The following is a 461,373-nucleotide window of genomic DNA, read 5'->3' on the forward strand; positions in this document are numbered from 1 at the left end:
TTCGGGCAAACGCAGATCGGCATGTTCGACGAAGCGATCCGCACCGTGATGATCTCGCTCAAGCAGGCCAATGGCGGAAAGCTGCCGAACAGCATTGCCGTGACCTCGGCCCATAGCGGCGAAGGCAAGTCGCTGGTGGCCGGATCGCTGGCAATCGAGCTTGCCGCCAACGGAACACCGGTGCTGCTTGTCGACAGCGATATCCGGCGCGGACATCTCGATACGCTGTTCCGGTCCGGCCTGAAGCAGGGGCTGAATGACTTCCTGAGTGGACAGGCTGGCCTCGAGGACGTCGTCCATCACCATCCGAGCGGGATCGACTTCATCCCGGCCGGCAATCCCCGCCTGCAGCGGCGCATGCGCATGACCGACGTCGCCGAGATCATCGAGATGGCCCGCAACAGAGGCCAGATCGTCATCTTCGACAGCGCCCCCGTACTGGCCTCGGCCGATACGATGCATCTGACGGCGCTGACGGAACGAACGCTGATGATCGTGCAATGGGCAAAAACCAGCCGCAGAGCCGCCGAATTCTGCCTGCAGCAGCTCAGGAGCGCTCGCAATGCCGACATCGTTGTCGCCATCAACAATGTCAAACCCAAACGTCACGCAAAATATAACTTCCGTGACTCCGAATTATACGCAAGATCCTTGATGACCTATCAGAATTTCGAGACGTCACCCATCGCAGCATGGTTCACCTTGCGTTGGCTGCACCCGTATCTGGGGATGCAAAAATGAGAGCCGAAGGTTGCGATATCCACATTGCAGGCAACGGCGGAACCGCCCGCTCAAACCGCGAAACACCACCTGTCGATGGCATTCGGCAGCTTCTCAGAAACAGCGTTAGTACTCGAGTTGGAGAACGATCATGGATACCGGAATGAGACACAACGGGAAAGTCGCACTGATTACCGGCGTAACCGGCCAGGATGGTGCTTACCTCGCCGAATTGCTCCTGGATAAGGGCTATATTGTTCACGGCATCAAGCGGCGTTCGTCGTCCTTCAATACCAATCGTATCGAACATCTGTACGAAGATCCTCATGTCGATAATCCGCGCTTCATCCTTCACTACGGGGATATGACCGACGCAACAAATCTCATCCGGATCGTCCAGGAAACGCAGCCCCACGAGATCTACAATCTCGCCGCACAAAGCCACGTCCAGGTGTCTTTCGAAACTCCGGAATATACCGCCAACGCGGACGGAACCGGCACCCTAAGGCTGCTTGAGGCCATTCGCCTCCTGGGCCTGACCAAGAAGACGCGCTTCTATCAGGCATCCACTTCAGAGCTCTACGGCAAGGTTCAGGCGGTCCCGCAGAACGAAACGACGCCGTTCTACCCTCGATCCCCCTATGCGGCCGCCAAGCTTTATGCCTACTGGATCGTCGTCAACTATCGCGAAGCCTATGGCATGCATGCCTCGAACGGCATCCTGTTCAACCATGAAAGCCCGATCCGTGGTGAAACCTTCGTAACGCGCAAGATTACCCGCGCGGCCGCGGCCATCCATCTCGGCCTGCAGGAGCGGCTTTATCTTGGCAATCTCGATGCCAAGCGCGACTGGGGACATGCGCGGGAATATGTCCGCGGCATGTGGCTGATGGTGCAGCAGGACGAGCCGGAAGATTATGTCCTAGCAACCGGCGAAACGCACACCGTTCGCTCTTTTGTCGAGAAGGCTTTTGCCAGGGTGGGCATGCCGATCGATTGGCGTGGGGAAGGTGTCGAGGAAAAGGGATACGACAAGTTATCCGGCCGCTGCGTGGTGGAGGTCGATCCGGCCTATTTCCGACCCACCGAAGTCGACCTTCTGCTTGGTGATCCGACGAAGGCGCATACGAAGCTTGGCTGGAAACACGAGGTGAGTCTTGACCAGCTGGTTTCGGAAATGGTCCGCGAGGATTTGAAAGTCATGGCCCGCAATGTTCCGACGATCGGCGCGAACAAGGGGCTGGTCCATGCCTGAGATCATCTACAGCCTCGCTGGGAAAAGAGTCTATGTCGCGGGTCACCGCGGGATGGTGGGCTCCGCGCTCGTGCGGCGTCTTGCGTCCGAGGGCTGCGAGATCCTCACGGTTGCGCACGCCGCAGTCGATCTGAGGCGGCAGGATCAGGTGGAGGCATGGATGGCAAACAACCGCCCCGATGCCGTCTTCCTGGCGGCTGCAAAGGTCGGCGGCATCCTCGCCAATGATACCTATCCGGCCGACTTCCTCTACGACAACCTGATCCTCGAGGCGAACGTCATCCACGCCGCTTATAAGGCTCGCGTCGAAAAACTGATGTTTCTGGGTTCGTCCTGCATCTACCCGAAGTTCGCCGAACAACCGATCGTCGAAGACGCGCTTCTCAGCGGATCGCTCGAACCGACGAACGAATGGTATGCGATCGCCAAAATTGCCGGATTGAAGCTTTGCGCTGCCTACCGGAAGCAGCATGGCAAGGACTTCATTTCGGCCATGCCCACCAATCTCTATGGACCGGGCGATAATTTCGACCTCCATTCAAGCCATGTCATGCCGGCCCTGATCCGCAAGGCGCATGAGGCCAAGATCAACGGCGACAAGGAAATCCGCATCTGGGGCACAGGAACGCCGCTGCGTGAATTCCTGCATGTCGATGATTGCGCCGATGCCTGCATCCATCTCATGAAGGCCTATTCCGCCGAAAGTCACGTGAATGTCGGCTCAGGCGAAGACATCAGCATCCTCGAATTGGCAAGGCTCGTTGCCGAGGTCGTCGAGTTCGAAGGTGAGATCACGCGCGATCTCAGCAAACCGGATGGTACGCCGCGCAAGCTGATGAGCGCCGACAAGCTGCGCGCGCTCGGCTGGTCACCGAGGATAGGCCTGAAGGCGGGCATAGCCGACGCCTATCGCTCCTTCCTGGAGGGGCACTATCTCGAACGCCATAACGAGGCTGCAGAGTGACAGCAGTCGCGCTATTGTCGCGATAGTCGCGATATCACGGGCCACCGGACTTTCGTTTCACCTTGTCTGCCGGAGGGCGAACCTCGGACCGCAGCGCTTCTGTTGCCTTGTCGCGATCGACCGGGCGACCGAACAGATATCCTTGCACATAGGGGCATCCGAGGCGCAGAAGGCGTTCTGCCTGATCTTCCGTCTCCACACCCTCGGCCACGATGCGGGTACCGAGACCGACCGACATGTCGAGAAGGGCCTTGACGATGACAGCGCCGGGTCCATCGGACATCCGGTCGATGAAGGTCTTGTCAATCTTGATGATGTCGACCGGGAAATTCAGCAGATGCGTGAGCGAGGCATAGCCGGTGCCGAAATCATCGAGCGCCACGAGCAGCCCTTCCCTGCGAAGCTCTTCGATCGCCTTTGCGACCTTTCCGTCCTTTTCGTCCATATAGACCGTTTCGGTCACTTCGAGCACGACATGCTTGAGCGGTGTGCGGTGGCGGGCAAAAACGCTTTTGATCCGTTCGCCGAGATTGCCCTGGTTGAAATCCGCCATCGATACATTGACGCTGACATATTGAAACGAGAGCTCGAGATCGAGCCAGTATCGGATATCGCGCGCGACCTGCTCCAGCATCCGGTCGGTCAGGAGATGCCCGATCGATGGATCCTGGAGTGCCTCGGCAAACGCGCCGGGGGAAAGGATCTGGCCACCATCCATACGAATGCGGCATAGAGCCTCGAGACCGACGATTTCCTGCGTTGGAAGGCTGACAATCGGTTGGTAATGCGCCTCTATCCGATCTTCGGCCAAGGCGCTGGTCACGGTCTGCAGCGCCCGAAACCGGTTTGCAATCGCCCCGGCAAGATCATCGCTGTAAAGCACGAAACCGCCTCTGGCGGTCTGCTTGGCATGGTGGAGTGCGAGATTTGCATGCTGCAGAAAGGTTGGCACGTCGGGTGGCCGGGACGGTTCGAAGATCGCGCCCCCGCAGGTAACCGAGACCGGCAGAAGATGTTCGTTGCGGTGTGGGGTCCGGTTCTCTATGGCGCGCAGAATTTCTGTCGAAACCGCCGATAATTCCTCGGCGGAACGATCTTCGATCAGAACCGCAAATTCATCGGCGTCAACCCTGAAGATAGCCGCAGGCGCTGCGATCCGTGCAACCGTTTGTCCGACCTCCAGGATCAATCTGTCGCCGGTCGCATGGCCGAAAGCGTCATTGACCCGGCCGAGATGATCGATATCGACGAGCAGAACCGAAAGAGGGGCATTGGCACCCTCGATGGCAGCCTCGAGCGTCTTGAGAAAGTTGGCGCGATTGCCGAAGCCCGTGAGGCTGTCGAAAAAGGCAAGCCTTTGATTATCCGCCTTCACCTCTTCACGCTCGAGTACAAGCGAGCAAAGGTCGAGGCACTCAGCAACGATCATGCGTTCTTCGGGCGTGGGGCCGCGATTATCCTTGTAATAAAATCCGAACGCTCCGAGCACGCGTCCGTCGCTGCGCAGGATCGGGCTCGACCAACACGCCTTGACGCCATGTTCTTTCGCAAGAATGTCGGCAAGCGGCCGGTAGGGTATCCAAAGCGGGTCTGCAAAGATATCGGTGACGGCGATCGGCCTGCGGAAATGGGCAGCCGTGCCGCACGAGCCGACATCGGGCCCGATCGGAATTCCGTCGAGCGCATCCGAATAGGTTTTGGAGATCGTTGGCCCAGCCAGCGGATGCAGGAGCCCTTCGCGGTCAACGGTCACGATTGAGCAAATGACCCCGGCTGCAAGCCGCTCAGCATGCTCGCAAATACGATCGCAGGCGTCTTCGAGAGAAGACCCCCGTGCCAGCATATCCAAGATTTCCTGCTGAAGCTGTCCTCGCATGCCGGTCCCGTTATACTGCGTTTCGCTCGAATGGCCTCGCAACCTGTTCGACCGGTTACGATCAAAACTAGCAGGTACTATGTTACGGGTTCGGAAATTTATCGACTACAATTCGAAGCCCCAAGCATATCGTATGTTCTCGTCTCACGGGCACTCGCAACTGCACACTGCAACAACGGCGACCTGAGAAGACCGGGATAGGTCAGGCATATTTAGCTTTGAAGAATATGCTGCCGCACCAATTCCTTCAAATGCTCGGCATCACCGGCTTCGATCGCTTTGATCATCAGATGGTGCTCCCGGCCCGACTGCTCCACGCGGGCGCGCGTGCGCCATTGTGAGACCGGCGCCGATGAGGTTCGCTGACGGATTTCCGTGATGAGGTCGACCAGTTCCTGATTACCGCCAAGAACCAGCAATTGCCGATGGAAGGCGAGATTCGCCTCGTAAAGTTCCAGCATCGTGCCATTCAGCACCATGAAGTCAAAATGCTCGGCAAGTCTGCGGAGATTGGCGATATCTGCCGGCAATGCATTCTGAATGATCGTGCCGGCGATGGCGGTTTCCAGGATAATGCGGATTTCACTCACTTCCCGTGCGCGCCGGCCATCCGGTTCATAGACATGGTAACCGCGGTTTGGCACATGTTCGACGAGCCGCTTTTGAGCAAGGCGATCAAGAGCACGTCGCACTTCAGGCCGCGTGCAATTGTAGCGTCGCTCGAGATCGATCTGCTTCAGCCAAGTACCGGGCAGGAGCACCCCGGCCAGAATATCCTGAAGCACGAGGTCCGTCACGTCGCGTCCAGCGGACGCGGCCTGCCCCGAATTCATTATGATATCTGCCATTCGAATTTCCCCTGCTCTTCTCCATCGATATCACGGGCTGAGGTATGTCCGTAAGGCAGCCCCAACGCATTGCCGTGATGAAAATTTATTCGTGCATGTGGATTGCGCATAAATTCTTTGTAACCTAAATTGGCGCCAATTTTGGATACTATGCAAAATAATGCTGTTGTGGAAGCCATGAAAAACTCGGACACGGTGTGGGACATTGTCGAAGCCAAGCGCGAAGCATTCTTTGCGCTCAGCGACCGGATCTGGGATATGCCGGAGACAAATTACGAGGAATACCGATCCGCTGAAGAGCACGCGCGGCAGCTGCAAGCCGAAGGGTTCCGTGTCGAACGCGGTATCGCGGGACTTCCGACAGCGGTTATGGGCGAAGCCGGTGAAGGTGGCCCGGTCATCGCAATCCTCGGAGAATTCGATGCGTTGCCCGGTCTCAGCCAGGAAGCAGGCGTTGCCGAGAAGCGCGAGGTGACGGCAAACGGCAATGGCCATGGATGCGGCCACAACTTGCTCGGCGCCGGTTCGATGCTGGCGGCGGCAGCGGTGAAGGATTTCCTTGCCGCAAACGGCCTCAAGGGCCGCGTGCGCTATTATGGCTGCCCGGCAGAAGAAGGCGGCTCCTCCAAGGGCTTCATGGTGCGCGCTGGCGTCTTCGATGACGTCGACATTGCCATTTGCTGGCACCCGGCGGCCTTTGCCGGCGTCAACAACCCCGTCTCGCTTGCCTGCAACGAGATCAATTTCCACTTCACCGGCCGCTCATCGCATGCTTCAGCAACACCGCATCTCGGCCGCAGCGCGCTCGATGCCGTTGAGTTGATGAACGTCGGCGTCAACTACATGCGCGAGCACATGCCCTCTACGGCGCGCATCCACTATGCCGTGACCGATACAGGTGGTTCGGCGCCAAATGTGGTGCAGGCGCGCGCGACGGTGCGTTACCTCGTCCGCGCCCGAAACCTCCCCGAACTCCTGTCGCTCGTCGCCCGCGTCAAGAAGGTGGCGGAGGGCGCTGCCCTCATGACCGAGACGTCGGTCCGCAGCGAGGTGATCAGCGGTGACGCCAATCTCGTCGGCAATGTTCCGCTCGAGGACCTGATGTTTGCCAATCTCGAACGCCTCGGCCCGCCCGTTTTCGATGACAACGACCGCGCCACCGCCCGGGCATTCCAGGCGACCATGAGCGCCGAGGACATAGCCTCTTCTTACGCACGATTCGGCCTGAAACCGAAGAAGGACCAGCCGCTTTGCGAGGAAATCTTCCCGCTCTACGCCGGCGACAGCATGATTGTCGGTTCAACCGATGTCGGCAGCGTCAGTTGGGTCGTGCCAACAGTGCAGATGCGCGGCGCGACTTATGCCATCGGCACGCCTGGTCATTCCTGGCAGTTGGTCGCTCAGGGCAAGCTTCCCGCAGCCCATAAAGGCACGGAGCACGCGGCAAAGGTCATGGCGAGCACCGCCATCGACCTGATCCGCAATCCTGCTCTCATCGAGGCGGCCAAGGCGGACCTGAAGGGCCGCCTCGATGGGATACAGTTCGTCAATCCGATCCCCGACGACGTTCAACCGCCGCTGCCGGAGAAAAAGGCATCATGAACCAGCCCGGCATCCTCGAGCTCATCAGCTTCGGCCCCGACGGCTGGGGCAAGGCGCTCATGGCCGGCGCGTGGATGACGATCCTGGTCGCGCTTTCGGGATATGCCATCGGCTCGGTGATCGGCACGTTCGGTGCCTGGGCGAAGATATCGGGCGGACGTGGCCTGAAGATCGCCGCCGACACCTACACGACGGTCCTTCGCGGCATACCTGATCTTCTGGTCATCTACCTCTTCTATTTCGGAGGCAGTGCCGCTGTGACCGCACTCGGCCGGCTTTTCGGCGCCGAAGGTTTCCTTGGCTTTCCGGGGTTCCTTGCGGGTTCACTCGCCGTCGGCGTCACCTCGGGCGCGCAATTTACGGAGGTTTTCCGGGGCGCCTTCAAGGCGGTGCATCGAGGTGAGATCGAAGCTGCAATCGCCTGCGGCATGGGCCGTGCATTGCGGTTTCGCCGGATCGTCGCACCGCTGACGCTACGTCACGCGCTGCCGGGCCTCGGCAATGTCTGGCAAGTCGTTCTGAAGGAATCCGCACTCGTCTCCATTACCGGCGTCGCCGAACTGCTTCGCCAGACGCAAGTGGCGGCAGGATCGACTGGTCTTCCCTTCGATTTTTATATCGTTGCAGGTGCGATCTATCTCATCATTTCAACCGGTTCCGGCCTTTTCTTGAGACAGGCTGAGAAGCACTTCTCTCGCGGTGTGAGGAGAGCCTGATGGATTGGCAATTTCTCGGCGAAACCTTCGTCAGTCTCGTTTCCGCTGTCCCGCTCACCCTTCAGCTTGCCGCGACGTCGATCGCACTCGGGGCCGCGCTGGCGCTGGCAATCGCACTGTGCCGGCTTTCCGGGATAATGGTGCTGGAATGGTTCGCACGCACCTATGTCTTCATTTTCCGCGGCACACCGCTGCTCGTGCAGATCTTCCTGATCTACTACGGACTCGGCCAGTTTCCCGAGGTCAGGCACAGCATCCTGTGGCCGTTCCTGCGCGAGCCCTATTGGTGCGCGGTGCTTGCGCTGACCATGAATACAGCTGCCTATGCCAGCGAGATCATTCGCGGCGGACTTCTGTCTGTACCTTTCGGCCAGGTCGAGGCGGCGCGCGCCTGCGGCATGCCTCGCTTCATGCAGTTCCGTCGCATCATCATGCCGCTCGCCATCCGCCAGGCGCTGCCGGCCTACTCCAATGAGATGATCTCCATGGTGAAGGCGACATCGCTCGCCTCGATCATTACCCTGATGGAAGTGACCGGTGTCGCCGCCAGGATCATTTCCGAGACCTATCGGGCAATCGAAGTCTTCATCGTCGCAGGCGCCATCTATCTGGCAATCAACTTCCTGCTGACGCGTCTCGTCTACCTTGTCGAATATTGGCTGAGCCCGCATCTGCGTCAGCCTGTTCCCCACTTTCCGGCGACAGCCACATCCGTACTCGAAGGAGACGCCCGATGACCGCGGCGAATGCCCCTCTTTCCACCATCGCGCTCAGCGTGAGGGATATGCACAAGAGTTTCGGTCCGGTGGAAGTCCTGAAAGGTATCTCGCTCGACGCTCATGAAGGCGATGTTGTTTCGATTCTTGGTTCCTCCGGCTCGGGCAAATCCACCTTCCTGCGCTGCATCAATCTTCTGGAGACACCCGATTCCGGTGAAGTGACGGTCGCGGGAGAAACGATCCGCATGGTGGCCGACGGAAAAGGCGGCAGCCGGCCCGCCGAGCGCAGGAAGGTCGATCGAATTCGTTCGCAGCTCGGCATGGTCTTCCAGAGCTTCAACCTCTGGTCCCATAAGACGGTGCTCGAGAACGTCATCGAAGCCCCGGTTCATGTGCACGGCCGGTCGAGGACGGAGTGCATCGAGGAAGCCGAGGCCTTGCTTGCCAAGGTCGGCATTGCAGAAAAACGCAATTTCTATCCGTCGCATCTTTCCGGTGGTCAGCAGCAACGCGCGGCCATCGCACGTGCGCTCGCCATGCGCCCGAAGGTAATGCTCTTCGATGAGCCGACCTCCGCACTCGATCCCGAACTCGTCGGCGAAGTGCTGCGCGTCATGCGCGCACTCGCCGAAGAAGGGCGCACGATGCTGGTCGTCACCCATGAAATGGGTTTCGCCCGCGATGTCTCCAGCCGGGTCGTTTTCCTGCATCAGGGCGTAATCGAAGAAGACGGCAAACCGCAGGATGTGTTCGTCAATTCCCGGTCGGACCGTTTCCGCCAGTTCATCAACAAGTAGTTTCTCAGCCCAAACAAAGAAAAGGGGAGCAAAAACATGAGGTTCTTTTCACGGGTTCTGATGGCGACATCAGCCGCTGCCGTCATCGCGACGGCCGGTGTTGCGCATGCCGAAGACAAGGAGTGGACGACGGTGACGATCGCCACCGAAGGCGCATTCAAGCCTTATAACTTCACTAAGCCGGATGGCTCGCTCGATGGCTATGAGATCGAACTGACCAAATATCTCTGCGATCACATGAAGGTGGAGTGCAAGATCGTGGTCCAGAACTTCGATGGCATGATCCCGGCACTGAACGCCGGCAAATTCGATGCCATCATCTCCGGCATGTCTGCGACGGCAAAGCGCGAAGAGGTGATCGCCTTCAGTGATTCCTACGGCTCCACCGGCCAGGCCTTCGCGACCTCGAAGACGGGCGATCTCGCAAAGCTGTCGGAAAAGGGCCAGGTCTTCTCGCTTGCCAGTGATGAAGCGGGCGCTGCTGCAGAGATCGAAAAGATCAAGCCGGCACTCCAGGGCAAGACGATCGGTGTGCAGACTGCCTCCACAGCGGCCGCCTTCGTCGACAAATATCTGAAGGGTGTCGTCGACGTCAGAGAATACAAGACGACGGAAGAGCATGATCTCGATCTCAAGGCCGGTCGTGTCGATATCGTTATGGCGTCCATGGCCTATCTGACGACGGCTTCCGAGAAGCCGGGCAACGAAGACATGACGACGACAGGTCCACGCTTCCAGGGCGGGTTCCTCGGCCGTGGCAGTTCCGTTGGCCTGCGTAAGAGCGACACGGAACTGAAGGCCATGTTCAACGACGCGATTGCCGCTGCAAAGGCGGATGGCACGATCAAGACGCTGTCGGAAAAGTGGTTCGGCTTCGACGTCACGCCGAAGTGAGCTGACTTCAAAATGATACCCGGCGAGTGACGCTCGCCGGGTATCGCGAGCAATCAGCATGTCACGAGACTTCAGAGACCGACGTCACACATATTGGTGCTCGCGCAGGCCAGCCCGACGGGCCAACAGGCCCACATATTCTGTGCTCGCAAAGTGTCGCCGAGATCGCTATTCGTGTGATTGCGGGGCGTCGCCATCGGCGAGCCCGGCATAGAACGAAACATGATACGATCGCAATGCGAAGGAGGGCAGCGATGGCCAATCTTCCCGACATGACGAAGCACCGCGGCTTTCCATCGGGAATGCCGGGCAGCGGCATTCAGTTCACCATCCGCCGCGCCAATCCCAAGGGCGTGACGCCGATCAAGGCACTGCCTCGTCGCGCACGCCCTGGCACGGCGGAACACCGGGTCGATGCAGCCTTCCTGCATGCGCTTTGGCATTATTTCGGGGTTGAGCCCTTCGAGCGCGGCAATCTGGACGCCGCGCGGCTCAACCTGCTATTCGGGCGGGAAGTGGTGGCCGTGGACAAGGATTTCGATCCGAAGTCCTATGAGGCGATGCTCGTCATCAACGAGAAGGTGGCGCGTCAAAGTTTCCCGGAATCGTTCGAGGACGTTATGGAAGTCTGACGGGAGCGTTCATCGCGCATTTCCGCCGCCGGACTAATTTCCCGTCTCGATGTTGACTTCATATTCGGCAAGCAAACGCTGCACCGTTTCGTTTTCGGCGTAAAGGCGTTTCAGTCTGGCGAGCTCGGCATCGGTCCCGGTGCAAAGCCGCTTCAGCTCCTCGTCAATCTGTGCGCGCCGCTCGGCATAGGGCGAATCCTCGCCCCGAAAGTGATCGCATCCGTCACGACGCTCCATAAAGGCGCGCACATCTTCAGGGAGTTTGAACGTATCGGATTGCCGATCGGCCGCCAGGGTCGGCCAGCAACATGAAAGGCTCAGAAGCAACAGGCCTCCGGTAATCTTAGGCCCGACGATCGTCATGCCAGCGCCTGTTCTACAGCGATCTGCGCCATCGCGAGTGCAGCCTCTCGGGTCTTGGCGGCAGCAACGAAAAGGCCTTTGTGGCAGAACGTTGCTCCTTCGACGCCGCAAACCAATTCCAGATCGTGGCCGGTCAACCCCGCCCAGGAGGCCGGCAAATCCGCGCGCAGTTCGAAGCCCTCGTCGGAACGCCGAATGCCGGTCAGGCACCAGTCGTTTTCCCGGGGGTGGACGACAAAGAGCAGCTGATCGGCCTTGGCCTTTACGATCGCGGCGCGGAAGGGCATGCCCGTCGGCAGTTCGAGAACCCTGCCCTCGCCTGTCTCGTCGATCGCTTTGAGAACAAGGCCTTCGGCACGAAGCTTGGCATCCTGCGCCGCGATCCCGGCTTCGACGAAACTGCGGGCGATCGAAAGAGCCGCGTGGAACGCCCCGTCATCGGCATCTGGATCCTTCGCATCGAAAACCGGCTTCAGGGTTTCGAGAAGCGCTGGCAGCGTCAAGCCTGCCAGCTCGCCTGCAACCGAAAGATCAAGCGCGCCATTGTCGGTCAGATCGACCGGCAGCACGAATTTGGCGTCGAATGACGTATGCACCGCTGCTACATGCGCCTCGGGCACCCCAAGCGCCGCAAGATAATCCGACCCGTAATGTTTCCAGACGAGGCCGAAGGAGCTGTAGGGCCGTCCGTCCTCTCGCACCGGCGCGCCACGCTGATGATGGTCGAAAATGCCCGCGGCAGGGTCATATTGCCCGCCGACGTCGTAGATGATGCGATCGGCGGCCGGTGTGGTCCATTCAACATTTCGGCTGCGAATGATCCGGGCCTCAGGAAACAGCCGGGTCAGTATGACGCTTGAAAGCAGCTCGTCGGCGTGGAAGCCGCCGGAATGGGTAACCAGGTATGAAAGGGTCATTGTCAGATGCGTCTCTCGGAACGGGACTTTGTTGCCCGTTCTGATAGCCTGCGTCGGTCGCCAGCTCAACAGCAGGCGGGGAAGCGACATAATTCTTTCGATCCGGATAGCTTGGAGACATCCCCGACGTGATGCAGCCACAATGCTGCAGTAATACCCCAAACATCCGAGGATATTGTATCCTCGATGATGCAGGCTCCGTTGCCCGATTGCCGACGCGCTTGCGACCTTCCCATCAGCGATTTGTAGCAGCCGCAGTGGAGTTTGCTTCTGCGCGTGGATCTCACACTGACCAGATCAGAACGACCGCATCTGCCGACGGAAACACCGTCTCGCCGATCGCTAACGCACCCTGCCGCAGTCTCCTAGGACAAGGCATCAGTTGCAAGCTGCGACAGCGGACCATCGCCGAGCAAAGCGCCCAAGCAATCATTTTCAGACAACAGGAGCGAGCCCTCGCGGTTCGGATCTATCATGAATAATCACCATTTCGCCCACCGTAATAGAAGTGCTACACCATCGAGGCAGCGCCTGCTGGATCGATACAAGCAGTACCTTCAGTTTGCCGAGCTGAAGTCTTTGGCCGGCGACCGGATCGGCGCAGAAAATGACTACCAGCATGCCGAACACTTCTTCCGCAGCGCTGCCCAACAGAAAGACGCCGACCGACTATGAACGCAACGATGACGGCTGGCCAAGACGCCGGTGCCGAAAAAGCCTGGCTCAAGATTCTCTCGAATTACCGAAAACCCAATACAGGCCGAAGCCTGTACGAACTGGCCGTGACGCTGATTCCCTTTATCCTTCTTTGGGCGGCAGCATCGGTTGCGATCCACTTCGGCTATTGGCTCGGCTTAATCCTCGTCGTCCCTGCCGCCGGCTTCCTGTTGCGGCTCTTCATGCTGCAACATGATTGCGGGCACGGCTCGTTCTTCGGACGGCGTCAGTGGGATGACTGGACGGGGCGCGTGATCGGCATCCTCACACTCACACCCTACGATTATTGGCGCCGTGCACACGCAGAACACCATGCCTCAGCCGGCAATCTGGATGAGAGGGGTGTCGGTGATATCACCACGCTGACGGTCGAAGAATATCGCGCCCTGACCGGTCGAGGAAAACTTGCCTATCGCCTATACAGGCATCCGCTGGTCATGTTCGGTATTGGCCCGGCCTATCTTTTTATTTTCAAGCAGCGACTGCCGATCGGCATGATGCGTTCCGGCGCCCTGCCCTGGATTTCGACGATGGCGACGAATGCCGGCGTCGCTGCACTGGTCGCGCTTCTGATCTGGGCCGTTGGGATCGTTCCCTTTCTGCTGATCCATCTGCCAATCGTCCTGCTGGCGGGATCGGCCGGTGTTTGGCTGTTCTATGTTCAGCACCAATTCGAAGATACCCACTGGTCGAAGCCTCCGGAATGGACGTTCCCCTATTCCGCCATGCATGGCGCCTCGCATTATGACCTGCCGCGCCCGCTGCGATGGATCACCGCCAATATCGGCATGCACCATGTCCACCACCTGTCGAGCCGAGTGCCGTTTTACCGGTTGCCGGAAGTGCTGCGTGACTATCCGGAGCTGGCGAAGCTTGGACGCATCAACATTCGTGACAGCCTCAGCTGCGTGAAACTCATCCTCTGGGACGAGACGGCACGACGGCTGATTTCGCTGCGTGAGGCAGAGGCGCGCCCCTAACGACAGCCCCGGGCGTGCAGCCACCGGTCAGCTCAGATTCTTCAGGTAAAGCGAGAGCAGCTGCGTCTGCGAGGAGATGCCAAGCTTGCGATAGACATTGCGGCGGTGGACCTTCACCGTTCCCGTCGAGATGTTGAGCTTCAGGCCGATCGATTCCGACGAATGGCCCTGCAGCACCAGTTCAACGATCGCCGTTTCGCGGCCCGTGAGGTTGAGATCGTGCCAGACGGTGTCGGCGCGCGGGAGGATTTCGCTTTTGCGGCGGCTTTTGCCCCTTGCTGCGAGCTGGGCATCGAAGCGCGGCGCGAGCCCGGACCAATAATGTTTCACCATGCTGGCCACGAGCGGCTCAGCCCTTCTCAGCGTTGTGAACTCGGCCGGTGGAAAAGCACCGGTCTGTTCCCGCCGCATCAGCGAAAGGACAACGGTAATATCGCCATCGACAGGCACGAAGAAGCCGATTTCCTCGGCAAGTCCGGTCTGGACGTAATAGGTGCGGTAATATTCGCTGGAGAAGAACCTGTCCGGGGCGAGTTCGCGCATCCTGAAGACACCTTCACGCCGTTCGCGAGCGGTATGATAGAAGGGGTCTAGCAGATAAGGACCTGCCTGATAGAGTGTGACGAAGACGATGTGCTCGTCGCGATCGAAGGTGCTGTAGAGATCGATCGGCCGTTCTTTTGCCCGATAAGCGAAGACGACGACATAGTCGAAGCGCACGAGTGCTGTCATCATCTGCCAGAAAGTATCGCCAAAGGCGGCATCGGTCATGGCTGGCTTGCCGACCGTCGCATTGAAAGCCGTAAACAGCGTCTCCAGGTCGATACTCACTAGCCCTTCCTCCCCGCTGTTCCGCAAAATTCACGGAAGGCGGATATACACCTTCCACGAAACAATGTGCGCCTAAATACCTCTCTCGGGGTATATACCGTGGAGGAAGCTCAGGGTTACTCTTCCTTAACGACGGTGGCAATAAGGCAGCGATAGACTGCCATTCCAAACCAACCGCAGGGAACAGACGTGGCATCCGCTTCGACGAACGATATCGAATTCCGTTCGGTCACAAAGAACTATGGCGCCGTGACCGCTGTGACGGACATTAATCTTACTGTGCCGAAGGGTGCCTTTCTGGCGTTGCTCGGGCCGTCCGGCTGCGGCAAGACGACCTGCCTGCGCATGATCGGCGGCTTCGAACAGCCGAGCGAAGGCAAGGTGCTGATCGACGGGCGCGAGATGAACGGAGTTCCGGCCTATCGCCGCCCGGTCAACATGGTCTTCCAGCACTACGCGCTGTTCCCCCACTTCAACGTCGAGCAGAACGTCGCCTATGGGCTCAAGCAGATGCGCCCGAAAATCGCGGCGAAGGAGATCGACCGGCGCGTCGCCGAGGCGCTCGAAATGGTCCGGCTCGGCGGCTTTGCCAAGCGGCGCATCCATGAAATGTCGGGTGGGCAACAGCAGCGTGTGGCGCTTGCCCGAGCCATCGTCAACCGCCCTTCCGTATTGCTGCTCGACGAACCCCTGGCGGCACTCGACAAGAAGCTGCGCTCGGCCATGCAGATCGAGCTGCAGACCCTGCAGCGTGAACTCGGCATCACCTTCGTCCTCGTCACCCACGACCAGGAAGAGGCGCTTTCGATGGCCGATGTCGTCTGTGTCATGAGTGCCGGGCGCATCCGTCAACTCGGCAGCCCGCAGGAAGTCTATGACCGCCCGGCAGATCTTTTCGTCGCCGATTTCGTCGGCAAGACGAACCGCATCGCCGCGGCAATGGAAGCCGATGGTACGACGCTCAGGCTGGCGGATGGCTCAGCGATCGCCTCCGGCAAGCAGCTCGCGTCGGGCGAAGTCATCGCTGCTTTGCGCCCCGAGGCAATCCATCTGACGCGCAAGGCTGCGCCATCAGGCACGTCGTTCAAGGGAACCGTGACGCATCGCATCTTCCTCGGCTCATCTGCGGAATATGCCGTCAGCGTACCGGGGCTCGGCGATTTCCTGATCACAGCCGACCGCCGCAGCATGAACGAGAGCGATCTCGTGGAGCCGGGCGAGGAGGTTTTCCTCGGTTTCGACCCCGCCGCCATCCATGTCTTTCCAGCATCGAATGCATAAACCAAAACAAGGGAACAGCATCATGAGCAAGGATTATAAGGACAATCTGCCCATCTCCGCCGAAGGCTTCATGGACGAGTTCATGCGCCTGAAGCGCGGTTCCGTCAGCCGCCGCCACTTCCTCGGCATTACCGGCCTCGGTCTTGCGACCGCCGTGCTGTCGCGCTTCCCGGGCGCGCTGTCGACGCCGGCCTATGCGGCCGAAGATCTGGGAACGCAGATGTCGATTGCCACATGGCCGAACTATCACGACCCGGCAACATTCGAAAACTTCAAGGCGGCGACCGGTGTTGCCGTCGAAGTCAACGTCTTCGGCTCGAACGAGGAAATGCTCGCCAAGCTGCAGGCCGGCGCTTCCGGCTGGTCGCTCTTCGTGCCGACCAACTACACGATTTCGACCCATCACAAACTCGGCCTGATCGACGAGCTCGATCTCTCGAAGATCCCGAATTTCAGCCAGGCAACCGAAAGCCCGCGCTTCACCAAGGAAGGCCAGATCGACGGCAAGACCTATGCCGTGCCGAAGAACTGGGGCACGACCGGTTTCTCCGTCAATACGTCCAAGATCAAGACCAAGCTTTCCAGCTGGAAGGACTTCTTCGAGATCGCCCAGACCGAAGCGGATGGCCGCGCAATGGTGCATGACTATCAGCTGACGACGATCGGCAGCGCGCTTGTCTCGCTCGGCTACGACTTCAATTCGATCAAGGCCGACGAACTTGCCAAGGCAGAAGAGCTGCTGATCAAGGTGAAGCCGCATCTCTTCGCCATCAATTCCGACTATCAGCCATCGATGCGCTCGACCGATGCATGGCTCACCATGTGCTGGACCAATGACGGGGCGCAGCTCAACCGCGACATGCCGGAACTTGCCTATGTCCTCGGCACCGACGGCGGTGAAATCTGGACCGATTATTATGCGATCCCGAAGGATGCGCCCAACAAGGCCGCCGGTTACGCGTTGCTCAACTACCTGATGGACCCGCAGAATGCGGTGAAGGAGCACATCGCCAACGGCGCACCGACGACCGACAGCCGCGTCATCGCGCTGCTGCCCAAGGAGGTCACGTCGAACAAGATCGTCTATCCGGACGAAGCAGCCCTGACACCGCTGGAATTCGGCGCCGCCGTGACACTCACCGATCCGGGCCGCGCCGAACTGATGGCGCGCTTCAAGTCGGCGTAAGTCCATCCTGCATCCCGGCTTCCCCAGCCCGCAGCGGGGAAGTCGGTTCAGCTTCGTGATCCGGTGGATGAAGACCAAACCATGCCCCTGCCCCACGCCACCAAACGGCGCCTGATCACCGCGGCCCTCGTCGGCCCGGCCAGTGTCTGGCTGTTCGTCTTCCTGGTGCTGCCCTTCATCGCCATCATCGTCTTTGCCTTCGGCGAACGGGCGCCGGAAGGCGGCTATCAGGCGGCATTCACCTTCGAACAGTTCGCCAATCTCGGCGCGCGCTCGGCGGCCTTCATCAACACGCTGATCCTGGCGCCGATTGGGGCGGCTGCCTGCCTCATCGTTGCCTACCCGGTCGCCTATTATCTGGCTGTCAAGGCGAGCCCGCAGCGCCGGCTGCTGCTCGTCTCGCTTGTCGTCGTGCCCTTCTGGACCAGCCTGCTGGTGCGAACCTATGCCTGGATGTACCTGCTCGGCGCGCGCGGCATTCCGCACCTGCTCGAATTCGTCGGCATTGAAAATGTCAGGCTGATCAATACACCCGGCGCAGTGCTGCTCGGCATCGTCTACGGCTACCTGCCGTTAATGATCATGCCGATCTATGTCAGCCTGGAAAAACTGGATCGCCGGTTGCTCGAAGCCTCGGCCGATCTCGGTGCCAAGCCGATCTCGACGTTTTTCGGCATCACCCTGCCGCTATCGCTTCCGGGCGTGATGACCGGCGTTGCGCTGGTCACGATCCTGCTTCTCGGTGAATATCTGATCCCGCAGCTTCTCGGCGGCGGCAAGGTCTTCTTCATCGGCAATGCGCTTGTCGATCTCTTCCTGCAGTCGCGCAACTGGCCTTTCGGATCGGCGATTGCCGTGACACTGGTTGCCGTCGTTGTCATCGTGCTGCTTGTCGCCATGCGGATTGCGTGGCGCGTTGCCGGTACCCGACAGGTGGATCTCATCTGATGCGCGCGCTCGTCACTTCGGTCTATCTCTTCCTCTACACGCCGATTGCGCTCGTCGTCCTCTTCTCCTTCAATGCGGGCCGCAACGCCAGCGAGTTCACCGGCTTCTCGACGCAATGGTACGGCCGGGCGCTGTCGAATACGTTCCTGATGGAAGCGTTGCGCAACAGCCTGATCATCGCGGTCACCAGTGCCGCACTGGCAGCGATCTTCGGCACCATGGCTGCCATCGGCATGGAGCGGCTCGGCGCCCGGACGCGCGCCATCTTCGACGGGCTCTTTGCGGCGGCGATCGTCGTGCCGGGCGTCGTCATCGGCATCGCGACGCTTGTTGCACTCGTCGAGGTCTTCGGCTTCATCAACCCCGTCATCGCCGCCCTCTGGCCGGGCGATCAGCCGCCGAAGCTCGCGCTCGGTTACGGCTCGATCATCGCCGCGCACGGGCTCTTCACCATGGCGCTGGTGACAATGATCGTGAAAGCACGTATCGCCAGTCTCGGACGTGATATCGTCGAGGCCTCCAGCGATCTCTACGCGACGCCATTCACAACATTCCGGCAGATCGTGCTACCCCAGATCATGCCGTCGATCCTGGCGGGGTTTCTGCTCGCCTTCACCTTTTCCTTTGACGATTTCATCATCGCCTTCTTCGTGGCCGGCTCGAATACGACGCTGCCGATCTATGTCTTCGCCTCCATTCGCCGCGGCGTGACGCCTGAAATCAATGCGATCGCGACGATGGTGCTCGTCGCCTCGCTCGTCCTTATTTTCATCGCGCGTTTCCTGATGCGCGAAAAGACAACGACAAACTGACCGGGGAAATGCCATGATATTGAGAGATCGCGTTGCAATTGTTACGGGCGCAGGCTCGGGCATCGGTCGAGCCGGCGCGCAGATCATGGCGCGCGAGGGCGCCCATGTCGTCGTTGCCGATATCAACTTCGCGAATGCCGAAGAGACGGTCGAGCTGATTGCTGAGGCCGGCGGCAGTGCCGAAAGCATGGTGGTCGATGTGACCGACGACAGAGAGCTTGAAGCCGGCATAACCGCTACTGCCGCACGTCACGGCCGGATCGACATTCTGCACAATCACGCGGGCGCGCAGGTCGCCGGAGACCTGGAGCAAGTCGCCGTCGAAGGCTTCGACAAGTCCTGGAGCCTGAATGTGCGGGCGCATTTCATGGCGGCGCGTTTCGTCATGCCGATCATGAAGAAAGCCGGCAAGGGCGTGATCCTGAACACGTCCTCATCATCAGGTGTGCTCTATGACCGCGAAATGATCGCCTACACGACGACCAAACATGCGGTCATCGCCATGACCCGGCAGATGGCGGGCGACTATGCAAAATTCGGCATTCGCGTGAATGCGCTTTGTCCCGGATGGGTCGACACGCCATTCAACGACCCATTCATCGCCCAGATGGGCGGGCGGGGCGCCATCGAATCCTATATTGCCGATAAGGTGCCGCTCGGCCGCTGGGCGGACGTTTCGGAGATCGCCGAACCGATCCTGTTCCTGGTTTCGGATCGCTCGTCCTATATGACCGGGCAAATCCTCGTCGTCGATGGCGGCGAGACCGTCGTTTAGGCTGACGGAAACGTCAGTTGCACTTTGCAGGCCAGCGAACGATCGCCGGCAATTTCAAAGGCCGCTACGGCCTCATCAAGCGGCAGGTTGTGGCTGATGATCGGCTGCACATCGATCTTCCGCCTCGAGATCATGTCGACGGCAACAGCGAATTCCTCGTGGAAGCGCTGCGTCCCATGGATGTGCAACTCCTTACCGACAATGGCGTTGAGAGGTATCGGCACATCGCCGGAGACGCCGACCTGGATGATGGTGCCACGCGGCCGGACGGAGGCAATCGCGCTATGTATAGCGGGAGCAGCCGCGGAGCATTCAAACACGAGGTCGAAATAACCCTTTCCGGCCTGGAATTCGGTAAGTAACGCTGCATCCTTGGCCACATTGATCGCGCGACCGGCGCCCATTGCCTTCGCTCGCGCAAGCGCCGCATCGGCGAGGTCGGTGACAACGATTTCGCTTGCGTCGAAATGGCTGGCGACGGCGACCATCAGCGAGCCGATCGGTCCGGCGCCGGTCACCAGAACCTTCTTGCCGGCAATGCCAGGCGCACGCGATGCGGCGTGCAGACAGACGGACAGAGGCTCACTGCAGGCCGCTTCTGCGGGCGTGGTCCCAGCTCCGACTTCAACGCATTGCCTTTCCGGCACCACCAGCCATTCGCGGAACATGCCCTGCTCATGCGGCAGGCGCATCGCACTGCCCATGAAGCGCATCTCGAGGCAGTGTATCGGCATGCCGATGCTGCAATATTCGCAAGCTCCGCAGGGCTGGCTCGGATTGACCGCAACCAGCGTGCCTGTTTTCAGCGTGACACCTTCACCTGCCAGCTCCACCGTTCCTGATGCTTCGTGCCCTGGTATCATCGGCTCGCGGACCCGGACCGGACCGAAACCGCCATCCTGATAATAGTGCAGGTCGGAGCCGCAGATGCCTGCGGCTGCCATTTTCAAAAGCACCTCGCCCGGACCGGGGACGGCAACCGGAGCGGTCTCGATCCGCAGATCGCCCTTTGCATAAAGCCGTGCCAGACGTGTCTGCATCATACTCTCCTACTTCAGAAGGCCAAGCTGCTGCGGCAGCCAGAGCGATATGGAGGGAACGAAGGTGATCAGGATCAAGGCGATGAAAAGCGGCGCAAGCCAGGGCAGGATCGCCATCGTCGTACGCTCCACGGATAGTTTCGCCACCCGAGACAGCACGAACAGTACCATGCCGAGCGGCGGATGGAGCAGGCCAATCATCAGATTCAAGGTCATGATGAGACCGAACTGCACCGGATCGATGCCAAACTTCGCAACGATCGGCAGAAGGATCGGCACGAGAATGGTGATCGCGGCGATCGTATCCAGGAAACATCCGACGAAGAGCATCAGCAAGTTCACGAGGATCAGGAACACCCACTTATTGTCGGTGATTGACAGGATTGCATCGGACAGAAGCTGCGCCGCCTGGCTCACCGTCAGCAGCCATGCGAAGACCGAAGCGGCAGTGACGATGAAGAGAACGGAGGCCGTCGTCTCGATCGTGTCGAAGCTCGCCTTGGCAAGTGTCGAGAACGTCATCGTGCGATAGCGCACGAGGCCGAGGAACAGCGACCAGAGAACAGCCGCAACAGCTGCTTCCGTCGGCGTGAACCAACCCATTGTCATGCCGCCGATCAGGATAACAGGCGTCATGAGCGCCATGACCGCGGAAAAGCGGAAATACCAGTCGAGCGCCAGAAGCACGACAAGCGCAATGCCCGCTGCAGCATTCATCGATACCCCTGACCGCATCATCACGTAGATCGCGAGCGGTACCAGCAGGACGACGACGATCTCCAAACCTGCGGAAACAAGCTGTTTTACGTCGAAGGGCGCGTCGGAACCCCAGCGCTTCGTATACGCGAAGGCCGCAACGGTAATCATCATCAGTAGCGTCATGACGATGCCGGGCAGAATGCCGGCCATGAAAAGAGCGCCGATCGAGACATTCGCCATCATTCCATAGATCACGAAAGGCAAGGACGGCGGAAAGATAGGGCCAAGCGTGGCGGAAGCCGCCGTTACCCCGACCGCGGCCTCGACCGGATAGCCATGATCCTTCATGGCCTTGATCTCGATCGTGCCAATACCGGCCGCATCGGCAAGCGCGGTGCCCGACATGCCGGAAAAGATGACCGAACCGATGATGTTGACCTGCGCGAGACCGCCCTTCATCCAGCCGACAAGCGCAACGGCGAAGGAATAGATGCGGCCGGTGACACCAGCCGAATTCATCAGGTTGCCGGCAAGGATGAAGAAGGGAACGGCGAGAAGCGGAAAACTTTCTACACCCGCGATCATTCGCTGGGCGACGATGATGTCAGGCGCGACACCGTAAAGGACAATATAGAGAACGGACGCGACGGCCATCGAGATAGCGACGGGCACGCCGATCAGCATCAGCAGCAGAAACGAGCCAAGCAAGAGCAGCATCGGGTCATCCTTCGACGGCGTGGAATTCTTCGGGGCGTTCCAGAACGGAATAGCCGCGGCGCATATTGGCGATGAAGACGATCACCGCCCGGATCAGCATCAGGACGAAGGCTGCAAGCACGCTGTAGAAGACGATGTTGCGCGGCAAATCGACAGTCACCATCTGCTCGTCAGCGACGATCTGGACGTAGCGCCACATCAGGTAGCAGCCATAGGCGAAGAAACCGATGCGGACGATATCGACGAACGTTGCGAGCACCCGCGCGAGGCCTGCCGGCATGTAGTGGTAGAAGACATCCACCTGGATGTGGCGCGAGGTGCGCACGCACATGACGGCGCCCAAGAACACGACGCCGATCAGGCAATTGACGGCGATTTCCTCGGTCCAGGCATAGCTGTTGTTCAGCACGTAGCGAGTGAAGAACTGCAAGAAAACGCAGCCGGCCATCAGCCAGAAGACGATCAACGTGATCCAGTCTTCGATGGCGTAATCCGAGATGTTGGCAGTGGGCGCATGCCCTTCGAACTCTTGGCCGATCTCCTCGGCGGTAATTTGCGTGTGGACTTCTTGAGACATGATCGGCCTTATTCCGGTTTGGAGAAGAAGGACGCGCAGCGCTGCCGCGCGCCCTCGGGCTCTTACTGGATCGCGCGGATCGCCTCCCAATCGGCTTTATCGTAGCCGAAGTCCTCAAACTTGACCTTTTCCGCAACTGTCTTCTCGAAGTCGGCCTTGTCGACCTCGGTGACGCTCAGACCCTTTTCCTTGAAGGTAGTGATCAGGCCGTCTTCCTTGCCTTCGATGGTCTTGGTCGTGCGCTCGGCAGCTTCCTGCATGACGTCGCCGAAGATCTTCTTGTCTTCATCGGAAAGGCTCGACCACAGCGTCTTCGAGATCACCGTATTCAGGTGATCGACGATGTGACCGGTCAGGACGATGTTCTTCTGGACTTCGTAGAATTTCTTGGCCTCGATCGTCGTCAGCGGGTTTTCCTGAGCTTCGACCGTGCCGTTCTGGAGTGCCAGATAGACTTCCGCAAAGGCGATTGGCGTGGTGTTCGCGCCGCAGGCCCGCGGCATGGCGAGATAGGCGGGAACGTCAGGCACACGGATCTTCAGGCCCTGCATATCGGCGCATTTGGCAATCGGTTTGTTGGATGTCGTGTGGCGCGTGCCGTAGTAACTGACGGCGGCGATATGGTTGCCGGTCTTGTCCTCGTACCCCTTGGCGAGCCGCTTGAAGACGTCACTCTTGGTATAGGCAATCAGGTGTTCCGGGTTGCGAAAAATATAAGGAAAATAGGTCACGCCGATCGGCTTGTAGTCACGCGCGGCAAAGCTTGACCCGGAAATGATGATATCGACCGTGCCGAGCTTGAGGCCCTGGTTGATATCGGCTTCCTTGCCGAGCTGCGAAGCCGGATAGACCTCGATCTTGTAACGGCCATTGGTGCGTTTGTTGATCTCTTCCGCGGCCCAGACGGAATCCGTATGGAACGGTTCCGAGGTCTCATAGACATGCGCCCATTTCAGCACGGTCTGCGCATGTGCGATTGCCGTCGTCGCCATGATTGCGGCGGCGGTGCAGAGTATCGTCGTCAGTTTCAGCTTCATCGGTCTCTCCTCCTGAGATCTCGTCAAATGCCTGCGTTTCCCTTGTTTGGCCCAGCCCCATGGCCGCGCCCCTCCTCGCCCGAAAACTCCTCCCCGAAGCTCTCGGAAAACCTCTTCTGCGAATTCGTGAGATGCGTGCGCATGGCGGCCTTCGCTCCTGCAGCGTCGCGGGCGGCGATCGCGTCGCGGATAGCTCGGTGCTCTTCCAGCGCGGTGCGCCATGACACCGGCCCTTCGAAATGGCTGGCAAGCTTCTCGAAATACGGCGTCATGCGCATGTAGAACAATTCGCCGGTGACGCGGAGCAAGGTTGCGTTGCCGACGATTGCGGCAATGCCGGTATGAAAGGCGCGGTCGGCGACAAGCACGGCGCGCGCATCCTCCACCGCGCCGCTCATCGCTCTCAGCGCTTCGTCGAGAACGGCAATGTCTTGTGGACCAGCGTTCCTTGCCGCTTCCTCTGATATCGCGCACTCGATGATCGCGCGAGCCTGCAGCAATTCAAAGGGACCCTCGACCGATTCACGGTCGCGGCCAGACGCTTCGGCCACATGTTTCCGGGTGACATAGATGCCGGAGCCCATGCGGATATTGATGTAACCCTCGACTTCCAGCACGATGAGCGCCTCGCGAAGCGTGGGGCGCGAAACGGAAAGTTGCTCAGCAAGGTCGCGCTCAGCCGGCAGCCTCTGGCCGACTGCGAGTTCGCCCCGGATGATCATCAGACGAATCTGGTCTGCCACCTGCCTGTAGAGGCGGCGTGATTCAACTGCCGAAAACATTGTGGCCTCCCCGGCGCGCTTCTCCTCAAGCGCACAACTGGTCAACTGGCCTGACCAATTGACCTCAAGCTATCATCGAGGAAGTTGTGCGTCAATCCGACGCATGCACTCACACCGGGCTGACCAATTGATAGGTGGAGGCAAGTGTTCTGAAGGCCTCGACCGTAGCCGGATCCAGCGCAACGCCATGTTTTTCCCGCTCGGCAGCGACTGCCCATTCCCGATCGCCGGGCGCCAGTACCGTGAAGCCTTCGCGCGCAGGCGATGCCCTCAAGGTGTCGACATAGCGTTTCATGGCGGCATCGAAGATATCGATTTCAAGGAAAGCGGCAGGGTTCAGTGCGATGACGAAAGCACCGAGACCGCGTGGCTTCGAAAAATCCGGTCCGGGCATCGGCGCGATATCGAAGCTCAGCTTCATGCCAGTGAGCACGGCGCTCAGGATCTCGGGAATGCCGGCGAGCCCTGCGCCTTTGAAGCCGAATTCGCCGCCGAGCGGCGCCAGCATGTCGGCGACATCGGGATCGGTCGTGTCATAACCCCGTTTATCGGAGGCAACCCCTTCTGGCAGTTGGCGGCTGAGGCTGCGATAGAGCTGTACGCGGTTATAGGGCACGGCACTGGTCGCCATGTCGAAGAGCCACGGGTTACTGTTCCTGACCGGCACGGCGCAGGCGATCGGATTGGTGCCGTGGAAGCGCATGGCGCCATCATGCAGGCGCACGAAGCTGTCGGAATTGCAGAAAGCAAAACCGATAAAACCGCGATCGGCAGCATCGACCGCATAAGCACCCGCCGGACCAAAATGCGAAGAATTGCGGATGGCGACGGCGCCGATTCCGAACTCCCCAGCAAGACGCGTGGCATGCTCCATAGCCGTATAGGTGGCAAGCGCTCCATGGCCATTATCTGCATCGAGCGACGCCACGGCGCCAAAGGCGTTTGCCAACGCGAGATGCGGGCGTGGATTGAGACGTCCTTCGGTCAATCCCCTCAGGTAATGAGGAAGCAGGCGCACACCATGGCTGTCGATGCCATAGCGCGTACCATGCAGCATTCCCCGCGTGGCTGCATCCGCCGTCTCCTGGTCCGTGCCGGCGGCGAGGAAGACCTTTTGGCAGAAATCCTCGATCGCGGCCAGAGGTGCCAGGGAACCAGCGAGGTTTTTGCTGTCACTCGTCATAGACATGAACCGTTTGATGTGGATCGTCTGCAGACTCTAGCGCGCCGGCGACAAGATTCGATAGCCGGATCGCGCCTGAGACTGCACTTGGTCCTAACATCGATCGCCCCTCGCCAAACGTTACGGCTTGCCGAGCGACAGGCGGAACTGTCGCGGTGTCGTGCCGGTGCGCTGCTTGAAGATGTCGTAAAACCGGCTGCTGGAGCCGAAGCCGCAGTCGAGGGCGATCTCCAGGATCGAATCCTCCGTCTCGGCCAGTCGCTGCATCGCTCGCGCGAGGCGATAGCGTGTCAGGTATTCCATTACGGAAATGCCAAGCACATCGCGAAATGCCCGGTTGGCAGTGGTTGGGTGCACATTGGCGCGCCTTCCAAGATCCGCCAGGTTGAGCGGTTCGGAAAAATGCCGGTTGATCAGGTCGGTCAGCACCTCTGAATGGCGGATGGCGGGGCTTACCGGGGTCGCAGTGGCTGCAACGGACGAGCCTCGATCATCGGCGTGATCAAGGATGAGCCTGCGCACCCTAAGCTTGGCCTCATCGGCGATCAGCTGACGCCGGACGGGATCGCCCCTGCCCCATTCCTCGACCCAGGCAGAGACCGTGGCCGGCGTCGTCTCGCGGCGGCGGGGCTCGACGACGAAGGCACCCTGCATGATTGCCTGTCTCGCCCTCTTGTCGATGGAGAGCGCGAGAAAATCGGCAAGCGGGAGGTAGACGCAGATGAGCGGCGCTTCCGGCGTCACCAGGATTGTCTGATGGGGAATGGCCGCCCAGAAGAGGACAAGACGCCCGGCCTCCACCCTCTCAGCCCGGCCATTGAAGAGATAAGTCATGGCGCCATCGAGAAGCAGGTTGATCTCGACATGGTCGTGCCAATGAGCTGCACTCATGGCATCAGCCGTGTGGCGCTCGATCAGGAAACTCCGTGGCGATCCCGCCCACTCGCCGCTCCTGCTGAAATGATCGTCCGTCATGTCCTTCCTGCGCTTCGATCCGGGAATACTCCCTCCAATAACAGGAAGAAATTCTGATTTGGAAGAGGCACCAGTATGACGGTTTTAATTTGCGGGAGACCGAAATGCCGAAGATTTGCCTCGTGGGTGCGGGCAGCACCGTTTTTGCGCAGAACATTCTGGGGGATGTGCTCTCCACACCCTCGGGCAGTGATTATGTGATCAGCCTCTTTGATATCGACCCGGAGCGGCTGAAGACGTCGGAGATCGTCGCGCGACGCATCTGCGAGGCGCTCGACCTGACGAAAGTCAAAGTCGAGGCAACCCTCGATCGTCGAGAGGCACTGCGCGGATCGGATTTCGTCATCCTGATGATGCAGGTCGGCGGCTACAAGCCTGCGACTGCCACGGATTTCGACGTACCGAAGCGATACGGGCTGCGGCAGACCATTGCCGATACGCTCGGCATCGGCGGAATCTTCCGCGGACTTCGCACCATTCCGGTGCTGGAGGCGATCTGCCGCGACATGGAAGAGGTCTGCCCCGACGCGCTGCTGATGCAATATGTGAACCCGATGGCAATCAATTGCTGGGCGATCAAGGAGCTGGCACCCAGTATACGTACGGTCGGCCTTTGCCATAGCGTGCAACATACCGCCGCTCATCTCGCCGCCTGCCTTCGCGAAGACATTGCAGACATCAATTACATCTCGGCTGGCATCAACCACGTCGCCTTCTTCCTGAAATACGAGAAGCTGCATGCCGATGGCCGGCGCGAAGATCTCTATCCCCGCCTGAAGGCCCTCACCGGCGAGGGACGCGTGCCGGACGACGACCGGGTGCGTTTCGATGTGCTGAAGCGGCTCGGCCATTTCGTGACGGAATCCAGCGAGCATTTCTCCGAATATACGTCCTGGTACATCAAGGACCGCCGTCCCGAGCTCATCGACAAGCTCAACATCCCGCTCGACGAATATATAAGCCGCTGTGAGCGGCAGATTTCCGAATGGCATGCGCTGCGCCGCGATCTCGAAGGCGACAAGCCGATCGAGGTCTGCCGCAGCAATGAATATGCCGCAGGCATCATCAACGCTGCCGTCACAGGTAACCCCGCACTGATCTACGGCAACGTTCCCAACAATGGCCTGATCGCGAACCTGCCGCCCGAATGTATCGTGGAAGTGCCCTGCCATGTGGACCGGAACGGTATCCAGCCGACCCGCATCGGCAGAATTCCCTCGCAGCTTGCCGCGGTCATGAAGCTCAGTGTCTCGGTTCAGGAACTGACCGTGGAAGCGGCGCTGACAGGCAAGCGCGATCGCATCTATCAGGCCGCGCTGCTTGATCCGCATACATCGGCAGAACTGTCGCCGGATGAGATCTGGGGCCTGGTTGACGACCTGATCGAAGCACACGGCGATCTGCTGCCGAAATACCACTGAGGCCGTCAGAGCCGCGACCACCAGAATGCTAGTCGTCAAGAAGCACGCCATCCCTCGGGAGGGCGTGCTTTTGTTTGTCTTTTAAATCCCCGTCGCAGTCCGCAAAAAGATCACAAACGATCAGAATCTTGATTGACATTGATCGTATTGAGTGGGAACGTTGACGCAAATAAAGGATAAACAGCAGGGGCGATCCGTGAATCAGACTGGCGGCGTGAAAACTGACCGGCTCGATGCCATCCGCAGCCATCTCTATGCGAATGGCTTTTCGACCATTCAGGATCTGGCCGATGCGGTCGGCGCTTCGCTCGCGACAGTCCGGCGCGACCTGCAGGTTCTTGAGCAGGACGGCGCGATCGACAGGGTGCACGGCGGAGCCCGCATCGCCGAAGGGTCCTCGGTCGAACTGGCCTTCCAGGAGCGTGAAAAGCGCCATCTTTCGGCCAAGCGCGCGATCGCGAACGCGGCCTATGAAAAGCTTCTGCCGCGCACGGCGATCTTCCTCGATGCCGGAACGACGGTTCTTCAGCTTGCCCGGCTGATCCGTATCAATCCGATGCCGCTGCGCATCTTTACCAACGGCCTGATCGTCGCTCAGGAATTCCTGAACATTCCGCATCTCGAAGTCGTGCTTCTCGGCGGCCATCTGCGCAGTGAAAATGCCTCTCTCGTCGGCCCGCAGGCCGAGGCAATGCTGGAAACGATCTGGTTCGATCAGCTCTTTCTGGGTGCAAGCGCCATTAGCCCGGATGGGGCGATCTATAGTGTCGACAGCGCGGAAGCCAGTCTGAACCGGCGCATGCTCGCCCGCTCTGCCAATGGTTATGTTCTCGCCGATTCCTCGAAATTCGGGACGATGGCGACTTACAAGGTCGCGCCGCTGAATGCGGCAAAACTCATCACCGACAAGGGCCTGGCGCCCCAATGGCGCGCCGAACTCGCCAATTTCGGTGTCGATGCAACCTATGCCGAGCTCGGAGCAAAAGAATGAGCCACGAGCTGATCCTTGGCATCGACGGCGGCGGCAGCAAGGTGCTCGTTACTCTGGCCGACAAAGACGGCAGGATTCTGCGCACCGCGCTTGGCGGTGGCGTCAATCCCATGGACAATCCGGACTGGCGACAGGAACTGGAGCGGCATATCGAGCCCTTCCGCAGTGAGCCGGGATTGGCCGCTGTCGGCGCTGCCTTGCCTGCGTACGGTGAAGTTGCGCACCTCTCCTCTCTCCAGAAGCGATGTATCGACGAAGCCTTTCCGGATATTCGCAGAACGGTCCTCAACGATGTCGACGCCGCCCATCTCGGCGCCTTTGCCGGGCGCCCAGGCATACTTGTCCTGTCGGGGACCGGTTCCATGTCCTGGGCACGCAACGGCGCCGGAGCCTCCGCGCGCGTCGGCGGTTGGGGCGATGTGATCGGCGACGAAGGCAGCAGCTACTGGATCGGCCGCGAAGCATTGCACCTTGTCAGCCAGAGCCTTGATGGACGCGCCAAGCCTACCGCGCTGACAAAGGCTGTTTACGAGCACCTCGAGCTCGACATGTCAGATCCGGTCAACGCTCTCGGTGGCTGGATCAGCGGGCTCGCAAGGCCGCGCGCGGGTATTGCGGCGCTCTCCGTCCTTGTCGACCGGGTAGCGAGCAAAGGCGACGAAGCAGCAATCGATCTGATCGACAGATCAGCCCAAGAGCTTGCCAAGCACCATTGGGCAATATCGGGCCATTGTGAAACCGGCACCGACTGGACTTATGCGGGCGGGACCTTTTCCAGCCGCCTGCTGCTCGAGGCCGTCGAACGACGGATCGGCCGGCGGGCGGTCTCGCCCGTGCTTCCCCCCATTGGCGGCGCGCTTCTGGCCGCTGCCCAACTTCTCGACTGGCAGCTTGACGAGCGCTGGTTCGGGCAAATCGCGATTGCGGCAGAAGCCGTGATCGCGCGATCAAGACAATGACTGTCAAAGATAAAGAAGGATGGGAACATGCGTAAATTCATATTGCCTTTGCTTGCCTCAGCCGCACTTGCGATTGCCCTGCCTGCTTTGGCGGACGACGCCAAGCCGCTTGCCGGCCAATCGATCACGGTGCTCATGCCATCGCCGCAGGGCCCCACGGTTGCGGCCGATTTCGAAGCCGAGACCGGCATTCACGTCGATCTCCAGACACTCTCCTGGGATGACATTCGTCCCAAACTGGTAACGGCGCTGGTAGCGGGTACAGCGCCGGCCGATGTTACCGAATTCGACTGGTCGTGGACGGGACAGTTCAGTGCCGCCGGCTGGTACATGCCGCTCAACGACGTGATCGACAAGGATACGGTCGCTGACATCGGCGTCGCCAAGATCTTCACCGTCGACGGCCAGTTGCTCGGCGTGCCTTACACGAACGACTTCCGCGTCATGCTCGTCAACAAGAAGCATTTCACCGACGCCGGCGTTACCGAAATGCCGAAAACACTCGACGCTTTGGTCGCTGCGGCCAAGAAGATCAAGGAAAAGGGCATCTCCACCTATCCGATCGGCCTGCCGCTCTCGGCGACGGAAGGTGCCTCCACCAGCTGGTACCTGCTGACCAAGGCCTTTGGCGGCGAACTCTTCGACAAGGACTTCAAGCCGCTTTTCCTCACCCCCGATTCAGCCGGCTATAAGGCGCTCGCCTTCGAACTGAGCCTGCTGAAGGACGGTCTGGTCGATCCGGCCTCGACGGGCCTCAAAGACAGCCAGATCAACGAGAGCATGTTCGCCCAGGGGCTGACGAGCATCATGATCTCGGGCGAACCCGGTCGCCTGGGTCAGATGAACGACCCGAAGCAGTCCAAGGTCGCGGGGCAGGTGGAAGCCATCCTGGTGCCGACCGAAAGCGGCCAGACCCGTAGCTTCGGCCTTCCCGAAGCACTCGCCATTCCGAATGTCTCGCAGAACAAGGAAGCGGCAGTCGCCTTCGTCAAATGGTTCACCAGCAGGGAGTTCCAAAAGAAGAATGCGGCAAACGGTTTCCTGCCTACGCGCACTTCCGCCCTCTCCGAGCTCAACACGGAGGGCAAGCTGACGAGCGGCGACGCGCTCGTTGCGCAATCGAAGACCGTCGAGCCGCTGTTCCAGCAGGGAACGCCGCCTTGGTATCCGCAGTTCTCAAGCGCGGTCAACACGGCGATCAACAGCGCGGCGAAGGATCAGATGACGGTTGACCAGGCCATGCAGGCCATCGCCGACGCTGCCAAGCAGGCCATGGCGCAATGACGACAGCTACTGTCGAAGGTATCGCAGCCAAGCGGAGTGTCGGCTTCAACGCCGACACGATGCTCGGCCTGCTGCTGGTACTGCCGATCCTTGTGACGATGGCAGCTCTGGTCTTCTATCCGATGGGCCGGACGGTCTGGGACTCGCTGCATCGGGTCAATCCGATGCAGGCGGGAACCCCTTTCGTCGGGCTGGAAAACTACACGCGCATGCTGTCGGACGGGCAGCTTGGAACGACGTGGACGAATACGCTCATCTACGTCGTCCTTGCCGTCGTTGCGGAAACCGTCTTCGGCGTGCTTGCCGCAGCACTCATCAACCAGGTGAAGGTCGGGCGTCAGTGGGTACTGGCGGCCGTCATCCTGCCCTGGGCGCTCCCCGGCGTCGTCAATTCCGTTATCTGGTTGTGGATCTATCAGCCGGGTGCCGGCCTGTTGAACGGCATTCTCGTCGCACTCGGCCTGCCCTTCGAAAACCATGTCTGGTTCAATGACCGGACGAGCGCGATCATCGCCGTGACCGTCGTGCATGTCTGGCGCATGATGCCGCTGACGATCGTCATTGTGCTGGCCGCCATGCAGAGCATTCCGGCGCATCTCTACGAGGCTGCCCGTATCGACGGCGCGACCCGCGTGCAGATGTTCAGCCTGGTCACGCTTCCGCTCGTGCGCAGCGCCCTCGCCGTTGCCATGACGAATGCGACCGTCAACGCTTTCAACCTCTTCGACGAGGCCTGGGTGCTTGCCGGATCGAGCCTCGAAACACGGCCGATCCTCGTGCAGATCTATCTCGAGACGTTCCAGAACCTTCGCTTCTCCTACGGTATGGCACTGTCTGTCGTCATCACGCTGGTGTCGCTGCTGGTGTCGCTGGTCTACGTCCTCCGCGTCTATCGCAACACACGGTTCGACTGATGAAACCAACCATTCTCTATCGCCTGATGATATGGACGGGTCTTGCTTTGCTGCTGATCTGGTCGCTCGGCCCGATCTATTGGACGCTCGCAAGTTCCGTGACGCCGACGGAAGATTTCTCCACGCGGCCGATCCATTTCTTCCCGCAGCATTTCACGCTCGACCACTATTCGCGCCTGCTCGGCATCAACATTTCCCGGATCGGCGGGGTGGAGGTGTGGAAACAATTCCGTGCAGCGCTGCTCAACAGCGTAATCACATCTGCTGCCGCCACGGCTCTCTGTGTCGCAATCTCTGCACTTGGCGCCTATGCCTTCACCAGGATGCGCTTTCCGGGGCGTCACCTTCTATTCGGCGCTGTCGTTGCGACGCTCGCCATCCCTGCCTATGCAGTGCTGATCCCACTCTATCAGATCATGATCAAGATGCATCTGGTCGACACCTATACCGGCGTGTCGCTGATCTACGTCTCGGCCTATCTGCCGCTCTCCCTTTGGCTGCTGCGCAGCGTCTTCGAGCAGCTTCCGATCGCACTCGAAGAGGCTGCACAGCTCGATGGCGCAGGCCGCCTCTTCATCTTCTTCAACATCGTGCTGCCGCTCGCCGGACCCGGCCTGACGGCGGCCGCCATCCTGACCTTCCTGGGGGCCTGGGGCCAATACCTCGTTCCTCTCATCTTCTCGCCGCAGTCGACGAAACCTCTGACGGTTCTCATTCCCGAATTCGTCACCAAGAATTTCATCGACTACGGGCTGATCACGGCAAGCGGATCGATCGCCATCGTCATCCCTGCCCTGGTCGTCATCTTCCTCAACCGGTACCTCGTCAGCGGCCTGCTGGCTGGTTCGGTCAAATAATCGGAGACATCATGAACACGACCGAAAAGGTAATCTTCGAGCAGTTCCCCTATTGGGAAAAAGCCATCGGCTCGAATGCGCCAAGCGGCAGGGCCGACGATCTCCTCGTCTTCGTCGGCTGCGGCACCTCATTCAATCTCGCTTTGTCTCTGGCCGCCTATGCCAACAGCCTCAAGCGCAGGGCAATCGCGGTTCCTGGTGCAGAGTGGCTGAACCGCCCCTCCTATTTCTGGCCGGAATGGCAAAAGACCCATGTGGTTGCGCTCTCGCGCTCCGGCGAGACGACGGAAACGGTCGCTGCGGCCAAGGTTAGCCGTGCTGCCGGCGCGTTCGTTACGGCCGTCACGGTCGAACCCGAAAGCGCGCTTGCCAAGAATTGTGACCAGCTGATCTGCTCGCCAACCCATCCGGACGAAGGCATCGTCATGACAGTGTCGGCGAGCCTTATGGTCTTGCTCAGCCTGCAGATGATCGGTCAGACCGTGCCGGCTTCGATCGTCGCATCGGCACGGCAGCTTGCAAACACGCTCGACACCTCCCTGCCTGATATCATCAAGGACCGTTCACACTTCGTGTTTCTCGGCGGCGGACCGCTTTTCGGCATCGCGCTTGAAGGCGCATTGAAGTTGATGGAGATGAGCCAGCTCATGACGCAGGCCTTCCATCCGCTCGAATACCGCCATGGGCCAATCAGCCTCGTCGATGAGAAGACGGCGGTTATCGTGCTCTACAGCTCGGACCAGAGAGACGCCGAGGCCAAGCTGGTTGGCGAGCTGCGCGAAAAAGGCGCCGTCGTTATCGGCTTCGGCGGCCCCGGCGACCTCGAGCTTCCTGTTGATGTCGACCTGTCGCTCGCCGGCCTCGCCGTTCTGCCGGCGCTGCAGATACTCGGCGAACGTGCCGCTCAGGCACGCCACATCGATACGGTCTCACCACGCCATCTCACCAAAGTTGTCACACTCGCATGAGCGCCGCGGTCGATCGAAATCGCCAGATTGCCCTGGCAAAACTCTTCGGGGACAGGGGAGTGCCCCTGCCCCGCGGCATCACATCCGTTTGCTCCGCCCATCCCCTGGTCATCGAAGCAACATTGCGACGTGCCGCCCGGCAGAGCGACGTCGTCCTGATCGAGGCGACCTGTAATCAGGTCAATCAGGAGGGCGGCTATACCGGTATGACGCCGGCGGATTTCCGCGCCTTCATCGAACGAATTGCGGCAAGCGTCGGCTTTCCCGCCGCGCGCATCATTCTCGGCGGCGACCATCTGGGCCCGAACCCGTGGCGGAAACTCAGCGCTGACGATGCCATGGCACGCGCCGAAGCCATGGTAGCAGCATATGTGGAAGCAGGCTTCGAAAAGCTGCATCTCGACACATCAATGGGCTGCGCCGGCGAACCTGTGGCGCTTGCCGATGAATTGACCGCAGCAAGAGCCGCACGGTTGGCGCGGGCCGCCGAAGACGCCGCCCGCCGCAGCGGCCGCCGCCCGCCCGTCTATATCATCGGCACGGAAGTGCCGCCGCCGGGTGGCGCCACGCATGCCCTGGACGAGATCGAGGTCACGCGCCGGGAAGCCGCCGTGAAGACGCTTGGCGTTCATCGCGAGGCTTTTACCCAAGCTGGGGTCGGTTCCGCACTGGAGCGGGTCATCGCCATCGTCGTTCAGCCGGGTGTGGAATTCGGCAATGCCAATGTCGCGCTCTACATGCCCGAGCGGGCACAGGAGCTGATCTCCGCGCTCGACGAGATGAACGGTCTGCTCTTCGAAGCCCACTCCACTGACTACCAGCCGGCAGACTTGCTGGCTTCTCTGGTCGACGGCGGGTTTTCGATCCTTAAAGTCGGGCCGGGCCTGACCTTTGCATTGCGCGAGGCGCTCTACGGCCTCGATGCGATCGCCAACACGCTCTCAGGCGGCAAGGAAGCCCGCGGGCTGGCAGCGACGATGGAAGAGATCATGCTCGCCGAGCCTGGACATTGGGCCGGTCACTATGGCGGCACGGCTGATGAGCAGCACCTGCAACGACATTTCAGCTATAGCGACCGCATCCGTTATTATTGGCCGGACGCGCGCGCTGGTGAGGCGGTCGACAAACTGCTCGCGCAGCTGCCCGACGAGATCCCGGAAACGCTGATCAGCCAGCATCTTGCCCGTCTCTATCCCGATGTGGTCGAGAAGCGTTTGGCGCCAAAGGCTCGCGATCTTTGCCTTGCCGCTATCGATGCGGCCCTCGCACCCTACGCCACCGCGACAACGCCTCGGTAGCAGGTATGTCACACGTCGCTCTCATCGGGCGATTGCAGATCCGAAATCAGATTTTCAGCCGGAGACAATTATGGCGTCCGTAAACGTGGCGAATGTCCGCAAGAACTATGGTCACTTCGAGGTGTTGCACGGGGTCGACATCGACATCCGCGATGGAGAATTCGTCATCCTCGTCGGGCCCTCCGGCTGCGGCAAATCGACCTTGCTGCGCATGATCGCAGGGCTTGAGGAGATTTCTGGCGGTAATGTTTCGATCGGCAGCAAGGTCGTCAACAATATCGCTCCGAAGGAGCGCGACATTGCCATGGTCTTTCAGTCCTACGCGCTTTATCCGCATATGACGGTCGAAGCGAATATGGGATTTTCGCTGCGACTGGGGAAAGCACCGAAAGAGCAGATCAAGGCGCGCGTCCGTGATGCAGCGCAGATCCTCGGCCTCGAACATCTCCTCGACCGCTACCCCAGAAATCTCTCCGGCGGCCAGCGTCAGCGTGTCGCGATGGGCCGAGCGATCGTGCGCCAGCCGCAGGTCTTTCTTTTCGACGAGCCTCTCTCCAATCTCGATGCCAAGCTCCGCGTGCAGATGCGCTCGGAGATCAAGCAACTGCACCAGCGGCTGAAGACGACAACCATCTATGTAACGCACGATCAGATCGAAGCCATGACCATGGCAGACCGGATCGTCGTGATGCGCGATGGCTATGTCGAGCAGATCGGTTCACCGCTCGACCTCTACGACCGCCCGGCCAATCTCTTCGTCGCCGGCTTCATCGGTTCTCCGGGCATGAATGTTATCAAGGGCAAGATCAGCTCGTCCGGGCCGCTTGAATTCATCGCCGACGGAGGAGCGCACCTGCCGCTGCCAGAGGCTGCGGCGGTCGCGCGAGGTGCGGAGGTTGTCTATGGCATCCGTCCCGAGCATCTGATCGTCAGCCAGGATGGCGTGAGCGCCGAGGTGGCTGTCATCGAACCGACGGGGGCCGAAACCCAGATCAACGCCAAGCTCGGATCGGATCCGCTGGTCGCAACCGTACGTGACCGTCTTTCGCTGAAGGCGGGCGAGACCGTCAGGATGATGCCGGATCTCAACAAACTTCATCTCTTCGATGCCAAAACTGAAAAGCGCCTGTCGATCGGCTAGCGGCTGGTTGGGCTGTCGAGCCCACGAAGGCCTGGCGCTGAAAGTGGTGCGGCGAGGGTCGCCGCACCGTATCTTGCTCTGGTGGTTCGAGCTTCAGAACTCTTCCCAGTTGTCGCCCTTTGTATCGAGGGCGGCATTTCCCGAGAATGCAGAAGCGATCTTGCGGCCGAGGGCACGAACCGGTGACGGGGCCGGAGCATCGTTTCGTGCGGCGGCGCGGGGAGCAGCGGAACGCAGTGCATAACCCGCTTCGCTCAGCTTGAACTGGGCAAGAAGCTCGTTGAGCGACGCAACTTCCTTCGCAAGATTATGGCTTGCGGCAGTCGACTCTTCGACCATGGCCGCGTTCTTCTGCGTATCCTGGTCCATCTGGTTGACCGCCAAGTTGATCTGGTCGAGACCGGAGGACTGTTCCTGCGATGCTTCGACGATCGCCGCGATATGACGATTGATTTCCTGCACCTCGGCGACGATCGCTTCCAGCGCCTTGCCGGTTTCGCCGACGAGGCCGACGCCGGAATTGACCTGTTCGCTTGACGTGTTGATCAACGCCTTGATTTCCTTGGCGGCGTTTGCCGAACGCTGGGCCAATTCGCGAACTTCCTGGGCGACGACGGCAAAGCCCTTGCCGGCTTCGCCGGCGCGGGCCGCTTCGACGCCGGCGTTCAGAGCCAGAAGGTTGGTCTGGAAGGCGATGTCGTCAATGACGCCGATGATGTTGGAGATTTCGCCCGAGGACTTTTCGATCTGCTGCATGGCCGAAACAGCCTTGCGGACGACTTCGCCGGACTTCTCCGCGCCGGTCTTAGCACGCGAGACGAGCTCTCCGACTTCCTTCGCTCGCTTGCTCGAATCCTTCACGGTCGTGGTGATTTCTTCGAGAGCTGCAGCCGTTTCCTCCAGCGCCGCTGCCTGCTGTTCTGTGCGCTTGGCAAGATCGTCAGCGGCCGATTTGATCTCGTTTGCTCCCGAGTCGATGCCGCGGGCATTCTGCGATACCCGGTTCAACGCCGATTGCAGCTTGTCAGCGGAATTGTTGAAATCGCTGCGGACGCCATCGAGCCTCGTTACGAAGGGCTGGTCGATACGGTAGGACACATCGCCGTCGGCGAGTTTCGAAAGACCCGCGGCGAGGTTGTCGACGGCAAACTGCACATCGGCAGCGTCTTTCGCCTTTTCCTTCTCGCGTTCGATCTGCTCTCTCTCGCTCATGCCACGATTGGCTTCTGCCTCTTGTTCGAGGCGAACCCGCTCGATCGCATTCTGCTTGAAGACCTGAACGGCGCGCGCCATGGCGCCGATTTCATCCGGTCTGCCCTGACCCTGAACCTCGACATTCAGATCGCCGGCAGCCAGACGCGCCATGGTGTTGGTTGTCTTCTTGATGACCGCAGCGATCGATCGTGCAAAAACGAGGAAGCCGACAAGCGAAATCAGCGAGACGATCACCGTGCCGAGCGCCGCCGTCCAGAGCGCCTGCTGCGACGCTTCTACGATCTCCGTCACATCGGAGCCGATTTCGAAGACGCCAATCTTGCGACCGGAGAAGTCTTCAAAGGGAATAGCGGTGACTTCATAATCCTTGCCGCCGAGAACGGCGTGAACACGGATGCGGTCACCGTTGAAGGCTGCCTGCAGCTGCTCCTGGGTGAGGATTGTCTTGTCACCGAAGGTCGAGGCCTGCGGTACGAACTTGCCATCCTGAAGAATATGCACTGCGACGGCTGCATCAACCGACCGCGCCAGCGGCGCAAAATAGTCGTTCGTGAGCGAGGTGCCTACATCGACGACGCCGACGGTCTTGCCATCCTTGATAACAGGTGCTGATGCAAACATGCTGACGGCGGTCCGACCGGGTTCGATGCCGGCGTTCAGCTTGCCCTGCGTCAAGGCCGCGACGATCATCTTGCGACGTCCCTTAAGGTCGTCGCCGAAAGTATCCGGCGTATGGATACGTGCGACCGCCAAGCCATCGGAATTGCTGAACGTGATGAGCTGAAGGCCCTGCGCTTTGATCGCCGGCAGGCTGGCGGTATATTTTGCAAGAATGGATGCCCGATCATTCCTGGCAATCAGATCAGCGGTTTCAGGCTCACCGGCTAGGGCGATGGCAAGCCCGGCAGCCGCTCGCTTCTGGGCGTCCATGTCCGCCTGAATCACATGAAGATCGGACGAAAGCTCCTTCTGAAGCGATTGATCGCTCATCGTATTCTGACGATACCAGGCAAGACCACCGATAGCCGCGCTTGCAAACAAAACGGCCGCAAACCCATAGGCCGTGATGCGGATCCATATCGGCCGCTTGATCTTTTCCCCGTCCATAACGTCCCCTCAAATATCGATGAACCTAATTCTTGTGGGGAAAACTTGTTTTTTACTTAATTTTGAATGGTCAACATTATGCAGCGAAACCTAGGGGCCGCATCGCCGCGGCGTGGCGCAAGATGTGCAAAATTCGCGCCAAAGTTGCCGATCGCCATCCGGTGTAATCGGCCTCAAAACGACCGCCGATAAGATGGCGGTATCCTGCGCCGGCGCGAGAAGATTCGCAGCATGTCCCGACAAGAAGCGGATAACAAATACATACCATCCGGCTTATCTATTTATGAATCAAAGAGTTTTTCATCGTCACCCAATAGGGTGATGTTCAAGTATCTTTCACTTCTCTAAAAGATCAGTCTGGACTAATATTCGGCGTTGGCCGCTCATATGACTTTACGAATGGAAAGACAGTCAAATGGAGCATACGGATATTGTCGATAAGATCTATCGCGCCTCCGTAGACGTAGAGTTGTGGTCGAGCACGTTATGCGCGGTTGTCGATTACGTTGGAGCAACAGCCGGCAATATTGTCTATCAGGCTCCTGACGGAAAAAGCAGTTTTCTGATCCCAGGCCGGATGCGCGAAGATCTGAACGATCTCTATCTGCAGTATTACGCCGGCAATCCCTATGCAAAGGCCTTCGAGAAAGTCCATCCGGATCAGGTGGCGATCGGTAATGAGCTTATCGACGATGCCGCCGTCCGGCGCACTGCTTATTATGCTGACATCTGCGCCCCGCAGGATATCTACAATCAGCTCTTCGTCCCACATGCCAGCCTGCATGAACGCGGCGGCATCGGTGGGGTCGCGCTTTTTCTCTCCAAGGCCCAGGACACCGAAAGTGGCCTGGCAGCCCGGAAGCTTCTGCAGTTGACGCCTCATCTCTCCCGCTCGATAGAACTTTCCCTTAACGTCGGAGGCATCAGGCGAGAGGCCAATCTCCTGCAGCCGCTGCTCGAAGCCCTGCCAGACGCAGCCGTGCTGCTCGATAGCCAAGGCGAAATCGTCGCGCTGAATTCCGCCGCTGAAGACATTCTGAGACACGGCGACGGACTTTCGATCAACAAACATGAGCGCACGACGCTGCCAAGGATTTCTAGCAGTTCCAAGGCTCTGACCCGCGCGATACGGCAGGCCCTCGAAGTCGCAGGCGGAACGGCTGCGCAATTGCAGGGCGCGGTCCAGATTCTCCGGCCATCGGGTTTGCCGCCCTACTTCGCGCAGGTCACTCCCTTGCCGCCAAGTTCCTTCGTGGCCTGGGATTCGACGGACTCCGGCGCCCGCGCGCTTCTTCAGATCGTCGATATGGAAAGCCGGGCCACCGGGCAGGCAGAACAGCTTCGGAGCATTTTCAGCCTGACCGCCGCGGAGGCGAAGGTGGCCGTACTCGTCGGTTGTGGCTATTCGGTTCCAGAGACCGCCAGGATACTTGCCCTGTCTCCCAACACCGTCAAAACGCATACAGCAAGGCTTCTGTCCAAGACGGGTGTTCGATCTCAGGCGGCATTTGCGCGGTTGATGGCTTCAGTCCCTACGCGGCCCGATCGGCCCTAGACGTCCGAAACTATGGAAAGGTGATGCCGGGACATCCCCTCCCCACTCAGAAATCAGCTTCGCGATCAGGGGTCAGGCGTCGTCAGCTCTGTCTCCTTCGTGTCGACGACGAATACTGCCAGGATTTTTGCAGGCTTCGTCTTGCTGGCATTCGCGCTGACCAGGTGATGATCGCCAGGGACTTCGATCCAGTTCTCGCCAGTCTTGAAGACTTTTTCCGCGCCGTCGTTCACCTTGCTCTTGATTTCACCCTCGACGACCGTGGCGTAGATGAACGCGCTCTTTGCATGGGTATGCGCGGGGTTATAGCCGCCCGGCCCATATTCAACGAGAACGCCGCGCATGCTTTTGCCCGGGACGTTTGGCAATTCGTGATCGAACACGACGGTGATCTTGGCGTTATGGGCTCTCTGGGCGGCAAAAGCCGGGACTGCAGCAAAGGTCAGCGCCAGCGCGGCAATGGTCATGGATTTGAACATCGTATCTTTCTCCTCTGGGGCTCGCTAAGACCCGGGCAAGCTAAGTCCGCGCGCGGCGAAAGGTCAGATATACGATGGTTTAACCGGCGGCCTGAAAAGAAGCCAAGTCTATGCCCGGAACTAGTTAAGGTTGCTGTTGCGATTGCCGCCGACAAGATATATCTCCGAAATGCCACTCGAAATTGTCTTTTTTCGCCACCGTTGCGATTGAGGTCAAACTTCTGAACCGATCACATCCCGGAGCGATCGAATGCATATCCAGCCGCAACACCGGATCTATGTCTGCTTCTTTCTCTTCGCGATCTCGATGGGTGCGCTACTCTCGCGCCTGCCCGACCTTCAGGACGCACTGGCCGTCAATAAGTCCGAGCTCGGCCTTACGCTGATCGGCGCCGCAATCGGAGCGCTGATCTCCTTGACCTTCGCTTCGCCGCTGATTGCCCGCTTCGGTGCGCGCAAGACGGCGTTTCTGACTGTACTCGGCACGTCCGCTCTGCTGGCAACCATCCCCTGGGCCAACGCCGCCTGGCTGGTTTTCTTTATCCTTTTCTGTGAGGGCTTGCTGGCCGGCGCGCTGGAAATCAATCTCAATGTCGAGATCGATCGCATCGAGGCTCAACTCGGCCGCGGCGTGATGAACAGGGCGCATGGCTTCTGGAGCCTTGGATTCTTCCTGACCGCACTTGCCGGCTCCGCCGTTCGTCAAGCGGGCGTGCCGATGCATCTGCATCTTGCGCTGACATTCACTTTCGTTCTGATCGTCGGCATTGTCGTGATCTCAGGCATTGAGAATGCGCCGGCCCGTGCCGGGGCCGAGCATGTGGATGGCCCAAGCATAGCGCTGCCGACATGGGGGCTCATGCCACTTTGCGTGATCGGCATTGCCGCATTTCTGGTGGAAGGCGCCGGCATCGACTGGTCAGCAATCTATATGCGAGATGTTTTCGCAGTCGAACCCTTTCTCGGCGGTCTTGGACTGACGCTATTTACCTTCTTCATGGCGATCGCCCGACTGTTTGTCGATCCGCTCGTCGACCGGTTTGGTGCGCGTGCGGTTGCAACGTTCTTGCTCATTTTCTCGACCATAGGACTTTGTGCCGTCTGGCTGGCGCCGCACCCCTATGTCGCGCTGCTCGGTTTTGCATTGATGGGCGGCGGCTGCAGTGCGGTCTATCCTCTTGCCGTTTCCGCGGCAGCACAACGGACTGATCGCCCCGCCCATCTGAACGTTGCAGCCCTCGGGCAGATGTCCTTCGTCGTGTTCTTTCTGGCGCCACCCTTGCTCGGCTTCGTCGCCGAGCATGCGGGCATCAGGATCGCCTACCTCGTCTGCCTGCCGGTCATCATTGTCGCCCTGTGTTTGACGAAGGCGCTGAAGTCCCGCGAAGTTGAAAGCAGGACAAGGATCGAAGCCACGGCCGATCAGGCCGCACGCGGCTGAGGCTCGATCTACTCACCGCACCTTGGCCGCCCACAATCGTGCAGCCACTTCAAGGTTGATCGGCTTGCCCGGCGGAACGGCGAAAGACGAGCGTACATGGCAGTCTCTCGACGCCTGGCTCGATCGCCTCGCCTTTCGACAAGGCAAGGATCGCTAGCCCTGCCCGGTGACCAAGCTCCTTGAGTTCCATGTCGATGGTCGTCAGCGGCGGACGTGTCTGCCGTGAGACGACCTCCCAATTGTCGAAACCGACCACCGCGACGTCGCCCGGGATGGAAATGTTTCTGTCGCGCAGCGCATCGATGACGCCACGGGCGATCTCGTCGCTGCCGCAGAAGATCGCATCCGGTTTCGCCCCGGATCGCGAGAAGACGGTTTCGATCGCCGCATGTCCCCACTCCTCCGACCAGTCGCCGAACATGACCTCGGCCGCCGACCCGACGAGCTCCCGATAGGCCTCTGCGCGGATGCAGGCAGCGCGATAGTTCTGCTCGCCGGTGATGTGCAGAATGCGCGACCGGCCGAGAGCCTGAAGATGTTCGACTGCGAGGCGCGCGCCTTGAGCATCATCGGGATGAAAGCTGACGCTGTCCGATGGCCCCTGCGCGAAGACATAGACCACCGGAATGCCCAGCTGTGTCAGTTCCGGAGGTGGCTCCATGTCGATGCGTGTCGCGGTGAAGATGATGCCGTCGACCTGTCTGTCGCGCAGCGCTTCGAGATGCAGTCTCGCCAGTCGCGGATCATTGTTGGTGGCACAGAGGAAAAGCGAGACGCCGTGATCGACCAGCACTTCCGACACGCCCGACGCCATAGGCAAGGTTAGACGCCCATAGGTGTCGTTGGTCAGCATTCCAATCGCGTGGCTGCGCTTGGTCAGCAACCCACGCGCGAGCGCATTCGGGCGAAATCCGATTTCCTCGGCGATCCGCCTTACCTTTTCGCGGGTTTGGGCATTGGTTCGCCCGGTGCCGTTCAGCGCGTTTGAGGCCGTTGAAATACTTACCCCCGCAGCCTTCGCTACGTCACGGATCGTATGCCGGCCGCCACCCGATTCTTTCAAATTCGCACCCATTCAACTACTTTGTTAAAACCTTTTAGCAGAAAAAATTTAGCTGCTAAAAGGTTTTAACAAAAACATGGCCTTTTGATGCATACAGCCTGTCGACATGAAAAATTTTCTCATTTAACGTCGTCTTTGTCTCGAGGCAGAGGAGCCTCGCATAAGAGAAGGGGAACCCGCATGATACATTTGAAAACCACCATTGCCGCTGTTGCACTGCTGGCGAGCTCTTCTCTCGCCAGCGCCGAAGAAATCACGCTATGGGTGCGGACATCTTCGGGTGCCGTGCTTCAGGGACTCGCCGAAAAATACAATGCCTCGCATTCCGACAAGGTTAATGTGACCCAGATCACCGCCGAGCAGATGGTGCCGAAGCTGGGCGCCGCGATTGCCGGCGGCGCAGCACCTGACGGCGCGGTCCTCGACCTGATCTATCTGCCGACCTTCGCCGCCAATGACAGCCTTGAGGACATCAGCGAATTCGTCAAGGGATTGCCCTATTCGGCGGCGCTCAGCCCATCGCATATCCGCCTTGCCACCTATGACGGCAAGGTCTACGGCGTGCCGGCCCTACCCGATGCCTCGATCATCGCCTACAATACAGACCTCTTCAAGAAAGCCGGCCTCGACCCGGACAAGGCGCCTGCCTCCCTTGAGGAGATCGCTGCCGACGCGAAGAAGATCCATGCGCTCGACAAGGAAACCTATGGCTTCTATTTCGTCGCCAATTCCGGCAGCTGGTTAATCTACGATTTCCTGCCGCACCTCTGGGCCGCCAATGCCGATGTGCTCTCCGATGACGGCCGCACCGCCACCGTCGATACGCCGGCCATGCGCGACACGATTGCCGCCTATCGTGACATGTGGAAGGAAGGCGCGATCCATCCGACTTCACGTTCCGGCAACGGCAACAACGCCGTCGAAGCGTTTGCTTCCGGAAAGGTCGGCATCCTCATGACCGGTTCCTACATCGTCAACCTGCTCACCAGCAAATATCCGGACGTGAAGTTCGCGGTCGCCCCGATCCCCGGCCCGAAGGGCGGCGCATCGAGCTTTGCCGGCGGTGATACAGTGGCCCTCATCAAGGGCATCAGCGAGGGGAAGAAGAAGGTCGCGCTCGACTTCGTGAAATTCTACATGGAGCCCGAACAGCAGGTTTATATCACGCAGGAATCCGGCATGCCGTCGCGCACGGACCTTGCCAAGGAAGCCTACGCCAAATTCGACCCACGCAACCTGATCGCCTATGACATCCTCGCCAAAGCGCGCACGCCCTATACGTTCTCCTCGGATGAGTTGTTCGTCAGCCGCACCGGCCCGTTTCTGAACCTGATCCAGGGCACGATCTTCGGCGACGACGTCGATGGTTCGATCAAGAAGGCGCAGGACGACTTCACCAAGATCCTCGACCGCACAAACCCGTAACAACATCTGATGCGGGGCGGTCGTCCGCCCCGCACATTCCGGATTGCCGACGCGCGGTTTTGAAATCTTCGAGGAATGACAGTGGTCGACACGCCGACAATGCACATAAAACAGCCGGCCTCCGGGGAGCCGGAGCCGAAGGGGTGGCTGGGACTGGCCTTCATCCTGCCCGGCTTCCTCTTCATCCTGGTGCTGTTTCTCGTTCCGCTCGCCATGACCATATGGATGAGCTTCTACAACTGGCCGCTACTCGGCCGGAAGAAATTCATCGGTCTTGCCAATTACAGCGAACTTCTCGGCGACATGCAGCTCTGGCATTCGCTCGGTTTTACCATGCTCTATACGGTGTTGGTGACGGCCGCGATTTTCGCCGTTGCCTTTCCGCTGGCGCTGCTCGTCGACCGCCCGCTGCGCTCCGCCGGCTTCTTCCGCACGATCTTCTTCATGCCCGTCGTGATCGGTTTCGGCGCGGCCTCGACGCTCTGGATGTGGCTGCTCAATCCAGACAGCGGCGTTTTCGCACAAGTCCTGCGCGGCATCGGTCTCATCAGCTCGGCGCCTCGTCCGCTCGAGAGCTTCTGGCCGGCGATGGCCGTCATCATCCTGATGGTCGTGTGGAAGACTGCGGGCTTCACCATGGTCATCCTGCTGACCGGCCTGCAGGGCATTTCCAACGATGTCATCGAAGCCGCGAAGATCGACGGCGCCAGCGTCTTCAGCCGCTTCCGCCGTATCACCCTGCCCCTGATGCGCAATTCGCTGGTGCTGGCGCTGGTTCTCAACGTCACTTCGTCCATGCTCGCCTTCGACCAGTTCTTCATCATCACCCAGGGCGGGCCTGAAAACAGCACGATCTCGGCGGTATTTTCGATCTATCTGGCGTCATTCTCGTCTTATCGGCTCGGCTACGGCTCGGCACTCTCCTTTGCGCTGCTGATCGTGCTGGTCGCCATCAGCGCCATTCAATTCGTGCTGCTGCGCGAGCGGCCGGAGGAAGGCTAATGACTCAAGCGAAGACAAACATCAATTCGCGCGGCGGCCAGACGGGATATCTCCTCTTCCTGCTCGTATCGATCCTGTTTGCGATCTTCTTCATCATGCCGATCGTCTGGTCGCTTGCCAATTCCTTCAAGCCGGCCGCCGAAGCGCTTGCCAATCCGGCCGCGCTCTTTTCGAAGACCTTCTCGCTAGAGAATTACCGGCGGCTCGAGAATGTCGGGGCCGGCTGGTATGTCTATGCCGCCAATTCCGTGATGATCGCGATCGGTACGGTTCTTCTGACCGTCATCGTCTCCGTGCCGGCCGGTTACGGCTTCTCCAAGTTCAGGTTCCCGGGCCAATCGATCCTCTTCGTGCTGATCATGGCAACGATGATGATCCCGTTCCAGTCGATCCTGACGCCGCTGTTCCTGATCCTGAAACTGCTTGGATTGCAGAACAGCCTGGTCGGCTTGGTGCTGATCTACGTGACCTTCCAGTTGCCCTTCTCCGTCTTCATGATGCGCAATGCCTTTGACGCCGTGCCGAAGGCGCTGATCGAGGCGGCGCGTATCGATGGGGCCTCGCAGCCGACGATCCTGCGCCGTATCATGCTGCCGATTGCGTTGCCGGGCGTCGCGACAGTGGCGATGTTTGCCTTCCTCAACTCGTGGAACGAGTTCCTGGCTGCTCTCATCTTCCTGTCGGACCAGAACAAGTTCACGCTGCCGATCATGCTCGTGAATGTCTCCTCCGGCCTTTACGGCATCATCGACTGGGGCGCCCTGCAGGCGGGCATCGCCGTCACCATGATCCCCTGCATCATCCTCTTCCTTCTTCTGCAACGCTATTATGTGCGCGGCCTGACGGCCGGCGCCGTGAAATGAAAAGCGGCCCGTCCGCTCAAGGAGTTCCCATGCCTATCGCCCAGAAATCCCCTTCCCGATCGCCGATCGACCGTTACGTGCCCGCCGACCATACCCGCGTCGCTTTCAATGGCGGCTTCTGGAAGAGCTGGACGGAAACCGTCCGTAACGTGACCATCCCGACCCAGCATATGCGGCTCGACGAGGAAGGCTTCCTCGAAGTGCTCGATTTCGACAAGCCGGCCGGTCCGCTGGCGCGGCCGATCCAGCCGAGCGGGTTGTCGATGCAGCATTTCTTCGATTCCGATTTCGGCAAGTGGATCGAGGCGGCAAGCTACACGCTGAAGAACAACCCGACCCCTGAGATCGAGGCAAAGATCGACGCAATCGTCGAGAAGCTCGAACATGGCCAGATGGCCGACGGCTACCTCAACAGCTGGTTCATCCGGCGCGAGCCGGAAAAACGCTGGACCAATCTGCGCGACCTGCATGAAATGTATTCGATGGGCCATCTGCTGGAAGGCGCCGTCGCCTATTATGAGGCGACTGGCAAGCGCCGTTTTCTCGACGTGATGATCCGCGCAGTCGATCACATCATCGACACGTTCGGCCGCGAACCGGGCAAGCTGCGCGGCTACGATGCGCATGAGGAAATCGAGCTGGCGCTGGTCAAGCTTTACCGCGTCACCAGGGATCCTCGCCATCTTGATCTCGCGACCTATTTCGTCGACGAACGCGGCCAGATGCCCTCCTATTATGACGAGGAGGCGCGCAAGCGTGGCGAAGACCCGGCCAGTTATGTCTTCCAGACCTATGCCTACAGCCAGGCGCATATGCCGGTGCGCGAACAGACGCAGGTGGTCGGGCATGCCGTGCGCGCCATGTATCTGTTCTCGGCGATGGCCGATCTCGCGTTCGAGAATGACGACGAGAGCCTGAAGAGCGCCTGCGCCCGATTGTTCGACAATCTGGTCGGCCGCCAGCTCTATGTCACCGGCGGTCTCGGCCCCTCCGCTTCGAACGAGGGCTTCACCAGGGAATACGACCTGCCGAATGAAACCGCCTATGCCGAGACCTGTGCCGCCGTGGCACTCGGTTTCTTCAGCCACCGCATGGCGCAGATCGAGCTCGACAGCAAGTTCACCGACAAGCTCGAAACCGTGCTCTACAATGGCGCCCTGTCAGGCATATCCCGCGACGGTGAGCATTATTTCTACGAAAATGTGCTCGAAAGCCACGGCCAGAACCGTCGCTGGAAGTGGCATTACTGCCCGTGCTGCCCGACCAATATCGCCCGATTCATCACCTCGCTCGGCCAGTATTTCTACTCGACCAAGGCCGACGAGGTGGCAATCCATCTGTATGGCGAAAATGCCGCCGAACTCTCGGTCGGCAATGTTTTCCTGCGGCTGACACAGAAGACACAGTATCCGTGGAACGGCGATGTCAAAGTCTCGCTCGGCCTCGATCAGCCGAAGCGCTTCACGCTGCGTCTGCGCATTCCCGGCTGGTGCCGCGATGCAAAGGCCTTCGTCAATGGCGAAGGCACCAAGCTCGACGTTGTCAAGGGATATGCCGCAATCGACCGGGAATGGAAGGATGGCGATGAAGTTCGGCTCGCCTTCGACATGCCGGTAGACCGCCTCTATGCACATCCGGCGGCAACCGAAGACAACGGCCGCTTTGCGCTGCGACGCGGACCTGTCATTTTCTGTGTCGAGGAGGCCGATCTGGGTACGGAGCCACAGCGCCTGAGGTTGCCGTCACAGGGCGAGATCGCCGCAAGCTTCGACGAAACGCTTCTCGGTGGCGCCACGGTTCTCGAGGGCGATGCGCTGGAAGCCGATGCATCCGACTGGCAGGAGACGCTCTATCGTATCCAGCCGCCGGCGCTGAAGCCAAGGCGTTTCAGGGCAATCCCCTACCATCTCTGGGCCAACCGAGAGCCGGGCGCCATGGCCGTCTGGCTCCACGAAAAGTAGGAGATCACCATGGCTCGCCTTGAACTGCGCAACGTGGTCAAATCCTACGGCATTTACGAAGCCGTGCGCGGCATTAATCTCGATATCGAGGACAATGAATTCGTCGTCTTCGTCGGCCCATCCGGCTGCGGCAAGTCGACGACCCTGCGCATGATCGCCGGCCTGGAGCACATTACCGGCGGCGATATCGTCATCGGCGATCAGGTCGTCAACCGGCTTGGCCCAGGAAAGCGCGACATTGCCATGGTGTTCCAGAATTACGCGCTCTATCCGCACATGAGTGTCAGGGAAAACATCTCTTTCTGCCTCGAGCAACAAAAGCTTCCAAAGGCGGAGATCGACGAGCGCATCAACCGTGCTGCCGAAACGCTGCATATTACCGAGCTTCTGTCACGTCGTCCCGGCCAGCTTTCGGGTGGTCAGCGCCAGCGTGTCGCCATGGGCCGCGCCATCGTGCGCAATCCAAAAGTCTTCCTGTTCGACGAGCCGCTCTCCAATCTCGACGCCAAGCTGCGCGTGCAAATGCGCACCGAAATCAAGCGCTTGCACCAATTGCTGCCGACCACCACGGTCTATGTCACGCACGATCAGGTAGAGGCCATGACTATGGCCGATCGCGTTGTCGTCATGAATGGCGGCATCATCGAGCAGGCTGGACCGCCGCAGGAACTCTATCATCACCCGGTTAGCCAGTTCGTGGCCGGCTTCATCGGATCACCGTCGATGAACTTCCTCACGGCGATGCTTCAAACCGAGGGAGATGGGCTGGTCGTCATCCTGGACGACGGCAGCCGGCTTGCTGTTCCCGCGACACGGTTTCAAGAATATCAGGCGCATGCCGGCAAGCCGGTCATCTTCGGAATCCGGCCGGAATCGATATCAAGCCTTACACAGAAGCCCGGCTTTGAAACCATCGAGGCGAATGTGGATCTGGTGGAGCCACTTGGGCCGGAAACGATGATCTATTTCGACATCGGCTCGGTCAGCATGTGCGCCAATGTCGATCCGGAGAGCGATCCGCGCCCGCGCACGAAAATGCCGCTCTCCTTCAACATGAACCGCATGCATCTCTTCGACCCGGTCGGCGGCAGGTCGCTTTCGGCCTGACCGTCGGGAGTGATGACGGATACCCTCGGCCTAGCCGAGGGGACCCCCACGCTCGCGCACCATCTGCCGCAGGTGTGTGAACACGGCCGGTGACTGGCGCACGCCGTCGTGCTCGAATTCGTTGGTCACCCAGGCCCGGACATTGCCGACATCACCCGCAGTCGCAAGTGACAGCTCGGCATCGACATACATATCGTCAAAATAGACTGCTGCAGCCACCGGAATTTCGTTCGAAGCCAGCCGGGCCGGATCGTAGAGCGGTTCGAAGCCATCGTAGCGCGCCAGCGCTTCCACAGCATCGCGGAACGGCCGCAGCGAGCGGATTTCATCGAACATCCATGGATACATCATCTCGCCGGTCAGATAGAGCGGCCGGCTCTCTTCGCCGAACTCGGCAAATTCCGACCGGATGCGCTCCGCCGCCCAGGCGGTCGCGTCCCTGCCCTGCCCGTAAATGCTCTCCTGCAGCACCGCAAACATTGGGTTGCCGTCATAGGAGGTCAAAGACATGACGGAGGCGAGGAAAGCATCGGAGAACCGCGTTTCCTCCGGATCGGAGTAGGCTTCATCCACCAGCCAGTGCACGTTTTCATAGCCGGGCGCCATGCCGAAATCGATGCCGATGGTTTGCAGCCTGCGCACCGTGAGACGATCCCCGTCAGGCAGACGCACATCATCGGCGGCAATGCAGGCGGCGATCCGGGCGATGCGATCGCGATCGGCTGGATAGCGGTGGTAATATTCCCGGTTCTTGCCGGCGACACGCGGATAGGTGCGGCGGTAAACGTCATCAGCCGTCGCGGACAAGCCGGCCAGCCCGCCCGTGACATAGCAGGCAGCCAGCCCCTCCGGCGCCTGCGACAGATAGGTGAGCGTCAGGAAGCCGCCATAGCTCTGGCCAAGCGTCTCCCAGCGCACGCCGCCGAACACGGTCTTCCGCAGATGCTCGCAATCGGCAATGATGCTGTCGGCTCGGAAATGGCTGAGATAATCGGCTCCGGCCTTCCCATTCGCAAAGCCAGCCATGGTGGCGCTCTCGATGCGCGTGCTTCTGCCGGTGCCGCGCTGATCGAGTAGCACGACACGATAGTTCTTGAGCGCCTCGCCGAGCCAGGACGGCCCGCCACCCACCGGGCGCGGCGACTTGCCGCCCGGACCGCCCTGCAGGAACAGCAGGATGGGCAGCTTTTCATGCTTGCGCGCGGGATCGCAAACCTCTCGCGCAAAAACCTTGATCGAGGCGCCATCCGGCTTTTTCCAATCGAGCGGCACTTCGACGAAGTGGTCGCGGACAAGGACGCCGGGGATCGTATATTCGCTAACGAGCATGATCAAATCCTGTGGAATGTTTGTCGACACACTGCCTACAATTGCCCTATGCTGGAATCAACCATTCAGCTTTGACAAAGATAACGGATATATAGCGTGTCTCTCCCGGTCTGGTCCCATCCCGTCGCAGCCATCACTGACGAAGAGCGGCAAAGCCGCCTATCGCGCTTGCGCGAGCGGATGCAGGCACACGGCATCGCCGCCACGTTGCTCGGCCCAACCGAGAGCCTACGCTACTTCACCGGCCTCGTCTGGCACCTGAGCGAGCGGCTGCTCGGCGCGGTCGTGACTGACGATAAGCTCACTTATATCGTACCCGGTTTCGAGCGCAGCCGCGTCGAGTCGCTGCCGCATCTGCCGGGTGAGATTGCCGTCTGGGAAGAAGATGAGAGCCCCGCCGCATTGGTATCACGGCTCGTTAACCCGTCTGGAAAGCTCGCGCTCGACGATGCGCTGCCGCTCGCCTTCTATCACGCTTTTACCGGCGAGATGGGAGCGGGCCGACTTGTCGATGCCGGGCCTGTCATCCGCGCGCTGCGAACCATCAAGTCGCCGGCTGAAATCGCCCTTATCCGGTACGCCATGGGTATCACGCTCGATATTCATCGCAAGGTCCGCGACACACTCGCGCCCGGCATAGCCGCCTCGGATGTTGTGCGCTTCATCGACCAGCAACATCGCGCTGCCGGTGCCGATGGCGGCTCGACCTTCTGCATCGTCTCCTTTGGTGAAGCAACCGCACTGCCGCATGGGGCGGATGGCGAACAGATCCTGCAGGCGGGTGACGTCATTCTCGTCGATACGGGTTGCCGGATCGATGGCTATCATTCCGATCTGACACGTACCTATATGCTCGACGAGGGCAATCGCGAATTCGAGCGTGCATGGGCAATCGAGCGGGAGGGCCAGCAAGCCGTTTTCGATGCCGCAAAACTCGGCACGCCCTGCGAAAACCTCGACGCCGCCGCCCGCGACGTGTTTGCGCGGCACGGGCTCGGCCCCGACTATCGCCTGCCCGGCCTGCCACATCGCGCCGGCCATGGCCTCGGCCTCGAAATCCACGAGGCACCCTATATCGTCCGTGGCAACAAAACTCCGCTGGCGCCGGGCATGTGCTTCTCCAATGAACCGATGATCGTCTTCCCCGGCACATTCGGCGTTCGCCTCGAAGACCATATCTACATGGCCGAAGACGGCCCGCGCTGGTTCACGACGCCGGCGGCAAATCCCTACGCGGCCTAGTTTTCGTTTCGCGTCCGAGCGAAGTCATCCGGCACTGCGGCGGCCGAGAATTCAATTCGTCAGCCTGTTTGCCATGCAGGCTTCCGGATCGGGGCCGCGCGACCGTTTCACTTCGGCAGCGATCAATCAGCGCAGAAATCGTCAGTACGTACACAAAAGCGTCACCGACAACGGCTATCTTAAGTCATCCGAATGAATTTTGGATTCATCCGAATGACAAGCGAAGAACATTCGATCGAAGCAAGATCCCGGTCCGGTCAGTGGCAGATCCTCGAGAAACAGATCAGTCGGGATATCGCTTCGGGCGCACTCGCGCCTGGTAGCCGCCTGCCGACGGAAACCGAGATCATGGATCAGTTCAAGGTCGGTCGCCACAGCGTGAGGCGGGCGATTGCCGAACTGGCATCTGCCGGCAAGGTGCGGGTCGAGCAGGGACGCGGCACTTTCGTCGAAGAGCACTCCGTCATCACCTACAATATCGCCCGACGAACCCGCTTCCGCAAAAACCTGCTGGAACAGGGGCGCATCCCTTCAGGTCAACCGGTCTCCGAAGCTGAGATCGCAGCGCCACCTGGCGTCGCCGCGGCGTTGAAGCTTCCTGAGGGCGCAAAGGTCTACATGATCGCCCGTCGCGGCTTTGCCGACGACGTGCCGATCAGTCTCAGCCATTCCTACCATCCGGTGGAGCGTTTCCCGAATATGCATCTGCGCCGCCGCGCGGGTGAATCGGTCACGACCATCTACGCTGCCTTTGGAATTCCTGACTATGTCCGGCAGAGTACCGTGATCCTCACCCGCCGGGCGATCGTTGATGAAGCGCAGCTTCTCGCCCAATCGCCGCAGCAGCCGGTGCTCGTCGTCCAGAAGACCGACGTCGACATGGAAGGCCGGCCGATCGCCTATTCCGAGACGGTCTGGGCCGGAGAACGCGTTCAATTCAGCATTGACAACGAGCCGGAGGATCGCCTCACGACCACGGCGAAAGGACAGGACGATGAATGACATCATGGAAGCCGGCGCGCCCCCTGCCAGCTTCAGCCATGCAAGCATGCTCGACATACTTGCGAGGGCCGATGCCGAGGGAATCAAAGCCGTAGCAGAGGATTTGCTCGATGAACTCGGGCCAGTGGAGGTTCTCGTGAACCGCACCGGCCTTGCGATGCTGCCCTATACAGACACAGTGCAAAACACGGCCTTCCATCTCGGTGAGGTGCTCATGGCCGAAGCCCATATCCGCCTGCCGGACCGGGATGTGGAAGGCTATGGCGCGATCATCGGACGCGATCTCGAACATGCCATGGCAATGGCCGTCATCGATGCGAGCTTCGCAAGTGACATCGGCAAGGCCGGCATCGTGAATTTCCTGACGAGCGAACAGGGGCGTCAGACGCAGGACGACGATATCAGACTGCGCAAGGTCGAGGCGACGCGCGTGCGGATGGAGACCTTCTGATGTACCAGACCTTGCTCCTTCCGACCGTTGAAGACATGCGCACCAATGCAACGTTCGATGCGTTGATGTGGGCGCTCGCTCGCCCCGGCCGTGTCCAGCCTCTGCCTTTTCCCGGCTTGCTCGCGCTGGCGGAAAGCCTGCTCGACCGTGAATGCGGCTTCTTCTGCTCCGATGAAAGGCTCAAGGCCGACATTGCCAGGACAGGCGCGAATGCCGTTGCCCTGCCGCAGGCAGAATATGTCTTCGCATCAATCGGCGCGCGCGCAGACGTTTCCGCCCTATCGGCGATGCTGAGCGGAAATCTGCTCTATCCCGACGCCTCGGCCACGATTTTTGCGGAAGCTGAGATCGGCTCGGGAACGAAGCTTCGCCTCGCCGGCCCGGGCGTCAATGGTACGATCGATATCGCCATCGGCGGCGTGCATCCGGATTTCTGGGCGCTGCGCGCCGAGGCCATCCGTTATCCACTTGGCTGGGACATTTACTTCGCAGACGGCGCAAGCCTGATCGGCATTCCCCGCTCCACGAAGATCGAGGTACTCTGATGGCCTATGTTGCAACACGTGGCGGCGAACACGCCATTGAACAATCAGAACGGCTTTACCGCGAGGAGCTTGGACGGATCGAGAAGGCCCGCGTCGACGCGATCGGCGAAAGCCTGCCCTATCTGGTCGACCGTGTCATGGGCGAGGCATCGCTCTACGCGCCTGAACTTGCCGCACTTGCGCTCGCCCAGTCCGGCGGCGACCTCTACGAGGCGGTGCTTTTGCTGCGTGCCTATCGCACGACGCAACCGCGCCTGACGATCGCCGAGCCGGTTCGCCAGCAGGATCTCTTTACTGTCAGGCGTATTTCGGCGGCTTTCAAGGATATTCCGGGCGGCCAGATCCTCGGACCGACGCTCGACTACTCGCACCGGCTGCTGAATGTCGACGTCTTGAATGGCGCGACTTTCATTCCCGAACCTGTGGAATCTGCAGACAAGCCGGCACCCGCCACGCAGCCTTCGCTGACTGATTGGCAGAAGGCACAGGGCTTGATCGCCGAAACGCCGACCAAGGATGTACCGCTTGACGAGATCCCCGATGTGACGCGCGAACCGCTGCTCTTTCCAGCAAGCCGGGCCCATAAGCTGCAGAGTCTGGCGCGTGCCGATACCGGCGGCACATTGGCGCTCGGCTATTCGACCATGCGCGGTTACGGCAGCGTGCATCCGACCGTCAACGAGCTCAGGCTCGGCGAGGCCGAGGTCCGTATCCGCCATCCGCGCGGCACGCTCTTCAGCGCCGGACGCGTGCGCGTCAGCCAGAGCGAGGTCATCTCCAAGAGCAAGGGGCTGGAGCTCGGTTTTTCCGCCACATTCGGCTGGAATGAGGTCAAAGTGATCGCCGCCGCCTCGCTCGATCTTGCCTCCAACCAGCCCAATCCGCATCCGGCCTCGAACGAGGAATTCATCCTCTACCATACGGAACCGGTCGAAAGCTCGGGCTTCTGCATTCACTTCAAGCTGCCGCATTACGTGACCTTCCAGTCGAGCCTCGACGCCATCCGGCGCGTGAAGGCGGATAAGGCAGCCAATGCAACAGGCGCGCCCGAGGGCGCGGCAAAGCAAGCCGAACTCGAAGAGGCAACGCTGTGAAACTCGATCAACTGACCAAACCCTGGGAGGCCTTCAGCTATGGCTTCCTGGATGAATCCGCCAAGCGCGAGATGCGCCGCCGCATCCTCAAGGCCATCGCCATTCCCGGCTATCAGGTTCCCTACGCCAGCCGCGAAGTCCCGATCGCCCGCGGCTGGGGAACCGGCGGCCTGCAGGTGACGCTGACGCTTCTGAAGCCAACCTCCGTCGTCAAGGTCATCGACCAGGGAGCCGACGATTCCGTCAATGCCAGCAGCATTCGCAAATTCCTGCGCCGTGTCAGCTCAGCCCGGGAGACGCTGGATACGCTGGAGGCCGACATCATCCAGTCGCGCCACCGGATTCCGGAGGAGAAGCTGCGCGAGGATCAGATCCTCGTGCTGCAGGTTCCCAATCCCGAGCCGCTGCGGCCTGTCCAGCCGGACATGTCGGAGGCCCGCATCATGCATGGCGACGCCGACTATGGCCAGCTTTGGCTTACGCTTTACGAGCAACTGGTACGGTCCGGCCGCATCATGCAGGGATCGAGCTATCCGAGCATGGTCAATGGCCGGCACGTGATGACGCCGTCTCCGATCCCGCGCTGGGATGTGCCGAAGATGAACCAGGCGGCAAACCTCACCATCCTTTCGGCCGGCCGCGAAAAGCGCATCCATGCCGTGCCGCCCTATACCCGCGTCGAACCGCTTGTCTTCGACGACGTGCCTTACCGGGTCGAGGACCATGCTGACAAGATTTGTCACCATAGCGGCGTAACAGGCTACTTCATGAACGAACTGCCGCAGGAGGATGGTTCCTCCACCTTCGAGGTCTCCGACAGCCAGTACGGCGTCAAGCATATCCGCAAGCGGGACGGTGAAGCCGTCGCCGTCGGCGAAACCTATTACAAGCAGGGCAGGATCGAGCAATGAGCGCCGTAAATCTCTCCGCCCCCAGTCCGTCCACCTCAGGGCGCCAGCCGCCGCGGCTGATGCTGTCCTCTCCCATCCTGACGATGAACGGCATCCGCAAGAGCTTCGGTGACGTGCAGGCGCTGCGCGGCGTCGATGTTACCGTCTATCCCGGCGAAGTGCTCGGCATCGTCGGCGAATCCGGTTCCGGCAAATCGACACTGCTCAGGATGATGAATCTCGAAGACAGGCCTGACGAAGGCGAATACCGGCTGGCGTTGCCCGGCCGCGAGGATCTCAATCTCTTCACGCTCGACCGGTTCGAGCGGCGCATGCTGCGGGCCCGCCATATCGGCATCGTCTATCAGAACCCGCATCTTGGCCTTCGGATGAACCATACGAGCAGCGGCAATGTCGCCGAGCGGTTGCTCATTGCCGGTGAGCGCAATTTCGCGACGCTTCGCGCCCGCGCCAAAGGTGCCCTCGACGCCTCGGAGTTTCCGGTCGCGCGCATGGATGCCCGTCCGGCCGAGCTTTCCGGCGGCATGCAGCAGCGCGTACAGTTGGCCAAGGCAATCGCACTCGAGCCTGCCCTGCTCCTGCTTGATGAGCCGACGACCGGGCTCGATGTCAGTGTCCAGGCTCTGGTGCTAGACACGCTGAAGCGGCTGCAGCGCGAACGCCGCATCACTATCGTCATCGTTTCGCATGATCTCGGTGTTATCCGCACCATGGCAGACCGGGTCATGGTGATGCGCAACGGCGAAGCCGTCGAAGAGGGTCTCGCCGACCAGATCTTCCAGGACCCGCAGCATGAATATACTCAGCAGCTCGTGCATGCGAAGCTTTGACGGGAGAGGCATCAGATGAACATGCACACACATCCATCCGCTTCCGGGCAGATGATCCTCTCTGTCCAGGGTCTCGCCAAGCATTTCGAAATGCATCACCTAAAGCGGACGCTTCACGCCTTCGACAAGGTCGATTTCGAACTGCGCGAGGGTGAATTCATCCTGCTGACGGGCGAAAACGGCGCCGGCAAATCGACTTTGCTGCGCACGCTTTACCGCTCCTACGTACCGCGCGCGGGCCATGCCTATTATCACACGCGCGAAGGCGTCATAGACCTGACCGTCGCAGCCGACGTTGATATAGCCCTGTTGCGCAAGCGCGAGATCGGCTTCGTGACGCAATTCCTGCAGGCCCGCCCGCGCGTGGCGGCCGAAGAACTGGTCGCCGAGCCGCTGCGCCTCGCCGGCCGGCCTTACGACGAGGCGATCGAAGAGGCCCGCCGGTGGCTCTCCGCGTTCGGCGTGAAGCGAGGGCTCTGGGCTGCCTATCCGTCAACCTTCTCCGGCGGCGAGCAGCAGAAGGTCAACCTGGCTCGCGCGCTCATCCTCCCGCAACGGCTTCTCTTTCTCGACGAGCCAACCGCCTCGCTCGACAAGAATGCGCGTCGCGCACTCGTTGCCCGCCTCGCCGAGCTGAAAGCCGCTGGCGTCGCAATGATCGGCGTCTTTCACCACCCCGACGATGTCGCGGATCTCATCGACCGCGAAATCAGCCTTCAAACACGACAGATCCAGGATGGAGCAGAAGATGTGGCTGAGTGATTTCGAAATCGTGCTGCGCGATAGGGTCATACCGCGCGGCGCAGTCAGGATCGAAGACGGTATCATCGCAGAGATCAGCGAAGAGCCAGTGGCCGCAGCCGATATTTCCGGCGATGGCAGGCTTCTGCTTCCCGGCTTCATCGATATGCATGGCGACATGATCGAGCGCGAAATCGAGCCGCGCCCGAATGTGCGCTTTCCGCTGGAACTCGGCATTTTCGAACTCGACAAGAAGCTCGCCGGCAATGGTATCACCACGGCCTATGCTGCGCTTTCCTTCCACGCCAACAGCAGCTACGGCCACATCCGCTCGGAAGAACATTCGCGCTCGATCATCCAGACCTTGGTCGAACTTAGGAAGAACGATCTCCTGATCGATCATCGGGTTCATGCGCGCTTCGAAATCACCTTCACCCATGCCCGTGCCGTCATTGAAGATCTGCTGCGCGCCGGTGCCCTCGATCTCGTCTCGCTGATGGATCACACGCCGGGCCAAGGCCAATACCGCGATGTCGAACGTCATATCGAAACGATTGCGCGCAACAACAAGATCACCCTCGAACAGGCTGCCCAGCGTGTCCAGCAACGCATGGAAAACCGCGCCCAGAACGGCGATGCGGTCGACAATCTGCAGGGGATCGCCGCCACGGCGCGCGACCATGGCGTCATCATCGCCTCCCACGATGACGACAGCATTGAAAAGGTGGCGATCGTCGAGGGACTGGGCGCGCGCATCAGCGAGTTTCCGGTGACGATGGCAGCCGCGCAGGAAGCGCGCAAGTTCGGGCTGGCAACCGCAATGGGTGCGCCGAATGCTCTTCGCGGCCTTTCCTACTCCGGCAATCTCTCGGCCCGCGAAGCCTATGAACGCGGCATTCTCGATATTCTTGCCAGCGATTATCACCCCTCGGCCATGCTGCCGGCGGTAATCGCACTGGCAGAAGCCGGAGCCGGCGGATTGCCCGCTTCCGTTGCCCTCGTCAGCGCCAATCCGGCCCGTGCACTCGGCCTTGAGGATCGCGGTGCGATCGAGACCGGGCTGCGTGCCGATCTGGTGATCGCCGAACGCGGTCGCCTGCCGCGTGTGCGTGCCACCTTCTGCAAAGGCAGGCAGGTCTATTCCGACGGAATAGTTTTGCGATTCCAACAGGCTGCCTAATAAGGCCGCCGCCTCGGACAGCGGATAGCTTCTTTTCCCTCAAAATACATCCGGAAATTCCGGATGTATTGCTTGATGAAATCGGCATAAATACTCGTGTTTATTGGATAATTACTTAATAAAACCGTCACACTGAAATGCTATATTTAGTTTCATAGGTTGAAATTAAATATAATTCAGTTTCGTCTTTGACGTTTCTGGCAAGCGGAGGCCATCCGGTGCTTGAACTTCATTCCCTCAAGAAGAAATTCGGTCAAACACAGGCGGTCGACGATATAAACCTGTCGATCGATGCCGGACAGATGGTCGGCATCATCGGGCGCAGCGGCGCCGGGAAATCGACATTGCTCCGGCTGATCAATCGTCTGCTCGAACCGACATCCGGTACGATCATGTTCGAGGGCAAGGATATCACCAAGCTGCGCGGCCGCGAGTTGCGTCTGTGGCGCGCTTCCTGCGCGATGGTGTTCCAGCAGTTCAATCTGGTCGAGCGCATGGATGTGCTGACCAACGTGCTGATTGGCCGCGTTGCCCAACACGGCTTCCTCTCATCGATGCTGCGCCGCTTCACGGATGAAGAAAAGGAAATGGCGATCAGCGCGCTAGACCGGCTCGATCTTGTGCCGCAGGCGCTGCAGAGAGCCGGCACCTTGTCCGGCGGACAACAGCAGCGTGTCGCCATCGCGAAGGCGTTGGTCCAGAAGCCGAAGATCATGCTTGCCGACGAGCCGATCGCGTCGCTCGATCCGGCCAATGCGACACGTGTGATGGAGGCGCTGCGCAAGATCAACCGAGAGGACGGCATTACCGTTCTCGTCAATCTTCATACGCTCGATACGGCCCGGAAATATTGCGAACGCATCATCGCCATGCGGGCAGGACGGGTGCGCTTCGACGGCGCACCAGCGGACCTGACCCAGGAACGGGTCCGCGAAATCTACGGCACCGACGATTTCGATGCGGAGATCGACGAGGCAGTGACGTCCACCTCATTCAACGCAGGTCGAACCGCGAAGGAAAAGGTCTACCAGGCGGTGTGAGTTTCGCCGTGGCCCCAAGGCCGCGGCTTTTTGCAACAGGAGAGTTGGAATGAAAAACGTCCTCATGCTTGCGGCCGTAACGGCTGCGCTCGCCCTTTCCAGCCAGGCCCATGCCGACGGTTGGAAAGACAAGTACAAGACGATCCGTCTCGGCGTTCTCTCGGGCGAGAACGAAAAGGACCGCATCGCACGCCTCGTCGGCTTCCAGCAGTATCTGGAAAAGGAACTCGGCGTGAAGGTCGAAATCTTCACCGCCGGCAATTATGACGGTGTCATCCAGGCGCTCGCTTCCGACCAGATCGAATTTGCCTTCCTCGGCTCCTCGGCCTATGCCGCCGCCTATACCGAAACGAACGGCGGCGTTGAACCGCTGCTCGCCGGTCAGGAACAGGACGGCTCGACGGGCTACTATTCGGTCATCACCGTTCGCTGCGATTCCGGATATAAATCCGTCGAGGACCTCAAGGGCAAGGTTCTCGCCTTCGCCGATCCGGATTCGACCTCAGGCTATGCCGTTCCCTATTACAACCTCGTCAAGCAGGGCTATGATCCGAAGACCTTCTTCTCGGCAATCCCCTTCTCCGGCGCCCACGAAACCGGCGTCATGGCCGTCGCCAATAAGCAGTTCGATGCGGCCGCGACCTATGTCAACAACGACATCAGCGGCATCCCGCAGCGTATGGAATCGAAGGGTATGATCCCGAAGGGCGAGATCTGCCGCATCTGGCAGTCGCCGGAGATTACCAACGGTCCCTTCACCACCCGCACCAACCTGCCGGCCGACATGATCGCTGACGTCAAGGCTGTGGTGAAGGCCACGCCGGAAAAGGCGCCTGAGGCTTTCAAGGAAATGAGTGGCGGCGATAACTCCACCTCGAAGGGTTACGTCAATGTCGACCACCAGCGCTACCAGTGGATCGTCGACATGCGCGACTGGCTGAAGAAGCAGCGTCGCAACGGCTGATATCCCGCATCCACGCCAAGCAACGGGAGCGCCGCGCCCTCCGGCGCTTCCACGACCGGGATCAGACATGACGATCGCATCCGCTTCCATCACCATCCGCCGGTTCGAGGCCGACTACCGTCGCATCCGCAGCCGCGCCAAGACCGTCCAGCTTGTTTCGGCGACGCTTTTTGCCGCCGCCGTCTTGCTGACGGCCTGGACGGGCGGCTTTTTCGACATGACCGAGGTCAACCTGCCCTCGGGCGAGCGCGTCACCACCTGGAAACTGTGGGCCTCCCTGCCCCGGCTCGGCGAATATCTCTACAAGACGCTGCCGCACCTTCGCATCGAGACGTTCGGCGCCGATCTTGCCGAATGGTTCTGGCGCTGGCCGGTCTGGCTGGAACTGCTTGGGGAAACGATCCTGATCGCCTATGTGGCGACGTTTTTCGGAGTCGTCGGAGCCTTTATCCTGAGTTTCCCGGCTGCCCGCAACCTCAGCCCCAATGGCTTTCTGCTGATTGCTTCACGTCGTTATCTGGAGGTCATCCGCACCGTTCCCGATATCGTCTGGGCACTGATCTACGTCTTCTGCTTCGGCGTCGGGCCGCTTGCAGGCGTACTGGCAATCGCCACGCATGCGACGGGCTCGCTCGGCAAGCTCTATTCCGAAGTGAACGAGAATATCGACATGCGGCCGCTGGAGAGCGTCAAGGCTTCCGGCGGCACCTGGTTCCAGCAGATGCGTTATGGCGTTGTGCCGCAGGTGATCCCGAATATCATAAGTTACACGCTGCTGCGTTTCGAGATCAATGTGCGCTCCTCCTCGATCATCGGCTATGTCGGTGCCGGCGGTCTTGGCCAGGAAATCCGCACCGCCATGTCGCTTCAAGAATATACCGATCTCTCGGCGCTATTCGTCATCATCCTTCTCACCGTCGTCGTCATCGATTTCCTGAGCGAGAAGCTGCGTCACCGCATCATCGGTATCGAAAGCCGGAGCATCTGACATGATCGACATTTCTTCTTCCGGAGTGCGACAGCGGGTGCCAGATGCATTTACGGTGCAGCCGCGCGTGCGGCTGATGCGTTATGCAGGCGCTGCCGCCTTGGTCCTGCCCTTGCTTGCCGGCCTCTATCTCTTCGACTTTTCGCCAGCCCGCATCCTGAATGGCCTGACGCGGCTCGGCACGATCTTCTCGTTCATGTTCCCGCCCTACGTCTGGACGACCTGGCAGGAATGGAGCGACGTTCTGATTGGCCTCGGCCAGACGATTTCGATGGCGTTCCTCGGAACGCTGCTCGGCGCGCTCGCCGCTTTTCCGCTCGCCTTTCTCGGCGCGAAGAACATCATGCCGCTCGGCTGGGTGCGGCTATCGACCCGCCGCGGTTTCGATGCATTGCGCGCCGTCGAACAGATCGTGCTCGCGCTGATCTTCATCCGCGCCTTCGGCCTCGGCCCGCTTCCCGGTGTCTTCGCGATCGCCGTTTCGGAAATCGGCACTTTCGCCAAGCTCTTTTCAGAAGCGATCGAAAATACCTCGCGCAAACCTGTCGACGGTGTTCTGGCATCGGGCGGCGGGCCGCTGCAGACCATCCGCCTTGCCATCATGCCTCAGGCGATGCCGGTCATCCTTTCGATCATGCTCTATAATTTCGAATCCAACACCCGCTCCGGCACCATTCTCGGCATTGTCGGCGCCGGGGGAATCGGCTTCCTGCTGGCGGACCGCATTGCCGCCTATCGCTGGCCGGAGGCCTGGACGATCATCTTCCTGATCGTCGCCGTCGTATATGCTATCGATCTCTCCTCCGCATGGCTGCGCGGCAAGATCATCGGCAAGAACGACAGCGCCCGGTAAGGCCGGAATATCGCGACGAGGGAGTTGGAATGGCAAGGATAATGGTGGTCGGCAATGCCAATGTCGACCGGATCTGGCGGCTCGACCGGCCGCTCGTGCCGGGTGGGAGGCTCTCCTGCCAGTCGATCGAGGAGCGTTACGGCGGCGGCGGCTTCCATACCGGCCTGGCCCTGCTCGATCTCGGCCATGAGGTGGTTCTGGTCACCAGCCTTAGCGATGACGATAGAGGACGCAGCTATCTGAAGGATCTCGGAAAGCGCGGTTTCAACACCGATTTCATCGATGTTGTACCCGGGGAGACAGCACCCGTCGATATCCTCGTCGATCCCAACGGCGAGCGCACCATCATCGCGCCGGCGGGCCGGCGGCGACCGGGCATAGAGAACTTGCCGCCGATCGATGCGTCGCTTGTCTATCTCAATGCACGGGTAATGAGCCCGGCTGCCCTCAGGCAATTGGAAGATTTCGACGTGGTGGTTTCGCAATATCCGCTCTCGGCCGAACGCCGGCCCGCGAATGTTTTGATCGCCTCGCGCTCGGACGTGAAAGGAACAGCGCAAACGGCCTGGCAGGCAGCTTCGGAAATCGCTGCGCCGCGACTTGGAACTCTCGTGCTGACGAGTGGCATGCAACCAATCGAGATCGTCAGTCAACGAGGTTCGATCATCATCGAGGTGCCGCCAGCGCCTCCTGCACGCGACACGACAGGAGCGGGCGATTATTTCGCCGGTGGCTACATCGATGCCATGGTCAGAGGCCTTGATGCCGGCGCGGCAGCGCTGGCCGCCTGCGAGATCGCTGCCTCTTACCTTGCCGCTTCCTGAAATCGCGGCTCTTGAAAGACGGGCACATCAATCTCACCTGATATCTCCATTGTTCACCTGTCGAACGACAGCCCTTTGCCATCAGCAGCCGCTGCCGGTCCTCAACATCGACGCCTCACGCGTCGGAGGAGATTTCATGGGATTCATTGATCGTGACATTCAGCCGTCGTCAGACGCCGGGCTGCTGGATGCCTATTCCGAAACGGTGTCGAATACCGTCGACATGGTCGGTCCGGCGGTCAGCCGTATCGAGCGCATTGGCGGACGAGCAGGGCATGGTTCCGGCTTTGCCATCTCGCCCGACGGTCTCATCGTTACCAACAATCACGTCGTCGGCGATGCGAAAGCCGTCACCATCAAGACACCTGACGGTACGGTCGTCGAGGGCCGGGTGCTTGGCCGGGATGAAGATACCGACCTTGCACTGATCCGGGCCAACGACTGGTCCGGCGCCTGGGCGCAGCTTGCCGACTCGAAAAAGCTGAAGCGCGGGCATATCGCTGTCGCCATCGGCAATCCGCTTGGCTTCGAATGGACCGTCACGGCCGGCGTCGTTTCTGCCCTCGGACGCTCGATGCGCGCCGCGAGCGGTCGCCTGATGGAAGATATCATCCAGACGGATGCGGCGCTTAACCCCGGCAATTCCGGCGGTCCGCTGGTCTCTTCGTCTGGTGAGGTCATCGGCGTCAATACCGCAGTGATACAAGGCGCACAGAGCATCGCTTTTGCAGTCGCCTCGAACACCGCCAAACATGTCGTGTCTGAAATCCTGCGTTTCGGCGAGGTCCGCCGCGGATATATCGGTATCGCCGCCGATACGGTTGATCTGCATCGGCGCATTGCGCTTGAAGCCGGCCTTCCGCAACGGACAACGGTCCGCCTGCGCCGCGTCGAAGATGGCGGCCCTGCCGCGAGAGCCGGCCTTCGTGAAGGCGACTACCTGCTTGCAATCGCCGGCCATCCGGTATCGGGGATAGATGACGTCGTCCGGCTGCTGGATGGGTCGACGATCGACGCCGATGTCGATGTGTTGATTTTCTCCATTGCGGGGCGGATCGAACAACGCACCGTTCGGCCGGCTAAAAGAGCACATTAGGCAACTGTTTAGCCGATATAGCTAAAGAAGAGAACGAAGCTGGAGATCGTGCTTCGTTCTCTAATCTCGGCAGGCTATGGCAGTCCTCAAGCGACGAGGCTTTCGGCCTCGATTTCGGCGATAAACTGGGCAACGGTCTCGCCGATGATTTCGGGGTGGTCCTCCTGCAGATAGTGCAGGCCAGACCCCAACTTCACCAGCCGGCAATTGTGCAGACGTCTCGCAAAATCCTCGGCAACCGCCAACGGAATGAGCGCACCCGGATCTCCAGCAAAGAGGAGCTTCGGATAGGTCGATGCCGCCAAAGCCTCATGTGCTTTTTTCATGCTTGCATAGACATCCGCCGGCTCACCGGCAATCGGCAGTTCATTCGGAAATCGCCAGGTTGGCCGACGCGAGGCCGGTGTGGGGAACGGCGCTCGATAGACGGCCATCTCCTCCTCGCTGAGTTGGCGGGAGGTTGCGCCGGGAAGCACGCCTTCAACGAAGATATTTTCCCTCAGGATGAGTTCTTCGCCCTCTCCCGGCGTGCGAAACTTGCGAAATATCTCACGCTCGGCACTGTTCTGCAGGAATTCGTCCCAGGTCGGTATCGGCCGGATGAACTCCATGAAGGCCAGGCCACGAACGAAGTCGGGACGGCGGGCGGCGAGATGGAGTGCCAGCCCGCTTCCCCAATCCTGGGCGACGAGATAGGCCGACTTAATGCCCATCGTCGCGATGAACGCATCGAGGTAACGCGCATGATCCTCGAAGCGATAGGCAATGTCCGGCTTGCCCGATTGTCCGAAGCCGATCAGGTCGGGGGCAATGCAATGAGCGGCCTCGGCGATAAGCGGAATGATATTGCGCCAGATATAGGACGACGTGGGATTGCCATGCAGAAGCAGGACGACAGGGCCGTCCGTCCTGCCGGCCTCGCGATATGCCATTTCGGAATCGAGCACCGGCACGCGCGGCAGACTGATATCATGTCTCATGGGTGTGATCCTTGAACACGGTGGCAAAAACGATCTTCTTGAACCGCTCCAGGGGCTGGGCATCCCGCGATACTTTCATGCGCAGGATCGCACCTTCCCATGAAGCAAGGAGGAATTCGGCCAGATCTTCCGAACCGATCGCATCATCGATCTCTCCGGAGGCCTGTCCTTCGGCAATGCAAGCCGTAAATGGCGCGCTCCATTCGCCAAAAATTTCCGCGAGCCGCGTGCGCAGCATCTCGCTCTGCGGCGCCGCCTCCAGGCTGAGATCGCCGATGAGGCAGCCACGACTGAAACCATCGGCAGCCAGACGGCCGGTGATGATATCGAGGTATTTCTCGATGCGCTGGCGTGGCCTCAGCCTCACATCCCCCAGCGCCGTCTCGATGGCACACTGAAGATCCTGAAAATAGAGATCGAGCACCTCCTTCGTGAATTCCTCTTTGGAACGGAAGTGGTTGGTAAACGAGCCCTGCGGCACGCCCGCCTCGGCAACGATGTCGCGAACGCCTGCGCCAATGTAACCCTTGCGGAACATGACCTTGCGGCCCGCTTCAAGAATGGTGTTTCGGTGTGAGTGCTTTGCCATGGCTGCTATAATACGTACGACCGTATTACAATCAAGAGTGAAATTGCCGGCGCGACGTAAAGGGCGTCAAACCGAAAAACATGCATAAAAATAAAGGCACCCGCCTACCGGCCGGTGCCTTGATCATTTCCACGATATCGAACTTAGCGGCCTACAGGGAACCAGACATTCCCGAGGTCGCAGCAAGTAGTCCGTATAGTGCCGACGGCTCATCAGAGAACACGTCATAAATACAGGGTGCTGCGAAAACCGCTGCTCCCAGAATGACAATGATGATCCTTTTCATCGAAGCCTCCATCGGCGCAGCCGGACTGCGCCTTCTGTTATCAGTAACCCTAGACGAGGTTCAGCTCGACATTGATGTTGCCGCGCGTCGCCTTCGAATAAGGGCAGGTCTGATGAGCCTCTTCGACCAGCGCTCGGGCGACCTCGGGCTCCAGACCCGGCAGGCTGATGTTGAGACGAGCCTGCAGGAAATAGGCGTCGCCCGTCATGCCGAGATCGACTTCCGCATCGACAGCGGTATCGGCCGGAAGCCTCAGCTTCCGCTTACCGGCAGCAAGGCCCATCGCGCCGATGAAGCAGGCGGACCAGCCGGCAGCAAAGAGCTGTTCGGGATTGGTGCCGGCATGGGCGCTGCCCGGAGGCGAAAGCTTCACGTCGAGCTGCGCGTCACTGCTGCGGGCGGAGCCGTCACGGCCGCCTGTCGTGTGGGTCTTGCCGGTATAAAGAACCTTTTCAATCGTCGTCATGAGAGCACTCCTCGATTTCGTGTCGCGAGTTGCGACATCTGGTGACGGAGTGGTTTTGACGGTTTGACGTATCCACTATGTTTCCGAAATCGGCCGAACTGTATCAAAGCGTAGCGCAGATCGATCTGGACATTTTCGCATACAAAACAGCGAAAAATTCAGTTGGCGCGGATGGTGACCTCGGCGGCCAATCCGCCGCCCTCGCGGTTATACAACCGCACTGAACCACCGATCGCGGCAGCCAGCTGCTGGGCGATGGCAAGACCGAGTCCGGTGCCGCCTGTCTCGCGATTGCGCGATTGCTCCAGCCGGAAGAAGGGCTGCATTGCAGCCTCGAGCATAGCCTCTGGAATGCCGGGGCCACGGTCCGTCACGGTGATAACGATCGCCTCTTCACCGTTTCGCTCGACGCCGATTTCGGCGGCCCCAGCAAATTTCAGGGCGTTGTCGATAAAATTCGTCAGAATACGACGCAACGCATGTGGCTTGGTCGATGCGACGCCCTGCACCAAACCGACCACACTGACGTCTTTGTCCATGTCCTGATAGTCGTAGGCGATGCTATCGATGAAGGACGAGAGATCAATGCGCGAAAACTTTTCACCACTGCCGTGGGCGCTGCGGGCATAGGCGATTCCGTCCTGCACCAGGCGTTCGATTTCGCCGAGATCGCGGACCAGCTTGTCCTTCTCGGGGGACTCATCTGCCATGTCGGCGCGCAGCCGCATGCGGGTGATCGGCGTTTGCAGGTCGTGGGAGATTGCGGCCAGTATCTGCACACGCTCCTCGAGATAGTGCGCAATTCGCTCCCGCATGGCGTTGAAGGCGCGAGCCGCATGGGCAACCTCGCTCGGCCCGCGCTCACTGAGCGGCGGCCCCTTCTTGTTCGGGTCAAGTTCATCTGCCGCCGCGGCAAGAGCGCCAAGCGGGCGGATCGCCTGGCGCACGGCAAACCATGTGCAGAGCACAAGCAGCGCCATCTGGATGGCAAGCACGTAGGGAAGCCATGCCGCAATGGGCATGGGCGGGCGCGGCGTGATGTCAATCGTCAGGGGACTTCCATCACTCAGCGTCAGATGCGCCTGCAGGCGGCTAATGTCGCCTGGGATGGATTCCATGCGGATCGGATAAGTACCCCCGATCGCCTCTTCGATCCTGCCGCCGATTTCCTTGCCCTTGCTGGAGTTATCGGGCACGCCCGGCAGACCCGGCCCAAGTTCGAAACGATAATTGCCGCGACTCAGGCGGTCGAGCAGGTCGCCCCGCTGATCCGCCGGCAAGCGATCGAGTACCGCAATCGAGGTCGCAACGTCACTCTCCAGCGTACCAAGCATGACGGCCTTGGCCGACATGGAACGCTCGACGAAGAGCACCGTGAATGACAGGCCGTAAGCAATCGCCAGGCCGAAGAGCAGGATAAGGAAAAGCCGGGCCCTCAGCGTGCTCGGCCAAAACCCGAAGCGAAGCCCCCCGCTCGCACTCATGACCTCGCCTCTTCAATCTCCACCGGAACGGAAAAGACATAACCCTCGCTACGCACCGTCTTGATATAGGTCGGCTCGCGTGCGTCATCGCCCAATCGCTGACGCACGCGGCTGACCAGAAGGTCGATCGAGCGGTCGAAGAGCTCCGCATCGCGGCCCTGGGTCAGGTTCAAGAGCTGATCGCGGTTGAGCACCCGCTGAGGATGATCGATGAAGACGCGCAGCAGACGATATTCGGCGCCGCTGAGCGCAATCTCCGTTCCCTGCCTGTCGAGAAGATGCCGGCCGACAGTATCGAGACGCCAGTCGCCGAAACGAAGCCATTGCCCCGCCTCCGAGATCTGCAGGTTCGGAGGCAGAGCGCGCGTGCGTCGCAGCACAGCCTTGATGCGCGCCAGCAATTCGCGCGCTGCGAAGGGTTTCGGCAGATAATCGTCGGCACCCATCTCCAGCCCGATGATGCGATCCATCTCGTCGCTCCTGGCCGTCAGCATCAGGATAGGCGTCGCCTTATGCTTACCTGCACGCAGCTCGCGGCAGAGCACGAGCCCGTCGTCACCCGGCATCATGACGTCGAGCACGATGAGATCGACCGTATTGCCTTCGAGAAAACTGCGCATCTGGCGGCCATCGGCCGCGACTGACGCCCGAAGGCCGTTCTTCTTCAGATAGCTCGAAACCAGCTCACGGATTTCACGATCGTCGTCGACGATCAGGATATGGTCGATATGCTCCATGTCAGGACTTTCGGATCCTCTATCTGTTGGCGCCAGCAGAATTTTTATCTTAACGCAGACTCACTGCTTCCTGTTTTGACTCTGAATTGGCTGCCGCGAAACAGGGAATTCCGTCCGCGGCAGCAAAGGCTGACTTTAGAAGCGATCGACATCCAGGATGGCCTGGGCAAAGGCCTGCGGTGCTTCTTGCGGCAGGTTGTGGCCGATGCCGCCGGTGATGGTGCGATGCTCATATCTGCCGGTGAACTTCTTGGCATAGGCAGAAGGGTCCGGATGCGGCGCGCCATTGGCGTCGCCCTCCATGGTGATGGTCGGCACTGTGATGACCGGGAAGGCGGCAAGTTTCTTTTCCAGCGCGTCATACTTCTTTTCGCCATTGGCAAGGCCAAGCCGCCAGCGGTAGTTGTGGATGGTGATCGCGACATGATCCGGGTTTTCGAATGCCTTGGCGGTTCGATCGAAAGTTGCGTCATCAAATTTCCACTGCGGCGAAGCGAGCTTCCAGATCAGCTTCGCGAAATCATGCCGGTTGGCTTCGTAGCCCTCGCGGCCACGTTCCGTAGCGAAATAGAACTGGTACCACCAGGACAACTCGGCCTGCGGCGGAAGCGGCTTCTTGTTGGCTTCCTGGCTGCCGATCAGATAGCCGCTGACAGAGACCAAACCCTTGCAGCGCTCCGGCCAGACGGCGGCCAGGATGTCCGCAGTGCGGCCGCCCCAGTCATAGCCGCCGATCACGGCACGCTCGATCTTCAAAGCATCCATGAAGGCGATGATATCGATGGCGATGGCAGCCTGCTGACCGTTGCGCGGTGTCTTCGCGGAGAGGAATTCGGTTGTGCCATAGCCGCGCAGATAGGGGATCAGTACCCGGTAGCCGGCATCGGCGAGCGCAGGCGCTACATCGACGTAGCTGTAGATGTCGTAGGGCCAGCCATGGAGCAGCAGGACAACCGGACCATTTGCGGGACCGGCTTCAGCGTAGCCGACATTCAATACGCCAGCCTTGATCTGCTTCAGCGGTGCAAAGGACGTATTCGAACCTGGCGTGACGGCGGGCGCGGTCACCTGTGACTGGGCGCCGGCGGCGCTGGTCAGGCCAAACTCGACGGCAGCCATGGTCATGGCCGCAACACCGAAAAAACGACGACGCTGAATATTGATTTCGCTGGACATTGGCTTTCTCCGTTTCAAGTTGATGGCAAGGAGAAAACAGCTCGCATGTATCCCCGATGTTTCGGTATCCGCTTCAATTGCATGCGGATGTAGCATCCGGGCTTCCGGATACGTTCTGATACAATGGCTGCCTTCCTAATCGAAAATCCGTTTGATGAGGAAATCACGAAGCACGACGGCATTGTTGTGCTCATCATCGCGGGCGGCATAAAGCAGGGTGACCGTGCCTTTTTCTGCGAAACCGAGCACCTGATCTACCTCTTCCTCCTTTTGCCGAAGCTCGACGATGTAGCGCTTGCAGAACTCCTCCCAGCGATCGGGCTCATGATTGAACCAGTGGCGCAGCTCGGTGCTGGGTGCGACCTCCTTCAGCCAGGCATCGAGAGCAGCGCGGTCTTTGCTGAGGCCGCGCGGCCAGATGCGATCGACAAGCAGGCGGGCGCCATCGGCAGCAGCTTTGGCCGCATAAACCCGCTTCAGCTTTATATTCTCCTGACTGATCGTCATGTGATCCTACCTGCTCCGCCACGCTCTCCCAAAAGAAGGTTCCATCGGCGAGACATGATGCGGGAAGATAGCGTAGCCCTCATCTGTGCGCTTCCTACACTTCGGTACACATTGCCATAAAACCAGACACATCCGAGATACATCGCCTCGACCAGATAGCCACGTTGCTGATCGGGCCGCATCGCCGTCCAGAGTCCGATCACCCGGTTTCAAAGGAAACGACGATGACACTTCTTATCATTGCTTATCTTGGAGGGGCGCTGACCATATTCAGCCCCTGCATTCTCCCCATTCTCCCCTTCGTCTTTGCCCGTGCCGGACAGCCATTCGTGCGCAGCACGCTGCCCATGCTGATCGGCATGGCCGCAACATTCGCGTTGGTAGCGACGCTTGCGGCAGTTGGCGGCAGCTGGGCGATCAACGCCAATGAATATGGCCGCCTTGCCGCGCTGACCCTGCTTGCCATCTTTGGCATCAGTCTTCTTTCGCCCCGTATCGCAAGCTTCATCACCCAGCCTGTCGTCGATTTCGGCAACCGCCTGCTGAACGCTTCCGGCAAGACCGGTGCTGCGCCGACTGTGGCGAGCGCGCTCGTTCTCGGCGTCGCGACCGGTCTGCTCTGGGCGCCCTGCGCCGGGCCAATCCTCGGTCTCGTACTGACCGGCGCCGCACTCCAGGGCGCGAACCTGCAGACGACGTTCCTGCTGCTTGCCTATGCCGCTGGCGCCGCCACTTCGCTGGCTGTTGCACTCTCAGTCGGCGGCAAGATCTTTGCCGGCATGAAGAAGTCGCTTGGCGTCAGCGAGCGCATTCGTCAGGGCCTCGGCGCTGCCGTACTCGCAGGCGTCGCTGTCATTGCACTCGGTCTCGACACTGGCCTGCTTTCGCAGCTTTCCTATGCCAGCACCGCATCCTTCGAGCAGGCCCTTCTCGACAGGGTGAATGTGAAGCCAACCGATGGAGGATCGTCCGAAGTCGCGAGCAACGACAAGGCGATCGGTCTTGCCGATGCGAAACCTTTCCATAGCGATCTGCCGGTCGAAGGTCGGGCGCCATCGCTGGACGGTGCCGTCGAATGGCTGAACTCGCCGCCGCTGACTATGGAACAACTCCGCGGCAAGGTCGTACTCGTCGATTTCTGGACCTATTCCTGCATCAACTGCATCCGCACTATCCCCTATGTCCGCGCCTGGGCTGAAAAATACAAAGAACAGGGCCTTGTTGTTATCGGCGTGCATGCCCCGGAATTTGCCTTCGAAAAGAAGATCGACAATGTCAAAAAGGCCATTGGCGACTTCAATATCGGCTATCCGGTCGCAATCGACAACGACTACAAGATCTGGCGCGCCTTCGATAACAGCTACTGGCCGGCTCATTACCTGATCGATGCCAAGGGCAAGATCCGCGAACATCACTTCGGCGAAGGCAACTACCGGCAGACCGAGCAGGCGATCCAGGATCTGTTGCGCGAAGCCGGCAGCGAGACGGCAACAAGCGCACCGGTCGTGCCGGATGCGAAAGGTGCCGAGATGAGCCCGGACCTGAAGGACATCGGCTCCGGCGAGACCTATATCGGCTATCAGCAGGCCACCGGCTTTGCCTCCAATGAGAGCATGCGCGCCGATGCCACCAGGGACTATTCAGTCAAGCAGCCTGGTCTCAACCAGTGGGGTCTTTCGGGCAAATGGACTGTCGGCGCTGAAGAGGCGACCCTCGATCAGTCAGGCGGCGGCATCGCCTACCGCTTCAGCGCCCGCGACCTGCATCTCGTTCTTGGCCCAGCGACTGACGGCAAACCGATCCGCTTTCAGGTGACGGTCGACGGCAAGGCGCCAGGTGCCGACCACGGCAGCGATATCGATGCCGATGGAAACGGCACGGTGACCTCGACCAAACTCTACCAGCTCGTGCGCCAGTCCGGTGCCGTGGAAGCACGCAACTTCGAGATCCGTTTCCTCGATCCCGGCGTCCAGGCCTACGCCTTTACCTTCGGCTGAACTTCCTACTCCCGTTTAACTTGAACAACAGGAATAAACACCATGAAATACAAGTATTTTTCCACACTCGCCATCGCCTTCGCCACCAGCGTCATCGCTTTCACCGCCCAGGCAGCAGAGGTGAAGAACATCGTCATCGTCCACGGCGCTCTTGCCGATGGTTCCGGCTGGCGCCAGGCGACTGAAATTCTCGAAAAACGCGGCTTCAACGTCACCATCGTCCAGGAGCCAATCACCTCGCTTGCCGATGACGTCGCCGCCACCAACCGAGTACTGGACCTGCAGGACGGCCCAACCCTGCTCGTCGGCCATAGCTATGGCGGCATGGTCATCACCGAAGCCGGCAACAGCCCCAATGTGGCGGGCCTGGTCTATGTCGCGGCCTTCCAGCCGGACAAAGGGGAAAGCCTCATCAGCCTGGCGAGTTCCAAGCCGGCTGGCGGCATGAATATTCGTGAGACGAAGGACGGAAAATATCTTTACCTAGACCCGGCCGCCTTCGCGAACGACTTCGCCGCCGACCTGCCGAAGGACGAGGCGGCATTCCTCGCGAAGTCACAGGTCTTCGCCTCCAAGGAGGCTTTCTCTGCCAAGGCTGGCGATCCTGCCTGGAAGGCCAAGAAAAGCTGGACGGTGGTGGCCACCGAAGACCGTTCGATCAATCCCGATCTCGAACGCGACATGGCAAAGCGGGCAGGCAGCACGGTGACGGAGATCAAGGCAAGCCATGCTGTCTTCGCATCTCAGCCGGAAAAGGTTGCCGATGTGATCGCAAAGGCAGCCGAGGCGGCCAGCAAGTAATCGGATCAAAAGTAGCAACCGGAGCCGGTGGATCACTCCGCCGGCTCGTTCTCAGTGAATGTCTCCTTCATCGCTCTGATAATGACGACGGCCGATGCCGCGCCGGGATCGATGTGGCCAAGGGATCGTTCGCCGAGGCGGGCCGCCCGCCCGCGGGTCGCAACCATCGAACGGGTCGAGCGTGCGCCGGCATCACCGGCTTCCAGAATGTCGTTCCACATGTCCGAGACGGTCGCCTGCCGGTCGCGGGCGGCAGCTGCCGCTTCGGTTGCCGGGATCCAGGCATCCAGCATGGTCTTATCGCCGCGCTGGCCTTTGCCGCGATCCCGGATACCTGATGTCATGGCCTCGACAATTGCGGCCTGAGAGTCGATCGAAAGCGTCTCGTCCCGCTTCAGGGCCTGCGCGGCCTTGCGGAAGGCGGTGGCATAGAGCGGGCCGGTCGATGCGCCAACGGCATCGAGAAAGGCGGATGCGGCAAGCGAAAAGACCTCTGATGGCAATATTGTATCGAGATCTTGCTTTGCCAGTTCGCCATTCACCGCCTGGAAGCCGAGCGACATGGTAATGCCGTGGTCGGCATCGCCGATCGCGCCATCCAGATCGGAGAGATGATCCTTCTCAGCCGAGATCGCCACCGATATCCGGTGAAACATCCTGCTGAGGCGGCGGGCCGCGTTTGCCGACATGCGTATCCTCCCAATTCATGCAGCCCAGTTCCCTGGGATGCTTTTACTTTTCAGTTTACGACCCTCAGAAACGCGGTATCGCAGGGGTGGTGCAGCAGATCCGTCAATTCCTGATCGAGATGCAGAATGGATATGGATGCGCCGACCATGTCGAGCGATGTGCAATAATGCCCCACCCAGTTCGCTTCGATCTTGATCCCCTTTGCGCTCAGGCGCTGTTCCACCCGTCGATAGAGAATATAGAGCTCCATCAACGGCGTGCCGCCGAACGAGTTGACGAGAACGGCAACGCGGTCCCCCGCCACCGGTTTCATTTCCGAGAATATGCGATCCATGACGACATCGACCACGGCATCGGCGCTCATCATCTTTTCACGCATCACGCCCGGTTCGCCGTGGATGCCCATGCCGATTTCCATATCGTCGGGACCGATCTCGAAATTGTGGCGACGCGTTTGCGGCAGCGAACAGGGCTCCAACGCAACACCCATCGTGAAGGTGCGGTCATTGGCTTTTCGCGTTGCTGCCTCGCAAGCATTCAGCGACAGACCACGATCGCAGGCCGCACCGGCGATCTTGAAGATAAAGAAATTGCCGGCGACTCCGCGGCGGCCATCCCGATCCTCTACTGGCGAGGAGGAAATATCGTCGGTGGTAACCACGGTACGGACCTCGATATTGTCCTCCGCGGCCATTTCGGCAGCCATCTCAAAATTCATGACGTCGCCGGCATAGTTGCCGTAGACGAACAGTACGCCCTCCCCGCCCGATGCAGCCCTGGCGCATTGCAGGATCGGCCCCGGAGGCGGGGAGGAAAAGATATTGCCGACCGCGACAGCATCGGCGAGCCCCTTGCCCACATACCCGAGGAAGGCCGGCTCGTGGCCGGTGCCGCCGCCGACGACCAGTCCAACCTTGCCCGCCCGGGGGCCTGCGCGGGCAACGAGCGCGCGGTTGGAGCCGTCGACCGGGCGGAGGTAGCCCGCATGCGCCTTGACGACGCCCTCGAGCATTTCCTCGACGACGTCGTCAGGGTTGTTCAGGAACTTCTTGATCTGGGTGCGCGCGCTGTTCAGCGGCGCTGAAATCTCACTTTCCACACGCGGACGCTGGAGGCTCTTCTGAGCGATTTCAGTAACCCCGTCGGCATTGAGGATGCCGCGGCCCGTAGCTGCATCGGTAATGAGGACATTGACATAGCCGCCGCGAAGCGTCGCGAGAATGGCCGGCACCTTGTCGAAGCCGCCGGCAACAGCAATGCGCATGTTGATCTTCTTCAGGAGATCAAGCGAGATGCCGACCGTCCGGTCGTCCAGGGGCCCGGCGACGGGCCGTCCATGGCCATCGATGAAGCGTCCCGCCACGACACCGGTCGCATCCTTCGCCAGGTAGTCCTGCAGCGATACGGACTCAAAAAAACCGCTGGTGTGGATGGTGGAATTCGGCCGCATAGAAGCGATGCCGAAAATCACCCTGTTCGCCCGTGAAAGCGCCTCGAACTGACGATCAATCAGCGGTTCACGCATCAGCAGATCACGCACTTCGGCGCTGGACACAATGGCAGGCGCCGCAATGTTGATGAGCCGGCCGTCGACCGCATCGGCAAAGGCTGCAGCACAGAGTTCCGGCGTATAGGCGAAAGTTGCGCTCGTGCCACCGGTGGCCTGCACGATGGTCATATCCTGCAGGCCCGAGATGGCGGCCTGCTCGCCAACCGCCATGATGGTGCGTCCCCAGACAACCGCCAGGGTGTCGCCCGACTTCAGGAGCTTCTGCAGTGCCTGCGCGCCTGCTGCACCAAGCCGCTCGATCAGCGGCCGCGCATTGTCGTCGCTCGGCACGACAAGACAGTCATGCAGGCCGAAATGCCGCTTCAGTTCCTGAGCGATGGTGAGCGAACTGAGGCGTGAGGGTTCGATGGAAATATTGACGATGCCGCGAGCGCGCGCATCGGCGAGGTAGCTGTTCACCGTAGCGCGCGAAATGCCCATGGTCTCGGCGATGTCGCCCTGAGTCATGCCGTCTTCATAATAGAGCCAGCATGCCCATACATAGGGATCGTCGCCGTAGCGCAGCGGGATGGGTTCGGCCGAAACGTCTGCCGCGTTGTTCTTTCGTGCCGATGATGTCTTAGCCGTCATCCTGCCTGGTTTCTCCTCGTCTGCAATCGACGGCGAAGATGAGCGTAAAAGCTGCAGTTTTCAACGTGCCTTCGCCCGATTGTTCCCGGCCGCCGAAGCGGCCGGGAAGGTGATGCAAGGGAGGATCGCGGGCTCTCACCAAAGCCCGATCTGTCAGGCCGACTGCAGCCTCGGTTCTACGCCTTCAGCCAGCGACGTCAGGATCAATGCACAGGATGTCGCGCCTGCATCAAGCACACCGAGCGAACGTTCGCCGAGCCGACTAGCGCGACCGATCTTTGCGACGAGATCGCGTGTGCTGTCGCGTCCTGCCTCGGCAGCTGCGACGAGCGCGTGAAGCGCCTCGGCAAAGGACTTTCCGCTGCCGATTGCCGTATCGAATGCGGTGATCGCCGGCACGAGTGTATCGAGCAATGTCTTGTCGCCGACCTTGGCCGAACCGATCGCCTGAATACCGTCGAGACCATTGTGGAGCATGGAGCTGAAGGCGGCGGCATCGATCGCATCGGACTTTTCGATGGTTTCAGCAAACTGCGTGAACATCACGCCGTAAAGCGGCCCCATGGAGCCGCCGATCTCCGTCATCAGAACCGTGCCGAGCGTGTCGAGCGCTTCAGCCAGCGACATGTCGGTTCCCTTGATGCGCTCGGCGGCCATGCCGAAACCCTTGGCCATGTTGACGCCGTGATCGCCGTCTCCGATCTTGCCGTCAATTTCGCTCAGATAGGCGCGATTTTCGATGATCCGGTCGGCCAGCGAGAGAACGATTTCACCCGATCTGGCATTCTGAAATTGCTGCATTGACCCGCCTCCCCTCAGAGCATCGCAGGGCACTGGACATCGACATCCAGCAGTCGCTTCAGTTCGTCGTCCAATGCCATCACGGTCAGTGTCGCGCCGACCATTTCCAGCGATGTGAAATAGTTGCCGATATAGACCTTGTGAATCTTCAGTCCGCGTCCGGTGATCTCGGATTCAATCGTATCGTGGAGAATATAGAGCTCGTTAAGCGGCGTGGCGCCAAGGCCGGACACGATAACGGCGACTTCGGTTCCAGCAGCAAGCTGATGATCTTCGAGAACGATCTTCGCCATCTCCTCCGCGACGTCCCTGGCCGATTTCAGCGGCTCGACACGCACGCCGGGTTCGCCATGGTGGCCGATGCCGACCTCCATCGTGCCAGGCTCGATGGTGAAATTGGGATGCCCGACGGAAGGCAGGGTACAGGGGCCGAGGCCGACTCCGATCGAACGGCAATTGTCGATCGCCTTCTGCGCGGTCGCCCTGACTTCCTCGAGGCTTGCGCCCTCGGCAGCTCTCGCGGCGCCGCACTTCCACATGAAGATCTCGCCGGCAACGCCACGACGCTTCTCGCGCTCCTCGGGGCTTGCGGAACAGACGTCATCATTGGCGACGACCGTGGCGATCTCGATGCCTTCCTTCGCCGCCAGCTTGATCGCCATCTTCACATTCATGTTGTCGCCGGCATAGTTGCCATAGAGGCAGACGACGCCCTTGCCGCCATTGGCTTCGCGGGCCGCATCGAGGAAGCTCTTTGCGGTTGGCGAGGAGAAAAGTTCGCCGACTGCCACGGCATCCAGCATGTTGCGGCCGGTATAGCCGATGAAGGCCGGTTCATGCCCCGAACCGCCGCCGGTGATGACGCCCACCTTGCCCGTGACCGGTGCGTGACGGGCGGCGATGACACGGGGATTTTGTGCTGATTGCCTTACGATGTCGGCATGAGCCTTGACGAAACCTTTGACGGTATCTTCGACGACCTCATCCGGATTGTTGATAAATCGCTGCATTATAACTCCTATCTACCGCGCGTCAGATAATGGTGTAACCGCCGTCGACCAGAAGGTCCGCGCCGTTGATCATATCGGCACCATTGGAAGCCAGGAACACCGCCGCGGCCGCAATCTCCTCCGGAAAAGCAAAACGACCGGAGGGAATGCGCTGTTTCAGCGCCTCGCCGCGCGGGCCATCCCATGCCTTCCTGCCGAGATCGGTCAGGACGACTGTCGGAGAGATGGTGTTGACGGTAATGCCGTGTTTGCCCCATTCGGCGGCAAGCGTCTTGGAGAGACCGATGACGCCGAATTTCGAAGCACAGTAGGCGACGTGCTGATCGATCGCGACGGTGCCTGCCTGCGACGCCATGTTGATGATCTTGCCACCCTTGCCCGCCTTGATCATGGCGCGGCCGGCAGCCTGGGAGACCAGGAACGTGCCCTTGAGATTGATGGCGATCGTCTTGTCCCAGGCGTCGAGACCCAGGTCCTCGGCCGGCGCAAGCATGACGACGCCAGCGCTGTTGACGGCGATATCGATGCGGCCGAAGGCAGCTTCGATATCAGCAATCACATTCTCGACCGACTGCGGATTTGACACGTCACAGACAAAGGATCTGGAACCGTTGCCGAGCTCTTCAGCCTTGCTTCGTGCCACCGATTCATTGATGTCGATGACGGCAATGACAGCGCCCTTGGCGGCCATGGCGGATGCAATGGCGCTGCCGATACCGGACGCGCCGCCCGTAACCAGAGCGACCTTGCCGCTCAGGGAAAAGTTCAGGTCAACCTCTTTGGAATCAGTCATGGCTCTCTCTCGAACTCAGGGTTTGGGGCGGGATATGATCCCGCCCCCAGCGAGGATCACTTGCGGGTAGACAGCAGCTGATCGACGTTTTCAGCCGTCACCGGGGTCCACGGAACATTGTAGGTCTTATCCTTACCGCCGTTCCAAGGCATGTCCTTGTAGGTGGTCCAGATATCGGACTCCGGCTTGTAGTCGCCCTCCTTGGCATTAAAGATCGCCAGATCCAGGGCGCCCTGAGCCTGAGCGCGCGCATCTTGCAGGATCGACGTCATTTCGCCCGCCTTGACCGCACGCAGGGCATCGGTGACGCCGTCGATGCCGGCGATCGCGAAGCTCTTGACGTCGAGACCGGCAGCCTTGACCGCTTCGATGGCGCCAAGCGCCATTTCATCGTTCTGGCCGATGATACCGTTGATCTGGTTCGGATGAGCCGTCAGCCAGTTTTCCATCAGCGTCTGGGCCTCCGCGCGCGACCAGTTTGCCGTCTGGTCTTCGAGAACCTTCACATCCGGGCACTCGGCAAGCGCCTTCTTGTTGCCTTCCAGGCGCTGGATCTGGGCGGACTGACCGACCGGGCCTTCGATGATAACGACATTACCCTTGCAGCCGATCTTGTCCAGAACGCTCTTGGCTTCGAGATAGCCGGACACAGTATCGTCGGAACCGACATAGGATGTCAGCTGATCGGAGTTGACGCGGGTGTTGGAACCGATGACCGGAATGCCGGCATCGACGGCCGACTGGACGGCGGCCGCACCTGCATCGACGTCGATCGGGGCGAAGATGATCGCGTTATACTTCTGCGTGATCATCGTCTTGAACTGGTCCTGCTGGACCAGCGCATCATAGCGGCCGTCGAATACCGTCAGTTCGACTTCGCCGCTCTTGACGGCCGGGTGGTCCTGGAGCGCTGCCGTCCAGATCTGCATGAATTCTGCGTTGAGGCCGTAAGGGGCTGCGCCGATCTTGATCTTTTCCTGGGCTGCGGCAGACGTTGCCAGCAGCGCCGTTGCCGAAGCAAGCGCAATCAGAAGATTTCTCATTTCCATTCTCCTCCACTTTGGGTTTAGGCTGCCGGCATGGCTTGCCTGTCGGACGGGGCGGCGAGCTGCCTGCCCCCGAATTTCTGCTGGTGAGCTCAAGCTCCGAAATTTCGTTTCTGGTCGAGCATGACGGCGCCGACGATCAGGGCACCCTTCAGGACCTGCTGGTAGTAGGACTGGATACCCATCAGATCGAGGCCATTGTTCATGACACCGATGATGAGGGCGCCAATCAGTGTTCCCGTCACACGGCCAACGCCGCCGGAAAGGCTTGTCCCGCCGATGACGACTGCCGCGATCGCGTCCAGCTCATAGGCGACACCTGCCTGCGGCAGACCCGAACCGGTACGGGCGCTGAGCAGAATACCCGCAAGCCCTGCCAGGCCGCCCGAGATGACATAGACGGTGAAACGGATACGATCGGTATTGATGCCCGAAGTCTTGGCTGCATGCGGATTGCCGCCGACGGCATAGATGTAGCGGCCGAAGCGCGTGCGGTTGAGGATCCACCAGGAGACCGCAAAGACGACGGCAAGCACGATGACCGGCGCGGGAACGCCGAACACGTCGCCGGTGCCGATCCAGCGGAAGGCAGGTGTCAGCGCGGGGACCGGACGGCCCCCGCCGTAGATCAGCGTCATGCCGCGGGCAGCCGAAAGCATGCCGAGTGTCGCGACAAAGGCCGGCACCGAGAAACGTGAGACGATCACACCCGAGATCGAACCGCAGATGATGCCGACGAACACGCCGACAAGCAGGCCGACGGCGACCGGATAAGGCGAGCCGATGACACCCGCCGTAGCAGACGTCGTTGCAAAACTTGCACTGACGATGCCGGCGAGCGCGACGACCGAGCCGACCGACAGGTCGATACCGCGCGTCAGGATGACGAAGGTCATGCCGATCGCCAGCACGCCGTTGATCGACGTCTGCAGCAGCACGTTGGAGATATTGCCGCCCGTCAGGAAGAATTCGTTCGAGAACGACAGGATAATGACCAGGATCAGGAAAGCGAGGAAGATCCCGTATTCCTGCATGATCAGGCGCCGCTGTTCCGTCTTGAACCAGCCACCCGTACTCTTGTTCTCACTCACTGACACTGCCTGCTCCTCTGGTGCCGGACGAACGCCCTGACTCTGGTCAGGTTGATAAGTGGACGAGTGATTGGGCATTCGTCTCCTCCCGGCTGTATATTCCGGCGCTCTTGCCGCCGCGCATCACCATGATGCGGTCCGACATGCCGAGAACTTCGTCGATTTCCGATGAGATCATCACCACAGTGCCGCCGCCTTCGGCGAAATCGCAGATGATGCGATAGATTTCACGCTTGGCCCCGACATCGACGCCGCGCGTTGGCTCATCCAGCAGCAGGACCTTGGGGTTGCGCAGGAACCACTTGCCGAGGACGACCTTCTGCTGATTGCCGCCGGAAAGGCCTGATACCGGCATGGTGTCGCGTGCTGCCTTGATTTGAAACTGCTCGCGCATCCGCCGGCTGGCGTCCAGTTCCTTCGCATGGTCCATGGCAAAGGCCGGGCTCAGTGCCGGCAGGCTCGCCATGCAGATATTGGCGCGAACCGAGTCCGACAGATTGAGGCCAGTCTGCTTGCGGTCTTCGGTGACCAGCGCCAATCCGTGAGCCATCGCATCCGAGGGCTTCGAGACGAGGATCGGCGCGCCATCAACCGAGATGCGCCCGGCGGACGGCTTGTCGAGACCGAAGAGACAGTTGAAGATTTCAGTACGGCCGGAACCCATGAGCCCGTAAATGCCGAAGATCTCGCCTTTGCGTGCGGCAAATGAAATATCCTCGATCTTGTTCGGGCAGGAAAGCGCGCTAACCTCCAGACCAACATCCGACGTCGGTCTATTGGTCTTGACATATTCCTCGGCGAGTTCCCGTCCGACGATCATGCGGATCAGGCTCGGCCGGTCGATCTCCGACAAGGCGCCGGCACCGATGAAGGAGCCGTCGCGGAAAACCGTATAGGAATCGGCAATCTGAAAGATTTCCGATAGGCGGTGCGAGACGTAGACGATGCCACGCCCCTGGGCCTGAAGGTGACGGATCGCCGCAAAGAGCTGCTGGGCTTCACGCTCGCCGATGGCCGAGGTCGGCTCATCCATGAAGATGACTTCGGCGTCATGGCTCAGTGCCTTAGCGATCTCTACCAGCTGCATCTGCGCGACCGATAGGTTCATCATGTATTGGGTGGCCCGGATGTCGAACTCCAGCTCGTCAAGCAGCTTCTGCGCCGCCCGGTTCATGCTGCGGAAATCAATGCCGCCGAAACGGGCAGACGGTTCACGGCCGAGATAGATGTTCTCGGCAACCGTCATGTGTGGAACCGGGCTCAGCTCCTGCTCGATAATGGCAATACCGGATGCGAGAGCATCCGCAGGACTGGAGAAATCCACTTCCTGGCCACGGCGGCGGATCGAGCCGGCATCGCGCTTGTAAATGCCCATCAGGATTTTCAGGAAAGTCGATTTGCCGGCGCCATTACCGCCGCAGAGCGCGTGAACCGAGCCGGCGCGAAGTTGGAAGCGGCCGTCGCGCAGTGCCGCGACACCGCCAAAGGACTTCCTGAGCCCCTCCACTTCCAACAAAAATTCCACGTCTGTCTCCTCCATGCGTGCGTCTGGCGACTACGCTCCAGCGCGCCCATCGGACACCTGGAAACCTCCGCCAAATGTCGACGCTGACAATATTCAAGTTATGATCGACAAATGTCAAGTGACGCGTGATCATATAAATGTCAGGTCGTCGGGAGACCAGGAACCACGCAGAAAAAGCCAGCATTTGCAGGCTTGAGAGCGTTGTCACGACGAGAAAGAGGACCTTGGGGAAGCTGGAAAGAATTTACGCGAATATATTGCCACCGGGGCACCAGAGCCAGCAAACTGCTGTTGCGTGCCATGGCCTTGCATCGGCTGGAGAGGCCGGCACAACGGTGGCATATCTAGGTGATTCAGGCTTCTATGAAGCTATCCGGCCGAGCGTGGCCAGGTGCACAATGCGCAGGCCATCGCCATCGATGCACCGGAAGTTGGCCCCTACTGTCGATAGCAGCATCGTCTCCAGCTTCGGCTCGAATGACCCATCCGCCGAAACATCGAGGCAAGCGACTGCCCGGATGGAATGAAATACTGAATTTCGTCACAAGACCTTCTGCCGCCCGTAAAGCAGCAGCATGCCGATGATGACGGCGCCATAGATCAGCTGACGGCCAGCCTCCTCGATCTGCATGACCGAGAGAATCGACTGCAGCAGAGTGATCAGGATGACGCCGGCGACAGTTCCGAGATAGGAACCCTTGCCGCCAAGCACGTGCGTACCGCCAAGCACCACGGCAGCAATCGACGGCAGAAGATAGGCATCACCCATGGACTGGGATGCTTTCGAAGCATAACCGGCGAGAAGCACGCCGCCGAGTGCGCTGAGACCGCCCGACATAATGAAGGCAAGAAGGGTGATCCTGCGCGTATTGATGCCGGACATGTAGGCGGCACGTTCGCGGTTGCCGATCGCATAGAGCGACCGGCCGAAGGTCGTGCGTGTCAACAGGAAGACGGCGAGCAAGCCGACGGCGAGCCAGACGAGAACGCCGTTCGGAAGCCCGGGAATGGCATAGCCGGTTGCCAGGAAGCGCATGGCGGCAGAGGCCGAATCCTGCGGCGAGAAACCGCCGGTGTAGACGACCATCAGCCCTTGCGCGACAGCGTTGGTCGCAAGCGTGATGATCATCGAGGGAATGCGCAGATAGGCGACCGCGATGCCGTTGACGAGGCCGATCGTAGCACCGCAGAGAATACCGAAGGGGATTGCGAGAACCGCGCCGGTCGTTCCGTAAGCAGTGGCAGCGCAAGCCATCATCGCTCCTGTCGTCACCACCCAGGGCACTGACAGGTCGATCTGGCCAAGCAGGATGACCGCCATCATGCCGGTTGCGATGACGCCGAGGAAGGAGGCGACTTTCAACTGCTGCAGCAGGTAGTCCAGCGACAGGAAATTAGAGGAGTAGAGCGAGCCGCCAAGGAGCAGCAGGATGATGCAGCCGAAGGCGATTGCCACAGCTGGATCGACGCCGCGCAGTCGGGCGGGCACAGGAATTTGCCGCATTGTGGAAGCATCCTCGCTCATTGGAACCACTCCAGACGATTGCGAACACGCGACAGGCCGATGCAGCCGATACTGACCGCCAACATCAGCACCACGCCTTGAAAGAGCGGCTGCCAGAGCGGATCGAGATCGAAGACGAACAACAGGTCGCCGATGGTGCGGAAGGCCAGCGCACCGAAGACGGCACCGACGGCGCTTCCCTTTCCGCCCGCAAGCGAGACACCACCGAGCACCACTGCTGCGATCGAATAGAGCGTATAGGCGTTACCGCTCGCAAAGGCCGCCTCGCCCGTATACGAGAAAAAGGTCAGATAGAGCCCGCCAATTGCCGAAAGCAGGCCTGCCAGCGCGTAAGCCGCAAGCTTTGCCCTCTTTACCGGCATCGCCGACATGTAGGCGGCGTTTTCCGCCGATCCGACCGCATAGGCGGTGCGGCCGAGGACCGAACGGCTGAAGGGCACCCAGATTATCAGTACGATGAGTGCAAGCACGACGAGGCTTGCCGGCACGACGCCAAAGAGCTTCGAGGTGAAGACATCGGCAAGATCTTCATTGACCGAGCCGCCCGGTGTGGGCCGCAACAGCAATGCCAGCCCGTAAAAGACCGCACTGGTCGCAATGGTGGTGACGATCGGCTGCAACCGACCGAAAATGATGACCAGCCCATTGAGCAGGCCGCAGGCGAGACCCGTCAGGAGCACAGCTGCGACACCCAGCCCGGTCTGCAGCGGCGTGCCGACCACGAGCCATGAGGCAAGGCAGTTGCACAGGATGAGGATCATGCCGACAGAAAGATCAATGCCAGCCGTGATGACCACGAAACATTGCGCCATGGCCACGAAAGCGAGCAGCGTTGCCTTGTTGGCGGCGGTCTGCACCACGTTCGGCGTGAAGCCGGCGGGATGGTTTGAAACATAGATGATGAACATCAGGATGAAGAGCAGCGCTGCGAAAAGCGTGCCCTTCTGCTGAACGTACCGATAGCGCCATTCGCCCGTCGACTGCCTGCTCATTGGGCCATCCTTTTCTGCGCCTCGCCGGCATCGATGTTGAGCGCGGCACTGACCAGTTCGCGTTCGGTGATCTCGTCTCCTTCGAGGACGCGGATGATGCTGCCATCATACATGACGAGCACGCGGTCACAGCAGCCCACCAGCTCGTCATAGTCAGTCGAATAGAAGATGATGGCCGCACCCGCATCGGCAAGCTTGCGCAGCAGGGCATAGATTTCCTGCTTGGTGCCAACATCGATGCCACGGGTCGGATCGTTGAGAAGGATGATGCGCGGCCTGTTCATCAGCCATTTGGCGATCACCACCTTCTGCTGGTTGCCACCAGACAGGGATGCGACCGGCATGTCGATCGTCGTTGCCTTGATTGACAGGAGCTTCAGGAGTTCGTCGATCTCGCGAAGCTCGGCAGCGCGGTCGATCACGCCGTTGCGCGAAACGCGGTCAAGCGCTGCGATCGACAGGTTCTCACGAACGGTCATCGGCAGCATGAGCCCTTCCGTCTTGCGATCTTCCGGGATCAGCGCCATGGAGATATCACCTGATTTCGCCGCGCCGGGGCTCTTCAACCTTATCGGTTTGCCATCGACCGCCACCTCGCCCCTGAGGTCGCGCAGCACGCCGAACAGCGCCAGCAGCAATTCACGCTGCCCCTGCCCGTCCAGTCCGCCGAAACCAATGATCTCACCGGGACGCACATCGAAGTTGATCCCGGAGAGCCGATCCCCCCAGGAGAGGCCGCGGCAGGACAGAACCGGCGCGTCTGCCTTCGGGTGCAGCGGCTTGGGCGGAAAGACGTTGGTATATTCGCGGCCGATCATCAGCTCCACCACCTGCTGGTCGGACTTGGTGCCGGCGGGATAGGATTCGATGCTGCGGCCGTTTCTAAAGACCGTGCAGTCATCGGCGAGTTCTGCAATCTCATGCATGCGATGTGAGATATAGATCAGCGCCATGCTCTCGGCCCGAAGCTGCTTCAGCACGCCGAAGACCTTCTCGACATCGGATTGGGTCAGGGCCGAAGTCGCCTCGTCGAGGATCATCAGCCGCGGCTTGCGGGCGAGCGCCTTGGCGATCTCAACCATCTGGCGGCGCGAAAGCGGCAGATCCTTCACGAGAGAGGCGGGATGAATATCGGCAGCACCGGCGCGGGCAAGTGCTTCTTCGGCAATCTGGCGCTGCTTGTTGCGGTCGATCATGCCGAAACGAAGCGGCGGATTGCTGATCACGATGTTGTCGGCCACCGAGAGATCCGGAATGAGCGACAGTTCCTGGAAAACACATACGATACCGGCAGCATTGGCGGCAGCCGGCGAGGCAAAGGAGATTTCGTTTCCGTCGAGCAGCATGCGCCCTTCGTCAGGCGCGACCACACCGGCCATGATCTTGATGAGGGTCGATTTGCCGGCACCGTTTTCGCCAAGCACGGCGTGGATCGCGCCGGGGCGCACGGCGATATTCGCTTCCTTCAGCGCAATCGCGCCGCCATAGCGTTTCGATACGCCTTCCAGGCGCAGAAGCGGTTCGGAAAGGATCATGCATCCAGCCTCCATTCGGTCGCGTCGAGATCGAGACTGCGGGCGCGAACGCCCGCAGTCAGGTCCGGATGGTGGCGCTTACTGGTTTTCCTTGGTCTGCCCCATGATTTCCTGTGCGGAGAAGTTGATGCCGCAGGTCGGGAAGGAATTGCCGACGAAAAAGTTGTCGGATTCCTTGGGGTAGAAATCCTCGCCTTCCTTGAAATCGGGATCGGAAACGAGTGCCGTCGGCAGCTTGACGGCCTGAGGAACGATCTGACCTTCGAGAGCCGCGATGGCAGTCTTGATGGCAACCGCAACCTGCGCCGGGCCGGTACCTGCTGATGAGCACTTCAGACCATCCCCCGCATGGGCGGCGCAGAACTTGCGGAAGCCGTTCTCCGTCTCACCGCCGAAGGGCACGAACGGATGCTTCGCGTCGATCATCGCCTGCACCACGCCGGTGTCACCGCCCTGTGCGGTGATGCCATCAAACGGACCATTGGTGGCAATCGCATCGGCCGCTGCCTTCTGCGCTACACCATCATCCCACTTGCCAACGACTTCGGTGACGGTGAATTTCTTGCCGGAAGCATCCAGAGCTTCATGAATCCCATTATGGCGATCGGTATCGACGGAAGTGCCGGCTACGCCGCGTACTTCCAGGATCTTGCCGCCCTGCGGCAGGTGTTTTGCCAGCCAGTTGGCCCAGATGACGCCAAGGCCCTTCTGATCGACGTTGACGTTGATTGCGTCCTTGGTGTCAAGGATGTTGTCGAAGGCGACGAGAACGACGCCGGCCTCCTTGGCGCGCTTGATGACCGGACCGAAGGCTGTCGGGTTCTGGGCGTTGACGACGACGGCATCGTAGCCGGCATCGATGAAGTTGTTGATCGCGGAAATCTGGGCCGGAACGTCCTCGCCGGTCGATACGACCTTGAATTCTTTCAGCTTGGCGGCGACATCCGGTTGGGCAGCGTATGCCTTTGCCGTCTGCACCATCTGGATGCGCCAAGTATTGGCGATATAGCCATTCGCAAGGGCGATGCGGTAAGGACCATCCTTCTTCGGATATTGCAGGAACTGGGTTTCGGCCGACCACGGAACCATGCAGTTCGGATCGGCGGCGGGGCCGGACACGACCTTTGGTTCCGCCATGGCCGTGCTGCAGAGCAGAGCAAACGCCGACGCGGAAAACGCGGCGATACGGGCCATCTTCGCTTTCTTCACCTTAAGCATTGAATGTCTCCTCCTCAGGCGGACCCAGGCCGCCCTCCACAAAATCTTATTTGCATGCTGATCCCGGAAGGTTCCATCCCATCCTTTTCCGGTACATTTCGAGCCTAACATAGTTGACAGCGCTGTCAAATCGTATTTGCTAGCGCTGTCAACTGGAATTTTCCGAGCTAAATATTTCGCAATTGCGAGATAAATTGCAGATCTGCATGAATTTTCTGTATGAATCGAGAGTACAATGCGAAGAGTAACTTTGGATGACGTGGCAACTCTGGCCGGCGTCAGCCCGATCACAGTCTCACGCGTGCTTCGCAAACCCGATGCAGTGTCAGAGGCCCTGCGGCAGCGCGTCACTGCCGCTGTCCAGGAGCTTGGCTATGTGCCGAATATTGCGGCCAGCCGGCTCGCCTCGTCGCGAACGCACGCAATCGGCGTCATCGTGCCGACCCTCTACAATGTCATCTTTGCCGAATATCTCTTCGCTCTGCACGACGTGCTTGTCGCGGCGGGCTTCCAGGTCATTGTCGTCAACAGCCGCTATTCCGAGCAGGAAGAGGAAAATGCCATCAAGGTGTTGCTCGGCCAAAGGGTCGAAGCGATCATCATCGCCGGTACCCATCACACGCCACTTGCCCGCCAGCTTCTCACGCGCGCGCATCTGCCCGTCGTTGAGACATTCGAGCTCTCGCCCGATCCGATCGACCTCAATATCGGCATGCTGCAGGATCGTGCCGGGCAAGCAGCAACGCAGCATCTCATCGACCAGGGCTTTGATCGTGTCGCCTTCCTCGCCGGCAATCTCGACCACCGCGCCCAATCCCGCTTTGATGGCTACCGTCTGGCGATGCAGGAGGCAGGACTGCAGAAACTCGAAATCATCACGCAATGGCAGCGGCACAGCTCGGTTGCGCTCGGGTCCGATCTCCTGGCTCTCATGCATGAACGTGGCGACCGGCCGGAAGCGATCTTCTGCATCGACGACAACCTGGCGCTCGGCGCCATGCAGGAGTGCCGCAAGCGCGGCATCCGCGTGCCTGACGACATCGCCATCATCGGTTTCCACGATCTCGAATTTTCCGCCTGTGCGTCACCATCCCTGTCATCGATCATGACGAGGCGGTTCGAGACGGGCAAGCTGGCCGCCGAAAAGGTGCTGTCGGCCCTCAATTCGACGAGCCGCCAGCCACCATACCAGATCGACCTTGGCTTCGAGGTCATCGCCCGCGAAAGCACGGGCGGGACAATTGCGGTCTCACGCTAAGCCGCAGCCTGAGCCTCACTCTTGGTGATCGCGACGGGAACACCCTTGTAGCTCGGCGTGCCCGATTTGCGGTCATAGTGATCAAGCGCGATCACCGCATTCATTTCCGGGTAATAGCCTGCGACCGAACCGACGGGGATATTATATTCGACAGCCGTGAAACCGATGACGGTTTTCCCGCCACCGTGGCCGGTGGCCGAGCGGATATCGATCCTGTCACCGTCACGCAGGCCCCGTTCAGCGAGATCCTGACCGCTCATGAAGATCACGTCACGGCGGCCGAAAATGCCCCGGTAGCGATCGTCGAGGCCATAGACGGTCGTGTTGTACTGGTCGTGGCTGCGCAGCGTCGTCAGCACCAGGGTCGCGGGGTTCTTCAGGCGGGGATCTTCGTCGAGACCGGGAGCGATGAGGAAGTTCGCCTTGCCGCTCGCAGTCTTCCAGACCCGATAGGAAGCCGGAACATCCAGCCGAAAACCACCGGGGGCCCGGACCCGGCTGTTGAATTCATGAAAATCCGGGAAGACCACCTCGATCTTGTCTCGGATGCGATCGTAATTGGCAATCAGACCCTTCCAGTCGATGCCGTATTTTGCACCGAGCGTGGCCATTGCAATGCCTGCGATGATGGCGGGCTCGGATTTCAACAATTCGCCCGGCGGCTTCAGGAAACCGCGCGAAGCATGCACCATGGACATGGAATCCTCGACCGTCACCGCTTGCGGCCCTGATGCCTGGGTGTCGAGATCGGTCCGCCCGAGGCAGGGAAGAATGATGGAGGTCTTTGCCGTCAGGAGATGCGAGCGATTGAGCTTGGTGGCAATATGGACGGCAAGATCGAGCTTGCGCATGGCCTGGAAGGTGACATCAGGATCGGACATGGCGACGGCCAGATTGCCGCCGAGGCAGATCAGCGCCTTGGATCGGCCGGCTGCAATCGCCTCGATAGATTCGATCGCATTGTGGCCTTTCTCTGCAGAAGGGCGGAAACCAAAGGCACGCTCCATGCCGTCGATCAGCGCCTTGTTCGGGATCTCGGTGATGCCGACGGTCCGGTCCCCCTGCACATTGGAATGGCCGCGCAGCGGGCAGAGGCCAGCGCCGGTGCGGCCGATATTGCCGCGCAGCATCAGGAAATTGGCAAGCTGCTGGACATTTGCCGTTCCGTTCGCGTGCTGCGTGATGCCCATGCCGTAGCAAAGGATGACATTGCGGGCATTGAGGTAGACATCAACGGCACTGTTCAGCGCCTCCATGGTCAGACCGGACACGCTGAGGATGTCTGCCCAGCTGGCCTTGTCGAGATCCTCCCTCAGGGCATCAATGCCAGCGGTGTGCTCGGCGATGAAATCTCGGTCGAGGACGCCCTTGCCGCCGCCGGAGAGATCGGCCACATCGCGTTCGAAGATCAGCTTCATCAGACCCTTGAGGGCGGCAAGGTCGCCACCGGTGCGGAGCTGGTGATAGGCTGATGCAATCGGCGTCGAGGATAAGGTCACCATCTCCACCGGATTTTGCGGCGCGGCGAAACGCTCGAGCGCCCGCTCCTTCAACGGGTTGAAGACGATAATCGGAACACCGCGACGGGATGCCTCGTGCAAAGTCGTCATCATGCGGGGGTGGTTGGTTCCGGGGTTATGGCCGAAGCTGAAAATGGCGTCGGCATGATCGAAATCCTCAAGCGTCACCGTACCCTTGCCGACACCGAGCGACAGCGGCAGGCCAACGCTCGTCGCCTCATGACACATGTTCGAACAATCGGGGAAATTGTTGGTGCCATAGGCCCGCACGAAGAGCTGATAGAGGAAGGCCGCCTCGTTGGAAGCGCGTCCCGACGTGTAGAATTCAGCTTCGTCGGGGCTTGCGAGCTTGTTGAGTTCCAAGCCTATCAGGCTGAAGGCATCTTCCCAATCGATCGTCTCGTATTTATCCGTGGCGCTATTGTATTTCAGCGGATGCGTCAGCCGGCCCTGGTCCTCGAGCTTGTGATCGATCCATTCCCAAAGCTCGGAGACCGTGTGTTCGGCAAAGAATTCCGGTGTGACGCGCCGGGCGGTGGACTCCCAGGTGATCGCCTTTGCGCCGTTCTCGCAGAACTCGAAGGAAGAGGTGTGCTTTGGATCGGGCCACGCGCAGCCGGGACAATCGAAACCTTCAGGCTGGTTTGCCTTGAGCAGTGTGGTACTGCCCTGTGCGACGATCTGCTGATGCTTCAGCGTTTTCGCCACCGCTTTCAGCGCATCCCACCCGCCAGCCGGATGACTGTACGCCTCAACACCTTCTGGCCGCTTGTCGCTCATCTTCGCTCTCCGTCTCCAAGATAGCCCGACGATAACAGCGAGCGCGCGGGCGGTGCATTATACTGAGGCATAGGTAGCGCAGTTGTCGACAAGTGAACGGATGCGGTAATCTTTTTCGAAAACCTAAATGAGACCAGACGTTGCTCATATATAAAGCAGTCAGCCTATTATTTAATCAAATTTATAAAATGCCTAATAAATTGCCTTTCCAGCTTGTCGGGCTTGCTGCATTGCGTCATAAATGTCGCATGAGCCGGCTCGATCTGACCATCCTTGTGATCGATGAAAATACCATTCGCGCCTCCATCATCGAGGAGGGGCTGCGAGAGGCCGGCCATGCGCGCGTGACGGTCATCCACGAAGTCCAAGGTGTGGCGCGTATTATCGATACGCTGAGGCCCGACGTCATCATCATCGATATCGAGAACCCCAATCGCGACATGATGGAGCATCTGTTCCAGTTGACCCGTACGGTCGGCAGGCCGATTGCCATGTTCGTCGACCGCTCCGACACGGCCTCCATCGAGGCAGCAGTGGATGCCGGCGTGTCGGCATACATCGTCGACGGGTTGAAGAAGGAGCGCGTCAAACCCATTCTCGATATGGCGGTCAGTCGCTTCAATGCATTCGACCGGCTGCAACGGGAACTTGCCGATGCCAAGTCGGCCCTCGAGGAGCGCAAGATCGTCGAACGCGCCAAAGGCATATTGATGAAGATGCGCGGCCTGTCGGAGGAGGAAGCGTTTGCACTGCTTCGTCAGACGGCAATGAACGAGAAAAAGAAGATGTCCGATATCGCCCAGAGCGTCGTGACCGCAGCAGGGCTTTTGATGTGATGACCGCTCTGGTCGCGACTGTCCGGAGGAGGCCGGAGTGAACATGATGACGAAAAGCCTCAATCCCGATGCAGCTCTGCCAGCGCCCGCTCATGCCAACGGCGAAGGCTCCAAAACGCTGAGGGCCGGCTTCATTCCGCTCGTCGACGCTTCCGTGCTTATCGCGGCAGCGGAATTCGGCTTTGCCAAGCGGGAAGGCTTGACGCTCGATCTCGTCAAGGACGTCTCCTGGGCAAACATTCGCGACCGCCTCGCTTTCCGGCAGTTCGATATCGCCCACATGCTCTCGCCGATGCCCGTTGCCTCCATGCTCGGCCTCGGCTCCAATCCATCACCGACGATTACACCCTTCTCTCTCGGGCGCGGCGGTAATGCGATCACGCTCTCAACCCGCCTGTTCGACAGGATGCGGGACGCCGACAGCCTATCGGAAAGCGCCAGCGCGCTGGAAAACGCCAAGGCACTGGCAAAGGTGCTAGCAGAGATGAAGGCGAGCAGCGAGCCGCTGCCGACTTTCGGCGTCACCTATCCCTTTTCCTCGCATAATTACGAATTCCGCTACTGGCTCGCCGCCGGTGGCATCGATCCGGACAAGGACGTCAAACTCGTCGTCGTGCCGCCTCCGCTGACCTCTGACGCACTGGCCGCCGGCGCGATCGATGGCTTCTGTGTGGGCGCACCCTGGAACATGGTTGCCTCAGAACGTGGCGTCGGTCGTATCGTCGCCGCCAAACAGGATATCTGGCCATCTGCACCGGAAAAGGTGATCGGCATGCGCCCGGAATGGGCAGACAGCCATCCGGAAACAGTCTCCCGACTGATCGTCGCTCTCGATGCGGCGGCACGCTGGTGCGACCAGCCGGACAACCACGATGCGCTGGCCGAGGCCCTGGCGGATACTCGCTACATCGCAGCACCGGTTCACATCATCCGCCATGTGCTGGCAGGCGAGTTCAGCCTCGACGCAAAAGGGAACCGGCGCATCATCGACAATTACTTCATGTTCCATTCTGGTTTTGCCAATTATCCTCGGACGAGCCAGGCACTCTGGATCTACAGTCAGATGATCCGATGGGGTCAGGCCGAACTCGGACTCAATCCAGCACGCGCAGCTGCTTCCGCCTACCGCCCCGACCTCTATCGTGGAGCCCTTGGCGAGGGCAGCGCACCGATCGATGCCGACGTGCGCATCGAAGGGGCCGACGAAGCCGACCGCTTCATGGACGGTCACGTTTTCGACCCATCGAAACTGCCGGATTATGTTGCGGGCTTTGCGGTAAAGAGCGTCTTGCCCTTCGCTTCCAGCAGCGAAGGAATTTAATCTCATGCTGGCCTGCACAAAACGCCATCAGAGATTTGCACCGACCTCACAATCGCGCACAAAAGATTTGCACAAACGACAGCGGCCCAAAAAACCAGCAGCCGATGGATTTCTAAAAAATCCTTTAGATTCAATTCACTGGGACAGCCTCCGCAAACTGGCACGCGGTTTGCTTCGATAGTTATGCACTGATCAAAGGCGATCAGAGCAGAATGAGCGCACGATAGGCGCTCATTGAGGATACAGGAGTACCCTTGTGCAATCTGTCATACGGATTGCTTGAGGCAGATGGGCCAGAAGGCCATGAATTCGACGTCCAACGACGGGCGTCACCAGCAAAGCCGCTGATCAGGATATTTCGCGCGCCTCGTGCATGCGCGTCCTGACCAGCGGCTTTTTGTTTTTAACCCCCAGCGATGGATCGGCACGACCTTGTCGGGCCACGGAGAAGCCATGACTGTCATCAAGAAAGCGCAGCCCATGTCCGCCGGCGAACCAGCCAAAGCACTGTGGATCTCCACGGTCGCCTTCACGCTCTGTTTTGCGGTCTGGACGATCTTTGCGATCATCGGCATTCGCATCAAGCAGGAACTCGGGCTGAACGAAGCCGAGTTCGGACTGCTCATCGGCACCCCTGTGCTGACCGGCTCGCTCGTGCGCATCGTGCTTGGCATCTGGACAGGACGTTACGGCGGCCGTCTCGTTTATACGCTGACCATGCTTGCCGCTGCAGTCGCAACCTTTCTGCTCTCCTACGCCCACACCTATACGCAGATGCTGATCGCCGGCTTGGGTGTCGGGCTCGCCGGCGGCTCGTTTGCGGTCGGCGTCGCCTATGTCTCGCCCTTCTTTCCAGCGGAGAAGCAAGGTACCGCACTTGGCATCTTCGGTGCAGGCAATGTGGGCGCGGCCGTCACAAAATTCGCGGCACCCTTCGTGCTTTTGGCTTGGGGCTGGCAGGCAGTCGCTGAAATATGGGCGGCCGGTCTGGCGCTGATGGCAATCATTTTCTGGTTTACCACAACAGATGATCCGGCCTTTCGTCTTCGCCGCGAACGCGGCGTCGCCTCCAAAAGCCTCGCCCAGGAATTCGCGCCATTGCAGAACCTTCAGGTCTGGCGCTTCTCACTCTATTACTTCTTCGCCTTCGGCGGCTTCGTTGCCCTCTCGCTGTGGCTGCCGCGCTATCTTGTCGGTGTCTACGGCTTCAATCTGGAAGCTGCCGGCATGATCGCCGCTGCCTATTCGATCCCGGGCAGCATCTTCCGTGCCTTCGGCGGCGTGCTGTCGGACAAGAAGGGCGCGCGCAGCGTGATGTACACGATGTTTGCCGTGTCAGCCGTGGCCACGCTCATCCTGTCGCTGCCTGCTACCACCATCACGCCCGTCATCTTCATCGTGGTCATCTTCGTGCTCGGCTTCTTCATGAGCCTCGGCAAGGCTGCCGTCTACAAGCACATTCCGGCCTATTACCCAGAGAGCGTCGGCGCCGTCGGCGGCATCGTCGGGATGATGGGCGGCCTTGGTGGCTTCATCCTTCCGATCGCCTTTGGCCTCCTCAAGGACATGACCGGCCTCTGGTCGAGCTGTTTCCTGCTGCTCTTCGCGATCGTCGCGATCTCGCTCATCTGGATGCACCTGTCCGTCAAGCAACTATCGCGCCAGAGCCACTCCGCGCCCGTGGCTGCAACCTGATCCAAGGACCTGTAAATATGACAGAAAAACTCGTTATCATCGGCAATGGCATGGCGCCTGGGCGCATGCTGGAGCACCTCTTCGAACAGGCGCCCGGACGCTACGAGGTTACGATCTTCAACGCCGAGCCACGCGTCAATTACGATCGCATCATGCTGTCGCCGGTCCTGTCGGGAGAAAAGGACTACGAGCAGATCATCATTCACGGTGATGGCTGGTATATCAAGCACGGCATAACGCTTTACAAGGGTCACAAGATCGTCAACATCGATCGCGTCGCCAAGACCGTCACCTCCGACCACGGCGTCACCGAGAGCTACGACAAGCTCGTCATCGCGACAGGCTCGGTACCCTTCATCATTCCGGTGCCCGGAAAGGATCTTCGCGGCGTCATCACCTACCGCGACCTCGACGACGTGCAGGCCATGCTGCTTGCAGCCCAATCGCGCGAAAAAGCCATCGTCATCGGCGGCGGCCTGCTCGGGCTCGAAGCGGCCGCCGGCCTCGCCCAGCGTGGCATGGATGTCACTGTGCTGCACGTCATGCCGACGCTGATGGAACGCCAGCTCGATCCCGCCGCCGGCTACCTCTTACAGAAGGCTGTCGAGGACCGCGGCATCAAGGTTATCTGCAAAGCCAACACCAAACAGATCATCGGCAACGGCAAGGTGGAAGGCGTCGAGCTCGACAACGGCACGATCATCCCTGCCACGCTTGTCGTCATGGCCGTCGGCATTCGCCCGAACGTCAATCTCGCCAAGGACGCCGGGCTCGCCGTCAATCGCGGCATCGTCGTCGATGCCGGCATGCAGACCTCGGACGGCGATATCTACGCGCTCGGCGAATGCGCCGAGGTGGGCGGCATGGTCTATGGCCTCGTCGCGCCGCTCTACGAAATGGCCCGTGTCGCCGCCGCCCATCTCTCAGACGATAGGAAGCCGGCCTTTGCGCACTCCGACACGCCGACGAAGCTCAAGGTTACCGGTATCGAACTCTACTCGATCGGCGATTTCGCCGACGGCGACGACCGCCAGGAAATCGTGCTGCGCGATGCGACTGCGGGGATCTACAAGCGCCTAGTGCTGAAAGACAACCGCATCATCGGTACGGTGCTTTATGGCGAGACCTCCGACGGCGCCTGGTTCAATGACCTCAAGAAAAAGGCCGTCGACATCTCCGAGATGCGCGACACATTGATCTTCGGCCAGGCCTATCAGGGAGGGTCCCCGCTGGACCCTATGGCGGCCGTTGCAGCCTTGCCGGATGATGCGGAAATCTGCGGCTGCAACGGCGTCTGCAAGGGCAAGATCACTTCAACGATCACGGCCAAGGGGCTGACATCGCTCGATGATGTGCGCGCCCATACGAAGGCCTCGGCCTCCTGCGGCTCCTGCACCGGCCTTGTCGAACAGCTCATGTCCTTGACGCTGGGCGATGGCTATAATCCGAAGGCGGTGCAGCCTATGTGCACCTGCACCGAGCTCGGCCATGACGATGTGCGCCGCCTCATCAAGGCAAAGAAGCTGAAGACCATTCCCGCCGTCATGCAGGAATTGGAATGGAAGACATCGGGCGGCTGCGCCAAATGTCGCCCGGCGCTCAATTACTACCTCGTCTGCGACTGGCCGGATGAATATGCCGACGACTACCAGTCGCGCTTCATCAATGAACGCGTCCACGCCAACATCCAGAAGGATGGTACCTATTCCGTCGTGCCGCGCATGTGGGGCGGCGTGACCAGCTCCGGCGAACTGCGCGCCATCGCCGATGTCGTCGACAAGTTCGCAATCCCGATGGTCAAGGTCACCGGTGGCCAGCGCATCGATCTGCTCGGCGTCGAAAAGGAAGACCTTCCGGCCGTCTGGGCCGATCTTGGCAAGGCCGGCTTCATCTCCGGCCAGGCCTATGCCAAGGGCCTACGCACGGTGAAGACCTGCGTCGGTTCCGACTGGTGCCGCTTCGGCACCCAGGATTCCACGGGTCTCGGCATCCGCATCGAGAAATTCATGTGGGGCTCCTGGACGCCGGCAAAGCTGAAGATGGCGGTGTCAGGATGTCCGCGAAACTGCGCCGAGGCCACCTGCAAGGATATCGGCGTGATCTGCGTGGATTCCGGCTTCGAGATCCATTTCGCCGGCGCTGCGGGCCTCGACATCAAGGGCACGGAGGTGCTCGGCCTGGTGAGGACCGAGGACGAGGCGCTCGAACATATCGTGGCGCTGACGCAGATGTACCGCGAACAGGGCCGCTATCTCGAGCGCATCTACAAATGGGCCAAGCGCATCGGCCTTGATGAGATCCGCCGGCAGATCATGGAGGATCACGACAAGCGCAAGGCCTATTACGAACGCTTCGTCTTTTCCCAGAAATTCGCTCAGGTCGACCCCTGGTCGGAACGCGTCTCCGGCAAGGACAAGCACGAATTCCGACCGATGGCGACCATCGGTTTCAGTCAGGCAGCCGAGTGAGGAGAACCATCATGAACTGGCACCCGATCGGCGACATTTCCGATATTCCGCTGCGCGGATCGCGCTGCGTGAAAACCCCGCAGATGAACATCGCCGTCTTCCGCACGGGCGAACACGAGGTCTATGCGATCGAAAATCGCTGCCCGCACAAGGGCGGCCCGCTCTCGGAAGGCATTGTGCACGGCAATGCCGTCACCTGCCCTCTGCACAACTGGGTGATCTCGCTGGAGACCGGTAAGGCGCTCGGTGCCGATGACGGTTCGGTGCGTACCATCCCGCTCAGGAACGAGGGCGGCACGCTCTATATCGCGCTCGAAAGCCTTGTCATGGCGGCGGAATGATGGGAGCAGAAGTCAAGACTACCTGTCCCTATTGCGGCGTCGGCTGCGGCGTGATCGCCAACGTGGATGATACCGGCATCGTAACAGTGAAGGGCGACCCTGAGCATCCGGCCAATTTCGGCCGGCTCTGTTCCAAGGGTTCGGCGCTTGCCGAAACGATCGATCTCGATGGTCGCCTGCTCCATCCTGAAATCAAGGGCAGACAGGCAGGCTGGGATGAGGCGCTCGATCTCGTCGCCAGCAGGTTTTCCGAGACCATTGCCGAACATGGCCCCGATTCCGTCGCCTTCTATGTCTCGGGTCAGCTTCTGACAGAAGACTATTACGTCGCCAACAAGCTGATGAAGGGCTTCATCGGCTCTGCCAATATCGACACCAATTCCCGCCTCTGCATGTCTTCCTCGGTCGCCGGTCATCGCCGCGCTTTCGGCTCGGATACGGTGCCCGGCCTCTATCAGGATCTGGAACTTGCCGATCTTGTCATACTCACGGGGTCCAACCTTGCCTGGTGCCATCCCGTCATCTACCAGCGGCTGGCCGCCGCCAAGGCGGCCCGACCGGGCCTGAAAATCGTCGTCATCGATCCGCGCCGGACGATGACATGCGACATCGCCGACCTGCACCTGGCCATCCGCCCCGACGGCGACGTCGCACTCTTCATGGGACTGCTCGCCCATCTCGCGGCAAGCCCTGCTATCGACCAGAACTATATAGGCGCCCACACCGAAGGTTTTGGAGCAGCCTTCGCCGCTGCCGCCGCACTAACGGTCGACGACCTGCTTGAACGCACGGGCTTACCGGCCATGCAGGTGAGAGAATTCTTCCGCCTGTTCGAGACGACCGAGAAAGTTGTCACCTGCTACAGCCAGGGCGTCAACCAGTCCGCTTCCGGCACCGACAAGGTCAACGCCATCATCAATTGCCATCTGGCGACGGGGCGCATCGGCCGACCCGGAATGGGGCCGTTTTCACTGACGGGGCAGCCGAATGCGATGGGCGGCCGTGAGGTCGGTGGCCTGGCCAATATGCTGGCTGCCCATATGGCGATCGAAAACACTGTTGATCGCGACCGTGTGCAGCGCTTCTGGAATGCACCCGCTATTGCCGCCAAGCCCGGCCTGAAGGCCGTCGATCTGTTTCGGGCCGTCGAGGAGGCCCGCGTCAAGGCGCTCTGGATCATGGCGACCAATCCTGTCGTATCCATGCCCGATGCCCGCCGTGTCGAGGCGGCCATTGCCGCCTGCCCCTTCGTGGTCGTTTCCGACATGTTGCGCGAGACCGATACGACGCGGCACGCGCATGTGCTGCTACCCTCCCTCGGCTGGGGCGAGAAGGACGGAACGGTCACCAATTCGGAACGCCGCATATCGAGGCAACGCCCGTTTCTTGCTCTGCCGGGAGAGGCACGCGCCGACTGGTGGCAGATGGCAGAAGTCGGCCGCCGGATGGGCTTTGCCGCGTTCGACTACAGGTCTCCGGCCGATATTTTCGCCGAGCACGCTGCACTCTCCGCCTTCGAGAATGAAGGCAGCCGCGACTTCGATATCGGCGCCTATGCCAAGACGGAGGCGGCAGACTACAATGCGCTGAAGCCGTTCCAGTGGCCGCAGCCTTTCGGGGCAGAGAAAAGGGAAACGCGGTTCTTCGCCAAGGGCGGTTTCTTCCATTCCGATCGCAAGGCGCGCTTTATTGCCGTCGAAGCGCCGGCAACCGATAGAACAGATTCGGCCTATCCCTTCACGTTGAATACCGGCCGCATCCGCGACCAGTGGCACACGATGACGCGGACGGGAAAGAGCGCGCGACTGTCATCCCATATCGCCGAACCTTTCGCGGAAATCCATCCGCGCGACGCGATGGAACTCGGCGTGGCCGATGCCGCCCTCGTGCAGATCGAAAGCAGCCATGGCAAGGCGATTATCCGCGCCCTGGTGACCGACCGGCAGGCGCGCGGCAGCGTCTTCTTGCCGATGCACTGGAGCGACCAGAATTCGGCTGAGGCGCGGATCGGTGCTGTCGTCAAACCCGCGACGGACCCCGTTTCGGGGCAGCCCGCCTCGAAGAATGTTGCGGTTGCCGTCAGCCGCTATCGCGCTGCCGCTTATGGCTTCGCCGTCAGCCTGGCAAAGCCTGATGTGGCGGACGCGGGCTATTGGGCACTCGCCAAGGCCGATGGCGGATGGCGGCTGGAGCTTGCGTTCCATGACGGTATTGAAGACTGGACGGCCTGGTGCCGAAAAAGCTTCGGCATTGCCAACCATATCGAGCCCTTGGGTTATGCCGACCAGCAGTCCGGCAACCGGCGGATCGCCTTCTTCGACGGGGAGAGGCTGGTTGCCGCGCTCTTCCTTGCAAGGGAGCCGGTCGCCGTCGCACGCAACTGGGCGGTGTCGCAGCTGACTGCTGATCACAGCGATCTACGTCGTCGCTTTGCCATTATCGCCGGCCGGCCTGGCGCCGACAGGCCTGATCCGGGGGCGACGGTCTGCTCCTGCTTCAGCGTCGGCGTCAACCAGATCGTCGCCGCCGTTCGCTCCGGCTGCCGCAGCGTCGAAGCGATCGGCAACGAGCTCAAAGCCGGCACCAATTGCGGCTCCTGCCGTGCCGAAATCAGGGGGATCATCAATGCCTGTGTTGCAGACGCTGCCGAATGATGTTGCCGACCGGGCGCCTGCCCGCATGGCGCCGCTCGCCAAGCTGCCCGTCTTCTGGTCGCTTGCCGGACAACGGGTGATCGTCGCCGGCGGCTCGGATGCCTGTGCCTGGAAGGCAGAATTGTTGGCTGCCTGCGGCGCCAGAGTCGAGATCTATTGCGAACATCTCGGCGAGGCGTGCGCGACTCTCGTCGCGCGAGGTTCACCGCATCCGGAAGGCGCGCTCATCCACTGCCCTATGGTATGGCGCGAGGACGTTTATGCTGGTGCGGCGCTTGCCATAGCGGATTGCGATGAGGAGACCGAGGCTCACGCTTTCTTCGATGCTGCACGGCGAGCCGGCGTTCCTGTCAACGTGATCGACAAGCCGGCTTTCTGCCAGTTCCAGTTCGGCTCCATCGTCAATCGCTCGCCCGTGGTGGTGTCGATCTCTACGGATGGCGCGGCCCCTATTCTCGCGCAGGCCATTCGCCGCCGCATCGAGACGCTGCTGCCGACATCCCTGAAATCGTGGGCGGGCCTTGCCCAATCTCTCCGCGAGGAAATTGCTATTCGCCTGAAGCCCGGCGCAGCCCGCCGCGCCTTCTGGGAACGTTTTGTGGATCGTGCTTTCGGCGATGAGCCGACAGAGACAAGCGTCCGCGATCTGCTGTCCGATATGCAAAAGCCGGCGCAGATGCGCCCCGTCGGGCGGGTGACGCTTGTCGGCGCCGGTCCGGGCGACGCGGAGTATCTGACGCTGAAGGCGGTGCGGGCATTGCAGGCCGCCGATGTCATCCTGTTTGACGATCTCGTCTCGGACGAGGTTCTGGAACTCGCCCGGCGCGAAGCAAAGCGCCTGCTGGTCGGCAAACGCGGCGGGCGCGAAAGCTGCCGGCAGGAAGACATCAACGAGATGATGCTGACTTTCGCCAAGGCCGGCAAGAATGTTGCACGCTTGAAATCCGGCGATCCGATGATCTTCGGCCGCGCCGGCGAGGAGATCGCCTATCTGAAAAAGCACAATATTTCGGCCGAGGTCATCCCCGGCATCACGGCGGCGAGCGCCATGGCATCACGGCTCGGCATTTCCCTGACCCATCGCGATCATGCGCAGAGCGTGCAATTCGTCACCGGACATTCGCGCCATGGCAGCCTGCCCGAGACGATCGACTGGCAGGCTATCGCAGACACAAGAAAAACGACGATCTTCTACATGGGTGGACGAACAGCCGGAGCAATCCAGAACAGGTTGATCGAGGCCGGGCTCGATGCAAGAACGCCTGTTGTCATCGTCAGCTCTGTTGCCAATGCCGACGAGCGGCGGTGGGCCGGCAGCCTAGACGGTCTTTCTTCGGCTATGGCAGAAATCGGCCTCGACCGGCCGGTACTGATCGGCGTCGGGGAAGTTTTTGCAGCTTGCGATCTGATGGCTGAAGCGGATCTGCCGTTCGTTGCCCAGGCTTAAGGAAGCGCCGGAACGCGGAGTAAAAACCTTGCTTGCCAAGCTCACGCCGCGGTTACGCCATTTTCCAGCAACGCCTTGAGATCACGAACGGGCGGTGCTCCAAACTGGCGGGCATATTCCCTCGTGAACTGCGTGACGCTCTCATAGCCGACGGAATATGCAGCCGAACTGGCCGGAACGCCTTCCGAGATCATCTGCCTTCGCGCCTCGATCAGGCGCAACTGCTTCTGGAACTGAAGTGGTGACAATGTGGTCACTGTGCGGAAATGCTGGTGAAATGACGAAAGGCTCATGCCCGCCGTCTCTGCAAGCTCATTCACTCGCAAGGGACGAGCGAAGCCTTCGCGGATGATGGCAACGGCACGACCAATTTTCTCCGCGTGGCCATCTGTCTGACCGAGCGCCCGGATCGAGGCTCCGTGTTTGCCGGTCATCAGCCAGAAATGCATCTCTCTTAGATGCTGTCTCGCCAGGATCGGCATGACTGAGGGCCGATCAACGAGGCTCATGAGCCTGGCGGCGATGTCCGCGACCTCAGTTTCCGTCGGGTCTACCTTAACGGGTTTCGAAGTCGAAGCTGTCACCGGACCAATCTCCGAACCCAGTTCACGGATCATCGCGAGGTCAAGTTCGAGAACGAGAGAATAATAGGGAGCAATGCGGCTTGCCGTTGTGATCTGGCTCACCGTGGGCACGTCAGCGGTGATCAGCAGGCTATCGCCTGCGCCGAAGTCGAACGTTTCCGGCCCGATGCTCACTCTCTTGCGACCCTGGAGAACCAGCGCGACCAGAGGCCTGTTGATCGCAAACTGGATTTCGCTTGGGTTCAGGGCGCGGATAGCCGTCAGACCGGCGATCGGAGTTGCCGCCGCTCCGAAGCGATCGACGTTGATGTCTGCATGACGGCGGACGATCTCCAGCAAACCCATCAGAACTCCCATGACAATGGAGAAAAAGGCAAGTCGAAATCGTCCGCCTGCCTTTAATGACGCCAGATTAGCAGGTCTTTGAGGCATGTCGCAAGCACGTGAGGCGATGTCACTCTTCGTTTTCGGATAAATAGGCAATTCGTTTGGAGAAATAGGCAGCAGTTCCAATAGGGCTGGGGGCATTGTGTTGATCAGCAATCAGCACAAAAGGAGTTGACCTATGACGACAATCTCAATCGTAACCGGCGGCAGCCGTGGCCTTGGACGTAACACCGCCGTCAGCATCGCCAAGCATGGTGGCGATGTTATTTTGACCTACCGAAATGGCGCGGAAGAAGCCAAGGCTGTCGTGGCCGAAATAGAAGCTCTCGGTCGCAAGGCAGTGGCGCTGCAGCTCGACGTCGGCACCATATCGGCATTCCCGGCCTTTGCGGACGCCGTTCGATCCGCCCTGACGGTTACCTGGTCGCGCACCAATTTCGATCATCTCATCAACAATGCCGGTCATGGCGAGATGGCGGGCTTCGCAGAGACTACCGAAGCGCAGTTCGACAATCTCTTCAATGTCCACGTCAAGGGCGCCTTCTTCCTGACCCAGACCTTGCTCCCGCTCATTATCGATGGCGGCCGTATCGTCAATTTCTCGTCCGGCCTCACCCGCGTTTCCTATCCGGGATTTTCCGCCTATTCCGCAGCCAAAGGAGCGGTCGAAATCCTCACGCTCTACCTGGCAAAAGAGCTCGGAAGTCGCGGTATTACGGCGAATACGGTCGCTCCCGGTGCGATAGCGACAGATTTCCTGGGCGGCGCGGTACGCGATACGCCCGCCTACAACGAGGCATTCGCAAAAATGATCGCCCTTGGCCGTGTCGGGCTGCCAAACGATATTGGCCCGATGATCGCCAGCCTGATTGGCCCTGACAACGGCTGGGTCACGGCACAGCGCATTGAAGTGTCTGGCGGTCAGAATATCTAGTCAACCAGGGCCGGTCCGGCGCTACGCCAGACCGGCCTCGAATGCCTTCAATACATCTGCCCTCCCCGAGAAAATCTTGTTCCGCGACGGTGGGAAGGCGATGCGCTTCAATACTCGCGTCGTCGAGGGGCCAAGGCGGACTTGGTTAGGCCGTCCTCCCTCTTAAGTCATCGTTTGCTTCACTCTGATTTGAGTTCATCATGGGCGCCATGATCTAACCAGTGACATTGGGTAATATTTCGCACAAACATTCTGCGTCATTGTCCGATTCCCTTTAGGCGACACGAGATCTCACATGCCCACGAGACTGAATCGCAAATTGCAGATGCCCCGCCGCGACGACCTCGGCCTTCTGACGATCGCCAACGGCACTGGCCTTTCCATCTCCGCCCTGCCGAACGGCACGCTGTTTTCCATCGACTATGGCGACAGCCTCGGATCGGTGCAGATCAACCAGATCCAGGGATCGCCGCTGTCCGGCGGCGTCGGACGGCTCTATCTGCGGATTGGTGGCAAAAAGCCTGCCACCGCCGAGATTGTCGGCCCCCGGGCGCAGGGCAAGTTCGGCTTTAGCGAAGCGGGCTTCTCCTGGAGCGGAAATGTCGCCGATATCCGCTACCAGGTTAGCCTCGTGCTTGCCCCTTCAGAGACGACGTGGTTCTGGCATGTGACGCTGACGCATTCCGGCACGGAAAAACTGCCGGCCGATCTCGTCCTGGTTCAGGATATCGGCCTCGGCGACCGCGGTTTCCTGATGAACAGCGAGGCCTATGCGTCGCAATATGTCGACCATCATATTGCCCAGCATCCGGTCTTCGGGCCTGTGGTGATGAATCGCCAGAACCTGAAGCAGGGCGGCGGGCGCAATCCCTGGCTCGCGCAGGGCTGCCTGGAAGGTGTCTCCGCTTACGCCACCGATGCAATCCAGTTGGCAATATCCGCTGCCGCGAACGATGATCGTCTCGTCGGTCCCTTCGGCACCGATCTGCCGAGCCAGCGCCGCCAGCATGAAATGGCCTGCCCGGCCCTTCAATCGAAGCCGCTCGCCGTTTCAGCCGAGGGCGTCACCGCAAGTTTCTTCGGCCTTTTCCTCAACGATCACCAGGCGGCGTCCGATAATGCCGACCTGTCCCGCCTCGACCATCTGAGCACCATAGGAAAGAATGTATCAGGCGCGGCCGAACAGACACCGCCGCGCAGCATCCTGCAGGATGCCGGGCTGTTGGCCGCCGAGGCACTGGACGAGAAAGCGCTCGCCCGTCTCTATCCGGCGCGCGTGCTTGAAGAGCGCGTCGAGGGAAAGCTCCTCTCCTTCTTCGTGTCCGAGGGCGCTCTCAACCGTCACGTGGTTCTGCAAGAGAAGGAGTCACACGTGGTGCGCCGTCATGGCGCGATCGTGCGCAGCGGTCAGAACATGCTGCTCGACGATGTGACGCTGGCCTCGACCTGCTGGATGCAAGGCATTTTTGCTGCACAGCTGACGATCGGCAACACATCCTTCCACAAGCTGTTTTCCGTCTCGCGCGAGCCCTACAACCTCACTCGGACGAGCGGTTTGCGCATTCTTGCCGATACCGGTCATGGCTGGCAGCTCCTCGGCGTGCCCTCTGCCTTCGACATGGGCCTCAGTGACTGCCGCTGGATCTACCACCTTGCCGACCGCACCATCATCGTGACGGCTGCGGCATCGGGTGAAGACCCCGCGATGCAATGGGCCGTCTCCGTCGAGGGCAAGCCGTGCCGGTTCCTCGTGTTCGGTCATCTCGTTCTCGGCGAGCGGGAATATGATGCGAGCGGCTATGTCGAATTCGACGGCGAAGCCAAGCGCATCCGCTTCCGCCCTGACCCGCATTGGCTCTGGGGCGAGCGTTTTCCCGATGCCAGCTACTGGCTGGTAAGCTCCACGCCTGACGCCATCGAGGCGGTCGGTGGCGACGAGCTTCTCTATGAAGACGGCGTTGCTCGTAACGGCGCTTTCATTGCCCTGCGCTCCATCGAGACACAGTCGCTCTCCTTCGCCGTCGTTGGCTCGATGACCGATATGGCGGAGGCCGAGCGACTGGCGGCTCGCTACGCAAGCGGCGTCACTCAGGAAATGATGCTGGCACCGGCCTCGCGTTTCTGGCAGCACGCCATTCGCGGCCTGGCGTTCGACAAGCCGAAGGGCGATGCCGTGGCCCATGCGACGATCCTTCCCTGGCTTGCGCATGATGCGATCGTGCATCTGAGCGTGCCGCACGGATTGGAACAATATACCGGTGCTGCCTGGGGCACACGCGATGCCTGTCAGGGACCGGTGGAATTCCTGCTCGCCTATGAGCATGATCGCGAAGCCAAGGAAGTGGTGAAGACCGTCTTCAGCGAACAGTACCTCGAAAAGGGCGACTGGCCGCAATGGTTCATGCTGGAGCCCTATTCCAACATCCGCTCCGGCGACAGCCACGGCGATATCGTCGTCTGGCCGTTGAAGGCGCTCTGCGACTATATCGAAGCGACCGGAGACCTTGCCATCCTCGATGAAAACGTGGGCTGGCGCGATGACAAGACCATGGGCAGGGCACCCGCCGATACGATCACTGTCCATGTCGACAAGCTTCTCGCGACGGTGCGTGAGCGCTTCATTTTCGGCACCCATCTGATCCGCTATGGCGAAGGCGACTGGAACGATTCCCTGCAGCCGGCCGATCCGCATCTGCGCGACTGGATGGTGAGCAGCTGGACCGTGTCCCTGCTCTATGAGCAGATCGTACGTTATTCCGCCATCCTGCGTCGTATCGGCAAAGGCGCCGACGCCACCGAACTGCGCAAGATCGCCACCGCCATGCGGCGCGATTTCAACAAGCATCTGATCCGCAATGGCGTAGTCGCCGGTTACGGCATCTTCGACCCCGCCCATAACGGCGTCGAGCTGCTGCTGCATCCCGATGACAAGCGCACGGGTCTGCACTATTCGCTGATCTCGATGACGCAGGCCATGCTCGGCAAGCTCTTCACGCCGGAGCAGCGGCGGGCGCATATGAAGCTGATCGAAAAACACCTGCTCTTCCCGGATGGCGTGCGCCTGATGGAGAAGCCGGCGACCTATGCCGGTGGCCCGGAAACGCTGTTCCGGCGCGCAGAATCCTCATCCTTCTTCGGCCGCGAGATCGGCCTCATGTATGTGCATGCGCATCTGCGTTACTGCGAGACGCTCGCCATTGCCGAGGATGCGAAGGCGCTCTGGAAGACGATCGGCCTCGTCAACCCGATCTTCGTCACCGACGCTCTGCCGCACGCGTCGCTGCGCCAGCGCAACACCTATTTCAGCAGCAGCGATGCCGCTTTCCTCGACCGTTATCAGGCGATGACCGACTGGGATCGGGTCAAGAAAGGTGAGATCGATATCGATGGTGGCTGGCGCATCTATTCCAGCGGTCCCGGCCTCTACGCCCGCAGCTTCATCGAGAACATCCTCGGCTTCAAGCGTCGCTTCGGACGGCGCAAGCGCGAACCGCTACTGCCGTCGTCCGCGTCGATCACGATCAAGACGGACCATGCGCCCTGGCGGCGGCTGAAGCGCTAGGGCTAGGCGACGACTTCCCGCACGCGCGGCGGGATTGGATTGGGAGCGGCGAAATGGCAGGCGGCCATCTGGCCGCTTGCAACCTCTTTCAGGGCGGGCCGCTCGACCTTGCAAATGTCCTTGGCAATCGGGCAGCGCGTATGGAAGCTGCAGCCGGACGGAATGCGCGATGGGCTCGGCACGTCGCCCTGCAGCACGATACGGTTTGCCTTGCGATCCGGATCGGGCTCTGGCGCGGCCGACAGTAGTGCCTGCGTATAAGGGTGCTGCGGGGCCGAATAGACCTTCCGCTTGTCGCCGATCTCTACGATCCTGCCGAGATACATCACCGCTACGCGGTCGGCGATATGGCGCACGACGGCGAGGTCGTGGGCGATAAAAAGGAAGGAGAAACCCTTCGTCTCCTGCAAATCCTGCATCAGGTTGATGATCTGCGCCTGCACGGAAACATCGAGCGCCGAGACCGGCTCGTCGGCGACGATAAAACCGGGATTGAGGGAGATCGCCCGGGCAATACCGATGCGTTGACGCTGACCGCCGGAAAACTGCCGGGGATAGCGGTCCATAGCGCTCGTTGGCAGACCGACCTGGGTCAGGAGATCGGCGACCCTTTCGCGCCGTTCGCGCTTCGAGCGGACAAGACCGAAGGCGTCCAGCGGTTCTCCGATGATTTCCGCGATGGAGCGGCGCGGGCTGAGTGAACCATAGGGGTCCTGAAAGATCATCTGCACATTGCGACGCATGCTGCGCATCTTCTCGTGCGACAACGCCGTCAATTCCGTACCCTCGAAGAAGACGCGACCATCCGTCGGCTCGATCAGCCTCAGCAGCAACCGTCCGAGCGTGGATTTGCCGCAGCCGGATTCGCCCACCAGCGCCAGCGTTTCCCCACGCAAGATCTCGAAACTCAAATCATCGACAGCGCGCACGCCACTGCTCTCCTGCTTGAAGGACAGCATGCCACCGTCGGAAAAGACCTTGCTCAACCCTTCGGCACGCAGGATCGCATTCATCACATATGCTCCTCGATCGATGGGAGGGATGCCTTGTTTTCGGCGGTGACCCAGCAGGCGGCCTTGTGTTTCGGGCCGAAGGCAAACATCGGCGGCATTTCACTGCGGCACTTGTCGATATGCAAAGGACAGCGGGCGTAAAAGGGACAGCCCTGCTTCACCGAGCCCGCGGTCGGCACCGAGCCCGGGATCTGGTAGAGACGCTTCTGATCGTCATCGAGCCGCGGGATCGATTTGAGCAGTCCCTGCGTATAGGGATGGCTCGGGTTCCTGAAGATCGAGCGGACATCCGCGTCCTCGACCACTCGTCCGGCATACATGACGATGACGCGATCGCAGACTTCGGCGATGACGCCGAGATCGTGCGAAATCAAGAGCACGGCGGTGTTCAGCGTCTTGCGAACCTTCGCCATCAGGTCGAGCACCTGGGCCTGGATGGTGACGTCGAGTGCCGTTGTCGGCTCGTCTGCGATCAAGAGTTTCGGATTGCAGGCAACGGCCATGGCAATCATCACGCGCTGGCGCATGCCGCCGGAGAACTGGTGCGGATAGGCATCGAGGCGGCCTTCCGGATTGGGGATGCCGACGAGTTTCAGAAGCTCGATGATGCGGGCGCGGCGCTGTTGACGGCTCATCCTCTCATGCAGCTTGATCGCCTCGCCGATCTGATCGCCGATCGTCATGACCGGGTTCAGAGAACTCATCGGCTCCTGAAAGATCATAGCGATATCGCGACCGCGGATATCCGGCATCGCACTTACCGGCAGTTTCAGCAGATCGTTGCCCTCGAAACTAATCTTGCCAGCGGAAATCCGACAGAGCTCCGGCACAAGCCGCATGATCGATAGCGACGTGATCGACTTGCCGGAACCAGACTCGCCGACGATTCCGACCGCTCCGCCGGCCTCGATCTCGAAGCTCACATCGTCGACGACGACAACAGGGTTCGTCGCCGTTCCGAATTCTACCCGCAGATGCTCGACGCTCAGCAAGGGTTGCTTCATTGCGCCGTCTCCGGATCGAGCACGTCGCGCACGGCGTCACCGATCAGGTTGAAGGAGAGGACGACGAGCGTGATCGCAATGCCGGCACCGATGATCGGCCAAGGCGAACCGAAGAGATTGTTGAGACCGTCGCGAATGATATTGCCCCAGCTCGGATTCGGCGGCTGAGTGCCGATGCCGAGGAAGCTGAGCGAGGCTTCGAGGCGGATGGCTGACGCGACCCAGAGCGTCATCAGCACGACGATCGGGGCTGCGATATTCGGGATGATGTGCCGGAAAATGATGACAGGCGTGCGCACGCCGACCGCGATTGCCGCTTCCACGTAAGGTTCTTGCTTGACGGCCAGTGTCGAGGCACGGGCGACGCGGGCAAAGCCGGGAATGAAGGCGACGGTGATGACTGCGATGATATTCCAGAAGCCACCGCCGAGAACAGCGGCGATGATGATGGCGAGCAGCAATTCCGGGAAAGCGAGCAGCAGATCGATCAGGCGCGAAATGATGCGATCGGTGATACCGCCGAAATAACCGGCTGTGACGCCGAGCAGCGTGCCGAAGATCGCTGCCAGAACCGGCGAGATGAAGCCGAAGATCAGCGAATTGCGCGAGCCATAAATCATGCGCGACAGCACATCGCGCCCGAACTGATCGGTTCCGAGCCAATGGGCTGCTGACGGCTTCTGGTTGATCGCCAGGATGCTCTGGGCGAGCGGGTCGTAAGGCGCGAGCCAAGGCGCAAAGGCGGCGACGAAGATGAAGATCAATACCACAAGCAACGCAAAGCTGGTCGATATGCGCCCATAGAGAATGTGGCGGAACGCATCTGCCAGCCGGTGGTCGTCCGTGATGATCTGGGGAGCCTGTTCTGATGTGGCCATCATTTCACCCGGATTCTTGGATCGACAACGATGTAGATGAGGTCCATCGCCAGGTTGATCAGCACGACGAACATCGCGAAGACGACGACGCCCCCCTGGATGACACCGTAGTCGCGCTCGGCGATGGCGCTGATCAAAAGCTTGCCGATGCCGGGACGATTGAAGACGAGTTCTATCGCCACCGAGCCGGAGAGGGTTGCCAGCATGCTGAGGCCAAGTCCGGTCGTCAGCGGCAGAAGCGCGTTGCGCAATCCATGGCGATAGATGACGCGCGTTTCGCGCGCGCCCTTGGCACGAGCAGTTCGCACATAATCGCGGCCCATGACTTCCAGCAGCGATGTGCGCGTCAGGCGGCCAATAAAGGCAGCCTTCACAAGGGCCAGCGTCAGCGCCGGCAGGAACACGTGGTGCATGCGGTCGATGAAGCCTGTGCCGCCCCCATTGATCGGGAACCAGCCGAGATTGAGCGCGAAGGTGATGAGAAGCAGCGCGCCGAGATAAAAATCGGGAATGGCGTAGCCGAACAGCGAAAAACCGCGCATCGCCGAATCCGGCAATCCGTTGCGGTGCGTTGCCGCCCAAACGCCGAAGGGTACGCCAACGACAATACCCATGATCATCGCGACGACCGTCAGCTCGATCGTATAGGGAAGATTATAGGCGATCAGGCCGAGCACCGGCTGGTCGGTCATGACCGAACGGCCGAAATCCAGGCTGAGCGTTCCGATGACAAAGTTGATATATTGCTGCCACAGGGGAGCATTCAGCCCCATACGCTCTCGAAAGAGCTGGAGTTGTTCGGCCGTGGCATTGTCGCCAAGCGCCGCAATCGCCGGATCGCCAGGCAGGATCCGCATGGCGATGAAGACGAGCGTCAAAACCAGCAGGATGGTCGGAATAGCGTCCGCCAGCCTGAACAAGAGATACCGGGTCACAGATCCGCCTCCTCCCTGTTACCGCCGGAGCGGTCTCCTCCTTTGGCGCCGCCGGCGTTCCCGTCAACGGACGTCCATGATGGTATGCAAACTTCAGTTCTGCAGCGCCGTGTAATAGGGCTCGTTGGACAGATTGTCCTCAAGACCCGGTGACAGCACGCTTCGCCCGCCCCTCCTCGAGCTGACGAAAAACTGCAGGTGAAACTTGGAGTCGGTGTAATCGCCGGGAATGGTGGCGTCGAAGCCATTGCCATTCCGTGTCATCTTCGCCGAACTCCAGCGCTCGGCCTGATTGACGTGACGATAGTGCAGCACCGGTTCCTCGTCCATGGTTTCATCGACACGCACCGTCAGGGCTTCGCCCGCCTTGAACGTCGCGGGGGCTATGATGCCTGCCGCGCTGGCGATCACAGGTCGGCGAGCCTTGAGTGCTTTCACGGCTGCGAGCACCTGTTCGCCCGCTTGCACCGATTCAAACTTGCCGCCGCCGCGCAGTGACTCCAGGTCGAGAACCTCGGCCGCCATCTCCGGCAGGCGGGACTGCCAGGAACCTCGCAGCCAGGATTGTGGTCCGTAAGTCAGGTCGTCGTGGTAGACATCGCGCGAAATATCAGCGGCCGCCTGCCAGGCCATGACCGAGCGCTTGGCGTGATCGATTGCCGGCTCGATCAGTGTCGTCACCTTGGTGGCAATGAACAGCTCGGCCCAACAAGCCGCGCGGAACCGCTCGGCAAAGAAACGGGCGATGCCGGCTGAGATCTGCACATCGATCATGATGCGCTGGACAGTGGCGGAGCCGAAGCTTTCGGTCGCCTTCACACCCGTTAGCGCCGTCTCACAGCCTTCCGCCATCTCGTCCAGCCAGTCGGCCACATCAAGCGGCGTGTAGCGATGCGAGGGCTTTCCCGCGAGCAGCAGTTCCGCATATTCGCGCGCATTGGCAAAGAGCGCTGAATCGAAGGTCGGCGCATTTCCGAAACGGACCGGCCCTTCCATGTCGAAAGCGTAGGCGCGACGGCCCGAGCCCTCGACAAGCGGGAGGTTGGTATAGACCTCCGGCCAGTAGTGATTGTTGGAGGCCGAAGGGCCATGCGCCAGGGTGATCAGCGGCAGCACGCGGCTTGCCCAGGAGAGCCCCTTCTCGCAATCGGCGGCGGCATCGCCGCATTCATGTTCGAGATAACGCATCCAGCTTTCGCGCGGCGCTTCAGGATAGTAGAGCAGTCGCCCCCAGATACGGTATTGATACTCATATTTCTGCCAGTCGTAGCGCGTCGGCAGACCGTGCTTCTGGTAATTGAAGCGGCCACCGGGAATGCCGGTGCCCATACGGCCCTTGAAGCTCTGCGGCTCGCACCATTCAACGCCATCGGAGCCTGCGAACATGGAGCTGCGGCCATAACCGGCGGCAAATTCCGGATCGCCCCAGAGAAGCACGCGCTGCGTTCCCGCCCAGATGCGATAGATGACCTTGTAGTCCTTGTCCTTCGTCAGAAGGTCACCATAGCTGTAACGCAGGAATTTTCGGGACCCTTCGCTGAGCTGCTCGCGCTCGCTGCGCGCCACTTCCGGTGGGTATTCCTTGTTGCGGATAGCTGACTGGTGATAGGGCGGCCCCATATGCTCGGCGAGATATTTTGGCGAAGCGGCAAAGGGCATTCCGGACTCCCGGGCGATCTGCAGCATGGTGTGATCGAGCCCCTTGCCATGCATGTCGATCTCGACTGGACGACCGGCTGCGGCAACACCAGCAAACGCCTCCTTCCAGAAGCCGTATTCGCCTTCGGCGATGCCGCCCTCGACATGGACGCGGAATGTCAGACCAGTAATCTCAGGCACCTGCCGCAGCAATTCGGTGATCGCGTCGCGGCAATAAGGGGCGAGATTATCATCCGTCACGCCTGTAACCGTGTAGTTGGCTCGCGGGACATCGTCGAAATCATAGCGCTGCGTCCAGAGCGCCAGCTGGAATTCCAATCCGCGCCTGGCCGCCTCACGACCAATGAATTTCAGCATCTCAAGATTGGATTCGCGCTCCTCATCGGAGAGCTCGGTGACCTCGACGCCGTAACCCGGCAGCTTCAGCAGGAACGGATAGGGGAAATAGAAGTAGACGTCTGTAATCCACGGATTGTGGTAGGGATAGTTGTAGCCCATGCCAAGCGTCAGGGCGAAACGGTTGAAGCGGTTCGATGCCAGCATGGTCAGATAGTCGCGCCATTGCTGCTTGTCGTAGAACCAGGCCTTGTCTTCCTCCTCGCTGCAGAAAAGCCGGGCGATGCTGCGGATACGGGCTGACGGCTGTTCGGTGAGCGGAAACTTGCCTGCGAACAGGTCTTCGTCACCATTATAGCGCACCCGGTCGGCGAGTTCGGTCAAAGCATAGACCATGCCCCTGTCGTCATGCGCCCAGACGGCAATCACGTTGCCGTCCCGGGTGAGAGCAAAAGCCTCCTCACTACGCGCCATCGCTGCCGGCGCCTGCGGCGATCCCACCTCGCCCACGATGATCGAGATGTCCTGCCCCGATGCGTTGTCCGAGAATTTCGCACCCCGCCGCTTCAGGCGGCTGCGCAGTTCGTCGATTGCCCATGTGACGCCGTCCGAAAGCGGCTTGGATGGCAGGCTGATGGATATGGTGTTGGCTTGCGCCATGTCTGACCTCACAGGAGAAGGACCAATATCTGCGCGCAGGGCGCAACACCCCGGTTCAACAGCGGGGAGAGATGACGATGTCGGAGCGTGTTCGCGACTGGAGCACCGGACTGAAACTTATGAAGCGGTTTTCAGGGTAATCCGATGCTCCAACAAAGCTTAGAGCGGCGGAGGCATTTCTCTTCTTCCACCGCCGCCCTCAAAGGTTCAGGCCTTGATCTTGGCCTTGGTCAGCGGCCAGTTCACATAGCCGGAAACCACGTCGTAGCCGAGATCGACTTTTTCGGAGCGAACGACCATGAAGCCGTTGTTGGAAACGGGCAGGATGACCGCGTCCGTGAGGGCTTTGATCTCGATTTCCTTGACGATTTCCAGACGCTTGTTGAGGTCCGGTTCGGCAAGCGCCTTGCCCAGGAGGTCGTCGATCCCTGGAATGGCAACGCCGTAATGGCTCATATTTGCCCCGCCATTGCCATCCGAGCGAACTTCGGCGCCTTTCGACAGGTAGGTGACGATCACCTGTGTCGGCACCGGCGGCAATGCAGATGACTGCTGTGACAGTGTGTTGGTGCCGATGTTCTGATCGGCATGGAAGGCGGTATGGTCCTTGATGTTGAGTTCCATGTTGATGCCGACCTTGCGCAACTGCGCCTGGATCATCAGCATGATCGCCGAAAAGTCCTCGCGCTGCGACGTATCGTTCTTGAAGCTGAAACCATCAGGGAATCCGGCTTCTGCAAGCAGGGATTTGGCCTTTTCGGGATCATACTTGTAGGCAACGTCCGCCGGAATGTTCTCCGCGGAGAAGCCACCGGGATAGGAGGGCGGATTGAGCCCATAGGTACGCTTGCTGATCGGCGCGATTGCTGTGGTGATTTCGTCGCGGTCGATCGCGTAGAAGAGCGCCTGGCGCACACGCACATCGTCGAACGGCTTCTTCGTCAGATTGACCTGCATGGTGAAGAAACTGCCAGGGCTGGCGACGTCGAAGATCAGGTTCGGATCGCGCTGCGACATGGACGCCGTCCAGCCGGGGGCGCGAACGCCCTCGATCAGATGCACGTCGCCTGACAGCAGCGCCAGCGTGCGCGCCGTCGTATCGGCGATATAGAGGCATTGCAGCTTCGGTGTCGCCGGCTGGACGTCCCAGTGCTCCGCATTGGCGACCAGCATGACGCCCTGCGACGGATCCGGATAGACTGTCTCCAGCACGTAAGGACCGGTTCCGATCGGATCACGGCCGATCGGTTCTTCGCCCTTTTCCTCAACTGCCTTCTTGCTCATGACCGAGGCGTCGTAGTCGCTGAGAGCACCGAGCAGGAAGAGCGGATCCGGCTGCGCCAACTTGAAGGTGACCGTGTAAGGATCGTCAGCCACGACCTCGCTGATATTGGTGAATTTCGGACGTACCCCGCCCACGCGAACGGCATCGCGAATGCGATCGAACGTGAACTTGACGTCCTCGGACGTCATCTCACCATAACCCTTGTGAAATTTGACGCCTTGGCGGAGTTTCAGGGTCCAGGACTTTGAATCCGGTGTCGAGCTCCAGCTCGTCGCAAGGCGCGGTACAAGTTCGTCTATCGTTGCCGGAAACTTCCAGAGCGGCAGGTCAACAAGCTTGTCGTAAATGTGAATAATCGCCCAGTTATCGACACCCTGGATCGACTTTGCAGGATCGATCGTCTTGAGGCCGCGGGCAGCAAAAGCAATTTTCAATGTATCGGTGGCTTGCGCAAAAGCGGCCGGCCCCAGGCTTGCCGCAATACCGGCGCCGACAACAGCAGCCGCAGAGTTTTCCATGAATCGACGTCGAGTAATCGCCATGCTCAGATCCTCCCTTATCGAGGCGCTGCATCCCGTCTGACGCTTGATTTCCTGTGTTTTTCTTGTGGAGCGTCTTCTGGGTCGACGAGCAGCGCAAGGGGACGGTAGCGCTACCAGACATAAGCGTCAAGTTTGTTCGGCCGCAGATTTATGGGCGTTTCGGAAAAGCTCTTATTCAAATAGCGACATATGCCGAAGGCGAAACGCGGTACTCCAGGCGTCAGTGGCCAGTCAGCCCACGCCGCAGTTCACCGCTGCGGTCGGTGCTGACGCGTCTCTGGATTTTGAAGCCCAGGTCGATAATCCGGTCTCCACCGTCGTCTCCGTTCAAGCGGCGACGGAGCGCCATGACGGCGTTATAGCCGGATTCCCAGCGGGGGCTGCGCACGCTGGTGATCGAAGGATAGGCTGCGGCCATGATGTCGAAATCGTTGAAGCCGGCGATACCGAAATCCTCGGGCACGCGGATACCGCGCTCCATACATTCGAACAGCGCGCCAAGCGCCATGACGTCATTGTTGCAGAAGACGGCGTCCATATCTGGATTGGCGTCCAGAAGATTGGCCATCAGCTTGCGGCCTGTCGAAGGGGTTGCAAAACGCGGCGTTTCCCAGCCCACGCCTTCAGGGATATGGTCGCTCCTGTCGATCGGCGAAATATAGCTCGGGTTATAGATGCCGGCTTCCGTCAGCGTGTCCTTCAGACCGGAATAACGGCCGAAGGAACGGCCATTCAGCCAGCCGCTCAGAAAACCGATATGCCGATAGCCCGCCTCGATCAGGTGACGGGTGATCGCCCGCCCCGCCTCATAATGGGAAAAGCCGATGATCGTATCGATCGGCTTGTCCGTCAGGTCCATGATCTGGATGACCGGGCACCGCGCATTTTCCAGCATCTCGCGGGAACGATCGTTCTGTTCGGTACCCGAGACGATCATGCCCGCCGGCTTCTGCCGCAACATCTGGGCGATCAGCCGCTCTTCCTCTTCCGGCTGGTAGCGGGTGTTGCCCATCTGGATCTGCAGTTCCGTGCCTTCCACGCCGTCGTACACACCGCGTAAAACGTCGGAGAAGATGTTCTGGGTGAGCGAGGGGACCAGCACACCGATGACATCGGCCCTGACGGATGCAAGCGCCCGGGCGCTGAGATTGGGAACATAGTTCAGTTCCTTCACCGCCTTGTCGATATTGGCGCGAAGGGCGGCGGAAACCTGGCTCGGATCGCGCAGCGCCCGCGACACCGTGATCGCGCCAACCCCGGCCAGGCGCGCAACATCCGCAATCGTGGGGCGACCATCGGTCCGTCGGCTTCGCAATCTTCTTCCCTCGCGGCATTTCGGAACAGCGCTGCACGTCTTTGCCTGGAAGGCTTCTCAGGCATTACCCAAAACGAATATGTCAATTCCAAAAAGCAGCGCCGAAGTCAACGCAGGCGCAAGACCGGCCGGCGAGGCAGCGCGCATTGAGAACTGCAGGGCGCGATACCCCTGTGGCGGTCGCGACCATGGAAACGAAATGGGGCTCACTTATCTCGGTCTATTTGCCGCGACTAGAAGCCCCATCAGGTCAATTGCCGTCGCAAACCTTGAGGAAACAGGTCGCCACGGCACCTATCACGACTGCAGGGTTTCGGCGATCCGGCTCCCTGCATCTCGTTGAGGTCTAGAGATCGTGATGCACGTCAGATGAGGGCTTCGGAAAGGTCAACCGCCGAGCACAAATCGAGAAAATGCAAGAGCGCTCCGCGCATCCTCGTCCATTTTTGCTTCGTCCGCGCCATCGCTCAGATCGCGCCAAACCCTGATGTCTGACCCGATCGTTCCGCCGGTCTTTACGAACGGCTCCATGACAACGACGCCCGCGTAATTGATATCGCGAAGTGCAAGACCGATCTCGTGCCAAGGCATTCTGCCTTTACCGGGGACGCGGCGATTGCTTTCGCCGGTATGGAAATGTCCGAGCAGCGGGCCAGCGGTACGGATCGCTTCTCCGAAACTGTCTTCCTCGATGTTCATATGGAAAGTATCGAGCATCACTTTGACATTCGGCTTCCCGACATCCTTGACGAATGCCACGCCCTCCGCAGCAGTGTTGAGAACGTGGTTCTCGAAGCGGTTGAGCACTTCGATGCAGAGATTGATACCGAGGTTTCCGGCGAAGTCCGCAATGCCATGAATGCCCTCGACCCCACGCGCCCGATCGCCCTCCTTGTCGACTGGCTTGGAGTAGTCCACCGGCCAATAGGAATGGAGCGCGCCACCAATTGTCTTGATATCGAGCTTTGCGACATTTGTGAGCGTCTGCTCGAAGAATGCCTTTCCCGCCTGGCGCACCGCAATGTCCGGTGACGACAGATTCTTGGCCTTCGACGGGCCAATCCCGGCCGTCAGGATGATGTTGTTATCCCTGGCAGTCTGTCTGATTTCCGCAAGTTCGGCATCACTGTAGTCATTGATGTGATGTGCGGCGACCTCGATGACGTCGAAGCCAAGTTTCGCGACCTTTTCGACATAGGGGCCGAACTTGGCGCTCCACTCATGTTCCCAGTAAGAATAATAAATCCCGTGTTTCATAGGAGTCTCCAAGTTTCAGTTGCAGATCCCGCCGATCGTCCTTGGCGGGGTTGACAGTGGACTGTCGCGGCGACCTCCGGTCGGCCTGGACGGATCAGTTGTTCTCGATGTGGAGATCGGGCTCGGCGCTTCCGGCCACGATTGCAAGGCCGTTAGGAAGATCGTTCTCTTCGACCTTCCGGCGAATTTCCGCAGCGTCCAGGCCGTAGTTGCGCCAGCGGTTTTGAAGTCTCTGCCGCAGATGATCCTCGTCCACGTCGACAAACACCGTGAAGTCGAAAATCTCTTTCAGCTTGTCCCAGGGAGCCTGTCGCGCAAGCAGGTAGTTACCCTCGCAGACGATGATCTTTGTAGACTGAGGAATGAGACTGCCGCCGGCGCGAGCAATCTCGATCGAGCGGTCGAATACCGGAACGGCAACAACGTCATCCTCGTTGGCCTTCAGGCGCTTGAGCATGTGGCGCAAACCATGCGCATCGAACGTATCGATTGCTCCCTTGTAGGGGCGGCGGCCCATCTGCTCCAAGACGGCATCGTCGTAGTGATATCCGTCCATCGGGAACAGAGCAGCTTCCAGACGGTGGTCGTTGTTGATCGCTTCGACGGCGCGCTCTGCGAGCGTCGATTTGCCTGAACCCGGCGCACCTGCAATCGCTATCAGAACTCTCCGACCGCCGTTTTCCGCAAAGCGCTGAACCGCGATCTTCGCTATCTTCCGCGCGTTTTCGTCAATTTTGCTCAATGAGTTCCTCCCATTGCCTCTCCGCATTTTCGGCGGCTAACACCATCCGGAAACGCCAACCATTCGAAGTCATGCCAGTTGATATTGGGCGGCCTTGTTGCGTAGGAACGAGAGGCCGTTGCCCATGACTTCGTCCTCGTCACGCGCGACCGGGCGCCACGTCGATATGTCGCCGGCCATCTCCGGCGGCATACTGACGAAGCTCTCCAAGGTCAGCGCCCCCTTGAAGCCGATCGCAGACAGAGCTGCGAAAATCGAATCCCAAGGGACGTTTCCTGCTCCGGGCGTTCCGCGGTCGCTCTCGGACAAATGCATGTACTTGAGATGCTCGCGCGCAACGAGAATGCCGTTGGCTGCCCCCTTTTCCTCGATGTTCATGTGGAATGTGTCGAGGTGGACAAAGACGTTGTCCATCCCGATGCGTTCGACCAAGGCCACGGCCTGTTCTGCCGAGTTGATCAAATGGCTCTCGTATCGGTTCACCGCTTCCACACCGAATTGGATACCTTGGGCCTTGGCCTGCTTGGCTGCAGCACCGAGCGCATGGGCAACATTGTCATATTCTGCCTGTGTCGGCGGAACGCCGGTGCGTTCGTTGGTGCCGCCGTAAGTGACGCCCGTAAGCGCCTCGGCTCCCATCAGGGCCGCCTTGTCGATCGCCACCTTCAGATGCTCAACTGCGGCCTCGGGCCGGACGGATGCCCAGGCGGCCTGCGGTAGCACGAGCGAACATGCCGCACGCAGGCCATGCTTTTCCAGGAGCTCGCGTGTATGCCCAGCATCTACCGATGCGGCGTCTGCGAGCGGAATTTCAATGAATTCCATATTGTACCTGGCTGCGCCGGCGATGGCTCGCTCTGCGCCTGCGCGGTCCCACTTCATTGTCCACATGCTTGCGTGAATACCGAACCCTTGCACGGTCACCCCTTCTTTCTGCGCGATGCGATGTAGGTTGAAACGATGGTTCTTGCCGCCATAACGACGATCATCAGCACGCCCCAGAGCGCTGTCGCGAGATGCTGGTTTGCGCCCATGAGATTGAGGCCGGAAGACAGAAGCTGGAGCACGATAAGCGCCACGAACACCGGCAACACACGGCCAAACCCGCCGAACGGATTGATGCCGCCGAGAAACGCCGCAAGCACCGTGATCAACAGATAGGATTCACCGTGGCCGACGCGGACCGAGTTGAAACGGGCGAGCATGATAACGCCGGCGACCGCGCACATGAGGCCCGAAAGCGTGTAGACCAGAACCAGGATGCGGCGCGTATTCAGGCCGGAGTAGCGTGCCGCCTCGATATTTGAACCGACCATCAACAGCCCGAAGCCGAGTTTGAAGCGCGTCAGCAGGAGCTGCCACAGGCCAACGCAGGCGATGAAGATCAAAAGCGGGATCGGCAATCCCAGGATCGAACCATGCCCGATCGGAGCGATGAAGGAAGGGAATCCGGACACATCGCCGCCGCGGGTCAGAAACTCGCCGAGGCCACGCAGGAAGATCATCATGGATAGCGTGACGAGAATTGGATGCGCCCGTGTGTAGGCGATCGCAGCACCGGTCATCAGCCCGGCAGCGCCACCGGTGGCGAGTGCAGCAAGGACACCGAGCAGGAACGCGCCTGGAGACGCGTCGGCCCCGCCGTACATCTGCATCACCGAGGCTGCTGCCAATCCGGAAAGATTTGCCGTGAAGGTGATGGAGAGGTTGATCCCGCCGGTCAGGAGGGGAAGCAGCATGGCGAGCGTGAGAAGCCCGAGTTCAGGAAGCTGGAAGGCAACCGAACCGAATGTTGCCGCGGAGATGAAATTGTTTGCGGCCAGACCGAAGATGACGATCACCGCCACGAATGCGATAGCCGGTCCGGTCATATCGGCGCCGAAGGTGGCGTTGAACTTTTGAGCCATGGCCCTCATTGGTGTGTGCCCTTCCTCTTGGTGCTATCCGTGGCGAGAAACGGGAAAAGCTTGTCGATCCGTGCGGACGAGAGCGTGATGGCGATGAGGATGATCGCGCCGACGATCATCTTGAATGCAAAGGGCGACACGCCCATGAGGTTGAGACCGTTTTGGGTGATCGAGACCATCAAGACGCCGAGGACGCAGCCGATGACCGAGCCCTTGCCACCTCCGAGCCTCGCACCGCCGAGAACCGTAGCCGCCAGGACATCCAGTTCCCGGCCATAGAGGGCGTTCGGAACCACTTCCTCGGCATAGTGGGCCTGCATCAATCCGGCGATCCCGGCCATGAGACCCATCCAGCCAAACGAAATGTAGTGCATCGCCGCGATATTGATCCCGAAGCGGCGTGCCCCTTCCGGATTGTCACCAAATGCGTAGAGCTGCCGGCCGATGGTGGTGCGGGAAATCATGAACCAGGTCGCGAGGCAGCAAAGGACCATGACGACGACAGGCAGTGTCAACTCGATCCAGGAGCCGTCAGCCATCTCGCGTTCGAAAAATACCACACGCGTCGTCAGCCATTCCGGCAGGTCATAGATCGACACGCCCTTGGTGAAGAACATCAGCAGCCCGAAGAAGATGTTGAAGGTCGAGATGGTTGCGACGATCGAGATGATATGCAGCCGGTAAACCAGGGCCGCGTTGATCAGGCCCAGGCCAATGCCGATGGCGCCGGCGATGATGAAGCCTTCCGCCCAGTTGCCGCCGCCCAATGCGCCAAGGGCCAGCGCGGTAATGTATTGGACCACCGAGGCGGCCACAGCGAAGGAAATGTCGATCCCGCCCGAAATTAGGACGACGAGAAGGCCAACCGCAAAGATGATGTTGACGGCCGAGACGTTCAGCACATCGAACGCGTTCGAGATCGTAAAAAACCGATCGGTGGCCAAAGACAGCCCGACGCAAAGCACGACCATGACCGCCAGAAGCGTGAATTCCGTTGTGTGTCCAAGGATCAGCCTACGCATAGACGGCAGACTCCAGTTCGGTGAGCGATAAATGTCGCGGGTCGTAGGTTGCGCGGATCCTGCCTTCGACCATGTGAATGATGCGATCCGCATTGAAGTAGACTTCCGGCGGCTCGTCGGAGATCAGAATGATCGCAAGGCCCTGAGCAGCAAGCTTGCGCACGATCTCGAAGATGCCTGCGCGCGCACCGACGTCTACGCCCACGGTCGGGGCGTCGAGAATCAGGATTTTCGGACCGATCGCGAGCCATTTGGCAATCGAGACGCGTTGCTGGTTGCCGCCCGATAACGTCCGGATGGGGTCCTCAGGCGTACCGATCTTGACACCGAGCGCCGAAATCCAGTGGCTGACCACACTCGCCTTCTTCGCGGGCGAGATCATCCCCCCGGACAGAAGCTTATCGAGCGATGCCATGACCAGGTTGTCGGCTATCGACTGCGGCTGGTTGAGGCCGAGAGACAAACGGTCTTCGGAGAGGTAGCCAACGCCGGCGCGAATTGCGTCGCGATTGGAGCCGAACTTGACGGTCTTGCCCTCGATGGCGATTTCCCCCGCCTGCGGACGGTGCATCCCGAAGAGTGTAAGCGCCAGTTCGGTGCGGCCGGCGCCGAGGAGGCCGGTAATACCGAGCGTCTCACCTCGGCGAAGGTCGAACGATATATCTTCGAACTCCGTTGCGCGCGTCAGCCCGCGGACGGAAAGCACGACCTGTGCGTCGTCGTGATCGGCGGCGACGACGGAACTGTCGAAGTTTCTGCCAGTCATCAGCTCGGTCACCCGTGATTGAGTCATGCCCTCGACAGGGAAGACGCCAACGAGCGCTCCGTCACGAAGCACGGTCATGCGGTCCGAGATTTCGAGCACCTCCGCGAGACGGTGCGAGACGAAGACCACGGCCACTCCGGACGCCGACAGGTTGCGCACGATATCAATCAGGTAATCGGTCTCGGATTGCGTCAGCGAAGCGGTCGGCTCGTCCATGAAGACAAGACGCGCCTCGCCGACCAGAGCGCGTGCGATCGCAACGATCTGGCGTTGGGCGATCGGCAGCTCCTTCAATGGAAGATGGATATCGATGCTGACGCCGAGACGGCTGAGCGCTTTCCTGGCTGCTTCCTCGATGGCGCGTTTGTCGACGAGACCATATTTGCCGTTGACGGCATACTGAAACCCGATGTTCTCGGCGACGGTCATTTCCCCGAACAGTGCCAGGTCCTGCCAGATCACCTGGATGCCGAGCGATTGCGCCAACGTGGGTGTCATGGCCGAGATCGCCTTGCCGTCGAAGAAGAACTCGGCCCCCTCCTGTGGCTTGTAGACCCCCGTGATAACCTTGATCAGCGTGCTCTTGCCGCAGCCGTTCTCCCCCGCCAGGCAATGCACCTCCCCCGGGTTGACTTCAAACGACACGCCCTTCAGCGCGCGCACGCCGCCGAAGGTCACCTTGATGTTCTTGAGTGAAAGCAGCGGTTCGTCGCTCATGGAGTATCCTCCTGTTCAGCCGCTGGATGGCGGCTGGTTCAGGTTTCCCGATATTCGTAAACTGGGGGGTCGCGGGAATTGTCCGCGACCCCGGGCTTGGGTCCAGGGAGGATTAGAGGCCCATGCCGACAAGCTTGTCGATGCTGTCCTTGTTGATCGCCAGCAGCTGGTCGACAACGATGGTGTTGCCCTCGGGGTTGATCTTTCCAAGGCCTTCGATGTCGTCGCCGGCCTTCGGCGTCTCACCCTTGGAGATACGATCGGCAAGCGTCACGAAGACTTCACCGGCCTGCTTGGGGTTCCACATGAAGCCACCAGTCAGCGCGCCGGACTTGATGAGCTTTGCCCCCTGCCCGGGAGAAAATGGACCGATCACGAACACCTTGCCGTCCTTGCGGCGCTCTTCGACAGCACGACCCGCACCGATTGGCCCCTGCGAACCGAAGGCGAGGAACCCCGTCAGATCAGCGTTGGCCGCCATCAGGTCGAGCGCGGTCGAGCGGCTCTTGTCGACGTCTTCAGCCACCCCGTAGCGGTCACCGACAAGCTTCATGTCCGGGTAGTTCGCTTTGATATAGGCGATTGCTGCATCGGCCCAGGCATTGTGCAGGGGCACGGTGAGCGAGCCGACAAATACGGCATACGATCCCTTGCCGCCCATCTTCTCAGCGAGCAGCTTGCCATGCGCCTCGCCGAAACCCTTTGCGGAAGCCAGTTCGAAATCCCAATCGGCGCCGACCTGCTTGGGCGATTCATGGGTAATGACCTTGATACCGGCCTCCTGGGCCTTCTTGAGAACAGGTTCGAGAACCTTAGCATCATTCGGCACGACGCCGATGTAATCGACCTTCTGAGCAATCAGGTCTTCGATGGCGCGGACCTGCAGCGCAGGGTCGGCACTGGTCGGACCAACCATGAAGCCTTCAACGCCGAGCTTGGCACTCTGCTCCTTGATGCCCGCCTCCATGGCATTAAACCACGGGATGCCGCCGATCTTCACCACGACACCAATCTTCGGACCAGCAAAGGCCGTTGACGCGAGCAAGGACAAGCCGAGCGTGATCGCAAATAGCTTTTTCATTGGGTATTCCCTCCTCCACTGAGCCGGCAAGGAAGCACCGTTCGCGAAAGCCCCATGCTCTCGCGCTCAACGTTAGCCCCGCATTGCGGAACTCCTCCCTGTCGCTTTCCTCAAAGCCCCATCTCCATGCACAATCGGTCTTGCATTTATGCACCATCGATGGTGCAATTACCCTACCACGGAAAAGACTTTCGTCAAGAGGACTGCTGATCTAGAGAGAAAGAGCCACTGGAAGGTTTGCGGATGTCGGAAAAAGAACGAAAAAAAGCAACTATTTATGATTTGTCCGTCGTGTCAGGAGCATCCCCGTCGACAGTGGCCTCGGTGCTAAACGGCACATGGCGCAAGCGGCGCATCTCCGAGGAGACCGCCGCAAAGATACTGTCACTGGCCAGAGAGCATGACTACAAGGCGAACCTTCAGGCCCGCGCGCTGCGCAGTTCCCGTTCGGGCCTGGTCGGGTTGCTTTTGCCCGTCTACGACAACAGGTTCTTCTCGTCCATGGCGCAGACGTTCGAGAGCGAAGCGCGAAAGCGGGGCCTTGTGCCTATGGTTGTCTCAGGCCGCCGCGACCCCCAGGAAGAGCGCCGTACGGTGGAGTCCCTCATCGCCTATGCGATCGACTCGCTGTTTATCGCCGGAGCAACAGATCCGGATGGCGTCCACGAGATCTGCATGCGTGCAGGGCTGCCTCACGTCAACATCGATCTGCCAGGCAAGTTTGCGTCATCCGTGATCGCGGATAACCGTCAGGGCGCTGAAGCGCTGACGTCGGCGATCATTCGCCATGCCGAAACATTGGGACCACTGCACGCCGGCGATGTCTACCTGTTCGGCGGCCGCAACGACCACGCCAGTCGCGAACGTATCGCGGGCTTTCATGCCGTCAAGCAATCCGTATTTGGAGCGGTCACAAAAGGGGATATCGAGATTACAGGCTACTCGCCTGGCGCGACGGCACTTGCGTTCGACCGTTTTTTTGACAAGCACGGGAGGCTGCCCAGATGCTTCTTCATCAACTCGTCCATCAATTTTGAAGGGCTACTGCGGTTCATGGGGCGCCACGACGGAGAGGCGTTCGGAGACATCGTCGTCGGATGCTTCGACTACGATCCGTTCGCTTCATTCCTGCCCTTTCCCGTTTACATGATCAGGCCGAATATCTCGAAAATGCTGGAGCGGGGTTTTGACCTTCTCGAAGAGCCGAAGCCTTTGACGATCATGATCGAGCCGGAGCTGGTTCCTCCCCGCACCGCCTTGGAAGGCCCGCTTGATGCACTCAATGATCCTTCCCCACCATTTGTATTTGCCGAATGAAGCATCGCAACGACAATGACGAGACCCTGCAGGATTTCCATCAGCGGGTCGAACAGGATACCGGGGAAATGGCGATCCATCCGGCAAAGCCGGTCACCAGGAGAGCATACCAGATGCCGCTTTCCAATGGGGCCGGTGTTCGTTCATGGCCGTGCTCCGTCAGCTATCGGCAAGAATGACGTCAGCCGCCTTCTCGGCGATCATGTAGACCGCCGTGGCGAGGAAGTATCCGGGAATTCGAGGGAAGACCGAAGCATCGACGACGCGCAGGCCTTCGATACCGTGCACCCGGAAACGGCTGTCGAGCACGCCGCCATCTTCTCGAGGACCGATGGCGCAGGTGCCGCAGGCATGGTGGCCCCAGGCATTTTCGGCGACGTAATTCCGAAGCGCCTCGTCGCTCTCGTTTTGCCGGCCGGGCTCCTCTTCGCAAGCGATGAGATCATCCATGGCATCGTTGACCTTCCTCACGAAGCGAATGGCATGGACAACGGCGTCGAGGTCGAGGTCGTAATTGCCGGTCCCCTCGGAGAAGGAATGGAAGACGACGGCAGGCAGGACAGCGGGATCGGCGCTTCTCAGCCGGACCGTTCCGCCCTGATTTTCGGTATAGGCCTTGAGGATCGCCCAGGTCATGTAATCCGGCTTGCGGATGCGCGCGGAATAATCGGGATAATAACCGCGGAAATCGGCCAGCAGCGAGAAACAATGCAGGTCGGGTTCCGTCAGCGTGTCGCGCGATTTGAGCGTCAGGGAAAACATGACGCCGTTGCTCGTATAATTGCCGATGCGGAACCTGCGCCATCGCCTGTAATGAGCGTCGCGCGTCGTATAGGTCACGCCCTTGAGCGCCGACCAGGGTTCGTTCATCCGGCTGACGACTCCGACCTCATAGCGGTCCTGCAGGTTCCGCCCGACGCCTGGAAGCGCTTCGACGACACGGATCTTGTGCTTGCGCAGATGCGCGGGATCGCCGATGCCGGAGAGCATCAGAAGCTGCGGCGAGGCGAAGGCGCCGCCTGAGAGGATGATCTCTCGGCCGGCCCGGATGACCTGCTCACGTCCCTCACCGTCGACGCAGCGGACCGCCACCGCCCGCTTGCCGTCAAATTCAATGCGCGTGACCGTGGTATTCAAACGAAGCGCCAGGCGGTCCGGGTGCCGCTTCAGCACGTCGAGTAGCCGCTCGCGGGGCCCGTGCCTGGTGTGGCGGCGCGTCGAAAGTGGCGTGACGCGCACGCCGCAGGCGCCGACATTCCAGTTGCGGCTGTCGTTCGGGTCGATCTCGGTCGTCTCCCAGTCGGAGCCCCTCTTGCCGAAAGCATCGGCGGCTGCGCCGACGCTGCGCAGCAGTGCCCGCCACAGCGGCCAGTCTCGCAGGACCCTGAGCGGCAGCGCCCGCTCCGTCGTCATCCACCCCCACCATCCGTGGCCGGTCGGATTGAGGCCCGTTGCGGCGGCGAGCCATCGCCACAGGAAGAAGCGGTAGCGGCAGCGTTCGATGCGCTCGAAATAACCCTGCATGTGCGAGGCCTTCCAGCTCTCGTCGCCGGTGATCGCAAAGATGTGGTTCCAGTCGCAATGATTGGGCCTCACGATGATCATCGCATGATGGGCAGTGCAGCCGCCGAGCCCGCGCACACGCGGATAGAGCACGCCGTCCTTTTCTTTGCAGTAACGCCAGTCGCGCTCCTGCATCTCCTGGTTTTCGTAATGGCGCACCCAATGGTTCTCGGCCATGCCGGGATGTTCCGAGGCAAAGGCGTGAAAGGCCGGCACGCGGGAGGCATCGGCAAGGGGCATGTCGGAACTGTCGTCCACTTTGGCGAGCGGATCGCCACCGGCCTCGATGACGAGTACGGTCCGCCCCTCTTCGGCGAGCCGCGCGGCGACGACGGCGCCGCCCGCTCCGCTGCCGATGACGATATAGTCATAGGTCGGCCCGCCGGACATGGTCAGAACTGCTTCAGATAGGAGATCAGGGCGTTCTTGTCCGATTGCGGAAGATCGGCGCCGAATGTGTGCCCGCCATTGACGACATAGTCAGGACATTTGCTCAAGCCTACAAGGCGATCGACGAGCCTGGTGTCTCGCACCACTTTCTCGGCCTTGGCGAGCACGGCGGGATCGGCAAGCTCTTCCGGCGTGCATTGACCGCCGAGCTCGGAGAAGGCCCCGATCAGCGCCGGGCCGTTGGCGATCAGCCTCTTGTAATTGGCGAACTTGTCCTCCTCGTCATTGTCGGGCAGGAGCTCGGTATTGGTCAGCGCGTTGACTGGGAAGCCGGCCGGGAACGGGCCGATAGTGATCGAGCCGTCCTTCTTGAAGGCCCAACCGGCTACTCGGCTCAACAGGCCGGTGAAGGGCCTCACCTTGTCGGGCACGAAGCCCGGCGGCACGATCAGGCAGGAGGGAGCGCTCGTCCGGTAGATATAGCCGGGCACCGGCGCCTCGGTCATCTTGTCCATGCGGCGCGTCTGCGGCGAGAGCATCTGGCGGATCGACCGATCGAAGACCGCAAGCCTGTTTTCGATGCAGGGCATATAGGGATCGCGGGCGTCCGCCGCTGGACAAGAGGTGCCTCGCCCGGCGCCGTAACCGCTGGCATAGTCCTGATTGTAGTAGTCGGTCCCGTAATAGCTGTCTTCGTGGCCAACCGAATTGTTGAGCAGGAAGGGCGCTGTTGACCAGAGGCTGACGAGTGAGGGCGGCCTCAGATAGCCGCGCCCATTGCCTGCCGCCTGCAGCGGCGTCGCCGCCCCTGAAACCGGATGATTGACGGTCACCTCATGCGGTGGTGGCAGCGATTTGTAGGTAGAAGAGGTGAAGTTGTCCCAGATATCGCCCGAAAGCCCATTGGTGGCGATCGCGCTGCAGGCATTGGTGCGCACGACATCCATCGGCACGCGCCGTTCCGTGGAAAGGTAATTGCCGTCGAGGAAGTCCTTTCCATCAGCATCCTTCTCGGTGACGAGCTTGACCATGCCTGCCTTGAAGACATCTGACTGCGCCCAGGCCCAGTAGCGATCCCAGCATTCGCGATAATGCGGGCCGGACCCGCCGCCGGCGCATATGCCCTGATCGACGCCGAGATCCGGCGCAGGCACCGGCTGCTTGCTCGAATGGCAGGCCGCGCAGTTTTCGGCAAAGACGATCTTGCCGCGCTCGACCTCGACCGGATTGCGCGCTTCGAGCACCTTTTCCCCGACCGGCGTATCCTTCAAATGATCGGCGCGGGCGGCAACCAGGAAGAATATCGCCATGTCTGGTGTCATCGCCTCAGTCGCCTGCCAGTAGACCGAATTCTTCTGGGCATCGGCAATGCGGATCGGCGAGATCTTTTGCCCGCCGAGGAAGGGGCGGAAATGCAGCAGCCATTCTTCGCTGAAAAGGCCGATATTGAGATAGACTCGATTGAGCGCGCCGAGCGTGCCGACGGAATCGGCGCCGTCCTTCAGGACGCGCATTGAGGCAACGGTGCCGGTCGCCTTGTCGTAGAGTGAACCGAAGGCTGCGGTTTGCGGATAGTCCTGCGCCTGCTTGTTGTCCTTCTCGTCCCCCTTGATGATTTCCTTGCCTGTCTTCGCCCCGATGCGCAGCCGCTCCAGGACGTCGTAGACGGCGTTCATGGTGCGGGGATTGTTCATGTAATCGCTCGAGACCAGCGACGTATCGAGCGAACCCGGCGGGTTCGTGTGGAAGAGCTGGAAGAGGAAGTTGCCTTCGTTCTGGGCCGGCTCCCCCGGCTTTGCGCGCGGCTTGGTGTTCCAGAAGAAGATGCGGTCGACCCAGAAATACTGGGCGCCGGGATTGGAGGAGATTTCAGAAAATTCGGGGCTCTCGACATTCTTCGGCGGATTGATCGGATTGGGACCGACATGGCAGAAGGCGCAGGACATCCCGACGCGATAAGGTCGCACGAGATCCTTGTCGTTGTAATAGGACGGATCGGTGTAGTAGCGCAGCGCATCCCAATGTTCGGCGGCCTTGCTGTCGAAATCGGGGTTAGGGAAGAGACGCAGGCCCATGACGCCTGTCGGCTCGCCATAGTAGGAGCCGACCGGGATTTTCTTCTCTTCGCCCTTCACCTTGACCGTGGTACCGCGCGAGCCGATCTGCACGCCGGGATAACGGGCATCGGCCTCGGCATTTCCGCCGAAACTGTCGGCTGCGCAGTCCTTGTCGCGCTGATCGAGCCACAGGCCCCAATGATCGGGATCGGCGCTCTTCGCGGCCGTGAAGCAGGGCTCATTGACGAGCCCGAGATAGCGGAAGCGATTGTCGCGGCCATAGGCCATCGTCGGATGGGACGAAATGGTTTTCAGAAGATCGAAGGAGCCAATCGTGGCACGGGCGGCGAAATCCCAGAACTTGTCGTTGCCGCCTGTCCAGACGATCCAGGCATTCTGCCCGCGGATCGCCGCCTTGCGAACGGCCTCCGGATCGAGGCCGGTGGCGGTTGCGACCTCCTTGATCTCGGCGGGATAATCGACGCCGGCTGCCGGCGGCAAGAGCAGGCCCTTGTCCATCGCCGCAAAGTAAGACTCGCTCGCCCCTGGAAATTCCTCGACCTTACGGTGGACTTTCTTCGCTTCATCCTCGACACGGCCGAATTGGCCGGAATCCGGCTCAATCAGCCACCAGACGATGAGCGCAACCCCGACAATGGCGACGACGGCAAGAGTGACGACCGCCACCACGATCCAGGCGAGAAACCGTACGATGCGCTGTCTGACGTTTGCCATCGACCCCTCCTGATGGTCAAAGTGTCTTGAGATAGGAAAGCAGTTGCTCCTTCGCCTCCTGAGGCAGATCCGTGCCCCAGAGGTGGCCGCCATTGCCGTTGCCAGGCTGGCTCGTATCGTAAAGCGTGCCGTACTGTTGCCCCGCTGTGTCACGCGCGCTCACGAACCCGCCGTTCTCAGCATCCACCAGATCGTAGCCGCGGTAGAACTGTGTCGGCCGCTCGGCCGGTGGAAGCAGCAGGGCGCGCAATGTCGGGACGCTGCCATTATGCAGGTAGGGACCGCGCAGCCAGAGACCTCTGAGACCCGTCGCGACATAACCGTCAGTCTTCTGGAAGTTGGTAAAACCCCAGGCATAACCAGGCTCGTAAGCCGCGTACCGATCGCGGGCCGCGGGGGTCCACATGTCGAGGCGATGGCGGTCCGTGCCGAGTTCGACGATCGAGACCGGGGTCCGGTAGCGCGCACCCTTGGCATCGTGGCAGACGGAGCATCGCGCCAGATAGATCGCTCGACCGGCGTCTACCGCCGCCGCATCGACATGATAGGAATCGCCTTCTGGCTTGAGCGGAGAAAAGGGCGACGGCGGCGGTCCCTGCAGGCGAATGAAATCGGTAATGCGGCGAAGCCCCTCTTCCGTCCCCCCGTAGGATTTGTAGGTCATGCCGTCACCGATCGCACCGGAAACTACGGTCTCGTAGAGGTCGGTCTGCAAGCCGTCCCAATGGAGCGAGAAACGGCGCGTGTTGGTGGCGGCGAGATCGGCAAGCGACCACAGCGGCATCATGTCTGAATTGCCAATCGTGTGATCGTCGGCCAGTTCAAGATTCTGGAACTTGACCGGATTGAAGGGATCGATCCGGCCAGGACCCCAGTCCGGCCGATCCTTCATCCAGGCGAAGCGTCGCCCCTGTTCCTGCAAGGCCGACCGGGTCGCTGGGATCAGGACGAAACGATAGAGCGCCCGTTCCCAGAGCGGCATGTCGTAGATCCTGCCGATCTCCGCCATCACCCGGTCGGCGGTGAACCGCGGATCGGCGCCGACGGCGATCAGGAAGCGGATATAGGCCTGCGGATTGACCCTCGTTCCCGGCCCCGCCTCGACCAGCCGCGCCGGCTCGTCGGCGCGAAGCCGGTAGCTGCCCTGGTGGCAGAAGGCGCAGTTCGGCGCGACGCGCTCGATGACGCCGAGCGTCCTGACCGAAAGGCCGACCGGAACCTCGTCGCCGGCCCGCCAATAGAGGCCGAAGGCGCCGTAGCCATCGGCGTTGGCGGGCAGATGCTCGGGAAAGAGCTGCGGCAGGACGCGCCAGATCCAGTAGGGAATGCCCTGCGCTTCTTCATTGCCAATCGAACCGTGATTGAAAACCTCCGCGAGATCGTTTGTCCGCGGCTGGGCCACCGGCCGGAAGAGCAGGAAGAACAGCGCGAAGGCGCCGACGACGAGCAGGACCAGAACGCCGAAAAGCCATTTCCAGAAGACGCGCCTCATGCCGGTCTCCCTTCGGCGATATTCTGTTCGAGCCGCAGGATGCGCAGGAGACAGAAAAGCGTCGCGATGCCGACCGATCCGTCGAGGAAGACGCCGGCGAGATAGCCGAGCGGCTGGTCGAAGACGAAGACGGCAAAAAAGAAGAAAACCGTGCCGAGCGTACGGGAGGGGAAGACCGCGAGCCAGGCGAACACGCGGTAGCGGTCGATATCGAGCGTCGCCGGAATGTAGAAGATCGACAGGATTCCGAGCAGCAGACCGGCAAATCGCGGCCAGATCAGCTGGTTGACGGTAATTCCGAAGAGGCCGAGGATCCATTCCGGACAAAAGATGAGCGGCAGGACGAAGGCGAAGTTCAGAAGGATGCCGATCCAGACGAGGACCGCATGCCGTGCCTTCCATTTGCTGAGCGAGCGCGACTGGGTCATAGCGTTTTCATATATTCGACGAGGGCGTCTTTTGCCGCGTCCGGCAGCTCGGTGCCGTAGCGATATCCTTCGTGGCCGGCATTGCCATTGCCGGGTCGCGTCGTGTCGTAGCGGAAGAGATCCCCTCCGGCCGACTGATCCGAGCGGTAGCCCACCCTGGCGAGATCGAATTCGTCGCTGCCACGAAACCAGACGGGCGGCCGCCTGGTGCTCGGCTCGAGCAGATCGCGTAGCGTCGGCACCGAGCCGTTGTGCAGATAGGGCGAGCGCGCCCAGATGCCGTCGAGCGGGTGGTTGGCATAGCCGTCCGTCTTGTGGAAGCGGCTGAAGCGCCAGGGATAGCCGGCGTAAAGCAGGTTCTGCTCAGCGGCAAAATTTGCCGTATAGGAGGTCCAGCGTCCGGCATCGGTGCCGATATCAGCGAGCGGAACCGTCTTGCCGAGGCGTGTGAAACGCCGCCTGTCGTAGCTGTAGTCGTTCGCATCCTTGAAGCCGTGGCAATCGGCACAGTAATGCAGGAACAGCGTCTTGCCCTCCGCCACTTTCGCTTGATCGATCTTGGCTGCGGAAGGGAATGGGGGCGAAGGCAGATCCCACATCCAGTCCTCGATGCGCGCGATCGATGCCCGGTCGACCGTCACAGGCGTCACGCCGGCGCCGAGTGCGGCGCTCAGGTTTCGTTCGGCGACGGAATCATTGTTGCCGTCCCAATGGAGGTTCATGCCCTCTCGGGGGCGCTGGCGCCAGATGGCGGGATAGTCGGAAGAGCCGTTCAGCGCCGCGCCTGATATATGAGCCTCGTCCATGGGAAAGTTGAACTGCAGCGCCTTGTAAGGATTGAACGTATCCACGCGGCCGGGACCCCAATCCTCCTGACGCTTGACGAAATCGAGCTGTGTGCCGAGATCGAGGAAGGCGCTCTTGATCCTTGGAAAGACCACGTAGCGATAGATCAGCCGCTCGAAGACATTGAGGTCGCCGCCAACCTTGGGGCTATCGATCGTCGCAATCAGCGTATCGGCGGTAAAGCCGGGATCGCGGCCGACGTCGATGAAGAAACGGATGAATTCCTGCAGACGCAGATTGTTGGACGGCGCGCCGGCAATGAGGTGGCGAACCGGATCGCCGGGCAGACGATAGGTGCCGACATGGCAGACGGAACAGTTGAGCCAGACCCGCTCGACGCCTGAGACCACGCGGCGCGACACCCCGATCGGAAGATCGTCGCCCGGCTTTTCGTAGAGGAAACCGAAGCGGCTCCAGCCTTCCGGCCCGAGCCTGTCGGCATACATGACCGGCAAGGCCTTGAAGACCCAATAGGGCGGCCCCGTCGCCGTCTCGCTGCCGATCGAGCCATGCATGAAATGCTCGCTCTGACTTTTGAACGCGACGACATACTGGTTGACGAAAACCAGATAGTAGACGAGCGCGAGCAACAGCAGCACCACGACCGCCAGCCACCAGCGGCGGTGGCGGGCGACGGCGATCTCGACGGGTGTCTTGCGGTCGTTGTCGCTGCTCATGGATCCCCTCCGGATGCGCGTGCGATGCGGGCCTCAATGGAAGGTCGGCGGCTCGAAAACCGACATGACCTGCTTGATCATCTCGCTGTAGCGATCCTCGAAAGTCGCGCCGTCGAACCGGCTGAGGTCATAACAGCCGAGCGGGTTTTCGAGATCGTTGAGCAGACACTTGTTGCAGTAGGTGCATTCCTTCTCCGGGCCGTTGGCCTCGGCGAGGATCTTCGGCAGATCGTTGTTGGCGACCAGCGGGCGGGCCATGCTGACGCCATCGCAGGCTTTCGAGCGGATGGCCTCGGCGATCCTGTCGGCATGCTGGAACCCGCCGGTACAGAGCACCTTGATCGCAGGGTCGATCTTGCCGATCGCTTCGGAAACGGCGCGCGCATAATCGAGATTGATGCCCTCGATGACCTTGCCCCGACGCCAGCGCCAGAGCGCCTGGAAGGCGCGCCCCAGCAGGGGATTGGAAAAGATCGCATAATTCATCGGCGCTCGCGTGCCCTGCGAGAGCATGCCGTCGTACCACCGATGCAGGTCGTTCAGCGGCAGGTCGCCGGCCGGATTGCGCGGATGCGGAAAGGTCGAACCGCTGGAAACATGAAAGGAGTCGACGCCCTTGCCCCCGTCGAGCAGCATCGTGCAGATCTTGACGGTCTCGTCGAGCGTGTTGCCCTTTTTTATCCAGGGATAGAGCCAGTCATTGTGGTCAACGCCGTTGATCTTCATCTGCAAATGAAAGTCCTGGCCAACCTCGCGGCGGATCGCCCTGACGATCTCGAGCACGAAACGCGCCCTCCCCTCCCAGCCGCCGCCATATTCATCCGTCCGGTCGTTGATGCCGGAGCTCAGGAACTGCGTCAGCAGATAGCCGTTGGCGCCGTGAAGCTCGACACCGTCGAGCCCTGCCTCGCGTGCGCGCCGCGCCCCTTGCGCGAACTGCTCAACAACCTCGGCGATCTCGGGTTTCGTCATCGCCTGGGCGAGCAGTCCATGGAAGTAATCGCTCTTGTTCGTCGAGCTCAGGCCCCTGTTGAACAGGTTTTCGACGCCGCCCATGTCCTGCTGGCGGCCGGAATGGCTGAGCTGCATGATGAACCGACAGTCATGGCTGTGGACGCGGTGGCCGACCTCCCGCCAGAACGGGATCTTGTCGTCGTCGTCGATCATCGCGTAACGCACGAGGATACGGCCGCGCACGGAGACCGGGGTAAAGGATGAAATGATGCAGCCGATCCCGCCCCGCGCGAACTTCTCCTCCCAGTTCAGCCGGGCATTGCCGCCGTGGCCGTTATAGTCGTCGAACTGGCCTGATATGTTGGATCGGAAGAGCCGGTTCTTGACCGTCAGCGAGCGAAATTTCAGCTCGTTGAAGATGAGGGTCGTGTTATCGGCGTGTGTGAACTGGCTATCTGGGTGCATGCAGGGCCTTCCGAATGACGAGCAACAGGAAAACAAAAAGCCGAAATGCAATGCGAGGTTTATAACCCCCAAGTGTTATGGACGGTAATGCAATCTAATGTAGTTTGCAAATGGATTTCGGTACCGCCCATCGCAGCAATCGGCGCCCCTTGGGTATTAGAGGACGAAGCCGCAGGCACTTACATTCACAACGTTGGTCGTGTCCGGCATGACCGTAAGCTGCGCATTTCATGTCGAAGTATTTGCGTTCGCTTCAGAAGCGGTAGCACGTTCTGCAAGAGAAGCCGCAGCCGGTTCGGAGGTATTGAGCGCCTATATCGCCAACCATTTCGCCTCGACGCCTGCATCGTCGCGCATTCACGCGGCCTCGATCTGAGGCGGATATCGCTTGACAAAATCCGACGACTGACTTTACTTAAACTTGCAATTTTTCTTCATGACATGGATTAGATGAACGCGTGCCGGCCGTGCACGCATGTCGATTCAGGTCGTCTGGCGGGGGCTGGAATGCGGAAGTTGCTTGTGATTTTCTTCCTGTTCTTCGCGATGTGTGGAGGCGCTGGCGCTCAACAGACGTGCCAGGGCCAAGGCAGCGCGTCGTGGCGTGGTCTGAATATAAACCAGACAAGCTGCGACAACTGGAATGGCGGCTTTATCCCTCAAGCCGGCGAATACTACGCCGCTTTGACGTTCCGTTTCGAACTTAAGTCGAGACCGCCGGGATCGCGAAGCACCGCGTCGATCGGCGCGATGTTCAAGCGGATTTTCACGTCGGCTGACACCGATGAAATCACGATTTCGGTGGCACCGCGGTTGGGTAGCTACGTATCGACCGAGCGTCCAATCTATTCTTACATGGCCAACAACACCGAGCGCACGTTCGGCACCAATAGCGATTTTGAGTTCAGCACGCCGTATATACGCTACGACAACGACCCTCTGAGCTTCGTCCTGAAGGCCCGCGCGACGACCAAGGCGAACTTCGATGTGAAAGCCCTGCTGGATCGCGTTAAGCCACTCATAGACGTCGCCGGAGGAGGAGTTGTTTCGGAGGCGGCAAAACCCGCGCTGGACGCTGCGACCGAAATTACCGACAGCATTCTCACCTCTTACTATAGCTTCGAAGAGTCATCGAACGCGACCTTCGGTTTCGCCGAGAGATCGCGTGACGGTGTGATCAAACGCGTTCTCGTCCTCACCACTCCGCAAGGCGATGATGAGGTGGGCACTCTGACCGCAACTGTAAAGTTCCGGAGATCGATGGTCGCCGGCAACGACATAGGTTGGAGCGAGCTAACCCGGGATCTGCCCGCACCGGACTATTCGAACGTCAATACGAATATGCTGTCGATCCAAATGCCGGCAATCGGGGATCAGAAGAATACCCTGTTCTCCAGCCTTGCCGCGGATGACGATAAACGCGCGATGCTTTCGAAAGTCGCATATGGAACAGGCCCGATCGTCGAAAACGACTGCCGGCAGCTTCGGCAGACAATTTTCAGCAATTTCGGCTTTAATGACATCGACACGCTCCGGACAATCTACGAATTGCTGGAAATGGGCGGCAGGCAGGACCTCTATACCCGCGGCTCCAGGACGTGCTTCCAGGGACGTGATTGGAACAAGTTATCGGACTTCAAGATAATTCCCGACGATCTTGAGGTACTTCCGGATAAAAGGCTGATCGATTATTTCGCGACGGGCTTGCGTCTCGGCTTCAAGCCAAATTCGATCTACCTGGAACAGATTGCCGATAATCTCGAGCAGGTCGAGGACAATACCGGGGAAGCCGTGCTTTCCTGCACGGGCGTCAACAAGTCGAGAACGGAAGTCGCCGCCTGCCTGGACGGGTTCAGGCTCAATCGATACTCCGTCACCTCAGCAGAACAGAGCCCGATCACAATTGTAGCCACACGTCGGAGCCAGATACTGGACGCTTTGGCAAACGTCGCCACCGAACCTCCGATCGTGCCCGCGTCAGGTTCGGCCACAGGCTCGCAAAGCAACACGTCGACGACAACATCGATGACGGACGCAAAGGCAGCGGCGAAAATCCCCGATCACATTTACCGCTTTCTACTCTTCTACGACGGAAACAAGAGAATACGGCAGATCACACTGGAGAAAGCCAAGCGGGAGAACGTCGGATCTGACCTGGTCGAACAGCTATCCTTTCCCTGTTGGATTGCTGCTGCCGGCCAAAGTCAGTCCTGTGCCGATATTCCTGCCGACCAGCGTTAATCTCGTCGCGGAACGACTGATAATCGACGCGAAGAGCCCTGCGATCGGTCGATGCTGACGATCCCGACGGATCTGCTTTTCCTCTCATAATCACTCGTCTCAGCACCGGAGGTCCAGCATGCCAACGTCCAAGAAAGACCCAGCACGCACATTCGATGCTTTACCGGACACAATAGACTTTCGAGATACGATCTTCATACCAACGCTGGTCCGTGTTCCGGCGAAATCGGACCTGCAGGCATATCGTAACTTCAAGATCCCGATCCTGGATCAAGGAAGCGAGGGAGCGTGTACGGGGTTCGGTCTCGCGACCGTGGCGAATTACCTGCTGAGAGCAAGAGGCCAGAATCCAACCGCGGACGAAGTCAGCGCGTGGATGCTGTATGCGATGGCAAAGCGCTACGACGAATGGCCCGGCGAGAATTACAACGGCTCGAGCGCGCGCGGCGCGATGAAGGGCTGGTTCAAACATGGCCTCTGTGCTTACGCGCTCTGGAAGGAGCGAGACCCTGACCCGACCCTCGAAGAAAAACGGTCGGCAGATGCTTTGGCCCGGCCGCTTGGAGCATATTTCCGGGTCAATCATAAAGACCTGGTGTCGATGCACGCCGCAATTTCCGAGACAGGGATATTATATGCCACCGCGCGCGTACACGACGGCTGGCAAGCGGTGAAGTCTGGCGACGAGAACATCGAGTACCGTCCCGGCGTGATCGGTGGACACGCCTTCGCCATCGTCGGTTTCGACAGGCGTGGTTTCTGGATCCAGAACAGCTGGGGCGGCAAATGGGGCACGGGCGGGCTCGCGAATCTCTCCTATGCCGACTGGCTTGCAAACGGCTCGGATGTCTGGGTCGCCGCTCTCGGTGCGCCCGTCGATCTTACCTCCTCCCTGGCGACCGCCAATATGCGTGCCAACGCGCCGCGAAGCTACGAGAGCCAGATCTACGCCGATCTGAGGCCGTACATCATAACCTCAAAGAACGACGGAGTTCTGGACGACAAAGGCACCTATGGTCTGACGTCGGAGGGGTTGAAGACGCTCGTTACGGAGCGGATGCCCGCGGCGATGAAATCCTGGAAGCGGAAAAGGGTACTCTTGTACGCCCACGGTGGCCTCGTTGGTCAGGACGGCGCAATTCAAACGGTGTCGAGCAATCTCGCGCCGTTGCTGCAGTCGCAGGTTTATCCTTTATCTTTCATCTGGCGCTCGGACGCGTGGACGACGATCGAGAACATCCTGCGCGATGCCGTCGGACGCCGCCGTGACGAGGACGTTCTCGACCGGGCCAAGGACTTCATGCTCGATCGGCTTGACGACACACTCGAAGTGCTTGCGAGGAATCTGGGCGGGAAAGCTCTTTGGGACGAGATGAAGGAGAACGCACTCCTGGCTACCAGCAACAAGAACGGCTCGGCAAGGCTCGTCGGTGATCACCTTATCGACCTGTATAAAGCTGGAAAAATCGATGAGATTCACCTGGTTGGTCATAGTGCTGGATCGATATTCCACGCCCCGTTGGTCGAGAAATTCGCCTCGGCGAAAGTCCCGATCAAAAGCTTGAACCTCTGGGCTCCGGCCTGCACGATCGAACTTTTCAAAAAGGCGTATCTTCCTGCAATAAAGAGCAAGGCGATCGAAGAATTCGATCTCTATACGCTGGACGACGCAACGGAACAGGATGACGACTGCGCCCAGATCTATCATAAGTCGCTGCTCTATCTCGTCAGCAACGCATTCGAAAAATCTCCGCACATCCCCGCCATACGGCCTGGAATTCCGTTGTTGGGCCTGGCGAAGGATGTGGACGCCTCCCAGGCATCCATATTCGACGGAGACCGCCTCCGATGGCTCCTCGCGCCAGGCAGCGCAAGCGACGCCAGACATCACGGCGATTTCGACAACGACAAGGCAACTTTGATGTCAACGTTACAGCGCATTCTCGGCACATCCGTATCTCGGGTGGCGGAGGATTCGCTCAGGAAGACCCGGTTCGCGTCAAACGTTCAGAAGAAGGAGTTCAGAAGGCAACTGGAGCGCAAGCTCGCCAGCGATGCCGCCGTCACAAAGTACTGAAGGATGTTGTGGACCCAAGGTCGGCAATCGCGCTCGGCCTGTGGGTCTGATTTGCTGGCATCGCGTGGGCGATGTCAGCTCACCACGCATAGCCTTCGGGTACATAGGGCATATCAGCTCTTCTTCAGCTGGAATGGTAGCGGCCGAGTTCGTTCATGGCGTGCGTCACCATTTCCATCAGTTCCTCCGACGTGGCCCCGTCACGCGCCTGGACGGACATGCCCTGCACGATTGCGCCGAGAAAACGCGCCAATGATCTTGCATTCGTGTCGGGGCGAAGCTCCCCATCCGCTATTCCGCTCTCGATACGCGCTGTGAAGGCATCGAGCGTCTGCTGGCGAAGCGAGGACACATGATAGGCAATATCTTCGTTTTCGGAGGCACAGTTCAGCACGGCCGTGGAAATCATGCAGCCTTTCGGGTGATCGGGGGCCGTAAAGATCATCGCCGAATTTATCAGGAAACGTTCGAAGGCGGAAACCGTATCAATCTGCTCCCTCAACGGATTGCCCGGATAGGGCCGGGGCATACGGCGATATTGGTCAAGAGCCTCCCGGTAGAGGTCTGCCTTGGACTGAAACGCCGCATAGAGGCTTTGCGGCGTGATGCCCATGGATGCCGTGAGATCGGCGATCGACGAGCCGTCGTAACCATGCTCCCAGAAAACGTCGCGCGCAGCCGCAAGCACCGTCTCGCGATCGAAAGCCGGCGGGCGGCCACGCTTGCGTGCCGTAGATTCTTTATCGCTATCCTTATTTTTCACAACGATCACTCTAGAAATCAAAATCGGTTCAGGTTATTCAGGAACGATCATTGTGATATAGGAGGTTTGGTCGCATGAGTCTCCCTCTCGAAACTGCTGTTGCAGACAATTCCCTGGCTAGAAGCCTCGACGCCGTCATCGATCACACGCTCTTCGAAAGTCGGCTCGTGGGTGCGGTCGTTCTCGTTGCTCGGCATGGGGAACTCGTCTACCACCGCGCTGCCGGCCTGGCCGACCGCGAGGCGAACCGCGCCATGACGGAGGATACGATCTTCCGCCTGGCATCGGCAACGAAGCCGATCGTTGCGATTGCGGCCATGCGCCTTGTCGAACAGGGGCTGATCGAACTGGACGATCCTGTGACGAGATGGCTGCCGGATTTCCGGCCGCATCTCGCGGATGGCAACGAACCTGTGATCCGTATCCGCGATCTCCTGACGCATACAGCCGGTCTCACCTACGGGTTCACGGAGGAAAATGGCCCCTATGTTCGCGCTGGCGTTTCCGATGGGCTGGCGGAGCCTGGCCTGTCGCTGGCCGAAAACCTCCGGCGTATCGCAAGCGCGCCCCTGCTCTTCACGCCGGGCACAAACTGGCAATATTCGCTGTCGATGGATGTCATCGGCGGTGTCATCGAAAAGCAAACCGGCACCAGGCTTGGCGAGGCGATCGAAAGGCTTGTGACCGGCCCGCTTGGACTACGCGACACCGCGTTCCACATTACTGACCGCGAGAGACTGGCGGCGGCCTATAAGAACGCCTCGCCCGAGCCCGAGCGCATGGGAGCGGAAGCATCCGTCGTGGCATTGACCGGAACGGTGAAGTTCGCGCCAGACCGCATCTTCGATCTCGAGTCCTATCATTCCGGCGGCGCCGGCATGGCAGGGACGGCGCATGAGGTGCTCAAGATACTGGAGACAATCCGTAAAGGCGGTGCACCGCTTCTTTCCGAGGAGACGGTGGACCTCATGACCCGCGACCAGGCGCACGGCGTGCGCCAGCCGCTGGACCCCGGGATCGGCTTCGGTTTCGGATGGGCCGTGGTCACCGATCCCGTCGCCGCGCAGGCACCGTGGTCAAAGGGCACCTATCGCTGGGGCGGGGTTTATGGTCACAGCTGGTTTGTGGATCCACAGAAGGAACTGACGGTCGTGGCGCTAACCAATACTGCGCTGGAGGGTATGTGGGGGCAGTTCACCGTCGACCTGCGCAATACCATTTACGGCGCCCTCTGATCTCGTCTCCGCTCTAGCGAACACGAGAAGCCCTTGCGCTGGTCTGGTTGACTGGCGCAATTCGGGGATTGCAGCAAAACAGCAATTCGGACACGGACCTGCCTCGGCGGCGTTGCACCGGGCGCCGGCGGCGCGCTGCCGGCGGACTGGCCGTTGGTTGCGGGGATATCGAGTGATGGCGAGTTCCCCTGAAAAAGGAACAAGCGGTCGTGGGGCAGCGGGTACAACTTCTCCATCGAACTGCTATGCCGAAGCTCCTGCGACTCCCACTAATATTACTATTTACTAATTGAGATTCTGGTATACCGTCGGAGGGCGATCGGCACCCATGCCAGACGTCGCCTTGCGACAGGCCCTTGGAGGGGGCGCGCGCATTCGGCCGACCGTAAGTCGCGAACGGGCCCTCGCAATTGCGGCCTTCGGGAGGAGTATTATGAAACAAATGAAACGCAAGAATGCTGCCTTGTTTTTCGCCGGGTTGATGCTGAGCGTGGTGCCTCTGGCTGCATCCCACGCTGCCGACAAGCCGACGCTCGCATTCGTCGTCAACGGAGCGTCCGACTTCTGGAAAGCCGCCGAGGCGGGGGTGAAGAAGGCGCAGAGCGAAATGCCTGATTACACCATGGAGCTCAAATATCCTGAGCAGGCGGCCGTCGCCATTCAGCAGCGCCTGATGGAAGATCTTGTCAGTGCTGGCGTCAAGGGGATCATGGTTTCCGCCGTCGATCCCAAGACCCAGACGGACGGCCTCAACAAAATCGGCTCGCAGACGGCTCTCTTCACCACCGACAGCGACGCACCGAAGACCAATCGCGTCGCCTATATCGGCTCCTCGAATGTTGATGCCGGCAAGCAAGCCGCCGAAATCGCCAAGAAGGCGATGCCGGACGGCGGCAAATGCATGGGCTTCGTCGGCTTGCTGGGTGCCGATAATGCACGCGAACGCATCGAAGGCATGAAGGAGGGGCTCAAGGGCACCAAGATCGAGCTGGTGGACGTTCGCGGGGACGACATCGACCAGACCCGTGCCAAGAAGAACGTTGAGGATGCGCTGGTCGCCAGCCCCGATCTCACCTGCATGGTAGGCTTCTATTCCTACAACACGCCACGCATCTATGAGGCGCTTCGTGACGCAGGCAAGCTTGGCCAGATCACCGTCGTCGGCTTTGATGACGATCCGATTACACTCGGGGGCGTCAAGGAAGGCACGATCGCCGCGACCGTCGTCCAGCAGCCGTTCGAATGGGCCTATCAGGGCATGAAACTGATGGCCGCCTACCTCAAGGGCGACAAGTCCGGCGTTCCCGCCGACGGCTTGATTATTATCCCCACGGTCATCATCGGCAAGGATGACGTGGACAAATATGCCGCCAACCTGAAGGCCATGGCCGGAAAATAAACCGGCTTCACGGCAGCGGCCCTCGCCGCTGCCGCTGAACACGTTGACATTACCAGCAGTCATGGGCAGGCGATGAATCATAGCAGCGACATCCCGTCACCGGGCGTGCCCTCAACGCCGTTCCTTTCGCTTTCCGGAGTTGGCAAGACCTATCCAGGCGTCGTTGCACTAGACGGTCTTTCACTGGACATCGCGCCAGGCGAGGTCATCGGCCTCGTCGGCGAAAACGGGGCCGGAAAATCGACGTTGATGAAGATCCTCGGCGGCGTGATTGCCCCCGACCGGGGAAGGATTCTGCTCGACGGGACAGAGCTTCGTCATCTCACTGTGGAATCGAGCATCTCGTCCGGCATCGCCTTCGTGCATCAGGAACTCAATCTCTTTGAGAATCTCGATGTCGCTGCCAATATCTTTCTTGGGCGCGAACCGCTGAAGGCGGGACCTTTCAAGCTCGTCGATCGCGATCGCCTAAGGGACATGGTAAAGCCGCTTCTGAAGCGCGTGGGCGCGCATTTCTCCGCCGACACGCCAGTCGCATCGCTCTCGCTCGCCGAGCAGCAGATGGTGGAAATTGCCAAGGCGCTATCCATCAACGCAAGGCTGGTCATCTTCGACGAACCAACATCCAGCCTTCCGTTGGCGGAAACCGAGCGGCTGCTCAATATCATCAAGTTGCTGAAGGCGGATGGCATCAGTGTGATTTTCATCTCGCATCGCCTCCACGAGGTTGAGCGCGTCGCCGACCGGGTTGTAGTCCTGCGCGATGGTGCCCTTGTCGGCACGCTCGCAAAAAAGGACATTGGTCACGATCAGATGGTCAAGCTGATGATCGGCCGGGCGCTTGCGGCCCGTACGGCAAAGCCGCAGCGCTCACCTGGATCAGTTGCGCTGAAAGCAAGCGGCGTGCGCACCGCGGCCTATCCCAGTCGCCCCGTCGATCTTGAAATGAGGTATGGAGAAATCCTCGGGCTTGCCGGCCTCGTCGGGTCAGGCCGCACCGAGCTCGCAAGGGTGCTCTTCGGCATAGACCGCAGTTACGGCGGAGCTATTGTGCAGGACCGAGAGGAAATCGTACTTCGTTCCGCGCGGGATGCCGTTGCTCGCGGGATTTTCCTGGTACCGGAGGATCGCAAGCGTAACGGCATACTTCTTGATTTCCCGATCGCCCAGAACATAACCCTTGCCGACCTTCCCGCGCTCGCCAGCCGCTTCATGCTTTCCGCCGAGCGGGAGATTGCGGCGGCCGAAAAGCAGCGCGTTCGCCTCGGCATCAAGGCGCCCTCCGTTTCGACACGAACCGGCACTTTGTCGGGCGGCAATCAGCAAAAGGTAGTGCTTGCCAAATGGCTGTCGATGAGCCCGAAGGTGATGATCTTCGACGAGCCGACACGCGGCATCGATATCGGCGCGAAGAACGAGATTTACGGACTTATGCGGGCGCTTGCCGATGCCGGAGTTGCGATCCTGATGATCTCCAGCGACATGGAAGAGGTGATCGGCGTTTCCGACCGCATTGCCGTCATGCATGAAGGCCAGATCGCCGGCATCCTCGATGAGGATGAGTTCAGTCAGGAAAGCGTCCTTTTGCTTGCTGTCGGTAAAGGCGTAAAATAGCAGCTGCGGCAATATAACTGGGTATCGGGAATGGATCTCGCATGGTCAAAAAAGATCTTGGACTGCTGCTTCTCATCGTCGTCGTCGGGATCGTCGTCGCCGTCATCAATCCGCGCTTCCTGCTGCCGATCAACCTGGCGAATACCGCCAACCTGATCGGCCTGTTTGGCATCCTGTCGATCGGCCAGGCCTACGTCATCATTACAGGAGGCATCGAACTTTCCGTCGGCTCGCTCGTAGCCCTTCTCGGGGTGCTGTTTGTCGATTTCGTCGCTGTCCAGGACATGCCATGGATGCTGGCGCTACCACTCATTCTCGTGCTCGGCGCGGGTATAGGTGCCATCCACGGCTTGTTGATAACCCGGCTGAACCTGCAGCCCTTCGTCGTCACCCTCTGCGGCCTACTTATCTATCGCGGTGCGGCACGCTTCTATACGGCCGACGGAACGGCTGGCTTTGCGTTCGGTCAGAACTTCCCGGACCTCGAATTTCTGACGGCCGGACGGTTCTATGGCGTTCCCAACACCTTCATTGCGCTTGTCATCATTTCCGTGGTCATGTGGGTGGTACTGCATCGCTCAATCTTTGGGCGCTATCTCTACGCGATCGGCAAGAACGAGGAAGCGGCCCGCTATTCCGGTATCCGTACCGGCCGGATGGTAATGTCGGCCTACGTCATCTGCGGGCTGCTGACGGCGCTTTCGGCGATCTATTTCGCCATGTATACGCGCTCGATCTCGCCGGCGAGCCATGGCCAGTTCTATGAACTCTACGCGATTGCCGCTGCCGTACTCGGCGGCTTTTCGCTCCGCGGCGGCGAGGGATCGATCGTCGGCGTCGTACTCGGAACAGTCCTGCTCCAGGAGTTGCAGAACCTCGTTAATCTGCTCGGCATCCCCTCGTCGCTAAATTTCGCCGTCATGGGTGGTGTTATCCTTATTGGCGTCCTCATCGACCAACAATGGCACGCAATCCGCGCACAGCGGCGCCTCGTATCAGCCGCCAGGCAGACCGAGGCCCGTGTTCCGGACGAAGGCACAGTGCCGGTAGTTGCCAGTCAGGACTAGGCCTCCTTGCCGGCAAGAACCGGCTTGCAAGGGTTGAGCTGATCTATGACGGCGGCGATATCGTCCGCCCAAAGCTGCAGCTCAGTGGAATACCCACGTCAAGGGGAGCACCGATCCGCCATGGCCGCGCAGGCCGAGGCAACGAGGCGGAAATTCTCTGCACGCGTGCTCTCATACTGGCTTCCAGCAAAGATGCTCTGTGGCCATCCGTGAATGAACAGTATCGACGGCGCGTCCTCTTCCCCACATACCCTGCGCCGCCAATTACACTGTGAACGTCCATCATCGTGCCCTCCCGTCAGCATCACACCGGCGAGAAATTCTTGGCGTGAACGGCCGACGTCCCCTTCCCTCCACTCAAATTTCTCAAGCCGGGAAAATCGCCTTCAGGCTGTTGTCAGTCTGATCGGCTATCGAACTTCGCTGGTCACCCCTCTTGCCGAGATTACCCACGGAAGTTCGATTACAGTGAGCGTACAAGCCACCGACGTCCCCGCGATATCCAAAAGGTCTGCCTTGCTCTTCGTCGCTCTCGTTGCGGCGACAGACCGAATTCTGGGACGCGCACGAAAGCGCTTGCGGGCAGGTTACCGGAGATTTTTTGCCAGCCAGGTCCAGGTCGTGCCATCGCGCAGAGCGCTCCTGGAGAGACCCACCTTCATACTTCTCGTCTTTTTCCTGGCGTCGCTCGTGACCATGAACGAGGCCGATCTCGCCCTCGGTGTCTGGATGCAATCCGTCCCGAAACAATTGCACGGCATTATCAACTGGCTGAGCGATCTCGGGACGGGTCAGCTCATCCTGACCGTCACGGGCGTCATATTGCTTTCTCGCATCGTGATGCCTCTCGGCGGTTTGTGCCGCTCGACAGTCCGCAAAGTAAATGCCGCAACCGCGATTACCGCCTTCCTGTTCCTGTCTGTGGCGGGCGCAGGTATTGCAAGCGCCTTGGCCAAGAACATCGTGGGGCGGGCGCGGCCAGAACTGCTTGCGGTCGACGGACCATTCTATTTCAAACCGTTCGCTTTCAATTCGGAATTCGCCGCTTTCCCGTCCGGCCATTCCGCGACTGCGGGCGCGATGGCAATGTCGGTCGCATTGACGTTTCCGGCGCTCCGGCCCTTCGTCGTCGCAATTGGCGTTGCGATCTGCCTCTCCCGTCAGATGATCGGCGCACACTGGGCTAGCGATACGATCATGGGCTGGGCGGTCGGCGCCGCATTCACGCTTTGGCTCGCCCACCAGTTTGCCCGCAGACAACTCGTCTTCAGCTACGCGAACGATGGGCGGCTCCAGCCCCTGTCCTGGCGTCTCGACGCTATTCGGGCCTGACGATCATTCAGGCAAAAAGATACGAGCTTCGAACCCTTCCGAGCGGCCGCTCGCCGGCGATCGAAGTTCCAATACACCTCCCATATGTCGGACGATCGTATCGGCGATGGAGAGCCCCAGACCAGCGCCCCTGGCGGACGTCGCCCCTCTTCGAAACCGGACTTTCAACCCATCCAGATCGGCCGCAGATAATAGCGCGCAGTCATTAGAGATGCTGACGCTGCCGTCGCGGTTTACCGACACGTCGATTATGCCGGTGGGGCGTCCGTGGAGGATGGCATTCTCTATGAGATTGCTGACCACAATGCCGAAAGCATCGACATCGACGGCTCGCATAAGGGGATCTGCCGATGGGCTGTAGGCGAGACGGTGCTCTGTGGCAGGACTGCGGCGATAGTCGCGGACGATCAGGTCAAGCACCTGACGAAGATCGCTCGTTGCAGCCGTCTGCCCAAGACCGGCGTCAGCTCGGGCAAGCTGGAGAAGCTTTTCCGACGTGCGTCCGAGCTTTAAGAGCGCCGCCTCGATATTGCGGGCACGCGCTTTCATGACCTCATCCGGCAACTCGGCGAGAAGTCTTTGCGTCTGCGCAAGCGCGCCGGCCACGGGCGTGCGAAGCTCGTGAGCACTGTTGGTGGCGAACTCCCGTTCCGCGGCTATCGCCGCCCGAACGCGCTGCAAAAGCAGGTTCACCGACTGAGCGATGGGTTTCAGTTCCCGGGGTACGGTCTCGGTCTCGACAGGCGACAGGTTGCCACTGCCCTTTTTTGAGATCGCCTCACGCAGCTTGTTGATCGGATCGACGGCTCTTCTGGCAATCCACGTCATCAGGAGAAAACTGAGCGGAAGCAGAATGGCAAGCGGGATGAGCATCGTCACCGCGCTCTCCCGCACCGCCTCACGCCGGTGGCCGAAGCGGTCCGCCGTCTGCAGGAACAGTGAGCCATCCGCGCTCATTGCCGTATAAAATCGATACTTTTCCGTGTCGTGGAACCCGACGGTCAGGGGGACATCGAATGGCTCGAGCGGTGCGTCTTTCGAATGAAAGACAACCGCTCCGTCCCTGCCGCGAACCTGGTAGACAAGATATTCCTTTTTGGACGGGGTCGATGGCGCGCGATGCGCTTGCTCTCCCTCCTGAACATTCGGCAGTTGTCCCTCTTCCACGATCGCCAGCAATCGTTCGGTCGTCTCCTCGAGCGCATTGTCGAAGATCTCGTCGAATTCCGACCGCATCACCGAGATCCCAAGCCCGATGGCACCAAGCCAGAACAGCACCAGCACGCCTGTGAGCGCGGCTATAAGAGGTCGGACGATGCTTCGATCTCTTCTCATTCGACCGCCAGCATGTAGCCGAGCCCTCGGGCGGTCCTGATCTTCTCCATTCCGATCTTCTTGCGCAATCTGCTGATATACACCTGCACTGTGTTGCTTTCGACCTCCTCGCCGAAAGCATAAAGGGCGTCCTCGATCCGTTTCAGGGTAACGAGTTTTCCCGGACGCTCGACAAGCAGATCGAGTAACGCCCACTCGCGCGGAGTCAACTGAACGTCCTGTCCGCCGACGCTGATAGAGTGCGACGATCTCTCGATCACGATATCCGCAACCTCGATGGTATTTCGCCGACGTCCCTCGTAGCGGCGACGAACGGCAAGGATTCGCGCTTCGAGTTCGTCGAGGTTGAAGGGCTTGATCAGATAATCGTCCGCGCCCGCGTTAAGTCCGGCGATGCGGTCTGATATTTGATCTTTGGCGGTGAGGACAATCACTGGAGCCTCCCCGCCCCGCGCCCGAAAATATTCCAGGAAGACCAGACCATTGCCGTCCGGAAGATGCAGATCAAGGAGAACGAGCCCGTATTCGAATGACCTGCTTGCGGCTTCTGCATCGACGACCGTGCGGACCCAGTCCGTCGCGTAACCGGCCGTATTCGTGTGATCGCGAACCGCCTCACCGATAATCTCGTCGTCTTCGACCAGGAGAATACGCACAATCCGTCCCTTGCGACCTAGTGGCTGGTTACACCATTGTTAGCTTGGCCCAGCAGCCGTCCCGAGGATAAAGCCAACAGGACCATATCGTGCCGATGCACCATACGGCCAGATGCTTTTCCGATCTCGGATCGGCTATCGCGAAACCGCCGACCCGATGATTGCTACTGATGGGATGGGCAGCAACCTGCGTCGGGTATCAGCGCTTATCGCTTGCGACGATCACCAGTGATAGGAAATACCGACATTGACCGCGTTGGTGACGATGTTCGTCTTCAGGCGGTCGCCGCTATCGATCGGAACATCGACGCGCGAATAGGTACCCTTGTATTCCACGAAGGTCGACCAGTTGTCGGTGACGCGGAAGTCGACGCCGGCCTGCGCCTGGAAGGTTACACCGCCGAATTCGTAGTCGAAGGTCGTGCCCTGGGGACGGGTGACTTCGACATGCGGAATGTTCACGCCGACGCCGGCGCCAAGATAGGGGGTCCAGCGGCGAGCCTGGTCCTTGAAGCGATAGAGGCCGTTGACCGTCAAAAGATTCAGGCCGTCGGTGAATTCGAAATGCGTCCAGCCCGGCGAACGCGCCATGGTCTCGTCGTCGGCATAGACCTTGTCATGGGTATAGTCGAGAGACACCCCCCAGTTCGGCAGGTTGAAATCGCCCAGCCACCAGGTGACGCGGCCGCCGTAGTAGGGAGGGCTGCCGAACGATTTGCCTTCCCAGCCGGCGCTGAAGGAGGTGCCATCGGAAACATCGATATGGCTATGCGGTGCCGTCTGGTAACCGCCATAGATGGAAAATTCCAGATCTTCAGCCGAAGCCGTGCCGGCCATCGCGAGAGCGCAAAAGGCGATACCTGCCAGAAGCGAGGCCGAGCGTTTGAATTCAAGTCTCATAGAATACCTTCTGCTTTGATCCCTCAACCGCTGAGCCTTCTAAACGCTGGCCGAACCAGAAATTTGCAGACGAGCCCACCCGGCGATCGAACTCATTTCCATGAGCCCGATACCGCATCAACGGCGAGACTGTTAGGTCACTTCCGTTCCGAGTCGATGAATGGAGATTGGGCGCGCCTTCCCCAGCCCACTACGCGTCGAAAAAGCTTTAGCGATGATTCCTGACAATAAGCTGAAAGCGCAGCGGCAGGATCGCACCGTGCCCCTCAAAACCAAGGACGCAGCAGTTTCCAGGCGATAGCTTTCCATGCCGATCCCAAGATTGCTCCGGCATTGGTATGCGCCGACTTGACGTGTAGGAAATTACCTAAGATTCAGGGCTTAGGAGACATTCAACGTATCGGTGAGATCAATCGCATCTTCGGCGGCGGGGGTGGGCGGAGCCGCAAGAGGTCGCCGCCGTTGTACCCAATAGTGACAAGTGACCCTGAGATCGAAGCCCTCATCCCCGTTTACAGTTCGACACCACTTATTTCGACAGGCGCCAGCGCCTGGCGCCTGACAATATCGCATGGCATGTGGAGGGAGGTTCAGTCGAAAAAGCCCGCATCCTCTTCGCTGAGATATTTCCTAGCTCCTTCGGCGTCGATATCGAGGCCCAGCCCGGGCGCTTCCAGCAGGTCCACCATGCTGTCCTTCACAATCTGAGCCGGCAAGCCGATGACCAGATCCTCCCACCAAGGGTCGGAGGCGCTTGGATATTCAAATGCGACATAATTCGCGGGCAACGTGGCGCAGACATTGATCAACGCGCCGAGGCCTAGCAGACCGTTAGCTGTGCCGTGCGGTGCCATAAGGATTGAATGCATGTAAGCGTGCTCGGCGACCCATTTGAGCTCGGCGATACCGCCAATATCGGCGGGATCGGGGCCGATGACGCGTACCGCCTGCGTCTCAATCAACTCCTTGAAATTGTGCCGCAGGTAGATCTGCTCACCGGTGTGGATTGGTGTCGAGGTAGAGGTCGTCAGCTCACGATAGGCCTGCGGATTGACCCATGGCACATAGTCACCAGTCAGCATGTCCTCCAACCACATGAGATTGTACTTCTCCACTGCGCGAGCGAACTTGATCGCATCGGGCAGCATCCAGCCCGGACCGCAGTCGAGCGCCAGGCTGACCTTATCGCCAAGCACTTCCTTCATCGCGATCACGCAGTCGAGCATGTGATTGAAACCGCGCTCGCTGATCACGCCCTGATCCATGGCACCGTGGTAGCCGGCCTTCTTCTGCGTCACGCCATAGTGGAAGCCCTCGATCGTGTCCTTCATATTGGAGTGGAACGAGATTCCTTGCTTCACCATGAAGAAATTCTGCGGCTGCTCCATCATCCATTTCACGTCAGCAGCGTAATCCTCGGGCCGGTCGCCCATGCGTTTCTGGCGGATCGAGCCGTTGTACACACGCACCTTGTCGCGCACCTTGCCGCCGAGCAGCTTATAGACCGGCACCCCCGCAGCCTTGCCGGCAATATCCCACAGTGCATGCTCGATAGCACTGACTGCCGCACCATACGGCTTGAAAGAGCCGCGTTGGCGGATCTTCAGCATCACTCTCTCGACGTCAGTCGGATCTTCGCCGATCAGCGCCTCGCGGAAATGCAGCACGAAGGGCTTGAGGTAGGACTTGGTAAATTCGACTTCGCCCAGGCCATAGAGGCCCTTGTCGGTTACGATGCGGACGATCGGGTGTTTGCCGATGACGGCGCAACGGAGATCGGTGATCTTCATCTTCGGTCCTTTTCGCTTCAGCTCCAGGTGCGATCCCAGGAATATTCATCGTCCCAGCGATCCGTAGGTTGCCAAATGCCGGTGACACCCGGCTGCAGATGCTGCGAGATGACTTCATCGACGACGTCGTCGATCCCCAGGCCAGGCTTGTCCGTAACAGTGATGAAGCCGTCCTTCACCAGCGGCTTGGGAAGTCCCGTGACGATATCGTCCCACCAATCGACATCGGCGGAGTGGTATTCGAGCGCCATGAAATTTTCGGTCGCGGTGGCGACATGTGCGGCGGCCATGGCGGCGATTGGACTTTCTGCCATGTGAATGGCCATGGCGACACCGTGATCCTGCGCCAAATCGCCAATCTTCTTGGTCTCGAGGATGCCCCCACTGGTGAGCAGGTCCGGGTGAATAACCGAGACCCCGCCGCTATTGAGCAGAGGCTCGAAGCCTTCCTTGAGGTATATGTCCTCGCCAGTGCAGATCGGCACCGTGGTCGCGTCCTGCAGCTGTCGGTATTGCTCGCTATACTGCCATGGGATCACATCCTCGAGCCAGGCCGGGACGTATTTTTCAATTCGCCTGGCAAGGCGAATGCCGTTCTGCATCGAGATATGGCCAATATGGTCAATCGCAAGCGGTATATCCATGCCGATGACCTCACGAACCTCGGCGATATATTGCTCGAGCAGGTCGAGGCCCTTGTCGGAAAAGTGCAGCCCGGTAAACGGGTGCTGGACGTTATGCAGATCGTAGGCAGCGTTGCGAAGACGCCGTTCTTCAATGGTCTTCAACGGCCCGCGACTGGGAGAGTTGCGGTATCCTTCCAGTGAGCCAGCAGGAAACACGACCGCACCGGGCACGTCGGCGATCTGCATCAATCCCAGATCCATCTTTAAGAAGGTGAATCCGAGCTCCATGCGCTCTTTGAGGCGCTTACCGGTCTCGGTACCGCTCGGCACGGTGGCGTCGGTATCGCAGTAGACGCGCACTTTCTCCCGGAACCGACCGCCGAGCATTTGGTAGATCGGCACGCCGTAGGCCTTGCCGGCAAGATCCCACAACGCGATCTCGACCGCCGAAACACCGCCGCCTTGCCGGCCGTGCCCGCCGAACTGCTTGATGCGGCGAAACAGGCGGTCGATGTCACATGGGTTCTCGCCAAGCAACCGGCTCTTCAGCATCAGCGCGTAGGTGGCGCTGGCACCGTCGCGCACCTCGCCAAGCCCGACGATGCCCTGATTGGTGTAGATCTTGAGCAGCGCTGAGGTGAACGGCGCGCCGACAATTTCGGCAACCCGCATGTCGGTGATGCGAAGTTCTGACGGCTTGGAATGCGTGTTTACACGATTGAGCGCCTCGTCGGCTCCATCTGCCTCTAGCATGGTCTATCCTCGTTTGGTCGGCAGGGTACGTCACCGCGCGTACGGTGGGACGGCGTAGAGCGACTGGCTAATCCAGCTCGATCTCGTGGCTTTGCAGGTAGTCGCGGTTCATTTCGACGCCGAGACCAGGCTTTAATGTCAGCTTGAGGCTGCCATTCGAAACGTCGAGCGGCCTATCGATAAGGTGATCATACTTGCCCAGGTTCCACTCCGACGTTTCGAGCTTGTAGAAGTTGGGAACGGTCATCATCACTTGCGCTCCCGCAACCACGTTGATCGGACCTGCGGCATCATGCGGCGAGACCGGGATGTAGTAGGCTTCGCATAGGGCGGAAATCTTCTTGAGTTCGGTAATGCCGCCGGTCCAAGTGACGTCAGGCATGATGTAGTCGGCAAGCTTGTTTTCGAGCACCGGCACGAAATCCCACTTCGTGTGGCCGCGCTCGCCCCATGAGATAGCGGCGCTGACCTTCTCACGGACCTGCTTGAGGGCGTTGAGGCTCTCCGGTGGACAGGGCTCTTCGAACCAGTCGATCTGACCGGCTTCCTCGAGGCTCCGGCAAAGGCGGATGGCGGTCGGAACGTCAAAGCGGCCATGCGCATCGATGAGGATGTCGATGTCGGGACCTGCCGTTTCGCGGATCAGGGCGGTAAGCTCGGCAGCTTCGCGCTCGTCCTTGCGGGTCATGCTGCCATCGAGATAGCCATCCCGCTGCTCGCGAGCCTGTCCGCCGGCGGTGCGGCCCTGGTGGGGAAAAGGATCGAACTTGAGCGCGGTGTGGCCGGACTCGACGATGTCTCGAATTTCCCGGACCACAGCCTCCTTGCTTGTAAACTTACGCTGGTCGGGATGGGTGTAGAGCGAAATTTCATCGCGTACCGGTCCGCCCAGGAGCTCATAAATCGGCTTGCCAAGAACTTTGCCGCGGATATCCCAGAGGGCGATGTCGATGGCGCTTATACATTCGACCGCGGCGCCGCGACTGCCCATGTAGGTGAAGCTGCGGAATATCTTGTGCCACAGATACTCGATCCGGGACGGGTCTTCGCCGGCAATAGCGGCACCGATCTGCCGCAGGATCGTGCAGAGGGCGCGATTGGCGAGCCTTGTCGTGGTGGTGATCTCACCCCAGCCGCTCACGCCCTCATCGGTCGTCACTTCGACGAACAGGAACTCTCCCCAATAAGAAGCATCGGATTTGATAAGCCACGGCCGAACGCTGGTGATTTTCATCTCAACTGCCTTTAACTGAAGTGGTCGGGATAACGATATCAAGGGTTATGGATTTTATCCTGCTCGAGCGGCATTGCGCGCACGCATGTGTTCGAGGATGTGCCGGCCGGAGCCCTCGACGTGGCGTGCAATGAGGTCGGCTGCCTCGTTGGCATGTCCCGCTTTTACATGCGCGATGAGCTCGCGATGCTCGCTGAGGATCGCGGCACGCCGGGCGAGCGTGAAGTCGAAACGCCGACTTACGGCTCGCAGGACTTCGCGATGCTTCCACCAGAGCTCGGCGGCATGGCGGTTGTAGTGCTTCTGGTACATGACGGTGTGAAAGGCGGTGTCCAGCTCGCTGTGCCTGAAAGGGTCGGCGAAATTGTTCTCTTCGATCAGGCCTTGGATGCGTTCGAGTTCAGCAATGTCCTCTACGGTGGCCATGTTCACGAACCATTTCGTCAATGCCGGCTCGATCAAGACGCCGATCTCGTAGATGTCCCGAACGAAATCCTGATCTATGGGCCTCACGCGCGCTCCGCGGTTGGGAACGAAGGTGACGAAGCCCTCCCCGCGCAAGAGTTGCAAAGCCTCGCGCACAGGGTTGGTCGAGGTGCCGTGGCGCCGGGCGAGATCGGTGACAACAAGCCGCTCGTTAGCAGCGAGCCGCCCTTCGATGATGTCATCCCTGATCAGTTGATAAAGCGAAGCGCCTTCGCTGGAGGCCCCGATAGCGTCGATGCCTTCGGGTGGCTGCGCTTTAAAATCGCTCGTTTCGGCCAAGATTGTCCCCAATGAATACACAGATTTCCCAGATATCACGCAATACTTCTCAAAACAATGTACGATTTCTCTCATTGACAGGCAATCGCCGATCTGAAAACGTATGATCAGGCCGAAGGGATACATTAGGGAAAATCTCGCGGCCGGGGAGCAAAGACCGCTCGCCTTGACGCAGAGCGGCATGGGAGAAAACCTGGGAGGTTACCTATGACGAGGATTTCACTCGGCCGTGCTGTCCTGCACGGCACTGTATCGACTGCTTTAATGATATCGTTGACATCCGTGTCTGCGCTGGGTGCGCCGGTCGACCTGAGCAAGTGGTCGCCGGAATACGTGCGCTCCATCGCCGGCACACAGGATTTTGACACGGCCGGCGATTGCTCCAAGGTCACTCCGCTCGACTACAAGGGGCGGCTGACTTTCTGGTATCAGGGCGTGTTCGAGGGCGACCCCGACCTCCTGCGCCAGTATTACAAGGACTTCTTCGAGACCTTCCGCAAAACCTACCCAAACATTGAGCTTGAGGAGCAGGCCCTCACCTATAATGACCTTCTGGACAAGTTCCGGACGGCGCTCCTTGGCAATGCAGCGCCCATGGCGGTCCGCCTGCAAATCCTTGGTGGCACCGAATTTGCAGCGAAGGGTTATTTGCAGCCGCTCAAACCTGAGGATGTCGGCTATTCGACTGACGATTTCTGGCCCGGAGCGATGAAGGCTGTAACCTGGGATGGCGTGACCTACGGCATTCCAACCAACAATGAGACGATGGCGTTCATCTGGAACGCCGATGTCTTCAAGCGTGCAGGTCTCGATCCGGACAAGGCTCCGGCAACCTGGGACGACGTTGTCAAATATTCCAAGCAGATTCACGACAAACTCGGCATTTCGGGTTACGGCCTCGTGGCACGCAAGAATGCGGGCAATACACCGTACCGTTTCATGCCGCAGTTGTGGGCCTATGGCGGCGGCGTCTTTGACGAGGCCACCGCGAGCCCGGCCTATAAGGAGGTCGAGCTCAATAGTTCGCAGAGCAAGGCTGCACTGCAAGCCTCGTACGATATGTATGTTCGCGACAAGTCGGTTCCGGTTTCGGCGCTGACCAATCAGCAGGCCGATAACCAGCCCCTTTTCCTGGCTGGCCAGCTCGGCATGATGATCTCGCACCCGTCCGACTATAACGTCATGCTCGACCTGCAGAAGAAGACGACGGGCAGCGACAAGGAAAAAGCGCAGACCGTTATCGACAACATGCGCTACGGCCTGATTCCGACAGGCCCTGACGGCAAGCGTGCCGTCGTGTTTGGCGGCTCCAATATTCACATCCTGAAGCCCGAATATGTCGAGGGCGGCAAGGTAGATGAGCCGGCAGCAAAGGCTATCATCTGCATGTGGACGAGCCCCGAATGGTCACTGAAGATGGCCTATGCCGGCTCGAACCCCGGAAACCTGAACGGCTTCAAGACCAAGTGGATGAAGGAACGCCTCGACAGTATCAAGTTCCTTGATGTCACGACCTCGATGCTGCCATACGGCATCCCCTTCCCGGCGCTGCCGCAGTCGCCCGAGATCATGAACATCATCGTCCCCGACATGCTGCAGAATGCCCTCACCGGGGCCATGACGGTCGACCAGGCAGCGGACGACGCGGCCAAGAAGGTCAAGGGCCTGATGGACGGCGGACTTTAGTCCAAGCCTGACGATCTGACCGGCTGCGCCTTGATCGAGGCCGGTCTGTTCCGAAGAATAAGGGCAGCGCACAGTGACGATCTTGACTTCGAAGGCCGAGACTCGCCGAAGACTGCAATCCGACAGGTCGGGCTTGCTGCGAAAGATTTGGGAACACCGCGCCGATTACGCGTACGTGCTTCCCGCGATCGCCGTGATGCTCATCGTCATTGCCTATCCGATCTACTACACGATCGAGTTGTCGTTCTTTAACACACCGCCTGGCCTGCAGCTCCGGGACAAGATTTTCGTCGGCCTCGACAATTACACCGCTATCCTCACAAGTCCGGTGTTCTGGACGGTCACCTCGAACACGCTTATCTGGACGCTCGGATCCACGTTCATCTCATTCGTCCTCGGGTTTGCCTGCGCGCTCGCGCTTCATCGCGACTTTCTCGGCCGGGGCATCCTGCGTGCCATCCTGATCATTCCCTGGGTCATCAGCGCGGTCGCTGCGTCCTATATCTGGAAGTGGATCTACCATTCGGACTTCGGGATCATCGGTGCGGTGCTGGTCGGCCTCGGCTTGGCGGACCGGCCGCCGAATTTCATCGACAGCGTCACGACGGTGCTGCCCTCGCTGATCGTCGTCAATATCTGGCGAGAGTTTCCGTTTGCCATGATCATGATGATGGCCGGCCTGCAGACGGTGCCCGACCAGTTGCTGCGCGCCGCAAAAGTCGACGGCGCCAATGCATGGCAGCGGTTCTGGCACGTCACCTTTCCGCACTTGAGAAACGTTTCGACCGTGACGATCCTTCTCCTGGCCGTGGCCAACTTCAATTCTTTCATCATCCCCTGGATCATGACCGGCGGTGGGCCGTCGAATGCATCGCATATCTGGATCACCCACATTTATGAGCTCGCCTTCGGCCGCCAGCGCTGGGGCGTGGCATCGGCCTATTCGGTGCTGCTGTTCCTGATCCTGATGTCGCTCGGCTACTTCTACGTCCGTGCGCTGAGCGGTAACGAACGGAAGGACGCGGGCGAATGAGCGCGATTGCCGGGACTGCTCATCGAGGCCAGGCGCGCCGCCGTACCCGCATCGATGGATGGCGGTGGGGCGGACGCATCTTTCTCGTGTTCATGCTGCTTTACACCGCATTGCCGATGATCTGGATGTTGAGCACCTCGATCAAGTCCGGCTTCGCGGCCATGCAGTTTCCGCCGCAATTATGGCCGGACCAACCCACTCTCGCCTCCTACCAGAAGCTGCTCGATCCGCAAAACAGCGTCGGCCAGGACTTCCTGCGCTTCTTCTGGAACAGCCTTCTCGTCTCCACCGCCACGACCATCCTTTCGGTGATCGTGGCAGTTCCTGCGGCCTACGCGTTTTCGCGCTTCACCTTTCCTGGCCGAAACTTTCTGTTCTTCGCCGTCCTGCTGCGCAACATGTTCCCGGCAGTGATCTTTCTCGTGCCGCTCTTCATCCTGATGCGCGCGATCGGGCTGATTAACACCCATGGGTCGCTCGTCCTCACCTACCTCACATTCGGCCTGCCGCTGGCAATCTGGCTCCTCAAGGGTTTCTACGACAACATCCCGGTGCAGCTCGAGCAGGCCGCACGCATCGATGGAGCAACGCGATTCCAGGCCTTTCTCCTGATCGTGATGCCGCTCTCGGCGCCGGGCATCATCGCCACGGCGATCTATTCCTTCATCGGTGCGTGGAACGAGTACATCTACGCCTACACCTTCCTCTCCAAGAACGAGCAATTGACGCTGCCAGTCGGCATCCAGCGCTTCTTCTCGGAAAACACGACGGACTTTCCGGGCCTGATGGCGGCAAGCTTCATGATGAGCGTGCCCGTCGTGGTCCTGTTCCTCGTTCTTCAACGCTACTTCGTACGCGCCCTCACAGAAGGCGCAGTCAAGCACTAAGGAGTTGCCGGTGGCCCACGTGGTCCTCAAAGATCTGGTCAAGACCTATGGCGCCTTCAAAGCTGTCAACGATGTTTCGCTGACGGTCAATGACGGCGAATTCGTTGCGCTCGTCGGCCCTTCAGGCTGTGGCAAGACAACCACGCTCAATCTTGTGGCGGGGCTCATTCCGGTCACATCCGGTGACATCGTCATCGGCGACCAGGTGGTCAACGACCTCGATCCCAAGGATCGAGACATCGCAATGGTGTTCCAGAACTACGCGCTCTATCCGCAGAAATCGGTCTACAAAAATCTGGCGTTCCCGCTGCAGATGCGCAAACTGCCAAGGGACGAGATCGACAGGAAGGTCAGGGAAGCAGCGCGCGTGCTCGACATGACGCAGCTGCTGGAGCGCAAGCCACGCGAACTTTCGGGCGGGCAGCAGCAGCGCGTGGCGCTGGGCCGCGCCCTTGTTCGCGATCCGGCGGTATTCCTGATGGATGAACCACTTTCCAACCTCGACGCAAAGCTGCGCGTGCAGATGCGCTCGGAGATCAAGCGTTTTCACCAGGACCTCAAGGCGACGATCATCTATGTGACGCACGACCAGCTCGAAGCCGTGACCATGGCCGACAGGATGGCGGTGATGAACGGCGGCTACCTGCAGCAATACGACACTCCGGCGCAGGTTTTTGCCCATCCGGTGAACATGTTCGTCGCCAGCTTCGTCGGCAGCCCGGCGATGAGCCTTGTCCCACTGGAGGCGTCAACGGCAAGCGGCGAGACCGTGTTGACCAGCGCAGAAGGCTGGCGCCTCGAGCTTTCGCCAAAAAACGCCCAGAAGGTCGCAAGGGCAACCAGCAGGAAAATCGTGCTCGGCGCACGCCACTCGACGATCAAGCTGCACAAGAGTGCGATGCCTGGGACCGTCCCTGCCAAGGCCTACACAGTGGAGCCGACCGGAGACGTGACTTTCGTACAAGCGTTTCTCTCCGGCGCCATCGTCAATGTCAGCGTCCCGCCGACCATTGCCGTCGCGCCCGACGAACAGATCTGGCTCGAGTTCGATCAGGAGCGGATGCATCTGTTCGACGGCGAAACGGAAATGGCTCTCAAGGCCAACTGAGACCACGCGGATACGCGTGAACGAGGGCGTTTATGACTGCGAAACTTAAAATCACGGCGATCAAGCCCTATCCAGTATGGGTAGGAACGCGCAACCAGATGCTGGTCAAGGTGGAGACCGACAACGGCATCTTCGGCTGGGGCGAGAGTGGCTTGAGCGGCCGCGAGAAGGCCGTGACCGGCGCGATCGAGCACTATCGCGAGTTCCTTATCGGCCGCGACCCGATGCAGATCGGACGGATCTGGCAGGAAGCCTATCGCAGCCAATATTTCGAAGGCGGCCGCGTTCTGCAGGCAGCGATTTCCGCCATCGATATTGCCCTCCACGACATCAAGGGCAAGGCGCTGGGCGTGCCTGCCTATGAACTGCTTGGCGGCAAGCAGCGCGACCGCATTCCGACCTTTGCCTCCACCGGCGACGAGGCCGAGGGCGATGTTGCCATCGAACGAGCCCGTGAACTCCATGCCCAGGGGTGGCAGGCGATCCGCTTTTTCCCCATCGGGCAAAGCAGCAAGGACATCTTTGAGCCGCGCGAGTCGATCGGGCCTACCGCACGGATGCTGAACAAGGCGCGCGAGGCGCTCGGCGACGACGTCGTTCTTGGCATCGACTATCATCATCGGCTGTCGGTGGCAGAGGCGGCGAGCTTCTGCAACAAGCTCGACCGTGGCGTCCTTGACTTCCTCGAGGAGCCGATACGAGACGAAACACCCGAAGCCTACGAATCCCTGCGCAGGATGACCGATATCCCCTTCGCCATCGGAGAAGAGTTTGCCAGCAAGTGGCAGTTCCTGCCCTATATCGAGCGTGGCATCCATCAGTTCAACCGGCTCGACGTCTGCAACGTTGGCGGGCTCACCGAAGCGATGAAGGTCGCCGGCTGGAGCGAGGCGCACTATGTGGACCTGATGCCGCACAACCCCCTCGGCCCAATCTGCACGGCAGCGACGATCCATCTCGCCGCCGCGGTGCCGAATTTCGCCTGGCTTGAAACCAGAGCGCCCGAAGCAAAGCTCGGCTTCGACAATTCCGACTTCTTCCCCGTGCAACCACGGCTCGACGGCCCCGATTATCCGGTGAACGACCTGCCGGGGCTCGGCGTCGAGGTCAACGAAGAGGCAATCAAGGCGGAGAGCTTCCGTTTCTGGGAAGCACCTCACCTCAAGCGCCGCGACGGTTCTGTCACCAACTGGTAGTTTCACCCACCGGAGCCTAAAATGACCCATACGCCCGATATTACGCGACCGCCCAAAGAGCTGATCGACGCGCTGAAGGAGATCGGCGCCGCGACCATTGCCGGTACGCTCGGCCACATGGGCTTCCGCAATCCGCACATGGTTGGTCCCGTATCGCAGAGCCGCGGGAAGTCGATCGTCGGCCCGGCCCTCACTCTTCAGTTCCTGCCGCAGCGGCCGGACCTTTTCAACGAGGGAGAATATGCCGATCCCGAGACGCAGTTGCACCGGCACGTTCTCTATCACGCGCAGGAGGGCGATGTGGTCGTGGTCGACGCGCGCGGCGACATGAGCTCTGGCGTCTTCGGCGATATGATGTCGACCTATTTCAAAGGCAGAGGCGGCGCCGGCATTGTCATCGACGGCTGCATGCGCGATCGGCCCAATGTCGAAAAGCTTGATCTCGCCCTCTGGCTGCGCGGGTGGACGCCCAACTACCACGTGCAGACCAGCATCTATCCGAATGCCGTCAACGTTCCGATTGCCTGCGGCGGTGTCACGGTCATCCCAGGCGACATCATCGTCGCCGACGATGATGGGGTGGTGGTTCTTCCAGTTGCCATGGCCTCGAAAGTAATCGAAGAGTCGCAAAAGCATCACGACTGGGAGGAGTTCTCTCGGCTGAAGCTCATGGAGGGCGGGTCGTTGCAGCGTTACTATCCGCTGCATGACGATGCCCGCGGGGAATACGAAGAGTGGCGCAAAACAAATCGCCTCAGAACAACTTAGCCAACGGATTGCCGCGGCGGGCCGCGAGCTTTCCGAGGTGTCCCCGACGTCTGCACAAAAGCCGGCGTCGCTTTTCGATCTGGCAGCCGAATCCGGCCGGCGAGGTTTGCTGAACGCCATGGGCAGGACGTTCCTTACCGCGTCGGTTCGTCGTTGACACTGCGGCGACTGCCGAAAAGTAAAAACCCCTGATGGCATTGACAAAACTCGCTTGTCCACGATGTTTCACCGTCTGCGCGGTTGAGTGCGGTAGGATTTTCCTGAATCTTCATTTAGTAACGAGCTCATTCAGGATTCTGTCGTCGCTCAATATTGCATTTCCCAGGGGGCGGGATGTCGGTTGGCATACATAGCAAGGCCATATACGTGTTCACGGATGCGCGGATGCTTCCGGCCGCATGCTGCACACTCTTGTCAGTCGTACGCAACAGTCAAAAGAACGATATCAAACTGGTGATCGTCGGCATCGATTTGCCCGAGGACCAGAAGGCCGGCGTTGCGACCTTCAACATGGCCAACGGAATCAATATCGACGTCGTCGACTTCACTTTTCCCACCGATACGCCCGAGACGGCAGGCCGCTGGCACAAGTCGACGCTTGCGCGCCTCTATCTCGACAAGCTGATGGACGAGAACCTGGAGCGGGTTCTTTACCTCGATGCGGATATATTGGCCGTCGGCAATGTCGATCCACTCTTCGATGTCGATCTCAACGGCAAGGCCATCGGTGCCGTTGATGACTACGTCGTTGCCTTTCCCGACAAGATCGGACAGCGGGAGCGCGAGCTCGGCCTCGACCGGGGAGCGGGATACTTCAATGCCGGGGTCTTTCTCATGGATTGCGCCGCCGTCCGGGCCGGCGGTTTTTTCGAGACGGCGCGTTCGCTGCTGAGATCGGGACGATCCTTCGCCTCCAACGACCAGGATATTCTCAATATTGCCTTTCATGGGACGTGGCAGCGGCTCGACAACCGATGGAATGTCCAGACCGGGACCATGCGCTATATCCGCAATCCTGCGCTGCTGCATTTCACCGGGCGTCGCAAGCCGTGGCACCCTTCGGTGCAGACGGGGCAGTCGGCCTATGCCGAGATCTATTCGAACATGCTTTCGAAAACACCGTGGTCGGGATTTGTCAGCCGTCGCAGTCCTTCCCGAAAGGCGGCCGATTATCTTCTTGCGTTCGGCAAACGCGCCGGCGCGATGAACCGCTCCCAACAACTGAAGACATACTTTGGCGCGAGTGAGGGCGTCCCAATGGTCGACAGGAATCCCGGACCCGAAAATTCAGGAAGCCACGTTTTTCAAACGCAGAGCGCCGATGCCTGGCGCGCATTCTTCAATCGCTATTCGCACATCGTTCTGGTCGCCAATAGCGAGGCGCTCGATCCGCAGTCGATGAGGACGGAGTTTCCCGGCGATACCTTGTTCGTCTTCTTCAACAAGGTCTACAAGGTCCTCGACAGCAGCTTCCCCGGACATGCCATTCTTGTGGCGCGCAGCGGCATGATGGGTGCCAATATCGTCCATCGGCGGGAGGTGGATGATGTCCTGAAATTCTTCACCTCGGAAAAATTCCTCGGCATTCTGAATATCCGCACCGCACCCGAAGAGCGCTTCAGTCCCGTCGCCGCATTCAAGGGTGCGACGGTCATGTACGGTGATCTCGAGACGCTGATGTCGGGCCACTATCCGCAGGATAAAATCCCGACGAGCGGCTTTGCGCTGGTTGCGTGGATGCGGGAACTTCAGCTGACGCCGAAGATCGTGCTCGCGGGATTTTCCGGGAAAAGGAGTGCGCGCTGGAAAGTCTTCGACGTTCATGACTGGACATTCGAACGGATCTATTTCAGGCTTCTGGCGCAAAGGGGCCTGATCACCAGCGCTGAACACGCTAGGCCGTCCCGCTTCGATCTTCTGACCCGGCATTTTCCTGATGCGAAATTCGAGGAGATCCAGGGCGCGGTCAACGATGCATTCTCCACGCGGCTTGATCATGCGCTGACCCTCATCGACGGCCTGATGTCACTCACCAAATGGCAGCGGGCTCTCGATCAGGCGTTCCGCAAGGCGCGGCCAAAGACCCGCAAGCAGCGCGCGCTTGACCGCCAGAAGAAGCAAGCTTCCTGAATGCAATCACTGATTTGTGCCAAGGAGAAATTGATATGACCGATATCGTCAACATCTATGTTGGTTTCGATTCAAAGGAAGTCGTTGCCCATCACGTGCTGTCGCAAAGCATTCTGGAAAAATCGAGCGTACCCGTGAGGATCACGCCGATCTACCTGCACAATGTCGCAAACATATTCACGCGTGAGCGCAACGCACTGCAGTCGACCGAGTTCTCCTTCTCGCGCTTCCTGACGCCCTATCTCAGCCAGTATGAGGGATGGAGCCTGTTCATGGATTGCGACATGCTTGCGCGCACGGATATTGCCGAGCTCTGGGCGCTGCGCGATGAACGCTATTCCGTCATGTGCGTGAAGCACGATTACCAGCCGAAGGTCGAAACGAAGTTTCTCGGCCAGGTGCAGACGAAATACGAAAAGAAGAACTGGTCGAGCCTCATCCTCTTCAACAACGCGAAATGCAAGGCGCTGACACCTGATTATGTCAACACCGCAACCGGGCTGCAGTTGCACCAGTTCAAGTGGCTCGACGGCGACGATCTGATCGGCGAGCTGCCCGTCACCTGGAACTATCTCGTCAACGAATATGACAAGCGCGATGACGCGAAGATCGTGCATTTCACAGATGGCGGCCCCTATTTCGACGAGTACAGGAACGACGATTACGCCGAGGAATGGTTCGCAACGCGCGAGCGCATGCTGCACGTCCAGCAGCGCGGCTGACCGGCGTATCAGGCGGGTGGGTTGCGGTCCGAAGGCCCAGCCTCCAAACCCGAGTCACGTCGGGGGTGAGCAGGCTTTACCGGTGGGGACGGCGGCCGCCGGATGGAATGTCCTCCGATTGTCGGTTTGATGTATCGACAAGGTAACATCGATCGGTGGAACCACAGCAGCACGACACGGCGGGAAACGTCGGGCCGCCCCGAGGGGTGCGGTGGCCATAAAAAAGCGACAGACGATTGCAGGGCGGCCGATCAAGGCGCCCTTCTCGTTTAGAAGCTTATGTCTATGGGCTGCATGGCAACGCGACCCAAAACCCCGTCAGTGTTTGGTGACACCACCGGCGGGCTTGGCAGCTTTCGGCGGCGGTGTTGTCGTCGGAACGCTCTGGGCCCCGCCTTTGGATTTGCTTGCTACCTTCGGCTTTGCCGTCTTGTCGGCGGCCGTGGCCTTCTTCGCGCGTGGCTTCCTGGCCGGCTGGCTGTCTGCGTCCACGCTCGCGCTGATCTCCTGAAACGCCTGAAGCCAGTGTCTCATATCCTCGCCCTGCGGACGGCCTTCCCGTTCCCAGATTTCATAGGCGCGCTGCCTGATACGGTCTTCCCTGTCTGTCATCGTCGTCCCTCCGGTGTTGATGCTATCCGGATGAGCCAGATGGTGCGCCAACGCGCGTCGACAACGGCGACGCATGCTCTTATTGCCAGGGCCGCGATCACGAAATCGCGATGATCGGCATCTGCCTTGAATTTTACCGCAAGCTTTTGGGCGCCAGCCGGTCGTCAGCGAAGTTCAGATCGCCATAGCTTGAGCGGATCCATTGTCTTCAATCAGCTCCGGCATCGCTGCCGTCACACGAATTTCGCAAAGATGTCGGCCCCTACGGCGTGGTCGCGGCGCGGGGATCATGCGGAACCTCTTCGCCGCCTCCGCATTATGATGCGGCTTCAACAAGGACAGTGTCATGGACCATCAGACCCTTCTCGCAACCACCTTTGCCTTTGCATCGTTTGCACTCGTCTGGTGGCAAACGAAAGCCTGATCGCTCACGCTCGACGGAATCTAGCAAGGACACATAGGGCACAGCCCGTCCCTACCCTTGGCATTACCGCTCTAGCCTTTGCCGACACGGTAGATCGTACTTCCGCTATTAGGATAAAGCGCCAACATTCCGGATGACCATCGAGCGCTTTGCCGGGATTTTCCACATCGTGGAATTTCCGGGAATAGTCGGCGACTAAACAATGCTTTCAGTTAGTTTTGCGGGGCAAACAACTGAAACAAGGGTGGAAATAGTCATGGGATCGGAACCTTGGTACCGCACGGCGCTGCGATGGGGACAGACCAATCTGGTTGAAATCGACCCCGAGCGCTACGACGACACCTGGTGGCGGGAGCACTGGCGCAAGACGCGCGTTCAAGGCGTTATCATCAATGCCGGCGGCATTGTCAGCTATTACCCGACGAAATTTCCCCTGCATCACAAGGCGCTGACGCTCGGAGAGCGAGACCTCTACGGCGAGATCGTCAAGGCCGCACGCGAGGAGGGTCTGAAGGTGATCGCGCGCATGGATTCAAACCGCGTCGCGGAAGACTTCTATCGTGCCCATCCGGACTGGATCTGCCTCGATATCGACGGCAAGCCCTATCGTCAGGCTGACAAATACGTCACCTGCATCAACTCGCCCTACTACAGCGAATATCTGCCTGACATCATGCGCGAGATCATCGAACGCACAATGCCAGACGGTTTCGCCGACAATAGCTGGGCTGGCATACCGCGCAAGAACATCTGCTATTGCCGGCATTGCACCGAGCAGTTCTTCGCATGGTCGGCCGTGGACCTGCCCGGCCGCCATGACTGGGCTGACGAAAACTATCGCCGCTGGATCCAGTGGAACTACAAGCGACGCACTGACCTCTGGGAATTCAACAACAAGGTCACCACCGCAGTCGGCGGCAAGGACTGCTGCTGGATGGGCATGATCAGCGGCGATATCCTCAACAACGGCAATCGCTTCATCGATCTCAAGGAAATCCTTGCCCGCAGCCCGATCGTTATGCTCGACCATCAGCGCAGAAACCTCGTCGACGGTTTCGAGGACAATACCGAAACTGGCAAGCGGTTGCATGAAGTTGGTGGTTGGGACAAGCTCATCCCCGAGAGTACGCCGCAATACCAGCTCGGTTCGCCGGCTTTCCGCCTCGCCAGCATGCCGCCCGCCGAAGTGCGTCTGTGGTCCTCCTCCGGCTTTGCCGGCGGCATCCAGCCCTGGTGGCATCATATCGGCTCGTCTCATGAAGATCGCCGCCAATACAGGACGGCAGAGCCGATATTCAAATGGCATGAGGCGAACCAGGATATTCTGATCAATCGCCAGCCACAGGCCGATGTCGGCGTCGTCTGGTCGCAGCACAACCACGACTATCACGGCCGCGACAAGGCAAACGACCGCACCATGAACCCCTATCGGGGCACGACAAGGGCGCTCGATCGGGCTGGGATTACCTATCTGCCCGTCAATGCCGACGATATAGGCAAGGCTGCAGGGCGCTTCGGCGTACTTGTCCTTCCGAACCTCGCCGCCATGTCGGACAAGCAGGTTGCTGCCGTTGAAGCTTTCGCCGCCCAAGGCGGTTCTGTGATAGCTTCGTCAGAAGCGAGCCTCTACAGCGAGCATGGCGACCGCCGAAAGGACTTTGCTCTTGCTAAGCTTTTCGGCGTCCATCGCGAGAACGGCGCGCATGGTGACTTCGAGGCCGCCAATCCCGACATCGAGACCAGCGCACGCCACACTTATCTGCGCCTCTTGCCTGAACTGCGCGCCGGTGTCCACGGACCATCGGACAAGACCGCGCCGAAAGCTGACGGAAGCCGGCATCCGGTGCTTGCTGGTCTTGACGAAACCGACACCCTTCCCTTCGGCGGCTACCTGCCCATCGTCAGTGTCGATGATGACGTCAAGGTGCTGGCAACTTTCATCCCGGACTTTCCGATCTATCCGCCGGAAACCTCCTGGATGCGGCAGCCTTATTCGGATGTGCCTGCCATCACCGTCCGCGAACACGGCAAGGGCAAATTCGTCTGGTTCGTTGCCGATCTCGACCGCTGTTATGCACGTGACGACCAGTTTGAGCACGCGCGGCTGATTACCAATGCCGCGCGCTGGATGCTTGCCGACCGATCGCTGCTGAGGCTGGAAGGCACGCATGGTCTTGCTACGGCCGCGCTCTATCAGCAGGATAGACGGCAGATCGTTCACCTCAACAACCGCGTTCTGGTCTCCCGCGTGCCCGGTCGCCAGAACGAGCTCGTACCGATTGGTCCGGTGACCCTGCGTCTGCGCAAACCGAGCGGCAAGACTGCCTCCGACGCAAATCTCAGGGTTGCGGGAAAGACTGTGAAGATCGCTGACGAGGGCAGCGAAATCGCCATCGATGTCGGCACGATCCTCGACCACGAGGTGATCGTCGTCGACTGGTCCTGAGCCACAAAGAAAGCCGCCGGCTCGAAACAGCCGGCGGTTCATTTCGAGCAGAGTGTTTCGCGTCAGCTCGCAATGGCGTTGACAGGCGGCATCTCCCCGCTGAGAGCCGCCGTCAACTGCGCCGAAGTCTCAGCGAGCAGGCGCCCGAGCACTGGAATCCGCTGTGGCGTTATCCGCGACGCGAGGCTCGACAGCGATATGGCGCAGATCGCTTCGCCGCGATGGTCATAGACGGCAGCTGCCACACAACGCAGGCCGGAAACCAGCTCCTCGTCATCGACCGCATAACCGTCCGCCCGGATTCTTTCGAGATCGGCGCAAAGAGCCGATTGTCGCGTGAGCGTATTGGCCGTGAAGCGTCGGCTTCCCTCGCGCGACAGGATCGCCTCCAGATCCTCCCGCGAATATGTCGCCAGGATCGCCTTGCCCATGGCTGAGGCCGTCATCGGCACCCTGCTGCCGACCCGGCTGACGCTGCGGGTGATATCGCGGCTCTCGACCCGATCGACGCAAACCATCTCGCCGTCCTGAACGAAGCCGAGATTGCTGGTTTCGCGGGTCTGATCGCGCAAGCGCCTGAGATAGGGGAGCGCGGTCGCAACAAGATTGCTCTGACGGGTGAACACGGAACCGATGGCAAAGGCCTGCCGGCCAATATGCCACATGCGATCGTTAGGATTGTACTGAATGAATTGCCACTGCTCCAGTGTTGTCAGAATGCGATGGACCGTCGACGGCGCCAGACCCGTGCGGCTGGCGAGATCGACCAGACGGTTGCCATGCTCGTCCATTCCCATCGCTTCGAGCAGCATCATGGCGCGGTCGATCGATTGTACGCGCCCGTGAAGATTTTTCTCCTCCACCTGCTCGCCCATAGGTCTCCTCCATTGCAATAAAGCTTTTCTTGGCGCTGTCTATTCAGATGGTAACGCTACCATCCGCTAGCGTCAACGGCGGAAAGCGGAATGTACCGACCGCGAACATGGTTGTTCACGAGATCGTGCGCCATGCTGACGCCAGTTCGAGCAACGCCATCGCAAGTTAGAAAGGCGGCTTCCATTGCCATGTCCCTTTTGCGCTCGCGCAGCGTGGGAAACCCGGCTCTAAATCATCATACAAGATCAATTTTATCGGTTTTTGACAACGACTTAAGTAAATTGTCGTTTGTTTATCGATAAAAACACTTGTTGGATACAAAATAGATGATAACGTTTCAACTAAATTGAATGCCGGATGGCAGCAGTCAACGTTTGGGAGGACGTGACATGACCAGCAGCAATAGATTTATGCCCGAAATCCGTCGCCGCACGTTGCTCGCAGGAGCGGGCAGCACCGCCCTGCTGGCCATGGCAGGCGCAACGAGAGCTCAGGATGCAGTTAGCGGCGAACTCGTCGTTCTGAACTGGCTCGGCGGCTCAGAACTCGACATGATGCACTCGATCCAGAAGGCCTTTCTGGCGAAATATCCCAATGTCACGATCCGCGAAGTCGCCATCACTGGCCAGGGTGACATGCGCGGCGGCATCCGCACCGCGCTGATGGGCGGCGAGGTCGTCGATGTGCTCTTCAACACGTGGCCGGCCTTTCGCAAGGAACTTGCCGATGCCGGCATGCTCCGGCCGATCGACGATCAGTGGAAATCCTTCGGTTGGGACAAGCTCGTCAGCCAGTCGTGGAAGGATCTCGGATCCATCGGCGACAAGACCTACGGCCTGACCTACACCTTCGGTGACCGCTCCGGCATCTGGTACAAGAAGGAGCATCTCGCCAAGGCCGGTATTGCCGAACCGCCGAAGACCTGGGACGAATTTGTCGCCTCCTTCGCGAAGCTTACAAAGGCGGGCTATGCGGCCCCGATCGCGATCCCCGGCAAATACTGGGCGCATGCCGAATGGTTTGAAACCCTGTTGCTCAGAACCGCAGGTGCCGAGACGGCGGCGAAGCTTGGCGCCCATGAAATCCCGTGGACCGATCCAGCTGTGAAGACCGCGCTGACAAAATACGCCGAGATGCTGACGTCCGGCTGCTGCGGGGCGCCGAACACCATGCTTGCCAACGACTGGGACGGTGAGGCCGACCAGGTCTTCCAGGCCAACGCCAAGAACTATCTGCTGATCGGCATGTGGATGAATAATCGCGCCAAGAACGACTACAAGCTGGTCGAGGGCAAGGATTACGGTCTGTTCCAGTTCCCGTCTCTCGGCATGGGCCATGACGATACATCGAGCGTCGACGCCAAGGAGCTGCTGGTGACGACGAATGGCCCTAATCCGAAGGCGGCAGATGCCTTCCTCGATTTCTGGACGAGTGCCGAGGCCGCCAACATTCTCGCCAAGGCCGGTTATGCCTCGCCAAGCAGCAATGTCGATGCTTCGCTCTATGGTGAAGCACAGAAAGTGGCGACACAGGCCGTCGCAAGCTCGAAGCTGCAATTCGTGCTCGGCGACCTGCTGCCCGGCGATCTCGTCGACGAGTATCGCGTGCAGCTGCAAAAGTTCCTGCAGGATCCGTCGAGCGCCAATATCGATACGGTTCTTGCGGCCATCGAAACCAAGGCCCAAGGTTCCTACTGATGGCTGACACCTCCGCTTCCCCGGTGCGGGAAGCGGCGGGCGTGATGCAGGGTTCTCCGCTGGCGGCTGGCATCAAAGGCCGTCGGCGTCTGCTTAGGGACACGCCCGCCGCACTGATCCTGATTGCGCCGGTTATCGTGTTGTTTGCGATCGCCGTGATCTATCCGCTGGTCGAGACGATCCGGCTGAGCTTCTGGGATATCCAGGGGCTCAGAAAGCCGGCCTTTATCGGCTTCGGCAATTATGCGCGGCTCTTCGCCGACGCGGCTTTTCGCAACACGCTGTTGACGACCTTGATCTTCACCATCGGCACGACCGTGATCTCGGTGGCGATCGGCTGGGTTCTGGCGATGCTGTGTGCCTTCGCGCCGCAGCAAACCCTGCCCTTCCGCGTGATGATCTTTGCGGCCTTCGGCATTTCGGAAGCGGTATCAGGCTATATGTGGATCGGCATCTACAGGCCGGATGCCGGCGGTCTGCTCAATTCATTGATCCAGCTTCTGGGCTTTCCCGGTTTTGCCCATGCCTGGCTGGGCGACGCCAACACCGCACTCTGGGCGCTGATCGTTGCAGCCTCCTGGAGCGGCGTCGGTCTGCCGCTGATGCTGATCTTCGCCGCCATACAGGCGATCCCCAAATCTGTGCTCGAAGCTGCCTACATGGATGGTGCCAGGCCGCTCTCGACCATGCGGCACATCATGATGCCGCTGTCGATGCCAGGCGTGCGCGTCGCCGTCTTCATCAACCTTCTGACGGCTCTGCGCGCCTTCGACATCATCTATATCCTGACCGGTGGGGGGCCGGTGCGTTCGACCGAAACCGTCGGCTATTTCATGTATCGGGAATCCATGACCCAGTTCAAACTGGGCTATGGTGCGGCCGCTACCGTCATCCTGCTGCTTGCAGTCCTGATCGTCTCGATCCCCGCCATCATCCAGCGAACGGCAGGTGCGAAATGATCGGCAAAGCTCCTCGCTGGATTATCATCGTCGTCGGCATCGTCGCCTTCATCTGGGTGATCCCGATCATCGGCATCGTCGTCACCTCGTTGCGTCCGCCGGAGGGCGTATCGCTCGGCTGGTGGCGCTTCGATCATTTCGATCTTACGCTCGATGCCTGGCACCGCGTCTGGGACAAATACCCGCTCGCCGACTCCATGTGGGTGACGATGAAGACGGCGGGTATTGCGACGGCACTCACCATGCTGCTCACACCGGCCGCCGCCTATGCCTTCCACTTTCTGACATTCCCCTTCCGCCGGGTGCTCCTGATCATCATCATCAACGCATTCGTGTTGCCGCAACAGGTCGTCATCATTCCGCTCTTCACGCTCTGGCGCGACATGGGGCTGATCGACAACATTCTCTCTGTGCTCATTCCCTATGTCGGGCTGTCCTTCGCCTGGTCTATCTTCCTCGTCAAAAACTTCTTCGAGGATTTTCCGCGCGAACTCGTGGAGGCCGCCAAGATCGACGGCTGCGGACCGCTCGCGACCTTCCGCCATGTGGTGCTGCCGAACAGTCTGTCGCCAATCTTTGCCGTCGGCATCCTGCAGTTCCTCTGGACATGGAATGCGCTCCTGCTGCCTATGCTCTTCCTGCGCAGCGATGTGCCCCTTCCCGTGCTGCTTGCCCGCATTTCCGGCAGCTACGAGATCAACTGGGACCTGAGATCGGTGGCGGCCATCCTCACCACCATCGTCCCCCTGCTCGTCTTCCTCGTTTTCCAACGTCAGTTCGCCGCCGGCTCGCAAACCCGCACCGGCGCAAAGGAATAGGACCCATGCCCAAGACAACGAACAAGCCGCTGCGTTACCGCCAGATCCATCTCGACTTCCATACATCGGAACATATTCCGGGCATCGGCGCCGATTTCGATCCGGATGCCTTCGTCTCGACGCTGAAGGCAGCCCACGTCGATTCCATCACCATTTTCGCCAAGTGCCATCACGGCTGGTCCTATTATCCGACTAAGGTCGGCAAGCCGCATCCGCAGCTTGCCCGCCCGGACCTTCTCGGCGACATGGTGAAGGCACTTGCCGCAGCCGATATCGAAAGCCCGATCTATATTTCGGTACAATGGGATGAGCTGACGGCGCGCGAACATCCCGAATGGCGGGCGATGAGCGCCTCGAACCACTATCATCACGACCGGCCGACCGACCCTTCCGCCGGCAAGCAGCTCAGCCCCGCCTGGCACACGCTCTGCCTCAATCATGCGGGCCTCAGGCACTATATCCTCGAACAGGCACGCGAGGTCGCGCAGAACTATCCGACGCAGGGCCTCTTCTTCGATATCATCCTGACGCCGGACTGCGTCTGCCCAGCCTGCGTCGAACGCATGCTGTGCGAAGGTCTCGACCCTGAAAACCCGGCCGACCGCCTGAAGAACGACGAAGCCGTCAATGAGCAGTTCCGCCGCGAGACGAGTGAAGCGCTGTTTGCCGAATTTCCGGGCCTGCGTGTCTTCTACAATTGCGGTCACATCCACAAGCAGGGACCGGAGCGCTTTTCGACCTACTCCCATCTCGAGCTTGAAAGCCTGCCGACCGGCGGCTGGGGCTACGACCATTTCCCGTCGAGCGCCCGTTATGCCGCCACGCTCGGCATGGATTTCCTCGCTCATACCGGCAAGTTCCATACATCCTGGGGAGAGTTCGGCGGCTTCAAGCACCCGGACGCGCTGGAATATGAGTGCGCACAAATGATCGCGCTCGGCTCCAAATGCCTGGTCGGCGACCAGCTTCATCCGAACGGAGCGATCAACCCCGATACCTATGCTTCGATTGCGCCGGCCTATCATCGTGTCGAAAAACTCGAACCCTTCCTGGAGGGCGCAAAGCAGATTTCCGAAATCGCGATCCTTTCGGCGGAACACATGAACCCCAAAGGCGCGCGCAACCATCCAAGCGATGACGGCGCCGCCCAGGTACTGCAGGAGCTGAAACGGCCTTTTGACGTACTCGACAGGTCCGGCCGTTTCGAGCAGTACCGCCTGCTGATCCTGCCGGACGAAATCCCTGTCGATGCCGCGCTCGCTGCCCGGCTGAAATCCTATCTCGCCGGCGGCGGCAAGATCATCGCTTCCTGGCATTCAGGCCTTGATGAAAACGGACAATTTGCTGTCGACTTCGGTATCGAAAGAGGAGCCGCGCCCATCGCTTTCAAGCCTAGCTATGTGAAAGCCGGAAAGGATCTCGACCCCTCCATGCCGGAAACGGCCTTCGTTTTCTATGATGATGCCGAAGCCGTCAGTTCGGTGGGCGCAACGGTGCTGGCCGGCGTCTATCCGTCCTACTTCAACCGCTCCTACAAGCATTTCTGCTCACATCAGCACGCGCCCGATGACCCGGATGCCGATATGCTGGGCGCGGCAGTGACCGAACACAAGGGCGCAGCCTACATCGCCTATCCGATCTTCCGGCTTTACCGGGCGATGGGCCAGCCGCTCTACAAATACCTGGTTCGCGGCCTTCTCGACCGGCTTGTTCCCGATCCGGCCATGGTCACCGATCTGCCCTCGTCCGGACGGGCGACGCTGACGCATCAGATCGAGCACGACCGCCATATCCTGCATCTCCTCTACGGTCCGCCGCAGATCCGCGGCAAGGACGTACGTGGCGATGACGGTTCGACCCGGGTCATGGAAATGATCGAGGACATTCCGGCGATCGGCCCCGTCAACGCCACGGTGCGCCTGCCGGCAAAACCGAAGCGCGTTTTCGATGCGATGACAGGAGAGGATCTTGCCTGGAATGCGGGTGACGATGGCGCCATCAATATCACGGTTCCGCGCCTGCGCATCCACAGCGCCGTGGTCTTCGAAGGCGCATAATGCAGGTTGAAGTAAGGGAGCCGTCGGACTTTGCTCTTGCCGCCCGCAATACTGGTGGGCGGCGGAGCGCTGGGCTATACGACGGAAAGGCGCCTGGCCAGGTGTCATTTCCCATGGATGAACGCAGGAGCCCGCTCGAAATGCAACAGACGGACCAGACGGCCGGAAAGAGGCGCGGAGCCACGATCATCGACGTTGCCAGGGTGGCAAACGTCGCAGTCGGCACCGTGTCCCGCTATCTCAACGGCCAGACGATCCGCCGCTCCAACCGCGAACAGATCGAGCAGGCGATCCAGGACCTCGGCTACCGGCGCAATGCTGCTGCCGCATCGATCCGCACCGACCTCACCCATATGATCGGCTTCCTGGTGCCGACCTTCGACGAATTCCATTCCCGCATGCTCGAGCATCTCGCCCATTCGGTTCGTCCAACCGGACGGGCACTGCTGACTTACTGCCATGGCGGTGATCCGCGCGTGGTCGCCGAGGCACTCGATTTCTTCGCCGCGCAGCGTGTCGATGCGCTGGTCATGGACGGCACCGCGGAAGTTTATGACCGTGTCGACGACCTGATCCATCACGACATTCCGATCATCTTCTATAACAACGACGTTCGCGGGCTGGCAGCAGACCGGGTCATGGTTGAGAACCATCGGGCGAGCTATCGCATCGTCAGCCACCTCATCGATCTCGGCCATAGCCGCATCGGCATTTTGACAGGCGATCCGCGCAATTCTTCGGGTATTGAACGGCTGGCGGGCTATGAACAGGCGTTGCGCGACCGGGGTATCACAATCGATCCTACCCTCGCGGCGCGTGGAAACTGGCGCATGGACGGCGGTTATGAGGCCACCAAGCGATTGATGTCGCTTGAAAATCCGCCCACCGCGATCTTTTCCGCCAATTATGGCATGGCAGTCGGAGGGCTGAGCTGGCTGAAGGAGAACGGCCGGCACGTGCCCGAGGATGTTTCGCTTGCCAGCTTCGACGATGTGGCAATCTTCCGGCTCTACGAAGCCGGCATTACTGCCGTCGCCCAGCCGGTGGCAAGCATTGCTGAAACCATCACGGACATTCTCGTGGAACGCCTGACGGAGCCGTCAGGCGGGGCGACGCGCAGTGTCGTCCTCGAATGCGACATCATCCTGCGAGGCTCGACGCGACGGATCACCTGACGCGTTCCGCCCGCCAAGCGGTTAAAGGGAGGAAGCTTTGGCCAGTGTAGAGTTGCACGATATCGACAAATCCTATGGCAGCTTTCAGGCGATAGAGGGGCTCAATCTGAGCGTCGACGACGGTTCGTTCACGGTCTTCGTCGGTCCCTCCGGCTGCGGAAAGTCGACGCTTCTGCGCATGATCGCCGGCCTGGAGAAGATCACCGCCGGCGACCTGACGATCGGCGGACGGCGCATGAACGAGGCCGATCCCATCGAACGCGGAGTCGCCATGGTTTTCCAGAATTATGCGCTTTATCCGCATATGACGGTGGAGCAGAATATCGGCTTCTCGCTGCGCATGGCCGGCATGGGCAAGGCCGATATCGACCGGAGCGTTGCGGCTGCCGCCTCGACCTTGCAGATCGAGCCGCTCCTGAAACGCAAGCCCGCTCAACTCTCTGGCGGACAGCGCCAGCGCGTTGCGATCGGCCGTGCGATCGTTCGCAACCCCGCCGTCTTCCTGTTCGACGAACCCTTGTCGAACCTCGATGCGGAACTCCGAGTCTCCATGCGCGTAGAAATCGCTAAACTGCACCGGCGCATCGGCGCGACGATGATCTATGTCACGCATGACCAGACCGAAGCGATGACACTCGCCGATAAGATCGTCGTCATGCGCGCCGGCAAGATCGAGCAGGCAGGCACGCCGGATACGCTTTATGCCGATCCCGACAATTTCTTCGTCGCCGGCTTCATCGGCTCGCCGCGGATGAATTTCCTCGATGGCACGCTCGGCGCGGACGGGGTGATCAAGCTCGATTGCGGCAGTGCTTTCAGAGCAGCCATCGTCGGCGCGGGCAAGGACATGCCGGTCAAGGTCGGCATCCGCCCGGAACATTTCACCGGACAGGACGAAAGCGGCGGCGCGATCGACGTCAAGGTCGATGTCGTGGAAAATCTTGGAGGAACCCGCTTCATCTACGGAACTCTCACCTCGGGCCAATCCGTGATCATCGAGGAACGCTCGGAAAGGACGCTGCGCCCGGGCGAGACGGTCAGCGCCGGCTTTTCCGCGAGAAAGGCGCTGCTCTTCAGCGTCGACGGCCTGCGGATCCGCGACATCAGACCGGCAAACAGCATCCCGGCAGAATGATCATGACGGACAACCTTCTCTGGTACGATGCCCCTGCGCGGCTCTGGACGGATGCGCTGCCGCTCGGCAATGGTCGGCTTGGTGCTATGGTCTTCGGCGACCCTGTTTCCGAACGACTGCAATTCAACGAAGCCACCTTCTGGGCCGGCGGGCCTTACCAGCCCGTCAATGCCGATGCCTATGGCCACTTGGAGGATGTGCGGGAGCTGATCTTCGCAGGCCGTTACGCCGAAGCGGAAGCGATGGCCGAAGAACATCTGATGGCGCGGCCGATCAAGCAGATGTCGTACCAGCCGGTCGGCGATCTCCATATCGATTTTCTCCATTCGCAGACCGTCGGCAGCTATCGTCGCACGCTCGATCTCGATACGGCGATCGCCATGACTTCGTACATTTCCGAAGGCATCACTTTCTTTCGCGAGGCCTTTGTTTCCCCAGTTGATGGCGTGCTTGTCCTGCGCCTTTCGGCAGATCGGCCCGGAGCCATCAGATGCCGGATATCAATCGACAGTCCGCAACGGGGACAATTCGTCGAGCAAGCCGACCCAGGACTCACTTTCTCCGGCACCGGCAAGGCGGAATGGGGCATCCCCGCCGCCCTGCGCTTCGCCTTCGGCATCAGGGTGGTCAACATAGGAGGGAGTGTCAGCTCTTCGAGCGGCATACTATCCGCCGAGGGCGCCGACGAGCTGCTGATCCTGCTCGATGCAGCCACGAGTTTCCGCCGTTATGACGACGTCTCCGGCGATGCGGATGGCATAATTGCCGGACGCCTTTCGAAAGCCGCGCGCCGTAGCATCGAGAGCATGCGCCGTGACCATATCACCGAACATCAAAGGCTGTTTCGGAGCTTCACTGTCGATCTCGGCACGACACCGGCAGCTTCTCAGCCAACAGATCGTCGTATTGGTGGCTTTGCCGAAGGCAATGATCCGGCACTGGCTGCCCTTTATGTGCAGTTCGGCCGCTACTTGATGATCGCCTCATCGCGCCCTGGCACCCAGCCGGCAAACCTGCAGGGCATCTGGAACGAGGAGACCGACCCGCCCTGGGGCAGCAAATATACTGCCAACATCAATCTGCAGATGAACTACTGGCTGCCGGCGCCGGCCAATCTGCCGGAATGTATCGAGCCTCTTGTCGAGATGGCGGAAGAGCTTGCCGAAACCGGCAGCGAGATGGCTGAGGTGCACTACCGCGCCCGCGGCTGGGTCATGCACCACAATACCGATCTCTGGCGTGCGACCGGTCCGATCGATGGTGCCAAATGGGGACTCTGGCCGACTGGTGGCGCCTGGCTCATGGCGCAACTGCTCGACCTCAGCGATTATCTTGATGACGCCGAAGGCTTACGCCGGCGGCTTTTCCCTGTTGCCAAGGCCGCTGCCGAGTTTATCTTCGATGTGCTGGTTCCTCTTCCGGGCACCGATTATCTGGTGACCAATCCTTCGCTCTCCCCGGAGAACGTCCATCCGCATGGCGCCTCCCTATGTGCCGGGCCGGCCATGGATAGCCAGATCATCCGGGATTTCCTCAATCTGCTGCGCCCGCTCGCAGTCTCCATCGGCGGCGAAGACGCACTGGTCTCCACGATCGACCGCGTGTTGCCGCGCCTACCGCCCGACCGGATTGGTGCTGCCGGTCAGTTGCAGGAATGGCTTGAAGACTGGGATATGCAGGTACCGGAGATCCATCACCGCCATGTCTCGCATCTCTACGGCCTCTATCCGAGTTGGCAGATCGACATGGACAGGACGCCCGCTCTTGCAGCGGCGGCCCGCCGCTCACTGGAAACCCGCGGTGACGACGCGACGGGCTGGGGCATTGGCTGGCGCATCAATCTCTGGGCACGGCTTCGTGACGGCGATCATGCGCTCGATGTGGTCAAAATGCTGATCAGCCCCGAGCGGACCTATACCAATCTGTTCGACGCCCATCCGCCCTTCCAGATCGACGGCAATTTCGGTGGGGCCACCGGCATCCTAGAAATGCTGGTGCAGTCTCGCCCCGGCGAAATTCACCTGCTCCCGGCCTTGCCCAAAGCCTGGCCACGCGGCTCAGTGCGCGGTTTGCGCGTGCGGGGCGGCATGCTTCTCGACCTCGACTGGGAGAATGGCAGGCCGGTGAAGATTGCGATTTCGGCAGCACGGGATATTCAGACCGTCATCCGTTTTGCGGACGGCAGATTCACCGTCACCCTTGCCGCTGGCCAGACTTTCATGGCGAGCAAGGACGAACTCTTCGTATAGAGGTCGAGCCTCTGCGTGAACTTAGCTCTTGGTGGCACGCGTTGATTATCAGACCAGCGGGCTGCGGACTGGCGATATCGACGTCGATCTTGTTCGCCCTGCTTCGAAGGCAGATATTTCCGTCGCTACGCTCTTGCCTTCCTAGGATTGGCATTCCTCAGAATATTGCGCTGGTGTCGGCCATATGAGTGCGAATAGCGGATCAAAGACATCGATCCGGCCGGTTTCTTGCCAGGCGCCGACACAATAGTTGGATGGCGCAAACAAACGGCGCGATTTATCCGGCAACTCGATCGGGAAAGCTACTGCCGGCGGAGCCTTGGTCATCCTCAATCCGGATGGCAGACCAATGGTCCGATTATGGAATTGAACGTCCGCATACCTGGCATTTTCGCCGATATCATAGTGCGCCTCCCGCAATCGGCCGGGAAAATCCCGGTGCGAGATCACGTCGCCATCAAAGACGATGCCAAGAGACTTCCAGGAACGGGTAAAGCAATTCTCTTCAAAGCGGAGCAGATCTTCCTGTTCGGTCAAGGGACAAAAGTCCAAGCTCCAGCCTGATCCGAATGGAGAACAACCCTCCCATTTGAATTTATCGGCGTCAGTCGCATAGCCAATGAGGTTGTTGCGATGCTCCAGCTTCGCAAATCTCTTCTTCTTGGCAATCGGCGCTCGAAGGAGCCAGGTATTGTTGAAGACGTAATGCGGTCCATCCGCAATGTGCGTCTCGGGAAACTTGAAAAGCACGCCCTTGGCATGCTTGTCGCCTTCGGGTCCGGGAATGTGAATGTTCCAGCCAAGATTGCCATAGATATAAAAGTAGCCGGAGCGCTGCATTTCGAAGGAAAACGGCATGTAGCAATCGACGAACTGGTTTCGACGGATCGTCCAGTTCCATGCAAAATTCTCAGGCTCGACGGCATTGTCCTTTATCCGCACGAACCAATTATCTTCGATGAGAATATTCCGGGCGAAGGCCTCCTTGGTGGACTCCGATGCCTGATTGAAGAAATGAACGCCATTGAATGCGTCTGTGATTACGTTGTCGCGGATGATGACATATCCGGCAATGGTCCAGGCTCGGAAGAAATCGCCGTCATAGGCACGTGCATCGCCGTTCGGATCAACCGGACCATCCTCGTCGCCAGATCCATGCACCTGCTTCCAGAGGATATCGCTCCAAAGCCTGCAGTCTGTCGGGGACAAGTCGGCACGAACGTGACCATTGCCCCTGATCGACAGAACGTCGTCTTCGCCGTGGCTTTTCGTATCCTGCACCCAGCTGCATTTTTCGATGAGCAGGTGACGCGTGTAGGGGCCGGCCGCACCGATCGCAATGCATCCTCCCCTGAAATCGACGCGGCGTATGAAAATGTGCTGGCAATTGTCGAGGTATATTGCTGTCGGCCAGCAGTTCCTGAAAACCAGTTCGTCGATGATAACCCATTGGCAATCGCGCAATGTCAAAGCCGCATTGTCGGCCATGAAATAGATACCGGGAAACGAACCGCCCCTCTGGTGAGCGGCAGCCAGTTTGTTCGCAGTTTCCTGGTAGGCGTCGAAGTCCATATCAGAGCCCAGGGTTGCTCCCGGACCGGTGATGCATATAGGACGTTCCTCGGAACCTCGTTTACCTGCTATCGTTATCGGATCGGAGTAACGGCCTTTTTTCAGGTAAAGCTCATCACCCGGTCCGAGCCGGTTGAGCTTCCTATTGATATCTTCGGCATTGACCTTTATTTGCGCTTTCATTCAATGCCGCCCCAATAAAAAACGTCATCGACACTATCGTCTGAGTTGATGTTTTTGCAAGCACTCCCACTGGTGTCTCGCACGGCGCAAAAGCTTCATCGTCAGGCCTTCGGCCTGCAGTTGTGATCTCACGGTATCGCCCCTCGTATTTCGCCCGACGCGCGCTTGACAAAGTTGAATTGCCTGTATTTTATTCAAGCCTGCGGATTAGGCAAAACGCTCCGCATTCTCACATGACTTCGATAGTCGCTGGGCAGTTTCGCCCCATGATGGCCCCGTCGCGGATGGGACGCTTTCATGGGGTTTTTTGGTTTTTGGCTTGCAGATGAATGATGCGTTGAAAATTGGCATTCTTTACTCCACCACCGGCCCCTACGGCTCGATGGGGCGCGACGCACGCGATGGCGGAGAATTCGCGATTGCCGAATTCGCCGCGACGAGCGGTCGGCCGGTCGAACCGGTCTTCTTTGATCCGCAAGCTGATCTTGCCGCCTATCTCGAAGGTGCCCGTCGTCTGCTGCGTGCCGGCTGCCGTCATATCGTTGGTACCATTACCTCGGCCGCCCGCAAGGAGGTCATCCCGCTTATCGAAAAACATGACGGGCTGCTTTGGTACATGTGCCCCTACGAGGGTTTCGAGGCGAATGAGAATGTCATCTATGTCGGTGGTTGCCCCAACCAGCATCTCCTGCCGCTTTTCGAGCACCTGATCCCACGCTACGGCAACCGGCCCTATCTCGTCGGCGCCAATTATGTCTGGGGCTGGGAGATGAATCGGCTTGCCCGTGAACTCACTACCAATGCCGGTGGCGAGGTCCTCGGAGAGCGCTATCTGCCGCTTGAGGAAACCGCAGTCGAGCGCATTGTCGCCGATATCGAGCAGCGCCGTCCGAGCTTCATCCTCAACAATCTGATCGGGCCGTCGAGCTATGCCTTCCACGAAGCGATCCGGCGGCTTGCCGATCGCGACCCGGGCTTCCGGCCGGAGAACTGCCCTGTTGTCAGCTGCGACCTGATGGAATGCGAGCTCGATGATATCGCACCGGGCGCCGCGACCGGCCAGCTCTGTGCCGCCTCCTATTTCGACAGTGTCGCGACATCCGAAAACGCCGAATTCAAGCAGCGGATCGTGGCCCACTTTGGTGCCGAGCGCCGTATCTCCAGCGTCTTTGCCAGTGCCTATACAGCCGTGCGGCTCTGTGTCGATGCGATTGTAACGGCGGGGGTTGACGAACCTTCCGCGGTGCGCCGGGAATTGTACGGCAAGAGCTGGGCGACACCTTTCGGCGCGCTCAACATCGACCGCGAGACGAACCATGCGGCCCTGCCCTTCCATCTCGGTTGCATCAACGCTCAGAACGGCTTCGATGTGATCGCCTCGCGCCCGCCGCTCGCCGCCGATCCCTATCTGACCGGCCGCAGCAAGGCGTCTTCGCCGAGATTGCGGGTGGTATCATGAAGCAAACACCCAATTTCACCGGCTGGCATGCCGTCGTCCTGCACCGCGAGGACGGCAATACCGAAAGGCTGATCCGTCAACTGCGTCTGCTGGGCTTGTCGGCCACGCTGCAGTGGGCGCCACTTTCAGCCGCAGCCGTACCCGACCTTGTCATCGTCGATGCCGACCAGGGTTTTGATGGTCTCCTGCCCTGGAGTGGTGCGACTCCGACATGCCCCGTCGTTGCGTTGCTCGGCTCGGAAGCGCCGGGCCGTATCGCCTGGGCGCTCAGCCAGGGTGCCGGCGCCGTTATCGCCAAGCCGATTGCAGCCTCCGCGGTCTATCCGGCCCTTGTCATGGCCGTCTCCATTCATCAGGAGCGCAAGAGTGTCGCCGAGCGCCTTCAATATCTGGAGGAACGGATACGCCTGCGCCCGCTCGTACATGCCGCCGTCGAAAAACTGATGAAGGCGCACGCCGTCGATGAGGAGCGCGCCTATTCGATCCTGCGTAACTGCGCCATGCGTCGCCGGCTGCCGATGGAACAGATCGCTGCCTTCATCATCGGCGGCATAGAACCGCTGCCGGAGGCGGGTTGAATGCGAGTATTGAAAGCCATTTTAAGGCAGCCGACCGCCCTTTTTGGCCTTGTCGTCGTGCTTATCGTCATAGGCCTTGCGGTGGCGGCCCCCTGGATTGCGCCCTTCAATCCCGATGAGCAGATGTTCGACGGGTTGTCGCTGGAAGGCGCGCCGCTACCGCCCGGCGGCCCCTATCTGCTCGGCACCGATACGCTGGGGCGCGACCTCTTCTCGCGCATGCTCTTCGGTGCGCGCACTTCGCTCGTCATCGGGCTCGTCGCCAACGGCATCGCGGTTGCGATCGGCCTCTTGATCGGCATCCTCGCCGGCTACATGCGCGGCATCATCGGCAATATCCTGATGCGCTTCACCGATCTGATGATGGCATTTCCGGCGTTGCTGCTGGCGATCGTGCTCGCCGCGCTGCTGCGGCCGAGCCTCTGGATCGTCGCCATGGTGATCGCGCTCGTCAACTGGGTACAGGTCGCCCGTATCGTCTATACCGAGACGCGCGGATTGGTTGAGCGTGATTTCATCATGGCCGAGCGCTCGCTCGGCGCCGGGCACATGCGCGTGCTCTTCCTGCATATTCTGCCACATCTGGTGCCGACGGCGATTGTCTGGGGCACGCTCGGCATCGCCACGACAGTGCTGCTGGAAGCTACCCTCTCGTTTCTCGGGATCGGTGTGCAGCCGCCGCAGCCATCCTGGGGCAACATCATCTTCGAGAGCCAGAGCTATTTCCAGGCCGCCCCGTGGCTCGTCTTCTTCCCTGGTGCGATCATCCTGCTGACGGCACTCTCCTTCAATCTCGTCGGAGATGCGCTGCGCGACATTCTCGATCCGACCCAGCGCGGGAGAGGCTGATGATCTTCCTCATCCTTCGCCGGCTCGTTCAGGCCGCTCTGATCCTTCTCGGCGTCGCCGCCATCACCTTCGTGCTGCTCTATGCATTGCCGGCCGATCCAGCGCGCATGATCGCCGGCCGCAGCGCCACGGCGCAGACGGTTGCCAATATCCGCCATGAACTCGGCCTCGACCAGCCGCTGCTCGTGCAGTTCAGCACCTATCTCTCCAACCTGTTGCACGGCAATCTCGGCCGCTCCTATGCACAGAAGACCGAGGTCTGGACGCTGATCGCCGCCCGCCTGCCGGCAACGCTCGTGCTCATGCTGGCCGGCATTCTCGTGGAAGTGGCCCTCGGCCTGACGCTCGGGACGCTCGCCGCGGTCCGTCGCGGCGGTTTCATCGACCGGCTTGTCATGACCGCCTCCTTCGTCGGCGTCTCGGCACCGCAATTCGTTGTCGCCCTGCTGCTTCTTTATGTTTTTGCCGTAACGCTCGGATGGCTACCCATGAGCGGCTACGGCACGTTCGCCCATGTCGTGCTGCCAGCCTCCACCCTCGGCGTCCTTGGCGCCGGCTGGTATGCACGCATGGTGAGATCGGCGATGATCGATGTGCTAAATCAGGATTACGTGCGCACGGCGCGCGCCAAGGGTCTGTCTTCGCGCCGCATCATCTTCCGCCACGCCCTGCCGAACGCCATCCTGCCGATCATCGCCATGATCGGCATCGATATCGGACAGTTCATGGGCGGCGTGGTCGTGGTCGAAGCCGTCTACGGCTGGCCCGGTATCGGCCAGCTCGCATGGCAGGCCATCCAGCAGGTCGATATTCCGATCATCATGGGCGTCACGCTGACATCAGCACTTGCCATCGTCATCGGCAATCTGCTCGCCGATCTGGTGGCGCCGCTCATCGACCCACGCATCCGTACACGTTGACAGCAACCAAAGAAGGGGAACCCGAATGTTCAAACGCTGGCTTCGACACACAACCATGGCAACGATGGTGGCGCTTGCCCCTATCGCCGCCAAGGCACAGGAAGCGCCCAAGCAGGGCGGCGATATCGTCGTTACCTACAAGGATGACATCACCACACTCGACCCGCAGATCGGCTATGACTGGGTCAACTGGTCGATGATCAAAAGCCTCTATTCGCGACTGATGGATTACGAGCCCGGCACGCCGAACCTCGTCCCGTCGCTCGCCGAGAGCTTTACCGTTTCGCCCGATGGCCTGACCTATACGTTCAAGCTGCGCAAGGGCGTGAAGTTCACCAACGGCCGCGAAATCGTTGCTTCAGACGTAAAGTACTCGATCGAGCGTGCCGTCAATCCCAAGACGCAAGGCCCTGGTGCCGGCTTCTTCGGTGCGATCCAGGGCTTTGACGATGAAACCGGCGGCAAGACCGAAACGCTTTCCGGCATCGAGACGCCGGATGACGGCACGGTCGTCTTCCATCTTTCGCGCCCGGACGCCACTTTCCTGCACGTTCTCGCCATCAACTTCGCCTCGGTCGTACCGAAGGAGGCCGTCGAAGCGGCCGGTGGCGATTTCGGCAAGAAGCCCGTCGGCTCCGGCACCTTCGTGCTGAAGGATTGGACAATCGGCCAGAAGCTCGTCTTTGAACGCAACAAGGATTATTTCGTCAAGAACATGCCGTATCTCGACAGCTTCACGGTCGAAGTCGGCCAGGAGCCTCTTGTTGCGCTGCTGCGCCTGCAGAAGGGCGAAGTCGATATTGCCGGCGACGGCATCCCCCCGGCCAAGTTCCTGGAAATCAAGAACTCCGCCGATGGCGCACAGATGATCGTCGATGGCGAACAGCTTCACACCGGCTACATCACGCTCAACACCAAGGTGAAGCCGTTCGACAACGTCAAGGTGCGACAGGCTGTCAACATGGCGATCAACAAGGAGCGCGTCACGCGCATCCTGAACGGCCGCGCAACGCCCGCCAATCAGCCGCTACCACCGCTGATGCCGGGCTACGACAAGTCCTTCACCGGCTATGCCTATGACGTTGCCAAGGCAAAGGCGTTGCTTGCCGAAGCAGGCTTCCCGGATGGCTTTGAGACTGTGCTCTACTCTACCAACACAGATCCGCAGCCGCGTATCGCCCAGGCGATCCAGCAGGATCTCGCAGCGATCGGCGTGAAGGCTGAGGTTCGTGCGCTTGCGCAGGCCAATGTCATCGCGGCCGGCGGTACGGAAGGCGAAGCGCCGATGATCTGGTCGGGTGGCATGGCCTGGATCGCCGACTTCCCGGATCCGTCCAACTTCTACGGCCCGATTCTCGGTTGCGCCGGTGCGGTTCAGGGTGGCTGGAACTGGTCCTGGTACTGCAACGCCGATCTCGACAAGCGTGCGGTTGCGGCCGACTCCATGTCCGATCCGGCCAAGTCCGCAGAGCGCATCGCTGCCTGGGGCAAGGTCTTCACCGACATCATGGCCGATGCGCCGTGGGTTCCCGTCATCAACGAACGCCGCGTCGTCGCCAAGTCGCTGCGCATGGGCGGTGCGGACAACATCTACATCGACCCAACCCGCGTCATCAATTACGACGCGATCTACGTGAAGCAGTAAGCCCTAAGGAAGCAATGCCTTCCCGGCTCGGCCGGGAAGGCTTCATAAAATCGAGGGAGACACCTTATGTGCATTGCCTGCACCCACACGATTCACCGCGCCCAGCATAATTTCGGCTGGAACAAGGATTTCGCACCGGCCGTTGTCGTCAAGCCCGGCGAAACCATCCATTTCGAATGCATGGATTCTTCCGGCGGTCAGCTCGGCAGCGACGCGACGCTGGAAACACTGAACAATCTGGATTTCGGCAAGATCAACCCGGTTTCCGGCCCGATCTACGTGGAAGGCGCCAAGCCAGGCGACGCGCTGAAGGTGACGCTCCGCAAGTTCATTCCCTCGGGCATCGGCTGGACGGCCAATATTCCGGGCTTCGGCCTGCTTGCCGACCAGTTCAAGGAACCGGCGCTGCACGTATGGTCCTATGATGCAAACAGCATGACGCCGGCCCTTTACGGCCCTGGCGGCCGTGTGCCGCTGAAGCCCTTTGCCGGCACGATCGGCGTTGCTCCGGCCGAACCGGGCACCCATTCCGTCGTGCCGCCACGCCGCGTCGGCGGCAACATGGATATTCGTGACCTGACGGCCGGTGTCACCCTCTATCTACCGATCGAGGTCGAAGGCGCGCTCTTCTCTATCGGCGACACGCATGCCGCGCAGGGCGACGGTGAAGTCTGCGGAACGGCGATCGAAAGCCAGATGAATGTCGAGGCAACGATCGAGCTCGTCAAGGATGCACGCCTGCAGACGCCGCGTTTCACCACGACCGAGCCGGTTACCCGCCATCTCGACGGTGCCGGCTATGAAGTGACCACCGGCATCGGCCCCGACCTGATGACGGGTGCTCGCGAAAGCGTCATGCGCATGATCGATCTTTTGACCGCCGAACACGGCATGAGCGCGGTTGATGCCTATCTGCTCTGCTCCGTCTGTGGCGATCTGCGCATCAGCGAAATCGTCGATATGCCGAACTGGGTCGTCTCCTTCTACTTCCCTAGGATCGTATTCGCGTGATTGAAGCCATACCCTCGGCACCTATCCTCAGCGTTCGCAATCTCAATGTCGATGCGCGAACGCCGGAAGGTCGCAAACCGGTTCTGAAAAATATCAGCTTTGATTTGGCGAGCGGCGAAACGCTTTGCCTGGCCGGAGAATCCGGTTCGGGCAAATCGGTGACGTCGCTGTCGATCATGGGCTTGCTGCCGAAGGCCTCGCTTCAGGTCGCCTCCGGCAGCATCATGCTCGGCGAACGCGATCTGCTGAAACTTTCCGACAGGGCCATGCGCGGCGTGCGCGGCGGCGATATTGCCATGGTCTTCCAGGAGCCGATGACGTCACTCAACCCGGTCATGTCGATCGGCGCACAGCTGACGGAGGCGATCCGCGAGCATCAGGGCAGCGAGAACGCCGAAGCGACTGCATTACAGATGCTCGATGCGGTGCAGATCACCGATCCGGCAAAACGCCTGAAACAATATCCGCATGAACTTTCCGGCGGGATGCGGCAACGCGTGATGATCGCGATGGCGCTCTCCTGCCGTCCCAAGGTGCTGATCGCCGACGAGCCCACCACCGCGCTCGACGTCACCGTACAGGCGCAGATCCTGAAGCTGATGCGCGAGCTGAAATCAGAATTCGGCACCTCGATCATCCTGATCACCCATGACATGGGCGTCGTCGCCGAAATGGCCGACCGCGTCATCATCATGCAGAATGGTGGCATCGTCGAGGAGGGCCCGGCCGTCGGCATTTTCCGTACCCCGCGGCAAACCTATACGCAGCAGTTGCTCTCCGCCGTGCCACGCCTGGGCGCGTTTGCCGGCACGGACGGCCCCCCGCGTATCACCTCACGCAGCGTCGAGACCTTGCGTCCCGACCGCACACCAGTACTGAATGTGCGTGGTCTCAATGTCACCTATGGGGGCGCGGCAAGCTTCCTCTTCAAGGGCAAGGCGCCGGCCGCGGCAGTCAGCGACGTCTCCTTCGATATTTTGCCCGGCGAAACCCTCGGCCTCGTCGGCGAAAGCGGTTCGGGAAAATCGACGACCGGCAAGGCCGTGCTCGGCCTCATTCCATTCACGGGCGATGTGGTCATCGACGGCCGCAACATCGCAGGGCTCAGCCATCGAGACATGCAGCCCATACGCCGCACGGCGCAGATGATCTTTCAGGATCCCTATGCCTCGCTCGACCCTCGCATGGCGGTGGGCGCTGCGATCGCCGAACCGCTAGTCATCCACGGTATCGCCAGTAAGTCCGAGCGGCAGGACAGGGTTGTGGAACTTCTGCGCCGCGTCGGCCTGACGACGGACGCCGCCACACGCTATCCGCATGAATTCTCTGGCGGCCAGCGCCAGCGCATCTGCATTGCGCGCGCACTTGCACTTGAACCGAAGCTGATCGTTGCCGACGAAAGCGTTGCGGCACTCGACGTCTCCGTGCGCGCCCGCGTGCTCGACCTGATGCTGGAACTGCAGGAGAGCATGGGGCTCTCCTATCTCTTCATCTCGCATGACATGGCGGTTGTCGAACGCATGTCCCATAAGGTCGCCGTCATGCGTAGTGGCAGTATTGTCGAAACCGGTACCCGCCGTCAAATCTTCCAACAACCAGCAGAGGATTACACGAAGGCCCTGATGGCTGCCGTTCCGATCCCTGATCCTGAAGCACGGCGAGTGCAGGTCTGAGTTTCCCGGACGCGGAGCAGAGCGCCTCCTTTGGAGCCTTGTAGCGTTGCCTCGGCCGCCGCGAATCGTCACAAGAAATCGAATTGCGGCACCGTCGAATTGGCGGTCCCGCCTGCCACATAAAACCTATATTTCAGCCGCATTTTCTCTCGGCAGCCCTTCAAGATGGGCAAATACAGGCTCGCGGCAGCAGGATATTTGATTGATTCAGGCTTCAGCGACAGACCGCCGTGCCCCATTTGCGCTCGGCCAATCCGGCTAAGTCGTACTAATATAGCCATATTTCGCCATTCTGTTTTACGTCTTGTTAATACCCGCCCAAGGAGTGTTGTACTTCTGTCACACACATGGCGGTTTAGTTAGAATTCTCTGTAAAATGAGACCATTCCTTGTTGAGCCCTCCTGCCTTTCGGTTATTTTAGGCCTTACCGAATTAATCGGGCTTTATCAGAGGGGACGTTCTTTCGTGGAACGCACTCGAACTTAGGAGATTGGCTTTCCATGAACATTCGTATGATGTTGCTTGGTTCCGCAGCTGCCCTCATCGCTGCACCGGCATTCGCAGCAGACGCAATCGTCGCTGCCGAGCCGGAACCGGTTGAATACGTTCGCGTCTGCGACGCCTACGGCACCGGCTACTTCTATATCCCGGGCACGGAAACCTGCCTTAAGATCGAAGGTTACATCCGTTTCCAGGTCAACGTCGGCTCGAACGTCGGCGGTGACAACGACTCTGACTGGGATGCTGTAACCCGTGGTCAGGTTCAGTTCACGGCCAAGAGCGACACCGAGTACGGTCCGCTCACCGGCGTTATCGTTCTCCAGGCCAATGCCGACAACGCAACGGACCAGGACACGATCCTCGACTCCGCTTACCTCGACGTTGCTGGCTTCCGCGCTGGTCTCTTCTACTCCTGGTGGGACGATGGTCTCTCCGGCGAAACCGACGATATCGGTTCTGTCGTAACGCTGCATAACTCCATCCGTTATCAGTACGAAACCGGTTCCTTCTACGCTGGCCTCAGCGTCGACGAACTGGAAGACGGCGTATACCAGGGTGACTTCGATCCGGCCCTCGGCGAACTCGTCCCCAACGATGGCCCGAACAATGTCGGCGTTGCCTTCGGCATCGGCGGCACGGCTGGCGCCTTCAGCTACCAGATCACCGGCGGCTGGGACTTCGACAACGAAGACGGCGCAATCCGCGCTATGGGTACGGCTGAACTCGGCCCGGGCACGCTCGGCCTCGCTGCTGTCTACTCCAGCGGCCCGAACTCCTACTACTCGACGGCTGAATGGGCAGTTGCTGCCGAATACGCCATCAAGGCAACGGACAAGCTGAAGATCACTCCTGGTGTTCAGTATTACGGCAACTACATCGGCGGTCACAGCGCGTTCGACACCGTTCCGGATGACTTCGACGGTACCGGCGACGCCTGGAAGGTCGGTCTGACGGTTGATTACCAGATCGTCGACAACTTCTACGCCAAGGCTTCCGTCCAGTACCTGGATCCGGAAGATAGCGACGACTTCACGACGGGTTACTTCCGCCTGCAGCGTTCGTTCTAATCTGAACATTGAAGACCCCGGGATCGCATCCTGGGGTTTTTCATCACAGGCTTCTGCTTTGGTGACCTCCAATTCAGAAGAAGGAGGTCGGTTCGGTTCCCTGCCGGATCGGCCTCACCCATCGATACAGAATTCCACTCCTGTAGATGGTTCTCGCTCGCCCTCAGCCGAGGGCGAGCCTTTTCCTGACGGGAACGTCCATCGGACGAGGTCTTTGTCGGCGGCTGAGGACCTGAAGTCTCAGTCGCCGATTTCCTTTGAGAAAAAAACGCAGCCGGTAGGCGCAACAGTGTCTGGTCGCCGGCCAGAATTCCGCCAGCCTTGTAGAAGGGCGAGGAGAGTACCGGCCGCTTCCATACTCCGCGGCGAGATCGCCGCAGGCTCAGACTATATTCAGTGGTATCAACTGGCGCAGTCTCTGGTCCCGCAGATAAAGGCCGCCCCAGGTGGCAGCCCCGAGAAGCAAGCTTACGATCTGGGGTGGCGTAAAAAACTCGCCCAGACGGAAGTGCGTGCAAATGGCGCCGCCGAGAAAAGCGGTCACCAGTATAGCACCAAGGAAAGCTGTTTTCGGAACAGCATAAAGGATCGCGCAGATCGCGATAATCATGCCGAGCACCGGGGCGAGGTTGACGGGGAAACCGGTTGCTTCCATTTCCGTCCGTATGAAATCAGGTGCAAAAAGGTTGGTGGCCGCATCAGCAAGAAGCAGAATAACAACCAGTGCTGACAGAATTCGCCCGATCCAGATCGACATTGTCGCTCCCTCTTTAATTGCCGGTCGCAAGCTGGCTTATGGAGCGATCTGGATGTTGTCAATTCGTCGGCAATTTCGCAATCAGCAATTTTGCGTGTCCGCGTTTGGTCACGCCTGAACTCCGAACCTTGCGGCTTCCGACGGCTGCGCTAGCTATTTTTCTCTCGCCGAGGCGAAGACCACACTGGCATCGCTGACGATTTCCACATGCGAATAGGCAGCCTTTGCAGCGGCGGCACCATCTGCCCGCATGATCGCGGTGACGATGATGTCGTGCTCGTCATAAGACTTCGCGAGCCGACCCGGCAGCCGGAACTGCGCGCGCCGGAAGGGCGCGAGCCGGGCCCGGCTTTGGGTTACCAGCTCATAGATATGCTCGTTGTGTGCGCCGCGATAGAGCCGGGTGTGGAATTCGGTATTGTGAACGGCATAGTCCTCTTCCGCACCCTGATGCACGAGCCGTGCGGACGCACGATGTTCGATTTCCAGCATACGCCGCTCGTCAACCGTCATCCTCTCGGCGGCTAGACGTGCGCAAACGCCTTCGAGCTCGGCCATCGCCTCGAACATCGAATGCAGGTAGGTCTCGGTTACATTGGTGACGACAGCGCTGCGGTTCGGCTCGCGATCGACGAGCCCCATTGCTCCGAGTTCGCGAAGCGCCTCGCGCACAGGCGTCCGCGACACTTCAAAACGAGCCGCCAGTGAAATCTCGTCAAGCTTGTCGCCCGGCAGTATCTGCCCGGTCACGATCATATCAGCAATTGCCCGCACCATCTGCTCGACGGTCGTTCCTGTCCGGATGATCTCTCTGCGCCTGACCTGCTTCAAGGAATGATTCTGCCAATTGAGCGATGCATACACATCGCATTGCTAGCACGGCAAAGTCAAATAGCACAGCAAGTTCTTGTTTAAAACAAGGAAATTGCCCTTAGCATGTCCCCTTCACTTTCATTCTGAAGCATCTGACGCCAAAATTAGCTGATTTTATAGACTCTGCATAGTTTTTGATCTTACGTGACGAAAAATTGCATACACTTTTTACAGCACTTTGCAGGCGTTCGAATATTTTCAATGAATTCAATAGAATGAAATCTGGCACGGTCATTGCATACACTTTTCCGTAACCAATGAACCGGCGAAACGCCGCAAGGGGAGCATTCTGATGACCAAACTCCTTTCCATGAACCGTCGCCATTTCCTTCAGGCTTCCGCTGCCACCGCCCTGGTCGGCGCAGCCCCCGGCATCCTCTCCTCGCGCGCCCTTGCGCAGACCGCGCTGACCGTCGGCTTCATCTATGTCGGCCCAAAGGATGACTATGGCTACAACCAGTCGCACGCCGAGGGCGCGGCTGCCGTCAAGGCGCTGCCTGGCATCACCGTCGTCGAAGAAGAGAACGTGCCCGAGACCGTCGACGTTCAGAAGACCATGGAATCGATGATCAATCTGGACGGTGCGACGCTCATCTTCCCGACTTCCTTCGGCTACTTCGATCCCCACATGCTGGCCATGGCCACCAAATATCCCGATATCCAGTTCCGCCACTGCGGCGGCCTCTGGCAGGAAGGCAAGAACCCGACCAATACCGGCTCCTATTTTGGCTATATCTTCCAGGGCCAGTATCTGAACGGCATCGCCGCCGGCCACGCGACGAAAAGCAAGAAGCTTGGCTTCGTCGCGGCAAAGCCGATCCCGCAGGTTCTGCAGAATATCAACGCCTTCCTGCTCGGCGCTCGCACGGTCGATCCTGCTATCACCTGCCAGGTGATCTTCACTGGCGAGTGGTCGCTCGCCGTCAAGGAAGCCGAAGCCACCAACGCCTTGGTCGATCAGGGTGCCGATGTCATCACATGCCACGTAGACAGCCCGAAGGTCGTCGTCGAGACGGCCGCCGGCCGCGGAGCCTTCATCTGCGGCTACCACGCCAATCAGAGCCCGCTTGCTCCCGAGAAATATCTCACCGGTGCCGAATGGGCCTGGGGCAATGTCTACAGCGATTTCGTCAAGAAGGCGCAGGCCGGCGAAAAGCTCGGCAATTTCGTTCGCGGCGGCCTGAAGGACGGGTTTGTCAAGATGAGCGCGCTCGGCCCCGGCGTTTCCGAGGCAGGCCGCAAGGCCTTCGAAGCAACCCATGCGGAAATGATGAAGGGCGGTTTCTCGGTCTTCAAGGGACCGCTGAAGGATAACAAGGGCAGTTCAGTTGTGACTGCCGACAAGAGCTATGCCGAAGACGCGATCGAGCTCGAGAGCATGAATTATCTGGTCGAGGGCGTCGTCGGATCGACGGCGTAGACCGTAGAGGGAGAAGCGCCATGACCGTCCAGGCCAATGATCCCGCAATCCCAGTTGTTTCCGGAAAGCCGGCATCGTTGCGCCCCGTCCTCGAATGGATTGCGCGCCGTGCCGAACCGGTCGTCATCGGTCTTGCGGCCATCCTGATCGGTCTTGCGCTCTTCTCCTTGTTCATCCTGGCGATCGGAAAATCGCCGGCGATGCTTTTCCAGCTTATGTATACCGGCGGCTTCGGCAGCTGGTTTTCGGTGCAAAACAGCTTGAGCCGTGCCGCACCCCTTCTCCTGACGGCACTCTGCGTCGCCCTGCCCGCTCGCCTCGGCCTCGTCATCATCGGCGGGGAAGGAGCGGTCGTGCTGGGCGGCGTTGCTGCCGCGGCCATGGCCATGCCGCTTGCCGGTACTGCCCCTGTCTTCCTGACCCTTATTCTCATGGGCATTGCCGCCATGGTGGTCGGCGGCATCTGGATCGGCCTTGCCGGTTTCCTGCGCCACTACCGCGGTGTCAACGAGACGATTTCATCGCTGCTGCTCTCGTACATTGCCATCGCCCTGATGAACCAGTTTGTGGAAGGGCCCCTGCGTGATCCCGCCAGTCTCAACAAGCCTTCCACCAAGCCGCTACCGCCAGAGTACATGCTCGGCAATATTCCCGGCATGGACGTGCATTGGGGCCTCGTCATCGGAATCGTCGCCTGCATTCTCTCCTGGATCCTGATCGAGGTAACGAGCTTCGGTTTTGCCGCCCGCATCGCCGGCGGCAATGTCCGCGCCGCGCAGATCCAAGGCCTTCCGGTTGGCAAGCTTATTGCCGGATTCACGGCAATCGCCGGCAGTTTCGCGGGGCTCGCCGGCATGGTCGAGGTCGCCGCAGTTCAAGGCAGCGCCAATGCCTCGCTCGCCGCCGGCTATGGCTATACCGGCATCCTCGTCGCCTTCCTCGCGCGCCACAATCCGTTGGCGATTATTCCGGTCGCAATCCTGCTCGGCGGTATCGATGCTTCGGGCGGCCTCATCCAGCGCCGCATGGGCCTGCCGGATGCCACCGTTCTGGTGCTGCAGGGCACGCTCTTCATCGTCATCCTGTTCTGCGAGACCTTTTACGGCCGCTTCAAGATCTTCAATCCCGACCTCTGGAAAAGGAGCCTCTGATGGAAGGTACAGGCATCGGCATATGGGGCGTGCCCCTTGCGATCCTCGCAGGCGCCATCCGCGTTTCCACGCCCTTCATCTTCGTCAGCCTCGGCGAGACGATCACCGAGCGCTCCGGCCGCATCAATCTCGGGCTTGAAGGCACGCTGGTCTTCGGTGCGATGACAGCTTATGCCGTCGCGGTCATGAGCAATTCACCGTGGCTCGGGGTACTCGCGGCAATGGCGACGGGCGCCGTCTTCGGTCTCGTCCATGGCTGGATCTGCAAATGGCCGAAGGTCAACGATATCGCCATCGGTATCGCCATGATGCAGTTCGGGCTCGGCCTTGCCTTCTTCCTCGGCAAGCCTTTCATCCAGCCGGCCGCGCCGCACCTGCCGGCAATACAGCTTGGTTTCTGGTCCAGCATGCCCCAGATCCAGGCCGCCCTGAATATCAACGTGCTCTTCCTGCTTGGCGCTGCCCTCGCCTTCATCCTCTGGTGGGCTTTCAAGAATACCCGGATCGGCTTGATCCTGCGCGTCGTCGGCGACAGCACCGATGCTGCCCGCGCCATGGGCATTAATCCCGATCGCGTCCGACTGTTCGCCACCGCCGTCGGCGGTTCGCTGGCGGCCATCGGCGGCGCCTATCTGTCACTCTATTATCCCGGCTCCTGGAACGAGGGCATTTCGTCCGGCCAGGGCTTGATGGCCGTGGCGCTCGTCATCTTCGCCCGTTGGAATCCGATTGGCTGCTTCCTCGCCGCTCTTCTGTTCGGCGGTGCCGGCGCACTCGGCCCGGCACTGCAATCGGTCGGCGTCACGCAGGGCTACTACCTCTTCTATGCGGCTCCCTACGTGCTGACGCTGGTCATCATGATCGCGACCTCCTCACCCACACGTTCACTCGCCGGCGCGCCCGGCGCGCTTTCCCTGACGAAATAGCATGAAAGGAGCCAAGCCATGAATGGCCTCGGCGGATTGAACAAGTCGGAACATGGCGTCGGGATCGGCCTCGTTCAGCTTCAGCTTCCTGTCACCGTGACACGGGAAGACCTTGCGCGCCAGACGCAGGTCATCGTCGATCTTGTTGCCAAGGCGCGACGCAATCAGCCGGGCATGGATCTGGTTGTCTTTCCGGAATATGCCCTGCACGGCCTCTCGATGGATATCAATCCCGAGATCATGTGCACGCTCGACGGACCAGAGGTCGCAGCCTTCAAGAAGGCCTGTCGAGAGAATACGATCTGGGGCTGTTTCTCGATCATGGAGCTGAACCCTGAGGGCATGCCCTACAATTCCGGCATCATCATCGACGACAGGGGCGAGCTGAAGCTCTATTACCGCAAGATGCATCCCTGGGTGCCGGTCGAGCCGTGGGAGCCCGGCAATTTCGGCATCCCCGTCATCGACGGGCCGAAAGGCGCCAAACTTGCGCTCATCATCTGCCATGACGGTATGTTCCCGGAAATGTCGCGTGAATGCGCCTATAAGGGTGCGGAAATCATGATCCGCACGGCTGGCTACACGGCGCCGATCCGAGAGAGCTGGAAATTCACCAACCAGTCGAACGCCTTCTGCAATCTCATGATCACTGCGAGCGTCTGCATGTGCGGCTCCGACGGCACGTTCGACAGCATGGGCGAAGGCATGATCTGCAATTTCGACGGCTCGATCATCGCTCACGGCACATCGGGCCGCGTCAACGAGATCATCACCGCCGAGGTGCGTCCGGATCTCGTGCGCGAAGCCCGCCTTGGCTGGGGCGTCGAAAACAACATCTACCAGTTCGGCCATCGTGGCTACGTCGCGGTAGCCGGCGGCGCCGGTGATGCGCCCTACACCTACATGCACGACCTCATCGCCGGCAAATACCGCCTCCCTTGGGAGGATCAGGTGAAGGTCACGGACGGTACGTCCTGCGGCTTCGACAAGCCGGAGCGTCGCTACGGCGAAACATTCAAACTCGCGGGTGAGTAGGAGAGAAGACGATGGACGCCTTAGTCGAAGCCAAAGGACATTATATCGACGCCGCCCCCTATGCCTGGCCCTATAATGGCGCCCTGCGACCAGACAATACCGCCCTCATCATCATCGATATGCAGACGGATTTCTGTGGCAAGGGCGGCTATGTCGATCACATGGGTTACGACCTGTCGCTGGTGCAAGCACCGATCGAGCCGATCAAGAAGGTCTTGGCCGCCATGCGGGCCAAGGGCTATCACATCATCCACACGCGCGAGGGCCACCGGCCCGACCTCGCCGACCTGCCGGCCAACAAGCGTTGGCGTTCGCAGCGCATCGGCGCTGGCATCGGCGATCCCGGGCCATGCGGGCGCATCCTCACACGTGGCGAGCCCGGCTGGGACATCATTCCCGAACTCTACCCGATTGAAGGCGAAACGATCATCGACAAGCCCGGCAAAGGTTCGTTCTGCGCTACCGATCTCGAGCTGATCCTCAACCAGAAGCGTATCGAAAATATCATCCTGACCGGCATCACCACCGACGTCTGCGTTTCCACCACCATGCGCGAGGCGAACGACCGCGGCTATGAATGCCTACTCTTGGAAGACTGCTGCGGCGCGACCGACTACGGCAACCACCTTGCCGCGATCAAGATGGTCAAGATGCAGGGCGGCGTCTTCGGCTCCGTCTCCAACTCTCAAACGCTTGTGAGCCAGCTGCCATGAGCACAGTCCGCGACACTCCCCTTCCGCAAGCGGGCAAGGCCGTCGGCATCGACACGATCGACATGACGATGCGCTTCGGCAGCTTTACCGCACTCGACCACGTCTCGATTAAGATACCCGCCGGCAGCTTTCACGCGCTGCTCGGCGAAAACGGCGCCGGCAAGTCGACGCTCGTCAAATGCATCATGGGTTTCTACCACGCGACATCGGGCGCGCTTTCCGTCGATGGTCGCGAAGTGGCAATCGCGTCACCGAAGGACGCGGCGACCTATGGGCTCGGCATGGTCTATCAACACTTCACGCTCGTTCCTTCGCTCACCGGCGCTGAAAACCTCGTCATCAGCCGCGCCGAAGTACCTGCCATCATCAATTGGGCGAAGGAACGCAAGGATCTCGCCGCCTTCATGGAGCGCATGCCCTTCAAGATCCCGCTCGATCGTCCGGTGAGCGAACTTGCCGCCGGCGAGAAGCAGAAGCTTGAAATCGTCAAGCAACTCTATCTCGGCCGCTCCTTCCTGGTGCTCGATGAGCCGACCTCGGTGCTGACGCCTGCCGAAGCCGACGAAATGCTTGGTCTCGTGCGCGGTATGACACAGCGTGGCGAGCTGACCGTATTGATGATCTCCCACAAATTCCACGAGGTCACGAAATTCGCCGATGCCGTCTCCATCCTGCGGCGCGGCAAGCTCGTCGGCAGCGGCAAGGTGGGTGAGCTTTCCACGGCCGACATGGCGGCGATGATGATCGGCGACGTCAAGCTCGCCGAGCTTGATACCCGCGTTCCGATTTCCGAAGGCGCCAAGCCGGTCCTCACAGTCGAGCAGGTCAAGGCACCGGATCGCTCCGGTCTCAAGACCATAGAGATCGACAATCTCACCGTCCGCTCGGGCGAGATCGTCGGCATTGCCGGCATATCGGGCAACGGCCAGAAGGAACTGACTGAGATCCTTGCCGGCCAAAGGCCGACCGATACTGGCCGCGTCAGCGTCAAGGGCGAGATTTACGGCGCGACACGTCCGGAAACCCGCAAGAACAATGTTCGCTTCATCCCGGAAGAACCTCTGCAGAATGCCTGCGCGCCACGCATGACGGTCAGTGAAAACCTCGCCTTCCGCACCTTCGATCTGAAGGCAGACGGCAAGGATGCGATCTGGCTGAACAAGGGTAAGATGAAGGAGCGCGCAACCGACCTGATCTCCGATTTCAAGGTCAAGACGGCATCCTCTTCGTCCCCGATCGCAGCGCTTTCGGGCGGCAATGTGCAACGCGCCGTGCTCGCCCGCGAACTGACTGGCGATGTGGACCTGCTGATCGTCTCGAACCCCTGCTTCGGTCTCGATTTCTCGGCCGTTGCGGAGATCCGCGCCCGCATCATGAAAGCGCGCAATTCCGGTACGGCCGTTTTGCTGTTTTCCGAAGACCTCGACGAGTTGCTCGAGATGTCCGACCGCATCATGGTGATTTCCGAAGGCAAGCTGGTCTACGAGACACCGGCGCGATCAGCCGATATCGGCGTCATCGGCGCGCATATGGCGGGGCATCACTGATGGCGGAGATCAAAGCAGAGCCTTTCGCCTTTCCGGTGAACCACGACCAGCTCGCCCTCGTCGTCATCGACATGCAGCGCGATTTCGCCGAACCAGGCGGTTTCGGCGCCAGCCTCGGCAACGATGTCAGCCGCATCACCAGGATCGTGCCAGATGTCAAACGTCTCATTCAGGGCTTCCGCAATGCCGGTCTGCCGGTCATCCATACGATGGAATGTCACAGGCCCGACCTTTCGGATCTGCCGCCAGCAAAAAGGGACCGTGGCAATCCGACACTCAGGATCGGCGATGAGGGCCCCATGGGCCGGATTCTGATTTCCGGCGAGCCCGGCACGGCGATCCTACCAGAACTTGCGCCGGTGAAGGGCGAAGTGGTGATAGAAAAACCCGGCAAAGGCGCCTTTTATGCCACCGAACTCGGCGAAGTTCTGCAAGACAAGGGTATCAAGCAGCTCGTATTCGCAGGCGTGACGACAGAAGTCTGCGTCCAAACAACCATGCGCGAGGCGAACGACCGCGGTTACGAATGCCTGCTCGCCGAGGAGGCAACGGAAAGCTACTTCCCCGAATTCAAGGCGGCCGCCATCGCCATGATCCGCGCCCAGGGCGCGATCGTCGGCTGGACGGCCAGTGTCGACGATATCCTGGAGAGCATCGCCCATGCCTGAAACCACCCGCGAACTGCTCACCTCGGGCGGTTGGAAGGATCTAAAATTCGGCCCCTTCCGCGATGAGGTGACCATCCACTGGATCAGGCCTTTTGAAGGCGATCAGCCGGGCGTGGCGCTTCTGAAATACGAGGCCGGCGCCTCCGTTCCCCGCCACCGGCACGAAGGGCTTGAAACCATTCTCGTCCTCGACGGCGTGCAATCCGACGAGGCGGGCGACTACGGCCGTGGCAGTTACATCGTCAATGCACCCGGTACCGAACATTCGGTCTGGAGCGATACCGGATGTGTCGTGCTGATCCAGTGGGACCGACCGGTGAAAATATTGGACGACGAAGCAGCGTGAATTCGAAGGCCCGTACTTCATCGCCCCGAAAATTCGGCAAGACTGGCAGATAGACCAGCCCTGCGCTCAGGAGTTCCTCAGGCCGACTGGATAGCCTTGATGCGGTCGAGGCCGCCTACGATCGGGGCAAAATCGTCCCAGACGCCCTGCGCGCCCTTCTGCCATTCTTCCGGAGCTTCCGGCTTCAGCAGCTTGCCACCGTTCTTCAGCGAGATTTCCACCGAGGCCGCCTCGTCATCGACAATCAGTTGGTTGAAGTAGGCGGCACCTTCTGTGGAGGCTTGCTGGAAGACAGCCCTCTGCTCGTCATTCAGGCCACCCCAGAAGGTCGAGGAATAATAGACGATGCCTGAAGCCCAGATATGGCCGGTCTCGGTCATGTAAGGCACGACCTCATAGAGCTTGAAGCCTGCATAAGCCGATTTCGTGAGGTCCATGGCATCTGCAACGCCTGTTGCCAGTGCATTATAGGTCTCGGTGATCGGAATCCCGATCGGCGTCGTGCCAAAAGCGCTCCAGAGCCTGGTATGCAACGGGCTCTGAATGACGCGGATGCGCTTGCCCTTTAGTTGTTCCGGACGCGTCACCGGCTCCTTGGTCAGGAGATGGCGGGCACCGTAATTGATGAAATCGCCGACGACGAAATTCTGTGCCTGTAACTTGCCCTTCAGATCGGCACCGACATTGCCACTGACGGTGCGGCGGACATGATCGGCATCGTGAAACAGGAAGGGAAGGTCGAGGATCTGAAGTTCCGGTGCCCAGCCGGAGAGCGAGGAAACCGTGGAAAGACTGGCGTGGATGGAACCGAGGCGAACGCCTTCGGCCACTTCCTTTTCACCGCCGAGCGCACCGTTCTTGACGATGTTGAACTTGAACTGGCCGGGCAGCTTGGCCTCGACTAGCTCGTTGATCTTTATCCAGATCTTCGTCTCCGGCTTGTCGTCTCCAAGCAGCGAAGCGACGGTGATCGTCGTCGTGCGGGCGGCCGCGGTGCGAACGAAAGCCGGTGCGGCAAGAGCGGTACCGGCAATCGCCGTGGTCTTCAGAAAATTGCGGCGATTGAGACTGTGCATGAATGAAATCCTGTCCGTTAGAAGATGATCGCCCAGACGCAAAGGATTGCGAGCGAAACGAGAAGGGCAAGCAGATAGGGAACGACCGCCTTGAAAAGGGCGGATGCCGGAATGCGGGTCACCCCGCTGACGACGAAGATCAGCATGCCCAGCGGCGGTGTCAGCCCGTGTATCATCAGGTTCACCACGATGATGACGCCGAAATGGATGGGATCGATGCCTGCGGCGACGGCGGCCGGCAGAAGGATCGGGCCGAAGAGCAGGATCGCAGCGCCGATATCGAGAACCAGTCCGACGAGCAGCAGGATGGTGTTCGACAGCAAGATCACGGCAAGCGCACTGCCGCCGAGCGCCGTCGTCAGATGAGAGATCAGGCCCGAGACATCGTCAACAGCCAGCAGGAAGGCAAAGGGACCGGCAGTGCCGATCAGCAGGCCAATAGCTGCCGCTTCGACCGCCGCCTGGCGAAAGGCGGCATAAAGCGAGAGCACACCAAGCCGAGCGCCGATGCCGAGCAGGAAGGTATAGAAGGCAGCAAGGGCTGCGGCTTCCGTCGTCGTGACGATGCCGATGCGGATGCCGACCACGACAATGACGCCAAGACCGAAGGCCGGGATCGCCTGGACGGCCGATTGCCGGCGTTGCGCCCCTGTGGCCCGCGGGATGGGCGTCTGATCGCGAACCGTCAGATGAATGGCAATGGCCAGACAGATGGCCATCAGCCCACCGGCAAAGAAGCCCCCAACCAGCAGCGAACCGACCGAAAGATTGGTGGCGGTTGCCAGGATCAGGAAGGCGATCGATGGCGGGATGACATTGTCCAGCACCGAAGTCGCCGCGATGATCGCCGCGGCTTTGGCCGGTGGATAGCCGTGACGGACGAGTTCCGGCTGGAAGGTCGATGCGCCAAAAGCGGCATTGGCGACGGATGAGCCGGAAGCGCCCGAAAAGAGCACACTGGTCAGCAGCGTCGTCTGGGCAAGACCAGCGCGGCGATGGCCGACCATGGCGGCGGCGAAGCGTACGAGCTGGTTGGCAACGCCCGATGCCGTCAGCAGACCGCCGGCGAGCAGGAAGAAGGGGATGGCAAGCAGCAGGAATTTCGAAATGCCCGTGACGGTCGACGAGACGATCGCCGGCTCCGGCAGGCTGCTGCCGAACGCGATAACCACATAGGCCGCGGCCAGGAAGGCATGTGGCAGGGGTGCCGCGAGTACCAGGCCGATGGCAGCAAACAGCCCGAGGAAGATGCTGGGCGGCCAATCGAGTTCGATGGAGATAAAAGGGATACCGGCATAGAGCGCCGCGCCGACGGCAAAGGAGAGCATGACCGGCCACGCCTTTCCTTCGGCGATGCGCTGCAGCATAAGCACGACGAGGATCAGCGCGCCGCCGGCGCCGAGGAAGCCGAAGCGAATCCATTCCGGCACACCCAGTGTCGGGGAAGTACCTCCGAGCATAGTCATGATCTCGGAGCCGCCGAAGCTCAGGATAAGGCCGGAGAGCACAGTGTAGACATCGGCGGCTACCTGCGTTGCCGGATGCAAACGCTTCGGCATCATCTTGGCGAAGACGTCGAGACGCATGGCAAGCGCGCTGTTGAGGCTTAGCGGCGCGCCGAGTGCAATCAGCAGCACATGCAGCCAGATGCCGAGATCCTCGGCGCCGATGAAACCGGCGGCGAAGAAATAGCGCATGCAGACCGTGACCAGCACCATGAAGAGCAGCACTGCAAGCACCGACGCGGCGGCGACGCCAAGAACGGTTTCGATCGCCTTTAGAATGCGACCGGCAAGCCCACCACCTGTCATCTCCCGTTCGGCTGGGTGAAATTCGCTTGCTGCCACAGAATTTACTCTCTTGCCGAAGGATCAGGCACTCTTAACGGCAGAAGGTCGCAAATCAAAGAGCTTTGACCCGATGTCGCCGCCGCCGCAAGTGCGCGCCCTTCCGCCTAAGGACCCGGATCCCCGGACTTCGAGATAGCCGGCAAAGTGACCGGTCGCCAGTCGGCTCGTGCCCTCCCTCAAGGCAAGGGCGCGACGCAAGACAGTGAAGGGATTTCACCTACCCGGATGGCCGAAAGCAACGAGTTTGAACGCGAGGCAGCATCCAGCCGTTCGCGCTACTTCTTCTCACGCGTCCGATTCGTGAAATGGGCGTTTCCGAGGCCGGTGCCGATCGTGAGGACCGCCCAATTCGCAACGTCCTTCATCTGCGGCATCTGAGAAAGCCCCTGCACGACCGCGTCATTGTGCATCATGATGAACGTGTCATCGCCGCCGATCTGCGGAATAGCCTTTTTAAGTTCGAGCGGAAGATTGAAGTGATCGCTTTCCCAGTTTCCACCGGGCAGATTTTGCCCACCGCGCGTGATCGAACCATCGGCTTCAATCACTCCGGGACATCCTATACCGATCAGCGGGGCAAGCCTCAGCTGAGACGCTGTCGCCTCTCCTATGAGCTCCTCGATCATGGAGGCGAGCTTGGAAATGGTGGCGGTACGACTGGGCTCGTCATCGGCATGGCGCCAAAGGATCGATTTCCGCACATGGGTTTCATCAAGATCCCGGCTTTTCCCCTTGCCGAACTCGACGATGCCGGCGCGCACGTTGGTGCCACCGATATCGACAGCCAGGATCGCTTCGTGGCCGTTCAGCATCCAGTCCGGCATAAGATAGACTGCGCCGATCAGGCCGGCTTCGTCCGCGTGATGGACGATTGGGACAAGCTCGACGCCGAGACCCGACGCGTTGAGCAGGATCTGCGTCCTGGCGATCGCCAATTCGCCGACACGCCCCTGCCGGAATCCACCGCCGACAACGATCCGTTCGGTTTTCGACCAAGCGCTGTCTTTGAGAAATTTTTCGATCACAGCAGCAAAATCCTGCGCAAAGCCCTCGATTGCCGCCATGACGATGGCGACCGCCCCGACATCGTCACCGCACAGGAAAGCATCGATCTTCTTCTTGGAGAGCTCTTTCGTCGGTGTCCGCCCCAGCGGATCCTTCCCGTCCATGCGCATCAGTTTACGGAGCTCTTCGAGCTTCAACTGGAAGGTTTTCTTGTTGGCGTCGTCGCCCAGAAACCCATTTTTGCCGCGCAGTTTAGAGCTGTGGCCGTCGACGATGACCGACGACAGTTCGGCGGCGCCGTGAACCAGCGGCGCCGTCCGGGTCTGCTTTTCAGATTTTGCTTTTGGCATCGATGAACCTCGACGTCGGCAGAAACCGCAAAGGATGGGACAGTGTAACGCGGGGTCAATGAGAGAGGTTCCACGAACGCCCGAACCGCTGGGGATAATCGACCGCGATTGAACGAAACCGGCTCTATCCGGAACTCTATGGTCATCCAGGGATTTTGCATGATGCAGGTCAGGCCAAGGAGTGGAAAACGATGACGCAAAGCGAAGCCGACAAAAGCCCATACCGGTCCCTGACTTTGACATCGCTCTTTGATGATCGAGGCGTCGCCGCACAGGCGGTTGAGAGTCTGAGGGCGGCCGGTATTCCGCAGGCAAGCATCAGCCTGATCGCAGAGGTGGAAAATGCAACGGAAAACGCTGACGAGAAACACGGCCCGTCACACAAGCTCGAAGATTTTCTGTTCCCAGAAGCCGACCATGCGATCTACAGCGAGGGGATCCGACGAGGCGGCCATGTGCTGACCGTGCGCGGGCTGGCACCTGACCGGCACGAACTCGCGCTCGGCATTCTTGAGGACGCAGGCGCTGTCGATCTCGACGAGCGCATCGAGACGTGGCGATCTGAAGGCTGGAGCGACACACAAGCCTACCTTGACGAACTGCAGGAGCCGCCCACGGTGATCGATGGCGATGTCGCCGCCTCGCTTATCGGCAAAGGTCGAGGCAATGAGGTTGTACCTGTCATCACCGAGAAGCTCAAATTCGGGGAGGCCGGTGATAGGAGCCGCCCTCGGGTACGAATCTACACCGTTGAATATGCCTTGAAGAGCCCGGACGACAGGAAAGGGTCCAGTTCCCGATAAAACGCCACTCCGAATGAACTTTCTCGACCTGAGCAAGTGGGCGCCGCCTTCTCGGTTGCTCTCCAGATGGTTAGCACCTCCAGCGCAATGCAGCGGTGGCAACGGGCGAATCCCATAGAGAAAACTCCTCATCCGTGAGGAAGGCAAGCGTGATGGAAAGGCCCTGCATGTCGAGCGAGGTCGCATAGGTACCAACAAGCGAGCGTTCGACCTGCAGACCGTACTCCGACATGGTGCGAAGCGCAGAATTATAGGCGAGATAGAGTTCAGCAGGCGGTGTGCCGCCAAGTCCATTCACGAGAAGTAATGCTTTGTTTGTGCTTCGATTGATATCGCTGAGAATCGTCTCGCTCAGATACCTGACGATCGTGTTAGCGTTGGAGAACCGCTCTCTTGAATGGCCAGGCTCGCCATGAATGCCAACGCCCATTTCCACCTCGTTCGGCCCGAGAGCGAATGTTGTGCGCTGGGTGTCAGGTACCGCGACGCCGCTCAGGGCAATGCCCATCGACCGGATGCGTGAGGAGAGGCTGTCGCCAAAGGCTTTCAGTTCCGAAAGGGACCGGCCCTGCTCGGCGGCCGCTCCGAGCAGCCTTTCCGTGATAAGCGTACCGGCAACCCCGCGTCGCCCACGACCGTCGCCGCCCCTCGTCGTTTCGATGTCGTCGCAGGCAAGGACTATTTCTATTCTATGGCGGCCCGACGCCATCTCTGTCGCCATTTCGAAATTCATGACGTCGCCATCGTAGTTCTTGACGACTAGCAGGCAGCCAGCACCGGTGTCTGCTTCCTCTATCGCACTGACGATCTGGCTCGGTGTGGGCGATGTGAAAATATATCCGACACAGGCAGCATCGAGCATGCCGCGACCAATGAAGCCGATATGCATCGGCTCATGGCCCGCCCCGCCGCCAGAAATGATGGCGACCTTGCCAGGAACCAAGTCACGGCGGCGTATACATTTGCGATCGGCGCCGAACACAACGAACTCCTGATGGGCGCGCACAAAGCCTTCGACGCTTTCGGCGACCATAGTCTCCGCTGTGTTCATGAATTTCTTCATCAAACCCCTCCCAAGGCGATGATCATGCCAATCCTTTTGCATGTGCCACAAGGGCTTGCTTAATCCGGCAGCCCGGAAATTGCTGCGATCTTCTGCACCAGATCCGCAATCGCCTCCTCAAGCAGCCGGTTGCGTCTCTCGTCGCCGAAATCGGGCACCATCAGCGAAAGGTGCCGCAGTTTTTCCGAGGCGCCAAGTTCCGGCAGCTTGCCCGGATGTGCCGCTTGATAGGCATCCAGAAAGCGCTCCTGTTCAGCGACACTGAAATGGCACACCCGGAAGATCGTGGCGAGGTGTCGGGCAGGAAGCGGCGTCGCATAGGTCGGGCTTGTTATCTGCGTTACGAAACTGCGATGCTTGCCGAGTTCCGTCGCAAGGCGCTGGCGTGTTCCGGAAGGCCTGTTGTCAATGATTTGCGCCAGAATGGACTTATAGGCGATAATGGCGTCTTCCGTGTCTTCGCGCGCCATCCTATTCTCCGGCTGCCTTTGTCCCATCTGCCCTCAGGCCGACGATTGCCGATCTTATCGCGGGAAGCTGAGCAGGCGCCACGGAAAAATGCCGTATGCCTGCGGCAAGCAGGTTCGCGGTGAGGGACGGATCCCCCGCCATGTCGCCGCAGATGCTGACCGGTTTGCTCCCGGCGAGTTTTATAGCCTGAGTCAGCAGACGCAGTACGGCCGGCACCGCCTTGACCTGATAACGTGCGAAGTCGGCATCCTCGCGTGGCGATGCAACGAGATATTGTGCAAGGTCGTTCGTCCCGAACGAAAAGAAGTCAGCGCTTTCGAACTCATCTAGCATGAGCGCGGCCGCCGGGACCTCTACCATCATCCCGATTGGGGGTATGCGATGCGGGACGGCTCGCCGAGCAAGCTCGCCAGACTCTTCACGATAAATCTGCCTGATATCGTCGACGTCGGATGGAAACATCACCATCGGCAGCATGATATGAAGATTGCCGAAAACTGCCGCGCGCAGCAGCGCGCGGGCTTGAACACGTGCGATCTCCGGCCGGGCGAGCAGAAGACGGATACCGCGCAGCGATGGTGCTTCGGCAAGTCCGGCGAGCGGCTTGTCGCCGCCTATGTCCAGCATGCGAATTGTCGTTGACCGGCCGTCTGCCCAATCCAGCAGGCGGCGGTAGATCTCGAACTGCTTTTCTTCGTTTGCGGCGTCGCCAAGCGATGTCAGGGCAAATTCGGAGCGCATCAACCCGATGCCGGCGGTTGTCGCAGCATCGACAGCATCGACTTCGTTGGGAGCGTTGACGTTGATAGCCAAGAGGACCGGAGAACCGTCGGCCGTGCACAAGGTGCCGTTGTCGGCTATCGATACCATGCCCACCGAGCGATGATCGGGCGGAGCCAACTGCTCCCTCCGCTCGGTTATCTGAAGCGTGATGATACCTGACTCGCCATCAATCCCGATATGCTGCCCCTTCTCCGTCGCAAATTGACCGGCACCAATGACCATTGGCACCGAGCGAGACCTGGCAAGCAGGGCGACATGGCCGACGGCACTGCCGGCATAAAGAGCGATACCCCCGCCTGCCGACCAGTCATGTGCCAGGAACCGACTGGGCTCCATGTCTTTTCCTACATAGATGGAGCCCGCGGGAAAGTCGTCGATCGGCGCCCCGGCAAGGATCGAAAGGACGCGATTTTTGACGTCGAGAATGTCGACCGCACGCGCCTGCAAACGCTCTTCCTCCGCGCATTCCAGCTCGCGGATATAGTCATCGAGTGTCCCGACCCAGGCAAATTCCATATTTTCGCCGGCATCGATCAGGGCACCGACCATCTCTATCAACGTCGGGTCCTGCAGCACTTCGATCTGAAACTCGATGATCTCGCGACTTTCGGGATCTGTCCCGCCCGCAAGGTCGCGTAATTCGCGGATGGCCTTGTCGATGGCATCGCCTAGGGCTGCGTGGCCGGAAAGGCTTGATGCCGGCGACGCGACGGCGGGCATCGGCTGAGCGACATAGACGGGTCCGGTTGCAATGCCTGGCGACGCACTTGTCGCTTTCAATTTAGGCTGAGCGACCATGCTTCTTTTCCTCATCGAAGTTACGCTCGACGAGACCCTTCAATGCGCGAACCGCTTCCTCGGCGAGGATCCCCTCTGCGCGAATCCTGAGCAACGATCCCTTGCGGATCCTGGCACCCATGATCTTGATGATGCTCTTTCCATTCAGCCAGACATCACTCCCGTTGATCGCGACTTCGATCGAGCAGGGAAACGATTTTGCAAGCCGGGTGAATGTGACCGACGGCCGGGCATGCAACCCTACACCATGCTTGACCTCGACTTCCGTCTGGCAGCTGGCGTGCATCTGCTCACCCTCGCGGCTTTCTACGCGCAATCCACCGTTCATGAGGGTGATAGCTCCTCTGCCGTCGCAACGACCTTTGTCAACGATGCGCCGCCGGAAGCCTCGGCTGCTGCGATAACAGCCCCCTCCACGACGGGCGCATTGCAGATCGTTACCTGCTTCGACCGCGGCAAGCCAAGCATCTCAACCGCCATTTCACTGTTGGTCTCGGCTCCCCCAAGATCCACGAAGACAGCGACGCCTGCGTCAGACCAGGCCTCCTCGATGGCTTTGAGAATACCGCGGGCATCGGTTCCGAGCTCGCCGTGACTGTTGCCGCCCGACCAGGCAAGCGGCACGCTGTCGCCCACCATCTGCTTCACCATATCGGCAGTACCACGCGCAACAAGCGGCGAGTGGGAAACAATCACAATCCCAACATTGGGGCCTTTCCCACTCATACCGGTCGGTACTCCTCGAGGTAGCGGCAGATCGCAGTTGTCAGCAGCGCACAACTTGAGGCGCCCGGATCGACATGGCCGATCGACCGGTCTCCGAGATAGGAGGCACGCCCGCGCATGGCCCTCATCGCTGCGGTCAGCTCGGCAGAACGTTCGGCCTGGCGTGCAATGTCCGTCCAAGGCAATCGATGAGCGAGCGCGTCCTGGACAGGATAGAGAACGTCAAGAAGCGTCTTGTCTCCGGGATGCGAGCGGCCACGACGAGCGACAGCGTTGATCGCCTGTTTCAGTGCGGAAGAAAAGTCTTTCTCTTCCTCTGCGGCACGGAGCTCACGGCCCATTTCCATGAGCAGCGTTCCGTAAAGCGGGCCTGCCGCTCCGCCGATGCTCATCACGAGCGTAAGGCCAATTTTCTCGAGCGCATCAGGCAAGGGAAGGGTTGAGACCGAGGCGTCCTCAGCACTCACCGCTTCGCAGCCCCGCCGCATGTTCGTTCCGTGATCGCCATCACCAATGGCGCGGTCAAGAGCGCACAAGTGCTCGCTGTTTGCAGCGATCGTCGCACGGCAAGCTTCGATCAATCCCATGAGAAGAACCGGTTCTGCCAGCACCTAAGCCTCCCGCCTCCAGAACTCATACGAGCGTTGCGACGACCTCGAATACACCCGCCACGGCCACGGCACCCGGATCGGGGACGCCTTCGAGATCCCTTTCGCCAACGTAGGAGGCACGACCGGCCTTTGCCTGTCGCATCGCTTTTGTCGACTCGGCACCTGCCGTTGCCGCCCTTGCCGCGGCTGCGACACCCCCTGAAGAAAGGGCCGCCAGCGCAGGAGAAAGGGCGTCGACCATCGTGCGGTCACCCACAGCAGCGCCTCCATAGAACGTCATCCGATCAAGCCCGGCAAGCAGGGCAGCGGCGATATCGTCCGTTTCGGCCATGGACTTCGATGCGGCCGTGAAGAAGATCGAGAGAAGGACGCCGCTGGAGCCTCCCATGCTTGTGCTCAGGATCTCGCCGATGGAGGCCATCGTCGCGGCAGGATCTTTCAGTGGAAGCATGTCGATGCGGGTAAGAATGCTGCGGGCTCCGGTCGCGACGGTGGAACCGGTATCGCCATCGCCAACCCGGGCATCCAGGTGGTTAAGCTGGTCTTCCAGCGAAATCAGATGCTCGCAAAGTGCGGTCAGCAGACGACGATTATTCCTATCATCGCTGGCGGGTACCGCTTCGCTTTGTGTGGACGCCCGTTGAGGCGCGGCAAGGATAGCGATCTCGTGTCGCTCCGTCGCGGGCGGCCAGGCATGGGGTTCGACGGCGGCCCTAAGAGCGGCTTCACGCTCGGCGTCCAGTCGAATGAGCGACAGGGAAAAGCCGTTCATATTGAGAGCGGTCATCATCGGCGCCGGTCCAACGATCAACCGAACACGGCTGGCGATCGGTGACGACAGCACAGAATTGGCGATGACACCCATTTCAAGCGGAGGCACGGCGCCAAGGTTGTTGATCAGCAGCGCATGACCGTCCGCAGCATCGAGCTTTGCCGCCAGTCGCTCCGTCATGGTCGCGACCAGATCGGCAATCGGCTGCAGGGAAATGCGCTCGACCCCCGGCTCGCCGTGGATACCGAGACCGAGTTCGCCTTCATTGGGACCCAGTCTGTCCTCATGCGTTTGGCCCGGCACGCTGCAGGTTGAAAGCGACATGCCGAGCGAAACAATGCTGCCCGCTGCGGCGGTCGCAAGGCTCGCCACCGTCTTGAGATCGGCGCCTGCTTCGGCGTGATAGCCGGCGATCTTGTGCACGAAGAGCGTACCGGCGACGCCGCGCGGCTGGATGATACCGGGGATCGCGATATCGTCGGCAACGATGACCATCTCGACATCGAAACCTTCGGCGCGCGCCTTTTCGGCAGCGAGACCAAAATTGAGGCGATCGCCCGTATAGTTCTTGACGACCAGCAGAACGCCCTTGGGCCCGGTGACGGCGCGGATCGCGGTCAGCACCGCATCGACGCTCGGCGAGGCAAAGATCTCGCCAGATACAGCTGCAGTCAGCATGCCCTTGCCGACGAAGCCCGCATGCGAAGGCTCATGCCCTGCGCCCCCGCCGGAGATAATGGCGACCTTCGACTTGTCCCAGTCGGCACGCAGGATGACCTTGATCTCCGGGAACGCGTCGAGACGGGCAAGACGACCGGCGCCGCTTGTCTGGATCAGGCCATCCAGGGCTTCGATGACGATGGTTTCCCGGCGATTGAAGAAATGTTTCATGGAGAGGACCCGTCTTTCATGCCAGTGAGTTCGTTTCTTTCGGTTGCTTATCCAAGGCGCTGACCGCTGGCATCGAAATAGAGCGGATCGCGCAGCGTCAAGCTTATTCGATCACCCGGCCGGATCGCCAGATATGGATCGGCAAGCGTAACCAGCTTGTGGTCTCGCACCTTTATATGGAGGTGGTTCTGGTCCCCCAGATGTTCGATCCAATCGATCTTCGCTTCAGCATTCTGATCGACAAGGATGTCGAGATGCTCTGTTCGCGCGCCGATCGTCTTCGTTCCCGGCGGCGGATTGGCGCCGGGAAGAAGATCGGTCGGCAGAAGGTTGATGTGGGGATGCCCCAGACGCGCGGCGACGTGAAGGCTGGCCGGATTGCCATAGATTTCACGGGGCGTTCCGATTTGCAGCAGCCTTCCCTCCGAGACAATGCCGATCCTGTCCGCCATCGTCATGGCTTCGACCTGGTCGTGGGTTACGTAGAGCAGTGTCGAGCCGAGTTCCTTCTGGATGCGTTTCAGTTCCAGACGCAGTTCCGCACGCAGTTTCGCATCAAGCGATGACAGCGGTTCGTCCATCAGGTAGATGGCGGGCCGGCGCACCAGCGCCCTGCCAATTGCAACGCGCTGCATTTCGCCGCCCGACAGACGCGTCGAACGGTTTTCCAGCTTGTGGTCGATCCTGACCATGCGCGCAATTTCGCGGACGCGACGGTCGATCTCTTCGTTTGTCAGCCTGCGCACCGGCGCCCGCAACGGAAACGCAAGGTTGTCGTAGACTGTCATGTGCGGATAGAGCGAATATTGCTGGAAGACGAAGGCAACATCCCTCTCGGCCGGTGCTTCGCTTGCGACGCTTCGACCGCCTATGTCAATCCGACCGCTGTCGGGGCGCTCCAGGCCGGCAATAAGGCGCAGCGTCGTCGTCTTGCCGGCGCCGGTCGGTCCAAGCAGAACGACAAATTCGCTGTCGCGGATGGAAAGGTTGAAATCAGAAAGAGCCTGCGTGTCGCCGAAGCGCTTATTGAGGCCCTTGAGAGCGATGTCAGCCATGACGCTCCTCCGAATAAAGTGCCGAGGCGATGGCGCGGCCCGATTGGCAATCGAACAGCGCAAGCTTGGCCGGATTGAACTCAAGGCCAACTGTCTCTCCGATGCGGAAGTTGCGGTTCGCCGGAACGCGTGCCTTGATGACGCCGCTCGAAGTCTCGATCGCCACCACCTGATTGGTTCCGAGATATTCGCTGCCGTAAACGGCGCCGCGCAAGGGGGAAGTATCACTGAAGCGGATGTGTTCCGGCCTGACGCCAAGCGCCAATTCAGTCTCCGTCAGATCCTGGCGCACCTCCGGTATGCTGACATCGACGCCATGCAGCGAGACGGATTGGTCGCCGCTGCGGAGGCCTGAGGTGAAGCGCATGAAATTCATCGGCGGTGAGCCGATGAAATCGGCAACATACATGGTGGCCGGCTTGCTGTAGATTTCCTGCGGCGTCCCGAATTGCTCGATGACGCCATGGTTCATCACGGCGATCTTGTCGGCCATGGCCATCGCCTCATGCTGATCATGCGTCACATAGACCGTCGTCGCGTGGATGCGGTTATGCAGTTCGCGCAGCTCGTGGACCATCACCTCGCGGAATTCGGCGTCCAGCGTCCCAAGCGGTTCATCCATCAGGAAACACTTCGGGCGGCGTACGATCGCGCGGCCGAGGGCCACGCGCTGGCGGTCGCCGCCCGCGAGTCCGGAAACGGATCGGTTCAGAATATGATCGATCTGCAGCAGCCGTGCGGTCTCTTCCACGCGTTGGCGGATCTCAGCCTTAGGCATGCCTTGCGACAGCAGCGGAAAGCCGATGTTCTTGCGAACGTTCATATGGGGATAGAGCGCAAAAAGCTGAAAGACGAAGGCAATATCGCGGGCGCTGGCACGGTTGAAGGTGACGTCCTCCCCGTCGAGATAGATCTTGCCGCTGGTCGGCAATTCCAGGCCGGCGATCATACGCAATGTCGTCGTCTTGCCGCAGCCCGAGGGGCCGAGCAGAGCCAGGAACTCGCCGTCATGGATGACGAAGCTCGAATCCTGCACAGCCACGAAGCTGCCGAACTGCTTGCGGAGATGTTCTATCCTGATGTCCGCCATGGCTCACTCCGGAAACTTCGAGACGATGATGAACATGGCAGTGCCTGCGAGCAGCGTTACCAGCGAATAGGTATAGAGCATGAGAAAAAACGGCTGGAAGAGCATGAGGAAACCAATGGCAATCAGGGCGGTTGCAATGTTCTCCATAGGCCCCCTGCGTAAAAAGAAGGGTCGTTTCGGGCGGGAGGATGGGCGCGGGGTCTCGATGAGATTGGTCATTTGCGAACCGCTCCGAAAGTGATGCCGCGCAGGAGCTGCTTGCGTAGCAGGATGGTAAAGACGAGGATCGGGATCAGGAAGATCGTCGTTCCCGCAGCAACGGCGGGCCAATCCTGGCCGCCTTCGCCGATGATAGTCGGGATGAATGGCGGTGCCGTCTGGGCTTCACCCGAAGTCAGCAATGCGACAAAGGCATACTCGTTCCAAGCAAAGATCAGGCAGAAGATCGCAGTGGCGGCGATGCCTGTGGTTGCTTGCGGCAGGACGACCTTCCAGAACGCCTGCAGCCGGGTGTATCCGTCTATCATCGCAGCCTCTTCATATTCGCGCGGGATCTCGTCGATGAAGCCTTTCAGCAGCCAGACAGCAAGCGAGACGTTGACCGCCGTATAGAGCAGGATCATGCCCAGCGCCGTGTCGGAGAGGCCAAGCTCGCGATACATCAGATAGATCGGTATGGCGACCGCGATTGGCGGCATCATGCGCGTCGACAGGATGAAGAACAGAAGGTCGTCGGCGAGCGGCACCTTGAAGCGCGAAAATCCATAGGCGGCAAGGGTTCCCAACGATACGGCCAGGAAGGTCGAGCCGAAAGCAATCACCAGAGAATTGACAAAGCGCGGCAGGAAATTCGAGGGTCCCGCAATGACCATGTTTCGCTTGCGGGTCACCTCATCACAGGTGCCGGTCGGTGCAGGCAGGGATGCAATATATTCGGGCGTCTGGCGCGTTCTCGTCGTCAGCAGATTGCAATAGCCTTCCAACGTCGGCTGGAAGATGATCTTCGGAGGGTAGCTGATGGAATCCGGCGGAGATTTGATGCTGGTCAGGAAGATCCAGACGAGCGGGATCATCGTGATCAGGGCGTAGAGGATCACGATAGCGCCGGCAATCCTCTTGCTGGCCGGGCTCGGCTCGACGACCGAATGGGCTGAGGTAACCGAGCTCATCGCTGCTTCACCTTGTTGAGTGCCTTGACATAGATGTTGGCGAGACCGAACACGGCAACGAAGAGGACGATGGCAAATGCCGACGCCCGTCCGGTTGCCCAGCTCTCGAAGGCGGCCCGCTTCAAGGTGATGGAGGCAACCTCGGTGGTCGAACCCGGGCCACCACCTGTCAGCAGTGTCACCATGTCGAACATCTTGAAATTCTCGATACCGCGGAACAGCACCGCAAGCATGATGAACGGCAGTGCCATTGGCACGGTGATCGACCAGAATTGCCGCCAGGCGGAGGCGCGGTCCACTTCGGCTGCCTCGTAGATATAATCGGGGATGGAGCGTAGACCTGCCAGGCAGATCAGCATGACATACGGCGTCCACATCCAGGTATCGACGATGATGATCGCCCAAGGGGCCAGCGATACGCTGCCGAGCATCTGGATGTCGGCTGTGGGAATGCCGGTGACCAGGGAAACGGCATAGGCGAAAAGACCGATCTGTGGCTCGTAGAGGAAGCGCCAGAAATTGCCGACGACAGCTGGAGACAGCATCATCGGGATCAGGATCAGCGTCGTCCAGAAGGCGTGGCCGCGAAACTTGCGGTCGATCAGATAGGCGAGCGTAAAGCCGATGACGGTCTGCAGCAGGATCGTCCAGAAGACGAAATGCGCCGTCGTCTGCATCGCCTGCCAGATGTCGGGATCGGTCAGCACCCGCTCGTAATTGCCCAATCCAACGTTCTGGACCGGGGCATTCGGGCGGTTGGCGCGATAATTGGTGAACGACAGGTAGATCGCCCAGATCAGCGGAAAGATGTTGATGGCGAGAAGCAGGATGATGGTGGGCGCGATGAACACCCAGGCAATCGCTCGATCGGACAGTCCGCGGACGCGGCGGGCAACCGGTGTCGGTGTCGCCCTGGCAGTCGCATCTGCAGCTTTCTCGACCATGGAGGAAGAGGAAATGTTCAAGGTATCACCTGGTCCTTGCGTATGTGACACATGTGGCGGCCCGGCAGTCTTGGCGATCCGGGCCGCCACTCTGGCAAGAAATTTGCGCATCCAGCCGGACACTAGATCTTGCCGTCGTCCTTGAAGACTTCGGTCCAGTCCTTCACCAGTCCATCAAGCGCCTCTTGCGCGGTGCCGTTGCCGGCCACCACATAGTTATGAACGCGCTTCTGCATGTCCTGTAGAAGGGTCGCGTAGCTCGGCTCGGCCCAGAAATCCTTCACGATCGCCATCGAGTCCAGGAATGCCTGGGCATAGGGCTGACTGGAAGCAAAGTCAGGAGCGTTCACCACCGATTTCAGGCAGGAATAACCGCCGAGCTGCCACCATTTTGCCTGCACATCCGGCTGGGCGAACCATTTGATATATTGCAGGGCGGCGTCCTTCTTGTCGGAATAGGAAACAACCGAAATGCCCTGTCCGCCGAGCTGAGCGAAGTGTTTCTTTTCAGCCGGATTGGGGAAGAAGCCAATCTTGTCGCCACCCACCTTCTCGTCCTTGTAGAGGCCAGGCCAGGTGAAGGCGAAATTCATCTGCATGGCGACCTGGCCGGATTTGAAAGCATCGGCAGATTCGACCATGTAGACATTGGAGCTGCCGGGCGGAGTGCAGCAATCATACAGCGCCTTATAGAATTCCAGCCCCTTCACCGCATCGGGAGAATTGACGAAACCTTCCATCTCATATGGCTTGTCCGGGTTGTCGTACTGGAAGCCCCAGTCATACAGCACGTTGGTCACGCCCATCGTGATGCCTTCGGAGCCGCGCTCGGTATAGATCGAAGCACCGTAGACGGTCTTCCCGTCGATTTCGCGCTTCTGGAAGAACTCGGCGATCTGTTTCAGTTCGTCGTAGGTCTTGGGCGCTGCGAGCTCCCGTCCGTATTTTTCCTTGAATTCTTTCTGCAATTCAGGCCGCTCGAACCAGTCCTTGCGATAGGTCCAGCCTACGACATCGCCCATGGCGGGCAGCGCCCAGTAGTTCGGCGTATTCTTCGGCCATTCCGAATAGCCAACCACCGTCGCCGGCACGAAGTCATCCATCTTGATGCCTTCCTTGTCGAAGAAGTCGTTAAGCTTGACGTAGTGGCCGTTTTCCGCCGAGCCGCCGATCCACTGGCTGTCGCCAATGATCAGGTCGCAGAGCTTTCCGTGAGAGTTCAGTTCGTTGAGAAAACGGTCGGCATAACTCGTCCACGGCACGAACTCGAACTTCATTTCGGTGCCAGTTTTGGCGGTGAAATCTTTCGAGAGCTCAACAAGCGCGTTGGCCGGGTCCCAAGCCGCCCAGCAAAGTGTCAGTTGATCGGCTTTTGCGAGATTGGGCAGCGCCGACGACATGACAAATGCCGAGGCCAGCCCGAGAAGGGCTTTCGATTTCTTTTGCATACGTTCCTCCCAGAACCAAGGCCGGCTCCCCGCCGACATGCAAGTCCACCAATGTCAGAGACTGCCTACATGAACTCCTCAACTCTCATGTTTAGCAATATGTTTAGTAATAGACAATTTTATAAACATTGCAAGCGACAATCTCCGCAGCCGATGATCCATCCCGTGACGATGCAGCCCGGCGGTGGCTTGATGACTTGAGGTCAGGACGAAGCTATGGGCAGGAGGAAACACGCCGGGTATGCTCAATCAATTGAAAGGAAATCAGCTGGTGTCTGCGCAGATGGATCACAGCGGGGATATGCAACAGGCGGCGGCCGGTCTTTCGGACGTACTCGGCCCTGGTCTGTCGGTTGTCTTTTGTGGCTTGAACCCCGCGCTCACAGCAGTCCGGGACGGCCACAATTTCTCCTCTCCCAGCAACCGCTTCTGGAGGGTGCTGCACCTTTCCGGCTTTACGTCGCGCCTCCTGCGCGCCGATGAAGAGCGAGAGTTGCTCAAGTATGGATGCGGCATCACGGCCGCTGTCTCGCGGGCCACGAAGAGCGCCAGCGAATTGAGGCTGGACGATTATAAAAGGGCAACTCCTCTGCTCGAAGCGAAGATAACCAAGTTCGCGCCGGCCAATCTGGCCTTTCTCGGCAAGGCTGCCTTTGCGGCGATCAGCGCGCGGGCGGACTGCGACTGGGGAAGACAGAGCGAGGTGTTCGCCGGCGCCAACACCTGGGTTCTACCGAACCCCAGCGGACTCAACAGAGCTTTCGGTCTCGATCGGCTGACTGCCTATTACCGCGATCTGAAAGCCGAAATCCAGCCACGCATCGGTTGACTTCCATCTGCGAGCGTGCCGACGCCTACTAGCTTACTCCATTGAATACCACCATCTTGTCATCGGCCATCTCCTGCATTGTCCAAGGGATACCGCCGATGCCGTAACCGGACTGACGGCGACCTGCAAACGGCATCCAGTCCGTCCTGAACGCAGTATGGTCGTTGACGAGAACGGCCGCGGCATCCAGACGTTTCGCCGCACGGAGCGCGACGGCGATATCGGAGGAAAATACGCTCGCCTGAAACGCATATGGCAGCGAATTGGCACTCTCAATCGCATTGTCGAGGTTCCGGTAACCGTAGACGCAGGTCAGCGGGCCGAAGACTTCGAGTTGCGAAACTTTTGCGTCCGTCGGCGGATTGAGCAGGACCGAGGGCAAAAGCGTCGTTTCCGACAGACGTCCGCCTCCGAGCTGTTTTGCTCCTGCATCGACGGCTTCCCGGATCCAGTTCGAAACCCGCTCCGTTTCGCGGGGCAGGATCAGCGGCCCCACCTCGGTTTGTTTGAGGGTTGGATCGCCAACCCGAAGGGCTGCGACCGCGGCAGCAAGTTTCTCGGTGAACGGCTCCAGAATATCGTCGTGCACGAATATCCGCTGGACCGAGACACAGACCTGGCCAGCATGATAGTAGCCGCCTTTGACGATGGGATTGACGACTGCGCCCGCATCCGCACTTCGATCAACGATAACCGGTGCGGCACCGCCATGTTCAAGCGCGCATCGCGTGCCGGGCGGCAGCTTGCTCTTGAGATACCAGCCGACTTTCGCAGATCCGATGAAGCTTAAAAACGCGACGCGGGGATCGGTCGCGAAGGATTCAGCAAGCACATTGTCATCGGTGACGAAGCTCTGGCACCAGCGTTCGTCCAGACCGGCTTCCCAAAGCAGCTTCACTATTTCGATACACGAGATGGGTGTCGTTGCCGCAGGCTTTACGATGACCGGGCATCCGACGGCAATGGCCGGCGCAATTTGATGAACGATGAGATTGAGGGGATGATTGAACGCCGAGATCGCCGCGACAACACCGATAGGCTCTTTCGTCGTGAAGGCCAAACGGTTCAGGCTCGCTGCAGTCAACCCCATCGGGATTTCCTTGCCGCCGAAGTTGCGGATCTCATCGGCGGCATTGATCAGCCCGTCGATCGCTCGCGTGACTTCGATGATGGCGTCCGTCAGCGGCTTGCCGCCTTCCCGCGCAATCATCATGGAGAAACGGTCCTTGTTGTCGCGCAGCAGTTCCGACGCCCTTCTCAGCACAGCCATGCGCTGATGCGCAGGCATCCACCCGTCGCGATCGGCAAAGGCTTTCGCCGCAATATCCAGCTTGCGATCAAGTGCAGCGGCGTCATCGACCGGCACCTCGGCGATGATCGCTCGATCAAACGCCTGATAAACCTTCAGGGTAGCCGACATCTCATGCCTCCAGAATTGTCGGGAGCCGTTCGCGCAGCTCCTTCACCAGCACACGTTCATTCTCGGAATAGTCGACGGGGACATTGACCAGATGCACGCCCCCACCCCTAAACGCATCCTCGAGCACCTGTTTGAACTGACCGATATCGTCGACCCTAGATCCTTTGGCGCCATAGGATTCTGCATATTTGACGAAGTCGGGATTGCCAAACGTCATTCCGAAGTCCGGAAATTCGTCCACGGCCTGCTTCCAACGGATCATCCCGTAGGCATCGTCCTCGATGACGAGAACGACAAGGTTCAGTTTGAGCCGCACGGCAGTCTCCAGCTCTTGCGAATTCATCATGAAGCCGCCGTCGCCGCAGATCGCCATGACCCGTCGTTCCGGGTAGAGCATCGAAGCGACCATTGCCGACGGAAGGCCAGCTCCCATCGTCGCGAGCGCGTTGTCGAGAAGCAGCGTGTTCGCCATCCTGGTGCGATAGTTGCGAGCGAACCATATCTTGTACATGCCATTGTCGAGAGCGAGAATGCCATCATGGGGCATGACCTCCCGGATGTCGTGGACAAGCCTCTGGGGTGTAAATCGTCCTTCGGTCGCCCGGTCTGCAATGCGGTCCAGAATTCGCTCCCGCAGGTGAAGAAGCGCCTGCGCGTTCGGCAGCTTGCCGTCCAGGCGATCGGCGAGCGCCTTCAGTGATGGCCCCATGTCCCCGATGACCTCGGCTTGAGGAAAATAGACCTGCTCGACCGTCGCGGGCTGATATCCGACATGGACGACTTTCGGTCCGCCCTTACCCATGATGAACGGCGGTTTTTCGATCGTGTCATGACCGATTGTTACGATCAGGTCTGCCTGCTCGATGGCCTCGTGGACGTAGTCTCGCTCCGAGAGGGCCGCTGTGCCCATATAGAGCTCGGTTCCGCCTGGAACCGTACCCTTCCCCATCTGGGTCGTGAAATAGGGGATGCGCGTTCGAATAACGAACTGGGCAATGTCCGACGTGGAGCGAGGGCGCGAGGCTGCTGCTCCAAACATGAGCAATGGACGCTTGGCTGATGCAATCAGCTCAGCGGCGCGATCGAGCGCAGCGTCACTTGCAGTCGGCAGTTCAAGCTGATGCGGCGCCACCAGCGCGATGTCTTCGCACTCTTCTGCCGCGATGTCTTCAGGCAGTTCGAGATGAACTGGACCAGGCCGTTCCTCCTGCGCGATCCTGAACGCCTCCCTCACCAGAGTCGGGATCATCTGCGGCGAGACGATCTGACGCGTGAGCTTGGTCAGCGGCTTCATCGATGCGATGACGTCGACGATCTGGAAGCGAGCTTGCCGCGATGAAAGAATACCCTTCTGGCCGGTGATCATCACCATCGGCATCGCGCCAAGAAGAGCATAGGCCGCTCCTGTCGACAGGTTCAGCGCTCCCGGACCAAGCGTCGTAAGGCATACGCCAGGCTTGCCCGTCAGCCGTCCGTACGTCGCTGCCATGAACGCAGCTGCCTGCTCGTGTCGAGTGAGCACGAGCTGGATTGAGGATTTGCGGATGGATTCGACGACGTCGAGGTTTTCCTCGCCGGGAATCCCGAAGATACGCTCCACGCCTTCATTCTCAAGAGCCGCAATAAGGAGATCCGAGCCTTTGGTCATGGAAGGTGCCCTGTGCTTTGACGCCGCGGTCAGCGACGCGATGAGAACTTGAGGCACCGAACATAGGCCGATTTACCGTCCGAACCAACCGCACCCTCAATGCGGATTTTGCATGCGAGATATGCTCGCAAACCCTCCCTCGGATTTTGGAGTTTCACTGCGTCAAGCCATTAACGGCGTACATCGCGTGCGTGGCGCCTCGACGTCGTGCATTTTTTATTCAGGCTGCCGGAAAGAGGTTTGGATTTGTCCGCCCGGTGGTGCGTTCAGCTTGTAGCCCGCCCGCGATGAAGCGCGGCACCCAGGCGCCGCACCCCATCTCCCGGTCGGCTGCCGCCAGGTCTCTGATCGTTGGTTGCCGATAGGCAGTCCCTATCGCGTAAACATCAGCCGCATGCGCGCCAGAATGCCCTTCACGCCCGGTATGGAGGCGGCTCTGAGATGGCGGGCGACGATACCAGCGTCGACCCGTGCTCCAAAATGGCAGGAGCAGACGAGCCCATGCAATTGGCGATCGTTAAGATCAAAGAAGCTCTGAGCATCCCCATAGGTATCGCCCTCTAGACCGGCGGCACGCAGAACCGGATCGGCATAGGCTACGGATATGGGAGACCCGGTGATCCGCATCATTATCCGCTGGTCATGGGGGAGATATTCGGTTTCCCGAAGGGTAACGAGCGAACGCGCAGGATCGTCTTCCAGGAGCTCCGCCCACCGGCCCAACCGCTCTGCCCGAGACAATTGTGGCGTGGTACGGCTGACCCTGGCTATAGCCTTCAGCTGATCGACTGCGTATTGTTCCATGGCGGCCTCCTATTTGGAAAATAGACTGCACGCCCCCATCTAGAACGTTGATCCCAACTACGCTGCCTGTCCAATCACGTTTGAAGAATCCGATCTCTTGAGAAGTCTACCCCCGCGCATTCACGCGAATTCGCTTTGTCTCGAAAAGGTCCGAGGATGGGCGATGTGCTTCCGGACGATACTCTCCTTGCTGTCGAGTTCTTCCAGCAGAACGTCATAGCTCCAGAGATCGGCAAGGTGCTGCAGGACGAGCTTCAGATCTTCCTCTTCCAGGAACTCGTCATTGGTTGCTCGGTGCTGCAACAGCAATCTGCGGTCGCCGGCAAGATCGACGTCGACGATCTCAATCGCCGGGTCGGTATGACCGATATCGTAGTCGCGGGAGAGTTGCCGGCGAATACGCCGATAACCGCGCTCATCATGGATCGCGGAAACCAGGATGCCTTCCTGAATCTCCGGATCGTCGTGGAGGTGGAACATGCGCCACCGCCGCATGAGGCTTGGGCTCAGGAACTGGCTGACGAAGCTCTCGTCGCGATAATTGGCCCAGATATCGCGCAGGACCGCCATCGGGTCGCCCCGCCCGGCAATATCCGGGAACCAGTCGCGGTCTTCGCCGGTCGGCTCCGTCACGATACGCTCGATATCCTGCATCATCGCAAAACCGAGCGCGTAAGGATTGAAGCCCGAGAACCGCCGATCATCATACAACGGCTGGAACACGACATTGGTGTGCGATTTCAGAAACTCGAAATAGTTGCCATCGCTGATCTGACCGCGCTCGTGCAGGCGCTGCATGATATTGTAGTGGACGTAGGTTGCCGTACCCTCGTTCATCACCTTGGTCTGGCGCTGAGGGTGGAAATACTGGGCGACGTGGCGAACGATACGCAATATCTCGCGCTGCCAGGAATGGAGCCGAGGCGCAGATTTTTCGAGAAAATAGAGGATATTGTCCTGCGGCAAGCCGAGCGCGGCACGCCGGCGCTCGAGATCGCGGTCTGACTTGTTGCGTTTGTTACCGGTCGGCACGGTGCGCCAGAGATCGTTGAAGATCTTTTCCTCGTGAGCGCGGCGCTCCTGCAGCCGCTTTTCCTCCTGCCTGAGGTCCACCTGGGTCTTGCCGGCGTAGCGGTGCACCCCATGCGACATCAGCGCATGTGCGGCATCAAGCGTGCGTTCGACCGCCGCTTCTCCGTATCGTTCTTCGCAACGGGAGATGTAGCTCTTGGCGAAATCGAGATAGTCGAGAATGCCCTCGGCATCGGTCCAGAGCTTGAACAGATAATTGTTCTTGAAGAAGTGGTTATGGCCGAAGGCAGCGTGCGCTATGACCAATGTCTGCATGGTCGCCGTATTCTCTTCCATGAGATAGGAGATGCAGGGCGAACTGTTGATAACGATCTCATAGGCGAGGTCGCGCATGCCGCGGCGGTAGAAGGCCTCATGATGGGCAAAATGCTTGCCGAAGGACCAGTGGCGATAGAAGAGTGGCATGCCCGTCGAGGAATAGGCATCGAGCATCTGCTCGGATGTGATGACCTCGATCTGGTTCGGGTAGACATCGAGCCCCAGTTCCCCAAGCGCGATATCCTCACAGGCATCATGAATGCGCTGTAGGGTCGGAAAATCCCAGTCAGCGCCTTCGAAAAGGAGCTTTTCCTTGTGCCGCGTGCTGGTCTTCATGGCGTGGCCCCTGCCGTGGCAGCCTTCTTCTGAAACAGGTCGTGGAAAACAGGGAATATCTCGTTCTTGCGGCAGACCTTGCGCATGGCAAGAGGCAATGCAGCAGAGCGGATTTCCTGATAGAGCGCCCAGAGCGGTGACCTCGACGTCGAGGAATCTCCATCTTCCTCACCGACTTCGATATAGGCGAAGTACTGGCAGACCGGCAGAATTTCCTGCTGCAGCAGTTGGCCCGTCAGAGCGCCGTCGGAATAGGAGTTGTCGCCATCGGAGGCCTGCGCCGCATAGATGTTCCACTCCGTCGGATCGAAGCGCGCGGCAACGATCGAGCGCATCACCGCCAGCGCACTGGAAACCAGCGTGCCGCCTGTCGCCGGGCTATAAAAGAAAGTTTCCTCATCGACTTCCTCGGCCTTTTCCGTATGACGGATGAAGACGATCTCCACCTTCTCGTAACGCTGCGACAGGAAGAGGTAGAGGAGCAGGTAAAAGCGCTTGGCGAGATCCTTCATATGCTCGCTCATGGAACCGGAAACGTCCATGAGGCAGAACATCACCGCTTTGACGACAGGCTTGGGCGTATTCTCAAAACGCCGGTAGCGGACGTCGAGCGGGTCGATGTAGGGGATACGCTTGCTCTTGAGCGTCAAGGCCTTCAGCCTCTCTTCAAGAACCACGCGTTCTTCCGCATCATCGCATTCGTCGATCTGCTTCTGAAGTGCCTCTATTTCGTCCGCCTTCGGGCGATGAAGCGCCAGGCGACGCATCATGGCAAGACGTGTTGTGCGCCCGACGGCAATGTTGGAGGGAGAGCCGGAAACAGAAAAACCAGCCCTTTGCGGTGTCACCTCTTCGGTTTCGCTCAGCCGGCGCTTGGCAAGGTCGGGCAGTTCCAGGTCTTCGAGGAAGATGTTGAGGAATTCCTCTCGGGTCAATACGAAGCGGAAACCGTCTTCGCCGTCGCCCTCCCCCGCCTCGGACGAACGTCCGCCGCCTGAGGCCGGTGGACGCTTTATGAAGTCGCCCTCGACGAATTTCTGATTGCCGGGAAGGATGCGATCCTGGACTCCCCCACCGCCCCGGTGAAGACCCGGTTCGGTCATGCCGCCGATTGGAAGAGTGACTTCACCGCCATCAAGCACATCGCGGATGGAGCGGTTTTGCAAAGACCGTTTAACCGCTTGTTCTACGGCGTCCTTGGCACGCCGTAGAAACCTTTGTCGATTTTCCAGACTTTTACCGCGCGGGTTAAGCCGCCGGTCTATGATGTGCATGTTTGCTCCTACCTGGGTACTCGCTCCGACGGCCTACCTAACTCGCCTGCTTGACGCGCATGTACCATTCCACCAGCCGGCGAACCTGCCGTTCCGTGTAGCCCCGCGCCACCATGCGCGAGACGAATTCGCTATGCTTCTTTTCGGTCTCACTATCCTTCTTCGATCCGAAAGAGATGACCGGCAGCAAATCCTCGACTTGCGAGAACATACGCTTCTCGATGACTTCCCGGATCTTCTCATAGCTCGTCCAGGAAGGGTTCTTGCCGCCATTGGCGGCGCGCGACCTCAAGGAGAACTTGACGATCTCGTTGCGGAAATCCTTGGGGTTGGCGATGCCCGCCGGTTTTTCGATCTTTGTCAGCTCCTGGTTCAGAAGTTCGCGATCGAGCAGCTGACCAGTATCCGGGTCCTTGAAATCGGTATCCTCGATCCAGGCGTCCGCGTAATCGACATAACGGTCGAACAGGTTCTGACCGTAATCGGAATAGGATTCCAGATAGGCCTTCTGGATCTCGTTGCCGATGAACTCCGCGTAACGCGGTGCCAATTCGGCCTTGATGAATTCCATGTAGCGCTTTTCCGTCTCCTCGCCATACTGCTCGCGGCGGATAGCCTGTTCCAGAACATACATCAGATGCACAGGGTCGGCACCGATATCCGTCGTGTCGTGGTTGAAGGTCGACGCAAGAACCTTGAACGCGAAACGTGTCGATATTCCGTCCATGCCCTCATCGACACCGGCAGCATCCCGATATTCCTGCACGCTTCTGGCACGCGGATCGGTTTCCTTGAGGCTTTCGCCGTCATAGGAGCGCATTTTCGAGAAAAGATTGGAATTCTCATGCTTGCGAAGCCGTGACAGCACGGAGAAACGAGCCAGCATCTCCAATGTCGCCGGTGCACATGCCGCATCGGCTAGCTCCGATCCTTCGATCAGTTTTTCGTAGATCTTCTGCTCCTCAATCACCCTGAGGCAATACGGAACCTTGATGACGCAGATGCGGTCGATGAAGGCCTCGTTGTTCTTGTTGGCCTTGAAGGTTTGCCACTCCGCTTCGTTCGAATGGGCAAGGATGATGCCAGAGAAGGGAATCGCACCGATGTTTTCGGTGCCCATGTAGTTGCCTTCCTGCGTCGCCGTCAGCAGCGGATGCAGCATCTTGATCGGCGCCTTGAACATTTCCACGAATTCCAGCACGCCCTGATTGGCGCGGTTGAGACCGCCGGAATAGCTGTAGGCATCAGGATCGTTTTGCGAATAGTGCTCGAGCTTGCGAATATCGACCTTGCCGACCAGCGACGAGACATCCTGATTGTTTTCGTCACCCGGCTCGGTCTTTGCAATCGCGATCTGTCGAAGCCTTGAGGGCTGGATCCTGACGACCCGGAAGCGGGAGATATCACCATCGAATTCGTCGAGCCGTTTAAGGCACCACGGGCTCATCAAACCGCTGAGGCGACGAGTCGGGATGTCGTATTCTTCAAGCAGCATCGGCCCCATGGCGAGGGGATCAAAAAGGTTGAGGGGGCTTTCAAAGACCGGGCTCAGTTCGTCACCGGCTTTTAGAACATAGATGGGGTTGACTTCCATCAGTTGCTTCAGACGCTCTGCAAGCGAAGACTTACCGCCGCCGACCGGGCCGAGCAGGTAAAGGATCTGCTTGCGCTCCTCCAGACCTTGGGCCGCGTGCCTGAAAAAGGAAACGATCCGCTCGATCGTCTCCTCCATGCCGAAAAACCCTTCGAAGGCGGGATAGGTTCGGATGGTCCTGTTCATGAAAACCCGGCCGAGCCGCGAATCCTTGGCGGTATCGATGATTTCGGGTTCGCCAATTGCCGAAAGCAGCCGCTCGGTCGCGTTGGCGTAGGCCATCGGATCTTTTTTACACAAGGCAAGATAGTCTGCTATAGACATATCCGTCTCTCGCCGAGACTCGTAGTTACGGGTGAACGCATCAAATAGGGAGTTGTTCAGCATAGGCCCTCCTATAAAGGTCTGCCTCAGCGATTTTCGCCTTCGCTAAGTAAGATGGTGCGCCAATGTTTCGAAAGATCAAGGTCCTCCTCGGCGGAAATAAGACATGGCCGACATTCCGGCATCGCTACACAAAAAAGTGCGCGTAACTTGCCAATTTGATCCTCGAAATCTGACAGCCTCTATAGCTTTGCGACCGTGCCGGGAGTATTATTCGCGCGCGGTTTAAAAGAGGACGCCGCGCACCTTCACGCCGATGACACGAATATGTGTCGGTGCCGCTCAAAAGGCCACCTGATTCGCTGGAGCGAGAATTTCTCGCCTTCCAAGAAAGACAGTTGTCTTCAAGAATTCCGCAAGAAGGCCAGCACTGGTTGAGAATTGACATCAACCCAGTCTTTACAGTTGCGGCTCGTTGTCACATAGCAATCTGTGCAGAGACCTGTTCTGCGGTAACCGACGCGTCAGCTTTCGGGCTTTGACGAGCTGAACGCAGCCCGTTCGATGCCGTGCCGCTGCAGTTTGTCGTAAAAGGTCTTGCGTGGAATGCCGAGGGTTTCGATCGTCCGGCGTACGTCGCCATCGTTCCGGGTTAGCGTCTCGCGGATGATATCGGCCTCATAGCGGTCCATCCTCGCCGGCAGAGGCAAGGGGGCATCTTTGTTTTCAACCCCGTTTTGCCTCGGCTCCACCGGCGCCGCTTCAAGACCGAGGACGAAGCGTTCGGCGAAATGAGAGAGTTCGCGCACATTGCCCGGCCAGTCATGGCTCTTCAGGTGGCGGTGCAGTTCGGGCGAAGCGACGGGTACCGGACGCTTGAAGCGGGTGGCGGCCCGTTCGGTGAAGTGGGCGAAGAGGAGCGGGATGTCGTCGCGCCGGTCGCGCAGCGGCGGGATGCTGATCGTCACGACATTGAGCCGATAATAGAGATCCTCGCGGAAATCGCCGCGCTCGCGCGGATCGCCGAGATCAACCTTGGCCGCAGCCACGACACGCAGGTCGACCGGCCGCACCTCGTTGGTGCCGAGCGGCATGACTTCGCGCATTTCCAGGACGCGCAGCATCTGCACCTGGGCGGGGGCCGGCATGCTTTCGATTTCATCGAGAAACAGCGTCCCACCGCTCGAATGTTCGATGCGGCCGATGCGTTTCTTCTGGGCACCCGTGAACGCCCCGGCTTCGTGACCGAAGAGTTCGCTCTCGATCACCGTTTCAGGCAAGGCGCCGCAATTCAGCGCTACGAAGTTTCCCTTCGAACGACGGCTCCAGCGATGCAGCAGGCTTGCCACCACTTCCTTGCCGCTGCCGGTTTCGCCAGTCACCAGGACGTCGACATCGGTGTCGGCGATCTGCCGGAGCGTTCGTCGCAGGCGCTCCATGGCAGGCGTCTGGCCAATCAGCGGCAGATCGCCCTGCGCCTGTTCAGCCGCGTCGCGCAGCGACCGGTTGTCGAGCACGAGCCGGCGTTTTTCGGCGGCGCGGTGCACGCTTTGCACCAGCCTGTCGGCTGCAAAAGGCTTGGTGATGAAGTCATAGGCCCCGTCCTGGATTGCCTTGACGGCCATCGGGATATCGCCATGCCCTGTGATCAGGATCACGGGAAGGTCTTCATCGAGGCGACGGATTCGATCGAAGAGCTGCAATCCGTCGACATGCGGCATGCGGATGTCGGAAACGACGACACCCGAGAACTCCGCGCTCAGATCCTTCAGAGCTTCCGTGGCGGCGGAAAAGGTCGAAACCGAAAAGCCGGCAAGCTCCAGCGTCTGCTTCGTCGCCTTCAGGAGATCCTTGTCGTCATCGATAAGGAAGACCGGGATAGTTTCACTCATGCCTGTGCCTTCTGCAGATAGACGGTAAAGCGGGTGCCGCTCTCGTTGCTGTCGACCTCGATACGGCCGCCATAATCGGCAACGATATCCTTCGAGATGACGAGGCCAAGACCAAGGCCCTTTTCCTTGGAGGTATTGAAAGGCGAAAAGAGCGAGCCGAGGATGTCCGCAGATATGCCTGGGCCGTTATCGATGACGCTCACCGCTACCTGGTTGCCCATCTCCTCGCAAAAGACCTCCACCTTTGCGCCCTCGCGGCCCTCCAGCGCCTCCAGCGCGTTCTGAAAGAGATTGATCAGCACCTGCTCCAACCGGATGCGATTGCCGTTTACTTTCAGATCGGCAGAGGGCAGCTTGATATCGAGCGCATCCAATCGGCCAGCAAAACGGCTCCGCAGCAGAACGACTGCGCCTTCGATGGCCGCGCGCAGTTCTGTCGGCTCCGCCGCGGTGCGACCCTTGCGGGCAAAAGCCTTCAACTCCTCGGTGATGGCACCGATGCGTTCCGTCAGGCTGGCAATCGCACCGAGATTGTCGTCGGCTGAATCCGGCTGCCGCCGTTTGAGGAAGGTGCGGGCATTGTCGGCATAGGCACGGATAGTCGCGACCGGCTGATTGATCTCATGTGCCACGCCGGCGGCAACCTGCCCCAGGATCGCCAGACGGTTCGCCTGCACCAGCTCCTGTTGAACCACCTGCAGCCTTGCTTCGGTGGCGCGATGGTCCGTTATCTCCTCCTGCAGGCGGTCACGGGCGCGGCTCAGATCCTGAGTGCGCTCCAGCACCCGACGCTCCAGCTCCTCGCGCGCGGCGCGCTCGGTCGCAATACGCATGACAGCGATCTGGCGGCGGCGCAGCAGAAACGTCATGATCGCGAGCACGGGAATGAGGGCTGCCAATGTCAGCAGCCGCCATTCGCGCATGGAAGAGGCTATCGGCGCCTCGGTCGGCACCAGATATTCGAGTTGCCAGGTTGTTGACGGCACCTCCGTGCGCAATCGCAGGAACTCGCCCTCCCCGGCACCCGGCATGACGGCGTGGACGATTGCGGCTCCAGGCCTCAGTTCCTGCCGTTCGTCGATCGGCAGTGGCAGCAGCGGCGTCTCGCCGAATTGTAAGCTCGTCCTGATCGCCGCAAGGCTTTCCTGCGGCAGAGGCTTGGCCGTCATAAAACGCCAGGACGGCAAGCTGGTGATAAGCACGACGCCGTGCTCATCGATGACATAGGCCGGCCGGGCTGCATCGCGCCAGTCCGATTCCAGCTGATCGAACTCCATTTTGACGACGACGACGCCAAGCGGAGCCGCAGCATCCCTGACCCGCCGGGAAATATAAAGCCCCGGCCGGTTGCTGACATTGCCAAGAGCAAAATGCTCTGCCGTACCATTTTCCATCGCACGGCGAAAATAATCACGGAAGGAATAGTCGTTGCCTACAAAGCTCAGAGGCTCCTGCCAGTTGCTGGAAGCGATTGCGATACCGTTCCTGCCGGTTACATAGAGAACCGAGGCGCGGGTGCCGGCGACAAGGCTCTGGAGCTTGCGATCAAGCCCCATGACGGCCTCCCCCTGTCCTGATGCCAGAGCGTCTCGCACCTGCTGGTCATCTGCAAGGAGCAGCGGCAGAGCCCGGGGCCCCTCTAGCACGGCACGCAACAGCGCCACCTTGAGATTGGCGTCGGTCTGCCCCTGATCCTCCAGTGCCGCAATTGCCTGCAGTCGACCATAGACGCCGGCGCCGTAAAGGGCCGTGCCGATCAGAATGGCCGCGAGCGCCGCAAAGACCAGCCAGACCGACCGGGAGCGCCGGCCAAGCTGTTCAGGCGTCAGGAAACGTTCGTTTGCGGTCCTCTGGAGCATGGCCGCATTGTGCATGTTTTCGCACGACCGACAAATCACTTTGTGCGAAAAATCGCACTATCTCATCTGCATCAACCAGTCACATTAAACAATATCAATGAATTAGGAAATCAGAGGAAACTGGCACGCGAGTTGCAAAACAAGTCCTCATCAGTCGGGAGGCTGTTTGACCATCATGACTTGGCCGTCGCCCTGTTGGCGTCCGGCATAGTGGAGGACACCATGGATATTGCAATGCACGCCGCTCCAGATCGCGGCAAAACTCCCTTTTACCGGCACCTCTACGTGCAGGTTCTCGCCGCCATCGCGGCCGGCATTCTGCTCGGCCACTTCTACCCATCTCTCGGCGCTTCGCTGCAGCCGCTCGGAGACGCGTTCATCAAGCTTGTGCGCATGGTGATCGCGCCCGTCATCTTCCTGACCGTCACGACCGGCATTGCCGGCATGGCCGATCTCAAGAAGTTCGGTCGCGTGGTCGGCAAGGCGCTTGGCTACTTTCTGGTCTTCTCGACGCTGGCGCTCGTCGTCGGCCTCGTCGTTTCCAACGTGCTGCAGCCAGGCGCCGGCATGCATATCGATCCGGCGACGCTCGATACGAAGGCCGTCAACAACTACGCCGCTCAGGCCCATGACGCGACAATCGTCGGCTTCCTGATGAACATCATCCCGGACACGATCGTCGGCGCTTTCGCCAAAGGCGACATCCTGCAGGTGCTGTTCTTCTCCGTCGTCTTCGGCATTGCGCTTGGCTCTGTCGGCGAACGCGGGAAGCCGGTTCTCGACTTCTTCCAGGTTCTGACAGCTCCGGTCTTCCGCCTCGTCGCGATCCTGATGAAGTTCGCCCCGATCGGCGCCTTTGGCGCCATGGCCTTCACGATCGGCAAATATGGCATCGGCGCGATCGCCAACCTCGCCTTCCTGATCGGTACCTTCTATCTGACCTCGCTGCTCTTCGTGCTGGTCGTACTCGGCGCGGTCGCCCGTTATAACGGCTTCTCCATCCTGGCGCTGCTCCGCTATATCAAGGAAGAGCTGCTCTTGGTGCTCGGCACCTCGTCGTCTGAAGCCGCCCTGCCCGGTCTGATGAACAAGATGGAACGCGCCGGCTGCAAGCGCTCGGTTGTCGGTCTCGTCATTCCGACCGGCTATTCCTTCAATCTCGACGGCACCAACATCTATATGACGCTGGCGGCACTCTTCATCGCCCAGGCGACGGATACGCATCTGAGCTTCGGCGACCAGATCCTGCTGCTGCTCGTGGCGATGCTCAGCTCCAAGGGTGCCGCCGGCATTACCGGTGCCGGCTTCATCACGCTTGCCGCCACGCTCTCGGTCGTTCCCTCGGTTCCGATCGCCGGCATGGCGCTCATCCTCGGCATCGACCGCTTCATGTCGGAATGCCGCGCGCTGACCAACCTCGTCGGCAATGCGGTTGCCACCATCGTCGTCGCCCGCTGGGAAAACGAACTCGACCAGACCCGTTTTGCCGCGGCGATGGCCGGCAATCTGCGCGATGAGAGCGACCTACTTGCCCCGGTGGCAGTGCCCGCCGAGTAAACAGCGAGACAAGAAAAATCCGCCGCCAGTCAGACGATTGGCGGCGGATTTCATTTGAGATCGATTGGGCGGGCCAACGAAAGCCTGCCCGCTATCTCTTAAACTTAGAGCGCCAGACCCGTACCCCGGTCGAAAATATGGACCTGCTCGCTGGAAATATTGGCTTCGAAACGCGCACCGTAGCGGGCAGCATAATCCCCATCCACCACAGCGGTGACCGGCTGACCGGCGAGATCGAAGACGACATGCGTCTGGGCGCCTGTCGGCTCGACCAGCAAGGTCTGGCCGGCAAGCGCATTTCCATCCCTGCCGCCGGGTGTCAAATGTTCAGGACGAAGGCCGACGGTCACTGCCTGGCCGGGGCGAACCTTGCGGTCAGGCGCGATCCGGATCGCAGTCCCGTCCGAAAGACGTGCGGCCGGCCCGCCACCCTCACCTTCGACGACGCCTTCGATGAGGTTCATCGCCGGAGAGCCGATAAAGGCGGCGACGAAGAGATTGGCCGGCTTCTTGTAGAGTTCGAGGGGCGTGCCCTCCTGCTCGATCTTGCCCTGGTTCAGGACGACGATGCGGTCGGCAAGCGTCATCGCTTCGATCTGGTCGTGCGTGACGTAGATCGAGGTCGTGTTGACCTTCTGGTGCAGCGTCTTGATTTCCGAGCGCATCTGCACGCGCAGCTTCGCATCGAGGTTGGAGAGCGGCTCATCGAACAGGAAGACGGCCGGATTGCGCACGATGGCGCGGCCCATGGCGACTCGCTGGCGCTGGCCACCGGAAAGCTGTGCAGGCTTGCGATCCATCAGTTTCGTCAGATCGAGCATACGGGCGGCCTCGGCCACACGCTGCTCAATCTGCGGCTTGGGAAGACCTGATAGTTTCAAATTGAAGCCCATGTTTTCGGCGACCGTCATATGCGGATAGAGCGCATAGGACTGGAATACCATGGCGATGTTGCGCTCGCGCGGCGTCAACTCATTGACGACGGCGTCATCGATCATGATCTCGCCGTCGGTGATTTCCTCAAGGCCGGCGATCATGCGCAGCAACGTGGACTTGCCGCAGCCGGACGGGCCGACCAGGGCGACGAACTGTCCATCCTCGATCGACAGCGAGATATTGTGGATCACATCGAGCGATCCATAGGCCTTGCGGATATTCTTCAGTTCGACGGACGCCATGTGCGTGTCTCCTATGCGGGCTCAGGACTTCACCGCACCAGCTGTCAGGCCGGCGATGATGTGCTTCTGGGCGAGGAAAAAGACGATGATGGTCGGCAGGATGGTCAGCGTGATGAACGCCAGGATGAGATGCCAATCGGTGGCGAACTCCCCTCTATAGACCATGATGCCGAGCGGCCAGGGATAGAGGCTCTCGGAATTGAGCATGATCAGCGGCACGATATAGCTGTTCCAGCTGCCAACGAAGGAGATGATGCCGACGGTGGCGACGATCGGGCGCGAGAGCGGCAGCGATATGTGCCAGAAGAAGCGCATATAGCCGCAACCATCGACAAAAGCCGCATCGAAGAGCTCTGACGGCAGGTTCCGGAAATAATTGCGGAAGAGCATGATACTCATGCCGAGACCGAAGGCCACCTGCGGCAGCACCACGCCCCAATAGGTATTGAGAAGCCCGAGATCGCGGATGCGGATGTAAAGCGGCAGGATCGCGGTGGCCGCCGGGAACATCAGCCCGATCAGGAAGTAGTTGACCAGATAGGTCGAGCCGAAGAAGCGGATATGGGCAAAGCAGAAAGCAGCCATGGCGCCCAGCGTCAGCGTCAGGAAGACTGTGAGCAGGGCGATCAGCAGCGAATTGCCCATCTGCAGCCAGTAGCGCTGGCTGACGATGATGTCGATGTAGTTGCTCCACTGCCATACCGTCGGCAGACCGAAGGGATTGCCGCGAAGGTCGGACAGCGTCTTGAAGCCGCCGAGCGCGGTGCTGATCAACGGGATGACGACGAGGCCGGCAACGATCAGCAGCGAGGCATACATGTAGATCTGCGTACCGGTACGGACCTTGCGGCCAGCGCTGTTTGCCGAAGCGGCATCGATGGGTGGTGCGGTCGAGATATCAGTCATTGCGCATGAATATCCGCTTGTAGCTGAAGGCGAGCGTGACGCAGATCACGAACAGCACGACACCAACGGCGCTGCCGAAACCGACCTGCATGCGGGTCACCCCGAAATTGTAAAGGAAGGTCACCATGGTCTGCGTCGAGTTCGACGGACCACCGCCGGTAAGCGGCATGATCATGTCGAAGAGCTGCAGCGAGCCGACGACGCCGAAAAAGACGGAAAGGCGGACGGTGGAGCCGAGTAGCGGCAGGGTTACGTGCCGGAATTTCTGCCAGCCGGTCGCACCATCGATATCGGCAGCTTCCAACACGCTTTTATCGATCGCCTGAAGGCCGGCAATGAAGAGCATCATGTGAAAGCCGAAATACTTCCAGACGATAACGCCGAGAATGGCATACATGGCAACGTTGCGATCGGCCAGCCAGAAGGGCGGCTCGACACCGATCATGTGCGAAATGCCCGCAACGAGGCCGAAATCGCCATCATAGACGAAGCGCCAGATCATGCCGGCCGCGACGTCGGCGAGAACATAGGGCAGGAAGAAGATCAGCCGGAAGAACAGCGCGCCCTTGATCTTGCTGGAAACCATTGTCGCAAGCCATAGCGCCAGCGGAATCTGCACACAGAGCGAGATGAGGACGATCAGGCCATTATTAACGAGCGCCTGGGTGAAGGCACCGTTGCGAAAGATGAGCTGGTAGTTACGGAAACCGATCCACTGCGTCGGGTTGCCGTAGCCGTTCCAGTTGTAGAAGGAATACCAGGCAGCTTCGCCCATCGGCACGATGACGAGCAGGGTGAAAAGCATCAATGCGGGCGGCAGAAAAAGGATCAGTACCGGCCATTTGCTGTGAGCCAGCGAACGCTTGTGCCGGCGCGGCGCCGCTTTGGCGCTCCTCCCTGCCACATCTGCTGACATGAAAGTATCACTCATTGGTCTCTAGGACTCCTCGGGCGAATTCGCGACTGCGCCGCGAGTGAGAAGAAGCCGGCGCTCTGCTTGAGCGCCGGCGGATTTTTACTTCGCTTCGAGCGAGTAGGCGTCCTGAATCTGCTGGGCGGCGTCGGCCGGCGAAGTCGAACCGGAGACGATATCCATCGTCATGTCGTTAACGACACCGCCGACATTCGGGCCGAGATCCTGATCGAGGAAGTTCTGGTGCCAGGTTTCCTGGTCGAGAGCCACCGCACTGTCCTTCAGAAGCACATTCTGAACGCCATCGGCCGAGCCCTTGGCGACAGGAATAATGCCGGTCTTCTGGGCCAGCAGTTTCTGATTTTCCGGGTTGCCGAGGAATTTCAGGAATTCTTCGGTTTCCGGGGGCGCATTCTTGGTGACAACCCAACCGTTCAGACGGCCGAGGTAGTCGGTTGCCACACCGGGAGCACCTTCAACGACCGGGAACGGGAAGCGGCCGATATTGTCGTCCGGCTGGCCCTTGCCGCTGGTCGAGCTGGCGCGCGAGGTGTCGTTGGTGTTTTCAAAGCCGAGCAGCATCGCCGCGCGGCCATCGCCGAAGGCAGCAAGCGCGTCGTTCCAGGTGGCACCGAGATAACCGTTCTGGAAGGGTTCGAGCTTGCCGAGTTCGGCAAGATGTTCGCCGGCCTTCACGAAGGCCTCACCGGCGAAACCATCACCCTCGCCGGCCTTGGCCTTTTCGAAACCGTCGTGGCCGGCTTCGCGCATGGCGAGATAACCCCAGTAGAAATGGATCGGCCACTTGTCGCCACCGCCGCCGGCGATCGGCACGATGCCTGCGTCCTTGAGCGTCTTCACAGCGTTAAGGAAGTCACCCCAGGTCTTGATTTGGGTGGCGTCGACATTGGCCTTCTTGAACAGTTCCTTGTTGTAGAAGAAGGAGACGAGGCCGGTCTTGTAGGGCGCTGCCCAGACCTTGCCGTCGAAAGTCATGCCATCGATCGTCGCGGCGCTGGTGCCGTTGCGCCATGCGCCTCCATCGGCATCAAGCGCGGCATCGATCGGCCGCAGCATTCCGGTCTCGGCCTGCGCCTTCAGCACGCCGCCGCCCCAGGTGTAAAAAAAGCTCGGCGCCTCGTTTGACTGCAGCAGCGTCGGCAGCTTGGCCTTGAAGGCCTGATTTTCAAGGAACTGCAGTTCGATTTTGACGCCAGGATGGCTCGCTTCGAAGTCTTTGGCGAGCTTGTTCCACACTTCGATGGTGCCTGGAACCTGCTCCAGGTGGAGCCAGCGGATGGTCGTATCGGCGGCAGCCGTAGCCGTCGATGCACAATAGCCGGCAACAGCAATTGCGATCGCCGACAGCATGTTGATGCGATGAGTTTTGGTGGTCAGCACGTGGCACTACTCCCGAGGCGCTTTATTTCTGTATCCGGATTAAATAATCGCAGCCTTTGCCTCTCTGTCAATACCTTGCCTGAAAAAGCGGCAAAGGATGCGCAAAATGATGCAATTACGGAAATTTCTATTGCGCGATTGCGAAAATCAGATCTACAACAAGGCGAATTTAATTTGCCTCTCGAAAAAAATCGCGGGGCCCTATGACAGTTTAGGTGCGCACGAGACGATGAAGACTGCCGATCCTGAATTGATGCGTGCCATCAACCGCTTGAGCGTGCTGGATACAATCCGGCGCCACGGCCCGATCTCCCGCATCCAGATCAGCGAACGCACTGAATTGTCCACGACGACAGTTTCGGCCATTACCGCCTCGCTTCTCGACGACGGGCTCATTTTGCCGATTCACGAGGGCGATATCCGCAACGAGGCTGTGCGTGGCAGACCGCGCGTCATGCTTGAGGTCAATCCGGATGCCGCCCGCGTCGTCGGCGCCAAGATCGCCGCCAGCCGCATGATCTTCGTCGTGACCAATTTCCGCGGCGACGTGCTCTCCAAGCTCGCCCTGCCGATCCGCATTGATCGACAGCCGATTGCCGTGATTGCCGACCTCATCGAGGATGGTGTGCGACGCTGCGTCGTCGATATCGGCCTCTCGCTCGATGATATAGACAGCATCTGCCTGGCCCTTCCCGGCGTCATCGAACACCGTACCGGCCACATCCGTTCGAGCCCCATATTCCGTGAAACCAACATTGATTTTGCTGCGGAAATGTCCGCCCGCCTGTCGACACCGACCATCATAGAGAGCGACGCACATGCCATAACGCTTGGCCATCATTGGTTCGGCAAGGCCCGCGATCTCGAAGACATGGTGCTGATCTCGCTGGAGCAGACGCTCGGTCTCGGCGTGCTGCACGACAATCAGCTTTTTCGCGGTGCCGGCGGTCTCAGCCACAATCTGGGCGACCTGGTTCTCGGCATGGGCCAGCAAGGCGTTGTCAGACTTTCCAGTCAGGCCGGCGAAAGTGCCATTCTCGGCGAACAGCAGGCCGATGGACGCTTTGCCGAAGCGGTACGCCTCGGCCGCGGCATGACGCATGTGCAGGCGCTGATCCAGGCCGACGACGACCGGCTCATTGCCGCGGCCGTGCGCGCCGGCGAGGCGGTGGGGCTGACAATCGCCAATATCGTCACGCTGTTTGCGCCGCCACGAGTCATTCTCGTCGGCTCCTCGCTTGCGTTGGGTGAGCCCTTCCTCAACAGCTTGCGGGATGCCTATGCGCTGGCAATTCCGCCGTCTCTCAAAGGCGTCAGCGAACTCGTCTTCGACGATTCGACCGACGATTTCTGGGCGCAGGGTGCTGCCGCTGTCGCCCTTTACGAACTCTACGAATCGCCCTGGAGCACAACAGGGCCCGCGCTTTAACGCGCAAAAACCAGTATTTATGGAGGACATGATGGAAAAAGTCGGTATCGGCATCATTGGATGCGGCAATATTTCGGGCGCCTATCTGAAGGCGATGACATCGGCATTTCCGATCCTCGAGATCCGCGGACTGGCCGACCTCAATCGCGAACTTGCAGAGGCTAAGGCCTCGGAATTCAACCTTCAAGCCCGCACGGTCGATGAGCTTCTCGCTGATCCCAAGGTCGAGATCATCGTCAACTTGACCATTCCGAAGGCCCATGTCGCCGTCGGGCTGCAGGCACTGGATGCTGGCAAGCACACCTATTCGGAAAAGCCGCTGGGGATTAATTTCGCGGAAGGGAAAAAATTGGCGGATGCCGCAAAGGCCAAGGGCCTGCGCATCGGTGCGGCCCCCGACACGTTCCTTGGCGGCGGCCATCAGACTGCCCGCGCATTGATCGACGAGGGCGTGATCGGCATCCCGGTCGGCGGGACCGCGACCTTCATGTGCCCCGGCCATGAGCGCTGGCACCCCAACCCGGCCTTCTACTATGAAGTTGGCGGCGGCCCGATGCTCGACATGGGTCCCTATTACATCACCGATCTCGTCAACCTGCTCGGACCGGTCGCCAAAGTCGCCGGCTTTGCGGTGACCCCGCGCAAAGAGCGCATCATTACCAGTGAGCCGCGCAACGGCGAGCGCATTCCGGTTCATATTCCGACGCATGTCGCCGGCGTCATGGCTTTCGCCAACGGTGCTGTCGTACAGATCGGCATGAGCTTCGATGTGGCCGGCCACAAGCACGTGCCGCTTGAAGTTTACGGCACCGAAGGCACGCTGATCGTGCCGGACCCCAACCGCTTCGCCGGCCCGGTCGAATATCTGAAGAAGGGCGGCGAGTTTGAGGACCAGCCGGTGACCCTGCCATATGCCGACGGCAACTATCGCTCTCTCGGTGTGGCCGATCTCGCCCATGCCATCCGGTCGAACCGGCCGCATCGCGCAAACGGTGATCTGGCGCTGCATGTGCTGGAAGTCATGGAAGCCTTCCAGAAGGCATCCGACACGGGCAGCACCGTAAGCCTTACCACGACAACGGAGCGCCCTGCTCCGCTTTCTCAATCCCTCGTCGACGGACTGCTCGGCAAGTAATTTTCAGGAGGAATACACGATGCGTGAAGCACTGATCGTCTGGGGCGGCTGGGCCGGCCACGAACCGGAACAATGCGCCGCAATCATCAAGGACATTCTCGAGGAAGACGGCTTCAAGGTCTATGTCGAGCACAGCACGGAGGCCTTCGCCGATCCGTCGATCCATGATCTCAGCCTGATCGTCCCCGTTATCACGATGTCGAAGATCGAGAAGGAAGAGGTGAAGAACCTCGCTGCCGCGATCGAAAGCGGCGTCGGCATCGCGGGTTATCACGGCGGCGCCGGCGACAGCTTCCGTGAGTCGACCGACTACCAGTTCATCATCGGCGGCCAGTGGGTTGCCCATCCTGGCAACATCATCAACTACACCGTCAACATCACCCGGCCGGACGATCCGCTGATGGAGGGGATTACTGATTTCCCCTATAATTCCGAGCAGTATTACATGCATGTCGATCCCTCGAACGAGGTGCTGGCGACGACGACCTTCACTGGCGAACATGCCTATTGGATCGACGGCGTGACGATGCCGGTCGTCTGGAAGCGCAAATACGGCAAGGGCCGCGTCTTCTATTCCTCGCTCGGCCATGTCGCCAAGGAATTCGACGTGCCGCAGATGAGGACGATCTTCCGTCGCGGCGCCAATTGGGCAGCTCGTTGATCGCCTGATATCAGGGCTGCCGGCGTTTCGCCGGCGGCCCACATGAAAAGCGCATATTTGGGCATGACACGGGTGCCAAACCCGTCGATATGCGTTACTGCTGTAGGAAGAACGAACCAGACAGCAAGACCATGAGCGACAACGTTATCAAGTTTCGCAAGCCGAAGCCCCCGCCGAAAGCTCCCAATCCCCTGCTCCGCAAGCTCATGATCATCGCTGCGGTCATCGTCGTGTTTGCATTGGCATGGATCTATGTCCAGGTCACCGGCGTGCCGACGCAATAATCCAGCGAGGACAGTCCGATGAGCGTTCGCCCGCCGCAATCCTTCAGGCAGTCCTTTTCGGCCGAAGGCGGGGTGAATGTACTCGAGTACGAACTCATGTCGGAGCGCGCCAGTTCACTCGGGCGCAACGGCCTCAAAGTCGAATCGGCTCTCTCTGCCCTGAAGGCTTGGAATGCCGATCGCCACACCGCCGAGCAACGCGAAACGCTGGTCAACGACGCCTCGGACGCCGTTTGGGCGTTCTTTGTCCAACGCGAGATTTGCGGGCTGCGGAACAACAAGGACATTGTCCAGCGATACGGCATCCCCGGTGAGGTACTGGCACGAGTTGGCGTCGTCAGGAAATAGCGGCGGTCTGGCTCTGTGTCGCTGGCGCCGGATGCGAGAGCGGGAATGCGCGCGCCTCCTTTTCCAACCATTCGCAAAAGAGCGTGGATTTGCGGTTTCGCCTCGCCCGGCGCAGCGCCACATATTCATGGCCGCTTTCGAGAAATCCATGCGGCGCTGCCAGCCGGCCGAAGCGGATATCATCCGTCACATAGGGCCAGGGAACAACGCAGACGCCAAGCCCGGCATTAGCCGCCTCCAGCATGAAATAGAAATGCTCGTATTCGACGCGGCCACCTGCTTCCAAGACAACACCGGAGCGCGCAAGCCAGTCGCCCCAGGCACGCAGCCGGCTACGCGTGTGAAGCCGCGCAGCACCAGTGAAGCGCTTACCGACGGTCTCGGCCAGCGACGGTGATAGTACGGGGCCGGTCTGCTCCGGAAAGAGCGGGATGACATCTGCGCCGGCGGGCCAGGGTGCGGTTCCGACGCGGATCGCGACATCGAAACTGTCGCGAGCAAAATCCACGGGGCGGGAGGAAGCGGTCAAGCGCACGTCGATATCGGGATATTCCGCCTGAAACCGGTAAAGCCTCGGGATGAGCCAGCGCATGGTGAAGGTGCCGGGGCAGGACACATCGAGCGCGCCATCCTCGGTATCGGCGACCGCGCGAACGGAGTTATCAATCTGGTCGAAGGCAACGTTCAGCCCCGACAGCAGCGTCTTACCGGCTTCAGTCAGACGCAGCCTGTTCTTCGGACCCTCGAAGAGGGGAACGCCGAGCACATTTTCGAGATGCTGGATCTGACGGCTGACGGCGCTATGGGTGACATTAAGCTCATCGGCAGCAAGCGTCATGCGGCCGAGACGGCCGGCGGCTTCGAAAGCGCGAAGCGCATTGAGCGATGGAATGCGGCGAGCCATGTGCGTTTTCCGAACAATATCTGTTCAATCATATCGGTTTTCACACGGAATTCCATGGTGTTTATTATGGCTCGCGAACTATCGAATGCCTTTTCAGGAACAAAGGATGCTGGACTGCAACGCGTGCCGGCAATGGCGAAGCTTTGCTTTCGAAGCAATTTATGGAGAGTGATCGTGAACAGCAGACACAGTGACGGAAGTGCGGGCGACGCCAATTACGGCGTGATCGGCACCAACTACTCAAGGTATCGCCAACCCGACCCGTATATCGCAGAGTTCATTCGTACAGCACTCGGCAATGCCGAGACCGTTCTGAATGTCGGCGCGGGCGCCGGCTCCTACGAGCCGGTCGACCGGAAGGTTACGCCGGTCGAACCGTCTGCCTCCATGCGTGCGCAGCGCCCGGCACATCTGCCTGACGCAATCGATGCGACAGCAGAGAAACTGCCTTTCGCCGATCAGTCCTTCGATGCGAGCATGGCGACGTTCACCGTGCATCAATGGTCCGACCTCAAGGCCGGTCTTTCGGAAATGCGGCGCGTTTCGCGCGGTCCGGTGCTGGTCCTGAGCTGCGATCCCAATGAGCTGGAACGCTCATGGCTGTTCGACTATGCGCCGGAGATGATCTCCGTCGAGGCGAGCCGCTATCCGGCCATGCAGACTGTTGCCGACTATCTCGGCGGTACTGTCGAGATATTGCCCGTACCGATCCCGCTTGCCTGCATCGATGGTTTCGGTGAGGCCTATTATGGGCGGCCGGAGCGTATGCTCGATCCCGGCTCCCGGCTCGCAAATTCGGCCTGGAGCTTTGTCGATCCATCGGTCGGCAAGCGTTTCGTAGCCGAGCTCGGTCGCGATCTCCAGGACGGCAAGTGGGATGCGCGCTATGGATATCTGCGCACGCAACCCTTCTTCGAAGGGTCGCTGCGCCTGATCGTCGCCCGCCCCTGACGGCCTCAGCTAAAGAACCGGTTCTCCGGTCGCGGCAGGCCGAGATGCTCGCGCAACGTCGTGCCCTCGTATTCCCTGCGGAACAGGCCACGGCGCTGCAACTCAGGCACCAGGCGCATTGTGACGTCGTCGAGCCCCTGCGGCAGATAAGGGAAGACGACGTTGAAACCGTCGGACCCCTCTTCATCCAGCCAGCGCTCCATCTCATCGGCAATGCTCCCCGGCGTGCCGACAAAGGCAAGGCCGGAATAGCCGCCGTAACGCTGGGCGAGCTGACGGACGGTGAGGTTTTCCTCCTGGGCCAGCTTGATGACCTGAGCGCGGCCCGTCTTGCTGGCGTTTGTGTCCGGAATATCACTGGGCAGCGGCGCATCCGGATCAAAGCCGGAGGCATCATGGCCAAGCGCGATCGAAAGCGAGGCGATGGCGCTGTCATAGTGAACGAGGCTGTCGAGGGAAAGACGTTTGGCGCGCGCCTCCTCGATACTGTCGCCGATGACGACGAAGGCGGCGGGCAACAATTTCAGGTGATCGCGATTGCGGCCAATAGCCTGCATCCGGCCCTTGATATCAGCGTAGAGTGCCTTGCCGCCGTCGAGGTCGCGCGGCGAACAGAAGACCACCTCGGCAGTTTCGGCAGCGAGCTGGCGGCCGGGATCAGACTGGCCGGCCTGCACAATGACGGGCCAGCCCTGAACCGGGCGGGCAATGTTCAGTGGCCCGCGCACGCTCAGTTCGTCGCCCTTGTGGTTGAGCACGTGCATTTTTTCGGGATCAAAATAAATCCCGCTCTCGCGGTCACGGATAAAAGCGTCGTCTGCAAAGCTGTCCCAGAGGCCGGTGACGACATCGTAGAATTCACGCGCCCGTTTGTAGCGCTCGCCATGTTCCACATGCTCGTCGAGACCGAAGTTGAGCGCCGCATCAGGATTGGACGTGGTGACGATATTCCAGGCGGCGCGACCATTGCTCAGATGATCGAGCGAAGCAAAACGGCGGGCGACATGATAGGGTTCGTCAAAAGTGGTGGATGCCGTTGCCGCAAGCCCGATTCTTTCGGTAACGGCGGCGAGCGCCGAAAGCAGCGTGAAGGGCTCGAAAGAAGTGACGGTGTGGCTGCGCTTCAGCGCCTCAACCGGCATGTTGAGCACAGCCAGATGATCCGCCATGAAGAAGGCGTCGAATTTCGCGGCTTCGAGCTTCTGCGCGAAGGATTTGATATGAGCGAAATTGAAATTGGCGTCTGGATAGGAACCCGGATAGCGCCATGCGCCGGTATGCAGACTGACGGGACGCATGAAGGCGCCGAGGCGCAACTGCCGTGAACGGGTCATGTTTTTCCTCGTGGATCGGAGCGCAGCGACCGCCTGCCCTCTGCTGAACGCGGATACCGGAATGACGTATGCCTGCGTTTACCTAGGGGTTCGCGCGCCGTTATTCGAGATTGGTTCGCGTTTTTCCGGCAGTGATTTCATCGGCAAAGCGGTCAACTCGCGGTGATATGGACGGAGGCATAGGCTAGCCGCCGACCCGAGCCCAGGATAAGCAAGCACTTTTCATTTTCTAGCACATCTATAGAATTTATAATCTTACCTCTCGTGTCGATTTCTTTCACCCATACGACGGTCAGAACTGGAGAAATCGATGACGACCGTGCTCAGGCAACAAGACCAGATCCGGCCCGTGGCCGCCCGCATTGCCAGCGACGAGGAGGCACTTGAGACGGCCCGCGCGCTTGCCACCCAATTCGCCGCCACCGCCGTCGGGCGCGATGCTGAACGCCGGTTACCTTTCGCCGAACTCGACGCGCTTGCACAATCCGGCCTGCTGGCGATTGCGGTTCCCGCGCAGTATGGCGGGCTTGATGTCTCGAATGCCGTTCTGGCCGAAGTGACCGCGATCCTGGCGGAAGCAGATGGCTCGATCGGCCAGATCCCGCAGAACCATTTCTACATCCTGGAAGCCTTGCGGGTGGATGGCAGCGAGGAGCAGAAGCGGTATTTCTTCGGCAGGGCGCTTGCCGGTGACCGTTTCGGCAATGCGCTTTCTGAGCGCGGCACGAAAACCGTCGGCCACTACAATACCCGCATCGTCAGGGACGGACCCGGCTACCGCATCAACGGCCAGAAATACTACTCGACGGGCGTGTTGTTCGCTGACTGGGTAACCGTGTTCGCGCTCGATGAGGAAGACCGGCTTGTCATGGCTTTCGTGCCGAAGGGAACCGAGGGCGTCGAGATCATCGACGACTGGGACGGTTTCGGCCAGCGCACAACGGGCAGCGGCACGACCATCCTCAACAATGTCTATGTCCACGCCGATTCCGTCGTTCGTCACCACAAGGGTTTCGAGCGGCCGACGACCATCGGCTCGGTCGGCCAGATCGTCCATGCCGGCATCGATCTCGGCATCGCGCGGGCCGCTTTTGCGGAGACACTCGAATTCGTGCGGACCAAGTCCCGCCCCTGGATGGACAGCGGCCTCGAACGCGCCGCAGAGGATCCGCTGACGATCTCGAAGGTCGGACAGATCGCCATCCGGCTGGAAGCTGCTGCAGCACTCCTCGAACGTGCCGGTCAGAAAGTCGATGCGGCCCAGATCGAGACGACGGAAGCAACCGTCGTTGAAGCCACGCTTGCTGTCGCCGCTGCCAAGGTACTGACGACCGAGATCGCCATCGAAGCGACCAATACGCTCTTCGAGCTTGCGGGCACCTCCGCCGTCAAGGCCGAACTCAATCTCGACCGGCACTGGCGCAATGCACGCACCCACACGCTGCACGATCCCGTGCGCTGGAAGTACCACGTCGTCGGCAATTATCACCTGAACGGCGTGATCCCACCGAAGAACGGCGCACTTTGAACCCTCTCCTCAACTAAAAACCCCATTTCCGTCACCGGAAATGGGGTTCTTTTCGCTATGGCTCGCCTTCTCAGCTATAGAGGCTGACTTCGGGGATCTTGTCGTTCAGCACGAATTCGCCGACTTCCTTGGCCTTGTAGAAGACCGGATCGTGCAGCGTGTGGGTGCGCACATTGCGCCAGAAACGGTCGAAGCGATATTTCTCCGCCGTGGAGCGCGCGCCGGTCAGTTCGAAGACGCGAGACGTGATATCGAGCGAGACATGGGTGGCGTGCACCTTGGCGGCATAGGCTTCCGCCGCCGCCTCGCCGCGCTCACGGGCGGTGACAGCATGGCCCTTTGCAAGTCCTGCCTGGACAGTCGCCGCTGCCGCATCGGCCAGGGCGGCGGAGGCTTTCAGCGCGGCGGTGAACTCACCAACCCGCTCCAGGATATAGGGATCGTCCGCAGCCCGCTCGACGCCCGAAGTGACCCAGGGACGCGTCGTCGTGCGCACATAGTCGATGGCAGTCTGGAGCGCGCCTTCGGCGCTGCCGAGATAGAAGTTGACGAAGACGAGCTGGATGAGCGGCGTGTTGAAGGTGGAAAGTACCTGCGGGGCGGCATCGGGAGCAACCGGGACGCCAACGAAATCCTCCTCATAAACAGGGAAATCGTGGAACTCGACGCTGCCGCTGTCAGAGAGCCGCTGACCGAAATTGTCCCAGTCGTCATTGGCCTGATAGCCGGGCCGATTGGTCGGCACCGCGAAGCCGACGATCTTGTCGCCGAGCGTGGCGTTGGCATTGATGTAGTCGGAGACATGAGCGGCGGTAGAGAAGGACTTACGCCCGTTCAGCACATAACCGTTACCGCGACGGGTTAGAACAAGACCTGGATCGCGCGGATTGACAGCAGCACCCCAATAGAGGTTTTTCGCCACGGTTTCGGCACCTAGCGCATGAGCGCGGGCTTCCTCAAGCGCCCAATAGACATACTGGCTATTGACGAAGTGATAGCCGAGAAGCTGGCCGATGGAGCTTTCGCCGCGCGCCAGGATGCGCACGAGCCGCAAGCCATCCACCCAATCAAGGCCACCGCCACCGATCTTTTGATCATGTAGGGCATTCAGCAGACCGGCATTCTTCAGCTTGACGATCTCGGCAAGCGGTGGACGACCTTCACGGTCGAGTTCGGCGGCGCGCCTGGAAAGATCGGCCGAGATGTCCTCAGCGCGGGCAAAGAGGTCCGCTCGCGTCGCGCTACGGTTGGTCGCGAAGACGACATTGGACTGGCTCATGGAATGAAACTCCGGTTTCTAGAAATGGGGCCGGCGGGGGCCGCACAACCCCCGCCGGAAGATCGAGGCAGGCAGCTTAGAAAAGCTTGTCCGGGATCCAGCTCGCGGTTGCCGCGTCGCTTGTGCTGAAGGCCGGGATTTTCTGCGCCAGGTCCTCGATCGTCTTGACGCCGGCGGCACGCAGGCTTTCCTGCGTCAGGAGCGTCGGCTTGACTGTGATCTGATGCGGGATTTCCTGCCCGGCGATCTGAAGAGCGGCGGCACGAACGGAGACGGCACCGACAACAGCCGGATTGGTGGCGACGGTTGCAACCCAGGGGCTGCCCTCTTCGGTGATCTCCTGAATGTCGGCAGTGGAGACATCTGCCGAATAGATCTTCACCTTGCTCGCGATGCCAAGGTCATTGGCGGCGAGCTTCACGCCACGAGCAAACTCGTCATAGGGGGCGAAGACGACACTGATATCGGGGTTGGCGGTCAGCGCGGCCTTCGCCTGATCGGCCGTCGAGGTCGCGGTCGTATCGCTCACATTGCCGAAACGGGCCTTCTCGACGACGGCGGAATTCTCCGACTTGAACTTCTCCCAGACCTCGTTGCGGCGGTCGAGCGGCGCGAAGCCTGCGACATAGACATAACCGGCCTTGAAGCTCTTGCCATTGTCCTTGACGACCTGGTCGAGGCCGAGCCGAGCGAGCTCATGGTCGCTCTGCTCCACCTGCGGCACCTTGGGATTGTTGAGGTTGACATCGAAAGCGACAACCTTGATGCCCTTGTCCAGCGCCTGCTGGACGACATCGCCGAGCGATTCTGGCAGGCCGTGATCGACGACGATACCGGCTACGCCGAGATTGATCGCCTGCAGGATCTGCTCACGCTGCTCGGCGGCATCCTGCCGGCCGGGAAACACACGCAGATCGATATCGAGCGCCTTGGCCTGGGCTTCCGCACCGGCCTGATAGGCCTGAAAGAAGTCACCCGCCGAGATGTAGCTGATCAGCGCCACCTTGACGCCGCCCTTGTCGAAGGGGGCCGGCGCGCCGTTCAGACCGGCGGCAAAGGAGGTCTGATAGAGAGTGAAAGAAATTGCGGCTGCAGAGAGCGCCAGCCGTGCGAGGGATTTCATCGTCGCGATCCTCTAGTCAATCGAGAGCGTCGTCTGACAGGTTGGCAGCTCCCTGCGACGCATGAAATTATTAGATATAAACTCTATGTTTTTAGTAGATTTAATGATCCGATTTTTTGCGGTTCAGGAGAATCTTTGTTCCCCTCGCCGCATGACCGCGGCAAAGGCTTGCCTCGCAGTTCAGGCATTCGTCGGGCCAATATTGCGGCTCGAAAGCAGACCCGGATATGCCCGATGCCGCTCCTTCACGTTGACAATATCACCCGCAGTTTCGGGTCCACCCGCGCGCTTTCCGGCGCCCATTTCTCTATCGAGCGGGGCGAAATCGTCGCGCTGATGGGCGCCAATGGCGCTGGCAAATCGACTCTGGTGAAAATTGTTTCGGGCGTGCTTGCGGCTGACGGCGGCACGATCAGTCTGAATGGCCGGCCCTTTTCACCCAAAACGCCATCCGAGGCGGCAAAAGCCGGCGTCGTCACCGTGCACCAGTCGACTGATCTTGTCGGAGCAGCAGGGCTGACGGTTGCCGACGCTCTGCTGCTGCATCGCTTTGCGGAGGGCGGCTCGACCTTCTTCCTTTCCCGGGCAAGCGTGCGCAGCGAAGCGCGCGCCATGGTTGATGCCGCCGGCTTCTCGCTGCCGCTCGACCGGGATTTCGGCGATCTGTCTGCCGCAGACCGTCAGCTCGTCGCGATCGCCCGCGCGCTTGCCGACAAGGCCGAGGTGCTGATCCTCGACGAACCGACCGCAAGCCTTTCGGCGGACGAGAGCAGGCGACTGTTCGACATCCTGCTCACCTTGCGGGCGCAAGGCCTTGCCATCCTCTATATCTCGCACCGGACCGCCGATCTCGAAGCGATCGCCGACCGGGCGCTCGTCATGCGTGGCGGCCGCATCGTCGGCAGCTTCAACCGGCCGATCGACTTTTCCAGCGCCATCGAAACGATGATCGGTCGCAGGCTTGAAGCAGCGCGGCCAGACGCCCGCCCGGCGACGGGCTCAGCCATTTTCGAAATGCATGGCATTCGCCTTCTGCCGTCAAGCAAGCCCTTCGACCTGATCCTGCATGAAGGCGAGGTCGTTGCCATCACAGGCGTGCTGGGGGCCGGCAAAAGCCGCCTGTTGTCGTCGATCTTCGGCATTCGAGACATGGCTGACGGCGCGATGCAACTCGACGGCAAGCCTTATCGGCCGAAATCGCCGGCCGAGGCGATTGCTGCAGGCGTCGCTATGGCAGCCGAGGATCGCCATCGCTCCTCGCTGATGCCGGCGGCGTGGCCCGGCAATTCGCTCGCAGCCACCATCAGCCTTCCGCATCTTGCCAAATGGTATCCGAGCGGCCTGCTTTTCGGCGGCCGCGAGCGGCGCGAGGCGGAACAGGCCATTTCCCGGCTGGGCATCAAGGCCGCCGGTCCGCGCGCCTCGATCTGGTCACTGTCGGGCGGCAATCAGCAGAAGACTGTCATCGCCCGCTGGGAGGCGGAGCCAAGTCGGCTGCTGCTGCTCGACGAGCCGTTCCAGGGCGTCGATGTCGGCGCCCGCCACGACATCATCCAGGCAATCCGGGCGCGCACCGACCGCGCGACGCTGATCGCCACATCCGATCCCGAAGAGGCCTACGAGGTCGCCGACCGCATCCTGACAATCGAGCACCACACCTTGCTGCCCGATTTTATCGACGATGCCTCTTCTTCATCCCGACAGGAACGTTCCGCATGACAACCATCGATGAGGAGGCCTTGCCAACGGCAGGCTCCACCGCACAGAACCACGGCCAGGGTGCCCGCGTCCCAGCGCTCGGCAGCTTTCTGCGCGCCGGCGCGGTGTTCATCCTGCTCGGACTGATGATGATCGGCTTCACGATCGCGCAACCGGCCTTCGTCAATATCGGCAACCTGATGAGCATCCTCCAGGCCGTATCTGTCGTTGCGATCCTCGGTGCCGGCGTGACGGTAACACTTGCTGTCGGCGGTTTTGACCTCTCGATCGGTGCGGTCGCCGCCTCCAGCGTCATGGCCGCGAGCTATGCGATGATCGTCTGGCATCTCGATGTTTTCGCCACAGTGCCGTTGGTGCTTGCCTTCGGCGCCGCGGTTGGGTTCGTCAACTCCTTGCTTATCGTGCGGCTTCGCGTCCCCGACCTTCTGGCCACCCTTGCCATGATGTTCCTGCTCTCGGGCCTGCAGCTTATTCCGACGGCCGGCCGGTCGATCTCGGCGGGCCTGGTCCTGCCAGACGGTTCCAAGGCGACCGGCGCCTACGATCCGGCTTTCCTGCTGATCGGCCGCTACAGCCTCTTTGCCACCCTGCCCGTCTCCGTGGTGCTGATGGCCATCGTTGCAGTCGTCCTGTTCGTGTTGACCGAGCGCACTCGCATTGGCCGGCTGCTCTTTGCCACCGGCGGCAACGAGGTGGCGACGCGGCTTGCCGGCGCCTCCACCACACGGTTGAAGACGCTCGCCTATGTCATCTCTGGGACCCTGGCATCCCTCGGCGGTATCGTGATCGCGGCCCGTGTGGGGCGCGGCGATGTCTCCTCCGGCGGATCGCTGCTAATGGACTCGGTCGCTGCCGCCCTCATCGGCTTTGCCGTCCTCAACCTGCGCCGACCCAACGTGCTTGGCACCATTGCCGGCGCCGTCTTCGTCGGCGTGCTGCTGAACGGCCTGACGATGCTGAACGCTCCCTACTACACGCAGGATTTCGTCAAGGGCGCCGTGCTCGTCGGAGCCCTTGCCCTGACCTATGGGTTCGGTCGCAACAGTGATCGCTGAAGCCAGCTTTAACCTCAGAAAATTTCCTGTGACCGCATGCTTTTGGAATAACGTACCTCTTATGCGCCTTAAATCTATATAATTTATAGTCTATCAAATCGAGAGGGTATCGTTATGAATGAAGGACTTGGAGGCGGCTTCGGACGCCGTGAAATCTTGAAACTTGCTGCCGTCGCAAGCGCCACCTTTGCAGGCGCCAGCATGCTGACCGCACCGGCTGTAAGGGCCGACGACGAAGGGCTTTCCCTGAAAGGCAAGCGCATCGCCATCAGCGCTACCGGCACGGACCACTATTTCGATCTGCAGGTCTATAATGCCCAGATCGAAGAGGTGAAGCGGCTCGGCGGCGAACCGATCGCAGTCGATGCCGGCCGCAACGACGGCAAGTTGATCGCCCAGTTGCAGACACTCGTCGCCCAGAAGCCGGATGCGCTGGTACAGATCCTCGGCACGCTCAGCGTGATCGATCCCTGGCTGAAGAAGGCCCGTGACACCGGCATTCCGGTACTGACCGTCGATGTCGGCTCGACCAATTCAATCAACAACACGACGTCGGACAATTGGGGCATCGGCAAGGACCTGGCCCTGCAGCTCGTTTCCGATATCGGCGGAGAAGGCAATATCGTCGTCTTCAACGGCTTCTACGGTGTCACGCCCTGCGCCATCCGCTACGACCAGCTCGTCAACGTCGTCAAGTATTTCCCGAAGGTGAAGATCCTGCAGCCGGAATTGCGCGACGTCATCCCGAATACGGTCCAGGATGCCTTCACGCAGATCACTGCGATCCTCAACAAATATCCGGACAAGGGCTCGATCAAGGCCGTCTGGTCGGCTTGGGATATTCCGCAGCTCGGCGCAACGCAGGCGATCGCCGCCGCCGGCCGCAACGAAATCCGCACCTATGGCGTCGATGGCAGCCCGGAGGTTCTTCAGCTCGTTGCCGACAAGAATTCACCGGCTGGCGCCGATGCTGCCCAGCAGCCGGCGGAGATCGGCCGTGTCGCGGTCCGCAACGTCGCCAGGCTGCTCGCCGGCCAGACGCTGCCGCGCGAAACCTACGTCCCGGCGCTGCTCGCGAACAAGGAAAACGTCTCCGAGATCATCAAGAAGCTCGGTATCGGCTGATATCAAGGCGGACCTTGCGGCTGATGCCGCAGGGTCCGCATGTCCCTGGAAAGCGGCATCATGACTGTACCCGTCCCGACGCAAGCGACAGCCGACGATAATGTCATCATTCGCTTCGATCATATCGTCAAGCGCTTCGGCGGCGCCCAGGCACTGGCCGGCGCATCACTCGCCATACGTCGCGGCACCGTCCACGGCCTCGTCGGACAAAACGGCGCCGGCAAGTCGACGCTGATCAAGCTGCTTGCCGGGCTGCATGTCGCGGACGAAGGCACGATCGAAATCGAAGGCAAAGCCTATGATCGGCTGACACCGTATCTGAACGAAGAGCTCGGCATTCATTTCATCCATCAGGACAGACTGCTGGTTCCGACATTCACGGTCGGCGAGGCACTGTTTCTCGGCCGCGAGACGCGGCGTGCGGGAACACCCTTCCTTGATCGCCGGGCAATGCAGAAACGCGCCGGCGAGATCCTTGCCAATTATTTTGGGATCACTCTGCCGAAGAACGCCCTTATCGGCGAGCTCTCGACCGCCGAAAAGCAGATCGTCCAGATCACGCGGGCATTGCTCCATCAGCCGAAAGTTCTCGTCTTCGATGAGCCGACCGCTGCATTGGTACGGCGCGAGGCTGAAATCCTCTTCCGCCTGATCCGCCGGCTGCGCGACGAAGGTGTCACGATTATCTACATCTCGCATTATCTCAACGAGATCGAAGAACTCTGCGATCACGTCACCGTACTGCGCAACGGCCGGGATGTGGCCTCGCTGCCGATTGGCGGGACCTCGGCCAAGGCGATCGCCGGTCTGATGATCGAGCGTGACCTCACCGAAATGTTCCCCAAGCGCCGGGTCGATCTCGGCGAAGCGATCCTGAATATCCGGGGGCTTTCGGCACCCAACCGGTTTGACGACGTCAGTTTCAGCCTGCGCCGCGGCGAGGTGCTCGGCATCACCGGCCTCCTCGGCTCCGGCGCCAAAGACCTGATCCGCACGCTTTTCGGTCTGGAACAGGCCGCAAGCGGTCAGATTGCAATCGAGGGACGAGCAGTACGGCCCGGCAGCCCCGCAAAAGCGGTGGACCGCCGGCTTGCGCTTGTTCCCGAGGACCGGCGCGGACACGGCGTCGGCCTCGATCTCAGTGTGACCGAAAATATCACCCTCCCGAGCCTTGCCCGTTACAGCCGTTTCGGTTTCCTCAATCGCAAGCGTGAGCGCTCCGACACGGAAGACCTGATCAAGCGGCTGCAGATCAAAACGGCCGGGCGCGACGCGTTGGTCCGCACACTCTCGGGCGGCAATCAGCAGAAGGTGGCGATCGCCAAATGGCTGAGCCGCCAGTCGGAAATCTACCTGCTGGATGAACCGACCGTCGGCGTCGATATCGGCTCAAAGGTCGAAATCTATACGCTGATCGGCGAACTGGCCGCACGTGGGGCCGGCGTTATCGTTCTCTCCTCCGACCTGCCGGAACTCGTCGGGATTACGGACAGGATCCTGGTATTTTTCCGCGGCCGGCTGATCCGCGAGCTCGATTCCTCGAAAACCACAACGGATGAAGTCCTGTCGATCTCGACCGGCGCTTCGGAAGGATTGCGCCATGTCGGCTGACGTTCATTTCGGGCCTCTTCCCACCGCTTCCACGGACCCCGTGTCGCAAGCCAGGGGCGCAGCGGCGGTCGCGGTGCTCCGCTTCGGCTCGCTGCTTGCCTTCGCGGCCATCCTTGTCGTGTTCTCTTTGACAGCGCCTTATTTTCTGTCTGTCGGCAATATCGGCAATGTTCTCGGCCAGTCCGCCATTTCCGGTATATTGGCGATCGGCCTGACAGTCGTGCTGATCGCCGGAGGCTCGAATGTCGTCACCGGCGGCATCGACCTGTCGCTGGCGGCCAATATGGGCCTGAGCGCTGCAGTCTATGCGACTCTGATCCAGCTTGGCTATGGTGACGCAACAGCGGCGGCGGCGGCTTTGCTGACCGGTGTTGCGATCGGCGCGGTAAACGCTGTCGCCATCGTACTCGCGGGAACCGTCCCGCTGCTAGCTACGCTCGCAGTGATGAATGTTGTCGCCGGCCTCGAACTCGTGCTGACGCAGAACACCGTCGTACCTGCGTCAACCGATTTTCTGACGGCTGTTTCGGCCTCCGATAGTTTCGGCATCCCCATTCTCGCCTACGTACTGCTCGGCTTCACGGCAATTGCCACGGCGATCGTGCAATATACGCCGATCGGGCTCAGGCTTTATGCCGTCGGCGAGTTTCCGGACGCGGCACGCGCCGCCGGCCTGCCGCTGAAGCGGCTGCTTGCCGGCGCTTTCATTGCCAGCGGGCTCTGCGGCGGTTTTGCCGGCATTCTCTCGGTCTCCTACCTCAGCGGCAGCACGACCGGTTCGGGCGAGGCGCTGCTGCCTGTCGTCGTCATTGCGCTGCTCGGCTCGGTCTTTTCGCGGCGGCTGGTGCCGACCATTCTGGGAACGCTGATATCGGCGCTGTTCATCGGGTTCCTGACCAACGGCTTCCAGCTCCTGAACCTGCCGAGCACGCTTGTCAGCGGTGTGCAGGGCCTTCTCATCCTGATCGTCGTGTCGGCCACGACATTACTGCGCACGCGGGAGATCTGATATGTCCGCCTCCACTTCAGCCGGACGATCGCTCGCCGGCCTCGCACGCTTTGGGCTGATCATAGCGCTGATCGTGGTTTTCTCTGTCTTCTCCGTCCTCGCGCCCACCTTCTTCACTCCCGGCAACCTGCAAAGCATTCTCGTCAACAATTTCACGCTGCTTGCCATCGTCTCGATCGCCATGACCTTCGCGGTCTCCGCAGGCGGCATCGATCTCTCGGTCGGCACGGCCGTCGATTTTGCAAGCTTTGCCTTCGTCTCCTTCGTTCTGGCGGGCCAGCCGGTGCCGCTCGCGCTCATCGCCGGGCTTGCAGCCGGCGCGCTGGTCGGCGCGTTCAACGCTGTCCTCGTATCCGTGATCGGCGTCGCGCCGTTCCTTGCGACTCTCGGCACCCTCTTTATCGGCCGCAGCGTCCAGCAATTGCTGACCAATGGCGGCAACCCGGTTTATCTTCCGCCCTCGGGAATGCCGGAAGCCTTTCGCTTTCTCGGCCATGGGACGATTGCCAACGTTCCGGTGCCATTGGTGATCGCTGCCATCGTCATCGCGGGCGCAGCCGCAGTCTTCGCTCGGACCCGTTTCGGGCGCGTAGTCGTCTCGATCGGCATCCAGCCGAGCGTCGTGCGCTATTCCGGCATCGGTCTCGGCGCGCCTGTTGCCGCCACCTTCATTCTCGCTGGGCTGATTGCCGCCGTTGCCGGTCTCATCCTGACGGCGACGGTGACCGTCTACATCCCCTCCTCCGGCAATGCGTTCCTGCTGAACGCCATCGGCGCCACCTTCATCGGCACGACGCTGTCGCCGCTCGGCCGGCCCAATGTGCTTGGCACCGTTCTCGGCGTCCTGCTCCTCAGCATCGTCGCCAACGGCCTGCTGCTGACCGGCCTGAACTTCTACTGGCAGCAGGTCGGCACCGGCACGCTCATCTTTGCCGTGCTCGCCCTCAGCTTCATCAACAGAAAAACCGTCGGCGCCTGAACCGCACCTCGCCGACAACGCAGGAAGAATGACATGACCCGTGAAATCAGGCTCAATGCCTTCGACATGAATTGCGTCGGACACCAGTCGCCGGGGCTCTGGCGACATCCGCGCGACAAATCCTGGACCTACAAGGATCTCGATTATTGGGTGCATCTGGCAAAGACGCTGGAGCGCGGCAAGTTCGACGGTCTCTTCATCGCCGACGTGCTCGGCGTCTATGACGTCTTGGACGGCAATGTCGATGCAGCGCTCCGCCATTCGGCGCAAGTGCCGGTCAACGATCCGCTGCAGCTCATCCCGACGATGGCGTATGAGACCGAACATCTCGGTTTCGGGCTGACGGCCTCACTCTCTTTCGAACACCCTTATACTTTTGCCCGGCGCATCTCCACGCTCGATCATCTGACCAAGGGTCGCGTCGGCTGGAATATCGTCACCTCCTATCTGAACAGCGGTGCGCTCAATATCGGCCAGGCCGCGCAGACCAACCATGACGACCGCTATGACCTCGCCGACGAATATCTCGAGGTCTGCTACAAGCTCTGGGAGGGAAGCTGGGAGGACGACGCCGTCGTGCGCGACCGCGAAACCGGCATATTCACCCATCCGGAAAAGGTCCATCCGATCAATCATTCCGGCAAATATTTCAACGTTCCCGGCATTCACCTGAGCGAGCCCTCGCCACAGCGCACGCCGGTGCTCTACCAGGCCGGCGCCTCAAGCCGCGGCAAGGATTTTGCCGGCGCGCATGCCGAATGCATCTTTGTTGCGGCGCCCTCCAAGCCGGTTTTGAAGCGCTACGTCGCCAATGTCCGCCAGGCGGCCGAGCGGCTCGGACGCAATCCGCGCGAAATCCTCGCCTTCAACCTGCAGACCGTCGTCCTCGGCGAGACCGATGCCGAGGCACAGCGCAAGTTCAACGAATATCGCCAATACGCCTCCTTCGAGGGTGCGCTGACGCTGATATCAGGCTGGACCGGCATCGATTTCGGCCAGTTCGGCCCGGACGAGGTTCTGCGCCATCGCTATACGAATGCCGTCCAATCGGCTGTCGAAACCTTCACGACCATCGATCCGGATAAGGAATGGACCGTGCGCGAAATGGCCGATTGGGTGGGCATCGGCGGCTTCGGCCCAGTCTTCGTCGGCTCACCGTCGACAGTCGCCGATCTGATGCAGGAATGGGTCGAGGATACTGACGTCGATGGTTTCAACCTCGCCTATGCGGTGACCCCCGAGAGCTTCGAAGACACCGTCGACCTGTTGGTACCTGAACTGCAAAAGCGCGGCGTCTACAAGACCGAATACCGGCAGGGTACGCTACGCGAAAAGCTTGGTGGCGCGGGACCGCGGCTGGTTGCGCCGCATCCGGGAGCGTCCTATCGCAACCTCGGCATTGACGCGCCGCGGCTCGTTATTGGCAACCGCTGAAAAATAATGGCTGGGTGACAAAAAATATCTCGCCTGGCCATCCTGTTCGAATTTAATTCCTGTCACAATTAACGTTTCAACTCGAATATAGATCATTGAATTTCTTGGATATCAGGAGCGGGCATGACTATTGCAGATATCTCTCGGCGCGGCCTGCTGAAGGGCACGGCGTTGCTTCTCGGAACGACAGCGTTGTCGCGTATTGCGCTGGCGCAGGACGTGCCGGCCGGCGGGCGCCTGATCGTTGCAGCCGATTCCGAGCCGAAGAACCTCAACCCGGCAATCGTCGCCTCGAACGGGGTCTTCTTCATCGCTAGCAAGGTGATCGAGCCGCTCGCGGAGGCTTCCTACGAAGGCTCGGACGGTCTTGCGCCGCGTCTCGCCACGTCCTGGGAAGGCTCAGCCGACGGGCTCTCCGTCACCTTCAAGCTGCGCGACAACGCCACCTGGCATGACGGCAAGCCATTCACCTCGGCCGACGTCGCCTTCTCGGCGCTCAACGTCTGGAAACCGCTCCAGAACCTCGGCCGCCTGGTCTTCGCCAATCTGCAAGCAGTCGATACGCCCGACGATCACACGGCGATCTTCCGTTTCTCGAAGCCGACGCCCTTCCAGCTCATCCGCAATGCGCTTCCAGCCGTCACCAGCGTCGTTCCCAAACATATTTTTGAAGGTACCGATATCGCCAAGAACCCGGCCAACAATACGCTTGTCGGCACCGGCCCATTCAAGTTCGCCGAATACAAGCCCGGCGAATATTACCGGCTGACGCGTAACGAGAATTACTGGCAGAAGGGCGAGCCGAAGCTCAACGAAATTGTCTACCGCGTGCTGCCTGATCGTGAATCGGCCGGCGCCGCACTGGAGGCCGAGGAAATCCATCTCGCCGCCTTCTCAGCCGTGCCGCTTGCCGATCTCGACCGTATCTCCAAAGTTGACGGCATCAAGGTGATCTCCAAGGGCTATGAGGCGCTCACCTATCAGCTCGTCGTCGAGATCAATCATCGCCGCAAGGAGCTCTCCGATCTTCGGGTGCGTCAGGCGATTGCCCACGCGATCGACAAGAAGTTCGTCGTCGATACAATCTTCCTCGGCTATGCAACGGAATCCACTGGCCCTGTTCCGAAGAATTCGAAAGAATTCTACACGGCCGATGTCGCCAACTATAATTTCGATGTGAAGGCGGCAAACGAGCTGCTGGACCAGGGCGGCTATACTAAGGGGCCTGACGGCAATCGATTCCAGCTCAAGCTGCGGCCGGCACCCTATTTCAACGAGACGCGCCAGTTCGGCGATTATCTGCGCCAGGCGCTCGCAGCCGTCGGCATCGATGCGGTCATCGTCAATGCCGATGCCGCCGCACATCAGAAGGCCGTCTATACCGACCACGACTTCGATATCGCCGTCGGTCCGCCGGTCTTCCGTGGCGATCCGGCCATCTCGACCACCATTCTCGTCCAGTCCGGAACGCCTGATGGCGTGCCCTTCTCAAACCAGGGCGGCTATGTCAGCGCCGAGCTCGACAAGATCATCGCGCAAGCAGCGGTGACCGTGGACACCGCCGCGCGCACCGACCTCTATTACAAGTTCCAGCAGCTTGTGGTGGCCGAACTGCCGTTGATCAATGTCGCCGAATGGGGCTTCATCACGGTTGCCCGCGATACGGTGCTGAACGTTTCGGACAATCCACGATGGGCAGTTTCGAACTGGGGCGATACCGCGCTGCAGTCGTGATAGGGTCGAAGGCGCAATTGCGGCAGAGGCCTCGTCCGGCGTGAAACGTGCACTTCTCCTCCTGAGACGCAGGATCATCAGCAGCATCCCGGTGCTGATGATCGTCGTGATCTTCACCTTCTTCCTGCTGGAATCCGCCTCCGGCGACGCCGTCGATGCCTATCTCGGCTCGATCGGCGGCGGCGATACCGCACTCATCAAATCGCTGCGGGAAAGCTACGGCCTGGACCAATCGGTCTTTTCCCGCCTCTGGCTCTATCTGTCGTCGCTCGTTCGCCTCGATCTTGGCTGGTCGGTGGCTTTCAACCGACCGGTACGGGACCTGATCGCCGAGCGGCTACCGAACACGCTGCTCCTGATGGGAAGTGCTACGGCGCTTTCCTTCGGCCTCGGTTCGGCGCTCGGCATCGTCGCCGGCGCAAAGCCGGGCAGCCTGCGCGATCGTCTCCTCTCGATCGGCTCGCTGATCATCTATGCCATACCGAGCTTCTGGCTGGGGCTGGTGCTCAGCATCCTCTTTTCGGTCAAGTTGCGCTGGTTGCCGATTGCCGGCATCGAGACCATCGCCTCCGGCAAATCAGGACTCTCGCAGGTGCTGGATGTAGCGGAGCATCTTGTCCTGCCGGTCGGCGCGCTCGCCTTCATCTATCTCGCATTGTTTCTGCGCGTCATGCGCTCTGGCATGGCGGAAGCCTGGAAGCTCGATTTCGTGCTCTTCGCCCGGGCCAAGGGCCTGTCGCGCAGCCGCGTCGTGCTTCGTCATGTCGCGCGCAATGCGCTGCTGCCGCTCGTCACCATGCTCGGACTGCAGTCCGCGGCCATGCTCGGCGGCAGTGTCGTCATCGAAAGTGTCTTTGCCATTCCGGGCTTCGGCAGGCTGGCGCAGGAGGCGGTCAACGGCCGGGATGCGCCGCTGCTGATGGGCATCATCGTCACGAGCGCCGTCCTCGTCATTTGTGTCAATTTTGTTGTCGATCTGGTCTACGCCGCCCTCGATCCGCGGATCGGCGCGTCGGAGGGCCGGGCATGACCCTGCTGCGCCGTCTCCTTCGAACCTCTGAAGGTACAATCGGGCTTGCCATCCTGGCAGCCCTTCTCGCCGCCGGCTTGCTGGCTCCGGTCCTGTCGCCAGGAGATCCGCTGCGGATTGCAGGGCGGGCGATGCTCACACCATTCGCCGATATGAGCTTGCCGCTCGGCACCGACAGACTGGGGCGCGACGTCCTGGCTGGCCTGCTCTACGGCGCGCGGACTTCGTTGGCCGTCGGCATTGCAGCAGCTTTTTCCGCCATGGTGCTCGGGCTCCTTGTGGGCATGGCCGCGGGTTTTGCCGGCGGCGTCATCGACGAGGCGCTCATGCGTATTGTCGATGCTTTCCAGATCGTTCCGGGTTTCCTGCTGGCGCTCGCCTTCGTCAGCGTCATTGGGGTATCAACACCTGTCGTCGTCTTTGCCATTGCGCTCGGAGCCTGGGCCGATCCCGCGCGGCTGACGCGGGCGCAGGTCCTGTCCATCCGCGAACGGGATTATGTGGCTGCTGCACGCGTGATCGGCATGCATCCGGCCGAGATCGCCTTCAAGGAAATCCTGCCGAATGCCCTGCCGCCGGTGCTGGCGCTGTCGGCTACAATCGTTGCCGGAGCAATCCTCACGGAAGCGGCACTTTCCTTCCTCGGTCTCGGCAATCCCAACCTTGCCACCTGGGGCTCGATGATCGCCGAAGGCCGCAGCGTGCTGCGCTCGGCCGCCTATCTTTCTGTGCTGCCCGGCATGGCATTGGCGATCACCGTGCTTGGCGTTCACCTTTTCAGCGAGGGCCTGACCAAGGCGCTCGACAGTGGCGGAGAGCCGCGATGACCGCTCTCTTCTGCTGCGTGAAAGGGCTTTCCGTCCGTTATGAACAGGAGGCAGTGCTGAGTTCCATCGACCTCGATCTCATCGAGGGCGAGAGGCTGGCAATCATTGGCGAAAGCGGGTCCGGCAAAAGTACGTTTGCCCGGGCGCTCGCCGGCCTTCTGCCGGTACAGGCAAGGATCGAAGGCAACATAATCTGGCCGGCGCTCGGCCATGCTCCGCTTCCCGGCCGTGATTTCGGTTTTGTTTTTCAGGACCCCGGCACCAGTCTCAATCCAGTGCTGACGATCGGCGAGCAGGTTGCGGAGGGTGCCCGACGACACCTGGGCCTCGGCTGGCGGCAAGCCTATGCACGCGCCGAGGAGCTGCTGGAGCGCGTAAGCCTACCGCAGCCTACAAACATCATGCGCGCGTTCCCGCACCAGCTCTCGGGTGGCCAGCGGCAGCGCGTGGCGATTGCGGCAGCGATTGCAGCCAAACCCGCCCTGCTCATCGCCGATGAGGCGACCAGTGCGCTCGATGTCGTGGTGCAGGCCGAGATCGTCGGACTTCTCGACAGCCTGGTGCGCGAGGAGGGCATGACGCTTCTCTTCATCACACATGATATCGCGCTCGCTTCCGGCTTCGTTGATCGCGTCGCCGTCTTCCGCGGTGGAGCGTTGCTGGAGGCCGGCCCCGCCCGCTCGGTGCTGTCATCGCCAGCTGATAGCTATACGGCTGCCCTGATCGCCAGTCATCGCGATCTCTCCACGCCGCCACTGATTGCCGAGGTAGTGTCGTGACCGGGCTTCTGACCGTAACTGCACTTTCCAAGGCCTACTCCAGTTCCGGTCGGCAGGTTGCGGCTCTCGACACTGTTTCGCTGACAATCGCAGCCGGCGAAACCCTGGGGCTGGTTGGAGCATCCGGCAGTGGAAAATCGACCCTGTCGCGCGTCCTTCTGCGCCTGCTGGAACCCGATTCCGGCTCAATCAGCTTCGAGGGACAGGACTGGCTTGCGCTGCGCGGAGCCGAGCTGCGACGCGGGCGTGCGCGCATGCAAATGGTGTTTCAGGATCCACTCGCAGCCTTCAACCCATTGGCGTCCGTCGCTTCCGTTCTCGAGGATGCGCTACGGATCCACGCCATTGCGGACAGGAAGCAACGGCCGGCGGAAATCACTGCCCTGCTGGAACGCGTCGGCCTGCCCGCAACCCTCGCTCCCCGCCCGGTTCGCACGCTGTCGGGCGGCCAACGACAGCGCGTCGCCATTGCCCGCGCTATCGCGACGCGGCCTTCACTGTTGGTGCTGGATGAAGCCGTTTCCGCGCTCGACGTGACGGTTCGTGGCCGCATTCTCGAATTGCTGGTCGAACTGCAACGCGAGCATGGCCTTGCCTATCTCTTCATATCCCATGACCTTGCGGTGGTGCGCGCGATCTCGCATCGCATCGCGGTCATGGATTCCGGCCGGATCGTCGAGGAAGGGCTGGCGGCAGATGTCGTCAATGCGCCGCGATCCGATTCGGCGCGCCGGCTCGTCGCGGCGGTGCCACGCCTTGTAACCGAACCCGTTTGATGGAGCTGACCATGACCGAAGTCGCCTGGAACCCGCTCTATGGTGCGCCGGTCTATCCGGCTGAACGCTACGCCGCCCTCACTCGCCGCATCGGCGGGATCCTGAAGACGAACAACGACGTCCTGCTGGTGCAGGCCGAGGCCGTGGTCGCGCTGGAAGCCGTTGCGACCAGCCTTGCCAGACCTGGCCTCTCTGTACTCAACATCGTCACCAGCCCTTATGGCAACTGGTTTGCACAATGGCTGCGGCGGGGCGGCACTCACGTCGTCGATATCGTCGCTCAGCCCGGCCTGCCGGTCGAGCTCGACGCGATCACAGTCGCGCTCGACATCAACCCCAATGTCAGCGTAATGGCGCTTGTCCACGCAGAATCGGCAAGCGGTATCCTCAATCCATTGCCGGAGATCATCGCTCTCGCAAAGGCGCGAAGCATTGTAACGATAGTCGATGCGGTTGCCTCCGTCGGCGGTCACTCGCTCGATGTCGATGCGTTGGATATCGATATCGCCGTGATCGGTCCACAGAAAGCACTGGGCGGGCCGGCAGGCGTTTCCGCGCTGTCGGTCAGCCGGCATGCCTGGGAACTGATGCTTCATGACGGCGCACCGCGGGATTCCATCCTGTCGCTAGCCGACCTGAAGGCTTGGGTGGATGCCGGCCGTGGCGTGCTGCCAGGAACACCGGCGCCGTTGGAATTCTTTGCGCTGGAAGCCTGCCTCGACCAGGTCGAGGCCGAAGGGCTGGCGCAGATCATTGCCCGCCATGAGAAAGCCGCTTCGGCGAGCCGAGCCGGCCTGACAGCGCTGGGCACGAGCCTTTGGGTGCCGGCCGGACAGGGATCGAACCTCGTGACGACGGTCTCGCTGCCGTCAGGACTTGGATCTGCCTCTGTGATCGCCTTTGCCGCAGGATTAGGCGTCGAACTGACGCCCGGTGTCGGCGCGGGCTTGTCTCACCTCATGCGTATCAACCACACAGGCGTGCGGGCAAGCTTTCCGACTGTGCTTGCAAATGTCGTGGCTTATGGCGCTGCACTTCGGCAGGGCGGCATCCCGGCGAATATCGGCGCCGCTTCGGAAGCTGTCACGAAGAGCTATGGCGGCTGATTGCTCCTCAGTACCAGGAGTTCGGCGTTGGCTGCCAGAAGAACAGTTCTTCCTCCCGCAGGCTGCGCAGACGGCTTTCGGCATCCCCTCCCGCAGCGCGGCCAGGGGTTTCGAGCGCCATGTGGTCACGGCCCCGGAGAAGCTTCGCTAGGAAAGTTTTGAATGCCGCAAACATACGTCACCTCCTGGAAAACCGAGCCTGGATTCTCGCACGGATCGCCGGTGCAGAAAATATTGTCTACAAAATTAGTATTCTAATTTGCGCTGTTACGCTGCATGCGGAGACCATCGGAAGACCGACTCACGAAAAAGACCATGTTCGGTGCAAGACAAGCAGCTGCCGGGAGATCGGGCCTAATCTGCCGCAGGCCCTTGAGAATCGGACCTTTCCGATGCACGAAGAGGCAGAAACGAACAGGCCGAGGATGATGGAATGGCAGACGCACGCGGGCTTCAGATAGTGTTCGAGAACCATGTGACCCTGCTGAAATGGCACCGGTTGCGCCGGCGCCTGGCCGACCCGCTGTTTTCGGCTGAAGTCATGGCGGACGGCTTCAAGGCCGGCGCCTCGATGGAGCTTGATCTGAGGGTGCGCGCCGATGGCGGTTTCGTCGTGCTGCATGACGGGGAACTCGAAGGCGAGACCTCGGGGCACGGCATCATTGCCCAAAAGAGCCTTGCCGATCTACGCGACCTGCGCATGAGGGACGGCAATCGTCCGATCCTCACCAGCGAGGATCTGGCAGCCATGCTGCAATCGGCCCATCCGGACGCATTGCTGCAGTTCGACATGAAGGACGATTACGAGGTGATCGGCGAAAAGGGCATCGCCCACCTCGCTGAACACCTGCAGCAGATTTCCGCCTCCGTTATCGTCAGTGCCGGAAGCCTGGAGCTGATCCTGGCCGTCAAGGAGAAGCTGCCGCATCTGCGCCGCGGGATCGATCCCACCGACAAGCTCGGCAATATCTACAAGGCCGAAGGTTGGAAAGCGGTCGAAAAAGAATTGCTCGCCGACCTGCGTGGGCCAACGGAGCCAGAAACAATCTACCTTTACTGGCCGATGCTGCTCGATGCGGCACAGGCTGGCCTCGATATGATCGCGCTCTGCCACGACGAGGCCAAGCGGGTCGACGCATGGACCTTCACGCTGAAGGATCCCGACGGCGGCTTCAGCGATACGGAATGGACGAAGTTCTCGGCCCTGGTCGCCTTGAAGCCGGATCAGATCACCACGGACGAAGCTCAGGCGACCGAACGGGCGTGGTTGAAGCGCATGGCGGGCTAGAGAGCCAGACCTTCGAACTCGAGGAGGAAGGCGAACTCTTCTGCCAGTCCAGGCGAATGGGCGATAACAGGACCGCCGTCCTCCAACAGCATGGCGACAGGCGGAATGGCGACCTTCGCACCGGCCTCCGCGGCGATTAGCGCGCCGGCCAGCATGTCCCAGGCATTCAGATGCCGTTCGTAGAAGAGGTCGGAAACACCTTCCGCGACGCGTACGAGATCGACTGCCGCCGCACCCATGCGGCGATAATCCATTCCACGTTCGTAGAGCCGCTTGGAAAGCGCCGCATAGTCATCGAAGCTCGTCTTGCGCGAATGGCCGAGCACAACGATCGCATTGGCGGGATCGGTCGTCGGAGCGGCGTGGATCGGCTGGCCTTCCTTGAGGGCGCCGCGGCCGCGGATCGCGGAGAAAACCTGGTCGTTGGCCGCGTCGTAGACCACGCCGATCTCTACCTTGCCACCAACAACGAAGGCGATTGAAACACCCCAATGGCGGAAACCACGGATATAATTGGTCGTGCCGTCTATGGGATCGACGACCCAGGTGCCGGCAGAGCCGGATTTGCCGCCGGTTTCCTCGCCCATGAATGTGTCATCGGGAAAGCGCGCCAGCAGCCCTTCGCGGATAGCCTGTTCTGCCTGCCTGTCTGCGACGGTGACGAAATCCTGCAAGCCCTTGTTTTCGACATGCAACGCGCCGGGGTTTCCTTCACGCCTGAAGCGCGCAGCCTCGCGTCCAACCTTGCGGGCCACGTCGATTGCGACCTCCGCCCGCGCGGTCAGAGCGGAGGTATCGAATGCGGATTTCATCAAGCAGTCCTTCTTTTGATCAGCGTCACGGGGGTAAATTCGACGCGGGCGGTCATATCCGGTTCGGCCATCCTGCTCATCAGCAGATCGACGGTCTGTTCGGCCTGCAAATCGCACGGCTGGCGGATGGTCGTAAGGTCATAGGCCGACCAGCCGGCCTGAGGAATGTCATCGTGGCCGACGATGCGGAACGGCGGCTGGTCCTCACGACCAAGCCCCTTCATGACGCTATCGATCACGCCGCAGGCCATATAGTCGTTGGCGCAGAACAGGCCGTCGATACCGAGCGACAGAAGGTCGGCGGCTGCGTCATAGCCACTCCGATAATCGTTGATTTTCAATTCGATCATACGCGGCTCGAGGCCAGCCTGCCGACAGGTGGTCATGAAGGCTTCACTGCGCCGTCGCGCCGTATAGGAGATAGCGGGTGCGGCCATGACCGCCGGCGCCCTGACGCCGCTTTCCAGCAAATGCGTCGCGGCAAGGTGGCCAGCCATCCGGTCATCGGAGATGATGCGGTCGACGAACGGGATATCGTCGCCCTTGTTGATAAGGACGATCGGCACACCTTCGGCGGCACATTGCTCGCAAATCTCCGTCGGCGGCGCATCCGACGTGACGATAACGCCTGAGACTGCATAATGCAGAAGCTGGCCGATGACCGTTGAGGTGTCTGCTTCCTTCGACGTCGGCAACAGGATCGGGCGGAAATTGCGGGCGATCAATACACGCGCCAGATGCTCGATCTGCATCGTGCGGAACGGATTGTCGAGGCCTGCGGCAACGAGACCAACGAGATCGGAGCGCTTGTTGGTAAGGCTGCGGGCAAGATAATTTACCCGATAGCCGAGTTCCTTGGCCGCCTGATAGACCTTCTCGCGAGTCTTCGGCGAAACGCTTGCGTCCGGCGTGAAGGCGCGCGAAACGGCAGCGCGTGAGACGCCTGCCACACGCGCCACATCAAAGGACGTGACCTTTCTCGGTCCCTTGTTATCCCTGTCGGCCATGCTTCTCGTCCCTGGCGGCCGGGCGCATCAGATCGGGCAGATCCGTACAGATGCCGAGCACCGGAAGCTTCATGATGTCCGCCAGGATGGCCGGCCGCTCCTCGTGCCAGAGCACGATCTCGCGGCCTTCGCCGAAGGCTCTCTGCGTCAGCTCATCGGTAACCAGGTCCTGCGGCCGTTCGCCGGCCCTTTCCCAGCAGAGGTGCAGAATATCTGCGCCTGCCTCGTCGCCAGCCGCATGCGGATCATGGCCGACGCGGATCAGGACAGAGAGAGGATAGTCGCAGCCGGCTTCGCGGAGTTCGCGCACCTGTGCGGCGTCGAAGGAACCGAGACAGGCGAAGCGCTGGTTCTTTTCCCTAAGATGCTTCCAGCACAAAGGTCCCGTGCCCGGCGCCTTGAGCTCGATGTAAAGGCCGGTATTGGTCCGCCGACCGAGGGCCGCGACCGCCTCGAAAGTCGGAACATTGACACCTTCGAGGGTGGCAAGCTCGGCAGCCGTCATCTCCGAAATGCGCCTGTCGATGCCGAAGACACGTTCGAGGTGATCGTCGTGGGAGACCACGACCACGCCATCCTTGGTGAGCTGGGTATCGAGCTCCCACATTTCCGCGCCGAGTTCGGCGGCACGCTGGAAGGCTTCCAGTGTATTTTCCCGCTCATGGCCGCTGGCACCGCGATGGCCGATACAGAATGGCAGGCTTCCCTTGTTTGACGGCCAGCCATAGCGCTCGAAGAAAGACGAGAAATCACGCATCGCTCAAAGCCTCCGGCCTTCCTCGTCGAAAACGAAAACGCCTCGGCTATCGATTGCCCATTTCACCTCATCGCCGACAGTGATGTCGTTGCGCACAGGCTGAATGGAACGTAGCAGCGAACCGCCGGCAAGCCGGACGTCGTAGAGGTTCTCGCGACCCTGCGTTTCGGCGAAAGTGACCTTACCGGGAACGGCGACATCGCCGGCCGGGCTGAAATGTTCGGGGCGCACGCCGAGCGTCAGCTTGGTGCCCTCCGCGGCCTTGACCGATACCGGAACGCGGATTTCGCTCTCCGGCACGGCGAAAGCGCCGTCCTTCATGACGCCGCGCAGGAAGGTGATCGGCGGATTGCCGAGGAAGCCGGCGACAAAGGAGGTGCGCGGGTCGTGGTACATTTCGGAGGGTGTGGCGATCTGCACGATCTCGCCTTCCTTCATGATCGCGATGCGGTCGCACATGCTCATCGCTTCCACCTGATCGTGGGTCACGAGAACGGCGGTGATACCGGTCTCGCGCTGGATGCGGCGGATTTCCGAGCGCATTTCGAGGCGAAGCTTCGCGTCGAGATTGGCAAGAGGTTCGTCGAGCAGCAGGACATCCGGCTTGCGGATGAGCGCACGGGCGAGCGCCACACGCTGCTGCTGGCCGCCGGAAAGCTGTGCCGGCCGGCGCCCCATCAGATTGCCGATCTGCACGAGGCCGGAAATGCGTTCGACCTCCTTGCTGATCTCAGATCCGTTGACACCCTTGACCTTCAAGGGAAAGCCGATGTTCTCGGCAACCGTCATATGCGGATAGAGCGCATAGGACTGGAAGACGACGCCGACATTGCGCATCTGACTCGGCAGGTTGGTGACGTCACGATCGCCGAAGAGAATACGACCGCCAGTCGGGCGATGGATGCCGCAGATGGCAAAAAGCGTCGTCGACTTGCCGCAGCCCGAGGGTCCGAGCAGCGCCAGCATTTCGCCGCTGCCGACTTGGAGCGTCATGTTCTCGATGACCTTGGTGGAGCCGAAGCTCTTCGAAAAATTGTCGAGGAGGATACGCATCAGCCTTTGCTCCCGCCGCCGTAGATGTTCATGAGATATTTGTGGAAGAGTGCGTAGGCGATCAGAACCGGGATGACGTAGAAGACGCCGACCGCCTTGAACATGTTGAAATCATAATTGTTATCGTCACCGAGGAAGCCGGCGAGATAGACCGAGAGCACCTGCACCTGATTGCCCGGGGCGAGGACCTGCGGCAGGATGAATTCGCCCCAGCCCGACAGGAACGAGAAGAGGCCGAGCGCCATGATACCCGGGCCGACCTGCGGCAGAACGAGGCTGCGCCAGACACGGAAGCGCGAAGCGCCGTCGACGACGCCAGCCATCTCGATTTCCCAGGGAACGGTGTCGTAAAAGCCTTTCATCAGCCAGATGCCAAGCGGCAGGTCGATCGCCGCCTTGACCAGGATGACGCCGATCAGGGAATTATAGAGGCCGATCATCTGCAGCACGATGAAGATGGCGATGATGAGCGTCACCGACGGGAAGGCGTGCAGCACCATGACACCGGCAAGGAAGAAGCCGCGTGCAGGTACATTGAGCCTCGAGAGCACATAACCCGCCATCGACGAGACGATGACGACCACGCTGGTCGTGGAACTGGCGAAAAGCAGCGTATTGAGCGTCACGATCCAGATGTTCGGTTTGCCTTCGGTCGTCTGCCACAGGAAGCGCCAGTGCTCGATGGTGAAGCTGGAGGGTATGAGCGAGCCGGCCTCTTTCACCGTTACCGTGTCGATGAAGAAATAGGCGTACATCAAAAGCAGCGGCAGGCTGACGACGGCGAGCACGGCAATGACCGGCCAACTGCTGAAATTCGCGGAAGGTTGCGCTTTTTCGGCCATGGATTAGTCCTCGATCAGCGGCTTGGAGACAAGCGTGCCGTAGTTGAAGATGCGCAGATAGATCAGCGACAATGTCACGCCGATGACCACAAGCACGAGGGCCATGGCAGCACCGAGACCGTATTCCAGGTTGCCGGCGTAGTTGCTGAGCGCCGTATGATAGGCGGCGAGCGCCCAGATCTCAGTCGCCCTGCCGGGTCCGCCGTTCGTCGAAAGCAGGATTTCGTTGAAGGAGGCAAGCAGCGAGAGCGTCTGGTAGCAGGTGACGAAGAGGATCGGCCAGCGCATCTGCGGCAGGATGATGTAGCGGATCTGCTGCCAGCGCGACGCGCCGTCGACCTCGCTCGCATAGAACTGGCTCTTCGGAATGGCCTTCATCGCAGAGGAGAAAACCAGCATGCCCATGGAGGCGCCGATGAAGCCGTTGATCATGACAACGAAGATCCAGGCGTTATAGGCGTTGTCGAGCAGGTAATTCTTGGGTGGGTAGCCGAAATTGCCCATCAGCGTGGAAATGAAGCCCGTGTCCCAGGCAAGCCACTTCCAAAGCATGACATAGATGACGACAGGCGTGATACGCGGCAACAGCCATACGCCACGGAAGAAGGAAGCCGGTGCCGCCGGCATATAATGCGTCCAGATGGCAAGCAGCAGTGCATAACCAACGTTGAAGATCGTCAGCACCAGCGCGACGTAGAGCACGGTGTTGAGAAGAACGCGGGCCATATCCGGCGAAGAGGCCATGCGCGAGAAATTGTCTGACGTCCAGATCCAGCCGGTATAGGTGGCCTTGGCGACAGCATCCTCCTGCTCCGGCGTCAGCTTGAAGCCGAGCGTATCGAGGGCGGAAAAGAGCTGATCCTTGCTGTCGAAGCGCGCGTTGACGACTGAGCGGTTGAACTGGTCGGAGATCTGCTTGACCTCGCGCGTCGAGGGGCGCTCGTTCAGGTCCTTGATCATGCGCTCGATCTCGCGGCGCGAAGGAAAGACCTCGTTCATATGCTTTTCACGCAGCTCCGAGACGATGCCGGCGGAGAGATTGAGGCCTTCGAGGGCCTTGAGGCCTGCCTCGTCGATCGTGTAGCGCGGCTCGCCGAGCTGATCGGCAATATCCGGCATGGCCGATTTGAGCGTGATCAGCGAATTCGGCGCGACCTGATAGACGCCGCCGGAAATGCCGGTCGCCGTCGTCATGTTCGTCATCGAGAAGACGGCCGTCAGAACGACCGGCAGCAGGAAGAACAGAAGGATCATGATCGCTGCTGGTGTGATCATCACCAGCCCAAGCGTTCTGGACGATTTCATGGAAGTCCCCTCATGGACGACGCTCCGGAAGGCGGTGTTTAGCCACCGCCTTCCGGCAGAGTGCGTCGATCTTAGCGGATGACGATCTTGTCGCCGAGCGTGCTCTTCAGCTCGCTCTCAGCATCGTTGACGGCGGCGTCGACAGTCTTGGCGCCGGTCCAGGATGCTTCAAGGTTCTTCCACATGATGTTCCAGTAGGTGCCGAAATCGGAATTGTTCGGCATCGCGTTGGCGTGGGGTAGCAGTCGCTCCGTCGCCTCGCGGGCCCAGCGATTGGCGGCGTAGAAATCAACGGCCGATTCGGACTTGGAGACACCGAGATGCGCCGACTTGATAGCGTGCAGCGCATTGGTGCGCGGCTCCGAAGCGATCGTGATCAGCTGGGCTGCGATCTGCGTGTCCTCGTCGCTATGACCCGATGTCAGCAGGTAAACGAGAGGGTGCGTCAGCGTGTTGGCCTTGCCGCCTTCGCCAGCCGGAATCAGCGTGAAGGCGATGTTGCCGAAGAAGTCTTTCAGGCCTTCCTGGTTGACCATGCGGGCATAGTGCCAGGTGCCGGCATCCCAGATGCCGGCCTTGCCGCTGGAGACTTCCTTCCACCACTGGTCGCCCGGCATGCCGATGTGGTTCTTCTTGGTGACGCCGGAAGCAACGGCATCAGCAAAGAACTGGTACGTGCGCTTCATCGCAGCCTTGTCGAAAACGAGCTTGCCGTTCTCTTCCATGACGCCGCCGAAGGAGGTGTAGAACTGCCAGTAGTCAGGACCGTTGCTGGTGCGCGGATAGAAGCCGTAACCGGGCTGTACGAGGCCCTTGTCCTGCATCTTCTTGGCATCTTCGAGTAGGTTCTTCATCGTGTACTTGCCGTCCTGGACGTTCTGCGGCAGCGCGTCGAGGTCAGCGTCGCTGTAGCCGATCGCCTTCATGTGCGGCTTCCAGAACAGCATCGGGCGGGATTCTGCATCCTGCGGGATGCCGTAGACCGAGCCATTGTAGGAGGCGATCTGCATCAGGTTTTCATAGATGTCGTTGAGTGGCCAGGAGTCGAGATCGACATAGTCCTCGATTGGAACGATGAGGCCGGCCTGCGACCAGGGAGCGATGTCTTCATGGCCGCTGACGACGATGTTCGGAGCCTTCTTGGCTTCGGCAGCAAGCGTCAGCGCCTGCTTGAAGTCGTCCCAACCCGAATAAGGGGTCTTTTCGACGATGATCTTCAGATCTTCGCCCTTCAGCGCAGCTTCGCGCTGAAGCTGCTGAGCAGCGATCTCGATGGCATCGAGGCGGTAAACGTCGTTCGGACCGGTACCGCCGGCCCAGACGCTGATGTGAACGTCCTTGGCAAGTGCAAATGCGGAAGTCGAGGCCAGGATTGCGGCCGCAATGGTGAGGGATTTCAGTGTCGGCAAAATGGTCATCTTCTTCATCTCCCTGGAAGAACAGTGTGAGGCCTCTTGACGGGTCATCACTGGTGTTGATGGCCGTTCCAATCGCCCCACGAAAACGTGGCATGTCCCGCTCTAGGGGGCGAACGTAACGACCAAATGACAAAATTGAGCACGTGTGCAAAATTATTATGACGATGTTCTGGGCGCGGTCAATTGCCGATGAAAAGACCCAGTCAGTTGCCGGTGGAAATCACGATCAGACGGCGGCGGAGCGCCGTCCCAGGCTGGCGATGGGCCCCAGATCCGAACGAGTGCCCTTGCCTGCTCATCCCCGATCGGCTAATGATTGTGTCGGAGTTCATCAACAATGGAGGCGTGCAATGACAGATATTTCTTCGTCCCGCGCCTCTTTGGCATAGGTCCTCGAAGCTCCAAACCGGCCACGGCCGAAACTTTCAAGCTTCACCATCCAGAGATGGCGTCTTTTTCGCGCGCAGCGTCCGGCTACGGCAACGTCCGCTCGGCATGGCGCTGTGCATACTCAGCTTGAAAGAGGGCGGTTCAGATTTCTGGCCGCAGATCATCATCATGACCACTCAACACGCCGGCGACAGCCTGGCGGCATCCATGCGCGAGCTTTGCTCGCGATTCAGCTTCAGGGAAATTCTGCTCGCAACCATCATAGCCCGATGGAGGCGTCAGCGCATGGCAAACAGCACCAGCAGTCTGCCTGCATGGTTGCGCCATGACCTTGCCCTGTTCGATGACTAGAGGGCCCCGCGACGCATATGCCGGGGGCTGTCCGGCAGGGATGGTAGCATTCCTGCCGGTATCCCGGACGTTACGGCGATCAGATCGCGGCCCAGAGATCGAGAAGCATCTGGCGGAGCAGCAGCGCTTCCGCCCACCGATCGGTACTGTCGTTGCCGTCTCGGCCGGAAATCGCATAGGGCTTCGGACCCAGCTCGCAGGTAAAGACGAGTTCCGCGTCTGAAGCGGCGCGACCACGCCAATCGCGCATGCCGTGGTCCCACCATTGCAGGAAGAGCTCGACCCAGGGCCGGTGGTGCGGGAACGAGATTTCGATCTGCACCTGCTCGCGCGATGCGACCCGGCCATGAAAGGCGTGGGCATTGCGGAGAATGCGGTGGATCATAGCATGGTTCTCGGCATCGACAGGAAAGGCGAACTCGCGGGCGACCATGAAGTGCGAGAGATCGGCAAGCAGCGGCAGATTCGGCCGCCTGTCCAGCAGATCCAGCGTGAAGAAGAGGTCTGTCGTCATCCGGTCGCGGTGGGTCTCCATGAAGACGGGAATGCGGGCTTCCTCGGAAAGCCGCATCCAGCCATCGAGGATCGGCAGGCAGTCTTCGACCCGCCGCAGGCGGATATCGGGCTGCAGGTTGATATGGTTGACGGGAAACTCCGCAGCCAGTTCGAGCGGCAGGCGCAGATCCTCGACGGTGCGAGGGAAGCAGACAGCTTCGATCTTCAGCCCGGTGCCGCGGATCGCGTCATTCAGCGTGACGACATCGGCCCGGTTGGTATAGTGGGCGCTTATACCGTCGAAACCAGCCTCGATGATCATCGCGATATTCTCGCTGAGGCTGCGCTCGTACCCGTCGGTGTGCCGGCGCTCCATGGCCCAGAGTGACTGGAAGATCAGCAGTCTCCGCATCACGCGGCCTTCTCCCTTTTCAGAAGTGCCTTTAGGTTCAGGTCGGGATCGGCAAGCGCGGCCGGATCAGGATGGATGCCAGCTGCAATCAGCATTTCTGCAAGCTTGATATCCCTGGCCAGGGAATTGCCGGTACCGAGGCCGGCTGCGGCCACAAGGCGCCCATCGTCCAGATAGAATTCAAGCTCGTTATCGCCGAGCGAACGGATCACGCGCTCGTGCGTCGGCTGCGGCAGCCCCACCACCTGCAGGCCGAGGTCATACTGATCGGACCAGAACCAGGGGATCGCGGTAAAAGGCTCAGCGATGCCGATCATGTTGCGCGCAGCTGTTTCTGCCTGCGCTCTTGCATTCCGCCAGCTCTCGAACCGGGTATGAATTCCGCCCTGCTGGCTCACCGCCGCACAATCACCCGCTGCAAAGATATTAGGTGCGCTGGTGTGAAGATGGCGATCGGTCAGAATACCGTTCCCGATCGCCAGTCCGGCTTGCTCAGCGAGTGTAATTTCCGGCGTGACACCGATAGCACTGACGACCAGATCGGCGCGCACCAAGCTTCCATCACTCAGCAGAACGCCATCGTCATCGATGGCGACAACGCCCCGGCCGAGGTGGAAAATGACGCCTTCCGAGCTGTGCCTGGCATGAAGCTTGTCGGCAAAGCGCGGCGGGACCGCGCGTCCCAGCGGCTTGGGTGCCGCTTCGATGACGCTGACCGCGATATCTTTTCCGCGAAGGACGGAGGCGAGCTCCATGCCGATCAGGCCGCCGCCGATAATGGCAACGCTACGCGTGATCCCCGCTTTGGAGAATATTGCTTCGGCATCGGCATGAGTGCGAAAATCGCGCGCACGTCCGGCACCCGGACAGCCAAGCCTTCTTGGGCGCGCGCCGGTGGCGAGTAACAGCTTTTCATAGGCCAGGACCTGCCCGTTGTCCAAGGTGACTGCAGCAGCATCGGCATCCAATTCCGAGACCGACACGCCCCGGAGATATTCGATCTGGGCTGAAGTTAGCGCATCTTCCGCGCAGATCAGCTTCATCTGGACGGCGCCATCCATCGGTTTCGACAAGGGCGGCCGTTCGTAAGGCAGATGCGGCTCGGCACCCAGCAGGGTTATCGATCCGGAATATCCGGTCTCGCGCAGGGCGAACGCCGCGCGTGTTCCGCATTCTCCTGCGCCGATGATGACAATGCCGCTCATAAAGCTCTCCATGAAAGGAGGCCGGCGCTCGTGAGGAATAGACGCCGGCCGGGGAGGATCAGTTCTTTTGCCGGTACTGGTCCATGTTTTCGGGCGTGATCAGTTCGAAAGGAACCCAGACCTCCTTTTCAATGCCCTTTCCTTGAGCGAGCGCAACGGCTGCATCGACGGCGCTCGCCGACTGTCCCTTGGCGTTCTGGAATACCGTCACGTCCAGATCGCCCGCGGCCATCGCAGCAAGGGCATCCTGCGTCGCATCGATGCCGACGACCACGACGCTGTCCATCGAGACGCCGGTAGCTTTGAGTGCCTGGATCGCACCGATTGCCATTTCGTCGTTATTGGCAAAGACCGCGTCGATCGGCCGGCCGGCGGTGATCCAGTTGGTCGTCAGATCCATGGCGTTCGTGCGCGTCCACGCCGCCGATTGCTCGTCGGCGATGCTCACGTCTTTGCAGTCGCTCGCCGCAAGCGTTTCCTTGACCGACGATGTGCGATCGCGCGAGGCCTGATGTGCGAGATCTCCCATCAGGATATAGGCCTGGGCACTGCTTGCCTTGCCATTCTTCTTCAGGATCTGACAGGCGGCTTCCGCACCGAGACGCCCGGAGTCGGTTTCCTTGGAGCCGACATAGGCCTGCTTTTGGGGTAGCTGAGCGAGATTTCCCGGCTCAAGGTTGAGATAGACGAGAGGAATACCAGCCTTCTCGGCCGCCGCGCTGATGCCAGGCGCTGCGGATGTATCCGCAAGTGTCACGATGATCGCATCGACGCCTGCAGCGATGAAATTGTTCACCTGATTGAGTTGCTTGGAGACATCGGTCTGAGCGTCCTCGATCTGCAGGGTGACGCCACCCACTTCAGATGCCCTTGCGCTCAGACCTTCTCGCAACAATGTCTGAAAGTTATTGTCAAAGCTCTGCATCGACACGCCGATGGTCTCGGCCGAGGCAGCACTTGCCGTCAGGGCGACCAGGATGGCCGCCACACAAAATGACTTCATGATTTCCTCCCATGGGTGCCGGGCCACCCCACGCATTCCGGAGGCCACTCAGGCCTGCAAAAGATGCAGGCTCAGGCGAGAGCCACGCGCACCTCCCCGTCGATCACCTCGGCGGGATAGGTCTTCAAATTCTCGCAGGCCGGAAGCCGCAGCGCCTCGCCGGTGCGATAGTCGAAGGCGCCGGAATGTTTGGGACATTCCACTTCGAAATCCATGACCAGACCTTCGGCGAGATGGATGGCCTCGTGGGTGCAGAGGCCGGCAGTGCAATAGACGCTGTCATCGGGACCGCGATAGATCGCATAGGTGCGGCTGCCGTGATCGAAACGCATAGCGCCTTCCTGTTCGATGTCTTCGAGTTTACAGGCAGTGATCCAGCTCATTCGGCTGCTCCCTTCACTTCCATGCCAGCCTTGCGGGCGGCGAGCTTTTCCTTGCGGCGGCGGTAACGCTCCTGCATGCGCGCCTCGCCTTCGGACGAACCGTCGTGCCAGGTGCCGAACCACTTATCGAGCGGGATCAATGCATCGCCGTAATTCACTTCGAAATATTTGTGATGCAGGTAATGCGCATATGCGTGGCTATCGACCAGCGTATCCTCGCCGACCTCGACCTTGTCGAAGCCGACATGGCCTGGGATGGCGCCGAAGCCCGCATAATGAAGCTGGTAGAGCATCAGGATCGGATTGGACGGCAGGATCAGGTGGTAGAACGCCGTTCCGAGATAGAGCAGATGCTCGACCGGATGCATGGATAGCGACGACCAGGGCGACGGATTGACAGAGTTATGATGGACCGAATGCACCCACTTATAGAGGAAGGGCGTGTGAATGAGCCGGTGGATGCAGAAGAAATGGAACTCGTGGATGATCGGCACCGCCAGCGCGACCAGTGCCAGCGTCCAGGGATGTTCGGCAAAGCTCAGCCATGGCGCATAACCATTGGCATAGATCCATAACATGCCTGCTTCGATCGCCGTCCAGATCGTTACCCCCGACAGGAACGTGCGCAATATATTGTCGAGGTTCTGGCTTTCGAACCAGAAGGCCTTGTTCTTCTGCTCGGAGGGAAATTTGCCATTGTACTTGAAGCGGCTCTCCTGCCGCTTCAGCACATAGAGATGCAGCTCGAATGCGCCGTAGAACAGGAGTACGCAGACCGCATTGACGGCATATAACCAAGCAATCCAGCCAATGCCCGGCGTCCGCATTGTTTCGACGGGCGGAATGACCCAGGCCCAATAGGCAACGGCCGAAGCGGCGAAAATCGCATTCCACGGAAAGAAATAATGCGGCAGCCATTTCACGATGGCCATCAGCCGCGGCGGAAACGCAAATAACGGCGCGGTCTCGACCGGCTGGTTCGGCGCCCAGTCGCCGCGCTTGTTGCGCGTGCCGAATTTCAGATCGTCCATTGCACTCTCCTTCAGGTGGATCCGATATCGGTCCGCGCAGATCTGATGAAGGAGAGCGCCGTCTGCGCCCTGTCCGGTGTCGCTCCTCGCGACGCTCCGGCTCTCCCCCTGACGCAAAAGTAACAGGGGAGCGCGTCGGAGCCGAAGCCATTCTTGATCAAATCAGATCAAAGCGCTTCCTTGGTGATGGTGATGAAACGGATGGGTGCCTGATCCGGCTCGATATCGGTCAGGCCAATGCGGCGCAGGATGAGATCAAGCGATCGCCTGGCTTGCGCTTCCGGCGCCTGATCGAGGACGACATCCATGATGCCATCCTGAAGTGCCTTGCGGGTGTAGTCCGTCAATTCGTGGCCGACGAAAAAGATATCGCGCTTGGCGGCTTGGCGTCGAAGCACATCAATGAGAGCGGAATTGGCGCCGCCGGCATTATAAAGACCGGCCAAGTCCGGATAGGTCTTCAGAGCTGACGCGAGAAGCTCGGCGCTGATATGCTCCTCATCAAGACCGAAGCCCAGCCACTGGAAGCTGGTGGCACCGGCATGCTCCAGAAAATATTCGGAAAATCCGCGGATACGATCGCGATGGACCTGATAGATCGGATGGCAGATCGCCACGACAGAGCCCTGCCGGCGGGCCATTCGACCGATGAAGAGTGCTGCAGTGCGTCCGGCAGCATAGTTGTCGATGGCGACTAATTCGCCCGAGCGATCGGAAGCGCGGGTCACGACATGAACCACAGGCAACCCTTGGGCGACAACCTTGTCCACCGCCGCCTTGATGACAGGGTTGCTCGGCACCGCGAGGATGAGGCCCGCGCGCGGCAGGTCGGTCGACAAAATGCGCCTGGCGATCTCCTCGGGCTTCATCTCCTCGGTGAAGCTGCGATGTACGACGACGAGAGGATCGAGCGTCGCCGCGATCCTCTCGAATGCCTTGGAGAGCCGCTGATAGAATGTGGTCTCAGGGCGAACCATCAGCACTTCGATGCGCAAAAGGCCGCGATGCGTATCGGGGAGTGTTCGTGGGTAGTCCAGGCTGCGCGCGGCAATGATCACCTTCTCGACGAGTTCGGGCCGCACACCACCGCGCCCGTTGAGCACGCGCTCGACGGTCGCGGTTCCCACGCCCGCCTGGCGGGCGATATCGCGATAATTCGGCTTGCTCACTCTGGAGTCCCTGTTGCGCAGCTGCCAATTTTTCCAGCAATATCCATGACTTAGAATTTCGGAACAATCCGCGCCACTCAAAAGGACGACCGAAAACGATATTGCGGCAACTAAGCAATTGAATTCTCTAAAATTTAAATATTAAGTTGGCCCGCAAGTGCGGGAATTCACCGCCGCTTCGCGGCCTCCCTGTCGATTGTCGATCCAGAAGTATCCTATCCCATGAGCCTTGAATCCGTTCGCGCCTTCTTCGCCGCCAATGCCCCCGATATCGCCATCGTCGAAACGGCCGGCAGTTCGTCGACAGTCACTCTCGCCGCCGAAGCGCATGGCGTCGAGCCCGCGCAGATCGCCAAGACGATCTGCCTTCGTGTGGGCGACCGCACCATGCTGATCGTGGCAAGCGGTACCGCGCGTCTCGACAACAGGAAGTTCAAGGACACGTTCGGTGGAAAGGGGCGCATGCTCGATGCCGAAGAGGTGCTGGCAGTGACGAGCCACCCGGTCGGCGGTGTCTGCCCCTTCGGCCTGCCTGCACCGCTGCCGATCTATTGCGACGTATCGCTGAAGCAGTTCGGCGAGGTCGTTCCGGCCGCCGGTTCGACCAATTCCGCCGTGCATATTCCGACCGAACGACTGGTGGAAATCACCCGCGCAGAATGGGTCGACGTCTGTCAGTAGCATCCCACAACTTCACAGGGCAGAAAGAATACCTATATTATCTCCGAACATGCCATTCAGCGCATGATAGGAGATGAAGAATGCCCAGTGCCGTTTCGCGTTTTGCCAGGATTGCGGCTATCGCTGTACTTGCGAGCGCCACCGTCTTTGCTTCGATCGGAGACGCCGATGCGCGCCGCGCCGGCGGCTTTGGCGGATTCGGAAGCCGTGGCACGCGCACCTTCAACGCGCCTCCGATCACACAGACTGCCCCGGCCCCGGCCGCGCCCATCGAACGCTCGATGACGCCGCGCCCGCAGACGACTGCGCCTTACGGCACCCAGCAGCCCGGTTATGCTCAGCAGCGCCCCGGCCTCTTCAACGGCTTCGGTCGTTCGATGATCGGTGGCCTGATTGCCGGCGGCCTTCTCGGCATGCTGCTCGGCCATGGTTTCGGTGGCGGCTTCGGTTTCCTTGGCATGCTCTTGCAGATCGCGCTGATCTTCGGAGCGATTACACTCGCCATGCGTTTCTTCGCCAATCGCCGCCAACCCTCGTATGGAACAGGCAGCCATAGCTATGGTGGACCGCAGGCCCATAACATGACGCCGGCCAATGGCGGTTCGTCCTTCCATATTCCGGCGATCGGCTCGGGTTCCGGCAGCCAGCAGCGCAATGCCCGCCCGAGCGATGAGGTCGGCCTTGCCCAGGCGGACCTCGACCAGTTCGAGGAATTGCTGACAAAGGTTCAGACCGCTTATGGCGCAGAAGACTACGCCGCGCTGCGCCGCCTGACGACACCGGAAGCCATGTCCTATCTTGCCGAAGAGCTTGGCGAGAACGCCACAAATGGCGTGCGCAACCAGGTCTCCGACGTCAAGCTTCTGCAGGGCGATATTGCCGAAGCCTGGCGTGAGAACGGTCAGGAATATGCAACGCTTGCGATGCGTTATTCCTCGATCGACGCCATGGTCGAGCGCGCGAGCGGCCGTGTCGTCTCGGGTGACGATCGCCGCCCGAGCGAAAGCACAGAGGTCTGGACCTTCGTGCGCAAGCCCGGCGCCGATTGGAAGCTTGCCGCTATCCAGGGCACCGGCCAGCGCGCAGCCTAATTGACCGACACGGGTTTGGAGCGCATTCGGGACACCGTTTCGCGCTCCGCCCGCTTGCAGCGCATCGGCGGCAGGCCGCGATCCATCAGATCCATGTCTTCGAGCACCATGTCGCCCATCCTCTTGAAGGCGATATCGAGCGCACCTGCCCGATGGGCCGAGCGGAGGAAGCCTTTGAGGCTGCGGACGGGATGGTCGAGCGGCAGCGGTTCCTGAGGATAGACATCGCTTGCCGCCACGATATGGCCTGACGCGACGGCCGCCATCAGCGCTTCGAAATCCACGACATCGGCACGGCTGAGCAAGATGAAGGCCGCACCCTTGCGCATGCTGGCGAAAGCATCCGCGCCGAGGAAGCCCCTGTTTTCGCTGGTGACGGAGGCAACGACGAAGACGAAATCGCTCTGTGTCAGCACGTCGTTCAGGCTCGCTGGCTCGACGCCATTTTCTTCCAGGATCGAACGAGGCATCCAGGGATCGAAAACCCTGATTCTGGCGCGAAAGCCTGAAAGGACGCGGCGCAACGCCTTGCCGAGATCGCCGAAACCGACAATCCCAATCTCCGAACCCGCGATCAGCCGCGCGCTCGTATTGCCCTCGCCGCCCCAGAGTTCCTTGCCCTCCCGGAACGCAACATCGGCGTCGACGATGCCACGGGCAAGGCTCAACGCAAAGCCGAGGCCGATCTCCGCCACGGGCTCTGCAAAAACCTGTCCGGTCGTCACCACGTGGATGCCGCGCTGGAAGAGGATCTCATAGGGCATGTTATTGAGGAGGTTGCTCTCGACGTTGAGGATCGAGCGAAGCTGCGGCATGCGGCCGAGTGTTTCCGCCGAAAGCGGCGGCTGGCCGATGATGTAGCGCGCCTTGCCCAGAATATCCTCTCCGAGGCCGGCGATGTTTTCGGCATCGGCCTCGACAATCTCATATTTGGCATTGAGTTCGGCACGCGCCTTGTCGCTGAAGATCAGGTCGAGCGTGCGCGGTTCCGGCGCACTGATTGCCAGCGGCTTTTCGGTATTCGTCATGGAATCCTCCTCAAGATGCGGCGGCTCTCACCGCCGCAACGTGATTGATAGTACCGTTGGCGGGCGCTTGTGAAGACGCCTTTCAAAACGGCAATTGCCTACGATATAAGCACTTGAAATTCCTACCTATTCTTTTGCTTTCCGTTGACGATGAAATTTCGCTGGATTAGCTTGTGGAAGCGACTTGCAACCGGGACTGAGCGATCGGCGGCCGCAGGATCTATAAAACAGAGGGAATTCCATCATGAAATCAGTCTTCAAGAGCGGCGTCCTTGCGCTTGCCGCCGCAGCGCTTCCTGCAGCTGCCTATGCCCATACCGGCGTCGGCGAGACGGCAGGCCTTGTCCATGGTTTCAGCCATCCGGTGTCCGGCCTCGATCACATCCTGGCCATGGTCATGGTCGGCGCGCTCGCCTTCCAGCTTGGCGGCCGCGCCGTCTGGGCCGTGCCAGCGACCTTCGTGCTTGTCATGGCCTTCGGCGGCGCGCTCGGCATGGCCGGTATCAACGTGCCTTTCGTTGAAACCGGCATCGCGCTTTCCGTCATCGTGCTCGGTGCTGTCGTCGCTCTGAACATGCGCGCCTCCACGGCGGCCGCAATGGCTGTTGTCGGCCTGTTTGCAGTCTTCCACGGCCATGCGCATGGGGTCGAAATGCCTGAAAATGCGGGTGGTGCCGCCTATGCCGCAGGCTTCATGTTCGCAACGGCCCTGCTGCATGCAGTCGGGCTCGGCGTTGGTTTCCTTATCGCTCGCTTCGGCGAACGGCGGGGTGTCTTTGTCATGCGTACGACAGGCGGCCTTGCAGCTATTGCCGGCGTCGGCCTCCTGACTGGCCTCATCTGAGGCTCACGCCTCACCGACAAGTTAAAATTCAAACAGCATCTGGCGCCCGGCAGACACCAGTCTGCCGGGCGTTTTATGTTTGCAAGATTTGATTCAAGTCAATTCCGGGCGCTCAGCGCCGGTCTATGAAGAAGCAGATCACCGAAGAACGCTTCCAAATTGACGCAGGTCAAGCTCGCCAATTGCGGCACAAACGCGAAAGTCTGTATAGTGATTTCAGAAATTTCTGAAATCACAGACGCAACGGAAATGACAATGAACCTTCCGCCTCTCGTTCAGTCCTTCGTCCTGCACTTCGGTGAAATGGGTTCCCGCTGGGGAATCAACCGTACGGTCGGCCAGATCTATGCTCTGCTCTACGTCTCGCCAGCGCCGCTCTGCGCAGAGGAAATCGTCGATGCCCTCGGCATATCGCGCTCGAATGTTTCCATGAGCCTTCGCGAGCTGCAGGCCTGGAACCTGGTGCTGCTACGCCACAAGCCGGATGACCGGCGCGATTTCTTCACGACGCCCGACGACGTCTGGGTCATCCTCAGAACACTTGCCGAAGAGCGAAAGAAGCGTGAGGTCGATCCGACGCTTTCCGTGCTGCGCGAGATTCTCATGCAGCGCCCCGCAAGCGAGGCCGAACGCCATGCGCAGGAGCGCATGAGCGAGATGCACACGCTGATCGAGCAGCTGACGCATTGGTACGAAGACGTAAAGCAACTTGAAACAGAGAGACTTGCAACGTTACTCTCGTTAGGCGCGAAAGTGACCAAATTGCTGGAGGCCAAGGACAGGGTCGTTTCGCTTGGCCGCCGCCGTCCCAATCCCGCGAACAAGAGCTAGCGCCATGACCCGTGCTTTCTTCGACGCGAGAAACCGGCGAGAGGCGGGGACACGCAAGCCCGCTGCAAACAGACGCCGCTTGCGCAGCGCCGCAATGCTCCAGGCCTTCGCGGCCGCGCTCTGGATTCTGCAGGCGGGCCTGCTTGCCTGGTCTGTCGGCAGGCTTGCCGATGGTGGCGGTCTTAATGATGTCCTATGGCCGGCTGTCTCTGTCTTGCTGCTCGGCATCGTCAAGAGCTGTCTTGATGCAGTCGGCACCCGCCTCGCCTTTCGCGCGGCCCGCGCTGAACTCAGCGAAAAGCGGGCGACAGCCGTCCGCCTGCTCGCACGGCTCTCGCCCGTCGATATCGGCCGTCCAGCTTCCGGCGAAGCAGCGAGCATTCTCGGCGAACAGGCTGAGCTGATCGTACCCTTTCTCTCCCGGTTCCAGCCGACGCGGATGAAGGCAAGCCTTGTGCCGTTCATCATTCTCGGCTGCATTTTCCCCATCTCCTGGATTGCAGCACTCGTGCTGCTGTTCGCTGCGCCGCTCATTCCGATCTTCATGGCGCTGATTGGCTGGCGCGCGCAGGCTGCAAGCGAAAAACAGCTTATCGCAACGGGTGGCCTCAACGCTTTCCTGCTCGACCGTCTGCGCGGTCTTGCAACGATCCGCTCTCTCGGCGCCGTCGATGCCACTGCGCACCGGCTCCGCGCGGAAGCAGAATCGCTCCGCACGCGCACTATGGCAGTGCTGAAGATCGCTTTTCTGTCTTCGGCTGTGCTCGAACTCTTTTCGGCACTGGGCGTGGCGATGACCGCCGTCTATATCGGCTTCAGCCTGCTCGGCGAAATCCGCTTCGGCGCCTGGTCGGCCGGCCTCAGCCTCTCTGAGGGCCTGTTCATCCTGCTGCTGGCACCGGCCTTCTTCGAGCCACTGCGTGAACTCTCCGCTGTCTGGCATGACCGTGCCTCGGGCGAAGCCGCGCTGAAGGCACTGGATGGATTAGCTGCCGGAGGCATGACGCTTCCCGAACGGGAGAATGTCGCCGCCGCAGGAGCCCGCGACATCCGTCTGGTAAACGTTGGCTTTCGCTACCAGCCCGATCAGGAGCCGGTGCTTGAAGGCTTCAACCTCGATATCGCCGCTGGCGAACATCTGGCGCTGCTCGGCGCGAGCGGCAGCGGCAAATCGACCATACTTTCGCTGATCGCCGGCCTGGCACCTTGCGGAGAAGGTATGGTTCTGATCGGAGGCGCGACGGCGAGGCGCGGCGGGATGGCCTGGATCGGCCAGAAGCCGCATATCTTTGCTGGCACGATATCGGCCAATATCGCGCTCGGCCGGCCCGGAATGACAAGAGACAAGGTCGCCGATGCACTCGAACTGGCAATGCTTGCCGGCGTCGCGCAAGCCTACGGCCATCGCCCGCTCGGCGAAGGCGGCATCGGCCTTTCCGGTGGCGAGGCGCTGCGGCTGGCGATCGCACGGGCGGCCTGCGATCCCGATATCCGCATCATCCTTGCCGACGAGCCGACCGCCCATCTCGATGCCGAGACTGCCGCTGAGATCACCGCCAGCCTACTCGCCCTCGCCGAAGATCGCACGCTGATCGTGGCCACGCATGACCCGCTGCTGGCCGCGCGCATGCAACGCACCATCCGCCTTGACAGCGAAACCCTTCGGGAGGCAGCCGAATGACCTTTTTCCTCAAGGATATCAAACCGGTCCTGCATCTCTTCCTCGAGACACGCCGTAGGGAACTGCTGCTCGGCGCGGTGCTGTCGGCCGCGACTGTCATCGCCGGCATTGCTCTGCTCGGCCTGTCGGGTTGGTTCATCACGGCGACCGCGCTTGCCGGGCTTTCGATCACGGTTGCCGCGACCTTCGACGTGTTTGCACCATCGGCAAGCATTCGCTTCCTCGCCATTCTGCGTACAGCAGCCCGCTATGGCGAACGGCTGACAACTCATAATGCCACGCTTGCCATCTTGGCTGCCCTGCGCGAGCGGCTGTTCCGAGGCTGGGCATCGGCGGGTGCTGCGCGCACGCTTCTCAACCGACCGGCTCGACTGCTCTTCCGGCTGACAGCAGATATCGACGCGCTGGATTCACTTTACCTGCGTGTTCTCGTGCCGGCGACCGTGGCGATCGGTGCAGCACTCGTCGCCAGCGTCACGCTCGGGCTGATGCATCCGCTGTTTGGGCTGCTCTTCGGCCTTTGCCTTATACTGGTTGGACTTGGTCTGCCGCTCGCTGCGGGTCAGGCAGCCCGCAAATTTGCACGGCGGCGCGCTTATGGCATCGAGACACTACGGTCGCGGACGATCGATCTCGTTGCCGGACAGGCCGATCTTCTGATGGCAAATCGGCTTGCCGCCCAGGAGCACGCGATATCAGCCGCAGACGCCTATGTGGCAAACGCCGACGACCGGTTGAACCGGATAGAGACCGGCGTGGCCTTCGGCTTCGGGCTCTTTTCGACCGCCCTGCTGGTCGCGGCACTGCTCTCCGTAGCGGCGCTGATGCAGGCAGGGGCGATCAGCGCTCCTGTGGCAGCACTGGGCGTGCTCGTTGCCTTTGCCGCCGCAGAACCCTTCGCAGTATTGCGCCGGGGTGCCCTGGAATTCGGACGGACGCTGCTTGCCGCCGGACGCATCGCACCGCGCCTTTCCGCAGTCGAGGCGGATTTCGCGCCCAAGGCGCCTGCACATGAACTCGCCTTCGCACTGCAGAACGTGACCGCTATCCACGATGGCGCGGCCCTGCCGGCCTTACGGAATGTGACCCTGGAAGTAAGCCGCGGCGAACATATCGCCGTGATCGGCTCGAGCGGAGCCGGCAAATCGACCCTGTTATCGCTGCTTGCAGGCGAATTTCCACCGGCCTCCGGCATGGCCGCTGCACTCGACGGCACGCTGCTGACCCAGCGGACCGAACTTTTCCAGGATACGCTGCGCGGCAACCTCGTGCTCGCAGCGCCAGATGCCGATGACGACCGGTTGCGCGATGCGCTTGCCGCTGCCGGCCTGATTGCCGATGTCGATGCGCTGCCATCGGGCCTTGATACACTGCTGGGCGAAGGCGGCATGGGGCTTTCCGGCGGCCAGTCGCGTCGGCTGGCGCTCGCCCGTCTCTTTCTGCGTGACACGCCGCTCTGGCTTCTCGACGAACCGACCGAAGGTCTCGATGGGCGCACGGCGCGCGACGTACTGCATCGGCTCGCAGTCGAGGCGGAAGGCCGGTCACTGCTCATCGCAACGCATATTCGCCGCGAAGCGGCGCTCGCAGACCGCATCGTCGTCGTCGACGGCGGCCGCATCACAGAAGTTTCGCGCCGTGGAGAGGCGGCGTTCGAAAAGGCGCTCGATCGGCTTCGGCCGGATTGAGCGAACAGGCCTACCCCGCGTGGCCGGCCGGCCACGCGGAAACTCTTGATACCGCGTGGGACCGTGGGAGAAAGATAATGGAACTAGACATCGTAGCGCTATCGCGCTTCCAATTTGCGCTGACAGCGCTTTATCACTTTCTGTTCGTACCCCTGACGCTCGGCCTTTCCGTGCTGCTTGCCATCATGGAGACGACCTACGTCATGACCGGTCGCCAAATCTGGCGGCAGATGACGAAATTCTGGGGCACTCTGTTCGGCATCAATTTCGTGCTGGGCGTCGCCACCGGTATCGTCATGGAATTCCAGTTCGGCATGAACTGGAGCTATTACAGCTATTACGTCGGCGATATTTTCGGCGCCCCGCTGGCGATCGAAGGCCTGATGGCCTTCTTCCTCGAAGCGACCTTCGTCGGCCTCTTCTTCTTCGGCTGGGACAAGCTGTCGAAGGTCGGCCATCTGGTGGCAACCTGGGCGGTGGCGCTCGGCTCGAACTTCTCCGCGCTCTGGATTCTCATCGCCAACGGCTGGATGCAGAACCCGGTCGGTTCCGCGCTCAATCCGCAGACGATGCGTATGGAGATCGTGAGCTTCTTCGACGTGGTCTTCAATCCCGTCGCGCAGGCAAAGTTCGTCCATACGGTCTCGGCCGGCTACGTCTGTGCCTCGATCTTCGTGCTCGGCGTCTCGGCCTGGTACATGCTGAAGGGCCGGCATATCGAGCTTGCAAAGCGCTCGATGACCGTTGCCGCATCCTTCGGCCTCGCCTCGGCACTCTCGGTCGTCGTGCTTGGTGACGAAAGCGGCTATCTCGCTACCGAAAACCAGAAGATGAAGCTCGCCGCAATCGAGGCCATGTGGAAGACGGAGCCGGCTCCGGCTGCCTTTACCGCCTTCGGCTTCCCCGATCAGGAGGCGCGCGAAACCCATTTTGCCGTCCATATCCCCTGGGTCATGGGCCTCATCGGCACACGTTCGCTGACGACGGAAATACCCGGAATCGACAAGCTCGAACAGCAGGCCGAAGCCCGCATCCGCGACGGCATCAAGGCCTATGATGCGCTGGTGCAGATCCGCTCCGCGCCGACGCAGGATCAGGTTGCCCAGGAAGTGCGCTCCTCGTTCGAGGATCTAGGCCACGACCTCGGCTATGCCCTGCTCCTGAAGCGCTATGTCGATGATCCACGTCAGGCGAGCGACGAGCAGATCGCCCAGGCCGCGCGTGACACGATCCCGCACGTGCCGACGCTCTTCTGGTCGTTCCGCATCATGGTTGGTCTCGGCATGTTCTTCATCGTGCTGACGGCAACCTTCTTCTGGCTGTCGGCTCGCCGGCATCTCGACAAGTACCCGCTGCTATTGCGCATCGCGGTCTTTGCCATCCCGCTGCCCTGGATTGCCATCGAGGCAGGCTGGGTGGTTGCCGAAATCGGCCGTCAGCCCTGGGTGATCGAAGGCGTACTGCCGACGGCGGTCGCCGTTTCCAACCATGGCGCCTGGGCGGTGCTGCTCACCATCATCGGCTTTGCCGCGCTCTATACGACGCTGATCATCATCGAGATGAGCCTGATGCTGAAGGCGATCCGTCAGGGGCCGGAACCGGACCACGAGCCGGAAGCCAAGCTGATCTCCGAAACCCTCGTTCCAGCCGCGGAGTGACCTGTCATGATCCTGTACGAACTCATCGACTATCAAACCTTGCGCCTCATCTGGTGGGTCCTGCTCGGCGTGCTCCTGATCGCCTTTGCCGCGACCGACGGCTTCGACCTCGGCGTCGGCACACTGCTGCCCTTCGTCGCAAAGACCGATGCGGAACGCCGTGTCGCCATCAATACGATCGGCGCCACCTGGGAAGGCAACCAGGTCTGGTTGATCCTCGCCGGCGGCGCCATCTTCGCCGCCTGGCCGCCGCTCTACGCGGTCTCCTTCTCGGGCTTTTACCTGGCGATGTTTGCGATCCTCTTTGCGCTCATCCTGCGCCCTGTCGGATTCAAGTACCGTTCCAAGCGGGACAGCGCCAACTGGCGCAATGGCTGGGACTGGGCGCTCTTCGTCGGCGGCTTCGTACCGTCGCTAATCTTCGGCGTTGCCGTCGGCAATGTGCTGCAGGGCGTGCCCTTCCGCTTCGCGGATGACATGCGCATCTTCTATGAAGGCTCGTTCTTCGCGCTTCTGAACCCCTATGCCCTTCTCTGCGGCCTGCTCTCCGTCGCCATGCTCATCATGCACGGAAGCGCATGGCTGGTGCTCAAGGCAACGGGGCCGGTCGCCGATCGCGCCCGCCGCTTCGGCAGCATCGCGGCGCTTGTGGTCATCGTGCTCTTTGCGCTTGGCGGCCTGTGGCTTTGGGCCGGCGTCAGCGGCTATCGCATCACCAGCGATATCAGCCCGGTCGGCCCGTCAAATCCGCTTCTGAAAACGGTGTCGCAGGAAGGCGGGGCCTGGCTTGCCAACTACGGCACCTATCCCTGGATGATCGTTGCTCCGATCCTCGGCTTCCTCGGTGCTGCGGCTGCCTTCATCGCGATGCAGGCCCGGCGCGAGGTCGTGACACTGCTCTTCAGCAAGCTCTCGATCCTGGGCATCATCTCGACGGTCGGGCTGTCGATGTTCCCATTCATCCTGCCCTCCTCGCTCGATCCGAAGTCGAGCCTGACGGTCTGGGATGCATCGTCGAGTCACCAGACGCTTTTCATCATGCTGGTGGTCACGGTCATCTTCCTGCCGATCATCATTGCCTACACCGCCTGGGTCTACAAGGTTCTGTGGGGCAAGGTCGACGAGAAGAGCGTCACAGACAAGAACAGCCACGCCTATTGAGGAGACGAAACGATGTGGTATTTCGCATGGATACTCGGTCTGCCGCTGGCAGCCGCCTTCGCCGTCCTCAACGCCATGTGGTACGAGCTCACGGATGACGAAGCCAAGAAGAAGACTTCGGGCGAACGCCGATAAATTCGAAGGGCGCGGTTCAGACCGCGCCCTTTTTCTTTCGAGCGGGCGCGTGGCAGCTGTCAGCCAAGCCGGTTCTGTGAGCGCTCCGCAAGCTCGACGATGATACCGTCGGGATCGCGAACAAAGGCGATCTTGTTCAGCATCTCGGAATGGACGGCGAAGCGCGGACGTTCCTTGATTTCGACGCCCGCCGCTTCCAGCCGCGCGAAGGTTTCTTCGACATTCTCAAAATGGAAGGTGATGTGCTTGACGCCAGCCGTTCCCTCCGGGAGATCGACCGCCCTCGCCGCACCGCCGGGTGGTCCGAAAACCTCCAGCATGCCGCCGCCGGCATCGAGAAATGCGACCTGCATGCCGTCAGGCATCTGCTTGCGCAGATGCAGCTTCAACCCCAGCAGTCCGCAATAGAATTCGATGGCACGATCCATATTGCCGACCGTCATGCCGATATGCTCGAATGATTTCAGCACCGTCTTTTCCTCAGACGCTGGCGGCTGGGCGCCGTTCTTCTTCCGGCAGCCAGGAACCGTATAAGGGATGGTCGGCCGTAATCGGCATCGGCGTCGGCCGGCCCGTGCGCTGCGAATAATAGGCGGCCGTTACCAGCTCAAGCGAATTGCGGGCATCCTGCAGGGTAACCGGCGGATCGCGGTCATCCATGATTGCCTGATGGAAAAGCTGGAATTGGCGCGTATACCCGTCCTCCCTGGCTTCGTAGCCAGCAAGGGCGGCATCGATGCGCGCCTGATGCTGTTCGCTTCCAGCGATGAAGGTCCAGGGATCGCGGCCCATCGTATAGGGTTCCAGAATGCTTTCTGCGACGAGATCGCTGAAGCAGAAGCGCAGCCTGGAGATTTCCTTGCGAGAGCCGAGGGTCATGGAAAGCGTCGCAAGCGAGCCGTTCTGCATCTTCACCGACAGTGACGCGGTATCCTCGACCTCGATCGGATTGACGAGCGTCGCACCATAGGAAAACACCTCGGCACAGGGGCCGTGGACATAGTTCAGCATGTCATGAGCATGGATGGCATGACCGAGCAGGCCGCCGCCGAGTTCCGTCGCCCACTTGCCACGCCAAGGCACCGCATAATAATCCGGGCCGCGCCACCAATGCGTTTCGATCGTGGTCAGGAAGGGCTTGCCGGCCAGGCCGCGCTCGATCAGCAATTTCAGCTTCTGCAGGCCGCTGCCATAGCGATACTGGAAGATCGGCATCAGCTTGCGCCCGTTCGAACTCGCAAGGATCTTTGCCATCTCATCGACTTCGGTAATCGAACCGAACAGCGGCTTTTCGCAGATCACATGCTTGCCGCTCTCGATCGCCTTCTTGCACAGTTCGAAATGCGAGCTCGGCGGCGTGGCGATATCGATGACATCGAGATCGTCGCGCGTGAAGAGCGAATTCGTATCCTGCGTATATTCGGGGATCTTGTGCTCCTCGCAGAGCGGCTGGCCGCGATCGGCATCGAGAGAGCAGAGAACGGGAATTTCGAAGAGATCGCTGTTCCAGGCGAAACCTGTCAGGTGCCGCTCAGCGATGCCTGCACCGATGACGCCGACGCGCAGTTTCCGTGTCATGGTGTCTTCCTCAGCGATTACCGATACGGGCGGCTTTCGACTGCGCTTCAAGCGACAGACGGCAAACCTCGTAAACGTGGTTATGCGTCATCGCCGTTTCGCTGCGGTCACGCACGTCGGCGACAAAGGCGTCGAAATAATCAAGCTTCTCGCCGCTGCAATCGATATGCGTCATCTCCTTGCCATTGACGAGGAAGAGATGATCCTTGCCGGGACGGCCGGCGATATCGATATACTTGCGCAGCTCGATATAACCCTCGGTGCCGAGGATGGTCAGTCGACCGTCGCCCCAGGTCGGCAGCGCCTCCGGCGTGAACCAGTCGACGCGGATATAACCGCTTGCCTTGTCGGAACGCAGCAGCACTTCGCCGAAATCCTGGAAGGCCGGTTTTTCCGGCATGCCGAAATTACCAACAGAGCTTGCGACCACCTCGCCCGTCGTCGAGCCTGTGTAGAACAGGAACTGGTCGACCTGATGCGAGGCGATATCGACGATAATGCCGCCGAAGGCTTCCGGATCGAAGAACCAGTCCGGCCGTGTCGGCAGCTGCAGCCGGTGCGGCCCCATGCCCAGCGTCTGGATGACCTTGCCGATCGCCCCTTCCTTCACCAGCTTGCCGGCCTTGACGGCAGAGCGCACACAATGGCGTTCGGAAAAGCAGATGGAGAAGATCTTGCCGGTCTCGGCAACGGTACGTTTGACCTCTTCCAGCTGGGCGAAGGTCGTCACGCCGGGCTTGTCAGTCATGACATCCTTGCCGGCTTTCATCGCGCGGATGGCAAGGCCGGCGCGGTCACGCGGGATCGCGGCAATGCAGATGATGTCGATGGAGGGATCAGCGAAGATCTTCTCACGGTCGATCTGCGGCGCGTCCGGATAGGTTTTCTCGAACATTTCGCGGATCGCCGGCACTGATGTCTGCGGGCAATAGCCGACGAATTCGGCGCCGGCGGCCAACAATCCCTTCACATGATCGAAAGTGTGCCCATGATCGATTCCGACGACGGCAAATCTTAGCATCGCAATATTATCCTCCCGGGGAATTATCCGGGCCGGCTTACGCCGACCCTCCTTCGTGGTGCAAACCAGACAGCGAAAGCAAAGGCCTGTCAAGGCGGGATTGATGGCAAAACTCTTTTGCCTCTTTTGTAAATATATGAAATAGAAAGATTATTTTGTATCTAAATAGTTATAAGTTAAGATGAAATGCCTCTTGACCGCGCCATCGTGCTGCACTCCTACGAACCGCTCCAGCCCTTTGAGGCTTGCTCTTGGCCGATGAATATGCTCGATTTTGAAGGCCGTCGGGTAGGAGGACGGCAGCTATCCCATTCTGCAGGAGCGCTCCCCGCTCCGCCCTGTGACGGAAGATCACCATGTCCCAATCCCCCCTCGACGCTGCCGCTTCGGGCGGTCTCTTTGTCGGCCGTGCCTGGAACCCCGATGTTGCCGGGCCGAGCATCGTAACGCTGCGCGATGGCAGCCTCGTCGATATCACCTCCCCTGAAGCGCCGACGCTGAGCGCTCTGCTGGAGCGAGCCGATGCGGCAGACTTCGTCCGTACCGCCAGCGGCAAGGCGCTTGGCACCCTCGAGGCGAGTGCCGCCAACAGCACTGGCAAGCCAGATACGAGCAAAGCCTATCTGCTGGCACCGGCCGACCTGCAGGCGATCAAAGCCTGCGGCGTGACCTTCGCCCAGTCGATGATCGAACGCGTCATCGAGGAGAAAGCCGCCGGCAATCCAGATCGCGCAGCGTCCATTCGCGAGCGCGTCAGCACGCTGATTGGCGGCAGCCTGACCAACATCAAGGCCGGCTCGCCGGAAGCCGCCGAGGTCAAGAAGGCGCTGATCGAGGAAGGCATCTGGTCGCAATATCTCGAAGTCGGCATCGGCCCGGATGCGGAAGTCTTCACCAAGTCGCCGGTGCTTTCATCGGTCGGCTGGGGTTCGGATGTCGGCCTCCACCCGATCTCGACCTGGAACAATCCGGAGCCGGAAATCGTGCTGGCCGTCAACAGCCGTGGCGAGATCAAGGGCGCCACGCTCGGCAATGACGTTAACCTGCGCGATGTCGAGGGCCGCTCGGCGCTGCTGCTCGGCAAGGCGAAGGACAACAACGCCTCCTGCTCGATCGGTCCCTTCATCCGCCTCTTCGATCAGAGCTACAGCCTTGACGACGTTCGCAAGGCCGAACTCGATCTCAAGGTCACCGGCCAGGACGGTTTCGTGCTGCGCGGCAAGAGTTCCATGTCGCAGATCAGCCGCGACCCGACCGATCTCGTCAAGCAGACCGTCGGTAGTCACCATCAGTATCCCGATGGCTTCATGTTGTTCCTCGGCACGCTTTTTGCGCCAACGCAGGACCGCGACGCCAAGAACCAGGGCTTTACCCACAAGGTCGGCGATGTCGTGGAAATCTCGTCCGCCGGCCTCGGCGCACTGGTCAACACCGTCCGGCTGTCGACGGAATGCCCGCCCTGGACCTTCGGCATCTCGGCGCTGATGAGCAATCTCGCAAAGCGCGGGCTGCTCTGAGCTACTGGTTTCGCCTGATCCCCTGCAGGAGGTCGAGAACGGAATTCGCGGCCTCCAGCACATTGGTACCCGGGCCGAACACGGCGGCGACGCCGTGTTCGTGCAGGAATTCATAGTCCTGCCGCGGGATGACGCCGCCGCAGACGACGATGATGTCACCGCCACCCTGTTCCTTAAGCCGGTCGATCAACTGCGGCAGCAGCGTCCGATGACCGGCCGCCAGCGACGAAACACCGATCACATTGACCCTCTCGCCGAGCGCCATGCCGGCCGCCTCATCCGGCGTCTGGAATAGCGGGCCGGCGAGCACGTCGAAACCGACATCACCGAACGCCGAGGCAATCACCTTGGCGCCGCGGTCGTGCCCGTCCTGGCCGAGCTTGGCGACCATGATCTTCGGCTTGCGGCCCATCGCCTCGGTTACCTCGGCCATGCGGGCTTTCAGAACATCCAGCTCGGGTTCGTCGCGATAGGCGGTTCCATAGACGCCGCGGATGACCTTGGGCGTGGCGAAATGATCGCCGAAGATCTCACGCATCGCATCGGAAATCTCGCCGACGGTCGCTCGCGCACGCGCCGCTTCGACAGCGGCGGCAAGCAGATTGCCGTTGCCGCTGCGGGCAATGTCCGAAAGCGCGGCTAGCGCCTCCTTGACCTTCGTGCCGTCACGGCGACGCTTGGTTTCCTCGATCCGGCGGATCTGCGCTGCGCGCACCGCGCTGTTGTCGATCTCGAGAATGTCGATCGGCTGTTCGGTCTCCAGCCGGTACTTGTTGACGCCGACGATGACCTCGTCGCCCTTGTCGACCGCGGCCTGGCGACGGGCGGCAGCCTCCTCGATCAGCCGCTTCGGCAAACCCTCATTGACGGCCTTCGTCATGCCACCGAGCGCCTCGACTTCTTCGATCAGCGTCCAGGCCTTGTCGGCAAGTTCCTTCGTCAGGCTCTCGACGTAGTAGGAGCCGGCAAGCGGGTCGACCACCTTGGTGACGCCGGTCTCGTGCTGCAGAATGAGCTGGGTGTTGCGGGCGATGCGGGCGGAAAATTCCGTCGGCAGGGCAATCGCCTCGTCGAAGGAATTGGTGTGCAGCGACTGCGTGCCGCCGAGCACGGCCGACATCGCCTCGAAAGCCGTGCGGATGATGTTGTTGTAGGGATCCTGCTCCTGCAGCGACACACCCGATGTCTGGCAATGAGTTCGCAGCATCAGCGAAGACGCTTTCTTCGGCTCGAACTCCTCCATGATACGGGTCCAGAGCAGGCGGGCTGCGCGAAGCTTTGCGGCTTCCATGAAGAAATTCATGCCGATCGCGAAGAAGAAGGAGAGCCGCCCGGCGAAATCATCGACATCAAGGCCCTTGGCGATAGCCGCACGCACATATTCGCGCCCGTCGGCAAGCGTGAAGGCCAACTCCTGCACCAGCGTCGCGCCCGCCTCCTGCATGTGATAGCCGGAGATTGAGATCGAATTGAATTTCGGCATCTCCTTTGCCGTATATTCGATGATATCGGCAACGATGCGCATCGAGGGTTCCGGCGGGTAGATGTAAGTGTTGCGGACCATGAACTCCTTGAGGATATCGTTCTGGATGGTCCCTGAAAGCTCCGCCTTCGAGACGCCCTGCTCCTCGCCGGCGACAATGAAATTCGCCAGAATTGGGATGACGGCGCCATTCATAGTCATGGAGACGGACATGTCCTGCAACGGAATGCCGTCGAACAGGATCTTCATGTCCTCGACGCTGTCGATGGCTACCCCCGCCTTGCCGACATCGCCGACGACCCGTGGGTGATCGCTGTCATAGCCGCGATGGGTAGCCAGGTCGAAGGCCACGGAGAGGCCCTTCTGACCTGCGGAGAGATTGCGGCGGTAGAAGGCATTGGATTCCTCGGCGGTCGAGAAGCCGGCATATTGCCGGATCGTCCAGGGCCGGCCGGCATACATGGTGGCGCGTGGACCGCGCGTGAAGGGCGCAAATCCGGGCAGGCTGTCGACGTCAGTGCTTTCGAGATCGGCTGCGGTGTAAAGCGGTTTGACGTCTATGCCTTCGGGTGTTTGCCAGGTCAGCGTCTCCGGTGCTGCGCGCAGCTCCTTCTCCGCCAGCGCCTCCCAGTCCGACAGCGTCTTCTTCGTCATATCATCCTCCGGCATTATCTGCGCACCACGCTACCATCATGCGGTCGCGCGGCGCGATACAGCCTTAGGATAATTTGATCGGCAAGGCGATGATAGACGTTCAGCGATGAGCGGCCCAGGGCACGAGGACCCGTTCGATCAGCCGCGCCAGTATCTCCAGCAGGAAGGCGATGGCGGCGATGACGACGATTCCACCGATGACGATATCGGTCACCAGGAACTGCGCCGCAGACTGGATCATGAAACCAAGGCCTTGGCTTGCCGCCACCAGCTCGGCAGCGACCAGAGTCGACCAGCCGGCGCCGAGGGCGATACGTGTGCCAGTCAAAATCGACGGAATGGCGCCTGGAAGAATGACATGCAGCAGCACCTGCAGCCGGCTTGCGCCAAACGAGCGGGCGGCGTTGACGAAATCAGCCGGAGCGGATTTGACGCCTGATGCCGTCGACAGGATGATTGGGGGCAGCATGGCGAGCGAGATCACCGTAACCTTCGACGCCTCGCCGATGCCGACCCAGATGATGATCAGCGGCAGATACGCAAGCGGTGGCAGAGGGCGCAGGAATTCGACGATCGGATCGAGGATGCCCTTGCCGATGCGGCTGGTGGCGATGGCAAGACCAGCGGGCACGCCGATGAGGAGTGAGACGGCGAGCGCTGCGAAGATGCGCAGCAGACTTGCCAACGTATGCTCGGCGAGCGTGGAATCGACGAAGCCGTTGACCGCGACATTGGCAAGCGATTGCGCCACGACAAACGGCGACGGCAGGAAGACCGGTGAGATGGCGCCATAAGCCGAAGCAAGGCTCCAGCCGGCGATGATGACGGCAATGGTCGCAAGCGAGATCGCCAATGTGCCGCGGCGTTTGGGCCGCGCTTCGACCAGCCGATCTGTCGCTGCGGTCGTGAGTGCTTCGGCCTCGACGCTCATGCGGCAATCTCCTCTTCATCGGCATGGATGAGCGCGGTCAGCTCGTCATTCAAGTCCTTGAATACGGCCAGCGCCTTGATATCCTTTATACTTTTTCCTCCGAGCACTGCCTTGCCGAACTCCGTCTTGATATCGGCAACGATGCGACCCGGATTGGGCGCAAGCACGATGACGCGTGTGGCAAGCAGCAAGGCCTCGTCGATGCTGTGGGTAATCAGCAACGCGCCGGTCTTGCTCTCAGCCCAGACGTTGAGCAGGAATTTTTGCATGCGGCTGCGCGTCAAAGCATCGAGCGCGCCGAGCGGCTCATCGAGCAACAGGAAGCGCGGCCCGGAGGCAAGCGCGCGGGCAATGCCGACGCGCTGACGCATGCCACCGGAGAGTTCCCAGATATTCTTCTTGCCCGCGCCATCGAGGCCGACCTTCACGAGCAGGTCTTCCGCGCGGCGCTGCCTCTCGCCTTTCGGGATGCGCTGAAGCTTCAGCGGAAAGGCGACGTTGCCGGCGGCCGTCAGCCATGGATAGAGCGCGTCATCCTGAAACACGACAGCTCGGTCTACGTCAGGCCCGTCGATCTCTTTGCCGTCGACCAGCACGCGTCCCTCGCTCGGCTCGGTAAAACCGGCCGCAATATTGAGAAGGCTCGTCTTGCCGGAACCCGAACGGCCGATGACCACCACGAATTCGTCGGAGGCGATATGCAGGTTGACGCCATCGAGCACACGTCTCTTCCGGCGAGTGCCTGCGTCGGCATAATCGAGCGACAGGGACTGTAGTGAAAGTATGCTCATGGACACCACCTGTTTAAGAAAAACCGGCGCGGCGAAGCCGCACCGGGACCCTTGGGAGGTCAGAGACCGGCCTTGGCGGCTTCCTTGACCCAGCGGTCGGAAACATAGGGGCTGTAGTCCTTCAGAACGCCGGGGATCTTGCCCTGCTCGAGGAGGAAGGCCGAGGTTTCAGCAACGGCCTTCGTCGTACCGCCACCGAGGAGATCGGCGCTAGCCTGCTCCTTCAGGCTCGGGAAGGTATAGCCCTTGAGAAGAGCCGGCACTTCATCGGTCTTGGCGCCGGTGAGTTTGGCAATCTTTTCGGCTTCCGGTGATTTCGCATTCCAGCTATCCGGATTGGCGAGGTAGGAGGCGTAAGCCGCACCCGTGACCTTCACGAAGCCGGTGACGACTTCAGGATGGGCCTCGGCAAATTTCCTGCTGACGATCCAGGCATCGAAGGTCGGGCCGCCCCACTTGGCGACATCGGCGGAGGTGGCAAGCACGCTGCCGCTCTTTTTCAACTGCGCCAGGACGGGATCCCAGACATAGGCGCCGTCGATGTCACCGCGCTCCCAGGCAGCAGCGATTTCCGGCGGACGCAGATTGAGGATCTGCACCGACTTCGGATCGACCTTCCAGTGCTTCAGCGCCGTCAGCAGGCTGTAATGCGCTGTCGAAACGAAGGGCGTGGCAATCTTCTTACCCTTCAAGTCTTCTGGCTTGGTGATGTTCTTGACCGCAAGCGCTTCAGCGTCGCTAATGAGGCCGACGACATAGATCGTCTCGATGGGCAGTTCGCGGCTGGCGGCCGCGGCAAGCGGCGACGAGCCGACATAACCGATATCGATAGAACCGGAAGCGATGGCAGCGATGACGTCGGCGCCGCCATCGAATTTCTGCCAGTTGATCTTGGCCTTGGTCTCCTTTTCATAGGTGCCATCGGCCTGCGGCACGCGCGACGGCTCGACGATCGGCTGGTAGCCGATATTGAGCGTGACGTCGGCAGCGTGAGCTGCATAGGTGGTCAAGGTGAGGACAGCGGCAGCGGCCGTGCCCAGCAGGTTGCGTCGGTTGATTTTCATATCCCTCTCCAGCAATGTTAAAAATCATTCCGCCTCGGGAATGTCGATAGATCATTGTAAAATTCATAGATTTTATAGAGATAGAAAATTTCTGGAATCAGCGGTGAGGGACAATTTGCTTCTAATTTGAAGGGAAGAAGCGGTGGTTTCCCGACCCGCTCGACAATTCCGGCCACGTGGCCGACGAAATCTCAGGACAATATTCGATGAAGAAAATGCAGATCTACGCCTTCGACATGAACTGCGTCGGGCACATAAATCACGGCATGTGGACGCATCCACGCGATCGCTCGGTCAATTACACCGATCTTGACTACTGGGTCGATTTTGCGCGCACGGCCGAACGCGGTAGGCTGGACGGCATTTTTCTAGCCGACATCGTCGGTGTCTATGATGTCTACAAAAACAGCCCAGCCCCGGTCATCGAGACGGGTGCGCAGATCCCGGTCAACGATCCGCTGATGCCGATTTCGGCCATGGCTTATGTCACGAAACATCTGGGTTTCGGCGTCACCGTCAATACGACCTATGAGCCGCCCTTCCTGCTGGCACGGCGCATGTCGACGCTCGATCACCTGACCAAGGGCCGCATCGGCTGGAACATCGTGACGGGCTATCTCGACAGTGCTGCCCGCAGCATGGGTTTCGACAAGCTGCCGGAGCATGATGCCCGTTACGACGCCGCCGAGGAATATCTCGAAATCCTCTATAAGCTCTGGGAAGGCAGTTGGGACGATGATGCGGTGCTACGTGACCGCGAGCGCGGCATCTTCGCCGATGCCTCAAAGGTGCGCGCAGTCAGCCACCAGGGCCAGTATTACAAGATGGAGGGCATTCATCTCGCCGAACCATCGCCGCAGCGCACGCCCCTGCTCTTCCAGGCCGGCGCATCGGCCCGCGGCCAGGATTTCGCCGCCCGCCATGCCGAATGCGTCTTCATTGCCGGACCGACGCCGCAGTCGGCGCGTCCGACTGTCGATGCGCTTCGCGCCAAGACGCTGGCGAACGGCCGCGGTGCGGACGCGATCAAGATCCTCAGCCTGATCACCGTCGTCGTCGGCAGGACCGAAAACGAGGCACAGGAGAAGCTTGAGGACTATCGCCGGCATGCAAGCATCGAGGCGTCGCTCGCCCATTATTCCGCCTCTGTCGGTGTTGATTTTTCAAAATACGAGCTCGATGACGTAATTGACCAGGGCTCGACCAACGCCAATCAGTCGGCACTGGCGGCAATCACCAAGCAGGCGGCAAAACCTGTCACCAAGCGGCAGATCATCGACCAAATGGTGCTCGGCAGCCGCATGAAGCCGATCGTCGGCTCCCCGGAGCAGGTCGCCGACACGCTGCAGCGCTGGATCGAGGAAGGCGGCATCGACGGCTTCAATCTGGCGCGCACCGTGACACCTGAGAGCCTCAACGATTTCGTCGATCTCGTTGTGCCCGTGCTGCAGGAGCGCGGCCTGTTCAAGGCCGATTACGCGGAAGGACCGCTGCGCCAGAAATTGTTCGGCGGCAATGGCCGGCTATCGGCCAGCCATCCCGCCGCGCAGTTCAGGCGGTAGAGTCTTTTCGCTTTCTTCGAAATACGAAAATGCTCTACCTCGTCGTATTCGCGCATTCCGTGCGCAAAAGCCCTGCAAACTTTTGCTGGAATTGCTCTAGCGATGATCGAGGCGGGCGACCAGCCGGTCGCCCAGCCACTGGATGCCGCAGACGAGAACGATGAGCACGACGACGACCGCGATCATCACATTGGTCTCGAAACGCTGGTAGCCATAGCGGATGGCGAGGTCGCCGAGACCGCCGGCACCGATGGCTCCGGCCATCGCGGATGCGCCGATCAGCGTTACCAGCGTAACTGTAAAACCAGCAACGATTCCTGGCAGGGCTTCCGGTACCAGAACCTCGCGAATGATCGTCCAGCGGTTGCCACCCATGGCACGCACGGCGTCGATCAACCCACGATCGACCTCGCGCAGCGAGACCTCTGCAATACGGGCATAGTAGGGCGTGGCCGCAATAGCGAGCGGAACGATGGCCGCCCAAGTGCCGATCGCCGTGCCGACGATCAGGCGGGTCAGTGGGATCAGCGCCACCAGGAGGATGATGAAAGGCACGGAGCGGAAGCCGTTGATGACACCGCCGAGAACGCGGTTGACCCAGGCATTTTCCGCAATGCCGCCTCGGTTCGTCAGCACCAGTGCCAGTCCGAGCGGCAGCCCGGCAATGAGCGAGATCACGCCGGACGCCGCCGTCATCAACACCGTCTCCCAGAGGGAGCGCAAAAGCAGATTAATCATGATCGGTGACATAACCAAGCACCTCCACCCGGGCGGACCGGGCCTTCAGAAATTGTTCGACCTTTCCGGCAAGCGCAGGATCGCGCGCCGGAACGGCAATGAAGAACCGCGCCACGGGCTGGTTCTGGATGTGATCGATGCCGCCATGCACGAGGCGGAAGGAATGCGGCAATACCGCCGAAAGGTCGGCAAAGAGCGCGCCCTGGGCTTCCGGACCGGAGAGATCGACACTGACGATCGCTTCCGTGCCACCTGACTGCGACAGGCGAGCGGCAATATGTTCGGGTAGTTGCGGGCGGATGCCGCCGAGCAGGCTCTTGGTGATCGCCGTCTGCGGATTGCCGAAGATCGACCAGACCTGTCCCTCTTCCACGATCCTGCCAGCATCGATGACGGCGACGCGATCGGCAATGCCACGCACCACCTCCATCTCATGGGTGATCAACAGGATAGTAAGTCCAAGCTTACGATTGATATCCTTCAGCAGAACGAGGATCGAGCGCGTCGTTTCCGGATCGAGTGCTGAGGTCGCCTCGTCGGAAAGTAGCAGGGCCGGGCGTGCGGCAAGTGCGCGGGCGATACCGACACGCTGCTTCTGGCCGCCTGAAAGGGAAGACGGATAAGCCTTGGCCTTGTCGGAAAGGCCGACGAGATCCAGAAGCTCATGCGCCCGCTTCAGTCGCTCGGCCTTGCCGATACCTTCGATCTTCAATGGCAGCGCGACGTTCTCTTCGACCGTCTTGGCCGAAAGCAGATTGAAGTGCTGAAAAATCATCCCGATGCGGCGGCGCAACGGCTGCAGGTCCTTCTCTGCAAGACCTGTAATGTTACGGCCCTCGATGACGATCTCGCCGCTGTCAGCGCGCTCAAGCCCATTAAGGCAGCGGATCAGTGTCGACTTTCCGGCGCCGCTGCGTCCGATAATGCCGAGAACCTCGCCCTTCTTCACACTCAACGAGATGCCGTCAAGCGCCGGTGTCGCACCGAATTTACGCCTGACATCCGTCAGCCGGACGACCTCTTCGGCGTCAGCGGGGCGCGTCTCGATCCCTGAAGCGGAGACAATTGAATTCATGCTCATTCCTTCACAAAAGCCGAAGGCGGCCCCGGCAAAGGCCCGGGCCGCCTCGGTCATTGGCGCCCTCGGAAGGGCGGCTGATCAGTAGGCGCTGAGGCCCGTACCCTTATAGACCTTGTCGAACTCGGCCTTCACGGTATCGTTCTGATAGGAAGATACCAGGGTCTTCACCCAATCGGCATCCTTGTTTTCTTCCTTCACGGCAATGAAGTTGCGGTAGGGGTTGTCGGCGATCGGCTCCTGCGCGACGCGCTCTGCCGGCGAAAGGCCGCTCTTCAACGCCCAGTCGGTGTTGACGACACCGGCGTCGAGGTCATCGATCGAACGGCCGACAATGCCGGCATCCAGTTCCTTGATCTCGATATTCTTCGGATTTTCAGCGACGTCGGCGATCGTCGCAAGAATGCCCGTGCCGTCCTTCAGCTTGATCAGGCCTTCACTCTGCAGAACGCGCAGCGCACGACCTTCGTTGGACGGATCGTTCGGCACGCCGATCACGGCGCCTTCCGGCAGCTCGGCGACAGACTTGTGCTTCTTGCTGTAGAGACCGATCGGCCACACTCCGGTATAGCCGACACGGACGATGTGGTATCCGTTCTGCTTGATCTGATTGTCGAGGTAGGGCTGGTGCTGGAAGGCGTTCGCGTCGATTTCGCCGCGCTCCAGCGCTTCGTTCGGCTGGGTATAATCGTTGAAGGTGATCGTCTCGATCTTAAGGCCCTTCTTGGCGGCTTCGGTGGTCACGACACGCCAGACATCCTCGTCCTCGCCGCTCATGATGCCGACCTTGATCGACTTGTCTTCCGCAAAGGAAGGAGCCGGCGCAGCAAAGGCGATGAGCGCAGCCGCAGAGGCGGCAACAGTGAGCGCCGCGCGGCGCGAAATCGAAATGGTGCCGATATTCTTGTTCTTGGTCATTTTTTATCCCGTCTGACTGAATGAGGCCGAGCCCCGAGCAGGCGGATAATTGCAAATGCGGTCATTACGAGCGAAGCAAGAACGTCCGATGTCTTGTTAATGCCAGAAAAACTCTTGCCCCCTTGTCGATGCCGGCAGGATAAAATTCTATCAAATTTATGGATTAATGTCAGCGTAAAAATAGCCGTCAAACGAAAACGGCGCCCAATGGGCGCCGCGAAAGTCAGTCTTGAGATAAGATTCATTCCGCCGCGATCAGCGCGGAACTTCTGGCCGGAAAGAAAGCGGAAAGCTCGCCGATGACCTCCCCGATGCGCTTGGAAAGCTGTTCGGAGGAGACGCGATAGTCAGTGAAATCGCGATCTGAGGCGTAGACGGCCGTCGGCAAGGTATGGGCCATGAAGAAGCCGAAGAGCGGGCGAAGCTGATGTTCGACCATGAGCGCGTGGCGATCGCCGCCGCCTGTCGCCGTGATGACAATCGGCTTTGCGCGCAATTCATGCGGATCGATGAGATCGACCAAGTGCTTGAAAAGGCCCGGATAGCTGCCCTTATAGGTCGGCGCGCCGATGACGATAGCATCCGCAGAAACGATATCGGCGATGACTTCCTTGGCGCGATTGTCGAGATCGTCACGGCGCAACGCCTGCCCAAGCGAGGGGCCAACATCCGTCAGGTCGTAAATCGTATTGCGGAAGCCATATTTTTCCGCGGCGAGGCCGGCGATATTCTCGACCAGCGCAAAGGTCTTCGAGGGACGATTGAAGCTGCCGGCAAGACCGACCAGTTTGGGTGCAGACATATCATTTCCTTCCGCTATCGCGCCGTCGATGGCTCCATCACAAGACAGATATTATCCATCAAAATAGTAGATTAAAGAAATGACGATCCGTCTTCGCTGAAGGCCGGGGAAAAAATGTTCGTTTCAACGCGAAGCCGCGCCGTGCGTCTGCCAGGATACCAAAGAGGCACCGAAAGCATTTCGGTGCCTCTTTCCGAGTGCGAAACTTAAACCGCTCGATGTTTCGGGATGCGCGGCAGGAAGATGGTGAACAGGCCGAGGAGCGGCAGGTAGGAGCAGATACGATATACGAAGGCGATGCCGTGCGAGTCGGCAAACCCGCCGAGCAAGGCCGCACCGAGACCGCCCGCACCGAAGGCGAAGCCGAAGAAAACGCCGGCGATCAGCCCGACGCGACCTGGCACCAATTCCTGCGCGAAGACGACGATGGCTGAAAAGGCAGAGGCGAAGATCAGGCCGATGACAACGCTGAGCACGCCCGTCCAGAAAAGATTCGCATAGGGCAGCAGCAGCGCGAAGGGGATCACGCCGAGGATCGAGAACCAGATGACGAAACGGGCACCAAAACGATCTCCGATCGGGCCACCGAGGAAGGTGCCGGTCGCAACGGAACCCAGGAACAGGAAGAGCATGAGCTGCGCCTGCTGCACATCGAGTTGGAAACGATCGATGACATAGAAGGTGAAGTAGCTCGAGACGCTTGCCATGTAGACATTCTTCGTCGCCGTCAGCAGCACGAGGATGAGCAGCGCCGTGACGACCTTGCTCTGAGGCAGGGGCAGCGTGCGGCTCGGGGCCGCCTTGCTGGCGTTCTGACGACGGTGGCTCACGTACCAGTTGCCGACCCAGCTCAGGACCACAATGCCAACCATGGCGATGCCGGAAAGCCAGGACACGCTGTGCTGACCGTTCGGCAACACGATGAAGGCGGCCAGCAGCGGACCGATCGCCTGGCCTGCATTACCGCCGACCTGAAAGAAGGACTGGGCAAAGCCGTGGCGGCCGCCGGAAGCAAGACGCGCGACGCGCGAGGATTCCGGATGGAAGACGGCCGAGCCGAAGCCAATCAGGCTGGCGGCGACCAGGAGCAACTCAAAGCTGCCGGCATTGCCGAGCAGGATCAGACCGCAGAATGTGCTCGCCATGCCGATCGGCAGCGAATAGGGCATCGGCCAACGGTCGGTGACGATGCCGACGAGCGGCTGGAGCAGCGAGGCCGTGACCTGGAAGGTCATCGTCAGAAGGCCGATCTGCACGAAATCGAGGTTGTAGTTCGCCTTGAAGAGCGGATAGAGCGAGGCAAGCAGCGACTGCATGATGTCGTTGAGCATGTGGCAGAAGCTGACTGCCACCAGAATGGACATTGCGGTCTTTTCAAAGCGGGGGGCGCTCTCGGCAACGGATGCCATGGATCTTCCTCCTGAGCGGCCGGAATCATGTCGGGCCGTCGTCGGTTTTCGTGCGGGCTGTTTATGAGGCGATCGGGGCTTGGGAAGTGAATTGTCAGCGGCGGTCGCTGAAAAAGCATTTATCGTATGGAGGGCGACGATTACAGCCCAGTTTTGCGCGGATCGGTACGCAGTTTTAAGATTTATGCTCCCGATTATGCAATTCGGCCTCTGATGGAGCCAATTCTGCACTGGCAATCAAAGGGCGATGCGGTTCATCACCGGCTCCCAATCGAAAGGGCCTCACAATCAAGACCGACGTTTGAATGTATGTTTGTCGGTGGGGAATGCGCGGGAACGCACCTCGTCTGCATAGGCGGCAATCGCCACCGCTGCCCTTTTTCCAAGTTCATCGTACCGTTTGACGAAGCGCGGCGTGAAGTCGTTGAATAGTCCAAGCATGTCGTCCGAGACGAGGATCTGGCCGTCGCACGCAACCGAGGCTCCAATCCCGATGGTCGGAACAGGAATTGCCGTTGTCACCTCACGCGCAAATGTCTCCACCGTACCCTCGATGACGACGGCAAAGGCCCCCGAATTGCCGATCGCTTCGGCGTCACGCCGGATCTTGGCAACCTCCTCCTCGGAATGGCCGACAGATCGGTAGCCGCCCGCGGTATGAACCTGCTGCGGCATGAGCCCGATATGGCCGAGCACCGGAATGCCGCGCGCAGCGAGGAAGGAAATTGTCTCGGCCATCTCCTGGCCGCCTTCGAGCTTGACCGCGTCACACCCGGTTTCCTGCAGAACGCGCACGGCATTGCGGTAGGCAAGCTCCTTCGACTCCTGGTAGCTGCCGAAGGGCATGTCGACGACCACGCAGGCTCTCGCGACACCACGCATCACCGCCTTGCCATGGGCGATCATCATGTCGAGCGTCACCGCCACGGTGCTGTCCATGCCATAGAGGACCATGCCGAGCGAATCTCCGACAAGCAGGAGATCACAGTGTTCGTCCAGGAGCCGCGCCATCGGCGTCGTGTAGGCCGTCAAACACACGATCGGCGTGCCGCCCTTCATCGCCCGGATCCGTGATGGCGTCAGGCGCTTAGCGGAACTCACAGCGCTCATGATTTCTCTCCCGTTCCAGACGAACCTTTTTTCGCAATCACCCGGTTGTCCAGAAGCTTGGTCGTGCCAATCCGCACGAACAGTGCGACAACCACCGGATCGTCGATTTTCGCGACGCGCTTCAACGTCGAGGCATCCCTTACAGCGACGACCTCAGGCTTCGCTAAGGGTTCACGCCCGATGAAGTCGACGAGCTTTGCCTCAAGAAGCTGCGGATCGGTCAGGCCTTGGTTGACAAGGCGCTCGGCCTCGTCCAGCGCGCGAGGGACGATGACTGCAGCACGTCGCTGCTCTTCGCTGAGGTAGACATTGCGAGAAGAGAGAGCGAGACCATCGGCATCCCGCACCGTCGGCACGGAAACGATGCGCACTGGCAGCGCCAGATCGTCTGCCATCCGTTTGATGATGGCAACCTGCTGGTAATCCTTCTCGCCGAAATAGGCGTTGTCTGGCTGTACGATGTTAAAAAGCTTGCTGACGACAGTGGTCACGCCGGCAAAATGCCCTGGTCGAACGGCACCTTCCAGCTCGCAGCCAAGCTCGGGCACATCAACGACGGTTTTCATCGGGTGCGGATACATATCCTCGACGCCGGGCGCAAAGAGAATATCGACGCCGGCCTCTTCCAGCATCGCCTGGTCACGTTCCAGATCGCGCGGATACCGACTGAGGTCCTCCGTCGGCCCGAACTGGAGCGGATTGACGAAGATCGAGGCAACGACAATCTGGTTCTGAGCGCGGGCTCGCGCGACAAGTTCCATATGACCTGCATGAAGATAGCCCATCGTAGGCACGAAACCGACGTCTCCGCCGTTTGCCTTTGCTGATGCCAGTGCTACGCGCATCGCCTTAATGCTCGATAGGACTTGCATATGCCCTCCTGCCAGCCTTCCTCATGTGGGGGCGGATAGAAGATGCAAGCAGGGCGTCAGGTCAATGGATTCTTTTCGATAAGATCGATTAGATGACGAAGGTTCCATCAACGCGTGTTCAATGGTGCCGATCGCAACCGAGGCGGCGGATTTCGGCGCGGACATTCTGCGGGCTCAGAACGGCGCCTTCCGTGCCATTGAAACTTCGGTCGCCGCATATGGGTTCGAACCCGCACCATATCTGCATATCTAGAGTTCGTACCATATCTTCGGATCATCGCCTGACTGGATCATCAGCCAGCGAAGATCCGTATCCTTCCAGCCCTTGATCGCATTCGTGCGGTTGTCGAGCACCAGATCGCCGCGATCGGTCTTGACGACCAGAACCGCGTGACCTTTACCGGCAGGCGTCTTGGTCACGGCGATCCGCAGTGCTTTCGACGACCAGCCCATGGCGATGAGGTGGTCGCGTTTCGTCAACGCGAAATCCTCACAATCGCCTGCCTTGACGTTCACCTGCCAGACATCGCCCTGCCGTTCGTCCGTCGGACGGATCGAGCGGTTGACCGACGCGTTGATATCGCCAAGTTGCTTCTCCGCAAGGGGGCTCAAGGGAACTTCGGAAACATCGCCGCGAACCGTACATTCATCCGGATTTCGAGCGCAAAACATCACATGCGCGAAAGGTGCTGCAGTTCGGCGCTTTTCAGAAATATAGCTGAACACGGGCGCCGTCTTCAGCCCGCGGGCTGCACCGGCAGGACCGTCCGCGCGGGCAGCCTGAACCGTAAACAGGGATACAAGCGTCGCTACGACAACCACTTCACGCTTCCACATCGTCTACCTCTCCGTGTGGTAATTCATCGAACAATGGTGAGGCACGACCAGCGGTGATGAAGCCCTTTTAGGCATGTCATTCGACGGCTGGGCTCTCGGTCGCAGTCCATATTTCCAGGATGTTTCCGGAGAGGTTCATTTCTCAGAATACAATAATTTAGGGGGTTTTCAGGCATTTCCGGTCCCTCAGTCGGAGCAGAGCTGGCGGCATGCGTATCACGACCAGACGCATCGACGCCAACGTCTTAACAATTTAAACTAGCGTTACGATACTCCTTTTCAATCGATGCGATAGGTATTAATTTAAAAAAATCATGCGCTCGGCGACAGGAGAGATCGCGCTATAGGCGAGCGATGACGAAACGAGATCTTATCTCCCGTCGCGGACTGCATGCTGTTGCGAAAATGGGATCGCGCTTTTAGGGATTTTGACAATCAGGCGCGAGCGACGGCCTGGACGAATTTCCTTCCGGGCCTTCAACCGATATGTCCGGGCTCGCCCTGAATATCGGATATCGGTAGCCGACCGGGACACCGGCCAGCGATGTGCGCGACCGTTCTAGGGGATGCGGATTCCGGTGTACGTCATTCGATGCAGGCTTTCGCAGTCGCGCTATCCCCTTGGGGGCACAAAAGAGATACTACCCTTCTCTGCGTTCTGGCTTCGCATCTTTCGAAACCAGCCGCTTCGGGACTGCTATCTTTCCCCAATTGGGAACAACAAAAGCATCATTGCGACCAGACCTAGTCCCGCGCCTAGCATCTGCGACGGAGCAAGACGCTCGTCAAAAACAAAATATGCAATCACGTTGATGAGCAACAGCTGAGCAACGGCGGAAACCGATATTGCAAGCCCCATTCCGCCCTCTCTCATCAGCCGCACCATGATGAGATTTCCCACGCAATAAAGGGCGAGAGACAGGATCAACACAAGAATGCTGTTGGTCGCGATATAGGTGCGCGAAGCGGTCGCCGCGCCCAGAAATGTTGCCATCGCGCCAGCGAGCCAAAGCAGAAATTCTATTCTCATCGGTGACCTTCGTTCGTCTTCCGCAAGCTGCATACAGCTGTCGGCCAAGGATCGCCAGCATTGGATTCCACTTTACGGACTGGCTGCCCGGCCCCCGTCGGACGCTTCCCGGGCATCGCGCCAAGAGCGCAACCGTCATTCTCGATGCGCGGCGGCAGCCACTCGCCGACAATGTCTTTCAATATTCGCCGGCTGATTGCAGGACTCCAGGAGCGCCTGCGGTAGAATTTGTCAAAGAGCGCCTCGTTTTGAGTGCCTTATACTTGGCATGAAAAACGACCTTCGGTCATCATCGCGACAGTTGGCGATCCACGGCGGTCCATTCCTCCCGGCCCGCTACGTCAGCTGTTCCCCTCTGGAGGTTTTTTGACCTTCACACCTAAAGGCCCGGCCTTACGCTCGCGGCCTCTTTTTTTGCTCACCAGGCGACAGCCCCCGTTAGGGTTTGATCAAGCCTGTCAGCTTCTGGTCGGCGCTCGAACGTGGCCCGGCGGCGTATCATGAAGTCGTCTCCAGGCCCGTCGAAACTGGCGAGCTGACGAAAAGCCGATGCGTTCAGCGACGTTTTCCATATCGAGCCTCGAGCCGGTGATGAGTTCTCTTGCGAGTGCAATTCGCATGCGGTTGACATAGTCGGTCACACTCATGCCGGTGTGCTCGTTGAAAAGCCGTGACAAATTTCGCGGGCTCGTCGCGGCGATCTTGGCGAGCGTCTCAACGGACCAGTTTTGCGAGGGGTCGGCGCCGACGGCATCCTGGGCTCTGTGGATTGTCGGATGGAGATGATTTCGCCCTTCCAGCCACGGCGACAACTGAGGATCACCGCCAGCCCGCCGGAGATAGATGACCAGAGTGCGTGCTACGGCAAGCGACACAGCATGACCGACCTCTTTTGCGACCACCGCAAGCATGAGATCGATCCCCGCGGTGACGCCCGCACTGGTCAGCCGCTCACCATCCTCGACATAGAGCCGGTTCTCGCGGACGCGGGCGGTCGGAGCAAGTCGGACGAGTTCCTGGAGCATGGAATGGTGGGTCGTGCATTCATAGCCCTCGAGCAGTCCCGCCCGCGCCGCAAGCAAGGCACCGGAACAGATCGTCGCGAGGCGGATGCCAGGCCGAACGGTCCGACTTAGCCATTCAACGATCTCTGCCTCAAGGGCCGCATCTCCCGGTCCACTTTCGACCGGCCCGGCAAGCGGTTCATCCACCGCACCGGAAACAATAAGAAGCGCGTCGTCGGGCAAACGTACCGGAAGCGGAGAAATCTTGGCGAGGTCGAGGCCGGTCGAACTTCGCACCTCAGCGGCAGGTCCGATGTAGGTCGGCACGAACTCTGTCGATTCCTGCTCAAGGTTGGCTCTGCGCAAGACTTCCATCGGACCTGCGATATCGAGCAGGAGCGCCCGCGGCGGCACGACCACGAAAACCGGGATGATGCGCCGGGGGCCAACCACCATTACGCGACCGCTCGTGCTGAAAGTCCGTTGAGCACCTGCTCTACAGTAACGATACGAGCAAAACGATCGGCAAGGACCAATTCCGTGCGCGCCCTGATCTCGGCGGCACTCCATTCGCGACCCGACTTATCGGTCATCGGAAAGGTCAATGTCGCCTCGCCGACATAGTCGACCTCGTAACCGAGATCGGAGGCGTGCCTTGCCGTCGTCTCACAGCACTGCTCGGTGCGGATGCCGGAGATAATGACGCGCTGGATATGGTTTTCAGTCAGCCAGACGTCCAGGCCACTGCCGACGAGCGCGCTGTGGCGGCGCTTGCGAAACACCGCATCCGCCTCAATCCGAAGCGGAGCCAGCGGGCGGACGAAGCCCGAACCTTCAGAGAAAACGCCTGTCTCCTCGACGTGAAATATCTGGACGACCGGAAGAGCGGACCTTTTCGCGCCATCGATCAGCGCTTGCTGGGACGCGATATAAGCCCCGACCTCATCTTCACGGAAATAGGGTCGATGACGGAAGGATTCCTGGGCATCGATGACTAGGAGTACAGTATCTGCGGACATTTGGTTATCTCCAAGGATGGGCATGAAGACATTCTATCGAGAGGAGCATACTGCGAAATGCCGATTGCGGACAGATAGGGGACAGATCACGCCAACATGATGCATGCCCTGATCGCTCGGTCCATCGCTGTCATGATGGCGAGGAAAAGCGCCGTGATCATCAGCACGACGAGAAGCTGGGTGACGATGCGGCCGGTGCCGATCAGGCCGCCTGGCGCTTCGGCGGCACCGGTGCCGTCGACGATCCCGGGCGCCAGCATGCCCGTATGACCAAGCACGCCCTGGAAGGCGAAGGGAACGAGGAAGAAGAACAGGCAGCAACGCAAACCCTGAGGCCAGGTAGACTCACAAAAGCCAGGCCCACGGTTAGGAGCTCAAAACAACGAACATAACCTTAGAGCATCATAGATGGCCGCATGGATGTTGCGGCTGGAAACCGCGTCGCCGATCCGCACGAGGTCAAAACGTCCCTCGCTGTTGCGTTGTGGCAGCGGTGGCCGACGATTGATCAGGGCGGAATAATCCACGGCACCAAGATTTCGCGAAATCGGCTTCAGTTCGAGATAGAGCCCGTCATTGGCAAGCGTGCCATGTTCGACAACGACCTGGGACACGCGCCGCTCCCACTGTGCACCGTCCGCGAAATCCGACCCGAGCATGGCGACAAGGGCATTGCCGTCGCGGCGAACGGATTTGAGCCGCGTGTTGATGGTAACCCTCACGTTGCGTTCGGCGAAGGCACGGGCATAGGGCACATGATTCATGCCGCCCATATCAGGCGCGAAGAAGCGTTCGGGGGAGACGAGCTCGAGTTCGGCACCGCTTCTCGCAATCACCTCAGCCGCCGACATTCCCGGATGTCCGCCATTGTCATCGAAGAGCAGTACCGTGTCGGCGATCCTGGCGCCGCCGGCGAGGATTTCCCAGGAAGAGGTCACAAGCTCATCGCCGGCATCCAGTTCGGGTTGCTGCGCAATGCCACCGGTCGCGATGACAACGAGGTCGGGTTCAAGAGCAAGGACATCATCTGCCTCGGCGTAGACATCATAGTGCATGCGAGCACCCAGCCGCTCGAGTTCCGCCAGCCGCCAGTCGATAATGCCTATCATCTCCCTGCGTCGAGGATTTCGGATGAGCAGATTGACCTGTCCGCCGGCCTTTCCGGTCGCTTCCAGAACATCCACCTGATGACCACGCTCCGCAAGCACGCGAGCGGCCTCGAGGCCGGCCGGCCCCGCACCGACCACGACGGCCTTGCGGCGGATCTCCGCCTTGGGGATCTCGTGCGGGATTTCCCCCTCACGACCGGTCGCGGCATTGTGGATACAGAGTGCCTCCCCGCCTTCATAGATTCGGTCGAGACAATAAGTGGCGCCGACACAGGGCCGGATGCGCGCCTCCTGGCCGCTCTCGATCATTCGCACTATATGCGGGTCGGCGATATGGGCGCGCGTCATGCCGACCATGTCGAGCTTCCCCTCGGCGATCGCATGACGGGCGGTTGCTACGTCACCGATGCGCGCGGCGTGGAAGACCGGAAATTTGGTTATCGCCCTCACGTCGCCGGCAAAATCGAGATGCGGGGCAGATGCCATGCCCTGGATCGGGATGACCTCGTTGAGCGCAACGTCGCTGTCGATATGGCCGCGAATGATATTGAGAAAATCGATGTCGCCGGATCGGGCAAACCGTGATGCGATCTCTATGCCTTCCTCCCGCGATAGTCCCTTCTCCCAGTCTTCGTCCGCGACAAGACGCATGCCGACAATGAAATCCGGCCCGACCGCTTCGCGAACCGCCTGCGTGACCATGACAGAAAAACGCATGCGGTTGTCGAGCGATCCGCCGAATTCATCTTCACGCCGGTTGGTTGCCGGCGACCAGAAACCATCGAGCAGATGGCCGTAAGCTTCGATCTCGATACCATCGAGGCCGGCTTCCTGCATGCGCTGCGCGGCGCTTGCATAATCGGCCACGATACGCTCGATGTCCCAGTCTTCCACCTCTTTAGGGAAGGCGCGGTGCGCCGGCTCGCGGATCGGCGAGGCCGCCAGAACGGGCAGCCAGTCGCCCTTGTTCCAGCTTGTACGGCGACCGAGATGCGTGAGTTGGATCATGACCGCCGCGCCGAACTCATGACAGTCGTCGGCAAGTCCCTTCAACCAGGGCACGATCTCGTCGCGATAGGCGTGGAGATTGCCGAAGGACGGCGGAGAGTCAGGCGAGACGACCGCCGATCCCGCCGTCATGGTCAGTGCAATGCCGCCTCTTGCCTTTTCCCTGTGATAGAGCCGATAGCGATCCGTCGGCATGCCGTTTTCCGAATAAGCCGGCTCGTGAGCGGTCGACATGACGCGGTTTTTCAGCGTCAGGTGCTTGAGTTGAAACGGCTGCAGCAGGGGGTCTTTGGAGGACATGTCCGCACTCGTTGCTTGGGTGGGGGTGGCAATCGAACCGCTATTCTGACCCATGCCGCCTGAAATGACGATCCGATCGGCGTCGCTTTCTAGCCGGCATGCGTCCGCCGACTGCGGCTGAGGTCGACGGCGGTATGCCAGAGAACGGCTGCGAAGATGATGGCGCCGCCGAAGAAGGTGGCGACAGGCGGTTGCTCGGAGAACAGAAGCCAGACCCAGAACGGGGTCAGCACGATCTCCATCGTCCCGATCAGTGCAGCTTCGGCCGGCGGCATTCGCCTGGCCCCGGCCAGGAAGAGCACAAGCGCCAGCGAAAAATTGGTCGCACCGAAAGCAGCAAGCACGATCCAGTTGTGAAGATCAAGCGAGCCGACCGAGCCGAATGGAGCGAAGATGACGAGCGTCAGGAAGGCGCTGACAACAGTCGGCGGCAGGCTCGGCACTTCAGGATTGATGCGCGGGATGATGATGACAAGCGCGAAGGAAACCGTCATGCCAAGCGCCAGCAGGTCGCCGACCCCGGTGCCACCGCCGATCGACGAGGCGACGATGACCACGACACCCAGAAGAGAAATGCCCCCGGCAATCAGCGTGCGCCGTCCGACACCTTCTTTCAGGATGATCCATCCGAACAGGGCGGCGATAAAGGGTGCGGTCGAATAGATCATCGTCACGTTCGCGACGCTGGTCATATAGAGCGCGCCGATGAAGCAGCCCTGGCTGACTGTCTGGCAGACAATCATCGCCAGGCCGGACGGATGCAGGACCGAACGCCATTGCTTTCGTGATATCCCGCCTTCGAGGAACAGGCAGGGGATCAGCAGGAACAGCCCGCCGAACAGCGAACGCCAGGCGATCGCTGTCCAGACGTCTGTCGTCAAGAGCCGCGAGTAGACCCCGCTGGCACTCCAGGCAAGTGTCGCCGCGATGACGAGAAGGATGCCCTTCTCGCGCTCGCCGGCACCGAGGTGCCTGGCCGGATGGTCAATGGTCACGCAAGTTAGTCTCGAAGGAGGAAAAGTCGAACGCACCTCCTTTCTGCACCCGCAATTGACATCAGACAAACGAATAGTAGAGATGGATGTCATCGATTTTTTCTATGGCTGTCCATGCGCGAGCCCATTGAGAGTGACCTTCTCCGGACCTTCCTCGTCGTCGTCGAGACCACCAATTTCTCTGCGGCCGCACAGCGCGTCGGCAGAACGCAATCTGCGATCAGCGCGGCGATCAAGAAGCTGGAAGACACGATCGGCGAAGCACTGTTCGAACGCGGCGCCCGAGGGGTGGTGCTGACACGTCAGGGTGTCCAGCTCGTCCCCTATGCCCGCCGCGTCATCGATCTTCTGAGCGAGGCCGCGGCGACGATCCGCAGCAAACCGCTCGGCGGACCGGTTCGCATCGGCATTCCCGAGGAATATAGCCAGACCGTGCTGCCCGCAGCACTTGCGGCCTTCGCCGTGCGTCATCCGGCTGTCGAGGTCACGATCTCCTGCGACTATACTGTCCGCAACATCGCCGCCCTGGAACGCGACGAGCTCGATCTCGCCGTCGTCTTCGACTGGAGCGATCAGATGAGTGGCGAGGTGCTCTGCATCGATCCGACCGTCTGGGTGACCTCGATCGTCCACCGGCTGCACGACATCGACCCGCTGCCGATCGCAACCTACAGAGACTCGAGCTGGTGTCGCGATTTTGCATTGAAGTCGCTGCACCAGCTCGGTCGCAACTACCGGGTCGCATTCATTGCCGATACCAGCTCCGGACTGAAGAACGCCGTGACTGCCGGTCTTGCCGTCACCACGCTGTCGCGCAGCAACATCCCGCCCGGCTGCCGGGAGCTGACGACCGAGGACGGCTTCCCGCCGGTCGATTCCTCAAGGGTCGTGCTTCGCCGTAACACCTTCCGGTCCAGCGAAGCGGTTCGCGAGCTGGCCGAGATGGTACGCGATGCCTTCCAGCCTATGGCCGGACCTCCGATGGCCTGACCGGACGCCGCAGCCGACGCCGCGTTTCCGAGGGGCTTTCGGAATAGCTTGCCCGATAGCTTCGCGCGAAAGCTGAGGCCGAATTGAAGCCGGTTGCGGCGGCAATGTCGGCGAAGGACGCCGTCGTCTCTATCACCTTGCGCCGCGCCGCGTTCAATCTCAGGGCAAGATAGTGGATATGAGGGGGCGCACCGATCGAGGCCTGGAAGAGATCCTGCAGGTGTCGGGCGCTGATTCCGACCCTGCGGGCAAGGCGCGCCAGCACGATCGGCTGCTCGATATTGTCCTCCATAAGCCGCACGGCGTGGGCCACCCGCGGATCATCCACGCGCAAGCCTGCCGACAGCGCGTCGTCGGCATGAAAGGATGGCTGCTCGTAGCGGAACAGCCGGCTGACCTCGAGCGCCAGCGAATAGCTCTGGCGCCGCCGGATGATCTCCAGCATCAGGTCCACGGTCGGCAGCGAGCCTGATGTCGTCAGCCGCTTGCCGTCGATGACGAACCGGTCCTTTACGGCCGACACCTGCGGATAGGCGAGCGCGAAATCCTCGTAATCCTCCCAATGCACGGTCGCCGACAAGCCGTCGAGCAGGCAGGCTTCCGCGAGCAGCCAGGTGCCGGATTCGATGCCGGCAATCATGGTCCGGTGGCGTGCCGCCTGCGATAGCTGCATTTTTAGGCCCGCTGTCGCGCTTTGCCGCCAGTTGTAGCTCGCCAGCACGAAGAGCGGTGTATCCGATGCTGTGGTCTGGAACGTTCCCTGCGTCGGTATGGCAATGTGGCTGGTTGTCGGCACAGCTTCTCCATCTGGCGTGAAGATGCGCCAGCGGTAGAGCTCGCTGCCGGAAATGCGGTTTGCTCCGCGCAGCGGTTCGATGACGGAGGCAATGAGGATGAGATTGGTGTCCGGCAGGACAAGAAGATCGATGTCGAGCCGTTCGGTCGATCGCTCCAGCACGGTCCCCTCCCTGGTGTTCCGATAATGTATCGATCGATTCCGAAAATGCAAAGCATCCTCTCGCATCCTGGCGCGTAATGCCCTCAAGACGAGGGAGAACGACAAACATGCCTCTTGCGATGAACCGCGATGTTTTCATCACCTGCGCCGTCACCGGTGCCGGCGATACGGTTTCGAAATCCAGCCACGTTCCCATTACTCCCAAGCAGATCGCGGATTCCGCGATCGACGCCGCCAAGGCTGGGGCGGCAGTCGTTCACTGCCATGTCCGCGATCCGGAAACCGGTGCCGCAAGCCGCCGCAACGACCTCTACAGGGAGGTCACCGACCGCATCCGTTCGGCCGATGTCGATGTGGTGCTGAACCTGACGGCCGGCATGGGGGGAGACCTGATTTTCGGGGATGTCGAAAGCCCCCTTCCCTTGAAGACTGCGGGAACGGACATGGCAGGGGCAACCGAGCGCGTCAGCCATGTCGCCGAATGCCTGCCGGAAATCTGCACGCTCGACTGCGGCACGATGAACTTCAATCTCGGCGATTACGTCATGACCAACACGCCCGCCATGCTGCGGGCAATGGCGAAGAAAATGACCGATCTCGGCGTGCGCCCCGAGATCGAAGCCTTCGACACCGGCCATCTGTGGTTTGCAAAACAACTCGCCGAAGAGGGCCTGATCGAAGATCCGGTGCTGATCCAGCTCTGCATGGGCATTCCCTGGGGTGCCCCTGACGATCTCAACACCTTCATGGCCATGGTCAACAACGTGCCCGATAGCTGGACCTTCTCGGCCTTTTCGATCGGTCGCAACGCCACGGCCTATCCGGCTGCAGCGGTTCTGGCGGGCGGCAATGTCCGCGTTGGCCTGGAGGACAATCTCTATATCGGCAAGGGCGCTCTCGCCACCAACGCGCAACTCGTCGAAAAGGCAGTGCAGGTGGTTGAAGGCATGGGTGCCAGGATCATCGGTCCTGAGGACGTCCGCAAGAAACTCAATCTGACGAAGCGCTGAGGACGACATGACAGGGATTACCAAAGCGGCCTGTATCGGCGGCGGCGTCATCGGCGGCGGATGGATTGCACGTTTTCTGCTTGCCGGCATCGATGTCAGCGTCTTCGATCCTCATCCGGAGGCAAGCCGCATCGTCGGCGAGGTCCTTTCCAATGCGGAAAAAGCCTATGCCATGCTGACTGGCGCACCGCTGCCGCCGCGCGGCCGGCTTACCTTTGAAACGTCGCTGCAAGAGGCTGTCTCCGGTGCGGATTGGATCCAGGAAAGCGTACCGGAACGGCTCGACCTCAAGCGCCGCGTATTGACGGAAATCGATGCTGCGGCACGACCGGACGCGCTGATCGGCTCGTCCACATCAGGCCTGCTGCCGAGCGACCTGCAGCGCGACATGAAACATCCCGAGCGCCTCTTCGTCGCCCATCCCTACAACCCCGTCTACCTGCTGCCACTAGTCGAAATCGTCGGCGGCGAGAAGACCTCGAAAGCGACCATCGAGGCAGCGATGGAGCGGCTCGCTCCAATCGGCATGAAGGGCGTTCATATCGCCAAGGAGATCGAGGCCTTCGTCGGCGACCGGCTGCTCGAAGCGCTCTGGCGCGAGGCGCTCTGGCTTATCCATGACGATATCTGCACCGTCGAGACGCTCGACGACGTCATCCGCTATTCCTTCGGGTTGCGCTGGGCCCAGATGGGCCTGTTCCAGACCTATCGCATTGCCGGCGGCGAGGCCGGAATGCGCCATTTCCTCGCTCAGTTCGGACCCTGCCTTGCCTGGCCCTGGACGAAACTGACCGACGTCGTCGACCTCGACGATACGCTGATTGAAAAGATCGGAAAACAGTCGGACGAACAGGCCGCCGGCCTTTCGATCCGTGCACTTGAGCGCATCCGCGACGAAAATCTCGTCGGCATCCTGCAGGCGCTGAAGGCCGGAAACGATGGCAAGGGCTGGGGCGCCGGCCAACTGCTGAAGGATTTCGAACGGTCCCTGTGGGCAGCAGGCGGCGGGAAAACCACTACTGCCGATCGTTCTGGCCCCCTCAAGCTCGTCGAGACCAAGGTGAGCCCCGCGTGGGTCGACTATAACGGCCATATGACGGAGCATCGCTACCTGCAGGTTTTCGGCGATACGTCCGACGCGCTTCTCCGGCTGATCGGAGTCGATCTTGCCTATGTCGAGGCCGGGCAGAGCTACTATACGGTCGAAACCCATATCCGCCATCTTGGCGAGGCCAAGCTCGGGCAGGCGATCCATTCGACCTGCCAGATCCTCGCAATTGACGAGAAGCGGCTGCACCTCTTCCACACGATCCACGACACGGAGAGCGGTGCGGTGCTCGCCACTGCCGAGCAGATGTTGCTGCATGTCGATACCGAAGCCGGCAAGGCGACACCGGCGCCAGTCGCAGTCCTCGACAAGGCAAATCTGATCGCCGCGGCCCATGCAAAGCTGCCTCCCCCCGATGGGGTTGGCCGCCATGTCAGCCAGAAACGATAGGGAGATCGACATGGATTTCGGCCTCGGCGAAGAACAGGAAATGATCGTCAAGACGGTCCGCGGCTTCGTCGAAACCGAAATCTATCCGCATGAGAACGAAGTCGAGCGCACGGGTTTCGTCCCACCGGATCTAGCAGCTGAGATCCGGCGCAAATGCATCGACCTCGGCTTCTACGCCTGCAATTTCCCCGAAGAGGCGGGCGGCGCCGGCCTCGATCATGTCACCTTCACGCTTGTCGAGCGGGAACTCGGCCGGGGCTCCATGGCCCTGACGGTCTTTTTCGGCCGTCCCTCCGGCATCCTGATGGCCTGCGAGGGCGAGCAGCGTGAACGGTATTTGCTTCCTGCCGTCCGCGGAGAAAAGATCGACGCGCTGGCCATCACCGAGCCCGATGCCGGTTCCGACATGCGCGGCATGAAATGCACCGCTCGCAGCAACGGCAGCGATTTCGTGCTCAATGGCACCAAGCATTTCATCTCGCATGCCGATGTCGCCGATTTCATCATCGTCTTTGCCGCGACCGGCGAGGAGGAAACGCCGAGAGGTCTCAAGAAGAAGATCACCGCGTTTCTGGTCGATCGCGGCACGCCAGGCTTCGAAATCCTCAAGGGTTACGATTCCGTCTCCCATCGCGGTTATCACAATTGCACCTTAAGCTTTGCCGATTGTCGCATTCCGGCCTGCCAAGTGCTGGGCGAGGTGCATCGCGGTTTCGAACTTGCCAACCAATGGCTCTACGGCACGCGGCTCACTGTCGCCGCCACCTGCGTCGGCCGTGCGCGGCGCGTCTTCGACATGGCTTTGTCCTATGCCGCCGAGCGCAAGCAGTTCGGAAGGCCGATCGGCGCCAATCAGGGCGTTTCCTTCAAGCTTGCCGACATGATCACTGAGATCGACGCAGCCGACTGGCTGACGCTTTCGGCGGCATGGCGACTGGATGCAGGTCTATCTTCCGATCGCGAAATCGCTTCGGCCAAGCTCTACGCCTCCGAAATGCTTGCCCGCGTCACCGATGAGGCGATCCAGATCTATGGCGGCATGGGCCTGATGGACGATCTGCCGCTTTCCCGCTTCTGGCGGGATGCGCGCGTCGAACGCATCTGGGACGGCACGTCGGAAATCCAGCGCCACATCATCAGCCGCGATCTCCTGCGGCCTCTGGGAGCATAGCCGATGACAGCACGCGCGCTCGACCGCCTATTCAGACCGCAAACGATCGCCGTCTTCGGCGGCCGTGAAGCGCGTCGGGTGATCGAGCAGTGCGATCGGATGGGGTTTGCGGGCGAGCTCTGGCCCGTTCACCCGACGCTCGCCGAGGTCCTCGGACGGCGCTGCTACAGAAGCGTTTCCGACCTGCCGTCGCCGCCCGACGCGGCCTTCGTCGGGGTCAACAGGATATCGACCGTCGAGATCGTGCGCAGCCTGTCGGAAGCCGGCGCCGGCGGCGCGGTCTGTTACGCCTCGGGCTTCAGCGAAGCCGTGGCGGAACTAACCGATGGCTCCGACTTGCAACAGGCGCTGATTGCCGCCGCGGGTGATATGCCGATCCTGGGACCAAACTGCTACGGCTTCATAAACGGCCTCGACGGCGCGCTTCTCTGGCCCGATCAGCACGGCATGACGCGCGTCGAACGCGGCGTGGCGATCCTGACCCAATCGTCGAACATAGCGCTCAATCTGACCATGCAGACGCGCGGCCTGCCGATCGCCTATGTCGTGACATCAGGCAATCAGGCGCAAACCTCGCTGTCCGATATCGCCTGTGGCCTGCTTTCCGACCCGCGCGTGACGGCGCTTGGCCTCCATGTCGAAGGCTTTGGAGACAAGGCCGCGCTTGAGCGCCTTGCCGCCACAGCCCGCCTGACGAAAAAGCCCGTTGTTGTTTTGAAAGTCGGCAAGTCTGAACAGGCGAGACAGGCAACGCTCTCTCATACCGCATCCCTTGCCGGCGGCGATGCGGTGGCCGATGCAGTGCTTGCCCGCCTCGGCCTCGGCCGCGTCGATACGCTGCCGGCGCTACTCGAAGCGCTGAAACTCCTGCATGTCGCAGGCCCGCTGCAAGGTGCCGCGATCTCTTCGATGAGCTGCTCGGGTGGCGAGGCCTCGCTGATGTCGGATGCTGCCATCGGACGCGCTGTCACGTTCCGAGATCTCGAACCAAAGCAATTGCCGCGCCTGAGAGGCGTTCTCGGCGACATGGTGACGCTCTCCAATCCGCTCGATTACCACACGTTCGTGTGGGGCGATCGTGCGCGTCAGACAGAGGCTTTCACCGCCATATTCGAAGGTGGCTACGACCTCAATCTCGTCGTCCTCGATTTTCCCCGCGCCGATCGATGCGAGGCGGCAGACTGGGTGACGACGGCGGACGCGGTCACCGCTGCGGCATCTGCGACAGGCGCGCTTGCCGGGATCCTGGCGACGCTGCCCGAAAACATGCCGGAGGCTGTCGCCGACCGACTGATCGCCGAAGGCGTCGTTCCCTTCTGCGGTATTGATGAAACCCTGATTGCCGCGGAAGTCGCCGCCGGCATCGGCCATGCCTGGCGCAAACCGCCTTCCCTGCCGCTTCTCGATGTGGCGTCCGTCGAAGGTGCAATCGAAACGCTGACGGAGGCCGATGCGAAGACCGAACTCGATCTCGCCGGCCTACGGACCCCCAAAGGCAGGGTTGCAGGCTCACCGCTTCAGGCGGCGGATTGTGCTGAGCGGCTCGGTTTTCCTGTTGTCCTGAAAGCTCTTGGCGTCGCGCACAAGACCGAAGCAGGCGCCGTCGCGCTCAACCTGAAGGATGCCAAGGCCGTATCGGATGCCGCATCAAACATGGCTGCGACAGACGGTTTTCTGGTCGAGAAGATGATCGACCGGCCTGTCGCCGAGCTGATCATCGGCGCTTCCCGTGACCCGGTCTTCGGATTATCGCTAACGCTCGGCGCCGGCGGAATTTTCGTCGAATTGCTGCAGGATTCCGTTATTTTGCCGTTGCCGACGACGAGATCGGAAATTTCCGAGGCAATTTCGCGCCTGAAGATCGCAAAACTGATCGAGGGATATCGCGGGCGCCCGAAGGGAGACCTCGAGGCGACAGTGACGGCTGTCGCGCGGGCGGCAGATTATGTCGTAATGAATGCGGCACGGCTGGAGGAACTGGACATTAATCCGTTGATGGTTCTTCCCGAAGGTCACGGCGTGGCCGCAGTCGATGCCCTGATCCGGCGGAGGAGGTAGCATAGGTTGAGCAACCCCATTCGCACCCGACAGGTCGGCGCAGTGCTGGAAGTCATCATCGACCGGCCGAAGGCGAACGCCATCGACCTTGCAACAAGCCGCACCATGGGACTGATATTCCGTGATTTCCGCGACGATCCATCGCTGCGGGTGGCGATCATCTCCGGCGCAGGCGAGAAATTCTTCTGTGCCGGATGGGACCTGAAGGCCGCCGCGGCAGGCGACGCGGTCGACGGAGATTATGGTGTCGGCGGTTTCGGCGGGCTGCAGGAGCTGCGCGATCTCAACAAGCCTGTCATCTGTGCGGTCAACGGCATCTGTTGCGGAGGCGGGCTGGAGATCGCGCTGTCGGCCGACCTGATCCTCGCAGCAGAACATGCAACTTTCGCTCTTCCGGAAATCCGCTCCGGCACGGTTGCCGATGCCGCCTCGGTGAAGCTGCCGAAGCGCATCCCCTATCATATCGCCATGGACATGCTTTTGACCGGCCGCTGGCTTGATGTCCAGGAGGCGCATCGCTGGGGTTTCGTCAACGAAATCCTGGCAGCAGACAAGCTGATGGAGCGGGCCTGGGATCTCGCCCGCCGGCTCGAAAGCGGGCCGCCGCTCGTCTACGCGGCAATCAAGGAAATCGTGCGTGAATCGGAGGGTTCCACCTTCCAGACTGCCATGAACAAAATCACCAAACGGCAGTTTGCTACAGTGGACCGGCTTTATTCGAGCGAGGACCAATTGGAAGGCGCACGGGCTTTCGCCGAAAAACGAAGCCCTGACTGGAAAGGACGGTAACAAGGCGGCGGCAACCGCTCATCTTCCCGCAAGCGTGCGGGCATCACGAACGGAAGAGGAAACCGTTCGGGAATCATGCCCAAGAATCGAAGTCAACGCACCATAAGAAGGAGAAGGGGAATGAACGACTACACGAAATATGTCGCAAGCCGGGTAACCGCCGGCGGCCTCAGCCGCCGCGAATTCCTGGGGCGCGCCATGGCAGCCGGCCTGACACTTGCCGTTGCCGACAAGCTCTTTACCGAAAGTGCCGAAGCCGCCGAACCGAAACGCGGCGGTCATCTGAAGCTTGGCCTGGAGGGCGGGGCTGCAACCGACTCCAAGGATCCGGCGAAATTTCTCTCGCAATTCATGTTCTGCGTCGGCCGCTGCTGGGGCGACATGCTGGTAGAATCCGATCCGCTCACCGGTGCCGCCGTACCGGCGCTCGCCGAATCCTGGGAACCGTCGAAGGATGCGGCAACCTGGACCTTCAAGATCCGCAAGGGTGTCAAGTTCCACAACGGCAAGGAACTGACGATCGATGACGTGGTCGCCACACTCAAGCGTCATACCGACAAGGCGTCGGAATCCGGCGCACTCGGCGTTCTCGGCTCGATCAAGGAAATCAAGGCGGACGGCGGCAACCTCGTCCTGACGCTTTCGGAAGGCAATGCCGATATGCCGCTGCTGTTGACCGACTATCATCTGGTCATTCAGCCGAATGGCGGTGTGGACGATCCGCTCGCCTCGATCGGCACGGGGCCTTATAAGTTGACGAACTTCGAGGCGGGCGTGCGCGCCACCTTTGAAAAGAACAAGGACGACTGGCGCACTGATCGCGGCTATGTCGATTCCATCGAAATCATCGGCATGAACGACGCCACAGCGCGCATCGCCGCGCTCTCGTCCGGCCAAGTGCACTACATCAACCGTGTCGATCCAAAGACCGTCAACCTCCTGAAGCGTGCCCCGAATGTCGAGATCCTTTCGACTGCCGGACGCGGCCATTATGTCTTCATCATGCATTGCGACAAGGCGCCGTTCGACAATAACGACCTGCGCCTCGCGCTTAAATACGCCATGGACCGCGAGACCATGGTGGAGAAGATCCTCGGCGGTTACGGCAAGGTCGGCAACGACTTTCCGATCAACAGCACCTATGCGCTGTTTCCCGAGGGCATCGAACAGCGCACCTATGATCCGGACAAGGCGGCCTTCCACTACAAGAAATCAGGCCATAGCGGCTCGGTCCTGCTGCGCACTTCCGAAGTCGCTTTCCCCGGCGGTGTCGACGCTGCCGTCCTTTATCAGGAAAGCTGCAAGAAGGCCGGCATCGAAATAGAGGTCAAGCGCGAGCCGGGCGACGGTTACTGGACCAACGTCTGGAACGTCCAGCCCTTCTCCACCTCCTATTGGGGCGGGCGTCCGACACAGGACCAGATGTATTCCACCGCCTATCTGTCGACGGCGGACTGGAACGACACCCGCTTCAAGCGTCCGGATTTCGACAAGCTGTTGCTTCAGGCCCGTTCCGAACTCGACGAGGCCAAGCGCAAGGAGCTCTATCGCGCCATGGCGATGATGGTCCGCGACGAAGGCGGCGTCATCCTGCCGATGTTCAACGACTTCGTGAACGCCTCCACCAAGCAGGTGAAGGGCTACGTCCACGACATCGGCAACGACATGTCGAACGGCTACGTCGCAACCCGCGTCTGGCTGGAGGCCTGACACCGGTCTTCTGTCCGATCTCCACCGAAGCCGGGACCGTGGGACAAAACCCGCGGTCCTCCTGACGTTTCAGCGCGAGGCCATCACCATGTCCAGTCCGACCTCCGGCAATATCCTGCCCGGTCTCAGGTTCCGGCAGCGTTTTCCGCTGCTTGCCCTTGTTCTCGAGCGCTTCGTGCTCAGCATCATCCTGCTCTTTGCCGTCTCAATCCTGATTTTCGGCGGCCTGGAAGCTCTCCCCGGCGATTTCGCCACGACTTATCTCGGCCAGTCGGCAACGCCGCAGGCGGTTGCCAACATCCGCAAGGATCTCGGCCTCGACCGGCCGGTGACGACGCGATATGTCGAGTGGCTCGGTAATGCCGTGCGAGGCGATTTCGGCACATCATGGGCCAGCAAGAACTCCGTCAGCGAGCAGATCGGCAAGCGGCTCGGCAATTCACTATTTCTGGCGGGCTTTGCCGCACTGATCTCCGTGCCGCTTGCCGTCGGGCTCGGCATGGTTTCGGTGCATTTTCGGGGCCGCCTGCCCGACAAGATCATCAACATCATTTCGCTGGCTGCGATTTCGTTGCCGGAGTTCTTCATCGGCTACCTGCTGATCATGTTTTTCGCGGTGAAGTTCGGCGTCGCCACCTTTCCCGCAACTGTCTATGAGAGCATGGGCTTTGCCGACCGCCTGAAGGCGATCGCCCTGCCGACGGCGACCCTCGTACTCGTCGTGCTGGCCCACATGATGCGCATGACACGCGCCGCAATCCTCTCGGTCATGTCGTCGGCCTATATGGAGACGGCAGAGCTGAAGGGCCTTTCGGCGTTTCGCTCGATCGTCAAGCATGCCGCACCGAACGCGCTTGCGCCGATCATCAACGTCGTGGCGTTGAACCTCGCCTATCTGGTGGTCGGAGTGGTCGTCGTCGAGGTGGTCTTCGTCTATCCCGGCATGGGCCAGTACATGGTCGATGCCGTGACGGTGCGCGACATGCCGGTAGTGCAGGCCTGCGGCCTGATCTTTGCCGCCGTCTATATCTTCCTCAACATGCTGGCCGACATTCTCGCCATCATTGCCAACCCCCGGCTGAGGCATCCAAGATGAGATTGAGAGATATCCCCATCACCGCCTGGATCGGCATGATCGGCATCGCCGTCGCCTTCGTCTTCGCATTCTTTGCACCCTTTATCGCGCCTTACGGCGAGACCGAGGTCGTCGGCAGCGTGTGGCAAATGCCGGACGCACAATATGTCTTCGGTCTCGACAATCTCGGCCGCGACATCCTCTCGCGTCTGATCTACGGCGCGCGCACGACGCTTTTCGTGGCGCTTGCAGCGACCGTCATCTCCTTTTCGCTCGGCGTCATTCTGAGCTTTACGGCAGCGGTCTCGCGCGGGCTGATCGACATGGTCTTCTCGCGCTTCAACGACCTGATGATGTCGATCCCGACACTGATCTTCGCACTCGTGGTTCTGGCCGTCCTGCCACAAAACATCATCGTGCTGATCCTCGTCATGGCGATCCTCGATTCCACCCGCGTCTATCGTCTCGGCCGCGCCGTGGCACTCGATGTCGCCGTCATGGAATTCGTCGAGGCGGCCAAACTTCGCGGCGAAGGAAAACTCTGGATCATCTTCAGGGAGATCCTGCCGAACACCCTGACTCCGCTGCTTGCCGAATTCGGCCTGCGGTTTGCCTTCTCGATCCTGTTCCTCTCGACATTGTCCTTTCTAGGCCTCGGCATCCAGCCGCCATCGGCTGACTGGGGCGGCATGGTCAAGGACAACAAGGACGGGATCATTTTCGGCATTTCGGCAGCGCTCGTGCCGGGTAGCGCGATCGCCATCCTCGCAGTCTGCGTCAACCTCGTTGTCGACTGGCTTTTGAAACGAACCTCGAGCCTCAAGGGAGGGCGTGGCGATGCCTGATCTTCTTTCCGTCCGCAATCTCAAGATCGAAGCCACCAGCTATCCGCCGGGTGAAGCACCGAAACGCGTGACCATCGTCGACGGCGTTTCCTTTGATTTGCAGAAAGGCCGAGTACTCGGGCTGATCGGTGAATCCGGGGCAGGCAAGTCGACGATCGGATTATCGGCACTTGCCTATGGCCGAGGCGGTGCCGAGATCACCGGCGGAGAGGTGCGGCTCGACGGCGACAATATCCTTGCCCTTGGCAAGAAGGGCATCAGACAGATCCGCGGCGCCCGCGTCTGCTATGTCGCACAGTCGGCCGCGGCAGCCTTCAATCCCGCCCACCGGCTCGGCGACCAGGTGATCGAGGCTTCCGTCAAACACGGGCTCATGAACAAGCAGGAGGCGAAGAACAGAGCGCTCTACCTGTTTCAGGTGCTTGGCCTTCCCCATCCCGAAAGTTTCGGCGAGCGTTTCCCGCACCAGGTCTCGGGCGGCCAGTTGCAGCGCGCCATGACGGCCATGGCGCTTTGCTCAAACCCCGAACTGATCGTCTTCGACGAACCGACGACTGCACTTGACGTCACCACCCAGATCGACGTGCTGGCTGCAATCAAGCATGCGATCGAAGCAACCCATACGGCGGCCCTCTACATCACTCATGATCTCGCCGTCGTCGCACAGATCTCCGACGACATCATGGTGCTGCGCCATGGAAAGACCGTGGAATACGGCAGTGTACGGCAGATCATCGAAGAGCCACGGGAGGATTATACTCGCGCGCTCGTCAACGTCCGGCAGACGCTCAGGGACGAGGCTGTCGACCAGTCCGATGCTCTGCTGAAGATCGAAAACGTCAGCGCAGAATATTCCAATGGTTTCAAGGTCCTGAACGATGTCAGTCTGCATGTGCCGAAGGGGCAGACATTGGCGATCGTCGGTGAATCGGGCTCGGGAAAATCGACGCTCGCCCGCGTCGTCACTGGGCTCTTGTCACCCAGCGCCGGGTCGATCTCTTTTGCCGGCAAACCATTGACGCCCGAGGTCCGACACAGGCCACGCGACGATCTCCGCCGCATTCAGCTCATCTACCAGATGGCCGACACGGCGATGAACCCGCGTCAGACCGTGCGCGACATCATCGGCCGGCCGCTGACCTTCTATTACGGCCTCAGGGGAGCCTCAAAGACCGACCGCGTGAAGGAATTGCTCGACCAGATCGAGATGGGCAACGGCTTTCTGAACCGCTACCCGGCAGAGCTCTCGGGGGGCCAGAAGCAGCGTGTGGCGATTGCGCGCGCGCTCGCCGCAAAACCGGAACTCATCCTCTGCGACGAACCGACCTCGGCTCTCGATCCTCTGGTGGCTGAAGGCATCCTGAAGCTGCTGCTGCGCCTCCAGGAAGAGGAAAAGCTCTCCTACATCTTCATCACCCATGACATCGCCATCGTCAGGGCCATTGCCGACAGCGTCGCGGTCATGCATCGCGGCAGGCTCGTGCGCTTCGGCCCGAAATCGAAGGCGCTCTCACCGCCCTTCGACGACTATACCGACCTGCTCCTGAAATCCGTCCCGGAGATGGAGATCGGCTGGCTGGAAAAGGTGTTGACCACCCGGCGGATGGAAAGCGCCGGCAACTGAACGTCAAATCGGCCGGCCGCTCTTGGCCGGCTCAATGATTGCTTCCAGGGAAAACCATGCGCCAACGCTCCTTCACGACGATCGAAAACCAGTGGATCACGCTCAGCGACGGAACGCGACTTTCCGCGCGGATCTGGATGCCTGATGGTACGGATGCCGATCCGGTGCCGGCCGTCTTCGAATTCCTGCCCTATCGCAAGCGCGATGGAACGAGCCTGCGTGACGAATCGACCTATCCGGTCCTTGCCGCCGCCGGCATCGCGGGCGTGCGTGTCGATATCCGCGGCTCGGGCGAATCCGAAGGCGTGATCGACGGCGAATATACCGAGCTCGAGCTTGCCAACGCCTGCGAACTGATCGCCTGGATCGCCGATCAGCACTGGTGCAACGGCTCGGTCGGCATGATGGGCATTTCCTGGGGCGGCTTCAACAGCCTGCAGGTCGCGGCCTTGCGTCCGCCGGCATTGAAGGCCGTCATCTCGATCGCCTCGACCGTCGACCGTTACAATGACGACATCCACTACAAGAACGGCTGTCACCTTTCCGCCCAGCTCTCCTGGGCCGCGACGATGCTCGGCTACCAGTCTCGCCCGCCCGATCCCGCTATCACCGGCGATCGCTGGAAGGATATGTGGCTGGAGCGGCTGGAAAACGAACCGTTCTTCATGGAGGAATGGCTTGCCCACCAGCGACGCGACGCCTTCTGGGAACATGGTTCGATCTGCGAGGATTTTGCACGCATCGAGATCCCTGCGATGGTGATTGCCGGCTGGGCGGACGGCTATCGCAACACGCCGCTGAAGGCGATCGCCGGGCTTGGCACAGAGGCTAAGGCGCTGATTGGCCCCTGGGTTCACAAATATCCGCATTTCGCCTTTCCAAAGCCGCGCGCCGATTTCCATGGCGAAGCGATCGCCTGGTGGAACCGCTGGCTGCGTGGCGAAGAGAATGGTGCGGAAAATACGCCCCAGCTTCGCGCCTATATTCTCGACGCCGTGCGCCCTGCCCCGCGCCGCGATGCCGATCCCGGTTTTTGGGTCGCCATGGACGCATGGCGCGAACCGGCAATGCAGTTTTTCCATGTCGGATCGTCCAGCCGGCTCGAGGAAGGAGCGGCCGAGCCCCAGACATCAGCGCAAGAGGTCTATGTGCGCTCGCCCCTCGATACCGGCACGGCATCGGGGGAATATTTCACGCTGAAACCGGATGCTGAAATGGCCATCGACCAGCGCGGGGACGATGCCGGTTCGCTCATATTCGAGACCCCGCCACTTGTCGAAGATCATGACTATCTCGGCCAGCCTATTGTTACGCTGGCGCTACGCTGCGAGGCAGAGACCGCAAATCTCTGCGCGCGGCTCGTCGACGTGCATGAGGACGGCACGGCCACACGCGTCTCCTTCGGCGTTCTCAATCTTGCTCATCGTGATGGCAATGCCGAGCCCAAACCCATGAAGGCCGGAGAGCGGACGACGGTGCGCCTGCTGCTCGATGCCTGCGGCTATCGCTTCCGCACCGGCCATCGCATTCGCCTTTCGCTTTCGACGGCCTATTGGCCGATGATCCTGCCGCCGCCGACGGATGCCGGCCTCGTCATCGGTACGGCCTCGATCGAACTTGCGCTGCCGATACTTGCCGATCACCGCCTCGTCGCCGTGAAGGAGCCGGATAATCCCGATCCGCTGCCGAAATATATCGAGCATGCGCAGGCTGAGACCAGAAGGCAGGTCATCAGACAGCTTTCCGCCAATCGAACCGAATACTGTATTTACGAGGATACCGGGCTTTTCGAGCATCCCGACACCGGGCTCAGCACCCGTCAGGTACGCGATGAAATATGGTCGATTAGGCCGGGCGATCCACTCTCGATGACGGGGCGGTCCACCTGGACCTGCGACATGCAGCGTCCCGGCTGGTCCGTGACGACGGTTGCGACCGCATCGATCGCCTGCACGGCAACGCACTGGATCATCGCCGCCACGGTCATTGCCCATGAGGGCGGGATAAAAATCTTCGAGAAGGATTTTGGCGAGACGGCAATCGCCCGCGATCTGATGTAGCCGTTAGCGCGAAGCGAAGAGCCGCACCGCCTCGCATACCGCCTTGAAGCCTGCCCGGGCACCCTCGCTCATGTGGCGCGCGCGCAGCCACGCATGCACCATCTGCGGTTCCTCCCGGAACCAGACTTCCACGCCGACCTCCGCAAGCCGGGCAGCGTAGGCTCGGCCGTCGTCTCGCAACGGATCGAACCGCGCAACCGTGATGAAGGCAGGTGCAAGTCCTTCGACCGATACCGCGTGAAGCGGCGCGGCGACAGGATGGCGCAGCGGTGCCTGCAGAACGCTGCGATAGTAGGCGACATCGGCGGTGGTCAGGCCCGGTGCATTTGCCATTTCAACATAGGAGCCCTTCTGCAGGTCGCCGCCCAGCGCCGGATAGACGAGAACCTGACCGGCGATACCGGGTAAGGCCTCCCCCAGCGCCCTGATGGCGAGCCCTGCCGCCAGGTTGGCACCGGCACTATCGCCGATGATGACGACCTTGCTACCGGTGGACGACAGCAGATGCTTCAGGACAAGGAAACAATCCTCGCTCTGCGCCGGCCAGCGGTATTCGGGCGCCAGCCGGTAGTCGACGGAAACGAGTTCGGCGCCGGCAAAATCGGCGATTTCAGCGCAGATCGAGTGATGGCTTTCGAGCGAGCCGACAACGAAACCTCCGCCGTGGAGATAGAGGAGAACGGTTGATGTGGTTATTGTCCGCGGCCGATACCGGCGGATCGGTATCCGCAGCACCATGCCATCCGCATAGACCATCCCCTGCGGCAGGGCATGGTCAAATCGCGCGCAGAGTGCGTCATACCATTGGCGTTGCTGATCGATCGATGCCTCGACTGCGTCAGGCGGATAAAAGCCTTCGCAGACATCGAGGAATTCCAGAATGCTCTCTTCGGTGGGCATCGGTCGGTCGATCGACATGAAGATCCTTCCGCATGCTCGCAAGATGCTGTCAGGCGGCAGCCAGCTAGCCGATACTGCATCATGCACGCGCTCGGCCACGACGCCTGTCTTGCTGCGACCCCTGGTGTCGCCGGCAAGTTCGCCCCCTGTAAAACAGGCAGGCGCGAGCGCCCGGAACACCGGATGTCGGCAAGGCGATAGTGTGCAATCATCAAGTTGGTTATCGTGAAATGACAACTGCGACCCACGCCGCCGAGAGGATCACTCATGCGACGACCAGTGCCGCTTCTGAAGAGGATGATGGACCTGATCGGCGCTCGCCGATCAAGACCAGCACCCGCCAGCGACAGCCGGTTCCCTCAGGCGAACTGGTGGCTGACGCATCCGCAGACCCCTTCCCCCACAAGCCCCTGAATGTGAGCAGCGTCGATATACAATGGCCCGTCCCAATATTCTCATCATCATGGTCGACCAACTGAACGGCACGCTGTTTCCGGACGGGCCGGCCGATTTCCTGCATGCGCCGCATCTCAAGGCACTCGCGGCCCGTTCGGTCCGTTTTGCCAACAGCTATACGGCAAGCCCCCTTTGCGCGCCGGCGCGCGCCTCCTTCATGTCGGGCCAGTTGCCAAGCCGGACGCGGGTCTACGACAATGCGGCCGAATTTGCCTCCGACATTCCGACCTATGCGCACCATCTCCGGGCCGCCGGCTATCACACCAGCCTGTCGGGCAAGATGCATTTCGTCGGGCCCGACCAATTGCACGGCTTCGAGGAGCGCCTGACGACGGATATCTATCCGGCAGACTTCGGCTGGACGCCTGATTACCGCAAGCCTGGCGAGCGGATCGACTGGTGGTATCATAATCTTGGATCCGTGACCGGCGCGGGGGTCGCTGAGATCACCAACCAGCTCGAGTACGATGACGAAGTCGCCTACAATGCCACTCGAAAACTTTATGACCTGTCGCGCCGTCAAGACGAGCGTCCCTGGTGCCTGACCGTCAGCTTCACCCATCCGCACGATCCCTATGTCGCCAGGCGCAAATTCTGGGATCTCTACGAGGACTGCCCGGCACTTGACCCGACGGTTCCACCACTGCCCTTTGACGAGATGGACGCGCATTCGAAGCGCCTGCTCGAGGCCTGCGACTACAAGGCCTTCGATATCAATGCCGAACAGATCCGCAGGGCGAGGCGAGGCTACTTTGCGAATATCTCCTATGTCGACGAGAAGATCGGAGAGATCCTCGACGTGCTGGAGCGCACACGGATGCAGGACGACACTGTCATCCTGTTTGTCTCCGACCACGGCGACATGTTGGGGGAGCGCGGCCTATGGTTCAAGATGTGCTTCTTCGACGGTTCCGCACGCGTGCCGCTGATGATATCGGCACCGGATTGGCAGCCCGCCCTGGTCGATCAGCCGGTATCCACTCTCGATGTCACGCCGACGCTTGCCGGCCTCGCCGGCCTCGATATTTCGGCAATCGCCAATTGGACGGATGGCGAGGACCTGGCACAGCTGGTGAATGGCACGAAAACCCGCAGTCCGGTTTTGATGGAATATGCGGCCGAAGGATCGATCGCGCCGCTCGTGGGCATTCGCTCCGGGCGCTTCAAGCTGACAGTCTGCGAGAAGGATCCGCCGCTGCTCTTTGACCTTCAGGCCGATCCCCGCGAGCTCATCAATCTGGCCGGCGATCCGGCCCATGCGAATACGCTTGCCACGCTTCTCGATCAGGCAAAGCTTCGCTGGAATCTTGCAGCGTTTGATGTGGCAGTTCGAGAAAGCCAGGCACGGCGCTGGGTCGTCTATCCGGCATTGCGCGAAGGAGCCTACTACCCCTGGGACTATCAACCTCTGCAGAAAGCCGCCGAGCGCTACATGCGCAATCATATGGATCTGAATGTGCTCGAGGAGAACCAGCGGTTTCCCCGGGGCGAATAATCTTCGGGCATCACTGAGCACTACAAATATCCGCGGGCACGGCTCAGGAGCGCAGCGATCTTCGCGACGGGCCATCCCTCGATACAGCACTTACGATCATCAATTCCGAGCCATAGGCTTCAAAGCGCGGCTTCCAGAATTTCGATTGTCGACAGCAGCAGCATGCGTGCTCCGGAAACAACATGATCCGGTGCGGTATATTCGGCTTCATTATGGCTGAGGCCATCGCGACAAGGCACGAAGATCAGTGCCGCGGGTGCGACCCGGTTGACGAACAATGCGTCATGGAAGGCACCTGACAGCATTTTCCTGGTTGCCAGCCCGCCTTTTATCGCGGCCCTGTCCAGTGCTTCCAGCACCGTTCGAGGAAAGTTGGCCGGAGGCATATCGAAAGTTTGCCTGATTGCGACCTGACAATGTTCCGCCCCCGCGCGGTCGCCGAAGACTTGCTCGATGGTCGCGCTCAAACGATCGATCTCCGATGAATCCGGATGACGGATGTCGATGGTGCATCGCGCCGTCTGCGGGATGGCATTGATGGCACCGGGTTCTACGGCGATACGTCCGACGGTAAATCGGGCACGCTCGTCCTGAGGCATGATACTGGCGTAAAGCCCGTTGAGGGCCGCGATCATCGCGCGAAGCGGATCCCGACGATAGTTGAGCGCAGTGGTCCCAGCATGGGCGGTCTGGCCCGACACCGTCACTTCCAGCCACCGCGTCCCCTGGATGCCGGTGACGATACCAATGGGGATGTCCTCTTTCTCGAGAGACGGCCCCTGCTCTATGTGCAGTTCGAGATATGCGTAAGCAGGAAAGCCGAGATCGCGCATCGCGGCCTGCGGAAGGCTGGCAATGGTTGCCTTCAGCTCGTCGCCAAACCGTGCGCCGTCGGTTGCGACCAGATCGGACCAGGCAAACGGAATCTCGCCTGCCGAGAATGCCGAGGATCCCATGCAGCCCGGTGCGAAGCGACATCCCTCCTCGTTCGTCCAGGCAACCACTTCGATCGGCCTTTGAGTTTCAGCGCCCGCATCCTCAAGACTTTCCAGGACTTCGAAGGCCGACAGTGTCCCGAGCGCACCGTCAAAGCGCCCTCCGGACGGCTGGCTGTCGAGGTGGCTGCCAATCAGGAGCGGCGGCGCCCCCTCGTCTCTGCCCGGCCGGCGGATGAAAAGATTGGCGGCGCGATCCTGGAAGACACCGAAACCGCGCGCCTCTGCCAACTCTGCCAGCAGCAACCGGGCTTTTCGGTCCAACTCCGTCAGGGCCTGACGATTGACACCGCCGCCCGCGGTCGCGCCGATCCCGGCAAACCGGTCCAGTCGTTCCAGCAGGCGTTCTCCATTGATCTCGGGATTGCCGGTCATTGCGCAGGCTCTCAGGAATAGGCTGCTTCGTGGAAATCGATCTCAAGGCGTTGAGCACGGCCGAAAATGGCGCTCAATCGTTTGCGTTCGGCAGGATCCATCGTCTCACCGGCCTCGTCCAGCACCGCCTTCAACCAGCGCGCCTGCGCTTCGAACTCCGGTTCGGCATGAAGCTTGACCCATGCCTTGAGAAGCGGATCGCTGATATCAGTCCGGTCGGCCTCGGTCGACCAGGTCCAGTACATCCATTCGGCCGCAAACATCGCGGCAATCGTGTCGAGAAAGCCGCCGTCACGGGCAATTGCCAGCATTCCCTCGCGGAACGCAGCAACATCGGCCCGGCCGGTATCATAGCGGGCGGGATCGATGGCGCGGGCTGCGAAGGTCTTCTCGAAATAGCCGATCTGCTGGTTTGCAAGTGCATCCAGGACGCCGATCAGCCAACGTTTCTCCTCGATGGTCCCGGCCTTTGCCGTGGCATAGGAGAAGATCGCAATCGCCGTTTCAACAAAGGCGCCCTCGAAGACGAGATATCGTTCGAAGGCCTCCTTCGGGAGGCGGTCAGCCTTGATGTCTTCGACGAAGCGGTGGTGCACCATGGCTTCGAAGACGTCACGGTTCTCGTCGAGCATCTGTTCGGAGAGAGATACCATGATCGTCACGACTCCAGACCGGGTTTTGCGGCTTCGACGAAGGCTGCGACACGAGCCGGTTCGACAGGGTTCCACCAGACGCCGCCCTCCTTCAGCGACGACGCGACGATGACGCCGTTGGTGCGCTTGAGGATCTCGACGATATTATCCTTGGTCACGCCCGAGCCGACGAGCAATGGAAGATGGGTCGCAGCACCGATTTCCTCTATCTCCTCCATTGTCGCGCTGTTGCCCGTTCGCTGGCCGGTGGCGATCACTGCATCGGCATCGAAGAACGCCAGGTCACGGGTCAGTTCGTCGATCGTCCGGTCGGCGGTGATGGCGTGTGCGCCATGCTTGACATGGCTGTCGGCAAACACCTTGATATGTTCGGCACGCAGGGCCGAGCGATAGCGCATGGCCTCGGCTGCACGGCCTTCCATGAAGCCTTCATTGGCAACATAGGCGTTGGCCCATTGGTTGACACGGATGAAGCGCGCCCCACCGGCTGCCGCGATCGCGAAAGCGGGGATCGGCGCATTGGCAAGCACATTGATGCCGAGCGGTACCCCGACGGCACGAGAGATGCGGTCCGTCACAACCGACATGAAGGCTGCGGTCTCGTGGCCAATATCCTCCGGCTTGGAAAACGGGATGTCGCCATGATTTTCGACGATCAATCCGTGTATGCCGCCTTTGACAAGCGCCTCCGCATCGCGCATGCAGGCGTCATAGATCGCATCCATTGCCGCGCTGCGGTAGCGCGGAGCCCCCGGGAAAGGCGGGCAATGGATCATGCCAATCAGCGCCTTGTCAGTGCCGAATATTTCCCGTATGGCGCTTGTGGCCTTATCCGATATCTGCTGCATTTTTCTTTCCCTTCTGAAAGCCAGCCATGCGTGCCTATGTCATCGGTAACGTCGCCGTCGACGAAACCATTTCCGTAATGTCCATGCCCGAAGCCGGCGCCTCGATCCTCGGTCGGGAGGAAACCCGCGACCTCGGTGGCAAGGGTGCCAATCAGGCCGTCGTGATGGGCCGCACAGGCCTTCCCACGACGCTTGTCACGGCCGTCGGCGACGATTTTCGCGCCCAGACGATCCGCGACCAGCTCGCTGGTGAAGCGCTGGACGCCCGATTGCTGGGCAGTCCTCATCGCTCCAGCGATTTCTCCATCATCTTCACGACGCCCGACGGCGAAAACGCCATCGTCACGACGACGGACTCGGCCGAAGCCTTGACCCTGTCCGAGGCGCTTGCCCCGCTTGACGATGCAGCGGTCGGCGACCTCGTCGTGCTCCAGGGCAACCTCAGTGAAAACGTGACCCGCGGCATTCTCGCCGAAGCCCGACGCCGCGGCCTGACGACCGCCTTCAATCCCTCTCCGCTCAGGCCCTATTTCGCCGAGCTCTGGCCACTCATCGACATCGCCTTCCTCAACAGGGGCGAGGCCGAAAGTCTGACCGGATCGTTCGGCGAGGCCGCGATCCAGCGCCTCGCCGAAGCCGGCGTGACGCAGACCGTGCTGACCCTCGGCGGCGACGGGGCGATCCTTGCCAGCGGAAATCAGGTACTGGCAACCGTTCCTGCCCGTGTCACAGAGGTCGTCGATACGACCGGCGCCGGTGACACTTTCATGGCGGTCGCCCTTGCCTCTGCGGCCCTCCGATCGACCAGGCTCGATGCGAAGGCGATCCATCACGCAACTGCGGCTGCGGCCATTACCGTCAGCCGCCGCGGGACGCGTTCGGCCTTCCCAACCAGGTTAGAACTCGCCGGCATTCTCGCCGGCGAATGAGGCTATTCTGCCTCCGTCAGCCAGCCGAGAATATTCTTCCAAAGACGCCCGTAGCCCTCCCATTCGCAGAAGGCCGGGGAGAGCCAGTGCGGACCGATATCCGAGGTCCAGGCGGCAGTTCGGCCTTTGCCGAAGCGGCCTGTGACCAGCAATGGATGGCCACCTTCCGCCTCCGGTAGCCGGGCAATGACTTCGACATCGGCTCGCTCGCGCACCTCGACTTCGTTGACGCCGAGCAGCAATGGCCATTCGCCTGACAGACCGGCGACGGTCTCGTGACCGGGCTTGACGAGCACAGGTGTCGTTCCCTCCGGTATTTCCACCCGGTCGTCATAGGGCAGGCAGGTGACCGGCAGGACATCCTCGACCGGCGTGCGACGCCAGCGCGCCTTGCCGTCTATGCCCTGGAACGAGAAATAACCGCCGACCATCAGCAGCCCGCCCCCCTTTTCGACCCAGGCCTTGAGCAGTTTCAGCCGGTTCGGAACAGTCTTGGAATGCAGCCAGACCGCCGGGGGAAGCAGCAGGGAGTTGGCGCCGATATCGGAGAGAATGATCGCATCAAAAGCGTCGAGCCCTGCCATGTCGAAGGGGAATTTTTCGACTGCTTCATGGGCCGGCATATAGGTGAGCTCGAATGAACTATCCTTGAGTGCCGCAACGAGCGGCTCGGCGCCGAGGTGAAACGTGACGCTCCCGAACTGGTCGAAACCCTTATAATGCGTGGCGGAACTGACCCAGCTTTCGCCGACGAGAAGAACCTTCTTTGTCATGATGTTTCCATTTCTTTTTATATGGCGGTCAGGCGCTGGCCTGAAAAACCGACCTTGGATTGGCGCGCATGAAGACGTCGAGCATCGCATCATCGAGACCGTTACGCTTCAGGCGAGGCAGAAAGTGGCGCAGGATATAGGCGTAGCCGTTGCCCCCATAATGCTTGAGCATCATCTTCAAGAAGACGTCGTGGGAGAGCAGGAGGCGATCCGCATATCCCATCTCGACGAGTTTGACGAGCGCGCGCGCCGCCTCCTCGTCACTCGGGCATTGCACCTGCTGATCGGCGTAAAAGAAGTCCATGCCGATCATGTCATATTCGAGAAACGCGCCGCGGGCGGCCAATTCCGACTGATAGGTGAGATCGTCATGTGACGGGTTCATGTGGCAGAGCACGGTGTGCCTGAGATCGGCGCCTTCGGAACCGACGATATCAAGGACCTTGTGGCCCAGCCGAAACCAGCCGGGAAGATGGACCATCAACGGCAGGCCGGTGCGTACCTGTGCCTGCGCCGCACCCCGCAGCGATTTTTCCTCGGCGGCGGTGAAATCAGAGGATACGCCGATTTCGCCGATCAGGCCGATCTTCACATCGGTACCATCCGCCCCGACCGTCGCTTCGAAGACGATCTCGTCGGCGATCTCGGAGACGGACATGCCGGCAACCTTGGCCGGATGCGAGGAACCCAGATAGAAGCCGGCACCCATGACGATGTTCAGCCCTGTCGCTCCAGAAATCCGCCGCAAGGCGAGAGGATCGCGACCAATGCCCTGACATGTGGGCTCAACGACCGTACGGCCGCCGAGACTGGCAAAGTCCCCGAGTTCGGTGACGGCAAGGTTCTCGTCGTCGAGCGTGATATTGTGCTTGTTGACGAAGGGGTCCTGCCTCAGTTCGCCGAGGATCTCCATGCAGACAAACCCTTCGGCAAGATATTGCCGCTCAGGCGTCTTCGGCGCATGCCACCAGCAGCGGCAATCGTTGAGGATGTGTTCGTGCATCAGCGTGATGCCGATTTCCGCCGCTGGAACCGGCCCGGAGACCGTCATCACATTGCCGGATCGCACGTGACCCGGCGAAAGCTCATTTGCCGCCATCAGCTCTTCCTCCTGCCCGCCAAGCGGAAGTTGGTTGTGAAGATGCGAGTGTTCAGCCAGATGGCGACAAGGATGATCGCGCCGGTGACGATCTGGGTGAAGAAGGGCGAGATATGCATCAGGATCAGCCCGTTGCCGATGACGGCAATGGTCATCGTCCCAAGGACCGTGCCGATCATCGTGCCGCGCCCGCCCATCAGCGAGGTGCCGCCGAGCACGACCGCCGCGATGACTTGCAGTTCGAAGCCGACAGCGGCATTCGACGAGCCGGAACCGAGGCGAGCCGCGATCAAAAGACCAGCGAGTGCGGAGGCGGCGCCTGACACGAGGTAGACCGAGGCGACGATCCATTTGGCCGGCATGCCGACGCGGCGCGCTGCTTCCATGTTGGATCCGACAGCCACGATCTGCCGTCCGTACTTGGTGACCGCCATGATGACGTAGCCTGCGATCGCAACCAGAATCGCAATGAGCGCCGGGACAGGAAAACCCGCCAGTTCGCCACGCCCCAGGTAGAAGAAGCCAGGCTCGTTGTTGATCGGAATCGAATAGCCTTGCGTCAGGTAGAGGGCCACGCCACGCAGGATGGAAAGCCCGGCAAGGGTGACGATGAAGGCTGGAATGTTCTGGTAGGCGATGAACCAGCCCTGAAGCAGACCGACAATGCCGCCGAAGGCGAGCATGCCGATCGAGACTACGGGCCAGGGTATGCCTGTCGCCAGTGTAATGGCGGCAACGGCGTTGATCAGGGCCAGCATCGAACCGACCGACAGATCGATCCCGCCGGTGACGATGACGAGGGTCATGGCGATGGCGACGACGAGGATAGGAGCTGCCTGGCGCACGATGTTCAGGATGTTGCCCGTCGTCATGAAGGTCGTCGTCGTCAACGAAAAGAAGACGAGGCATGCCAGAAAGAAAAAGGCGATCGACAGAACCTGAGCGTTCTCACCCAGAAAGTCGGCTATCGGCGAGCCCTTGGCGCGTTCGGTGTAGACGGTCAATGTCTTTCTCCCCCGACGATGAGCTTGACGAGATCTTCGAGATTGGTCTTGCCGATGTCCCGCTCGGCAACCTTGGTGCCTTCATACATGACGGCGATCCTGTCGCAGACGCGGAACAGATCCTGCAGGCGATGGGTGATGAGGACGACGGATACACCCTTTGCCTTGACGCGGTTGATCAGTGCAAGCACAGCCTCGACCTCCGCGACCGCCAATGCCGATGTCGGCTCGTCCATGATCAGAACCTTGGGCTGGAAGGAAGCCGCGCGTGCGATCGCAATCGCCTGGCGCTGGCCCCCAGACAGCTTCTCGACCTTGGCGGAGAGACGCGGAATACGGATTTCCAACGCATCCAGCATCTTGCGCGCCTCGCTCATCATCTTCTGGCGGTCGAGGAACGGACCCCTGGTGAGTTCGCGTCCAAGAAACAGATTGCCGACGACATCGATATGGTCGCAGAGGCTCAAATCCTGGAAGACCATTTCGATATGGCGGTTGCGAGCATCCGCAGGCCCGGACAGATGGACATCTTCGCCGTTCAGCGAAATCGTCCCTTCATCCGGCAGATAGGTTCCGGAGATGATTTTGGTAAGCGTTGACTTACCGGCTGCATTGTCACCGACAAGACCAAGGCACTCGCCTGGAAAGAGGTCGAGGTCGACGCCACGCAACGCCTGATGCGAACCGAACGTCTTGCGGATCCCGCGCAGTGAGACAGCAGGTGTCCGGGCGGACGAGCCGGAGGAATGCGGGGAGGCTTGCGCCTCCCCGGCCCCGGCATAAACAGGCCGATTGTCCGTCATCATTTGAAGACGGCCCGGTATGGCTCGACATTTTCCTTCGTCACGATCGTGATCGGAACGGAAATGCTCTTTTCGACGCTCTGGCCTGCAGTCAGCTTGGCAAGAGCTTCGACTGCGGCCTTGCCTTCGCCGGCAGGATCCTGCTGGACGACAGCAACGACGTAGCCATCGTCGAGACCCGAAATCGCCTGAGCGGTCAGATCCCATCCGAAGACCTTGATACTGTCCTGCTTGCCCTGGCTCTGGACAGCGGCGATGGCGCCGAGCAGGGCCGGTTCACCGGTTGCGTAGATCGCCGTCATGTCGGGATTGCCGGTAATCAGGTTCTCGGCAGCAGCCAATGCGTTATCCTGGATATTCTGGCCGTCGACGACGCCCGAGGTCTCGATGCCATCGCCCTTGATGGCGTCCTCGAAGCCCTTCTGGCGGACGTTCTGAATATAGGAGTTCAAGGCGCCGACGATGCCGACCTTGGCCTTGCCGCCCATGTTCTTCTTCACGTAGTCGAGGAAGTAGGCACCCATATCGGCGCCGGCCTTGCCGTTATCGACGCCGATCTGCGATTTCTGCGGTCCATCGGGAAGGATTGCATCAATGGCGACAACGGGAATACCGGCGTCCGAAGCCTGTGTGACCGCCGGCATGATGCCATTCACGTCAATTGCGACGACGATCAGGCCATCAACCTTCTGCTGGATGTAGTTTTCGATGGCGCTGTTCTGTGCGGCCGCTTCATTGTTGGCGTTGAAGATGACAAGCTTGTCACCGGAGGCATCGGCCGCCTTCTGCGCGCCTTCGTTGATCTGGTTGAAGAAAAGGGCCTGCTGATTGATCTGCACCAGCGCATAGGTCTTGCCCGCAGCGTGAGCGAGCGAAGCTCCAAGTGTGGCGCTGGCAAGCGCGGTGAAGGCAAGAGCGGCGCTGAACGCCCGACGTCTGATCTGTTTCATGTTCTCATCCTCTGGTTTCGTTATCGTTGCTTATTATGGGTCGACGGCGGCGCAACGGAGTTCCGCACGACGATTTCGACTGGCACGAGTTCCTCGGTGGCGAGCGATTTGCTCTCCTGCCAGTTTGTTTCAAGAAGAAGGGACAGGGCACGCCGGCCGATAGCGCGCACCGGCTGCCGGATCGCCGTTAATGGCGGCGCAAAAAGGTGCAGCGGACTGACATCGTCAAAGCCGATGATCGACAGGTCTTCAGGGATCGATATTCCCTTCTCCCTGAAGACTTCGATCATGCCGATGGCGATTTCGTCGGAGCTCGCGAAGATTGCGGTCGCAGGCTTGCCTTCTTCCAGGAAGCGGCGCGCCATGTCCCGCCCGCAGGCGACCGTATATTCGCCGCTGTAGCGCCGGATCGAGGCACCACCACCGAAATGCTCCTGCAGGCCCCTATGTAATCCGTTGAAACGGCGCTGCGTGCTGATCATGGCATCGGGACCGCCCACATAGAGCACGTTCCGATGGCCGAACTCCGCCAGATGGCGCCCCGCCAGATGGCCGCCCTGAAAGTTGTCACAGAAGAGCTTCGGGACACTGGCAAGCGGAACGTCTTCGTCGACGACGATCACCTTGCCTGTTCGATTGATGAGAGCTGCGAGATCGCCGTTGTCGGGATGGTTGGTGACGAAAACCAGGCCGTCGACATGATTATGCTCGAGCAGCCGAAGATAGGTGACTTCACGGCCGGTCCGGTTGAGAGTCGCGTAGAGCGAAACGGCCAGCCCCCGATCGTTTGCCTCCTCTTCGACCGCCGCCACCATGGTCGCGAAGAACGGGTTGGCGATATCGGGCACGACCAGCCCAATCATGTCGGAGCGGCCGCGGCTCAGCCGCCGCGCGTGAGGGTTCGGCTGGTATTTGAGGGAAGCGATAGCGTTTTCGATACGCTGCTTGGTGAGGGCAGGCAAATCCAGCGAGCCGTTCAGCATGCGCGAGACTGTCGTCACCGACACCCCCGCCGCTTTCGCGACATCCTTCAACCCTGGAGTTCTCGCTTGCGCCATCAGCTTGTAAACCGCTTTAGTAAAACGCTTTACTTACACTCCATGACAAGAGATTGCCTGTCAAGAGCCGTTATCAGCTGCGGAAGATCTGATTTGGAAGGCTGACTTAATTGCCCACGGGATATGTCGCTTCGGATGCCGCTTCGACCGCCGGTCGAAGGGTTCGTTAAATCAGTTGGTTAGCTTCCGGCAAGAACAAGACCAATACCTTCCGTCTTGAGATGGCTGGCCGGAACGAGCTGCGCAAACACGGCGCTCAATCCGGATTATCTCCGCGAACTCACCGGGAACTGCTGGCCGACCGACGAGTTGTGTATCGACGCTCCGCCCGCTTCCGCGACGGGCGAAAGCCAAAGTCCTTGGTCGCCGTCGCCTGAGGCCGGCCCATCGTCAAAACCGGAGAAACAGAAAATGGCCAACTACCCGACCCCACCCTTCGATACGGCGCGCCAACCCATGCCGGGCACGACCGACGCTATGTCGCCGGTACCGGACCACGGCGAGCAGACCTATCGAGGATCTGGCCGACTGACCGGCAGGAAAGCGATTATTACCGGCGGCGACAGCGGTATCGGACGAGCCGTTGCGATTGCCTATGCCCGTGAGGGCGCAGATGTTCTCATCGCCTATCTCGACGAGGACGAAGACGCACGCGAAACCCAGAAATGGGTCGAAGAAGCAGGGCGAAAGGCCATTCTCGTCTCCGGGGACCTGCAGCATCCCGAACATTGCCGGCACATCATCGAAACCGCGCGCGGCAAACTTGGCGGTATCGACATCCTCGTCAACAATGCGGCCCATCAGGCAAGCTTCAAGGATATCGGCGAAATCAGCGATGACGAGTGGGAATTGACCTTCAAGGTCAATATCCATGCAATGTTCTATCTGACCAAGGCGGCAGTCCCGCATATGAAAGCGGGCAGCGCGATCATCAATACGGCGTCGATCAATGCTGACAGTCCGAGCCCGCACCTGCTTGCCTATGCGACAACCAAGGGGGCGATCCAGAACTTCACGGCGGGTCTGGCCCAAATGCTTGCGGAAAAGGGCATCCGTGCCAATGCGGTCGCGCCAGGCCCAATCTGGACGCCGCTCATTCCCTCGACGATGCCGGACGAAGCCGTCAGGAACTTCGGCAAACAGGTGCCGATGCAGCGACCTGGGCAGCCCGCCGAGCTTGCAACCACCTATGTGATGCTCGCCGATCCGCTGTCGAGCTATGTTTCGGGAGCAACGATTGCGGTGACAGGCGGCAAACCGATCTTATGAGCTCGGGCATTGCGGCCTGCACTGTCGGCGGGGGCGTGAATACCATTCTTCGACGCTCGTGCTCGTTCGAAGGTCCACCTCAATATGTACAGACGGCTGAGCGAGCGCCGACCTGGGACCTTCGTTTCAGTACGATTGGGAACAATGACGCCGCGCAGACATTGGGAATGCGTCCGCGCCCGGTAGCACCACCAAGACGCCAAAGCACCGCGATGCGGGCCAGATCGAACGCTCCGACATGAGCGGACCGGCCCCGAGGCAGCATTTCCAGTTGGCAATTCACATATATCGCAAGGGAACGACATGATGGCCAAGAAACCTTCGACGACCGCCGGGAAAAACACAGCGACGATCCATGACCGGAAACTCCATCGCGGCGAAGGGGGCGAGCTTCATCAGTTCGCCGAAGATGGGCATCCGGTGCTGACAACAGCCCAAGGTGGCCCTGTAGCAGACGATCAGAACAGCCTGCATGTCGGGGCACCCGGACCTGCACTCATCGATGACTTCCACTTCCGAGAAAAGATCTTCCATTTCGACCATGAGCGCATTCCCGAACGCGTGGTCCACGCCCGCGGCTATGGTGCGCATGGCTTTTTCGAGACTTATAAATCCCTTGCGGACTACACGCGGGCCGACATTTTCCAGCGCCCGGGCGAAAGGACACCCGCCTTCGTGCGCTTTTCAACTGTCGCGGGCAGCAAAGGGTCCTTCGATCTTGCGCGGGATGTTCGCGGTTTTGCCGTGAAGATGTACACCAAGGAAGGAAACTGGGATCTCGTCGGCAACAACATCCCGGTTTTCTTCATCCAGGACGCCATCAAATTTCCCGACGTGGTCCATTCCGTAAAGCCGGAGCCAGACCGGGGTTTTCCGCAGGCGCAATCCGCCCACGACAACTTCTGGGACTTTATCAGCCTGACGCCTGAAAGCATGCATATGATCATGTGGGTCATGTCTGACAGGGCGATTCCCCGATCCTTCCGCTTCATGGAGGGCTTCGGCGTCCATACTTTCCGTTTCGTCAACGCTAAGGATCAGTCGACATTCGTCAAGTTCCACTGGAAGCCGAAGCTTGGGCTGCAGTCCGTCGCCTGGAACGAGGCGGTCAAGATCAACGGCGCTGATCCAGACTTCCATCGCCGCGATCTCTGGCAGGCAATCCGGTCGGGTAAGTTTCCGGAGTGGGAACTGTGCGTCCAGCTATTCGATCAGAAGTTCGCCGACACGTTCGATTTCGACGTGCTTGATCCGACAAAGATCATTCCGGAAGAAATCCTCCCTGTTCAACCGATCGGCCGGCTGGTGCTCGATCGCATGCCCGACAATTTCTTCGCCGAAACAGAACAGGTCGCCTTCATGACGCAGAACGTTCCGCCGGGGATAGACTTCAGCGACGATCCGCTTTTGCAGGGCCGGAATTTCTCCTATCTGGATACCCAGCTCAAGCGCCTCGGCGGCCCGAACTTCACGCACCTGCCGATCAATGCGCCAAAGTGTCCCTTCCATACCTTTCAGCAGGACGGCCACATGGCGATGCGCAATCCGGCCGGCCGGGTCAACTACCTGCCAAACTCCTGGGGCGAAGGTCCGAGAGAATCGCCTCAGAAAGGCTTTCGACATTTCGCGTCCGAGGAACAAGGCGCAAAGGCCAGGCTGCGTCCGGAGAGCTTCGCCGACCATTACAGCCAGTCGCGCCAGTTCTACATCAGCCAGACGCCGCCCGAGCAACGGCACATCGCCATGGCGCTCACCTTTGAACTCAGCAAGGTCGAGAACCCTGTCATCCGCGAGCGAATGGTATCTCATCTGATCAACATCGACGAAACGTTGGCGACCACCGTCGCAGAAAAACTGGGATTGCAGTCGCTGCCGAAACCGGCTCAGGCCGCTATTCCAACGCGTCAGGACCTGGAGCCCTCACCCGCGCTCAGCATCGTGAAACGCGGTCCTGGACGCTTCGAAGGGCGCAAACTTGGCATCCTCATTACCGACGGTGTCGATGCCAAACTGCTCAAGGGCGTGACAACGGCTCTTACCAAGCAGAAAGCGGTCTTCGAACTGATTGCTCCCAAGGTTGGTGGCGTGACGGCTTCGGACAGCACTTGGATCGAAGCGCAGCATATGATCGATGGCGCACCGTCGGTGCTTTTCGACGCGATAGCACTTTTGACCGCACCGGCCGCTATCGAAGACCTCGTCAAGGAGGCCACAGCACGTGACTTCGTCGCCGATGCTTTCCAGCATTGCAAGTTTATCGGCTATGATCCGTCGGCGCTGCCGCTGCTAGAAAAGGCGGGAATTTCCGAAAGCATCGACGAGGGCGTCTTGAGCTTGCCTGGAGAAGAGGGCATTGCCACGTTCGTCACCGAACTCGGCAAGCTGCGTGTCTGGGGCCGGGAACCCTCCGTCAAGCTTGGCAAGGCTTCACCGCCGACAAAATGAGACAGCCGGGACGCGGAAAGGCGTCCCTTAATGTCCCGGCAGCCAGCGTGTCCGGACCTTCGCTGGAAGGCGCGCGTCGTCTCAACCACCCGCACCAGGCGGCGCATCGTTCTCGAAGAATTCCCGGTACTGGATCGTTTCGTCTTCATTGGTATCCAGGCTGGAGCCGGAAGGCTGGCTGAAGCGGACACCAGGTCCGCCCGGGCTTGAATAGTCTCCGTCGAAAAACGAAACACCTGCCGAACGGACGGCGTTGATGATTGTTTCAATTGCCCGCCCTTCCGTCTTCAACTGCCCGGGCACGGCTTCAAGCTCCTCGATCAAAGGCAATGAAACCCGTGCGGCATCGGCAAGGTCCTTCTGCTCCCATCGCAATAGCGCGCGCGCTGCGCGCAGCTGTTCGCTAGTAATCATCGCACCGCATGCTCCAGCTGAATGTCTGACCAGGGATTGACCGGTCCGAGGACGAGTATCGCTTCCGCGAAGATCGCCGTGCCCCGCTTGGCGCTTGTTCCAACCATCGACATATTCCTTTTATCTTTGCAAAGCGCAAAACGGCAAAGATTGGCCAGGGTTCCCCTCGAAAGGAGCAGCGACGATAAGATCGGCGGTAACGGCTGATGGAGGGAAGCAGATCGTTGCCGAAACTCGTTTGCCGCAGTCGCGCGAAAAATGAACCTCGCAAAGACGTCGAAGCTGGTCAGCCCTTCGTCGGAATTTCCAGGCGCACGACATTTGCAGATTGGACTACAGAGGTTTTCGCCTTTTCGAGGCTGGCGGCCAGATCCTCGATCTTGAAGGGCTTCGGGACAACCGGACAGCCGACCTCCGTACCGGCCTCAAGCCTGTCGCTGTAGCCGGTCATCAGCACGACGGGTAGAGATGCGTTTCTGCGGCGGATCTCCTCGGCAAGCTCAATGCCCGACATGCCCGGCATCATGATGTCACTGACGATCGCTTCGATTTCAGGATGGCGGCCCAGGATTTCGATTGCCTCAGGTCCACCTGCGGCCAGGAAGATCGACGGCACGATGCCCTCGAGCGCCAGTCGCACGGATTCAAGCGATGTCGGTGTGTCGTCGACGATCATGATCGCATGGGGAAGATTCGCGGGGGGTGCTGGATCCGGACGTGCCGCACGCGGCCCGCTCGATCGTGGTAAAAGCAAGGTAAAGGCGCTGCCGTGACCGGCCAGGCTTGCGACCTTGACCGCACCGCCGCTGCCGGTGGCGAAACTGTGGACCTGCGTCAAACCAAGGCCTGAGCCACCATTTTTCTTGGTGGAAAAGAATGGCTCAAATACCCGCGCGAGATTTTCCGGGGCAACGCCTGTCCCGGTGTCAGAAATCGTCAGCGCCACGAATGGGCCCTGCAGCCCCGGATCCTCTGTGGCTGCGTTGAGCACATTGCGGGCGGAAATCGTCACCTTTCCACCTCCCGTCATGGCTTCGCGCGCATTCGTCAGGATGTTGATCAGGGCGATTTCAAGCCCGGCAGGATCGACGTGAACCGGCCAGGTATCTTCCGGTATCCTGATCTCCATCACGATTGTGTCGTTGATCGCTTGACGCAACAGCGGAGACAGGTCGGCAAGCCTGACGTCCAGTTCGATCTGGGAGGCACCTTGGTTGGAGCGCCTTGAAAACGACAGCAGCCTTTGCGTGATCGCCTTTCCTCGTGCCACGCCATCGCTCATGTGCATCAGAAGCTGCGTCACGCGCTGTTCGTCGTTTCGCCGTCTCTTGATGCCCTCAACCCCTGACTGGAAGACCATCAGGAGATTGTTGAAATCGTGAGCAGCCTGCCCTGTCAGCTTGCCAAGCGCATCCATCCGCTGCCAGTTGGCCATGCTCTCGCGCTCCCGGTTCCGGGCGCGCGCCTCCCTGTAGAAGAGAAACACGGCCGAGCCGGACAACAGAAGTGTGAAACAGCTCGCCGTCACAAGCAGCATGGTGGCCCTGCGCGCCAGCCTCTCATAATCGGAAACCGGCAGGCCAACCCTTACCCGCCAAGGCGTGTCGGCAAGCGCGACTTCGGCGACACGAAGCTCCAATCCGCTCTTGACGGTGGCCGTCCCGAAGTCATTGCCGGAAAAGCTTGCGAATTCGCTCGCCGGATTGCCGGCAAGCGCGGGATCGCCGGTCGATGCAACCAGACGATCCTGCCCATCGACGATCCAGGCCGACCATGATCCTGGAAGTCCATTGGCATAAAGCAGTTTCGTCACGATCGTCGGACGGATCACCACCGAAAGGACGGCTTTCAGACGATCGCTCCTCTGGATCGGAGCGCGCAAGGCAAAGGCCGCCTGGCCTTTCGGCCCGATGGCGATATTGCCGACCACCGCGACACCCGTGCGAACTAGGGCGTCATGGCTTTCCATGTCCACAACATGCGTATCGGCGGAGGGGTCGAGCGGCGGAAATGACAGAACCACTTCGCCCTTCTCGTTGGAAATCCGGATCTGCTCCCATTCCGGCACCCGATCGCGCAGACGCCGCGCAGTCTCGGCAAAAGCGGCGCGCGGTATGGGGGGATCGAGCCGAGGGGAATCGGCGACGATCGAAAGCAGCTGGATCTGGCTCGCGAGTTCGCGTTGAAGCGTGGCGGCCAACGTCGCTGCCCGGCCGCGAATGTCATCGTCGAGAGCAGCCTGCTGCTCCTTGATGAAGAACCTTCCCATCAGCGCTGCCAGTATGATGACCGGAATGAGCGACGCCGTGATGAGAAGGAGCGCTGGCCGGGTTTTATTCAACGGACACTCCGGGTGTGTTCTTCGAACCCTATCAAATAATCCAGGGCGGGAAACTTGCAATGCCAAGTTGGAATAAGACTGACCTTTCCCCTAGATAAGCGGCGACAGCAGAGCCTGTATCTCTACTCGACCTCCGAACGGGTGCGCTTCGACCCGTCGGGCCGCGGTGGCGGCCAGGTTAGGAGCTGAGAAGGCGGCTTGCTGGCCCTAGGAAATCCGAAACGCCTCAGTCGTGGTTGACATCAAGCGACGGCGGCGCGCGGGCGGTTTCGCCAATTGCCGCCGGTCCGGAGGGAGTTCCTCGCCAGCGCCAGCACAGCCGGAGATTGCTTCAAAGATTTTTTGCACGGAAAGCCAAAATCGCCGACGCCAACGCCGTTCCAAGCATCATCGCGCAGCGATAGACAACAGGGCGGTAAAGACGGTACCGCGTGCCCGTTCGGTGCCGTAGGTCCCATCCATCTGGCTGACGAAGGATTTTATCAACCGGCTTCCCATGCCGCTTTCTGTCGCAACCGGCTCATAGCCAACGCCGTCATCAGCCACTTCAAGCAGGACCTTGCCATCGGGATGCTTGAGCAGCCTGATGCGGATATGACCGTCGGTCCGGTCGACGAAGGCGTATTTCATGCTGTTTGTCAGAAGCTCGTTCAGCAACAATGCAAATGGCGTCGCCTTGTCCGCATCGATCCTGATATCGTCGATCTCGAAGGTCAGCTTGATGTCGCGATCATGCAACCCGACCAGCGTGCGCACCAGGTTGGGAACGAACTGCCGCGCAGTGACGCTGCTGAATTGATCGAAGCCATACATTTGCTCGTGCACCGCCGACATGGCAACGATCCGCTCGTTCACCCTCTGGACGGTTTCAGGCCGCAGGCCCTGCAGCCGGATGAGCGCCATGACGGTCTGCAGATTATTTTTCACCCGGTGATGAATTTCCCGCATCAGCACCTGATTGGTTCGGAGCGCCTCGGCAAGTTCGGCGGTGTGGCGCGCGTCTGCATGCGCCAGGTTCAGGATCTTCAACCCGCCCACCACGGCGGCGCAAAGTGCCAGGAGAACGATCAGCGCGGCAATCGAGACATCGGTCCAGAACGGCTTGAGAATTGCGCCGGTGTCGACCGATGCGATGGCGACGAATGGTGTCCGCTCGACGATGCGGTATGCCACCAGCCTTTCGACTTGGTCGACAGGGGAGACAGACACATAGGAGCCCGATGTCGCCTTGCGCATATAGTCGGTGAACAGGATATAGTTACCGAGATCGACGACTTCTTTCGGTTCGGGATATCTGGCGATCAGCTTTCCGTCACGTCTCAAGAAGCTCACCGTCGAGCCTGCTCCGAGCGAGGCGGCGTCCCAGATCGATCGCAGCATTCCGACATCAAACGCCAGGATCGCGACGGCTTCGAACTTATCGTTCCTCTCGATGCGCGCAGCCGATAGGAAGACGTGGCGATCCGTATTGCGCATGACGGTCATCGCCGACGTATGGTCCTCTGCGCCATTGGCCAGGCGGCGGAAATAGGTTTGATCGACGATGTCTGCGGGGCTGCTTTCGCGATCAGTGGAATAGAGCAGCGTCCCATCCGCAGCGACCACGTAAGCCGTTGCCGTGGTCGGCAATGCAGCCGTCGCGGCGTTGAGCCTTCGAATACGCGCGTCGTCCGGCAATGCCTCAGCCGCTCCGAAGGCATCGTCCATGCGGTAAAGGGTCTGGCGCGCCAGAGAATTGATCCAGATCGCGTTGGCAGCAACGATCTTGGCTGTGGCTGTGACCTGATCCTCTCCACGCCTGACGGCGGACATGTAGCTCGAATGCAGCCAAAAGCCCAGGACAAGCGAGAGCGCAAGGAACATTAACACGATGGCGGCTATCGCAGCTCTGCCGACGATCGTGAAGCCTTTCGTGAGGCCCATTGAATCCCCATGGATTTAACAGGCGACACTGTCGGATAGCAGGCTATCAGAGTCAAGGATAGGTTGCAGCCTCCTCGATCCTCCCATTCTCCGGCCGCCCGATTCGGGGAACCAGCACACGCTTCCCGCGACTACCGGCCCGGGGCCCGGCACAGGAGATCCGAAGATCTGTATCGTCATGACCGAGGAATTGCAAAACGGCGTGCCTCACTGCCTTTCGATGAGAATTGTGATATTCTCGAAATTACGGTTATCCTTGGGCTGGAGGCAGTTGATGGTCGCGCGAAGGGACATGACAAGCGACGAATGGAAGTGGCTTGTGCGGCTCTGCCAGCACGAAGCAGATAGTGTTCCACAGGCGATCGAAGCGAGGTTAGTCGCGCTCGGACTATCCGGGCCGAACGGCCTTTCAGCCGAAGCGCGAGACCTGGTGCAACATGAATTGTTGAGTGAACGGCGGAATCGGCTGCAGGGCCTCCACTAGGCATCGACCGGACATACAGGAAGCAAGCGATCTCCTGTGCGAGATTCAATCCCGTCCGCAAGACAGGACCAGACGATCTGCCCGTGACAGGCAGGATCGGACTGAACGATACTGGCCCCGGCATGGCTAGGTATCAGCCGCAATCGCCCGACAGGAACTATCGCCTCAACCCTTCGTTACCTCGGCACAGAAGCGAGGTAACGTCATGAACAAAATCATAGGACTGTCAACGGCGGCTGTCTTTGGACTGATCTCCACTTGCGCCCTTGCGCAGGCGCCAGCCGAACCGTCGCCGCCTCCACCACCAGAATCCAGCAGGCAAAATCCACCGCCGCCACCGAATTCTTCCAGCAAGAACGAGGAGCGTGCTGATGATGATTGGCGTTCGCAGCCGAGGGAGCGCGGTGCCCGGTTCCACATCGAGAACGGCCAGACCAGGATCGATCTCAGATGCGCCGACGGCGACTCCACAAAGGACTGCGCCGACGCTGTTCTGCAGGTGCTGGAGCATTTGCAGGCATCCAACTCCGGCAACAACGATCGGCGCGGCGATGACCGGCGTGATCGCTGGGAACGCGACTAGCGGCTGAAGCTGTCGCCCAGGTGAACGGCGTTTTCAGCCTCGGTTCACCGGGACAGGCGTTAAATCGCCCAATAATCGGAGAAACGAAGATGCGAAAACTTCTCGTCACCATAGCCCTTCTCGCAGCCGGAATGACAGCTGGAGCTGCAAATGCCATGCCCTCTGGCAGGGTCACGGCTCCGGCAGCCTCGAACGTCGTAACGGTCGACTACGCCTGTGGCCGCGGTTATCATTTGAGCCCGCGCGGCTTTTGCCGGCCCAATCGATGGGCACCGCCGCCGCCACGCTACTACGGTTGGGATCGCTCCTACGGTTGGGGTCGTCCGCATCGCGACTGGCGCGAATACAGACGCTACGACCGCTGGGATCGCGACCGCGACTGGCGGTAATCAATCCTTTCGCTGGCCGGACGAAGCTGGGATCGCTTCGGCCGGCCCGATAGGCCGCGACGGGACGCTCCGGTCTGACTACTTTCCGCCTGTGTCTACTGCTTGGTGATTGTCTTCGACACGCCTTGCTGCAAATCCGCCTCGTCGGCAAGGATGGCGGCTGCCTCGTCCAGAAGCACGTCCTTTGCTTTCTTGCGAGCATCTTCAATGGCAATATCGGCACTCAGGCTGCGTTCGTTCGACTCCAGCCCATCATCCGCGCCGGTATCTTCGCCACCGAGCAACTGTGCTCGGGACTTCCGGCGCTCCTCTCGAGCAGTTGCTTCCTTGCGACGCTCGGCTTCATTGAGGGAAACGACGCCTTTATCGCGCAGCGCCTTGAGGTCGGCAATATCCTTCACGAGTCCCTGGAAGGCCGGATCGCTTCCAACCCGCGCATCATGGCGGCTTTGCAAGGTCGGCAGCAACTTTGCGACCGTGTCGGCGGGTGCGTAATTCGCGGGTTTGATCTGCGCCCACGGCAAAGCGTTGTCATAACTCGTCTCGCCGAAGCTCGCCGGGTCGGAAAGCCCGGGCAAGCTGATATCGGGCGTCACACCACGCAGCTGCGTCGTACCGCCATTGATCCGGAAAAACTGGGCAATCGTCACCTTCAGCTCGCCGAGTTCGGGTTTGCTGTTGCGCACGATCTGGTCGAGATCAACGACGGTCTGAACGGTGCCCTTGCCGAAACTCGGTTCGCCGATGATCACGCCGCGACCGTAATCCTGGATTGCCGCGGCAAAAATCTCTGAAGCCGATGCCGACCCACGATTGATGAGGACGCCCATCGGGCCTGTCCAGACAGGTGCCGCAAAATCCGCACTTCTGACCGCGACCTTGCCGTCGCTACTCCGTTGCTGAACGACCGGGCCATTGCCGATGAACAGGCCCGTCAAATCAACTGCCTCATCCAATGAACCGCCGCCATTGTTGCGCACGTCTATGAGAACGCTGTCGACCTTTTCCTGCTTCAATTCGTCGAGAAGCTTGGCGACGTCGCGGCTCGCACTTTTATAGTCCTTGTCCCCTTTGTGCCGGGCTTCAAAGTCCTCATAGAATGTCGGCAGGGTGATCACCCCGATTTTGCGTGTGACACCCCCGTCATTCACGGAGAGAACGGTCTTCCTTGCAGCCTGTTTTTCAAGGCTGATTTTATCGCGCACGAGGCTGACAACACGATGCGTGCCATCTGGCCCGGCATCCGCGGGCAGGATGTCCAAGCGCACGACGGAGCCTTTTTTCCCGCGTATCAATTGCACGACTTCATCGAGGCGCGTGCCGACCACTTCTTTTATCGCGCCATCCTTGCCTTGACCAACGCCCGTAATGCGATCTCCGACCACGAGCTTGCCCGACAACTGGGCAGGACCGCCGGGCACGAGCTCACGGATCGTCGTGTAGTCGTCGCGCTCTTGCAGAACCGCACCGATACCAACGAGCGAAAGCTTCATCGAGATATTGAAATCTGCCGAAGCAGCCGCGCCGAAATAGTCCGTATGCGGATCGACCGACGTTGCGTAGGCCTCCATGAACGACTGGAATACGTCCTCGCTTTTATATTGATAGGCGCGCTCGAGAACGTTTGCATAGCGTTTGTCGAGCGTCTCCCGAATGGCTGCATCGGTCTTGCCGGCGAGTTTCAGCAGCAACCAGTCGCTTTTGACACGCTTGCGCCAGAGCTCATTGCTTTCGGCCTCCGATTGCGGCCAGGGCGCTTTGTCACGCACAACTGAATAATTTTCCTGTACGCCGAAATCGAAGCCCTGCTTAAGCAAATTACGCGCGTAGGTCATACGATCGACAATACGCTGCTCATAGGCATTGAAGATCGCAAACGGGATCTTCAAATCCTTCCGTTCGACGGCATCGTCGATCTCGCTTCGGTTAGACATGAATTTGTCGATGTCCGCTTGCAGGAAGAGCATGTGGTCCGGATCCAGTGATTTGATGAACTGATCCATGATCTTGGCCGACAAGGCGTCATCGAGCGCAACAGGCCTGTAGCTGTATCGCGTGAGGAGTTGTGCGCTCAACTGAGCGGCTTGCGCCTGCTGCTTTAGCGGCGCCAAAACGGGCGGTGATGCGACTTCAGCATAGGCGGACTGCGCGATTGCAAGAAATGCACCAAGGACGATGTGTGATATGCGCAAGCGTTGATCCAATTCGTAATGCCTGTTGTCGATGTGCGATCTAGGTGAGGTAATTATGGTTTTTTGGCAACCGGTAGTAAACCGTGTGGTTTGCAAAGCCGCGAAAAACCATTCTCAACGACCGGCCGGAAAACAATGAAGTGTGCTGGGACCTTCCACATAACGCCGCCCGAAAGCCTTGGAAAAGCAGGAATTTACGGTCCACGAGGTCATGACCGGGCGGTCGCAGGAGCTTCCGCGTAGCGGTTCGTAGGAAAGTGGGATCGACTGCCCACGATTTCGTGTTCCGCATCAGGACCACAATTCGCACAGGTCGCGACCCCACGATTCCCGAGAGGCTGCGGCTAAGCTATGCATGTCGTATTGATATAGTGAGACAAGCTGAGAGCGAAATGGCGATTACATTCGAAGTGTTCTCCAACCGCTGGGCGCATCTTGGCGAGAGCCCGGTCTGGTCGGAGACTGAAAATTGCATCTGGTGGGTCGATACCGACGGCCGCAAGCTGCTGCGTACCGATCCAGAAACCGGCAAGACCTCGGCATGGGATGCGCCCGAAGCAGTCGGCTGCATTGCGTTGCGGACAGATGGAACGCTGATTGCCGGGCTTGCGACCGGCATTTTCCTCTTTGAACCGTCGGCAGGCCTGTTCCAACGGGTCTGCACACCGGAAAGCCGCCCGGATGTCCGCTTCAACGATGGCACGCTCGATCCCGCCGGACGATTCTGGGCCGGCACGATGCACCGGGAGATGGCAGCACCGGCCGGCGCGATCTTCTGCATCGAGCCCGATTTCAGCCACCGACGGGTTTTCGAAGATTTCTGGACGCCGAACGGCCTAGCCTTCGATCCAATACGGCAACGAATGTATTTTTCCGATTCCCATCCTTCTGTTCAAACCATCTGGGTCTGCGACTATGACCTTGCCACCGGCACGCCGTCCAACCGTCGGATCTTTGCGACCACGCATGCTTTTGCCGGAAGGCCCGATGGGGCGTTCATCGACGAGGACGGGATCTACTGGATTGCCGGCGTCGGCGGCTCGCAACTGTTGCGCTTTGCGCCATCGGGTGAGCCGCTCACGCCTGTCGAACTGCCGACAACCCATCCGACCAAGCTCGTGATGAACCGCACAATGCCGCGCACGATTTTCGTCACCACCCGCCGCATGGCCGATCCCGATCAGAGCGACGCCTCCGGCCACCTCCTGCGCTGCCTTCGTGCCTGAGTCTGTCCTTAGCGCCGGACAAAATCGGGATATTGTGCGCAGATGATATCCGTGATCGACAGCGTGCCCGACAGGTGCTTGCGCATGGCGGCGACCGCCTTTTCGGGTTCGCCGGAGCGAACAGCTTCAACGATGGCACGATGATCGGCAAGCACTGTCTCCAACTTGCCGGGCATCGGCAGGTTGAGGCGGCGCAGCCGGTCGAGATGGACGCTTTGACGCCGCACCGTTGTCCAGAGACCCAGAATGCCGTTGCGCTCGAAGAGCGTGCGATGGAACTCCCTGTCGAGTGAATCGAACTGGTCAAACTGAATTGGCGAGGCCACTGCCTCCTGCATACGAAGTACCCGCTCCAATACCTGTGCCGTCTCGGCCGGGCTTGCGAGCGTCAGCCTGTGAACCGCTTCGAGTTCGATCGACAGCCTGAGAAAATGCGCCCGCTTGGCATGCTCGATGTCGATCTTGGCAACGACAGTGGCATATTGCGGATAGACCTCGACCAGTCCTTCCTCTTCCAGCCGCATCAAGGCATCCCGCACCGGCGTCTGACTGACATTAAACTCGCTCTGCAGCGACACGCGTGACAGAACCGTCGTCGGCGTCAGATCCATGGAGAGAATACGGGAGCGAAGGATTTCAAGAATTTGCGGTGCGACCTGACGCGTTCGGTCGAGAGGAAATTCTGTCCGATTAACTTTCACGCCTGCCTGTCCCACCCTCGAAACACTGCCGACCGTTTAAACATATTTTCTGGCTTGATGCACTGATGCATTAGTGCTTCAGTTCATTCGCCCAAAGTCGCGCCGGGATTGGGACGGCATTTTCTTTAATCCGAGACAGGACTTCACGATGAATGTCAGGAGAAGCCCTTCCACGCTGCGCAGCGCCAGATGGTTCGCGCCCGACGACCTCAGAAGTTCGGGACACCGCTCCCGCACCATGCAGATGGGATATGCGCCGGAGGAATGGTCGGGCAAGCCCGTCATCGCCATCCTCAATACCTGGTCCGACGCCAACCCATGCCATGCGCATTTCAAGCATCGCGTCGAGGATGTGAAGCGTGGCATCTTCCAGGCGGGCGGCTTCCCGCTCGAACTGCCGGCGCTGTCGCTGTCGGAAAGCTACGTCAAGCCGACGACCATGCTCTATCGCAACATGCTCGCCATGGAGGCAGAAGAACTGCTGCGCTCACATCCGGTCGATGGCACGGTGCTGATGGGTGGCTGCGACAAGACGACGCCCGGGCTTATCATGGGTGCGCTCAGCATGGGGCTGCCGATGATCTATTTGCCAGCAGGCCCGATGCTGCGCGGCAACTATCGCGGTGAATATCTGGGCTCCGGTTCGGATGCATGGAAATTCTGGGACGAGCGGCGGGCCGGCACGATTTCCGAAGCCGAATGGGTCGAAGTGGAGGCCGGGATCGCCCGCTCCTATGGCCATTGCATGACCATGGGCACGGCAAGCACGATGACGGCGATCGCCGAAGCGCTTGGGCTGACGCTGCCGGGTGCAAGTTCCATTCCCGCTGCCGATTCCAACCATATCCGCATGTCGTCGGCAGTCGGCCGTCGCATTGTCGAGATGGTGTGGGAGGATCTTGTGCCGACGAAGATCGTCACCCGGACGGCAGTGAATAACGCAGTGACGGTAGCCATGGCGACGGGCTGTTCCACCAACGCGATCGTGCATCTGGTCGCGATGGCACGCCGGGCCGGCATACCGCTGACGCTCGACGATCTCGATCACGCCGGCCGCGCGACGCCTGTGCTCGCCAATATACGCCCAACCGGCAAGACCTATCTGATGGAGGACTTTTATTACGCGGGCGGCCTGAGGGCGCTGATGGCAAAGCTCTCGTCCAAGCTAGATCTCTCGACGATGACGGTGACCGGCGTAACTCTCGGCGAAACGCTCGACGGGGCCAGATGCTACAACGACGATGTCATCCGCTCGCTCGAGGATCCCCTCTATCATGAAGGGTCGCTGGCGGTGCTGAAGGGCAATCTTGCGCCGACCGGCGCCGTCATCAAGCCGGCTGCTTGCGATCCGCGCTTCCACAAGCATGAAGGTCCTGCCCTCGTCTTCGACAGCTATCCGGACATGAAGCGAGCCGTCGACGACGAAAGCCTCGATATCACCCCTGATCATGTCATGGTTCTGCGCGGCGCAGGCCCGCAAGGCGGCCCCGGCATGCCGGAATGGGGCATGCTTCCGATGCCGAAGGCGCTGCTGAAGAAAGGCTACCGCGATATGCTGCGGCTTTCGGACGCGCGCATGAGTGGCACGAGCTACGGCGCCTGCGTGCTCCATATATCCCCGGAATCGCACGTCGGTGGCCCGCTCGCCCTGTTGAAGACTGGAGACATTGTTCGCCTCGATCTCGAAGCCCGCCGCATCGACATGCTTGTCGATGATGAGGAACTGGCCAGCCGCCGCGCCGCCTGGGTCAAGCCGCCAGAGAAATTCGGCCGCGGTTATGGCTGGATGTTTGCCCGCCACATCGCCCAGGCCGATACGGGCTGCGATTTCGATTTTCTGGAAACCGGTTTTGGCCCCGCCCCCGGCGAGCCGGATATCTATTGATTTCAGGAGGACAAGATATGACCACCACTTTGAGCGAGCAAACGCGTGAGAAGCTGAAAAGCGTTTCGACCGCAACGCTTTGTACCGCTCTTTTCAAACGCGGCCTGCGCAACCAGTTCATCCAGGACGTGCGCCCGCTCTCACCGAAGAAGACTAACATGGTCGGCCAGGCTTTCACGCTGCGCTATATTCCGGCGCGCGAAGACCTGAACACGCTCGATGTTTTCCGCAATCCGGAACATCCCCAACGCGCAGCCGTGGAACGCTGCCCGCCAGGCGCAGTACTGATCATGGATAGCCGGCGGGACGCGCGTGCGGCCTCCGCCGGCTCGATTCTCGTCTCGCGCCTGCAGGTGCGCGGCGTTGCCGGTGTCGTGACCGACGGTGGTTTCCGTGACAGTCCTGAAATCGCCGGGCTCGATATCCCTGCCTATCACCACCGGCCGTCAGCGCCAACAAACCTGACCCTGCATCAGGCAATCGAGATCGATGTCCCAATCGGCTGCGGCGATGTTCCTGTCTTCCCGGGCGACGTGGTGGTCGGCGACAATGAGGGCGTGGTGGTCATCCCCCTGCATCTTGCCGAGGAGATTGCCGACGAGGCCGTCGAGATGACGGCCTACGAGGATTTCGTCACCGAGGAGGTGCTCGCCGGCGCGACCATCATCGGGCTCTATCCGGCAACCAGCGAAGCGCCGCGCGCAAAGTTCGCTGAATGGCGGAAGAGGAATAAACGGTAGGCTCGGCAAGGGGCAGCTTCTGCCCCTTTCATTCCTTGACCGCCCCGGTCATCGACGAGACGTAATAGTCCACGAAGAACGAATAGAGGATGACGACGGGCAGCGAACCGAACAGAGCTCCCGCCATCAGCGATCCCCATTCGAACACATCGCCACGCACCAACTCCGTCAGCACACCAACGGGGATCGTCTTGTTCTCCGACGACTGGATGAAGGTCAGGGCGTAGATGAACTCGTTCCAAGACAGGGTGAAGGCGAAAATGCCGGCCGAGATCAGGCCGGGCACTGCCAATGGCAGAATGATCTTCGTCAGGATCTGCCAGCGATTGGCGCCGTCCACCAGTGCGCTTTCCTCGAGCTCGAACGGGATCGAGCGGAAGTAACCCATCAGAAGCCATGTGCAGAAGGGAATGAGGAAGGTCGGATAGGTGAAGATCAGCGCGAGCCGCGAGTCATAGATGCCGAGCTTGAAAACGATGAAGGCAAGCGGAATGAACAGGATCGATGGCGGTACGAGATAGGCAAGGAAGATGACGAGGCCGATAGAACGGGAGCCGGTAAAGCGCACGCGCTCGATCGCATAGGCGCCGAAGACCGACGCCACAAGCGACAGGAAGGTCGAGCAGACGGCGACAAGGATCGTGTTCCACATCCAGCCCGGATAGGACGTTTCGAAGAACAGATATTTGATATGATCAAGCGTCGGCCCAACCACCCAGAACGGGCTGTAATTGCTATAGTCTGTCAGCTGTTCGTTTGGCTTCACCGCGGTGATCGCCATCCAGTAGAACGGGAAGAGCAGCACGAAGACGAAGACCGCCATCGGCAGATAGAGCATCACCATCCGCCGCGGCAGGCGGTTCAGATAGCTCATGCCCTCGGCATTATCGGTCAGGACGACGTTGGCGGTATTGGAATTGGTCGACATTGTTTTTCTCCCTAGTCCTGGCCGCCCTGCTGCCATTTGCGGCGTTGCAGACCGAAGAAGCTGAACATGATCGCTCCAAGCAGGAACGGGATCATGGCGACGGCGATCGCAGCACCCTCGCCGAGCTGGCCGCCGGGAATGCCGCGTTGGAAGGACAATGTCGCCATCAGATGCGTGGCGTTCACCGGGCCACCCTTGGTCAGCACGTAGATGAGCTGGAAATCGGTGAAAGTGAAAAGCACCGAGAATGTCATCACGACCGCGATGATCGGCGTCAGCATCGGCAGCGTCACATAGCGGAAGCGCTGCCAGCTGGTCGCCCCGTCAAGTGAGGCGGCCTCCTGCAGAGAGGCTGGAATGGTCTGCAGGCCGGCAAGCAGCGAGATCGCCACGAAGGGAATGCCGCGCCACACGTTGGCAATAATGACGGAAATGCGCGCATTGGTGGGATCACCGAGGAAGTTGATCGGCGCATCGATCAGGCCAAGCTGCATCAGCGACCACGATATGATCGAAAACTGGGAATCGTAGATCCACCAGAAGGCAAGGGCCGACAGCACGGTAGGCACGACCCAGGGCAGAAGCACGATCGCGCGGAAAAAACTTTTGAACGGCAGATGCTGGTTCAGGAGCAGCGCCAGCCAGAGGCCAAGGGCAAACTTCAGCAGCGATGCGATGAAGGTATAGAGGACGGTGTTGAAGACCGACAGCCAGAAGACGTTGTCGTCCATCAGGTATTGATAGTTCTCCAGCCCGATGAAGATACCGTCGCGGCCAATGCGCGTATCGGTGAAGCCAAGCCAGACACCAAGCCCCAGCGGATAGGTCAGGAAGCAGACCAGGAAGACCGCCGCCGGCAGCATGAACAGGAATCCGAGCACGTTATTGTTCTGCAGGAGCGCGGACGTCGGCGCGCGCGCATCCCCGGAATTCACCGTCGACATTGCTTATCTCCAGATTGCTGTAGATTTCAGGCTTGCGGCACGCCGGTTTCCGGCATGCCGCTTGTCTTGGAAAATGCGGGATCAGACGCGGTAGTAGCGGTTCGCCCGGCGCTCGGCCTCTTTCATCGCATCTTCCGGCGACATCTGGCCGGTAACCGCGGCGGCATACATGTCGACCAGAACATAGTCGGCCATGGTGGCAGCCGAGGCATAGCCGAGCGGGCCGGCATAGCCGTTCGGACGCAGCTTTTCCGAGGCGCGTGCGTAAGGCGCATGGATCGGATCGGCAGTCCAGATCGGGTTCTTGGCGAATTCCTTGAGCGGCTGGCAGCAATAGGCGCTGGAACCCTGGATCCAGGCATTCATCTGATCGGCTTCCATCATGAACTTGATGTAGGCCTTCGCGGCTTCCGGATATTTGCTGTGCTTGAACAGAAGCAATGAACTCGTCTGGCAAAGCTCGACGCTCTGGCCAACCGGGCCGATCGGGAAGTTCGTCGTGCGAATGTCCTTGGTGATTTCTGCGAGCTTGGGATCGTTCTTGGCGGTGTAATAGACCGACACACCATTGGCGATCAGCGAAACCTGGCCGGCAAGGAAGGCGCGGTTGTTGTTGACGTCCTGCCAGCTTTCCGTGCCCGGAATGAAGGTCGCATAGAGTTCCTTGGCGTAGTTGATCGACGCCAGCGTTTCCGGGCTGTTGATCGTCACCTTGCCGCCTTCGTCGACCATCTTGCCGCCGTGGCTCCAGAGCAGCCAATGGGCATAGTTGTTGCCGTCACCAACGGCCTTGCCATGCGGGAAGCCGGCAGGCGTGCCCTTTGCCTTCATGGCCTTGCAAAGCTCCAGGAAGCCGGCAGTGTCCTTGGGAAATTCGCTGAAGCCAGCCGCCTTCACATGGCTGTCGCGATAGACGACGGCATTGCCGATCGCCGTCAGCGGCATGGCAATGAACGTATCGCCGCGTGAGGCATAACCTTTGACCCCATCGTACCAGCCGCCATATTTGTTGCCGAGATAGTTGGCGAGTTCGGTCAGGTCGACGAGTTTGTCCGGATATTGGTGAGCATCATCGAACCAGCACATGATGAGGTCAGGCCCGGAACCGACATTGGCCGCAACAGCAGCCTTCGGGCGAATGTCCTCCCAGCTCTCCTTGTCGATACGGACCTCGACACCGGTTGCCTCCGTGAATTTCTTGGTATTTGCAAGCCAGGCCTCCTCATCGCCTTTCACGAAGGGTGTCCAGCGAAGCAGGCGCAGGCTCGCTCCACTTTCCGGCGTGTAGGTCGGCTCTGCCTGTGCGAAAGACGGCCTGATGCCGAGACCGGCGACGCCGGCCGCTGCTGCCGAAGCGGCAAGAAATTCACGTCTCTTGATCGTCATTATATTCCTCCTCCTGGAAAAAGCGGGAGAGAATTCTCCGACATTCATCTCCCGCTTGATGAACGACGGTACCTGCATCCTGAAAATGGGATGCCAGCCATCTGGCGAATGGGCGGGAAGACTCCTCCTCTGCCGCGCCCCGCCTGAAGGCTTAATTGGTCAATCTCTGGCCGCCTTCTGCATCGAAGAGATGAACATGCGAGGCGTCGATCATCACATGCAGGCTTTCGCCCGGCCGTGCATTGACGCGTTCGCGAAAGACACAGTTGAGATCTGTGCCGCCAAGCTTCAAAGTGAGATGTGTTTCGTAACCGGTCGGCTCTATGACGACGATCTCACCTGGCAGGCCGCCGGCATCGAGCACGATATATTCAGGCCGAAGCCCATAGACGAGGTCACGTCCTTTAGCGCTTTCCGGCGCATTGGCGACCGGAAGCGCCGTGCCGTCAGCGGTGATAAAACGCGCTGCATTCTCGGGATCGAGCCTGCCCTTGATCATGTTCATTGCAGGCGAGCCTATGAAGCCGCCGACGAAGAGATTGGCCGGCTTGTCGTAGAGTTCCAAAGGCGAACCGACCTGCTCGACGATCCCGTCATGCATGACGACGATCTTGTCGGCCATGGTCATCGCTTCGATTTGGTCGTGGGTGACGTAGACGGTAGTGGTCTTCAACCGCTGGTGCAGCTCCTTGATCTCGGCTCGCATGGCGACGCGCAGCTTCGCATCCAGATTGGAGAGCGGCTCATCGAAAAGGAAGACTTCCGGATCGCGCACGATGGCGCGGCCCATGGCGACACGCTGGCGCTGGCCGCCGGAAAGCTGGCGTGGATAACGGTCGAGCAGCGCATCGAGCCCGAGAATGCCGGCGGCATATTTCACCCGCTTTTCGGCTTCGGCCTTCGGCGCCTTGTTGAGCATCAGCGAAAAGCCCATGTTCTGCTGCACCGTCATGTGCGGATAGAGCGCGTAGTTCTGGAAGACCATGGCGATGTCGCGATCCTTCGGCGGCAAGGTGTTCACCACCCGCCCGCCGATCCGGATTTCGCCCGCGGAGATGTTTTCCAGCCCCGCCAGCATGCGCAGCAGCGTGGACTTGCCACAGCCTGACGGGCCGACGAGAATGACGAATTCACCATCGGCAATATCGATGTTCACGCCTTTGATGACCGGAAATGCGCCGAATGATTTGCGCACTTCCGCGAATTGAACACCTGCCATACTCCCTCCTCCCAGATATCGAGCATCACATGATATGTATTCGTATTCTCATGCTTTTCGCTGGCGCAGGACCGCTGGTCACCCGCGCCCGACGAAGGGCATCTTGGTCGCCATCACGGTCATCGTCAGCACGTTGGCGCTGAGCGGCAGGCCCGCCATATAGACGACCGCATCGGCGATATGTTTGGGATCAATCGTCTCCTCCACGGCAGTCGTGCCATTGGCCTGAAGAACGCCGGTGGCCATTCTTTTCGTCATGTCGCTTGCCGCATTGCCGATATCGATCTGGCCGCACGCAATATCGAATTCGCGACCGTCGAGAGCGGCCGATTTCGTCAGTCCGGTGATTGCATGCTTGGTCGCCGTATAGGGCGCGGAATTCGGACGTGGCGTCGTTGCCGAAACCGAGCCGTTGTTGATGATGCGGCCGCCACGCGGCATCTGACCCTTCATCAGCCTGAACGCCTGCTGCGTGCAGAGAAAGGCGCCTGTCAGATTGGCCGATACGACGGCGCTCCAGTCTTCGAAAGATACGTCCTCCAACGATATCCCCGGCGCCGAGACACCGGCATTGTTGACTAGGAGATCGAGGCGGCCATACCGATTTTCGATCGCATCGAACAATGCTCTGACTGAAAGCGGATCGCCGACATCGGCGCGGATTGCGGTAACTTCTGCACCTGTCTCGCTGGCGAGTTCGGCGGCGGCTTTTTCGAGAATCTCGGCACGTCGCCCCGAAATGACCACTTTGTAGTCCGCAGTCCCCAGTCCTCTTGCGATTGCGCGGCCAACACCCGTGCCTCCGCCAGTCACAAGGGCAATCTTCGACTGCTCGCCGGAACTCCCGCTCATGCAACCCTCCCGCCGAGTTCGTCCTCGATATGCACCTGCAGGATCTCGTCGAAGCTCGTCTCCGCCGTAAAGCCGAGCTCGGACGCTCGCTTCGCATCGAATTGGGTGGGCCAGCCGGCGACGATCCGTTCGATCACCGGGTCACGCTCGCGCTTGATCAAGGCAACCGCCTTGTCGCCCGCAACCCGGCGCAGGGCATCGATTTCCTCCGAAACCAGCGCCGAGAGACCCGGCATGGTCAGGTTGCGCCGCGACCCCACTTTTGCCGTATCGATTTTTGCAGCATGAATGAAGAAACCAACCGCCGCCCTCGGACTTGCGAACCAGTGCCGGACGCCATCGCCGACCGGCAGCACGGCCGGCTTGCCGGCGAGCGGCTCACGCAGAATATTGGAGAAGAAACCGGATGCGGCCTTGTTCGGTGCGCCAGGGCGCACGCAGATCGTCGGCAGGCGAATGCCGACGCCATCGAAAATCCCGCGACGCGAGTAGTCTGCAAGCAGCAACTCGGCGATGGCTTTCTGGGTTCCGTAACTTGTCAGGGGCGTGGAGAAGAACTCGTCCGGAATGACATCAGGGAACGGCGTGCCGAACACCGCAATGGAGGAAGCAAACACGACACGCGGCATATAGTGAGATTTCAGACCCTCTTGGCGGATTGCGTCGAACAGTGCGCGCGTCCCATCGAGATTGACGGCATAGCCCTTATCGAAATCCGCTTCCGCCTCGCCTGAAACGATCGCCGCCAGATGAAAGATCAGATCCGGCCGGGCCTCGATCAGCTTGTCGGCAACACCCGCCCGGGCAAGATCGAACGTCATGGCGTTTGACAGGGACTGAAGGGCTTCGGGTACCGGCGGCTGAAATGCATCGACCAGCGTCAATCGACTAATCGTAGTGCCGAGCGCGTCAGGTTCGCGGGCAATTCTTTCGACCAGCTTGCGGCCGACCATGCCTGCCGCACCCAAAATCATCACATGCATGTCTGCTTACCTCCCAGCGCCGCCGGTCTCGTTCTTCGAGACGACCTCGTGTCAGATCGGAACCCGTTCTCCCCGGTTGGATTCCGCGCGTCACACCAAGCGCAACGCCATCTATTCCTTCAAGTTTTCCAAAGTCCGGCCCGATACGCAGGAACGTTACCGACCAGATAAAATCAAACAAAACCGCAACCTGCAGGTCAACTTTCCTTGCATGATCTGCGGGTGGTAGCAATCGAACATAAGTCTCATGTCTCCTTTGCCCAGTGCCTGTCAGCGAATAACAGTCATGCCCGGCAGGACGACGCCGCTCTTTTCGGCAAGGACCTTTGCCACGGCGGCATCATCCTCCTTGCCGAGACCGGCTTCGGCTGCCTGCTGGAAGAGCGAGAGCGCGGTCGAAGCTAGGGGAGTGGCGACGCCTGCCCGCTCTGCCTCAGAGGCGACGATGCCGAGATCCTTGACGAAGATGTCCACCGCCGAGCGCGGTGTATAGTCTCCCGAGACGATATGTTCGCCCCGGTTCTCGAACATCCAGGAGGAGCCTGCCGAAACCCGCAGGACCTCGTAAAGCGTCTTCAGGTCGATCCCGGTCTTGGCTGCAAACGTCATCGCCTCGGCCGCCACGGCGATATGCACCCCGGCCAGCAGCTGGTTGATCATCTTCACCTGCGAACCGGGGCCGGGCCTGTCTCCCAGCCGGAAGACCTTGCCGGAGACCGCATCGAGCGCCGGTTGCGCGCGCGCAAAAGCCTCCGGCGAGCCAGAGCCCATAACGACCATCTCGCCGGAAAGCGCCTTGGCGTGGCCGCCCGAAACCGGCGCATCGACGACAAGCATGCCGGCAGCTTCCAGCCGGTCGGCAATCGCGACTGTGGCGCTCGGCGCCATGGTCGCGCTGAGCAGAAAGACGGTGCCGGCGCGAGCCGTCTCCAGCGCACCGCCCGGCCCGAACAACACATCCTCGGCCTGACTGCTGTTGACGACGAACACGAACACCACATCGGCTTCCGCTGTCGCTTTGGACGGTGTCTCGCAGGATTTGCCGCCCGCTTCCGAAAAGCGCTGCAACACATCCGACCGGACGTCACATCCGTGGACGATAAAACCCGCCCTCAAAAGCGACAGGGCAGCGCCCCATCCCATCGATCCAAGGCCGATGACCGCTGCTGTCCGCATGTCCTGCACAGCTCCTCCTCCAACGTGGAATGCCAGCGTTGAGTACGGTGTTATCGATACCGGTATCGATAACAAGCCTCAATTTCGTAACATATGTCAAGCGTCGGCAATTCCTCTTTTTGCGAAATCGGCTTATGATTTATGCGCGTGTGCTGGTGTCGGCACTGATCGGGGGACCCCTTGGGGATACGCAAATCCACTCTGGAAGAGGTTGCCGCTGCGGCCGGCGTGAGCAAGATGACTGTATCCCGAGCGCTGCGTGGTGCACCTGACGTCTCCGCACAAACTCGCCAGAGAGTGCTGACGGCGACGGAACAGCTCGGTTACGTCGGCAATCGGCTTGCCCTTTCATTGTCGTCACAGAAAACCAATCTCGTCGCCGTCGTGGTGCCGAGCATGTCCAATATCGTCTTTCCCGAGGTGCTCGCAGGCATTTCGACCGGGCTCGAAGGGTCCGGAATGCAGGCGGTCTTCGGGCTCTCAGACTATGATAGCCGCAAGGAACGGGACGTTATCAGGGACATGCTGTCCTGGCGGCCGAGCGCCATTATCGTCACCGGTCTCGACCAGCCCGAAGATACGGTGAGAATGTTGAAAAGCGCCGATATTCCCGTCATTCAGATCATGGATCTCGATGGTACGCCGATCGATTTCAATGTCGGCCTGTCGCACGGAAAGGCAGGCGAGGAAATGGCGAGAGCGCTGATTGCCTCCGGCCGAAAGCGTTTCGGCTATATCGGCAGTGCGCTGGAGCGGGACCTGCGTGCCGCAAAACGCAAGGCCGGCTTCGAGCGCGCCCTGCATGAAAACGGCCTCGCCATCATCGGGCAAAGGCTGGGTGATACCCTTTCCTCCGTCAGTCTCGGCAAATATCTGACACAGCAGTTGCTGCGTGACGAGCCGAACCTCGACTGTATCTATTATTCCAATGACGACATGGCCGCGGGGGGTGCATTTGCCGGCATCGAGGCCTCCCGGACTGACGACATTCTGATGGCGGGTTTCAACGGCCTTGAACTCGCGGCTGCGCTTCCCGTGAGGATCGCTACATCCAAATCGCCACGTCGTCTGATCGGTGAAGTCGCAGCACGTCTGGCATGCGGCTCCATGGCGCCGGATATTCCGTCGAGCGGCAAGATCACCGCCTTCGTTCCCGAGATTACGGGTATTGTACCGGGCAACTCCGGTTCGTAACTCCGGCTTGCCAACCGACGTGGTTTTGCGGAGAGACGCCCTTGTCAATTTCAACGAATGCTGAGATTTAAATCAGGGAAGTCGATCTATATCCACGCACGGCTTGCTATATCAGCATTGTCGATATAAATCGATGTGTGATGCAGCATGGAGAAGCCATGGAACGCTCGTTTTTGACGATCGATGCCGGAGTCAATGACACCGTAATCAAAGCTCTCTCGGCGCCTGGGCGCCTGCAACTCCTTAAACTTTTGTGTTCAAAAGGCCCCATGAACGTCAACGACATGGCCCGGGCTCTGTCGTTGCCGCAGTCCACCGTCGCAACCGGAATTCAAATTCTCGAAGAGGTAGGATTGGTCGAATCCCGCCTCGCCAAAGGCCGGAAGGGCAATCAGAAGATCTGCTCCGCGGTTTATGACGAAATCCTCATCAGCTTTGAGGACAAGTCCGTCAACAAGGCGGATGACGTCATCGAGGTCGAGATGCCGGTTGGGCTCTACACGAGCTGCGATATCCACGCCCCATGCGGCCTTTGCTCCAGTGACAGTGTAATCGGCTTGCTCGATGTTCCCGATTATTTCCTTGATCCACAGCGCATGCAGGCCGGTCTTGTGTGGTTCGGGAGGGGTTATGTCGAATACAAATTCCCGAACAATGCCAAGGTTTTGAACAAGGACGTGCGCGCCATTGAATTCTCGATGGAACTGTCTTCGGAAGTACCCGGGACCAATCCCGATTGGCCCTCCGACATCACGATCTGGGTCAATGGAATACCGGTCGGCACCTGGACTTCTCCGGGCGATTACGGTGACAAGCGCGGTGCTCACACACCTGCCTGGTGGAAGCTGGAAGGCTCTCAGTACGGCAAGTTGAAGACCTGGCGTATCTCCACACGAGGCACATTCATCGACGGCATCTCAACCTCCAACGTCACGGTGGAAGACCTTGCTCTCGCGCAGCATTCCTCGATCCGTCTGCGGATCGGCATTGCCGAGAACGCCAGCCATACCGGTGGCGTGAACATATTTGGCCGCGGATTTGGGAATCATGGCCGCGACATTGTTATGCGCCTCTATATTTAATGAACAATATCGGAAATCCTGATTTCGAAGGCTCGAGAAATTTTTGGCCGAATGATGGAAATTTCGCCCTAAATTATTGTTAAATAACTATTATTTTTCACTGGCGGGCTGCCAACAACTCACACGCTGTTCGATTGACTCGCACTCATCAAGCTATCAAGATAGCTGCACAAGAACGAAGAAATCGATATTTACGGGAGGGTTCGTTGAAAGCGAATGTTGTTGTTCATCGCGATTTTCGGGTCGCGAGCATTGATCCCAGACTTTACAGTTCGTTCCTTGAGCACCTCGGGAGAGCCGTTTACGGCGGCATATACGAGCCAGGGCATCCGACAGCAGACGCGGACGGCTTCCGGCAAGACGTTATCGATCTCGTCCAGCAACTCGATACGCCCTACTGTCGTTACCCTGGCGGCAATTTCGTTTCCGCCTACGATTGGCAAGACGGCGTTGGTCCGCGTTCCGAACGTCCTGTCCGGCTGGATCTTGCCTGGCGTACCCGTGAAAGCAACCAAATCGGCGTCAATGAATTCGTCGACTGGTGCAAGAAGGCGAAGACGGAGCCCATGCTCGCCGTCAACCTCGGCTCACGCGGGCTGGATTCGGCCCGCAACTTCCTCGAATATTGCAACCATCCCGGCGGCACCTATTGGTCGGACCTGCGTCGCAAGCATGGTTGGGAGGCACCTCATAACGTCAAATTGTGGTGCCTCGGCAACGAAATGGACGGCCCCTGGCAGGTAGGACACAAGTCAGCGCACGAATATGGCCGGCTCGCCGACGAAACGGCAAAGGCCATGCGGAATTTCGACAAGTCGCTCGAACTCGTGGTCTGCGGCTCCTCACATTCCGATATGAAGACCTATCCGGATTGGGAAGCGGAAGTCCTCAACGAGTGCTATGACAGCGCCGACTATATTTCCCTGCATATGTATTTCGCAAACCGCGAGAAAAATACGCTCAACTACCTTGCCCGCACGACCAAGCTTGACCGTTACATCACCACGATCGGCGGTGTGATCGACTACATCAAGGCGAAGAAGCGGTCGAAGAAGACGATCGGCATTTCCTTCGACGAATGGAATGTCTGGTATCATTCCAACCAGCAGGACAAGGATATCCTCGCCAAAAACGAATGGCCCGATGCCCCTCACCTTCTCGAAGACGTCTATAATTTCGAGGACGTGTTGCAGGTCGGCGGGATTCTCAACACCTTCATCCGCCGTTCGGACCGCGTGCGCATCGCCTGCATCGCCCAGCTCGTCAATGTCATCGCTCCGATCATGACCGAGAATGGTGGTCCGGCCTGGCGTCAGACGATCTATTATCCCTTCTACTTCGCGTCGAAATACGGCCGGGGATCAGCCCTGCAAATCATCACTGACGCGCCGACCTACGATTGCGACGAAGCGGACGATGTGCCCTATCTGGACACATCCGCAGTCCTTTCAGACGATGGCAAGACGCTGACCTTCTTTATCGTCAACCGTCATCCGCAAAGCGCCCTTGACCTCGACGCCCGGCTGGACGGCTTTGCCAATGCCCGCGTGCTCGAGCAGTTGGAGATGACGCATCCTGACCTGCAGGCGGTCAACACGGCACGGCAGCCAGAGACGGTTGCGCCAATCAAGGTCGAGAACGCGAAAGTCGAGGACGGCAGATTGCGCGCGAGCCTGAAGCCTCTGTCCTACAGCGTCATCCGGCTTTCGGTCTGACGCCATTCCGGCCATCACTCTCGTGCTGGCCTGGAGAATATCCGCTCGCTGCGAGGAGGCAGCCGAGCCGGAGAAATGGTTCGCAGAAGCATCTGACCTGACAAGTGCAAGTCCCGATGCCACTGCGAACCCTAAAACCGCGACGTCCCATGCGTCCATTGCGGCCGCGCTCTCGTCGCATTCAAAGGGAGGAGATAATGCAGCATTGGAAGAAGCTTGCATTCGGCGTCGCCTTGGCGACGCTCGGCCTGATGGCCGCGGCTAAGGCGGATGACTACAAATCCTTGCCTCGCAAGGACACTCTCATCGTCGAAAACCCGGAAGGCACCATCAAGAATCCGGGCTGGTTCAATATTTGGGTCAACGGCGGCGGCGGCGTTTCGACCGGCCTGCAGCAGTTGACCATGGACACGCTCTGGTACATCGATCCGGAAAAAGGCCTCGGCGGCTCTACCTGGGACAATTCCCTTGCCGCCGACAAACCGCAATACAATGCCGACTTCACCGAGATGACGGTGAAACTGCGCAAGGGGCTCTACTGGAGCGACGGCGTGGAATTCACCGCTGACGACGTGGTCTACACGGTCAAGACGCAGATGGACCATCCCGGCATGGTCTGGAGTGCTGCCTTTTCCGTGCAGGTGGCAAGCGTCGAAGCGACCGATCCCTATACGGTCGTTTTCAAGCTGAAAAAGCCCAACTCCCGTTTTCATGCAATCTTCACCGTGCGCTGGAACGGCGCCTGGATCATGCCGAAGCACGTCTTCGAAAAGATCGCCGATCCGGTTCGCTATGACTTCGCCAACCCCGTCTCACTGGGCGCCTACAAGCTGAAGACCTATGACCCTCAGGGCAAATGGTACACATGGGAGAAGCGCGACGACTGGCAGCGGACTTCGCTTGGCCGGTTCGGCGAGCCTGCTCCAAAATATGTAACCTATGTCGACCCGGGCCCGCCGGATAAACGCACCATCGCCCAGCTCGAGCACAATCTCGATATCATCCACGACAATACGCCGGAAGGCATGTTCACGCTCAAGGAAAAGTCGAAGAGCGTCGATAGCTGGTTCCCGGGCTTCCCCTTTGCTCATCCGGACCCGACGCTTCCGGCTGTCATCTTCAATACGCAGGATCCGACCTTCCAGAACCCGGATGTCCGCTGGGCATTGGCGCTGCTGATCGATATCAAGGCCGTGGACATGGCGAGCTATCGCGGCGCGGCCACACTATCGGCGCTCGGTGTACCGCCAACGGCCATTGCCATGACGGACTATCAGGCTCCCCTGCAGGATTGGCTGAAGGACTTCGAGATCGATACGGGCAAGCGCAAGATCAAGCCTTACGATCCGACAGTTGGCCAGCAGATCGCCGATATCCTGCGCAAGCAGCCAAAATACAAGGATCAGATCCCGACGGACCCCGCCGCCATCAATAGCGCGTTCGGCTATGGCTGGTGGAAACCGGATCCGCAGGCAGCAGCCGAACTGCTGGAAAAAGCAGGCTTCAAGAAGACCGGCGGCAAATGGATGACCCCGGACGGCCAGCCGTTCAAGATCCGGATGACCGTCGAGGGCGACACCCGCTCCGTCTTCACTCGGGCCGGAACGCTCATCGCACAGCAATGGGCCTCTTTCGGCATCGACGCCAAGGCCGTGCCGGTCACGAAACTTTGGCAGGTTGCGCTGCAGCCCGGCGACTATCAGGTAGCGATTGCCTGGAGCGTCGAAACCTGGGGCGGCGATCCCGATCTGTCGTTCTTCCTCGACAGCTGGCACTCGCAGTTCGTGGCAAAGAAGGGTGAGAACCAGCCGCCACGCAACTGGCAGCGCTGGAGCAATCCGGAACTTGACAAGATCATCGAAAGCATTCGCGGCATCGGCGCCGACGATCCGAAGGGCCTTGAGCTCGGCAAGGATTATCTCAAGCTGGTCGCCCGCGAAATGCCGACGATACCGCTGATGTCCTATAACGTCTTCACCTCGATGGACACGACCTATTGGACCGGTTACCCGACGATATCAGACCCTTATACCGATCCGGTACCGAACTGGGCGAATTCCAGGTTGATGATGGTCAAATTGAAACCGGCACAACCGAAATAATCCTCCCACTGCCGGCGCGGCCCTTTCGCGCCGGCCCCCTTATCGGCGGGCAATCTGCCCGTCGATCCTTTCGATGAAGGGACCCAGAGAGGAACCACCACCCTATGACGTCCTATCTGATCTTTGTGCTGAAGCGGTTCGGTCAGTTTCTGCTCGTCGTATTTCTTGGCGTGACCATAACATTCTTCGTCACCCACCTGACCCCGATCGATCCGGTCGAAGAGAGCATAGGCTCCATAACGCAGATGGGGCAATCCGATCCAAACGCGATCGAACTGATGCGCCAGTCGCTTCGGGAGCTTTACGGACTGAATGGCTCGATCTGGCAGCAATACCTGCATTTCTGGCTTCGGCTCGCGACAGGTGACCTCGGCCCCTCGCTCTCGGCCTTCCCCACACCGGTCTCGACCATCATCATGCGTTCCCTGCCCTGGACGATCGGTCTGATGACGGTCTCGACGCTGATCACCTTCGTGCTCGGCAACGCGATCGGTGCGCTTGCCGGTTACCACCGGAAGAACATGATCCTGAAAGGGGTCAGCCTCGTCTTCATCGCGATGCTGCCGATCCCCTATTACATTCTGGCCTTCGTTCTGCTCATTGTCTTCGGTTATGTCTGGCCGATCCTGCCGATCAATGGCGGCTATGAGATGAACGCCAATCTCGACCTGTCCTTCTCCCTTGTTATCGACATTCTCGAGCATTCCATCCTGCCCGCATTCTCGCTGATCCTCGTCGGCACCGGCAGCTGGTTGATCGGGATGCGTGCTCTGGTCTCCAACATCATCACGGAGGATTATGTGGTCTTTGCCGAGCTCGGCGGCGTGCCGAAGCGGCGCATCCTGCGCTCCTATATCGCCCGCAACGCCATGGTGCCGCAGTTTACGGGCTTGGCGATGTCGCTCGGCGCTATCTTCAACGGCACGGTCATTACCGAGATCGTCTTCGGCTATCCCGGCATCGGAAACCTGCTGATATCAGCCGTCCATGCCGGCGACTACAGCCTCGTGCTCGGCCTCAGCGCCTTGTCGATCGTCGGCGTCGCGGCCGCCGTCTTCATCATCGACATCCTGAGCCCGCTCATCGATCCGCGCATCAAGGTGGAGTAGGCCATGTTCACGATCCTGCGCGACCTGACGCGCCACAACATGGAATTCCTGAGCGGCCTGGCACTCTTTGCCATCATCGTGGGCCTAGTCATCCTGTCCTATTTCTCGCCCTATGGCGCCACGGACATCTACCTCCTGCCGCCCGATATGCCGCCGGACGGAGACTATTGGCTGGGCACCACGTCGCGCGGCCAGGACGTCTTCTGGCAGCTGACGACTGCGCTGCGCAACACACTCTATTTCGGTATCGGCGTCGCCTTCCTATCTCGCATCATATCGCTCGTCGTTGGCCTGGTCGCTGGTTATGCCGGCGGCGTGGTTGACCGGGTCCTCATGGCGATCAACGACAGCGTCATGGTCATTCCGCAATTTCCGCTGCTGATCCTGTTCTATTTTGTGCTGAAGGACAGCATGACCTGGACAGCCCTCATCGTCATCATGGCAGCTCTCGGCTGGTCCTATGATGCGAGGCTCATCCGTTCTGTTGCGATCAGCCTTAAAACGCGGCCCTTTACCACTCAGAGCGTCTATTCCGGCATGAGCATGCGCAAGATCCTCGTCGAGGAGCATTTGCCCTATGTCCTGCCGATCGTCTTTGCCACGACGATGAACAACATGATCTGGTCTATCGGGATGGAGATCACTTTGTCGGTGCTCGGCTTCACTGACATCGAGACCCCGACCATGGGCATGATGATCTATTGGGCCAACGCCCATTCGGCGCTCATCGCCGGCACCTGGTGGTGGGTGGCTGCACCCGTTGCCGTCATCGTCGTTCTCTTCCTGGCGCTGTTTCTCCTGTCCATGTCGATGAACGAATACAACGATCCGCGCAGCCGGCTGAATCGGATGGGAGGTTAGCCATGGATGCCCTGGTCGAAGTCCAGAACCTGAAAGCCTATTACCGCGCCTTCCTTTTTGGCGTCGATCGTGAAGTGCGCGCCGTCGACGACATTAGCCTGACGATCGGTCGCGGTGAAATCTATGGGGTCGCGGGCGAATCCAGCAGCGGCAAGACGACCCTGATCAAGACGATTGCCGGTGCGATCCGGCCACCGCTCAAGGTCGTATCGGGCAAAGTCGTCTTCCATTTTGCCGGCGGTACGCAGGACATATACGCCATGACGCCGGACGAACGCATGGCGCTTCGCTGGCTGCATCTGTCCTACATCATGCAGGGCTCAATGAACGTGCTGAACCCGGTTCGGCGCATCCATCACTCCTTCACCGATTTCGCCTTGCGTCACATGAAAGTCGGCAAGAGTGAGTTCTTCGCGAAAGTCGGCTCGCACCTCCAGAGATTGAAACTCGATCCGCATCTGCTCCAGGCCTATCCGCATGAACTCTCCGGGGGCATGCGCCAACGTATGACGATCGCGCTCGCGACGATCCTGACGCCTGAGTTCATCATTGCCGACGAGCCGACAACGGCGCTCGACGTCATCGTACAGCGCGACGTGCTGTCGATGATCCGCGAAATCCAGCATGAAATAGGCTCCTCCTTCTTGTTCGTCACCCATGACATGGGTGTGCATGCGACGGTTTCTGACCGTATCGGCATCGTCTATGCCGGGCGTCTCGTCGAGGAAGCGCCGACCCGCAAGCTCTTTGCGCTGCCGCTGCATCCTTATACGCAGCATCTGGTCGGCAGCCTGCCGCGTATCGGCGATGCGAAGGCCCGGCCTTCGCTCGAGGGGCGTCCGCCGAACCTTGCCATGCCGCCTGAAGGCTGTCGGTTCCATCCGCGCTGCCCGAAGCGGATGGAGATCTGTTCGCAAAAGGTCCCGCCGATGATCACGGTTGAGCCGAATCGGCGAGTGGCGTGCTTTGCGGTTACGGGAGATCAGGCTTGAACGCTCTTCTCACTCTCTCTCATGTCACGAAAATCTACCGTCAGGGCGGCATGCTAGGCCGCCGGCAGATCGTGGCGGTCAAGGATGTCAGCTTCGAGATCGGCAGCGAACCGGAGATTCTCTCCATCGTCGGAGAATCGGGTTCGGGAAAATCGACGATTGCAGCAATGATCCTCGGGCAAACGGCGCCCACGCAAGGCATACTTCATTTTCGTGGGAAAGCGGTGGCCCTGCACGGCAAGGCGGAGCGTCGCGCCTTCATGAGGGAAGTGCAGCCAGTTCTGCAGAACCCCTTCGAAGCCTTCAATCCGCTCAAGCGCGTGGATCGCTACCTCTTCGAGACGGCGCGGAACTTCTCGGCCGGCGCGGGCAAGTCGGATCGCCAACAGATCGAACGATTGGCCGATGAGGCTCTCGGCCATGTGGGGCTCAGTCTTGCGGAAGTGAAGGGCCGGTTTCCGCATGAACTGTCCGGAGGACAGCTACAGCGCGTCGCAATTGCCCGTGCCCTGATCCCGCAGCCACGTCTGCTCATCGCCGACGAGCCGGTATCGATGGTTGACGCGTCCCTGCGCATGGCAATCGTCAATCTCTTCGATCAATTGAAACGCGAGCTTGGACTTTCGATCGTCTACATCACGCATGATCTCGCCACCGCCTACTATATCAGCGACCGGATTATCATCATGCGCAAGGGCGAGATCGTCGAGCAGGGCGAGGCACGCAAGGTCCTCGACAATCCCCAGCACTCCTACTCGCGTGCATTGAAGGAAGCCGTGCGGAGCGCCGATTTCGCTGAGGCGCCCTAGCGCGCGAGCGGTGACGGAAGAGCTTCACCTGTGGAACCCTGCCTCAGATCGTGAGTGCATTCGCTTGCATTACTCAAACCATCGATGAGCATCGCAACCAGCCCGCCGAAAATCCTCAGACTTATAATCTAGATTGAAGCGACGTTCGGAAGATTGCGTGGGCCCTCTCGGCGCCGTCGTGATGCCATCCGCGGGCAGGAAAGGACCGCCCTGGAAAGGCAACCCCCGCATTCTGCGAGGATTGCCTGATCTTAAACCAAGGGAACAAGCCGTGCCGTGAGTGTAGGCTCAGGCTGCCTTGGCGATATCATCGCTGTGACGGATTTCCGTGCCGAGCACCTTCAGGCATTCGCGGATGAATGCAGCAAGTGCCGTCCATCCCTTCGCGGAAACCATGGTGCCATCGACATAGGCTTCGGTCGGCGACAGATCGATATAGGTACCGCCTGCAAGCGTGACTTCCGGTTCGCAAGCCCCGAGGGCACCAACCTTCTTGCCGCGAACCACACCGTCGACGGCAATCAGAATCTGGACGCCGTGGCAAATCGTAAAGATCGGCTTCTGCTTCTCGTGAAAATGCCGCACGATTGCCTGAACGCGTTTGTCGGTGCGGATATATTCGGGGCCGCGACCGCCTGCGCAGTAGACTGCATGATATTGATCGAGCTGTGCCTCGGCCTCCGAGAAGGTCTTGTTGATCGTGAAGAAGTGCCCGAGCTTTTCTGTATATGTCTGATCGCCCTCGAAATCGTGGAGCGAGGTCTTGATCAGGTCGCCCGCCTTCTTGTCGGGGCAGATCACGTGGACCGTATGGCCGACTGCCTCCATCGCCTGCTGATAGACATAGATTTCATATTCCTCGGTGAATTCACCGGTCAGCATCAGTATCTTCTTACCAGGCATGATTTGCTCCTCTTCTTCATGCAATGGGGCGGCTGCGGCCGCCCCCGGTTTCGGTCTCATCAGAACGGAGAGTCGGGAAAATAGTATTCCTTGGCATTCTCCTGCGTGATCAGCGGCGCATCCAGCTTGACAGTGCCTCGCACCGGCGCCTGGCCGACAATATTGGCAACGGTCATGTAGATGGCGGTCTTGATCATGGACGGCGGATAGGGTGTCTCGACCGGCGTCATCGGATCGCCGTCGATAACCTTCTTGACGATGTCCTTCATGCCATTGCCGCCGAGGGCAAGCTTGATGTCCTTGCGACCCGATTCCTTGACAGCCTCGAGCACACCGAGAAGCATGTCGTCATCATTTGCCCAGACAGCATCGATCTGCGGGTATTTGGCAAGATAGTCCTGCATCAGCTTGAAGGCGTCATCACTGTTCCAGTTCGCGTACTGGATGTCCAGAATCTTGAGATCGGTTCCCTTGATGGCATCCTGAAAGCCCTGGATGCGTTCATCGTCGATGACGGTCGGAATGCCGCGCAAGACGACGAGGTTGCCTTTGCCGCCCAGCTTGTCGATCATGAATTTCGCCGTATTGCGGCCAACCGCGATGTTGTCGCCGGCAAGGTAGAGGTCCTGGATGGACTGGTCGTTCAGGCCACGGTCCACGACGGTGATGAAGGTGCCGGCATCCTTGACCGCCTTGACCGGCGTCGTCAGTTCCTCCGACGTATAGGGCAGGATGACCAGTGCATCGAGCTTGCGTCCTGCGGACAGATCTTCAAGCGCGCTCACCTGCGCCGTTGCCGAAGGCGAGGTCTTCACGACGACCTCGACATTCGGAAAAGCGGCATTGACTTCCTTGGCGGCAGCCTGTGCGTGATAGACGATGCCCGCCGTCCAGCCATGGTCGGCTGCCGGGATCGACACGGCGACAACCTTCTTGTCTGCCGAAAGGGCCTGACCGGCGAGCATCATCGTACTGACGGCCAGGGCCGCAATCCATTTTCTAGACATTCATTCCTCCCAGAATCGGACCACAAACATCAATCCGCGCGGTCCGGACGCGGTTACTTCGAGAACCTTTGAATGAGCATGGCGATGATGATGATGACGCCCTGAACGCCGGCGACGAGATATTCGGATACGAAATCCGAGAGCACCATGAGGTTGGCGATGAGTTCGAGGATGACCGCTCCGGCAACCGTGCCCCAGACGTGGCCCTTGCCGCCCCGCAGGGCAGTTCCGCCGATGACGACCGCAGTGATCACCTGCAATTCCCACAGCACGCCGGTGGTCGGCGTCGCCGCTCCGAGGCGCGGCACATAGCAGATCGCAGCGATCGCAACACATACGCCCTGCATCGCGTAGGCGATCGTGCGCGTCTTGATGATGGAAATTCCTGAGTAGCGGGCCACGTCCTCATTCGCGCCAACGGCAGCGCATTTCCGGCCGTACTTCATCTTGTAGAGGATGAAGGAAGCGATAGCGGCAACGGCAATCGAAATGAGGATCGGAAAGGGAATACCGCCAAAGGTGCCGAAATAGACGGGCCGATAGGCATCGCGGAGGCTGCGGTCGATCGGGATCGTTCCGCCATCCGACATATAGGTGATGAGGGCGCGGAAGATCCCCATGGTACCCAGGGTCGCGATAAAGGGCTCTATCTTTCCGACGGTAACGATGAGTCCGTTCATCAGCCCGCAGATGAGCCCGACGACAAGCGCGATAGCCATGCCGGCGGGTATTGCCAGGACACCCCAGTCGGCAGCCATCCTGTTCATGAACATGATGGTTATGCCCGTGACGAATGCGGCCATCGAACCGACCGAAAGATCCAGTCCGCCGGATGAGATGACGAAGGTCGCGCCGACGGCGATGATCGCGATGAAGGCGCTTCGCGTGATCACATTGCCGAGATTGGTCGCCGAGAGGAAATCCTGGTTGATCGAAAAACCGATCAGCAGCAGCGCCAGAAGCGCAAGGAACGGGCCGACATCCGACCAGCCGATGTTCCATTCCCGCTCCGGCCGAACCGGCGTCGAACCCGTAATCACACTCATTGTCTTCCTCCCTGCTTCGCCGCAACCTTCGTCTCGCTGGTGGCAAGAAGCGCAATCTCATGTTCCGTCATTCTGTCGCCCGTCACCTCTCCCGTGATGCGCCCCTCCCGCATCACAAGAATCCGGTCGCAGATTCCGATCAGTTCCTGCATTTCGGACGAGATGACGATGCAGGTCCTGCCTTCTGCGACGAGGCGCTCGATGAAGGCGTAGATCTGGGCCTTATTCGCGATGTCGATCCCGCGCGTCGGCTCGTCGATGACCACGACCGAAGGATCGGTGAGAAGCACCTTGGCGAGCAGAAGCTTCTGCTGGTTGCCTCCGGAGAGCTGACCCGCCTTGACGGCATAACTTTTCAGGCGGATGTCGTAGGTGTTGACGGCTTCGATGAGCGCGCTCTGCTCACGACGGCGGCGCATCAGAAGGCCGGGATGAAATCTGCCGAGGGCGGACAGCGTGAGGTTCGGCGCAAGCCGCTCCTGCAGCAGCAGGCCCTTGCCTTTGCGATCCTCGGTCAGGTAGCCGATGCCGGCATCCATCGCTGCCCGGGGACGCCTGATATCAATCGCCCTGCCCTGCAGTTTTACGGTTCCGGTGGCAGGGCGCAGGCCCATGATGCCCTCGAACACCTCGGTGCGGCCAGCACCGATCATGCCGGCGAATCCGAGGACTTCGCCTCTATGGGCGGTAAACGAGATGTCGCTTGCGAAGCCGGGAACGCCGAGGTCTCGGACTTCCAGCATCGCCTGCAGGGCTGGCTTTACGGTCTTCTCGGGATAAAGCGCGGCGAGATCGCGCCCAACCATCAGCCGCGCCATGTCCATCTGCGTCAGGCTATGACCGGGATATGTGCCGACCATCTTGCCGTCTCTAAGCACCGTCACCTTGTCGGCGAGCCGCTGGACTTCATCGAGGCGATGGCTGATGTAGAGTACGGCAGCACCCTGCTCCTTCAGCTGAAGGATGATGGCAAGCAGTCGCTCGACCTCCTCACCCGTCAGGACTGCAGTCGGTTCGTCGAAAATGACAAGCTTGTAGTCGTCGAGGAGCGCACGTGCGATCTGCACGAGCTGGCGATCCGCAAGCGAAATGTCGCGCACCAAAGCATTTGGCGATACGTGACATCCAAGGTCGTGAAGTTTTTCGACGGCCAGACGCCGCATCGTCCGATCATCGACCAGGCCATGACGCATCAGCTCGCGGCCGAGGAAAAGATTTTCGGCGACAGTCAGGGCGTCCGCAAGCAGGATCTCCTGGTGCACCAGAACAATACCCGCCTCCTGCGCCTGCTCAGGCTTTGAGAACCCGACCTTGCGGCCGCCCATCGACAGCGTTCCTGCAGTGGGCTCGGCGTAACCGGAAAGGAGCCGCATGAATGTCGACTTGCCGGCGCCATTCTCGCCGATGATGGCATGGATCTCGCCGGGCAAGATATCGAGCGTGACTTCCGAGAGTACGGTGACCGGTCCGTACTGCTTCGACATGCCCTCCGCACGAAGGACCGGATGAGAGACGAGGCCGTCTTTCTCGGACACCACGCTCCTCCCCTTCCTCTCCATGGTCATGACGCTCGACATTGCCCGCCTCTCAATCGAAGGCCGGCACGAGCCGGTCCCGTGAATGTTCGAGATGGGTTCTCATTGCCTTCTCGGCAGCCGATGGGTCACCCGCCGCAAAGGCAGAGAGAAGCGCCTCGTGCTCGTCCAACGCCTCTTCGGTGACGCGGGAATGGAACATCAGTCGAAAGATGTGAAAATGCGTGTGCTGGTGGCTGAGAGTTTGGCGAATGAGCTCGTTGCCGGCAAATTCCATGATCCTGTCATGGAAAACGGCGTCCTGCCGCGCGAAAGTGGAATAGCGCAGCCGTTCGTCAGCCCCTTCCCGGCGCCCCATGACGCCGGCCGCCTCCCTGAGGATAGCGAGCTTTTCATCGTCCATTGCCCTTGCCGCCCTCGCAGCGCCGTCGGGCTCGAGAAGCAACCGCAAGTGATAGAGCTCATTGAAGCGACGATGGGTAATCTGCGGGGCAGCGCTGTAACCGATAAGATGCGTCTTGACGACAAGCCCCTCCCCCTCGAGGCGGCCGAGCGCTTCGCGGATGGGAGTCTGGGAAACATTGAATTCCTTGACCAGATTATCGACGGTGATGCGCGCACCCGGAGCAATCTTAAGAGACATGAGCTGCGCAAAAATCACCTCGTAGACGCTGTCTGCGAGACTGTTGCTGCGCTGTATGAAACCACTCGGATCAGGCGTGGCATTGAGCATCATCGTATTCCGGCCCTGTATTTCTTTTGCCTCTTGACAGGACCAATCGCTAACACGATGCTCGACGATATGCAATCCCATATCCTATAGGATTTTATATCGGAGGTTTCATGAGGGTCATTTGGATAAGCGCGAAGGAAATCGCGCGCCAATTTTGCGACGCTTCCTCAAGGTCTTTCTTCATTCCCCAACTGGTGAAAGGGCCAGTACAATGACCCTCTTTGCGGCTATCCGGCTCCCGAAAGAAATCCTGTTCGGCAAGGGCCAACGGTTTGCGCTGCCATCCGTCGCCAGGAGGCTTGGCCAAAAGGCGCTGATCTGCACGGATGAGCGCTTCGCAGGGACTTCCATTTTCGCCGAGCTTGTGGCCGCATTGAACGCGGCATCGATCGAGACACTGGTGCATGACCGGGTGCTGCCGGATGTCCCGCGCGACACCGTTGCGCTGTGCGTTGAGGAGGCGCTGAGCTTCGAGCCCGACATGGTGATAGGGATAGGCGGGGGGAGTTGCCTCGACATGGCGAAATGTGCCGCCCTGCTTTTGAGCCATGGCGGCAGCCTCTCGGACTACTATGGCGAGTTCAAGGTTCCCGGCCCGACCATGCCGATCATCGCCGTGCCAACCACGGCGGGTACCGGCTCGGAGGTGACGCCGGTTGCCGTCATCTCCGACCCGGATCGGACGCTGAAAGTCGGCATATCGAGCCCTTATCTCATTGCCGCAGCGGCTATCTGCGATCCGGAGCTGACAATGTCCTGCCCGCCGGGCCTGACCGCTGTCGCGGGCGCGGACGCGTTGACGCATGCGATCGAGGCATTCACGGCCGCCCGGCGCGGCGCCGACCCCTTGTTGCCACAGAATCATGTCTTCATCGGTAAGAGTGAACTTACAGACTATTTCGCGCTCCTCGCCATCAAGCTCCTGGGACGCAGCCTGGAAACGGCTTGCAAGGACGGATTGAACGAAGATGCTCGCGCCGACGTAATGATGGGTGCGCTGGCTGCCGGCTGCGCATTCGGCACGGCCGGTACCGCAGCGGCGCATGCCATCCAGTATCCCGCAGGCGCGTTGACCCACACGGCCCACGGGCTTGGCGTCGCGACGATGATGCCCTACGTCATGAACTATAACCGCTCCGCCTCGATGACCGAAATGGCTGAGATCGGGCAAGCGCTCGGTCTGGATTCAACGAGCAGGACGAAACAGGAAATGGCCGAAGCAGCCATCGACGAGATCCGCAGGCTCTTTCAAGCCATCGGCATCACACCGACACTGGCCGATCTCGGACTTACCGCCGACAAGCTCGACTGGACCGCCGAACAGGCGCTCAGCATCGACAGATTGATCAAGAATAACCCGAGGCCTTTCGACATCGACGCCATGAAGCGTCTCGTTCGTGCAGCCTATGACGGCGATCTTGCCGCCGCTGCCCTCTAAACATTCGAGGACCAAAATGACTATTGCCCAGCAAATGCCACAGGCCGACCGCCACCTGCCAGACATTGAGGCCACGGCCCGCGGCCTTTATATCGATGGGAATTGGCGGCAATCGAAAAGCGGGCGCAAGATCGATGTGACCGACCCCTCGACCGGGGCGCTTCTTGCGGCTGTTGCGGACGCCACTGTCGAGGATGCACAGGCAAGCATCGAGGCCGCATCCCGGGCTGCGCCCGGCTGGCGATCGACGCCGCCGCGCAAGCGTTCGGAGATCTTGCGACGCTGTTTCGAACTGATGATCGAGCGTTCCGAAATGCTTGCCACCTTGATCTCCCTGGAGAATGGCAAGGCGCTGCGCGACGCCCGCGGCGAGGTCGCGTATGCCGCCGAGTTCTTCCGCTGGAATGCGGAAGAAGCCGTCCGCATTACGGGAGAATTCGGCATCGCTCCGTCGGGCGCCAATCGCATCATTGTCGATTACCAGCCGATCGGCATCTGCCTGCTGATCACGCCATGGAATTTCCCGGCTGCGATGGCGACGCGAAAGATCGCTCCGGCCCTCGCCGCTGGCTGCACAGTTATTCTGAAGCCGGCAAGCGAGACGCCGCTGACAGCCTATGCGCTGGCCTCGATCTATGAGGAGGCCGGCGTACCGGCAGGCGTCGTCAACGTTCTGACGACGAGCACTCCCGCCCCGTTCAGCGCCGCCATTCTCGCGGATCCGCGCGTCAGAAAACTTTCGTTTACGGGCTCGACAGGCGTTGGCCGCCTGCTTCTCGCCGAAGCGGCCAAGCATGTCGTCTCATGTTCCATGGAACTCGGCGGCAATGCTCCATTCATCGTTTTCGACGACGCCGATCTGGATGCGGCACTCGACGGCGCGATGGTTGCCAAGATGCGCAATGCGGGCGAAGCCTGCACCGCAGCAAACCGTCTGTATGTGCAGTCGGGGATCTACCAGTCCTTCGCAGAGGGGCTGGCCAAAAGGATGTCTGCTCTCAACGTCGGTCCGGGCGTCGATGCCCTTACCGAATGCGGGCCGATGATCACGACGAAAGCCGTGGAGAAGATCGACCGCCTCGTCGTTGATGCGAAAGCAAAGGGCGCCCGCGTCACCTGCGGCGGCGAGCCCTCCGCCGGGCCGGGTTATTTCTACCCGCCGACAGTTCTCGTCGACATGCCCGACGGGGTCGAGATGGCGCATGAGGAAATCTTCGGACCGGTTGCACCTCTTTACAGGTTCGAGACCGAGGACGAGGTGATACGGCGCGCCAACGACACCGAATACGGTCTTGCCGCTTACGTCTTCACACGCGACATAGCACGGGGATTGCGCGTTTCCTCTGCTTTGGAATCAGGCATGATCGCGCTCAACCGCGGTCTGGTTTCCGATCCGGCAGCACCGTTCGGCGGCGTCAAGCAAAGCGGTCTAGGCCGTGAGGGCGGACAGCATCACGGCATCGCCGAATTTATGGAAGCCAAGTATATCGCGGCGAGTTTCTGACGGCTGAGAGGAAGAATATTTGGAAACCGATCCGTTCCGCATACGGGGACATGTGCCGGAATTCGACGCCATCGTGTCGGAGATCAAGGCAAGGAGTGCTTCGACGCGTGCAAGGCTGCGTATGCGGGAAATCGCTTACGGAGAAGGCGCGAGTGAAACCGTGGACGTCTTTTACCCCGACGGTATAAGCGACCGACGACCGGTGCACATGTTCATCCACGGCGGCTACTGGCGGATGTTTTCCAAGCGTGACTACTCCTACGTCGCCGACACCATTACCGGCACAGGGGCAATCGCGGTCATTGTCGATTATGCCCTTATGCCGCATGTGAGGATGGAGGCGCTCGTCGATCAGGTTCGGCGAGCCAAGCAATGGGTATTCCAACACATCGCGAGCCACGGCGGCGACGCCTCGCGCTTCACGGTCAGCGGTCATTCCGCCGGCGCCCATCTTGCGAGCTTCCTGTTTCATCGACAGGAGGCTTTCTCGGGCGTGTCGGCAGCCCTCCTGCTGGGGGGCCTTTACGACCTGAAGCCCCTGCAATCATCATTTCTGCACTCGGAAATCGCCATTACCGACAGAGAGGTTGCCGACCTTTCGCCGATGCTGCACTCCTTTGACCAGGGCTGTCGCGTCATTATCGCGGTCGGCGCTGAAGAAACGCCGCCGTTTCATCAGCAGGCGGACGCCTTTTCATCGCGCCTGCGACAGCAAGGACTGTCGGTCACCAGCGAAAGGCTCGAAGGCTCCAATCACATGAGCAGCGTTCGCGATCTCGGCTTCCCGGATACGGCTATCGGTCGGATCCTCAGTCAGATGATTGCCTCTGTCGGGTGACGTCCAAACGTCGAACTCCAACTGCAGTCGGCCTTCTTGCTCGACGTTTGCCATTGGCTTACGCAAAGGACCGCCGAGATAATTGTCTTGCGCCTGCCGTCTCGGCTGATAAAAGCCGGCCCGTCAACTGAAAACAGCGACTGAATGACAGAACACGCCATTACCTGGAGCATTGCCGGCCTGACCGCCATGGGCGTGGTCGTTCGTCCGTTTCGATGGCCGGAAGCGGTATGGGCCATGTTCGGTGCCTTGCTGCTCTTTGCCTTTCGCCTGATCGGACCACAGGATGTTATCACGGGTGTCCTAAAAGGCAGCGACGTATATCTTTTTCTGATCGGCATGATGCTGCTGTCGGAACTCGCCCGCCGGGAAGGGCTGTTCGACTGGATTGCGGCGATCGCCACAACGCACTCCCGTGGCTCCTCCCGACGCCTGTTCGTGCTTGTCTATCTCGTCGGCATTGTCGTTACGGTCTTTCTCTCAAATGATGCGACGGCCGTCGTCCTTACCCCAGCCGTCTGCGCGGCCTGCCGGGCTGCCCGCGTCCGGGACCCGATGCCCTATCTGCTGATCTGCGCCTTCATTGCCAATGCCGCGAGCTTTGTCCTTCCCATCTCCAATCCTGCCAATCTGGTGATCTTTGCGGGTGGCGAAATGCCGCCCCTGGCGCGCTGGTTGTCGACATTCATGCTTCCATCGATCGTTTCGATCGTGGTCACATTCGGCTGCCTTTACTGGACTCAGCGCCAGGCTCTTGCCGAAGACAGCGTGGCCGAAAACGTGCCGCGGCCGACCCTTTCCGCGAGCGCTCGGCTGGCCGGGTGGGGAATTGTCCTGACGGCCGTCATTCTTATCGTGGCATCAGCTATGCACATCGATTTGGGTATGCTGACTTTTCTCGCCGGCACGATTACCACCGTGCTGGTGCTGGCACTGACCCGGCAAAGCCCGATCGAGACCTTCAAGGGCGTAAGCTGGAGCGTCCTGCCTCTGGTCGCAGGCCTGTTCGTCGTCGTGGAGGCGCTGGATCGTACCGGTCTGACGACCATGCTCTCCGATCAATTGGCCCTGCTCGCGGCAGCGTCGGAAACACAGGCGGCCGGCATTGCAGGCGTGGTTGTCGCGGTTGTCTGTAACCTCGTCAACAATCTCCCGGCAGGCCTGGTTGCGGGAAGCGCGGTCCAGGCGGCGCATGTCTCAGACAAGATTGCCGGAGCGGTGCTGATCGCAGTTGATCTCGGTCCCAACCTTTCCGTGACAGGATCGCTGGCAACAATATTGTGGTTGACCGTCCTTCGCCGCGAAGGACTGCACATCGGTGCGTGGCAGTTTCTCAAGCTCGGAACTGTCATCATGTTTCCGGCACTGATCTTGTCCTTGCTGTCGCTCGTTCTTTTCTGAGACTGCCAGCCGACGGCGCCGTCTTCTTTCGAATTGGGTGCCGGAGCTTCTGCCCAAAGACGATACGAGCCTCAAGACGTTGCAGCTGCCACATCGGCTTTTGGCTCACACATTACTTGCCATGATCGCGCTACACGTGCTCGCGGTCCTGAAGCATCGCTTCCTCAATCGGAGCAAGGACAACGACATCCTTTCGCGCATCTGTGACGCGCAACCGAATAGCAGAGAGGGCGCGGCGCTTGGCGAGCATTGGCGTCTCCGGGATAGCCGCGCGACCGCAGGGTTGTCAGGCGCACATTGTTATCGCTGACGACATAATCGTCTCGATGCATCGAATGCCCGATCCCCATTCGGCTTGCTTGAAACGTGAGCTTATATCCAGTGATAGACGAGGATATGGGAGCGGGGCTGATTGAGCCGGCTTGACTGACAATTGCAGTTAGGCGGCAAGCTCCCCTGGACGGGGATGCCCGGGTTCGGTCGAATGCTGGTCTGCGGCTGTTGCCGCGTTTGAAGAACATTCTTCCATGCTTGCCGGATCTGGATATATCTCGACCCTGTCACGGCCGCCTCGCTTCGCGAGGTAGAGCGCCTGGTCTGCTCGATCCCGCAGTTTCTGTGCATCGCAATCGCCTCTCCAGATGGCGACGCCTGCGCTCACAGTCGGCGCTATCGTTTCCGCACCGGCCGCAAATGCCAAGCCGTTGACCGCCCTGCGGATTTGATCCGCCTCTGCAGCGGCGGCATCTTCGGTTTGACCGCGCAGAAACAGCGCGAATTCCTCGCCGCCAAGGCGGCCGAACGTGATGTTGCGTCCAGCGGTATTGGCGATGGCTTGCGCTACGCCGACGAGAACCACATCCCCCGTCTCATGGCCGTAGCGATCGTTGATGCTCTTGAAGTGGTCGATGTCTATCATGATGAAGGCGTCACCGTCCCTGAGCTCGCTCGGAAGGGATGCCAGGAAGTGCTGCCGGTTTGGGATTCCCGTCAGCGCGTCGGTATTTGCCAGACGTCTGAGCTGAGTTTCTGCGCGTTCCTGCACCAGGACAACCACGAAAAGCGCGACGGAGAAATGGCAAATGATGAGCATGAAAAACGCATAGCGGGGTTCGACCGGCCCATACTGCGGAAAGATCATTCCGACAGTGACCAGCGTCGAAAAGCCCATGGCAGCGGCGAGTGACGCAAGCAGACCCAATCTCGCCGGGAGCCGGTCGAGGAAGAAATCCCGCAAGATGACAACACAGGAGATGCCAAGGAAAGCTGCGGTGTTCGCATTGAATATTGCGGCGCGCGTTTGGTTATCCGCATACCAATGCATAAAACCAACAACGACGGACAAGATGAGGGCGAACCCGACCAGAAGGCAATCCGAACGCTTTCGCCCGCGACGGCTCAACTGGATCAGTCCCGTCGTCATCAACGCATAACCTGTGACACCGATGGAAAAACTTGCCAGAGTCCAGATCTCGTATGGCAGTATGCCTTGCTCTCCGACCCCGGCAAGCGTGGATGCAACGGCAAGGAGGCCGTCGCCGATCGCCAGAAAATCGAGACCTGGCTCTCTGGAGCGCCACCTGACGTAGAAACAGCAGATGGCGCCGACTATAAACGAGCACTTGTGAAGAAGAAGAACTGTAGCAAGATCCATCGTCAAACCGAAAAACAACCGGGATGCGGATGTCTATAATTTCCGAGAGCTACTTTTGAATGAATCTTCTCGCGCTGACAGAGCAGATCAGGCAGAACTTCATCACGGGATCAGCCTGTGAGCTTCAGAAAATGCGAGGACGGCGTTCAAGAATTCTTCCGGCTGTTCCAAGTGCGCGAAATGACCGCTTTGGGCGAAGTGCACCAGCTCCGAATTCGAGCAGCTGTCATCTAGGGTTCTTGCCCATTTCGGACCGCATATGAAATCGTGAGCTCCGACCAGAACAAGCGCCGGTACGGAAAGGTCCTGAAGTCTTGAGCGGACGTCAAACGGCTCATTGTTGCCGATGAGAATTGTCGCCTTTATCCGCAAGCGGAATACTCCGAGATCAAGCTTCTCGTGGACATCGTCGGCAAAATAGGCGGGAAGAAGGTCGCGCATGATCTCGGTATAGTCTTCGTCGCTCGACATTTTCGGAACCGACTGCCACGCTCTCAGTACCGCCCGCCCCTCCACCTGGTGGCGATCAGCAAAACTCCGAACACCGTCTGCCGCCGCCACCATGAAATCACTCCCTGTCACGGCCGACGAGGAATACAGGATCATCGCCGATACGCGATCCGGGTGCTCGATCGTATATTGCTGGATGACGAAGCCTCCGTGGGAATGACCAAGAAGCACGACGTTTGAAAGGTCGAGTGTTTCGAGGAACCTGCCAAGCTGTTTGGCGAAGCGTTCGACGGTATAGCCATGGGGGTGCTCCGCCAACCGGCCGGAGCCACCGGTGCCGATCGGCTCAAGGTAGACCATGGTAAAATGGTGCTCCAAAAAACCCATGCGAAGATATTGCCAGTGGATCCCTGGCCCGCCAGGGTGAACGACCATCACCGGCCCCTGGCCCGCGACATGAAAGCTTTGCTGAATTCCGTCGATATCGACGACATGATGTCCGGGATTGAGGCTATTTCGCATTGACATCGATTGGACCTTATATCGCTTGAAAAGCACGGCCGTCGTTGCACCGCGCCAGAGAAATGGATTGAGTTCGGAGAGCCGTGGACGGACACATTGGTGTCACCGCGAACCTGTAAGGGATGCCGCACGCTTCGAGGCGCACGACACACTTGTCCTAGACTCCGCCGATCGCCGTTGCCGCAGCATTACAGGAAGAACGCTGCGGCAAGGTTTGAGCTGGAGTGCCAAGCACGGTGGACTGCTGGTTTTGGTTCGTGCCAGTCATCGGCTGGTCAGAAGGACCTTACGTTTCGCATCGACTAGTAGCATACCTCGGTCCTGAACGGACGCCCGGGGTGCTCGGCGTCCCATTGCCAATAGCAGCGATCATAGTCGTCGTTGCTACCCAGGAAGAACGGCCCGCGATCCCTGAAGCGGTCGTGGGCGAAAAACGCACCGCGGTTTCCTTCCCTGTCGAAATGGCCCATACCGAATCCCCCCATGTGCTCCGCTCCCATGTGCTCCCCTCCCATGTGCCCCCCTCCCTCGTGGCCTCCGCCTCCGTGGCCTCCGCCTCCACCGTGAGCAAATGCGGGCGTTGCGATGGAGCCAACTGCGAGGGTCAGGGAGATAAGACCTGTTAAGGCGATTTTGCGAAATACAGACATGGTGGTGTTCCTAAAAAGGCGGCTCTGTGTAGCCACTAACCATATGTGTTCATCGAAATTGGCGAACGCCTGCCACAATTCAGGGATCTTGCTCACATCTTGTCACATGTTCTCACCACGACCCGTAGCACCCGTGATCGCCGGTTGCGCGGGAGCGAGGCATTGAGACGACAGCCTTCACCGGGCATTGCCAAATGCCTGATGATCCCGGTCAGCAGAGACACGCTGATCCGTGGGGCAGGAAGAAAACCTATTTCTTAAAGCCCCGTCCCTCATTGGTCCGCAACGGCATCCAGAAGCGAGAATTGCGCCTTTCTTCAGCGCGCGAATGCCTCGAAGGGATTGATTTCGGTGAGTTGGCGGATCGCGTCCTGGCTTGCGCCCGCGTTTGTGAGCGCTGGCAGCAGGTTCTCGACAAGGTGCGTGTAAGGTCGCGGGATTCCACCACCGGGCTGCGCGGGATCATACCAGCCGAGATCGTGGCTTATGAGCAGGTGCTCGCCCAGCCCGGTTTCAAGGGCGCGCATTATCATTGCTACCAGTTCTTGGTCTGGAGCCCTTCCCACATGATCGTATTCGATCCACGCACCGCGCTCCACCAGTGCCCGGTGAAGCCCGAAGTCTTTTTCCTCCTGGGTGTGAATGGATATGAAGCGCTCCGCTGCGCAGCCCTCTGACTGAAGAATGTCCAACTGATCCATCACAACGCGTCCCCGGATCGTATGCGAGCCGATGACCGCATTGGTCCGCACGGACGCTCTTGCCGCTGCGCGCAGGATACGGGCTTCGAGCGGCGTAATCCCATCGTCGCCTGCGCTGAGCTTGATCCATCCCGCCAATACGCCGGTATCCTCCATCCCCTCGGTGAGCTCGCTTACCATCCACTGTTCGAGATCACTCTCACTAGCCTCGGCGATCCAGGCGGGTATCCATGGTTCCCGATAGTTGCCGGTCGGGACGACAATCGGGAAGTCGGCTGCCTTCGACACAGCAAGATCAATGTCAGCACGTCTTCCGACACCACCCGTCGTGCACTCGACGAGCAGCGTAACGCCTTGTCTTTTGATCGCCTCAATCTGTGGGACCATAAGTGCCACAACTTCGGCTATCTCCGCCTCGCCATAGCCGGGCTGGTCAGGTGTTCTAAGATCGACGAACACATGCTCGTGCGGGAGAATCATCCCGAGTTCTTCGCGACGCTTTGGCCCCAGAGTCGTGTAAATCTGCTTCATCGTTGACGGCTCCCCTCCCCCAATTGGTAGAACGACAGAACTTTGAATGCATCGGACCTATCCGGTCCACAGAATAGTTGGGTCAATTGCCGGCAGGACATCGGGCGACATCGTGCAGCACAATCGGCACTTAGGCACGGAATAGCCACTGGCTCGCGTCTTGTACGATCTTGTCTCTTGCCGGGTGCACACCCGGCAAGAGAGCTTCCTGAGACAACAGTGGATTAGCGGCCCCGATTGCGCCGCCGCCTGTGGTTTCCGTCAGGCCACCAGACCCTTGGTCAGCTCCAGCGCCTGCCGCTCGAATAACCGGCGATAGATGCCTTCGTTGAGCCGGATCAGCGCCTGGTGGTCGCCCTCTTCGACAATCTTGCCTTTGTCGAAGACCAGCAGCCGGTCCAGTGCCCGCACAGTGGACAGCCGATGTGCGATCACCAGCGTCGTGCGGCCGTCCATCAGGCGCTCCATGGCCTGCTGGATCTGTACCTCGCTCTCGCTGTCGAGGCTCGACGTCGCCTCGTCCAGGATCAGCACCGGCGCATCAGCCAGGAAGGCCCGGGCGATGGCAACACGCTGCCGCTCCCCGCCCGATAGCTTGACACCACGTTCCCCCACCATCGTCTCATAGCCCTTGGGAAGGCCGATGATGAAGTCGTGCGCATTGGCCTGTTTCGCCGCCTGCTCGATTTCACGCCGCGATGCGTTCGGGCGACTATAAGCGATGTTTTCCGCCAAAGTGCGGTGGAACAGGATGGGTTCCTGTTGCACGATGGCGATCTGGCCGCGCAGGCTCGCCTGCCTGACCTCAGCGATGTCCTGCCCGTCGATGCGGATCGAACCGGATTTCACGTCATGGAGGCGCTGGATGAGCTTGACGAATGTCGTCTTGCCCGAGCCCGAATGCCCCACCAGTCCCACACGCTCGCCCGGCTTGATGGTGACCGAAAAGTCCTCATAAAGCGGATTGGGATGAGCGCCATATTGGAAGGTGACGCGATCGAAGACGATCTCGCCCCTGCCGATCTCGATCGGCACGGCATGCGGCTTGTCCTCGATGCCGAGCGGCATCTTGTCGAGCAGCACCAGTTCTTCCATGTCGTTGACGGCCCGTTGCAGATTGCGGATGTCCTGGCCGACATTTCGCAGATAGCCCTGCAGGACGAAGAACATCGCCAGCACGAAGGTGATATCGCCGGGCGTTGCCAATCCCTGCTGCCACATGACCAGGCCCGTTCCCAAAATACCCGCCTGCATGAAAACCATCATGAAGCCCTGGATCGTGCCGCTCGACGTGCCGCGCTTCCATGTCCGCCGCGTGCGGCTGTCCCATTTGGCCAGCACATGACCCAGCCGCGTCTCTTCGCGGCTCTCGGCACCGAATGCCTTGACCACCGAGTTGCAACTGATGGCATCCGCCAGCGCGCCGCCCAGCTTTGTATCCCAGGCGTTGGCAAGCCTTGCAGCAGGCGAGACAAAACCCATGGAAAGCGCCACGGTCACACCGATATAGATGACCGATCCGACAATCACGATGAGGCCCATGACCGGCCAGTAGCTTCCGAGAACGATACTGGCACCGGCAAGCATGACGATGGACGGCAACAGGGCTATCAGCAGCAGGTCATTGAGCGAGTCGAGCGCCCACATCCCCCGGGTAATCTTGCGCACCGTCGAGCCGGCGAAGCTGTTGGCGTGCCAGTCGGTCGAGAACCGCTGCACCTTGTGGAAGCCGTTATTGACGACATCCGCCATAATGCGCAGCGTCAGCCGGATAATGCCATTGAAGATGAACCACCGCAGGGCCACGCTCGTCAGGCCCAGAGCCACGACGATGACAAAGGCGCGCAGGGCGCGATCAGCCTCATTGCCGGCTGCAATGGCATCGACGATCTGGCCGGAAAACACCGGCACCATGACTTCAGCAAGCGTGCTTGATATCACCAGCACTACGATGATGCCGACCAATGCCGGCCGATGGCTCCAATGATGAAAGACAAAGCCGAGCACGTGGCGATACGCGTCGGCGCGGAAATCGAGCTTCTTGCGAGTCATTTTAACCAGCCCGGCCCGTGTTTCGGCAACCGGTTCCTCAAAATCGAGAGTTGGATGGCACAGCCCGAGCGGGAGACGAAATGATCCCGTCAGATCAATCGGGCTATGGAGAAAGAGAAAACCGCATGTCGCGAGCGCTCAAGGCGGACCGCGAATGGATATGACCTAGCGTCGGGACATTCCACGCGGGAAGGTTTGGATGAATGCTGGTGTCATGCAATGCCTCCCTATGTTCGATCTGAAGCGGCTAGCGTCTTGTAGCGAACCAATTCGCCGTTGCCAACCGGCTTTTTACAACCTTGTAGAAAGTGATGCGAAAACGACACAATTCAGAGACCTGCAACCTGCATTTGGTCAGCAAGCTTCCCGCCTTTTGCGACGTCAATAAGGAATATTTCTCCGCTGGTTGATGAACCCGGGAAGCCAAACCGATCTATCCTCGGCATGGCACGTGCTGTTGCACCGATGACACGGGAGTTGCATTGTGAACGCGAACCCAGCCTCCCATCGAACAGTCAACCTTGACTAGCCCCGCATTGCCGGCCATTTTCGATGACGTAATGGCGCCTTGGGGGCGATGCTTTACCCGGAGATCAATCTCGTTGAGAACGAAAGCCAAGAGGCTTACGCTTTTTTCTGCGGCCTTGGGCGTGCTGTCAACCGCGTCACTGGCGACTGCCGCTGACAGGAAAGACGCATCCAACCAGTCTGATTCCGGCACCTGGATCGTGACTTTAGGCGCGAGCGTCGAGTATGGCCCCAAATTTCCGGGCTCGAAGCATGATGGCTTCAGCGCATTGCCCTCTTTCGACATCAGGCGCTTCGACGAGCCGGACGAAAATAGCGCGCCGGACGACAATATCGATTATGGCCTTATCGATCTCGGACGCTTCGAAGCGGGTCCGGTGGTCGGCATTCGCGACAGCCGTTCGCAATCCGATGATAGCCGCTTGAAAGGCATCCACTCGGTGGATTGGGACATCGATGCCGGTGTTTTTGCACAATATTGGGCGATCCCCAATCAGCTTCGATTCCGCTCCGAAATCCGGCAGGCCATATCGAACGGCAGCGGTCTCGTCATCGATATCGGCGCCGATTGGTTCCAGCGGCTCGGTGACAGATGGCTGCTCTCTGCGGGCCCCCGCGCCTCGTTCGGCAACGGCGCCTATATGCGAGAGTATTTCGGTATTTCGTCAAGTGAAGCATTGCAGAATGGCTCTCTATCCTCCTTCGATGCCAAGGGCGGCTTGAAGTCGGTAGGCTTTACGGTCTCCGCCGCCTATGATGTGACCCCGACCATAACGCTGCAGATTTATGATCGCTTCGATCGCCTCACGGGAGATGCTGCCGACAGCCCGATCACATCGAAGCTCGGCAGCGAGAATCAGAATGTAATCGGCATCTCCCTCGCCAAGGCGTTCAGCGTCAGCTTCTGAAATCCGCAGTTCAACCGCTCAGCCGGCAGGTCTCGACGCTGTTGCGATCAGCCAGACGCCGGCCAGGATCAGAAGGCTGCCTGCGAGCCGAAGCAGCGGCAATGGCTCGTCGAAGACGATCCAGGCAACGCCCATGATGAGGACATAGCTGATGGCCGAGAGCGGAAAGGCCTTGCTGAGGTCGAGCTCGGAGAGAACGGTCATCCAGATGGCAAAGCAGACGATCTCAGCGACAATCGCCGCCAGGAACCAGTGTGACGACAAAATGTCGATCAGCCAGGTTCCGCCGGCTCTGTCTGCATCGATAGCGCTCTGCTTCAGCAATATCTGTTGCGCCATGTTTAGCAGCGGCACCATCAGCCAGATCGGCCGCAACGCTCTCACGCCGTCACCTCACCGCCATCATCGGCCGCAAACAGCGGCGACATCATTTTGAGAGCGAATTGCAGCAGTGGATTGGAATGGCGAAAATACATCGCATTTGCCGTCAAGCGGCTTCCGAGCCGAACCTTGTTGCGATAGTAGGCCTGCCCGCTTTGATAGCGGCCAATCCCGTGAGTGAGACAGTATTCGAGATTGCTGCACCAACTGAGATAATAGAGGTTGTGGGACCTGCCCTTCTGACCATCCATGCAAAAGAATTTGTCGATCAACCTGTCCTTGTCATGGATCAGCAAATTGGCAGCAAGCAGTTCGTCCCCCACAAAATACATCGCGCAGAAGGACCGCCCCGGCATGCCTTTCAGTACACCATCGAAATAGGCCGGTGTCAGTTCTTCGAACTGTAATCCGCTCCGCTCGCGAGTCTCGCGATAGAGCTGCATAACGCGCGGCAGAAGATCATCGAAATCCTTGCGATACTCGATCCGTACCTCCTGCCGGCTCCGCAGTTTCCGCCGCATATCCTTGCGGGTCGCCGAGGACAGTACGGCGAAATAGGCGTCGATCGTGTCGAATCCGATGTCCAGGCATGCCGTCGGCAGTCCACCGATCTCGGCGTACCCTCTTGCCGCCAGGACCGGCTCCAGGCCTGACGGGATGGGGTGGGGCAGATCCTTAAGCGCTGTAAGCGAGCAGCCTTCCATGCGCGCATGCGCCTCGAAAGCGTCGAGAAGTTCGGCAAAGAGCTTTGGCCGGCGGGCTTGCGCGATATCAGGATGAAAGCCGATGGAGGCAGTCTCCGTGCAGGGCGAGCCAAGGCAAGCAAGACGGAGCGTCAGGAACCCGCTGAAGATGCGGCGGATACCTTCCACCGTTCTGCGGAAGCGGCCAGCTTCCAGGGTCGTCTCAAGGGCGTAGCGGCAAAGGAATGCCGGCATGGCCGCGACAATCTTGTCGCCTTCGCGCATGATCGCGTAGCGCCACTCGAAACCGTCGATACCGGCTTCCTCGACCGCAAGCAGATAGTCGTAGGTCTCGATCTCCCTGGGGAAGCAGGCGTCCCAGGCATCGCGGTCGAGCATGCGAATGCTCGGGACGATCATCGCAACTGCCGATGTCGGATCGCTTGAGACCTGCGTTTCAGGTGACCACACTTTAAGCGCTTGCTGTTGCATATTCTGCCTCGAAGAATTCCGCCGTCATGTCAGCTACCCGCCTGTGCTGCCGGTCGAGATGGATCATGTGATAGCTGTCGTCGAGCCAGCGCAGTTCCCGGCGGCCGCCGATGTGCGATGCGATATACAGGGCATGCGAGGGGCCACTGAGATCGTCTTCGCGCGAATGGAGGATCAAGGTCGGTGTCTTGATCTCGGGAAGCCGGTCTTTGAGCGTCCGGCCAAGCTCATGCATTTCGATCAGGCCACGCCCCGGAAAGGTTTCAAGCATGCCCTCGCCCGTCATGCCGGCCACCATGCGGCGCATGCGCTCGTCCTTGATGCCGAGGGATGTCGTCTCCCGAAAATTCAGCCGGTCGATGAATGGGATAAGCGAGATCCAGCGAATGTGCGGCGAAAACAGCGAATAATAGCGGGGCACGTCCCATCCATCGTAGTGGAAACAGGGCGAATAGACAGCGACGGCGCGGATCGACAGGGGATTACGATCGGCTGCCATCATCACCAGCTTGCCGCCAACGCATATTCCGGCGGCAAAGACCGTGTCGCTGCGTTCGCTGAGCCAGCCAGCCGCGGCTTCGACGCTGTCGAGCCAGTCCTCCCAGCGCGAGCGGCGGAGCGTCGCTTCGTTTTCGCCGTGGCCGGCCAGCAGGGGAGCATAGACGCTGAAGCCGCGGCGATGGAATTGCCTTGCCACAAGCCGCATTTCTGCCGGCGCTCCCGTCAGCCCATGAACAAGGATGACGCCCTTGCCGTTCGTGCCCTCGAGAAAGAAGGAGAGACTGTCAGCCGACATGCGGGAATTCTCCCTGCTGGCGGTTTTCCTTCGCCATGAAACCCAGCGCGTGGCAGGTGCTGATCACATGCGTGCCTGCCGCATCCTGCTCCTGCTTGATCTGCTCATGAAAGGTACTGAGCTTCGTCCAGTGCATCTTAGGGCGGTAGTGATGCTCGGCGTGATAGCCGTTACCGAACCAGAGCCAGTTATAGAAGCCGTTATGGCTGCTGACACCCCAGGCAATTGGAACATCGGGGTCGCCGTTCAGATGCTCATAGTAGCCGTTGAGCGAGGACAGGCAGTTCCCCAAATAATAAAACGGCAGGAAAAAGAACGTCGCTCTCCAGTCATAGATAAGAGCGAGGAAGACGAAGGCGAAGAACGATACGAGTTCAATGCGCCCCCATCTCGCATCGAACGGCCTTTTCTTCGCAATCGCCCGATGGATGTCGCCGAGATCATCGCGGAAGAAGCTGAGAAACGTGTAGGAGAAGACGTTTTCCGGCTCGCCGTTCTTGCCATGCTTGTAGATCGACAGGAGGTCGACCGTCTCGCCGTTTTCATTGGGACGGTCGCTGTTGCCGGAATGATGGCGCATATGCACCCAGTGATAATAGACCTGCGAAAAGCCGATCGTTACGGATTCGAGCAGGCTGAATGCATAGTTCATCCACTTCGGCTTGAAATACGGCGTGTGGATGAAGTTGTGCGAGATGCTGTTGATGTTCCACGATATCGACACGGCATAGACCGCGCCGAGCACAGCCGACAACCAGAGTGGCCGGCTTGAGAAGCCGGCAATCAGATAGATGTTGAATGCCAGATGCGCTGTCGCGGCAAGCACCGGCATGACATCCCATTTCGTGTGCGCGAAGATTTTCATAGTCCCGTCGCTCCGACACAGACCACGCCGGCCGTCACCAGGACGATGCCGAGAGCGTGGCGAAGGTTGATGGTTTCCTTGAAGATGACGGCGCCTGCAAAAGCGATCGCCGCATAGCTCAGCGCCATCAGTGGAAAGGCCACCGACAACGCTACCTGTTCCAGCACGCGGGTCCACATCACCAGTTCGACCGCCCAGAACACGATCCCGAGCCAGATGACCGGTTTCTGCAGGGTTTCGAGCAGCGCGCTTGCAGCGCCGTGCTTGAAGCACAACTCACGGCCGGTTTCTGCAAGAACGCAAAAGGCAATGATGGCGAACGTCCATGCTGTCAGTCCCGTTGTCATGCCATGAGCTCCGACAGGACTTCGAGCAGCGCGTGGTTTGCCGCACTGTTGATGTTGCGGGCAGCCTTCATGTCGTGATGACGGAAGGGTTGGTCGATCAGCACCTCTGCCTTCTTGATCGTCCGCGTGTAGAGATCGCCGCCGTAATACGGCGTCGAATAATCGCCGGTCACGTCCGCTCCGATGAGATGGTACCGTTCACCGATTTCGCTGAGCAGCCAAAGGACATAGGGTAGCCGCATACGGCCCTGATCCCAATTGGTCACGGCATCTGCGTCGGAGAGAGCGTCCTTGTCGATCGTGACGTAGACCGCTTCGGTTTGGATGCGGCCGAGAAGCCGGTCGAGGAAATTGCTCTCGCCGAGTTCCGATATTGATTGCCAGTGCAGAGCTCCGTCGATCTGGCTGAAACTCGGGCCGGAACCGTAGTGTGATTTCACTTTGCTCGGCGGATGCTTATAGGGATAAAGTTCAAGGCGGCCGTCGGCTAGCGGCACCAGATTGGCGCCCTTGCGCTCCGGTGACCTGAGGTCGTGGCTGCAAACGCCGAGCGTTATCACCTTTTTGACCAGGGGCTGTTCGAGCGCCTTGTTGACCCACGAACCGCAATGCATGCCGGGATCGAAATGCACCCAGTCGGGGTGATTGTCGATATGGATGACGGTGACGGCTTTGCGGCTATTCTCGAGGGCCTGTGACAGAAGAAGAGCCGTCACATGATGGAAGTCGCCCGATCCCATAAAACAAAGGCGGGCGCCTTCACCGGTTGAGGGCCGGGCCTTCGCCAGGTTGCGCCAGACGGTATCAAGGTCCGGCCGGCGCCCCCACAGCCTGATGGCGCGGCCGCTATCCTTGTCGTCGACTTCGTGCGCCCCGGCCATCTGGCAGGAATGCACGAAGTCTGGCTGCAACTCCAACGCATCATCAAGATGGAGAAGGAGGAGCTGCAAGGTCCTATCTCCGCTCGGCGCGCGTCAGAAGCTGGTCGAGCAGCGAGATAGCAAGCTCGATCTCCTCGCGGCTGATCATCAGGTTCGGCGCAAGGGTGATGACGTTCTTGTGGTATCCGCCAACGTCGAGCACCAATCCATATTTCCTGCCATCGACCGCAAGATCACCCTTCATGCCTTCGTCGGACATCCAGTCGAGCGTCGCCTTGTCGGGAGTGAACCCGTCAGGCCCGCAGATTTCCATCCGAAGGGCAAGGCCGAGGCCGTCGACATCGCCGACGATAGGATGCCGCGACTGCAGCTCCTTCAGGCCTTCGAGGAAGTGTGCGCCTTTTTCCATCACACTCGCGCCGAAGTCGGTTTCAGACACCATCTTCAGCGTTTCGAGAGCGACGGCCGTGCCCATCGGGTTGCTGGCGAAGGTCGAATGCGTGGAGCCCGGCGGGAAGATCGTCGGGTTGATCATCTCTTCTTTGGCCCAGATGCCCGAAAGCGGGTTGAGACCATTGGTGATTGCCTTGCCGAAGACGAGCACATCCGGTGACACGCCGAAATGTTCGATCGACCAGAGCTTTCCGGTCCGATAGACGCCCATCTGAATTTCGTCGACGACAAGCAGGATGCCATGATCGTCGAGGACCTTCTTGAGCTCCTTGAAGAAATTCATCGGCGGGATGACATAGCCGCCGGTGCCCTGGATAGGTTCGATGTAGAAGGCGGCATATTCCGATTTTCCAGCCTTCGGATCCCAGACACCGTTGTACTCACTTTCAAACAGCCGCGCGAATTTCTGGACGCAATAGTGCCCGTATTCCTCCTTCGACATGCCCTTCGGTCCGCGAAAGTGATACGGGAATTCGATGAATTGGGCGCGTTCCCCGAAATGGCCGTAACGCCGGCGATAGCGGTAGCTCGAGGTGATCGACGTCGCGCCGAGCGTTCGCCCATGGTATCCGCCCTCGAAGGCGAACATCAGGCTCTTGCCGCCGGTATAGTTGCGAACGAGCTTCAAGGAATCCTCGACTGCCTGCGAGCCGCCGACGTTGAAGTGAACGCGACCTTTCGAACCGAATTTATGTTCGGCATCCCGAGCGATCAGCGCTGCGAGCTCGACCTTTTCGCGATGGAGATATTGCGAGGCAACCTGCGGCAACCGATCCAGCTGCCGATGCGCGGCATTGTTCAAACGCTCGTTGCGATAGCCGAAATTGACGGCGGAATACCACATCTGGAGATCGAGAAATGGTGTTTCGGCCGCGTCAAAGACGAATGAACCATCGCAGCTTTCGAAGAATTTCGGCTTCTGCGAGTAATGAACCGTATCGCCGTGGGAGCAATAGTTCTCTTCGAGCTGTCGCAGCTCGTCTTCAGAGGCGGTGGGGTGCACATTGGCAGCAAGTTTCAGGTTGGAACGCATGAAGTCCTCTTCTCACGCAGTTTTTGCCACGGCCTGTACAACAGGCTGCCGTGACGGGCTGGAAAGGATGGTTGCGACACTCGCCTGGATTTCGGCGAAGCCGCTATAGGGGATGAAAGGAAGGCAATTCGCGCGGCAGTAATCCGCAAGCCTGGCCTTGGCGAAGACAATCAGCGCCTCGTGGGAGACACAGAAGTCGCTGCGGCCGTCACCGATATAGACATGGTTGCCGGACGGCCTCACCTGGGCGCACTTGCACACGCCGGCACCGGCAGTGCAGCTCGCGCTCTTGAATGGAAAGCCCAAATCGAATTCAGGCATGCCGACGTGCGGGCGAGAAATCAGCCTGTTTGCGATGATCCGAATGTCATCCAGGCCATGCCTGGCAAGGACCCGCCTGATAAAATGATCGACGCCATCGCTGACGATGACGAGTTCGAGCCCGTTCTTTTCACAGAAGGCCTTGAAAGCCCCAAAGGCATTGTCGATTTCTATCGTGTCCAGAAATGCGTCGATGTCTTCGCGTCTTGCCTGAAGCAGCTGGATCTGGCGGTGCATGCACTGGGCGGATGTGATCCTGCCGTTGGTCCACTGATCTTCGATCTCGCGCCACTCCGCGCGCGCAAACCGGTCCAGAACGAGATCCGTCACGTCCTCTTTGGATATGGTCCCGTCGAAATCGCAAAACACCTGCATCGCATGCTCCTTCACTGTGAAGAAGCATTTAGCCTCGCGAACTGAAGGCGAGATGAGGCGAATATGAAGCGAAACTGAATTGACCGCTTATGCGGCAGGAATATCGAGGTCCACCTTCAGGCCGGATCCCCAGGCAGGCGTGCTGAGGCTGATCCCGATGTCGAGACGGTTGCCGATATCGGCGACGATCGGCAATCCCAGTCCCGCACCCTCCCCGGCTTGCGCGTCGAGGCGGTTGAACCGCTGAAAGGCGGCCTCCCGCTGCTCGAGCGGGATACCGGGGCCGCTGTCCTCGATGCAGAGCCGAAATCCGCGCGAGCCGGGTTCGATGCGGACCTCGATCCGACCGCCGGCGGGCGAATATTTGATCGCATTGTCGAGGACATTATCGATCATGACACGCAGCAGAGCACGGTCGGTCAAGACTTGCGGGTCTTGGGTTGCGACGAGCCCGACGTGGAAACCCCGGCGATTGAGGATGACCCCGAAATCCGCCAGGGCTGCCGCCGCAATCTGGCGGAGCGGCAACGCCTCCAGCTGCACCGGTTGATGGCTGACGCGTGCAAGCCGCAACAACTGCTCTATGAGATGCATAGCGCGCTCGTTGCTGACGACGAGGTCCTTCAGCAGGGCCGCGCGCTCCTCATCGGAATCGGCACGATCAAACATTTGCAAGAGCAATTTGATGCCGGCCTGCGGCGTTCGTAATTGATGGGCCGCAAGATCGGAAAAGCGCCGCTCCATCGTCAGCGAGCGGCCAAGCTTTCGCAAAAGATTGTTGAGCGAGTGGACAAGCGGCGCCAGATCCCGCGGCAGGGCTTTCGTGGCAATCATCGACAGGTCATCCGGCGTACGGGCACGGATCTGCGAGACCAGCTCCCGGACATTGGCGAGCCCGTTATTGATGGCGAGCCAGATGATGATCGCACTGACGGGCACAAGAATGAGCAGCGGAAAGGCGAGATTGAGAAGGATGTTATCGACGAGGCCTTCCCGAAGGATGATCTTTTCGGCGACCTCGATCGTCACGTCACTATTCGGGATCGGCAGAGCATAGACCCGCCAGAGCTCGTTCTGATAGGTCACATCGGTGAAACCGGCCGAGAACCGTTTGACCTCATCAGGAAAGGCGTTGCTGCTGGCAAAGGCCAGCGCCGACCCCCTCCAGGCGCGAAACGAATGGGCGTCGGCATAGTCGTCCGCGTCCTCGTTGAGAGCAAGCTGGTTGTCCATGGTGAAATCAAGATCCGGGACCTGCACCGTCGGTCTTGCCGTCAATCTTGTGAGGGGATGCTTCATCAACGACCAGAGTACATTGGCGTCATTGATCAACTGCGCATCGTAGATATTGTCGATCTCGCGCGTAGCACTGCGATAGGCGAAGATGCCAACGATGGCGATCGTGATGATGAGCGTCGGGAGAATGCGGAGAAAAAGGCGTTGGCTAAGTGTCACTGCTGCCGCTCGACCATGTAACCGACGCCGCGGATCGATCGGATGAAATCAGTACCGAGCTTCTTGCGCAGGTTATAGACCGTTACTTCTATCGTGTTGCTCTCAACCGAAACATCCGTGTCGTAGAGCGCATACTCGATATCGTTCTTCGTGACGTAACGTCCGCTCCGCTCCATGAGGAGCCGCAGGAGATGGAACTCCTTGGCGGGGATGTGAAGCTGTACGCCATTTCGGCGGGCCACCATGGCCGAAGGGTCGAGCTCGACGTCGGCGCATCGAATGATTGTTTCGGTTCGGCCCTGCCGTCGCCGGATCAGCGCACGCAGTCGGGCGAGCAGTTCGTCAAGGTCGAAGGGTTTGACGAGGTAATCGTCCGCGCCTTCGTCCAGGCCGGCGACGCGGTCGCGCACGCTGTCGAGCGCTGTCAGCATCAGGATCGGAACGTCGTTGCCTCCCCTCCTGAGCGAACGGGCCACATCAAAGCCGCTCGCCTTAGGAAGATTGACGTCGAGGATCACGCATCCAAATTGGCTGTCGCGCAGCGCGTCGAGCGCCGTCTCGGCATCGCGGAACCAATCTAAGCCATAGGCGTGTTTCTCGAGTGCACGTTTCAGCGAGGAGCCGAGAATGTAATCATCTTCGACCAGGAGTATGCGCACGTCCGCATCCTTGCGATTTAAATTCTCACCATGCTTCTTCGGTCTCGATTGAGGCCGAAATCCGGCGAAGATTTCCGCATGCTGTCGGAAACCCCTCGACGCTGGTGCGGATACTTCGAGACCGAACCGGATTGTGTGATCAGTCGGCGGCAGACCGGCAGGCTTTGTTCCTGACGGATTGCCCCATCGCAACAGCCTCATGAACGGCGGGGCGTTTCAGGCCTCGACATTTCCGGCGCTCACGACAGTCGCGGCGGCGACAGGCGGTTTTGTGATGGAATTGCCGGTCTGGGCTCGAAAGAGATGAAGGCGTGCAGGTCGGACCACAAGCTGCAGGACTGCGCGATCCTTGATCGCGACATGATCAGGCAGGTGGACGATCGTTGCAGTCCCACTGCCCTCCACCGTGCCGTACACATAGGTGTCCGTGCCGATGCTTTCGGCGTAATCGACTTCGAAGCGGATCGGATAACCGTCGCCGCCACTGCCCTTGGCGAGTTCGAAATGGCTCGGCCGGACGCCGAGGATCACGGGTTCGCCGACGCTCGCCTCTCCCTGCTGTGCCGGAATGTCCAGGCGGCCGAAACCCGGCACGTCGACGACAACATGACCCGGACCGGCTCCGGCAAGCACTCCATCGAAGAAGTTCATCTGCGGCGAGCCAATGAAGCCGGCGACAAACTTATTGGCGGGGGCCTCGAACAGTTCCAACGGTGTACCGACCTGCTCGACATGTCCGGCATTGAGGACGACGATGCGGTCCGCCATCGTCATGGCCTCAACCTGATCATGCGTCACATAGACCATGGTGGCGCCGAGCCGCTTGTGGAGACGGCTGATCTCACCACGTGTCTGAACGCGAAGTGCAGCATCCAGATTGGACAGCGGTTCATCGAACAGGAAGAGCTTGGGGTTCCTGACGATCGCGCGACCGATCGCCACGCGTTGCCGCTGGCCGCCAGAGAGTTGTTTCGGGCGTCGGTCGAGGAGCGGCTCGATGGCGAGCATTCTCGCCGCCTCCGTCACGCGCCGATCGATTTCGGCCCGGCTCATCGTGAGGTTTTCGAGGCCGAAGGACAGATTCTTGGCAACGGTCATATGGGGATACAACGCATAGGACTGGAATACCATCGCGATCCCGCGATCCCCCGGCGGCGATGCCGTCACGTCATCGTCGCCGATAATGATCTTCCCGCCGCTCACGCTTTCCAGGCCGGCGATCAAACGAAGCAATGTGGACTTGCCGCATCCTGAAGGGCCGACCAGAACGACGAATTCGCCCTCGTCCACATCGAGATCGACACCATGGAGAATCGAATGATGGCCGAAGCTCTTCCTGACATCGTTCAACTTCAGACCGGCCATGAATCCATTCCTTTTGATGTTCCTTCCGAAGGCAGCCGCGAGCACACCGGCAGTCGGATATCCTCCCTCATGTTCCCTACACTCTGCGTGGAACTAATTAGTTCGTCAAGATGACGAACGTAATTTTCTGTCGCCACGATTATTGGATTTCCAATAAATCATCCATGACGGAGCGCACCGGCGCAGGTTCCCGGCGGTCATCCTTATCGGCTATCTAGCCTTTACGATGTCAGCTTCATCGGTAGTGGGACCGTCATTTCCCCGCCACTCCGCTGCCGCGTTGCACGGATCTACGCGACAATCAAAGCGGCGGCGGCGGCAAGCGCCGCTGTTCCGGCAGGGTCTGGGGAGAAAAAAGCAGGTTGTGAACGTGGTTCAGCCCGATTGCGAGGGCCCCTACCAGCGTTGCCCGACCGCCAAGAACACTTGCCTCGACATCGATGGCACGACGGCTCGCCTTGACGATACCGCGCCGGACGCCTTCGGCAATGAGAGGATGGCGGCCGATGCTGCCACCGAGAACGACGATCTTCGGATCGACGATCGCATTGACCGAGACGACAAGCAGCGCAGCAATGTCCGAGACTTTCCCGATCACCTCGACCGCGATCGGGTCGTTCTCTTCAGCAAGGGCCAGGATGTCCCGGACGGAGGTATCCTTCTTGCCCCCGGAACGCTCGTAGAGCTCGCTAATTCCCCTAGCCGCTATCGCGCATTCCAGCGCGCCTCGTTCAAGGCTGTCCTTCGTATAGGGATCGGCGCCAAACGGCATATAGGAAATCTCGCCACCCGCTCCGTTTGCGCCGCGCATCAGCTTGCCGTCCTGAAGCACGCCAAGCCCAATGCCGGTCCCGAGCGAAATGAAGGCCACAGTATCGATTGCGGTCGCGCATCCCTGCCAGGACTCGCCGATGACGGCGGCGTTGACGTCGTTTTCCAGGACAACGGGACAGCCGAGCCTCTCGCTGAGCGTCCTGCAAATATCGATACCGGTGATATCGGTGAGGTTCGGCGCCATCGAGAGCGCACCCGTCGCGGGATCGACAACCCCCGGCGTTGCTATCGCCGCCACGAGGACGAAGTCCCTGGCAATGCCCATCTTTGCAAGCATGTCCGACAGCATCGCCTCAACCTGGTCAATCAGATGATAGCCGCCGCGACGGTCGGATGGATATTCGATTTCGCCGACAACGGTCCCGACGATATTGCCGAGCACGATGCGTGTCGTCGTCGCGCCCATGTCGATACCGACAGCATAGCCGGCATCACCATTGACCTCATAGGTGATGGCTGTGCGGCCAATGCGCCCGCTCGTGACGCCCTTTTCTCGGACCCAACCAGCTTCCTCCAGCGCCCTGATGACCTCGGACATCGTCTGCTTTGAAAGGCCGGTGATCTTTGAAAGTTCGGCTCGCGACGTGGGGCCGGCATGGAGCAGCACGTCCATAACCGCGCGCACGGAAATCTGTCGCAGCACGGGCGGCGCGTTTTCGGTCAATACCATCGTCTAGCTACCCCGCCAGATCCGTCTTCATCGTTGTATCGGTGTTCTGCTTTTTCCATGAAAGCCCGCCGATTTCAAACTGCTTGTTGACAGTCCGCAAGCGCGGCCATAATAAATTCGTCAACCTGCCGAACAAATATCGCAAAAGGACTGCAATTGTCAAATATTTCAACCATTGCGTCTGGCTTGCGACGGGCAAAAATCACTCATCGCGCGGACGAAGCGGGCGGATCTCAAGGCATGGTCGCCGGCGTCGACCTCGGCGGCACCAAGATCCTGGTAGGGCTTGCCGATCTACAGGGACGTATTCTAGCAAGGGCCGAAGAGCCGACCGAACATGGCGCGGACGCTCCTGTATTGCGGCAAATTCCGCGGATGATTTTGTCGCTGCTGCAGGAAAATCGCGAACGCGGTCCGTTGCTTAAGGCTGTCGTCGGCGTACCGGGGGCGGTCTCGCCGGAAACGGGGCTTGCTTCGCTTTCCCCTCACTTGGCCATCCCGGCCGATCAGCCGCTCGCTGCGTTGCTCGCACGTGCCTTGCCGTGCCCCGTCGTAGTTGAGAACGACGTGAACCTCGCGGCGTTTGCCGAAGCCACGCTCGGCAAAGGACAGGATCAGGATTCGCTTGCATTTATCGCCTTCGGAACCGGCGTCGGCATGGGGCTGGTCATCGGTGGAAAACTCTTCCGCGGCCGGCATGGACGAGCAGGAGAACTGGGTTTTCTTCCACTAGGTCCCAATCCTCATCAGGCGGCGCCGCAGGCACGCGCCGGTCTCTTCGAGGATCAGGTTGATTCGCCCGCAGTGCGCAGCCTCTATGGCGATGGCACCCTGCCAGTCGCCGAGATATTCGCTCGTGCTTTGGCTGGAGACAGGCAAGCTGTCGCCGCCATCGAAACGCTCGCAAAATCGGCCTCGGTCGGCCTTGCCGCCGTACAGGCCCTCTTCGATCCCGCCCTCATCGTGCTGGGCGGGGGCATAGGCTCGCGCCGCGAGTTTGTCGATGCCGTCAAGCGTCACATGCCGATGTTGCTGCCGTTTGAAACACGTATCGAGGCAACCGGGATTGGCCCTGAAGCCGGCATGCTCGGGGCGCTCATGCTCGGCCTGACCGACCATGCAGCAATTGAAAAGGCAGAAAAACAGGAAGCCGTCCGATGAGTTCAGCACAATCAAAATCACAGGTTCTGACACCGCTTGACGACGGACAGCTTCGCTCGTCGACGCCGGTGCTCGTCCCGTTCATGGCCCCGCGCCTGCAGGGCGATTGTCGACCGGAAGGCAGGATCGAGCTTTCGTTATGGGGCGCGGGCAAGCTGGTCAATCTGACGTTCACCGGCTGGAGCGCCCCTTTCACTTATGCACCGAACCGCGTGGAAGCGCATGGTGGAGGGCTTTATGTAGCGCAGTCGGCACCGGCGCTCTTCTTGAAAGGTGCAAAGCTGCGGACCTTCATCCCTGCCCGGCGCTGCGCCTGGTGGGGCACGACGGCGAAGCGCGAACCCATCGAACGGCAAGAGGGTCGCCGCATTGCCCGCACTGGCTGGGGCGTCGCCATCGCGGAGCAGAGGCCTGACGGCATCTTCGTGACCGCCGGCGCGACGATCGGGGAAGCGCTTGCAGCTCTTGAGCTCGACCAGACGAAACTGGTTGCCGAGGCCAATGCCTACGTCACGCGTTGCGACGCGATGCCGGAGGCGCCTGCCCTGATGCGCAGCATGATCTCGCAAAGCCTGCACGCCGCCTTTTCCAGCATAAGACAGGACGAGCACGGCGACTTTGCCGGCCTTGCCGCCGGACAGGCCTACAGCGCGCCGGCTCGTACCTATTACCGAGACGGCTATTGGACACTCCAGGCTCTCCTGGATCGGGAACCGGACGCCGTCCGCGCCCAGATCGATCTTCTGGCACGAGGGGTGCAGGACAACGGCGAAGCGCCGAGCGGCGTCATCCTTACAGGACGAGGACAGGCCGAGGAATGGGAAAAGGTACGCGTGACAGATCCACGGATTAAGGAGGAGCACCTTCGACCCGGTGACTGGTGGAGCGACCATTTCGACAGCCCGCTCTTCTTCATTCTGACGATCGGCGACTACATCAATGCGACCGGCGATAGCTCGCCGCTTTCCCTCTACTGGGATAAGGTAGTCGCGATCTTCAATCGTTACTGCAGCTTCGACGAAACCGGAACAGGCTTGCCGATCAAGCCGCGGCATGATCGCGATTGGGCCGACAACGTCTATCGTCACGGTTATGTCGCCTATGATCTCGGCCTGTGGATCGGCGCCCTCGACGTCATTGCAAAGCACGGCGCCGCGCTCGACAAAGCCTTTGCGTCGAAGGCGGCAGCCGTGGCGCAAAAGGCGCGTGCTTCGCTGGACGAGGCGCTTCTGCAACCGGGCGGCACTTACGCGGACTACGGGACAAAGGCAGATTTCGTTGAAGACCATGTGACGCTCGACAGCCTGACGCTGCTTCGCTTCAAGGCGGTTTCTCCCGAGCGGGCGAAAGGCGTTCTCGCCAAGGTCCAGGAGATCCTGGAAAGTCGCAACAATGGCGAACAGCCTTACGGAGACTGGGGCGTGCTTTGCGCCTATCCGCCGTTCAAGCGCCCCAAGGATACGCGTGAGAAATCCTATTTCGCCTATCGCTACCACAATGGCTCGGACTGGCCCTATCTTTCCGGGCTCTATGCCGAGCAACGGCTTGCCTACGGCCTGGACGGCGCGGATTACCCGCTCCTGCGCTGGTGGGAGACCTGCCTCGAAGAGGGCTGGATGGGAGCGGTCGAATATTTCTCGCCACCCTGGGGACGCGGCTCGCTGCTTCAGGGATGGAGCAGCATGCCGGCCGCCGCCGCGCTTGCCTACAAGGATAGGCTGCCGGACGCGATCCGCTAGAGGTTTTGCGACCGATCGCCACCGAGGCGGTTTTTTGAAAGAGCAAATGCCAAAGGGCCGCCCGAAAGGCGGCCCTTGAAGTATGGAATATAGCGGGCCCCTATTCCTTCGTTGCGCCCGCCATCAGGCCGCTCATCAACATACGCTGCAGGGCTGTAAACATGACGAGCACGGGCAGCACCGAAAGCACCGACATCGACAGCAGCCTCGGCCAGTTGATACCGAAGCGCCCGACCGTATTGGCAAGCGCGACCTGGACTGTCCATTTGTCCTGGTCACTGATGATCAGGAAAGGCCAAAGATAATCGTTCCAGCGCCATACGAGATTGAAGGCGAGCAGCGTGCCGATCGCAGGTATGGCGAGCGGAACAATGATCCGCCACAGGATTCGCCATTCCGGCGTGCCGTCGAGTCGTGCCGCCTCCAGAAGACTGTCAGGAATGTTGGTGATGTATTGGCGCATGAGGAAGACCCCGGTCGGGGTTGCCGCCGGCGCAATAATGATGCCTGCCAGCGTGTCGAGAAGATTGAGATCCCGCAGCACCAGAAAGACCGGGATCATGATGATCTGCAATGGCACCATCAACGACGACATGATGAGCAGGAAGAAAAGTGTGTCTCCCTTGAACCGAAATTTCGCGAGCGCGTAGCCAGCCATGACGCTGATGGTGACGGACAGTAGCGCCGAGAGCACGGAGACAATGGCCGAATTACGGAAGAAGATGAGGAACTTCGCGCGCGACACCGTATCGACAAAATTCTGCAAGGTCGGCTGGGCCGGCAAAATCGTTGGCGGCCACTGGAAGATCTCCTGTTGTGATTTCAACGAAGACAGGAAAAGCCAGATCGGCGGCATCAGGAAGACGAACAAGGTCAGCACGACAAAGGCCAGTCGCCAGGGAGAATAGATGCGTGTCATTTCTCGCTCCGCGATACGCGCAACTGGAAGATCGTGAGGAACAGCAGGATGATGAACAGCACCACGGATTGGGCGGCCGCAACGCCAGCCTGCATCGGTTTTTGGAACGCGGTGTCGTAGATCGTCTGTATGAGATAGACCGTTGCCTTGCCCGGCCCGCCGCCCGTCAGCGATACGACGAGTTCGTAGACCTTGAAGGCCTCGATAGAGGAGAGGACCAGGACGACAGCGAGCGTCGGCTTTAAGAGCGGCAAGGTGATATGGGTGAATTGCCGCCACTTGCTGGTGCCGTCGATCGAGGCCGCCTCGTAGTAATCAGTAGAAATCGCGGTCAGGCCTGCAATGAAGATCATCATATTGAAGCCGGCTTGCGCCCACACCCAGGCGATGACGACGGCGATCTGAGCCATCGTGTCCTGTTCGAGCCATGGGACCGGGGCGAAGCCGATTAACGAGAGCAGGTAGTTCACGAGGCCGTTATTGAGGCCGAAGAGCCATCGCCAGGCAACGCCGATGATCAGCAGGCTGATCATCGACGGGAAGAAGACGATCGTGCGGACGAAGGCAAACAGCCTGGTCTGTGGCGCCAGCAGCAGAGCCAGCGCCAACGAGACGACAATGTTCAGCGGAACCGCGATGATCACGAAAAGAACGGTCTTGAGCAATGAAACCTGAAAATCGGCATTGCTTAGAAGCCCGATAAAGTTATCCAGGCCGACATATTGCGGCAGCGTGTTGGGCACCTGCGGAACGACGACCACACCCCGCTTGAAGAAGGCCATGAAGAGGCCCTGGACCAGCGGATAGAGCGTGAAGGTGACGAGGAGCGCCATTGTCGGCACCATGAGCAGGTAGGGCCACCCGAGGCTTGTCAGGCTGCCGCGCAGGCCTTTCGGCACCGGGTGGGGACCCAGTGCCGAACGGCTGTCTTCCAATATGCCCGTCGTCACTTGCTAGCCTCAAGCGAGGCATCGGCTGCCTTCTTGATCTGCGATATGGCTTCGGCGGAGGTGACCTGACCGGCAACAGCCTGCGTGACGGCTGTCTTCACGGTCCCCCAGACGGCCTGCATCTGCGGCCAGGCCTGGTCGGTCGCAGCGTAGGCAGGGCTGGCGTTCAACTCGGCCTGCATTGCCGTGATCGCTTCGGTGGCGGCCGGATTGTCGTACTTGACAGCTGCTGCCTTCATATTGGCCGGGATCATGCCGAAGGTCTTGGCATATTGTCCCTGGATCTCCGGCGAGGTGATCCATTTGATGAAATCGATCGCTTCCGGAAGATGCTGGCTCGTATTGAAGGCCACGATATAGTCGCCTCCGTAGATCGACGAGGCGACCGTGCCTCGCGGCGTCGGGCCAGCCTGCCACGCAAAATGCGCGTTATCGGCCAATCCGGCGATTTGCCAGCTTCCGGACATATAGGCTACGGCCTGACCGGCTGTGAAGATTTCCTTCGGATTGTCGGAGCTCGCGCCGGACCAGAGACCGGGCGGCATTGCAGCCTTCGTGATGTCGATGAACTTGTCGAGCGTGCTCGTCCACGCTGCCTCGTCCATGACGACCTTTACGGGTTCCTTTTCCGTGTAGATGTGGTTTCCGTACTGATATTCATGAACGATCCAGCGGCTTGCCGAAACGTCCCAGACGAGCGGATAGCGGGTACCGGACTTTTCTGCGACTTCCTTGATCTTGGGAACGAACTCATCCCACGTCCAACCGGTCGCGTGGTCCGGGACGGCAACGCCGGCCTTCTTGAAGGCGTCAACGTTTAGGAAGATGCCCGTCGAGGTCACACGCAACGGCGCGGCGATGACCTTGTCGTCGAGCTTGGCGCCATCACCCCAACCTTTGACGAAGTCGTTGATCCATTCAGGGCCGATCTCCTTTTTGAGGTCGACGAGGAACGGACGGATGACCGGCTCCATCGATGAGGTGAGCGACAGATCCGGCATGATGCCGGAGGCGGCGTACTGCTGGAATTTCTGGACCATCCCATCATAAGGGGTGATCTCGAGGTCGAACGTCGTGTCCGGGTGGAGTTTTGTGTACTGATCGAGCAAGGCGCGCGTGTTCGCCTCTTCCTGGTCGTTGTCGACATACCAGACGATCTTCAGTTCGGATGCTGCCGCAAGCGAAATCGTCATCGCCAGGGCGCCTGCCGTCATCATCAATGTCTTGAGCGGTTTCATAGGGTTCCCCTTTTTGCTCCTCAAACTCTGGCAACGACCAGCCTCCAAATCTCCCTTTGGCCGATCGTTTGTTCGTAACCATGACGAATTAAATACGAGTTTTCGGCGGTGTCAACACAAACAAGATTGACAGGATGAATTAGTTCGTCCTGTTGACGAATAAAATGACGTGGCTTAATCATCCCCAGAGCAACGAGGATCGCCAATGGATATTTCAATCGAGCCCGATGGCGCTGACCTGCAGCAATCCATCGACAGTCTGGTGCGCGCTGGCGGGGGAACGCTTCTGCTGCAGCCGGGTCGGCACATTACGGGGCCAATTCGCCTGTTCAGCGGTGTGACACTGTCAATCGGGCTGGGCGCTACACTCGAGTTCGTCCCTGATTACGAGCTTTATGCAGGAAATTCGGTGAGCGTCATCGCCGAGAAGTCCGATCGCGCCTATATCGTTGCGCAGGAGGCCCATGATGTCGCGATCGTCGGCGACGGCAAGATCCTCGCCTCGGGCGCCGCCTTCAGCACCGGCTTTGACCAGACGGTCGGCACCTATACGCCGAGCGAAAAACGCCCACGAGTCCTGGTGTTCGAGGACTGCAGCAAGATTAGGCTGGAAGGCTTTGTCATCGAAGATTCGCCGATGTGGACGGTCCACCTCGTGCGTTCCCTTGATGTGGTTGTCGAGAGCATCACGGTGCTTAACAATCGACAACTCCCGAATACGGACGGGATCGTCATCGACAGCTGTGCAAAGGTCGCCGTGCGACGTGTCATCATCAAAACGGCGGACGATGGCGTCTGCCTCAAGACGAGCCGCAGCGGCAAGGGCATCGCACGCTGCGAGGAGGTCGAAGTTTCGGACTGCCATGTCGAGAGCAACAGTTGCGCATTGAAGATCGGAACGGAGAGTTTTGGTGACATCCGCCATGTCGCTTTCACGCGTTGCGAGGTCCACGATTCCAATCGCGCCCTCGGCATTTTCTCGCGTGATGGCGGAGCGATTGAAGATATTGCCTTCTCGGACATAGATATCGATTGCCACGAAACGCCCGATGGTTTCTGGGGCTCTGGTGAGCCGCTCACAATTACCCAGCTCGATCGCCGGCCGGAGACGCCTGCTGGCGTCGTGAGCAACGTCCGCATCGAGAACGTGACGGGGAACTGCCAGGGTCCGATCAACCTCTTTGCAGAGCGAAGCGGCGGAATTACGGGAATGAGCCTCAACAACATCAAGTTGACGATTGAGGAAGGCTCCCTGGGAACAGCGAGGCAATATGACCTGCGCCCCACGAGTGCCGACCTATCTCCGCCCAAGGATCACGAGGGACGTGGCAATGCCTGGCTGCGGGGAGCCGACGGAAAAATTGTCGGCCTCGTCGATTACCCAGCGGGCATGCCGGCGCTCTTCGCGCACAATATCGCCGGGCTCACGTTCGAGAACATCGAAATCCAGCGACCGGAACCTCTGCCAAACGGCTGGAGCACAGAGACCCTTTGCATCGAGTAATCGATAAAGGTCGATCATGCCAGGAATAGCCGGGCGCGGGACGTGACGGTCGATGCATGCGAAGAAGCGCGTCCACGACCTCGGATTATGGTTGCCCCGAAGCCGGTGGACGTCTCCAAGGGCTGAGACGGATTGGACTTACCGATCAAGCGGGACGTGCGTAAGGCTCCACAGGATCGCTATGTTGAAGACCAGCCGCCTGAAGGATTGCAACGGCGGCAGCTTGATGCCGCCCAATTGATTGCCGCGTGTTCGGTTTTCTCAGGTTTTCACCAAACTTAACTGTCAGCCTACATCCGGCCTCCTAAAATCCGGGAGACGCCGAGCCCCAAAACCATGTGAAGTAGATGCTAAACCGCATCCCGCGACGGAGGCAGGCAGTCGTCTTTAACGATGGAGGCCAGCATGCTCAACAAAGCCTTTGACGCCCAATGCTCTGCCGTAAAGGTGCACTGCACCGATGCGGCGCAACAGCGGAAAGCCGGTTTGACGCTTTTCGCGCTCGCCTTGGGAAGCTTCTGCATCGGCACATCCGAATTCGCAAGCATGGGGATCTTGCAGCTGTTTGCGGCAAGTCTGGGGATCGATCTGCCCGCGGCCACGAACGCGATTACGGCATATGCCTTTGGTGTCGTCATCGGCGCGCCGCTTGTCACGCTAGCCGCCGCTCGCCTGAACCGACGAACGCTGCTTCTATTACTCATGACCCTCTTCGTGTGCGGAAACATCCTCTCAGCTTTGGCGACAGACCTCCGGATGTTTGCGGTGGCTCGTTTCATCAGCGGCGTACCTCAAGGAGCCTATTTTGGGGCAGGAGCGGTGGTTGCGTCGTACATTGTCGGGCCCGGACACGGAGGCAAGGCATTTGCGCTCGTCATGAGCGGCCTGACGATCGCCACGATCGTCGGATCACCCCTCGCCACCTTCCTTGGCCAAAATCTCGGATGGCGCAATACCTACTTCGCCGTCGCGTCTCTCGGCGTCTTGTCAACGCTGACGCTTTGGTTCTGGGTCCCAAAGACAAGCTCCTTGGATGGCGGCTCCGTCGCCCGGGAGCTCGCTTCTCTCGGCAGATCGTCAGTCTGGTTGATGATGATGGTGGCCGCGCTTGGCGTAGCAAGCATCTTTGCCGTCTACACCTTCATCGGTGTTTTCGTGACCGACGTCGTTGACATAGGGGCGGAATGGATTCCCGTTGCCCTTGCCCTGTTCGGCATCGGCATGACGGTGGGGAACCTGGTGGGCGGCAGGATTGCCGACGTGCACCCGGCGCGCGGCATTGTAGTCGGCTTTGGAAGCGCCATCATCGTGCTTGCGATTTTGGCCAGTTTCGGCTCGAACATCCCCACGCTCTTCGTCGGGCTTTTCTGCGTGGGAGCAACAATGATGACCGCGATCCCGACAATCCAGGTCCGCCTCACAAGACTTGCGCCGGAAGCCCCGACCTTGATGGGCGCCATGAACCTCGCCGCCCTCAATGTTGCGAATGCCATCGGCGCTTGGGCGGGTGGGCTGGCCATCGGCAACGGCTTCGGCTTACTGTCGGCAGTATGGGCCGGGTTCTGCCTCACACTCCTGGGCTTAGCAGTATTCGCGCTGATCGTGCGTGGTAGCCCCCAGACAGCGTTAGCGCATTGAGGCGACCTAGGGCACCGATAGAGTTTTCAAGTCAGGCCGGCTGACGTACTGATCGCCGGCCGACCGGATTGGCCGGAGCCATCAATTGCAGCAGATCAAGGATCTCTACCGTGAACATTTCCAATTACCCTTGATGAGTCAGGCCGTTCCAGGCTGGCAAGAACGGTTCACGGCGGAGATTTCGCTAGGACGCCGCCGCTACCGTTTTCCGGCTCAGGATGCCGATCACGAGGGCGCCGCACAGCGCGGCAATAGCTGCAAAGCCGAACACCCCGGGCAACCCCTGTGCTTCGACAGTGAGGCCTCCAATAGCCGCCCCACTCGAAATGGCGACCTGGAAGGTGGTCAACATCAACGCACCAGCGCTTTCTGCTTCGTCGGATGCTGCCTGCGTGACGAAGCTCTGGACGCTCACCGGCAGGGCGCCGAAGGCAAACCCCCACAGTGCGGTCGCGACGAAAGCAACGCTTGGAAGGCTGCCGGCCAGCGCTAGCGCCAATGTTGTCGCAGCGATCCCGGTAGCCGCGATGACGATGGACAGTGCCGTGTTGCGCTCGGAAACAAAACCGCCAAACAGATTGCCGAGGAAACCGCCGATCCCGAAGGCCAGCAGAACCGCCGATATCCCCTCGACCCCAAAATGTGGAACGGTTTCGAGGAAGGGCCGAATGAAGGTGAAACCAGCGAAATGACCGGCGACCACCAGCAAGACGGTCAGAAGGCCCAGTCTGATTGCCGGGCGGCGTAGCACCATGGCCATCGTGCCCAATCCTGCAGCGCCGACGGACGGCATCGCAGGTAGGGTTAGGAGTTGGGTCATGAAGGCAAGACCGCCGACCGCAGCCGCGATGACAAATGCAAAACGCCAGCCATAGACTTCTCCGACCCAGGCACCGACGGGTGCAGCGCAAACCGTTGCAACGGATACGCCGGTCATGATGATCGCCATCGCCCGCGGCATCAGCCGCTCGGGAACAAGCCGCATGGCGAGCGCCAGCGACAAGGCCCAGAAGCCGCCGAGCGCGATCCCCAGCAACCCTCGAGCAACGAGAAGCGTCGCGAGCCCATCGGCGAATGCCGCCAGGAGACTGGAAATGATGAGCAGGGCGGTCAATCCGAGCAGAGTGAGACGACGGTCAAACCGGCTGGTGCCAATGACAATTGCAGGACCTGCGATCGCGCCGATCACAGCGGTCATGGTCACCGACTGGCCGGCAGCGCCGATACTGACGTGAAGATCTTGTGAAATCGGTGTGAGCAGGCTCGCCGGAAGAAACTCAGCCGTTACAAGGCCGAAGACGCCGAGCGAGAGCGATACGACTCCTGCCCAGGCCGGACTGGCCTCCTTGTTGCTGGTATGGAAGCCGTTGGCTTCGGGATTGATGTTCATTGCCGTCTCCAGAAATTGTGCTGACAAGGCTAGACGGCTCGCGCTGGTGTTTCTATGCTAGAAAATCTACAAGACATGACCGTTCGTCCAAATAACGAGGACACGATGAGCGACGCACTGACTGAAATGATGCGGGGGCTTCGTCTTGACGGCGTCGACTACGGCCGTTGCCAGCCGTCGGCCCCGTGGGCGACTGCCTTTCCGACAAAGGATGAAGCGCAGTTTCATTTTCTGGCGGCCGGAGAGGCATTCGTGCAGACGCCGGACGGAGAATGGATGGAAATGCACCCGGGTGATGCGGTCCTGCTGCCGCGGGGCGATGCCCATGTGCTTGCAAGTGCGCCAGGCATAGTGCCGACGCCCGTCGAAGCCCTGCCGCGCAAGGCGGTCTGCGATGGCATCGTCGATCTGCAATGCCCCTGTGCGGATAGCAAGAACCTGCTGTTCTTCGCGGTCATGCGTTTCAATGTCGACAAGCGGCATCCGTTGCTGCAACTGATGCCCGATGTGATGCGCACAAGCGATCTTGCGGCCAGCGAACCTTCGATTCCGGCCCTGCTCGATGCGATGATGCGCGAGGTCGATATGAACCGCGTCGGGGCTGGCGGCATCCTCGCCCGGCTTGCGGATGTTCTGACCGCGACGATCATCCGCGCTTGGGTGGAGCATGGTTGCGGCGACTCCTCTGGATGGTTGACCGCCGTTCGCAATCCCGATGTGGGCCGGGTCCTGGCAGCGATCCATCTCGATCCGTCCCATGACTGGACGGTGGACGAACTCGCTCGCAAGATGGGCGCCTCCCGCTCCGGGTTCGCAGAGCGCTTCGCCAGAACCGTTGGTGAGACACCCGCTCGGTACGTCGCCCGCATGCGCATGCACCAGGCGCATCAATGGCTGCGGGAAGGGCAGCGCGTGGCTACGATTGCCGAACGTCTTGGCTATGAATCGGAGGCGTCATTCAGCCGGGCGTTCAAACGCATCATCGGCGCCCCGCCCATGACGTTCCGAGGACGACCGCAGGATGGTCGCGCTTCCTCGCCGGAGCGTCTCATTTGATGGGAACCTAAGCGCCGAAACGCCATGACTTAGTAGCAGTGCTCCGGTCCCTCCGGCGAGATTGCCAGAGCCCAGCGCTATTCCCGGAAGTCACGTGATCGATCGAGATCATAACCGGGAATCTGACGAAGCGTCGGCGTGCCTCGTGATGGGCAGCCGACAGTCGAAGTAATCGGCCTCGCCCTCCTTCCTAGCCTCGATAGGCCCGCTCGAGATCGGTGATGACGATCTTCTTCATCTTATACATTGCCTGTAATACCCGTCCTGCCTTCTCCTTGTCGGGGTCGGAGACCATCCGCAGCAGGATCGATGGCGAGACCTGCCAGTAGACGCCGAACTTATCCGTCAGCCAGCCACAAGGCTGTTCCTTGCCGCCTCCAGACGTCAACGCGTTCCAGTAATAGTCGGTTTCCGCCTGGTCGTCGGTTTCGACCAGGAAGGAAAACGCCTCATTGTACGGCACATGAGAGTGAGCGTTCAGAGCGGCTATCGGCAAGCCCTCCAGTTCGAAGCGGACAACCGACAACTCAGGATCAGGCAGATCGATGCGCCCGAGTATCCTCGATCCCTTGAAGACCGACGTGTAGAACTCCATGGCCTCCTCGGCCTGAGACGCGAACCAGAGATGGGGATAGATTTTCATACGGCTTCTCCTTCAGTCGAGGCGACCGGCAGCCCGGCCATTGTCGGCCTGGATCAATGACCCATCCCAATCACGCTCAAAGCCGATGTCCTGCAGTCGGTGGTTGGAAAGGCGTACAAGATATCCCATCGTCCAGCGGTGCCTGATGCCCGCGACCAAGCGAACCACCTGTTGGATGGTCGCTGTACGAAGCGGTTCGAGCGCCGCCATGGATAGCGGGGCGGGCTCAGCGGTATTGAGACCGCAACTTCCATTTTGAGCGAGAGTAATAGTCACAGCAATCTCCATTTCTAGAACCTGACGTTGCCATTCGCGAGATCGAGAAAGGCGTTGTCGATGGCCGAGAGTGCGCTGCTCCTGGCTGGACGACAAACGAATATTCGTGCAGGATTTGTGAGCAATAATCACAGGTGAACCGATGCCGAGACGACTTCCGCCTCTCACCACGCTTCCGGCCTTCGACGCTGCGGCCCGCCATCTGAGCTTCACCAAAGCAGCGGCAGAACTCCATGTGACGCATGGAGCTGTCAGTCGTGCCATCCGCAACTTGGAGGAACAGCTCGGCACCCGGCTTTTTGAACGGGGAACCCGCTCCGTCCAACTGACGTCGGAAGGTGCCGCCTATGCTGCGGAGATCGGCGCAGCGCTGGATCGGATAGGTTCTGCGACAATCGTCGCAAGCGCGCCCAAATCAGCAGGCGTCCTCAATGTCAGCACGTCGGACGGCTTTGCCGGCCGGTGGCTTGTGCCGCGGCTCCATCGCTTCCATCGCGCCAACCGTGACATCGATGTGCGTCTGTCGACGTCCGGCACGTTTTCGGATTTCATCAGAGACGGAATTGACATCGCGATCCGCTACGGCGCCGGAGGATATGAGGGCGTGATATCGGAGTTCCTGGCTGAGGAAGAGGTTTCGCCTGTCTGCAGTCCGGAGCTGCTGCAGGGGGAGCATGCGCTGCGAACACCCAACGACCTCAAGCATCACAGACTCATCCACGACAACTTCCGCATCGACTGGGCGACCTGGCTCCGGGCCGCGGGTCTGGACGATATCAACCCCAATAACGGGGTAAGGTACGAGTCTGCGGCCTATGCCGTAGAAGCGGCGGTGCATGGCGAAGGCGTGCTCCTGGGCAGGAGCGCGCTCGTCTCTGCCGACCTGGCGGCTGGCCGACTTGTGCGGCCTTTTGACCTCGCGCTGAAATCCAGATGGAACTACTATGTCGTCTACCCGGACGGCGCCCTGCGTCAGCGGAAAGTCAGAGCATTCCGCGACTGGCTGTTCAGCGAAATGGTGGTCGGCTGAACTGGAAGCCCACAGAACGCGATAGCGCTAGCCAGAAGCCGGGTTCCGAACGCGCAAAAGCCAAGATGTTCGCGGCAATCAATCTCCCACGACAAAATTGACAAGGCGGTCTGGTACCGCGATTTCTTTTCTAATCTGCTTGCCTTCGAGCAGCGCACTTACGCGCGGATCGTTCTTGACGACAATCAGAAGCGCGGCAGCAGACAGCCCGGGAGCGGCGAACACTTTGTGACGCAGCTTACCATTAATTTGAACAGCGTATTCGCGACGCTCGTCTTCAGCCAGAGTTTCATCGAATGACGGCCACGGGGCATAGGCAAGTGAGGTCTTGTGACCCAGCATGCACCATAATTCCTCGCAGATATGAGGCGCGAAAGGAGCCAGCAGCAACACGAAAGTTTCCACCGCCGCCCGCGGCCTTTGATCCAGCGCGATCAATGTGTTCGACATCTCCATCAGCTTGGAAATCGCTGTGTTGAACCGCATCGCGTCGATATCCTCACTGACCGCGCGCACACTCTTGTGCATCAGGCGAACGATATCGCCTGTGGGCGGGGTATCGCTGATCTGGTCGCTGAGGCTGTCGGCTTCGTTGGCGATCATGCGCCAGACCCGGTGCAGGAAGCGACTGACGCCGGCGACGCCCGACATCTGCCACGGCTTGGCGACGTCGAGCGGGCCCATGAACATCTCGTACAGCCGCATGGAATCGGCACCATAGAGATCGATCACCTCGTCCGGATTGACCACATTGACCTTGGACTTGGACATCTTCTCCACCTGCTGGCTCACCGGCATCTCACCGGCGAACCATCGGCCATTGCGCTCGCGGACATCATTGGGACGGTAATACTTGCCGGTGGCGTCGCGGTAGGAGAAGGCCAGGATCATGCCCTGATTAAACAGTTTCTGGAACGGCTCTTTGGTTGATACGACCCCGATATCGAAGAGCACCTTGTGCCAGAAGCGGGCATAAAGCAGATGCAGTACGGCATGCTCGGCGCCGCCAACGTAGAGATCGACGGGCAGCCAATATTTCTCCACCGCCGGATCGATCGGAGCCAGGGCGTTTTTCGGATCGGCAAAGCGCAGATAATACCAGCAAGAGCCCGCCCATTGGGGCATCGTATTGGTTTCCCGCAGCGCCGCCAGACCGGTAGCGGGATCACTCGTGCGCATCCAGCCCTCGGCCCGCGCCAGTGGAGGTTCGCCTGTTTCGGTCGGCTTGTAGTCGTCGAGCTCCGGTGCCAACAACGGAAGCGCATCCGCTGGCAGGGGTACAATAGCGCCATCCGTCCGGTGCAGGATCGGGAAAGGCTCGCCCCAATAGCGTTGGCGCGAAAACAGCCAGTCGCGCAGGCGATATTGCTTGCGGCCTCGCCCCACGCCCTGCTCTTCAACCCAGGCAATAGCGGCCCGCTTTGCCGTTGGTGTGTCGAGACCGGTCCAGGGACCCGAATTGATCAGCAGGCCCTCACCCTCCCAAGCTTCTTCCTCGATATCAGTTTCCGCCGAGGCTGCGACAACTTCAACGATCGGCAGGCCGAAAGCACGTGCAAATGCGTGGTCGCGACTGTCGTGGGCTGGCACCGCCATGATTGCGCCGGTACCAAAGGCCGTCAGCACGTAATCGGCGATCCATACCGGCATTGGTGTGCCGGTGGCAGGATTGACGGCATATGCGCCGGTGAATACGCCGGTCTTGTCGCGCTCCTGCGATTTTTCGACATCACTCTGCGTCGCAGCGCGGGCGAGATAGGCTTGCACCGCCTCTCGCTGCACTGGCGTCGTGATCGCCTCTACCACTGCATGCTGGGGCGACAGCACGAGGAAGGTCGCTCCCCAGATCGTCTCGGGCCGAGTGGTGTAGACGCTGATGCGCTCCCCGCGCCCTCCAATGGCGAAGGCAATCTCTGCTCCTTCCGAACGACCGATCCAGTTGCGCTGCATGGTTTTGATGCCCTCGGGCCAGTCAAGTCCGTCCAGATCTTCCAGCAGACGGTCGGCATAGTCGGTGATCTTGAGCATCCATTGGCGCATGAGGCGGCGCTCGACAGCCTCCCCCGTCTCCACATATTTGCCGTCCTTGACCTCTTCATTGGCCAAAACCGTCCCTTGTGCCGGGCACCAGTTGACCGGCACCTCTGCCTGATAGGCAAGGCCACGTTCGTAGAGCTTGAGGAAGATCCACTGTGTCCAGCGAACAAAATCGGGATCGGTGGTGGAGAGTTCGCGGCTCCAGTCGTAGGAAAAGCCCAGTCGCTGCACCTGGCTTTTGAAGTTGGCAATATTGGTCCTGGTGGTAACGGCGGGGTGTACACCCGTGCGCACTGCATAGCGCTCCGCCGGCAACCCATAGGCATCCCAGCCCATCGGGTGCAGCACGTTGAAACCTGCCATCCGCTTGTAGCGCGCGACGATATCGGTCGCGGTATAGCCCTCCGGATGCCCGACATGCAGGCCTTCGCCAGAGGGGTACGGAAACATGTCGAGTACGTAGTATTTCGGCTTGGAGCGATCTTCGCCGGTTCGGAATGTCGAATTTGTGTGCCAGTAGTTCTGTCACTTGGGCTCAATACGCTTTGGATCGTAAGCCACAATTGCCTCTATCGGTTGATCTGGCCGAAGAGAGCAATAAAAAACCCGCCTCTTCGGCGGGTTGCATCATAAAAGCGCGCACGCTAACCCACCCTCGTCAAGCGAAGGTGCCTAGGAGCAGGATGTGGGCGGCGCTATAATTCATGATTGAACCAGTGCCATGAATTCTATCGAATGTCCACTTGTCGGAACAATCCCGAAGCGGGCCGTTACGGACTCGCATCACTATCGTTCGCGCAACACGCCCATTCTGGCAGCGGAGAACCTGCGAGATTCCGCTGCCCCGATCTGATACAGGCTCTTTCAGTCCCTGGATCCTGAGAGAGGACTTCTTTAGGCAGCCAACGCCCTCCTCCCCCGACCCTAGGGTCACGTCGTCTTGTCCGTAGACGCCTCCTGCCTAGATCCACCAGATGGACGCCAAGCAAACAAAAACCGATGGCAAATCGGTAGGAGCACACCCGCGCAAGCTTCCGCAGCGGCTGAGCGCCGAGATTATAGAGGAAGTCGAGCGCCAGTTGGGCGGGCGCACGCGTGATATTCGCCTCAATGGAGAACTCGCTTATCTTTTTCGCGAACGCTCCTGGCCGCAGGCTTCAAAAATCATCCGCGCCTGGATGGCCTGGGTTATCGTACTCGATGTCCTGGCGCTCGGCCTCAACGCAATCCTGCTCCCAATCGAAACCGTCGAGCCAATGCTGCTTCCAGCAGCCATCCTTCCCCCCGCTGCCATCGTAACGGAGATCGCTTTTCGAAAGCCCCTGGCGCCTTGGCAACATGGCGTATTCCTTCTTTCCGGGGTTTTTCTGATTCTGCTCTCTGTAGCCTTGGTAGGCGTCAACACTGGCGGCGAATTTTATGAACGGCACCTCACCATCATGCTCTTTGTGGCCGTTACCGCCATCGTCATATTTCCCATGCCGTTAAGCTGGGCGATTGCCATGGCTGCTTATGCCCTTGGGATCTACCTCACGTTTCAGCTTCGAAACCCTGATATCGCTGTGGGAAGCGCGATCGCAGGGACGCTGTTTTTCACAGGAGGCGTCGCGGCAACGGTGGTGGCGCGCCGTACCGCGATTATCCTTGCCCAGAAGACCTTCCTGCTCGAGTTGCGGGACCGAAATCGGCTGGCGGATCTGACGGATGCAAATACCCGCCTCGAACTGCTTGCACGAACCGACCCGCTGACAGGCGTCGCAAACAGACGTTCGATGATGGATGCCCTGCAGCGTTGCTGGAAGGACGAACAGGGCGCAAATGCCATTGCGATGCTGATGTGCGATGTCGACGACTTCAAGAGGCTCAACGACAACCTCGGCCACGCCGAGGGTGATCGCTGTCTGGTCAAGGTTGCCGGCATCATTCAGAGCAGCATGAGAGATGAACAGGATCAGGTCGCTCGCTACGGGGGCGAAGAATTTCTGGTTCTTCTTCCAGGGGCCGATGACCGCATCGCCAGATCGATTGCTGCGACAATCCGAAGCCGCGTGGAAGCTGCCTCTCTCCCCAACCCGACATCTCGCGTCATGCCCTACATCACCGTGAGCATCGGAGTGGCAACGGCGTCGCGAGATGGTGACCGTGCGTCGGCGGAGGACCTTCAGCGCCGGGCTGACGCGGCTCTCTACCTCGCTAAGGAAAAAGGCCGGAACTGCGTTGTTTCCTACGGTGACAAGAACGATCAAGCGATGAAATGAGCGGCTCGATTAATTGTCGTTGCGTCGACGGGCAGGCGACGAAGGATAAGTGGCCGGATCCGATCGCCATCTCCAGAACAATTCCCTTTAAATTCAGGATTTAACCCGGGCATCGAACATCCTTCGCCTATAACCCTCAGCCACGCAAGTCTATGATCACGCTGCTAGGGACATTGAACTCCATGCGGCCTTCCCATTCGCACCACAATCCGCTTCACCTCGGACTTTGGTCCGTTTTCGACAAGATTTTTCTGTGCATGATCCAGAGTTATATCTAAATCTGGGGGAGGAAATACTGTGATCTACGAAAAGCGGAATGTTACCGATAGCGAAAAAGAACGGACTCGTTTCGAAAAGGAAGCGGCCGAAGCTCTCAACAGGCATTACCGACGCCCCATCGCGATCTGGTTTTCCTGGCAGCCAGGCCAGAAGCCGAATACGATCGATCTGCGAGCCACTCCCCAAGTTCTAGAGCACGCCGAGGGCCGGGGGCCAGTCATCAGGGATCACTGATTGTCGCTTTTGAGTGCGTCGGGGTTGTGATGGCCAGGACGCTGTCATCGCTGGCGCCACTAGTATCAGGCGACGCGCGATTTCGCAGGTGTGATGCCTCTGCCTTAAACCCTCGAATGGTGACCACGTCTAAGACTAGCCGTCGATCGCAGGGGTCTACGCCTATCGGTTGAAAACCCGCGAAGCTCCTTCCTTCTGCCGATGACAATGCTAGAGTTTCGGTTGGTGACCCGGCTAACATCAGCAGAGTGGTGAATGAAGGCTTTGCTTACAAAGGCCGCGGCGACGGTCATCGTACTGTTCGCACGCGCCGTCACGGCGGTCCGCGCCGTGTGGCCTGAGGGAGGGCTGCCCTCCCGCCCTTGTGTTTATTATGCCAACCACTCCAGCCACGGCGATTTCGTTCTGGTCTGGACGGTACTGCCGCCAAGGCTGCGGCATCGAGCCCGTCCGGTCGCAGGGGCCGAATACTGGCTGAAGTCCTGGCTCAATCGCTTCATCGGCAGCGATGTCTTCAACGCGGTGCTGATTGCGAGGGATCGGGACAAGCGAACGGAAGATCCCGTCACGCAGATGGCCTCGGCCATCGATGCCGGTTCGTCCCTCATTCTCTTCCCGGAGGGTACGCGAAACCAGTCCGACGCACGGCTCCTCCCGTTCAAAAGCGGCATCTTCCATCTGGCGATGGCGCGCCCTGATGTCGATCTCGTGCCGGTCTGGATCAGCAATCTCAACCGCGTCATGCCGAAAGGCGAGATCGTTCCGATACCGCTGATCTGCACGGTTACCTTCGGCAGCGCTTTGAGGATCGCACCGGGAGAAGAGAAGGATGTTTTTCTTGAACGGATGCAGGCCGCTCTCCTGGCCCTGTGTCCGAACACTGTAGGCGGTGGGGAATGAGTGGCGCGAACTCCGATCTTATGACGCTTGTAGCCGGGATCTTCGGCGTGCTCATTGTTGCGTCAGTCATCGGTTACATATTGCAGCAACGCTTCTCGCCGAACGGCTCGAATGCGGCTGTCGAAAACCTAAACGCGCGGATCAAGGCGTGGTGGGTCATGGTCATCCTGATCGGCATCGCTTTCATGGCGGGCCGTATCGGCGTATTGATCCTGTTTGGCTTTTGTTCGTTCGCAGCACTTCGCGAATTCGTAACCCTCATCAATACAAAAAGGGCGGATCACTGGGCGCTTGCGGCAGCCTTTTTCGTTGTCGTTCCGATCCAGTATTTTCTGCTCTGGGCCGAGCAATACGGCATATTTTCAATCTTCATCCCGGTCTACGCCTTCCTGCTGATGCCGATCATCTCGGTCCTGCGGGGCGATACGGAGCGCTTTCTCGTCCGCATCGCGGAAGTCCAGTGGGCCCTGATGATCTGCGTCTTCTGCGCATCCCATGTGCCAGCTCTGCTGACCTTGAAGATACCGGGATATGAGGGCCGCAATGTGCTGTTGATCGCCTTCCTGGTGATCGTCGTCCAGCTCAGCGATGTCCTGCAATATGTCTGGGGCAAACTGTTCGGACGCACAAAGATTGCGCCAAGACTGTCACCATCGAAAACGGTCGAGGGCTTTGTGGGCGGTGTCATCAGTGCGACGCTGATTGGAACGGGCCTCTGGTGGATTACTCCATTTGCACCGCTTCAGGCCGGTCTTCTCGCCCTGGTCATCACGCTGATGGGCTTCTTCGGCGGCCTGGTGATGTCGGCGATCAAGCGCGACCGCGGTGTCAAGGATTGGGGCAATCTCATCGAAGGCCACGGCGGATTGATCGACAGGCTTGATTCCGTCGTCTTCTCTGCACCCATCTTCTTCCATCTTACCCGCTACTGGTGGTCGCTCTGATGCCTGTTTTGCTGCAACGTCTTCTGCGCAGCGGAGTGGTGCACGTCCTGTTTGCCTTTCTGGCGATGGGCAGCTGGGCCGTCTTCGCCAATCGCGCCCACGCCATGCCGGCGCCGCTCTATGCCGGTCTCGTGCAGGGGACGATTTCCGCCGCCCTGACGCTTTTCCTGAAATCGGTGATCGACTGGCTTTCCGTCCGCTTCAGCGGTCCAGCACGATTTTGGGCCCCGCCGCTAATTGCCTGCCTTGGCTCTGCCAGCATTCTGGTGGCGATCCATGCGGCGAGCGGTACGCCGGAAATACTTCGGACCATCGCGCTGCCGTTGCTTGTATCGACGACTTATGCCGCGATCTACAATTATTCGATCTCCGCAAGACGAGGTTTCGACACATGATGGAGACAGCAGACAGGAGGCCCCTGGCAAGCCGCAATACCCGATGGGCGGGCGCCATTGCCCGATGGATGGCCGCACGCGCAATCACGCCGAATCAGATCTCGCAAGCCAGCATGCTCGCTGCGGCAATTGCCGGCAGCACTTTCTATCTGGCGGGACAGACAACAGGCTTGCCGCGTGCGGGCTACCTGCTTCTTGCTGTTCTATTCTGCCAGGCGCGCCTCCTTTGCAACCTGTTCGACGGCATGGTGGCGGTCGAAGGCGGAAAGGGAGAGGCTGACGGTCCTTTCTGGAACGAATTCCCGGATCGCATCGCCGACCTGATGATATTCGCCGGCGTTGGCTATGGCATCGGGATGCCGGGATTGGGCTGGGCCGCCGGCGCTTTCTCCGTGCTGACGGCCTATGTCCGGGAACTCGGCCGCGCCACCGGCAATCCCAGCGACTTCTCCGGCCCGATGGCAAAGCAGCATCGGATGGCAACGATCACGGTGGCGGGATTGGCATCCCTTCTCGAGCCATTATGGGGTTGGCAGAACCAGATTCTGACCATCGGTCTCTGCGTCGTTGCGGCGGGAGCAGCCCTTACAGCGATCCGCCGCTCGAGGACATTGATAGCGCGTCTCAAGCTTCGCTGATGATGCTCTTTGGGTCGACACCCTTCGTGTATGTGTGATGAAGAAAAGCAGCACATGCGAGGTCCTGGACTATGGACCCGAGTGATTTGTAGATTGTCACATCGGCCTTGCTTACCCTGCCCTCGGACGCGCCGGCGAACACTGCTCCTATCTCCGCAAGAACATCGATTTCGGAAACAAGTCCGGCCGCCTTCGCCCTCAGGAATTCAGCGCCTTGCGCGATGACGCCTTCTCGATGGTCAGGAAAAAACCGTGCTCGCTTGACAAGCATTTCGTCGATCTCGGCCGGTCCAGCGTAGCTGGATCCAACAACATTGACATGCGCCCCATCACGAACATCTGCAGAAAAGAGGATCGGATCCCGGGCCGATGTTGTCGTGCAGATTATATCCGCCGTTTCAACCGCGGCCCTCGGGCTTGTTGCGACTTCTATAGAAATGGCAAGTTCCCGGCGAATACGTTCACAAAGATATTGCGCCTTTTCCCGCGATCGTCCCCATATCGCAATGTGCTCAAGTTCACGAACATGCGGGATTGCGAGAGCGTGCTGCCACGCTTGCTCTCCCGTGCCGAGGATCGCAAGCCGTTTGGCGTCTGCGCGAGCCAATATGTCCGTTGCCGCAGCGGAAGCGCAGGCGGTTCTTATCGCGGTGACCGCACCTGCATCGACTAAACAGGTCGGCGCCCCAGTGCTTCGATCGAAGAGCAGGATTGCTCCTTGATGCGATCGACCATGTGCTGCCGCGGATGGGAAGACGCTGACGAGTTTCGCACCGAACCCCGCGCCATCCAGGACACCTGGCATAATGCCGAATAGGTCACCGTTGCCGAGATCGATGACGTTGCGAAGAGGCTGGCGGGATTGTCCCGTCGACAGTCTGATCATGGCCTCTCGCATGAGAGAAATGCACTTCTGGCGTTCTAATCTGTTTGCCACTTCTTCAGGCCCGATCACGATCAAGGTTCGTTCCTTCCTTTTCTTAACCGCAGCCGACATCATTGATGTGGCTCGGCAGTTGCAAGCCGTTGATTAAATTCCGGAGAGGTTAGGCAAAATTACCGATTGAACGATCTTCTCAGCCCGAGACGAGAAATAGAACAGGAGCACCAAAGGGTCAGTAGGAAGTGCGGAGGCGAACGTCATCCGCCTGCGCGATCGCGGCAATGTTCTCGCTGCTGTTTACTCAGTCGCGCTCTCGATCGCCGCAGCGAGTCCATCAGCGTCAGTCAGGAACGGCAGGTGGCCCGCTTGCAGCGTCACCGTGCGGCGCACCGGCATGCTGCCAACCATCCTGGCCTGGAAGGCGGGACTGATAACCTGATCCACGCTGGTATGGACGTAGACCTTATCGACCTTCCCGAACCGGCTGTTCGTGAGGCGCACGGGGGTCACCAACGGAACCACGGGCTCGTCGAGGATGAGGCCCGGCAGCTTCTCCTTCAGAGGCGCCGGACCGTCATTGGCAAACAGTTCGGCACGCGCCGAGTATTCGACCACGGCAATCCCCTTTTCCTGGTCGATCCTCAGATGCGGCCCGATCTTGGCGTCGTGATCCTGCTGGGCCAGCGACAGGAGCGAGTCCCCGTCATGCGGGAGGTAAGCGGCGACAAAGACCAGTGTCTTGATCTTCTCTGACGCCCGCTCGGCGGCAGCAGCGATGACGATGCCGGCGAAACTGTGGCCGACCAAAATCACGGGACGATTGGCATTGGCAAGCGCAATGAGCACCGTATCGCGGTATAGATCGAGACTGACCGCGTCAGGGGTCATCGGGTTTGACGGTCGACCAGGCAAATCGATTGTCAGAACCTCATGACCGGCGGCCTGCAGCTTGGCTGCGACATGCCCCCAAACAAAGCCGCTGGCGAAAGCGCCGTGAACGAGAATGACGGGCGGCTTTTCTGCAGCCATGGCGGAGGCGTTTGAAGTAGAGTTTGGTACAGAGTTTCCGGCGGTCATTTCATTGTTCCTTCGCATTTTTGCTGGTAATTTCAGCGGCAGTCGGCAGGCAAAAACTAGGGGAAAGCCGGAGGTCGGGATATGCCACTGCTTCCGAAATACATGATGGATCGTCCGGAATGACGCAGGACTTTGGGATGTCGGCGGCACGCAATGACGTGCTGTCAGAGGTGTTGAAGCTGATCCGTCTACGCGGTGAGTTGGTTTACAGCGCTTTTCTCGGAGAACCGTGGGGGCTGCAGTTTCAGCCCGGACCCGCACACTTTTATTTCATTGAGACGGGTCAGGTCTTGGTGACACCGGCCGGCGAGAGGCCAACGCGGGTCAATCAGGGCGATCTTGTCTTGTTGCCATTGGGAAAAGGCCACGTGATCACCGACGCCCTGGGTTCACCGGCGGAGAATATCGGCTTGGTCGCGGCCGAACATTTCGATCGAGACGAGTTGGTACTGCGACATGGCGGTGACGGGCCAGTCAGCCAACTGGTCGGAGGCTTTTTCAGCTTCGAGGGAAGCCAGCTTCCCGCGGTCATGTCCGCGCTTCCGGCCTTGATTCACATCCCTCGCGGCGACGCCGGAACACCGCCATGGCTCGCAGCCATATCGCGTTTCCTGGTCGCGGAGGCACGGCAACCTGATCCAGGCTCGTCCCTGATGATTTCCCGCCTGATCGACCTCCTGGTCATTCGTACCTTGCGCAGTTGGGCAGCAATCGAGGCCAACCACATGGGATGGCTTGGAGGATTGGGCGAGGAGCGAATTGGACGGGTCCTCAACGCCATGCACGCTGATCCCTTCCGGCGCTGGACCGTGCAGTCGCTTGCCGAGATCGCAAGAATGTCCCGCTCCATTTTTGCAGAGCGATTTACCGCCGCGGTCGGCGAGCCGCCTCTGCGTTACCTGTCGCGATGGCGTCTCACAATAGCCGCCGACTTGCTCCGCAGCGGCGGATTGAAAGTAACCGAGGCGGCCTATCGCTGCGGATATGCGTCGGATGCGGCGTTCAGCCGTGCGTTCAAGGCCCATTTCGGCTATGCGCCGAGCGAGGCCAAGAACCGCCAATTGCCGTGAGTGTCATCGAGCGCAGTACGTAGCCTGCAGCTTACGAATGCAGGATCCGGGCTGGATGCGAATTAAAACTTTGCCGGGACAACGTCTGAGCCTGTCCGTCTGGTGACAGTTGGAAATTTGATAGATACCCTACTCCTGCCCTAGCTCCTTGAACTATATCCGCCGGGTTCGCAACGGTGATATCTTGGCGAGACTGCGAGGAGCCTGGCTTGATGATGGAGCCTATATGACTTCATCGCTCCCGAAGTGAGAGGATCTCGTCATGCTGAATTCCAAAACTTTGTTCGTGGCTTCGTCTCTGGCGTTGGCGATCACGGGATCCGCCTCCGCGCAAATGCCTCCGCAGCAGCCGGACTCGAAAGCCTTCAAGATTGGCTCCCTCGATCTGGTTTCGTTGCACGACGCCCAGTTCGTACTGCCCAATGACGGCAAGATCTTCGGTATTGGACACTCCCCGGAGGAAATTGGTGAAGTGCTAAAGGCGTCAGGTGCGCCGACCGATACCGTGACGCTGAGCGTAGATGCGTTGTTGGTGAAAGAGCCAGAGCGCGTGATCCTGATCGATACCGGGGTCGGTGGAGCGCTGCAGCAGTCCCTCGCTCAGGCAGGCACCAAACCGGAAGAGGTCACCGACATTCTGATCACCCATTCGCATCCCGATCACATGGGCGGCCTCGTTAAGGACGGCAAGCTGGCCTTCCCCAAGGCAACGATCCGCATGTCGTCGGCGGAATGGGAGTTTGCCAGGAAGAACGCCCAGCTTGCGGACGTCGTCAAGGTGATCGAAGGAAATGTGAAGACGTTCAATCCGGGCGTGGAGGTCGTGCCGCAGATAACTTCGGTCGGCTTGAAAGGCCACACACCGGGCCATGTCGGTTATGAAATCGTATCCGGCAAGGAGAAGCTGCTGGACATTGGTGACACGGTGCACAGCTCGATCATCTCGCTTGTAAAACCGGAATGGCTCGTTGGGTTCGACAATGACGAAAAGGGCGGCGAGAAGAACCGCATCGACACATTGAAGAAACTAGCGAAGGACAAGGAACTCGTCTTCACGCCGCACTTCCCCTTCCCGGGCGTCGGTCACATCGCAGCCGACGGCGATCACTTCTCGTGGCAGCCAAGCGTCCCGACAGCGAAGTAATCGTCCGGTCCGGAACGAAAGGCAGTTTGAGAAACGGAGCACCGATCTTGGCAATCTCGAGCCGGGTGTCTGGCGCGAATTTGCCTGTGAACAAACTATGCGAAAAGTTGTAATTTCCCGCGATCCGGGCAATCCGTTGGAAAGTATTCAATCTGAGAAATATTCATTTTGTTCAGATACAACTTGATCAGGACGAACATCTTTGAGCAAAGAAATTCCCAGCATCAATGATCTGGCACATCAATTTTATCGGGATCATAAGAAGGTTCTTGATCTGCTTGCGAAACCGAGCCCTGCGCTTGGCTTTGATGTCGCGGCTCAAAGATTGTTCGGCAAAAAGCCCGAGCGAAAGCAGGTGCTCGCAACTGTTGCCGGTCAATTCGTCTACTGTCGAATGGAAAAGAACCAGGTAACCTTCCTACCGGCTGCCTGGAAGGACAAACTGGACAACATGCAAAGCATTTGGATAGGCTGTGAGAACTGGTGGCTTGGATACCCGCTCATCACCTATCTGTCGACAAGGTCCGGCAAGAACGGTGCTGACGGCGAGCTGCATCTCAATATCGAGCTGGGCCCGCTTTCGGACCACCGGCTTCGAAAAGGAATTATCGCTACTCTCGCAGCGGAAGCATCCGCGAAAGGTCTGAAACGGATCGGGTTTCCTGCCGGAGCGGCCGACAACGGACGCCTATACTCCCGGTTTTTGCAGAAAAGCTCTGTTTCGCTCGATGATTCTTACAACGCGCATGAGGTCGAACAGAAAATGCGCCATCTCCTTGTTGAATTCGAACCAGAATTCGATTTTGTCGCAAACGTCATCCCGCAGTTCCCCATTTAAGAAACCACTATCTCCCGTTAGCTTGCCGTTAACCTTCTCGGGTGCAAATGCGTTAACGATAATTCGCGGGACGATTGAAATCGCAACCCACAGTAATGAGTTTCGACCCTCAAGGTCTATGCGTAACGGTCTCGCCATGATGACGAGCACCCCCAGTGGTTAACCGTTGAAGTGTTCCGACATCGCTAGCAGCCTGCGCCGGACCGGCTGAAGTCCGGGGGCTAGCCTATTCCCACGGGGCTTTAACGTGACCAGCATTCTGACGAACACATCCGCCATCGCCGCACTTCAGACGCTTCGAAGCGTCAACGCGGGACTTGAGAAAACACAGCATCAAGTCAGCTCCGGCCTCCGAGTTCAAAAGGCATCAGACAACGCGGCTTATTGGGCGATCTCGACAACGATGAGGTCGGACAACAGGGCATTTTCGGCTGTATCCGACGCCATCGAATTGGGGGCAGCGACGGTCGACACGGCTTATGCCGCGACATCGTCCATCATCGACATCCTCGGTGAATTCAAAGCCAAACTCGTTGCGGCCAAGGAAAAAGGCGTCGACAAATCGAAAATACAGGACGAACTCAACCAGCTTAGCGCGCAGGCGCAGGCAACCGTGATATCGGCGAGTTTCAGCGGCCAGAACTGGCTGAGCACCAACGCTTCGACGCACCTGATGGAAACCACCGAACTTGCAACCGATGTGGCCTCTTCCTTCGTCCGTTCGGAGAATGGAGCGGTGGCCGTCACGACGACGAAGGTGAACCTCAAGAACACCAGCATGCTGAACGCCGGAGGCGGCGGCATCCTGCAGAAGGAGCTTGGCGGTGTCGGCGACATCGGCGGCTTCCGAAGCACGGGCATCAATTCCGTGGCGCACGAAGGCCACGAAAGCCACAGTTTCACCGGCCCGGCGACTTTCGGCACCACGGACTACATCTCATTCGATCTGGTCGTGGATGCAGGTACACTTTCGGGAGGTATCACCTATTCCGGGCTGAGGATCGACAAGACGGTCATCGACTCCGCGCTAGGCACGAGCGACGGCACGATCCATGACGGTGCAGAGATGCGAAAAGTGCTCCAGAAAGTATTCGCCGACAACGCTGTCAAAGCGACCGCCAACGAGACAATGTTCACAGGCTCGACGACAGCAACGGATGTCTTTGAGATCGGTTCCCTTGAGACTTCCGGTCATCCAGGTTCCAGCATCGATATCTCCAATGTCGTATCCAATCTCGGAAGCTCGTATCCCGCCGGCTTCGCCATGGGCCTGGAAAACCCGCCGAGACAGAACCACGACAATATGTATCCGGAAGCGTGGTTCGATTTCACCAAGCCGTTCACCGTATCGCCGACGTCGCAGATTTTCTTCGACGCTCAGGTCGGCCCCGGCGCGCCTCAATCCTTCACGATCGACCGTGCGACCGTCGATGCGGCACTCGGCACGACCGACGGCACAGTTGGAAGTGCCGCGGACCTCGCGACCGTCATAGAATACGTCACGACCGGGATGGGCCTTTCGGTGACCACGTCCGGCAACCAACTGACGTTTTCCGCGGATCGGACGATGTTTCCGGAAGCAGGCAATCGCGCCGCCCGCGTCATGGTCGGGAATGTCACGTCCAATCCGACCTGGGCTTTGGAATTCGATCTCGCCGAAGTCGATGTGACGACCTCAAACTTCACTGTCGACGAATACCTGGTTGGCGTCGAATATATGCTCCATCGATCGACGACCAGCGGCAGCGTCCTTGGCTCCCTCGACAAGCGCCTGGGCATGCAGTCGGATTTCGTCAGCCATCTTCAGGCCAGCATGACATCCGGTATCGGACGCTTGGTCGATGCAGACATGGAAGAAGTATCCGCGAGGCTGACGGCCCAACAAACCCAGCAACAGCTGTCCGTCCAGGCACTTCAGATCGCCAATCAGGGACCGAGTTCGATTCTTCAGCTTTACTCGGGACGTCAGGGCTAGCGTGATGCGTCGGCGGCCGAGTCCGCCCGCCCGTTCTGGATACTCATCCCGCCGATCTAATTTCTAAAAGGCAGATTGCAGATGCAGGCGGACCGCACAGCCGGCTTTAGCGGGACTCTAGGGCTTGGGTCCCCGGCAGTACGGTCCGCGCGTCTTGCTCGCGGCGAAGACTTAAGTTCCAGCCCACCGTAAGAAGTGATCGATGGATATCAGCCGAATACAGATGGCAGGAAACCTGGTCTCCATTTCGTCACATCGCCCTGTCTGACTGGGAGTGAAGCTCAAGGCAGTCACCGAAACAGCCGCGCGCATGCCGGTCGCAATGACTAGGAGCAGCCGCGCTTCTGCATCCGCTTTAGGATTTTCGTTTTTTTCTCTACTTCATCACCGGGTCTCTTGCCGCCTGTCGTTCGCGACAAGCGATCCTGCATTTGTTCGCAGGTTTTGCGTGGGCGATTATCATCCCGATCCTTCCGGCGAGCGTCGGCTTCGTCCCCGCTGCTCAACAACATCGTCGCAGAAACAAGGCTGACGATTGCGGTTCTCACTTGGGGCTGCCTTCGGGATTCGGTTGATTGCGATCCACCAGTCGCGCGGGTTGATTATCAACCCTACCACAATCGGACGGCGGTTGGAGTGCGTCCGACCGCAATGATGTCGACGCATTTTGCACCATGGGGAACGGAAACGGCCTTCGGTAGCAGAACTGCCTGGCTGCGATTGCTTTGAAATACGGCACCTTGCTCCACGCGCGCGTGATCGCGCCACGCCCGGAAAGGAGACACCGGACGGGCTTTTCAACGAGGCGGTGTTCCGCTTGCCGGCAGGTTCCGGGACCAGTCGCAACCTCTACAAAAGTGACGTTATTATTCCGAGTCAACCAACACCCGAATAAAGTCGATTGCGCCGATCTCCGACTTTATGGTGAATATGCTGGGAATGCTGGATCTCATTGACCCAGGGGGGGAAGTATCGGTCAGAGGCAATATCGGCGCGACCCCTGAAGAAGAAGGACAACTACCCTCTCTTCGGGCCATATTTCAAATTCGGCACGTACCGGAGGCATTGACGAGCGAACCGGGATACAATCGTGCACTAAACTCTCCGCGCGGTCCGACCAGACACTTCGGCTCAATTGCGCTGTCACGCGTTTTTCACGCGACAATTTGCAACCATACGATTAACTCTCTCGCTCAAAACGTGTTGGCCGATCGTATCGCCGTGGGGTATTGCGTCATGAAATTCGACACCTCTACCGAATTTGATCAAGTCATCCTCATCTTCAAAGATCCCGGCCGACAGCTGATCGTTCGGACCGTGCAGGAGGCTGCCAACGCTTTGCTGAAAGACTGGCCGTCGGACGATGGCGAGGAGTTTTTATCTGCGGTGAAAGCGTGTGTCGACGTGATGACCGGAAAAGCCAGTAGCTGGGAGCTAAGAAGCGCGATCCTCCGGGCCGCTAATGAAGCTGGTGTGGCTGCGGTTGCCGTACTTCATTGAGCGATAGGCGCCCGCCATGGATCGTCCGGCGGGCCATATCTGCTTCAGGTCGAAGAGATGGTGACACTTAGCCCGATCCCGCCAGAAGTGACGCGTGCTCGGCAAGCTTGCGGGCGGCGAACTCTGTGAAGAGCCGAACACGCTTCGTCTTGCGTGTCTCACCCTGCGTGAGAAGCCAGAGCGTGCCGTACATGTGCAGCTCAGTTCCAGGTACCCTCACCAGCGCTGGATCGGCATCTCCGACGAAGCAAGGCAGCGTCGTCATTCCCAGCCCCTGCCGCACCGCGACGATCTGCGCCTCGGCATCCGTGACCCTGAACGGCACGCCTGAACTACGGGTCTCACCATGGCGGACCCATTCGGGAATACCGTGAGCGCTTATGACGATCCACCGGACAGGATCGGGCCCGCCGGCATTCCATGTGGGCAGCAGATCGCGAGACATGTAGATTGCGCCGAACACATCCGGCCCCTTCAGGCCGTGAAGATTGGGCGGCAGCGCCTTGCGGTCATAGACGACACGGATCGCGACGTCGGCCTCTCGGTTTGTCAGGTTCGCCAGGTCGCCGGATGACATGATGTCCATCTCGATGTCCGGATGCGAGCGCGCGAAGTCAGCGAAATCGGGCATGAGGAGGTGTGTCGCAAGTGTCGGGGCCAGCGTCACCCGCAGTAGCCCGCGCACGCTTTGGTCGCGACCGAGGACGCGGGTCTCCAACTGATGCGACGAGGCTTCCATCTGCTCCGCGAGCTCGCGTACCTCTTCCCCCGCCGCCGTTATGTGATAACCGGAAGGCAGCTTCTCGAACATCCGCGCTCCAAGACGCTCCTCAAGCTGGCCGATACGCCGAAGGACAGTGGAATGGTTCACGCCGAGAACCAGGGCAGCCGCCCGGACTGATCCGGCTCGCGCCACGGCAAGAAAATATCGAACGTCATCCCAGTCAACCATGGTGCATTCCGGCACCGCAGCGGTGCGCCCTCCAAACTACTTGCGGTCCAAATTACCTCTGCACGCTTAGAAAGCAAATCGGCTAGCCAATCAAACCGGATCGTTTTTGCACCACCCTTGTGCGTGCTTGCGCACTGATACCCGGAATCCGATGGCCCTATGTTGGTGTTCTCAGGTTTTGGCAGGGCACTTCCCCATACCCGCGGAACACAACGAAGGATGCACGACATGAACAGACTAACCGGAAAGACTGCCATTATCACCGGTGGTGCCACTGGCATCGGCCGTGCCGCGGCGAAGCGCTTCATCGAGGAAGGCGCCTTCGTCTTCATCTTCGGTCGCAGGCAGGAAGCGCTGGACGCGGCCCTGGCCGCTTTAGGGCCAAATGCCCGCTCGGTTCAAGGCTCGGTCTCCGACGAGGCGGACCTGGATCGTCTTTATGCGGCAGTGAAGGCCGAGCGCGGCACACTCGACATCGTCTTTGCCAACGCAGGAGCGGGAAGTCCGCTTCCTCTTGGCAAAATCACCGCAGAGCATATCGACGACACCTTCGACACCAATGTGAAGGGCACGATCTTCACGGTGCAGAAAGCGCTTCCGCTCATGGGACAAGGAGGGTCAATCATACTGACCGGATCGAGCGCAGGCACCACGGGCGCCCCGGCATTCACCGCCTACAGTGCCAGCAAGGCGGCGGTGCGCAACCTCGCCCGGACTTGGGCCGAGGACCTGAAGGGCACAGGCATCCGTGTCAACGTGCTCTCGCCCGGTGCAACGGCGACCGAACTCGCGAAGGATGCGCTTGGCGAGGAAGGGCAGAAGGCTTTCGCGTCGATCACCCCGCTCCAGCGCATGGCGGATCCGTCAGAAATCGCAGCTGTGGCCGCTTTCCTCGCGTCGCCGGACAGCAGCTTCATGACCGCCAGCGAAGTCGCCGTTGATGGCGGCCTGGCCCAGCTCTGACGCTCAGCCTGCTTGCGCCTTCGAAAAACGAGCGGGGCGCCTGGGAATTCATGAACCAAGGGAGAAGATTATGACCTATGCAATCATTGGCTTCGGCAAGATCGGCCAGGCTCTCGCCAAGGCATTCGCCCGAAGCGGCATTGAAGTATCCGTTGCCACCACTCGCGATCCGGAAAGCTTTGCATCTGAGGCCGCCGCGATTGGGCCCAGGATCATCCCGAAGACACTGACGGACGCAATCAAGGCGGACGTCATCTTTCTGGCTGTCCGTTTCGAGGCTCACCCCGATGTCGCAAAGGTGCTGTCGGACTGGAAAGGGAAGATCATCGTCGACGTTACCAATGCCTATGGGGTGCCCCTTGAGATGCTGAGAGACCAGCCTTCCGCCCGAGTAATTGCGAACGCGTTTGCAGGCGGCAAGGTGGTCAAAGGGTTCAACCATCTGGTCGCCGGGGTCCTTGAACAAGATCCGGATATCCACGGTGGCAAGAGGGTTGTGTTCCTGGCGAGCGACGACGAGGACGCGTCAAAGCAGATCGGCACGCTTGCGGAAAATCTCGGTTTTGCGCCGATCAACCTCGGCCGACTTTCCGAAGGCGGACTGCTCGTGCAGGCGCGCGGGAACAAATGGGGTCATCTGATCTTCAAGGACTTGGTCAAATTCAACTGATCTCGTTTTCGCAGACCCAAGAACAGCCGGAGAATCCAATGAGCAGCGGCGACAAGGAAGGGTTGCTGCCGCTATCGGCCGAAGACATCGAGTGGATCGTTCCCGGGAACGCCATCACAGACACTCAGGTGTCAACGCCACAAACAAGCCGTTCATGAATGACCGGCTCACAATTATCGTCGAGAACGGGAAAGTGGCGACCATCAGCGAATACATCGACACGCAGGCGCTGGCACGAGTTTCAGACGATGGCAGCGCGATCCGTGCGGCAAGACCGTCCTGCGCAACGGAACCTTTTGCTTCGATGAGTGATTAAATCGGCGACGGTGGATCTCCCTGTTCGTCGCCGGCCGATGATAAATCTCATCGGCCGCAATCGGGTCTCCCCAGAATGTGAACGCTTGGTAACTTGAAATATTAGAGGCGAAAGGCTTTATGCAGCCGATGAACTCGAAGCACTTCATCACGGCCATGAGCATTGCAGCTTTGACGGCATGCTCACATATCGAGCCTCTTGAGACGCCCCTCGCCCAGTCAGCAATCCCGCACGAGGCGCCTTTGACCGATCAAGCAGTGATTGCAGATACTGTCGGTCGCAGTCCTGTCGGCGCAAGCGCGCTCGCCTGGGCCAACCCGTCGACAGGCAGCGCGGGGGTTATCGAACAGATCGATGCCAGTACCGATGGACCGGACGGATGTCGCCGTTTTGTAACCAGCCGGCAATCGCTCGACGGCATGACGCGCTTCAATGGCGTAGCCTGCCCGTCAGGGGACAGTTGGAAACTGGGCGGGCAATAGGTCCAGTCCAACGTCGGTAGCCGATGCCGGCAGCCGTGAACGCTTTGCCGCTTAGCGATGGGGGCTGTCACGAAGGTCCTGCGATGCGGTCCACAAGGCGGGGTGCCTCCTCGGCGGTCACCAATATTATGCCTGACTTGCGGATAGAGGCGAAATCCAGCCCGGCGAAATAGAGGCCGGGCGGCCACGCCATCCTCGTTGATAGGCTGCCCCTCTGCATCGAGCGCACCGTCAAGCTTCATCCAATTGAAATCGCCCTTGAAGCCTGTGCACCACAAGAGCAAAAATCGGGTGCTTTATCCTGAACTCCTTCAAGCGGCTGTAAGCGCCCGCGAAGGTCCATGGTATTTCTGATTCAATCGCTAGTGGAATCGATAGAAGTCTACCGGATATCACATCGCAATGACGAGACGAGCCTGCAGGCCCTGTCTTGCGGCGTCCTTTAGTACATGCTCAATTTGATTTTCGATTGTGGAAACTCAGTCTATGCTGTCGCTTGTCGGGATGAAGTTGGCAAGCAGGCTCGAATTCTCGCAACAATGCGTTCGTTCGCCTCGTAAGACGTCTCCTCGTCCCTGGTCGCGAGCGTTGAGGGGTTCAGGACGAGCGAGTCGAAGCTTACCGAACTGGTCGTCTCATCCGTATTGAGGCAGACTTCGTCGAAGAGTTCGAGGCCTGGAGCACGACCTAGATGGCGCGCTTCGGCTAAGAGGATTCAGAAGTGAAATTGTTTCTGCTCCTGCCCCTGATTGCGATTGTCTGTTCGGGCTGTTCGACCGAGCCACCCACCGTGTCCCGAGCGGTGCGCCCTCAAAGCCGTCACGCATCACACCTTCCCCAAGCGCCAAGCTGTGAAAGCAAGCCTAATTTTGAAGGGATGTTGCGTACACTCTGCTATTGAGGCTTGTTTGTGCGCCTGGACCGCAGCCGGCCTCAGTCATGAGAAATGCAACGCGCGCAGTTACGGAGAGGCCAGCGAGAGGGCGGTCGAATTTACGCGCCGGCAGATCGGCATCTTGAGCAGCGGCGGTCATTTCCCTGAAATCGATATCGCAACAACAGGGACCTGGGCTGCCGATCCCGCTCGCACGACCTACCTCCTGGACGTGAGGACGCCGGCTGTTTCCTCGGCAATCTTTCCAGATCCAGTAGCGGAACCGATACCATCCTAACGGCTGGCCCCGGCGCTAAGCCTCTCTATGCTTGGCTGCAGCAAGAATGGTCTCCCCGATATCGGCAAAGCCGAGGCCGGCCGGCCGGGTCGAAATCCACCGAGGGGCATGTGAGAGCTGCGGCAAAATCGACAGGACATTGTTCACGCCGAAAGAATTGTCGATGTAGCCGAACATCGGTGCATCGTTGCGGGAATCGCCGACAAAAGCCGTCGCCAGCGGAACTGCTTGCGGGCTGAGGCCAAATTCCTCGATCAAGAGGCGTTCGCTCATCGAGCGTTTGTCGTAATTGCCGATCCATGTGTTGATATGGATCGAACTGATGGCGACGGTTGCCCCACGGTCACGCAGACAAGCCGCCAAGCGGTCTACCTCGGCCGGTGGATGGCCAACGATATCAATGGCGACGTCCGCCAGCCGAAAGGCTTGATCATGTGCAATCTGAAAGCCCAAGCCCTCACTTGCGATAATGTCGACGACCGTTTGGAGATGGCGCCGTTGACGCTCGGTCTGGACCGCCTGTCCCTCCCAATAGTCGAAGACCACATCGCGCCCTCGGCGGAAAACTGCATAGGCGCCGCTTTCGCCTATGACCGCCTTGACGGGCCAGGCGCGAACAATGTGCTCACACCAACCGGCAGAACCGCCAGTGACCGGAATAACCGCAATACCGGCATCGTTCAGATCCCAAAGCACCTGATAGGTCTCCGGGAGCAACTGTCCGTCGGTCGTCAGCGTGTCGTCAATATCGGTGAAGAGGTAACGCACGCCCCGAAGGTCGTCAGCAGATGGAGTTCGATCAACAAAAGTCATCAATTTTCCTCGCCGCTTGTGACGATTTCGACGCCGCTTGCGGCAAGCGCTTGCCGGATCTGCGGTTCGCCCGGCAAGCGATCCGTGTAGAAGCGGTTGAGTTGTTTGAATGGAGCAACGCGAACAGCCGCCGTGCGCTCCCATTTGCTGACGTCGGCCGCGAGAAAGCGCGTCTGCGAATTCTCGATCAGAGCATTGGTTATCTGCGCCTCACCGTAACTGAAATCCATGATACCGTTAGTCACACTCAGTGCACCGGCGCCAAAGACCGCATAATTGGCGTAGAATTTCTCGATGAACTTGATGACGTCAGCGCCAACCACGTCGCGGTCGTCGTGACGTAGCAAGCCGCCCGTCAAATGCACTTCGACGCTCGGCGCGTCGCAGAGCGTAAGCGCCACATGGATATTGTTGGTTACGACGGTCAGCCCCTTGTGGTCGCGCAGCGCCTCGGCCACGAACTGAACGGTGCTGCCGACCCCGAGAAAGACGGTCGAATCCGGACCGATATCACTGGCCAGGCGCCTGGCGATCGCCCGTTTGGCGCGCTTGTTCAACTGCGCTCGTGCATTGAGCGAGATATTGCTGCCCTCGATCGGGAGATCCACTCCACCGTGAAATCGCCGTGCAAAACCAAGGTCGCACAGCGTATTGATGTCGCGGCGTATCGTCTGCGTCGTCAGGTCGTATCGACGCGCAAGCTCCTCGATAAACTGGGTCCCTTCACTCTCGATCAACGCCAGGATTTCACGCTGTCGCGCCGAGATCATGCGCTGCGCCATCGGCTGTCCCTACTTTAGAAAGAGGCTCGGATCATCGGTTATCACACCTGTCAGCCCTGCCGGCCAGAAGGACGTCAGCAAGCGGGGGTCGTTGCATGTCCATGCGCGAACTTTGATGCCGCGAGTTGCGGCCTCTTCCAGGAATCCGATGCTCAGCGATTTGTAAAGGAGATGGATGGTCTGCGCCGGCACAGCGGCAAGTCGGTCCACCCAGTCCTCGGGAAGCTTGCTCCAGAGCATGGCAAGATCATAGTTCGCATCCAGCTTATGCATCGCCCGCAATGCGTCAGGATCGAAGCTCGAGATCATCACTTGCGTGTGCGCTGCGCGACTTTGGAGATGCTCATGGACCGTTCTCGTCAGCTGCTCGAGCGACGTCTGATGCGGATGCTGCTTGATTTCGACATTGATGTTGAGACCAAGGCGGCCCAGTTCCGGTACGACATCGGCAAGCAGCGGGATCTTTTCTCCCTTGAATTCCTCGCCGAACCACGAGCCTGCATCGATCCCGGAGAGATCGGCGGCTGTCATATGCTTGAGGTGCCCTTTCGAAGAGGAGCAGCGATCGACCGTTACGTCATGAATGACGACGGCGGTTCCGTCGCCAAGAAGCGCCACATCCAGTTCGACCCACTCCGCGCCCTGGTCGGCTGCCGCCTTGAATCCGGCGATCGTGTTTTCGGGCGCGACAGCGGATGCGCCGCGATGAGCCTGAATTTCATTCTTGGCCAAGTCCGAAGCCAATATATGCTGTGTCATCATGTTCACTTCTCAAAATAAAGTTCAGTATTGTCGAAGTCGTGCTTGCGCGGCTTCGGGTCAGAGATCGTCCGTTCGCCTGCCTGTCTGGCGATTGAAGGGATGGATGGATGCAACGCGAATATAAACCGGGATTTTGGCGGCTTCGCTAAAATCAGGTCTTCCCGGAACGGTCACAATGGCGGTCTGATTGCTTTCGTCCAGGCGGATGTGCAAATGGCTCTCGCCACCGATCGGCTCAAGGAGTTCGACTATTGCATCGAGACGGATAGACGGTTCGCTCGGCTTCTCCGTGAATATGTCATCGGGTCGAATACCGAGCGTATCCGTCGCATCCGGCAGAGTGAGCAGACCATCGCCGTCCGCTCGCCTGACCAGTTCGAGTGGCAGAATGTTCATCGGCGGCGAACCGATGAAGCTCGCGACAAAGAGGCTAGCGGGACGGTCATAGACGTCGACCGGCGTGCCGACCTGTTCGACGAGACCGCCATTCATGACCACGAGGCGATCGGCCAATGTCATGGCCTCCAGCTGATCGTGCGTGACATAGATGCTGGTCGTCTTCAGCCGACGTTGTAGACGGCGAATTTCCACGCGCATCTGTACACGCAGCTTGGCATCGAGGTTAGAGAGCGGTTCGTCGAAGAGAAAGGCAGCAGGCTCGCGGACGATTGCGCGTCCCATTGCGACGCGCTGGCGCTGACCGCCGGACAGCTGTCGCGGTTTGCGCTCGAGCATCGGACCGATCTCGAGGATCTCGGCAACCTCGGCAATCCGGCGATCGATCTCTGTCCTCGGCGTGCCTCGATTCTTCAGACCGTACTCAAGGTTCTTGCGAACACTCATATGTGGATAAAGCGCATAGTTCTGGAAGACCATGGCGATGTCCCGTTCGGCAGGTTCCGCCTTGTTGACATTGCGTCCGGCGATCTGGATCTCGCCGTCGCTGACTGTTTCAAGGCCTGCTATCATTCGCAACAAGGTTGATTTTCCACAGCCCGAGGGGCCGACCAAGACAATGAATTCGCCGTCCGCGACTGAAAGGTCGATACCTCTGACCGCGGGGACCGAACCATAGTTCTTCTTGATGTCAATTATATTGATCGCTGCCATTTTTTATTTCTCCGTTTCGACCAAGCCCTTAACGAAAAGGCGCTGCATGGCGACGATGACGAGGACAGGAGGAAGCGCTGCCAGGATGACGGCTGACATGACAAGGTTCCAACGCGGCTCGGCATCGGCCACAGCCGCCATGCGCTGAATTCCCATCACCACAGTGTAAAGGCTCTGATCGGTCGTGATGATCAGTGGCCAGAGATACTGGTTCCAGCCGAGTACAAAGAGGATGATGAAGAGCGCCGCGATATTGGTGATCGATAGCGGCAGGAGGATATCCCAGAAGAATTTCATCGGCCCTGCCCCATCGACCCGCGCCGCTTCCATCAACTCATCCGGTACGGTGAGAAAAAACTGGCGGAACAGGAATGTCGCTGTTGCCGACGCGATCAGCGGGACGATCAGCCCGCCATAATTGTTGAGCATGCCGAGGTCGGCGACGACCTTGTAGGTCGGCACGATACGCACCTCGACCGGCAACATCAGGGTGATGAAGATCATCCAGAACGCCAATGTCCTGAAGGGGAACCTGAAATAGACGATGGCGAAGGCCGACAGGATCGAGATCGCAATCTTGCCGACTGCAACACCGATCGCCATGATCAGGGAATTGAGCATCATCGGGCCGATGGGCGGCGCGCCGGCATTCGTCATGCCGGCCGTCAGCATCGTGGAATAGTTCTCGATCATATGCGTGCTCGGCGTCAGCGGCACGACCCCGGACAGAAAGTCGTTAGGCCCGTGTGTCGATGCGATGAAGGCGACATAGACCGGGAAGACCACGACGACGACGCCGACGATCAGAACCAGATGCGCAAGAAGAGTTAGGAAGGGGCGATTTTCGACCATCGTCATTATCCTCAGTACTGTACGCGCCGCTCGATGAATCGGAACTGGATGGCTGTCAGGGCGACGACAATCAGCATCAGGATCACGGATTGGGCGGCCGAAGAGCCTAGGTTAAGTCCGATAAAGCCGTCGAAATAGACTTTGTAGACGAGGATCTCGGTCGCTCGCGCGGGACCGCCTTGCGTTGTTGCATGGATGATGCCGAAGGTGTCGAACATCGCGTAGACGATGTTGATCACGACGAGATAGAAGGTCGTAGGCGAGATCAGCGGGAAGACGATCGTCCAGAAGCGCTTGACGGGACCCGCGCCGTCAATGGCGCCCGCCTCCTGCAGGGACTGCGGCACGGATTGGAGTGCGGCCAGGAAAAACAGAAAATTATAGGATATCTGTTTCCAGGTCGCAGCGATGACGATGAGTGCCATCGCATCGTTGGGATTGATCAGATGGTTCCAGTTGACGCCCATCGATCGCAGGAGATAGGCGACAATGCCGATCGACGGATTGAACATGAACCACCAGAGGATGCCCGCAATCGCCGGCGCAACCGCGTAGGGCCAGATCAGGAGCGTCGAGTAAAGGCGCGAGGTGCGCAGCACGCGGCCGGCGGCAGCCGCCAGTATCAAGGCGATCGACGTCGACAAGCCCGTCACCAGAACGGCGAAAAGCAGCGTGTGGCCAAAGGCATCGAGATAGAGCGGATCGGCGAACAGGCGACGGTAGTTATCAAACCATACGAAGCTCGTTTTGAAGCCGAAGGCGTCCTGGCGCAGGAATGACTGCCAGAACGCGGTTGCGGCCGGCCAGAGAAAAAAAACTATTGTCACAAGGATCTGCGGGGCAATCAGCAGATAAGGGAGAAGCTTGCCCGGAAAGACAGTCCGTTTGGTTTGCATGAGCCCTCACGTCCCGATGGGTTGATGGGCGAAGGGCCGGTATGAACCGGCCCTTCGGTAGGGACTACTGATTGGCGGACTGGAAATCGCGCAGCTGTTCGTTGCCGCGTGTGACGACGGAATCGAGCGCTTCCTTGGCGGTCTTCTTGCCTGACAGAAGGGCCGCGAATTCATCATCGATGATGCCGCGAACCTGAACGTAATTGCCAAAACGGATACCCTTGGAATTCTCTGTCGGGGTCACGCGCGTCAGCTGTTTGATGCCGATGTCCGAACCAGGGTTCTTTGCGTAGTAGCCTTGATCCTGGCCGAGCTTGTAGGCCGCTTCGGTGATCGGCAGGTATCCGGAGAACTGGTGCCAGTCGGCCTGAACCTCAGGCTTTTGCAGATAGGTGTAGAACTTCGCGACACCCTTATATTCTTCCTCTGGCCGTCCCTTCAGCGTCCACAGCGTGGCGCCGCCGATGATGGAATTCAGAGGCTGCTGGATGACATCATTATAGTAGGGCAGAGGGGCAAAACCGACTTCGAAACCCTTGGCATTGTTCACGACGCCAGCCCGGCCGGCCGATGAGTTCATGTACATGGCGCATTCCTGCGAATAGAACATCGGCGGGGCATTGTCGCCGCCGCCAGGACCGCCGAACTTGAACAGGCCTTCGTCCTGCCACTTCTTCAAATTGTCCCAATGACGCACCGTCAGGTCATTGTTGAAGGTGAACTCTGCATCGAGGCCGCCAAAGCCGTTGGCCTTGGTCGAATAGGGCTTGTCGTGCAGCGCATTGAGGTTCTCAGTCTGAATCCAGGAGATCCAGGCGCTGGTGAAACCGCATTTGGCCGCACCCGACTGCATGATCTTGCGAGAAAATGCCTCGACATCGGCCCAGGTCTTTGGCGGCGTTTCCGGATCAAGGCCCGCCTTTTTGAAGATATCCTTGTTATAATACATGATCGGGGTCGAGGAATTGAACGGCAGGGACAGGACGTTGCCGTTCGTGTCCGAATAGTATCCGACGACTGGGGCGATGAACTGGCTCTGATCCCAAGCCTCGCCTTCATCCTTCATGAGCTGATACACGGGATAAATCGCGCCTTGCGCGGCCATCATCGTTCCTGTTCCAACCTCGTAGACCTGGACGATTGCCGGCTGCTGGTTGGCGCGAAAAGCAGCAATGGCGCCGGTCAGGGTTTCGTCATAGGTGCCCTTGAAGACGGGAACGATCTCGTAGTCGCTTTGCGACGCGTTGAATCCCTTGGCGATCTCCTCCAGTTTTGCACCATTCTCGCCACCCATCGCGTGCCACCATTGAATCTTGGTTGCCGCCATGGCCGGCGCGCTCAAGGACAGGCTCAGCAGGCCCGCGGATAGATAACAAGCAGCCTTATTCATCTCTCACTCCCAATGTTGATCCGTGGAGCCTCCCGCTCCGAATGCGACGCAAACCCTACCAGCTGACATTCATATTGCAATCAATTAATGTTCAAATGAACATCCGTGTCAAAGTAACGCTTCGACGGGCTCGGCAAAATTAGAGAGATTCGGGAAAATCGCGGTGGGATTCGTGCTTTTTCGCACGATCTCACACATCTTGCCGACATGGATGAACCTTGACAAAAAGGCAGACGTTCGAATGAACATATGGCAGATATCGAAATGGCAGGATGTGCCGCTCGCCGTTTCGAGCTGTCTAACTGGTCGGGAACGCAAGCCGCGCGCCGATTCGTAACGATTGGCCGGTGACAAAGAAGTGTGCCGGAGCTCAGATCACGCCCGCAGTTCAGGACGCAGAACCGGTCAGACCGCCCACACCCGAGTGGTCCCTTCAGGGTCGGCGTTCGTCCGCGGCCGGATCTTCCTTATTCCAAGCGCCACCGGGACCGATCTTGAAATCGCCCCCACTTCTTCCGAGCGAAACCGCGGTTCGGCAGATCTGCCCCCATTCAGGTACGAGGCCGATTGAGACGAGCGACAAAAGGTGCGGTCACAGATACGTAACGCAAACAATCAGCCATTTGCCTCGCTATTTGCCGACGCCTTGGCTGAGCCCTCTGATGAACTGCCGCGAGAAAATCACGTAGAGGGCGACGAGTGGCACGACGCCAAGCGTCAATGCGGCAAGAAGGGCCGGATAGTCGCTGAGAAACTGACCGACAAACTGCTGAACACCGAGCGTCACAGTCTGGTTGGCCTTGCCAGGCGCCAGGATCAGCGGGAACCAGAGGTCGTTCCAGACCGGCAGCATGGTCAGCGTTGCAACCGCAGCAAGGCCGGGCTTGACCACTGGCAGCACGATGCGGAAGGTGCGGAATTCGCCCGCGCCATCCATGCGCGCCGCTTCCTTGATCTCCGTCGGCACGGTGCGGAAATAGGCCATCATCAGGGTGACCGCGATCGGTATGCTCATCGCCGTATAGACCAGGATCAGCGCCGTCAGCGTATCGACGAGGCCCCATGTGATCATGATCTTCAGGATCGGTACGGTACCGAGGCGTATCGGCAGCATGATGCCGACAACGAAAAGCGCGGCGATCACTGGCGTGATCTTCAGACGGTATTCCGTCAGGCCGTAGGCGGCGAGCGCCGAAAGGACCACAGTCAACACGATCGTCGAGACCGTAACGATCAGGCTGTTGCGATAGTTCAGCAAGAAATTGCCACGGGTGAAGACACGAATATAGCCGTCGACGCTGAAGGTCGCCGCCGTCGGCAGGTCGAAGGGACCCCCGAAAATGGCGGGTGTCGTCTTGAACGAATTCAGAATGACGACGCAGATCGGGCCGAGCGCCAGAAGCACGAAGAAGATGAGCAGCCCGTGGACGATGAGCCGGTCGAGCAACATGCGGTGGCGGCTCGTGCCGTAGAAGGTGGAACTGACCTTGCTGGACGATAACATCTGTTCCGCTCCCTAGATCTGATGGGCCTGGAGGCGGCGCTGGATCAGCCAGAAATAGGCGCCGGTCACGAGAAGAATGATGACGAAGATGACCGTCGCCACCGTCGCGCCGAGATCGAGATCGGCGACCTGGCCGCTCGATCCGAAGAAGGTTCGGTAAAACAACGTCCCGAGAATATCGGTGCTGTAGTTCGGCCCGGGGGCGGATCCGTTCAGCGCAAAGATCAGGTCGAACCCATTGAAGGTCCAGATATAGGTCAGGATGACGATCAGGCCGAACTGCGGAGCGATCAGCGGGAACTTGATCTTCCAGAAGATCCGCCAGTTTCCTGCGCCGTCGAGACGGGCGGCCTCGATGATATCTTCGGGGACAGCAAGAAGCGCGCTATAGAGAAAGAGCATGGGTATGCCGACATATTGCCAGACCGACATCAGCGAGATCGTCGGCAGGGCCGTCATCTCGTTGCCGAGCAGCGGAAAGCCGACAAGTCCCCAGAGCGGATTGATGATGAGCCGCCAGATGAAGCCGACGATGACGACCGAGAGCGTCGCCGGCACGAAGAGCAGCGTGCGGTAGATGCCCTCGGAACGACCGAGAAGCCCCGATGTCAGAAGCCCGGCCATCAACAGGCCGATCGGCACTTCGACGATCAGATGGATGAGGAAGAATTCGCAATTGTTCAGGAGCGCGTTCCAGAATCGGGCGCTCGTGACCGGATGCGTGAAGAGATAATAGTAGTTTGCCAGCCCCACGAACACGCGACCACCGGGGCTATCCGTATCGAAGAAGCTCATGACGATCGATGCCGCGAGCGGCAGAACGGCGAAGGCGAGATAGATTGCGAGCGCTGGCAGCACAAACAGAAAAAGGCTCCAGCGAGCCGTCGCAGGACGTGTCACCCGGTATCTCCGTAGTCTCGGCGCCGGGGTAGGCCGGCGGGTATCGGAAGCCTCGCGTACCGGAACAGCTGGTACGCGAGGGGCTCTTTCTTACTTCTTCTGCGGTGCGTACCAGGATGCAAGACCGGCCTGCAGTTCGGCTGCCGCCTTTTCCGGTGTAACGTCGTCACCGATCATCATCGTCTGCAGCACGCGCCAGATTTCGTCATCGAGCGGCGGGTTGCCTGCGCTCAGACGGTCCAGCGCCAGGCGCGGGGTCAGCTTGGCGCCCGTCTTCAGGTCGGCGAATTTCTGCGCCAGCGCATTGGTATAGGCAACGGGTGTGCTGCTCATGGCAAAGAAGCCGGGCGCGGCATTGACGTAGAGTTCCTGGAACTCCGGCGTCCCAAGCCAGGCGAGGAAAGTCTTTGCGGCATCCTTATGCTTGCCGGCCGCATTGATGCCGATCGCCATGTCAGGCATTTCCTGCAGGTAGCGCTGACCACCCTCCTTGGCCGCCGGCGGGCCGAAGACGCCGACATTGAGGCCCGTCGAGGTCACCTGATTGATGTTCCATGAGCCATCGGGAAGGATCGCCGCACGACCGATCGTGAAGAGCTGCGTCATGTCGGCATATTGCAGGCTCGCCTGGCCCTTAGGCAGGAAAGGCTTCCAGGCCGCGAAGGCCTTGAAGGCTTCGACGAATTCCGGATCGGTCAGTTTCTTCGTACCATCGATCAGGCCGAGCCGGCCCTCTTCACCATTCCAGTAGGACGGGCCGATATTGTAGAGGCCGTTATAGGCGAGCTGCCAGGATTCGGCGGAACCGTAGGCAAGCGGTTCGTACTTCCCGCTGTCCTTGATCTTCTGCAGCACCTTGACGAACTCATCAGCCGTCTTCGGCACCTCGAGGCCCAGTTCCTTGAAAATATCGATATTGTAGTAGAAGCCGGCGAGCACCGCGGCGACGGGCAGGCAATAGGGCGCACCCTTTGCATCCGTCCAGGCAGCTTTCGATGTCTCGTCGAAATTCTTGATCGCATCGAAATCGGCGAGTGAGTCGAAATAACCGCGACCGATCCATTCGCGATTGACGTCGAAGGGACGGCAGGTCAGGAGATCCGGGCCGGCGCCAGCCTCGATCTGTGATTGCATTGCTGCATTATATTCATTGGTGTTGACCGGCGCGAACTCGACTTTGATGCCGGGATTTTTGGCTTCGAAGGCGGGTATGATCTTGTCTTGCCAGACAGCAATGTCTTCCGTCCGCCAGCTGCCGAGCTTGATCGTGACATCTTCTGCCAGCGCACTGCCGGCCATCATCAGGGCCGCGACTGACACCAAGGCGCCGTTCAGCAATTCATGCTTTGAAAGCATTTGATAATCTCCCATTCTCGTCGCTTGAAACTGCTCCCGTCCCGGCTCATTAGAGGATCGTCCGGGGATTGATGACGGACGATACCTCTCAATACCAGTTGTGACAAGTTATATTTTTTATTTCCAGTTTTTGTCTTATGTGGTATTCGATCGGAAGGTTAGCGCGATCCATCGCGATAAATCGAGGGATGAAACATGATTGGTGTCGGACTGCTGGGGTCGGGGTTTATCGGCGAATGTTATGCCGACGCGCTGCTTGATGTGCGCAATGCGGAGTTGCGCGCCTGCTTTTCCCGCAGCACCGCCCGCGCTAGTGAATTTGCGCAAAAATGGAACGTGACTGCTCATTCCGACATGGATGGTCTCTGCGCCGATCCGACCGTCGACATCGTGATCATCGCGCTCCCGAACGAAATCCATCTCGAAGCGACGAGAACCGCCGCCAGGCACGGGAAGGCGGTCATCTGCACCAAGCCGCTCGCCCGCACGGAGGCCGAGGCGGCAGTCATGCTCAAGGTGGTGATCGAAGCGGGTATCTGGCACGGATATGCCGAAAGCTCGGTCTTTTCTCCCAATACCGCCAAGGCCTACGAGATGGTGAAGGCCGGCGGCATCGGCAGGCTTTTGACGATGCGCGCCCGCGAAGCCCATTCCGGCCCGCATGCGCCGCATTTCTGGGACGCCGAAACGGCCGGCGGTGGCGCCTTGCTTGACATGGGATGCCACACTGTAGAATCAGCAAGACACTTCTTCGGCAAGGATAATCCCGTAACCGAAGTCATGGCCTGGGGTTCGACGATGGTGCACGGCGACAAGACGACCGGCGAGGACGCGGCGATCGCCCTCCTGAAGTTTGCAGGCGGAGAGTTGGCGACCATCGAATCGTCCTGGATCGAAAAGGGCGGCATGCAGTTGCGCCACGAACTCGTCGGCTCTGAAGGCCGCATCGTGACGGACAGCTCCGTCGGCCCCGTCTGGGGCTTCGTCGGAAAGCCGGTGGGCTACACGGTTGAAAAGGCGGATGCCGAAACCGGGTGGGTCTATCCCGTGCCCGAGGAGACCCGCGCCTATGGTTTCTCCCAGCAGATGCGCCATTTCATCGATTGTTTTGCGGCCGGCAGAACCCCGTCCGAAACCTATGAAGACGGTGTGATCGTCAACAGGATCATCGATGCCTGCTATCGATCCATGAAAACCAGGCAGTGGGAAAAGGTTGCGGTAGGCCTATGATCGGAATTGAAGGCCAGGCGGCTCCCTTGCAGTCGGATTCTCCGGAACCGTTGTGGCAGCAGGCTGCAAAGGCGATCATGAAGGAAATCGCTGCGGGCAAACTGGTCTCGGGAAGCCGGTTGCCGCCGGAGCGCGATCTCCTGACGCGGCTTTCGATCAGCCGCGTGACGCTGCGACGCGCGTTGCAGAGCCTGGTGACGGACGGCGTGCTGGTCTCTTCGCACGGCCGCGGCTGGTATATTGCGACGGAAGCGCATCAGGAGTTCCCGCAGACGCTGGAATCCTTCAGCGAGACGGCTGCCCGCCTTGGCCTTGCACCATCATCGGAGGTGCTGCGGGCCGAAGAGGCGCCGGCGAGCCTTGACGAGGCGGAAGAACTCGGCATCGCACCCGGTGGGCCGGTCTTTCATCTCGATCGTGTCCGGATGCTCGACGGCGTACCTGTGGCAGTCGATCAGTCGTTCTTTCCGTCGATCCGCAGGCTCGACATGTCAGCGATCGACTTCAAGACGGCGTCGCTGTTTCGCCTCCTGAGCGGAGCGGGCTTCGACCTTGCCCGCGCAGAATCGACAATCGAGGCGCAGGCGGCGGACAAGACGCTCGCCCGGCATCTCGGCATCGAACAGGGCATGCCGATCCTTGCCATGCGCCAGCTGGTCGAAGACGGCAATGGGCGTCCGGTCATGGCCTCGACGATCCGTTATGCCGGCGACCGCTATCGCCTGCGCACCTCCTTTTCACGCACCGGTAAAGCGGGCGGCTGAGGCCCCTTTCAAGGTGCATGACAGCCGGCAATATGTTGCGCCGGCGGATGAATTCAGGACCAGGGAGAAGACCGGAATGGTCAAGGGTTATATTTCGCTTGCCGAAGCGCGCGCTTCGCAGGCGAGCGCGCTCGAAAGAGCAATTGCCGAAATCGGTGAAGAAGTCACAACCGCATCCGAGGCATTCAAGGGCCCTGGCCCCATCTTCATGGGCATCGGCGCAAGCTTTGCGGCCTGCTCGGCCGCGGTCTGGGCGCTGCGTTCGCGCGGCATCCACTCGTGGCGCCTCAACGGCGGCGAATATCCGGTCCCCTTCCCGGCCTCGAGCCATCCCGTCATCGCCGTCTCGCAGAGCGGCAAGAGCACCGAGACACTTGCGGTTCTCGATTCGATCGACCGCAGCCTTCGCATGTCGGTGGTCAATGCCAAGGGCTCGCCGGTCGCCACCGCCTCGTCGACCAATATATCGCTCGGCGCCATTCCAGACAGCTATGCCTCGACGATTGGCTATACCGCCACAATCGCAGCCCTCGGCATGATTGCCGAAGCCTGGGATGGTGGCGCAGCCGATCCGAGCTGGGCTGATCTTCCGGCCGCTTTCCGCCAGCTGGAAAGCGAGCTTTCGCAACAGATCGGCGCGATTCTTTCGCGCATGGAAAGCGCCGCCTATGTCGACTGCGCGGCGATCGCGTCTTCCGCCGGTTCGGCGGAAGTCGGCTCGCTTCTGCTGCGCGAGATTGCCCGCATCCCCTCGACCGGCATGTCGACCCGCCAATATCTTCACGGCGCCATGGAATCGGCCGGAAAGGGCGTGCATATTCTCTTCGGCGACGAGCGGGAGGCAGTACTGGCAACGACACTGACAAAGGCCGGCCATCATACGATCCTCGCCGGCCCAGTGCAGGCTGAGGCGAACGAATGGCTGACCTATATTGCGCTGCCGCGCGTGTCGGTGACCCAGCGACCGATCCTTGAGGCGCTCATCATGCAGACCATTGCAGTGGAGACGGCCGTTGCGCGAGGGCTCGATCCCGACGCTTTCGTCTTCCACCACAACGACACCAAGGTGGCCTGACCATGACTGGCAAAACATGCCTCGTCGCGCTCGATGTCGGCGGAACCAAGACGCATCTGGTCGTCGAGACGCTGGCGGGCGATCGCATCCTCGATACAGTCATCAGCAGCCATGACTGGGATGCAGAACCCGCGGCCCATGGCGCCGACTGGCTGGCCGCACGGCTGAAAGCCAATCTGCCTTCAGATATTGCCGCCGCCTCGATCGCCTTCGGTGCGCAAGGCATCAACCGCGCGGATACCGGGCGGGCGCTCGAAACGGCCCTGCTCGATCGCGGCTACCGCGTCCATGCCGTCAATGACGCAGCGCTCATCGTGCCCGCTGCCGGCTTTGCGGCCGGCATCGGCGTCATCGCCGGCACAGGCGCGATTGCGGTTGGAACGGATCCGGACGGACAGCCGCTGTCGGCAGGCGGCTGGGGATGTGTGATCGGTGACGAAGGCGGGGCAGCCGCCCTCGTGCGCGAGGCGACACGCGCGGCGCTCAAGGCGCATGACGAAGGTCGGCCTGATGACGGACTTCTCTCCGCCCTGATCCAGGATTTCGACGTCGAGGATGCCGAGCGGCTGACCCGCAAGGTCAATGACGACCCGAGGGCCGAGAACTGGGCGCCGCACTGCGCTGCCATCTTCGATGCGGCGGACCGGGGATCGCTGCTGGCGGCAAAGGTCATCGCTCAGGGCGCCGCCGATCTTGCCGCACTTGTCGGCCAACTCAGAAATCGCGGCGCCATCGGCAATGACGTGGTGGTCGCGGGAAGCGTCATCGTCAATCAGTCACGACTCTTCGAAGCGTTCAAGGTGGCGCTGCGTCAAGAGCATCCCCGGCTCGCGGTCCACAGACTGACAGTTTCTCCGGTCGAGGGCGCCCTGTTTCTTGCGCGTGCCGCGCTGAAGCCTGCGGCCCAATAAGTCCAACCGGTCATATCGTCCAAGCGGCCATCTAGAGGCCAGCCGGCCAATCCGGCTGGCCTCTTCAGTTTTGATTATGCGCCCTTCCAGACGAGCTTGGCATTGGCAAGTTCACGCGCGCCAAGGCCGCCCAATTCCCGCCCGAAACCCGAGCCCTTGACGCCGCCAAATGGCGCACGCGGATCGGAGCGCACGAAATCATTGATGAACACGGCGCCGGCCTCGATCCGAGACGCGACGCGCTCGGCGCGGTCCGGATTGCTGCTCCATACGGCTGCGCCGAGGCCGTACTCGGTGTCGTTTGCAAGCGCGACCGCCTCATCCTCGTCCTTGAAGCTGTAGAGCATGGCGACCGGGCCGAAGAATTCCTCGCGGGCTACCGCAGCATTCTTCGGCAGACCGACAATAACGGTCGGCTCGTAAAAAAAGCCGGGACCGCCGATCGGCTTGCCGCCGGTCAGGACCTGTGCGCCCGCCTTGACGGCATCGTCGACCTGCCGCTGAACATTGTCGCGAATATCGGAACGGGCGAGCGGCCCAAGCTTTGTTTCAGCCTTCATCGGATCGCCGACCTGAATGCGCTTGACCGCATCGACGAAGGCGGCGGTGAAACGCTCGGCGATAGGCGCATGGACGAAGATCCGCTTGGCGGCGATGCAGCTCTGGGCATTGTTTGAATAGCGCGACACCACCGCCATCTGCACGGCCTTGTCGAAATCCGCATCATCGAAGACGACGAAGGGATCCGAGCCGCCAAGTTCCAGCACGACCTTCTTGCCAAGTGAGCCCGCCTGCTCGGCAACGGCCCGGCCGGCTGCCGTGCTGCCGGTAACTGTCACGGCCGCAATCCTGGGATCGGCGATAACGGCCGGGGCGCGCTTGCGATCGATCGCAAGGTTGGAATAGAGGCCCCGCGGCGCGCCGGCATCGAGGATCAGCTTCTCGATTGCCGCTGCGGATCCCTGCACCGTTTCGGCATGCTTGACGATGACGGTATTGCCGATGAGGGCCGCCGGAATGAAGAAGCGCAACACCTGCCAGAAAGGCAGGTTCCACGGCATGATGCCGAAGATCGGGCCGATCGACTGATAGACGATCTTGGCCGGCGTGCCGGCGATCGGCTCGTCACTGACGTAGGCAAGGCCATCGCTCGCGAAATGCCTTGCGCCAAAGGCGGATTTCTTGATCTCCCCCTGCGCCTCGGCGAAAGGCTTACCCATTTCCGCGACGATCAGGGCGGCATATTCGTCAACGCGCTGCTCTAGAAGGTCGGCAAGCCGGTTCAGGAATGCCGCCCGGTCCTGCAGCGACGAGGCAGACCATTGTTTCCAGGTCTCATGCGAGCGCTGGAGGATCGCTTCGACTTCACGGTCGCTGTGCTCCTCGTAGGTTCCGATCAATTGGCCATCAGTTGGATTGTAGGACAGGAAGCCCATCTAAATCTCCTCTTGTTTAGCAGGCAGGTATTGGTTCGAGGAGGCATCAGCCGCCTCCTTGAAGCAGAGAGAAACCGGCGGCAAAGCAGAGTGTGACCGCGCCGAACGCGGAGAGCTCACGCCGCCAGGGGAATACGCTTTCGAGCGCCATCCAGGCCGACAATGCCGCCATCCAGACCATGTTCGTGACGCCGCCTGCGAGCTGCAGGAGGACCATCGTGATACAGCAGGCCGCCCGGCACGCGACCCGGCCTCGAATGATATCGCGCAGCAGGAGCAGGACCGCGCACGCAAGCACGGCCGGCACAAAAACCGGCGCGATGAAACGGCCGCTATCATCGACAAGGCGTGCCGATCGAAACATCCATTCGCCGAATGCACCTGCAAGCGCGACGGCCACAAGCATAGGGATCGACGAGAACACACCCGTCTCGATCCGTTTCTCGCCAACCGCAAACCGCTCACGGTTCAGCGCGCGGGCCAGAAAGGCGGCGGGCGCCGTCATCGCGACCATCATGGCCAGCCATGAAAGCGCGAGCTCCGCTAGGCTGCCGGCAACGTCGGGGGACAGTCTGCCGGCTCGACAGATGATCTCGCCGAATGTTTGCGGAATGTAGGAGAGGACGGCCCAGGCGGAGAGACCTGATAGCAGCATGCCGTAATTGGCAGCGGTCCGGCTTGTCTCCTGTCTTGTCATTGCCGTAATCCCTGACATCTTGAGGGTCTTGGGGCGGGAGGCCGGCAGGGGATATCGCCGGCCTTCACCTGGTCTCAGCAGCAGCAGCTTCCCCCGCCCTGCCCAGCCAGCACGCTCGCCTTGTTGACGACGGGCGGCAGATTGTTCGAGGGGTTGACCGGAAAGAAGCCTGCCGGCGCCAGCGAGAAGCCGCAGGAAATGCAGGGCTGAACCGGGAAATCTTCCGCGCGCACGACATGGTGCAGGCCGAAACTGTGCCAGAGCACGATGTCGGTATTGTCGACATTACGGTCCTGTTTCACGAGTTCGGCAAGACCGTCACTCCCGTCGGAATTGGCAACGAATTCGCCCCCCGGATAGCGCTCGTTCTCGTTGAACGGCGTCACCCAGATATGATTGCGGATGAAATTGGAGCGGATACCCGACGGGCCGTCCTCCTGGATCATCGGTGTGACGCAGTTCGGCGCATGCAGCTTGTAGGCTACCGGCTTGCCGACATGGTTGAGCTTATTGGGATTGATCACTTTCCAGCTGCGATGCGTGGAAAGATCAGCCCGCCGCGCCGCAGCAAGCTCAGTCTTCAAGACCGTGTCGACGGCATGAAACGCGTTTCCATAGGGATTGCTTTCGCTATAGGGCTCCATATAGGAATTGGTCTCCACGACGCTGTTGCCGCTGCCATCGACCGCCATATCCAGCCGGGCGCAGAAAATATGCTGGTGGATCGGCGCGCCGAGGCCGGGCTGGATCTCCGTCGAATATTTGTCCGGCTGGCCGGGATGGCAGGCATTGGTGTTGACGATGCCCGTCGCCTTCATCTCGAATTCGATCTCGCCAGCCTGATCGAGATACCAGTATTGGGCATATTCATAATTGCCGACGGTGCAGATGCTGGAGATGACGAGCTTGCGACCGCGATGAAGGACCGTGCGGCCAGTGCGGAAATCCCAATGTTTCCAGAGAATGCCTGCGTCCTCCTCGTGAATGCAGACCGCCTTCTCGATGGTGACGACCTCGCCGTTGAGGCCATTCACGTGCGCGTCGAGATACTGGATCTGACCGAGGCAGTCGCAACCGAGGCGAAGCGAATTGGTGAGCTTGCCGAAGCCATATTCACCGACATCGAAAATATTCTGCCGGGCGTGACCATAGAGCGGCGATCCATAGGGAACGACGAGTTCGGCCACCGCGGCGCGGCGCACGACCGAGCGTCCGTCATAGCGGATATCGTGAAGCACCAGCCCCTCGCGCGGCGTAAAGCCGATGGCAAGCGTCCACTTGTCCCAGGAGATCGCATGATCCTTGATGGTGAAGCTCACACCGTCGGGCTGGACGACGTCGAGCGGCTTCAGGGGTGCGGCTGGAGCCGGCAGGAATTCCGGATCGTAATCATAGCGCGTCATCGGGATCGGCGGGTGATCCGGATAATCGTCGACACGCAGAACCTCGCCGGTCTTCACATCGATGACGGCATTCAGCCCTTCGATCGGATGGGCGTAATAATTGCCGAACTCATGGACGCGCAGCCAAGAGAAGGTATGCGAGATCAGCCGGCCCTCCTCATCCTCGTGACCGAAATTGCCGCCCGACCAGGAATCGACGATGACGCCGGTCATGTCGGCGATGCCACGCTTGCGGCAGGCTTCGATGAAGCGCGGATCGTTCTTGACGTTGACCTCCACGCTCATCATCTGCTCGACCATGAAGCCTGCGCGCGCGGTCGGAAAATGCTTGCGGCGGATGATCGCCTTGTCAGCAATCGAGACGATCAGTTGCCAGACGCCGCGCACCTCGAGATGGTTGACGTTGACACGGGCCTCGCGCGGCAGCGGCGCGCCATCGAGATAGGCACGATATTCGGCCGGCGTCGGCTCGCGCAGGTCGATGTTTTCGAAGAGAACGCCAGGGCCAAGCTCGGGATCTGCCTTCACGGTCGCGACGACCACATTGATCTCATCGGGGCTCAACGGTTTCAGCGCCTGCAGATGCTCCGGCGGCGGCGGTGCGGCGGCGGGTTTCAGGCTGGCGGGATTGACGGTCTCATTCATCGTTCTGTCCTCGAATTCTTGGCCCGGAGGTTCTGCCTCCGGCGGTCTCAGGCGGGAAGTGGCGGGCCTTCGCGGCCCGCTCCTGTCGTGAACATCCGCGCCGGTTACTGGCGCAGCGTCGTCCAGATGCGGTCATAGGCACGCGTCGCCTTTTCCTCGCAGGCCGGCGCAAAGACGATCTTCAAATCCTCCGGCGGATTGAACTCCGGCGATTCACCCGTTTCCTTCGGCAGGAACTTGTCGGAGCCGGTTACCGCGCTCTGATAGCCGGTCGATTTCTGCTGCAGAGCAATGTTTTCGGGATCCATCAGGAAGTTCAGGAACTTCTTGGCGTTCTCGACATTTGGCGCGCCCTTCGGCACGGCGACATTGTCCATCCAGCCGATGACGCCCTCCTTCGGGAAGACATATTTGACCGTCGGCTTCTGCAGCCGCGAGGCGAGCGCCTTGCCCGACCATTGCTCGTGCATGACCGTTTCGCCCGAGACCTGCCGCTCGGTCGTGCCGTCAGAATTATAGACCTTCACGAAGGGCTTCTGCGCCTCGAGCAGCGCATTGACCGCCTTGAGGTCGGCCGGATTGCTGTTGCACTGGTCCTTGCCGAGATAGAGGAGCGCAAGCGACATGACTTCGGATGGCGAGCCGAACATGCCGATCTTGCCCTTCAGGTCGTCGGAAGGTTCAAACAGCGCCTTCAGGCTGTCGGTCGGCCCCTTGTAGGCGGCGGTATCGACGGAATAGGACGTCGTCCCCCAGACCCAGGGCACGGTATATTCTGCCTTCGGATCCCACGGACGCTTCTGCCATTTCGGGTCGAGATTCCTGAAGTTCGGCATTCCGGCCACATCGACCTTCTCGAACAGGCCCTGCTTGACGAAGATCGGCACGAAGTCGTTGGAAATGATCATCACGTCGTAACCAGCAGCCCCCGAGCTTATCTTGGCGAGCGCCGTCTCGTTGGAGTCATAGGTGTCGATTGTCACCTTGATGCCGGTTTCGGCCTCGAACTTCTTGACCATCTCTTCGGACGTGTAATCCGTCCAGTTGTAGATATGCAGGACGCCGGCGTCAGCGCGGGCGATAGCCGGTGCGACGATGGCAAGCAGACTGGCCGTTGCCAGCATCCTCTTTGCGTTTTTCATGTTCACCCTCTTTGTTATGATTGTTTGTTGTTCTGGCTGTTTCGCCCGAGCAGCAGCGCGCCGGTGACGAGCACGAGCGAGATGCCGAGCAGGATTGTTGAGATGGCATTGACCTCCGGCGTCACACCGAGGCGCATCATGCCGTAGACATAGATGGGCAGCGTGGTCGATCCGGCGCCGGACACCATCAGGCTGATCAGGAAGTCATCCAGCGAGACGACGAAGGCCATCAGGGCGCCGGCGAAGATTGCCGGCAGCAGCAGCGGAAGGGTGACATACCGGAACAGCTTCCATTCGCTGGCGTAGAGATCGCGCGCCGCCTCTTCGAGACGCGTGCCGAGATCGCGCAATCGCGCCTGGATCGGCAGCAGGGCGAAGGGAATACAAAAGACCGTATGGGCGATGATGAGATTCAAAAGCCCGTTGGTCATGCCGAGCGCCGAAAAGAAGATCAGCGTCATGATCGCGACGATGATTTCGGGAACGATCAGGGGGAGCGCGATCAAGGAGGTAACTAGACCGCGCCCCCCCTTCAGGTCACCGCGCTCGAGGGCGATAGCCCCGGCCGTTGCAATCACTGTGGAGGCGATTGTCGCGGCAATGGCGATGATGATGCTGTTGAAGGCGGCACGCCTGATATCCTCGTTGGCGGCCACCTCGCCGAACCAGCGCAAGCTGAAGCCGGACCAGACGGTCACTAGTTGATTGGCATTGAAGGCGTAGACGACAAGGATAACCAGCGGCAGATAGAGAAAGACCAGGATGACGGTCGTAAAGGCGCCAAGGCCCGGCGTATGGCGCCAGTCGAAGGGGCGCGGCGTTCTCATCGGCGTGCCTCCTCGGCCTTTTTCGAGCGGCTGACGAAGATTGCCAGAACGGCAATCGTCACCAGGATCGAAAGTGCGGCGCCAAACGGCCAGTTGCGCGAGGAGGTAAACTGCATCTGCACCAGGCTGCCGATCAGGAGCTTCTTACCGCCGCCGAGCAAATCGGGCGCTAGGAACGAGCCGAGTGAGGGCGCAAAGACGAGGCTTGCGCCGACGAGCGCGCCGGGTCTTGCAAGCGGCCAGATGACGCGGGCGAAGACCGCCCGCCTGTTCGCATAGAGATCGTAGGCAGCCTCGATCAGGCGCGGATCGATGCGTTCAAGGGTCGAATAGATCGGCAGCACCATGAAGGGCAGGAATGTATAGACCAGTCCGAGCAGGATGGACGCGTCATTGTAGAGCAGCGGCAACGGTGTCGAGATCACGCCCGCCGCCTTCAGGAGCCCGTTTGCCAGTCCTTCATCGCGCAAAATCAGAACCCAGCAATAGGTTCTGATCAGCGTATTGATCCAGAATGGCAGGGTAACGAGAAAAAGCAGCGTGCGGCGGCGGTTCTCATCCTGGCAGACAAGATACCAGGCGACCGGAAAGCCGAGGATCAGGCAGATCACCGTCGTCAGGCCGGCCAGATAGACCGAGCGCAGGATGATGATGACGTAGCTCCAGGAAAAGACGAGCGTATCGTCGAAATCCCGCTGGAACAGGAACTGGACATAGGCATCCGCCGTCAACGGCATGTCGACGCCGCCATAGGGATTGGCGGT

403 protein-coding genes and 3 pseudogenes (1 of these 406 only partly in view) are annotated in these 461,373 nt (G+C 59.9%); 196 read left to right on the forward strand and 210 right to left on the reverse strand.

Going from position 1 to position 461,373, the window contains the following annotated elements:
• The 3 genes from FHT93_RS16470 to FHT93_RS16480 form a co-directional block, all read left to right on the forward strand.
• Positions 1 to 741: CpsD/CapB family tyrosine-protein kinase (locus FHT93_RS16470; protein ID WP_183848417.1), on the forward strand; the 741-nt coding region annotated here is incomplete at its 5' end.
• 130 nt (positions 742 to 871) lie between these two features.
• Positions 872 to 1,975 carry a GDP-mannose 4,6-dehydratase gene (gene gmd, locus FHT93_RS16475; protein WP_112971676.1) on the forward strand — a complete coding sequence of 368 codons (1,104 nt, stop codon included), beginning with the start codon at positions 872 to 874 and terminating at the stop codon, positions 1,973 to 1,975.
• Positions 1,968 to 2,939, forward strand: coding sequence for a GDP-L-fucose synthase (locus tag FHT93_RS16480; protein WP_183848419.1), 972 nt, complete (start codon positions 1,968 to 1,970; stop codon positions 2,937 to 2,939). The genes gmd and FHT93_RS16480 overlap by 8 nt, the downstream gene beginning before the upstream one ends.
• Positions 2,940 to 2,973: 34 nt before the next feature.
• Here the strand turns inward: FHT93_RS16480 and FHT93_RS16485 are convergent, their stop codons facing one another.
• The 3 genes from FHT93_RS16485 to FHT93_RS16495 form a co-directional block, all read right to left on the reverse strand.
• Positions 2,974 to 4,782 (reverse strand): GGDEF domain-containing protein, encoded by a 1,809-nt coding sequence (locus FHT93_RS16485; RefSeq protein ID WP_162728521.1) that lies wholly within the window; start codon positions 4,780 to 4,782, stop codon positions 2,974 to 2,976.
• Between the two features lie 245 nt (positions 4,783 to 5,027).
• Positions 5,028 to 5,663 carry a GntR family transcriptional regulator gene (locus FHT93_RS16490; protein ID WP_113014817.1) on the reverse strand — a complete coding sequence of 212 codons (636 nt, stop codon included), beginning with the start codon at positions 5,661 to 5,663 and terminating at the stop codon, positions 5,028 to 5,030.
• Complete coding sequence (locus tag FHT93_RS16495; protein WP_162709998.1) at positions 5,648 to 5,842, reverse strand: hypothetical protein; 195 nt, start codon at positions 5,840 to 5,842, stop codon at positions 5,648 to 5,650. The genes FHT93_RS16490 and FHT93_RS16495 overlap by 16 nt, the downstream gene beginning before the upstream one ends.
• Here FHT93_RS16495 and FHT93_RS16500 point away from each other — a divergent pair.
• The 6 genes from FHT93_RS16500 (at position 5,841) to FHT93_RS16525 (ending at position 11,023) form a co-directional block, all read left to right on the forward strand.
• Positions 5,841 to 7,265, forward strand: coding sequence for a M20 family metallopeptidase (locus FHT93_RS16500; RefSeq protein WP_183848421.1), 1,425 nt, complete (start codon positions 5,841 to 5,843; stop codon positions 7,263 to 7,265). The genes FHT93_RS16495 and FHT93_RS16500 overlap by 2 nt on opposite strands.
• Complete coding sequence (locus FHT93_RS16505; RefSeq protein WP_183848423.1) at positions 7,262 to 7,981, forward strand: ABC transporter permease subunit; 720 nt, start codon at positions 7,262 to 7,264, stop codon at positions 7,979 to 7,981. Before FHT93_RS16500 ends, FHT93_RS16505 begins: the two co-directional genes overlap by 4 nt.
• Positions 7,981 to 8,718, forward strand: coding sequence for an ABC transporter permease (locus FHT93_RS16510; RefSeq protein WP_183848425.1), 738 nt, complete (start codon positions 7,981 to 7,983; stop codon positions 8,716 to 8,718). Before FHT93_RS16505 ends, FHT93_RS16510 begins: the two co-directional genes overlap by 1 nt.
• A complete protein-coding gene (locus FHT93_RS16515; RefSeq protein ID WP_183848427.1) occupies positions 8,715 to 9,497 on the forward strand; it encodes an ATP-binding cassette domain-containing protein in 783 nt (260 codons plus the stop codon). Before FHT93_RS16510 ends, FHT93_RS16515 begins: the two co-directional genes overlap by 4 nt.
• Positions 9,498 to 9,533: 36 nt before the next feature.
• Positions 9,534 to 10,391, forward strand: coding sequence for a transporter substrate-binding domain-containing protein (locus FHT93_RS16520; RefSeq protein ID WP_113014813.1), 858 nt, complete (start codon positions 9,534 to 9,536; stop codon positions 10,389 to 10,391).
• A 254-nt stretch (positions 10,392 to 10,645) separates the two neighbouring features.
• The gene (locus FHT93_RS16525) at positions 10,646 to 11,023 is read left to right on the forward strand and encodes a hypothetical protein (RefSeq protein WP_112971667.1); all 378 of its coding nucleotides are present in this window, start codon (positions 10,646 to 10,648) and stop codon (positions 11,021 to 11,023) included.
• 33 nt (positions 11,024 to 11,056) lie between these two features.
• On the opposite strand, the gene FHT93_RS16530 is transcribed toward FHT93_RS16525, so the two are convergent.
• Together FHT93_RS16530 and FHT93_RS16535 are read right to left on the reverse strand one after the other, a co-directional pair.
• Positions 11,057 to 11,386: a hypothetical protein gene (locus FHT93_RS16530; RefSeq protein ID WP_113014812.1), complete on the reverse strand. Its 330-nt coding sequence runs from the start codon at positions 11,384 to 11,386 to the stop codon at positions 11,057 to 11,059.
• On the reverse strand, positions 11,383 to 12,303 hold the full coding sequence (locus tag FHT93_RS16535) for an MYG1 family protein (protein WP_113014834.1): 921 nt from the start codon (positions 12,301 to 12,303) through the stop codon (positions 11,383 to 11,385). The genes FHT93_RS16530 and FHT93_RS16535 overlap by 4 nt, the downstream gene beginning before the upstream one ends.
• 474 nt (positions 12,304 to 12,777) lie before the next feature.
• On the opposite strand from FHT93_RS16535, the gene FHT93_RS16540 reads away from it, so the two are divergent.
• Both FHT93_RS16540 and FHT93_RS16545 read left to right on the forward strand, forming a co-directional pair.
• Complete coding sequence (locus FHT93_RS16540) at positions 12,778 to 12,978, forward strand: DUF4167 domain-containing protein (RefSeq protein ID WP_112971665.1); 201 nt, start codon at positions 12,778 to 12,780, stop codon at positions 12,976 to 12,978.
• Positions 12,975 to 14,000, forward strand: a complete 1,026-nt coding sequence (locus FHT93_RS16545; RefSeq protein ID WP_113014811.1) for a fatty acid desaturase — start codon at positions 12,975 to 12,977, stop codon at positions 13,998 to 14,000. Before FHT93_RS16540 ends, FHT93_RS16545 begins: the two co-directional genes overlap by 4 nt.
• A 27-nt stretch (positions 14,001 to 14,027) precedes the next feature.
• Here the strand turns inward: FHT93_RS16545 and FHT93_RS16550 are convergent, their stop codons facing one another.
• Positions 14,028 to 14,831 carry a LuxR family transcriptional regulator gene (locus FHT93_RS16550; RefSeq protein WP_183848429.1) on the reverse strand — a complete coding sequence of 268 codons (804 nt, stop codon included), beginning with the start codon at positions 14,829 to 14,831 and terminating at the stop codon, positions 14,028 to 14,030.
• A gap of 189 nt (positions 14,832 to 15,020) precedes the next feature.
• Here FHT93_RS16550 and FHT93_RS16555 point away from each other — a divergent pair, with 189 nt between their 5' ends.
• From FHT93_RS16555 to FHT93_RS16575, 5 genes are all read left to right on the forward strand, one after another.
• The gene (locus FHT93_RS16555; protein ID WP_183848431.1) at positions 15,021 to 16,112 is read left to right on the forward strand and encodes an ABC transporter ATP-binding protein; all 1,092 of its coding nucleotides are present in this window, start codon (positions 15,021 to 15,023) and stop codon (positions 16,110 to 16,112) included.
• 22 nt (positions 16,113 to 16,134) lie between these two features.
• Entirely contained in the window at positions 16,135 to 17,298 is a 1,164-nt protein-coding gene (locus FHT93_RS16560) for a spermidine/putrescine ABC transporter substrate-binding protein (RefSeq protein ID WP_112542283.1), read from the forward strand.
• Positions 17,299 to 17,379: 81 nt separating this feature from the next.
• Positions 17,380 to 18,246 carry an ABC transporter permease gene (locus tag FHT93_RS16565; protein WP_113146026.1) on the forward strand — a complete coding sequence of 289 codons (867 nt, stop codon included), beginning with the start codon at positions 17,380 to 17,382 and terminating at the stop codon, positions 18,244 to 18,246.
• Positions 18,246 to 19,058, forward strand: coding sequence for an ABC transporter permease (locus FHT93_RS16570; protein ID WP_112971661.1), 813 nt, complete (start codon positions 18,246 to 18,248; stop codon positions 19,056 to 19,058). The genes FHT93_RS16565 and FHT93_RS16570 overlap by 1 nt, the downstream gene beginning before the upstream one ends.
• 13 nt (positions 19,059 to 19,071) lie before the next feature.
• Entirely contained in the window at positions 19,072 to 19,833 is a 762-nt protein-coding gene (locus tag FHT93_RS16575) for an SDR family oxidoreductase (protein WP_183848433.1), read from the forward strand.
• Here FHT93_RS16575 and FHT93_RS16580 read toward each other — a convergent pair.
• The 7 genes from FHT93_RS16580 to FHT93_RS16610 all read right to left on the reverse strand — a co-directional run bounded on the left by FHT93_RS16580 (position 19,830) and on the right by FHT93_RS16610 (position 26,843).
• Positions 19,830 to 20,873, reverse strand: coding sequence for an L-idonate 5-dehydrogenase (locus FHT93_RS16580; protein WP_183848435.1), 1,044 nt, complete (start codon positions 20,871 to 20,873; stop codon positions 19,830 to 19,832). The two genes, FHT93_RS16575 and FHT93_RS16580, sit on opposite strands and share 4 nt — an antisense overlap.
• Before the next feature lie 9 nt (positions 20,874 to 20,882).
• Positions 20,883 to 22,289, reverse strand: coding sequence for a TRAP transporter large permease (locus FHT93_RS16585; RefSeq protein WP_112542288.1), 1,407 nt, complete (start codon positions 22,287 to 22,289; stop codon positions 20,883 to 20,885).
• A 4-nt stretch (positions 22,290 to 22,293) separates the two neighbouring features.
• Complete coding sequence (locus FHT93_RS16590) at positions 22,294 to 22,866, reverse strand: TRAP transporter small permease (RefSeq protein WP_183848436.1); 573 nt, start codon at positions 22,864 to 22,866, stop codon at positions 22,294 to 22,296.
• Between the two features lie 62 nt (positions 22,867 to 22,928).
• A complete protein-coding gene (locus FHT93_RS16595) occupies positions 22,929 to 23,903 on the reverse strand; it encodes a sialic acid TRAP transporter substrate-binding protein SiaP (RefSeq protein ID WP_112542290.1) in 975 nt (324 codons plus the stop codon).
• 23 nt (positions 23,904 to 23,926) lie between these two features.
• Positions 23,927 to 24,685 carry a FadR/GntR family transcriptional regulator gene (locus tag FHT93_RS16600; protein ID WP_183848438.1) on the reverse strand — a complete coding sequence of 253 codons (759 nt, stop codon included), beginning with the start codon at positions 24,683 to 24,685 and terminating at the stop codon, positions 23,927 to 23,929.
• A gap of 109 nt (positions 24,686 to 24,794) precedes the next feature.
• A complete protein-coding gene (locus FHT93_RS16605; RefSeq protein ID WP_183848902.1) occupies positions 24,795 to 25,868 on the reverse strand; it encodes an Ldh family oxidoreductase in 1,074 nt (357 codons plus the stop codon).
• Positions 25,869 to 25,988: 120 nt separating this feature from the next.
• Positions 25,989 to 26,843 carry a helix-turn-helix domain-containing protein gene (locus FHT93_RS16610; protein ID WP_183848440.1) on the reverse strand — a complete coding sequence of 285 codons (855 nt, stop codon included), beginning with the start codon at positions 26,841 to 26,843 and terminating at the stop codon, positions 25,989 to 25,991.
• Between the two features lie 104 nt (positions 26,844 to 26,947).
• Between FHT93_RS16610 and FHT93_RS16615 the strand changes: the two genes are divergently transcribed.
• The 9 genes from FHT93_RS16615 to ugpC (FHT93_RS16655) all read left to right on the forward strand — a co-directional run bounded on the left by FHT93_RS16615 (position 26,948) and on the right by ugpC (FHT93_RS16655) (position 36,676).
• Positions 26,948 to 28,264, forward strand: coding sequence for an alpha-glucosidase/alpha-galactosidase (locus tag FHT93_RS16615; RefSeq protein WP_183848442.1), 1,317 nt, complete (start codon positions 26,948 to 26,950; stop codon positions 28,262 to 28,264).
• Between the two features lie 196 nt (positions 28,265 to 28,460).
• Positions 28,461 to 29,255 carry a DeoR/GlpR family DNA-binding transcription regulator gene (locus FHT93_RS16620; RefSeq protein WP_112542294.1) on the forward strand — a complete coding sequence of 265 codons (795 nt, stop codon included), beginning with the start codon at positions 28,461 to 28,463 and terminating at the stop codon, positions 29,253 to 29,255.
• Positions 29,252 to 30,214, forward strand: coding sequence for a BadF/BadG/BcrA/BcrD ATPase family protein (locus FHT93_RS16625; RefSeq protein WP_112542295.1), 963 nt, complete (start codon positions 29,252 to 29,254; stop codon positions 30,212 to 30,214). The genes FHT93_RS16620 and FHT93_RS16625 overlap by 4 nt, the downstream gene beginning before the upstream one ends.
• A gap of 27 nt (positions 30,215 to 30,241) precedes the next feature.
• A complete protein-coding gene (locus FHT93_RS16630) occupies positions 30,242 to 31,498 on the forward strand; it encodes a sugar ABC transporter substrate-binding protein (protein ID WP_112542296.1) in 1,257 nt (418 codons plus the stop codon).
• Entirely contained in the window at positions 31,495 to 32,412 is a 918-nt protein-coding gene (locus FHT93_RS16635; protein WP_112542297.1) for a sugar ABC transporter permease, read from the forward strand. The genes FHT93_RS16630 and FHT93_RS16635 overlap by 4 nt, the downstream gene beginning before the upstream one ends.
• A complete protein-coding gene (locus FHT93_RS16640; protein ID WP_112542298.1) occupies positions 32,412 to 33,269 on the forward strand; it encodes a carbohydrate ABC transporter permease in 858 nt (285 codons plus the stop codon). Before FHT93_RS16635 ends, FHT93_RS16640 begins: the two co-directional genes overlap by 1 nt.
• A gap of 11 nt (positions 33,270 to 33,280) precedes the next feature.
• Positions 33,281 to 34,237, forward strand: coding sequence for an SIS domain-containing protein (locus tag FHT93_RS16645; protein ID WP_113146037.1), 957 nt, complete (start codon positions 33,281 to 33,283; stop codon positions 34,235 to 34,237).
• Positions 34,234 to 35,535, forward strand: coding sequence for a D-tagatose-bisphosphate aldolase, class II, non-catalytic subunit (locus FHT93_RS16650; RefSeq protein WP_183848444.1), 1,302 nt, complete (start codon positions 34,234 to 34,236; stop codon positions 35,533 to 35,535). Before FHT93_RS16645 ends, FHT93_RS16650 begins: the two co-directional genes overlap by 4 nt.
• Before the next feature lie 70 nt (positions 35,536 to 35,605).
• Positions 35,606 to 36,676, forward strand: a complete 1,071-nt coding sequence (ugpC, locus tag FHT93_RS16655) for a sn-glycerol-3-phosphate ABC transporter ATP-binding protein UgpC (protein WP_183848446.1) — start codon at positions 35,606 to 35,608, stop codon at positions 36,674 to 36,676.
• Positions 36,677 to 36,769: 93 nt separating this feature from the next.
• Here ugpC (FHT93_RS16655) and FHT93_RS16660 read toward each other — a convergent pair whose 3' ends face one another.
• Positions 36,770 to 38,998 (reverse strand): methyl-accepting chemotaxis protein, encoded by a 2,229-nt coding sequence (locus FHT93_RS16660; protein WP_183848448.1) that lies wholly within the window; start codon positions 38,996 to 38,998, stop codon positions 36,770 to 36,772.
• A gap of 415 nt (positions 38,999 to 39,413) precedes the next feature.
• On the opposite strand from FHT93_RS16660, the gene FHT93_RS16665 reads away from it, so the two are divergent.
• Positions 39,414 to 40,553, forward strand: a complete 1,140-nt coding sequence (locus tag FHT93_RS16665; RefSeq protein WP_183848450.1) for a PAS and helix-turn-helix domain-containing protein — start codon at positions 39,414 to 39,416, stop codon at positions 40,551 to 40,553.
• A gap of 65 nt (positions 40,554 to 40,618) precedes the next feature.
• On the opposite strand, the gene FHT93_RS16670 is transcribed toward FHT93_RS16665, so the two are convergent.
• Complete coding sequence (locus FHT93_RS16670) at positions 40,619 to 41,032, reverse strand: cupin domain-containing protein (RefSeq protein WP_183848452.1); 414 nt, start codon at positions 41,030 to 41,032, stop codon at positions 40,619 to 40,621.
• Between the two features lie 250 nt (positions 41,033 to 41,282).
• Between FHT93_RS16670 and FHT93_RS16675 the strand changes: the two genes are divergently transcribed.
• Complete coding sequence (locus tag FHT93_RS16675; RefSeq protein ID WP_113207422.1) at positions 41,283 to 42,473, forward strand: MFS transporter; 1,191 nt, start codon at positions 41,283 to 41,285, stop codon at positions 42,471 to 42,473.
• 49 nt (positions 42,474 to 42,522) lie between these two features.
• Here the strand turns inward: FHT93_RS16675 and FHT93_RS16680 are convergent, their stop codons facing one another.
• Complete coding sequence (locus FHT93_RS16680; protein WP_183848454.1) at positions 42,523 to 43,536, reverse strand: LacI family DNA-binding transcriptional regulator; 1,014 nt, start codon at positions 43,534 to 43,536, stop codon at positions 42,523 to 42,525.
• 180 nt (positions 43,537 to 43,716) lie between these two features.
• On the opposite strand from FHT93_RS16680, the gene FHT93_RS16685 reads away from it, so the two are divergent.
• The 5 genes from FHT93_RS16685 to ugpC (FHT93_RS16705) all read left to right on the forward strand — a co-directional run bounded on the left by FHT93_RS16685 (position 43,717) and on the right by ugpC (FHT93_RS16705) (position 49,894).
• The gene (locus FHT93_RS16685) at positions 43,717 to 44,961 is read left to right on the forward strand and encodes a sugar ABC transporter substrate-binding protein (protein ID WP_183848456.1); all 1,245 of its coding nucleotides are present in this window, start codon (positions 43,717 to 43,719) and stop codon (positions 44,959 to 44,961) included.
• Positions 44,962 to 45,036: 75 nt separating this feature from the next.
• Positions 45,037 to 45,963 carry a sugar ABC transporter permease gene (locus FHT93_RS16690; protein WP_246781623.1) on the forward strand — a complete coding sequence of 309 codons (927 nt, stop codon included), beginning with the start codon at positions 45,037 to 45,039 and terminating at the stop codon, positions 45,961 to 45,963.
• A complete protein-coding gene (locus FHT93_RS16695) occupies positions 45,963 to 46,826 on the forward strand; it encodes a carbohydrate ABC transporter permease (protein WP_183848458.1) in 864 nt (287 codons plus the stop codon). The genes FHT93_RS16690 and FHT93_RS16695 overlap by 1 nt, the downstream gene beginning before the upstream one ends.
• A 29-nt stretch (positions 46,827 to 46,855) precedes the next feature.
• Positions 46,856 to 48,787: a beta-L-arabinofuranosidase domain-containing protein gene (locus FHT93_RS16700; protein ID WP_183848460.1), complete on the forward strand. Its 1,932-nt coding sequence runs from the start codon at positions 46,856 to 46,858 to the stop codon at positions 48,785 to 48,787.
• Positions 48,788 to 48,796: 9 nt separating this feature from the next.
• On the forward strand, positions 48,797 to 49,894 hold the full coding sequence (gene ugpC, locus FHT93_RS16705; RefSeq protein ID WP_113014792.1) for a sn-glycerol-3-phosphate ABC transporter ATP-binding protein UgpC: 1,098 nt from the start codon (positions 48,797 to 48,799) through the stop codon (positions 49,892 to 49,894).
• A 30-nt stretch (positions 49,895 to 49,924) separates the two neighbouring features.
• On the opposite strand, the gene FHT93_RS16710 is transcribed toward ugpC (FHT93_RS16705), so the two are convergent.
• A complete protein-coding gene (locus FHT93_RS16710) occupies positions 49,925 to 51,223 on the reverse strand; it encodes an alpha/beta fold hydrolase (RefSeq protein WP_183848462.1) in 1,299 nt (432 codons plus the stop codon).
• 96 nt (positions 51,224 to 51,319) lie between these two features.
• Between FHT93_RS16710 and FHT93_RS16715 the strand changes: the two genes are divergently transcribed.
• The 15 genes from FHT93_RS16715 to FHT93_RS16785 all read left to right on the forward strand — a co-directional run bounded on the left by FHT93_RS16715 (position 51,320) and on the right by FHT93_RS16785 (position 64,984).
• Positions 51,320 to 52,465: a Xaa-Pro peptidase family protein gene (locus FHT93_RS16715; protein WP_183848464.1), complete on the forward strand. Its 1,146-nt coding sequence runs from the start codon at positions 51,320 to 51,322 to the stop codon at positions 52,463 to 52,465.
• Positions 52,466 to 52,678: 213 nt separating this feature from the next.
• On the forward strand, positions 52,679 to 53,467 hold the full coding sequence (phnF, locus tag FHT93_RS16720) for a phosphonate metabolism transcriptional regulator PhnF (protein WP_112971684.1): 789 nt from the start codon (positions 52,679 to 52,681) through the stop codon (positions 53,465 to 53,467).
• Positions 53,460 to 53,918: a phosphonate C-P lyase system protein PhnG gene (locus FHT93_RS16725; protein ID WP_183848466.1), complete on the forward strand. Its 459-nt coding sequence runs from the start codon at positions 53,460 to 53,462 to the stop codon at positions 53,916 to 53,918. The genes phnF and FHT93_RS16725 overlap by 8 nt, the downstream gene beginning before the upstream one ends.
• On the forward strand, positions 53,918 to 54,463 hold the full coding sequence (gene phnH / locus FHT93_RS16730) for a phosphonate C-P lyase system protein PhnH (protein WP_183848468.1): 546 nt from the start codon (positions 53,918 to 53,920) through the stop codon (positions 54,461 to 54,463). The genes FHT93_RS16725 and phnH overlap by 1 nt, the downstream gene beginning before the upstream one ends.
• Positions 54,463 to 55,557 (forward strand): carbon-phosphorus lyase complex subunit PhnI, encoded by a 1,095-nt coding sequence (locus tag FHT93_RS16735; protein ID WP_183848470.1) that lies wholly within the window; start codon positions 54,463 to 54,465, stop codon positions 55,555 to 55,557. The genes phnH and FHT93_RS16735 overlap by 1 nt, the downstream gene beginning before the upstream one ends.
• Complete coding sequence (locus tag FHT93_RS16740; RefSeq protein WP_112542318.1) at positions 55,554 to 56,468, forward strand: alpha-D-ribose 1-methylphosphonate 5-phosphate C-P-lyase PhnJ; 915 nt, start codon at positions 55,554 to 55,556, stop codon at positions 56,466 to 56,468. Before FHT93_RS16735 ends, FHT93_RS16740 begins: the two co-directional genes overlap by 4 nt.
• Positions 56,465 to 57,298, forward strand: coding sequence for an ATP-binding cassette domain-containing protein (locus FHT93_RS16745; RefSeq protein WP_112542319.1), 834 nt, complete (start codon positions 56,465 to 56,467; stop codon positions 57,296 to 57,298). The genes FHT93_RS16740 and FHT93_RS16745 overlap by 4 nt, the downstream gene beginning before the upstream one ends.
• Positions 57,299 to 57,313: 15 nt before the next feature.
• On the forward strand, positions 57,314 to 58,060 hold the full coding sequence (locus FHT93_RS16750) for an ATP-binding cassette domain-containing protein (RefSeq protein ID WP_113014785.1): 747 nt from the start codon (positions 57,314 to 57,316) through the stop codon (positions 58,058 to 58,060).
• Positions 58,047 to 59,219: an alpha-D-ribose 1-methylphosphonate 5-triphosphate diphosphatase gene (locus FHT93_RS16755; protein ID WP_183848906.1), complete on the forward strand. Its 1,173-nt coding sequence runs from the start codon at positions 58,047 to 58,049 to the stop codon at positions 59,217 to 59,219. The genes FHT93_RS16750 and FHT93_RS16755 overlap by 14 nt, the downstream gene beginning before the upstream one ends.
• 218 nt (positions 59,220 to 59,437) lie before the next feature.
• Positions 59,438 to 60,259: a phosphonate ABC transporter ATP-binding protein gene (gene phnC, locus FHT93_RS16760; protein ID WP_183848472.1), complete on the forward strand. Its 822-nt coding sequence runs from the start codon at positions 59,438 to 59,440 to the stop codon at positions 60,257 to 60,259.
• 49 nt (positions 60,260 to 60,308) lie between these two features.
• Complete coding sequence (phnD, locus tag FHT93_RS16765) at positions 60,309 to 61,223, forward strand: phosphonate ABC transporter substrate-binding protein (RefSeq protein ID WP_183848474.1); 915 nt, start codon at positions 60,309 to 60,311, stop codon at positions 61,221 to 61,223.
• 67 nt (positions 61,224 to 61,290) lie between these two features.
• Positions 61,291 to 62,211 (forward strand): phosphonate ABC transporter, permease protein PhnE, encoded by a 921-nt coding sequence (phnE, locus tag FHT93_RS16770; RefSeq protein WP_113202673.1) that lies wholly within the window; start codon positions 61,291 to 61,293, stop codon positions 62,209 to 62,211.
• 1 nt (position 62,212) lies between these two features.
• Positions 62,213 to 63,064 carry a phosphonate ABC transporter, permease protein PhnE gene (phnE, locus tag FHT93_RS16775; protein ID WP_183848476.1) on the forward strand — a complete coding sequence of 284 codons (852 nt, stop codon included), beginning with the start codon at positions 62,213 to 62,215 and terminating at the stop codon, positions 63,062 to 63,064.
• Between the two features lie 29 nt (positions 63,065 to 63,093).
• Positions 63,094 to 63,888 carry a PfkB family carbohydrate kinase gene (locus FHT93_RS16780; RefSeq protein WP_183848478.1) on the forward strand — a complete coding sequence of 265 codons (795 nt, stop codon included), beginning with the start codon at positions 63,094 to 63,096 and terminating at the stop codon, positions 63,886 to 63,888.
• 136 nt (positions 63,889 to 64,024) lie between these two features.
• Complete coding sequence (locus FHT93_RS16785; protein ID WP_112971625.1) at positions 64,025 to 64,984, forward strand: trypsin-like peptidase domain-containing protein; 960 nt, start codon at positions 64,025 to 64,027, stop codon at positions 64,982 to 64,984.
• A gap of 86 nt (positions 64,985 to 65,070) precedes the next feature.
• Here the strand turns inward: FHT93_RS16785 and FHT93_RS16790 are convergent, their stop codons facing one another.
• From FHT93_RS16790 to FHT93_RS16820, 7 genes are all read right to left on the reverse strand, one after another.
• Positions 65,071 to 65,964 carry a haloalkane dehalogenase gene (locus FHT93_RS16790; RefSeq protein ID WP_183848480.1) on the reverse strand — a complete coding sequence of 298 codons (894 nt, stop codon included), beginning with the start codon at positions 65,962 to 65,964 and terminating at the stop codon, positions 65,071 to 65,073.
• Positions 65,954 to 66,553 (reverse strand): TetR/AcrR family transcriptional regulator, encoded by a 600-nt coding sequence (locus FHT93_RS16795; protein WP_113014777.1) that lies wholly within the window; start codon positions 66,551 to 66,553, stop codon positions 65,954 to 65,956. The genes FHT93_RS16790 and FHT93_RS16795 overlap by 11 nt, the downstream gene beginning before the upstream one ends.
• Before the next feature lie 335 nt (positions 66,554 to 66,888).
• Positions 66,889 to 67,305 carry an organic hydroperoxide resistance protein gene (locus FHT93_RS16800; protein WP_112542327.1) on the reverse strand — a complete coding sequence of 139 codons (417 nt, stop codon included), beginning with the start codon at positions 67,303 to 67,305 and terminating at the stop codon, positions 66,889 to 66,891.
• A 158-nt stretch (positions 67,306 to 67,463) separates the two neighbouring features.
• Positions 67,464 to 68,789 (reverse strand): HAMP domain-containing sensor histidine kinase, encoded by a 1,326-nt coding sequence (locus FHT93_RS16805; RefSeq protein WP_113014776.1) that lies wholly within the window; start codon positions 68,787 to 68,789, stop codon positions 67,464 to 67,466.
• Positions 68,786 to 69,526, reverse strand: a complete 741-nt coding sequence (locus FHT93_RS16810) for a response regulator (RefSeq protein ID WP_112542329.1) — start codon at positions 69,524 to 69,526, stop codon at positions 68,786 to 68,788. Before FHT93_RS16810 ends, FHT93_RS16805 begins: the two co-directional genes overlap by 4 nt.
• A gap of 135 nt (positions 69,527 to 69,661) precedes the next feature.
• Complete coding sequence (locus FHT93_RS16815; RefSeq protein ID WP_113014775.1) at positions 69,662 to 70,702, reverse strand: alpha/beta hydrolase; 1,041 nt, start codon at positions 70,700 to 70,702, stop codon at positions 69,662 to 69,664.
• A 135-nt stretch (positions 70,703 to 70,837) separates the two neighbouring features.
• Positions 70,838 to 71,209, reverse strand: coding sequence for a DUF488 family protein (locus FHT93_RS16820; RefSeq protein ID WP_113014774.1), 372 nt, complete (start codon positions 71,207 to 71,209; stop codon positions 70,838 to 70,840).
• Positions 71,210 to 71,433: 224 nt separating this feature from the next.
• Here FHT93_RS16820 and FHT93_RS16825 point away from each other — a divergent pair, with 224 nt between their 5' ends.
• Both FHT93_RS16825 and FHT93_RS16830 read left to right on the forward strand, forming a co-directional pair.
• On the forward strand, positions 71,434 to 73,206 hold the full coding sequence (locus FHT93_RS16825; RefSeq protein ID WP_183848482.1) for a cytochrome c biogenesis protein DipZ: 1,773 nt from the start codon (positions 71,434 to 71,436) through the stop codon (positions 73,204 to 73,206).
• A 42-nt stretch (positions 73,207 to 73,248) separates the two neighbouring features.
• Positions 73,249 to 74,007: an alpha/beta hydrolase gene (locus FHT93_RS16830; RefSeq protein WP_113014772.1), complete on the forward strand. Its 759-nt coding sequence runs from the start codon at positions 73,249 to 73,251 to the stop codon at positions 74,005 to 74,007.
• Positions 74,008 to 74,039: 32 nt separating this feature from the next.
• Here FHT93_RS16830 and dhaL (FHT93_RS16835) read toward each other — a convergent pair whose 3' ends face one another.
• From dhaL (FHT93_RS16835) to FHT93_RS16890, 12 genes are all read right to left on the reverse strand, one after another.
• On the reverse strand, positions 74,040 to 74,696 hold the full coding sequence (dhaL, locus tag FHT93_RS16835; RefSeq protein WP_113014771.1) for a dihydroxyacetone kinase subunit DhaL: 657 nt from the start codon (positions 74,694 to 74,696) through the stop codon (positions 74,040 to 74,042).
• Between the two features lie 50 nt (positions 74,697 to 74,746).
• Positions 74,747 to 76,837: a bifunctional sugar-binding transcriptional regulator/dihydroxyacetone kinase subunit DhaK gene (locus FHT93_RS16840; protein WP_113014770.1), complete on the reverse strand. Its 2,091-nt coding sequence runs from the start codon at positions 76,835 to 76,837 to the stop codon at positions 74,747 to 74,749.
• Positions 76,838 to 76,990: 153 nt separating this feature from the next.
• On the reverse strand, positions 76,991 to 77,638 hold the full coding sequence (gene dhaL / locus FHT93_RS16845) for a dihydroxyacetone kinase subunit DhaL (RefSeq protein WP_113014769.1): 648 nt from the start codon (positions 77,636 to 77,638) through the stop codon (positions 76,991 to 76,993).
• A 14-nt stretch (positions 77,639 to 77,652) separates the two neighbouring features.
• Positions 77,653 to 78,648: a dihydroxyacetone kinase subunit DhaK gene (locus tag FHT93_RS16850; protein ID WP_183848484.1), complete on the reverse strand. Its 996-nt coding sequence runs from the start codon at positions 78,646 to 78,648 to the stop codon at positions 77,653 to 77,655.
• A gap of 22 nt (positions 78,649 to 78,670) precedes the next feature.
• The gene (locus FHT93_RS16855; RefSeq protein WP_113207399.1) at positions 78,671 to 79,441 is read right to left on the reverse strand and encodes an SDR family oxidoreductase; all 771 of its coding nucleotides are present in this window, start codon (positions 79,439 to 79,441) and stop codon (positions 78,671 to 78,673) included.
• Positions 79,442 to 79,497: 56 nt separating this feature from the next.
• On the reverse strand, positions 79,498 to 80,484 hold the full coding sequence (locus tag FHT93_RS16860; protein ID WP_183848486.1) for a substrate-binding domain-containing protein: 987 nt from the start codon (positions 80,482 to 80,484) through the stop codon (positions 79,498 to 79,500).
• 95 nt (positions 80,485 to 80,579) lie between these two features.
• Positions 80,580 to 81,584, reverse strand: a complete 1,005-nt coding sequence (locus FHT93_RS16865) for an ABC transporter permease (RefSeq protein WP_183848488.1) — start codon at positions 81,582 to 81,584, stop codon at positions 80,580 to 80,582.
• A 40-nt stretch (positions 81,585 to 81,624) separates the two neighbouring features.
• Entirely contained in the window at positions 81,625 to 83,103 is a 1,479-nt protein-coding gene (locus FHT93_RS16870; RefSeq protein ID WP_183848490.1) for a sugar ABC transporter ATP-binding protein, read from the reverse strand.
• A 541-nt stretch (positions 83,104 to 83,644) separates the two neighbouring features.
• Positions 83,645 to 84,628 carry an ABC transporter permease gene (locus FHT93_RS16875; RefSeq protein ID WP_112542341.1) on the reverse strand — a complete coding sequence of 328 codons (984 nt, stop codon included), beginning with the start codon at positions 84,626 to 84,628 and terminating at the stop codon, positions 83,645 to 83,647.
• On the reverse strand, positions 84,625 to 85,620 hold the full coding sequence (locus tag FHT93_RS16880; RefSeq protein WP_112542342.1) for an ABC transporter permease: 996 nt from the start codon (positions 85,618 to 85,620) through the stop codon (positions 84,625 to 84,627). Before FHT93_RS16880 ends, FHT93_RS16875 begins: the two co-directional genes overlap by 4 nt.
• Positions 85,617 to 87,155, reverse strand: coding sequence for a sugar ABC transporter ATP-binding protein (locus FHT93_RS16885; RefSeq protein ID WP_183848492.1), 1,539 nt, complete (start codon positions 87,153 to 87,155; stop codon positions 85,617 to 85,619). The genes FHT93_RS16880 and FHT93_RS16885 overlap by 4 nt, the downstream gene beginning before the upstream one ends.
• Positions 87,156 to 87,233: 78 nt before the next feature.
• Positions 87,234 to 88,373, reverse strand: coding sequence for a sugar ABC transporter substrate-binding protein (locus tag FHT93_RS16890; protein WP_183848494.1), 1,140 nt, complete (start codon positions 88,371 to 88,373; stop codon positions 87,234 to 87,236).
• Between the two features lie 235 nt (positions 88,374 to 88,608).
• On the opposite strand from FHT93_RS16890, the gene FHT93_RS16895 reads away from it, so the two are divergent.
• On the forward strand, positions 88,609 to 89,631 hold the full coding sequence (locus tag FHT93_RS16895) for a LacI family DNA-binding transcriptional regulator (RefSeq protein WP_183848496.1): 1,023 nt from the start codon (positions 88,609 to 88,611) through the stop codon (positions 89,629 to 89,631).
• Here the strand turns inward: FHT93_RS16895 and FHT93_RS16900 are convergent.
• Positions 89,628 to 91,931, reverse strand: coding sequence for an FdhF/YdeP family oxidoreductase (locus FHT93_RS16900; protein ID WP_183848498.1), 2,304 nt, complete (start codon positions 91,929 to 91,931; stop codon positions 89,628 to 89,630). The genes FHT93_RS16895 and FHT93_RS16900 overlap by 4 nt on opposite strands.
• A gap of 248 nt (positions 91,932 to 92,179) precedes the next feature.
• Here FHT93_RS16900 and FHT93_RS16905 point away from each other — a divergent pair, with 248 nt between their 5' ends.
• The 7 genes from FHT93_RS16905 to cysG all read left to right on the forward strand — a co-directional run bounded on the left by FHT93_RS16905 (position 92,180) and on the right by cysG (position 102,693).
• On the forward strand, positions 92,180 to 92,767 hold the full coding sequence (locus FHT93_RS16905) for an ANTAR domain-containing response regulator (RefSeq protein ID WP_112542347.1): 588 nt from the start codon (positions 92,180 to 92,182) through the stop codon (positions 92,765 to 92,767).
• 37 nt (positions 92,768 to 92,804) lie between these two features.
• Positions 92,805 to 94,088: a CmpA/NrtA family ABC transporter substrate-binding protein gene (locus FHT93_RS16910; protein ID WP_183848500.1), complete on the forward strand. Its 1,284-nt coding sequence runs from the start codon at positions 92,805 to 92,807 to the stop codon at positions 94,086 to 94,088.
• A 453-nt stretch (positions 94,089 to 94,541) separates the two neighbouring features.
• Positions 94,542 to 95,783, forward strand: coding sequence for a nitrate/nitrite transporter (locus FHT93_RS16915; RefSeq protein WP_183848502.1), 1,242 nt, complete (start codon positions 94,542 to 94,544; stop codon positions 95,781 to 95,783).
• Between the two features lie 17 nt (positions 95,784 to 95,800).
• Positions 95,801 to 98,251 carry a nitrite reductase large subunit NirB gene (gene nirB / locus FHT93_RS16920; protein WP_183848504.1) on the forward strand — a complete coding sequence of 817 codons (2,451 nt, stop codon included), beginning with the start codon at positions 95,801 to 95,803 and terminating at the stop codon, positions 98,249 to 98,251.
• 11 nt (positions 98,252 to 98,262) lie between these two features.
• Positions 98,263 to 98,592 (forward strand): nitrite reductase small subunit NirD, encoded by a 330-nt coding sequence (nirD, locus tag FHT93_RS16925; protein ID WP_113212957.1) that lies wholly within the window; start codon positions 98,263 to 98,265, stop codon positions 98,590 to 98,592.
• The gene (locus FHT93_RS16930) at positions 98,592 to 101,246 is read left to right on the forward strand and encodes a nitrate reductase (RefSeq protein WP_183848908.1); all 2,655 of its coding nucleotides are present in this window, start codon (positions 98,592 to 98,594) and stop codon (positions 101,244 to 101,246) included. Before nirD ends, FHT93_RS16930 begins: the two co-directional genes overlap by 1 nt.
• Entirely contained in the window at positions 101,218 to 102,693 is a 1,476-nt protein-coding gene (gene cysG / locus FHT93_RS16935) for a siroheme synthase CysG (RefSeq protein ID WP_183848506.1), read from the forward strand. The genes FHT93_RS16930 and cysG overlap by 29 nt, the downstream gene beginning before the upstream one ends.
• Positions 102,694 to 102,734: 41 nt before the next feature.
• Here the strand turns inward: cysG and FHT93_RS16940 are convergent, their stop codons facing one another.
• Positions 102,735 to 103,625 (reverse strand): AraC family transcriptional regulator, encoded by an 891-nt coding sequence (locus FHT93_RS16940; RefSeq protein ID WP_210299331.1) that lies wholly within the window; start codon positions 103,623 to 103,625, stop codon positions 102,735 to 102,737.
• A 217-nt stretch (positions 103,626 to 103,842) separates the two neighbouring features.
• Here FHT93_RS16940 and FHT93_RS16945 point away from each other — a divergent pair, with 217 nt between their 5' ends.
• Together FHT93_RS16945 and FHT93_RS16950 are read left to right on the forward strand one after the other, a co-directional pair.
• The gene (locus FHT93_RS16945) at positions 103,843 to 104,598 is read left to right on the forward strand and encodes an SDR family oxidoreductase (protein ID WP_112971603.1); all 756 of its coding nucleotides are present in this window, start codon (positions 103,843 to 103,845) and stop codon (positions 104,596 to 104,598) included.
• A gap of 295 nt (positions 104,599 to 104,893) precedes the next feature.
• On the forward strand, positions 104,894 to 108,160 hold the full coding sequence (locus tag FHT93_RS16950; protein ID WP_183848508.1) for a cellobiose phosphorylase: 3,267 nt from the start codon (positions 104,894 to 104,896) through the stop codon (positions 108,158 to 108,160).
• A gap of 2 nt (positions 108,161 to 108,162) precedes the next feature.
• Here the strand turns inward: FHT93_RS16950 and FHT93_RS16955 are convergent, their stop codons facing one another.
• The 14 genes from FHT93_RS16955 to FHT93_RS17020 all read right to left on the reverse strand — a co-directional run bounded on the left by FHT93_RS16955 (position 108,163) and on the right by FHT93_RS17020 (position 125,279).
• On the reverse strand, positions 108,163 to 109,173 hold the full coding sequence (locus tag FHT93_RS16955; protein WP_183848510.1) for a dipeptide ABC transporter ATP-binding protein: 1,011 nt from the start codon (positions 109,171 to 109,173) through the stop codon (positions 108,163 to 108,165).
• Positions 109,173 to 110,177 (reverse strand): ABC transporter ATP-binding protein, encoded by a 1,005-nt coding sequence (locus tag FHT93_RS16960; protein WP_183848512.1) that lies wholly within the window; start codon positions 110,175 to 110,177, stop codon positions 109,173 to 109,175. The genes FHT93_RS16955 and FHT93_RS16960 overlap by 1 nt, the downstream gene beginning before the upstream one ends.
• The gene (locus FHT93_RS16965; protein ID WP_246781625.1) at positions 110,174 to 111,058 is read right to left on the reverse strand and encodes an ABC transporter permease; all 885 of its coding nucleotides are present in this window, start codon (positions 111,056 to 111,058) and stop codon (positions 110,174 to 110,176) included. The genes FHT93_RS16960 and FHT93_RS16965 overlap by 4 nt, the downstream gene beginning before the upstream one ends.
• Positions 111,055 to 111,990 (reverse strand): ABC transporter permease, encoded by a 936-nt coding sequence (locus FHT93_RS16970; protein WP_113207452.1) that lies wholly within the window; start codon positions 111,988 to 111,990, stop codon positions 111,055 to 111,057. Before FHT93_RS16970 ends, FHT93_RS16965 begins: the two co-directional genes overlap by 4 nt.
• A gap of 93 nt (positions 111,991 to 112,083) precedes the next feature.
• Positions 112,084 to 114,645, reverse strand: coding sequence for a hypothetical protein (locus FHT93_RS16975; protein WP_183848514.1), 2,562 nt, complete (start codon positions 114,643 to 114,645; stop codon positions 112,084 to 112,086).
• A gap of 207 nt (positions 114,646 to 114,852) precedes the next feature.
• Positions 114,853 to 116,472 (reverse strand): ABC transporter substrate-binding protein, encoded by a 1,620-nt coding sequence (locus FHT93_RS16980; RefSeq protein WP_183848515.1) that lies wholly within the window; start codon positions 116,470 to 116,472, stop codon positions 114,853 to 114,855.
• Positions 116,473 to 116,692: 220 nt separating this feature from the next.
• Positions 116,693 to 117,787 (reverse strand): LacI family DNA-binding transcriptional regulator, encoded by a 1,095-nt coding sequence (locus FHT93_RS16985; protein ID WP_112542362.1) that lies wholly within the window; start codon positions 117,785 to 117,787, stop codon positions 116,693 to 116,695.
• A 387-nt stretch (positions 117,788 to 118,174) separates the two neighbouring features.
• Positions 118,175 to 119,044, reverse strand: a complete 870-nt coding sequence (locus FHT93_RS16990) for a sugar phosphate isomerase/epimerase family protein (RefSeq protein WP_112971597.1) — start codon at positions 119,042 to 119,044, stop codon at positions 118,175 to 118,177.
• Between the two features lie 94 nt (positions 119,045 to 119,138).
• On the reverse strand, positions 119,139 to 119,786 hold the full coding sequence (locus FHT93_RS16995) for a nucleoside triphosphate hydrolase (protein ID WP_113146079.1): 648 nt from the start codon (positions 119,784 to 119,786) through the stop codon (positions 119,139 to 119,141).
• Between the two features lie 69 nt (positions 119,787 to 119,855).
• Entirely contained in the window at positions 119,856 to 120,704 is an 849-nt protein-coding gene (locus FHT93_RS17000; protein ID WP_113014828.1) for a sugar phosphate isomerase/epimerase, read from the reverse strand.
• A 2-nt stretch (positions 120,705 to 120,706) separates the two neighbouring features.
• On the reverse strand, positions 120,707 to 121,702 hold the full coding sequence (locus FHT93_RS17005; protein ID WP_183848517.1) for an ABC transporter permease: 996 nt from the start codon (positions 121,700 to 121,702) through the stop codon (positions 120,707 to 120,709).
• Entirely contained in the window at positions 121,699 to 122,715 is a 1,017-nt protein-coding gene (locus FHT93_RS17010; protein WP_183848519.1) for an ABC transporter permease, read from the reverse strand. The genes FHT93_RS17005 and FHT93_RS17010 overlap by 4 nt, the downstream gene beginning before the upstream one ends.
• Positions 122,708 to 124,198, reverse strand: a complete 1,491-nt coding sequence (locus FHT93_RS17015) for a sugar ABC transporter ATP-binding protein (RefSeq protein ID WP_183848521.1) — start codon at positions 124,196 to 124,198, stop codon at positions 122,708 to 122,710. The genes FHT93_RS17010 and FHT93_RS17015 overlap by 8 nt, the downstream gene beginning before the upstream one ends.
• Positions 124,199 to 124,310: 112 nt before the next feature.
• Positions 124,311 to 125,279, reverse strand: coding sequence for a substrate-binding domain-containing protein (locus FHT93_RS17020; protein WP_112542368.1), 969 nt, complete (start codon positions 125,277 to 125,279; stop codon positions 124,311 to 124,313).
• A 243-nt stretch (positions 125,280 to 125,522) separates the two neighbouring features.
• Between FHT93_RS17020 and FHT93_RS17025 the strand changes: the two genes are divergently transcribed.
• Positions 125,523 to 126,596 carry a LacI family DNA-binding transcriptional regulator gene (locus tag FHT93_RS17025; RefSeq protein ID WP_112542369.1) on the forward strand — a complete coding sequence of 358 codons (1,074 nt, stop codon included), beginning with the start codon at positions 125,523 to 125,525 and terminating at the stop codon, positions 126,594 to 126,596.
• Positions 126,593 to 126,775 (forward strand): hypothetical protein, encoded by a 183-nt coding sequence (locus FHT93_RS17030; protein ID WP_112542370.1) that lies wholly within the window; start codon positions 126,593 to 126,595, stop codon positions 126,773 to 126,775. The genes FHT93_RS17025 and FHT93_RS17030 overlap by 4 nt, the downstream gene beginning before the upstream one ends.
• On the opposite strand, the gene FHT93_RS17035 is transcribed toward FHT93_RS17030, so the two are convergent.
• Genes FHT93_RS17035 through FHT93_RS17060 form a run of 6 tightly spaced genes read right to left on the reverse strand, consistent with a single transcriptional unit; the run spans position 126,756 to position 136,203 of the window.
• The gene (locus FHT93_RS17035) at positions 126,756 to 128,549 is read right to left on the reverse strand and encodes a GMC family oxidoreductase (protein ID WP_183848523.1); all 1,794 of its coding nucleotides are present in this window, start codon (positions 128,547 to 128,549) and stop codon (positions 126,756 to 126,758) included. The genes FHT93_RS17030 and FHT93_RS17035 overlap by 20 nt on opposite strands.
• A 2-nt stretch (positions 128,550 to 128,551) precedes the next feature.
• Positions 128,552 to 131,341, reverse strand: a complete 2,790-nt coding sequence (locus tag FHT93_RS17040; RefSeq protein WP_183848525.1) for a hypothetical protein — start codon at positions 131,339 to 131,341, stop codon at positions 128,552 to 128,554.
• A gap of 16 nt (positions 131,342 to 131,357) precedes the next feature.
• Entirely contained in the window at positions 131,358 to 132,833 is a 1,476-nt protein-coding gene (locus tag FHT93_RS17045) for a cytochrome c (protein ID WP_183848527.1), read from the reverse strand.
• The gene (locus FHT93_RS17050) at positions 132,830 to 133,261 is read right to left on the reverse strand and encodes a hypothetical protein (RefSeq protein ID WP_112542374.1); all 432 of its coding nucleotides are present in this window, start codon (positions 133,259 to 133,261) and stop codon (positions 132,830 to 132,832) included. The genes FHT93_RS17045 and FHT93_RS17050 overlap by 4 nt, the downstream gene beginning before the upstream one ends.
• On the reverse strand, positions 133,258 to 134,784 hold the full coding sequence (locus FHT93_RS17055; protein WP_183848529.1) for a cytochrome c: 1,527 nt from the start codon (positions 134,782 to 134,784) through the stop codon (positions 133,258 to 133,260). The genes FHT93_RS17050 and FHT93_RS17055 overlap by 4 nt, the downstream gene beginning before the upstream one ends.
• A gap of 33 nt (positions 134,785 to 134,817) precedes the next feature.
• Positions 134,818 to 136,203 carry an NADH:flavin oxidoreductase gene (locus FHT93_RS17060; RefSeq protein WP_183848531.1) on the reverse strand — a complete coding sequence of 462 codons (1,386 nt, stop codon included), beginning with the start codon at positions 136,201 to 136,203 and terminating at the stop codon, positions 134,818 to 134,820.
• A gap of 507 nt (positions 136,204 to 136,710) precedes the next feature.
• Between FHT93_RS17060 and FHT93_RS17065 the strand changes: the two genes are divergently transcribed.
• Positions 136,711 to 138,444 (forward strand): hypothetical protein, encoded by a 1,734-nt coding sequence (locus tag FHT93_RS17065; RefSeq protein WP_183848532.1) that lies wholly within the window; start codon positions 136,711 to 136,713, stop codon positions 138,442 to 138,444.
• Between the two features lie 118 nt (positions 138,445 to 138,562).
• The gene (locus FHT93_RS17070; protein ID WP_183848535.1) at positions 138,563 to 140,521 is read left to right on the forward strand and encodes a C1 family peptidase; all 1,959 of its coding nucleotides are present in this window, start codon (positions 138,563 to 138,565) and stop codon (positions 140,519 to 140,521) included.
• A gap of 124 nt (positions 140,522 to 140,645) precedes the next feature.
• Here FHT93_RS17070 and FHT93_RS17075 read toward each other — a convergent pair whose 3' ends face one another.
• Entirely contained in the window at positions 140,646 to 141,293 is a 648-nt protein-coding gene (locus FHT93_RS17075) for a TetR/AcrR family transcriptional regulator (protein ID WP_183848537.1), read from the reverse strand.
• 65 nt (positions 141,294 to 141,358) lie between these two features.
• Between FHT93_RS17075 and FHT93_RS17080 the strand changes: the two genes are divergently transcribed.
• The 5 genes from FHT93_RS17080 to FHT93_RS17100 all read left to right on the forward strand — a co-directional run bounded on the left by FHT93_RS17080 (position 141,359) and on the right by FHT93_RS17100 (position 147,931).
• The gene (locus FHT93_RS17080; protein ID WP_183848540.1) at positions 141,359 to 142,519 is read left to right on the forward strand and encodes a serine hydrolase domain-containing protein; all 1,161 of its coding nucleotides are present in this window, start codon (positions 141,359 to 141,361) and stop codon (positions 142,517 to 142,519) included.
• A 433-nt stretch (positions 142,520 to 142,952) separates the two neighbouring features.
• Positions 142,953 to 143,918 (forward strand): sugar-binding protein, encoded by a 966-nt coding sequence (locus tag FHT93_RS17085; protein WP_112542380.1) that lies wholly within the window; start codon positions 142,953 to 142,955, stop codon positions 143,916 to 143,918.
• 72 nt (positions 143,919 to 143,990) lie between these two features.
• Positions 143,991 to 145,532: a sugar ABC transporter ATP-binding protein gene (locus FHT93_RS17090; protein WP_183848542.1), complete on the forward strand. Its 1,542-nt coding sequence runs from the start codon at positions 143,991 to 143,993 to the stop codon at positions 145,530 to 145,532.
• A gap of 41 nt (positions 145,533 to 145,573) precedes the next feature.
• Positions 145,574 to 146,599, forward strand: coding sequence for an ABC transporter permease (locus FHT93_RS17095; protein ID WP_183848544.1), 1,026 nt, complete (start codon positions 145,574 to 145,576; stop codon positions 146,597 to 146,599).
• Between the two features lie 621 nt (positions 146,600 to 147,220).
• The gene (locus tag FHT93_RS17100; protein ID WP_183848546.1) at positions 147,221 to 147,931 is read left to right on the forward strand and encodes a phosphatase PAP2 family protein; all 711 of its coding nucleotides are present in this window, start codon (positions 147,221 to 147,223) and stop codon (positions 147,929 to 147,931) included.
• A 3-nt stretch (positions 147,932 to 147,934) separates the two neighbouring features.
• Here FHT93_RS17100 and FHT93_RS17105 read toward each other — a convergent pair whose 3' ends face one another.
• The 7 genes from FHT93_RS17105 to FHT93_RS17135 all read right to left on the reverse strand — a co-directional run bounded on the left by FHT93_RS17105 (position 147,935) and on the right by FHT93_RS17135 (position 155,990).
• Positions 147,935 to 149,266, reverse strand: coding sequence for a HAMP domain-containing sensor histidine kinase (locus FHT93_RS17105; protein WP_112542384.1), 1,332 nt, complete (start codon positions 149,264 to 149,266; stop codon positions 147,935 to 147,937).
• Complete coding sequence (locus tag FHT93_RS17110; protein ID WP_112542385.1) at positions 149,263 to 149,922, reverse strand: response regulator; 660 nt, start codon at positions 149,920 to 149,922, stop codon at positions 149,263 to 149,265. Before FHT93_RS17110 ends, FHT93_RS17105 begins: the two co-directional genes overlap by 4 nt.
• A 222-nt stretch (positions 149,923 to 150,144) precedes the next feature.
• A complete protein-coding gene (locus FHT93_RS17115; protein WP_112542386.1) occupies positions 150,145 to 150,822 on the reverse strand; it encodes an outer membrane beta-barrel protein in 678 nt (225 codons plus the stop codon).
• Positions 150,823 to 151,412: 590 nt separating this feature from the next.
• Positions 151,413 to 152,612: a mandelate racemase/muconate lactonizing enzyme family protein gene (locus tag FHT93_RS17120; protein WP_183848548.1), complete on the reverse strand. Its 1,200-nt coding sequence runs from the start codon at positions 152,610 to 152,612 to the stop codon at positions 151,413 to 151,415.
• Between the two features lie 17 nt (positions 152,613 to 152,629).
• Complete coding sequence (locus FHT93_RS17125; RefSeq protein WP_183848550.1) at positions 152,630 to 153,991, reverse strand: mandelate racemase/muconate lactonizing enzyme family protein; 1,362 nt, start codon at positions 153,989 to 153,991, stop codon at positions 152,630 to 152,632.
• A 67-nt stretch (positions 153,992 to 154,058) separates the two neighbouring features.
• A complete protein-coding gene (locus FHT93_RS17130) occupies positions 154,059 to 155,225 on the reverse strand; it encodes a mandelate racemase/muconate lactonizing enzyme family protein (RefSeq protein WP_113016965.1) in 1,167 nt (388 codons plus the stop codon).
• Between the two features lie 54 nt (positions 155,226 to 155,279).
• Entirely contained in the window at positions 155,280 to 155,990 is a 711-nt protein-coding gene (locus tag FHT93_RS17135; RefSeq protein ID WP_112972305.1) for a GntR family transcriptional regulator, read from the reverse strand.
• Between the two features lie 207 nt (positions 155,991 to 156,197).
• Between FHT93_RS17135 and FHT93_RS17140 the strand changes: the two genes are divergently transcribed.
• The 8 genes from FHT93_RS17140 to FHT93_RS17175 all read left to right on the forward strand — a co-directional run bounded on the left by FHT93_RS17140 (position 156,198) and on the right by FHT93_RS17175 (position 165,520).
• Positions 156,198 to 157,676 carry a sugar ABC transporter substrate-binding protein gene (locus FHT93_RS17140; RefSeq protein ID WP_112972306.1) on the forward strand — a complete coding sequence of 493 codons (1,479 nt, stop codon included), beginning with the start codon at positions 156,198 to 156,200 and terminating at the stop codon, positions 157,674 to 157,676.
• Between the two features lie 73 nt (positions 157,677 to 157,749).
• Positions 157,750 to 158,709 carry a sugar ABC transporter permease gene (locus FHT93_RS17145; protein WP_183848552.1) on the forward strand — a complete coding sequence of 320 codons (960 nt, stop codon included), beginning with the start codon at positions 157,750 to 157,752 and terminating at the stop codon, positions 158,707 to 158,709.
• Positions 158,706 to 159,596 (forward strand): carbohydrate ABC transporter permease, encoded by an 891-nt coding sequence (locus FHT93_RS17150; protein ID WP_113116382.1) that lies wholly within the window; start codon positions 158,706 to 158,708, stop codon positions 159,594 to 159,596. Before FHT93_RS17145 ends, FHT93_RS17150 begins: the two co-directional genes overlap by 4 nt.
• 10 nt (positions 159,597 to 159,606) lie before the next feature.
• Entirely contained in the window at positions 159,607 to 160,704 is a 1,098-nt protein-coding gene (locus FHT93_RS17155) for an ABC transporter ATP-binding protein (RefSeq protein WP_183848554.1), read from the forward strand.
• A gap of 32 nt (positions 160,705 to 160,736) precedes the next feature.
• Positions 160,737 to 161,900, forward strand: a complete 1,164-nt coding sequence (locus FHT93_RS17160) for a mandelate racemase/muconate lactonizing enzyme family protein (RefSeq protein WP_113212355.1) — start codon at positions 160,737 to 160,739, stop codon at positions 161,898 to 161,900.
• 21 nt (positions 161,901 to 161,921) lie between these two features.
• The gene (locus tag FHT93_RS17165; protein WP_112972309.1) at positions 161,922 to 162,668 is read left to right on the forward strand and encodes a ribonuclease activity regulator RraA; all 747 of its coding nucleotides are present in this window, start codon (positions 161,922 to 161,924) and stop codon (positions 162,666 to 162,668) included.
• 384 nt (positions 162,669 to 163,052) lie between these two features.
• Entirely contained in the window at positions 163,053 to 164,798 is a 1,746-nt protein-coding gene (locus FHT93_RS17170; protein ID WP_183848556.1) for a glycosyltransferase family 8 protein, read from the forward strand.
• 35 nt (positions 164,799 to 164,833) lie between these two features.
• Complete coding sequence (locus tag FHT93_RS17175) at positions 164,834 to 165,520, forward strand: glycosyltransferase (RefSeq protein WP_112542399.1); 687 nt, start codon at positions 164,834 to 164,836, stop codon at positions 165,518 to 165,520.
• Positions 165,521 to 165,838: 318 nt separating this feature from the next.
• Here FHT93_RS17175 and FHT93_RS17180 read toward each other — a convergent pair whose 3' ends face one another.
• Entirely contained in the window at positions 165,839 to 166,132 is a 294-nt protein-coding gene (locus tag FHT93_RS17180; protein ID WP_183848557.1) for a DUF2934 domain-containing protein, read from the reverse strand.
• A gap of 680 nt (positions 166,133 to 166,812) precedes the next feature.
• On the opposite strand from FHT93_RS17180, the gene FHT93_RS17185 reads away from it, so the two are divergent.
• Positions 166,813 to 169,002, forward strand: coding sequence for an alpha-amylase family protein (locus FHT93_RS17185; protein ID WP_210299321.1), 2,190 nt, complete (start codon positions 166,813 to 166,815; stop codon positions 169,000 to 169,002).
• A 62-nt stretch (positions 169,003 to 169,064) separates the two neighbouring features.
• Here FHT93_RS17185 and FHT93_RS17190 read toward each other — a convergent pair whose 3' ends face one another.
• The gene (locus tag FHT93_RS17190; protein WP_113203706.1) at positions 169,065 to 169,877 is read right to left on the reverse strand and encodes an IclR family transcriptional regulator; all 813 of its coding nucleotides are present in this window, start codon (positions 169,875 to 169,877) and stop codon (positions 169,065 to 169,067) included.
• 390 nt (positions 169,878 to 170,267) lie between these two features.
• Here FHT93_RS17190 and FHT93_RS17195 point away from each other — a divergent pair, with 390 nt between their 5' ends.
• The 7 genes from FHT93_RS17195 to FHT93_RS17225 all read left to right on the forward strand — a co-directional run bounded on the left by FHT93_RS17195 (position 170,268) and on the right by FHT93_RS17225 (position 179,968).
• A complete protein-coding gene (locus FHT93_RS17195; protein ID WP_183848561.1) occupies positions 170,268 to 171,575 on the forward strand; it encodes an extracellular solute-binding protein in 1,308 nt (435 codons plus the stop codon).
• Positions 171,575 to 172,534, forward strand: a complete 960-nt coding sequence (locus FHT93_RS17200) for a sugar ABC transporter permease (protein ID WP_112542404.1) — start codon at positions 171,575 to 171,577, stop codon at positions 172,532 to 172,534. The genes FHT93_RS17195 and FHT93_RS17200 overlap by 1 nt, the downstream gene beginning before the upstream one ends.
• Positions 172,531 to 173,352 carry a carbohydrate ABC transporter permease gene (locus FHT93_RS17205; protein WP_112542405.1) on the forward strand — a complete coding sequence of 274 codons (822 nt, stop codon included), beginning with the start codon at positions 172,531 to 172,533 and terminating at the stop codon, positions 173,350 to 173,352. Before FHT93_RS17200 ends, FHT93_RS17205 begins: the two co-directional genes overlap by 4 nt.
• 5 nt (positions 173,353 to 173,357) lie before the next feature.
• Complete coding sequence (locus tag FHT93_RS17210) at positions 173,358 to 175,409, forward strand: alpha-L-fucosidase (RefSeq protein WP_183848563.1); 2,052 nt, start codon at positions 173,358 to 173,360, stop codon at positions 175,407 to 175,409.
• 140 nt (positions 175,410 to 175,549) lie between these two features.
• Positions 175,550 to 176,584, forward strand: coding sequence for a LacI family DNA-binding transcriptional regulator (locus FHT93_RS17215; RefSeq protein WP_183848565.1), 1,035 nt, complete (start codon positions 175,550 to 175,552; stop codon positions 176,582 to 176,584).
• Between the two features lie 37 nt (positions 176,585 to 176,621).
• Positions 176,622 to 177,719, forward strand: a complete 1,098-nt coding sequence (gene ugpC / locus FHT93_RS17220) for a sn-glycerol-3-phosphate ABC transporter ATP-binding protein UgpC (RefSeq protein ID WP_183848567.1) — start codon at positions 176,622 to 176,624, stop codon at positions 177,717 to 177,719.
• Positions 177,720 to 177,721: 2 nt separating this feature from the next.
• Positions 177,722 to 179,968: a glycoside hydrolase family 95 protein gene (locus FHT93_RS17225; protein ID WP_183848569.1), complete on the forward strand. Its 2,247-nt coding sequence runs from the start codon at positions 177,722 to 177,724 to the stop codon at positions 179,966 to 179,968.
• A gap of 141 nt (positions 179,969 to 180,109) precedes the next feature.
• Here FHT93_RS17225 and FHT93_RS35535 read toward each other — a convergent pair whose 3' ends face one another.
• The gene (locus FHT93_RS35535; RefSeq protein ID WP_246781626.1) at positions 180,110 to 180,505 is read right to left on the reverse strand and encodes a hypothetical protein; all 396 of its coding nucleotides are present in this window, start codon (positions 180,503 to 180,505) and stop codon (positions 180,110 to 180,112) included.
• A gap of 96 nt (positions 180,506 to 180,601) precedes the next feature.
• Between FHT93_RS35535 and FHT93_RS35540 the strand changes: the two genes are divergently transcribed.
• The 9 genes from FHT93_RS35540 (at position 180,602) to FHT93_RS17270 (ending at position 191,427) form a co-directional block, all read left to right on the forward strand.
• Complete coding sequence (locus FHT93_RS35540) at positions 180,602 to 181,741, forward strand: hypothetical protein (protein ID WP_246781627.1); 1,140 nt, start codon at positions 180,602 to 180,604, stop codon at positions 181,739 to 181,741.
• 307 nt (positions 181,742 to 182,048) lie between these two features.
• Positions 182,049 to 183,182 carry a transporter substrate-binding protein gene (locus FHT93_RS17235; RefSeq protein ID WP_183848911.1) on the forward strand — a complete coding sequence of 378 codons (1,134 nt, stop codon included), beginning with the start codon at positions 182,049 to 182,051 and terminating at the stop codon, positions 183,180 to 183,182.
• On the forward strand, positions 183,179 to 183,760 hold the full coding sequence (locus FHT93_RS17240) for an ANTAR domain-containing protein (protein ID WP_113016980.1): 582 nt from the start codon (positions 183,179 to 183,181) through the stop codon (positions 183,758 to 183,760). Before FHT93_RS17235 ends, FHT93_RS17240 begins: the two co-directional genes overlap by 4 nt.
• Positions 183,761 to 184,609, forward strand: a complete 849-nt coding sequence (locus FHT93_RS17245) for an ABC transporter permease (RefSeq protein ID WP_112542411.1) — start codon at positions 183,761 to 183,763, stop codon at positions 184,607 to 184,609.
• A complete protein-coding gene (locus FHT93_RS17250) occupies positions 184,609 to 185,529 on the forward strand; it encodes an ABC transporter permease (protein WP_113016981.1) in 921 nt (306 codons plus the stop codon). Before FHT93_RS17245 ends, FHT93_RS17250 begins: the two co-directional genes overlap by 1 nt.
• Before the next feature lie 25 nt (positions 185,530 to 185,554).
• Positions 185,555 to 187,174 (forward strand): ABC transporter substrate-binding protein, encoded by a 1,620-nt coding sequence (locus tag FHT93_RS17255; protein ID WP_183848571.1) that lies wholly within the window; start codon positions 185,555 to 185,557, stop codon positions 187,172 to 187,174.
• 66 nt (positions 187,175 to 187,240) lie between these two features.
• Positions 187,241 to 188,185 (forward strand): acetamidase/formamidase family protein, encoded by a 945-nt coding sequence (locus FHT93_RS17260; protein WP_183848573.1) that lies wholly within the window; start codon positions 187,241 to 187,243, stop codon positions 188,183 to 188,185.
• Positions 188,182 to 189,858, forward strand: coding sequence for an ABC transporter ATP-binding protein (locus FHT93_RS17265; protein WP_183848575.1), 1,677 nt, complete (start codon positions 188,182 to 188,184; stop codon positions 189,856 to 189,858). The genes FHT93_RS17260 and FHT93_RS17265 overlap by 4 nt, the downstream gene beginning before the upstream one ends.
• Before the next feature lie 501 nt (positions 189,859 to 190,359).
• The gene (locus FHT93_RS17270) at positions 190,360 to 191,427 is read left to right on the forward strand and encodes a porin (protein WP_183848576.1); all 1,068 of its coding nucleotides are present in this window, start codon (positions 190,360 to 190,362) and stop codon (positions 191,425 to 191,427) included.
• 382 nt (positions 191,428 to 191,809) lie between these two features.
• Here the strand turns inward: FHT93_RS17270 and FHT93_RS17275 are convergent, their stop codons facing one another.
• Both FHT93_RS17275 and FHT93_RS17280 read right to left on the reverse strand, forming a co-directional pair.
• A complete protein-coding gene (locus tag FHT93_RS17275; protein WP_183848578.1) occupies positions 191,810 to 192,184 on the reverse strand; it encodes a DoxX family protein in 375 nt (124 codons plus the stop codon).
• 153 nt (positions 192,185 to 192,337) lie between these two features.
• Positions 192,338 to 193,015: a GntR family transcriptional regulator gene (locus FHT93_RS17280; protein WP_183848580.1), complete on the reverse strand. Its 678-nt coding sequence runs from the start codon at positions 193,013 to 193,015 to the stop codon at positions 192,338 to 192,340.
• A gap of 334 nt (positions 193,016 to 193,349) precedes the next feature.
• Between FHT93_RS17280 and FHT93_RS17285 the strand changes: the two genes are divergently transcribed.
• From FHT93_RS17285 to FHT93_RS17320, 8 genes are read left to right on the forward strand one after another with little or no spacing between them, the layout of a single operon-like run.
• Positions 193,350 to 194,477 (forward strand): BMP family ABC transporter substrate-binding protein, encoded by a 1,128-nt coding sequence (locus FHT93_RS17285; protein WP_183848582.1) that lies wholly within the window; start codon positions 193,350 to 193,352, stop codon positions 194,475 to 194,477.
• A 20-nt stretch (positions 194,478 to 194,497) separates the two neighbouring features.
• Positions 194,498 to 195,628, forward strand: a complete 1,131-nt coding sequence (locus FHT93_RS17290) for an ABC transporter permease (protein WP_183848584.1) — start codon at positions 194,498 to 194,500, stop codon at positions 195,626 to 195,628.
• On the forward strand, positions 195,628 to 196,554 hold the full coding sequence (locus tag FHT93_RS17295; RefSeq protein ID WP_183848586.1) for an ABC transporter permease: 927 nt from the start codon (positions 195,628 to 195,630) through the stop codon (positions 196,552 to 196,554). Before FHT93_RS17290 ends, FHT93_RS17295 begins: the two co-directional genes overlap by 1 nt.
• A gap of 18 nt (positions 196,555 to 196,572) precedes the next feature.
• Positions 196,573 to 197,589 (forward strand): formamidase, encoded by a 1,017-nt coding sequence (locus FHT93_RS17300; RefSeq protein WP_183848587.1) that lies wholly within the window; start codon positions 196,573 to 196,575, stop codon positions 197,587 to 197,589.
• A gap of 11 nt (positions 197,590 to 197,600) precedes the next feature.
• On the forward strand, positions 197,601 to 198,302 hold the full coding sequence (locus tag FHT93_RS17305; protein ID WP_183848589.1) for an isochorismatase family cysteine hydrolase: 702 nt from the start codon (positions 197,601 to 197,603) through the stop codon (positions 198,300 to 198,302).
• Positions 198,299 to 199,849, forward strand: coding sequence for an ABC transporter ATP-binding protein (locus tag FHT93_RS17310; RefSeq protein ID WP_183848591.1), 1,551 nt, complete (start codon positions 198,299 to 198,301; stop codon positions 199,847 to 199,849). Before FHT93_RS17305 ends, FHT93_RS17310 begins: the two co-directional genes overlap by 4 nt.
• A complete protein-coding gene (locus FHT93_RS17315; RefSeq protein ID WP_183848593.1) occupies positions 199,849 to 200,517 on the forward strand; it encodes a cysteine hydrolase in 669 nt (222 codons plus the stop codon). Before FHT93_RS17310 ends, FHT93_RS17315 begins: the two co-directional genes overlap by 1 nt.
• Complete coding sequence (locus FHT93_RS17320) at positions 200,510 to 200,863, forward strand: cupin domain-containing protein (RefSeq protein WP_113016990.1); 354 nt, start codon at positions 200,510 to 200,512, stop codon at positions 200,861 to 200,863. Before FHT93_RS17315 ends, FHT93_RS17320 begins: the two co-directional genes overlap by 8 nt.
• 77 nt (positions 200,864 to 200,940) lie before the next feature.
• Here FHT93_RS17320 and FHT93_RS17325 read toward each other — a convergent pair whose 3' ends face one another.
• The 3 genes from FHT93_RS17325 to FHT93_RS17335 form a co-directional block, all read right to left on the reverse strand.
• Complete coding sequence (locus tag FHT93_RS17325; protein ID WP_112542426.1) at positions 200,941 to 201,939, reverse strand: TRAP transporter substrate-binding protein; 999 nt, start codon at positions 201,937 to 201,939, stop codon at positions 200,941 to 200,943.
• Between the two features lie 17 nt (positions 201,940 to 201,956).
• Positions 201,957 to 203,786: a TRAP transporter large permease subunit gene (locus tag FHT93_RS17330; RefSeq protein ID WP_183848595.1), complete on the reverse strand. Its 1,830-nt coding sequence runs from the start codon at positions 203,784 to 203,786 to the stop codon at positions 201,957 to 201,959.
• Between the two features lie 278 nt (positions 203,787 to 204,064).
• Positions 204,065 to 205,144 (reverse strand): ROK family protein, encoded by a 1,080-nt coding sequence (locus FHT93_RS17335; protein WP_113212340.1) that lies wholly within the window; start codon positions 205,142 to 205,144, stop codon positions 204,065 to 204,067.
• 191 nt (positions 205,145 to 205,335) lie between these two features.
• Here FHT93_RS17335 and FHT93_RS17340 point away from each other — a divergent pair, with 191 nt between their 5' ends.
• Entirely contained in the window at positions 205,336 to 205,947 is a 612-nt protein-coding gene (locus FHT93_RS17340) for a hypothetical protein (protein WP_183848597.1), read from the forward strand.
• A 70-nt stretch (positions 205,948 to 206,017) separates the two neighbouring features.
• Here the strand turns inward: FHT93_RS17340 and FHT93_RS17345 are convergent, their stop codons facing one another.
• From FHT93_RS17345 to FHT93_RS17405, 13 genes are all read right to left on the reverse strand, one after another.
• Complete coding sequence (locus FHT93_RS17345; RefSeq protein ID WP_183848599.1) at positions 206,018 to 207,010, reverse strand: dihydroxyacetone kinase subunit DhaK; 993 nt, start codon at positions 207,008 to 207,010, stop codon at positions 206,018 to 206,020.
• A gap of 59 nt (positions 207,011 to 207,069) precedes the next feature.
• Complete coding sequence (locus FHT93_RS17350; RefSeq protein WP_112972335.1) at positions 207,070 to 207,480, reverse strand: hypothetical protein; 411 nt, start codon at positions 207,478 to 207,480, stop codon at positions 207,070 to 207,072.
• A 1-nt stretch (position 207,481) separates the two neighbouring features.
• Positions 207,482 to 209,062, reverse strand: coding sequence for a putative PEP-binding protein (locus FHT93_RS17355; protein WP_183848601.1), 1,581 nt, complete (start codon positions 209,060 to 209,062; stop codon positions 207,482 to 207,484).
• Positions 209,046 to 209,390, reverse strand: a complete 345-nt coding sequence (locus FHT93_RS17360) for an HPr family phosphocarrier protein (protein ID WP_183848603.1) — start codon at positions 209,388 to 209,390, stop codon at positions 209,046 to 209,048. The genes FHT93_RS17355 and FHT93_RS17360 overlap by 17 nt, the downstream gene beginning before the upstream one ends.
• Positions 209,387 to 209,788 carry a dihydroxyacetone kinase phosphoryl donor subunit DhaM gene (gene dhaM, locus FHT93_RS17365; RefSeq protein ID WP_018114094.1) on the reverse strand — a complete coding sequence of 134 codons (402 nt, stop codon included), beginning with the start codon at positions 209,786 to 209,788 and terminating at the stop codon, positions 209,387 to 209,389. Before dhaM ends, FHT93_RS17360 begins: the two co-directional genes overlap by 4 nt.
• A complete protein-coding gene (dhaL, locus tag FHT93_RS17370) occupies positions 209,785 to 210,375 on the reverse strand; it encodes a dihydroxyacetone kinase subunit DhaL (protein ID WP_113147905.1) in 591 nt (196 codons plus the stop codon). Before dhaL (FHT93_RS17370) ends, dhaM begins: the two co-directional genes overlap by 4 nt.
• Before the next feature lie 46 nt (positions 210,376 to 210,421).
• Complete coding sequence (locus FHT93_RS17375; protein WP_183848605.1) at positions 210,422 to 212,062, reverse strand: dihydroxyacetone kinase subunit DhaK; 1,641 nt, start codon at positions 212,060 to 212,062, stop codon at positions 210,422 to 210,424.
• A gap of 47 nt (positions 212,063 to 212,109) precedes the next feature.
• On the reverse strand, positions 212,110 to 213,117 hold the full coding sequence (locus FHT93_RS17380; RefSeq protein ID WP_183848607.1) for an ABC transporter ATP-binding protein: 1,008 nt from the start codon (positions 213,115 to 213,117) through the stop codon (positions 212,110 to 212,112).
• A complete protein-coding gene (locus tag FHT93_RS17385) occupies positions 213,110 to 214,207 on the reverse strand; it encodes an ABC transporter ATP-binding protein (RefSeq protein WP_018114792.1) in 1,098 nt (365 codons plus the stop codon). The genes FHT93_RS17380 and FHT93_RS17385 overlap by 8 nt, the downstream gene beginning before the upstream one ends.
• Before the next feature lie 3 nt (positions 214,208 to 214,210).
• Entirely contained in the window at positions 214,211 to 214,426 is a 216-nt protein-coding gene (locus tag FHT93_RS17390) for a hypothetical protein (protein WP_029616411.1), read from the reverse strand.
• Entirely contained in the window at positions 214,423 to 215,376 is a 954-nt protein-coding gene (locus FHT93_RS17395) for a carbohydrate ABC transporter permease (protein WP_018114794.1), read from the reverse strand. Before FHT93_RS17395 ends, FHT93_RS17390 begins: the two co-directional genes overlap by 4 nt.
• On the reverse strand, positions 215,373 to 216,341 hold the full coding sequence (locus tag FHT93_RS17400) for a sugar ABC transporter permease (protein WP_183848609.1): 969 nt from the start codon (positions 216,339 to 216,341) through the stop codon (positions 215,373 to 215,375). Before FHT93_RS17400 ends, FHT93_RS17395 begins: the two co-directional genes overlap by 4 nt.
• Before the next feature lie 101 nt (positions 216,342 to 216,442).
• On the reverse strand, positions 216,443 to 217,768 hold the full coding sequence (locus FHT93_RS17405) for an ABC transporter substrate-binding protein (RefSeq protein WP_183848611.1): 1,326 nt from the start codon (positions 217,766 to 217,768) through the stop codon (positions 216,443 to 216,445).
• Positions 217,769 to 218,051: 283 nt separating this feature from the next.
• Here FHT93_RS17405 and mug point away from each other — a divergent pair, with 283 nt between their 5' ends.
• Positions 218,052 to 218,597, forward strand: coding sequence for a G/U mismatch-specific DNA glycosylase (gene mug, locus FHT93_RS17410; protein WP_183848913.1), 546 nt, complete (start codon positions 218,052 to 218,054; stop codon positions 218,595 to 218,597).
• A 28-nt stretch (positions 218,598 to 218,625) separates the two neighbouring features.
• Here the strand turns inward: mug and FHT93_RS17415 are convergent, their stop codons facing one another.
• The 8 genes from FHT93_RS17415 to FHT93_RS17450 form a co-directional block, all read right to left on the reverse strand.
• Positions 218,626 to 220,017 (reverse strand): aldehyde dehydrogenase family protein, encoded by a 1,392-nt coding sequence (locus FHT93_RS17415; protein WP_113016999.1) that lies wholly within the window; start codon positions 220,015 to 220,017, stop codon positions 218,626 to 218,628.
• A 1-nt stretch (position 220,018) separates the two neighbouring features.
• Complete coding sequence (locus tag FHT93_RS17420) at positions 220,019 to 221,665, reverse strand: acetolactate synthase large subunit (protein ID WP_113017000.1); 1,647 nt, start codon at positions 221,663 to 221,665, stop codon at positions 220,019 to 220,021.
• A 372-nt stretch (positions 221,666 to 222,037) separates the two neighbouring features.
• Positions 222,038 to 222,469, reverse strand: coding sequence for a hypothetical protein (locus FHT93_RS17425; RefSeq protein ID WP_018114800.1), 432 nt, complete (start codon positions 222,467 to 222,469; stop codon positions 222,038 to 222,040).
• A 120-nt stretch (positions 222,470 to 222,589) separates the two neighbouring features.
• On the reverse strand, positions 222,590 to 224,155 hold the full coding sequence (locus FHT93_RS17430) for a SpoVR family protein (protein WP_113017001.1): 1,566 nt from the start codon (positions 224,153 to 224,155) through the stop codon (positions 222,590 to 222,592).
• Positions 224,152 to 225,429 carry a YeaH/YhbH family protein gene (locus FHT93_RS17435; RefSeq protein WP_113017002.1) on the reverse strand — a complete coding sequence of 426 codons (1,278 nt, stop codon included), beginning with the start codon at positions 225,427 to 225,429 and terminating at the stop codon, positions 224,152 to 224,154. The genes FHT93_RS17430 and FHT93_RS17435 overlap by 4 nt, the downstream gene beginning before the upstream one ends.
• Before the next feature lie 37 nt (positions 225,430 to 225,466).
• Complete coding sequence (locus FHT93_RS17440) at positions 225,467 to 227,410, reverse strand: PrkA family serine protein kinase (protein WP_029616415.1); 1,944 nt, start codon at positions 227,408 to 227,410, stop codon at positions 225,467 to 225,469.
• A 461-nt stretch (positions 227,411 to 227,871) separates the two neighbouring features.
• A complete protein-coding gene (locus tag FHT93_RS17445) occupies positions 227,872 to 229,239 on the reverse strand; it encodes a sigma-54 dependent transcriptional regulator (protein ID WP_183848612.1) in 1,368 nt (455 codons plus the stop codon).
• Positions 229,236 to 231,113, reverse strand: coding sequence for a sensor histidine kinase (locus tag FHT93_RS17450; protein ID WP_183848614.1), 1,878 nt, complete (start codon positions 231,111 to 231,113; stop codon positions 229,236 to 229,238). Before FHT93_RS17450 ends, FHT93_RS17445 begins: the two co-directional genes overlap by 4 nt.
• Positions 231,114 to 231,320: 207 nt before the next feature.
• Here FHT93_RS17450 and FHT93_RS17455 point away from each other — a divergent pair, with 207 nt between their 5' ends.
• The gene (locus tag FHT93_RS17455) at positions 231,321 to 232,655 is read left to right on the forward strand and encodes a dicarboxylate/amino acid:cation symporter (protein ID WP_183848616.1); all 1,335 of its coding nucleotides are present in this window, start codon (positions 231,321 to 231,323) and stop codon (positions 232,653 to 232,655) included.
• Between the two features lie 104 nt (positions 232,656 to 232,759).
• Here FHT93_RS17455 and ugpC (FHT93_RS17460) read toward each other — a convergent pair whose 3' ends face one another.
• The 4 genes from ugpC (FHT93_RS17460) to FHT93_RS17475 form a co-directional block, all read right to left on the reverse strand.
• Positions 232,760 to 233,833 carry a sn-glycerol-3-phosphate ABC transporter ATP-binding protein UgpC gene (gene ugpC / locus FHT93_RS17460; RefSeq protein ID WP_113203738.1) on the reverse strand — a complete coding sequence of 358 codons (1,074 nt, stop codon included), beginning with the start codon at positions 233,831 to 233,833 and terminating at the stop codon, positions 232,760 to 232,762.
• Between the two features lie 21 nt (positions 233,834 to 233,854).
• A complete protein-coding gene (locus FHT93_RS17465; RefSeq protein ID WP_183848618.1) occupies positions 233,855 to 234,739 on the reverse strand; it encodes a carbohydrate ABC transporter permease in 885 nt (294 codons plus the stop codon).
• Entirely contained in the window at positions 234,732 to 235,670 is a 939-nt protein-coding gene (locus tag FHT93_RS17470) for a sugar ABC transporter permease (protein WP_183848619.1), read from the reverse strand. The genes FHT93_RS17465 and FHT93_RS17470 overlap by 8 nt, the downstream gene beginning before the upstream one ends.
• Positions 235,671 to 235,754: 84 nt before the next feature.
• On the reverse strand, positions 235,755 to 237,023 hold the full coding sequence (locus tag FHT93_RS17475; RefSeq protein ID WP_162710022.1) for an extracellular solute-binding protein: 1,269 nt from the start codon (positions 237,021 to 237,023) through the stop codon (positions 235,755 to 235,757).
• Positions 237,024 to 237,053: 30 nt separating this feature from the next.
• On the opposite strand from FHT93_RS17475, the gene FHT93_RS17480 reads away from it, so the two are divergent.
• From FHT93_RS17480 to FHT93_RS17505, 6 genes are all read left to right on the forward strand, one after another.
• Complete coding sequence (locus FHT93_RS17480; protein ID WP_162730041.1) at positions 237,054 to 237,260, forward strand: hypothetical protein; 207 nt, start codon at positions 237,054 to 237,056, stop codon at positions 237,258 to 237,260.
• A gap of 22 nt (positions 237,261 to 237,282) precedes the next feature.
• Positions 237,283 to 238,482, forward strand: a complete 1,200-nt coding sequence (locus FHT93_RS17485; RefSeq protein WP_183848621.1) for an ROK family transcriptional regulator — start codon at positions 237,283 to 237,285, stop codon at positions 238,480 to 238,482.
• Between the two features lie 31 nt (positions 238,483 to 238,513).
• Entirely contained in the window at positions 238,514 to 239,617 is a 1,104-nt protein-coding gene (locus tag FHT93_RS17490) for a Gfo/Idh/MocA family oxidoreductase (protein WP_112542720.1), read from the forward strand.
• 19 nt (positions 239,618 to 239,636) lie between these two features.
• Positions 239,637 to 240,278 (forward strand): ThuA domain-containing protein, encoded by a 642-nt coding sequence (locus FHT93_RS17495; protein WP_018114813.1) that lies wholly within the window; start codon positions 239,637 to 239,639, stop codon positions 240,276 to 240,278.
• A 131-nt stretch (positions 240,279 to 240,409) separates the two neighbouring features.
• On the forward strand, positions 240,410 to 240,562 hold the full coding sequence (locus tag FHT93_RS17500; protein ID WP_018114814.1) for a hypothetical protein: 153 nt from the start codon (positions 240,410 to 240,412) through the stop codon (positions 240,560 to 240,562).
• An 18-nt stretch (positions 240,563 to 240,580) separates the two neighbouring features.
• Positions 240,581 to 240,910, forward strand: coding sequence for a DUF6665 family protein (locus FHT93_RS17505; protein ID WP_183848622.1), 330 nt, complete (start codon positions 240,581 to 240,583; stop codon positions 240,908 to 240,910).
• Here FHT93_RS17505 and FHT93_RS17510 read toward each other — a convergent pair.
• Positions 240,900 to 241,814, reverse strand: a complete 915-nt coding sequence (locus FHT93_RS17510; protein WP_183848624.1) for a LysR family transcriptional regulator — start codon at positions 241,812 to 241,814, stop codon at positions 240,900 to 240,902. The two genes, FHT93_RS17505 and FHT93_RS17510, sit on opposite strands and share 11 nt — an antisense overlap.
• Before the next feature lie 174 nt (positions 241,815 to 241,988).
• On the opposite strand from FHT93_RS17510, the gene FHT93_RS17515 reads away from it, so the two are divergent.
• Positions 241,989 to 242,765, forward strand: a complete 777-nt coding sequence (locus FHT93_RS17515) for a methyltransferase domain-containing protein (protein ID WP_183848626.1) — start codon at positions 241,989 to 241,991, stop codon at positions 242,763 to 242,765.
• A gap of 5 nt (positions 242,766 to 242,770) precedes the next feature.
• Here FHT93_RS17515 and FHT93_RS17520 read toward each other — a convergent pair whose 3' ends face one another.
• Positions 242,771 to 244,099 (reverse strand): LLM class flavin-dependent oxidoreductase, encoded by a 1,329-nt coding sequence (locus tag FHT93_RS17520; RefSeq protein ID WP_183848628.1) that lies wholly within the window; start codon positions 244,097 to 244,099, stop codon positions 242,771 to 242,773.
• 310 nt (positions 244,100 to 244,409) lie between these two features.
• Between FHT93_RS17520 and FHT93_RS17525 the strand changes: the two genes are divergently transcribed.
• Complete coding sequence (locus tag FHT93_RS17525) at positions 244,410 to 245,627, forward strand: SfnB family sulfur acquisition oxidoreductase (RefSeq protein ID WP_113017011.1); 1,218 nt, start codon at positions 244,410 to 244,412, stop codon at positions 245,625 to 245,627.
• A 70-nt stretch (positions 245,628 to 245,697) separates the two neighbouring features.
• Here the strand turns inward: FHT93_RS17525 and FHT93_RS17530 are convergent, their stop codons facing one another.
• On the reverse strand, positions 245,698 to 246,906 hold the full coding sequence (locus FHT93_RS17530) for an acyl-CoA dehydrogenase family protein (protein WP_113017012.1): 1,209 nt from the start codon (positions 246,904 to 246,906) through the stop codon (positions 245,698 to 245,700).
• Positions 246,907 to 246,982: 76 nt separating this feature from the next.
• Positions 246,983 to 248,029: a substrate-binding domain-containing protein gene (locus tag FHT93_RS17535; RefSeq protein WP_113017013.1), complete on the reverse strand. Its 1,047-nt coding sequence runs from the start codon at positions 248,027 to 248,029 to the stop codon at positions 246,983 to 246,985.
• A 234-nt stretch (positions 248,030 to 248,263) separates the two neighbouring features.
• Here FHT93_RS17535 and FHT93_RS17540 point away from each other — a divergent pair, with 234 nt between their 5' ends.
• From FHT93_RS17540 to FHT93_RS17600, 13 genes are all read left to right on the forward strand, one after another.
• Positions 248,264 to 249,748 (forward strand): sugar ABC transporter ATP-binding protein, encoded by a 1,485-nt coding sequence (locus tag FHT93_RS17540; RefSeq protein ID WP_113017014.1) that lies wholly within the window; start codon positions 248,264 to 248,266, stop codon positions 249,746 to 249,748.
• Positions 249,745 to 250,803, forward strand: coding sequence for an ABC transporter permease (locus FHT93_RS17545; protein WP_113017015.1), 1,059 nt, complete (start codon positions 249,745 to 249,747; stop codon positions 250,801 to 250,803). The genes FHT93_RS17540 and FHT93_RS17545 overlap by 4 nt, the downstream gene beginning before the upstream one ends.
• A gap of 114 nt (positions 250,804 to 250,917) precedes the next feature.
• A complete protein-coding gene (locus tag FHT93_RS17550) occupies positions 250,918 to 251,928 on the forward strand; it encodes a sugar ABC transporter substrate-binding protein (protein ID WP_113017016.1) in 1,011 nt (336 codons plus the stop codon).
• Positions 251,929 to 251,988: 60 nt separating this feature from the next.
• Positions 251,989 to 253,539, forward strand: coding sequence for a sugar ABC transporter ATP-binding protein (locus tag FHT93_RS17555; RefSeq protein ID WP_183848629.1), 1,551 nt, complete (start codon positions 251,989 to 251,991; stop codon positions 253,537 to 253,539).
• Complete coding sequence (locus tag FHT93_RS17560; RefSeq protein WP_183848631.1) at positions 253,529 to 254,548, forward strand: ABC transporter permease; 1,020 nt, start codon at positions 253,529 to 253,531, stop codon at positions 254,546 to 254,548. Before FHT93_RS17555 ends, FHT93_RS17560 begins: the two co-directional genes overlap by 11 nt.
• A 1-nt stretch (position 254,549) precedes the next feature.
• Positions 254,550 to 255,527: an ABC transporter permease gene (locus FHT93_RS17565; RefSeq protein ID WP_183848633.1), complete on the forward strand. Its 978-nt coding sequence runs from the start codon at positions 254,550 to 254,552 to the stop codon at positions 255,525 to 255,527.
• A 33-nt stretch (positions 255,528 to 255,560) separates the two neighbouring features.
• Positions 255,561 to 256,961 carry an LLM class flavin-dependent oxidoreductase gene (locus FHT93_RS17570; RefSeq protein ID WP_183848635.1) on the forward strand — a complete coding sequence of 467 codons (1,401 nt, stop codon included), beginning with the start codon at positions 255,561 to 255,563 and terminating at the stop codon, positions 256,959 to 256,961.
• Positions 256,962 to 257,084: 123 nt separating this feature from the next.
• Positions 257,085 to 258,695, forward strand: a complete 1,611-nt coding sequence (locus FHT93_RS17575) for an ABC transporter substrate-binding protein (protein ID WP_112542458.1) — start codon at positions 257,085 to 257,087, stop codon at positions 258,693 to 258,695.
• A 40-nt stretch (positions 258,696 to 258,735) separates the two neighbouring features.
• Entirely contained in the window at positions 258,736 to 259,725 is a 990-nt protein-coding gene (locus FHT93_RS17580; protein WP_183848637.1) for an ABC transporter permease, read from the forward strand.
• The gene (locus tag FHT93_RS17585) at positions 259,722 to 260,552 is read left to right on the forward strand and encodes an ABC transporter permease (protein ID WP_183848639.1); all 831 of its coding nucleotides are present in this window, start codon (positions 259,722 to 259,724) and stop codon (positions 260,550 to 260,552) included. Before FHT93_RS17580 ends, FHT93_RS17585 begins: the two co-directional genes overlap by 4 nt.
• Positions 260,549 to 261,331 carry an ABC transporter ATP-binding protein gene (locus tag FHT93_RS17590; protein WP_183848641.1) on the forward strand — a complete coding sequence of 261 codons (783 nt, stop codon included), beginning with the start codon at positions 260,549 to 260,551 and terminating at the stop codon, positions 261,329 to 261,331. The genes FHT93_RS17585 and FHT93_RS17590 overlap by 4 nt, the downstream gene beginning before the upstream one ends.
• Positions 261,328 to 262,107, forward strand: a complete 780-nt coding sequence (locus FHT93_RS17595) for an ATP-binding cassette domain-containing protein (RefSeq protein WP_183848643.1) — start codon at positions 261,328 to 261,330, stop codon at positions 262,105 to 262,107. The genes FHT93_RS17590 and FHT93_RS17595 overlap by 4 nt, the downstream gene beginning before the upstream one ends.
• Positions 262,108 to 262,118: 11 nt before the next feature.
• Positions 262,119 to 263,213, forward strand: coding sequence for an aminotransferase class V-fold PLP-dependent enzyme (locus FHT93_RS17600; RefSeq protein ID WP_183848645.1), 1,095 nt, complete (start codon positions 262,119 to 262,121; stop codon positions 263,211 to 263,213).
• Positions 263,214 to 263,220: 7 nt separating this feature from the next.
• Here the strand turns inward: FHT93_RS17600 and FHT93_RS17605 are convergent, their stop codons facing one another.
• The gene (locus FHT93_RS17605) at positions 263,221 to 263,388 is read right to left on the reverse strand and encodes a hypothetical protein (protein WP_162738729.1); all 168 of its coding nucleotides are present in this window, start codon (positions 263,386 to 263,388) and stop codon (positions 263,221 to 263,223) included.
• A 258-nt stretch (positions 263,389 to 263,646) separates the two neighbouring features.
• Here FHT93_RS17605 and FHT93_RS17610 point away from each other — a divergent pair, with 258 nt between their 5' ends.
• Positions 263,647 to 264,501, forward strand: a complete 855-nt coding sequence (locus FHT93_RS17610; RefSeq protein WP_183848647.1) for a glycerophosphodiester phosphodiesterase family protein — start codon at positions 263,647 to 263,649, stop codon at positions 264,499 to 264,501.
• Here the strand turns inward: FHT93_RS17610 and FHT93_RS17615 are convergent.
• From FHT93_RS17615 to FHT93_RS17645, 7 genes are all read right to left on the reverse strand, one after another.
• Entirely contained in the window at positions 264,498 to 265,313 is an 816-nt protein-coding gene (locus tag FHT93_RS17615; RefSeq protein WP_113116436.1) for an inositol monophosphatase family protein, read from the reverse strand. The two genes, FHT93_RS17610 and FHT93_RS17615, sit on opposite strands and share 4 nt — an antisense overlap.
• Positions 265,313 to 266,320: a LacI family DNA-binding transcriptional regulator gene (locus FHT93_RS17620; protein WP_183848648.1), complete on the reverse strand. Its 1,008-nt coding sequence runs from the start codon at positions 266,318 to 266,320 to the stop codon at positions 265,313 to 265,315. Before FHT93_RS17620 ends, FHT93_RS17615 begins: the two co-directional genes overlap by 1 nt.
• On the reverse strand, positions 266,304 to 267,077 hold the full coding sequence (locus FHT93_RS17625; RefSeq protein WP_183848650.1) for a glycerophosphodiester phosphodiesterase: 774 nt from the start codon (positions 267,075 to 267,077) through the stop codon (positions 266,304 to 266,306). The genes FHT93_RS17620 and FHT93_RS17625 overlap by 17 nt, the downstream gene beginning before the upstream one ends.
• 3 nt (positions 267,078 to 267,080) lie before the next feature.
• Positions 267,081 to 268,130, reverse strand: a complete 1,050-nt coding sequence (locus FHT93_RS17630; RefSeq protein ID WP_183848652.1) for an ABC transporter ATP-binding protein — start codon at positions 268,128 to 268,130, stop codon at positions 267,081 to 267,083.
• Positions 268,130 to 268,972: a carbohydrate ABC transporter permease gene (locus tag FHT93_RS17635; protein WP_112542468.1), complete on the reverse strand. Its 843-nt coding sequence runs from the start codon at positions 268,970 to 268,972 to the stop codon at positions 268,130 to 268,132. Before FHT93_RS17635 ends, FHT93_RS17630 begins: the two co-directional genes overlap by 1 nt.
• Positions 268,973 to 268,975: 3 nt before the next feature.
• Positions 268,976 to 270,277 (reverse strand): sugar ABC transporter permease, encoded by a 1,302-nt coding sequence (locus tag FHT93_RS17640; protein WP_112972374.1) that lies wholly within the window; start codon positions 270,275 to 270,277, stop codon positions 268,976 to 268,978.
• 71 nt (positions 270,278 to 270,348) lie between these two features.
• Positions 270,349 to 271,695 carry an extracellular solute-binding protein gene (locus FHT93_RS17645; protein ID WP_112542470.1) on the reverse strand — a complete coding sequence of 449 codons (1,347 nt, stop codon included), beginning with the start codon at positions 271,693 to 271,695 and terminating at the stop codon, positions 270,349 to 270,351.
• Positions 271,696 to 272,211: 516 nt separating this feature from the next.
• On the opposite strand from FHT93_RS17645, the gene FHT93_RS17650 reads away from it, so the two are divergent.
• The gene (locus tag FHT93_RS17650; protein WP_183848654.1) at positions 272,212 to 272,436 is read left to right on the forward strand and encodes a hypothetical protein; all 225 of its coding nucleotides are present in this window, start codon (positions 272,212 to 272,214) and stop codon (positions 272,434 to 272,436) included.
• Positions 272,437 to 272,515: 79 nt separating this feature from the next.
• Here the strand turns inward: FHT93_RS17650 and FHT93_RS17655 are convergent, their stop codons facing one another.
• The 6 genes from FHT93_RS17655 to FHT93_RS17680 form a co-directional block, all read right to left on the reverse strand.
• The gene (locus FHT93_RS17655) at positions 272,516 to 273,343 is read right to left on the reverse strand and encodes a sugar phosphate isomerase/epimerase (protein WP_183848915.1); all 828 of its coding nucleotides are present in this window, start codon (positions 273,341 to 273,343) and stop codon (positions 272,516 to 272,518) included.
• Positions 273,343 to 274,548, reverse strand: a complete 1,206-nt coding sequence (locus FHT93_RS17660; RefSeq protein WP_183848656.1) for an FAD-dependent oxidoreductase — start codon at positions 274,546 to 274,548, stop codon at positions 273,343 to 273,345. Before FHT93_RS17660 ends, FHT93_RS17655 begins: the two co-directional genes overlap by 1 nt.
• Before the next feature lie 58 nt (positions 274,549 to 274,606).
• On the reverse strand, positions 274,607 to 275,551 hold the full coding sequence (locus FHT93_RS17665) for a substrate-binding domain-containing protein (protein WP_113017033.1): 945 nt from the start codon (positions 275,549 to 275,551) through the stop codon (positions 274,607 to 274,609).
• Between the two features lie 71 nt (positions 275,552 to 275,622).
• Positions 275,623 to 275,934: a MocE family 2Fe-2S type ferredoxin gene (locus FHT93_RS17670; protein ID WP_112542475.1), complete on the reverse strand. Its 312-nt coding sequence runs from the start codon at positions 275,932 to 275,934 to the stop codon at positions 275,623 to 275,625.
• Positions 275,931 to 276,965: a sterol desaturase family protein gene (locus tag FHT93_RS17675; RefSeq protein WP_183848658.1), complete on the reverse strand. Its 1,035-nt coding sequence runs from the start codon at positions 276,963 to 276,965 to the stop codon at positions 275,931 to 275,933. Before FHT93_RS17675 ends, FHT93_RS17670 begins: the two co-directional genes overlap by 4 nt.
• A 167-nt stretch (positions 276,966 to 277,132) precedes the next feature.
• Positions 277,133 to 278,134 carry a LacI family DNA-binding transcriptional regulator gene (locus FHT93_RS17680; RefSeq protein ID WP_113017035.1) on the reverse strand — a complete coding sequence of 334 codons (1,002 nt, stop codon included), beginning with the start codon at positions 278,132 to 278,134 and terminating at the stop codon, positions 277,133 to 277,135.
• A 222-nt stretch (positions 278,135 to 278,356) separates the two neighbouring features.
• Here FHT93_RS17680 and FHT93_RS17685 point away from each other — a divergent pair, with 222 nt between their 5' ends.
• Together FHT93_RS17685 and FHT93_RS17690 are read left to right on the forward strand one after the other, a co-directional pair.
• The gene (locus tag FHT93_RS17685; protein ID WP_113017036.1) at positions 278,357 to 278,815 is read left to right on the forward strand and encodes a YbaK/EbsC family protein; all 459 of its coding nucleotides are present in this window, start codon (positions 278,357 to 278,359) and stop codon (positions 278,813 to 278,815) included.
• Positions 278,816 to 278,895: 80 nt separating this feature from the next.
• Positions 278,896 to 279,906: a Tim44 domain-containing protein gene (locus FHT93_RS17690; RefSeq protein ID WP_113017037.1), complete on the forward strand. Its 1,011-nt coding sequence runs from the start codon at positions 278,896 to 278,898 to the stop codon at positions 279,904 to 279,906.
• Here the strand turns inward: FHT93_RS17690 and FHT93_RS17695 are convergent.
• Positions 279,903 to 280,934, reverse strand: coding sequence for a hydroxyacid dehydrogenase (locus FHT93_RS17695; protein ID WP_113017038.1), 1,032 nt, complete (start codon positions 280,932 to 280,934; stop codon positions 279,903 to 279,905). The two genes, FHT93_RS17690 and FHT93_RS17695, sit on opposite strands and share 4 nt — an antisense overlap.
• Positions 280,935 to 281,178: 244 nt before the next feature.
• On the opposite strand from FHT93_RS17695, the gene FHT93_RS17700 reads away from it, so the two are divergent.
• The 7 genes from FHT93_RS17700 (at position 281,179) to cydX (ending at position 288,932) form a co-directional block, all read left to right on the forward strand.
• A complete protein-coding gene (locus FHT93_RS17700) occupies positions 281,179 to 281,778 on the forward strand; it encodes a HupE/UreJ family protein (RefSeq protein WP_113017039.1) in 600 nt (199 codons plus the stop codon).
• Positions 281,779 to 282,033: 255 nt separating this feature from the next.
• Positions 282,034 to 282,609 (forward strand): GbsR/MarR family transcriptional regulator, encoded by a 576-nt coding sequence (locus FHT93_RS17705; RefSeq protein ID WP_113017040.1) that lies wholly within the window; start codon positions 282,034 to 282,036, stop codon positions 282,607 to 282,609.
• Positions 282,610 to 282,613: 4 nt separating this feature from the next.
• Positions 282,614 to 284,290, forward strand: coding sequence for a thiol reductant ABC exporter subunit CydD (cydD, locus tag FHT93_RS17710; RefSeq protein WP_113017041.1), 1,677 nt, complete (start codon positions 282,614 to 282,616; stop codon positions 284,288 to 284,290).
• Complete coding sequence (locus FHT93_RS17715; RefSeq protein WP_183848660.1) at positions 284,287 to 285,978, forward strand: amino acid ABC transporter ATP-binding/permease protein; 1,692 nt, start codon at positions 284,287 to 284,289, stop codon at positions 285,976 to 285,978. Before cydD ends, FHT93_RS17715 begins: the two co-directional genes overlap by 4 nt.
• Before the next feature lie 77 nt (positions 285,979 to 286,055).
• A complete protein-coding gene (locus tag FHT93_RS17720; protein WP_112972386.1) occupies positions 286,056 to 287,636 on the forward strand; it encodes a cytochrome ubiquinol oxidase subunit I in 1,581 nt (526 codons plus the stop codon).
• 6 nt (positions 287,637 to 287,642) lie between these two features.
• Positions 287,643 to 288,797: a cytochrome d ubiquinol oxidase subunit II gene (cydB, locus tag FHT93_RS17725; RefSeq protein WP_183848662.1), complete on the forward strand. Its 1,155-nt coding sequence runs from the start codon at positions 287,643 to 287,645 to the stop codon at positions 288,795 to 288,797.
• Between the two features lie 12 nt (positions 288,798 to 288,809).
• The gene (gene cydX / locus FHT93_RS17730) at positions 288,810 to 288,932 is read left to right on the forward strand and encodes a cytochrome bd-I oxidase subunit CydX (protein WP_112542487.1); all 123 of its coding nucleotides are present in this window, start codon (positions 288,810 to 288,812) and stop codon (positions 288,930 to 288,932) included.
• A gap of 59 nt (positions 288,933 to 288,991) precedes the next feature.
• Here the strand turns inward: cydX and FHT93_RS17735 are convergent, their stop codons facing one another.
• The 3 genes from FHT93_RS17735 to FHT93_RS17745 are packed head-to-tail and all read right to left on the reverse strand — an operon-like array spanning position 288,992 to position 291,531.
• A complete protein-coding gene (locus tag FHT93_RS17735) occupies positions 288,992 to 289,402 on the reverse strand; it encodes a VOC family protein (RefSeq protein WP_112972389.1) in 411 nt (136 codons plus the stop codon).
• A 10-nt stretch (positions 289,403 to 289,412) separates the two neighbouring features.
• Complete coding sequence (locus FHT93_RS17740) at positions 289,413 to 290,510, reverse strand: Gfo/Idh/MocA family oxidoreductase (RefSeq protein ID WP_183848664.1); 1,098 nt, start codon at positions 290,508 to 290,510, stop codon at positions 289,413 to 289,415.
• A 10-nt stretch (positions 290,511 to 290,520) separates the two neighbouring features.
• Positions 290,521 to 291,531 carry a Gfo/Idh/MocA family oxidoreductase gene (locus FHT93_RS17745; protein WP_113206646.1) on the reverse strand — a complete coding sequence of 337 codons (1,011 nt, stop codon included), beginning with the start codon at positions 291,529 to 291,531 and terminating at the stop codon, positions 290,521 to 290,523.
• Positions 291,532 to 291,887: 356 nt separating this feature from the next.
• Between FHT93_RS17745 and FHT93_RS17750 the strand changes: the two genes are divergently transcribed.
• Positions 291,888 to 293,048: a fumarylacetoacetate hydrolase family protein gene (locus tag FHT93_RS17750; protein WP_183848666.1), complete on the forward strand. Its 1,161-nt coding sequence runs from the start codon at positions 291,888 to 291,890 to the stop codon at positions 293,046 to 293,048.
• A gap of 1 nt (position 293,049) precedes the next feature.
• Here the strand turns inward: FHT93_RS17750 and scpA are convergent, their stop codons facing one another.
• The 4 genes from scpA to tauA all read right to left on the reverse strand — a co-directional run bounded on the left by scpA (position 293,050) and on the right by tauA (position 297,971).
• Positions 293,050 to 295,185, reverse strand: coding sequence for a methylmalonyl-CoA mutase (gene scpA, locus FHT93_RS17755; protein ID WP_183848668.1), 2,136 nt, complete (start codon positions 295,183 to 295,185; stop codon positions 293,050 to 293,052).
• Positions 295,186 to 295,285: 100 nt separating this feature from the next.
• Positions 295,286 to 296,116, reverse strand: coding sequence for an ABC transporter permease subunit (locus FHT93_RS17760; RefSeq protein ID WP_183848670.1), 831 nt, complete (start codon positions 296,114 to 296,116; stop codon positions 295,286 to 295,288).
• Positions 296,113 to 296,907 carry an ABC transporter ATP-binding protein gene (locus FHT93_RS17765; RefSeq protein ID WP_183848672.1) on the reverse strand — a complete coding sequence of 265 codons (795 nt, stop codon included), beginning with the start codon at positions 296,905 to 296,907 and terminating at the stop codon, positions 296,113 to 296,115. The genes FHT93_RS17760 and FHT93_RS17765 overlap by 4 nt, the downstream gene beginning before the upstream one ends.
• A gap of 59 nt (positions 296,908 to 296,966) precedes the next feature.
• Positions 296,967 to 297,971, reverse strand: coding sequence for a taurine ABC transporter substrate-binding protein (gene tauA, locus FHT93_RS17770; protein WP_113203777.1), 1,005 nt, complete (start codon positions 297,969 to 297,971; stop codon positions 296,967 to 296,969).
• A gap of 206 nt (positions 297,972 to 298,177) precedes the next feature.
• Here tauA and FHT93_RS17775 point away from each other — a divergent pair, with 206 nt between their 5' ends.
• Entirely contained in the window at positions 298,178 to 299,533 is a 1,356-nt protein-coding gene (locus FHT93_RS17775; RefSeq protein ID WP_183848674.1) for an LLM class flavin-dependent oxidoreductase, read from the forward strand.
• 96 nt (positions 299,534 to 299,629) lie between these two features.
• On the opposite strand, the gene FHT93_RS17780 is transcribed toward FHT93_RS17775, so the two are convergent.
• The 14 genes and pseudogenes from FHT93_RS17780 to FHT93_RS17845 all read right to left on the reverse strand — a co-directional run bounded on the left by FHT93_RS17780 (position 299,630) and on the right by FHT93_RS17845 (position 313,762).
• Positions 299,630 to 300,283 (reverse strand): methionine ABC transporter permease, encoded by a 654-nt coding sequence (locus tag FHT93_RS17780; RefSeq protein WP_112542496.1) that lies wholly within the window; start codon positions 300,281 to 300,283, stop codon positions 299,630 to 299,632.
• Entirely contained in the window at positions 300,264 to 301,346 is a 1,083-nt protein-coding gene (locus FHT93_RS17785; protein WP_112542725.1) for a methionine ABC transporter ATP-binding protein, read from the reverse strand. Before FHT93_RS17785 ends, FHT93_RS17780 begins: the two co-directional genes overlap by 20 nt.
• 84 nt (positions 301,347 to 301,430) lie before the next feature.
• Positions 301,431 to 302,267 (reverse strand): MetQ/NlpA family lipoprotein, encoded by an 837-nt coding sequence (locus tag FHT93_RS17790; protein ID WP_112542497.1) that lies wholly within the window; start codon positions 302,265 to 302,267, stop codon positions 301,431 to 301,433.
• Positions 302,268 to 302,508: 241 nt separating this feature from the next.
• A complete protein-coding gene (gene msuE, locus FHT93_RS17795) occupies positions 302,509 to 303,069 on the reverse strand; it encodes an FMN reductase (protein ID WP_112542498.1) in 561 nt (186 codons plus the stop codon).
• Between the two features lie 206 nt (positions 303,070 to 303,275).
• Positions 303,276 to 304,478, reverse strand: a complete 1,203-nt coding sequence (locus tag FHT93_RS17800; RefSeq protein WP_113017055.1) for an MFS transporter — start codon at positions 304,476 to 304,478, stop codon at positions 303,276 to 303,278.
• Positions 304,479 to 304,766: 288 nt separating this feature from the next.
• Positions 304,767 to 305,588 (reverse strand): 3-methyl-2-oxobutanoate hydroxymethyltransferase, encoded by an 822-nt coding sequence (panB, locus tag FHT93_RS17805; RefSeq protein WP_113017056.1) that lies wholly within the window; start codon positions 305,586 to 305,588, stop codon positions 304,767 to 304,769.
• Positions 305,585 to 306,460 (reverse strand): pantoate--beta-alanine ligase, encoded by an 876-nt coding sequence (gene panC / locus FHT93_RS17810; RefSeq protein ID WP_183848676.1) that lies wholly within the window; start codon positions 306,458 to 306,460, stop codon positions 305,585 to 305,587. Before panC ends, panB begins: the two co-directional genes overlap by 4 nt.
• A 249-nt stretch (positions 306,461 to 306,709) precedes the next feature.
• Positions 306,710 to 307,297 (reverse strand): transglutaminase-like cysteine peptidase, encoded by a 588-nt coding sequence (locus FHT93_RS17815; protein WP_112542502.1) that lies wholly within the window; start codon positions 307,295 to 307,297, stop codon positions 306,710 to 306,712.
• A gap of 697 nt (positions 307,298 to 307,994) precedes the next feature.
• Positions 307,995 to 308,327 (reverse strand): hypothetical protein, encoded by a 333-nt coding sequence (locus FHT93_RS17820; protein ID WP_112972402.1) that lies wholly within the window; start codon positions 308,325 to 308,327, stop codon positions 307,995 to 307,997.
• A 458-nt stretch (positions 308,328 to 308,785) separates the two neighbouring features.
• The gene (locus tag FHT93_RS17825; protein WP_183848678.1) at positions 308,786 to 309,787 is read right to left on the reverse strand and encodes a helix-turn-helix domain-containing protein; all 1,002 of its coding nucleotides are present in this window, start codon (positions 309,785 to 309,787) and stop codon (positions 308,786 to 308,788) included.
• Positions 309,787 to 310,350 (reverse strand): isochorismatase family protein, encoded by a 564-nt coding sequence (locus tag FHT93_RS17830; RefSeq protein ID WP_183848680.1) that lies wholly within the window; start codon positions 310,348 to 310,350, stop codon positions 309,787 to 309,789. Before FHT93_RS17830 ends, FHT93_RS17825 begins: the two co-directional genes overlap by 1 nt.
• Positions 310,351 to 310,472: 122 nt before the next feature.
• Positions 310,473 to 310,697: pseudogene (locus FHT93_RS17835) on the reverse strand (amino acid permease); the annotation flags it as partial.
• 27 nt (positions 310,698 to 310,724) lie between these two features.
• Positions 310,725 to 312,767: an NADH:flavin oxidoreductase gene (locus tag FHT93_RS17840; RefSeq protein ID WP_183848682.1), complete on the reverse strand. Its 2,043-nt coding sequence runs from the start codon at positions 312,765 to 312,767 to the stop codon at positions 310,725 to 310,727.
• Positions 312,768 to 312,856: 89 nt separating this feature from the next.
• Positions 312,857 to 313,762, reverse strand: coding sequence for a DMT family transporter (locus tag FHT93_RS17845; protein WP_113116468.1), 906 nt, complete (start codon positions 313,760 to 313,762; stop codon positions 312,857 to 312,859).
• A 114-nt stretch (positions 313,763 to 313,876) separates the two neighbouring features.
• Here FHT93_RS17845 and FHT93_RS17850 point away from each other — a divergent pair, with 114 nt between their 5' ends.
• The gene (locus FHT93_RS17850) at positions 313,877 to 314,752 is read left to right on the forward strand and encodes a LysR substrate-binding domain-containing protein (protein WP_007822164.1); all 876 of its coding nucleotides are present in this window, start codon (positions 313,877 to 313,879) and stop codon (positions 314,750 to 314,752) included.
• Here the strand turns inward: FHT93_RS17850 and FHT93_RS17855 are convergent.
• Entirely contained in the window at positions 314,727 to 315,776 is a 1,050-nt protein-coding gene (locus tag FHT93_RS17855; protein ID WP_183848917.1) for a GlxA family transcriptional regulator, read from the reverse strand. The two genes, FHT93_RS17850 and FHT93_RS17855, sit on opposite strands and share 26 nt — an antisense overlap.
• A gap of 41 nt (positions 315,777 to 315,817) precedes the next feature.
• Here FHT93_RS17855 and FHT93_RS17860 point away from each other — a divergent pair, with 41 nt between their 5' ends.
• The 10 genes from FHT93_RS17860 (at position 315,818) to FHT93_RS17905 (ending at position 329,550) form a co-directional block, all read left to right on the forward strand.
• Positions 315,818 to 316,720 (forward strand): 3-keto-5-aminohexanoate cleavage protein, encoded by a 903-nt coding sequence (locus FHT93_RS17860; protein WP_183848684.1) that lies wholly within the window; start codon positions 315,818 to 315,820, stop codon positions 316,718 to 316,720.
• A gap of 7 nt (positions 316,721 to 316,727) precedes the next feature.
• Positions 316,728 to 318,218 (forward strand): carnitine 3-dehydrogenase, encoded by a 1,491-nt coding sequence (locus FHT93_RS17865; protein ID WP_183848686.1) that lies wholly within the window; start codon positions 316,728 to 316,730, stop codon positions 318,216 to 318,218.
• 10 nt (positions 318,219 to 318,228) lie between these two features.
• Positions 318,229 to 319,389, forward strand: coding sequence for an acyl-CoA dehydrogenase family protein (locus FHT93_RS17870; RefSeq protein ID WP_183848919.1), 1,161 nt, complete (start codon positions 318,229 to 318,231; stop codon positions 319,387 to 319,389).
• Between the two features lie 3 nt (positions 319,390 to 319,392).
• Entirely contained in the window at positions 319,393 to 321,447 is a 2,055-nt protein-coding gene (locus FHT93_RS17875) for an acetate--CoA ligase family protein (protein WP_183848688.1), read from the forward strand.
• A gap of 6 nt (positions 321,448 to 321,453) precedes the next feature.
• The gene (locus FHT93_RS17880; protein ID WP_183848690.1) at positions 321,454 to 322,236 is read left to right on the forward strand and encodes a carnitinyl-CoA dehydratase; all 783 of its coding nucleotides are present in this window, start codon (positions 321,454 to 321,456) and stop codon (positions 322,234 to 322,236) included.
• 120 nt (positions 322,237 to 322,356) lie between these two features.
• Positions 322,357 to 323,946 (forward strand): ABC transporter substrate-binding protein, encoded by a 1,590-nt coding sequence (locus tag FHT93_RS17885; RefSeq protein WP_113017068.1) that lies wholly within the window; start codon positions 322,357 to 322,359, stop codon positions 323,944 to 323,946.
• Between the two features lie 88 nt (positions 323,947 to 324,034).
• Positions 324,035 to 325,042, forward strand: coding sequence for an ABC transporter permease (locus tag FHT93_RS17890; protein WP_113017069.1), 1,008 nt, complete (start codon positions 324,035 to 324,037; stop codon positions 325,040 to 325,042).
• On the forward strand, positions 325,039 to 325,866 hold the full coding sequence (locus FHT93_RS17895; RefSeq protein ID WP_113017070.1) for an ABC transporter permease: 828 nt from the start codon (positions 325,039 to 325,041) through the stop codon (positions 325,864 to 325,866). Before FHT93_RS17890 ends, FHT93_RS17895 begins: the two co-directional genes overlap by 4 nt.
• Positions 325,859 to 327,490: an ABC transporter ATP-binding protein gene (locus FHT93_RS17900; RefSeq protein ID WP_113017071.1), complete on the forward strand. Its 1,632-nt coding sequence runs from the start codon at positions 325,859 to 325,861 to the stop codon at positions 327,488 to 327,490. Before FHT93_RS17895 ends, FHT93_RS17900 begins: the two co-directional genes overlap by 8 nt.
• A gap of 56 nt (positions 327,491 to 327,546) precedes the next feature.
• A complete protein-coding gene (locus FHT93_RS17905) occupies positions 327,547 to 329,550 on the forward strand; it encodes a CocE/NonD family hydrolase (RefSeq protein WP_183848692.1) in 2,004 nt (667 codons plus the stop codon).
• A 3-nt stretch (positions 329,551 to 329,553) separates the two neighbouring features.
• On the opposite strand, the gene FHT93_RS17910 is transcribed toward FHT93_RS17905, so the two are convergent.
• Positions 329,554 to 330,468 (reverse strand): alpha/beta hydrolase, encoded by a 915-nt coding sequence (locus tag FHT93_RS17910; RefSeq protein ID WP_113017073.1) that lies wholly within the window; start codon positions 330,466 to 330,468, stop codon positions 329,554 to 329,556.
• A 418-nt stretch (positions 330,469 to 330,886) separates the two neighbouring features.
• Between FHT93_RS17910 and betC the strand changes: the two genes are divergently transcribed.
• On the forward strand, positions 330,887 to 332,401 hold the full coding sequence (gene betC / locus FHT93_RS17915) for a choline-sulfatase (protein WP_183848694.1): 1,515 nt from the start codon (positions 330,887 to 330,889) through the stop codon (positions 332,399 to 332,401).
• A 119-nt stretch (positions 332,402 to 332,520) separates the two neighbouring features.
• Here the strand turns inward: betC and FHT93_RS17920 are convergent, their stop codons facing one another.
• The 3 genes from FHT93_RS17920 to FHT93_RS17930 are packed head-to-tail and all read right to left on the reverse strand — an operon-like array spanning position 332,521 to position 335,272.
• Positions 332,521 to 333,771 (reverse strand): Zn-dependent hydrolase, encoded by a 1,251-nt coding sequence (locus FHT93_RS17920; RefSeq protein ID WP_183848696.1) that lies wholly within the window; start codon positions 333,769 to 333,771, stop codon positions 332,521 to 332,523.
• 11 nt (positions 333,772 to 333,782) lie between these two features.
• The gene (locus FHT93_RS17925; RefSeq protein WP_113147894.1) at positions 333,783 to 334,424 is read right to left on the reverse strand and encodes a TenA family protein; all 642 of its coding nucleotides are present in this window, start codon (positions 334,422 to 334,424) and stop codon (positions 333,783 to 333,785) included.
• A gap of 5 nt (positions 334,425 to 334,429) precedes the next feature.
• A complete protein-coding gene (locus tag FHT93_RS17930; RefSeq protein WP_183848698.1) occupies positions 334,430 to 335,272 on the reverse strand; it encodes a BtpA/SgcQ family protein in 843 nt (280 codons plus the stop codon).
• A gap of 26 nt (positions 335,273 to 335,298) precedes the next feature.
• Between FHT93_RS17930 and FHT93_RS17935 the strand changes: the two genes are divergently transcribed.
• Entirely contained in the window at positions 335,299 to 336,201 is a 903-nt protein-coding gene (locus FHT93_RS17935) for a PfkB family carbohydrate kinase (protein ID WP_112542524.1), read from the forward strand.
• Positions 336,202 to 336,203: 2 nt separating this feature from the next.
• Here the strand turns inward: FHT93_RS17935 and FHT93_RS17940 are convergent, their stop codons facing one another.
• Genes FHT93_RS17940 through FHT93_RS17965 form a run of 6 tightly spaced genes read right to left on the reverse strand, consistent with a single transcriptional unit; the run spans position 336,204 to position 341,888 of the window.
• Positions 336,204 to 336,974, reverse strand: coding sequence for a glutamine amidotransferase (locus FHT93_RS17940; RefSeq protein WP_113212265.1), 771 nt, complete (start codon positions 336,972 to 336,974; stop codon positions 336,204 to 336,206).
• Between the two features lie 28 nt (positions 336,975 to 337,002).
• Positions 337,003 to 338,073, reverse strand: coding sequence for a phosphotriesterase (locus tag FHT93_RS17945; RefSeq protein WP_113147783.1), 1,071 nt, complete (start codon positions 338,071 to 338,073; stop codon positions 337,003 to 337,005).
• Positions 338,073 to 339,077 carry an ABC transporter permease gene (locus FHT93_RS17950; protein WP_183848700.1) on the reverse strand — a complete coding sequence of 335 codons (1,005 nt, stop codon included), beginning with the start codon at positions 339,075 to 339,077 and terminating at the stop codon, positions 338,073 to 338,075. The genes FHT93_RS17945 and FHT93_RS17950 overlap by 1 nt, the downstream gene beginning before the upstream one ends.
• The gene (locus FHT93_RS17955; RefSeq protein ID WP_246781639.1) at positions 339,074 to 339,880 is read right to left on the reverse strand and encodes an ATP-binding cassette domain-containing protein; all 807 of its coding nucleotides are present in this window, start codon (positions 339,878 to 339,880) and stop codon (positions 339,074 to 339,076) included. The genes FHT93_RS17950 and FHT93_RS17955 overlap by 4 nt, the downstream gene beginning before the upstream one ends.
• Positions 339,880 to 340,830, reverse strand: a complete 951-nt coding sequence (locus FHT93_RS17960; protein WP_183848701.1) for a substrate-binding domain-containing protein — start codon at positions 340,828 to 340,830, stop codon at positions 339,880 to 339,882. The genes FHT93_RS17955 and FHT93_RS17960 overlap by 1 nt, the downstream gene beginning before the upstream one ends.
• A gap of 20 nt (positions 340,831 to 340,850) precedes the next feature.
• On the reverse strand, positions 340,851 to 341,888 hold the full coding sequence (locus FHT93_RS17965; RefSeq protein WP_112972424.1) for a LacI family DNA-binding transcriptional regulator: 1,038 nt from the start codon (positions 341,886 to 341,888) through the stop codon (positions 340,851 to 340,853).
• A gap of 411 nt (positions 341,889 to 342,299) precedes the next feature.
• Between FHT93_RS17965 and FHT93_RS17970 the strand changes: the two genes are divergently transcribed.
• Positions 342,300 to 343,157 (forward strand): SDR family oxidoreductase, encoded by an 858-nt coding sequence (locus FHT93_RS17970; protein WP_183848703.1) that lies wholly within the window; start codon positions 342,300 to 342,302, stop codon positions 343,155 to 343,157.
• A gap of 306 nt (positions 343,158 to 343,463) precedes the next feature.
• The gene (catE, locus tag FHT93_RS17975; RefSeq protein WP_183848921.1) at positions 343,464 to 345,602 is read left to right on the forward strand and encodes a catalase C; all 2,139 of its coding nucleotides are present in this window, start codon (positions 343,464 to 343,466) and stop codon (positions 345,600 to 345,602) included.
• An 81-nt stretch (positions 345,603 to 345,683) separates the two neighbouring features.
• On the opposite strand, the gene FHT93_RS17980 is transcribed toward catE, so the two are convergent.
• The 3 genes from FHT93_RS17980 to FHT93_RS17990 form a co-directional block, all read right to left on the reverse strand.
• Positions 345,684 to 346,016, reverse strand: a complete 333-nt coding sequence (locus tag FHT93_RS17980) for a hypothetical protein (RefSeq protein WP_183848705.1) — start codon at positions 346,014 to 346,016, stop codon at positions 345,684 to 345,686.
• 286 nt (positions 346,017 to 346,302) lie between these two features.
• Positions 346,303 to 348,357, reverse strand: coding sequence for an ATP-binding protein (locus FHT93_RS17985; protein WP_183848707.1), 2,055 nt, complete (start codon positions 348,355 to 348,357; stop codon positions 346,303 to 346,305).
• Between the two features lie 387 nt (positions 348,358 to 348,744).
• Positions 348,745 to 350,280 (reverse strand): histidine kinase dimerization/phosphoacceptor domain -containing protein, encoded by a 1,536-nt coding sequence (locus tag FHT93_RS17990; RefSeq protein ID WP_183848709.1) that lies wholly within the window; start codon positions 350,278 to 350,280, stop codon positions 348,745 to 348,747.
• Positions 350,281 to 350,554: 274 nt separating this feature from the next.
• Between FHT93_RS17990 and FHT93_RS36000 the strand changes: the two genes are divergently transcribed.
• The 3 genes from FHT93_RS36000 to FHT93_RS18000 all read left to right on the forward strand — a co-directional run bounded on the left by FHT93_RS36000 (position 350,555) and on the right by FHT93_RS18000 (position 351,736).
• Entirely contained in the window at positions 350,555 to 350,764 is a 210-nt protein-coding gene (locus FHT93_RS36000) for a hypothetical protein (protein WP_112542729.1), read from the forward strand.
• Positions 350,765 to 350,969: 205 nt separating this feature from the next.
• Positions 350,970 to 351,347, forward strand: coding sequence for a hypothetical protein (locus tag FHT93_RS17995; protein WP_112542535.1), 378 nt, complete (start codon positions 350,970 to 350,972; stop codon positions 351,345 to 351,347).
• A gap of 89 nt (positions 351,348 to 351,436) precedes the next feature.
• Positions 351,437 to 351,736 (forward strand): hypothetical protein, encoded by a 300-nt coding sequence (locus FHT93_RS18000; protein WP_112542536.1) that lies wholly within the window; start codon positions 351,437 to 351,439, stop codon positions 351,734 to 351,736.
• 95 nt (positions 351,737 to 351,831) lie between these two features.
• On the opposite strand, the gene FHT93_RS18005 is transcribed toward FHT93_RS18000, so the two are convergent.
• Positions 351,832 to 353,928: a carboxy terminal-processing peptidase gene (locus FHT93_RS18005; protein ID WP_183848923.1), complete on the reverse strand. Its 2,097-nt coding sequence runs from the start codon at positions 353,926 to 353,928 to the stop codon at positions 351,832 to 351,834.
• 392 nt (positions 353,929 to 354,320) lie between these two features.
• On the opposite strand from FHT93_RS18005, the gene FHT93_RS18010 reads away from it, so the two are divergent.
• Entirely contained in the window at positions 354,321 to 355,154 is an 834-nt protein-coding gene (locus FHT93_RS18010) for an SMP-30/gluconolactonase/LRE family protein (protein WP_183848711.1), read from the forward strand.
• Between the two features lie 8 nt (positions 355,155 to 355,162).
• On the opposite strand, the gene FHT93_RS18015 is transcribed toward FHT93_RS18010, so the two are convergent.
• A complete protein-coding gene (locus FHT93_RS18015; RefSeq protein ID WP_183848713.1) occupies positions 355,163 to 355,855 on the reverse strand; it encodes a GntR family transcriptional regulator in 693 nt (230 codons plus the stop codon).
• Between the two features lie 148 nt (positions 355,856 to 356,003).
• On the opposite strand from FHT93_RS18015, the gene araD reads away from it, so the two are divergent.
• Entirely contained in the window at positions 356,004 to 357,740 is a 1,737-nt protein-coding gene (araD, locus tag FHT93_RS18020) for an L-arabinonate dehydratase (protein WP_183848715.1), read from the forward strand.
• 17 nt (positions 357,741 to 357,757) lie between these two features.
• A complete protein-coding gene (locus FHT93_RS18025) occupies positions 357,758 to 358,480 on the forward strand; it encodes a ribonuclease activity regulator RraA (RefSeq protein ID WP_183848717.1) in 723 nt (240 codons plus the stop codon).
• A gap of 28 nt (positions 358,481 to 358,508) precedes the next feature.
• Here FHT93_RS18025 and FHT93_RS18030 read toward each other — a convergent pair whose 3' ends face one another.
• The 7 genes from FHT93_RS18030 to ltnD form a co-directional block, all read right to left on the reverse strand.
• On the reverse strand, positions 358,509 to 359,408 hold the full coding sequence (locus FHT93_RS18030) for a carbohydrate ABC transporter permease (RefSeq protein WP_183848719.1): 900 nt from the start codon (positions 359,406 to 359,408) through the stop codon (positions 358,509 to 358,511).
• Positions 359,409 to 359,419: 11 nt separating this feature from the next.
• Positions 359,420 to 360,352, reverse strand: a complete 933-nt coding sequence (locus tag FHT93_RS18035) for a sugar ABC transporter permease (RefSeq protein ID WP_112972434.1) — start codon at positions 360,350 to 360,352, stop codon at positions 359,420 to 359,422.
• Positions 360,353 to 360,433: 81 nt separating this feature from the next.
• On the reverse strand, positions 360,434 to 361,738 hold the full coding sequence (locus FHT93_RS18040; protein ID WP_113017089.1) for an ABC transporter substrate-binding protein: 1,305 nt from the start codon (positions 361,736 to 361,738) through the stop codon (positions 360,434 to 360,436).
• A 151-nt stretch (positions 361,739 to 361,889) separates the two neighbouring features.
• Positions 361,890 to 362,957 (reverse strand): sn-glycerol-3-phosphate ABC transporter ATP-binding protein UgpC, encoded by a 1,068-nt coding sequence (ugpC, locus tag FHT93_RS18045; protein ID WP_112542545.1) that lies wholly within the window; start codon positions 362,955 to 362,957, stop codon positions 361,890 to 361,892.
• Positions 362,958 to 363,035: 78 nt separating this feature from the next.
• Positions 363,036 to 363,809 carry an SDR family oxidoreductase gene (locus tag FHT93_RS18050; RefSeq protein ID WP_183848721.1) on the reverse strand — a complete coding sequence of 258 codons (774 nt, stop codon included), beginning with the start codon at positions 363,807 to 363,809 and terminating at the stop codon, positions 363,036 to 363,038.
• Positions 363,806 to 364,792 carry a D-erythronate dehydrogenase gene (gene denD, locus FHT93_RS18055; protein WP_112972436.1) on the reverse strand — a complete coding sequence of 329 codons (987 nt, stop codon included), beginning with the start codon at positions 364,790 to 364,792 and terminating at the stop codon, positions 363,806 to 363,808. Before denD ends, FHT93_RS18050 begins: the two co-directional genes overlap by 4 nt.
• Before the next feature lie 270 nt (positions 364,793 to 365,062).
• On the reverse strand, positions 365,063 to 365,968 hold the full coding sequence (gene ltnD / locus FHT93_RS18060; RefSeq protein ID WP_210299322.1) for an L-threonate dehydrogenase: 906 nt from the start codon (positions 365,966 to 365,968) through the stop codon (positions 365,063 to 365,065).
• Positions 365,969 to 366,205: 237 nt separating this feature from the next.
• On the opposite strand from ltnD, the gene FHT93_RS18065 reads away from it, so the two are divergent.
• From FHT93_RS18065 to FHT93_RS18100, 8 genes are all read left to right on the forward strand, one after another.
• Positions 366,206 to 367,162 carry a LacI family DNA-binding transcriptional regulator gene (locus tag FHT93_RS18065; RefSeq protein WP_246781640.1) on the forward strand — a complete coding sequence of 319 codons (957 nt, stop codon included), beginning with the start codon at positions 366,206 to 366,208 and terminating at the stop codon, positions 367,160 to 367,162.
• A gap of 158 nt (positions 367,163 to 367,320) precedes the next feature.
• Positions 367,321 to 368,244, forward strand: coding sequence for an ArsR family transcriptional regulator (locus FHT93_RS18070; RefSeq protein ID WP_018114644.1), 924 nt, complete (start codon positions 367,321 to 367,323; stop codon positions 368,242 to 368,244).
• Positions 368,245 to 368,450: 206 nt separating this feature from the next.
• On the forward strand, positions 368,451 to 369,959 hold the full coding sequence (locus FHT93_RS18075; protein ID WP_112542550.1) for an alpha-N-arabinofuranosidase: 1,509 nt from the start codon (positions 368,451 to 368,453) through the stop codon (positions 369,957 to 369,959).
• Between the two features lie 197 nt (positions 369,960 to 370,156).
• Positions 370,157 to 372,061: an ABC transporter substrate-binding protein gene (locus FHT93_RS18080; RefSeq protein ID WP_018114642.1), complete on the forward strand. Its 1,905-nt coding sequence runs from the start codon at positions 370,157 to 370,159 to the stop codon at positions 372,059 to 372,061.
• 104 nt (positions 372,062 to 372,165) lie between these two features.
• Positions 372,166 to 373,170, forward strand: coding sequence for an ABC transporter permease (locus FHT93_RS18085; protein ID WP_112542551.1), 1,005 nt, complete (start codon positions 372,166 to 372,168; stop codon positions 373,168 to 373,170).
• 3 nt (positions 373,171 to 373,173) lie between these two features.
• A complete protein-coding gene (locus tag FHT93_RS18090; protein ID WP_018114640.1) occupies positions 373,174 to 374,031 on the forward strand; it encodes an ABC transporter permease in 858 nt (285 codons plus the stop codon).
• A 2-nt stretch (positions 374,032 to 374,033) separates the two neighbouring features.
• Positions 374,034 to 375,023, forward strand: coding sequence for an ABC transporter ATP-binding protein (locus FHT93_RS18095; RefSeq protein WP_183848724.1), 990 nt, complete (start codon positions 374,034 to 374,036; stop codon positions 375,021 to 375,023).
• A complete protein-coding gene (locus tag FHT93_RS18100) occupies positions 375,020 to 375,832 on the forward strand; it encodes an ABC transporter ATP-binding protein (RefSeq protein ID WP_183848726.1) in 813 nt (270 codons plus the stop codon). Before FHT93_RS18095 ends, FHT93_RS18100 begins: the two co-directional genes overlap by 4 nt.
• Before the next feature lie 288 nt (positions 375,833 to 376,120).
• On the opposite strand, the gene FHT93_RS18105 is transcribed toward FHT93_RS18100, so the two are convergent.
• The 5 genes from FHT93_RS18105 to FHT93_RS18125 are packed head-to-tail and all read right to left on the reverse strand — an operon-like array spanning position 376,121 to position 381,056.
• Positions 376,121 to 376,735 carry a DJ-1/PfpI family protein gene (locus FHT93_RS18105; protein WP_112972442.1) on the reverse strand — a complete coding sequence of 205 codons (615 nt, stop codon included), beginning with the start codon at positions 376,733 to 376,735 and terminating at the stop codon, positions 376,121 to 376,123.
• A gap of 59 nt (positions 376,736 to 376,794) precedes the next feature.
• A complete protein-coding gene (locus FHT93_RS18110; protein WP_113116497.1) occupies positions 376,795 to 377,742 on the reverse strand; it encodes a substrate-binding domain-containing protein in 948 nt (315 codons plus the stop codon).
• Positions 377,743 to 377,795: 53 nt separating this feature from the next.
• Positions 377,796 to 378,788, reverse strand: coding sequence for an ABC transporter permease (locus tag FHT93_RS18115; RefSeq protein ID WP_183848728.1), 993 nt, complete (start codon positions 378,786 to 378,788; stop codon positions 377,796 to 377,798).
• Positions 378,785 to 380,347, reverse strand: coding sequence for a sugar ABC transporter ATP-binding protein (locus tag FHT93_RS18120; RefSeq protein WP_183848927.1), 1,563 nt, complete (start codon positions 380,345 to 380,347; stop codon positions 378,785 to 378,787). Before FHT93_RS18120 ends, FHT93_RS18115 begins: the two co-directional genes overlap by 4 nt.
• Positions 380,348 to 380,375: 28 nt before the next feature.
• Positions 380,376 to 381,056, reverse strand: a complete 681-nt coding sequence (locus tag FHT93_RS18125; protein WP_183848744.1) for a GntR family transcriptional regulator — start codon at positions 381,054 to 381,056, stop codon at positions 380,376 to 380,378.
• A gap of 211 nt (positions 381,057 to 381,267) precedes the next feature.
• Here FHT93_RS18125 and FHT93_RS18130 point away from each other — a divergent pair, with 211 nt between their 5' ends.
• The 4 genes from FHT93_RS18130 (at position 381,268) to FHT93_RS18145 (ending at position 386,237) form a co-directional block, all read left to right on the forward strand.
• A complete protein-coding gene (locus tag FHT93_RS18130) occupies positions 381,268 to 382,494 on the forward strand; it encodes an iron-containing alcohol dehydrogenase (protein WP_113017098.1) in 1,227 nt (408 codons plus the stop codon).
• A gap of 16 nt (positions 382,495 to 382,510) precedes the next feature.
• Entirely contained in the window at positions 382,511 to 383,998 is a 1,488-nt protein-coding gene (locus FHT93_RS18135; RefSeq protein WP_162728631.1) for an NAD-dependent succinate-semialdehyde dehydrogenase, read from the forward strand.
• Positions 383,999 to 384,017: 19 nt separating this feature from the next.
• On the forward strand, positions 384,018 to 384,836 hold the full coding sequence (locus FHT93_RS18140; RefSeq protein ID WP_183848746.1) for an alpha/beta hydrolase: 819 nt from the start codon (positions 384,018 to 384,020) through the stop codon (positions 384,834 to 384,836).
• Positions 384,837 to 384,980: 144 nt separating this feature from the next.
• Positions 384,981 to 386,237: an arsenic transporter gene (locus FHT93_RS18145; protein ID WP_183848748.1), complete on the forward strand. Its 1,257-nt coding sequence runs from the start codon at positions 384,981 to 384,983 to the stop codon at positions 386,235 to 386,237.
• Between the two features lie 439 nt (positions 386,238 to 386,676).
• Here the strand turns inward: FHT93_RS18145 and FHT93_RS18150 are convergent, their stop codons facing one another.
• The 4 genes from FHT93_RS18150 to FHT93_RS18165 all read right to left on the reverse strand — a co-directional run bounded on the left by FHT93_RS18150 (position 386,677) and on the right by FHT93_RS18165 (position 392,797).
• Entirely contained in the window at positions 386,677 to 387,891 is a 1,215-nt protein-coding gene (locus FHT93_RS18150; protein WP_246781628.1) for a GGDEF domain-containing protein, read from the reverse strand.
• 102 nt (positions 387,892 to 387,993) lie between these two features.
• Positions 387,994 to 388,899: an alpha/beta hydrolase gene (locus FHT93_RS18155; RefSeq protein WP_348649774.1), complete on the reverse strand. Its 906-nt coding sequence runs from the start codon at positions 388,897 to 388,899 to the stop codon at positions 387,994 to 387,996.
• A gap of 931 nt (positions 388,900 to 389,830) precedes the next feature.
• Positions 389,831 to 390,745, reverse strand: a complete 915-nt coding sequence (locus FHT93_RS18160) for an esterase (RefSeq protein WP_113116503.1) — start codon at positions 390,743 to 390,745, stop codon at positions 389,831 to 389,833.
• Between the two features lie 261 nt (positions 390,746 to 391,006).
• A complete protein-coding gene (locus FHT93_RS18165) occupies positions 391,007 to 392,797 on the reverse strand; it encodes an ABC transporter ATP-binding protein (protein WP_112542564.1) in 1,791 nt (596 codons plus the stop codon).
• A 602-nt stretch (positions 392,798 to 393,399) separates the two neighbouring features.
• On the opposite strand from FHT93_RS18165, the gene FHT93_RS18170 reads away from it, so the two are divergent.
• Complete coding sequence (locus FHT93_RS18170) at positions 393,400 to 394,233, forward strand: MipA/OmpV family protein (RefSeq protein ID WP_183848752.1); 834 nt, start codon at positions 393,400 to 393,402, stop codon at positions 394,231 to 394,233.
• An 18-nt stretch (positions 394,234 to 394,251) separates the two neighbouring features.
• On the opposite strand, the gene FHT93_RS18175 is transcribed toward FHT93_RS18170, so the two are convergent.
• The 12 genes from FHT93_RS18175 to FHT93_RS18230 all read right to left on the reverse strand — a co-directional run bounded on the left by FHT93_RS18175 (position 394,252) and on the right by FHT93_RS18230 (position 405,843).
• Positions 394,252 to 394,608 carry an EamA family transporter gene (locus FHT93_RS18175; protein WP_112970446.1) on the reverse strand — a complete coding sequence of 119 codons (357 nt, stop codon included), beginning with the start codon at positions 394,606 to 394,608 and terminating at the stop codon, positions 394,252 to 394,254.
• 5 nt (positions 394,609 to 394,613) lie between these two features.
• Positions 394,614 to 395,789 carry a GNAT family N-acetyltransferase gene (locus FHT93_RS18180; RefSeq protein ID WP_246781629.1) on the reverse strand — a complete coding sequence of 392 codons (1,176 nt, stop codon included), beginning with the start codon at positions 395,787 to 395,789 and terminating at the stop codon, positions 394,614 to 394,616.
• Entirely contained in the window at positions 395,770 to 396,585 is an 816-nt protein-coding gene (locus FHT93_RS18185; protein WP_183848754.1) for an alpha/beta fold hydrolase, read from the reverse strand. The genes FHT93_RS18180 and FHT93_RS18185 overlap by 20 nt, the downstream gene beginning before the upstream one ends.
• Entirely contained in the window at positions 396,575 to 397,450 is an 876-nt protein-coding gene (locus tag FHT93_RS18190) for a fatty acid desaturase (RefSeq protein ID WP_113116507.1), read from the reverse strand. The genes FHT93_RS18185 and FHT93_RS18190 overlap by 11 nt, the downstream gene beginning before the upstream one ends.
• Positions 397,447 to 397,797, reverse strand: coding sequence for an EamA family transporter (locus tag FHT93_RS18195; protein ID WP_112542569.1), 351 nt, complete (start codon positions 397,795 to 397,797; stop codon positions 397,447 to 397,449). Before FHT93_RS18195 ends, FHT93_RS18190 begins: the two co-directional genes overlap by 4 nt.
• A complete protein-coding gene (locus tag FHT93_RS18200) occupies positions 397,794 to 398,747 on the reverse strand; it encodes an arginase family protein (protein ID WP_112542570.1) in 954 nt (317 codons plus the stop codon). Before FHT93_RS18200 ends, FHT93_RS18195 begins: the two co-directional genes overlap by 4 nt.
• Before the next feature lie 4 nt (positions 398,748 to 398,751).
• Positions 398,752 to 400,164, reverse strand: a complete 1,413-nt coding sequence (locus FHT93_RS18205) for an aminotransferase class III-fold pyridoxal phosphate-dependent enzyme (protein WP_183848756.1) — start codon at positions 400,162 to 400,164, stop codon at positions 398,752 to 398,754.
• A gap of 12 nt (positions 400,165 to 400,176) precedes the next feature.
• Positions 400,177 to 400,860 (reverse strand): MtnX-like HAD-IB family phosphatase, encoded by a 684-nt coding sequence (locus FHT93_RS18210; protein ID WP_183848758.1) that lies wholly within the window; start codon positions 400,858 to 400,860, stop codon positions 400,177 to 400,179.
• Between the two features lie 87 nt (positions 400,861 to 400,947).
• A complete protein-coding gene (locus FHT93_RS18215; protein WP_018114651.1) occupies positions 400,948 to 402,315 on the reverse strand; it encodes an ATP-binding protein in 1,368 nt (455 codons plus the stop codon).
• On the reverse strand, positions 402,312 to 402,974 hold the full coding sequence (locus tag FHT93_RS18220; RefSeq protein WP_112542573.1) for a response regulator transcription factor: 663 nt from the start codon (positions 402,972 to 402,974) through the stop codon (positions 402,312 to 402,314). Before FHT93_RS18220 ends, FHT93_RS18215 begins: the two co-directional genes overlap by 4 nt.
• A gap of 216 nt (positions 402,975 to 403,190) precedes the next feature.
• On the reverse strand, positions 403,191 to 404,339 hold the full coding sequence (ugpC, locus tag FHT93_RS18225) for a sn-glycerol-3-phosphate ABC transporter ATP-binding protein UgpC (protein WP_112542574.1): 1,149 nt from the start codon (positions 404,337 to 404,339) through the stop codon (positions 403,191 to 403,193).
• Positions 404,340 to 404,640: 301 nt separating this feature from the next.
• A complete protein-coding gene (locus FHT93_RS18230; protein WP_183848760.1) occupies positions 404,641 to 405,843 on the reverse strand; it encodes an ROK family transcriptional regulator in 1,203 nt (400 codons plus the stop codon).
• Between the two features lie 240 nt (positions 405,844 to 406,083).
• On the opposite strand from FHT93_RS18230, the gene FHT93_RS18235 reads away from it, so the two are divergent.
• Together FHT93_RS18235 and FHT93_RS18240 are read left to right on the forward strand one after the other, a co-directional pair.
• Positions 406,084 to 407,004 carry an ROK family protein gene (locus FHT93_RS18235; RefSeq protein ID WP_183848762.1) on the forward strand — a complete coding sequence of 307 codons (921 nt, stop codon included), beginning with the start codon at positions 406,084 to 406,086 and terminating at the stop codon, positions 407,002 to 407,004.
• The gene (locus FHT93_RS18240; protein ID WP_183848764.1) at positions 407,001 to 408,743 is read left to right on the forward strand and encodes a GH116 family glycosyl hydrolase; all 1,743 of its coding nucleotides are present in this window, start codon (positions 407,001 to 407,003) and stop codon (positions 408,741 to 408,743) included. The genes FHT93_RS18235 and FHT93_RS18240 overlap by 4 nt, the downstream gene beginning before the upstream one ends.
• 100 nt (positions 408,744 to 408,843) lie before the next feature.
• Here FHT93_RS18240 and FHT93_RS18245 read toward each other — a convergent pair whose 3' ends face one another.
• Genes FHT93_RS18245 through FHT93_RS18255 form a run of 3 tightly spaced genes read right to left on the reverse strand, consistent with a single transcriptional unit; the run spans position 408,844 to position 411,850 of the window.
• The gene (locus FHT93_RS18245) at positions 408,844 to 409,662 is read right to left on the reverse strand and encodes a carbohydrate ABC transporter permease (RefSeq protein ID WP_018114657.1); all 819 of its coding nucleotides are present in this window, start codon (positions 409,660 to 409,662) and stop codon (positions 408,844 to 408,846) included.
• Entirely contained in the window at positions 409,659 to 410,612 is a 954-nt protein-coding gene (locus FHT93_RS18250; RefSeq protein WP_183848766.1) for a sugar ABC transporter permease, read from the reverse strand. The genes FHT93_RS18245 and FHT93_RS18250 overlap by 4 nt, the downstream gene beginning before the upstream one ends.
• Positions 410,609 to 411,850 (reverse strand): extracellular solute-binding protein, encoded by a 1,242-nt coding sequence (locus FHT93_RS18255; RefSeq protein ID WP_018114659.1) that lies wholly within the window; start codon positions 411,848 to 411,850, stop codon positions 410,609 to 410,611. The genes FHT93_RS18250 and FHT93_RS18255 overlap by 4 nt, the downstream gene beginning before the upstream one ends.
• Before the next feature lie 205 nt (positions 411,851 to 412,055).
• Here FHT93_RS18255 and FHT93_RS18260 point away from each other — a divergent pair, with 205 nt between their 5' ends.
• A complete protein-coding gene (locus FHT93_RS18260) occupies positions 412,056 to 413,354 on the forward strand; it encodes a glycosyl hydrolase family 28 protein (RefSeq protein WP_183848768.1) in 1,299 nt (432 codons plus the stop codon).
• Between the two features lie 405 nt (positions 413,355 to 413,759).
• The gene (locus FHT93_RS18265) at positions 413,760 to 414,992 is read left to right on the forward strand and encodes an MFS transporter (RefSeq protein WP_183848770.1); all 1,233 of its coding nucleotides are present in this window, start codon (positions 413,760 to 413,762) and stop codon (positions 414,990 to 414,992) included.
• A gap of 184 nt (positions 414,993 to 415,176) precedes the next feature.
• On the opposite strand, the gene FHT93_RS18270 is transcribed toward FHT93_RS18265, so the two are convergent.
• Complete coding sequence (locus FHT93_RS18270; RefSeq protein WP_183848772.1) at positions 415,177 to 416,382, reverse strand: MFS transporter; 1,206 nt, start codon at positions 416,380 to 416,382, stop codon at positions 415,177 to 415,179.
• Between the two features lie 105 nt (positions 416,383 to 416,487).
• Here FHT93_RS18270 and FHT93_RS18275 point away from each other — a divergent pair, with 105 nt between their 5' ends.
• On the forward strand, positions 416,488 to 417,438 hold the full coding sequence (locus FHT93_RS18275; RefSeq protein ID WP_183848774.1) for an AraC family transcriptional regulator: 951 nt from the start codon (positions 416,488 to 416,490) through the stop codon (positions 417,436 to 417,438).
• A gap of 190 nt (positions 417,439 to 417,628) precedes the next feature.
• Here FHT93_RS18275 and FHT93_RS18280 read toward each other — a convergent pair whose 3' ends face one another.
• Entirely contained in the window at positions 417,629 to 418,081 is a 453-nt protein-coding gene (locus FHT93_RS18280) for a VOC family protein (protein WP_183848777.1), read from the reverse strand.
• 12 nt (positions 418,082 to 418,093) lie between these two features.
• Positions 418,094 to 418,357 carry a hypothetical protein gene (locus tag FHT93_RS18285; protein WP_348649775.1) on the reverse strand — a complete coding sequence of 88 codons (264 nt, stop codon included), beginning with the start codon at positions 418,355 to 418,357 and terminating at the stop codon, positions 418,094 to 418,096.
• A 142-nt stretch (positions 418,358 to 418,499) separates the two neighbouring features.
• Here FHT93_RS18285 and gcvA point away from each other — a divergent pair, with 142 nt between their 5' ends.
• Entirely contained in the window at positions 418,500 to 419,387 is an 888-nt protein-coding gene (gcvA, locus tag FHT93_RS18290; protein ID WP_183848779.1) for a transcriptional regulator GcvA, read from the forward strand.
• Between the two features lie 78 nt (positions 419,388 to 419,465).
• Here gcvA and leuS read toward each other — a convergent pair.
• A pseudogene (leuS, locus tag FHT93_RS18295) lies at positions 419,466 to 421,985 on the reverse strand (leucine--tRNA ligase).
• 413 nt (positions 421,986 to 422,398) lie between these two features.
• Here leuS and FHT93_RS18300 point away from each other — a divergent pair.
• The 5 genes from FHT93_RS18300 to FHT93_RS18320 all read left to right on the forward strand — a co-directional run bounded on the left by FHT93_RS18300 (position 422,399) and on the right by FHT93_RS18320 (position 427,072).
• Entirely contained in the window at positions 422,399 to 423,682 is a 1,284-nt protein-coding gene (locus FHT93_RS18300) for a GGDEF domain-containing protein (RefSeq protein WP_183848781.1), read from the forward strand.
• Positions 423,683 to 424,450: 768 nt separating this feature from the next.
• Positions 424,451 to 425,095 carry a lysophospholipid acyltransferase family protein gene (locus FHT93_RS18305; protein WP_018114117.1) on the forward strand — a complete coding sequence of 215 codons (645 nt, stop codon included), beginning with the start codon at positions 424,451 to 424,453 and terminating at the stop codon, positions 425,093 to 425,095.
• Positions 425,092 to 426,039: a phosphatidate cytidylyltransferase gene (locus FHT93_RS18310; RefSeq protein ID WP_112542588.1), complete on the forward strand. Its 948-nt coding sequence runs from the start codon at positions 425,092 to 425,094 to the stop codon at positions 426,037 to 426,039. The genes FHT93_RS18305 and FHT93_RS18310 overlap by 4 nt, the downstream gene beginning before the upstream one ends.
• The gene (locus FHT93_RS18315; RefSeq protein WP_112970472.1) at positions 426,039 to 426,434 is read left to right on the forward strand and encodes a hypothetical protein; all 396 of its coding nucleotides are present in this window, start codon (positions 426,039 to 426,041) and stop codon (positions 426,432 to 426,434) included. Before FHT93_RS18310 ends, FHT93_RS18315 begins: the two co-directional genes overlap by 1 nt.
• Positions 426,431 to 427,072, forward strand: a complete 642-nt coding sequence (locus FHT93_RS18320; protein ID WP_183848783.1) for a CDP-alcohol phosphatidyltransferase family protein — start codon at positions 426,431 to 426,433, stop codon at positions 427,070 to 427,072. Before FHT93_RS18315 ends, FHT93_RS18320 begins: the two co-directional genes overlap by 4 nt.
• On the opposite strand, the gene FHT93_RS18325 is transcribed toward FHT93_RS18320, so the two are convergent.
• Together FHT93_RS18325 and FHT93_RS18330 are read right to left on the reverse strand one after the other, a co-directional pair.
• Positions 427,059 to 428,072: an ornithine cyclodeaminase family protein gene (locus FHT93_RS18325; protein ID WP_210299324.1), complete on the reverse strand. Its 1,014-nt coding sequence runs from the start codon at positions 428,070 to 428,072 to the stop codon at positions 427,059 to 427,061. The genes FHT93_RS18320 and FHT93_RS18325 overlap by 14 nt on opposite strands.
• 180 nt (positions 428,073 to 428,252) lie before the next feature.
• On the reverse strand, positions 428,253 to 429,032 hold the full coding sequence (locus FHT93_RS18330; protein ID WP_112970474.1) for an alpha/beta fold hydrolase: 780 nt from the start codon (positions 429,030 to 429,032) through the stop codon (positions 428,253 to 428,255).
• 119 nt (positions 429,033 to 429,151) lie between these two features.
• Here FHT93_RS18330 and FHT93_RS18335 point away from each other — a divergent pair, with 119 nt between their 5' ends.
• The 4 genes from FHT93_RS18335 to FHT93_RS18350 all read left to right on the forward strand — a co-directional run bounded on the left by FHT93_RS18335 (position 429,152) and on the right by FHT93_RS18350 (position 434,059).
• Positions 429,152 to 430,102, forward strand: a complete 951-nt coding sequence (locus FHT93_RS18335) for an AraC family transcriptional regulator (protein ID WP_210299325.1) — start codon at positions 429,152 to 429,154, stop codon at positions 430,100 to 430,102.
• Between the two features lie 262 nt (positions 430,103 to 430,364).
• Positions 430,365 to 431,246, forward strand: coding sequence for an MBL fold metallo-hydrolase (locus FHT93_RS18340; protein ID WP_018114432.1), 882 nt, complete (start codon positions 430,365 to 430,367; stop codon positions 431,244 to 431,246).
• Positions 431,247 to 431,448: 202 nt separating this feature from the next.
• Positions 431,449 to 432,084 carry a hypothetical protein gene (locus FHT93_RS18345; protein ID WP_183848785.1) on the forward strand — a complete coding sequence of 212 codons (636 nt, stop codon included), beginning with the start codon at positions 431,449 to 431,451 and terminating at the stop codon, positions 432,082 to 432,084.
• Between the two features lie 247 nt (positions 432,085 to 432,331).
• Positions 432,332 to 434,059, forward strand: a complete 1,728-nt coding sequence (locus tag FHT93_RS18350; protein ID WP_183848787.1) for a flagellin — start codon at positions 432,332 to 432,334, stop codon at positions 434,057 to 434,059.
• Between the two features lie 635 nt (positions 434,060 to 434,694).
• On the opposite strand, the pseudogene FHT93_RS36005 reads toward FHT93_RS18350, so the two are convergent.
• Positions 434,695 to 434,808 (reverse strand): annotated as a pseudogene (locus FHT93_RS36005) (AbrB/MazE/SpoVT family DNA-binding domain-containing protein); the annotation flags it as partial.
• Between the two features lie 487 nt (positions 434,809 to 435,295).
• Here FHT93_RS36005 and FHT93_RS18355 point away from each other — a divergent pair.
• Positions 435,296 to 435,559 (forward strand): DUF982 domain-containing protein, encoded by a 264-nt coding sequence (locus FHT93_RS18355; RefSeq protein ID WP_183848935.1) that lies wholly within the window; start codon positions 435,296 to 435,298, stop codon positions 435,557 to 435,559.
• A 67-nt stretch (positions 435,560 to 435,626) separates the two neighbouring features.
• Here the strand turns inward: FHT93_RS18355 and FHT93_RS18360 are convergent, their stop codons facing one another.
• On the reverse strand, positions 435,627 to 436,511 hold the full coding sequence (locus tag FHT93_RS18360) for a LysR family transcriptional regulator (protein ID WP_183848789.1): 885 nt from the start codon (positions 436,509 to 436,511) through the stop codon (positions 435,627 to 435,629).
• Positions 436,512 to 436,739: 228 nt separating this feature from the next.
• Here FHT93_RS18360 and FHT93_RS18365 point away from each other — a divergent pair, with 228 nt between their 5' ends.
• The 4 genes from FHT93_RS18365 to FHT93_RS18380 all read left to right on the forward strand — a co-directional run bounded on the left by FHT93_RS18365 (position 436,740) and on the right by FHT93_RS18380 (position 438,942).
• Positions 436,740 to 437,474, forward strand: coding sequence for an SDR family oxidoreductase (locus FHT93_RS18365; RefSeq protein WP_183848791.1), 735 nt, complete (start codon positions 436,740 to 436,742; stop codon positions 437,472 to 437,474).
• Between the two features lie 70 nt (positions 437,475 to 437,544).
• A complete protein-coding gene (locus FHT93_RS18370) occupies positions 437,545 to 438,144 on the forward strand; it encodes an NADPH-dependent F420 reductase (protein ID WP_183848793.1) in 600 nt (199 codons plus the stop codon).
• A 154-nt stretch (positions 438,145 to 438,298) separates the two neighbouring features.
• Positions 438,299 to 438,460 carry a hypothetical protein gene (locus FHT93_RS36010; protein WP_348649776.1) on the forward strand — a complete coding sequence of 54 codons (162 nt, stop codon included), beginning with the start codon at positions 438,299 to 438,301 and terminating at the stop codon, positions 438,458 to 438,460.
• Positions 438,461 to 438,702: 242 nt separating this feature from the next.
• Positions 438,703 to 438,942, forward strand: coding sequence for an RT0821/Lpp0805 family surface protein (locus tag FHT93_RS18380; protein WP_246781630.1), 240 nt, complete (start codon positions 438,703 to 438,705; stop codon positions 438,940 to 438,942).
• 1,187 nt (positions 438,943 to 440,129) lie between these two features.
• Here the strand turns inward: FHT93_RS18380 and FHT93_RS18385 are convergent.
• The 10 genes from FHT93_RS18385 to FHT93_RS18430 all read right to left on the reverse strand — a co-directional run bounded on the left by FHT93_RS18385 (position 440,130) and on the right by FHT93_RS18430 (position 450,479).
• Positions 440,130 to 440,927: an HAD-IIB family hydrolase gene (locus FHT93_RS18385; protein ID WP_183848797.1), complete on the reverse strand. Its 798-nt coding sequence runs from the start codon at positions 440,925 to 440,927 to the stop codon at positions 440,130 to 440,132.
• Complete coding sequence (locus FHT93_RS18390) at positions 440,927 to 441,709, reverse strand: DeoR/GlpR family DNA-binding transcription regulator (RefSeq protein ID WP_183848799.1); 783 nt, start codon at positions 441,707 to 441,709, stop codon at positions 440,927 to 440,929. The genes FHT93_RS18385 and FHT93_RS18390 overlap by 1 nt, the downstream gene beginning before the upstream one ends.
• 9 nt (positions 441,710 to 441,718) lie before the next feature.
• Positions 441,719 to 442,468, reverse strand: coding sequence for a glycerophosphodiester phosphodiesterase family protein (locus FHT93_RS18395; RefSeq protein ID WP_183848937.1), 750 nt, complete (start codon positions 442,466 to 442,468; stop codon positions 441,719 to 441,721).
• Between the two features lie 60 nt (positions 442,469 to 442,528).
• Positions 442,529 to 443,581 carry a sn-glycerol-3-phosphate import ATP-binding protein UgpC gene (locus FHT93_RS18400; protein WP_112542599.1) on the reverse strand — a complete coding sequence of 351 codons (1,053 nt, stop codon included), beginning with the start codon at positions 443,579 to 443,581 and terminating at the stop codon, positions 442,529 to 442,531.
• Between the two features lie 3 nt (positions 443,582 to 443,584).
• Positions 443,585 to 444,433 (reverse strand): sn-glycerol-3-phosphate ABC transporter permease UgpE, encoded by an 849-nt coding sequence (gene ugpE / locus FHT93_RS18405; protein WP_112542600.1) that lies wholly within the window; start codon positions 444,431 to 444,433, stop codon positions 443,585 to 443,587.
• 11 nt (positions 444,434 to 444,444) lie between these two features.
• Positions 444,445 to 445,329, reverse strand: coding sequence for a sn-glycerol-3-phosphate ABC transporter permease UgpA (gene ugpA, locus FHT93_RS18410; RefSeq protein ID WP_112970482.1), 885 nt, complete (start codon positions 445,327 to 445,329; stop codon positions 444,445 to 444,447).
• 64 nt (positions 445,330 to 445,393) lie between these two features.
• The gene (gene ugpB / locus FHT93_RS18415; protein WP_113147726.1) at positions 445,394 to 446,719 is read right to left on the reverse strand and encodes a sn-glycerol-3-phosphate ABC transporter substrate-binding protein UgpB; all 1,326 of its coding nucleotides are present in this window, start codon (positions 446,717 to 446,719) and stop codon (positions 445,394 to 445,396) included.
• A gap of 631 nt (positions 446,720 to 447,350) precedes the next feature.
• On the reverse strand, positions 447,351 to 448,223 hold the full coding sequence (locus FHT93_RS18420) for a carbohydrate ABC transporter permease (RefSeq protein ID WP_246781632.1): 873 nt from the start codon (positions 448,221 to 448,223) through the stop codon (positions 447,351 to 447,353).
• Between the two features lie 12 nt (positions 448,224 to 448,235).
• Complete coding sequence (locus FHT93_RS18425; RefSeq protein ID WP_183848801.1) at positions 448,236 to 449,123, reverse strand: sugar ABC transporter permease; 888 nt, start codon at positions 449,121 to 449,123, stop codon at positions 448,236 to 448,238.
• Between the two features lie 90 nt (positions 449,124 to 449,213).
• A complete protein-coding gene (locus FHT93_RS18430; protein WP_183848803.1) occupies positions 449,214 to 450,479 on the reverse strand; it encodes an ABC transporter substrate-binding protein in 1,266 nt (421 codons plus the stop codon).
• Between the two features lie 195 nt (positions 450,480 to 450,674).
• On the opposite strand from FHT93_RS18430, the gene FHT93_RS18435 reads away from it, so the two are divergent.
• The 4 genes from FHT93_RS18435 (at position 450,675) to FHT93_RS18450 (ending at position 454,459) form a co-directional block, all read left to right on the forward strand.
• On the forward strand, positions 450,675 to 451,709 hold the full coding sequence (locus tag FHT93_RS18435) for a Gfo/Idh/MocA family oxidoreductase (RefSeq protein WP_112542605.1): 1,035 nt from the start codon (positions 450,675 to 450,677) through the stop codon (positions 451,707 to 451,709).
• Positions 451,706 to 452,473, forward strand: coding sequence for a GntR family transcriptional regulator (locus FHT93_RS18440; RefSeq protein WP_112542606.1), 768 nt, complete (start codon positions 451,706 to 451,708; stop codon positions 452,471 to 452,473). The genes FHT93_RS18435 and FHT93_RS18440 overlap by 4 nt, the downstream gene beginning before the upstream one ends.
• Before the next feature lie 76 nt (positions 452,474 to 452,549).
• Positions 452,550 to 453,548 carry an SIS domain-containing protein gene (locus FHT93_RS18445; RefSeq protein WP_183848805.1) on the forward strand — a complete coding sequence of 333 codons (999 nt, stop codon included), beginning with the start codon at positions 452,550 to 452,552 and terminating at the stop codon, positions 453,546 to 453,548.
• Between the two features lie 2 nt (positions 453,549 to 453,550).
• Complete coding sequence (locus FHT93_RS18450) at positions 453,551 to 454,459, forward strand: BadF/BadG/BcrA/BcrD ATPase family protein (RefSeq protein WP_183848807.1); 909 nt, start codon at positions 453,551 to 453,553, stop codon at positions 454,457 to 454,459.
• Positions 454,460 to 454,533: 74 nt separating this feature from the next.
• Here FHT93_RS18450 and FHT93_RS18455 read toward each other — a convergent pair whose 3' ends face one another.
• From FHT93_RS18455 to FHT93_RS18480, 6 genes are all read right to left on the reverse strand, one after another.
• Positions 454,534 to 455,895, reverse strand: a complete 1,362-nt coding sequence (locus FHT93_RS18455; protein ID WP_183848809.1) for an NAD-dependent succinate-semialdehyde dehydrogenase — start codon at positions 455,893 to 455,895, stop codon at positions 454,534 to 454,536.
• Positions 455,896 to 455,941: 46 nt separating this feature from the next.
• A complete protein-coding gene (locus tag FHT93_RS18460; RefSeq protein WP_183848811.1) occupies positions 455,942 to 456,592 on the reverse strand; it encodes a DUF2182 domain-containing protein in 651 nt (216 codons plus the stop codon).
• A 74-nt stretch (positions 456,593 to 456,666) separates the two neighbouring features.
• Positions 456,667 to 458,640 (reverse strand): primary-amine oxidase, encoded by a 1,974-nt coding sequence (locus FHT93_RS18465; RefSeq protein WP_183848812.1) that lies wholly within the window; start codon positions 458,638 to 458,640, stop codon positions 456,667 to 456,669.
• Positions 458,641 to 458,744: 104 nt separating this feature from the next.
• Complete coding sequence (locus tag FHT93_RS18470; RefSeq protein ID WP_183848814.1) at positions 458,745 to 459,782, reverse strand: extracellular solute-binding protein; 1,038 nt, start codon at positions 459,780 to 459,782, stop codon at positions 458,745 to 458,747.
• 14 nt (positions 459,783 to 459,796) lie between these two features.
• Positions 459,797 to 460,609: an ABC transporter permease gene (locus FHT93_RS18475; protein WP_183848816.1), complete on the reverse strand. Its 813-nt coding sequence runs from the start codon at positions 460,607 to 460,609 to the stop codon at positions 459,797 to 459,799.
• Positions 460,606 to 461,373: the 3' portion of an ABC transporter permease gene (locus tag FHT93_RS18480; protein WP_112542614.1), read on the reverse strand. 102 nt of this gene lie beyond the right edge of the window; the window shows 768 of its 870 coding nt (coding positions 103-870); its start codon lies beyond the right edge, outside the window; the stop codon is at positions 460,606 to 460,608. The genes FHT93_RS18475 and FHT93_RS18480 overlap by 4 nt, the downstream gene beginning before the upstream one ends.

The organism is Rhizobium sp. BK379 (assembly GCF_014193955.1).
GTDB lineage: Bacteria > Pseudomonadota > Alphaproteobacteria > Rhizobiales > Rhizobiaceae > Rhizobium.

Bases quoted from the DNA above. Each gene is read 5' to 3' on its own strand.
- gmd (WP_112971676.1), top strand. From the start codon at position 872: ATGGATACCGGAATGAGACACAACGGGAAAGTCGCACTGATTACCGGC.
- FHT93_RS16480 (WP_183848419.1), top strand. From the start codon at position 1,968: ATGCCTGAGATCATCTACAGCCTCGCTGGGAAAAGAGTCTATGTCGCG.
- FHT93_RS16485 (WP_162728521.1), bottom strand. From the start codon at position 4,782: ATGCTGGCACGGGGGTCTTCTCTCGAAGACGCCTGCGATCGTATTTGC.
- FHT93_RS16490 (WP_113014817.1), bottom strand. From the start codon at position 5,663: ATGGCAGATATCATAATGAATTCGGGGCAGGCCGCGTCCGCTGGACGC.
- FHT93_RS16500 (WP_183848421.1), top strand. From the start codon at position 5,841: ATGAAAAACTCGGACACGGTGTGGGACATTGTCGAAGCCAAGCGCGAA.
- FHT93_RS16495 (WP_162709998.1), bottom strand. From the start codon at position 5,842: ATGGCTTCCACAACAGCATTATTTTGCATAGTATCCAAAATTGGCGCC.
- FHT93_RS16505 (WP_183848423.1), top strand. From the start codon at position 7,262: ATGAACCAGCCCGGCATCCTCGAGCTCATCAGCTTCGGCCCCGACGGC.
- FHT93_RS16510 (WP_183848425.1), top strand. From the start codon at position 7,981: ATGGATTGGCAATTTCTCGGCGAAACCTTCGTCAGTCTCGTTTCCGCT.
- FHT93_RS16515 (WP_183848427.1), top strand. From the start codon at position 8,715: ATGACCGCGGCGAATGCCCCTCTTTCCACCATCGCGCTCAGCGTGAGG.
- FHT93_RS16520 (WP_113014813.1), top strand. From the start codon at position 9,534: ATGAGGTTCTTTTCACGGGTTCTGATGGCGACATCAGCCGCTGCCGTC.
- FHT93_RS16525 (WP_112971667.1), top strand. From the start codon at position 10,646: ATGGCCAATCTTCCCGACATGACGAAGCACCGCGGCTTTCCATCGGGA.
- FHT93_RS16530 (WP_113014812.1), bottom strand. From the start codon at position 11,386: ATGACGATCGTCGGGCCTAAGATTACCGGAGGCCTGTTGCTTCTGAGC.
- FHT93_RS16535 (WP_113014834.1), bottom strand. From the start codon at position 12,303: ATGACCCTTTCATACCTGGTTACCCATTCCGGCGGCTTCCACGCCGAC.
- FHT93_RS16540 (WP_112971665.1), top strand. From the start codon at position 12,778: ATGAATAATCACCATTTCGCCCACCGTAATAGAAGTGCTACACCATCG.
- FHT93_RS16545 (WP_113014811.1), top strand. From the start codon at position 12,975: ATGAACGCAACGATGACGGCTGGCCAAGACGCCGGTGCCGAAAAAGCC.
- FHT93_RS16560 (WP_112542283.1), top strand. From the start codon at position 16,135: ATGAGCAAGGATTATAAGGACAATCTGCCCATCTCCGCCGAAGGCTTC.
- FHT93_RS16565 (WP_113146026.1), top strand. From the start codon at position 17,380: ATGCCCCTGCCCCACGCCACCAAACGGCGCCTGATCACCGCGGCCCTC.
- FHT93_RS16570 (WP_112971661.1), top strand. From the start codon at position 18,246: ATGCGCGCGCTCGTCACTTCGGTCTATCTCTTCCTCTACACGCCGATT.
- FHT93_RS16575 (WP_183848433.1), top strand. From the start codon at position 19,072: ATGATATTGAGAGATCGCGTTGCAATTGTTACGGGCGCAGGCTCGGGC.
- FHT93_RS16580 (WP_183848435.1), bottom strand. From the start codon at position 20,873: ATGCAGACACGTCTGGCACGGCTTTATGCAAAGGGCGATCTGCGGATC.
- FHT93_RS16585 (WP_112542288.1), bottom strand. From the start codon at position 22,289: ATGCTGCTCTTGCTTGGCTCGTTTCTGCTGCTGATGCTGATCGGCGTG.
- FHT93_RS16590 (WP_183848436.1), bottom strand. From the start codon at position 22,866: ATGTCTCAAGAAGTCCACACGCAAATTACCGCCGAGGAGATCGGCCAA.
- FHT93_RS16595 (WP_112542290.1), bottom strand. From the start codon at position 23,903: ATGAAGCTGAAACTGACGACGATACTCTGCACCGCCGCCGCAATCATG.
- FHT93_RS16600 (WP_183848438.1), bottom strand. From the start codon at position 24,685: ATGTTTTCGGCAGTTGAATCACGCCGCCTCTACAGGCAGGTGGCAGAC.
- FHT93_RS16605 (WP_183848902.1), bottom strand. From the start codon at position 25,868: ATGACGAGTGACAGCAAAAACCTCGCTGGTTCCCTGGCACCTCTGGCC.
- FHT93_RS16610 (WP_183848440.1), bottom strand. From the start codon at position 26,843: ATGACGGACGATCATTTCAGCAGGAGCGGCGAGTGGGCGGGATCGCCA.
- FHT93_RS16615 (WP_183848442.1), top strand. From the start codon at position 26,948: ATGCCGAAGATTTGCCTCGTGGGTGCGGGCAGCACCGTTTTTGCGCAG.
- FHT93_RS16625 (WP_112542295.1), top strand. From the start codon at position 29,252: ATGAGCCACGAGCTGATCCTTGGCATCGACGGCGGCGGCAGCAAGGTG.
- FHT93_RS16630 (WP_112542296.1), top strand. From the start codon at position 30,242: ATGCGTAAATTCATATTGCCTTTGCTTGCCTCAGCCGCACTTGCGATT.
- FHT93_RS16635 (WP_112542297.1), top strand. From the start codon at position 31,495: ATGACGACAGCTACTGTCGAAGGTATCGCAGCCAAGCGGAGTGTCGGC.
- FHT93_RS16640 (WP_112542298.1), top strand. From the start codon at position 32,412: ATGAAACCAACCATTCTCTATCGCCTGATGATATGGACGGGTCTTGCT.
- FHT93_RS16645 (WP_113146037.1), top strand. From the start codon at position 33,281: ATGAACACGACCGAAAAGGTAATCTTCGAGCAGTTCCCCTATTGGGAA.
- FHT93_RS16650 (WP_183848444.1), top strand. From the start codon at position 34,234: ATGAGCGCCGCGGTCGATCGAAATCGCCAGATTGCCCTGGCAAAACTC.
- ugpC (WP_183848446.1), top strand. From the start codon at position 35,606: ATGGCGTCCGTAAACGTGGCGAATGTCCGCAAGAACTATGGTCACTTC.
- FHT93_RS16660 (WP_183848448.1), bottom strand. From the start codon at position 38,998: ATGGACGGGGAAAAGATCAAGCGGCCGATATGGATCCGCATCACGGCC.
- FHT93_RS16665 (WP_183848450.1), top strand. From the start codon at position 39,414: ATGGAGCATACGGATATTGTCGATAAGATCTATCGCGCCTCCGTAGAC.
- FHT93_RS16670 (WP_183848452.1), bottom strand. From the start codon at position 41,032: ATGTTCAAATCCATGACCATTGCCGCGCTGGCGCTGACCTTTGCTGCA.
- FHT93_RS16675 (WP_113207422.1), top strand. From the start codon at position 41,283: ATGCATATCCAGCCGCAACACCGGATCTATGTCTGCTTCTTTCTCTTC.
- FHT93_RS16685 (WP_183848456.1), top strand. From the start codon at position 43,717: ATGATACATTTGAAAACCACCATTGCCGCTGTTGCACTGCTGGCGAGC.
- FHT93_RS16690 (WP_246781623.1), top strand. From the start codon at position 45,037: ATGACAGTGGTCGACACGCCGACAATGCACATAAAACAGCCGGCCTCC.
- FHT93_RS16695 (WP_183848458.1), top strand. From the start codon at position 45,963: ATGACTCAAGCGAAGACAAACATCAATTCGCGCGGCGGCCAGACGGGA.
- FHT93_RS16700 (WP_183848460.1), top strand. From the start codon at position 46,856: ATGCCTATCGCCCAGAAATCCCCTTCCCGATCGCCGATCGACCGTTAC.
- ugpC (WP_113014792.1), top strand. From the start codon at position 48,797: ATGGCTCGCCTTGAACTGCGCAACGTGGTCAAATCCTACGGCATTTAC.
- FHT93_RS16710 (WP_183848462.1), bottom strand. From the start codon at position 51,223: ATGCTCGTTAGCGAATATACGATCCCCGGCGTCCTTGTCCGCGACCAC.
- phnF (WP_112971684.1), top strand. From the start codon at position 52,679: ATGACAAGCGAAGAACATTCGATCGAAGCAAGATCCCGGTCCGGTCAG.
- FHT93_RS16725 (WP_183848466.1), top strand. From the start codon at position 53,460: ATGAATGACATCATGGAAGCCGGCGCGCCCCCTGCCAGCTTCAGCCAT.
- phnH (WP_183848468.1), top strand. From the start codon at position 53,918: ATGTACCAGACCTTGCTCCTTCCGACCGTTGAAGACATGCGCACCAAT.
- FHT93_RS16735 (WP_183848470.1), top strand. From the start codon at position 54,463: ATGGCCTATGTTGCAACACGTGGCGGCGAACACGCCATTGAACAATCA.
- FHT93_RS16745 (WP_112542319.1), top strand. From the start codon at position 56,465: ATGAGCGCCGTAAATCTCTCCGCCCCCAGTCCGTCCACCTCAGGGCGC.
- FHT93_RS16750 (WP_113014785.1), top strand. From the start codon at position 57,314: ATGAACATGCACACACATCCATCCGCTTCCGGGCAGATGATCCTCTCT.
- FHT93_RS16755 (WP_183848906.1), top strand. From the start codon at position 58,047: ATGTGGCTGAGTGATTTCGAAATCGTGCTGCGCGATAGGGTCATACCG.
- phnD (WP_183848474.1), top strand. From the start codon at position 60,309: ATGAAAAACGTCCTCATGCTTGCGGCCGTAACGGCTGCGCTCGCCCTT.
- phnE (WP_113202673.1), top strand. From the start codon at position 61,291: ATGACGATCGCATCCGCTTCCATCACCATCCGCCGGTTCGAGGCCGAC.
- phnE (WP_183848476.1), top strand. From the start codon at position 62,213: ATGATCGACATTTCTTCTTCCGGAGTGCGACAGCGGGTGCCAGATGCA.
- FHT93_RS16780 (WP_183848478.1), top strand. From the start codon at position 63,094: ATGGCAAGGATAATGGTGGTCGGCAATGCCAATGTCGACCGGATCTGG.
- FHT93_RS16785 (WP_112971625.1), top strand. From the start codon at position 64,025: ATGGGATTCATTGATCGTGACATTCAGCCGTCGTCAGACGCCGGGCTG.
- FHT93_RS16790 (WP_183848480.1), bottom strand. From the start codon at position 65,964: ATGAGACATGATATCAGTCTGCCGCGCGTGCCGGTGCTCGATTCCGAA.
- FHT93_RS16795 (WP_113014777.1), bottom strand. From the start codon at position 66,553: ATGGCAAAGCACTCACACCGAAACACCATTCTTGAAGCGGGCCGCAAG.
- FHT93_RS16800 (WP_112542327.1), bottom strand. From the start codon at position 67,305: ATGACGACGATTGAAAAGGTTCTTTATACCGGCAAGACCCACACGACA.
- FHT93_RS16805 (WP_113014776.1), bottom strand. From the start codon at position 68,789: ATGAGTGCGAGCGGGGGGCTTCGCTTCGGGTTTTGGCCGAGCACGCTG.
- FHT93_RS16810 (WP_112542329.1), bottom strand. From the start codon at position 69,526: ATGGAGCATATCGACCATATCCTGATCGTCGACGACGATCGTGAAATC.
- FHT93_RS16815 (WP_113014775.1), bottom strand. From the start codon at position 70,702: ATGTCCAGCGAAATCAATATTCAGCGTCGTCGTTTTTTCGGTGTTGCG.
- FHT93_RS16820 (WP_113014774.1), bottom strand. From the start codon at position 71,209: ATGACGATCAGTCAGGAGAATATAAAGCTGAAGCGGGTTTATGCGGCC.
- FHT93_RS16825 (WP_183848482.1), top strand. From the start codon at position 71,434: ATGACACTTCTTATCATTGCTTATCTTGGAGGGGCGCTGACCATATTC.
- FHT93_RS16830 (WP_113014772.1), top strand. From the start codon at position 73,249: ATGAAATACAAGTATTTTTCCACACTCGCCATCGCCTTCGCCACCAGC.
- dhaL (WP_113014771.1), bottom strand. From the start codon at position 74,696: ATGTCGGCAAACGCGGCCCGCCGCCTCAGCAGGATGTTTCACCGGATA.
- FHT93_RS16840 (WP_113014770.1), bottom strand. From the start codon at position 76,837: ATGACGGCTAAGACATCATCGGCACGAAAGAACAACGCGGCAGACGTT.
- dhaL (WP_113014769.1), bottom strand. From the start codon at position 77,638: ATGCAGCAATTTCAGAATGCCAGATCGGGTGAAATCGTTCTCTCGCTG.
- FHT93_RS16850 (WP_183848484.1), bottom strand. From the start codon at position 78,648: ATGCAGCGATTTATCAACAATCCGGATGAGGTCGTCGAAGATACCGTC.
- FHT93_RS16855 (WP_113207399.1), bottom strand. From the start codon at position 79,441: ATGACTGATTCCAAAGAGGTTGACCTGAACTTTTCCCTGAGCGGCAAG.
- FHT93_RS16860 (WP_183848486.1), bottom strand. From the start codon at position 80,484: ATGAGAAATCTTCTGATTGCGCTTGCTTCGGCAACGGCGCTGCTGGCA.
- FHT93_RS16875 (WP_112542341.1), bottom strand. From the start codon at position 84,628: ATGAGCGAGGATGCTTCCACAATGCGGCAAATTCCTGTGCCCGCCCGA.
- FHT93_RS16880 (WP_112542342.1), bottom strand. From the start codon at position 85,620: ATGAGCAGGCAGTCGACGGGCGAATGGCGCTATCGGTACGTTCAGCAG.
- FHT93_RS16885 (WP_183848492.1), bottom strand. From the start codon at position 87,155: ATGATCCTTTCCGAACCGCTTCTGCGCCTGGAAGGCGTATCGAAACGC.
- FHT93_RS16890 (WP_183848494.1), bottom strand. From the start codon at position 88,373: ATGCTTAAGGTGAAGAAAGCGAAGATGGCCCGTATCGCCGCGTTTTCC.
- FHT93_RS16895 (WP_183848496.1), top strand. From the start codon at position 88,609: ATGCGAAGAGTAACTTTGGATGACGTGGCAACTCTGGCCGGCGTCAGC.
- FHT93_RS16900 (WP_183848498.1), bottom strand. From the start codon at position 91,931: ATGAGCGACAAGCGGCCAGAAGGTGTTGAGGCGTACAGTCATCCGGCT.
- FHT93_RS16905 (WP_112542347.1), top strand. From the start codon at position 92,180: ATGAGCCGGCTCGATCTGACCATCCTTGTGATCGATGAAAATACCATT.
- FHT93_RS16915 (WP_183848502.1), top strand. From the start codon at position 94,542: ATGACTGTCATCAAGAAAGCGCAGCCCATGTCCGCCGGCGAACCAGCC.
- nirB (WP_183848504.1), top strand. From the start codon at position 95,801: ATGACAGAAAAACTCGTTATCATCGGCAATGGCATGGCGCCTGGGCGC.
- nirD (WP_113212957.1), top strand. From the start codon at position 98,263: ATGAACTGGCACCCGATCGGCGACATTTCCGATATTCCGCTGCGCGGA.
- FHT93_RS16930 (WP_183848908.1), top strand. From the start codon at position 98,592: ATGGGAGCAGAAGTCAAGACTACCTGTCCCTATTGCGGCGTCGGCTGC.
- cysG (WP_183848506.1), top strand. From the start codon at position 101,218: ATGCCTGTGTTGCAGACGCTGCCGAATGATGTTGCCGACCGGGCGCCT.
- FHT93_RS16945 (WP_112971603.1), top strand. From the start codon at position 103,843: ATGACGACAATCTCAATCGTAACCGGCGGCAGCCGTGGCCTTGGACGT.
- FHT93_RS16950 (WP_183848508.1), top strand. From the start codon at position 104,894: ATGCCCACGAGACTGAATCGCAAATTGCAGATGCCCCGCCGCGACGAC.
- FHT93_RS16955 (WP_183848510.1), bottom strand. From the start codon at position 109,173: ATGAATGCGATCCTGCGTGCCGAAGGGTTGAGCAAGGTCTTTTCCGAC.
- FHT93_RS16960 (WP_183848512.1), bottom strand. From the start codon at position 110,177: ATGAAGCAACCCTTGCTGAGCGTCGAGCATCTGCGGGTAGAATTCGGA.
- FHT93_RS16965 (WP_246781625.1), bottom strand. From the start codon at position 111,058: ATGATGGCCACATCAGAACAGGCTCCCCAGATCATCACGGACGACCAC.
- FHT93_RS16975 (WP_183848514.1), bottom strand. From the start codon at position 114,645: ATGGCGCAAGCCAACACCATATCCATCAGCCTGCCATCCAAGCCGCTT.
- FHT93_RS16980 (WP_183848515.1), bottom strand. From the start codon at position 116,472: ATGGCGATTACTCGACGTCGATTCATGGAAAACTCTGCGGCTGCTGTT.
- FHT93_RS16990 (WP_112971597.1), bottom strand. From the start codon at position 119,044: ATGAAACACGGGATTTATTATTCTTACTGGGAACATGAGTGGAGCGCC.
- FHT93_RS17005 (WP_183848517.1), bottom strand. From the start codon at position 121,702: ATGAGGGCCATGGCTCAAAAGTTCAACGCCACCTTCGGCGCCGATATG.
- FHT93_RS17010 (WP_183848519.1), bottom strand. From the start codon at position 122,715: ATGCGTAGGCTGATCCTTGGACACACAACGGAATTCACGCTTCTGGCG.
- FHT93_RS17015 (WP_183848521.1), bottom strand. From the start codon at position 124,198: ATGAGCGACGAACCGCTGCTTTCACTCAAGAACATCAAGGTGACCTTC.
- FHT93_RS17020 (WP_112542368.1), bottom strand. From the start codon at position 125,279: ATGAAAAAGCTATTTGCGATCACGCTCGGCTTGTCCTTGCTCGCGTCA.
- FHT93_RS17025 (WP_112542369.1), top strand. From the start codon at position 125,523: ATGTCGGAAAAAGAACGAAAAAAAGCAACTATTTATGATTTGTCCGTC.
- FHT93_RS17030 (WP_112542370.1), top strand. From the start codon at position 126,593: ATGAAGCATCGCAACGACAATGACGAGACCCTGCAGGATTTCCATCAG.
- FHT93_RS17035 (WP_183848523.1), bottom strand. From the start codon at position 128,549: ATGTCCGGCGGGCCGACCTATGACTATATCGTCATCGGCAGCGGAGCG.
- FHT93_RS17040 (WP_183848525.1), bottom strand. From the start codon at position 131,341: ATGGCAAACGTCAGACAGCGCATCGTACGGTTTCTCGCCTGGATCGTG.
- FHT93_RS17045 (WP_183848527.1), bottom strand. From the start codon at position 132,833: ATGAGGCGCGTCTTCTGGAAATGGCTTTTCGGCGTTCTGGTCCTGCTC.
- FHT93_RS17050 (WP_112542374.1), bottom strand. From the start codon at position 133,261: ATGACCCAGTCGCGCTCGCTCAGCAAATGGAAGGCACGGCATGCGGTC.
- FHT93_RS17055 (WP_183848529.1), bottom strand. From the start codon at position 134,784: ATGAGCAGCGACAACGACCGCAAGACACCCGTCGAGATCGCCGTCGCC.
- FHT93_RS17060 (WP_183848531.1), bottom strand. From the start codon at position 136,203: ATGCACCCAGATAGCCAGTTCACACACGCCGATAACACGACCCTCATC.
- FHT93_RS17065 (WP_183848532.1), top strand. From the start codon at position 136,711: ATGCGGAAGTTGCTTGTGATTTTCTTCCTGTTCTTCGCGATGTGTGGA.
- FHT93_RS17070 (WP_183848535.1), top strand. From the start codon at position 138,563: ATGCCAACGTCCAAGAAAGACCCAGCACGCACATTCGATGCTTTACCG.
- FHT93_RS17080 (WP_183848540.1), top strand. From the start codon at position 141,359: ATGAGTCTCCCTCTCGAAACTGCTGTTGCAGACAATTCCCTGGCTAGA.
- FHT93_RS17085 (WP_112542380.1), top strand. From the start codon at position 142,953: ATGAAACAAATGAAACGCAAGAATGCTGCCTTGTTTTTCGCCGGGTTG.
- FHT93_RS17090 (WP_183848542.1), top strand. From the start codon at position 143,991: ATGAATCATAGCAGCGACATCCCGTCACCGGGCGTGCCCTCAACGCCG.
- FHT93_RS17095 (WP_183848544.1), top strand. From the start codon at position 145,574: ATGGTCAAAAAAGATCTTGGACTGCTGCTTCTCATCGTCGTCGTCGGG.
- FHT93_RS17105 (WP_112542384.1), bottom strand. From the start codon at position 149,266: ATGAGAAGAGATCGAAGCATCGTCCGACCTCTTATAGCCGCGCTCACA.
- FHT93_RS17115 (WP_112542386.1), bottom strand. From the start codon at position 150,822: ATGAGACTTGAATTCAAACGCTCGGCCTCGCTTCTGGCAGGTATCGCC.
- FHT93_RS17120 (WP_183848548.1), bottom strand. From the start codon at position 152,612: ATGAAGATCACCGATCTCCGTTGCGCCGTCATCGGCAAACACCCGATC.
- FHT93_RS17125 (WP_183848550.1), bottom strand. From the start codon at position 153,991: ATGCTAGAGGCAGATGGAGCCGACGAGGCGCTCAATCGTGTAAACACG.
- FHT93_RS17130 (WP_113016965.1), bottom strand. From the start codon at position 155,225: ATGAAAATCACCAGCGTTCGGCCGTGGCTTATCAAATCCGATGCTTCT.
- FHT93_RS17140 (WP_112972306.1), top strand. From the start codon at position 156,198: ATGACGAGGATTTCACTCGGCCGTGCTGTCCTGCACGGCACTGTATCG.
- FHT93_RS17150 (WP_113116382.1), top strand. From the start codon at position 158,706: ATGAGCGCGATTGCCGGGACTGCTCATCGAGGCCAGGCGCGCCGCCGT.
- FHT93_RS17160 (WP_113212355.1), top strand. From the start codon at position 160,737: ATGACTGCGAAACTTAAAATCACGGCGATCAAGCCCTATCCAGTATGG.
- FHT93_RS17165 (WP_112972309.1), top strand. From the start codon at position 161,922: ATGACCCATACGCCCGATATTACGCGACCGCCCAAAGAGCTGATCGAC.
- FHT93_RS17170 (WP_183848556.1), top strand. From the start codon at position 163,053: ATGCTTCCGGCCGCATGCTGCACACTCTTGTCAGTCGTACGCAACAGT.
- FHT93_RS17175 (WP_112542399.1), top strand. From the start codon at position 164,834: ATGACCGATATCGTCAACATCTATGTTGGTTTCGATTCAAAGGAAGTC.
- FHT93_RS17180 (WP_183848557.1), bottom strand. From the start codon at position 166,132: ATGACAGACAGGGAAGACCGTATCAGGCAGCGCGCCTATGAAATCTGG.
- FHT93_RS17185 (WP_210299321.1), top strand. From the start codon at position 166,813: ATGGGATCGGAACCTTGGTACCGCACGGCGCTGCGATGGGGACAGACC.
- FHT93_RS17190 (WP_113203706.1), bottom strand. From the start codon at position 169,877: ATGGGCGAGCAGGTGGAGGAGAAAAATCTTCACGGGCGCGTACAATCG.
- FHT93_RS17195 (WP_183848561.1), top strand. From the start codon at position 170,268: ATGACCAGCAGCAATAGATTTATGCCCGAAATCCGTCGCCGCACGTTG.
- FHT93_RS17200 (WP_112542404.1), top strand. From the start codon at position 171,575: ATGGCTGACACCTCCGCTTCCCCGGTGCGGGAAGCGGCGGGCGTGATG.
- FHT93_RS17205 (WP_112542405.1), top strand. From the start codon at position 172,531: ATGATCGGCAAAGCTCCTCGCTGGATTATCATCGTCGTCGGCATCGTC.
- FHT93_RS17210 (WP_183848563.1), top strand. From the start codon at position 173,358: ATGCCCAAGACAACGAACAAGCCGCTGCGTTACCGCCAGATCCATCTC.
- FHT93_RS17215 (WP_183848565.1), top strand. From the start codon at position 175,550: ATGCAACAGACGGACCAGACGGCCGGAAAGAGGCGCGGAGCCACGATC.
- FHT93_RS17225 (WP_183848569.1), top strand. From the start codon at position 177,722: ATGACGGACAACCTTCTCTGGTACGATGCCCCTGCGCGGCTCTGGACG.
- FHT93_RS35540 (WP_246781627.1), top strand. From the start codon at position 180,602: ATGCTCCAGCTTCGCAAATCTCTTCTTCTTGGCAATCGGCGCTCGAAG.
- FHT93_RS17235 (WP_183848911.1), top strand. From the start codon at position 182,049: ATGAATGATGCGTTGAAAATTGGCATTCTTTACTCCACCACCGGCCCC.
- FHT93_RS17240 (WP_113016980.1), top strand. From the start codon at position 183,179: ATGAAGCAAACACCCAATTTCACCGGCTGGCATGCCGTCGTCCTGCAC.
- FHT93_RS17245 (WP_112542411.1), top strand. From the start codon at position 183,761: ATGCGAGTATTGAAAGCCATTTTAAGGCAGCCGACCGCCCTTTTTGGC.
- FHT93_RS17250 (WP_113016981.1), top strand. From the start codon at position 184,609: ATGATCTTCCTCATCCTTCGCCGGCTCGTTCAGGCCGCTCTGATCCTT.
- FHT93_RS17255 (WP_183848571.1), top strand. From the start codon at position 185,555: ATGTTCAAACGCTGGCTTCGACACACAACCATGGCAACGATGGTGGCG.
- FHT93_RS17260 (WP_183848573.1), top strand. From the start codon at position 187,241: ATGTGCATTGCCTGCACCCACACGATTCACCGCGCCCAGCATAATTTC.
- FHT93_RS17270 (WP_183848576.1), top strand. From the start codon at position 190,360: ATGAACATTCGTATGATGTTGCTTGGTTCCGCAGCTGCCCTCATCGCT.
- FHT93_RS17275 (WP_183848578.1), bottom strand. From the start codon at position 192,184: ATGTCGATCTGGATCGGGCGAATTCTGTCAGCACTGGTTGTTATTCTG.
- FHT93_RS17285 (WP_183848582.1), top strand. From the start codon at position 193,350: ATGACCAAACTCCTTTCCATGAACCGTCGCCATTTCCTTCAGGCTTCC.
- FHT93_RS17290 (WP_183848584.1), top strand. From the start codon at position 194,498: ATGACCGTCCAGGCCAATGATCCCGCAATCCCAGTTGTTTCCGGAAAG.
- FHT93_RS17295 (WP_183848586.1), top strand. From the start codon at position 195,628: ATGGAAGGTACAGGCATCGGCATATGGGGCGTGCCCCTTGCGATCCTC.
- FHT93_RS17300 (WP_183848587.1), top strand. From the start codon at position 196,573: ATGAATGGCCTCGGCGGATTGAACAAGTCGGAACATGGCGTCGGGATC.
- FHT93_RS17305 (WP_183848589.1), top strand. From the start codon at position 197,601: ATGGACGCCTTAGTCGAAGCCAAAGGACATTATATCGACGCCGCCCCC.
- FHT93_RS17310 (WP_183848591.1), top strand. From the start codon at position 198,299: ATGAGCACAGTCCGCGACACTCCCCTTCCGCAAGCGGGCAAGGCCGTC.
- FHT93_RS17315 (WP_183848593.1), top strand. From the start codon at position 199,849: ATGGCGGAGATCAAAGCAGAGCCTTTCGCCTTTCCGGTGAACCACGAC.
- FHT93_RS17320 (WP_113016990.1), top strand. From the start codon at position 200,510: ATGCCTGAAACCACCCGCGAACTGCTCACCTCGGGCGGTTGGAAGGAT.
- FHT93_RS17325 (WP_112542426.1), bottom strand. From the start codon at position 201,939: ATGCACAGTCTCAATCGCCGCAATTTTCTGAAGACCACGGCGATTGCC.
- FHT93_RS17335 (WP_113212340.1), bottom strand. From the start codon at position 205,144: ATGCCAAAAGCAAAATCTGAAAAGCAGACCCGGACGGCGCCGCTGGTT.
- FHT93_RS17340 (WP_183848597.1), top strand. From the start codon at position 205,336: ATGACGCAAAGCGAAGCCGACAAAAGCCCATACCGGTCCCTGACTTTG.
- FHT93_RS17345 (WP_183848599.1), bottom strand. From the start codon at position 207,010: ATGAAGAAATTCATGAACACAGCGGAGACTATGGTCGCCGAAAGCGTC.
- FHT93_RS17350 (WP_112972335.1), bottom strand. From the start codon at position 207,480: ATGGCGCGCGAAGACACGGAAGACGCCATTATCGCCTATAAGTCCATT.
- FHT93_RS17355 (WP_183848601.1), bottom strand. From the start codon at position 209,062: ATGGTCGCTCAGCCTAAATTGAAAGCGACAAGTGCGTCGCCAGGCATT.
- FHT93_RS17360 (WP_183848603.1), bottom strand. From the start codon at position 209,390: ATGAACGGTGGATTGCGCGTAGAAAGCCGCGAGGGTGAGCAGATGCAC.
- dhaM (WP_018114094.1), bottom strand. From the start codon at position 209,788: ATGAGTGGGAAAGGCCCCAATGTTGGGATTGTGATTGTTTCCCACTCG.
- dhaL (WP_113147905.1), bottom strand. From the start codon at position 210,375: ATGGGATTGATCGAAGCTTGCCGTGCGACGATCGCTGCAAACAGCGAG.
- FHT93_RS17375 (WP_183848605.1), bottom strand. From the start codon at position 212,062: ATGAAACATTTCTTCAATCGCCGGGAAACCATCGTCATCGAAGCCCTG.
- FHT93_RS17380 (WP_183848607.1), bottom strand. From the start codon at position 213,117: ATGGCTGACATCGCTCTCAAGGGCCTCAATAAGCGCTTCGGCGACACG.
- FHT93_RS17385 (WP_018114792.1), bottom strand. From the start codon at position 214,207: ATGGCGGACATCAGGATAGAACATCTCCGCAAGCAGTTCGGCAGCTTC.
- FHT93_RS17390 (WP_029616411.1), bottom strand. From the start codon at position 214,426: ATGACCAATCTCATCGAGACCCCGCGCCCATCCTCCCGCCCGAAACGA.
- FHT93_RS17395 (WP_018114794.1), bottom strand. From the start codon at position 215,376: ATGAGCTCGGTTACCTCAGCCCATTCGGTCGTCGAGCCGAGCCCGGCC.
- FHT93_RS17405 (WP_183848611.1), bottom strand. From the start codon at position 217,768: ATGCAAAAGAAATCGAAAGCCCTTCTCGGGCTGGCCTCGGCATTTGTC.
- mug (WP_183848913.1), top strand. From the start codon at position 218,052: ATGGATCACAGCGGGGATATGCAACAGGCGGCGGCCGGTCTTTCGGAC.
- FHT93_RS17415 (WP_113016999.1), bottom strand. From the start codon at position 220,017: ATGTCGGCTACCCTGAAGGTTTATCAGGCGTTTGATCGAGCGATCATC.
- FHT93_RS17420 (WP_113017000.1), bottom strand. From the start codon at position 221,665: ATGACCAAAGGCTCGGATCTCCTTATTGCGGCTCTTGAGAATGAAGGC.
- FHT93_RS17425 (WP_018114800.1), bottom strand. From the start codon at position 222,469: ATGGAACAATACGCAGTCGATCAGCTGAAGGCTATAGCCAGGGTCAGC.
- FHT93_RS17430 (WP_113017001.1), bottom strand. From the start codon at position 224,155: ATGAAGACCAGCACGCGGCACAAGGAAAAGCTCCTTTTCGAAGGCGCT.
- FHT93_RS17435 (WP_113017002.1), bottom strand. From the start codon at position 225,429: ATGCACATCATAGACCGGCGGCTTAACCCGCGCGGTAAAAGTCTGGAA.
- FHT93_RS17440 (WP_029616415.1), bottom strand. From the start codon at position 227,410: ATGCTGAACAACTCCCTATTTGATGCGTTCACCCGTAACTACGAGTCT.
- FHT93_RS17445 (WP_183848612.1), bottom strand. From the start codon at position 229,239: ATGAGTGAAACTATCCCGGTCTTCCTTATCGATGACGACAAGGATCTC.
- FHT93_RS17450 (WP_183848614.1), bottom strand. From the start codon at position 231,113: ATGCACAATGCGGCCATGCTCCAGAGGACCGCAAACGAACGTTTCCTG.
- FHT93_RS17455 (WP_183848616.1), top strand. From the start codon at position 231,321: ATGGATATTGCAATGCACGCCGCTCCAGATCGCGGCAAAACTCCCTTT.
- ugpC (WP_113203738.1), bottom strand. From the start codon at position 233,833: ATGGCGTCCGTCGAACTGAAGAATATCCGCAAGGCCTATGGATCGCTC.
- FHT93_RS17465 (WP_183848618.1), bottom strand. From the start codon at position 234,739: ATGACTGATATCTCGACCGCACCACCCATCGATGCCGCTTCGGCAAAC.
- FHT93_RS17470 (WP_183848619.1), bottom strand. From the start codon at position 235,670: ATGAGTGATACTTTCATGTCAGCAGATGTGGCAGGGAGGAGCGCCAAA.
- FHT93_RS17475 (WP_162710022.1), bottom strand. From the start codon at position 237,023: ATGCTGTCGGCGATCGCAATTGCTGTTGCCGGCTATTGTGCATCGACG.
- FHT93_RS17485 (WP_183848621.1), top strand. From the start codon at position 237,283: ATGAAGACTGCCGATCCTGAATTGATGCGTGCCATCAACCGCTTGAGC.
- FHT93_RS17490 (WP_112542720.1), top strand. From the start codon at position 238,514: ATGGAAAAAGTCGGTATCGGCATCATTGGATGCGGCAATATTTCGGGC.
- FHT93_RS17495 (WP_018114813.1), top strand. From the start codon at position 239,637: ATGCGTGAAGCACTGATCGTCTGGGGCGGCTGGGCCGGCCACGAACCG.
- FHT93_RS17500 (WP_018114814.1), top strand. From the start codon at position 240,410: ATGAGCGACAACGTTATCAAGTTTCGCAAGCCGAAGCCCCCGCCGAAA.
- FHT93_RS17505 (WP_183848622.1), top strand. From the start codon at position 240,581: ATGAGCGTTCGCCCGCCGCAATCCTTCAGGCAGTCCTTTTCGGCCGAA.
- FHT93_RS17510 (WP_183848624.1), bottom strand. From the start codon at position 241,814: ATGGCTCGCCGCATTCCATCGCTCAATGCGCTTCGCGCTTTCGAAGCC.
- FHT93_RS17520 (WP_183848628.1), bottom strand. From the start codon at position 244,099: ATGACCCGTTCACGGCAGTTGCGCCTCGGCGCCTTCATGCGTCCCGTC.
- FHT93_RS17525 (WP_113017011.1), top strand. From the start codon at position 244,410: ATGACGACCGTGCTCAGGCAACAAGACCAGATCCGGCCCGTGGCCGCC.
- FHT93_RS17530 (WP_113017012.1), bottom strand. From the start codon at position 246,906: ATGAGCCAGTCCAATGTCGTCTTCGCGACCAACCGTAGCGCGACGCGA.
- FHT93_RS17535 (WP_113017013.1), bottom strand. From the start codon at position 248,029: ATGAAATCCCTCGCACGGCTGGCGCTCTCTGCAGCCGCAATTTCTTTC.
- FHT93_RS17540 (WP_113017014.1), top strand. From the start codon at position 248,264: ATGCCGCTCCTTCACGTTGACAATATCACCCGCAGTTTCGGGTCCACC.
- FHT93_RS17545 (WP_113017015.1), top strand. From the start codon at position 249,745: ATGACAACCATCGATGAGGAGGCCTTGCCAACGGCAGGCTCCACCGCA.
- FHT93_RS17550 (WP_113017016.1), top strand. From the start codon at position 250,918: ATGAATGAAGGACTTGGAGGCGGCTTCGGACGCCGTGAAATCTTGAAA.
- FHT93_RS17555 (WP_183848629.1), top strand. From the start codon at position 251,989: ATGACTGTACCCGTCCCGACGCAAGCGACAGCCGACGATAATGTCATC.
- FHT93_RS17560 (WP_183848631.1), top strand. From the start codon at position 253,529: ATGTCGGCTGACGTTCATTTCGGGCCTCTTCCCACCGCTTCCACGGAC.
- FHT93_RS17565 (WP_183848633.1), top strand. From the start codon at position 254,550: ATGTCCGCCTCCACTTCAGCCGGACGATCGCTCGCCGGCCTCGCACGC.
- FHT93_RS17570 (WP_183848635.1), top strand. From the start codon at position 255,561: ATGACCCGTGAAATCAGGCTCAATGCCTTCGACATGAATTGCGTCGGA.
- FHT93_RS17575 (WP_112542458.1), top strand. From the start codon at position 257,085: ATGACTATTGCAGATATCTCTCGGCGCGGCCTGCTGAAGGGCACGGCG.
- FHT93_RS17585 (WP_183848639.1), top strand. From the start codon at position 259,722: ATGACCCTGCTGCGCCGTCTCCTTCGAACCTCTGAAGGTACAATCGGG.
- FHT93_RS17590 (WP_183848641.1), top strand. From the start codon at position 260,549: ATGACCGCTCTCTTCTGCTGCGTGAAAGGGCTTTCCGTCCGTTATGAA.
- FHT93_RS17600 (WP_183848645.1), top strand. From the start codon at position 262,119: ATGACCGAAGTCGCCTGGAACCCGCTCTATGGTGCGCCGGTCTATCCG.
- FHT93_RS17605 (WP_162738729.1), bottom strand. From the start codon at position 263,388: ATGTTTGCGGCATTCAAAACTTTCCTAGCGAAGCTTCTCCGGGGCCGT.
- FHT93_RS17610 (WP_183848647.1), top strand. From the start codon at position 263,647: ATGGCAGACGCACGCGGGCTTCAGATAGTGTTCGAGAACCATGTGACC.
- FHT93_RS17615 (WP_113116436.1), bottom strand. From the start codon at position 265,313: ATGAAATCCGCATTCGATACCTCCGCTCTGACCGCGCGGGCGGAGGTC.
- FHT93_RS17620 (WP_183848648.1), bottom strand. From the start codon at position 266,320: ATGGCCGACAGGGATAACAAGGGACCGAGAAAGGTCACGTCCTTTGAT.
- FHT93_RS17625 (WP_183848650.1), bottom strand. From the start codon at position 267,077: ATGCGTGATTTCTCGTCTTTCTTCGAGCGCTATGGCTGGCCGTCAAAC.
- FHT93_RS17630 (WP_183848652.1), bottom strand. From the start codon at position 268,130: ATGCGTATCCTCCTCGACAATTTTTCGAAGAGCTTCGGCTCCACCAAG.
- FHT93_RS17635 (WP_112542468.1), bottom strand. From the start codon at position 268,972: ATGGCCGAAAAAGCGCAACCTTCCGCGAATTTCAGCAGTTGGCCGGTC.
- FHT93_RS17640 (WP_112972374.1), bottom strand. From the start codon at position 270,277: ATGAAATCGTCCAGAACGCTTGGGCTGGTGATGATCACACCAGCAGCG.
- FHT93_RS17645 (WP_112542470.1), bottom strand. From the start codon at position 271,695: ATGACCATTTTGCCGACACTGAAATCCCTCACCATTGCGGCCGCAATC.
- FHT93_RS17655 (WP_183848915.1), bottom strand. From the start codon at position 273,343: ATGCGGAGACTGCTGATCTTCCAGTCACTCTGGGCCATGGAGCGCCGG.
- FHT93_RS17660 (WP_183848656.1), bottom strand. From the start codon at position 274,548: ATGAGCGGCATTGTCATCATCGGCGCAGGAGAATGCGGAACACGCGCG.
- FHT93_RS17665 (WP_113017033.1), bottom strand. From the start codon at position 275,551: ATGAAGTCATTTTGTGTGGCGGCCATCCTGGTCGCCCTGACGGCAAGT.
- FHT93_RS17670 (WP_112542475.1), bottom strand. From the start codon at position 275,934: ATGAGCTGGATCACTGCCTGTAAACTCGAAGACATCGAACAGGAAGGC.
- FHT93_RS17675 (WP_183848658.1), bottom strand. From the start codon at position 276,965: ATGGACGATCTGAAATTCGGCACGCGCAACAAGCGCGGCGACTGGGCG.
- FHT93_RS17685 (WP_113017036.1), top strand. From the start codon at position 278,357: ATGAGCCTTGAATCCGTTCGCGCCTTCTTCGCCGCCAATGCCCCCGAT.
- FHT93_RS17690 (WP_113017037.1), top strand. From the start codon at position 278,896: ATGCCCAGTGCCGTTTCGCGTTTTGCCAGGATTGCGGCTATCGCTGTA.
- FHT93_RS17695 (WP_113017038.1), bottom strand. From the start codon at position 280,934: ATGACGAATACCGAAAAGCCGCTGGCAATCAGTGCGCCGGAACCGCGC.
- FHT93_RS17700 (WP_113017039.1), top strand. From the start codon at position 281,179: ATGAAATCAGTCTTCAAGAGCGGCGTCCTTGCGCTTGCCGCCGCAGCG.
- FHT93_RS17705 (WP_113017040.1), top strand. From the start codon at position 282,034: ATGAACCTTCCGCCTCTCGTTCAGTCCTTCGTCCTGCACTTCGGTGAA.
- cydD (WP_113017041.1), top strand. From the start codon at position 282,614: ATGACCCGTGCTTTCTTCGACGCGAGAAACCGGCGAGAGGCGGGGACA.
- FHT93_RS17715 (WP_183848660.1), top strand. From the start codon at position 284,287: ATGACCTTTTTCCTCAAGGATATCAAACCGGTCCTGCATCTCTTCCTC.
- FHT93_RS17720 (WP_112972386.1), top strand. From the start codon at position 286,056: ATGGAACTAGACATCGTAGCGCTATCGCGCTTCCAATTTGCGCTGACA.
- cydB (WP_183848662.1), top strand. From the start codon at position 287,643: ATGATCCTGTACGAACTCATCGACTATCAAACCTTGCGCCTCATCTGG.
- cydX (WP_112542487.1), top strand. From the start codon at position 288,810: ATGTGGTATTTCGCATGGATACTCGGTCTGCCGCTGGCAGCCGCCTTC.
- FHT93_RS17740 (WP_183848664.1), bottom strand. From the start codon at position 290,510: ATGACACGGAAACTGCGCGTCGGCGTCATCGGTGCAGGCATCGCTGAG.
- FHT93_RS17745 (WP_113206646.1), bottom strand. From the start codon at position 291,531: ATGCTAAGATTTGCCGTCGTCGGAATCGATCATGGGCACACTTTCGAT.
- FHT93_RS17750 (WP_183848666.1), top strand. From the start codon at position 291,888: ATGTCCCAATCCCCCCTCGACGCTGCCGCTTCGGGCGGTCTCTTTGTC.
- scpA (WP_183848668.1), bottom strand. From the start codon at position 295,185: ATGACGAAGAAGACGCTGTCGGACTGGGAGGCGCTGGCGGAGAAGGAG.
- FHT93_RS17760 (WP_183848670.1), bottom strand. From the start codon at position 296,116: ATGAGCGTCGAGGCCGAAGCACTCACGACCGCAGCGACAGATCGGCTG.
- FHT93_RS17765 (WP_183848672.1), bottom strand. From the start codon at position 296,907: ATGAGCATACTTTCACTACAGTCCCTGTCGCTCGATTATGCCGACGCA.
- tauA (WP_113203777.1), bottom strand. From the start codon at position 297,971: ATGAAAATCAACCGACGCAACCTGCTGGGCACGGCCGCTGCCGCTGTC.
- FHT93_RS17775 (WP_183848674.1), top strand. From the start codon at position 298,178: ATGAAGAAAATGCAGATCTACGCCTTCGACATGAACTGCGTCGGGCAC.
- FHT93_RS17780 (WP_112542496.1), bottom strand. From the start codon at position 300,283: ATGTCACCGATCATGATTAATCTGCTTTTGCGCTCCCTCTGGGAGACG.
- FHT93_RS17785 (WP_112542725.1), bottom strand. From the start codon at position 301,346: ATGAATTCAATTGTCTCCGCTTCAGGGATCGAGACGCGCCCCGCTGAC.
- FHT93_RS17790 (WP_112542497.1), bottom strand. From the start codon at position 302,267: ATGACCAAGAACAAGAATATCGGCACCATTTCGATTTCGCGCCGCGCG.
- msuE (WP_112542498.1), bottom strand. From the start codon at position 303,069: ATGTCTGCACCCAAACTGGTCGGTCTTGCCGGCAGCTTCAATCGTCCC.
- FHT93_RS17800 (WP_113017055.1), bottom strand. From the start codon at position 304,478: ATGGCATCCGTTGCCGAGAGCGCCCCCCGCTTTGAAAAGACCGCAATG.
- panB (WP_113017056.1), bottom strand. From the start codon at position 305,588: ATGAGCGCTGTGAGTTCCGCTAAGCGCCTGACGCCATCACGGATCCGG.
- panC (WP_183848676.1), bottom strand. From the start codon at position 306,460: ATGCAAGTCCTATCGAGCATTAAGGCGATGCGCGTAGCACTGGCATCA.
- FHT93_RS17815 (WP_112542502.1), bottom strand. From the start codon at position 307,297: ATGTGGAAGCGTGAAGTGGTTGTCGTAGCGACGCTTGTATCCCTGTTT.
- FHT93_RS17820 (WP_112972402.1), bottom strand. From the start codon at position 308,327: ATGAGAATAGAATTTCTGCTTTGGCTCGCTGGCGCGATGGCAACATTT.
- FHT93_RS17825 (WP_183848678.1), bottom strand. From the start codon at position 309,787: ATGGTGGTTGGCCCCCGGCGCATCATCCCGGTTTTCGTGGTCGTGCCG.
- FHT93_RS17830 (WP_183848680.1), bottom strand. From the start codon at position 310,350: ATGTCCGCAGATACTGTACTCCTAGTCATCGATGCCCAGGAATCCTTC.
- FHT93_RS17840 (WP_183848682.1), bottom strand. From the start codon at position 312,767: ATGTCCTCCAAAGACCCCCTGCTGCAGCCGTTTCAACTCAAGCACCTG.
- FHT93_RS17850 (WP_007822164.1), top strand. From the start codon at position 313,877: ATGCGCGAGCCCATTGAGAGTGACCTTCTCCGGACCTTCCTCGTCGTC.
- FHT93_RS17855 (WP_183848917.1), bottom strand. From the start codon at position 315,776: ATGCGAGAGGATGCTTTGCATTTTCGGAATCGATCGATACATTATCGG.
- FHT93_RS17860 (WP_183848684.1), top strand. From the start codon at position 315,818: ATGCCTCTTGCGATGAACCGCGATGTTTTCATCACCTGCGCCGTCACC.
- FHT93_RS17865 (WP_183848686.1), top strand. From the start codon at position 316,728: ATGACAGGGATTACCAAAGCGGCCTGTATCGGCGGCGGCGTCATCGGC.
- FHT93_RS17870 (WP_183848919.1), top strand. From the start codon at position 318,229: ATGGATTTCGGCCTCGGCGAAGAACAGGAAATGATCGTCAAGACGGTC.
- FHT93_RS17875 (WP_183848688.1), top strand. From the start codon at position 319,393: ATGACAGCACGCGCGCTCGACCGCCTATTCAGACCGCAAACGATCGCC.
- FHT93_RS17885 (WP_113017068.1), top strand. From the start codon at position 322,357: ATGAACGACTACACGAAATATGTCGCAAGCCGGGTAACCGCCGGCGGC.
- FHT93_RS17890 (WP_113017069.1), top strand. From the start codon at position 324,035: ATGTCCAGTCCGACCTCCGGCAATATCCTGCCCGGTCTCAGGTTCCGG.
- FHT93_RS17895 (WP_113017070.1), top strand. From the start codon at position 325,039: ATGAGATTGAGAGATATCCCCATCACCGCCTGGATCGGCATGATCGGC.
- FHT93_RS17900 (WP_113017071.1), top strand. From the start codon at position 325,859: ATGCCTGATCTTCTTTCCGTCCGCAATCTCAAGATCGAAGCCACCAGC.
- FHT93_RS17905 (WP_183848692.1), top strand. From the start codon at position 327,547: ATGCGCCAACGCTCCTTCACGACGATCGAAAACCAGTGGATCACGCTC.
- FHT93_RS17910 (WP_113017073.1), bottom strand. From the start codon at position 330,468: ATGTCGATCGACCGACCGATGCCCACCGAAGAGAGCATTCTGGAATTC.
- betC (WP_183848694.1), top strand. From the start codon at position 330,887: ATGGCCCGTCCCAATATTCTCATCATCATGGTCGACCAACTGAACGGC.
- FHT93_RS17920 (WP_183848696.1), bottom strand. From the start codon at position 333,771: ATGACCGGCAATCCCGAGATCAATGGAGAACGCCTGCTGGAACGACTG.
- FHT93_RS17925 (WP_113147894.1), bottom strand. From the start codon at position 334,424: ATGGTATCTCTCTCCGAACAGATGCTCGACGAGAACCGTGACGTCTTC.
- FHT93_RS17930 (WP_183848698.1), bottom strand. From the start codon at position 335,272: ATGCAGCAGATATCGGATAAGGCCACAAGCGCCATACGGGAAATATTC.
- FHT93_RS17935 (WP_112542524.1), top strand. From the start codon at position 335,299: ATGCGTGCCTATGTCATCGGTAACGTCGCCGTCGACGAAACCATTTCC.
- FHT93_RS17940 (WP_113212265.1), bottom strand. From the start codon at position 336,974: ATGACAAAGAAGGTTCTTCTCGTCGGCGAAAGCTGGGTCAGTTCCGCC.
- FHT93_RS17945 (WP_113147783.1), bottom strand. From the start codon at position 338,073: ATGGCGGCAAATGAGCTTTCGCCGGGTCACGTGCGATCCGGCAATGTG.
- FHT93_RS17955 (WP_246781639.1), bottom strand. From the start codon at position 339,880: ATGACGGACAATCGGCCTGTTTATGCCGGGGCCGGGGAGGCGCAAGCC.
- FHT93_RS17960 (WP_183848701.1), bottom strand. From the start codon at position 340,830: ATGAAACAGATCAGACGTCGGGCGTTCAGCGCCGCTCTTGCCTTCACC.
- FHT93_RS17965 (WP_112972424.1), bottom strand. From the start codon at position 341,888: ATGGCGCAAGCGAGAACTCCAGGGTTGAAGGATGTCGCGAAAGCGGCG.
- FHT93_RS17970 (WP_183848703.1), top strand. From the start codon at position 342,300: ATGGCCAACTACCCGACCCCACCCTTCGATACGGCGCGCCAACCCATG.
- catE (WP_183848921.1), top strand. From the start codon at position 343,464: ATGGCCAAGAAACCTTCGACGACCGCCGGGAAAAACACAGCGACGATC.
- FHT93_RS17980 (WP_183848705.1), bottom strand. From the start codon at position 346,016: ATGATTACTAGCGAACAGCTGCGCGCAGCGCGCGCGCTATTGCGATGG.
- FHT93_RS17990 (WP_183848709.1), bottom strand. From the start codon at position 350,280: ATGGGCCTCACGAAAGGCTTCACGATCGTCGGCAGAGCTGCGATAGCC.
- FHT93_RS36000 (WP_112542729.1), top strand. From the start codon at position 350,555: ATGGTCGCGCGAAGGGACATGACAAGCGACGAATGGAAGTGGCTTGTG.
- FHT93_RS17995 (WP_112542535.1), top strand. From the start codon at position 350,970: ATGAACAAAATCATAGGACTGTCAACGGCGGCTGTCTTTGGACTGATC.
- FHT93_RS18000 (WP_112542536.1), top strand. From the start codon at position 351,437: ATGCGAAAACTTCTCGTCACCATAGCCCTTCTCGCAGCCGGAATGACA.
- FHT93_RS18010 (WP_183848711.1), top strand. From the start codon at position 354,321: ATGGCGATTACATTCGAAGTGTTCTCCAACCGCTGGGCGCATCTTGGC.
- araD (WP_183848715.1), top strand. From the start codon at position 356,004: ATGAATGTCAGGAGAAGCCCTTCCACGCTGCGCAGCGCCAGATGGTTC.
- FHT93_RS18025 (WP_183848717.1), top strand. From the start codon at position 357,758: ATGACCACCACTTTGAGCGAGCAAACGCGTGAGAAGCTGAAAAGCGTT.
- FHT93_RS18030 (WP_183848719.1), bottom strand. From the start codon at position 359,408: ATGTCGACCAATTCCAATACCGCCAACGTCGTCCTGACCGATAATGCC.
- FHT93_RS18035 (WP_112972434.1), bottom strand. From the start codon at position 360,352: ATGTCGACGGTGAATTCCGGGGATGCGCGCGCGCCGACGTCCGCGCTC.
- FHT93_RS18040 (WP_113017089.1), bottom strand. From the start codon at position 361,738: ATGACGATCAAGAGACGTGAATTTCTTGCCGCTTCGGCAGCAGCGGCC.
- ugpC (WP_112542545.1), bottom strand. From the start codon at position 362,957: ATGGCAGGTGTTCAATTCGCGGAAGTGCGCAAATCATTCGGCGCATTT.
- FHT93_RS18050 (WP_183848721.1), bottom strand. From the start codon at position 363,809: ATGAGCGGGAGTTCCGGCGAGCAGTCGAAGATTGCCCTTGTGACTGGC.
- denD (WP_112972436.1), bottom strand. From the start codon at position 364,792: ATGCATGTGATGATTTTGGGTGCGGCAGGCATGGTCGGCCGCAAGCTG.
- ltnD (WP_210299322.1), bottom strand. From the start codon at position 365,968: ATGCGGACAGCAGCGGTCATCGGCCTTGGATCGATGGGATGGGGCGCT.
- FHT93_RS18065 (WP_246781640.1), top strand. From the start codon at position 366,206: ATGACTGTATCCCGAGCGCTGCGTGGTGCACCTGACGTCTCCGCACAA.
- FHT93_RS18070 (WP_018114644.1), top strand. From the start codon at position 367,321: ATGGAACGCTCGTTTTTGACGATCGATGCCGGAGTCAATGACACCGTA.
- FHT93_RS18080 (WP_018114642.1), top strand. From the start codon at position 370,157: ATGCAGCATTGGAAGAAGCTTGCATTCGGCGTCGCCTTGGCGACGCTC.
- FHT93_RS18085 (WP_112542551.1), top strand. From the start codon at position 372,166: ATGACGTCCTATCTGATCTTTGTGCTGAAGCGGTTCGGTCAGTTTCTG.
- FHT93_RS18090 (WP_018114640.1), top strand. From the start codon at position 373,174: ATGTTCACGATCCTGCGCGACCTGACGCGCCACAACATGGAATTCCTG.
- FHT93_RS18095 (WP_183848724.1), top strand. From the start codon at position 374,034: ATGGATGCCCTGGTCGAAGTCCAGAACCTGAAAGCCTATTACCGCGCC.
- FHT93_RS18105 (WP_112972442.1), bottom strand. From the start codon at position 376,735: ATGCCTGGTAAGAAGATACTGATGCTGACCGGTGAATTCACCGAGGAA.
- FHT93_RS18110 (WP_113116497.1), bottom strand. From the start codon at position 377,742: ATGTCTAGAAAATGGATTGCGGCCCTGGCCGTCAGTACGATGATGCTC.
- FHT93_RS18115 (WP_183848728.1), bottom strand. From the start codon at position 378,788: ATGAGTGTGATTACGGGTTCGACGCCGGTTCGGCCGGAGCGGGAATGG.
- FHT93_RS18120 (WP_183848927.1), bottom strand. From the start codon at position 380,347: ATGGAGAGGAAGGGGAGGAGCGTGGTGTCCGAGAAAGACGGCCTCGTC.
- FHT93_RS18125 (WP_183848744.1), bottom strand. From the start codon at position 381,056: ATGCTCAATGCCACGCCTGATCCGAGTGGTTTCATACAGCGCAGCAAC.
- FHT93_RS18130 (WP_113017098.1), top strand. From the start codon at position 381,268: ATGACCCTCTTTGCGGCTATCCGGCTCCCGAAAGAAATCCTGTTCGGC.
- FHT93_RS18135 (WP_162728631.1), top strand. From the start codon at position 382,511: ATGACTATTGCCCAGCAAATGCCACAGGCCGACCGCCACCTGCCAGAC.
- FHT93_RS18145 (WP_183848748.1), top strand. From the start codon at position 384,981: ATGACAGAACACGCCATTACCTGGAGCATTGCCGGCCTGACCGCCATG.
- FHT93_RS18150 (WP_246781628.1), bottom strand. From the start codon at position 387,891: ATGGATCTTGCTACAGTTCTTCTTCTTCACAAGTGCTCGTTTATAGTC.
- FHT93_RS18160 (WP_113116503.1), bottom strand. From the start codon at position 390,745: ATGAAGCAGATTTACACGACTCTGGGGCCAAAGCGTCGCGAAGAACTC.
- FHT93_RS18165 (WP_112542564.1), bottom strand. From the start codon at position 392,797: ATGACTCGCAAGAAGCTCGATTTCCGCGCCGACGCGTATCGCCACGTG.
- FHT93_RS18180 (WP_246781629.1), bottom strand. From the start codon at position 395,789: ATGCAACAGCAAGCGCTTAAAGTGTGGTCACCTGAAACGCAGGTCTCA.
- FHT93_RS18185 (WP_183848754.1), bottom strand. From the start codon at position 396,585: ATGTCGGCTGACAGTCTCTCCTTCTTTCTCGAGGGCACGAACGGCAAG.
- FHT93_RS18190 (WP_113116507.1), bottom strand. From the start codon at position 397,450: ATGAAAATCTTCGCGCACACGAAATGGGATGTCATGCCGGTGCTTGCC.
- FHT93_RS18195 (WP_112542569.1), bottom strand. From the start codon at position 397,797: ATGACAACGGGACTGACAGCATGGACGTTCGCCATCATTGCCTTTTGC.
- FHT93_RS18205 (WP_183848756.1), bottom strand. From the start codon at position 400,164: ATGCGTTCCAACCTGAAACTTGCTGCCAATGTGCACCCCACCGCCTCT.
- FHT93_RS18210 (WP_183848758.1), bottom strand. From the start codon at position 400,860: ATGCAGGTGTTTTGCGATTTCGACGGGACCATATCCAAAGAGGACGTG.
- ugpC (WP_112542574.1), bottom strand. From the start codon at position 404,339: ATGGCCGGTCTGAAGTTGAACGATGTCAGGAAGAGCTTCGGCCATCAT.
- FHT93_RS18230 (WP_183848760.1), bottom strand. From the start codon at position 405,843: ATGGTATTGACCGAAAACGCGCCGCCCGTGCTGCGACAGATTTCCGTG.
- FHT93_RS18235 (WP_183848762.1), top strand. From the start codon at position 406,084: ATGGTCGCCGGCGTCGACCTCGGCGGCACCAAGATCCTGGTAGGGCTT.
- FHT93_RS18240 (WP_183848764.1), top strand. From the start codon at position 407,001: ATGAGTTCAGCACAATCAAAATCACAGGTTCTGACACCGCTTGACGAC.
- FHT93_RS18245 (WP_018114657.1), bottom strand. From the start codon at position 409,662: ATGACACGCATCTATTCTCCCTGGCGACTGGCCTTTGTCGTGCTGACC.
- FHT93_RS18255 (WP_018114659.1), bottom strand. From the start codon at position 411,850: ATGAAACCGCTCAAGACATTGATGATGACGGCAGGCGCCCTGGCGATG.
- FHT93_RS18260 (WP_183848768.1), top strand. From the start codon at position 412,056: ATGGATATTTCAATCGAGCCCGATGGCGCTGACCTGCAGCAATCCATC.
- FHT93_RS18265 (WP_183848770.1), top strand. From the start codon at position 413,760: ATGCTCAACAAAGCCTTTGACGCCCAATGCTCTGCCGTAAAGGTGCAC.
- FHT93_RS18270 (WP_183848772.1), bottom strand. From the start codon at position 416,382: ATGAACATCAATCCCGAAGCCAACGGCTTCCATACCAGCAACAAGGAG.
- FHT93_RS18275 (WP_183848774.1), top strand. From the start codon at position 416,488: ATGAGCGACGCACTGACTGAAATGATGCGGGGGCTTCGTCTTGACGGC.
- FHT93_RS18280 (WP_183848777.1), bottom strand. From the start codon at position 418,081: ATGAAAATCTATCCCCATCTCTGGTTCGCGTCTCAGGCCGAGGAGGCC.
- gcvA (WP_183848779.1), top strand. From the start codon at position 418,500: ATGCCGAGACGACTTCCGCCTCTCACCACGCTTCCGGCCTTCGACGCT.
- FHT93_RS18300 (WP_183848781.1), top strand. From the start codon at position 422,399: ATGGACGCCAAGCAAACAAAAACCGATGGCAAATCGGTAGGAGCACAC.
- FHT93_RS18305 (WP_018114117.1), top strand. From the start codon at position 424,451: ATGAAGGCTTTGCTTACAAAGGCCGCGGCGACGGTCATCGTACTGTTC.
- FHT93_RS18310 (WP_112542588.1), top strand. From the start codon at position 425,092: ATGAGTGGCGCGAACTCCGATCTTATGACGCTTGTAGCCGGGATCTTC.
- FHT93_RS18315 (WP_112970472.1), top strand. From the start codon at position 426,039: ATGCCTGTTTTGCTGCAACGTCTTCTGCGCAGCGGAGTGGTGCACGTC.
- FHT93_RS18320 (WP_183848783.1), top strand. From the start codon at position 426,431: ATGATGGAGACAGCAGACAGGAGGCCCCTGGCAAGCCGCAATACCCGA.
- FHT93_RS18325 (WP_210299324.1), bottom strand. From the start codon at position 428,072: ATGATGTCGGCTGCGGTTAAGAAAAGGAAGGAACGAACCTTGATCGTG.
- FHT93_RS18330 (WP_112970474.1), bottom strand. From the start codon at position 429,032: ATGACCGCCGGAAACTCTGTACCAAACTCTACTTCAAACGCCTCCGCC.
- FHT93_RS18335 (WP_210299325.1), top strand. From the start codon at position 429,152: ATGACGCAGGACTTTGGGATGTCGGCGGCACGCAATGACGTGCTGTCA.
- FHT93_RS18340 (WP_018114432.1), top strand. From the start codon at position 430,365: ATGCTGAATTCCAAAACTTTGTTCGTGGCTTCGTCTCTGGCGTTGGCG.
- FHT93_RS18355 (WP_183848935.1), top strand. From the start codon at position 435,296: ATGAAATTCGACACCTCTACCGAATTTGATCAAGTCATCCTCATCTTC.
- FHT93_RS18360 (WP_183848789.1), bottom strand. From the start codon at position 436,511: ATGGTTGACTGGGATGACGTTCGATATTTTCTTGCCGTGGCGCGAGCC.
- FHT93_RS18365 (WP_183848791.1), top strand. From the start codon at position 436,740: ATGAACAGACTAACCGGAAAGACTGCCATTATCACCGGTGGTGCCACT.
- FHT93_RS18370 (WP_183848793.1), top strand. From the start codon at position 437,545: ATGACCTATGCAATCATTGGCTTCGGCAAGATCGGCCAGGCTCTCGCC.
- FHT93_RS36010 (WP_348649776.1), top strand. From the start codon at position 438,299: ATGAATGACCGGCTCACAATTATCGTCGAGAACGGGAAAGTGGCGACC.
- FHT93_RS18385 (WP_183848797.1), bottom strand. From the start codon at position 440,927: ATGACTTTTGTTGATCGAACTCCATCTGCTGACGACCTTCGGGGCGTG.
- FHT93_RS18390 (WP_183848799.1), bottom strand. From the start codon at position 441,709: ATGGCGCAGCGCATGATCTCGGCGCGACAGCGTGAAATCCTGGCGTTG.
- FHT93_RS18395 (WP_183848937.1), bottom strand. From the start codon at position 442,468: ATGACACAGCATATATTGGCTTCGGACTTGGCCAAGAATGAAATTCAG.
- FHT93_RS18400 (WP_112542599.1), bottom strand. From the start codon at position 443,581: ATGGCAGCGATCAATATAATTGACATCAAGAAGAACTATGGTTCGGTC.
- ugpE (WP_112542600.1), bottom strand. From the start codon at position 444,433: ATGGTCGAAAATCGCCCCTTCCTAACTCTTCTTGCGCATCTGGTTCTG.
- ugpA (WP_112970482.1), bottom strand. From the start codon at position 445,329: ATGCAAACCAAACGGACTGTCTTTCCGGGCAAGCTTCTCCCTTATCTG.
- ugpB (WP_113147726.1), bottom strand. From the start codon at position 446,719: ATGAATAAGGCTGCTTGTTATCTATCCGCGGGCCTGCTGAGCCTGTCC.
- FHT93_RS18420 (WP_246781632.1), bottom strand. From the start codon at position 448,223: ATGTTATCGTCCAGCAAGGTCAGTTCCACCTTCTACGGCACGAGCCGC.
- FHT93_RS18430 (WP_183848803.1), bottom strand. From the start codon at position 450,479: ATGCTTTCAAAGCATGAATTGCTGAACGGCGCCTTGGTGTCAGTCGCG.
- FHT93_RS18435 (WP_112542605.1), top strand. From the start codon at position 450,675: ATGATTGGTGTCGGACTGCTGGGGTCGGGGTTTATCGGCGAATGTTAT.
- FHT93_RS18440 (WP_112542606.1), top strand. From the start codon at position 451,706: ATGATCGGAATTGAAGGCCAGGCGGCTCCCTTGCAGTCGGATTCTCCG.
- FHT93_RS18445 (WP_183848805.1), top strand. From the start codon at position 452,550: ATGGTCAAGGGTTATATTTCGCTTGCCGAAGCGCGCGCTTCGCAGGCG.
- FHT93_RS18450 (WP_183848807.1), top strand. From the start codon at position 453,551: ATGACTGGCAAAACATGCCTCGTCGCGCTCGATGTCGGCGGAACCAAG.
- FHT93_RS18455 (WP_183848809.1), bottom strand. From the start codon at position 455,895: ATGGGCTTCCTGTCCTACAATCCAACTGATGGCCAATTGATCGGAACC.
- FHT93_RS18460 (WP_183848811.1), bottom strand. From the start codon at position 456,592: ATGACAAGACAGGAGACAAGCCGGACCGCTGCCAATTACGGCATGCTG.
- FHT93_RS18465 (WP_183848812.1), bottom strand. From the start codon at position 458,640: ATGAATGAGACCGTCAATCCCGCCAGCCTGAAACCCGCCGCCGCACCG.
- FHT93_RS18470 (WP_183848814.1), bottom strand. From the start codon at position 459,782: ATGAAAAACGCAAAGAGGATGCTGGCAACGGCCAGTCTGCTTGCCATC.
- FHT93_RS18475 (WP_183848816.1), bottom strand. From the start codon at position 460,609: ATGAGAACGCCGCGCCCCTTCGACTGGCGCCATACGCCGGGCCTTGGC.